The sequence below is a fragment of the Pseudomonas sp. KK18 genome (assembly GCF_037094675.1).
Taxonomy (GTDB): Bacteria; Pseudomonadota; Gammaproteobacteria; order Pseudomonadales; family Pseudomonadaceae; genus Aquipseudomonas.
Genome location: NZ_CP146605.1, coordinates 3,643,976 through 4,105,348 on the forward strand (window position 1 = coordinate 3,643,976; position 461,373 = coordinate 4,105,348).

381 protein-coding genes, 1 pseudogene and 2 riboswitches are annotated in these 461,373 nt (G+C 61.8%); of the genes and pseudogenes, 193 read left to right on the top strand and 189 right to left on the bottom strand.

Annotation, left to right across the window (positions count from 1 at the left end):
- Window positions 1-141 precede the first annotated feature (141 nt).
- From xylB (V6607_RS16615) to V6607_RS16635, 5 genes are read right to left on the bottom strand one after another with little or no spacing between them, the layout of a single operon-like run.
- A complete protein-coding gene (gene xylB / locus V6607_RS16615; protein WP_134326641.1) occupies window positions 142-1,617 on the bottom strand; it encodes a xylulokinase in 1,476 nt (491 codons plus the stop codon).
- Window position 1,618: 1 nt separating this feature from the next.
- Window positions 1,619-2,611, bottom strand: coding sequence for a LacI family DNA-binding transcriptional regulator (locus V6607_RS16620; RefSeq protein ID WP_134326642.1), 993 nt, complete (start codon window positions 2,609-2,611; stop codon window positions 1,619-1,621).
- Between the two features lie 21 nt (window positions 2,612-2,632).
- Window positions 2,633-3,574, bottom strand: a complete 942-nt coding sequence (locus V6607_RS16625) for an ABC transporter substrate-binding protein (RefSeq protein WP_003209710.1) — start codon at window positions 3,572-3,574, stop codon at window positions 2,633-2,635.
- Between the two features lie 33 nt (window positions 3,575-3,607).
- On the bottom strand, window positions 3,608-4,576 hold the full coding sequence (locus V6607_RS16630; protein WP_003209708.1) for a hypothetical protein: 969 nt from the start codon (window positions 4,574-4,576) through the stop codon (window positions 3,608-3,610).
- A gap of 25 nt (window positions 4,577-4,601) precedes the next feature.
- Window positions 4,602-6,134: a sugar ABC transporter ATP-binding protein gene (locus V6607_RS16635; protein WP_003209705.1), complete on the bottom strand. Its 1,533-nt coding sequence runs from the start codon at window positions 6,132-6,134 to the stop codon at window positions 4,602-4,604.
- 409 nt (window positions 6,135-6,543) lie between these two features.
- On the opposite strand from V6607_RS16635, the gene V6607_RS16640 reads away from it, so the two are divergent.
- The 3 genes from V6607_RS16640 to V6607_RS16650 are packed head-to-tail and all read left to right on the top strand — an operon-like array spanning window position 6,544 to window position 9,545.
- Window positions 6,544-7,899, top strand: a complete 1,356-nt coding sequence (locus V6607_RS16640; protein ID WP_134326643.1) for a PAS domain-containing sensor histidine kinase — start codon at window positions 6,544-6,546, stop codon at window positions 7,897-7,899.
- Window positions 7,884-8,267, top strand: coding sequence for a response regulator (locus V6607_RS16645; protein WP_008430409.1), 384 nt, complete (start codon window positions 7,884-7,886; stop codon window positions 8,265-8,267). Before V6607_RS16640 ends, V6607_RS16645 begins: the two co-directional genes overlap by 16 nt.
- Window positions 8,268-8,276: 9 nt before the next feature.
- Entirely contained in the window at window positions 8,277-9,545 is a 1,269-nt protein-coding gene (locus tag V6607_RS16650) for an EAL domain-containing response regulator (protein ID WP_003209700.1), read from the top strand.
- On the opposite strand, the gene V6607_RS16655 is transcribed toward V6607_RS16650, so the two are convergent.
- The 3 genes from V6607_RS16655 to V6607_RS16665 all read right to left on the bottom strand — a co-directional run bounded on the left by V6607_RS16655 (window position 9,526) and on the right by V6607_RS16665 (window position 14,997).
- Window positions 9,526-11,676 carry a methyl-accepting chemotaxis protein gene (locus tag V6607_RS16655; RefSeq protein ID WP_134326644.1) on the bottom strand — a complete coding sequence of 717 codons (2,151 nt, stop codon included), beginning with the start codon at window positions 11,674-11,676 and terminating at the stop codon, window positions 9,526-9,528. The two genes, V6607_RS16650 and V6607_RS16655, sit on opposite strands and share 20 nt — an antisense overlap.
- Window positions 11,677-12,039: 363 nt before the next feature.
- Window positions 12,040-13,167, bottom strand: coding sequence for an IS481 family transposase (locus tag V6607_RS16660; RefSeq protein ID WP_338739149.1), 1,128 nt, complete (start codon window positions 13,165-13,167; stop codon window positions 12,040-12,042).
- An 834-nt stretch (window positions 13,168-14,001) separates the two neighbouring features.
- The gene (locus V6607_RS16665) at window positions 14,002-14,997 is read right to left on the bottom strand and encodes a succinylglutamate desuccinylase/aspartoacylase family protein (RefSeq protein ID WP_134326645.1); all 996 of its coding nucleotides are present in this window, start codon (window positions 14,995-14,997) and stop codon (window positions 14,002-14,004) included.
- Window positions 14,998-15,155: 158 nt separating this feature from the next.
- Between V6607_RS16665 and V6607_RS16670 the strand changes: the two are divergent.
- Window positions 15,156-15,584 (top strand): annotated as a pseudogene (locus V6607_RS16670) (TetR family transcriptional regulator C-terminal domain-containing protein); the annotation flags it as partial.
- Here V6607_RS16670 and V6607_RS16675 read toward each other — a convergent pair.
- The 7 genes from V6607_RS16675 to V6607_RS16705 all read right to left on the bottom strand — a co-directional run bounded on the left by V6607_RS16675 (window position 15,540) and on the right by V6607_RS16705 (window position 22,916).
- The gene (locus tag V6607_RS16675; RefSeq protein WP_003217049.1) at window positions 15,540-16,538 is read right to left on the bottom strand and encodes a DMT family transporter; all 999 of its coding nucleotides are present in this window, start codon (window positions 16,536-16,538) and stop codon (window positions 15,540-15,542) included. The pseudogene V6607_RS16670 and the gene V6607_RS16675 sit on opposite strands and share 45 nt — an antisense overlap.
- Window positions 16,535-17,233, bottom strand: a complete 699-nt coding sequence (locus V6607_RS16680) for an ABC transporter permease subunit (protein WP_003217050.1) — start codon at window positions 17,231-17,233, stop codon at window positions 16,535-16,537. Before V6607_RS16680 ends, V6607_RS16675 begins: the two co-directional genes overlap by 4 nt.
- Window positions 17,234-17,240: 7 nt before the next feature.
- A complete protein-coding gene (locus V6607_RS16685; RefSeq protein WP_134326647.1) occupies window positions 17,241-17,945 on the bottom strand; it encodes an ABC transporter permease subunit in 705 nt (234 codons plus the stop codon).
- 165 nt (window positions 17,946-18,110) lie between these two features.
- Complete coding sequence (locus V6607_RS16690; protein ID WP_087692319.1) at window positions 18,111-18,947, bottom strand: transporter substrate-binding domain-containing protein; 837 nt, start codon at window positions 18,945-18,947, stop codon at window positions 18,111-18,113.
- Between the two features lie 25 nt (window positions 18,948-18,972).
- A complete protein-coding gene (locus V6607_RS16695; RefSeq protein WP_134326649.1) occupies window positions 18,973-20,967 on the bottom strand; it encodes an aminotransferase class I/II-fold pyridoxal phosphate-dependent enzyme in 1,995 nt (664 codons plus the stop codon).
- A 103-nt stretch (window positions 20,968-21,070) separates the two neighbouring features.
- Window positions 21,071-21,862: a CDP-diacylglycerol diphosphatase gene (locus V6607_RS16700; protein WP_102369106.1), complete on the bottom strand. Its 792-nt coding sequence runs from the start codon at window positions 21,860-21,862 to the stop codon at window positions 21,071-21,073.
- Between the two features lie 70 nt (window positions 21,863-21,932).
- A complete protein-coding gene (locus V6607_RS16705; RefSeq protein WP_003217060.1) occupies window positions 21,933-22,916 on the bottom strand; it encodes an aldo/keto reductase in 984 nt (327 codons plus the stop codon).
- Between the two features lie 111 nt (window positions 22,917-23,027).
- Between V6607_RS16705 and V6607_RS16710 the strand changes: the two genes are divergently transcribed.
- The 3 genes from V6607_RS16710 to V6607_RS16720 all read left to right on the top strand — a co-directional run bounded on the left by V6607_RS16710 (window position 23,028) and on the right by V6607_RS16720 (window position 29,278).
- Window positions 23,028-23,939: a LysR family transcriptional regulator gene (locus V6607_RS16710; protein WP_134326650.1), complete on the top strand. Its 912-nt coding sequence runs from the start codon at window positions 23,028-23,030 to the stop codon at window positions 23,937-23,939.
- Between the two features lie 138 nt (window positions 23,940-24,077).
- Complete coding sequence (locus V6607_RS16715) at window positions 24,078-27,833, top strand: hypothetical protein (RefSeq protein WP_256662360.1); 3,756 nt, start codon at window positions 24,078-24,080, stop codon at window positions 27,831-27,833.
- 98 nt (window positions 27,834-27,931) lie between these two features.
- The gene (locus V6607_RS16720; RefSeq protein ID WP_134326651.1) at window positions 27,932-29,278 is read left to right on the top strand and encodes a sodium:proton antiporter; all 1,347 of its coding nucleotides are present in this window, start codon (window positions 27,932-27,934) and stop codon (window positions 29,276-29,278) included.
- 3 nt (window positions 29,279-29,281) lie between these two features.
- Here the strand turns inward: V6607_RS16720 and V6607_RS16725 are convergent, their stop codons facing one another.
- The 3 genes from V6607_RS16725 to V6607_RS16735 all read right to left on the bottom strand — a co-directional run bounded on the left by V6607_RS16725 (window position 29,282) and on the right by V6607_RS16735 (window position 30,264).
- On the bottom strand, window positions 29,282-29,422 hold the full coding sequence (locus V6607_RS16725) for a hypothetical protein (protein WP_003217070.1): 141 nt from the start codon (window positions 29,420-29,422) through the stop codon (window positions 29,282-29,284).
- 11 nt (window positions 29,423-29,433) lie between these two features.
- Entirely contained in the window at window positions 29,434-29,646 is a 213-nt protein-coding gene (locus V6607_RS16730) for a hypothetical protein (protein WP_003217072.1), read from the bottom strand.
- A gap of 72 nt (window positions 29,647-29,718) precedes the next feature.
- A complete protein-coding gene (locus V6607_RS16735) occupies window positions 29,719-30,264 on the bottom strand; it encodes a hypothetical protein (protein ID WP_003217074.1) in 546 nt (181 codons plus the stop codon).
- A 413-nt stretch (window positions 30,265-30,677) separates the two neighbouring features.
- On the opposite strand from V6607_RS16735, the gene V6607_RS16740 reads away from it, so the two are divergent.
- Window positions 30,678-32,087, top strand: coding sequence for a circularly permuted type 2 ATP-grasp protein (locus tag V6607_RS16740; RefSeq protein ID WP_003217076.1), 1,410 nt, complete (start codon window positions 30,678-30,680; stop codon window positions 32,085-32,087).
- Window positions 32,088-32,089: 2 nt separating this feature from the next.
- A complete protein-coding gene (locus V6607_RS16745; RefSeq protein WP_003217078.1) occupies window positions 32,090-33,040 on the top strand; it encodes an alpha-E domain-containing protein in 951 nt (316 codons plus the stop codon).
- 153 nt (window positions 33,041-33,193) lie between these two features.
- Here the strand turns inward: V6607_RS16745 and msrA are convergent, their stop codons facing one another.
- The 3 genes from msrA to msrB form a co-directional block, all read right to left on the bottom strand.
- A complete protein-coding gene (gene msrA, locus V6607_RS16750; protein ID WP_008433754.1) occupies window positions 33,194-33,889 on the bottom strand; it encodes a peptide-methionine (S)-S-oxide reductase MsrA in 696 nt (231 codons plus the stop codon).
- Between the two features lie 145 nt (window positions 33,890-34,034).
- Entirely contained in the window at window positions 34,035-35,792 is a 1,758-nt protein-coding gene (locus V6607_RS16755; RefSeq protein ID WP_134326652.1) for a cytochrome c biogenesis protein DipZ, read from the bottom strand.
- A gap of 29 nt (window positions 35,793-35,821) precedes the next feature.
- Window positions 35,822-36,334: a peptide-methionine (R)-S-oxide reductase MsrB gene (gene msrB, locus V6607_RS16760; protein ID WP_134326653.1), complete on the bottom strand. Its 513-nt coding sequence runs from the start codon at window positions 36,332-36,334 to the stop codon at window positions 35,822-35,824.
- Window positions 36,335-36,544: 210 nt separating this feature from the next.
- On the opposite strand from msrB, the gene V6607_RS16765 reads away from it, so the two are divergent.
- Both V6607_RS16765 and V6607_RS16770 read left to right on the top strand, forming a co-directional pair.
- Entirely contained in the window at window positions 36,545-37,255 is a 711-nt protein-coding gene (locus V6607_RS16765; RefSeq protein WP_003217086.1) for a response regulator transcription factor, read from the top strand.
- Window positions 37,252-38,718 (top strand): HAMP domain-containing sensor histidine kinase, encoded by a 1,467-nt coding sequence (locus V6607_RS16770; protein ID WP_134326654.1) that lies wholly within the window; start codon window positions 37,252-37,254, stop codon window positions 38,716-38,718. Before V6607_RS16765 ends, V6607_RS16770 begins: the two co-directional genes overlap by 4 nt.
- Here the strand turns inward: V6607_RS16770 and V6607_RS16775 are convergent.
- Together V6607_RS16775 and V6607_RS16780 are read right to left on the bottom strand one after the other, a co-directional pair.
- A complete protein-coding gene (locus V6607_RS16775) occupies window positions 38,681-39,622 on the bottom strand; it encodes an alpha/beta hydrolase (RefSeq protein ID WP_134326655.1) in 942 nt (313 codons plus the stop codon). The genes V6607_RS16770 and V6607_RS16775 overlap by 38 nt on opposite strands.
- The gene (locus tag V6607_RS16780; RefSeq protein ID WP_008433765.1) at window positions 39,615-40,541 is read right to left on the bottom strand and encodes an AraC family transcriptional regulator; all 927 of its coding nucleotides are present in this window, start codon (window positions 40,539-40,541) and stop codon (window positions 39,615-39,617) included. Before V6607_RS16780 ends, V6607_RS16775 begins: the two co-directional genes overlap by 8 nt.
- 97 nt (window positions 40,542-40,638) lie before the next feature.
- On the opposite strand from V6607_RS16780, the gene V6607_RS16785 reads away from it, so the two are divergent.
- Both V6607_RS16785 and V6607_RS16790 read left to right on the top strand, forming a co-directional pair.
- Window positions 40,639-41,598 carry an oxidoreductase gene (locus V6607_RS16785; RefSeq protein WP_134326656.1) on the top strand — a complete coding sequence of 320 codons (960 nt, stop codon included), beginning with the start codon at window positions 40,639-40,641 and terminating at the stop codon, window positions 41,596-41,598.
- 58 nt (window positions 41,599-41,656) lie between these two features.
- Window positions 41,657-42,865, top strand: coding sequence for a serine hydrolase domain-containing protein (locus V6607_RS16790; protein WP_134326657.1), 1,209 nt, complete (start codon window positions 41,657-41,659; stop codon window positions 42,863-42,865).
- Here V6607_RS16790 and V6607_RS16795 read toward each other — a convergent pair.
- Together V6607_RS16795 and V6607_RS16800 are read right to left on the bottom strand one after the other, a co-directional pair.
- On the bottom strand, window positions 42,825-45,113 hold the full coding sequence (locus V6607_RS16795) for an ATP-dependent DNA helicase (protein WP_134326658.1): 2,289 nt from the start codon (window positions 45,111-45,113) through the stop codon (window positions 42,825-42,827). The two genes, V6607_RS16790 and V6607_RS16795, sit on opposite strands and share 41 nt — an antisense overlap.
- Entirely contained in the window at window positions 45,110-46,759 is a 1,650-nt protein-coding gene (locus tag V6607_RS16800) for a VRR-NUC domain-containing protein (RefSeq protein ID WP_102604640.1), read from the bottom strand. The genes V6607_RS16795 and V6607_RS16800 overlap by 4 nt, the downstream gene beginning before the upstream one ends.
- Window positions 46,760-46,947: 188 nt before the next feature.
- On the opposite strand from V6607_RS16800, the gene V6607_RS16805 reads away from it, so the two are divergent.
- On the top strand, window positions 46,948-47,172 hold the full coding sequence (locus tag V6607_RS16805) for a YgdI/YgdR family lipoprotein (RefSeq protein WP_003217100.1): 225 nt from the start codon (window positions 46,948-46,950) through the stop codon (window positions 47,170-47,172).
- A 188-nt stretch (window positions 47,173-47,360) separates the two neighbouring features.
- On the opposite strand, the gene V6607_RS16810 is transcribed toward V6607_RS16805, so the two are convergent.
- The 10 genes from V6607_RS16810 to V6607_RS16855 all read right to left on the bottom strand — a co-directional run bounded on the left by V6607_RS16810 (window position 47,361) and on the right by V6607_RS16855 (window position 64,696).
- Complete coding sequence (locus V6607_RS16810) at window positions 47,361-48,791, bottom strand: lipase (RefSeq protein ID WP_008433771.1); 1,431 nt, start codon at window positions 48,789-48,791, stop codon at window positions 47,361-47,363.
- A 179-nt stretch (window positions 48,792-48,970) separates the two neighbouring features.
- Window positions 48,971-52,081 carry an autotransporter serine protease gene (locus V6607_RS16815; RefSeq protein ID WP_134326659.1) on the bottom strand — a complete coding sequence of 1,037 codons (3,111 nt, stop codon included), beginning with the start codon at window positions 52,079-52,081 and terminating at the stop codon, window positions 48,971-48,973.
- Window positions 52,082-52,265: 184 nt separating this feature from the next.
- Complete coding sequence (locus V6607_RS16820; RefSeq protein WP_134326660.1) at window positions 52,266-55,223, bottom strand: autotransporter serine protease; 2,958 nt, start codon at window positions 55,221-55,223, stop codon at window positions 52,266-52,268.
- A gap of 215 nt (window positions 55,224-55,438) precedes the next feature.
- Window positions 55,439-56,776 (bottom strand): TolC family outer membrane protein, encoded by a 1,338-nt coding sequence (locus V6607_RS16825; protein ID WP_003217106.1) that lies wholly within the window; start codon window positions 56,774-56,776, stop codon window positions 55,439-55,441.
- Window positions 56,777-56,778: 2 nt separating this feature from the next.
- Entirely contained in the window at window positions 56,779-58,113 is a 1,335-nt protein-coding gene (locus V6607_RS16830) for an HlyD family type I secretion periplasmic adaptor subunit (RefSeq protein WP_134326661.1), read from the bottom strand.
- On the bottom strand, window positions 58,110-59,861 hold the full coding sequence (locus tag V6607_RS16835) for a type I secretion system permease/ATPase (RefSeq protein WP_134326662.1): 1,752 nt from the start codon (window positions 59,859-59,861) through the stop codon (window positions 58,110-58,112). The genes V6607_RS16830 and V6607_RS16835 overlap by 4 nt, the downstream gene beginning before the upstream one ends.
- Before the next feature lie 101 nt (window positions 59,862-59,962).
- Window positions 59,963-60,334, bottom strand: a complete 372-nt coding sequence (locus V6607_RS16840) for an AprI/Inh family metalloprotease inhibitor (RefSeq protein WP_166742171.1) — start codon at window positions 60,332-60,334, stop codon at window positions 59,963-59,965.
- A 74-nt stretch (window positions 60,335-60,408) separates the two neighbouring features.
- The gene (locus V6607_RS16845) at window positions 60,409-61,857 is read right to left on the bottom strand and encodes a serralysin family metalloprotease (RefSeq protein ID WP_003217113.1); all 1,449 of its coding nucleotides are present in this window, start codon (window positions 61,855-61,857) and stop codon (window positions 60,409-60,411) included.
- Window positions 61,858-62,221: 364 nt separating this feature from the next.
- Entirely contained in the window at window positions 62,222-63,322 is a 1,101-nt protein-coding gene (locus V6607_RS16850) for a P1 family peptidase (protein WP_134326664.1), read from the bottom strand.
- A 9-nt stretch (window positions 63,323-63,331) separates the two neighbouring features.
- Window positions 63,332-64,696 carry an APC family permease gene (locus V6607_RS16855; protein WP_003217116.1) on the bottom strand — a complete coding sequence of 455 codons (1,365 nt, stop codon included), beginning with the start codon at window positions 64,694-64,696 and terminating at the stop codon, window positions 63,332-63,334.
- 191 nt (window positions 64,697-64,887) lie between these two features.
- On the opposite strand from V6607_RS16855, the gene V6607_RS16860 reads away from it, so the two are divergent.
- Window positions 64,888-65,688: a helix-turn-helix transcriptional regulator gene (locus V6607_RS16860; protein WP_085984639.1), complete on the top strand. Its 801-nt coding sequence runs from the start codon at window positions 64,888-64,890 to the stop codon at window positions 65,686-65,688.
- Window positions 65,689-65,792: 104 nt separating this feature from the next.
- On the opposite strand, the gene V6607_RS16865 is transcribed toward V6607_RS16860, so the two are convergent.
- The 4 genes from V6607_RS16865 to V6607_RS16880 are packed head-to-tail and all read right to left on the bottom strand — an operon-like array spanning window position 65,793 to window position 69,573.
- Window positions 65,793-66,872 carry a polyamine ABC transporter substrate-binding protein gene (locus tag V6607_RS16865; RefSeq protein ID WP_010169417.1) on the bottom strand — a complete coding sequence of 360 codons (1,080 nt, stop codon included), beginning with the start codon at window positions 66,870-66,872 and terminating at the stop codon, window positions 65,793-65,795.
- A 60-nt stretch (window positions 66,873-66,932) separates the two neighbouring features.
- Window positions 66,933-67,274, bottom strand: a complete 342-nt coding sequence (locus V6607_RS16870) for a cupin domain-containing protein (RefSeq protein WP_134326665.1) — start codon at window positions 67,272-67,274, stop codon at window positions 66,933-66,935.
- A 27-nt stretch (window positions 67,275-67,301) separates the two neighbouring features.
- Window positions 67,302-68,708: an FAD-binding oxidoreductase gene (locus tag V6607_RS16875; RefSeq protein ID WP_003217124.1), complete on the bottom strand. Its 1,407-nt coding sequence runs from the start codon at window positions 68,706-68,708 to the stop codon at window positions 67,302-67,304.
- Between the two features lie 49 nt (window positions 68,709-68,757).
- Window positions 68,758-69,573, bottom strand: coding sequence for a helix-turn-helix domain-containing protein (locus V6607_RS16880; protein ID WP_134326666.1), 816 nt, complete (start codon window positions 69,571-69,573; stop codon window positions 68,758-68,760).
- A gap of 261 nt (window positions 69,574-69,834) precedes the next feature.
- Here V6607_RS16880 and V6607_RS16885 point away from each other — a divergent pair, with 261 nt between their 5' ends.
- Window positions 69,835-70,107, top strand: coding sequence for a DUF1652 domain-containing protein (locus tag V6607_RS16885; protein WP_003217129.1), 273 nt, complete (start codon window positions 69,835-69,837; stop codon window positions 70,105-70,107).
- 148 nt (window positions 70,108-70,255) lie between these two features.
- Here V6607_RS16885 and V6607_RS16890 read toward each other — a convergent pair whose 3' ends face one another.
- Window positions 70,256-72,724, bottom strand: a complete 2,469-nt coding sequence (locus V6607_RS16890) for a UvrD-helicase domain-containing protein (RefSeq protein ID WP_134326667.1) — start codon at window positions 72,722-72,724, stop codon at window positions 70,256-70,258.
- A 218-nt stretch (window positions 72,725-72,942) separates the two neighbouring features.
- Between V6607_RS16890 and V6607_RS16895 the strand changes: the two genes are divergently transcribed.
- On the top strand, window positions 72,943-73,638 hold the full coding sequence (locus V6607_RS16895; protein WP_087694417.1) for a pirin family protein: 696 nt from the start codon (window positions 72,943-72,945) through the stop codon (window positions 73,636-73,638).
- Between the two features lie 127 nt (window positions 73,639-73,765).
- Here the strand turns inward: V6607_RS16895 and pgm are convergent, their stop codons facing one another.
- The 4 genes from pgm to V6607_RS16915 all read right to left on the bottom strand — a co-directional run bounded on the left by pgm (window position 73,766) and on the right by V6607_RS16915 (window position 80,044).
- Window positions 73,766-75,412 (bottom strand): phosphoglucomutase (alpha-D-glucose-1,6-bisphosphate-dependent), encoded by a 1,647-nt coding sequence (gene pgm, locus V6607_RS16900; protein WP_087694418.1) that lies wholly within the window; start codon window positions 75,410-75,412, stop codon window positions 73,766-73,768.
- Between the two features lie 99 nt (window positions 75,413-75,511).
- Window positions 75,512-76,924 carry a PLP-dependent aminotransferase family protein gene (locus V6607_RS16905; RefSeq protein ID WP_087694419.1) on the bottom strand — a complete coding sequence of 471 codons (1,413 nt, stop codon included), beginning with the start codon at window positions 76,922-76,924 and terminating at the stop codon, window positions 75,512-75,514.
- Window positions 76,925-76,948: 24 nt separating this feature from the next.
- Window positions 76,949-78,370, bottom strand: coding sequence for a hypothetical protein (locus tag V6607_RS16910; protein ID WP_177437403.1), 1,422 nt, complete (start codon window positions 78,368-78,370; stop codon window positions 76,949-76,951).
- A gap of 651 nt (window positions 78,371-79,021) precedes the next feature.
- A complete protein-coding gene (locus V6607_RS16915; protein WP_003217140.1) occupies window positions 79,022-80,044 on the bottom strand; it encodes a zinc-dependent alcohol dehydrogenase family protein in 1,023 nt (340 codons plus the stop codon).
- Between the two features lie 248 nt (window positions 80,045-80,292).
- Here V6607_RS16915 and V6607_RS16920 point away from each other — a divergent pair, with 248 nt between their 5' ends.
- The gene (locus tag V6607_RS16920) at window positions 80,293-81,207 is read left to right on the top strand and encodes a LysR family transcriptional regulator (RefSeq protein WP_003217142.1); all 915 of its coding nucleotides are present in this window, start codon (window positions 80,293-80,295) and stop codon (window positions 81,205-81,207) included.
- A gap of 75 nt (window positions 81,208-81,282) precedes the next feature.
- On the opposite strand, the gene V6607_RS16925 is transcribed toward V6607_RS16920, so the two are convergent.
- The 4 genes from V6607_RS16925 to V6607_RS16940 are packed head-to-tail and all read right to left on the bottom strand — an operon-like array spanning window position 81,283 to window position 84,593.
- Complete coding sequence (locus V6607_RS16925; protein ID WP_134326668.1) at window positions 81,283-81,468, bottom strand: hypothetical protein; 186 nt, start codon at window positions 81,466-81,468, stop codon at window positions 81,283-81,285.
- A 20-nt stretch (window positions 81,469-81,488) separates the two neighbouring features.
- Window positions 81,489-83,357 carry an FUSC family protein gene (locus tag V6607_RS16930; protein ID WP_134326669.1) on the bottom strand — a complete coding sequence of 623 codons (1,869 nt, stop codon included), beginning with the start codon at window positions 83,355-83,357 and terminating at the stop codon, window positions 81,489-81,491.
- On the bottom strand, window positions 83,357-84,265 hold the full coding sequence (locus tag V6607_RS16935) for an HlyD family secretion protein (RefSeq protein WP_134326670.1): 909 nt from the start codon (window positions 84,263-84,265) through the stop codon (window positions 83,357-83,359). The genes V6607_RS16930 and V6607_RS16935 overlap by 1 nt, the downstream gene beginning before the upstream one ends.
- Window positions 84,266-84,275: 10 nt before the next feature.
- Window positions 84,276-84,593 carry a DUF1656 domain-containing protein gene (locus V6607_RS16940; protein WP_134326671.1) on the bottom strand — a complete coding sequence of 106 codons (318 nt, stop codon included), beginning with the start codon at window positions 84,591-84,593 and terminating at the stop codon, window positions 84,276-84,278.
- Here V6607_RS16940 and V6607_RS16945 point away from each other — a divergent pair.
- Window positions 84,592-85,386, top strand: coding sequence for a helix-turn-helix transcriptional regulator (locus tag V6607_RS16945; protein ID WP_003217152.1), 795 nt, complete (start codon window positions 84,592-84,594; stop codon window positions 85,384-85,386). The genes V6607_RS16940 and V6607_RS16945 overlap by 2 nt on opposite strands.
- Before the next feature lie 2 nt (window positions 85,387-85,388).
- Here V6607_RS16945 and V6607_RS16950 read toward each other — a convergent pair whose 3' ends face one another.
- Window positions 85,389-86,306, bottom strand: coding sequence for a LysR family transcriptional regulator (locus V6607_RS16950; protein WP_087694537.1), 918 nt, complete (start codon window positions 86,304-86,306; stop codon window positions 85,389-85,391).
- 110 nt (window positions 86,307-86,416) lie between these two features.
- Here V6607_RS16950 and V6607_RS16955 point away from each other — a divergent pair, with 110 nt between their 5' ends.
- The gene (locus V6607_RS16955; protein ID WP_102369131.1) at window positions 86,417-86,635 is read left to right on the top strand and encodes a DUF2790 domain-containing protein; all 219 of its coding nucleotides are present in this window, start codon (window positions 86,417-86,419) and stop codon (window positions 86,633-86,635) included.
- On the opposite strand, the gene V6607_RS16960 is transcribed toward V6607_RS16955, so the two are convergent.
- The 8 genes from V6607_RS16960 to V6607_RS16995 all read right to left on the bottom strand — a co-directional run bounded on the left by V6607_RS16960 (window position 86,632) and on the right by V6607_RS16995 (window position 95,530).
- The gene (locus V6607_RS16960; protein WP_134326672.1) at window positions 86,632-87,879 is read right to left on the bottom strand and encodes an OprD family porin; all 1,248 of its coding nucleotides are present in this window, start codon (window positions 87,877-87,879) and stop codon (window positions 86,632-86,634) included. The genes V6607_RS16955 and V6607_RS16960 overlap by 4 nt on opposite strands.
- A gap of 30 nt (window positions 87,880-87,909) precedes the next feature.
- Entirely contained in the window at window positions 87,910-89,244 is a 1,335-nt protein-coding gene (locus V6607_RS16965) for an MFS transporter (RefSeq protein WP_008433830.1), read from the bottom strand.
- A 55-nt stretch (window positions 89,245-89,299) separates the two neighbouring features.
- A complete protein-coding gene (locus tag V6607_RS16970; RefSeq protein WP_008433831.1) occupies window positions 89,300-90,061 on the bottom strand; it encodes a 1,6-dihydroxycyclohexa-2,4-diene-1-carboxylate dehydrogenase in 762 nt (253 codons plus the stop codon).
- A 10-nt stretch (window positions 90,062-90,071) separates the two neighbouring features.
- On the bottom strand, window positions 90,072-91,094 hold the full coding sequence (gene benC, locus V6607_RS16975; protein WP_134326673.1) for a benzoate 1,2-dioxygenase electron transfer component BenC: 1,023 nt from the start codon (window positions 91,092-91,094) through the stop codon (window positions 90,072-90,074).
- Between the two features lie 10 nt (window positions 91,095-91,104).
- Window positions 91,105-91,593, bottom strand: coding sequence for a benzoate 1,2-dioxygenase small subunit (benB, locus tag V6607_RS16980; RefSeq protein WP_008433833.1), 489 nt, complete (start codon window positions 91,591-91,593; stop codon window positions 91,105-91,107).
- Window positions 91,590-92,966 (bottom strand): Rieske 2Fe-2S domain-containing protein, encoded by a 1,377-nt coding sequence (locus V6607_RS16985; protein ID WP_003210841.1) that lies wholly within the window; start codon window positions 92,964-92,966, stop codon window positions 91,590-91,592. The genes benB and V6607_RS16985 overlap by 4 nt, the downstream gene beginning before the upstream one ends.
- Before the next feature lie 85 nt (window positions 92,967-93,051).
- Window positions 93,052-94,011, bottom strand: coding sequence for an AraC family transcriptional regulator (locus V6607_RS16990; RefSeq protein ID WP_134326674.1), 960 nt, complete (start codon window positions 94,009-94,011; stop codon window positions 93,052-93,054).
- A gap of 118 nt (window positions 94,012-94,129) precedes the next feature.
- Entirely contained in the window at window positions 94,130-95,530 is a 1,401-nt protein-coding gene (locus V6607_RS16995; protein WP_134326675.1) for a DHA2 family efflux MFS transporter permease subunit, read from the bottom strand.
- A gap of 263 nt (window positions 95,531-95,793) precedes the next feature.
- Between V6607_RS16995 and V6607_RS17000 the strand changes: the two genes are divergently transcribed.
- The 4 genes from V6607_RS17000 to V6607_RS17015 are packed head-to-tail and all read left to right on the top strand — an operon-like array spanning window position 95,794 to window position 99,713.
- Window positions 95,794-96,639: an ABC transporter substrate-binding protein gene (locus V6607_RS17000; RefSeq protein ID WP_008433837.1), complete on the top strand. Its 846-nt coding sequence runs from the start codon at window positions 95,794-95,796 to the stop codon at window positions 96,637-96,639.
- A gap of 16 nt (window positions 96,640-96,655) precedes the next feature.
- Complete coding sequence (locus V6607_RS17005; RefSeq protein ID WP_102369136.1) at window positions 96,656-98,164, top strand: amino acid ABC transporter permease/ATP-binding protein; 1,509 nt, start codon at window positions 96,656-96,658, stop codon at window positions 98,162-98,164.
- A gap of 17 nt (window positions 98,165-98,181) precedes the next feature.
- Window positions 98,182-98,847 (top strand): GntR family transcriptional regulator, encoded by a 666-nt coding sequence (locus V6607_RS17010; protein ID WP_003210850.1) that lies wholly within the window; start codon window positions 98,182-98,184, stop codon window positions 98,845-98,847.
- A gap of 14 nt (window positions 98,848-98,861) precedes the next feature.
- A complete protein-coding gene (locus tag V6607_RS17015; RefSeq protein ID WP_008433843.1) occupies window positions 98,862-99,713 on the top strand; it encodes a DUF1989 domain-containing protein in 852 nt (283 codons plus the stop codon).
- A 30-nt stretch (window positions 99,714-99,743) separates the two neighbouring features.
- Here V6607_RS17015 and V6607_RS17020 read toward each other — a convergent pair whose 3' ends face one another.
- From V6607_RS17020 to V6607_RS17035, 4 genes are read right to left on the bottom strand one after another with little or no spacing between them, the layout of a single operon-like run.
- The gene (locus tag V6607_RS17020; protein ID WP_134326676.1) at window positions 99,744-100,718 is read right to left on the bottom strand and encodes an ABC transporter permease; all 975 of its coding nucleotides are present in this window, start codon (window positions 100,716-100,718) and stop codon (window positions 99,744-99,746) included.
- A complete protein-coding gene (locus V6607_RS17025; protein WP_008433847.1) occupies window positions 100,715-101,707 on the bottom strand; it encodes an ABC transporter permease in 993 nt (330 codons plus the stop codon). Before V6607_RS17025 ends, V6607_RS17020 begins: the two co-directional genes overlap by 4 nt.
- Window positions 101,694-103,229: a sugar ABC transporter ATP-binding protein gene (locus V6607_RS17030; protein ID WP_134326677.1), complete on the bottom strand. Its 1,536-nt coding sequence runs from the start codon at window positions 103,227-103,229 to the stop codon at window positions 101,694-101,696. Before V6607_RS17030 ends, V6607_RS17025 begins: the two co-directional genes overlap by 14 nt.
- A complete protein-coding gene (locus V6607_RS17035; RefSeq protein WP_177021730.1) occupies window positions 103,229-104,215 on the bottom strand; it encodes a sugar ABC transporter substrate-binding protein in 987 nt (328 codons plus the stop codon). Before V6607_RS17035 ends, V6607_RS17030 begins: the two co-directional genes overlap by 1 nt.
- A gap of 265 nt (window positions 104,216-104,480) precedes the next feature.
- Between V6607_RS17035 and V6607_RS17040 the strand changes: the two genes are divergently transcribed.
- The 5 genes from V6607_RS17040 (at window position 104,481) to V6607_RS17060 (ending at window position 111,420) form a co-directional block, all read left to right on the top strand.
- A complete protein-coding gene (locus tag V6607_RS17040) occupies window positions 104,481-104,867 on the top strand; it encodes a cupin domain-containing protein (protein WP_134326679.1) in 387 nt (128 codons plus the stop codon).
- A gap of 68 nt (window positions 104,868-104,935) precedes the next feature.
- The gene (locus V6607_RS17045) at window positions 104,936-105,346 is read left to right on the top strand and encodes a DUF3757 domain-containing protein (protein WP_003210865.1); all 411 of its coding nucleotides are present in this window, start codon (window positions 104,936-104,938) and stop codon (window positions 105,344-105,346) included.
- A 225-nt stretch (window positions 105,347-105,571) separates the two neighbouring features.
- On the top strand, window positions 105,572-106,813 hold the full coding sequence (locus tag V6607_RS17050; protein WP_003210867.1) for an efflux RND transporter periplasmic adaptor subunit: 1,242 nt from the start codon (window positions 105,572-105,574) through the stop codon (window positions 106,811-106,813).
- 15 nt (window positions 106,814-106,828) lie between these two features.
- On the top strand, window positions 106,829-110,008 hold the full coding sequence (locus V6607_RS17055) for an efflux RND transporter permease subunit (RefSeq protein WP_003210869.1): 3,180 nt from the start codon (window positions 106,829-106,831) through the stop codon (window positions 110,006-110,008).
- Window positions 110,005-111,420, top strand: coding sequence for a TolC family protein (locus tag V6607_RS17060; protein WP_134326680.1), 1,416 nt, complete (start codon window positions 110,005-110,007; stop codon window positions 111,418-111,420). Before V6607_RS17055 ends, V6607_RS17060 begins: the two co-directional genes overlap by 4 nt.
- Before the next feature lie 948 nt (window positions 111,421-112,368).
- Here the strand turns inward: V6607_RS17060 and V6607_RS17065 are convergent.
- The 3 genes from V6607_RS17065 to V6607_RS17075 all read right to left on the bottom strand — a co-directional run bounded on the left by V6607_RS17065 (window position 112,369) and on the right by V6607_RS17075 (window position 116,781).
- A complete protein-coding gene (locus tag V6607_RS17065; RefSeq protein ID WP_043224664.1) occupies window positions 112,369-114,069 on the bottom strand; it encodes a hypothetical protein in 1,701 nt (566 codons plus the stop codon).
- Window positions 114,070-114,138: 69 nt separating this feature from the next.
- Window positions 114,139-115,569: a glutamate decarboxylase gene (locus tag V6607_RS17070; protein WP_134326682.1), complete on the bottom strand. Its 1,431-nt coding sequence runs from the start codon at window positions 115,567-115,569 to the stop codon at window positions 114,139-114,141.
- A 189-nt stretch (window positions 115,570-115,758) separates the two neighbouring features.
- Entirely contained in the window at window positions 115,759-116,781 is a 1,023-nt protein-coding gene (locus tag V6607_RS17075; protein WP_134326683.1) for an AraC family transcriptional regulator, read from the bottom strand.
- A 168-nt stretch (window positions 116,782-116,949) separates the two neighbouring features.
- On the opposite strand from V6607_RS17075, the gene efeU reads away from it, so the two are divergent.
- From efeU to efeO (V6607_RS17095), 4 genes are read left to right on the top strand one after another with little or no spacing between them, the layout of a single operon-like run.
- The gene (gene efeU / locus V6607_RS17080) at window positions 116,950-117,798 is read left to right on the top strand and encodes an iron uptake transporter permease EfeU (protein ID WP_003218412.1); all 849 of its coding nucleotides are present in this window, start codon (window positions 116,950-116,952) and stop codon (window positions 117,796-117,798) included.
- A gap of 10 nt (window positions 117,799-117,808) precedes the next feature.
- Window positions 117,809-119,011: an iron uptake system protein EfeO gene (gene efeO / locus V6607_RS17085; RefSeq protein ID WP_102604984.1), complete on the top strand. Its 1,203-nt coding sequence runs from the start codon at window positions 117,809-117,811 to the stop codon at window positions 119,009-119,011.
- 14 nt (window positions 119,012-119,025) lie between these two features.
- On the top strand, window positions 119,026-120,333 hold the full coding sequence (gene efeB, locus V6607_RS17090; protein ID WP_003218414.1) for an iron uptake transporter deferrochelatase/peroxidase subunit: 1,308 nt from the start codon (window positions 119,026-119,028) through the stop codon (window positions 120,331-120,333).
- Between the two features lie 27 nt (window positions 120,334-120,360).
- The gene (gene efeO / locus V6607_RS17095) at window positions 120,361-121,179 is read left to right on the top strand and encodes an iron uptake system protein EfeO (RefSeq protein WP_003218415.1); all 819 of its coding nucleotides are present in this window, start codon (window positions 120,361-120,363) and stop codon (window positions 121,177-121,179) included.
- A gap of 47 nt (window positions 121,180-121,226) precedes the next feature.
- Here efeO (V6607_RS17095) and V6607_RS17100 read toward each other — a convergent pair whose 3' ends face one another.
- The 9 genes from V6607_RS17100 to V6607_RS17140 are packed head-to-tail and all read right to left on the bottom strand — an operon-like array spanning window position 121,227 to window position 138,781.
- A complete protein-coding gene (locus V6607_RS17100) occupies window positions 121,227-122,636 on the bottom strand; it encodes an isochorismate synthase (protein WP_134326684.1) in 1,410 nt (469 codons plus the stop codon).
- The gene (locus V6607_RS17105) at window positions 122,629-122,943 is read right to left on the bottom strand and encodes an isochorismate lyase (protein WP_003218417.1); all 315 of its coding nucleotides are present in this window, start codon (window positions 122,941-122,943) and stop codon (window positions 122,629-122,631) included. The genes V6607_RS17100 and V6607_RS17105 overlap by 8 nt, the downstream gene beginning before the upstream one ends.
- Window positions 122,944-122,955: 12 nt before the next feature.
- Window positions 122,956-123,735, bottom strand: coding sequence for an alpha/beta fold hydrolase (locus V6607_RS17110; protein WP_003218418.1), 780 nt, complete (start codon window positions 123,733-123,735; stop codon window positions 122,956-122,958).
- Window positions 123,732-124,820, bottom strand: a complete 1,089-nt coding sequence (locus V6607_RS17115; RefSeq protein ID WP_023658858.1) for a saccharopine dehydrogenase NADP-binding domain-containing protein — start codon at window positions 124,818-124,820, stop codon at window positions 123,732-123,734. Before V6607_RS17115 ends, V6607_RS17110 begins: the two co-directional genes overlap by 4 nt.
- Window positions 124,817-130,240 carry a non-ribosomal peptide synthetase gene (locus tag V6607_RS17120; protein WP_003218420.1) on the bottom strand — a complete coding sequence of 1,808 codons (5,424 nt, stop codon included), beginning with the start codon at window positions 130,238-130,240 and terminating at the stop codon, window positions 124,817-124,819. Before V6607_RS17120 ends, V6607_RS17115 begins: the two co-directional genes overlap by 4 nt.
- The gene (locus V6607_RS17125) at window positions 130,237-133,644 is read right to left on the bottom strand and encodes a non-ribosomal peptide synthetase (protein ID WP_134326685.1); all 3,408 of its coding nucleotides are present in this window, start codon (window positions 133,642-133,644) and stop codon (window positions 130,237-130,239) included. The genes V6607_RS17120 and V6607_RS17125 overlap by 4 nt, the downstream gene beginning before the upstream one ends.
- Window positions 133,634-135,391 carry an ABC transporter ATP-binding protein gene (locus V6607_RS17130; RefSeq protein ID WP_134326686.1) on the bottom strand — a complete coding sequence of 586 codons (1,758 nt, stop codon included), beginning with the start codon at window positions 135,389-135,391 and terminating at the stop codon, window positions 133,634-133,636. The genes V6607_RS17125 and V6607_RS17130 overlap by 11 nt, the downstream gene beginning before the upstream one ends.
- Entirely contained in the window at window positions 135,388-137,136 is a 1,749-nt protein-coding gene (locus V6607_RS17135) for an ABC transporter ATP-binding protein (RefSeq protein ID WP_134326687.1), read from the bottom strand. Before V6607_RS17135 ends, V6607_RS17130 begins: the two co-directional genes overlap by 4 nt.
- Entirely contained in the window at window positions 137,129-138,781 is a 1,653-nt protein-coding gene (locus tag V6607_RS17140; protein ID WP_003218428.1) for an AMP-binding protein, read from the bottom strand. Before V6607_RS17140 ends, V6607_RS17135 begins: the two co-directional genes overlap by 8 nt.
- 352 nt (window positions 138,782-139,133) lie before the next feature.
- Between V6607_RS17140 and V6607_RS17145 the strand changes: the two genes are divergently transcribed.
- From V6607_RS17145 to V6607_RS17180, 8 genes are all read left to right on the top strand, one after another.
- Window positions 139,134-140,036, top strand: coding sequence for an AraC family transcriptional regulator (locus V6607_RS17145; RefSeq protein WP_003218429.1), 903 nt, complete (start codon window positions 139,134-139,136; stop codon window positions 140,034-140,036).
- A gap of 133 nt (window positions 140,037-140,169) precedes the next feature.
- Window positions 140,170-142,398: a TonB-dependent siderophore receptor gene (locus tag V6607_RS17150; protein WP_003218431.1), complete on the top strand. Its 2,229-nt coding sequence runs from the start codon at window positions 140,170-140,172 to the stop codon at window positions 142,396-142,398.
- A gap of 5 nt (window positions 142,399-142,403) precedes the next feature.
- Window positions 142,404-143,255 (top strand): PepSY-associated TM helix domain-containing protein, encoded by an 852-nt coding sequence (locus tag V6607_RS17155; RefSeq protein ID WP_003218433.1) that lies wholly within the window; start codon window positions 142,404-142,406, stop codon window positions 143,253-143,255.
- Window positions 143,252-144,367: an ABC transporter substrate-binding protein gene (locus tag V6607_RS17160; protein ID WP_134326689.1), complete on the top strand. Its 1,116-nt coding sequence runs from the start codon at window positions 143,252-143,254 to the stop codon at window positions 144,365-144,367. The genes V6607_RS17155 and V6607_RS17160 overlap by 4 nt, the downstream gene beginning before the upstream one ends.
- A gap of 5 nt (window positions 144,368-144,372) precedes the next feature.
- On the top strand, window positions 144,373-145,431 hold the full coding sequence (locus tag V6607_RS17165; RefSeq protein WP_158213530.1) for an iron ABC transporter permease: 1,059 nt from the start codon (window positions 144,373-144,375) through the stop codon (window positions 145,429-145,431).
- A 26-nt stretch (window positions 145,432-145,457) separates the two neighbouring features.
- Window positions 145,458-146,237: an ABC transporter ATP-binding protein gene (locus tag V6607_RS17170; protein ID WP_003218440.1), complete on the top strand. Its 780-nt coding sequence runs from the start codon at window positions 145,458-145,460 to the stop codon at window positions 146,235-146,237.
- Window positions 146,238-146,240: 3 nt separating this feature from the next.
- Window positions 146,241-147,461 (top strand): MFS transporter, encoded by a 1,221-nt coding sequence (locus V6607_RS17175; protein WP_003218442.1) that lies wholly within the window; start codon window positions 146,241-146,243, stop codon window positions 147,459-147,461.
- Between the two features lie 107 nt (window positions 147,462-147,568).
- On the top strand, window positions 147,569-148,012 hold the full coding sequence (locus V6607_RS17180; RefSeq protein WP_008436193.1) for a hypothetical protein: 444 nt from the start codon (window positions 147,569-147,571) through the stop codon (window positions 148,010-148,012).
- Window positions 148,013-148,030: 18 nt separating this feature from the next.
- Here V6607_RS17180 and pssA read toward each other — a convergent pair whose 3' ends face one another.
- The gene (gene pssA / locus V6607_RS17185) at window positions 148,031-149,374 is read right to left on the bottom strand and encodes a CDP-diacylglycerol--serine O-phosphatidyltransferase (protein ID WP_102604991.1); all 1,344 of its coding nucleotides are present in this window, start codon (window positions 149,372-149,374) and stop codon (window positions 148,031-148,033) included.
- Between the two features lie 125 nt (window positions 149,375-149,499).
- On the opposite strand from pssA, the gene V6607_RS17190 reads away from it, so the two are divergent.
- Window positions 149,500-150,051 (top strand): TetR/AcrR family transcriptional regulator, encoded by a 552-nt coding sequence (locus tag V6607_RS17190; RefSeq protein ID WP_134326690.1) that lies wholly within the window; start codon window positions 149,500-149,502, stop codon window positions 150,049-150,051.
- Window positions 150,052-150,083: 32 nt separating this feature from the next.
- A complete protein-coding gene (locus tag V6607_RS17195; RefSeq protein WP_134326691.1) occupies window positions 150,084-150,563 on the top strand; it encodes a nuclear transport factor 2 family protein in 480 nt (159 codons plus the stop codon).
- A 126-nt stretch (window positions 150,564-150,689) separates the two neighbouring features.
- On the opposite strand, the gene V6607_RS17200 is transcribed toward V6607_RS17195, so the two are convergent.
- On the bottom strand, window positions 150,690-151,850 hold the full coding sequence (locus tag V6607_RS17200; RefSeq protein WP_134326692.1) for a PQQ-dependent sugar dehydrogenase: 1,161 nt from the start codon (window positions 151,848-151,850) through the stop codon (window positions 150,690-150,692).
- Between the two features lie 30 nt (window positions 151,851-151,880).
- Window positions 151,881-152,201, bottom strand: a complete 321-nt coding sequence (locus tag V6607_RS17205) for a hypothetical protein (protein WP_087692672.1) — start codon at window positions 152,199-152,201, stop codon at window positions 151,881-151,883.
- Window positions 152,202-152,397: 196 nt separating this feature from the next.
- On the opposite strand from V6607_RS17205, the gene V6607_RS17210 reads away from it, so the two are divergent.
- Both V6607_RS17210 and ligD read left to right on the top strand, forming a co-directional pair.
- On the top strand, window positions 152,398-153,246 hold the full coding sequence (locus tag V6607_RS17210; RefSeq protein WP_134326693.1) for a Ku protein: 849 nt from the start codon (window positions 152,398-152,400) through the stop codon (window positions 153,244-153,246).
- An 11-nt stretch (window positions 153,247-153,257) separates the two neighbouring features.
- Window positions 153,258-155,756, top strand: a complete 2,499-nt coding sequence (gene ligD / locus V6607_RS17215; RefSeq protein WP_134326694.1) for a DNA ligase D — start codon at window positions 153,258-153,260, stop codon at window positions 155,754-155,756.
- Between the two features lie 18 nt (window positions 155,757-155,774).
- On the opposite strand, the gene lpxO is transcribed toward ligD, so the two are convergent.
- Together lpxO and V6607_RS17225 are read right to left on the bottom strand one after the other, a co-directional pair.
- Window positions 155,775-156,674, bottom strand: a complete 900-nt coding sequence (gene lpxO / locus V6607_RS17220; RefSeq protein WP_008436177.1) for a lipid A hydroxylase LpxO — start codon at window positions 156,672-156,674, stop codon at window positions 155,775-155,777.
- 262 nt (window positions 156,675-156,936) lie between these two features.
- Window positions 156,937-158,280: a Wzz/FepE/Etk N-terminal domain-containing protein gene (locus V6607_RS17225; RefSeq protein ID WP_043224670.1), complete on the bottom strand. Its 1,344-nt coding sequence runs from the start codon at window positions 158,278-158,280 to the stop codon at window positions 156,937-156,939.
- Window positions 158,281-158,682: 402 nt separating this feature from the next.
- Here V6607_RS17225 and V6607_RS17230 point away from each other — a divergent pair, with 402 nt between their 5' ends.
- The 4 genes from V6607_RS17230 to V6607_RS17245 all read left to right on the top strand — a co-directional run bounded on the left by V6607_RS17230 (window position 158,683) and on the right by V6607_RS17245 (window position 164,133).
- A complete protein-coding gene (locus tag V6607_RS17230; protein WP_134326695.1) occupies window positions 158,683-159,069 on the top strand; it encodes a TIGR03067 domain-containing protein in 387 nt (128 codons plus the stop codon).
- A 541-nt stretch (window positions 159,070-159,610) separates the two neighbouring features.
- A complete protein-coding gene (locus tag V6607_RS17235; RefSeq protein WP_087692676.1) occupies window positions 159,611-160,849 on the top strand; it encodes an MFS transporter in 1,239 nt (412 codons plus the stop codon).
- A 162-nt stretch (window positions 160,850-161,011) separates the two neighbouring features.
- The gene (locus V6607_RS17240; RefSeq protein ID WP_008436174.1) at window positions 161,012-162,601 is read left to right on the top strand and encodes an ABC-F family ATPase; all 1,590 of its coding nucleotides are present in this window, start codon (window positions 161,012-161,014) and stop codon (window positions 162,599-162,601) included.
- Between the two features lie 347 nt (window positions 162,602-162,948).
- Window positions 162,949-164,133 (top strand): MFS transporter, encoded by a 1,185-nt coding sequence (locus V6607_RS17245; RefSeq protein ID WP_134326696.1) that lies wholly within the window; start codon window positions 162,949-162,951, stop codon window positions 164,131-164,133.
- Here V6607_RS17245 and V6607_RS17250 read toward each other — a convergent pair.
- The gene (locus V6607_RS17250; protein WP_008436172.1) at window positions 164,127-165,164 is read right to left on the bottom strand and encodes a dienelactone hydrolase; all 1,038 of its coding nucleotides are present in this window, start codon (window positions 165,162-165,164) and stop codon (window positions 164,127-164,129) included. The two genes, V6607_RS17245 and V6607_RS17250, sit on opposite strands and share 7 nt — an antisense overlap.
- Window positions 165,165-165,391: 227 nt before the next feature.
- A complete protein-coding gene (locus tag V6607_RS17255) occupies window positions 165,392-166,003 on the bottom strand; it encodes an FMN-dependent NADH-azoreductase (RefSeq protein ID WP_003215366.1) in 612 nt (203 codons plus the stop codon).
- A 125-nt stretch (window positions 166,004-166,128) separates the two neighbouring features.
- On the opposite strand from V6607_RS17255, the gene V6607_RS17260 reads away from it, so the two are divergent.
- Window positions 166,129-167,037 (top strand): LysR substrate-binding domain-containing protein, encoded by a 909-nt coding sequence (locus V6607_RS17260; protein WP_003215364.1) that lies wholly within the window; start codon window positions 166,129-166,131, stop codon window positions 167,035-167,037.
- Window positions 167,034-167,396, top strand: a complete 363-nt coding sequence (locus tag V6607_RS17265) for an MmcQ/YjbR family DNA-binding protein (RefSeq protein WP_032899493.1) — start codon at window positions 167,034-167,036, stop codon at window positions 167,394-167,396. The genes V6607_RS17260 and V6607_RS17265 overlap by 4 nt, the downstream gene beginning before the upstream one ends.
- Here V6607_RS17265 and V6607_RS17270 read toward each other — a convergent pair.
- Both V6607_RS17270 and V6607_RS17275 read right to left on the bottom strand, forming a co-directional pair.
- The gene (locus V6607_RS17270; RefSeq protein WP_003215359.1) at window positions 167,379-167,762 is read right to left on the bottom strand and encodes a DUF1294 domain-containing protein; all 384 of its coding nucleotides are present in this window, start codon (window positions 167,760-167,762) and stop codon (window positions 167,379-167,381) included. The genes V6607_RS17265 and V6607_RS17270 overlap by 18 nt on opposite strands.
- Window positions 167,759-168,589, bottom strand: coding sequence for an undecaprenyl-diphosphate phosphatase (locus tag V6607_RS17275; protein ID WP_003215357.1), 831 nt, complete (start codon window positions 168,587-168,589; stop codon window positions 167,759-167,761). The genes V6607_RS17270 and V6607_RS17275 overlap by 4 nt, the downstream gene beginning before the upstream one ends.
- Before the next feature lie 229 nt (window positions 168,590-168,818).
- On the opposite strand from V6607_RS17275, the gene V6607_RS17280 reads away from it, so the two are divergent.
- The 4 genes from V6607_RS17280 to V6607_RS17295 all read left to right on the top strand — a co-directional run bounded on the left by V6607_RS17280 (window position 168,819) and on the right by V6607_RS17295 (window position 173,385).
- Window positions 168,819-170,453, top strand: coding sequence for a methyl-accepting chemotaxis protein (locus tag V6607_RS17280; protein WP_134326697.1), 1,635 nt, complete (start codon window positions 168,819-168,821; stop codon window positions 170,451-170,453).
- Window positions 170,454-170,644: 191 nt separating this feature from the next.
- A complete protein-coding gene (gene pnuC, locus V6607_RS17285; protein ID WP_134326698.1) occupies window positions 170,645-171,208 on the top strand; it encodes a nicotinamide riboside transporter PnuC in 564 nt (187 codons plus the stop codon).
- On the top strand, window positions 171,205-171,726 hold the full coding sequence (locus V6607_RS17290) for an AAA family ATPase (protein ID WP_134327681.1): 522 nt from the start codon (window positions 171,205-171,207) through the stop codon (window positions 171,724-171,726). The genes pnuC and V6607_RS17290 overlap by 4 nt, the downstream gene beginning before the upstream one ends.
- Before the next feature lie 141 nt (window positions 171,727-171,867).
- A complete protein-coding gene (locus tag V6607_RS17295) occupies window positions 171,868-173,385 on the top strand; it encodes an FAD-dependent oxidoreductase (protein WP_134326699.1) in 1,518 nt (505 codons plus the stop codon).
- Here V6607_RS17295 and ggt read toward each other — a convergent pair.
- Complete coding sequence (gene ggt / locus V6607_RS17300; protein WP_003215346.1) at window positions 173,382-175,106, bottom strand: gamma-glutamyltransferase; 1,725 nt, start codon at window positions 175,104-175,106, stop codon at window positions 173,382-173,384. The genes V6607_RS17295 and ggt overlap by 4 nt on opposite strands.
- Before the next feature lie 153 nt (window positions 175,107-175,259).
- Here ggt and V6607_RS17305 point away from each other — a divergent pair, with 153 nt between their 5' ends.
- Window positions 175,260-175,916 (top strand): TetR/AcrR family transcriptional regulator, encoded by a 657-nt coding sequence (locus tag V6607_RS17305; RefSeq protein ID WP_003215344.1) that lies wholly within the window; start codon window positions 175,260-175,262, stop codon window positions 175,914-175,916.
- Window positions 175,917-176,037: 121 nt separating this feature from the next.
- Here the strand turns inward: V6607_RS17305 and V6607_RS17310 are convergent, their stop codons facing one another.
- The 4 genes from V6607_RS17310 to V6607_RS17325 form a co-directional block, all read right to left on the bottom strand.
- The gene (locus V6607_RS17310; protein WP_177437404.1) at window positions 176,038-179,574 is read right to left on the bottom strand and encodes a molybdopterin cofactor-binding domain-containing protein; all 3,537 of its coding nucleotides are present in this window, start codon (window positions 179,572-179,574) and stop codon (window positions 176,038-176,040) included.
- 16 nt (window positions 179,575-179,590) lie between these two features.
- Window positions 179,591-180,067 (bottom strand): (2Fe-2S)-binding protein, encoded by a 477-nt coding sequence (locus V6607_RS17315; protein WP_008436149.1) that lies wholly within the window; start codon window positions 180,065-180,067, stop codon window positions 179,591-179,593.
- 256 nt (window positions 180,068-180,323) lie between these two features.
- Window positions 180,324-180,758 carry a MarR family transcriptional regulator gene (locus tag V6607_RS17320; RefSeq protein ID WP_003215338.1) on the bottom strand — a complete coding sequence of 145 codons (435 nt, stop codon included), beginning with the start codon at window positions 180,756-180,758 and terminating at the stop codon, window positions 180,324-180,326.
- 189 nt (window positions 180,759-180,947) lie between these two features.
- Window positions 180,948-182,000 (bottom strand): 2,5-dihydroxypyridine 5,6-dioxygenase, encoded by a 1,053-nt coding sequence (locus V6607_RS17325; RefSeq protein ID WP_003215335.1) that lies wholly within the window; start codon window positions 181,998-182,000, stop codon window positions 180,948-180,950.
- A gap of 308 nt (window positions 182,001-182,308) precedes the next feature.
- Between V6607_RS17325 and V6607_RS17330 the strand changes: the two genes are divergently transcribed.
- The 15 genes from V6607_RS17330 to V6607_RS17400 all read left to right on the top strand — a co-directional run bounded on the left by V6607_RS17330 (window position 182,309) and on the right by V6607_RS17400 (window position 199,570).
- Window positions 182,309-183,442 carry an FAD-dependent monooxygenase gene (locus V6607_RS17330; RefSeq protein ID WP_003215332.1) on the top strand — a complete coding sequence of 378 codons (1,134 nt, stop codon included), beginning with the start codon at window positions 182,309-182,311 and terminating at the stop codon, window positions 183,440-183,442.
- Entirely contained in the window at window positions 183,439-184,248 is an 810-nt protein-coding gene (locus V6607_RS17335; protein WP_008436143.1) for an alpha/beta hydrolase, read from the top strand. The genes V6607_RS17330 and V6607_RS17335 overlap by 4 nt, the downstream gene beginning before the upstream one ends.
- Before the next feature lie 11 nt (window positions 184,249-184,259).
- The gene (locus V6607_RS17340; RefSeq protein ID WP_003215329.1) at window positions 184,260-185,012 is read left to right on the top strand and encodes a hypothetical protein; all 753 of its coding nucleotides are present in this window, start codon (window positions 184,260-184,262) and stop codon (window positions 185,010-185,012) included.
- Between the two features lie 139 nt (window positions 185,013-185,151).
- Entirely contained in the window at window positions 185,152-185,784 is a 633-nt protein-coding gene (locus tag V6607_RS17345) for an N-carbamoylsarcosine amidohydrolase (RefSeq protein ID WP_003215327.1), read from the top strand.
- 222 nt (window positions 185,785-186,006) lie between these two features.
- Complete coding sequence (locus tag V6607_RS17350; protein ID WP_338739418.1) at window positions 186,007-187,314, top strand: MFS transporter; 1,308 nt, start codon at window positions 186,007-186,009, stop codon at window positions 187,312-187,314.
- A gap of 27 nt (window positions 187,315-187,341) precedes the next feature.
- A complete protein-coding gene (locus V6607_RS17355; protein ID WP_008436139.1) occupies window positions 187,342-188,424 on the top strand; it encodes a nucleoside hydrolase in 1,083 nt (360 codons plus the stop codon).
- Window positions 188,425-188,495: 71 nt separating this feature from the next.
- The gene (locus V6607_RS17360; protein ID WP_008436137.1) at window positions 188,496-189,779 is read left to right on the top strand and encodes a glycosyltransferase; all 1,284 of its coding nucleotides are present in this window, start codon (window positions 188,496-188,498) and stop codon (window positions 189,777-189,779) included.
- 71 nt (window positions 189,780-189,850) lie between these two features.
- Window positions 189,851-190,756 carry an AraC family transcriptional regulator gene (locus tag V6607_RS17365; RefSeq protein ID WP_003215319.1) on the top strand — a complete coding sequence of 302 codons (906 nt, stop codon included), beginning with the start codon at window positions 189,851-189,853 and terminating at the stop codon, window positions 190,754-190,756.
- A 336-nt stretch (window positions 190,757-191,092) separates the two neighbouring features.
- A complete protein-coding gene (locus V6607_RS17370) occupies window positions 191,093-192,403 on the top strand; it encodes a sugar ABC transporter substrate-binding protein (protein WP_003215317.1) in 1,311 nt (436 codons plus the stop codon).
- Window positions 192,404-192,581: 178 nt separating this feature from the next.
- Window positions 192,582-193,508 (top strand): sugar ABC transporter permease, encoded by a 927-nt coding sequence (locus tag V6607_RS17375; RefSeq protein ID WP_003215314.1) that lies wholly within the window; start codon window positions 192,582-192,584, stop codon window positions 193,506-193,508.
- A 10-nt stretch (window positions 193,509-193,518) separates the two neighbouring features.
- Window positions 193,519-194,349 (top strand): carbohydrate ABC transporter permease, encoded by an 831-nt coding sequence (locus tag V6607_RS17380; protein WP_003215312.1) that lies wholly within the window; start codon window positions 193,519-193,521, stop codon window positions 194,347-194,349.
- Window positions 194,350-194,386: 37 nt separating this feature from the next.
- Window positions 194,387-195,490, top strand: a complete 1,104-nt coding sequence (gene ugpC / locus V6607_RS17385; RefSeq protein WP_003215310.1) for a sn-glycerol-3-phosphate ABC transporter ATP-binding protein UgpC — start codon at window positions 194,387-194,389, stop codon at window positions 195,488-195,490.
- 18 nt (window positions 195,491-195,508) lie between these two features.
- Window positions 195,509-196,990: a mannitol dehydrogenase family protein gene (locus V6607_RS17390; RefSeq protein WP_134326703.1), complete on the top strand. Its 1,482-nt coding sequence runs from the start codon at window positions 195,509-195,511 to the stop codon at window positions 196,988-196,990.
- 147 nt (window positions 196,991-197,137) lie between these two features.
- Complete coding sequence (xylB, locus tag V6607_RS17395; RefSeq protein WP_134326704.1) at window positions 197,138-198,619, top strand: xylulokinase; 1,482 nt, start codon at window positions 197,138-197,140, stop codon at window positions 198,617-198,619.
- Between the two features lie 12 nt (window positions 198,620-198,631).
- Complete coding sequence (locus V6607_RS17400) at window positions 198,632-199,570, top strand: carbohydrate kinase (protein WP_134326705.1); 939 nt, start codon at window positions 198,632-198,634, stop codon at window positions 199,568-199,570.
- Window positions 199,571-200,213: 643 nt separating this feature from the next.
- Here V6607_RS17400 and aqpZ read toward each other — a convergent pair.
- Together aqpZ and V6607_RS17410 are read right to left on the bottom strand one after the other, a co-directional pair.
- Window positions 200,214-200,906, bottom strand: coding sequence for an aquaporin Z (gene aqpZ, locus V6607_RS17405; RefSeq protein ID WP_008436121.1), 693 nt, complete (start codon window positions 200,904-200,906; stop codon window positions 200,214-200,216).
- Window positions 200,907-201,018: 112 nt separating this feature from the next.
- Window positions 201,019-202,260 (bottom strand): hypothetical protein, encoded by a 1,242-nt coding sequence (locus V6607_RS17410; protein ID WP_008436119.1) that lies wholly within the window; start codon window positions 202,258-202,260, stop codon window positions 201,019-201,021.
- A 330-nt stretch (window positions 202,261-202,590) separates the two neighbouring features.
- On the opposite strand from V6607_RS17410, the gene V6607_RS17415 reads away from it, so the two are divergent.
- Window positions 202,591-202,851 (top strand): DUF2790 domain-containing protein, encoded by a 261-nt coding sequence (locus tag V6607_RS17415; RefSeq protein WP_008436118.1) that lies wholly within the window; start codon window positions 202,591-202,593, stop codon window positions 202,849-202,851.
- A 153-nt stretch (window positions 202,852-203,004) separates the two neighbouring features.
- Complete coding sequence (locus V6607_RS17420) at window positions 203,005-203,403, top strand: hypothetical protein (protein ID WP_102369172.1); 399 nt, start codon at window positions 203,005-203,007, stop codon at window positions 203,401-203,403.
- Between the two features lie 11 nt (window positions 203,404-203,414).
- Here the strand turns inward: V6607_RS17420 and V6607_RS17425 are convergent, their stop codons facing one another.
- On the bottom strand, window positions 203,415-203,690 hold the full coding sequence (locus V6607_RS17425) for a DUF1652 domain-containing protein (protein WP_063029815.1): 276 nt from the start codon (window positions 203,688-203,690) through the stop codon (window positions 203,415-203,417).
- A gap of 512 nt (window positions 203,691-204,202) precedes the next feature.
- On the bottom strand, window positions 204,203-205,222 hold the full coding sequence (gene ilvA, locus V6607_RS17430) for a threonine ammonia-lyase, biosynthetic (RefSeq protein WP_102606112.1): 1,020 nt from the start codon (window positions 205,220-205,222) through the stop codon (window positions 204,203-204,205).
- A gap of 258 nt (window positions 205,223-205,480) precedes the next feature.
- Between ilvA and V6607_RS17435 the strand changes: the two genes are divergently transcribed.
- Window positions 205,481-205,684: a ParD-like family protein gene (locus V6607_RS17435; RefSeq protein WP_003215288.1), complete on the top strand. Its 204-nt coding sequence runs from the start codon at window positions 205,481-205,483 to the stop codon at window positions 205,682-205,684.
- Window positions 205,681-206,430, top strand: a complete 750-nt coding sequence (gene map / locus V6607_RS17440; RefSeq protein ID WP_134326706.1) for a type I methionyl aminopeptidase — start codon at window positions 205,681-205,683, stop codon at window positions 206,428-206,430. Before V6607_RS17435 ends, map begins: the two co-directional genes overlap by 4 nt.
- 40 nt (window positions 206,431-206,470) lie before the next feature.
- Here the strand turns inward: map and V6607_RS17445 are convergent, their stop codons facing one another.
- The 3 genes from V6607_RS17445 to V6607_RS17455 all read right to left on the bottom strand — a co-directional run bounded on the left by V6607_RS17445 (window position 206,471) and on the right by V6607_RS17455 (window position 210,998).
- Entirely contained in the window at window positions 206,471-208,372 is a 1,902-nt protein-coding gene (locus tag V6607_RS17445) for an acyltransferase family protein (RefSeq protein ID WP_023658883.1), read from the bottom strand.
- 91 nt (window positions 208,373-208,463) lie between these two features.
- Entirely contained in the window at window positions 208,464-209,405 is a 942-nt protein-coding gene (locus tag V6607_RS17450) for a magnesium transporter CorA family protein (RefSeq protein ID WP_134326707.1), read from the bottom strand.
- A gap of 6 nt (window positions 209,406-209,411) precedes the next feature.
- Window positions 209,412-210,998, bottom strand: coding sequence for a RimK family protein (locus V6607_RS17455; protein WP_003215278.1), 1,587 nt, complete (start codon window positions 210,996-210,998; stop codon window positions 209,412-209,414).
- Window positions 210,999-211,092: 94 nt separating this feature from the next.
- Between V6607_RS17455 and V6607_RS17460 the strand changes: the two genes are divergently transcribed.
- On the top strand, window positions 211,093-212,193 hold the full coding sequence (locus V6607_RS17460) for a GNAT family N-acetyltransferase/peptidase C39 family protein (RefSeq protein WP_003215276.1): 1,101 nt from the start codon (window positions 211,093-211,095) through the stop codon (window positions 212,191-212,193).
- Here V6607_RS17460 and sfnG read toward each other — a convergent pair.
- Complete coding sequence (gene sfnG / locus V6607_RS17465; RefSeq protein ID WP_134326708.1) at window positions 212,177-213,268, bottom strand: dimethylsulfone monooxygenase SfnG; 1,092 nt, start codon at window positions 213,266-213,268, stop codon at window positions 212,177-212,179. The genes V6607_RS17460 and sfnG overlap by 17 nt on opposite strands.
- A gap of 263 nt (window positions 213,269-213,531) precedes the next feature.
- On the opposite strand from sfnG, the gene V6607_RS17470 reads away from it, so the two are divergent.
- Window positions 213,532-214,767: an acyl-CoA dehydrogenase family protein gene (locus tag V6607_RS17470; RefSeq protein WP_134326709.1), complete on the top strand. Its 1,236-nt coding sequence runs from the start codon at window positions 213,532-213,534 to the stop codon at window positions 214,765-214,767.
- On the opposite strand, the gene V6607_RS17475 is transcribed toward V6607_RS17470, so the two are convergent.
- Entirely contained in the window at window positions 214,764-215,549 is a 786-nt protein-coding gene (locus V6607_RS17475; protein WP_008430805.1) for a sulfite exporter TauE/SafE family protein, read from the bottom strand. The two genes, V6607_RS17470 and V6607_RS17475, sit on opposite strands and share 4 nt — an antisense overlap.
- A gap of 82 nt (window positions 215,550-215,631) precedes the next feature.
- Complete coding sequence (locus V6607_RS17480) at window positions 215,632-216,411, bottom strand: class I SAM-dependent methyltransferase (RefSeq protein ID WP_087692698.1); 780 nt, start codon at window positions 216,409-216,411, stop codon at window positions 215,632-215,634.
- Window positions 216,412-216,548: 137 nt separating this feature from the next.
- Here V6607_RS17480 and V6607_RS17485 point away from each other — a divergent pair, with 137 nt between their 5' ends.
- The 5 genes from V6607_RS17485 (at window position 216,549) to V6607_RS17505 (ending at window position 220,358) form a co-directional block, all read left to right on the top strand.
- Window positions 216,549-217,070, top strand: coding sequence for a DUF3455 domain-containing protein (locus V6607_RS17485; RefSeq protein WP_102605855.1), 522 nt, complete (start codon window positions 216,549-216,551; stop codon window positions 217,068-217,070).
- A gap of 70 nt (window positions 217,071-217,140) precedes the next feature.
- On the top strand, window positions 217,141-217,668 hold the full coding sequence (locus V6607_RS17490) for a sigma-70 family RNA polymerase sigma factor (RefSeq protein WP_134326710.1): 528 nt from the start codon (window positions 217,141-217,143) through the stop codon (window positions 217,666-217,668).
- Window positions 217,665-218,348: an anti-sigma factor gene (locus V6607_RS17495; RefSeq protein WP_134326711.1), complete on the top strand. Its 684-nt coding sequence runs from the start codon at window positions 217,665-217,667 to the stop codon at window positions 218,346-218,348. The genes V6607_RS17490 and V6607_RS17495 overlap by 4 nt, the downstream gene beginning before the upstream one ends.
- Before the next feature lie 114 nt (window positions 218,349-218,462).
- Complete coding sequence (locus V6607_RS17500; RefSeq protein WP_134326712.1) at window positions 218,463-219,716, top strand: chloride channel protein; 1,254 nt, start codon at window positions 218,463-218,465, stop codon at window positions 219,714-219,716.
- 87 nt (window positions 219,717-219,803) lie between these two features.
- Entirely contained in the window at window positions 219,804-220,358 is a 555-nt protein-coding gene (locus tag V6607_RS17505; RefSeq protein ID WP_134326713.1) for a UPF0149 family protein, read from the top strand.
- 133 nt (window positions 220,359-220,491) lie between these two features.
- On the opposite strand, the gene V6607_RS17510 is transcribed toward V6607_RS17505, so the two are convergent.
- The gene (locus tag V6607_RS17510) at window positions 220,492-221,121 is read right to left on the bottom strand and encodes a lytic polysaccharide monooxygenase auxiliary activity family 9 protein (protein ID WP_134326714.1); all 630 of its coding nucleotides are present in this window, start codon (window positions 221,119-221,121) and stop codon (window positions 220,492-220,494) included.
- A 212-nt stretch (window positions 221,122-221,333) separates the two neighbouring features.
- Window positions 221,334-221,687, bottom strand: coding sequence for a DUF1428 domain-containing protein (locus tag V6607_RS17515; protein WP_134326715.1), 354 nt, complete (start codon window positions 221,685-221,687; stop codon window positions 221,334-221,336).
- 174 nt (window positions 221,688-221,861) lie between these two features.
- Here V6607_RS17515 and V6607_RS17520 point away from each other — a divergent pair, with 174 nt between their 5' ends.
- The 3 genes from V6607_RS17520 (at window position 221,862) to V6607_RS17530 (ending at window position 224,441) form a co-directional block, all read left to right on the top strand.
- Window positions 221,862-222,662 (top strand): isocitrate lyase/phosphoenolpyruvate mutase family protein, encoded by an 801-nt coding sequence (locus tag V6607_RS17520; protein WP_134326716.1) that lies wholly within the window; start codon window positions 221,862-221,864, stop codon window positions 222,660-222,662.
- Window positions 222,663-222,762: 100 nt separating this feature from the next.
- Window positions 222,763-224,019, top strand: coding sequence for a 3-phosphoshikimate 1-carboxyvinyltransferase (aroA, locus tag V6607_RS17525; RefSeq protein WP_134326717.1), 1,257 nt, complete (start codon window positions 222,763-222,765; stop codon window positions 224,017-224,019).
- A 32-nt stretch (window positions 224,020-224,051) separates the two neighbouring features.
- Window positions 224,052-224,441 carry a hypothetical protein gene (locus V6607_RS17530; protein WP_003215239.1) on the top strand — a complete coding sequence of 130 codons (390 nt, stop codon included), beginning with the start codon at window positions 224,052-224,054 and terminating at the stop codon, window positions 224,439-224,441.
- A 528-nt stretch (window positions 224,442-224,969) separates the two neighbouring features.
- Here V6607_RS17530 and V6607_RS17535 read toward each other — a convergent pair.
- The 3 genes from V6607_RS17535 to V6607_RS17545 form a co-directional block, all read right to left on the bottom strand.
- Complete coding sequence (locus tag V6607_RS17535) at window positions 224,970-225,188, bottom strand: hypothetical protein (protein WP_134326718.1); 219 nt, start codon at window positions 225,186-225,188, stop codon at window positions 224,970-224,972.
- A gap of 153 nt (window positions 225,189-225,341) precedes the next feature.
- On the bottom strand, window positions 225,342-225,716 hold the full coding sequence (locus tag V6607_RS17540; RefSeq protein ID WP_008436392.1) for a tautomerase family protein: 375 nt from the start codon (window positions 225,714-225,716) through the stop codon (window positions 225,342-225,344).
- Window positions 225,717-225,721: 5 nt separating this feature from the next.
- Complete coding sequence (locus V6607_RS17545) at window positions 225,722-226,000, bottom strand: carboxymuconolactone decarboxylase family protein (RefSeq protein ID WP_008436391.1); 279 nt, start codon at window positions 225,998-226,000, stop codon at window positions 225,722-225,724.
- A 107-nt stretch (window positions 226,001-226,107) separates the two neighbouring features.
- Between V6607_RS17545 and V6607_RS17550 the strand changes: the two genes are divergently transcribed.
- Window positions 226,108-226,965 (top strand): LysR substrate-binding domain-containing protein, encoded by an 858-nt coding sequence (locus V6607_RS17550; protein ID WP_134326719.1) that lies wholly within the window; start codon window positions 226,108-226,110, stop codon window positions 226,963-226,965.
- Here V6607_RS17550 and V6607_RS17555 read toward each other — a convergent pair.
- A complete protein-coding gene (locus tag V6607_RS17555; protein ID WP_134326720.1) occupies window positions 226,962-227,567 on the bottom strand; it encodes an NAD(P)H-dependent oxidoreductase in 606 nt (201 codons plus the stop codon). The genes V6607_RS17550 and V6607_RS17555 overlap by 4 nt on opposite strands.
- 90 nt (window positions 227,568-227,657) lie before the next feature.
- On the opposite strand from V6607_RS17555, the gene V6607_RS17560 reads away from it, so the two are divergent.
- Window positions 227,658-228,260 carry a TetR/AcrR family transcriptional regulator gene (locus tag V6607_RS17560; RefSeq protein WP_102605868.1) on the top strand — a complete coding sequence of 201 codons (603 nt, stop codon included), beginning with the start codon at window positions 227,658-227,660 and terminating at the stop codon, window positions 228,258-228,260.
- Here the strand turns inward: V6607_RS17560 and V6607_RS17565 are convergent.
- Window positions 228,257-228,931 (bottom strand): GNAT family N-acetyltransferase, encoded by a 675-nt coding sequence (locus V6607_RS17565; RefSeq protein ID WP_134326721.1) that lies wholly within the window; start codon window positions 228,929-228,931, stop codon window positions 228,257-228,259. The genes V6607_RS17560 and V6607_RS17565 overlap by 4 nt on opposite strands.
- A gap of 225 nt (window positions 228,932-229,156) precedes the next feature.
- Window positions 229,157-230,047 carry a LysR family transcriptional regulator gene (locus tag V6607_RS17570; RefSeq protein ID WP_134326723.1) on the bottom strand — a complete coding sequence of 297 codons (891 nt, stop codon included), beginning with the start codon at window positions 230,045-230,047 and terminating at the stop codon, window positions 229,157-229,159.
- A gap of 111 nt (window positions 230,048-230,158) precedes the next feature.
- Here V6607_RS17570 and V6607_RS17575 point away from each other — a divergent pair, with 111 nt between their 5' ends.
- The 7 genes from V6607_RS17575 to V6607_RS17605 all read left to right on the top strand — a co-directional run bounded on the left by V6607_RS17575 (window position 230,159) and on the right by V6607_RS17605 (window position 238,141).
- The gene (locus tag V6607_RS17575) at window positions 230,159-231,385 is read left to right on the top strand and encodes an MFS transporter (protein WP_134326724.1); all 1,227 of its coding nucleotides are present in this window, start codon (window positions 230,159-230,161) and stop codon (window positions 231,383-231,385) included.
- A 46-nt stretch (window positions 231,386-231,431) separates the two neighbouring features.
- Window positions 231,432-232,142, top strand: a complete 711-nt coding sequence (locus tag V6607_RS17580; protein ID WP_008436372.1) for a FadR/GntR family transcriptional regulator — start codon at window positions 231,432-231,434, stop codon at window positions 232,140-232,142.
- Window positions 232,143-232,248: 106 nt separating this feature from the next.
- Complete coding sequence (gene lhgO, locus V6607_RS17585) at window positions 232,249-233,442, top strand: L-2-hydroxyglutarate oxidase (RefSeq protein WP_003215216.1); 1,194 nt, start codon at window positions 232,249-232,251, stop codon at window positions 233,440-233,442.
- Window positions 233,443-233,500: 58 nt separating this feature from the next.
- Window positions 233,501-234,826, top strand: coding sequence for an MFS transporter (locus V6607_RS17590; protein WP_008436370.1), 1,326 nt, complete (start codon window positions 233,501-233,503; stop codon window positions 234,824-234,826).
- Between the two features lie 81 nt (window positions 234,827-234,907).
- Window positions 234,908-235,765, top strand: a complete 858-nt coding sequence (locus V6607_RS17595) for a CAP domain-containing protein (protein WP_003215212.1) — start codon at window positions 234,908-234,910, stop codon at window positions 235,763-235,765.
- Window positions 235,766-235,904: 139 nt separating this feature from the next.
- Window positions 235,905-236,324, top strand: coding sequence for an organic hydroperoxide resistance protein (locus V6607_RS17600; RefSeq protein ID WP_087695064.1), 420 nt, complete (start codon window positions 235,905-235,907; stop codon window positions 236,322-236,324).
- A 140-nt stretch (window positions 236,325-236,464) separates the two neighbouring features.
- The gene (locus V6607_RS17605; RefSeq protein WP_134326726.1) at window positions 236,465-238,141 is read left to right on the top strand and encodes an ATP-binding protein; all 1,677 of its coding nucleotides are present in this window, start codon (window positions 236,465-236,467) and stop codon (window positions 238,139-238,141) included.
- Between the two features lie 3 nt (window positions 238,142-238,144).
- Here V6607_RS17605 and V6607_RS17610 read toward each other — a convergent pair whose 3' ends face one another.
- Entirely contained in the window at window positions 238,145-239,272 is a 1,128-nt protein-coding gene (locus V6607_RS17610) for a sensor domain-containing diguanylate cyclase (RefSeq protein WP_032899500.1), read from the bottom strand.
- 150 nt (window positions 239,273-239,422) lie between these two features.
- On the opposite strand from V6607_RS17610, the gene V6607_RS17615 reads away from it, so the two are divergent.
- The 3 genes from V6607_RS17615 to V6607_RS17625 all read left to right on the top strand — a co-directional run bounded on the left by V6607_RS17615 (window position 239,423) and on the right by V6607_RS17625 (window position 241,633).
- Window positions 239,423-239,950, top strand: coding sequence for a GNAT family N-acetyltransferase (locus tag V6607_RS17615; protein ID WP_134326727.1), 528 nt, complete (start codon window positions 239,423-239,425; stop codon window positions 239,948-239,950).
- Window positions 239,951-240,083: 133 nt separating this feature from the next.
- Window positions 240,084-241,124, top strand: coding sequence for an alpha/beta hydrolase (locus tag V6607_RS17620; RefSeq protein WP_003215199.1), 1,041 nt, complete (start codon window positions 240,084-240,086; stop codon window positions 241,122-241,124).
- Window positions 241,124-241,633 (top strand): cytochrome P460 family protein, encoded by a 510-nt coding sequence (locus tag V6607_RS17625; RefSeq protein WP_003215197.1) that lies wholly within the window; start codon window positions 241,124-241,126, stop codon window positions 241,631-241,633. Before V6607_RS17620 ends, V6607_RS17625 begins: the two co-directional genes overlap by 1 nt.
- A gap of 99 nt (window positions 241,634-241,732) precedes the next feature.
- Here the strand turns inward: V6607_RS17625 and V6607_RS17630 are convergent, their stop codons facing one another.
- From V6607_RS17630 to V6607_RS17645, 4 genes are all read right to left on the bottom strand, one after another.
- Window positions 241,733-242,161, bottom strand: a complete 429-nt coding sequence (locus tag V6607_RS17630) for a TOBE domain-containing protein (RefSeq protein WP_134326728.1) — start codon at window positions 242,159-242,161, stop codon at window positions 241,733-241,735.
- Window positions 242,162-242,325: 164 nt separating this feature from the next.
- Window positions 242,326-243,735, bottom strand: a complete 1,410-nt coding sequence (locus V6607_RS17635; protein WP_023658889.1) for an OprD family outer membrane porin — start codon at window positions 243,733-243,735, stop codon at window positions 242,326-242,328.
- 204 nt (window positions 243,736-243,939) lie between these two features.
- Complete coding sequence (locus V6607_RS17640; protein ID WP_003215190.1) at window positions 243,940-245,349, bottom strand: amino acid permease; 1,410 nt, start codon at window positions 245,347-245,349, stop codon at window positions 243,940-243,942.
- Window positions 245,350-245,426: 77 nt separating this feature from the next.
- A complete protein-coding gene (locus V6607_RS17645; RefSeq protein WP_134326729.1) occupies window positions 245,427-246,461 on the bottom strand; it encodes a histone deacetylase family protein in 1,035 nt (344 codons plus the stop codon).
- 118 nt (window positions 246,462-246,579) lie between these two features.
- Between V6607_RS17645 and V6607_RS17650 the strand changes: the two genes are divergently transcribed.
- From V6607_RS17650 to V6607_RS17675, 6 genes are all read left to right on the top strand, one after another.
- Window positions 246,580-247,080 (top strand): Lrp/AsnC family transcriptional regulator, encoded by a 501-nt coding sequence (locus tag V6607_RS17650; RefSeq protein ID WP_134326730.1) that lies wholly within the window; start codon window positions 246,580-246,582, stop codon window positions 247,078-247,080.
- Between the two features lie 227 nt (window positions 247,081-247,307).
- On the top strand, window positions 247,308-248,162 hold the full coding sequence (locus tag V6607_RS17655) for a MurR/RpiR family transcriptional regulator (RefSeq protein WP_003215184.1): 855 nt from the start codon (window positions 247,308-247,310) through the stop codon (window positions 248,160-248,162).
- 2 nt (window positions 248,163-248,164) lie between these two features.
- Window positions 248,165-248,809, top strand: a complete 645-nt coding sequence (locus V6607_RS17660; RefSeq protein ID WP_003215182.1) for an isochorismatase family cysteine hydrolase — start codon at window positions 248,165-248,167, stop codon at window positions 248,807-248,809.
- On the top strand, window positions 248,806-250,140 hold the full coding sequence (locus tag V6607_RS17665; protein WP_338739499.1) for a glutamine synthetase family protein: 1,335 nt from the start codon (window positions 248,806-248,808) through the stop codon (window positions 250,138-250,140). Before V6607_RS17660 ends, V6607_RS17665 begins: the two co-directional genes overlap by 4 nt.
- Entirely contained in the window at window positions 250,124-250,876 is a 753-nt protein-coding gene (locus V6607_RS17670) for an N-formylglutamate amidohydrolase (RefSeq protein ID WP_003215178.1), read from the top strand. The genes V6607_RS17665 and V6607_RS17670 overlap by 17 nt, the downstream gene beginning before the upstream one ends.
- A 136-nt stretch (window positions 250,877-251,012) precedes the next feature.
- Window positions 251,013-252,356, top strand: coding sequence for an APC family permease (locus tag V6607_RS17675; protein ID WP_134326731.1), 1,344 nt, complete (start codon window positions 251,013-251,015; stop codon window positions 252,354-252,356).
- A 3-nt stretch (window positions 252,357-252,359) separates the two neighbouring features.
- On the opposite strand, the gene V6607_RS17680 is transcribed toward V6607_RS17675, so the two are convergent.
- A complete protein-coding gene (locus tag V6607_RS17680; RefSeq protein ID WP_134326732.1) occupies window positions 252,360-253,397 on the bottom strand; it encodes an alpha/beta fold hydrolase in 1,038 nt (345 codons plus the stop codon).
- A gap of 153 nt (window positions 253,398-253,550) precedes the next feature.
- Between V6607_RS17680 and V6607_RS17685 the strand changes: the two genes are divergently transcribed.
- The 3 genes from V6607_RS17685 (at window position 253,551) to V6607_RS17695 (ending at window position 256,118) form a co-directional block, all read left to right on the top strand.
- The gene (locus V6607_RS17685) at window positions 253,551-255,182 is read left to right on the top strand and encodes a sensor domain-containing diguanylate cyclase (protein ID WP_102604928.1); all 1,632 of its coding nucleotides are present in this window, start codon (window positions 253,551-253,553) and stop codon (window positions 255,180-255,182) included.
- Between the two features lie 122 nt (window positions 255,183-255,304).
- Window positions 255,305-255,481 carry a hypothetical protein gene (locus tag V6607_RS17690; protein WP_177019804.1) on the top strand — a complete coding sequence of 59 codons (177 nt, stop codon included), beginning with the start codon at window positions 255,305-255,307 and terminating at the stop codon, window positions 255,479-255,481.
- Between the two features lie 16 nt (window positions 255,482-255,497).
- Entirely contained in the window at window positions 255,498-256,118 is a 621-nt protein-coding gene (locus tag V6607_RS17695; RefSeq protein ID WP_008436344.1) for a LysE family translocator, read from the top strand.
- 2 nt (window positions 256,119-256,120) lie between these two features.
- Here the strand turns inward: V6607_RS17695 and V6607_RS17700 are convergent, their stop codons facing one another.
- On the bottom strand, window positions 256,121-256,825 hold the full coding sequence (locus V6607_RS17700) for a CerR family C-terminal domain-containing protein (protein ID WP_134326733.1): 705 nt from the start codon (window positions 256,823-256,825) through the stop codon (window positions 256,121-256,123).
- 99 nt (window positions 256,826-256,924) lie between these two features.
- Here V6607_RS17700 and V6607_RS17705 point away from each other — a divergent pair, with 99 nt between their 5' ends.
- From V6607_RS17705 to V6607_RS17715, 3 genes are read left to right on the top strand one after another with little or no spacing between them, the layout of a single operon-like run.
- On the top strand, window positions 256,925-258,037 hold the full coding sequence (locus tag V6607_RS17705; RefSeq protein WP_134326734.1) for an HlyD family secretion protein: 1,113 nt from the start codon (window positions 256,925-256,927) through the stop codon (window positions 258,035-258,037).
- Window positions 258,030-259,610, top strand: a complete 1,581-nt coding sequence (locus V6607_RS17710) for a DHA2 family efflux MFS transporter permease subunit (protein WP_134326735.1) — start codon at window positions 258,030-258,032, stop codon at window positions 259,608-259,610. Before V6607_RS17705 ends, V6607_RS17710 begins: the two co-directional genes overlap by 8 nt.
- Window positions 259,607-261,028, top strand: coding sequence for an efflux transporter outer membrane subunit (locus V6607_RS17715; RefSeq protein WP_102369199.1), 1,422 nt, complete (start codon window positions 259,607-259,609; stop codon window positions 261,026-261,028). The genes V6607_RS17710 and V6607_RS17715 overlap by 4 nt, the downstream gene beginning before the upstream one ends.
- Before the next feature lie 155 nt (window positions 261,029-261,183).
- Here V6607_RS17715 and V6607_RS17720 read toward each other — a convergent pair whose 3' ends face one another.
- Window positions 261,184-263,379 (bottom strand): OsmC domain/YcaO domain-containing protein, encoded by a 2,196-nt coding sequence (locus V6607_RS17720; RefSeq protein WP_087695051.1) that lies wholly within the window; start codon window positions 263,377-263,379, stop codon window positions 261,184-261,186.
- A gap of 101 nt (window positions 263,380-263,480) precedes the next feature.
- A complete protein-coding gene (locus tag V6607_RS17725) occupies window positions 263,481-264,287 on the bottom strand; it encodes an alpha/beta hydrolase (protein ID WP_134326736.1) in 807 nt (268 codons plus the stop codon).
- 185 nt (window positions 264,288-264,472) lie between these two features.
- Between V6607_RS17725 and V6607_RS17730 the strand changes: the two genes are divergently transcribed.
- On the top strand, window positions 264,473-265,108 hold the full coding sequence (locus V6607_RS17730) for an HAD family phosphatase (RefSeq protein ID WP_003215155.1): 636 nt from the start codon (window positions 264,473-264,475) through the stop codon (window positions 265,106-265,108).
- 61 nt (window positions 265,109-265,169) lie between these two features.
- Here V6607_RS17730 and V6607_RS17735 read toward each other — a convergent pair whose 3' ends face one another.
- Window positions 265,170-266,054, bottom strand: coding sequence for a LysR family transcriptional regulator (locus V6607_RS17735; protein WP_134326737.1), 885 nt, complete (start codon window positions 266,052-266,054; stop codon window positions 265,170-265,172).
- 112 nt (window positions 266,055-266,166) lie between these two features.
- Between V6607_RS17735 and argC the strand changes: the two genes are divergently transcribed.
- Window positions 266,167-267,099 (top strand): N-acetyl-gamma-glutamyl-phosphate reductase, encoded by a 933-nt coding sequence (gene argC / locus V6607_RS17740; protein WP_134326738.1) that lies wholly within the window; start codon window positions 266,167-266,169, stop codon window positions 267,097-267,099.
- Here the strand turns inward: argC and V6607_RS17745 are convergent.
- Window positions 267,083-268,213, bottom strand: coding sequence for an epoxide hydrolase family protein (locus V6607_RS17745; protein WP_134326739.1), 1,131 nt, complete (start codon window positions 268,211-268,213; stop codon window positions 267,083-267,085). The genes argC and V6607_RS17745 overlap by 17 nt on opposite strands.
- A 122-nt stretch (window positions 268,214-268,335) precedes the next feature.
- Between V6607_RS17745 and V6607_RS17750 the strand changes: the two genes are divergently transcribed.
- On the top strand, window positions 268,336-269,217 hold the full coding sequence (locus V6607_RS17750) for a LysR family transcriptional regulator (protein WP_134326740.1): 882 nt from the start codon (window positions 268,336-268,338) through the stop codon (window positions 269,215-269,217).
- Window positions 269,218-269,233: 16 nt separating this feature from the next.
- On the opposite strand, the gene V6607_RS17755 is transcribed toward V6607_RS17750, so the two are convergent.
- Window positions 269,234-269,602 carry a hypothetical protein gene (locus V6607_RS17755; protein WP_008436319.1) on the bottom strand — a complete coding sequence of 123 codons (369 nt, stop codon included), beginning with the start codon at window positions 269,600-269,602 and terminating at the stop codon, window positions 269,234-269,236.
- 121 nt (window positions 269,603-269,723) lie between these two features.
- On the opposite strand from V6607_RS17755, the gene V6607_RS17760 reads away from it, so the two are divergent.
- The gene (locus V6607_RS17760) at window positions 269,724-270,260 is read left to right on the top strand and encodes an AAA family ATPase (protein ID WP_134326741.1); all 537 of its coding nucleotides are present in this window, start codon (window positions 269,724-269,726) and stop codon (window positions 270,258-270,260) included.
- 158 nt (window positions 270,261-270,418) lie between these two features.
- Here the strand turns inward: V6607_RS17760 and V6607_RS17765 are convergent, their stop codons facing one another.
- Window positions 270,419-270,982, bottom strand: coding sequence for a recombinase family protein (locus tag V6607_RS17765; protein WP_008436314.1), 564 nt, complete (start codon window positions 270,980-270,982; stop codon window positions 270,419-270,421).
- 315 nt (window positions 270,983-271,297) lie between these two features.
- Between V6607_RS17765 and V6607_RS17770 the strand changes: the two genes are divergently transcribed.
- Window positions 271,298-272,365 (top strand): fatty acid desaturase, encoded by a 1,068-nt coding sequence (locus V6607_RS17770; protein ID WP_134326742.1) that lies wholly within the window; start codon window positions 271,298-271,300, stop codon window positions 272,363-272,365.
- A 71-nt stretch (window positions 272,366-272,436) separates the two neighbouring features.
- Window positions 272,437-273,582 (top strand): serine hydrolase domain-containing protein, encoded by a 1,146-nt coding sequence (locus V6607_RS17775; RefSeq protein WP_134326743.1) that lies wholly within the window; start codon window positions 272,437-272,439, stop codon window positions 273,580-273,582.
- Between the two features lie 175 nt (window positions 273,583-273,757).
- Here V6607_RS17775 and V6607_RS17780 read toward each other — a convergent pair whose 3' ends face one another.
- Window positions 273,758-274,324, bottom strand: a complete 567-nt coding sequence (locus V6607_RS17780; protein ID WP_134326744.1) for a hypothetical protein — start codon at window positions 274,322-274,324, stop codon at window positions 273,758-273,760.
- A gap of 240 nt (window positions 274,325-274,564) precedes the next feature.
- On the opposite strand from V6607_RS17780, the gene V6607_RS17785 reads away from it, so the two are divergent.
- Window positions 274,565-275,185 (top strand): LysE family translocator, encoded by a 621-nt coding sequence (locus tag V6607_RS17785; RefSeq protein ID WP_008436300.1) that lies wholly within the window; start codon window positions 274,565-274,567, stop codon window positions 275,183-275,185.
- Window positions 275,186-275,255: 70 nt separating this feature from the next.
- Window positions 275,256-276,419, top strand: coding sequence for a GGDEF domain-containing protein (locus tag V6607_RS17790; RefSeq protein ID WP_134326745.1), 1,164 nt, complete (start codon window positions 275,256-275,258; stop codon window positions 276,417-276,419).
- Window positions 276,420-276,432: 13 nt separating this feature from the next.
- Here the strand turns inward: V6607_RS17790 and V6607_RS17795 are convergent, their stop codons facing one another.
- On the bottom strand, window positions 276,433-276,912 hold the full coding sequence (locus tag V6607_RS17795; protein ID WP_003215129.1) for a VOC family protein: 480 nt from the start codon (window positions 276,910-276,912) through the stop codon (window positions 276,433-276,435).
- Window positions 276,913-277,008: 96 nt separating this feature from the next.
- Here V6607_RS17795 and V6607_RS17800 point away from each other — a divergent pair, with 96 nt between their 5' ends.
- On the top strand, window positions 277,009-277,977 hold the full coding sequence (locus V6607_RS17800) for an alpha/beta hydrolase (RefSeq protein ID WP_134326746.1): 969 nt from the start codon (window positions 277,009-277,011) through the stop codon (window positions 277,975-277,977).
- Between the two features lie 292 nt (window positions 277,978-278,269).
- On the top strand, window positions 278,270-279,133 hold the full coding sequence (gene dapA, locus V6607_RS17805; protein WP_134326747.1) for a 4-hydroxy-tetrahydrodipicolinate synthase: 864 nt from the start codon (window positions 278,270-278,272) through the stop codon (window positions 279,131-279,133).
- A 165-nt stretch (window positions 279,134-279,298) separates the two neighbouring features.
- Here the strand turns inward: dapA and V6607_RS17810 are convergent, their stop codons facing one another.
- Complete coding sequence (locus tag V6607_RS17810; RefSeq protein ID WP_008436291.1) at window positions 279,299-279,985, bottom strand: GntR family transcriptional regulator; 687 nt, start codon at window positions 279,983-279,985, stop codon at window positions 279,299-279,301.
- Window positions 279,986-279,987: 2 nt separating this feature from the next.
- Window positions 279,988-281,787, bottom strand: a complete 1,800-nt coding sequence (atzF, locus tag V6607_RS17815; protein WP_134326748.1) for an allophanate hydrolase — start codon at window positions 281,785-281,787, stop codon at window positions 279,988-279,990.
- Between the two features lie 265 nt (window positions 281,788-282,052).
- On the opposite strand from atzF, the gene V6607_RS17820 reads away from it, so the two are divergent.
- Window positions 282,053-283,429: a cystathionine beta-synthase gene (locus tag V6607_RS17820; protein WP_003215116.1), complete on the top strand. Its 1,377-nt coding sequence runs from the start codon at window positions 282,053-282,055 to the stop codon at window positions 283,427-283,429.
- Window positions 283,426-284,592, top strand: a complete 1,167-nt coding sequence (locus tag V6607_RS17825; RefSeq protein ID WP_008436288.1) for a cystathionine gamma-synthase — start codon at window positions 283,426-283,428, stop codon at window positions 284,590-284,592. The genes V6607_RS17820 and V6607_RS17825 overlap by 4 nt, the downstream gene beginning before the upstream one ends.
- Before the next feature lie 42 nt (window positions 284,593-284,634).
- Here V6607_RS17825 and iolG read toward each other — a convergent pair whose 3' ends face one another.
- Both iolG and V6607_RS17835 read right to left on the bottom strand, forming a co-directional pair.
- Window positions 284,635-285,639: an inositol 2-dehydrogenase gene (gene iolG / locus V6607_RS17830; protein WP_102369211.1), complete on the bottom strand. Its 1,005-nt coding sequence runs from the start codon at window positions 285,637-285,639 to the stop codon at window positions 284,635-284,637.
- A 36-nt stretch (window positions 285,640-285,675) separates the two neighbouring features.
- Window positions 285,676-286,701, bottom strand: a complete 1,026-nt coding sequence (locus V6607_RS17835; protein WP_003215111.1) for a LacI family DNA-binding transcriptional regulator — start codon at window positions 286,699-286,701, stop codon at window positions 285,676-285,678.
- 123 nt (window positions 286,702-286,824) lie between these two features.
- Here V6607_RS17835 and V6607_RS17840 point away from each other — a divergent pair, with 123 nt between their 5' ends.
- From V6607_RS17840 to V6607_RS17850, 3 genes are read left to right on the top strand one after another with little or no spacing between them, the layout of a single operon-like run.
- Window positions 286,825-287,670: an SDR family oxidoreductase gene (locus V6607_RS17840; protein ID WP_003215109.1), complete on the top strand. Its 846-nt coding sequence runs from the start codon at window positions 286,825-286,827 to the stop codon at window positions 287,668-287,670.
- Window positions 287,670-288,812: a phytanoyl-CoA dioxygenase family protein gene (locus tag V6607_RS17845; RefSeq protein ID WP_134326749.1), complete on the top strand. Its 1,143-nt coding sequence runs from the start codon at window positions 287,670-287,672 to the stop codon at window positions 288,810-288,812. Before V6607_RS17840 ends, V6607_RS17845 begins: the two co-directional genes overlap by 1 nt.
- Before the next feature lie 48 nt (window positions 288,813-288,860).
- Window positions 288,861-289,784 carry a substrate-binding domain-containing protein gene (locus V6607_RS17850; RefSeq protein ID WP_134326750.1) on the top strand — a complete coding sequence of 308 codons (924 nt, stop codon included), beginning with the start codon at window positions 288,861-288,863 and terminating at the stop codon, window positions 289,782-289,784.
- Here V6607_RS17850 and V6607_RS17855 read toward each other — a convergent pair.
- A complete protein-coding gene (locus tag V6607_RS17855) occupies window positions 289,774-290,196 on the bottom strand; it encodes an MAPEG family protein (RefSeq protein WP_003215104.1) in 423 nt (140 codons plus the stop codon). The genes V6607_RS17850 and V6607_RS17855 overlap by 11 nt on opposite strands.
- On the bottom strand, window positions 290,196-290,513 hold the full coding sequence (locus tag V6607_RS17860) for a DUF2834 domain-containing protein (protein WP_134326752.1): 318 nt from the start codon (window positions 290,511-290,513) through the stop codon (window positions 290,196-290,198). The genes V6607_RS17855 and V6607_RS17860 overlap by 1 nt, the downstream gene beginning before the upstream one ends.
- Before the next feature lie 116 nt (window positions 290,514-290,629).
- On the opposite strand from V6607_RS17860, the gene V6607_RS17865 reads away from it, so the two are divergent.
- Entirely contained in the window at window positions 290,630-291,439 is an 810-nt protein-coding gene (locus V6607_RS17865) for a helix-turn-helix domain-containing protein (RefSeq protein ID WP_174717786.1), read from the top strand.
- A gap of 18 nt (window positions 291,440-291,457) precedes the next feature.
- Here V6607_RS17865 and V6607_RS17870 read toward each other — a convergent pair whose 3' ends face one another.
- Complete coding sequence (locus tag V6607_RS17870; RefSeq protein WP_003215097.1) at window positions 291,458-291,874, bottom strand: hypothetical protein; 417 nt, start codon at window positions 291,872-291,874, stop codon at window positions 291,458-291,460.
- A 288-nt stretch (window positions 291,875-292,162) separates the two neighbouring features.
- Between V6607_RS17870 and V6607_RS17875 the strand changes: the two genes are divergently transcribed.
- Window positions 292,163-292,528 (top strand): hypothetical protein, encoded by a 366-nt coding sequence (locus tag V6607_RS17875; RefSeq protein WP_003215095.1) that lies wholly within the window; start codon window positions 292,163-292,165, stop codon window positions 292,526-292,528.
- A 6-nt stretch (window positions 292,529-292,534) separates the two neighbouring features.
- Here V6607_RS17875 and V6607_RS17880 read toward each other — a convergent pair whose 3' ends face one another.
- Together V6607_RS17880 and V6607_RS17885 are read right to left on the bottom strand one after the other, a co-directional pair.
- Window positions 292,535-293,257, bottom strand: a complete 723-nt coding sequence (locus tag V6607_RS17880) for a CPBP family intramembrane glutamic endopeptidase (RefSeq protein ID WP_134326754.1) — start codon at window positions 293,255-293,257, stop codon at window positions 292,535-292,537.
- A gap of 6 nt (window positions 293,258-293,263) precedes the next feature.
- Window positions 293,264-293,734, bottom strand: a complete 471-nt coding sequence (locus tag V6607_RS17885) for a RidA family protein (protein ID WP_134326755.1) — start codon at window positions 293,732-293,734, stop codon at window positions 293,264-293,266.
- 255 nt (window positions 293,735-293,989) lie between these two features.
- Between V6607_RS17885 and V6607_RS17890 the strand changes: the two genes are divergently transcribed.
- Entirely contained in the window at window positions 293,990-294,421 is a 432-nt protein-coding gene (locus V6607_RS17890; protein ID WP_003215089.1) for a nuclear transport factor 2 family protein, read from the top strand.
- Between the two features lie 138 nt (window positions 294,422-294,559).
- Here the strand turns inward: V6607_RS17890 and V6607_RS17895 are convergent, their stop codons facing one another.
- Window positions 294,560-295,888, bottom strand: a complete 1,329-nt coding sequence (locus V6607_RS17895) for a PLP-dependent aminotransferase family protein (protein ID WP_134326756.1) — start codon at window positions 295,886-295,888, stop codon at window positions 294,560-294,562.
- 91 nt (window positions 295,889-295,979) lie between these two features.
- Here V6607_RS17895 and V6607_RS17900 point away from each other — a divergent pair, with 91 nt between their 5' ends.
- Complete coding sequence (locus tag V6607_RS17900) at window positions 295,980-296,870, top strand: DMT family transporter (protein ID WP_134326757.1); 891 nt, start codon at window positions 295,980-295,982, stop codon at window positions 296,868-296,870.
- Window positions 296,871-296,873: 3 nt separating this feature from the next.
- On the opposite strand, the gene V6607_RS17905 is transcribed toward V6607_RS17900, so the two are convergent.
- A complete protein-coding gene (locus V6607_RS17905; protein WP_087695009.1) occupies window positions 296,874-297,428 on the bottom strand; it encodes a YceI family protein in 555 nt (184 codons plus the stop codon).
- 118 nt (window positions 297,429-297,546) lie between these two features.
- Between V6607_RS17905 and V6607_RS17910 the strand changes: the two genes are divergently transcribed.
- Together V6607_RS17910 and yghX are read left to right on the top strand one after the other, a co-directional pair.
- Window positions 297,547-298,041 (top strand): PaaI family thioesterase, encoded by a 495-nt coding sequence (locus tag V6607_RS17910; RefSeq protein ID WP_087695007.1) that lies wholly within the window; start codon window positions 297,547-297,549, stop codon window positions 298,039-298,041.
- A 44-nt stretch (window positions 298,042-298,085) separates the two neighbouring features.
- On the top strand, window positions 298,086-298,973 hold the full coding sequence (gene yghX / locus V6607_RS17915) for a YghX family hydrolase (RefSeq protein WP_063029644.1): 888 nt from the start codon (window positions 298,086-298,088) through the stop codon (window positions 298,971-298,973).
- 140 nt (window positions 298,974-299,113) lie between these two features.
- Here yghX and V6607_RS17920 read toward each other — a convergent pair whose 3' ends face one another.
- The gene (locus V6607_RS17920; protein WP_102604955.1) at window positions 299,114-300,298 is read right to left on the bottom strand and encodes a DUF2252 family protein; all 1,185 of its coding nucleotides are present in this window, start codon (window positions 300,296-300,298) and stop codon (window positions 299,114-299,116) included.
- A gap of 224 nt (window positions 300,299-300,522) precedes the next feature.
- Here V6607_RS17920 and V6607_RS17925 point away from each other — a divergent pair, with 224 nt between their 5' ends.
- From V6607_RS17925 to V6607_RS17935, 3 genes are all read left to right on the top strand, one after another.
- Window positions 300,523-301,785, top strand: coding sequence for an aminotransferase class III-fold pyridoxal phosphate-dependent enzyme (locus V6607_RS17925; protein WP_134326758.1), 1,263 nt, complete (start codon window positions 300,523-300,525; stop codon window positions 301,783-301,785).
- The gene (locus V6607_RS17930) at window positions 301,782-303,284 is read left to right on the top strand and encodes an amino acid permease (RefSeq protein ID WP_087695002.1); all 1,503 of its coding nucleotides are present in this window, start codon (window positions 301,782-301,784) and stop codon (window positions 303,282-303,284) included. Before V6607_RS17925 ends, V6607_RS17930 begins: the two co-directional genes overlap by 4 nt.
- 72 nt (window positions 303,285-303,356) lie before the next feature.
- Window positions 303,357-303,932, top strand: coding sequence for a DUF1349 domain-containing protein (locus V6607_RS17935; protein ID WP_134326759.1), 576 nt, complete (start codon window positions 303,357-303,359; stop codon window positions 303,930-303,932).
- Here V6607_RS17935 and V6607_RS17940 read toward each other — a convergent pair whose 3' ends face one another.
- Together V6607_RS17940 and V6607_RS17945 are read right to left on the bottom strand one after the other, a co-directional pair.
- Complete coding sequence (locus tag V6607_RS17940; protein ID WP_134326760.1) at window positions 303,933-304,826, bottom strand: LysR family transcriptional regulator; 894 nt, start codon at window positions 304,824-304,826, stop codon at window positions 303,933-303,935.
- A 190-nt stretch (window positions 304,827-305,016) separates the two neighbouring features.
- The gene (locus V6607_RS17945; RefSeq protein ID WP_003215066.1) at window positions 305,017-305,892 is read right to left on the bottom strand and encodes a LysR family transcriptional regulator; all 876 of its coding nucleotides are present in this window, start codon (window positions 305,890-305,892) and stop codon (window positions 305,017-305,019) included.
- A gap of 133 nt (window positions 305,893-306,025) precedes the next feature.
- Between V6607_RS17945 and ampC the strand changes: the two genes are divergently transcribed.
- Entirely contained in the window at window positions 306,026-307,180 is a 1,155-nt protein-coding gene (gene ampC, locus V6607_RS17950) for a class C beta-lactamase (RefSeq protein ID WP_134326761.1), read from the top strand.
- Between the two features lie 74 nt (window positions 307,181-307,254).
- On the opposite strand, the gene dctM is transcribed toward ampC, so the two are convergent.
- The 8 genes from dctM to V6607_RS17990 form a co-directional block, all read right to left on the bottom strand.
- Complete coding sequence (gene dctM, locus V6607_RS17955; RefSeq protein WP_003215062.1) at window positions 307,255-308,535, bottom strand: C4-dicarboxylate TRAP transporter large permease protein DctM; 1,281 nt, start codon at window positions 308,533-308,535, stop codon at window positions 307,255-307,257.
- A complete protein-coding gene (locus tag V6607_RS17960; RefSeq protein ID WP_003215060.1) occupies window positions 308,535-309,167 on the bottom strand; it encodes a TRAP transporter small permease in 633 nt (210 codons plus the stop codon). The genes dctM and V6607_RS17960 overlap by 1 nt, the downstream gene beginning before the upstream one ends.
- Window positions 309,168-309,342: 175 nt before the next feature.
- A complete protein-coding gene (dctP, locus tag V6607_RS17965; protein ID WP_003215057.1) occupies window positions 309,343-310,326 on the bottom strand; it encodes a C4-dicarboxylate TRAP substrate-binding protein DctP in 984 nt (327 codons plus the stop codon).
- 222 nt (window positions 310,327-310,548) lie between these two features.
- The gene (locus V6607_RS17970) at window positions 310,549-311,364 is read right to left on the bottom strand and encodes a CoA ester lyase (RefSeq protein ID WP_003215055.1); all 816 of its coding nucleotides are present in this window, start codon (window positions 311,362-311,364) and stop codon (window positions 310,549-310,551) included.
- Between the two features lie 14 nt (window positions 311,365-311,378).
- Window positions 311,379-312,575 carry a CaiB/BaiF CoA-transferase family protein gene (locus tag V6607_RS17975; protein ID WP_003215053.1) on the bottom strand — a complete coding sequence of 399 codons (1,197 nt, stop codon included), beginning with the start codon at window positions 312,573-312,575 and terminating at the stop codon, window positions 311,379-311,381.
- Between the two features lie 9 nt (window positions 312,576-312,584).
- Complete coding sequence (locus tag V6607_RS17980; protein WP_134326762.1) at window positions 312,585-313,934, bottom strand: MmgE/PrpD family protein; 1,350 nt, start codon at window positions 313,932-313,934, stop codon at window positions 312,585-312,587.
- Window positions 313,935-313,944: 10 nt separating this feature from the next.
- Window positions 313,945-315,108 (bottom strand): acyl-CoA dehydrogenase family protein, encoded by a 1,164-nt coding sequence (locus V6607_RS17985; protein WP_003215048.1) that lies wholly within the window; start codon window positions 315,106-315,108, stop codon window positions 313,945-313,947.
- A 31-nt stretch (window positions 315,109-315,139) separates the two neighbouring features.
- Window positions 315,140-315,958, bottom strand: a complete 819-nt coding sequence (locus V6607_RS17990; RefSeq protein ID WP_134326763.1) for a MaoC family dehydratase N-terminal domain-containing protein — start codon at window positions 315,956-315,958, stop codon at window positions 315,140-315,142.
- A gap of 202 nt (window positions 315,959-316,160) precedes the next feature.
- Here V6607_RS17990 and V6607_RS17995 point away from each other — a divergent pair, with 202 nt between their 5' ends.
- Both V6607_RS17995 and V6607_RS18000 read left to right on the top strand, forming a co-directional pair.
- Window positions 316,161-317,072 carry a LysR family transcriptional regulator gene (locus V6607_RS17995; RefSeq protein ID WP_008436234.1) on the top strand — a complete coding sequence of 304 codons (912 nt, stop codon included), beginning with the start codon at window positions 316,161-316,163 and terminating at the stop codon, window positions 317,070-317,072.
- A gap of 34 nt (window positions 317,073-317,106) precedes the next feature.
- Complete coding sequence (locus tag V6607_RS18000) at window positions 317,107-317,592, top strand: GFA family protein (RefSeq protein ID WP_087694984.1); 486 nt, start codon at window positions 317,107-317,109, stop codon at window positions 317,590-317,592.
- An 821-nt stretch (window positions 317,593-318,413) separates the two neighbouring features.
- Here V6607_RS18000 and V6607_RS18005 read toward each other — a convergent pair.
- Window positions 318,414-319,343 (bottom strand): LysR substrate-binding domain-containing protein, encoded by a 930-nt coding sequence (locus V6607_RS18005; protein WP_032899060.1) that lies wholly within the window; start codon window positions 319,341-319,343, stop codon window positions 318,414-318,416.
- A 280-nt stretch (window positions 319,344-319,623) separates the two neighbouring features.
- Here V6607_RS18005 and V6607_RS18010 point away from each other — a divergent pair, with 280 nt between their 5' ends.
- On the top strand, window positions 319,624-320,856 hold the full coding sequence (locus V6607_RS18010; RefSeq protein ID WP_102606013.1) for an MFS transporter: 1,233 nt from the start codon (window positions 319,624-319,626) through the stop codon (window positions 320,854-320,856).
- Here the strand turns inward: V6607_RS18010 and V6607_RS18015 are convergent.
- Window positions 320,794-321,708, bottom strand: a complete 915-nt coding sequence (locus tag V6607_RS18015) for a LysR family transcriptional regulator (protein ID WP_134326764.1) — start codon at window positions 321,706-321,708, stop codon at window positions 320,794-320,796. The genes V6607_RS18010 and V6607_RS18015 overlap by 63 nt on opposite strands.
- Window positions 321,709-321,822: 114 nt before the next feature.
- Here V6607_RS18015 and V6607_RS18020 point away from each other — a divergent pair, with 114 nt between their 5' ends.
- From V6607_RS18020 to V6607_RS18055, 8 genes are all read left to right on the top strand, one after another.
- Entirely contained in the window at window positions 321,823-322,704 is an 882-nt protein-coding gene (locus V6607_RS18020) for a hypothetical protein (protein ID WP_008432881.1), read from the top strand.
- A gap of 50 nt (window positions 322,705-322,754) precedes the next feature.
- Window positions 322,755-323,981: a Xaa-Pro peptidase family protein gene (locus V6607_RS18025; protein ID WP_003218567.1), complete on the top strand. Its 1,227-nt coding sequence runs from the start codon at window positions 322,755-322,757 to the stop codon at window positions 323,979-323,981.
- A 389-nt stretch (window positions 323,982-324,370) separates the two neighbouring features.
- Window positions 324,371-325,996 (top strand): ABC transporter substrate-binding protein, encoded by a 1,626-nt coding sequence (locus V6607_RS18030; RefSeq protein ID WP_134326765.1) that lies wholly within the window; start codon window positions 324,371-324,373, stop codon window positions 325,994-325,996.
- Between the two features lie 68 nt (window positions 325,997-326,064).
- The gene (locus tag V6607_RS18035) at window positions 326,065-327,018 is read left to right on the top strand and encodes an ABC transporter permease (RefSeq protein ID WP_134326766.1); all 954 of its coding nucleotides are present in this window, start codon (window positions 326,065-326,067) and stop codon (window positions 327,016-327,018) included.
- The gene (locus V6607_RS18040) at window positions 327,015-327,851 is read left to right on the top strand and encodes an ABC transporter permease (RefSeq protein WP_134326767.1); all 837 of its coding nucleotides are present in this window, start codon (window positions 327,015-327,017) and stop codon (window positions 327,849-327,851) included. Before V6607_RS18035 ends, V6607_RS18040 begins: the two co-directional genes overlap by 4 nt.
- A 2-nt stretch (window positions 327,852-327,853) precedes the next feature.
- Window positions 327,854-329,491 (top strand): ABC transporter ATP-binding protein, encoded by a 1,638-nt coding sequence (locus tag V6607_RS18045; RefSeq protein ID WP_134326768.1) that lies wholly within the window; start codon window positions 327,854-327,856, stop codon window positions 329,489-329,491.
- Between the two features lie 84 nt (window positions 329,492-329,575).
- Window positions 329,576-330,745 (top strand): hypothetical protein, encoded by a 1,170-nt coding sequence (locus V6607_RS18050; RefSeq protein ID WP_003218578.1) that lies wholly within the window; start codon window positions 329,576-329,578, stop codon window positions 330,743-330,745.
- A 143-nt stretch (window positions 330,746-330,888) separates the two neighbouring features.
- On the top strand, window positions 330,889-331,764 hold the full coding sequence (locus V6607_RS18055) for a LysR substrate-binding domain-containing protein (RefSeq protein ID WP_008432889.1): 876 nt from the start codon (window positions 330,889-330,891) through the stop codon (window positions 331,762-331,764).
- Here the strand turns inward: V6607_RS18055 and V6607_RS18060 are convergent.
- The 4 genes from V6607_RS18060 to fae all read right to left on the bottom strand — a co-directional run bounded on the left by V6607_RS18060 (window position 331,711) and on the right by fae (window position 336,246).
- On the bottom strand, window positions 331,711-333,084 hold the full coding sequence (locus V6607_RS18060) for an MFS transporter (protein ID WP_023658895.1): 1,374 nt from the start codon (window positions 333,082-333,084) through the stop codon (window positions 331,711-331,713). The two genes, V6607_RS18055 and V6607_RS18060, sit on opposite strands and share 54 nt — an antisense overlap.
- Window positions 333,085-333,258: 174 nt before the next feature.
- Entirely contained in the window at window positions 333,259-334,692 is a 1,434-nt protein-coding gene (locus tag V6607_RS18065; protein ID WP_134326769.1) for an NAD-dependent succinate-semialdehyde dehydrogenase, read from the bottom strand.
- The gene (locus tag V6607_RS18070) at window positions 334,689-335,723 is read right to left on the bottom strand and encodes an aldo/keto reductase (protein ID WP_102606526.1); all 1,035 of its coding nucleotides are present in this window, start codon (window positions 335,721-335,723) and stop codon (window positions 334,689-334,691) included. Before V6607_RS18070 ends, V6607_RS18065 begins: the two co-directional genes overlap by 4 nt.
- 10 nt (window positions 335,724-335,733) lie before the next feature.
- The gene (fae, locus tag V6607_RS18075) at window positions 335,734-336,246 is read right to left on the bottom strand and encodes a formaldehyde-activating enzyme (protein WP_003212394.1); all 513 of its coding nucleotides are present in this window, start codon (window positions 336,244-336,246) and stop codon (window positions 335,734-335,736) included.
- Window positions 336,247-336,579: 333 nt separating this feature from the next.
- Between fae and V6607_RS18080 the strand changes: the two genes are divergently transcribed.
- Window positions 336,580-337,830 (top strand): ribonucleotide-diphosphate reductase subunit beta, encoded by a 1,251-nt coding sequence (locus tag V6607_RS18080; protein ID WP_008432895.1) that lies wholly within the window; start codon window positions 336,580-336,582, stop codon window positions 337,828-337,830.
- A 52-nt stretch (window positions 337,831-337,882) separates the two neighbouring features.
- Window positions 337,883-338,371 carry a DUF1289 domain-containing protein gene (locus tag V6607_RS18085; protein WP_003208512.1) on the top strand — a complete coding sequence of 163 codons (489 nt, stop codon included), beginning with the start codon at window positions 337,883-337,885 and terminating at the stop codon, window positions 338,369-338,371.
- A 124-nt stretch (window positions 338,372-338,495) separates the two neighbouring features.
- Here V6607_RS18085 and mdeB read toward each other — a convergent pair whose 3' ends face one another.
- Window positions 338,496-341,174 carry an alpha-ketoglutarate dehydrogenase gene (gene mdeB, locus V6607_RS18090; RefSeq protein WP_134326770.1) on the bottom strand — a complete coding sequence of 893 codons (2,679 nt, stop codon included), beginning with the start codon at window positions 341,172-341,174 and terminating at the stop codon, window positions 338,496-338,498.
- Between the two features lie 191 nt (window positions 341,175-341,365).
- Here mdeB and V6607_RS18095 point away from each other — a divergent pair, with 191 nt between their 5' ends.
- The 3 genes from V6607_RS18095 (at window position 341,366) to V6607_RS18105 (ending at window position 344,132) form a co-directional block, all read left to right on the top strand.
- The gene (locus tag V6607_RS18095) at window positions 341,366-342,292 is read left to right on the top strand and encodes a class I SAM-dependent methyltransferase (RefSeq protein WP_134326771.1); all 927 of its coding nucleotides are present in this window, start codon (window positions 341,366-341,368) and stop codon (window positions 342,290-342,292) included.
- Window positions 342,293-342,440: 148 nt separating this feature from the next.
- Window positions 342,441-343,157, top strand: coding sequence for a CDP-alcohol phosphatidyltransferase family protein (locus tag V6607_RS18100; RefSeq protein WP_003208507.1), 717 nt, complete (start codon window positions 342,441-342,443; stop codon window positions 343,155-343,157).
- Between the two features lie 195 nt (window positions 343,158-343,352).
- Entirely contained in the window at window positions 343,353-344,132 is a 780-nt protein-coding gene (locus V6607_RS18105; protein WP_102605805.1) for a TSUP family transporter, read from the top strand.
- Here V6607_RS18105 and nudC read toward each other — a convergent pair.
- The 4 genes from nudC to V6607_RS18125 form a co-directional block, all read right to left on the bottom strand.
- On the bottom strand, window positions 344,100-344,933 hold the full coding sequence (gene nudC / locus V6607_RS18110) for an NAD(+) diphosphatase (RefSeq protein ID WP_134326772.1): 834 nt from the start codon (window positions 344,931-344,933) through the stop codon (window positions 344,100-344,102). The genes V6607_RS18105 and nudC overlap by 33 nt on opposite strands.
- A gap of 6 nt (window positions 344,934-344,939) precedes the next feature.
- The gene (locus tag V6607_RS18115; RefSeq protein WP_003208502.1) at window positions 344,940-345,752 is read right to left on the bottom strand and encodes a crotonase/enoyl-CoA hydratase family protein; all 813 of its coding nucleotides are present in this window, start codon (window positions 345,750-345,752) and stop codon (window positions 344,940-344,942) included.
- 223 nt (window positions 345,753-345,975) lie between these two features.
- Window positions 345,976-347,271: an ATP-binding protein gene (locus V6607_RS18120; protein WP_003214046.1), complete on the bottom strand. Its 1,296-nt coding sequence runs from the start codon at window positions 347,269-347,271 to the stop codon at window positions 345,976-345,978.
- 3 nt (window positions 347,272-347,274) lie between these two features.
- Window positions 347,275-347,976 (bottom strand): response regulator transcription factor, encoded by a 702-nt coding sequence (locus V6607_RS18125; protein ID WP_008430287.1) that lies wholly within the window; start codon window positions 347,974-347,976, stop codon window positions 347,275-347,277.
- Between the two features lie 305 nt (window positions 347,977-348,281).
- Between V6607_RS18125 and V6607_RS18130 the strand changes: the two genes are divergently transcribed.
- From V6607_RS18130 to V6607_RS18160, 7 genes are all read left to right on the top strand, one after another.
- Complete coding sequence (locus V6607_RS18130; RefSeq protein ID WP_102605815.1) at window positions 348,282-349,439, top strand: efflux RND transporter periplasmic adaptor subunit; 1,158 nt, start codon at window positions 348,282-348,284, stop codon at window positions 349,437-349,439.
- A 12-nt stretch (window positions 349,440-349,451) separates the two neighbouring features.
- Window positions 349,452-352,544: an efflux RND transporter permease subunit gene (locus V6607_RS18135; protein WP_003214052.1), complete on the top strand. Its 3,093-nt coding sequence runs from the start codon at window positions 349,452-349,454 to the stop codon at window positions 352,542-352,544.
- Window positions 352,545-352,587: 43 nt separating this feature from the next.
- Window positions 352,588-353,229, top strand: coding sequence for a DUF1345 domain-containing protein (locus tag V6607_RS18140; protein WP_003214055.1), 642 nt, complete (start codon window positions 352,588-352,590; stop codon window positions 353,227-353,229).
- An 81-nt stretch (window positions 353,230-353,310) separates the two neighbouring features.
- Window positions 353,311-354,150 carry an AraC family transcriptional regulator gene (locus tag V6607_RS18145; protein ID WP_134326773.1) on the top strand — a complete coding sequence of 280 codons (840 nt, stop codon included), beginning with the start codon at window positions 353,311-353,313 and terminating at the stop codon, window positions 354,148-354,150.
- A gap of 125 nt (window positions 354,151-354,275) precedes the next feature.
- The gene (locus V6607_RS18150; RefSeq protein WP_134326774.1) at window positions 354,276-358,466 is read left to right on the top strand and encodes a YncE family protein; all 4,191 of its coding nucleotides are present in this window, start codon (window positions 354,276-354,278) and stop codon (window positions 358,464-358,466) included.
- Between the two features lie 188 nt (window positions 358,467-358,654).
- Window positions 358,655-359,254, top strand: coding sequence for a LysE family translocator (locus V6607_RS18155; protein ID WP_134326775.1), 600 nt, complete (start codon window positions 358,655-358,657; stop codon window positions 359,252-359,254).
- 125 nt (window positions 359,255-359,379) lie between these two features.
- Window positions 359,380-363,246: an Ig-like domain-containing protein gene (locus V6607_RS18160; RefSeq protein WP_338739615.1), complete on the top strand. Its 3,867-nt coding sequence runs from the start codon at window positions 359,380-359,382 to the stop codon at window positions 363,244-363,246.
- A 67-nt stretch (window positions 363,247-363,313) separates the two neighbouring features.
- On the opposite strand, the gene V6607_RS18165 is transcribed toward V6607_RS18160, so the two are convergent.
- From V6607_RS18165 to V6607_RS18175, 3 genes are all read right to left on the bottom strand, one after another.
- Window positions 363,314-365,581, bottom strand: a complete 2,268-nt coding sequence (locus V6607_RS18165; RefSeq protein WP_134326777.1) for an autotransporter outer membrane beta-barrel domain-containing protein — start codon at window positions 365,579-365,581, stop codon at window positions 363,314-363,316.
- A gap of 232 nt (window positions 365,582-365,813) precedes the next feature.
- Window positions 365,814-367,847 carry a hypothetical protein gene (locus V6607_RS18170; protein ID WP_087694387.1) on the bottom strand — a complete coding sequence of 678 codons (2,034 nt, stop codon included), beginning with the start codon at window positions 367,845-367,847 and terminating at the stop codon, window positions 365,814-365,816.
- A gap of 144 nt (window positions 367,848-367,991) precedes the next feature.
- Complete coding sequence (locus V6607_RS18175; RefSeq protein ID WP_338739619.1) at window positions 367,992-369,983, bottom strand: hypothetical protein; 1,992 nt, start codon at window positions 369,981-369,983, stop codon at window positions 367,992-367,994.
- A 276-nt stretch (window positions 369,984-370,259) separates the two neighbouring features.
- Here V6607_RS18175 and V6607_RS18180 point away from each other — a divergent pair, with 276 nt between their 5' ends.
- The 5 genes from V6607_RS18180 to V6607_RS18200 all read left to right on the top strand — a co-directional run bounded on the left by V6607_RS18180 (window position 370,260) and on the right by V6607_RS18200 (window position 375,454).
- Window positions 370,260-371,318, top strand: coding sequence for a LacI family DNA-binding transcriptional regulator (locus tag V6607_RS18180; RefSeq protein ID WP_134326779.1), 1,059 nt, complete (start codon window positions 370,260-370,262; stop codon window positions 371,316-371,318).
- Between the two features lie 88 nt (window positions 371,319-371,406).
- Window positions 371,407-372,189 carry a TIM barrel protein gene (locus tag V6607_RS18185; RefSeq protein WP_134326780.1) on the top strand — a complete coding sequence of 261 codons (783 nt, stop codon included), beginning with the start codon at window positions 371,407-371,409 and terminating at the stop codon, window positions 372,187-372,189.
- Window positions 372,182-373,126 carry a sugar kinase gene (locus V6607_RS18190; RefSeq protein ID WP_003214077.1) on the top strand — a complete coding sequence of 315 codons (945 nt, stop codon included), beginning with the start codon at window positions 372,182-372,184 and terminating at the stop codon, window positions 373,124-373,126. Before V6607_RS18185 ends, V6607_RS18190 begins: the two co-directional genes overlap by 8 nt.
- A gap of 55 nt (window positions 373,127-373,181) precedes the next feature.
- Window positions 373,182-374,477 carry an MFS transporter gene (locus V6607_RS18195; RefSeq protein WP_003214078.1) on the top strand — a complete coding sequence of 432 codons (1,296 nt, stop codon included), beginning with the start codon at window positions 373,182-373,184 and terminating at the stop codon, window positions 374,475-374,477.
- The gene (locus V6607_RS18200; protein ID WP_134326781.1) at window positions 374,477-375,454 is read left to right on the top strand and encodes a D-glycerate dehydrogenase; all 978 of its coding nucleotides are present in this window, start codon (window positions 374,477-374,479) and stop codon (window positions 375,452-375,454) included. The genes V6607_RS18195 and V6607_RS18200 overlap by 1 nt, the downstream gene beginning before the upstream one ends.
- A 135-nt stretch (window positions 375,455-375,589) precedes the next feature.
- On the opposite strand, the gene V6607_RS18205 is transcribed toward V6607_RS18200, so the two are convergent.
- On the bottom strand, window positions 375,590-377,215 hold the full coding sequence (locus tag V6607_RS18205) for a methyl-accepting chemotaxis protein (RefSeq protein WP_003214083.1): 1,626 nt from the start codon (window positions 377,213-377,215) through the stop codon (window positions 375,590-375,592).
- Between the two features lie 234 nt (window positions 377,216-377,449).
- Between V6607_RS18205 and V6607_RS18210 the strand changes: the two genes are divergently transcribed.
- The 4 genes from V6607_RS18210 (at window position 377,450) to V6607_RS18225 (ending at window position 380,479) form a co-directional block, all read left to right on the top strand.
- The gene (locus V6607_RS18210; protein WP_008431217.1) at window positions 377,450-378,877 is read left to right on the top strand and encodes a nucleobase:cation symporter-2 family protein; all 1,428 of its coding nucleotides are present in this window, start codon (window positions 377,450-377,452) and stop codon (window positions 378,875-378,877) included.
- 13 nt (window positions 378,878-378,890) lie between these two features.
- The gene (locus V6607_RS18215) at window positions 378,891-379,352 is read left to right on the top strand and encodes an LEA type 2 family protein (RefSeq protein ID WP_003214086.1); all 462 of its coding nucleotides are present in this window, start codon (window positions 378,891-378,893) and stop codon (window positions 379,350-379,352) included.
- Window positions 379,353-379,356: 4 nt separating this feature from the next.
- Entirely contained in the window at window positions 379,357-379,908 is a 552-nt protein-coding gene (locus tag V6607_RS18220) for a GNAT family N-acetyltransferase (RefSeq protein ID WP_087694381.1), read from the top strand.
- 325 nt (window positions 379,909-380,233) lie between these two features.
- Window positions 380,234-380,479 (top strand): hypothetical protein, encoded by a 246-nt coding sequence (locus V6607_RS18225; protein WP_158660299.1) that lies wholly within the window; start codon window positions 380,234-380,236, stop codon window positions 380,477-380,479.
- 255 nt (window positions 380,480-380,734) lie between these two features.
- On the opposite strand, the gene V6607_RS18230 is transcribed toward V6607_RS18225, so the two are convergent.
- Window positions 380,735-381,661 (bottom strand): carbon-nitrogen hydrolase family protein, encoded by a 927-nt coding sequence (locus V6607_RS18230; protein WP_134326782.1) that lies wholly within the window; start codon window positions 381,659-381,661, stop codon window positions 380,735-380,737.
- Window positions 381,662-381,753: 92 nt separating this feature from the next.
- Between V6607_RS18230 and V6607_RS18235 the strand changes: the two genes are divergently transcribed.
- Window positions 381,754-382,671 (top strand): LysR substrate-binding domain-containing protein, encoded by a 918-nt coding sequence (locus V6607_RS18235; protein ID WP_087694394.1) that lies wholly within the window; start codon window positions 381,754-381,756, stop codon window positions 382,669-382,671.
- Here the strand turns inward: V6607_RS18235 and V6607_RS18240 are convergent.
- Window positions 382,646-382,897: a hypothetical protein gene (locus V6607_RS18240; RefSeq protein WP_003217960.1), complete on the bottom strand. Its 252-nt coding sequence runs from the start codon at window positions 382,895-382,897 to the stop codon at window positions 382,646-382,648. The two genes, V6607_RS18235 and V6607_RS18240, sit on opposite strands and share 26 nt — an antisense overlap.
- Before the next feature lie 175 nt (window positions 382,898-383,072).
- Here V6607_RS18240 and V6607_RS18245 point away from each other — a divergent pair, with 175 nt between their 5' ends.
- On the top strand, window positions 383,073-383,393 hold the full coding sequence (locus V6607_RS18245; RefSeq protein WP_003217958.1) for a DUF883 family protein: 321 nt from the start codon (window positions 383,073-383,075) through the stop codon (window positions 383,391-383,393).
- 40 nt (window positions 383,394-383,433) lie between these two features.
- On the opposite strand, the gene V6607_RS18250 is transcribed toward V6607_RS18245, so the two are convergent.
- Window positions 383,434-384,471: an Ldh family oxidoreductase gene (locus tag V6607_RS18250; protein WP_134326783.1), complete on the bottom strand. Its 1,038-nt coding sequence runs from the start codon at window positions 384,469-384,471 to the stop codon at window positions 383,434-383,436.
- Between the two features lie 170 nt (window positions 384,472-384,641).
- Between V6607_RS18250 and V6607_RS18255 the strand changes: the two genes are divergently transcribed.
- Window positions 384,642-389,756, top strand: coding sequence for a DUF6543 domain-containing protein (locus V6607_RS18255; RefSeq protein WP_134326784.1), 5,115 nt, complete (start codon window positions 384,642-384,644; stop codon window positions 389,754-389,756).
- Between the two features lie 41 nt (window positions 389,757-389,797).
- Here the strand turns inward: V6607_RS18255 and V6607_RS18260 are convergent, their stop codons facing one another.
- A complete protein-coding gene (locus V6607_RS18260) occupies window positions 389,798-390,067 on the bottom strand; it encodes a PepSY domain-containing protein (protein ID WP_003217951.1) in 270 nt (89 codons plus the stop codon).
- Between the two features lie 151 nt (window positions 390,068-390,218).
- Here V6607_RS18260 and V6607_RS18265 point away from each other — a divergent pair, with 151 nt between their 5' ends.
- The 7 genes from V6607_RS18265 to V6607_RS18295 all read left to right on the top strand — a co-directional run bounded on the left by V6607_RS18265 (window position 390,219) and on the right by V6607_RS18295 (window position 396,205).
- Window positions 390,219-391,214 carry a FecR family protein gene (locus V6607_RS18265; RefSeq protein ID WP_134326785.1) on the top strand — a complete coding sequence of 332 codons (996 nt, stop codon included), beginning with the start codon at window positions 390,219-390,221 and terminating at the stop codon, window positions 391,212-391,214.
- Between the two features lie 318 nt (window positions 391,215-391,532).
- Window positions 391,533-391,979, top strand: a complete 447-nt coding sequence (locus V6607_RS18270) for a hypothetical protein (protein WP_003217947.1) — start codon at window positions 391,533-391,535, stop codon at window positions 391,977-391,979.
- A gap of 1 nt (window position 391,980) precedes the next feature.
- Window positions 391,981-392,538 carry an adhesin gene (locus V6607_RS18275; protein ID WP_102605640.1) on the top strand — a complete coding sequence of 186 codons (558 nt, stop codon included), beginning with the start codon at window positions 391,981-391,983 and terminating at the stop codon, window positions 392,536-392,538.
- A 79-nt stretch (window positions 392,539-392,617) separates the two neighbouring features.
- Window positions 392,618-393,313 (top strand): hypothetical protein, encoded by a 696-nt coding sequence (locus tag V6607_RS18280; protein WP_008432027.1) that lies wholly within the window; start codon window positions 392,618-392,620, stop codon window positions 393,311-393,313.
- A gap of 61 nt (window positions 393,314-393,374) precedes the next feature.
- Window positions 393,375-394,055 (top strand): C39 family peptidase, encoded by a 681-nt coding sequence (locus tag V6607_RS18285; RefSeq protein WP_003217941.1) that lies wholly within the window; start codon window positions 393,375-393,377, stop codon window positions 394,053-394,055.
- A 37-nt stretch (window positions 394,056-394,092) separates the two neighbouring features.
- Window positions 394,093-394,842, top strand: a complete 750-nt coding sequence (locus V6607_RS18290; RefSeq protein WP_003217939.1) for a hypothetical protein — start codon at window positions 394,093-394,095, stop codon at window positions 394,840-394,842.
- A gap of 49 nt (window positions 394,843-394,891) precedes the next feature.
- Entirely contained in the window at window positions 394,892-396,205 is a 1,314-nt protein-coding gene (locus V6607_RS18295; RefSeq protein WP_043224814.1) for an autotransporter domain-containing protein, read from the top strand.
- Window positions 396,206-396,270: 65 nt separating this feature from the next.
- Here V6607_RS18295 and V6607_RS18300 read toward each other — a convergent pair whose 3' ends face one another.
- Window positions 396,271-397,599 (bottom strand): sigma-54 dependent transcriptional regulator, encoded by a 1,329-nt coding sequence (locus tag V6607_RS18300; RefSeq protein WP_003217935.1) that lies wholly within the window; start codon window positions 397,597-397,599, stop codon window positions 396,271-396,273.
- A 343-nt stretch (window positions 397,600-397,942) separates the two neighbouring features.
- Between V6607_RS18300 and V6607_RS18305 the strand changes: the two genes are divergently transcribed.
- Window positions 397,943-398,203, top strand: coding sequence for a hypothetical protein (locus tag V6607_RS18305; RefSeq protein ID WP_088423840.1), 261 nt, complete (start codon window positions 397,943-397,945; stop codon window positions 398,201-398,203).
- A 137-nt stretch (window positions 398,204-398,340) separates the two neighbouring features.
- Here the strand turns inward: V6607_RS18305 and V6607_RS18310 are convergent, their stop codons facing one another.
- From V6607_RS18310 to gnd, 3 genes are read right to left on the bottom strand one after another with little or no spacing between them, the layout of a single operon-like run.
- Window positions 398,341-399,165, bottom strand: coding sequence for an HAD family hydrolase (locus tag V6607_RS18310; RefSeq protein WP_003217930.1), 825 nt, complete (start codon window positions 399,163-399,165; stop codon window positions 398,341-398,343).
- Window positions 399,162-400,685: a glucose-6-phosphate dehydrogenase gene (gene zwf, locus V6607_RS18315; RefSeq protein ID WP_003217928.1), complete on the bottom strand. Its 1,524-nt coding sequence runs from the start codon at window positions 400,683-400,685 to the stop codon at window positions 399,162-399,164. The genes V6607_RS18310 and zwf overlap by 4 nt, the downstream gene beginning before the upstream one ends.
- Window positions 400,682-401,689, bottom strand: coding sequence for a phosphogluconate dehydrogenase (NAD(+)-dependent, decarboxylating) (gnd, locus tag V6607_RS18320; protein WP_256579633.1), 1,008 nt, complete (start codon window positions 401,687-401,689; stop codon window positions 400,682-400,684). The genes zwf and gnd overlap by 4 nt, the downstream gene beginning before the upstream one ends.
- Window positions 401,690-401,933: 244 nt before the next feature.
- On the opposite strand from gnd, the gene V6607_RS18325 reads away from it, so the two are divergent.
- From V6607_RS18325 to V6607_RS18340, 4 genes are all read left to right on the top strand, one after another.
- The gene (locus V6607_RS18325) at window positions 401,934-402,110 is read left to right on the top strand and encodes a DUF6026 family protein (RefSeq protein WP_023658901.1); all 177 of its coding nucleotides are present in this window, start codon (window positions 401,934-401,936) and stop codon (window positions 402,108-402,110) included.
- A gap of 154 nt (window positions 402,111-402,264) precedes the next feature.
- Window positions 402,265-404,004 (top strand): phosphoethanolamine transferase CptA, encoded by a 1,740-nt coding sequence (locus tag V6607_RS18330; protein WP_008432015.1) that lies wholly within the window; start codon window positions 402,265-402,267, stop codon window positions 404,002-404,004.
- 155 nt (window positions 404,005-404,159) lie between these two features.
- A complete protein-coding gene (locus tag V6607_RS18335; protein WP_134326786.1) occupies window positions 404,160-406,409 on the top strand; it encodes a TonB-dependent siderophore receptor in 2,250 nt (749 codons plus the stop codon).
- Between the two features lie 150 nt (window positions 406,410-406,559).
- Window positions 406,560-406,775: a hypothetical protein gene (locus V6607_RS18340; RefSeq protein WP_003217916.1), complete on the top strand. Its 216-nt coding sequence runs from the start codon at window positions 406,560-406,562 to the stop codon at window positions 406,773-406,775.
- A 99-nt stretch (window positions 406,776-406,874) separates the two neighbouring features.
- Here V6607_RS18340 and V6607_RS18345 read toward each other — a convergent pair whose 3' ends face one another.
- From V6607_RS18345 to V6607_RS18360, 4 genes are all read right to left on the bottom strand, one after another.
- A complete protein-coding gene (locus V6607_RS18345; protein WP_134326787.1) occupies window positions 406,875-407,366 on the bottom strand; it encodes a GNAT family N-acetyltransferase in 492 nt (163 codons plus the stop codon).
- A 91-nt stretch (window positions 407,367-407,457) separates the two neighbouring features.
- On the bottom strand, window positions 407,458-408,591 hold the full coding sequence (zapE, locus tag V6607_RS18350) for a cell division protein ZapE (RefSeq protein WP_134326788.1): 1,134 nt from the start codon (window positions 408,589-408,591) through the stop codon (window positions 407,458-407,460).
- 22 nt (window positions 408,592-408,613) lie between these two features.
- Window positions 408,614-408,955, bottom strand: coding sequence for a nuclear transport factor 2 family protein (locus tag V6607_RS18355; RefSeq protein WP_008432007.1), 342 nt, complete (start codon window positions 408,953-408,955; stop codon window positions 408,614-408,616).
- Window positions 408,956-409,007: 52 nt separating this feature from the next.
- Window positions 409,008-409,724 carry a YafY family protein gene (locus V6607_RS18360; protein WP_032898885.1) on the bottom strand — a complete coding sequence of 239 codons (717 nt, stop codon included), beginning with the start codon at window positions 409,722-409,724 and terminating at the stop codon, window positions 409,008-409,010.
- A gap of 182 nt (window positions 409,725-409,906) precedes the next feature.
- On the opposite strand from V6607_RS18360, the gene V6607_RS18365 reads away from it, so the two are divergent.
- On the top strand, window positions 409,907-410,962 hold the full coding sequence (locus V6607_RS18365; RefSeq protein ID WP_102369259.1) for an aldo/keto reductase: 1,056 nt from the start codon (window positions 409,907-409,909) through the stop codon (window positions 410,960-410,962).
- A 121-nt stretch (window positions 410,963-411,083) separates the two neighbouring features.
- Here V6607_RS18365 and pepN read toward each other — a convergent pair whose 3' ends face one another.
- The 6 genes from pepN to V6607_RS18395 are packed head-to-tail and all read right to left on the bottom strand — an operon-like array spanning window position 411,084 to window position 417,591.
- Window positions 411,084-413,741: an aminopeptidase N gene (pepN, locus tag V6607_RS18370; protein WP_134326789.1), complete on the bottom strand. Its 2,658-nt coding sequence runs from the start codon at window positions 413,739-413,741 to the stop codon at window positions 411,084-411,086.
- Window positions 413,742-413,754: 13 nt separating this feature from the next.
- Window positions 413,755-414,585 carry a DUF2797 domain-containing protein gene (locus tag V6607_RS18375; RefSeq protein WP_003217902.1) on the bottom strand — a complete coding sequence of 277 codons (831 nt, stop codon included), beginning with the start codon at window positions 414,583-414,585 and terminating at the stop codon, window positions 413,755-413,757.
- Window positions 414,582-414,842 (bottom strand): DUF1315 family protein, encoded by a 261-nt coding sequence (locus V6607_RS18380; RefSeq protein WP_003217900.1) that lies wholly within the window; start codon window positions 414,840-414,842, stop codon window positions 414,582-414,584. Before V6607_RS18380 ends, V6607_RS18375 begins: the two co-directional genes overlap by 4 nt.
- A 15-nt stretch (window positions 414,843-414,857) precedes the next feature.
- On the bottom strand, window positions 414,858-415,733 hold the full coding sequence (locus tag V6607_RS18385) for a rhomboid family intramembrane serine protease (protein ID WP_008431996.1): 876 nt from the start codon (window positions 415,731-415,733) through the stop codon (window positions 414,858-414,860).
- Window positions 415,730-416,704: a metallophosphoesterase gene (locus V6607_RS18390; protein ID WP_161635726.1), complete on the bottom strand. Its 975-nt coding sequence runs from the start codon at window positions 416,702-416,704 to the stop codon at window positions 415,730-415,732. The genes V6607_RS18385 and V6607_RS18390 overlap by 4 nt, the downstream gene beginning before the upstream one ends.
- Window positions 416,701-417,591 carry an NAD(+) kinase gene (locus tag V6607_RS18395; RefSeq protein ID WP_003217892.1) on the bottom strand — a complete coding sequence of 297 codons (891 nt, stop codon included), beginning with the start codon at window positions 417,589-417,591 and terminating at the stop codon, window positions 416,701-416,703. The genes V6607_RS18390 and V6607_RS18395 overlap by 4 nt, the downstream gene beginning before the upstream one ends.
- A 143-nt stretch (window positions 417,592-417,734) precedes the next feature.
- Between V6607_RS18395 and V6607_RS18400 the strand changes: the two genes are divergently transcribed.
- Window positions 417,735-418,721, top strand: coding sequence for a DUF1853 family protein (locus V6607_RS18400; RefSeq protein WP_134326790.1), 987 nt, complete (start codon window positions 417,735-417,737; stop codon window positions 418,719-418,721).
- Here the strand turns inward: V6607_RS18400 and V6607_RS18405 are convergent.
- From V6607_RS18405 to V6607_RS18425, 5 genes are all read right to left on the bottom strand, one after another.
- On the bottom strand, window positions 418,678-419,280 hold the full coding sequence (locus V6607_RS18405; protein WP_134326791.1) for a VWA domain-containing protein: 603 nt from the start codon (window positions 419,278-419,280) through the stop codon (window positions 418,678-418,680). The genes V6607_RS18400 and V6607_RS18405 overlap by 44 nt on opposite strands.
- A 53-nt stretch (window positions 419,281-419,333) precedes the next feature.
- The gene (locus tag V6607_RS18410; protein ID WP_102605646.1) at window positions 419,334-420,332 is read right to left on the bottom strand and encodes an AAA family ATPase; all 999 of its coding nucleotides are present in this window, start codon (window positions 420,330-420,332) and stop codon (window positions 419,334-419,336) included.
- Window positions 420,332-424,105, bottom strand: coding sequence for a cobaltochelatase subunit CobN (gene cobN, locus V6607_RS18415; protein WP_134326792.1), 3,774 nt, complete (start codon window positions 424,103-424,105; stop codon window positions 420,332-420,334). The genes V6607_RS18410 and cobN overlap by 1 nt, the downstream gene beginning before the upstream one ends.
- A 3-nt stretch (window positions 424,106-424,108) precedes the next feature.
- Window positions 424,109-425,170 (bottom strand): cobalamin biosynthesis protein CobW, encoded by a 1,062-nt coding sequence (gene cobW / locus V6607_RS18420; protein ID WP_003217887.1) that lies wholly within the window; start codon window positions 425,168-425,170, stop codon window positions 424,109-424,111.
- A 92-nt stretch (window positions 425,171-425,262) separates the two neighbouring features.
- Window positions 425,263-425,465, bottom strand: a riboswitch (cobalamin riboswitch).
- Entirely contained in the window at window positions 425,462-425,980 is a 519-nt protein-coding gene (locus tag V6607_RS18425; RefSeq protein WP_134326793.1) for a helix-turn-helix domain-containing protein, read from the bottom strand. Its footprint overlaps the riboswitch before it by 4 nt.
- Before the next feature lie 113 nt (window positions 425,981-426,093).
- On the opposite strand from V6607_RS18425, the gene fabF reads away from it, so the two are divergent.
- From fabF to cobM, 5 genes are all read left to right on the top strand, one after another.
- The gene (fabF, locus tag V6607_RS18430) at window positions 426,094-427,362 is read left to right on the top strand and encodes a beta-ketoacyl-ACP synthase II (RefSeq protein WP_134326794.1); all 1,269 of its coding nucleotides are present in this window, start codon (window positions 426,094-426,096) and stop codon (window positions 427,360-427,362) included.
- Window positions 427,363-427,398: 36 nt separating this feature from the next.
- A riboswitch (cobalamin riboswitch) is annotated at window positions 427,399-427,615 on the top strand.
- 96 nt (window positions 427,616-427,711) lie between these two features.
- On the top strand, window positions 427,712-427,900 hold the full coding sequence (locus V6607_RS18435) for a CbtB-domain containing protein (protein ID WP_134326795.1): 189 nt from the start codon (window positions 427,712-427,714) through the stop codon (window positions 427,898-427,900).
- Window positions 427,901-427,911: 11 nt separating this feature from the next.
- Window positions 427,912-428,610: a CbtA family protein gene (locus V6607_RS18440; RefSeq protein WP_008431977.1), complete on the top strand. Its 699-nt coding sequence runs from the start codon at window positions 427,912-427,914 to the stop codon at window positions 428,608-428,610.
- Window positions 428,607-428,999: a cobalamin biosynthesis protein gene (locus tag V6607_RS18445; RefSeq protein ID WP_087694355.1), complete on the top strand. Its 393-nt coding sequence runs from the start codon at window positions 428,607-428,609 to the stop codon at window positions 428,997-428,999. The genes V6607_RS18440 and V6607_RS18445 overlap by 4 nt, the downstream gene beginning before the upstream one ends.
- An 83-nt stretch (window positions 429,000-429,082) precedes the next feature.
- Window positions 429,083-429,829: a precorrin-4 C(11)-methyltransferase gene (cobM, locus tag V6607_RS18450; RefSeq protein ID WP_134326796.1), complete on the top strand. Its 747-nt coding sequence runs from the start codon at window positions 429,083-429,085 to the stop codon at window positions 429,827-429,829.
- A gap of 897 nt (window positions 429,830-430,726) precedes the next feature.
- Here cobM and nfuA read toward each other — a convergent pair.
- The 3 genes from nfuA to V6607_RS18465 all read right to left on the bottom strand — a co-directional run bounded on the left by nfuA (window position 430,727) and on the right by V6607_RS18465 (window position 434,766).
- Entirely contained in the window at window positions 430,727-431,311 is a 585-nt protein-coding gene (nfuA, locus tag V6607_RS18455) for a Fe-S biogenesis protein NfuA (RefSeq protein ID WP_003210817.1), read from the bottom strand.
- Between the two features lie 59 nt (window positions 431,312-431,370).
- The gene (locus V6607_RS18460; RefSeq protein ID WP_338739685.1) at window positions 431,371-432,393 is read right to left on the bottom strand and encodes an acyltransferase; all 1,023 of its coding nucleotides are present in this window, start codon (window positions 432,391-432,393) and stop codon (window positions 431,371-431,373) included.
- Between the two features lie 81 nt (window positions 432,394-432,474).
- Window positions 432,475-434,766: a fatty acid cis/trans isomerase gene (locus V6607_RS18465; protein ID WP_134326798.1), complete on the bottom strand. Its 2,292-nt coding sequence runs from the start codon at window positions 434,764-434,766 to the stop codon at window positions 432,475-432,477.
- Window positions 434,767-434,930: 164 nt separating this feature from the next.
- Between V6607_RS18465 and metH the strand changes: the two genes are divergently transcribed.
- Window positions 434,931-438,641, top strand: coding sequence for a methionine synthase (metH, locus tag V6607_RS18470; RefSeq protein ID WP_134326799.1), 3,711 nt, complete (start codon window positions 434,931-434,933; stop codon window positions 438,639-438,641).
- Window positions 438,642-438,686: 45 nt separating this feature from the next.
- On the opposite strand, the gene V6607_RS18475 is transcribed toward metH, so the two are convergent.
- Window positions 438,687-445,271: an NEL-type E3 ubiquitin ligase domain-containing protein gene (locus tag V6607_RS18475; protein WP_134326800.1), complete on the bottom strand. Its 6,585-nt coding sequence runs from the start codon at window positions 445,269-445,271 to the stop codon at window positions 438,687-438,689.
- A 161-nt stretch (window positions 445,272-445,432) separates the two neighbouring features.
- A complete protein-coding gene (locus tag V6607_RS18480) occupies window positions 445,433-452,065 on the bottom strand; it encodes an NEL-type E3 ubiquitin ligase domain-containing protein (protein ID WP_256662361.1) in 6,633 nt (2,210 codons plus the stop codon).
- A 141-nt stretch (window positions 452,066-452,206) separates the two neighbouring features.
- Between V6607_RS18480 and V6607_RS18485 the strand changes: the two genes are divergently transcribed.
- On the top strand, window positions 452,207-452,422 hold the full coding sequence (locus V6607_RS18485; RefSeq protein ID WP_008432997.1) for a DUF2970 domain-containing protein: 216 nt from the start codon (window positions 452,207-452,209) through the stop codon (window positions 452,420-452,422).
- Window positions 452,423-452,428: 6 nt separating this feature from the next.
- Here V6607_RS18485 and V6607_RS18490 read toward each other — a convergent pair whose 3' ends face one another.
- Window positions 452,429-453,508: an ABC transporter substrate-binding protein gene (locus V6607_RS18490; protein ID WP_134326801.1), complete on the bottom strand. Its 1,080-nt coding sequence runs from the start codon at window positions 453,506-453,508 to the stop codon at window positions 452,429-452,431.
- A gap of 449 nt (window positions 453,509-453,957) precedes the next feature.
- On the opposite strand from V6607_RS18490, the gene V6607_RS18495 reads away from it, so the two are divergent.
- Together V6607_RS18495 and V6607_RS18500 are read left to right on the top strand one after the other, a co-directional pair.
- Window positions 453,958-455,616 (top strand): nitrite/sulfite reductase, encoded by a 1,659-nt coding sequence (locus tag V6607_RS18495; RefSeq protein ID WP_003210800.1) that lies wholly within the window; start codon window positions 453,958-453,960, stop codon window positions 455,614-455,616.
- Window positions 455,600-456,094 carry a DUF934 domain-containing protein gene (locus V6607_RS18500; protein ID WP_003210798.1) on the top strand — a complete coding sequence of 165 codons (495 nt, stop codon included), beginning with the start codon at window positions 455,600-455,602 and terminating at the stop codon, window positions 456,092-456,094. The genes V6607_RS18495 and V6607_RS18500 overlap by 17 nt, the downstream gene beginning before the upstream one ends.
- A gap of 58 nt (window positions 456,095-456,152) precedes the next feature.
- Here V6607_RS18500 and V6607_RS18505 read toward each other — a convergent pair whose 3' ends face one another.
- Complete coding sequence (locus V6607_RS18505) at window positions 456,153-456,653, bottom strand: MarR family winged helix-turn-helix transcriptional regulator (RefSeq protein ID WP_032899084.1); 501 nt, start codon at window positions 456,651-456,653, stop codon at window positions 456,153-456,155.
- A gap of 52 nt (window positions 456,654-456,705) precedes the next feature.
- Between V6607_RS18505 and V6607_RS18510 the strand changes: the two genes are divergently transcribed.
- Entirely contained in the window at window positions 456,706-458,205 is a 1,500-nt protein-coding gene (locus V6607_RS18510) for an FAD-dependent oxidoreductase (RefSeq protein ID WP_134326803.1), read from the top strand.
- 8 nt (window positions 458,206-458,213) lie between these two features.
- Here V6607_RS18510 and V6607_RS18515 read toward each other — a convergent pair whose 3' ends face one another.
- Both V6607_RS18515 and V6607_RS18520 read right to left on the bottom strand, forming a co-directional pair.
- Complete coding sequence (locus tag V6607_RS18515; protein WP_102604661.1) at window positions 458,214-459,860, bottom strand: SulP family inorganic anion transporter; 1,647 nt, start codon at window positions 459,858-459,860, stop codon at window positions 458,214-458,216.
- A gap of 80 nt (window positions 459,861-459,940) precedes the next feature.
- Window positions 459,941-461,218, bottom strand: a complete 1,278-nt coding sequence (locus V6607_RS18520) for a serine/threonine transporter (RefSeq protein ID WP_102604662.1) — start codon at window positions 461,216-461,218, stop codon at window positions 459,941-459,943.
- Window positions 461,219-461,373: the final 155 nt, after the last annotated feature.

Here is a 461,373-nt window from a genome sequence, read left to right on the forward strand (position 1 = left end):
GGCACACCGAGCCTAAGCGAGGTGCCGAGTGGTGGGGCAAGAGCGTTTTGCTTACTTTTGCGCTGTTCAAAAGTGAGCCGCTGTAAGAGCGGAACCAATAGCAGCCGTTACCCAAATAACGGATATACACCCAGAACCTCCCTAATCGTGCAAAGCCTTAGCCGCCCCCAACAACCCCCGAAACTTCAAATATCGAGCCTGCAAAACAGCCTGTTGAGCGCCGTCCGGGAAAAACCGTTGCTTCACCGGCATCCCCGCCTGCAACAGCGCCGCACCCTGGCCGCTCGACAGGAACCCCAACTTCGCTGCACCAATACACGCCCCCAACTCACTGCCATGCAACGTATAAATCTCCCGCCCAAGAATATTGGCCAACAACTGCGCCCAATACTCACTGCGCGCCCCACCACCCACCAACGCACAAGCCCCCACCGTGGCCCCGGCCGACTGCACCGCACTCAGCGCATCCAGCAACCCGAACCCAACCCCTTCCATCACCGCATACCCCAGCATGGCCGGCGTGCAGTCATGCCCCAGGCTCATGAAACCACCCCGCAACAACGGGTCGTTATGGGGCGTGCGCTCCCCCGCCAAATACGGCAAAAACAACGGATTGGAAACCGGCACGCCCTGCCCGATCGGCAACTCGGCCTGCACCCGATCCAGCAACGCCTGCTCATCAACCGACCCCGTCAACCGCGTCACCCACCGCAAGCAACTGGCCCCGGCCAGCATGGCGCCCATGGTGTACCAGCGATTAGGCAACGCATGACAAAAACTATGCACCGCACTCGCCGGATTCCCCGCCGAGTGATCAGTAATCGCCACGATGGCCGCACTCGTCCCCAACGTGATAAACGCATCCCCCGCATTCACCGCCCCTATGCCCACCGCCGCCACCGGGTTGTCCCCGCCACCGCCGGCAATCACCAGGCCCTCGGCCAAGCCCAGTCGCCCCGCCGCAGCCGCATTCAAACAAGCACTGGCCGCGCCACCTTCTACCAGCCGTGGCATCTGCGCCCATCGCAAACCCGTGGCCTGCAGCATCGGTTCAAACCATTCACGGTTGGCCACATCCAGCCACAACGTCCCCGCACCATCGGACACATCACTCACGCGCTCACCACTCAGGCGCAGGCGCAGGTAGTCCTTGGGCGACAGCACGCAATCAATGGCGCTGAATACCGCCGGTTCATGCTCCTGCAACCACAGCAGCTTGGGCGCCGTGAGACCGGCCATCGGCAAGCTGCCGGTGACGTCGGCAAACTCACTGCCCAAGGCTTCAGCCTGGGCCATGGCACGGGAGTCATCCCAGAGAATCGCCGGGTACAACACCCGGTCGTCTTGCCCCAGCAACACCGCCCCGTGCATCTGCCCGGACAACCCGATGCAGCCGACACGGCCGTAGGCATCCGGCTGATCAGTGCGCAGTTGGTCCAGAGCCTTCAGGCATGCTTGCCACCAATCCTCAGGCGCCTGCTCGGACCAGCCTGCGTGCGGGCGCGAGACCGTCAGCCGCGCGCCCGCATGGGCGAGGACGTTGCCTTGCTCGTCCATCAGGATCGCCTTGAGTTCCGAAGTGCCGAGATCAATGCCAAGGGAAACCGCGTTGTTCATATCAGGGGCAGCCGCATGAGTTACGAATCTTCAGGGTGGGCGCGAGCCGCACGCTGTGTGTTTTACGCTTGGGCGACGCCATGCGCTCAAGCAGCAGGTTGACCGCCCGGGCGCCGAGTTCCTGGACCGGCTGTGCGATCAGGGTCAGGCGTGGCACGAAGAAATCCGCCCAGTCAAAATCATCGAAGCCCACCAGGGCCATCTGCCCGGGCACGTCGATATTCGCATCACGCAAGGCGTGCATCGCACCCAGGGTCATCAGGTTGTTGCCCGCCATGATTGCTGTGGGCGGTGTTGCCAGGGCCAATAACTGCGCGGTCGCTTGCCGTGCCGGCTCGCTGCTGGAACCACCGTTGACCAGCAATTGCGGGTCAAACACCAACCCTGCCGCCTGCAACGCGGCTTGATAGCCGGCCACGCGCTCATCGGAAGTGCCCAGCCCCGCCCGCCCGGAAATAAAGCCGATCCGCTGGTGGCCATGCTCGATCAAGTGCGCCACCAAAGCCTGGGTAGACAGGGTATTTTCCACCCCGACCTGATCGAAACGATCACACATCATCCGGTCCACTAGCACCGCCGGCACTTGATTGGCCTGCAGGTATTCCAGGGCCAGCGAACCGGTAGACGGCGCCAGCAGAATGCCGTCCACCCGCCGATGGTGCAGCGTCGTGACTACGCGCAATTCCTGCTCGGGATCGTCGTGGGTATCGACAAACAACATCATGTAGCCGTGCTTGGCGCACTCGGTTTCAATCGCGTGCACCGTTTCGCTGAAGTAGTGGTTGGACAGTGCCGAGATCGCCACGCCAATCGTATTGGTGGTGGACCGCGCCAGGGAACGCGCCAGCGTGTTGGGGATGTAGCCCACCTGCCGGATCGCGTCCTGCACCGCTTGCACCGTGTCCGGGCTGACCTTGCGGGTGCCGTTCAAGACGTGGGAAACCGTTGACGTCGACACCCCTGCAATTCTTGCCACATCCTCCATGGTTGCCACGGTGCTCACTCCTGGGTGCTTTTAATGCTTGCTTGACCAACCGGCGTAGGAACCGACGTTATCGCGGGTTATCAATTTTGGCGCCAGCAGGGTAACCGCTTCGGCGGGTTGTTTGTCATTGAGAATGTCATTGCCGACATTGACGGCGGTCTGGGCCATGGCCCATGGGTCCTGGCTGGCGGAGGCCTGGATCAGGGTGTCGGTCTTCAGGGCATTCTCGATGTCCGGCGCGCCGTCCACGGAGGTGATGATGATGCCGCTGCGTTTCAGTTGCTTGGCCGCCAGGTCGCTGCCGATGGCTTGCGGGTCGTTGATTGCGAACAGGCCGTCAATTTTCTGAAAGCGTGTCAGGTAGCCCTGCATCACGTTCAAGCCGCCTTCGCGGGAGCCTTTGCCGTCCTGGTCATCTGACAGCACCTTGATCTCCGGGGCGCTGGCCAGCGCGGCTTTGCAGCCTTTGACCCGATCGGTCACGGCGGTGACTTGCGGGCCGTTCTGAATGATCACATTGCCCTTGCCCGACAGTTTGTCGACGATGAACTGGCAGGCGAGCTTGCCGGCCTCGACGTTGTCGGTCTGCACTGTGGCATTCACGCCCTTGGCGTCGACGTCCACGGCCACCACCACGATCCCGGCATCACGGGCTTTCTTGATCGCCGAGGCCATCGCCGACGGGTCGACGGCGTTGAGCAGGATCAGGTCGACCTTGGACGAGATGAAGTTGTCGATCTGCGAGAACTGCTTGCTCAGGTCATAGTCGGCCGACACCGAGGTGACTTTCACCGCCGGGTTCAGCTCCTTGGCCCGCGCCGTGGCACCGTCGGCCAAGGTCACGAAATACGGGTTGCCCAGGGACCCCATGCTGATGCCGATGGCTTTCAGTTCACGGGCTTGCACCGCCTGGGACATCAACACGGCAACGCCCAGGGAGGCGACAACAGGAAACATGCGTTTGAAGTTCATGATGACTCTCTTGTGATTGTTGTTTGAGTGAAATCAGGTCCGCGCACCGGACTGGCGATAGCGATCCAGCGCTACCGCGCCAATGATCACGATGCCCTTGATGATGTACTGCCAGATATCCGAGACGCCCAGCAGCACCAGGCCGTTGGTCAACACCGCGATGATCAGCGCACCAATCAGCGTGCCGCCGATGGTGCCGACGCCGCCGGTAAAACTGGTACCGCCGAGGATCACTGCGGCAATCGCATCCAGCTCATAGGATTGCCCCAGTTGCAGGCCATTGGCGGCGAACAGGCGTGACGCGCTCATCACCGCGCCGAGGCCGGCTAGGGCACCGGACATGGCATAGACGAACAGCAGGACCTTCCACACCTTGATCCCCGACAGCCGCGCCGCTTCCGGGTTGCCGCCCACGGAGTAGATTTGCACCCCCATCACCGTGCGCCGCAGGATGAACCACGACAGCGCAATCACGGCCACGGCAATGATCACCAGCCAGGGGACGCCCAGCACCGAATCGTTGCCAATAAAGGCAAACGGCAAATCAGGGTTGAACACGGTTTTGTCGTCGGCCAACAGGCGTGCCAAACCGCGCATGGCGGTCAGCGCACCCAGGGTGACGATAAACGGCGGCAGGCGCATGAAGGCGATCAGGCCGCCGTTGACCAGGCCCAGCAACAGGCCGAAGCCAACCCCGGCGGCAATCCCGAACATGCCGAACTGCGGTGACATCGACGCTTGCAACGCAACCACAGCCGAAGCCGCAAGAATCGCTCCCACCGACAAGTCGATGCCCGCCGTGAGGATCACAAAGGTCATCCCCGCCGCCAGCACCACGTTGACCGACGCCTGCTGGGTGATGATCGACAGGTTCTGCACCGTCATGAAGTTTTCGCTGGCCAGGGCAAAGCCCACCAGCAACAGCACCAGCACCGGCAACATGCCCACCGTGCGCATCAGTTCGCGAATACGCTCAGCCTTGCCGATCGTTGCCACAGTCATGGTGTTGCTCCCGCTTGTCGTTGAATTAGCCATGGGCGGCCACCTGCTCGCTGCCGGTTGCGAGGTCGATGATCGCCTCCTGGGAAATATCCAGCCCCGATGCCCCGCCCACTTCGGCCACCAGTTGCCCTTCGCGCATGATCAGCACGCGGTCGCAGGTGCCGATGATTTCCGGCAGCTCGCTGGAGATCACCACGATGCCCACGCCGGCCTTGGCCAACTGGTTGATGATGCGGTAGATCTCGGATTTGGAGCCGATGTCCACGCCACGGGTGGGCTCGTCGAGGATCAGCACATGCGGCTTGACCTCCAGCAGCCGTGCCAGCAGCACCTTCTGCTGGTTGCCACCGGACAACGCGCCGACGTTGACCTTGCCCGACGCCACGCGGATCGACAGGGACTTGATCGCATCGCGTGAGCGTTGTGCGGCGTGGCCACGGTCGAGCACGCCACCGGCATGGGCATCCGGCACACACGCACAGACGTTGATGTTGTCGGCCACGCTCATGTCGAGAAACAGACCCTGGGCCTTGCGGTCCTCGGTGAGGTAGACGACACCGGCACGAATCGCATCCGCCGGGTTGCGCAGTTGGGTCACGGTTTTGCCGACCACCTCCAGGGTGCCGGAGGTGCGTGGGTCGGCGGCAAAGATCAGCCGTGCCAGTTCGGTACGCCCGGCGCCCACCAGGCCGGCGATGCCCAGCACTTCACCGGCGTGCAGGTCAAAGCTGCAGTTGCGCACGCGCTTGCCGTCGGCCATGTCACGCACGCGCATCACCACCTGGCCGGGGTCGTAGGCCGCATGTTCCTTCTTGTAGAAACCTGACAGGTCGCGGCCCACCATCATCTTCACCAGCACTTCGGCCGACAGCACGTCCCGCGCCAGTTCGCCGACGTACTCGCCGTCCCGCAGCACCGAGACCCGGTCCGACAGCTCGTAGATTTCTGCCATGCGATGGCTGATGTAGATGATCGCCAGGCCCTGGCTGCGCAGCTGTTTGATCAGCGCGAACAGGCGGTCGGTCTCCCGGGAGGACAGCGGCGTGGTGGGCTCGTCCATCACCAGGATTTTTGCGTGGGCATGCAAGGCCCGGGCGATTTCCACCAGTTGGCGCTCGGCGATGGACAGGCTGGCGACGCGGGTGGTGGGCAGGAACTCCGCACCGAGCCTTGCCAGCACCTCGGCCACCCCGGCTTCCATGCCCTTGCGGTCGATGGTCCAGCCACGGCGCAGTTCACGGCCCAGGTAAATGTTCTCGGCCACCGTGAGGTTCGGACACAGGCTCAGTTCCTGGTAGATCACGGCAATGCCGAGGGCTTTGGCGGAGGCTGGGTTGTAGCTGGCGACGGGCTGGCCATCGATGCGGATGGTGCCGCCATCATCGGCCTGGTAGGCACCGGAGAGGATCTTCATCAAGGTCGATTTGCCGGCGCCGTTCTCACCCATCAAGGCGTGGATTTCACCGGGGTAGACCTTCAGGCTGACGTTCTTGAGCACCCGCAGACCGTTGAAGGTCTTGCTGATGCCCTGCATTTCAAGCAAGGGTTCAAGGCTCATGACTGAGCTCCTGGTTTTATTATTGTTGTGTTCGGGCGTTTGCCGATGGCAGTCATCGGCAGACCTGATTGCTGCCGACTCTAATCAGATACATTTGCTTACGCAAGCGCTTGCGTCAGCCGTTTATCGTTTGATTAAACGTTTCACCTGATGAATAAATGTTCATCCAGCGACCTGGAGAGACTAATTGCAGATAAAACCGCCGTTTTTCCACCTTCACCTATCCGATTGAGTGTTTTTCTAAAAATAACACCGCGTTTGGCCACTACGATCCCTGTCGGTTGCGGTTTATCTGCTATCGTCCAAAGACCTCATCTCCTCCTCATCGCGCGTGCGCGATCTTCTGTGAGCATGCTCTGCGGCGCCGCCTTTGGCAGCGTCGGGCCTGAAGTTCACGGGACACTGCACGATGGACAACTCTTCAGTCGACAGCCCGGCGGAGCCGCAATCCCGGGCTGAAAAAATCGTCGAATTCAAACGCCAGAAAACCCTGCTCAAGGCCGGCGCCTTGCAAGATGCGATCTTCAACAGCGCCTACTTCTCCAGCATCGCCACCGACGAAAAAGGCGTAATCCAGATTTTCAACGTCGGTGCCGAACGCATGCTTGGCTACGCCGCCGCCGATGTGCTGAACCGCGTCACACCGGCCGACATTTCCGACCCCGCCGAGCTGATCACCCGCGCCGCCGCCCTCAGCCTGGAACTGGACACACCGATCACGCCGGGCTTTGAGGCCCTGGTGTTCAAGGCCTCCCGGGGCATCGAAGACATTTACGAACTGACCTATATCCGCAAGGACAACAGTCGCCTGTCGGCCATGGTGTCGGTGACCGCCCTGCGCAACCGCAACGACGCGATCATCGGCTACCTGCTGATCGGCACCGACAACACCGCGCGCAAGCAGGAAGAGGCGCAACGCAAAGGCTTTGAGCGCGCCCTGGAAGAGAAGAACCTGGAGCTGGAACACGCCAGCCACATGAAGTCCGAATTCCTCGCCACCATGTCCCACGAACTGCGCACGCCGCTGAATGCGGTGATCGGTTTTTCCGAGGCGCTCAAGGACGGCCTGGTGGGCGACATGAGCGATATCCAGCGCGAGTACATCGGCGATATCTTCACCAGCGGCCAGCACTTGCTGTCGCTGATCAACGACATCCTCGACCTGTCCAAGGTCGAGGCCGGCATGATGGACCTGGAACTGGAAGCCGTGGAGTTGGCCGGCCTGTTGGCCAACAGCCTGCTGATCGTGCGGGAAAAGGCCGCATTGCAGCGCATCCAGTTGAAACTCGAAAGCCCGGACGACTTCGGCGCGCTGGAACTGGACCTGCGCAAGACCAAGCAGATCATCTACAACCTGCTGGCCAATGCGGTGAAGTTCAGCGAGCACGGCGGCTCGGTGACCCTGTCGGTACGCGAGGTGAGTCGTGCACAAGTCGGGCAGGTTCTCGGCGACTGGCCCACCTATGGTTTTGCCCTGCAGCCCAGCGAGCATCAACAGTTCCTTGAATTGAGCGTGAGCGACACCGGCATCGGGATCGCCCGGGACGACATGAGCAAGCTGTTCAAGGCCTTCAGCCAGATCGACAGCAGCCTGGCGCGCAAATTCGAAGGCACGGGCCTGGGCCTGGCGATGGTCAAGCAACTCACCGACCTGCACGGCGGCAGTGTCGCCGTGGCCAGCCGCGAAGGCGAAGGCGCGCGGTTTGTGGTGTGGCTGCCGCTGCACCGTGCCGCGGATGCGGAGGCCCCATGGCCGAAATCCTGATCGTCGAAGACAACGAGGCCAATATGCGCCTCGCCCGCCTGCTGCTGGTGAACGCCGGCCACAGCGTGTTGTGGGCCGCCGATGCCGAGACCGGGCTGACCCTGGCCCGGGAAAAACAACCGGCATTGATCCTGATGGACATCCAGTTGCCGGGCATGGACGGCCTGGCAGCCACGTCACTGCTCAAGCAGGACCCTCATACCGCGCACATCCCGGTGATCGCCCTGACGGCCATGGCCATGAAGGAAGACCGTGACAAGACCCTGCGGGCCGGCTGCGATGCCTACATCATCAAGCCCCTGCGCTACAAAGAGCTGTACCAGGTGATCGACACGCTGCTGCAAAAGAACATTACTCCCTCGACTTGAGTCCTCTCCATGGCCAGCCAACCCGCAACGCTGTTGATCGTTGATGATGAAATCCAGGTGCGCAAGCTGCTGGAAACCCTGCTGCGCCACGAGGGTTACCAGACCGTGAGCGCCGCCAGTGGTGAAGAAGCCTTGCAGTTGGTGGCGCAGCGGCCGCCGGACTTGATCCTGCTGGACATCATGATGCCGGGCATGGACGGCTATGAAGTGGCCAACCAGCTCAAGGGCAACCAGGCCACGGCGAACATTCCGATCATCATGCTTTCGGCATTGAGTGAGTCCAGCGCGCGGCTCAGCGGCCTGGAAACCGGTGCCGAGGAGTTCATCAGCAAGCCGGTGGAGCGGGTCGAGTTGTGGCTACGGGTACGCAACCTGCTGCGGCTCAAGGCCCACGGCGATCGGTTGAAAAACCATAGCCAGTTGTTGGAGCAGCAACTTCAACACCACCAAAATGAGTCCTCGCGGTTGAATGTGCATGATCTGGCGCGCCTGGACCTGGAAAAAGCCCTGCGCCTGGCTGTCGAGCGCGAAGAATTCGTATTGCATTACCAACCCAAGGTCGAACTGGCCAACGGTCAGGTGTGCGCCCTCGAGGCCCTGCTGCGCTGGGACCGGCCCGGTTACGGCGCAGTCTCTCCGGCGGTCTTCATACCGATCCTGGAAAGCCAGGGCTTGATCGTCACGCTCGGGCGTTGGGTGATCGACAACGTGTGCCGCCAAATCGCTGCCTGGCAATCCGGCACGGTGGGCGCGGTGGAGGTATCGGTCAACGTTTCAGGGCATCAATTGATCGAGGGTGACCTGATTGCCGATATCGCCCAGTCCCTCGCCCAGGCCGGCGTGGAAGCGCATTGGCTGGAAGTTGAATTGACCGAAGGCTCGCTGATGGAGAACACCCAGCACACCATCGCCAGCTTGCAGCGCCTGCGGGCGATGGGCGTGAAGATCTCCATCGACGACTTCGGCACCGGCTATTCCAGCCTGGCCTACCTGCGGCGGTTCCCGATCGATACGCTGAAAATCGATATCGCATTTATCCGCGAAGTCACCAGCAACCCGCAGGACGCGGCTATCACCCGCACCATCATCGAACTGGCCCACAGCCTGAAGCTGCGAGTGGTGGCCGAAGGCGTGGAAACCCAGGCGCAGCTGGAGTTTCTGCGGGAAGCCGGCTGCGATCAGATCCAGGGGTATCTGTTCAGCCGGCCTTTGCCGATGAAGGAGTTGGAGCGCCTGCTGCTGGATAAGCGCAGCCTGGTCAGGCCGCAGCCTCACTGACTTCGAACAACCCCACCAGCTTCTGCAACTTGTTGGCATTGACCCGCACGGTTTCCGCGCTGGTCTGCAACACCCCTACGGTCAGGCGCATTTGCTCCGAAGAGTGGCTGACCTGCTTGATGGTCTTGCCATAGTCGAGGCTGCGGGCGTTGAGCTGCTGGATGATGCTGAACATGCTCTCCACCGCCTGGTGCAGGTGCACGTTCTCCGAGGAGGCGTCCTCGGCCAGGCGCAGGCTGCTGTCGACGTTGGTCACGCCGTTTTCCATGAAGCCTACGGCCTTGCGGGTTTCGCCTTGCAGGCCCTCGACCATCTGGCGAATGTCTTCCGCTGCCTTGGAAGTGCGTGACGCCAGGGTGCGGACTTCGTCGGCCACCACCGCAAAACCGCGGCCATGCTCGCCCGCCCGCGCCGCTTCGATGGCCGCATTCAGGGCCAGCAGGTTGGTCTGGTTGGTGATGTCGCTGATTAACCCGGTGATGTTGCTGATCTGTGCCATGCGGCTGTCCAGCAGTTGCACGCTTTCCGAGGAGCGCTGCACCACATCGCGAATCGACTGGGTGCCGACCTGTACCGCGAGGAATTGCTCGCGGGCCCGGCTGACCACCTCGTCCATGGCCTGCTTCATTTGCTCGGCGCTCACCGAGGCTTGCTGGATTTCTCCCAGTTGCTCTTCAACGATGATCATCATGCGGTGGGTGGCGTCGGCCACTTCATGGGACATCAACCCGGCCGCCTCGCTGCGGCCGAGCATCAATTGGTTGGTGTTGCCAACGCTGTGGCTGGCCTTGACCACCTGGCCGACCACCGAATCCAGGCGGTCGATGAAGCTGTTGATCCAGCGGCTCATGTCGCCGGTTTCGTCGTTGACCATGCGCCCGCTGTCCAGGCGTTGGCGCAGGTTGCCCTCGCCTTCGGCAATGGTGCGGATGACCTCGGTCATTTCATTCAGGCGTGCGGCCAGGCGCCTGGGGCCCAGGCGGCTGAACAGCAAGGCCGCGACGACCATGCTCAGCACCTCGCACGCATCGGTCCAGGCGGCGGGCAAACCACTGTAGTGACGGACCAGGAAGTTGCAGGCAAACAGGCCGGCCATGGTCGCCAGATAGGGCTTCATCAAGCCGTGGCTCAGGGAGCGCCGGCGGTAGACCTCTTCCAGGTCGGCCTCGCACATCATGCCCCAGCGATCCGGCGAGCCCGGCAGTTCGAAGGTCACGCCCTTGCCCACCACCGGGATGTGACGGTAGTCGGAATAGCCGGGATAGGTGACAAACAGATTCGAGCCCTTGCGGATGGTTTCCCGCACGCCGGGGTGCAGTTGTTGGGTGGCGGGGTCGATAAACCGCAATTCCAGCTCGGTGTGGCGTTGGATCTGTACGGTTTTCCAGGGTGTGTGCACGCCGCTCTTGAGATTTTCACCGTGGGTGAAGGTGCCGTCCTCGAAGCGTGAGCGGGACAGCGCAATGCCCGGCTGCAGGGCCGGGTCGAAGCGCGATTGCACCATGAACAGGTAGTTATCGCCGGACTCGGGGAAGATATGCCCGGCCTCGCGCTGGATCAAATCCCCGAGTATGTCGTTGGGCACCCGACCGCAGAGGCAGCCGACCACCCTGCCCTCGCGGGTCAATGGTTGGTAGAACATCAGGGTCACTTCGTCATGGAAGCGCGAAGACGAAGGGCCGATCTGCAAGGTCAGCGGGTCGCTGTAGGGACCGTGGAGGAATGGCGCCTTGAGCCCGGCGGCCAGGGCTTGTTGATTGAGCGCGCGGTGACTGGCCTGGCTCCAGGTACTCGCCAGTAATTCGCCCTTTGGGTCGACGATAAACAGCTCGGAGAAATCCCCGGCCTGGTGCAGTTTTTCCACCAGCAGGCTGTTGTCGGTGAGCACGGAATCGCGGGCCAGTGTCGTGGCCAGTTCGTTGAGGTGTTCCCACTGTTCGCGGGTCCAGGTTTGCAGGAGTTTGACCCGGGTTTCGGCAATGGCCTCGAAGGTTTGCTCCATCACCGGGTACACCGCGCGGTTGAGGCGGCAGGACCAGCCCATGGCGAACTTGCCGGTCTTGCCCCACCAGGGCAGCCAGCTTTTCTCGGCGGAAGATAACTGCATCGTGCTGCTCGACAGGCTGCTCATGGCGGACTCCGGGAGTGATGTCTAATTGCCATATTTCAAGGCAATTAATGCGCCAATTAGCTAGCTTGCTATTGATTAGGCTGTTTGGCCTGCCATGCGGGTCAACGGGAGCGAGCTTCCTCGCTACAAAAAGCTGCATGCAATCAAGAGCATGCACCAGCGGGTGGCAGTGAGATCGCTTGTCGGGTGGGATGTCCCAGGGGGGCCGTGGTTTTCGAGATCGAATATCGGCGGAATTTTGGGGGCATATCCGTTATTTAGGTAATGGCGGCTTATGGTTTCGCTCTTACAGCGAGTCACTTTGCAAAAGCGTGTACGGACCGGACACATGGTGGACACATGTGCGGGGACATGGTTGACACATTATGAACCGTAATCAGGCTGTTTCACGTCGATCGTTCGCAAAAAATGATGGCAGAAATAGACGTCAAATAGCCCGTCACTCTCAGTGTTGGGACGTAGTGCGATGTGATGTCCGGCCAGGCCTTTGGCGATCCTGAAATAGCGCTTCTGAAACTTAAATCGGCTGTGATAAACCTTGGCCTTTAAATCGTCCGGCCCGTACTCAAACGCCAAAAGCGTCTCCGGATAAGCCCAGGGGCTTTCTCGGTATCGGTCCATTGGAACCTTGTAATCCAGGGCTTGATGAGGGCGTTGATGGTTATAAACCTCTCGCCATTGATCAAGATTTGTTTGCGCTTCTGCAAGCGTCCGAAAATGGCGGCCGTTGAGCACTTCAGCCTTGAGTGACCGATGAAATCGTTCGATTTTCCCATTGGTTTGAGGGTGGAAAGGCCGACTGAAACTTACTCTGATACCTAGGCGAACGAGCCAGATACTCAGTTCCGTGATCTCCCCCGGATTACGCGGAGAGCCCCATGGGGGCCCGTTATCGACGTTGATGCGAGCTGGTAAACCGTAGCGCCGAAAAACCGCGATCAACTGCTCCTGTACCGTGGCTGTGCGCTCGTTGGCACAGGCTTTGATTGCCAAGTTGAAACGAGAATGGTCGTCCAAAACAGTTAGCGGATGGCATCGGCCTTGTTGCGTTGGGAAATGCCCTTTGAAATCCATCTGCCAAAGATCATTGGGCGCGTCGTGTTCAAACCTCAACCTTGCTGCCTGTAACTCTTTTGGGACCGTTTGAACCAAACCATGGCGATGTAAGACATTGGTGACAGTGCTAGGAGCGATACGCTTATCTAACAGATTGCTGATCGTGCGGCCGCCCCAGGCTGGATGCTCCCGCCTAATTGCCAAGACTTCAGTCTCCAGCGCGGGCTCGGTAAGTTTTGGGCTAGTGGCTGGCCTGCGGGATTTCTCCAGCAGACCTTGCTGGCCTTGTTCTTCGTAGCGACCGAGCCACTTGTACGCGGTTTGGGGACTGATACCGAACCGTCGACACAGTTCTCGTTTATTGCTGCCGGGTTGCCGGGCTAAGGCAACGAACTCTTTTTTCAGGCTCATGGCGTCTCTCGTATTCCAGGGCATGATGGTTTTCCGGCGTAGTTAGCTCGCCGAAAAGTGTCAACCATGTCCCCGTACACCCGTCAACCATGTGTCCGGTCCGTACAAAAAGCGGCAAAGTAACCAAAGCGCTCTGCCCCGCCTGTCGGCGCCTCGCTAGGGCTCGGCGTTCCCTCACTCCGGCATTTCTCCGCGGGCCGCCGCGACGGGCCATCCATGGCCCGGCGCGGCTAAACCGGCGTCCTGCCGGTTTACCCGCTGCGCAATACCTGCGTTCGGCCTCGGGCTTATTGGGGCAGTCAGAGCAAGATCAAGATCAAAAGCAAGAGCACGGCGGCCTGAAAGCCGACCTGAGTGTTAAAAGCCAGATCAAAAACCAGAGCGAAAGCAGAGCTGCTTTTCTGTAGGAGCTGGCTTGCCGGCGATGCAGACACCTCGGTGTATCAGGTACACCCAGTTGATGCCATCGCCGGCAAGCCAGCTCCTACAGTGGACCGTGCCCGCTTTTGATTTTTGCTTGTGCCTTTGCTTCACAACACTCAAGCCGGCCGGTAGGCCGCTGTGCTCTTGATCTGCTTTTGATCTTGATCTTGGGCGCCCCGTTAAACCACGCTGGCCGAACGCAGGCTTTGGAGCGTGGGTAACCCGGCAGGACGCCGGGTTAGCCGTCCTGGGCCAGGGATGGCCCATGACGGCGGCCCACGGTCCAAAGCCGGAGTGAGGGCACTCCGAGCCTAAGCGAGGAGCCGAGTGGTGGGGCAAGAGCGTTTTGCTTACTTTTGCGCTGTTCAAAAGTGAGCCGCTGTAAGAGCGGAACCAATACCAGCCATAACCGAAGAAACGGATATGTACTCCCGCCTAAGGATCCAACACCCCCCCGCTGTACCCCTCAGACAACCGCGTCCCGGTAAACTTGGCCACCACCGAACCCTGTGAAACCAGCCGCTCCCGATGCCCCGTCACCATCCGCCCGGTTTGCGCCGCATGCAGCACAACCTCAGAAGCCGGATCCCCAGGCCGCCGAATAATCCGCGCAAACCGCTCACCCTCTTCCACCTGTTCACCCAAACCTTTTTCAAACACCAACACCCCGGCACACGGCGCCAGGATGGTCTCCATACAGCCCATATCTACCAGTTGCCCGTGCCATTGCGCAATCACCGGCGCCTCATCAATCACCCCGCTGGCGCAGAGCCAAGCCCAGATCCCATCACCATCCTGCCCGGCCAGGGCATCACTCACATCCGCCTGCCCACGCAATTCAATCGTCGCCGCCAACCGCGGCTGCCCATGATCAATGATGGTCTCCTCAAACGACCCATCACCACCCTCGTCCCAGACAATCACCACATCCACCTGCAACGCCGCCGCAAGCGCCCGGCCCGCGGGCCAAAAGCTGCGGTGGATGTAGAGATATGGCAGGGCTTCATCATCGGTGTGCAGGTCCAGCACCAGGTCAGCATCGGCGGCCAGTTGCACCAGGCTTTTTTGCCATTGCGCCAGGTTGCTGGCCGGCCGCTCCATGGCCAATGAATGATCAAACGCCCGGTTGAAATTCTGCCCGGTGGCTTCGTGAAACCGCCCCAACAACCGCCCCTGGCGAAACTGGCCAATGCCAAACGGGTTGGCCTGGGGCACCACCGTCACCGTGCCCTTGAGCCGGCCCTGATCCTGGCAGGCCTGCAAACGCGGCAGCAGTTGATGCAACACCAGCATCCCGGCGATTTCATCGGCATGCACACCGGCCTGCAGGTGCACCCGAGGGCCGTCGCCGTCACCCTCGAAGCGCCAGGCGCCAATGTGCAGGGTGTTCCCGGAATCCCCGGGGACTTGCCACGAAAGGTCTTTTGCCATGCCGTTGCCCTCCTCTTGTTGGTTCTGCAGGTATATATTGAACACACGTTCAACCATGTATCTTCACCGAGGGTGTGCCTGTGGCCGAAGACCGTCGCGACCTGTTGATTGCCGCCACCCTCACCAGCCTCGCCCGTGACGGGCATGCCGGCATTTCCGTGCGGCGCATCGCCGCTGAAGCCGGGGTTTCGGTGGGGTTGCTCAATCACCATTTCGGCAGCATCGATGCACTGATCGCCGAGACCTACCACAAACTCGCCAGCGAACTGACCACCGCCCTGTGGCAGGAAGTCGACCAGGCCGTGGGCCCTGCCGCGCGGCTCGATGCATTCCTCGCCGGCTCGTTTTCCTCGCGGGTCATGGACCCGAAACTGTTGGGCGTCTGGGTGGTGTTCTGGAGCCTGATCCGCCACTCGAACCACGTGAATGACTCCCATGAAAAAAGCTACCGCGCCTACCTCGAACTGATCCGCCAGTTGCTCGACGACCTGGCCGAGAGCGAAGGCTTCGTGATCCACGACACGCGCCTGGCCGCCATCGGCTTATCGGCGATGCTCGACGGACTCTGGCTCGAGTGGTGCCTCAACCCCGGCACCTTCAGCCCCGCCAACGGGCTGCACATCTGCCGTTGCTGGATACAGGGGCTGCGTCACGGAGCATTCGGCGCCGACCACATCCTGTGACACGGGGTGCCGGGCGCTGAGCATGGCCAGGGTGCCGCTGATGGCGATCAGCACGGCGCCGAAAATCAGCGACACGTCCATAACCGTGCCCCAGACCAGGCTCGACAGCAGGAACGCCCAGATCAAACCGGTGTATTCAAACGGCGCCAGCAGCGTCGCCGTGGCCCGGCGGAAGCTCGCAAACAGCAGGAACTGGCCAATCCCGCCCACCAGCCCCGCGCCGAGCATGCCCAACCATGCCGGGGTCGGCGATGGCGTGTGGGTCCAGGGCAGCGTCAGCGCCATGCAGATCACAAACACCACATTGGTGATCAGCATCTGCTCCAGCACCGAGGTGTTGTCGTCCACCTGGCGCAACTGGATATAGGTAAACGCCCAGCACAGTGCTGCCGCCAATGTCAGGGCGATTGGCAATGGGTCGAGCATGTTGCTGGGGCGACAGGCGATCACCACGCCGACAAAGCCGATGATCAGCGAAATCCACTGGCCGCGACTGGCGCGCTCCTTGAGGATCAATGCCGCGAGCAACGTGACCATGATCGGTGCGGAAAAATACAGCGTGGTCATTTCCGCCAGGGTCAGGTCCTTGGCGGCGGTGTAGTACAGCAGCCAGGCCAGCAGCGACAGCAGGCCGCGGATGATCAACAGCTTGCGGCTGACCGAGTGCCAGGCACGCTTGAGCAAACCCATTCGCCCGGCGATCACGCACGCGGCGACCACCACCAGGCTGCGCCAGAACAGGATGGTGAACACCGAGTAGTCGGCCACCAGCCATTTGATCCCGGCGTCCTGCAGCGCCAGGAACGCATAGGCCAGCGAGCACAGGGCAATCCCTTGCAACGAGCGATCGGTTTTCATCCGGCAGACCTGCGCAACGGTGTGCCGCGTCGCTCGGCAATCGCGTACAGGGCTTCAATCAAAAAGGTCAGGCACAGGTAGACCCCGGCCACCAGCAGCAGCGGCTGGTAGATCTGCAAGGTCTGGGCGCGTACCACGTTGGCGGCGCCAAGCAGGTCGACTACCGCAATGGTCGAGGCCAGCGCCGTGGACTTGAGCAGCATCACCGTCTCCCCCGCCAGGGTCGGCAGCAGCAGGCGCATGGCCCGTGGCAGGCGCACCCGCAACAGTGCCTGGCGTGGCGTCATGCCGAACGCCGAGGCGGCTTCCATTTCACCCTTGGGCACGGCCAGCAGCCCGCCGCGAATCACTTCACCGACGTACGCGCCCACCGACAACACCAGGGCGAACACGATGTACCAGTAACCGTCCCGCAGGAACGGCCAGAGGAAACTCCCGCGAATCATCGGGAACTGGGCAAACAGGCTGCCCAGGCCGTAATAGAAGATGTAGATCTGGATCAGCAACGGCGTGCCCCGCAGCACACTGGTGTAGCCCAGTGCGCAACGGGCCAGCCACTTGCGCCGGGACAGCCGCGCCAGCGCTACCAGCACCGCCAGGGCGAAGCCGAGCACTGCCGAGATCACCAGCAGCGACAGCGTCGTCTGCAAGCCCTTGGCGATCAGTCCTGCGTAATAACTTATCCACTCAGGCATGTGCGGCTCACTCGACAACCGGCATCCAGCGACGAATACGTCGCTCCAGGCGCCCGGACAGGTAGTTGGAGGCCAGTGTCACCAGGTAGTACAAGGCGGCGGCCGTGAGGTAGAACAACAGGTAATGCCGGGTCGAGCCCGCCGCCTGTTTGGCGGTGTACAGCAGCTCGTTGGTGCCCACTACGCTGATCAGCGCGCTGTCCTTGATCAGATTGATCCACAGGTTGGACATCCCCGCCAGGGCGTATGGCGCCATGATCGGCAGGGTCACCCGACGGAACAGGCCAAAGCCGCTCAAGCCAAACGCCCGCGCCGCTTCGATCTGGCCATGGGGAATCGCGAGGATCGCCGCGCGGAAAATCTCCGAGGCGTACGCGCCTTGCACCAGCCCCAGTACCAGGACCGCTACCAGCGGGCCGCTGATGTTGAACTGCGCAAACCCCAGCCACAGCATCAATGCGTTGAGGCCCATCGAGCCTGCGTAATACAGCAGCAGGATCAGCAGCAACTCGGGCACCGCGCGAAACACCGTGGTGTAGCCGCGCATCAGCATGGCTATCGGGCGCGGTGCACTGAGCTTGGCGCAGGCCACCACCAGGCCGATCAGCAGCCCCACCGCAAACGAACCGGCGGAGATCTGCAGGGTCATCCAAAGCCCTTTGAGCAGTGCATTGCCCCAGCCTTGTTCGCTGAAGTTGAGTAGATCGAACATCGCTGCTCCCTATTTCGATGACACGCGGTGACCCTGTGACGAGGGAGCTTGCTGTGGCGAGGGAGCTTGCTCCCGCTGGACTGCGCAGCAGGCCCATTTTTTGGGGGCGCTTCGCACCCCAGCGGGAGCAAGCTCCCTCGCCACAAGCACTCTCTTTCTACCGGGTTAGTTGGTGTAGGGGCTGTCGCAGACTTTGCTCACATAGGCAGGCGTGTCGGCGCGTTTGCACGGGCTGACCGATACCCCAAACACGCTCTGCGAGAGGTCGGCGTAGTCCTTGCTCACCAGCAACTCACCGATGGCCTTGTCGAGCCGGGCCTTGAGTTCAGTGTCTTCCTTGCGCAGGCCGGCCCCCACGCCGCGGCCGATGATCGGGTCGTAAGGCACTTCGGCGATTTCGGCCAGGCCCTGGGCCTCAGGGGTCTTGACCATCATGGCGATGGCGACGCCGTCGGCCATCATCAGGTCGGTGCGCCCGGCAATCAGGTCGGCGTTGGCCGATTCCTGGGTATCGTAGTACTTCAGGTCAGCAATGTTCTCGTAGTACTTCTTCAGGTAGTTGGCGCTGACCGTGGAGATCTGCACGCCGATGATCTTGCCCTTCAGCCCTGCAGGCGAGACTTCGACCGTGGTGCCCTTGGGGCCGGCAATGCCCAGCAGCGAATCGTAGTAGGCGCGGCTGAAGGCGATCTGTTTTTCGCGCTCTTCGGTGACCGACATCGAGGAGAAAATCACGTCGATTTTCTTCGCCAGCAGCGACGGAATAATCCCGTCCCAGGCCACTTCCTTGATCTGGCACTCAGCCTTCATCAAGCCGCAGAGCTTATGGATCAGGTCGACTTCAAAGCCCGTCCACTCACCATTGCCGCCCTTTACCGTGAACGGTGGGTAGGGTTCTGCCGCCACCGCGAACACAATGGGTTTCTCCGCCGCCAACGCAGTACCTGCCGCCAGCATCAACACAGCACTGCTCAACCACTTTGCCAATCGTTTGGATTTCATGATCTTGCCCCGTCTTTTTTTGGAGTTAGCGAGTTTGATGCGCGTTGACGAACTGCCGGCAACGTTCACTGCGTGGGTCGATAAACACCGAGTCCGGCGAGCCGGTTTCCTCGATCAGGCCTTGATGCAAAAACGCGACTTTGGATGACACATCCCGGGCGAACGCCATTTCATGGGTCACCAGGATCATGGTGCGGCCTTCTTCGGCCAGGGAGCGAATCACCCGCAGGACTTCGCCCACCAGCTCCGGGTCGAGGGCCGAGGTGGGTTCGTCGAACAGCATGACTTTGGGGCGCATGGCCAGGGCTCGGGCGATGGCCACCCGCTGCTGCTGGCCGCCGGAGAGGAACGCCGGGTATTCATTGCGCTTGGCGGCCAGGCCAACCCGGTCGAGCAAGGCTTCGGCGCGCTCGATGGCTTCGGCCCGGCTTTCGCGCAGCACCTGGGTCGGCGCTTCGATCAGGTTCTCCAGCACGGTGCGATGGGGCCACAAGTTGAAGTTCTGGAACACCATGCCGAGTGTCGAGCGAATCCGCACCAGTTGCCTGGCGTCGGCCACCAGCGGTGCGCCGGGCCGGCCGTAGTTGAGCTTGATGCTTTCACCGTCAACGTGAATGCTGCCCTGGTCCGGCACTTCGAGCATGTTGATGCAGCGCAGCAAGGTACTTTTGCCCGAGCCGCTGGCGCCGATCAGCGAGATCACCTCGCCTTCGTGGGCAGTCAGGGAGATGCCCTTGAGCACCTCGATATTGCCAAAGCGTTTATGCAGGTCGAGCACCTCAATCATCTTCTTCGCAGCCACCGGCTGTACGCTGATGATTTTCGCAGCAGGCTCGATTCGCGGTTCTCCGGCGAGCTTGGCGACGAAGCGGCTGATACGTTCACAGGCTTCGGCCAGTCGCGCTTCACCCAGGGTAAACGACAGCCGCACAAACCCCTGGGCCGGTTCGCCGAAGGCCGCGGCATCCAGCACGGAAACCCCGGCTTCGCGGAACAGCCGCCAGGCGAAATCCAGGGAGCCGAGGCCGGTATCCCGCACATCCACCAACACGAACATGCCTGCCTGCGGGGCCCGCACGTGAATGCCCGGGCAACCGCCGAGGCCTGCTACCACCAGGTCGCGGCGGCGGCGGTAGGTTTCGCGCATGCCCTGGGTGACTTCATCGTGGGCCAGCACGGCGACGGTCGCGGCTTCCATCACGAACCCCGGCAAGCCGTAGAGCATGCTCAATACCAGGGTTTCCGCGTGGGCCACCATCGCAGGCGCGGCGACGATCCAGCCGATGCGCCAGCCGGTCATGGCATGGGACTTGGACAGGCTGCCGATCACGATGCAGCGATCGGCCATGCCCGGCAACGCGGCCAGGCTATGGTATTCGCCATCGAACACCAGGCTTTCGTAGACCTCGTCCACCACTACCCACAGTTCATGCTCGATCGCCAGGTCGGCGATCACCTGCAATTCCTGAGGGTTGAGGACAACGCCGGTGGGATTGTTGGGGTTGGAGAAGAAGATCGCCCGGGTGCGAGGCGTAATGGCGGCAGCCAGCAGTGCCGGGTCGAGGCGAAAGCCCGAGTCGGCGGAACACGGCACCCGCACCAGCGTTGCGCCGCTGGCCTTGAGGGTCGCTTCGTAGGTGACGTACATCGGGTCGAGCACGATCACTTCATCACCGGCCTGCAACAGGCACAGCGAGGTGACGAACAAGGCGTTCTGCGCACCGGCCACGGTGATGACGTTTTCAGCGTCGAGCGGGCGAGCCAGGGACTGGCTGTAGCGCGCGGCGATGGCATCGCGCAGTGCCGGGCGGCCGGGGATTTCGGTGTAGTGGGTGTCGCCCTGGCGCAGGGCCTCGACGGCGGCGTCGGTGATGAACGAGGGTGTGGCGAAATCCGGATCGCCCACACTCAGGATGATGATGTCTTCGCCTTTGCTGCTGGCCTGGAAGGCAGCGTGGTGGATGTCCCAGGCGGCTACGCCCTGCCCTGCAATTCGCTCGACAAAAGGTGAAAACCGCATGCCAGTGCCTCTCGTTCAATCAGAAAAAGCGCAAGCCCGCCTGTTACCAGGCAGGGGGTGCAGCCAACATAATTGAAGCTGAACACTCGTTCAACGGCAAACTTCACCGGATGTCGTTAACAGCTAAAACAGGTCGTTGTGGTGGTTTGCCCATCAGGTTGCACTGGCGGTCCTGCAGTTCTTCGGCGGAGGCCAGGTTCCATTCCTTGAGCGTCAACCGCGTGGTCAACAGTACGAAGTTGCCGTTCGCCGCCGGTGCCAACAGCAAGCTGTAACTGGCCATGGCGTCGCCCTGGGCCTGCACGTAGTCATTCAGGATGGCCAATGGGTCGCGCAGGTCGAATTCCACCGCCGACAACGTACGGGCACTGTAGGTATGCCCCTGCAGTTTTACCGGCAGGGTTTGCCAGTGCTCGTCGAGGGTTGCCGCGCGTTCGTTGAGGGTGTTGAAAATGTCGGGGCGCAGGCAGGCGATATGAATGTGCAACTGGTTTTGCGTGCGGCCATACCGCGAGTTGATCGCCAGGGATACATAACGGTCGGCAATCGGTGTTTGCAGGCCGGCCGAGAGTACATCGTGGTGTTTCCAGGCCTGGGCAAAGTAATGCGGCAACAAGTCCCGGGCCAGCGCGACGTCTTCGATTCCGGTGACTTTATCGGTGGGGATCAGTAAGTCCTGGTACGGGCCGTTGAGGTCCTTGAGCAGCGCGAACCCCTTGTCCGGATCAACCTCGAGGCAGGGGCGCGGATTCTGGTGCTGGTTCTGGTCGGGCACGCATTGACGGCTGACGATCTGCCACAGCACATCGGGATTGCCGCGCCATTTCCAGGCGGCTGCCACCGCCACCACACACAGCAAACCACCCATGATCTTGAACAAGGGACCGCGCTTCATGCCAAAAACCTCAACGCCAAAGGAATGTCTTTTGTTGTTTTGCAGCTGCAAGACATCCCTGTCGCAAAGGTTAACGCTGGGCCGGGGCCATGAACTCCGGCCCTACCGGGTCTTTTATCGTGCTGGCCAGAATACGGTCGATATGTTGCAGGTCGTCGGCCGTGAGCTGCCAGCCGAACGCATCTTCAACGCCTTTGAGCTGCTCCGGCCGGCGGGCGCCCCACAGTGCAACCGTGGGGCCCTGGTCGAGCACCCAGCGCAACGCCAGGGCCAGCACAGACTTGCCGTGGCATTCGCGAGCGTACACGTCCAATGCTGCGACCGCCGCCAGGTACTGCTCAAAGCGTGGCGCCTTGAATTTCGGGTCGAGCTTGCGCACGTCATCCCCGGTAAAACCCGTGGCCGCGTGCATGCTGCCGCTCAACAAACCCCGGCACAGCGAACCGTAAGCCAAAACCACCAGTGAATTTTGCTTGGCGTACGGCAGGATATCGCTGTCGATCGCCCGCTCAAACAGATTGTAGGGCGGCTGCACGGTGTCCAGGTGCGTGTACTGGCGGAAATCGTCCATTTGCGCAGGCGAATAATTGCTCACCCCTACGGCAAGGATCTTGCCTTCACGGCGCAGTTTTTCCAGCTCGCCGGCGGTTTCCTCCTGGGCTACCAACGGGTCGGGCCAGTGAATCTGGTAGAGGTCGATGTAGTCGGTTTCGAGGCGCAGCAGTGAGTCTTCGATTTCCTTGCGGATACGTCGGGCCGTGGCATTGCGGCGCACCGTGCCGTCGTCCCATTGCAACCCGGCCTTGGTGGCGATCACCGCCGTGTGGCGTACACCGCGCAGGGCCCGGCCGATCAGTTCTTCCGACAGCCCAAGGCCGTAGACCGGCGCACTGTCGATAAAGTTGATGCCGCTGGCCAGCGCATGGCGAATGGTCTTGACCGAGACCTCATTATCGGCGCCGCCCCACATCGAGCCACCCATGGACCAGGTGCCCAGTGCAATCCGCGAGACGGCCTTGTCGATGCCCGGGATCTTGATGGTTTCGATACTCATGAAAAAGCCTCCGCCAGAAACAATCAGTAAAAAAACGATTACTCTAGATCATCCGTGGTTGAATCGGGCTCAACGCCGCGTGCAACCCAAACCCCATAAAAGGTGCTTGATATGGCTGCGTTCAACCGCTCCGAGTTGGCCGACCTGAATGTCTTCATGGCGATCATCCGTCGCCGCAGTTTCCGGCATGCCGCCAATGAACTTGGCGTCACCACCTCGGCCCTGAGCCACACCATGCGCAACCTGGAAACGCGCCTGGGGGTCAAATTGCTGTATCGCACCAGCCGCGCCGTAGAGCCTACCGATGCCGGCGTGGTACTGGCGGAAAAACTCAGTGCCGGCTTTGCGACGATCCAGGACGGCCTCGACACCCTCGAACTGTACCGCGAGGCGCCGATTGGCCGCCTGCGCCTGAACGTACCCCGGGATGCCGCGGTGCTGCTGATTTCGCCGGTGCTCGGCGAGTTCACCCGCACCTACCCGCAACTGCGCCTGGACGTGATGATCGAGGACCGCATGCTCGACATCGTCGCAGAGGGCTACGACGCAGGGATCCGCTATGGCGCCACGGTGCCCCAGGACATGGTGGCCGTGCCGCTGACCGGCGAGCTGCGCTGGATCATGGTCGCCTCCCCGGCCTACCTCGCACAGGCAGGGACACCTGCAGTGCCCAGGGACTTGCTCACGCACTCCTGTGTACGCATGTACCTGGGCGACAAGACCACCTACAAATGGGAACTGGGCAATGGCGCACGCCAACAGCGGCTCGATGTGCCCGGCCACTTCAGCGCGGCCGACACCCAGACCATCGTTGATGCGGCCCTGCAAGGCGTGGGTATCGCCTATTGCCTGGAGAATCGCGTGCTGGCGGAACTGGCCGAAGGGCGCCTGGTGGAAGTGCTGCCCGACTGGGCCTGCATCGGCGCGCCGCTGTGCATGTACTACCCCAGCCGGCGTCAGTCGCAGCCGGGATTGCGCCAGTTGATCGACATGATTCGGCTGAGGACCGCGGCGCACCCTTAGCATGGGCGCGTAAAACGCCGTATCAATCTGCATGCCAGTGGGATGGAATCGCTGAGGGGGCATCGGGTACGAAGAGTTACACCCGCTGGAGCGAAGCGCTGCTTGGGTGTACTCGATAAATTACCGGATCCCCCTCCTATGACAATTGCTCCTACTCAGGCTACGGCTTCTTTCATTCCTTTGAACGCACCTGACAAGCCGCTTCCCCCGGCGCGGCTCCAGGCCACAGCGCCGGAAAATGCCGCGCCAGGCTCCCCCGGGACCAGGATCCCCAGCCCGCGTGCCGATGCCGACGGTGAACTGGCAGGCCAGGTAGCCAGCGCGCTGCGTCAGGTCAAGGGCGACGGCCATGATGACGCGATCATGGTCGAGAACATTCCGCCGAACTCAACGTTCGGGCAGTGGTGGTCGCAGTTGGGGCGTGCCATGGAGTCTCCGCAAGTCCGTGACTGGATGAGGGAAAACGGGATAAACCCCAATTCAGTGATGATTGACCCCAATACCGGGAAGATCACCTACCAGCGCAGGCCCTCCGCCGCCGCGCAACCCAACGGCCCCGATGACAAAGGCTGGGCGCAGGTGGGCGCACAGGTCAGGGACGCCGCACGCGTTATCGGCGACGGTAACCCGATCCCCTTCAAACCGCCGCTCTCCCAAAACAGCAACAGTGCCCCCCTGTGGTTGGTGAGCCAATTCTACAAAGAGCAAGAACATATCCTGCCGGATCATGCCCACGAGCGTGCAGATGAGTTGGCGCGCGACAAGGCTTTTACCGGCGTGAGCGGCCCGCGTTTTGCGGACCTGCACGAAACCCGTGGTGAGGATGAGGTTGAGCGCCAGAAAGCCCTGGTGGGCAATACCCAGACGCTGAACACCGTGGGGCGTGAACTCAATTACCTGCTTGAGCGGATTCGATCGGGCAGCATTGGGAGCGGTGACGTTCTCGACTACCTGCAAAAGAATAAAGTCGAGCTTCACCCCGACAGCGCTTACCGCCAGGTCGGGAGCACCGACTCAGGGAGCACCATTAGCCTCAAGGAATTCCTTGAGATCAATGGCTGGGACGTGCCAACCACGCCCGAGGAGGTGGAGAACCTGACGAATTATCTGCTCAGGCCTGAACTCCAGGCGCCGCTCCATGGCAATTATGGCGGTGCGCTGGAATGGCAGCCCCCGCTTGCGCCCGAGGCGGCGAATCAGCTGCGGTCCGACCTGCGCCGCGGCAAGATCGGCGACGTTGATTTGAACGGCGCCAGGAACGTAGTGGAATACCTCATGCAGGGCAAGTCGTTCACGCCTTCCGAGCTGGCTGACCCGCAGCGGGTGCTCGACTCGCTGATCCGCTCCCCCAAGGGCAAGGCGTTGGGCGAGGCCCTCCAGGCAAAATTTGACGCGCAGTCCATCAAAGGCAGTGCCACTGATTGGCTGTTGGCGGCCATGAGTGTGGACAAAGACAACTCGTTCCGCGCGACAGACCCCAGGTCCAGGCATCACATCGCCGGTTTTGCCGTGACCGGGAACAGTACCTGGGGCAAACCCGCATCCGGTATCGTCAGCCGGTTGGCCGAACATCTTGTCAGCACCGGCAAGGCATCGTCACCCGAGGCAGCGGCGCTACAAGCGCATCTGCTGCTCTCCACCCGCGCTCCGGAGTTCCTGGTTAAAGACATCCCGGACCAGGTCACCCCGGGTTCCCATAGTTGGGTCAGTTTTGTCACCGCGGTAGAACGCATCGAAGCGCAGTCTCCGGGTTCAACCGCAGGGATGTCCTACGGGCAGGTCATGCTCCACGCTGAGGTCGCGCCGGTCTCCGCCCAGGAGCGTTATGTCGAATATGCCGCCCAGCAAGAGGCGCTCAAGGATTGGGGAAGCGCGAACGGTATGCCGTATCCGGTGACCGAAGGCCAAATGAATGATGTACGCGATGCATTCGATGCGCAGATCACCGAGCTGAGCGCGGCCAGTCAAACACAGAGCATGCCGATGCCATTACGCAAGGAAATGGCCCTGGAGCAGTTGCGCAAAGCCCTGCCGGGCATGGATACGGCAACCCTGGAAGACAAGAGCATCACGCTGGAACCCGCCCATAGCGATTTCCCGGGGCCTTATTCGATCCTCGACTTGTATATGAAGGACGCGCTTCACCATCGACCTGGCGTCGAAGAACCACCGGCCGTAGGGGTACTTGGAATTGGGCCCCCGCCCCCCGCTGACAATCATTGGGTGACCTCATCCAGTACGTTGAACCTCAGCGAGGTGCTGGAAAAAACCAAAGACCTGCCAAGTATGCCGAACGTGTTCCAGGACGCGTTCGGGGAATACGCCGACGGCATCGAAAAAAGCGTCGCGACCCAGGTCAAGTGGATGGTTTCGCGGCTCCCTGAAGAAGACCGTAAAAACCTGGAATACGGCGAAATCACAGTGGTCAGGGAAGTCGACGTCGATAAGGACAACTTTGGCAAGGAAACCCGCAAGCGGGTGCCCGACGACAATTGCCTGCTGGTGAAAACCAGGCGCAACAACCAGGTGCACATCTACGAAATCAATCTCAGGACCGCAAAGATTACCGAGCGTACGGACCTGGGTGACTTCACGGCAGGCAAACAGCCTTCCAATCACACCCATTACCATAAAGACCTGGAAGAAGTCATACCTTCGGGCGAGTACGCACCCGGGTTGACGGATGAAAAAATCCAGGCCGCCAACCCCAAGAGCTTTGGCAGTGCCCGAACGTCTTATATTGCCGATGCCATGTTGAAGGATGTTGATATTCGGTCATTCAAAAAAGAGGCCGAGGGGCTCACCACGCTTGATACCGAGGTTCCATTTTACAAGAAAGTCAATGAATTCCTCCTCAACCTGATCCCCTTGAGGTCGGCAATCGTCAACTTTCAAAACGGCAACATCGGCGAAGGTGTCGGCGACCTGGCCCTGGATATATTTGGGTTTGCCGTGGGCCTCGGTGCGGCAGCCAGGGGGGCCAAGGCCGTGGCCGCCGGCGCATCGGCTTTCAGCAAGTTCGCCCAGGGCGCGAAGATTGTCGGGCGCGCGGCGCTGGGGAGTTTCAATCCGTTGAGCGGGGCTGATGATCTGGCCCGGAGTGCATTGAAGCTGGGGCGCACCACGCTGACCGCTGGACGTAACGGCGTCAATCATCTGCGTGGCGCCTTGCGCAGTGTCGACCTGACGTCACTGGCGAAAAAGCCCGGCATTGCCGAAGGCACTTACAAGGCGGCCAATGCGACCGAAGAAGCCAAGGTGTTTGCGAAGTTTGATGACGCCACCGGTAATTGGCACGCCTTGAATGTGAAAACCAGACAGCCCTTTGGCGAGCCGCTGGAAAATTTCAAAGCTGACGCCGTGCCGGTAGAAGCGCTTCGCGACAAACTGGAGAAGCTCCATGCAAAAACGGGATACACCGGGACAATCTGCTACGAAAAAACCATGTTCGTCGGGATGGCAGACAATGCACTCCCGTTGAAAACTCGCGAGGCCGTGCTGGGCAGTGTGGTCAGGAGCGGGGATTCCAATTACACGCAACGCTACAAGGATCTGATGGGTATTACTGTCGAGAATACCAGCGCCGTATTCAGGCCCGCGGACATTACCGAATCAGGCGTTATCAACTTCATGAGCAATAAAGCAGACGGCAATATCGTACACACCGCCTATATTCAAAAGAGCAGTGATGGAAAGCTCTATATCTACAACACCAACCAAGCCGGCCTGGACAAAGCCATGTTCGATGCCACTGGCACTCTTGATCAATCGGTCGGTGCAACGGTATTCAGTCTTGATAATGACGGGCTGCAAAAGTTTCTCGACTCGGGGTTCACCTTTTCCTTCACCCCAAACAGCACCCTCAATGCCAACGTAACACGCCTGGCGACCTGACAAACCGCGCATTGCCCGAGCAGGCAATGCGCGTTTTTTGAACCTCTCTCTCCCGGCAAACCTCAAACGTTCACACAGACCATGCCCGGGACTATTCAATGACCTTCATCCTATGGATGGCCGTACTGGGCGCGGTGTTGCTCACCCTCGCCCTCACCTCCTCCTACCTGCGCTGGATGCCGGTCACCACCTCGGCGGTGTGCCTGTTGCTCGGCGTGGGTATCGGCCCGCTGGGCATGGACCTGCTGCATCTGGACATCAAGGCCTCGGCCAGTTGGATGGAACACCTGACGGAAGTCGCGGTGCTGTTTTCGCTGTTCGTCAGCGGGCTGAAACTGCGCCTGCCCCTCAAGCACCGAACCTGGCGCATTGCGTTTGGCATGGCCGGGCCGGTGATGCTCTTGACCATCCTCGGGACGTGCCTGGTGCTGCATTGGCTGCTGGGGTTGTCGTGGGGGGTTTCACTGCTGGTGGGGGCGATTCTTGCGCCCACCGACCCGGTGCTCGCGGGCCTGGTGCAGGTCAATAACGCGCAGGATTATGACGCGCTGCGCTTCGGTCTTTCCGGTGAGGCAGGCTTGAACGACGGCACGGCCTTCCCGTTCGTGATCTTTGCGCTGTTTTTCATGCAGCACGGCGGGCTCGACGGTGACTGGCTGGGCGGCTGGGTGCTGAAAAACCTGCTCTGGGCCGTACCTGCCGGGTTGCTCGTGGGCTACTGGATGGGGCGTGGCATCGGTCGCGTCACCCTGAAGATGCGTATCACCAACGCCGACAGCACCCTGTCACCGAATGACTACCTGACGCTGGCCCTGATCGCCCTCGCCTATGTGGTGGCCGAAGCCATCGGCGGCTACGGCTTCCTGTCGGTATTTGCCGCCGGCCTCGGGCTGCGCCAGGCCGAGTTCAAGTCCACCGGCAACTCACAAACCCCGGCGGAACATCTGGCACAGCCGGTGGTTGGCCACATGGAAGTTGAGCCGGAGCATGCGTTGCATGGCGATGTCGGGCAACTGCAGGACACGCAAATCGCCGCCGGGGTGATGATGGGCGACATGCTCGCCTTTGGTGGGCTGGTGGAGCGTTCGATGGAAGTGTTCCTGGTGACCCTGCTGGGCGTGGTGCTGGTCAGCCATTGGGACTGGCGGGCGCTGGCGGTGGGGGCGGTGCTGTTTTGCGTGATTCGCCCCCTCAGCGTGCTGTCGATACCCTGGGGCAGCTTGCTGAATCGCCATCAGCGCGGGCTGGTGGGCTGGTTCGGGATTCGCGGGATCGGCAGCATCTACTACCTGTTCTATGCCATCAACCACGGGCTGGTGGGCACCAGCAGCGCGGTCGCGGTGAACCTGACGCTGTCAGTCATTGCCCTGAGCATCGTCGTTCATGGTCTCAGCACGCAGCCGATGCTGGCGTGGTATGAACGACGTGCCCAGGCACAACAATGACGTCTACTCCTGGTTTTCAGTGTTGCCGACGTCAGCGGCATCATCCAGGTCGTTAAGCGGTACTTCGGCATCATCCATCAATGAACCCGGGTCTTCATTGCCCGGGTCATTGAGTTCATCGTCTTCGTCTATTTCAACTGACATCACCGTCTCCTCTAACCGCCTTGGGTATCGATATCGGCATCGGTTTCAGGCTTGGGCTCGCGCTCGGGCTTGAAGTCTGGACTGTAGTCGTTTTCCTTGGCCTTGGGGTCGCTGGCAGGCTTGGGGTCTTTTGGCGCGTCGGCCGCGGTGCCGGGGGCCGGTTCGCCGCGGTCGATGGCGGGATCGTTACGATTGCTGGTTTGCGGGTCGTTGTCTGTGCTCATGGCTCACCTCTGTTGGAAAACGCAGACTGCGTAAAGGTAAGGTCCCGTGCGGGTCGGTGAAGTTCCAATTGCTTATGAGCCGGGATTGTCCACCTGGATGTAAAACGCGTAGGCCCCCAGCATCACCCAGAACACCATGAACAGCCAGGGCGCGCGCATCGAGAACAACAGCGACTTGCGATAGCCCTTGTGGGACGACTCCATCTCACTGAACAGTGGCGACTCATCGTAGGCCAGGCCCATCACCGGCTCGCTGCGCAGCAGTTCGCTCTGCTTGTAATGCCAGTGGTCGATGATTTCGTAGGCCGCCCGAATCCCCGGCCAGGCGTTGAGGGAACTGAGAATGCCCAGGGTCGCCAGGAACACGGGCACCACCAGGGTGAACAGCTTGCCCCATTCGGGGTTCAGGTTGCCCATGCCGGACACGAAGGCGATCACCAGGAATGACTGGGCCGTGAGGTAGGCGTCGGTGCGGTTGGCCAGGATGCTGGTTTCGTACTGGATTTCACGCCGGTAAAAGTCGAGACGGTCCTTGGGCGAACCGAAAATCTTAGCGTTGTGTTCGCTGTGGTCGGTCAGGCTCGATTCCGGGGTGTCGGGTGAGATGATTCTGGGCACATCCGTGCTCCGTGCTGGCATTTGAAGCAGTTTAGAAGAACCGGGCTGGTGCAAAGTTCAAGTAATCAGTGCACCGTTTTGAGGCGATAGGGCCGCATCGGTGACGCGGGAGCTTGGGCCCGCTGGACCGGGACAGCGCTCCAGTGCGCAGCGGTTTGATTCCTTTTTGGGGCCGCTGCGCAGCCCAGCGGGAGCAAGCTCCCTCGCCACCAGGTGGATGGCACAGGCATTGCTTTAGTCCTTTATCTGCCCGGATACAGGAGCAATCGTTACCCCCCGACCCAGAGCCCACCCCAAAAGAAAGTAAGGACCAGGCCTGCTGGCACCATCAGCCACGGGCTCATAAAAAAATGCGTTTTCTAAAGCGGCAGTGCCAAAGCGCAGTTAGTCCCGGCACTGACAAGGTAATTGGAATGGCTCGATCTTTCTTTGATGAAATGAATGACGCACAAGGCGTTTGCCGTGCGCATTATCAGGAATTCTCCCGCTGGCTGGCCAACACGCCGCCAGAACTGCTGGCCCAGCGCCGCCGTGAAGCCGACCTGCTGTTTCACCGCGCCGGGATCACCTTCACCCTGTATGGCGACGAGCAAGACACCGAGCGCCTGATCCCCTTCGATATCATCCCCCGCAGCATCCCCGCCAGTGAGTGGAGTGTCATCGAGCGCGGCTGTATCCAGCGGGTGAATGCGCTGAACATGTTCCTTGCCGACATCTACCACGACCAACGCATCATCAAGGCCGGGATCATTCCCGCCGATCAGGTGCTGGGCAACGAGGGTTACCAGAAGGCCATGGTCGGCCTGGACCTGCACCGCGATATCTATTCGCACATCTCCGGGGTCGACCTGGTGCGCGATGGCGACGGCACCTACTACGTGCTCGAAGACAACCTGCGTACCCCCAGCGGCGTGAGCTACATGCTCGAAGACCGCAAGATGATGATGCGCCTGTTCCCCGAGGTGTTCGCCAAGCAACGCATCGCCCCGGTGGACCACTATCCCAACCTGCTGCTCAAGACCCTGAAAAGCTCCAGCCGCCTGGACAACCCGAATGTGGTGGTGCTGACGCCGGGCCGGTTTAACAGCGCGTTCTTCGAGCATGCATTCCTGGCCCGGGAAATGGGCGTGGAGCTGGTGGAAGGCGCCGACCTGTTCGTGCACGACCTCAAGGTGTTCATGCGTACCACCGACGGCCCCAAGGCCGTGGATGTGATCTACCGCCGCATCGACGATGCCTTCCTCGATCCGCAGGCTTTCAACCCCGATTCGATGCTCGGCGTGCCCGGCCTGGTCGCGGCGTACTGCGCGGGCAACGTAGTGCTGGCGAATGCGATCGGCACCGGCGTGGCGGACGACAAGTCGATCTACCCGTACGTGCCGGAAATGATCCGGTTCTACCTGGATGAAGAGCCGGTCCTGCAAAACGTGCCGACCTTCCAGTGCCGCAAGCCGGATGAGCTGTCCCACGTACTGGCGCACCTGCCGGAGCTGGTGGTCAAGGAAACCCAGGGTTCCGGCGGCTACGGCATGCTGGTGGGCCCGGCGTCCAGCGCGGCCGAGATCGAGGACTTCCGCCAGCGTATCAAGGCCCGCCCTCATGCCTACATCGCCCAACCGACCTTGAGCCTGTCCACTTGCCCGACGTTTGTCGAAAACGGCATCGCGCCGCGGCATATCGACCTGCGACCGTTCGTGCTCTCGGGCAAGGAAACCCGCCTGGTGCCGGGTGGCTTGACCCGCGTGGCACTGCGCGAAGGCTCATTGATCGTCAACTCGTCGCAAGGCGGCGGAACCAAGGACACCTGGGTGGTGGAGGGCTGAGTATGCTGAGTAGAACCGCCGCAGATCTGTATTGGATGTCCCGTTACCTGGAGCGTGCCGAGAACCTGGCGCGCATGCTGGAAGTCAGTTATTCGCTGTCGTTGATGCCCCAGGCCGGGCGCAGTGACGGGCTGGACGAGTTGGCCATGTCGCTGCTCAGCAGCGGCACCCTGGACAGTTACCTTGAGCGCCATCAGCAACTGGACGCCGAGCGCATGCTGCACTTCTTCGCCCTCGACGAGGAAAACCCCGCCAGTATCTACAACTGCCTGCGGGCTGCACGGGGTAATGCCCATGCGGTGCGGGGACGGATCACGGCTGATATGTGGGAAAACCTCAACGCCACCTGGCTGGAGATGCGCAGTATTGCGGCCGGCGGGTTGGCGCGGCATGGCATCAGCCACTTTTGTGACTGGGTGAAGCAGCGCTCGCACCTGTTTCGTGGGGCGACGTCCGGGACGATCATGCGCAACGATGCGTATCGGTTTATTCGGCTGGGGACGTTTGTCGAGCGGGCGGATAACACGTTGCGGTTGCTGGACGCGCGGTATGAAATGTTTGGGGAAGAGTCCGAGGAAGTCAGCGACCTTTCGGCACGCGGGTATTACCAGTGGAGCGCGTTGTTGCGGGCGCTGTCGTCGTTTGAGGCGTATACCGAGCTGTACCCGAATGCGCTGAATGCGCGGTCGGTGTCGGAGTTGTTGCTGTTGCGCAGTGATGTGCCGCGCTCGTTGCATGCGTGTATCGAGGAGTTGAGCCATATCCTGGCGGACCTGCCGGGGAGTTATGGGCGTACGGCCCAGCGTTTGGCGGCGGAGTTTGAGGCGCGGCTGAGGTATACAGGGATTGATGAGATTCTGGAGGATGGGCTGCATAGCCGGTTGACGGATTTTATCGACACCGTGCGGGAGTTGGCGCGGGCGATTCATAGCTCCTACCTTGAAGTCGTCTGATGATCGTTCCCACGCTGATCGTTCCCACGCTCCGCGTGGGAATGAATCCGGTGACGCTCCGCGTCACGACTTCAAAAGCGGACGCAGAGCGCCCTGGCGGCATTCCCACGCAGAGCGTGGGAACGAGCGTCGAGAGTGGGAACGATCATAGGTCTACTGGTTTTTCACCAGTACCGGTTCTGCGCGGTACTGCTCAGGGAACAATTTTTTCAGCTGGGCCACCTTTGGCAGGTCGTTGATCACGATGTAGGGGTACGACGGGTTTTCGGTCAGGAAGTCCTGGTGATAGGACTCCGCCGGGTAGAAGGCTTTGCCCATCTCGATCTTGGTCACGATCGGCTTGTCGAAGGCTTTCGCGGCGTCGAGCTGGGCGATGTAGGCCTGGGCGACTTTTTGCTGTTCGGCGTTCTGGGCAAAGATCGCCGAGCGGTACTGGGTGCCACTGTCCGGGCCCTGGCGGTTGAGTTCCGTGGGGTTGTGGGCGACCGAGAAGTAGATCTGCAGCAGCTTGCCGTAGCTGACCTTGCTCGGGTCGTAGGTCACGGCGACGGACTCGGCGTGGCCGGTGTCGCCGCCGCTGACGCTTTCGTACTGCGCGGTGCTCGCCGCGCCGCCGTCATAGCCGGAGACGGCGTTTTTCACCCCTTGCACATGCTGGAACACACCCTGCACGCCCCAGAAGCAGCCGCCGGCGAAGACCGCGGTTTGCAGGTTGTTCGCGTCTGCCGGCAGGTCCATGGCCGGCGGCGCGATGGCCACGGCGTCGTCGGACGGGCCGAAGGAGAACGCCGAGCTGTGGCCGACAAAGGCGGCGAACGCCAGGGCCGGTAAGTACTTAAGCAGTTTCATCTCAGTCACTCCGAAACATCAGGATAAATGCGGTCAACTGTGGGAGCTGGCTTGCCTGCGATTGAGGTGGTGAATTCAAGATCGCTATCGCAGGCAAGCCAGCTCCTACATTGATCGGGTTAACCATGCCAAATTTCGCTATGGGTTAGCCGAAGGTGAAGGCATAGGCCGCCACTTGCGGGTCCAGGAACTCGATGGTGAAGGTCCGGTCCTTGACCGCGCCCGGCTGGCGCACCAGTTGATACAAGCGTTGTTCGGTCACGGTGCCGCTGCCATCCGGTGCGACGTCGGTGCCGTGGGCATCCCCCGGCGCCTGGCCGTCGATGCTGACCTTGAAGCGCACCGGCTTGCCGTCGGCGCCCGGGCCCAGCACCAGGTGCAGGTCACGGGCGTGGAAGCGGTAGACGATCTTGCCGTTGGCCGCTGCGAGGGTGGCTTGCTGGCCGCCGACGTTCCATGGGCCTTCCAGGGTCCAGTTGTTCAAGGCCAGGTTGCCGGCTGCCGGGTAGTTCACCACCTTGTCGGTGCCCAGGGTGCCGGTGGTCACGAAGTTCTCGGCGCGCTGGAAGCCCAGGTAGGTTTCCGGCGACTGCACTTCGTTCATGTCCGGTGCGGCCTGGATGCCCTTGGCATCGGCTTCGATCAAGCCGCCCGCCACCTTGGTAGCGCCCGCCTCACGCAGCAGTTGCTGGATCACTCGTTCGGACTCGGCGTAGTCACCCTCGCCAAAATGGTGATAGCGGATCTGGCCCTTGGCATCGGCAAAGTAATGCGCCGGCCAGTACTGGTTGTTGAAGGCGCGCCAGATCTTGTAGTTGTTGTCGATGGCCACCGGGTAAGTGATGCCCAGGTCCTTCATGGCCTTGGTGACGTTGTTCACGTCGCGTTCGAAGGCGAATTCCGGAGCGTGCACACCGATCACCACCAGACCCTGGTCGCGGTATTTCTCGGCCCAGGCCTTGACGTACGGCAAGGTGCGCAGGCAGTTGATGCAGGAGTAGGTCCAGAAATCCACCAGCACCACCTTGCCTTTCAACGCCTCGGCAGTCAGTGGCGCGGAGTTGAGCCATTGCACCGCACCGTCCAGCGGCGGCAACTGGCCTTCCACTGGCAGCGTGTCACTGTGGTTGGCGGCCATCATCGCGCCGCCGGCCATCATCGCCCCGCTCTTCTGTTCAGGCTTGGCGCTGAGTTTCTCCACCAGGCTTTGTTCCAGGCCACCGGTTGACGCCGTCGACAGGCGCGCCAGGATCCCGGTGTCCAGGCCCAGGGCGATGGCCGCCACACCGGCCAACATCAGGGCGCCGAGACCACGACGCAGCCATTCACCAGCGCCCAGCGAACGCTTCATGAAACCGAAGACTTTACCGCCGACCAGCAGCGCCAAGGCCAGGGAGGTGGCAGCCCCTGCCGCGTAGGCCAGCAAGAGCAAGGTAGTGCCGATACTGGCGCCCTGCAGCGCGGCGCCCGTCAGCACCAGCCCGAGGATGGGCCCGGCGCACGGCGCCCACAGCAGCCCGGTGGCCACGCCGATCAGGAACGATGCGCCCGGACGCGGCCGCGAATCGGCCCCGGCGGCTTCCGACAGGCGACTGCCCGCGGCCACCAGCGGCCGGGTCAGGCGCTCGGACAGGCTTGGCAGCAGCAGCGTCAGCCCGAATAGCGCAACAAACAGCAACGCGAGCCAGCGACCGTACTGATTGACTTGCACCACCCAACCGCCGCCCACCGCCGCGAGCGAGGCGACCAGGGCGAAGGTCATCGCCATCCCCAGCAGCAGCGGCAAGCCACTGCGCAAAAACGGCTGCCCGGTGCGAGCGAAGACAAAAGGCAGAACCGGCAGGATGCAGGGACTGACAATCGTCAGCACGCCGCCCAGATATGCGAGAACCAAAAGCCACATGGGGTAGACCCTTATAGGAAGACATTGAATTAAGTCGCGGTGAACATCATGGCTGCGCCGTTCATGCAGTAGCGCAGGCCGGTGGGTGCCGGGCCGTCATCGAACACGTGGCCCTGATGACCGCCGCAGCGGCGGCAGTGGATTTCCTTGCGTACCACGCCGAAGGAGGTGTCGACGTGGCTGGCCACGGCGTTTTCCAGGGGTTGCCAGAAGCTGGGCCAGCCGGTGTGGCTTTCGAATTTGGTGGCTGAGGCGTACAGGGGCAAAGCGCAACCGGCGCAGGCGAAGGTGCCGTTGCGGTGTTCACTGTTAAGGGCGCTGCTGTAGGGGCGTTCGGTGCCCTCCTCCCGCAGGATCGCGTACTGCTCGGCGGTCAGCAGGGTGCGCCATTCGGCGTCGGTGTGGCTGACTTCGAAATTTTCGGCGGCTTCGGCTTCGGCGATCAGGGCGGGGCCGGCGTTGATTTTTTGCAGCAGGCCACCGGCGATTACCGCGAGGCCGAGGCCGCCGCCGGCGAGCAGGATCTGTCGACGTGAATACATGAGTTGCTCCTCACACAAGTGCGGATGGCTGGCGAAGCCCCTATGGCTGACAAACAAACTGTGGCGAGGGGGGCGTACTTTTGCCGTTGCGATGAGTAAGGTTAGGCCCGGGGTGGTCGCGGAATCCTCACGCAGAGTTAAACAATTCGTGATAACTACACTGTTGCAAAAGCCGCACAATGCGCGAATCAAGAAGACAGGTTTTTATCAATGGATCAGCCCAAACGTGTCCTGGTGGTCGAGGACGATGCCCATATTGCCGATTTGATCTGCCTGCACCTGCGGGACGAGCAGTTCGAGGTGGTTCACAGTGCCGATGGTGACGAAGGCCTGCGCCTGCTGGAGCAAGGCGGCTGGGATGCGTTGATCCTTGACCTGATGCTGCCCGGCGTCGACGGCCTGGAGATCTGCCGGCGGGCCCGGGCGATGACGCGCTACACGCCGATCATTATCACCAGTGCCCGCTCCAGCGAGCTGCATCGCATCCTCGGCCTGGAACTGGGGGCGGATGACTACCTGGCCAAGCCGTTTTCCATGCCGGAGCTGGTGGCGCGGGTCAAGGCGCTGCTGCGCCGGGTCGACGCCATGGCGCGCAACTTGAAGATGGACGCCGGCAGCCTCGACCTCGGCCAGTTGTTCATCAACCCGCTGACCCGTGACGCCACCCTGCAAGGCCAGCGGCTGGACCTCACGCCCCGGGAATTCGACCTGCTGTACTTTTTCGCCCGCCAACCGGGCAAGGTATTCTCGCGCATGGACCTGCTCAACGCCGTGTGGGGCTACAGCCACGAAGGTTACGAACACACCGTCAATACCCATATCAACCGCCTGCGGGCCAAGGTCGAGGCCGATCCGGCCAACCCGGCGCGCATCCTCACGGTGTGGGGCCGTGGCTATAAGTTTGCCGAGCAATCGGCATGAGGCTGACCCTTACCCAGCGCCTGTCCCTGGTGTTCGCGCTGTTGCTGCTGATTTGCAGCGGCACGTCGGCCTGGCTGCAAGTGCGCTCCAACCACATGCATGAACTGGAAGTGGTGCAAGGCCTGTCCCGCGACCTCGCCGCGCACATCGCCCGGGATACGCAGTTGATGGACGCCGACGGTCTCAAGCCGGACGCGGTGCGCAACCTGTTCAGCCAGTTGATGCTGGTAAACCCGAGTGTCGAGGTGTACCTGCTGGACATTAACGGGCGCGTGGTCGGCAACGCTGCGCCCAGCGGCCATCTGCGCCGCGACCAGGTCAACCTGGAACCGGTGCGCCGTTTCCTCAGCGGCGCGATGCTGCCGATCCTCGGCGGCGACCCACGCAGCGTCGACGGCCTCAAGGTGTTCAGCGCCGCGCCGCTGCGGGTCAACGGCCAGCAGGCCGGCTACCTGTATGTGGTGCTGCTGGGCGAAGCCCATGATGTGTTCGACGCCCGGGATGCCACCGGCATGGCACTGAACATCGCCCTGTGGTCCATCGCCCTGGTGGCATTGTTGTGCTTGCTCGCGGGTTTGACCGCGTTCGCCTGGATCACCCGGCCCTTGCGGCAACTGACCGAGAAGGTCGGCCAGTTCGATATCAACGGCGCACCGAAAGTCCCGCAGGCCGTAGCGCCCGAGGTTGCCAGCCAGGATGAAATCGCCGTGCTCGACCACGCCTTCGTGCAGATGGAGAACCGCCTGGGTGAACAGTGGCGCGCCATCACCCACCAAGAGCAGGAACGCCGGGAGATGGTCGCGAATATTTCCCATGACCTGCGCACACCGTTGGCCTCCTTGCATGGCTACCTGGAAACCCTGTCCCTGAAAGACGCCAGCCTGACCCCGCAGGAACGCCGGCGTTACCTGGGCATCGCCCTCGACCAGAGCCGCAAGGTCGGCGGGCTGGCCCAGTCGCTGCTGGAACTGGTGCGCCTGGAACACGGGTTTGTACAGCCGGTCATCGAAGGCTTTTCAATACCCGACCTGGTGCAGGACATTTTCCAGAAGTTCGAACTGACCGCGGAAGCCCGGGCGATCACCCTCACCGCCAGCCTGCCGCCGGTGGTGCCAACCGTATTGGCCGACCTGGGCCTGATCGAACGGGTACTCACCAACCTGCTGGATAACGCCCTGCGCCATACCCCGCCCAATGGCGAAGTTGAAGTGACCCTGGCCCCCAAGTCCGGTTTTGTTGAAGTCACGGTAAGCGACAGCGGCCCCGGGATTTCGGCGGATCTGCGCGAAGGTCTGTTCCTGCGCGCCTTCACCATTGGCGGGGCTCGACGCGATGGCGGCCTGGGCTTGCGCATCGTGCACCGGATCCTGCAACTGCACGGTCAGGAAATCCGCCTGATCGATGTGCCAGGACGCGGCGCGACGTTCACGTTCGCCCTAGAAACCCGAGCAGCAGTTCGTTGACCTTGGGCCCCTGTTCGTTCTGAATCCAGTGGCCGCAGTTGGCCAGGACGCTTTGTTGCAGGTTCGGCACGACGTCGGGCATGCGCTTGAGGGTGTGGGCTTCGAACACGCCGACCGGGTCGCGGTCGCCGATCAGGAACAGCGTCGGTTGCAGCACCTGCCTGCCGGCGAGAAACTCGGTACGCTGCCAGTTGCGCTCGAAGTTGCGGTACCAGTTCAACGGGCCGCGAAAGCCGTCATTGGCGAAGGTCTGAACATACACGTCGAGGTCCTGCTGGCTGCACCAGGCCGGGAGCTTACCGGGCAGCGGCACACCTTCCAGCAGCTTCGCGCTGGCGGGTTTCTTCTGCAGGAAAACGTCCTGGTCCTGCATGAACAGCCGTAATGTCCGCTCGATATCGGCATCCAGTTCCTTTTCAGCCACGCCCGGGGCCTGGAAGTACAGGATGTAATTGAAGCGATCGGCGTACAGCTCGCGCATGATCTCGATCACCGGCCTGCGGGAGCGTCCGGCGAACGGTACCGACATCGTCACCAACTGGCTGACGCGCTCTGGCTCCAGCAACGCCAGGTGCCAGGCCACCACGGCGCCCCAGTCATGGCCAATCATGACGACCCGGCGATGCCCGAACAGGTCCATGGCGCCCTGGATATCGGCGCACAGGGTCAGCAGGTCATAGTCGGCCACTTCCGGCGGCGCGCTGGATTGTCCATAGCCGCGCATTTCCGGGACAAACACCCGATAACCCTGGGCCACCAGCGCCGGAATCTGCTCGCGCCAGGAGTGCCAGCACTCGGGAAACCCATGCAGCAACCACACCGGCGGGCCGCTCTCGGGGCCGGCGATGTGCACGTTCAACTCAATGCCGTTGACCTCGACCTTCTGCTGCTGGGTTTCACTCATCACTGGGTTCCTTGTGTGGGGTTCGCTCGCGGTATTCCCGGGGAGAACAAGCCATCACGCGCTTGAAAGCATTGCTGAAAGCGCTGTCTGACTGATAACCCAGGGACTGGCCGATCGTGGACACGCTGTTGTCGCTGGCTTTCAAGGCCTGTACCGCCAGGTGCATACGCCAGCGGGTCAGGTATTCCTGCGGTGCCAGCCCTACCCGTTGCTTGAAGTGCAAGGCGAAGGTGGAGCGGGATTGACTCGCCACGCCGGCCATTTCACTCAATGTCCAGCGCCGGGCGGGTGCTGCGTGAATTTCCCGCAGCACCGGGGCCAGCCTTGGATCCGCCAAGGCTCCCAGCCAGCCGGTGGTATGGGTGCCCATGGAAGATTGATAGAGCCGCAGGATTTGCACCAGCATCATTTGCGCCAAATGCTCGGTCATCAGCGCCGCGCCTTGTAACGGGCTGGCGTATTCCCGGGCCAGGCGATCCAGGCACCAACGCAACACGGCGGCCTGTTCGGAGTTGGCACTCACGCGCAACACCGGCGGCAGGCTATCCAGCAACAGTCGGGCGTCGTCCCCGTAGATAAATCGTCCGCCGATCAAGAACAGATCCACCGTGGCACCCACCGTGGCGATGCCTCCCACCGCATCGGCATACACCTCACGTGCATCGAGTCCTTCAGGGCACAGATTGCTGGACAGCCTCCACGGGCGTGCCTGGGTCAACAGGAAACAATCTCCCTCATACAAGCGTATCGGTACTGCCAGCCCTTCCACTTCCAGCCAGCAACTGCCCTCCACCACCGCGTTGAACTTGATGCCATCCGGCGCCGCAAAGTCAATGGCCCAGGTGCCCCCAGCCTTCAGGCCGGCGAAGGTCGAGCGATGGCTTTTTAACAGTGCCAGCACATCGGAAAGGGTATCCATAAAAGCTCCGGACGATCGCGACAGAAACACGGACTCTAGGGCATTCCGCGTCCGGGCTCCAGCGAGAGACTCTAGGCCTCCCATAAGGAGATCTTTCATGGCTGACAAACAAACCCCAATTGGCAGCGGCTTCGATGCCGGCACTACCGCCCAGCAAGCCTTGGCGGGCAGCGATTTGCGAGGCAAGACGGTGATTGTCACCGGTGGCTACTCCGGCATTGGCCTGGAAACGGTTCGCGTGTTGGTCGACGCGGGTGCGCAGGTGATCGTTCCCGCGCGGGATCCTGAAAAGGCCGAACGCAACCTCTCGGGCATCATCGGTGTTGAACACGCCAGCCTGGATTTACTCGACCCGATTTCCATCGACCGTTTTGCCGAAAACTTCCTCGCCAGCGACCGGGCATTGAACCTTCTGATCAATAGCGCCGGAATCATGGCCACACCACTGCAACGGGATACGCGAGGTTTCGAAGCGCAGTTCGCCACCAACCACCTGGGCCACTTCCAGCTAACCGCGCGGTTGTGGCCGGCGCTGCGTGAGGCTAATGGCGCACGAGTGGTTTCGGTATCATCCCTCGGCCATCGTCTCAGCCCTGTGCATTTCGATGACCCGCAATTTGAACACCGCCCCTATGACAAGTGGCTCGCCTACGGCCAATCAAAAACCGCCAACGCACTGTTCGCGGTAGCACTGGACCGACGAGGTAAAGCGGAGGGTGTGCGCGCATTTTCCGTGCACCCGGGGGAAATCCTCACCGACCTGATCCGCTACCTGGACAAGGACGACCTGGCATTCGTCGGCGCACTGGATGAGCACGGCAATATCCGCAGCGCCAGTCACTACAAGAGCCCCGAGCAAGGCGCCGCGACCTCGGTGTGGTGCGCTGTCAGCCCGCAACTGGAGGGCATGGGCGGACTCTACTGCGAAGATTGCGATGTGGCCGCTTGGTCGCAGGATGACACCAGCCGTAACGGCGTATGGCCCTGGGCTGTCGACCCGGAGCAGGCCGAACGCTTATGGGCAGTGAGTCAGCAGTTGTGCAATGTCACGTTGTAGTCCGGGACCCCAGCGTTCATATTTGGCAGTCATGCACTGCCAATGAGCGACCTGAACCATGCAGCCTCCTGCCAGATACCTCGTGCCCCTTGCCGCCTCCCTTTGCGCCACCCTCGCCTGCGCCGACAGCCACGACCCACTGCTCGCCAAGCGCGTGGATGCGGTGGTCGACAGCGCCATTGCCGACAATCGCCTGGTGGGCACCGTGGTGCTGGTGCTGCGGGACGGGCAGCTGGTTTATCACCGTGCTGCCGGCTTGGCGGACCGCGAAGACGGGCGCCCGATGACAGAGGACACGATCTTTCGCCTGGCATCGGTGACCAAACCGCTGGTATCCGCCGCCGCGATGCACCTGGTGGAACAAGGTCGCTTGGGCCTGGACGATCCGGTCAGCCGCTGGCTGCCCGACTTCAATCCCAAGCTGGCGGATGGCACCATCCCGGTGATCACCGTCAGCCAGTTGCTTAACCACACAGCCGGCCTGAGCTACGGATTTCTGGAAAGCCCGCACGGACCCTACCGCACCGCCGGGGTTTCCGATGGTTTGGGCGAGCCGGAAATCAGCTTTGCCGAGAACCTGAAGCGCATCGCCAGCGTGCCCTTGAGTTACCCGCCGGGTACCCGCTGGCAGTATTCGATGGCCACCGATGTGCTGGGTGCGGTGCTGGAAAAAGCGTCCGGCAAGAGCCTGCCGGCATTGCTCCGCGACTCGGTGACCGAACCACTGGGGCTAAGCAATACCGGGTTTTCCGTGACGGATATAAAACGCCTGTCCGCCGCCTATCAGGATGGCTCGCCACAGCCGTTGCGCATGGTCGACAAGGCTACGATCACCTCGGGCAACAGCACCGCGCTGTTTGATGTGCGGCGGATTCTCGATCCCCAGGCCTACCCTTCCGGCGGCGCAGGCATGGCCGGGACGGCAGGTGATATTGCGCGGTTCCTGGAAACCATTCGCCGGGGCGGCGCTCCGATCCTGTCGGCACACAGCGTGCAGTTGATGATCACCGATTCGGTCGGCGCCAAGGCGCAAACCCAGGACCCGGGCTGGGGGTTCGGTTATGGCTGGGCGGTGCTGGATGACCCGGCGTTGACAGGCACACCGCAATCCCGGGGCACCTTTGAATGGGGCGGCGCCTACGGTCACAGCTGGTTTGTCGACCCGCAGCAGAAGCTTACGGTGGTGGCACTGACCAATACGGCTTACGAAGGCATGTCCGGCCAGTTCACCCACCAGTTGCGGGATGCGGTGTATCCGCCGCAGTGATCGACCACCAGCGCGGCAATAACTGCCGCACCCGCGCTTCGCCAAACCGGTCATCAATCAGCATTACCACCCCTCGGTCCTGCTGGCTGCGGATCACCCGGCCCGCGGCTTGCACCACCTTCTGGATGCCCGGATAAAGGTAGGTGTAGTCATAACCGGCGCCGAAAATCGCGCCCATCCGCAGCTTGAGCTGCTCGTTCACCGGGTTGAGTTGCGCCAGGCCCAGGGTGGCGATAAACGCGCCGATCAGCCGGGTGCCCGGCAGGTCGATGCCTTCGCCGAATGCGCCGCCAAGCACGGCAAACCCGATGCCCTGACTGTGCTGGGTGAACTGGTCGAGAAATGCCTGGCGTTCAGCCTCGGCCATGCCCCGTGACTGCTGCCACAGCGGGATGCGCGGGTGCCGCTCGGCAAGCAAATGCGCCACTTGCTGCAGATAATCGAAGCTGCTGAAAAACGCCAGGTAGTTGCCCGGAGCCTGGGCAAACTGCGCTGCAATCAGCTCGACGATGGGCTCCAGGGACGCCTGGCGATGCACAAACCGGGTGGAGATCCGGTCGACGATATGCACCCGCAGCTGCTCGGCCTTGAACGGCGATTCCACATCCACCCAGGCGGTGTCAGGCGGCATCCCCAGCAAGTCCGCGTAGTAGTGCCGTGGGCTCAGGGTTGCGGAAAACAGCACGCTGCTGCGGGCCGCCGTCAGCCGGGGCCGAATGAATTCGGCGGGCACCACGTTGCGCAGGCACAGGTTTGATGAACTGCGCTTGCCGCTGAGTTCGCGTTTGCTGATGTCGAAAATGAAGTGTTCGTTGAACAGCTCGGCGACCTTGGCAAACTGCAAGGCCTCGAAGTAGAAGGCTTGCAGTTCGCCATTGAGTGCCTCGGGATGGTCGTTGAAATATTCACCCATGGCGCTGGTGCACAGGCTCAGCGCCTGCAGCAGTTTGTCGGGTTTCTGGGCGTAGGCCTGATAAGGTGCCACTTGCTCCTTGTGCAGGGCATTCCACTCACGGTTCAGGCGCTGGAGCGGCTTTTTCAGCGGCTCGGGTGCGATCTCGCGCAGGGTCTTGAGCGTGTACTGGTCGAGGGCCGCGCTGTACATCGAGCGGCCACGCTCCACCAGGTTGTGGGCTTCGTCCACCAGCACCGCGACGCGCCACTGGTTGAGCTGGGCCAGGCCGAACAGCATGGCGCCGAAGTCGAAGTAATAGTTGTAGTCGGCGACCACCACGTCGGCCCAGCGTGCCATTTCCTGGCTCAGGTAATAGGGGCAGACGTCATGGGCCAAGGCGACTTCCCGCAGGTTGCGCTGGTCCAGCAGGCGCACGCGGGAAGCAGCTTCGCGGGCCGCCGGCAAGCGGTCATAAAAACCCTTCGCCAGTGGGCAGGAGTCGCCATGGCAGGCTTTGTCCAGGTGTTCGCAGGCCTTGTCCCGCGCCACCAGCTCCAGCACCCGCAATGGCAGATCGGGGCTGCTGTCATACAGCACCTGCGCCGCATCCAGCGAGAGTTTGCGGCCCGGGGTCTTGGCGGTCAGGAAGAACACCTTGTCCAGCTGTTGCGGCGCCATGGCCTTGAGCATCGGGAAAATCGTGCCGACGGTCTTGCCAATTCCGGTAGGCGCCTGGGCCATCAGGCAGCGGCCGGTGCTGACCGCCTTGTAGACCGTTTCCGCCAGGGCGCGCTGGCCCGGGCGAAACGCCGCATGGGGAAAGCCCAGGGCAACCGCTGCGGCATTGCGGGCTTCGCGCTGGTGCATTTCCTGTTCGGCCCAGCCGAGGAATAGGGTGCATTGCTGCACGAAGAATGCCTGCAGGTCGTCAGCCTGAAACCGTTGGCTGAGCAGCGTCTCGTGCTCGCCAACAATGTCGAAGTACACCAGCGCCAGGACAATCTCCGACAACCCGAGCTTCTGGCACATCAACCAGCCGTAGACCTTGACCTGGGCCCAGTGCAGTTGCCGGTGGTTGGCCGGTTGTTTGTCCAGGTCGCCGCGATAGGTTTTCACCTCTTCCAGCTGGTTGCGGTCCGGGTCGTAGCCATCCGCCCTGCCCCGGACTTTCAACTGCTGGTATTCGCCCTCCAGCGCGACTTCATTCTGGTAATGGGCGCTGCGCCGCGAGGCCACGGTGCGGTGGCCGACAATCCCTTCCTGGGCACTGGGAGACGGGGTAAAGCGCAGGTCGAGGTCGCCGACCTTGGCGGTGAATTCACATAACGCACGCACCGCAACGCTGTAGCTCAAGCGGCCTGCCCCGCCCAGCGCACATAACACACAGTGACGGGCATCTGGTGTTCGCCGCAGAACTCCAGCCAGCGCAGCTGGTTGTCCTGCAGGCGATCACCGGGGCCTTTGACTTCGATCATGCGGTAGGTTTTTTCTTCGGGCCAGAACTGGATCAGGTCGGGCATGCCGGCGCGGTTGGCGCGGATATCCAGCAGCAGGCGTTCGAACCAGTGGCGCAGGTGCGCCGCTGGCAGGCAGTCGAGGGCCTGGTCGAGCAGTTCTTCGCTGAGCACGTTCCAGAACACGAAGGGTGACTGGATGCCCCATTTGTCTACATAACGCTGGCGAATGGTGTGCTTGTAGCGCTCACCGTCCAGTTGGCCCAGGCACTCGGCGAACAGCTCGGCACGCCGCAGATGAAAATCCTCGCTGTGCAGGTCTACCGGCCCGCGCTGGAACGGGTGGAAAAACGACCCCGGCAACGGCGCGAAAATCGCCGGCCAGCACAGCAGGCCAAACAGCGAATTGATCAGGCTGTTCTCGACGTAATGCACGGGTGCACCATGGTCACTGAGGTGCGCCTGTACGCAATACTCCACCGACATCATCGGTTCCGGAGCCGGCAGTTCGAGGTCCAGGCGCACGATCTCGCGGGGTTTTGCCCTGGGCAGCGCCGGCTCGCCGAGCTTGCGTCGCAGCCTGGGTATCACGCGCAGCAAGTGCTGCTGTTCGGCAGCGCTTTCCGGGGCCTGTTGCGCCTCACGGGCCAGCCCCATCGCCTGGGCAAAATCCTCCTGGCGCTCCAGCACCCGGATCAGCCGCGCCCGTGCGCCGGGATAGGTGCAGCCCCGGTAGATAGCTTCCGCCAGGGCCAACTCGGCGCTGCGCTCACAATACTGGCCCACCTGGAACAACAGCTTGGCCCGACGTTTCTCCAGCCAGGGGTTGTCGGTGTGCAAGGTAGCGATTTGTTCCAGCACGCCATCGAGTGCCTCGCCCGCTTCAAAGGCCTGCTGGCACTGATGCAGGAACAGGAAGCCGTGCACATCGTCACGGCTGCGCAAACCGCGGGATTCGGCGCAGAATTCGACTTTCTCGTAGGTAAAGATCCCCAGGTCCGCCAGCACAAATTCCGACCAGTCCTGATAGAGATTACCGAAGAACATCAGGCGCAGGCGGTCGCACAGTTCCATCACGGTGAGGCTGTAAAGCTGATCGGCCAGGTCCGGGCACCAGTGCTGGAAGTGACGCAGTTCACAAAACTGCATTGACAGCGTTTCCAGCCAGTCAGCCTTCCTGGCCTTGGGTTGCTCGATCCAGGGTTTGAACGCCGCCAGGATTTCCGCTTTCTGCAACAGGCCGAACAGCTCGCCGAACGACAACAGGCATTGGTCCGTCACCCAACCCTGTTCCAGCAAAGGCACGACCGCCTCGTGCACCGCGCCGATCTCGACATAGTTGAGCTTGCCCGCCCGGAAATGCGCGCCCTTGCGCATCACCATGCGTACCAGTAACGCCTGGGATGCCTGCGGCAAGCTGTCAAATTGCTGAATGAAATGCTCTTCGTCCGGGGCCAGCAAATCGGCATAACGCTGCCCCAGCCAGGCGAGCACTTGGCGGAAGTTATGCAGGTAATAGAGCGGATCCTCTAGGGGATTGGACATTTCAGGCACTGGATCAACCACTGTTTATGCATACAGAGTGCCGTCCCTGACCGACTGTTGCAATCAGTAATAGATCAAAGGCACACGCAACTTTTTGCGTAATAATGATCAGATGGCTGTCAGCCACATTAAATGAGTCTCCCCCGACCGCTCAGGTGCGGGGTTTTCGAAGGATCAGGGTAAGGGTTATGAGCATGAAGAATTTGGGTCTGGCGGTGGGTATGTTGACGTTGCTGGTATTGGCCGGTTGCTCCACGCAGACGGTGGTGACGTTGCAGAACGGCACTCAATACCTGACCAAGGACGTGCCCAACGCGAAAACCGCCGATGGCTTCTACGAATTCACCGATATCGCCGGCAAGCATATTCGCGTCAAGGCCGATGACGTCGCGACCGTGATGAAGGAGAAATAAAAAGTGGGAGCCCGTCGGCTCCCACTTTTCTTTGCCATGATCGTTCCCACGTTCTACGTGGGAATGCATCCTGTGACGCTCCGCGTCACCACTGCGCAAGACATGAACCGTGGGTTGGCCGTTGGACGCAGAGCGTCCGGGGCGGCGTTCCCACGCAGAGCGTGGGAACGATCAATCCGTGGCGCTACTTAGCCGATGGAAACCCCATCACCCCAAACCCCGGCGAGCCCGACGCCAACCAGCGTCACCGAGTCCGCGCCAAAACTCAGCACGGTATCGCCCCCCACCACCTTGGCGTGGTCACGCCAGTCCGCACTGCCCTCCACATCCCGGAACACCAGCTTGTCGGTCGGCTGATAACCAATCACCCGGTCCTGCCCAAACTGCCCGCCGAACAGAAAGGTGTTATGCCCGCTGTTGTCGCGGATCGTGTCATTGCCCTTGCCGCCCTCGATGAAATCTACACCCTTGCCACCCTGGATCAAGTCATCGCCATCACTGCCGATGATGAACGTGTTGCCCTTGTGCGGCTCGGCATTGCGGTTGAGGTCCTGCACCCAGGTATTGGCCCGGGCCGGGTCCGACAGGTTGGCCACGATAATCGTCGAGTCCCGGCTGGTCAGGTCGTAGAACTGCGAGTCCAGGACCCGCGTCATGCCATCCCCATACCCGGTGGGCAAATGAGAAAGCCAGGTGGGAACATTGACGATGGAAAACGGCAGGACATTCCACAGCGTCGACGCGTAGTGATCGTTGAAGCTGACGATATTGTCCGTGGTCGACTCATGGGGCTTGTCGTGCACGCCCAGTGACGAGAAGTTGAACGACGAGCCGTCCAGCGCGCGAAACACCGGGTCGTTTTCATAACCGATGTTCAGCACCTTGTCGCCGGCACTCTGGGTTGGCGAGGCATAGGCCACATAGTTGGAGTCCTTGTAGAACCCCGACCATTTATTGCCGCTCAGGTCGGCCATGCTGTTGACCGCCAGGCCACCCAGGCTATGACCGCTGACCACCACGTCCTTGCCCGTCAGGCCATGACTGCCGGCATACGCCGCGACATCCTTGAGCAAGGTGCCAAAGGCTTCGCCGGCGTAGTTTTTCGCGTAGTCCTTGGGCCCCAGCGCCGCCAGCAGGTCACTGACCAGATCGCCGATGGAGTCGCTGATCAAGGTTTCCCGAGGCCCCGAAGTCCCGCGAAAACCAATGCCGATTTCCAGCAGCTTGCCGTCGCCATCGTACTTGCCCAGCACTTCCACCTGCGCGGTGGTGTAGCCGGGCTTTTCACCGAAGAACGTGCCCCGGGCGTCCACCTTGCCGCCGTAGCCCAGGGTACTGGCGCTGATGGGCGTCCAGCCGGCCTTGTTGACCGCCTCGAGGGCGGCTTTTTCCGAGTCGGGGTTCCAGGGAATCCCTGGAATAACCCCCTGTGAATCGGTGCTGCCCAGCAGCGCCCCCACCAGAGTGGCGGGCAGCCCCAGGCCAAAACCGTTGTGCTGGTAACCCACGGCAAAGCCGTTGTCCAGGTTGTGATAGGAGTACAGCGTGATCGCCATGGCATCGGCGAACAACGCTTTGGAGCCCTCGGTGCCGAGGTTTTTATAGTCGAAAACACCCATGGTATTGCCTCTCTTTTGTTGGAATTGTCGAGAAAGCCGAATCTGCACAAATGGACGATTGGAACCGGATCAATGTGGGAGCGGGCTTGCTCGCGAAGGCGGTGGATCAGTCAACCCATCCACCGACTGGCACACCGCTTTCGCGAGCAAGCCCGCTCCCACATTTCGAACCGCAGTGTTTAGAAAGCCCAGTCCAGGCTCAAACCCACCCCATGGACTTTCTCCTTGCTTGCCAGCAGGCCGTTGTAATCCAGATTCACCTTCGCCTCCTTGCTCAGCGCCAGGCTGACCCGCGCCCCCACCAATGCCGCATCACGCACCATCGACGAACTCTCCACAGTGAACGAAGGGCCGCCCGAGGCAAACGCCAGGTGCCGCTCGGAATCGACGCTGCTCAGGTTGTGCTGCCAACCCAGGGTGCCGGAAAGCTCCAGTTGCTGATGGTCATTGATATTCAAGGTTTTCAGCGCTCGAGCACCCAGGGTACTCAACACCACATCGCGGCTGTCATCCCGGCCCTTCAAGGCCGCCGCATCACCCTTCTCGGTAAACCCATCGGCATCCAGATGCACGTACGCCAGGTTGGCGAACGGTTCCAGGGCCAGGGGTTGCAGGTTCAGGCGATACGCCGCCTCGGTAAACACCTGGGTACTGCGGGCATCCACCTTGGCTTTCTGCTTGCCGGCGACTTCACCGTATTGCAGCTCGCGCTTCACATCGGCGCGGTGCCAGCTGTAGGTCGCACCACCGCTCAAGCGCAAGGCACCGATTTCATGCCCGGCATACGCACCCAGGTGATAGCTGTCCACCGATGCCCGGGAATGGGTGTCGCTGCCCATGTTCAGCGACGTGTCGCTGTACCCTGCCACCAGGCCTACACGGGTGTCTTCATCCAACGCGCCGTCCACACCCGCCAGCATGCCGCCGATGGAGGTGGTGTAGCCCGCCGTATCGCTGCCGCTGTTGGTCTTGCCCCAGGCGCCCAACGCCTTGACCCAGACGTTGCCACGGCTGTCGACGGTCTGGCTCGATGCGCCCATTGCCCCTTGCTGCAAACGCTCGCCCACGGCTTCGCGCAGGTAGCGGTTGTCATTCACCAACGCGGTTTCCAGCGCCGGGTAGATCTCCCCGGACAGCTGCTGGAATGCACCCTGGGCCGAGGCCGCATTCGGCGCCAGCAACAGGCTTTCGTACACGGCGTTGCCCGCGCCCAACTGCTCGGCAGCAGCGGCCACCGAACGTTGGTTCGGGGTGGCGGCCACACTGGCAAAGGTGTTGGCATTGCGCCCCACATCCAGCTGCACGCCGTTGGCGGCGTAGTTCAGGGTGCCGCCGATAAACAGATAGTTGGGCAGCACCGAACCGAAGCTGCCGGTAATCCCGCCCGCAGCCTGCAGGATGTTGTACTGGCGACCGATCAGGCTTTCGGCCTGGGTCTGGGTCAGCAGCGTCGGGCTGTTTTCCAGGGCCAGGGTCACCGTGCCGCCGCTGAGGGTGGCCTTGCCACCGGCGACGATGCGATCACTGTTGGTGGCCGACAACTCCACCGCATAGGTGGAGCCCGCCGCGAAGTTCACATCCCCGGCCACGTTCAGGGTGCCGATGGAGTTGCCCGGCGCCACGGTACCGCCGCTGTTCGCTGTCAGCGAACCAATGCGCCCGGAACCGCCCACTACGCCGCTGCTGCTGACGGTAACGTCGGAGGTGATCGAGCCATTGATCGCCAGCAACCCTTGGTTGACCAGGGTCGGGCCGCTGTAGGTGTTGGTGCCGGTCAGTACCAGCGCGCCAATGCCCTGCTTGGTCAGGCCGCCATGCCCGGAGATATCGTTGCTCCACACATCCAGCCCGCAATGCACATCGGTGCACGTGCGCTGGGTCGGTTTGCCGGCATCCACCACGGCGCCAATCCCTGGCAGGTCCGCGACAAACTGGCCGGAGCCGTAGGCGCCGTCGATACGAAACTCCGCCGGGATATCCTCAGCCGTCACAAACATCCCCGGGCCGTTGATGGCCTTGCCCAGGTTGATCATGCCCCAACCGTACAGCGAGTCGATGCCCGGTGCGCCGAGGTCGGTCGCGGTGGTTTTCAGCAGCGTGGAGATCTGGTCGCCGCTCATGTACGGGAAGCGCTCCATCAACACCGCTGCACTGCCGGCCACATGCGGCGCGGCCATGGAGGTGCCGTTGAAATTGGCGTAGTCGGTGGTCAGGTTTTCCAGGGAGGTGCCGTTGATCACCGAACTGTAGATCTTGGTGCCGGGGGCCGCGACGCAGAAGCTGGCGGCATACCCGCAGCGCGAGGAAAACGTACTGATCACGTAAGGATCGGAACTGGCGGTGTCGGGATTCTGTTGCAAGGCCGCCACCGACAGCCAGTTGGGTGCAATCTCCGGCACGAAGTACGCCAGGCCCGAGATCGCATCCGGGTTGTTGCGGTTGTAGTCGTTGCCGGCGGCAAAGATCGTCAGCACGCCGCTGCGGGCCGCATCAATGGCGCCCTGATAAGCGCCACCTGCGATCGTCCCAAGGATCGGCCGAATGTTATTGAACTGCGCCTGGGCTTCATAGACCGTGAAGTTGGGGAATGCCGGATCTCGGCCGCCCTTGGCGTACTGGTCACCGATGCCGATGCCCCAGCTGTTGTTGATAATGCGTGCGCCGCTGGCCACCAGCGCGTCCCAACCGGCTTTGTAGACCGCACCGTCGTTGCCCAGGATGATCCCGTCTTCGGGGCCCGGGTCACCGTTTTCGGCGCTGATGATCTGCGCATCGAACGCCACGCCGTGCATTGGCCCGCCGTCGCGGTTACCCGCGGCGATCCCGCCTACGTGCGTGCCGTGATTGCCGAGCTTGCCGTTGGAACCCAGGGAAGGCGTGCCGTCGTAGCGAAACGCGTCCCCGGCTTTCACCGGGATATACGGGTCGGTGTATTGGCGAATGCCTTCGGTCACGAGCGTGACCACTTTGCCGGGGCTGGCGAATTCCGGATGCTGGGCATACACCGGCTGGTCGAAGATCCCCAGCTTCACACCCTTGCCGGTGTAGCCGGCGGCGTAGGCGGCGTCTGCATGCACGGCGCCCAGGCCCCAATCGGCCTTGAATTCATTGCTGCGCCAGCTGGCAGCGTCCCCCAGTTTTCCGCTTTCCACGTAGGGTGCGGCCTGGGCGGTACCCAGGCTGGCCAGGCAACACAGCAACGCGCCGTATGGCACGCAGCTCAGGGCCTTGAGCGGGTAGCCCGGGCCTGTTGGGATGGCGGATTGAAACCCTCGTTTTGTTTTTTTCACGGTGACCTTCCTTAGTTTTTATTGCACTTGTATAAATCACGTTTCTCCCAAGCGTCGCCGACCCAATGTGGGAGCGGGCTTGCTCGCGAATGCGGTGGCTCAGTTACAGGTGCGTCGACTGACACACCGCATTCGCGAGCAAGCCCGCTCCCACAGTTGACCTCTTTCGGCCTCAGGATCTTGCTCAGAACTGCCAGTTCAGGCTCAACCCCACACCCTGGATTTTTTCCCGGCCAGCCAATTGGCCGGTGTAGTCGAGGTTGACCCGTGTGCTTTTGCTCAACGCCAGGCTCGCCTGCACGCCCACCAATGCCGCGTCGCGCATCAACGGCGAGCTTTGCACCGCAAACGACGGCCCTCCGGCGACAAACGCCAGGTGCTCTTCGGATTCAACGGCACTCAGGCTGTGCTGCCAGCCCAGCGAGCCGGAAACGTCCAGTTGCTGGCGGTCGTTGAGAGGGAAGGTTTTTGCCGCCCGCAGGCCCAGGGTGCTCAGCACTGCATCGCGGCTATCGCTGCCACGCTCCAGCGCGGCGGCGTCGCCTTTCTCGTGAAAGCGCTCGTTGTCCAGATGCACGTAAGCCAGGTTGGCGAACGGCTCCAGCGCCACCGAGGACACGTTCAAACGGTAGGCCGCTTCGGTAAATACCTGGGCACTGCGCGCATCCAGCTTGGTCTTCTGCTTGCCGCTGACTTCGCCGTACTGCAAGTCGCGTTTCACGTCGCCGCGATGCCAGCTGTAGGCACCGCCGACGCTCAAGCGCCAATTGCCCAGCTCATGCCCGGCGTAGGCGCCGAGGTGGTAGCTGTCGATGGACGCCGATGAATGCGTGCCGCTGCCCATGTTCAGCGAGCTGTCGCTGTAACCGGCCACGAGACCGGCACGGGTCTGCTCGTCCAGCGCGCCGTCGACACCGGCCAGCATGCCGCCCAGTGAGCTGGTGTAGCCTGCCGTGTCGCTGCGGCTGTCGGTCTTGCCCCAACTGCCGAGCGCCTTGACCCACACGTTGCTCTCACCGGTAACCGGCGTATGGCGCAGGCGCTCGCCCACGGCATCGCGTACCTGGCGGCTGTCATTGATCAGCATTGTGCCGATGGCCGGGTAGATTTCTCCCGACAGCTGCTGGAAACCCGACTGCGCCGTGGCTGCCGAGTCTGACCGCAGGATGCTTTCGTACACCGGATTACCGGCGCCCAACTGCTCGGCGGCCGCCGCCACCGAACGCTGGTTACGAGTGGCACCGACACTGGCGAAACTCGCATCACTGCGGGCAATGCCCAGTTGCACACCGTTGGCGGCATAGTCGAGGGTGCCGCCGAGGAACAGGTAGTTGGGCAACACGGCACCGAACTGGCCCTGGATCCCGCCAGCCGCCTGGAGGATGTTGTACTGGCGCCCCACCAGGCTTTCCGCCTGTTGCAGGCTGAGCAGGGTCGGGCTGTTTTCCAGGGCCAGGGTCACGGTGCCGCCGCCGAGGATTGCCTTGCCCGTGGCGACAATCCGGTCGCTGGTGGTGGGGGTGAGTTCGACCGCATAGGTCGAGCCGGCGGCGAGGTTTGCATCTCCGGCCACCTGCAAGGTGCCCACGGAGTTGCCCGGCGCCACGGTGCCGCCGCTATTGACCTGTAACGCCGCGATGCGACCGGAGCCGCCCAACGTGCCGCTGTCATTGACCGTCACCGCGGACGTCAGCGAGCCATTCACCGCCAACCGGCCGCCATTCACGGTGGTCGGGCCACGGTAGGTGTTGTCGCCCGCCAGGATCAGGCTGCCCGCACCGGATTTGGTCAGGCTGCCTTCGTAGATACGCTTGGCCGCGGCTGCAGCACGGGCAGTGCCAACGGCATAGTCCGTCTGGTCCTGCTGACTCGCGCCGGCGCCCACGCCGTTCTCCCAGCCCTTGTCGCGCAGGGTTTGCTGCCAGGCCAGGGTTTCGGCGCTGTCTTCGGCCTGACGCTGGATCAGCGCCTTGTCGGAGATCGCATTGCTCCACACATCGCCCTGCCCGGCCGCCAACGTGACATTCATCGGCCCGAGCAATTGCCCGGGCCCGTGCATCGCCCGGCCAAGGTCCGGCACGCCCCAGCCCACCTGGGTGGTCGGTGCATCGGTGACCGCGCCATTGAGCTGGGTGGCCGTGGTCAACAGCACCTGCAAGGCCTGTTCGTTGTTCAGGTATGGATAGCGTTCCATCACCAGCGCCAGTGCGCCGGTGGCATGGGGCGCCGACATCGAGGTGCCGGATTTCACCCCATAACCGCCATCGGGAATGGTGCTGTTGATCAACGCCCCGGGGGTGGAAATGCACCAGTACTTGGCGATGCCGCACTGGTTGTATTTCTGGTTGTTCGCCTTGTCCAGGCCCGATACCGCCAGCCAGTGGCCTTCCAGCTCCGGCTGGAAATAAGGCAAGGCCGAACGCACGCTGGCGTTGGCGTAGCCGCTGTTGCCAGCACTGAACACGTTGATCACCCCGGCCTTGGCCACCTCCGCAGCGGCATCCAGCCAGGTGTTCTGGTTGTAGTGCTGGGCATAGGCAGCGTGCAGGTCGCCAATGGTCTGGTAGCTGACATCCTTGGGTTGGCTGCCCCAACTGTTATTGATCGCGCGCACGCCGGAATCCACCAGCGCGCTGTACACCGCCTTGAAGTACTTGGGGTCTGGCGAGGGGCCGAACAGGAAGCTGTCGCTGGCGTTGGTGTTGCCGACGTAGATCTGCGCGTTGTACGCCACGCCGTGCATGCCCACGCCATCGCGGGCCGCGCCCATGGTGCCGGTCACGTGGGTGCCGTGGGCGTCATTGTTTGGGTTGAGCGCGCCGGTGGTGGTGAAGGGGCTGCCATCGACATAGGTGCCACTGGCGGTGACCGCGTGATAGCGGTCTTTTGAGGCTTCGGGATGGTTGGGGTCGAAACCCGAGTCGAGGGCGCCGATCTTCACGCCACTGCCGGTGATGCCGCTCGCATAGGCCTCGTTGGCTTTCATCCGCTCCAGGCCCCAGTCGCTCTGGAACTCGGCGGAACGCCAACTGCCGGGGTCGCCGACTTTGCCGGCTTCGATGTACTGCCCGTGGGCCGCCACTGACAGCAGCAGCAAGGAGCCTGCGGTGAAGGGTTTGAAGCGAGGTGAACCAGTGATCATGAAGAGTCCCTTTTCTTATTGTTGAAATACCTGTGGCGAGGGAGCTTGCTCCCGCTGGAGTGCGCAGCGCTCCCAAGATCTTGGGGCCGCTACGCAGCCCAGCGGGAGCAAGCTCCCTCGCCACAACAAGCGCCCTTGCCACAGAAAACTCCCTTGCCAAAACAAGCGCCCTCGCCACCAAAGCTCCCTTGCACCAAGTGCTACTCGTCCAGGCATCAGCGGCTCTCAGGACCAAACGCCTCGTCCACCTTGGCCAGGTCGGTGTCACGCAAGTTGCCCGCGTAGTAATGCAATTTGGTCCAGGCCATCAGGTAGTCGTACCGTGCCTGGGCCAGGTCGCGACGGGTGCTGTACAACTGCTGCTCGGCGTTCAGCGCATCGAGGTTGACCCGCTCGCCCCCGAGGATGCTTTGCTTGGTCGAGACCACCAGCGCTTCAGCCGAAGTCAGCGCCTTTTGATACGCCCGCAACTTGCTGACGCCCGACAGGCAAGCACTGAACTGGCGTCGCAGTTCGATCAGGGTTTCGCGGGTCTTGCCTTCCAGTTCGTACTCGGCCTGCTCCATGGCGCGGCTGGCCTGGCGGGTGGAAGCCGAGACGCCGCCACCGGCATACAACGGCATGCTGACTTCGATGCCGATGGTGTTGGTGTCGTAGCGCTGGTTGTAGGTGTTGCCGCTGTCGGATTCCTGCTGGCGCGAGCTGGCATACGCCGTGATGCGTGGCAGGTGCCCCGAACGGTTGCGCTCCACTTCATAACGCGCCACTTCCACGGACTGGCGTTGCGAGGCCAGGTTGGGGTTGTTGGTCAGCGCCAGTTCGTGCCAGGTGTCGTAATTGGCCGGGGTCAGGGTGAAGGCGGCAAACCCCGGGTTCAGCGGGGCCAGGTCGTTGATGTTGACGCTCTGCACGCCAATCAGCGCCCCGAGTTCGCGCAGCGAGGCGTCCTGTTCATCCAGCGCCTGGATCTCTTCGGCAGTCGCCAGCTCATAGCGCGACTCGGCTTCCAGGATGTCGGTGCGGGTGCCCTCACCCTGCTGGAACAGATGCTGGTTCTGCTGGAACTGCTGCTCGTAGGCCTTTTTCTTGGCGCGGGCAATGTCGATCTGGTCCTGGGCAAACAACGCCTGGGTGTAATAGGTCAGCACCCGCACCAGCAGCGCCTGGCTCTTGTCGCGGAAGCTCTCGTCGGCAAACAGTGCCTGGGCCACGCCCTTGCGGTAGTTGGCATAGGCTTCGTAGTCGAACAGCGGCTGTTGCAGGGTGAACGTGGAGCCATAGCTGTTGTAGTTGCGGTCATCGTGATAATTGCCGCCGCGCCCGTCGGGCAAGGTGGCCTGGGAGTTGTTGCGGCCCTTGTTGTAGTTGTACGAGAGCTTGGGCAGCAGGCCGGCGCGGCCGATGGTGCGGTTTTCCAGGCCGGCGTCGCGCTCCTTGATGGCACCAAGGAATACCGGGTCGTTGCGCAGGGCCTGTTCGTAGACATCGAACGGGCCCATGGCGGCCTGGGCGCTGCCGCAGGCGAGCAGCAAGGCGATGAACATCGGCTTCATGCTCATTCCTCGGTCAACGCCGAGCCAGCGCGGTCCAGCAGCGGCTTGAACAGGTAATTGAGCAAGGAGCGCTCGCCGGTGCGGATGAACATCTCAGCGGGCATCCCCGGCTTGATCACCAGGCCATGGAGTTTCTCCAGGGCGCTGCTGCTGACGGTGGTGCGCAGCACGTAGTAAGGCATGCCGGTTTTTTCGTCGAGCATCTGGTCGGCGGAGATCAGGCTCACCTCCCCCGGCACCCGCGGCGTGCGGCTCTGATTGAAGGCGGTGAAGAGAATGTCCACCGGCAAGTGCGCACCGACCTTGTCCACCAGGTGCACCGGCAGGCGCCCTTCGACTTCCAGGCGGGTGTCCTGGGGCACGATTTCCAGCAGGGTTTCACCGGCACGCACCACGGCGCCTTCGGTGTGCACGCCCAGGTTGACCGCGATGCCATCGGCGGGCGCGTTGATCTCGCTGTGCTGCAGGTCGAAACCGGCGGAGGTCAGTTGTTGTTCCAGGGTCAGGCTGCGCAGCTGCGCGTCGGCCAGTTGGCTGCGCACTTCCTTCTGGTACTCCTCGCTGTGCTGCTGCAACTTGAGGCGCGACTCGAGGATGCCCTGCTCCACCCGCCCGCTTTCGCCGGTGTTCTGCGCCAGGTCCTGTTGCACCTGGGACAGTTGCCGCTGGTATTCCATCAGCCGGTTGCGCGGGATGTAGCCGTTGTCGGCCAGGGGTTGCAGGTTGTTCAACTGGTCACGCAGGGATTGCGCCTGGGCCGTCAGGTCACTACGGGCGCGACGCATGCCGTTCAGTTGCGCCGTAGCGCCCTCGATACTGGCGCGAATCCCGGCCTGTTCCCGGGCAAAGGCTTCGCGGCGGCTACTGAACAGTTGACGCTGGCCTTCGAGGACCAGTGCCAGGGCTTGATCCGGGTTGCCGCTCAGCTCGGGCGGAAAGGTGATCGTCGACTGGTTATCCCGCTCGCTCTGCCACCGTGCCACGCTGGCCCAGGCCATGCGGTACTGGGCTTGCAGGGAGTGCACGTCGGCCTGGTTCTGCGTCTGGTCGAGACGGAACAGCGGCTGGCCCTGCTTCACCGCCTCGCCCTCACGCACCAGGATCCGGCTGACCACGCCGGGGCTCAGGGTTTGCACCGCCTTGCGCTTGCCCGAGACCACCACCGTGCCTTGTACCGGGATCCCCTGGTCCAGCGGCGCCAGACTGGCCCAGAGGAAAAACCCGCCGGCGCCGACCACCGTCAGCAGCCAGCCCATGCGGGCGAAGAAACGCGCGTCGTGCTCGGGATGGGTCTGTTCGTAATCGCGGTTGATTTGAATGCTGCTGTCGCTGCTCATGCGCCTGGATTCCTTCCGGCTTGATACTGACGGCTGAGGCTGACCCCGGCCTTTTCTCGTGGTGCTTCCTGCTGGCCGGACAGTGCGCGCAGCACGTCCTGGCTCGGACCAAATGCCTGCAAACGACCTTCGTTCAGCACCAGCAGCTTGTCGGCCTGGGCCAACGCCGAGGAACGGTGAGTCACGAGTACCACCGTGCTGCCCTGGGCTTTCATCTGCATGATCGCGCTGGCCAGGGCGGCTTCACCCACGGTGTCGAGGTTGGAGTTGGGCTCGTCGAGCACGATCAGGCGTGGCCCGCCGTACAGCGCGCGGGCCAGGGCGACCCGTTGTTTCTGCCCACCGGACAGGCCGCTGCCCTCGTCGCCGAGCACGGTGTCGTAGCCGTGGGGCAAGCGCAGGATCAATTCGTGCACACCAGCCTGTTGGGCGGCCTGCACCACCCGCTCCGGGTCGGCTTCACGAAAGCGCGCGATGTTGTCGGCGATGCTGCCGCTGAACAGTTCGATGTCCTGGGGCAGATAACCGATATGCGGTCCGAGGTCGTCGCGGTCCCAGCGATGAATGTCGGCTCCGTCCAGGCGCACGGTGCCCGCCAGGGTTGGCCATACGCCCACCAGCACGCGGGCCAGGGTTGATTTGCCGGAGCCGGAAGCACCCAGCACGCCGAGCACTTCGCCCGCAGTCAGGTTGAAGCTGACTTGATGCAAGGTCGGCACACGTCGCCCCGGCGGGCCTGCGCTGACTTGCTCGAAACTCACATTGCCCTTGGGCGCCGGCAAGGCCATCTGCTCGCCCTGGGGCGGAAACTCGCGCATCAGGTTGTCCAGGCGCTGGTAGGCCAGCTTGGCCGAACTCCATTGCTTCCACACGGCGATCAACTGGTCGATGGGGCTCAACACCCGGCCCATCAAAATGGAGCCTGCGATCATCATCCCGGCGGTCATGTCGCCCTTGATCACCAGGAGCGCACCCAGGCCCAGCACCAACGATTGCAGGCACAGGCGCAGGGATTTACTCAGGGAACTGATGATCGAGCCGGTGTCGCTGGCCTTGTTCTGCAGGCCCAGGAACTGCGAATGCACCTTGAACCAGCGCTTGCGCAATGCACCGAGCATGCCCATGGCCTGGATGGTTTCGGCGTTGTGCAGGTGGCTGGTGGCCAATTGGGTGGATTGCTGGGAATACCCGCTGGCTTCACCCAGAGGCTTTTTGGTCAGGTATTCGTTAAGGCACGCCAGGGCAATCAGCAGCACGGCACCGGCACTGGCCAAGACACCCAGCCACACGTTGAACAGGAAAATCACGAACAGATAGATCGGAAACCACGGCGCGTCGAAAAACGCGAACAGCGCAGGCCCGGTGATGAATTGGCGGATGTGGGTCAGGTCCCCCAAGGATTGCCCGCCATGGCCTTCGCCCCGTTGCAGGTTGCGCTCGAAAGCGGCCTTGTAGACCCGCAGGTTGAAACGCCGCTCCAGCTGGCTGCCGATGCGAATCACGATAAAGCTGCGGATCACCTCCAGCACACCGATAAAGGCGAAGAACCCCACCACCATCAGCGTCAGCATCACCAGGGTGGTTTCGTTCTGTGAAGACAGCACGCGGTCGTAGACTTGCAACATATAAATCGACGGCACCAACATCAATACGTTAATCAATGCCGTGAAACAGCCAATACTGATCAGAATACTTTTGTAGTCGCCGAGTGCCTTGAACAGTGGTGCAACGGGAGTGGTCTTCGCCATGTTGCCTGATCTTCCCTGAGCCGAATGACGCGCAATAGTTTACCGAGCGCCCCATTAAGGGGCGGGCAAACATTAAAATCGGGTTATATCTATATAACGAACTATTCCGGTGCGCGTTGTAATATCAATACCGCGCCGGTTTTTGCGCGACCTTCATATTCGCCTTCTTTCTGGCGATTCAAATGGGTTATGCCGGTGCCTTCGGCATTCATCAGCCAAATACCATCGGGAGTAGGCGTCCAACTAACGGGGGCTTCCCCCAGCCATTGTCCGGCGCACTCCACATCGCCCCCCAACGCGTTAGCCTGCTCAATCAAATCCAGTGCGCACACCTGCTCTTGCTGGTGCAGCGCCCAGTGCCCGGCCAACTGCGCGGAAGTAGGTAAAACCAGACTGCTTGCCATTGCTGTGGCTCCTGCCGACATAAGCAACACCTGGAAACTCCAGGCCACGGTACTGCGAAATAGCGTCATCACCTTCGCCCGTTCATGGGGTGGATGCAAGGGCAGAGGGCGGCGCGTGTGCGCCACCCTCCTTTACGCGTGTATCAGGCCACGATGTCGCTGACGGCTGCCTGGCCAACGGTGGTGACGAGGAAATCCGCCACGCCGTGCCCGGAGAAGTCCACGGCCAATGTGCCCAGGTTGGTACCCGAAGCGTAGGACAGCACCGCGTCGCCGGCATGACCGGTAAACGCGTTGACGAAGGTCAGGCCTGCACCTTTGGTGATGCCGGTGAGGTCGATCTTGTCGGAACCCGAGGTGAAGTCGAAGATCTTGTCGGCCGCACCCGGCTTGGAGTCGGAGCTGGCGCCGAACACGAAGGTGTCGTTGCCTGAGCCGCCCCACAGCTGGTCTGCACCGCCGCCGCCGAAGATGATGTCGTTGCCGGCACCGCCCTTGAGGACGTTGGCGGCTGCGTTACCGATCAGCAGGTCGTTGCCCGAACCGCCGATGGCGTTCTCCACGGTCACACCCTTGGCGATGGAAACGTTGCCCACCAGGCCGCCAACGTCGGAGAACGAGGTTTCATTGAGGTTGATCTTCTGGTTCTGGGTAAAACCGGAGAAGTCCAGGGTGTCGTTGCCGCCACCGTCCCACACCGAGAACACCAGCTTGTCGGCCGATGAAGTGGCGCTGAGGAAATCACGCCCGGTGTTGGAGTTGAAGCCGTAGGTGGTGTCACCGGCACGGGTGTTGTAGTTGGCGCCGTAGAGCTTCTGGATCGCGGCGATGTCGTCGATCAGCGGGCCGGACGAGTAGGCTTCTACCCCGCCTTTGCTGAAGTTCTGGTTGGTGTTGCTCTCGCTCCAGTAACTCATGACGCTGTAGCCACGCGTGTCCTGTCCATAGTCCGCGTCTTTGTACGAAGGGTTGCCGGTCCCGGCGTTGTAGTCGCCAGGGTGGTCCAGGCCCAGGGTGTGGCCGATTTCGTGGGTCAGGGTCTGCCGGCCATAGTTGTTCAGGTCCGGGGTCTTGTTCGGCGTGTAGCTGTTGTTCGTCAGGTACCAGGAAGTGCCGTCAAGGCCGCTTTCGTTGTACTTGGCGTTGGTGCCTGGCAGGTAGGCAAAGGCCGCTGCGCCGTCCTGGCCGCCGCTGTAGTTGCCGAAGGTCATGTGGAAGTCACCGCCCGAGGCTTTCTCGGTGAAGGTGACATTGGCCACATCGGCCCAGGATTGCATGGCCAGTACGGCCTGTGCTTTCTGCTGGGTGTTGAACTGGCTGAACCCGGTGATCCCATGCTTGTTCATGGTCGCGTTCGAAGCCGAAGTCAGGAAGGTGTAGGTGAGATCGATCTTGCCGTTGCCATCCACGTCCCGGTACGCGGCGTTCTCACGCAGCAGGTGGTCGGCGGCCTGGTCGACGGTGAACGACGGTTTGCCATTGACCGTGAGGTTGCCACCGCGGTCGTATTGATGGCTAAAGCTATCGATCTGGGTGTAAGCGGTACTTGCTTGAGCCGCCGACACAATAGCTTTGTCTTTTACTTTTGACATAAACGTACTTCCTTGTTTGCAAGTGGAACAGTTTTTGTCCGACCGGACCCACTCTGGCGAGTAAGTCCGATCACTCGCCCCTTTTGAAGGCGAAAGAAAACTGACACAACCTGAAATCATTCGTCCAGCGGTTTTTATCCAAGGATAAAGTTGGGCCGGTGAACAAAACCTGCAAACACTGGTAAATAGCGCGTTATTAAAATCCAGCTATTTAAATATTAAATACTCCTAAAGACATTTAGCCACGAATGGATCCAAAGTATTGACTGAGGTGCACTAAGAAAGTGTCACCGTGTCATTGTTAGTATTGATTGGCCACTATTTAAGTGTTTGTCCCGTATTACCGGGACAAGACTTAGTTTACTTACTGGCCGCGCCAGCCGGTTTGGCGCAATGCCTGCAGGAGTGTGTGGGCATCCAGCGCGGGCACCCGCACACCCTGGTCGGTGGTCATGTCTTCGCCGGCCACTATGGCATTAATGATCGCCTCTTCCACGGCCTCCGCCGCCGCGCTGAACAGCGGTGAAATGTGGTCGTTATTGACCATTTGCAGGGCTGTGCTGAGGGGCGAGCCCTTGCGCCCGTAGTCGGCCACCGGCAAATCCTGATTGCCGGTGGCGAACGCCAGGAACAGGTCCCCGCTGGAGTCCTCGGTACCGCCACCCGTGCGCGCAATCCCGATGGACGCGCGTTGTGCCAGGCGCTGGCATTGATGGGGCAGCAACGGCGCATCGGTGGCGATGATCACCACGATGGAGCCCATGCCGGGTGTGCCGCGATCGGCAAAGGGTGACGGGATGTCCATCAATTGCCGGCCTACCGGGTAACCATCCACGCGCAGTTCCTGGCGCTTGCCATGGTTGGCCTGCACCAGCACACCGACGGTCCAGCCACCCTGCTCCGCCGGCAAGCGCCGTGACGCGGTACCGATGCCCCCCTTGAACTCATGGCAGATCATCCCGGTGCCGCCGCCCACGGCGCCCTCCGCCACCGGCCCGGATTCGGCGTTGGCCAGCGCCTTGCGCACATGCTCCGGGCCGACGTGCTGGCCCCAGATATCGTTGAGCAAGCCGTCGTAGGTTTCCATCACCACCGGCATGCACCAGTACACGGCGGGGTCTTCGAGGCTTTCGCGCTCCAGGGCGATCAGCGTGTCGCGCACAATCCCGATGCTGTGGGTGTTGGTGATCGCCAGCGGCGTGGTCAGCAACCCCGATTCGCTGATCCACTCAAGCCCCGTGGCGTCGCCATTGCCGTTGAGAACGTGGTAGCCGGCAAAACATGGCTGATACCGCGCGGCACCGGCCCGGGGCTGGATCGCCGTCACGCCGGTACGTACCTGTTTGCCGTCGATGCGGGTCTTGATCGTACTGTGGCCGACCCGAACCCCTGGAACGTCGGTGATGGCATTCAACTCACCGGGCGTACCCAGTCCCAAGGTGATGCCCAATTGACGTGCACGCATAACCACTCCTTACAATTTCTGAAACGCCGGACTCAACCGGCCACTGATGCAATACAGGATCACCGACAGTGCCAACAGGCCGATGATAATCATGATGTCGCGAACCGAGGCGGCAATCGCCAGGGTCACCAACAGGTAGCCGGCACCCAGCACCGCCAGCAAGGCCGGCACCGGCCACAACGGCATGCGATACGGGTGCTCGCGGTCACGCAGCAACACCCGGCTCATCAACGCGCTCAACGCCACGATCAGGTACACCAGCATGATCAGCAGCACGCTGAAAGACGTCAGGTCCGCCAGGTTGGAGCTGAAGCTGAGCAATGCCGAAGGGACCGCCAGGAACAGCGTAGCCAACCACGGGGAATCCCAGCGTGGATGAATCCGGGTGAAGAGTTTGTTGATGGTGGGTGTCCACAGCGCATCGCGGCCGCTGCTGAACACCACCCGGCCAATCTGGATGACGATGGCGACGATGGCGTTGAATACCGACAGGAAGATCCCGGCGCTGACCAGCCGCGACAGGGTTTCGTTACCGTGGCTGGTCAGCAGGTAGCCGATCGGGTCGGGACTGCTGATCATCGCGCTGAGGGATGGCGCACCGATCAGCAAGGCGGTGATCGGCACCAGCTCGATGACCACCACCAGGCCCAGGGACCACAACACCGCCTTGTGCACGCCCCTGCCGCCGCACTTCATGTCTTCGGCCAGCAAGACGGCGGGACCGTAGCCATTGAACGAGAACAGGCCGATGCCCACCGCGCCGATGACCAGCGCCCAGGGCGCCAGGTGCAGCACGCCGTTCTCGACGATTTGCGGTTGCAACAGCACGCTGACCGGCTGCACCGGGTTGCCGAAGCCGATAAACACGATCACCAGCAACGCCGCCACTTCCAGCAGCAGGCAGGTGCCGGTGATCCAGGCATTCAGCTTGATATTGAGGATACCCAGGGCGTAGCTGCACACCACAATCACCAGGGCCACGGTTTGCGAATCGAATTGGGTGCCGAGGGCGTTATTCAGGTAAGTCGCCGCCCCGGTGGCCAGTACCGGCGGGATAAACAGCAGCATCACCAGTACCGTGAGGAACGTCGCGTAGCCGGCCATGCCGCCGAACACCCGCTTGGCATACACGTATTCGCCGCCGGCGCTGTTGTGGGCACGCCCGAGTTCGGCGTAGCAAAAGGCGAACATCAGCGCGAGCAAGGCGGCCATCACAAAGGCCAGGAACACCCCGCTGCCAGCCTGCTGGATGGCAAACGGCGCAATCACGAACACTGAACTGGCCGGGGTGACCGCCGAGACGGTGATGGCCACTACATCGAATACGCTCAGGGTGGGTTTCAGCACGCCGTCGGGCGTGGAAGGAGCACTCATATCGTTATCCTCTTGATTGTTCTTGGTTTGAGGCAGAAACGAAAAGGTGAAGCGGCGCAGGGTATGTTCCCCACTGACTGACGGCCAACTTAAACACTCTGTGTAAATCGGCCAATTCCCCTATTGGAGTACTCCCCTTGACGCCGCCGGGCAAAAGTCGAACCCTTGCGGCCTGAATCCTTAGCGTGGAGCTGCACATGAGCCTGTTCAGGGAAGTCGGCATGCACGCGGGCCTGGGGCGTACCGTCGCACAGATCGGCACCGGGCGTTTCTGGAAGCAACTGGTGCTGTTGCTGCACCAATGCCTGCCCTTCGACAATGCCCTGGCGATCTTCTACCCCGCCGATGGCCCGCCCGAAGCGCTGGAAGAATACGACGCACAACCGAGCAGCAAACCGGCGTCGATGCTGGTTTATCTGAATGGCTTGTACCTGTTGGACCCGTTTTTCCAGGCGTGTCGCGAGGGGTATGCCAGTGGCGTGTACCGCCTTGAGGAAGTGGCACCGGATCATTTTCGCCAGAGTGAATACTTCCTCAATTACTTCCACGACAACGTGCTGGAAGACGAGGTGCAATTCATCCTGCAATTGCCGGGTGCGGGGACGTTATCGCTGTCGTTGGGGATGCAGCGGTTGTTTACCGGCGAGGAAACGGGGTTGATGACCATGCTCGCGGCCTGGGTGTTGCCGTTGATGCAGCAGCATTGGCAGCAAAGCACCCAGCGAGTGGCCGCGCCGGCGGAAATGGCCAGCCAGATACGGGACGCGTTGAGTCATTTCGGCTGTGGTGTGTTGTCGGAACGGGAGCTGGAAATAGCGCGATTGGTGTTGCGCGGGTTTTCGTCAAAAGCCATGGCCGAACGGCTGAATATCTCGCCGGATACGGTCAAGGTTCACCGCCGGCACCTGTATGCCAAGCTGGATATCTCGTCGCAGCCGGAGCTGTTTTCGTTGTTTATCCAGTCGTTGGGGCATGACTTGGAGAATCCTTGATTCCGCGGCGTGGGAACGCCGCCCTGGACGCTCCGCATGCGCTTTTGAAGTCGTGACGCGGAGCGTCACAGGATGCATTCCCACGCGGAGCGTGGGAACGATCATCAACGCCCGGTACGAATGGTGTTCCACACCCGCGTACGAATCCGGTCGATGTTCAGCGGCATTGCTTCCAGTGCGAACAACTTGCCCATCATTTCCGGACTTGGGTACACCTTGGTGTCGCTCTTGATTGCCGGGTCCACCAGGCTGTCCGCCGCGGCATTGCCGTTGGCGTAGTGCACGTAGTTGGTGATGCTGGCCATCACTTCCGGGCGTAGCAGGTAGTTCATGAAGGCATAGCCGGCTTTTTCATCCGGGGCATCGGCGGGCATGGCGACCATGTCGAACCAGATGGCGGCGCCTTCCTTGGGAATGTTGTAGCCGATATTCACGCCATTCTTGGCTTCCTTGGCGCGGCTTTCGGCCTGGAGGATGTCGCCGGAGAAGCCCACGGCCACGCAGATGTCGCCGTTGGCCAGGTCGGCGGTGTATTTCGAGGAGTGGAAATACGCCACGTACGGCCGCACTTTCATCAGCAGGTCCTCGGCCTTTTTGTAGTCTTCCGCCTTTTTGCTGTGGTGCGGCAGGCCCAGGTAGTTGAGGGCCGCGGGCAGCAGTTCCGGGCCGTTGTCGAGGATGGCGACGCCACACTTCTGCAGTTTTTGCATGTTCTCGGGCTTGAAGATCAGGTCCCAGGAATCCACTGGTGCGTTGTCGCCGAGTACCGCCTTGACCTTGTCGATGTTGTAGCCGATTCCAGTGCTGCCCCACAGGTACGGGAAGCCGTGGGCGTTGCCCGGGTCGTTGTTTTCCAGGGCCTTGAGCAGCACCGGGTTGAGGTTTTTCCAGTTGGGCAACTGGCTCTTGTCGAGTTTCTTCAGCGCCCCGCCCTGGATCTGCCGGGCCATGAAGTGGTTGGAGGGGAACACCACGTCATAGCCGGATTTGCCGGTCATCAACTTGCCGTCGAGGGTTTCGTTGCTGTCGTACACGTCGTAGGTGAAACCGATGCCGGTTTCTTTCTGGAAGTTCTTGGTGGTGTCGGGGGCGATATAGTCCGACCAGTTGTAGATCTTCACCGTCTCGGCGGCTTGGCTGAGGGTGGCGACGAATACCAGCGGCAACAGGGCAATGGGTCTCATGGTTCGATTTCCTGGCGGTTTTAGGGCTGTTTTTATGGCAGGCGATCAAAGATCAAAGAATCAGAGGATCAATACATAGGTCTTGCGCACGGTTTCCTGGATGTCCCAGATACCGGTGCTGTTGGCCGGCAACATCAGTGCGTCGCCGGCTTCTATGTGGAGCATTTCCCCGTTGTCGGGGGTGAAGGTGCAGCGTCCCTGGATAAAGTGGCAAAACTCCTGGGCTTTGATCTGCCGGCGCCAGCGCCCGGGCGTGCATTCCCAGATGCCGGTTTCGACGCCGTCGCTACGTTCCACGCTCAAGGTCGAGGCCACCGCGACCGGTGTGCCCAGTGGCACGGCGACGGGCGAGGAGTCCGGCAAACGGGCGCTGAGTGTGTCTTTGAACTGGGTAATGCTCATGTTCATACCTGTGGTGATTGAAACGACTTAGTGCATGAAACCTTCCATGAACCCGGCAACCCCGCTGGCCAGTTTGCGGCGCCACGGGGCGGTATTGGGGTTGGCCAACACCTGGTCCTCATGCACAAAACTGCGGATGATCGCGTTGTAGCCCAGCCAGCGGCAGGGTTCCGGTTCCCAGGCCTTGAGCCCGTCCAGCCGGCCCGGATGAATCACCCATGGCTGGCGAACCAACGGCGTATCGAGCCCCAGGATCAAGTCCGCCAGGGTGCGGCCACCGAGGTTGCTGGCGCCTACGCCCTCGCCGCCGTAACCACCGGCCAGGGCGATGCCTGCCGCGTGATCGCAGAGCATGTGCGGCTTGAAGCGCCGGGACATGCCCAGGTTGCCGCCCCAGGCGTGGGTGATCCGGACTTTCTTGAGCTGCGGGAACAGTTCGCCGAACAGGTAGCGACGCAGCTCGACTTCGCTGTCGGTGAGCTCGAAGTTGTGCCGCAACTTGCCGGCAAACTGATAACCCCCGCGAGCGCCGAACACCAGGCGGTTGTCCGCCGAACGCTGGCCGTAAGTCACTTGCCGGCTGCTCTCGCCGAACGCCTGGCCACGATTCAGGCCGATCTCGTCCCAGGTGCTGGCCGGCAACGGCTCGGTGGCAACGATCAGGCTTTGCACCGGCAACTGATAGCGCCCCAGCGGAGCCAGCGTGGTGGCATACCCTTCCACCGCCGGCACCACCCAGGAGGCGCGCACCGAGGCTTTGTCCGTGCGCAGGCTGCCGGACTGCCAATGAGTGACGGGACTGTTTTCGTAGATCTTGACGCCCATCCGCTCCACCAACCGCGCCAGGCCGCGCACCAGCTTGGCCGGGTGAATCGTGGCAACGTGGGGTGCATAGATGCCGCCATAAGGTTTGGCGATACGGATCTGCTCGGCCAGTTGTTGCGGGCCAAGCCAACGGTAATCGTCGTCGGTCAGGCCCTGGCTGTGAAGTTTGGCCAGGTACGCACGCAGGGTGGCTTCCTGTTCGGGGTAGCGCGCGGCGCAATACAGCACACCACCCTTGCGGTAGTCGCAGTCAATGCCTTCGCGCTCGATCACTTGCGCGACTTCGTCGGGGATGGCGTGCAGCAGGTCGAACGAGGCCCGGCGCTGTTCCGGGGTCAGGCCGGCCAACAGGCGGTCCTCTCCCAGCAGATTGCCCATCAGCCAGCCGCCGTTACGGCCCGAGGCACCGAACCCGGCGGTTTGCGCCTCGATGATTGCGATTTTCAGCTCGGGCGCCTGGCGCTTCAGGTAATACGCGGTCCAGAGCCCGGTGTAGCCGGCGCCGATGATGGCCACGTTGACGTCCAAGTCCTGCTCCAGGGACGCGCGTGCCAGCAGCGGCTCGTCCAGCTGGTCCATCCATAAACTGATATTGCGCCATGCAGGCATGCCAGGCTCCACCACCACACTTCGATGGCAGTGATCCTAGAGCCTGGCCTCAGGGGCTGTCTTGCGCGCGTGCACGCAGGGAAATTTGTTTGACGTAGGCCTTTGGCGACTGGCCGGTGTGCTGGCGGAAGCTGCTGTAGAACGCCGACGTCGAATTGAAGCCGGCGGCAAACGCCAGTTCGTCGATGCGGATCGGCGGCGCGGCCATTTCCAGTGCAGCCAGCAAATGCTGGAGGCGTGCCTGGTTGACGTAGCGATAAAAACTTTGCCCCAGCACCTGGTTCAACAGGTAGGAAATCTGGTTGCGGCTGTACCCGCACTCCTTCGCCACCCGTTGCAGGTCCAGTTCGGGGTCAAGATAGGGTTGCTGGCGCTCGAAGTACTGTTGCAGGTCGTTGGCCATGTAGCTCAGTTGCTGCGGCGACAGGCCCAGGCGGCTGACGGTCGGGCGTGTGGTCTCGCGGCGGCTGGCAGACTGCTCGTGGACCAGGGAGGCGTACTCGTTGACCCGCCAGATCAAGCCATCGCGCACGGTAATCGCTTCGCTGGTGCGAAACGACACCAGGCCCTGGCCGCCACGCAAGGTGATGCGGTATTGGATGAACGCGGTGTCGCCGTCGGCGCGGATGCGGTCGGTGTGTTCGATCGCTTCGTCGGCGCCACGGGGCATGCTGGCTTGCAGGTATTCGCGCAGCTCGCCGGCACCCACCACGCGGTTCTGGAAGAAATCGTGGTACTGGATGTCCGGATGGTAGTACGACATCACTCCATCCAGGTCCCGATCCCGCCAGCGCAGATGGTGACGCAGTACCAGCTTGGCCGTAGCTTGGGTTTTCTGGGAGTCATCCGGAATGATGTCTTGCATTGAGCGCTCTACGCCGGTGAAAAAAGAGGCAGCTTGCCCAACTGCCCGTACCCGCTCAACGGCCATTTGATATTTCCGACTAATGGCCTTTCGCTTAATACCACGCAGCACGTGACCCATATCAACGTTATTGAAAACAACTGCCGGACGGGACGAAAAAACTCCCATGCCCGATGCGAACGAATGCTATTTTTAATGCTCACGACGGCCAGGACCAGTGACGGTCATGGCGCCCCTGCAGCGAGCTAAAGGAAGCGCTCAATGAACAAGGTGGGCAACATGAACAAAGTGACATTCCCCAACGCCTGCCAGTTGATGCGCTGGCACTTTCATCCCATGGGCTTTGAGGCGAGCATGGATGCTCCCGGCAGTATGATCGCCCGCCTGTTCGACCGCGCCAGCGGAGAAACCCTGATTGCAATTGCCGGTATCCCTTGCGCCACGGTGATGAACGCTGCGGACGTAGAGCGGATCATCGAGGCGGTTGAGGATGAACTGGAGTCGTTTGTGCCGCCGCTGTCGCTGCGGGCTTGATCTGGCAACGCAGGTATCCTGTGGCGAGGGAGCTTGCTCCCGCTGGGTTGCGTAGCAGCCCCAAAATCCTGGGAGCGCTGCGCACTCCAGCGGGAGCAAGCTCCCTCGCCACAGCAAGCTCCCTCACCACAGGATTCAACGTCACCCCTTATGATTTGCTGATGCGCTGGTCGTCAAAAAACGGTTTGTCCCCGGCAACCCGGTCCGAAGCCTTTGGCACATTCACCCCTTGGCCATCCTGGCCGTCGACATACCAATAGCAATGGCTCACCGCCCGGGTAATGCCCACGTAGGCCAGGCGCAGCACTTCGTCTTTCTGCGCGCTGTCGTAAGCTTCGGTATCGCCGTCCTTGCCCAGTCCTGCCATGCGGTAGACCTGGTTCTTGTACGGCGAACTGGTCAAGTGTTGGCAGTCACCCAGCAGGAATACCGCATCCGCCTGCAGGCCCTTGGCGCTGTGATAAGTCAGTTGCTTGAGCCGGCGGCTGCCGTACGGCAAGCTAGAATCCACATTAACTACCGATTTAATATGCTCTTGCATCAATGACTTATCGCTGCTTTTTCGATACAGCATTAACACCGAGTCACCCTTTTGATAGTGCGCCAGCAGTTGTTGGCCCAGCGCCGCATCGTCACGGTCACGCACCGTGACCGGCACCAACTCCTTCGCGGCTCCACTGGCCTTGGCTTTCTTGCCGCTGATGGCCGGGGCCGCCCGCACGATGTGCTCGGCAGCATCGATCACGTGCTGATGGCTGCGGTAGTTCTCGCCCAGCATCACCCGGGTGGTCGTGGGTGACGGGAACTCCTTGTTGAACTCCATGAAATACTTGGGCGAACTGCCACGCCAGCCATAGATCGACTGCCAGTCATCGCCCACGCACAACAGCGAAGAGCACTGGGCCCCACGCCCCACGTGCATGGCCGGCCCACGGCTGCGGATCTCCCGCAGGCTGGCCCGGATCCACGAGACGATCTGCGGCGATACGTCCTGGAATTCGTCGATCATCAGGTGCGACATCGGCCGTAGCAGCGGGTCGCTGAGCAACTTCAGGTTCTCCGGGGTGTTTTCGCCAAACAGCGAGAACATCCGGTTGTAGGTCATGACCGGTGGCGACTGGTCCAGCAAGTGATCCTCGAGGGCCTTCCAGAAAATGCTCAGTGCCTCGAAGTAAAAACGGTCTGGATCATCCTTGGCAAAACTCATCTTGCCCACGGCGGTGGGCACATCCAGCCCGAGGTTCTCGATGAACCCGGCGGCGGCAACAAAGCTGTCCAGCAACGGTGCCGAACCCAGCTCGCCCTTGACCTTGTAATCGAAGCCCGGGCCCGCTGTTGCGTCACCTGCCAGGCTGCTTAAAAGCCGCTTGGAAGACTCGTAGCTTTCTAGCCATATCAATGGTTTACGGCAGAAAGCTTGAAATAGGGTTCGCTTTACCGCCCATTCGGCACGTACTGACAGCTTGGACCCGGGTCGACTGACCTGGGCATTTTCCCGCGGGTCGAAGCCCAGTACGACCCAGGCATCCAGTTCGGCAATGTAGCCATGGCAGTGAAACTTCGCGCCGTTGATATCGAACGTCTGGCGATTGGGCTCGATGCCCTTGATCGGCCAAGCGCCGGCACGAAACCACAGGTCTTCGATCACATCGCAGAGTTCTTCATCGCGCTTGGCCGCCAGTTCGGTCACCGCCACGCGTTTTTGCACGTCCGGGTGATCGCGCTCCAGCTCCTTGAGTTGCAGGGCATGGCGCGCGAGCGGAGCGATCAGTTCGCGGAAGCGTTCATGGCGGCCATGCAGCCGGTGATAGCAGGCATTCAGTTGCTGGCGCTGGGCGTCGTTGATCCGCAATTCGAAGGGGTTGCTGTCGGCCTCATCAAAACCCGCTTCGGTCCGCGCATTGAGGTTCTCGAACGCCTGCAGCCGTTCAAGGCCCGGCAGGCTGCGCACCATTGGCAGGATGCGTGAGTGAAAGGTCCGCACCACCGCTTGCGCGTCTTTCATACCAAGGGGTTGGCCCCACAAGGCGAGAATTTCCATGAGCTTATTGATGAAGTCCTTGCGCGACTCACGGGTGAAGGTCACCACCGTCATCGAGCTCAGCTCGAAGCCCAGGTAATGGGTCAGCAGCAGGATACGCAGCACCAGCGAGGTGGATTTACCCGCGCCGGCGCCGGCGATCACCGAGGTGGACGGCGTATCGCTGAAAATCATCTTCCATTGCGCCGCACTCGGCTGGGCATGGGCCGGCAGCAGGCGCGCCACATCAGCCTTGATGCGTTTTTTCAACTCGGCGGTCAGCGGCAGGCGCCAATCATCGAACAGATTGTCGTCAACACCCGGCGCAGTGTGCTCATCCGGCCGGAAGTCACGAATCAGCAGGACCTGGCGGCCTTCTTCGATACCATCCGCCTTGCCTTCCTTATAGCCATACTCCACGCCGGCCGTGTGGCCACTGCGAAAGCCGTCGGCCTGGCCATGCAGCCATGAGAAACGGTGCTGTGCCCGCAGGCGCGTCAGGCCGTGACCGAATAATCGGGCGGCGAGCCGTTTCAACAGGGGCATTTCGGCCAGTGGCCGCAGTTCGGGAGGCAGATCGGGGGTGTGTTGCGGCACGCGGACTCCTGCGATGCTTTAACTCGGACAAGAGCCCTATGGTCGCCGCAAATGCCCCACAGTTCCAGCCAATTGCTTTGCGCTCATGCAGTTAGGCGATGAAGTGAAGACAAGTCCTGAGCATCGGCATCGAAGCATTCGATAGGAATCCAGCATTTTTTACGCTTTTTATCGATCTGGCGCTGCTGGATGATGGCTCCCATCCACAGGAGACGATCATGCTTGAACTTCGACCTTTCAACACCCTGGGCGGCGCCAATCACGGTTGGCTGGACGCTCACCACCACTTCTCGTTTGCCGAATACCATGACCCCAAGCGCATGCACTGGGGCAACCTGCGGGTGTGGAACGATGACCTCATCGCACCGGGCACCGGCTTCCCGCAGCACCCGCACCGGGACATGGAAATCATCACCTATGTGCGTGAAGGCGCCATCAGCCATGCCGACAACCTGGGCAACCAGGGCCGCACCGAGGCCGGCGACGTCCAGGTAATGAGCGCCGGCACCGGGATCGCCCACAGCGAGTACAACCTGGAAGCTACGCCGACCAAGATTTTCCAGATCTGGATCATTCCCAATGAGGCCGGTTTGCCGCCGTCATGGGGCGCTAAGCCGTTTCCGAAGGGTGACCGCGAAGGGTTTGTGACCCTGGCCAGTGGCAAGGCCGGAGACAGCGAAAGCCTGCGGATTCGGGCCGATGCACGCTTGGTAGCGGCAAACCTGAAAGCCGGTGAAAATGCCGAGTATCGGCTGGACAACGGACGCCGGGCGTACCTGGTACCGGCCACCGGGGTGATTGAAGTCAATGGCTTGCGTGCACAAGCTCGAGACGGTGTGGCGGTTGAGGATGAGCAGGTACTGCGGGTGACAGCGGTTGAGGACAGCGAGATCGTGTTGGTCGACCTCGCCTGACCGAGCTTGAATGTGGTGAGGGAGCTTGCTCCCGCTGGGGTGCGAAGCGCGCCCAAAAATGGGACTGCTGCGCAGTCCAGCGGGAGCAAGCTCCCTCGCCACAGGTTAATCAGTCATAGGCTGGGTATCAGTTAGCCGAGATCGCCCCGTCTACCAACACCTGGGCCTCTTCCACCAGTTGCTTGAGGTGATCTTCGCCGATAAAGCTCTCTGCGTAGATCTTGTAGATGTCCTCGGTGCCCGATGGCCGTGCGGCGAACCAGCCGTTTTCAGTCATGACTTTCAGCCCGCCGATCGCCTGGTCATTGCCCGGCGCGTGGCTGAGGATCTGCTGGATGCTTTCCCCCGCCAACTGCGTGGACGTCACCTGGTCTGGCGACAGCTTGCCCAGCAAGGCCTTCTGCGCCGGAGTCGCCTTGGCATCCACCCGAATGGCGAACGGCTCACCCAGTGCATCGGTCAGCCCGCGATAAATCTGGCTTGGGTCCTGGCCTTTGCGCGAGGTCATTTCCGCCGCCAGCAGCGCCGGGATCAAACCGTCCTTGTCAGTGCTCCACACGCTGCCGTCCTTGCGCAGGAACGAGGCGCCGGCACTTTCTTCGCCACCAAAACCCAGCGAACCGTCAAACAGGCCATCGGCAAACCACTTGAAGCCCACCGGCACTTCGTACAGGCGACGGCCAATGCGCTTGGCCACGCGATCAATCAAGCCGCTGCTGACCACGGTCTTGCCCACCGCAGCATCAGCGCGCCACTCGGGGCGGTTCTGGAACAGGTAGTCGATGGACACGGCCAGGTAGTTGTTCGGCGCCAGCAAGCCACCGGACGGCGTCACGATGCCATGGCGGTCGTGGTCCGGGTCGCAGGCGAAGGCCACGTCATAACGGTCCTTGAGGCCGATCAACCCCTGCATGGCGTAGCTGGAGGACGGGTCCATGCGGATCTGGCCGTCCCAGTCGACGCTCATGAAGCGGAAGGTCGAATCCACTTCGGTGTTCACCACGTCGAGGTTCAGGCGGTGATGCTCGGCGATGGCCGACCAGTAGCGCACCCCTGCTCCGCCCAGCGGATCGACGCCCAGGCGCAAGCCAGCGTTGCGGATGGCATCGAAGTCGATGACGTTGACCAGGTCGGCCACGTAGGTGTTGAGGTAGTCGTGGCGATGAGTGGTGTCGGCCTTCAGCGCCTGGGCATGGGTGATGCGCTTGACCCCGGCCAGCTTATTGGCCAGCAGTTCGTTAGCCTTGGCTTCGATCCACTTGGTGATGTGGGTGTCGGCCGGGCCGCCGTTGGGCGGGTTGTACTTGTAGCCGCCGCTTTGTGGCGGGTTGTGGGACGGCGTGATCACGATGCCGTCGGCCAACCCACTGGTGCGGCCGCGGTTGTAGCAAATGATGGCGTGGGAAATCGCCGGTGTCGGGGTGTACTCATCGCCTTCGGCGAGCATCACGTGCACGCCATTGGCGGCCAGCACTTCCAGCGCACTGGCGCCGGCCGGGGTGGACAACGCGTGGGTGTCGAGGCCGACAAACAGCGGGCCGTTGATGCCCTGGGCTTCACGGTACAGGCAAATGGCCTGGCTGATGGCAAGCACGTGCCATTCATTGAAGCTGAGGTCGAACGAGCTGCCGCGGTGCCCGGAGGTACCAAAGGCGACGCGCTGGGTGGAGATCGCTGCATCAGGCTGGCCGGTGTAATAGGCCGTTACCAGTCGCGGGATGTCTACCAGCAATTGAGCTGGTGCCGGCTTGCCCGCAAAAGGACTGAGAGTCATGCATAAACCTCGGAAAGAGAAGGATTCGGAAAAAAGTGCAGTTTACTGGGACTTGGACTGCTCCGCGACGTTATAAATCCTACAGCAATCAGCGAAATTTCATTCAGTGCCGGTCTGTGCCTGCCTGAGCGCCAGAGCCAGCTCATCCAGGGCATTCTCCAGGTTATGGGCGCCGTCAACGGCATGGCTCAGCCGCAGATGCTGGCAGTGCAGGCCACTGAGGCTGAACAACTCCCCCGGCGCAATCACCACCTGCCGGGTGAGCAGGCGCTGGAACACCTGGCGCATATCCACCGGGGCCTCTGAGCGCAACCAGAAGGTCGCGCCAGCGGCGGGCATTCGGTAGCTCACCTGGTTGCCCAGATGCGTGTCCAGCCGCAGGCCCATGAGCCGGGCCTGCTCTTTGAGTTGCGGTCGCAACTCCCGCAGATGCTGGTCGATGCGCCCGCTTTGATAGAGCCGCGCAATCGCGCGCTGGCGGATAGAGGACAACCGGAATGCGCGCAACAGGAACTGGCGCTGCAGCTCGCCGCTGAGGTGGCGCGACAGCAAATAGCCAAACGGCGCTTCCGGCCCGAGCATCTTCTCGAACGTGGAAAACACCATCAGCCGCTCGGGATTGGCCAGGTCCCGTAACGCGGTGATTGGCTGCCCGAAGCCGAGGTCACCATGGCTGTCATTTTCTAACAACCAACAGCCATGCTGGTCCAGCAATCGCACTAGCTGCAGGCGGTCATGGGTGGACAGGACTACGCCGGACGGCAGGCTGACACCGGATGACAGCAACGCCAGCTGCACCGGCTCGGTGCTGAGCAATTGCTCGAACAACGCCAGGTCCAGGCCGTCGTCCGCCGTGAATGGCAATTCGAGAACCCTCACGCCTGCCCCCTGCAACAACCGCAGGATCAGCCAGTCACACGGGGATTCGACGATGATCGCAGCGCCCTTGAGACCCAGCACCTCGATCAGGATTTCCAGTACCCCGCGCAAGTCGGCGCCGATGTATACCTCGTCCGCCTGCCAGCAACGGGTCGGCGACGAGGTATAGCGCGCCGCGAGCGTCGCCCGCAGTTCCCACACGCCACAGGGCTGCGACCATGGCTGCAGATGATGCGGGTAATGCCGCAACAGTTCGCGCTCGAGCAGCAACAGCGCTGCGTCCAGTGACGCCGCAAGTGCCGGCTCATCGGCGCTGAGCACGCGCATTCCCGGACGTCGCGCACTGGCATAGAGGCGCTCCAGCAGGTCGCCACCGCTGCTACCTGGCGGTTTATTCAACACCGGCCAGGCGTAGTAGCCCGACTTGGGCACCGAGTACACCCGGCCCTCCTTCTCGAGCAACGAATAAGCGTATTGAATGGTCGAGATCGACACATTCAGGCGCTCCGCCAGCTGCCGCAATGATGGCAGTTTTACCCGGGCATCCGTGCCCACCTCGCCGATGAGGTTGATCATGTAGCGATACACCGCCTGGTAGGCGAAGTCGGTTTGCCGGTCGTCCCTGAGGTTCATCGCTGGTCACCCGCCGCCACCCGCTTAACGCCCCGCCAGTTGGTAGGCTGCCAGGGCGGGCGCATCTTGCTGTGGCGTCTCGGCCATGCCCGGCACGCCGGTGGCGGGCCGCTTGCGATAGAGATGTTGCAGCAGGTCGATCGGCAACCCGCTGGTGTCGATGGCCCATTGCACCAGCATCTCGGCCACCGGCTTGCCTTGCAGCGCCTTGTGCAGCTCGGGGAGCGCCACCAGCATGCCGGGGTGGCATTGGCGCAAAAAGCTTTCGAGGCGCTCGCCGTGACGGATAAACGGCGAAAACATCAGGCAATTCAGTTGGCTTTCATCCAATCGGAACAGCGCCTGGGCGTAGTCGGCCGCCAGCGCTCGGCCATCCTGGGTCGCTGCCTGGGCAATCAGGTGTTCGGAAATCTGCTTGCGCCGCATGAACATCGCGGCCTGCTGCATGAAGCCCTGTGCGCCCTCCTCGTAATCCAGTTCCCGCAGGCACTCGGCCTGCAGGCCCCGCAGATGGGCCATCAGCAACGGGTTCGCATAGCTCGCGTGGCTGAAATGAAAGCCAAACTCGTCCGGTTCATAGCCCATGAACTGACGCAACAGCGGCCCGGAGGTGTATTCGGCCGCGTCCTTAAGGTCGGCAGCGCCGATATAGGCCAAGTGGCGATGGTTGTCCGTGTCGGACTTATCGGCAACGGCGTAGCGCTCGCCGTAAAGGTCGCAGTAATAGGCGTTGCTCCACTCGTCCATGCGCGCGAACAGCCCGCTGAGCACCAGGGGCTGGCGCGGCGGGATCTCTGCACCGCTCGCCAGCGCGGCCTTCTTCAGCCACGCCAGGTACTCCCGCTGCTTGCGCGCGGAGTCACCGCTGACCAGCGCGTGCACGCCCCCATTGCAGGTGGTGACGCGCTGGTAAAAGTCACCGAGGGCCAGGTAGGCGTCGTTGCACAGGGTTTGGCGAAGATCTCCCGAAGTCAGGTGCCCCACCATCAGCATATTGCGCCGGCTGGTGTCGCGCGCCGCACTGGAGGCCGGCCGCAGGTGGTTGAACGGCAAGACTTCCTGATTCTCGACCATCAGCAATTCGACACGCGCATCGTCATGCAGGAACAGCGCGCTGTAGCCGCGGTGCAGCGTGTCCAGGGCATTTTGCGACATGCCGGCATGGCGCAGGGTCGCGACCCGCAGTTGAAACGTCCGCGGCGCCCGGCCTGCAAGCGTCAGCTGGGCTGCGCGCAACAACGCCAGGACATAGCTGCTGCCGGCGCCTGCGCCGTGAGCGACCAGCACCTTGTATTCACCGATCCGCTCCATGCCGCCTGCCGCTACCACGATTCGTTGAATCAATAACTGGAGCGAGGTACGTTCTGTTCGAGAGAAATGCCCTATCAAGCGTTGCAATACTTGTTGATAGACATAGTTCATGGCTTGTTCGTGAATAGCGCTCATAGTTCTACTACCTGAGTTGAAATATCAGTTTCGGGCAATCGTTGACGGCATTTGCCTGACCTGTTGTTTCTGTAGGGGCGTTACAACATGTGACATTCAATGGAGATTAGCACCGGGCCCTACCTGCCAAGCCTGCCTTTGGGGGCTTCCAGTCCCGAAAAGGCGCCAAGCCAAGGGGCACGCAGCCCAAACCGAAAGTCTTAGGAACGCTCTGACAACTTCCTACGCTGCTTTAACTTACAAACTAGAGAAGCATCCGACATAACCCACTTCAATATTGATGTTCCGGCAAAACAGCCATGGGAAACATTATTGGGCTTGACGGATGTACGGGGTGATTTCATATATTCAATCATTGCTCAATCCTTGAGATAAAAGTGACGGGGCAATTATCGGCACTTGAATAATGATTAACAGATACAGAACGCCGGCTAAAACCGGTTCAGATGGGGGCTTGCATGGGGTATCGAGTGTGCAGACACGACAACGCCGCGCTGGGATTCAGGGCGGCGTCAGGGGCATACATCTGGTTTATCGGGCTGAAGTGCTGAAATCCCGATTCAAGCGGTGGGCAGGTTAAGTCCTGTCAAATGGCGCATTTGCCCCATGCGCCCGGGGGCAGGAATACTCGCTTGAGAATATTCCCACAGATCAAACAGTTTCTACCTGCAAGGCAACCCGTTCACGGCACGGACATTCGTCCATATAGCGGTGCGCTTCAACGAACTGGCTGAACGGAAATACCGTGGTTTTCAGCGGTACCAGCACCTTGTCGGCGGTCAGTTGGTTGATGTCACGCAGGGCTCGCTGCAAGGCCACCTGGTCCTGGATGATGCCCAGTTCCGGTTTGCCTGTGAAGTTGCCGATGCAGTGCACAAAGAACTGAATGTTCTTCTGGAACGCCGCGCAGGCCGGGAATGGCGTCTGGTTGCCACCTTGCAGGCCGTACAGCACCAGGCTGCCACGCGGCGCCAGCACATCACCCAGCAACGACATCTGCGGGCCACCCAAGCCATCGAACACCACGTCTACGCCGCGGTTGTCGGTGAACTTGTTGACTTGCATCAGCAGGTCCTGCTCTTCGGTGACGATGACCTTCTCGGCCCCGAGGGACAGCAGGTATTCGCGCTCATCACTGGTCTTGGTCGCAGCAATCACCCGCACACCCAGGGCTTTGCCCAGTTGCACGAACGATGGGCCGGCACAGTGGCTGGCGTCCGTTACCAGGGCGAATTGCCCGGGTTTGACCCGCGCCAGGTCCATGTACGCAAAGTAGGCAATCAGCAGCGGCGTGTAGTGCACGCTGGCTTCGATCGGGCTCAGGACATCCGGGTAGCGGGTCAGCGCCGAGCGCGGCAGGACGATCTGTTCGCCGTACACCGGGTAGTCATTCGGGCTCTCGGCCGGGAAGCTGGCGACCTTGTCACCCACCGCCAGGTCGTCGACACCCTCGCCAACGGCCACAACCACGCCGGCCATTTCATGGCCAAGGCCGGAAGGCAAGCGGGCATGGGACGACGCCAGGTTCTGGCGCCACAGAATGTCGTACCAGCTGATGCCAATCGCCTCGACGCGCACCTGCACTTCGCCCGGTGCGGGCTTAGCGGCTGCATGCTCTTCGCATTTGAGCACCTCGGCCGGACCAAACTTGTGAAAACGGATCGTGCGGGACATCGCAAACCTCGTCAAAGTAACCTCTATTGCCATGAACTCTATCTGGGCTTTCGGGGCAAGACCACCGGTCGCCGTTAATAGTCGACATGCCTGTCATTGATTCCGCACATACGGAAAAGGTGCCAAGCCATGTAGGAAAACTGAATTAGCCGGTGCAGAGTACCAGCCTTTCCCCGTAAGATTCATGCCGGTCATTGTTCTTATATGACCGCTCCCGTCAAGTTTACTGACGCCGCCTGGGACACAAGATGAACCGTAACGACCTGCGTCGTGTCGACCTCAACCTGTTGATCGTATTCGAAACCTTGATGCATGAGCGCAGTGTGACCCGCGCTGCCGAGAAACTGTTCCTTGGCCAGCCGGCCATCAGCGCAGCCCTGTCACGCCTGCGCGGCCTGTTCGACGACCCGTTGTTCGTGCGTACCGGACGCAGCATGGAGCCCTCGGCCCGTGCGGTAGAAATCTTCGCCCTGCTCTCCCCGGCCCTGGACTCGATCTCCACGGCCGTCAGCCGCGCCTCCGAATTCGACCCGGCCACCAGCACCGCGGTATTCCGCATCGGCCTGTCGGACGACGTCGAATTCGCCCTGCTGCCGCTGCTGCTCAAGCGCCTGCGGGCCGAAGCCCCCGGCATCGTGCTGGTAGTGCGCCGCGTCAACTACATCCTGATGCCCGGCCTGCTGGCCTCCGGCGAAATCTCCATCGGCGTGAGCTACACCACCGATTTGCCGGCCAACGCCAAGCGCAAGGTATTGCGCCGCAGCAAGCCGATGCTGTTGCGGGCCGACAGCATGCCGGGCTCCATGAGCCTGGATGACTTCTGCGCGCGGCCCCATGCCCTGGTGTCATTCGCCGGGGATTTGAGCGGGTTTCTGGATGAAGAACTGGAAAAACTGGGCCGCAAGCGCCATGTCGTGCTGGCTGTGCCGCAGTTCAATGGGCTGGGAACATTGCTGGCGGGCACCGATATTGTCGCGACCGTGCCGGACTATGCCGCTGAAGCGTTGACTTCAGCGGGTGGCTTGCGGGCTGAGGAGCCGCCACTGCCGGTGCGCACATTTGAATTGCACATGGCGTGGCGTGGGTCCCAGGACAATGATCCGGGGGAACGGTGGTTAAGGTCGCGGATTCAGATGTTCTTTGGCGACCCGGACAGCCTATAAAGCAACAGCACCGCCGGGCATCACACCGAACTCGTCACTTCGCTCTGAACAGATTGCAATTCCCCGGGAACCGGCTCATCGCTGGCGATCTGCCTTGGGCCTTGAATCGCGGCCAGCCGCCCGGTGCTCAGCGAGCTTTTTTTGCTCTTGTTTGAATTGCTGTTGCCAGCGTGCCAGCGCCTCAGCCCCGTCCGATGCCTGCACCGCCATTGGCACAGACACGATCATCCCGAAAAGCGTCCAGATAAGGAGTTGCTTCATTTCATCTCACCTTCGTTGTTTTAGCTGAAACGGGTTCGGATATCGGCGCGCTGGTATTGGTCGAGCAACCCCGCCAAATCCCGGTAACAAGCAGCCAGGTCGCGGGCACTAAGGCGGATCAGTGATCTCGACGTACGCCGGGCCTGGGCCGCGCTGATCGCTGAATCGAAGGCATATCTGGCAATACGCCGATCGCCCGCTTGCACACACCTGGCGATTGACGAATGAGGCTCCAGGTCGCGTGTCTTGCGGTGCAGCAACCTTAACTGTCGACCCAGTTGAAGCGAGACGGCACCGGCCTCATCGGCGCCCAACAGCGCTTGCAGGGCAACCATCCGGTGCTGTTGCGTGGCCTGCCACTTCAGAAGATCCATGCGGTGCCCGTGACGCAGTAACCGGCGTGTGTCCTTGTGCAGCGCGGTCCTCAGGACGTCGGCGTGGCTGGCGGGTTTCCCCGGCAGCAACTGGAAGGCCAGCAGGCAGATAGCGAGCGTCACCATCCAGGCCAGGGCTTGATTCACGAAGTCAGCGAAGTCGTATTGGGCGGTCCCGGCGGTGCCGACCAGGGTGTTGAACGTAATCAGGTAGGCGACGCCTTGCAGGGCATGGCGCGGCCGGGTCGTGGCATGAATCCCGACCGCCCAGAACGCAACCAGCACCACCGTGAGCAACCCGAACCCGCTGATGTGCGGCAACAGCAGGAACTTGCACCCCGCCGCTGCCAGGATTGCGTAGAAGGTTCCCCTGGCAAGGCTCGCAATGCCTTGCTCGGGCGCCGCGCTGGTGGCCAGCAAGGTGCAGAACGGACCCAGTACGGCCAGCAAGGTTGGCCCCTGGTCCCAGCCGGTGAGGTACCAGACAGCACCGGTCGCCAGCGTGGCCAGCAACGCTCGCACACCGTTACGCAGTGCAGCGCCGTAGTGTCGGTGAAACCCCACGGCGCGGGCCGGCGGCAGGGGCGCGCGCTCAAGGCAGGCAAAACTCGACAAGGCGCTGGCCAGTTCGGCCAATGGTTCATTCAGACGCCGCTGGCTCGCGCCTGGTTCAAGGCTGGCTTGCAGCTCCCGGACACGATCGGCCGCCACGCAAAACCCGGGCATGGCTTCAGCCAGCTGGCGCAACTGTGCGCCGATTCCAGCGTGCGAAGGTATCGCACATTCGTCGAGCACCACGGCATGCAGATACGCAAGTCCTGCCTGCAGGGTCGCCAGCCTGGCGCGGATCAGCACCGACTCGCCCCGACCAATCCCGAGAAGGTCGTCCACTTTGCTGATATCGATGGCCAGCGGGTCCTGCGCACGCGCCGGCCCGCCGTCAAACCGCACGGCCAATAACCGCAGGGTGCGCGACGAGACGTCGCGAAGTGCCATGGTCAGTGTGCGCTCGACGGTCTTGCGGCTGAATAACGTGGCCACCAGGCTCAGGCTCAACACCCCCAGAACAACGGCCGTGCCCCGTCCGACGATATGTTCGAAACCTTGCTGCGGCGCGACGATGGCGGGCCCCAGGGCCAGGCAAACGGTGTAGCCGGCGACCACCGCCGCCGTGGCCTGGTAGTGCCGAAGCACGGTCATGGCGCCGACACAAAGGCCCAGCCATACCCCGATCCCGAGGATAAACAGCAGCATTTGCTGGGCGAACAGGCTGGTCAGGACCAATGCCACAGCCAACCCCACCAGGGTGCCCAGTGCCCGGTGGAAGCCCTTGCCAACCACTGCCCCCTGCAGCGGATGGATCAGCAACAACACGGTTGAGGCGGCCGAGAACGGCGAATCCAGGTGTAATTGGAACCCCAGCCACAGGGCCAATGAGGCCGCCAAAAGACTACGCAGCACATAGCCCGAGGTAGCAGCTTCCCATGCCCCCAGCATGCGCAGTGCACGGAGCATCACATGAACGCCTGAAGCCATTGCACCAGCCTCCAGCGCGGCGCCGTGCCCTCCTCGGCAACCTCGATGCTGGCGGTCATCCCCGCCGCCAGCTCCACACCGGGCGGCACCTTGTCCAGTTCAATCCGCACGGGCACGCGCTGGGCCAGGCGTATCCAGCTGAACGTAGGCGCCACCTGGGGCAAACCACTGTTACTGCGCAGCTCGTTACCGTCGGCAATGCCCCGACCAATGCTCGCCACATGCCCTTCGAGCAGCGGTGAAAAACCCATCAGCTTGATGGACGTCACAGCCCCCACCCGAACACCGGCCAGCTTGGTCTCCTCGAAGTAACCGGTGACCCAGAAGCTATGGCTATCGACCACAAAGATATTGGTCTCGCCCGCTGCCGCGTAGTCACCCGGCTGCAGCCGCAACTGGGTCACATAGCCGTCGACCGGCGAACGAATCGTCGTGCGGTCCAGATCCAGCCGCGCATGGGCCAGTTGGCTGCGGGCCGCATCCAGGCGCGCCCTGGCCACCGCCAGGTCCCGGGCTGCGTTGTCGGTTTCCTCCCGCGCAATCGCATCGCCGAGCTGGTTGCGGCGTTTGAGCTGTGCACTGCGCTGCTCGAAGACACTGCGCGCCTCGGCAAGCTCGGCCGTGCGCTGTTGCTGGGCAAGCAAGTAGCTGCTGCGATCGATCTGGTAGAGCAACGCGCCCTTGGCGACCCATTGGTTGTCGCCCACCAGCAGGTGTTCGACCTGGCCGGACACCTCGGGGGCAATACCGATGACTTGCGCGCTGACACGCCCGTCCCGCGTCCAGGGGGCCAACTCATAGGCGCGCCACAGTTGCGTGCAGAACAGCAATGCGGCCAGCCCGAGCACCAGGGTGACGAGGGTCTTGAGGATGTGTTTGATGATCATCGCGCTGCCCTCAAAAGCTCAGAACCAAGGTCGAGAGCACGATCAGCGACACAAAGAAACGCGCCAGGCTGGGGTGCCAGGCCCAATCCAGCCAGCGCCGCAGGGCCCGCTCCAGTAGCCCGTACACCAGGGCTGCAACGCCGACGTAGAGCAAGAACGGAGGAATGTAGAGGTGGGCAATCGTGATTTCGCTGAGCATCGGTTGAATCTCGCAGTCGGCAATCACCTTGATCGCCTTGATGAAGATGGTAAGGACTGCAAGGTCGTGCCGATATTGAGTATTCTGACAGGATATAATCAATTTCAGACAATCGAGGCGGTGCAACATGGGCGAGATGAAGCTCCAGGGCGTTGATCAATTCGAACTGGACAGTTTTGATCAGCCCGCCGTCGCGTTGATGCTCGGCAGCCAGCGCAACGACACCGAATTCCCCGTGCACAGCCACCGCAAAGGCCAACTGGTGGTGGCATATCACGGCGGTATCGTGTGTACCGTAGAGGATGGCGTGTGGATGGTGCCGTCGGGCTTCGGCGTGTGGATTCCGGGCGGTATCGCCCACAGCAACCGGGTGACCGCCAACGGCAGGATCGGCTATCTGTTTGTCGAGCCCGGCGCCGCCGCGCTACCGGAGAAATGCTGCACGCTGGTGCTTTCGCCGCTGGTCCTGGCGTTGATCCTGCACCTGAGCGCCCAGCCCCAGGATTATCCGCCTGCCTCTGCCAATTCGCGCGTGGCGAGCGTGCTCCTTGAACAACTGGAACTGGCTCCTTCGGAGCAGTTGTACCTGCCGCTCCCCGCTGCTACGCAGTTGCGCTTCATCGCCCGCGGCCTGGCCCAGGACCCGTCAAACCGTTGCACCATGGCCCAGTGGGCACGCCAGGTCGCCATGAGCGAGCGCTCCCTGGCCCGCCTGGTCAAAAGCGAAACAGGCCTGACTTTTGGCCAATGGCGCAAACAATGGCAAATCATCGTGGCCTTGCAGAGCCTGGCCGAGGGCGAGTCGGTGCAACGAACCGCCGAGGCGCTGGGGTACGAGTCGGTCAGTTCGTTCATCAGCATGTTTCGCAAGACACTGGGCTCGTCGCCGGCGCGCTACATTCGCCGTACGGCAACGCGCTAGCCTCAAGGTGCCTCAATCACTGCCAACTGCTCCGCCAACAACCCCGGCAATCGCGCCTGCAAAAACCCGACCCACGTCCGCACCTTGGCATCCAGAAAGCGCCTTGATGGATACACCGCGAAAATGCTCCGCTCCCGTAGCCGATATCCGGGCAACAGCCGCACCAACGAGCCCTCGCGCAGCGCCGGGTTGGCGCTGAAGAACGGCAACAAGCTGATGCCCATTCCTTCCTGCGTCGCCTTGACCATCGCATCCGCGACATTGGTCCTGAAGGTGTCACCCGGCGAAATCGCAATCTCGCCCTCTTGCCCCTTGAACAACCACGCATCCTCCTGGAAATCCTGCAGATGCAACCGTCGATGCTGCATCAACTGCTGCGGATGCTCGGGCACGCCGTACCGGGCCAGATACCCCGGTGCCGCACAGGGCACACTGAACAACTGCCCGATCGTCTGACTGACCAGCGCCGAATCCGGCAACGAATGGGCGATGGAGATCACCACGTCGTGACCCTCTTCAAGCGGGTCCGGGTTGTGCTGGGACAGGGTCAACTCGATGGACACGTCCGGGTATTGCTCGCTGTAGCGGGCAATCAGCGGCGTGATCAGCACCCCCAACCCGCTCATGCAATGCACCCGCAATCGCCCGCGCGGGTTGAGGTGCGCGCCGCTGGCTTCTGCCGTGGCCTCCCTGACGTCTTCAAGAATGTCGCGACAGCGCAACAGAAAGCGCTCGCCCGAATCGGTAAGGCCCAGGCGTCGGGTGGTGCGTTGCAACAGGCGGGTCTGCAGGTGTTTTTCCAGCTCGCAGATCAACCGTGATACGTGTGCCCCGGACAGGTCCAGCGCCTCGGCCGCTGCGGCAAAGCTGCCAGTGTCGACAACCCGGGCAAACACCTGCATGCCATTGAGCAAATCCATCAACATTGCCCCTCGATTGCTACGTGATACGTACGAGTCATTCACCTGTTCCTGTCTTTATCCCGCTGCGGCAATCACTAAAATGAACCCTACTCACAGAGGAACTCATCATGAATATCAAATGGCTCAGCCTGCTCCTGTTTTTCACCGCCGCCGGCGCCATGGCGGCCGGCAGCAATGAAGCGCTGGATATCCAACACGTTGTTTCAATCACGCCCGTGCCGGGCAGTTGCCAGGTAGAACCGGCGACCATGGTGTATCTCGACAGCCAGGGCGCCAGCCACACTGTCAACTACCAGGTCATGGGCACGTGCCAGGGCGGGGTTTAAAGCAGCTTCCAGGTGTAACTGAGGATCAGCCGGTTCTCGTCGATGTCGCTGCGGTAGTTTGAACGGGCCATGACATTGCGCACCCGAATGCCCAGGCCGCTCAATGTGCCGCTTTGCACCACATAGCCGATATCCAGGTCGCGCTCGCGATCCTTGCCTTCATAACCCGCGCCGGTGGTCACGTTGTTACCGGTGATATAACGCACGGTGGTGGTCAGCCCCGGAATGCCCAGCGCCACGAAGTCATAGTCGTACCGCACTTGCCAGGAGCGCTCGTCGGTGTAGGCAAACTCGTAGGTGGGTACTTCGTTGCCCAGCGGCGTGATGTTGGCGAAGACCCGCGGGAAGGCACTGTCGCCATACATGGCTTGATAACCGACGTAGAAGATATGGCCGCCATGCTTGGCCGACAGCAGCGAGAAAAACGCCTGGTTGTCGATCTTGCCGAGCAGTTTGTCGCCGTCTTCCCGGGCATCGTAGTAGCCGAGGTTGGCGCCGAGCGTCCACTCGCCCATTGGCTGGTTGTGCTTGAGGCCGACAAAGTCCTGGCGGTAGATGTCCTTGAGTTGGCCATGCCAGTAGCTGACGCTGGTGCGGTTGGTGTTGAAGGCGTAGTCGCCGCCGACGTAGTTGAACCCATCACTTTCAGCGCCGCGTTGCGGCACATGGCCGAGCATGGCGATCATTTTCTCGTCGCCGGCTTCGTTGCGCAGGCGGGTGGTGGTCAAGTGCCCGGCCTGCAGCGCAAGGCCGGCGATTTCGCCGGAGCTGACACTCACGCCCTGATAGCTCGGCGGCAGCAAGCGGATATCGCTGAAGGCCAGCACCGGCAGGTTCGGTTGCAGTTCGCCGACCTTCAATTCGGTCCTGGAAAACCTGGCCTTGAAGGTCAGGCCCAAACGGCTGTAATCATTCGGGGCGCTGCCGTCGCCCTTGACCGGGAGCAGGCCGGTATTGGTGCGGTCCGGGCTGCTGTCGAGCTTGAGGCCGAGGGTGCCCAGGGCATCCAGGCCAAAGCCCACGGGCCCCGGGGTGTAGCCGGATTTATAGGTCAGGATAAAACCCTGGCCCCACTCCTCTGCCTTTGATTGCTTGTTGGCGCCGACGATGTCCGAGAAATCGCGGCTGAAGTAATAGTTGCGCGCCTGCAAGGTGGCGGTGGAGTCCTCGAAAAACCCGCCCTCGGCCGCCGTCGCCGCAAGGGGCACGCCCAACAGGGATAGCCAGATACGTTGTGTGTTCATGTCGTTGCTCTTAGTTATTGTTATCGACAGTTACTGCGCCGGGGCGGCGATCACCTCCTGCCGGCCCCGACGTTCATTCAGCGCATACGCCGTCATTGCCAGCACGGCGATGGCCCCGGGGATGGCAAAGGCCATGAAGTTCAGGTGCAGCGGCAGTTCAATCCCCATCAGCGCGCCGCCCAGCAGCGGGCCGACGATGGCGCCGGTACGACCGATACCGGAAGCCCAGCCCAGGCCGGTGGCTCGAATGTTCAAGCCATAGAGTTGTGCGGCGCCGGCGTACAGCAGGATTTGCGTGCCGATGGTGGTGGCGCCGGCAAAAAAGATCAGCAGGTACAGGACCGGCATCGGGCTCTTGATACCCAGCAGGCTGATGGAGAGCAGCGCGGCGATAAAGAAACCGATCACCACCTTCACCAGGTTAAGCCGGTCACACAGCCAGCCACCGACAAGCGCCCCGGCGATGCCGCCAAAATTCAGCGCCAGCAGGAACGACAGGCTCGATCCCAGGCTGTAACCGGCACCCGCCATCAGTTTGGGCAGCCAGGAACTCAGGGCGTAGACCATCAACAGGCAGCAGAAAAACGCGACCCAGATCGCCGCCGTCCTCAAGGCCAGGCCGTGGCGGAACAACTCCAGCACCGAAGCGCCCTTGCCTTTACCGGCGCTGACGAGCAGTTGGTCTTGCGGGTCGATCCGGGTCTGCGGCGACAGGCGCTTGAGCAGCTCACGCGCCTGTTCCTTGCGGCCCTGGCGAATCAGGAACCCGATGGACTCAGGCAGCCAGTACACAATCAACGGCATCAGCAGCAGCGGGATCGCCGCGGCGAAGAACATGGACGACCAGCCAAAACGCGGCAGCATGAAAATCCCCACGCCGGCCGACAGCATGCCGCCCAGCGAGTACCCGCCAAACATCACCGCCATCAGGATGCTGCGCATTTTCTTCGGTGCGTATTCGGTAATCAGTGCGGCCGCATTGGGCATCAGGCCGCCACAGCCGAGCCCGGCAATAAACCGGCAGATTCCGAACTCAGTCGGGTTGCTGGCAAAACCGTTAATCACCGTGGCGACGCTGAACAAGGCAAAGCAGATGGCGATGCCTTTGCGGCGACCGAACTTGTCGGCCAGGCTGCCGAAGACCAGCGCGCCGAACATCATCCCGAACAGCGCATAACTGCCCAGAGCGCCGGCCTGCAGGGGCGATAGTCCCCATTCCTTCATGATCGACGGCAAGACCACGCCGTAGATGAACAAGTCATAACCGTCAAAGATCAACAGCACAGCACACAGGCTGACCACCAGCCAGTGGAAACGATTGAAATGGGCATTATCGATAATCGAATTGACGTCATGGGTACGCATGGCAGTGCTCTCATTATTGTTGTTGTGAGTCAGTGTCTGCAGGTACGGCGCTGGGTCAGCCGAGGTCGCCGCCTCCTACCGGCAAGGTGACGCCCGTGATGTAGGAGGCCTCATCAGAGGCCAGAAACAGAATCGCGCCGGCTTGTTCGTCGATGCTACCGTAGCGCTTCATCGGGCTGCTGTCGAGGGTCTGGTCGACGATCTGCTGGTACCAGACGCGCTCCTGGTCGCTCTGGGGCTGGCTGTTGCGCGGGATCCGCCGCGGTGGCGCCTCGGTGCCACCGGGTGCGGTGGCGTTGACCCGAATGCCGCTGCCGGCGGTCTCCAGGGCCAGGCACGCGGTCAAGGCGTTGACGCCGCCCTTGGCCGCGCCATACGGCACACGGTTCACTCCGCGCGTGGCCACGGACGAGACATTGACGATGGCACCGCTGCCCTGCTCCAGCATGTAGGGCAATACGCAATGGCAGCACCACAGGGTCGGGAACAGCGAGCGGCGCACCTCGGCTTCGATTTCGTTCTCGGCGTAGTGCTCGAAGGGCTTGGCCCAGATAGTCCCGCCGACGTTGTTGACAAGGATGTCGATACGCCCGAACCGCGCCTTGGCAGCGGCCATCACACGGGCACATTCGGCATGCTGCTCCAGGTCGGCGGTGAGGATCAGCGCCCGCTCATGCTGCAATTCATGCACGAGTTCCGAGCGATCGACGGCCACCAGCCAGGCGCCCTCTTCCAGCAAACGCTCGGCAACCCGCCGACCGATGCCCTGGGCGGCGCCGGTCACCAGCGCAACCTGGGTGTTGAAACGTGGAGTCATGGGGGATTCCTCAGGCGGCGTCGCCGGTGACGATGGCGTTGGGGGTGAACTTCTCGTAGTGGAAGCTGGCGGGGATGACGCCCTGGTTCTTGAAGTGCTGGCGTACCGCGTCGACCATCGGTGGCGGCCCGCACAGGTACACATCCACGTCGCCATCGTTCAGCACGTCAGCGGCCATGTGCTGGGTGACATACCCCTGCCGGGGGTGCGCGGTCTGGGGGTCGGCCACGCAGGTGACAAAACCGAAGTTGGGCAGGCGTTGGGCGAACGCCTCCAGCGCCTCGACCATCACCAAGTCCTGGTCCCGCGTCACGCCGTAGATCAGCGTGACCGGCCGGGTTTCCTCGCGCTCGGCCAACACTTCAAGCATCGACAGGAACGGCGCAAGCCCCGTACCACCTGCCAGCAACAGCAGTGGCCGCGCCACTTCGCGCAGGTAGAAACTGCCCAGCGGCCCGGTCATCGGCACCGCGTCGCCCGGCTGGGCACGCTCCAGCCAGCCACTCATCAACCCGCCAGGCACATGCTTGATCAGGAAGCTCGCGCGTTTGTCGCCGGGGCGACTGCTGAAGGAATACGCGCGGGTCTGCCCACTGTCGGGCACGCCGATATTCACGTATTGCCCCGGCAGGAACACCGGCGCCTGATCCAGTTCGAAGCTGACTTCCAATGCTGCATCGGCATGCCGGGTAATGCTCGCCACCGTCGCGGCAAATTGCGCGGTGCCGGTCTTGCAGGCACCGGAAGGCACCGGCACGGCAATCACGCAGTCCGACTGCGGCACCATCTGGCAGGTGAGCACCTGGCGTTCGCCGGCTTCATCCTCGCTCAGGGCGTCTTCGATATAGTCGTCGCCCAAATCATAGGCGCCGGTTTCACAGCGGCATTTGCAGGTGCCGCACACACCGTCGGAGCAGTCCATGGGCAGGTTGATACGTTGGCGAAAGGCCGCGTCGAGGACCTTTTCACCCACCTTGCAGTCGATGAAACGGGTTACCCCGTCCTCGAAGTTCAGGGCAATGGAGTACGTCATGGGCGTGTCCTCAGATGTGGTAGATATCGATGACCTGATGGATGTAGTCGTTTTTCAGCACCACCTTCTTGCGCGTGATCAGCGGCTGTTCGGCGCGGATGTCGAGGCGATAGAACGAGGTACCGAAGTACGTATCCGTGGTCTTGTAGCGATGGCTGAGGGTTTGCCAGTTGAAACGCAACTCCACGTGCTGCCCGTCGTCGGCCAGCACTTCGAGGTTGGTGATCAGGTGCGCGGTGCGCGGCTCCGGGGTGCTGGCGCTGGAGCGCTCGGTCTTGATCCGGAACACCCGGTCTTCCAGGCCGTCGCGGCTGGGGTAATAGATCAGCGAGATTTCGCTCTGGGGGTCTTCGGTCAGCGTGTCGTGGTCGTCCCAGGCCGGCATCCAGTACTCGACCTTGGGTGAATAGCATTCGAGCCACTCATCCCACTGGCGGTCATCCAGCAGGCGGGCTTCGCGGTACAGAAAGTCCAGCAGGCGGTCACGGGAAGCACTCATGCCAACACCTCCTTGTCCGTCGCGATCAAGCCTTGCTGCTCCCGTTCGATAGCGCGTTGCAGGCTCTGGGCCCAGTGGGCGTGCTGGCGCACGAACAGGCCTTCGTCCTCGGTCTTGACGCCACTGAGCTGCGGATTCATGCCCATGGCCCGGGCGTTTTCGTCAGGGCCTTCGACCCACTGTTTGGCGCCGCGGCTGAGGTCATTCCACAAGGTGGTCGCGCCCTGGTAGCCGGTCTGGCAGGCGCGGAACTCTTCCAGATCGTCCGGTGTACCCATGCCGCTGACGTTGAAGAAATCTTCGTACTGGCGGATGCGCGTGGTGCGTTCCTCGGCACTTTCGCCCTTGGGCGCCATGCAATAGATCGTGACTTCGGTCTTGTCGACCGCGATTGGCCGTACCACGCGGATCTGCGTGGAGAACTGGTCCATCAGGTACACATTCGGGTAGAGGCACAGGTTGCGGGTTTGGTCGACGATAAAATCGGCGCGTTCCTGGCCCAGGCGCTCGGCCAGCGCCTCGCGATGGGCATGCACCGGACGCACTTCGGGGTTGAGCAGGCGCGTCCACAGCAGGATATGGCCATGCTCGTAGGCGTACACGCCGCCCAGGCTTTTCGACCAGCCATTGGCATCCACGGTGCGCGTGCCTTCGGCTTCGTAATTGCGCCGGCCCATGGTTGCCGAGTAGTTCCAGTGCACGGAGCTGACGTGATAACCGTCGGCGCCGTTTTCGATCTGCAGCTTCCAGTTGCCGTCATACACATATGACGAACTGCCCCGCAGCACCTCCAGCCCCAGCGGGGCCTGGTCGACCATCTGGTCGATGATCACCCGGGTCTCACCCAGGTAGTCGCTCAGCTCCGGCACCGTCTCGCTGAGGCTGCCGAACAGGAAGCCGCGATAGTTTTCGAAGCGGCCAAGGCGTTTCAAGTCGTGGGAGCCGTCACAGTCGAAGCTGTCGGGGTAGGCGCCGGTCTTGGCGTCCTTCACTTTGAGCAGCTTGCCGGCGTTGCTGAAGGTCCAGCCGTGGAACGGGCAGGTAAACGAGCCTTTGTTGCCTTGTTTACGGCGGCAGAGCATCGCGCCACGGTGGGCGCAGGCGTTGACCAGGCCGTGCAGCGTGCCGTGTTTGTCACGGGTGATGACCACGGGCTGGCGGCCGATCCAGGTGGTGAAGTAGTCGTTGATCTCCGGCACCTGGCTTTCGTGTGCCAGGTAGACCCAACCGCCTTCGAAAATGTGCTTCATTTCCAGGGCAAACAGGTCGGGGTCGGTAAAGATGTCGCGGCGGCAGCGGAACACCCCAGTGGCGGGATCTTCCTGGACGGAGTCGCGCAATTGTCGGGCGAGTCGGTCGAATGTGCTGATCATGGGGTAGGCCCTCGGTTGTTCTTGTATCAGGCCCCCCCACCTTATTTGCTTGCCCTACCCCTCAATATCCGCTGACTGCAATTCGTTATCCGCCTGGCGCGAGCCGGCGCTTCCACGTTTGCGAGGGCAGCTCGCCAAAGCGTTTGCGATAGGCCTCGGAGAACCGCCCCAAATGCACAAACCCATGATCCAGCGCCACCTCCGTCACGCTGCGCGCCGTGGCCAGTTGCAGCATGGCGTGCACCCGCTCCAGCTTGCGCTGGCGCATGTAGTCACGGGGTGACAGGCCGACCTGGCGTTCAAACAAGGTATACAACGAACGCTCGCTGACCCTGGCGATGGCCATCAGTTGTTCGACGCTGATGTCGTCGGCCAGGTGCTCCTCGATGAACTGACGCACGGCTTCAAAGCCCCTACCCTGATCCGGTCGCGGAATCACCCGCAGGACGTTGCTGGCCAGCAGCGCCAACAGCTTGTTCGCCACAATGCGCTCGTACAGGCCCTGCACTTCGGGTTCGGCGGCGTTTTCGGCCTCATGGCAGATCAGCCCCAGCAATTGCAGGAACCCACCCATTTCGGCTAGTGCGTGGCGCGGCGCCGCAAAACGGATGCCCGGCTGCGGCAACGTCCAGTGCTGCTCAAGGCAGGCGTTTTCCAGCAGGCGCACGGGCACCTTGACGATGAATTTTTCGCAGTCGGCGGAATAGGTCAGGTCTACCGGGTCATCCGGGTTGATCAGCAGCACTTCGCCGGGGCCCAACACCTGCTCTTCGCCACGGGAGCTCGAGCGGCAGTGGCCGTGCAGCAGGATCTGCAGGTGGTAGATGGTTTCCAGCGCCACCGAGGTCACCCGCACCGGCGCGCCGTAGCTGATGCGGCACAGGTCCAGGCTGGAAAAGGTCCGGTGGCTGATGCTCGCCTGCGGGCGGCCCTTGGGCGGCAGGCGGATGCAGTGGCTGCCGACATGCTGGTTGACGTAGTCGGACACGGCATAGGCATCTGCACGGTCGAAAATCTGGCTGCGCTCACTCAATAGCACGGTCATGGTTGCGCCTTTTATTGTTATGGGCCCTGCGTATGTACTTCACCGCAGAGTGATGCGGGGGACGCAAGCCGTCCAATATTCAATAGGTGTTGCTTCATACCCCGAAGGTATCGTGGGTTCACTTTCGCTGCAAAACCGACTCACCGGCCTGGGGCGGCAGCCGCAGGTTATCCAGCAGCGCCACGCCGGCGATCACCGCCACTAGAAGAAACGTCAGCTGGAAATCGGCGGTGGCGGCCTGCCCGGTATTGCCGTGAAAATTCATGGCAAAACGTAACAACAGCGCGCCAATCGCCACGCCCATGGCCATGCTCAGCTGGAAGAACATGCTGAACAAGGTTGAGGCGTCGCTCATCTGCGCCTTGGGTATATCAGCGAACCCCAGGGTGTTGAACAAGGTGAACTGCATGGAGCGTGACAGGCCACCCACGAACAGAATGAACAGGATCAGCGCCCAGCTCATGCGCTCGTCCAGCAGCGCACAGGCCGCAATCGCGAGCACGCCAAGGATGCCGTTGATCATCAGCACCGAGCGAAAGCCCCAGCGCTGCATCACCGCCGTGGTGAACGGCTTCATCGCCAGGTTGCCGGCAAATACCGCGAGCACCAGCAACCCCGCATCGAATGCAGAAAGGCCGAACGCCAGTTGAAACATCAGCGGCAGCAGGAACGGCAAGGTGCTGATGGCCACCCGGAAAATCGACCCGCCGCACAGGCACACACTGAACGTGCGCACACTCACCACACCCAGCGCCAGCAATGGTTGGGCATGCCGGCGCATATGGCGCCAGGCAAAGCCACCGAGCATCACGCCTGCGCCGCTGAGCAACAGGCCCTGCAACAAGCTGCCACGGCTTTGCCCGAGCAGTTCCACGCCGTACAACAGCGCCGCGCTGGCGACACCCACCAGCAGGAAGCCGCTGAAATCGAATGAGCGGGACGTCACCTCGTCGTGTTTGGGGATCAGTACCAGCGTGGCAATCAGCGCCAGCAGGCCCAGCGGCAGGTTGAGGTAGAAAATCCACGGCCAGGACGCGTGGGTAACGATAAACCCGCCCACCGGCGGCCCGAGTATCGGCGCCACCAGGCCGGGCCAGGTGATGAATGAAATCGCCCGCACCAGGTCTTTTTTCTCGGTAGCCCGCAGCACCGCCAGGCGCCCCACCGGCACCATCATCGCGCCGCTGATGCCCTGCAACACGCGCGCGGCGACGAAGGTCTGCAGGCTGTCGCTCCACCCGCACAGCAGTGACGACAGGCTGAACAGCACGATTGCCCAACCGAATACCCGCCGCGAGCCAAAGCGGTCGGCCAGCCAGCCGCTGATGGGAATGAACACCGCGACGGCGAGCATGTAGGCGCTCATACCGATGTTCACGTCCACCGCGCCCACGCCGAAGGTTTTGGCGATGTCCGGCAACGCGGTCGCGATCACGGTGGCATCGAGGTTCTCCATGAAGAAGGTGACGGCGACCAACAAGGCAATCAGGGTTGAGCGGCGTTGGGAGGTCGACGTCATTGCTGTTCACTCATGGTTTCGAATCGGCACTTTATCAATAAGTGCGTCCTTTATGGTCCGCGAAATGCCTGCCTCACAACGTGGCGCCCGGTAACGAATTGCCCCGAATTGGGGTGCGCGCTTACAAAAAACGGCTGTCTCACGCGTCAAAACCCATCAAAAACCTGGAAAAGTCATTAGTTGGCACGATAACCGCTTATTAGCTAATACAGGATTGTTGAACAATCCAAATTTCCCTGCATCCAGCAACCGAGGCGACGAACATGCAAAAAGGTCTGACGGGCAAGAACACCCTGCGCACATTGGCGCTAGCGATCACCCTGGCGTGCGTGACGCCGCTGCTGTCGGCTGCCGAAATCAAGGGCACCCTGAAACCGGGCGAGCTGTCCATCGGCTCCGACCTCACCTACCCGCCTTACACCTACCTTGAGCAAAAGACCCCGGCCGGTTTCGACCCGGAGTTCATGCAACTGATGGGCAAGCAACTGGGGCTCAAACCACGTTTTCTCGACACCCGTTTCGCCAACCTGATCCTCGGCGTCAACGCCCGGCGTTTCGACGTGGTGGCCTCGGCGCTGTACGTCACCCCCGAGCGCGCCAAACAGGTGGATTTCCTCAGCTACCTGAAGACCGGTTCTTCGCTGATGGTGCTCAGCACCGGCGACTTCAAGCCCCAGCGCCCGGAAGACCTGTGCGGCAAGCGCGTCGGGTCGATCAAGGGCGCGTCGTGGGTGCCAAAGCTGAACAAGGTTTCGGCGGACTACTGCCTCCCTGCGGGCAAGCCGGCGATCGAGTCGCGTGAGTTCCCGACGTCCCCGGAGGCCGCCCAGGCCCTGCTCGCCCAGGCGGTGGACGTGCAGATGGAAGACGCGGCGGTCGCCAAGATCACCGTGGAAAAACTGCAAGGCAAAACCGTGATCAGCTCCAGCGAGTTGATCTACCCGGTGGTGGTCGGCCTGGCCGTGCGCAAGGAAAACCCGGCACTGCTCCAGGCGCTGACCGGCGCCCTGAGCCAGATCAAGCAGGACGGCAGCTACGGCAAGCTGCTGGCGCGCTACAACCTGGCCGAGCCGAACGCCGCCGAGATCAGTGCGGCACTGGGTAACTGAAACGCGGAGCACCTTTATGCAATTCGATTGGCACTACACCCTGGGCTTGTTATGGAACGGCGACTTCTGGCGAGCCGTCGGCACCGTGGTCGAACTGAGCCTGGAAACCTGGCTGCTGGGCATTGTGCTGGGGTTTTTCCTGGCCCTGGCGCGGCAGTCGGAGCGCCGCTGGCTGCGGGACTCCGCCGGCGTCTACATCTGGTTCTTCCGCAGCCTGCCGTTGCTGGTGCTGTTGATCTTCGTCTACAACCTGCCGCAGGTGTTTCCGTCCACCAGCGTGGTGTTGTCCAACCCCTACTCCGCGGGCCTGATCGCCCTGGTGCTGAGTGAGGCGGCCTACATCGCCGAGATCCATCGGGGCGGCCTGCTAGCGGTGGTCAAGGGGCAGCGCGAAGCCGGCAAGGCGCTGGGCGTGGGTTATCGCGGCGTGCAGCGGTTGATTGTGGTGCCGCAGGCGCTGCGGGTTGCGTTGCCGACACTGGCCAACGAATACATCACCATCGTCAAGCTCACCTCGCTGGTGTCGGTGATTTCGCTTTCGGAAATTCTGCTGGTGGGCCAACAACTCTACACCCAGAACTTCCTGGTGATGGAGACCATGCTGGCCGTGGCGTTCTATTACGTGTTCATCGTGACGGTGTTCAGTTGGCTGTTGCGGGTGCTGGAGAATCACCTGGACGTGACCCGGCGCAAACCCAAGGCCATCGCCCCCGCCGTGCTCGACCAAGTGGCGACGCGTCGTGCCCCCGGCCAGGCCGAGCCCGGTGAGTTTGCCTTGCAGGCTCGCGGGGTGCGCAAGGCCTATGGCGAGCTGGAAGTGCTCAAGGGCGTCGAACTGAATGTGCGCTGGGGCGAGGTGGTGTCGATCATCGGCCCGTCAGGCTCTGGCAAGACCACGCTGATTCGTACCATGAACGGCCTCGAAAGCCTCGACCGTGGCGAAATCACCCTGCAAGGCCAGCCGTTCCTGCGTGGCAGCCAGGAGCCGCAAGGCGCGCTGGGGCACAAGGTGCATATGCGCGGCATCGTGCATGTCGGCATGGTGTTCCAGGGGTTCAACCTGTTCCCGCATAAAACCGCCCTTGAGAACGTGATGCTCGCGCCGGTCTACCATGCCCATGGTAGCGGCGAAGAACTGCGCCTGTTGAGCCTGGCCCTGTTGCGCAAGGTCGGCATGCTGGAGCACGCCGGCAAATACCCGCACCAGCTATCCGGCGGGCAACAGCAACGGGTGGCGATTGCCCGCGCCCTGGCGATGCGGCCTTCGGTGATGCTGTTCGATGAACCCACCTCGGCCCTCGACCCGGAACTGGTGGGCGACGTACTGGCGGTAATCGAGGAATTGGCTCGCGAGGGCATGACCATGGTCATCGTCACCCATGAAATGAACTTCGCGTTCAAGCTTTCCGATCGTGTGGTGTTCATGGAAGGCGGCGAGATTATCCAGGACGCCGCCCCGCGTGACATGCTCGAGCAACGCAGCGAACGCATGACCAAGTTCCTCAAAGACGTCCAACTGGCGTGAGCCCAAGGAGCCCCGACGTGAGCCAAGCCAAGGAACCCAGCCTGTCGCTGGCCGACCAGGTTGCCATCGAACTGCGCGAAGACATCATCGGCGGCCGCCTGCTGCCCGGCATGCCGCTGGTGGAAAGCGAACTGGTGAACGCCTACAACGCCTCGCGCAACACGGTGCGTGAAGCCTTGCACCACCTGGGCCGCGAAGGCCTGACCAGCTACGTGCGCAACAAAGGCGTGATCGTGCGCCGCCTGGGGGTGGAGGAAGTGCGTGACATCTTCAAGGTGCGACGCACCCTGGAGCTGCAGGCCATCGCCGCCAGCAAGCCGCTGCGCGAATACCAGTCCGACCTGATGCTGGAGTCCATCGAGGCCGCGCAGCTGGCCCAGGACCGCGAGAACTGGCAAGCCTTCGGCACCCACAGCCTGCGCTTTCACCAACATATTGTCGGGCTGATGCGCAGCCCGTTGCTGGACGAGTTTTTTACCCATATTGCAGCCCAGATGCGCCTGGTGTTTTCCAACGCGCCCAGCGAGGAAACCTTCCAGAAGCCCTGGCTGGAGCGCGACCGGCAGATTCACGACTTGCTGGTTGACGGCCACAAGCAAGCCGCCGGCGAAGCCCTGGCCAGCTACCTCAATGACTCCGAATCGCTGCTGCTGGACATCCTGAGCAGCATTCCAAAACCCTGAAGCGAGGACCCACCATGTACAAGGACTACCCAGCGGCCTACCAAGTCAGCAAAGGCGCTGCCTTGCAGGTCGACAAAGCCTTCTATGACCGCGTGCGCGAGTCCCGGGACGGGCGCACCCTGATCGAGCAATTCGAAGTGCCGATCCGCACCGGCCGCGCCTGGAAAGTACCGGCAGGCCATGTGTTCCGCGTGACCACGCCGGTTGGCCCGCAGGTCGGCGACTTCAACGTGTGGAGCGCCAACGACCCCCGCGAACGCATGTGGGCGGCACGCACCCGCCAGCTGCAAGGCGCGCACGTCACCACCTACGACCGCCTGTGGTCGAACCTGCCGTTTTTGCGGCCGATGGTCACCATCACCGACGACAGCCTGGCCGACTATGGCATCGACGAACACGGCGGGCGCCTGCATGACTTGCTGGGCACGCGCTGCGACCCTTACGTGAACAAGATGCTCACGGGCGAAGACTTCCACCACCACTGCCACTCCAACCTGACCCGCGCCGTGCTGCCCCATGGCCTGACCGAGTTCGACGTGCACGACGTGCTGAACATTTTCCAGTGCACCGGCCTCAATCACGACGACATGTACTTCATGAAAGCCTGCCCGGCCAAGCAGGGCGACTATCTGGAGTTCTTCGCCGAAATCGACCTGCTGTGTGCCCTCTCCACCTGCCCCGGTGGCGACCTGTCGCTGCCGATGTGGGGCCCGGATGCGGAAGACCCGTTGAAGGTCTGCCGTCCGCTGGGGGTGGAAATCTACCGCCTCGACGACGCGCTGCTGGAGGGCTGGAAACAACCCGAGCGCGCCGCCTATAACGGTAACCATGGCCTGTTGATTGCCAAGGCCGACTGGGAAAAGTAAAGGGCAGGCCCACACCTGGGGCGCCGCGCCTCAGGTGTTCTGCGCAATCCTGCGGCTGACAAAACTGAAGGCCAGCACGATAAAAATCAGCACGCCGGTTGCCACCTGCTGCCAGTAGAAGTTCCAGCCGATCAACAGCAAGCCATTGGCGATGACGTTGATGAACAGCACCCCCAGCAACGTGCCCGGAATATTCGCCCGGCCCTGGCGGTTCAATGTGGTGCCGATAAACACCGCACCAATCGCATTCAGCAGGAACGCATTGCCCGACAGCGGCACGTAGGCGCTCACCGTCGAACTGAGCAGGATCCCCGCCACCGCGCACGCCAGCGCCGCCGCCAGCACCGTGGTGGTGACGATGCGCCGCACCGACAACCCCGAGTAATACGCCAGCAGCGGCTGGGTACCCTGGGCCAGCAGTTCGCGCCCCAGGCGTCCACGGGCCAGCAACAGGCCGTAGACCACGGCCAATACCAGCACGATCAACAGCGGCAAGGGCACGTCCAACGGGCTGAAGCTCGCCAGTTCCGGCTTGAAACCCTGGGCGATATAAATTGGCTGGCCGCCGTCCGAGAGCAGTTGCTGGGCACTGGTGCCGATAAACAAGGTGCCGAGGGTGGCCAGGAACGGGCTGATCCGCAGCCCCGCGATCAAGCCGGCATTGAACAGTCCTACCAGCAGCCCGGCGGCCAACGCACCGGCAATCGCCACACCCAGCCCGTGCCCGGCGTTAAGCAACACCACGAAGCTGAAGCTGGCGAAATCCAGCGCGGTGCCTACCGACAGATCGATGCCACCGGCCGCCACCGCATAGGTCATGCCGATCGCAACAATCGCCAGCAGCACGAAGTTATTCAGCACCAGGCTTTTCAGGTTGCCGCCACTGAGAAACCCCGGGGCCTGCCAGGCAAACACCACCACGATGGCCACGAACACCAGCGGCAACGTCAGGGGCAACAGCGAACGCCAGCCGCCATGGGCTTGCAGGATGGATACCTGACTCATGAATGTTCTCCCCGGTTCAATGCGCTGGAAGCGGCGACCACCAGCAGAATCAGCACGCCCTGGACACCGTTGACCCAGAAGCTCGATACGTTGAGCAACTGAAACCCGTTGATCAAAAAGCCGATCAACAGCGTCGCGAGCAAGGTGCCGGGGATGCTTGCCACCAGTCGCCGGGAAAACACCACGCCAAGAAAGGCTATGGCGACCACCGACAACAGCATGTCACCGGAGCCGGTGGTGCTGCCGCTGAAAAATGCCGCTGAACACAAAGCCGCCACCGCGGCACACAGCCCAGACAGCAAATAACTGGAGAGTACGTAGGCCGGCACTCGAATCCCGGCGGCCTCGGCAGCGTGCGGGTACTCGCCGACGGCATGCAGGCGCAGCCCATAGGCGGTGTGCTGGATCAGCAGCGTCAACACAAAGGCCGTCACCAGCAACACCCAGGCGAGTGCCGGCACGCCCAGCCAGGTCCCGCCACTGAGCAGGTCGAGCAACGGTGAGTCAGTCGAGACCACGGTGTTTTCGGTGAGGACCAGCTCCAGCCCGGCCAGTACATTCATGCTTGCCAGCGTTGCGAGCAACGGTGGCAAGCGCAGCACCACCACGGCCAGGCCATTGAGCAGGCCCACCGCCAGGCCGCAACCCAAGGTCAGCAGCAGGCTTACCCACAGGTCGAGGCCTGCGTTGTTGAGTCGACTGAACACCGCCGCGCACAAGCCCAAATTGGCCGCCAGCGACAGATCAAGCCCGCCCGCCACCACGTTGGAGCCGCCGCCGATAATCACGCAGGTCAGGCCGAAGGCAAGTACGCCGAGGATCGCCGACTGGCTGAACACATTCGCGATATTGCCGACTGAAAAGAAGTTCGGCGCGGCGACGGCAAAGCCCAGCAAAATCGCGAGGAATACGCCCACCGAGCCGCGCCGCAACAGCAGTACCCATAACCGTTGGGACAAGCCAGGAGTAGCAGCTTCAAGCAGGGACATGCGCCACCTCCGGTTTCACCTGCACAGCCACTGTGGACTGCACCGCACCCGTGGCACACGCCAACAGTTGATCACTGTCCGCCTCACCGGCATGGAACTCCCCGGCTATTTCACCGCGATGCAACACCAGGATGCGGTCGCAGATCCCCAGCAGCTCAGGCAAATCCGAAGACAGCACCAGCACCGCTGCGCCCTCTTCCACCAGCCGCCCGATCACGCGATAAATCTCGACCTTCGCGCCGACGTCCACACCTACGCACGGTTCGTCCAACAGGTACACCGCCGAGCGCCGGCTCAGCCATTTGCCCAGGGCGACTTTCTGCTGGTTGCCGCCGCTGAGCTGGCTGACGGCAGCCTGCGGGCCCGGCGTCTTGATCGCCAACTCGTCGATCAGCCGCAGGCTTTCGGCCTGCTCCTTACGCTGGCTCAGTAACCCCCAGCGACTGAAACGCCCAAGCCCGGCGAGCGTGAGGTTTTCCAGCACCGACAGCAGCGGTGAAATCCCCTGGCTGCGGCGTTCTTCCGGCACCAGTGCAATCCCTTGGGCAATGGCTTCTCCGGGTGAACGCAGGCGCAACAAACGCCCCTCCAGATGAATGCTGCCGCTGTCGGCGCGCACCACACCGAACAGGGTCTTGAGCAGGTCCTTGGCGCCCGAGCCGACCAGCCCGGTGAGGCCGACGATCTCGCCCCGACGCAATTCCAGGTCGATCTGCCGGTAGCGCCGGGCCAGGTTCAGCCCACGCACCTGCAGCAATGGTTCGCCGAGCTCGACCTGCGCCTTGGGGTACATCTCCTGGACCTCGCGGTTGACCATCAACCGCGCAATCTGCGCGCTGGAGGTGTGCCGTGGCTCAACCACGGCCACATCTCGACCATTGCGCAACACCGTCACTTCATCGCACAGGCTGTCGATTTCCTGCAGGTAATGGGAGATGTAGAGAATCGACAAACCCTGGTCCCGCAGGCGCTTGACGATCCGCAGCAGCTGGTCGACTTCGCGCTTGACCAGCGCCACGCTGGGCTCGTCGAACACCAGGATCTTCGGCTTGCGAATCAACGCCCGGGTGATTTGCAGCACCTGGCGCTCGGCGCTGTTCAGCTCGCCTACCAACGCGTCGGCGGGCAGTTGCAGCTCAAAATATTCCGCCAGCAAGCGCTCGGCCTCGCGCTGCTGCCGGCGCCGGTCGACAAACGGGCCACGGCGTAATTCATGGCCGAAAAACAACGCCTCGCCCACGGTAAAACTCGCCGGCAACAGCCGCTCCTGATGGATGAACTGCACGCCCAGCGCGTCCACCTGGCGCGGCGACAGTGCGGCATACGGCTGGCCGTCAATGCTCACCTGCCCCGAGTCCGCTTTGTGGATCCCGGCCAGGACCTTGATCAAGGTCGACTTGCCGGCACCGTTCTCGCCCACCAGGCCGTGAATGGTGCCGCGCTCGACCTTCAGGCTCGCATCCTCCAGCGCCAGGGTGGCGCCGAAGCGTTTGCGCAGGTGCTGCAAGTGCAACGCGGCCATCAATCACCCCGCAGTTGCTGGACCTGCGCCAGGTTGGCGGCGGTGGTCAGCAGCGTCGGCACATGGGTTTCCTTGGGCAGGTCACGCTGCCCGGCCAGGTAGCGGGCCACGTTCTGCACAGCAGTCTTGCCGATCAGCGCCGGTTGCTGGGCGACTACCGCGCCCACCGGCGAATTGGCCTGGCCGAGCAGCTCCAGTACCTCCGGCGTACCGTCCACGCCGTAGGTCTTGATCTCGGTGCGCTTGGCGTCGATCAACGCCTTGCTTGCCCCCAGTTGCGGAATGTCCCACGCCGCCCAGATCGCCGAGACACTGCCGGCCGGGTACTTGTTGAGCAACGCGGACACCTGGGAATAGGCATCCTGCACGGTGTTGGGGATCACATCCCGCAGCTGCGGCTCGATGATTTCCAGTTGCGGGTGATCCTTGAGCGCCAGCTTCAACTGGTCGTAGCGAATCGCGCACACCGGCACGCCGTAGAAGCCGTTGAACACCAGGATCTTGCCCTTGCCGCCGGCATCCTTGATCAACTGATCGGCCAGGGCCTTGCCGGTGGCGACGTTATCCGAGGTGGTGTTGTTGAGGCTGTACTGCGACGGCGCGTCGATGGTGAACAGCGGGATGCCGGCCTTGCTGATGCGCTTGAGCCACGGGTCGATCACGCTCAGGGTGCCGAGGGTCTGGATCACCGCATCGGGTTTCTGGGTGACCACGGTTTGCAGTTGGGTCACCAGGTTCTTGTCGTTGCGCCCTGCATCCAGGGTGATCGGCGTGCCGCCGAGGCGCTTGATCTCATCGACCTGGGCCTGGAAGGCCTTGATATCGAAGTAGTGACTGGTGCCGGTCATGCTCACGGCAATGCGCTTGCCGGCCAGGGACGGCACCGCGTCATCGCCCTCGGCGGCCTGGGACACGGCGGCGTGGCCCAGCAACAACGCTGCGCCGAGCAAGATGTAACGTGAACGCGAGAAAAAGGTGCAAGGCATACAGGGCTCCGCTGAGCAACGGGTGAAAGGGTTCACCTGTGTGCATTGCAGAGCCCATGCCATAAATTATTTTCAATAAAATCAACGCGATAAAAACAATGGACAAGGCCTTGCTGTCTCGAGCAAACCACAACTGTCCGACTGCTGTTGCCCAGCCAACAGTTGCACACACCCAGGACCGTCGCGCGCTGCACGATCATTCAATATCCGGCGGGCCGTTGGGCCTAACTTAAGGCTCCATTGTCCTGAAACCCTGGAACCTACAATGCCCGCCTCCCACGCTTCGACGAATTACGCCTCGATCAACTTCGCCCAGAAATACGCCCTGTTCAGCGAGCAATGGGCGCCCAAGGTCGTCGCGCAGATGAACGACTACCAGTTCAAGGTGGTGAAGATCGAAGGTGACTTCATCTGGCACGACCATGCCGACACCGATGAAACCTTTATCGTCCTCGAAGGCACCCTGCGCATCGACTTCCGCGACGGCGCGGTGATCATCAGCCAAGGGGAAATGTACGTGGTGCCCAAGGGCGTCGAGCACAAGCCGCACGCATTGGGTGAGGTGAAGTTGCTGTTGATCGAACCCTGCGGCGTGCTGAACACCGGCAGCGAGGGTGGCGAGCGCACGGCAATCAACGACGTGTGGATTTAGCACCTTCCGGCGTTGCCTGTTTGGGCTAGTCTTTACCTCACAGTTACTCCAGACCAGGAGCACGCGTGATGAACAGGCAGCTCAGGAAAACCTCAGCCCTCGTGATTGCCCTGATGGCGTTGATGGGCAACGTCTACGCTGGCACTGGTGCCTGCCCGCCCACCCATGCCCTTAAAGACGCGTTCAAAAAGACGCCGACCGGGGAAGTGGTCGCCTACACCGCGTCCGGCCCGGACGGTCGGCAATGGACCGGGCAAAACCCGATGACAGAGCAGAAGGACCTGCACCAGGTCCACTTTGAAAAGGCGGTGATCCAAAGCAGCCAGGGCCAGTCGTCTGTGGCATGCCACTACCTGGATCAGAACCATGAACCGGTAAGCATGACCCTGAAAAACCAGGTCAATGCCAGGCCTCTGGGCAGCGCATGGTCAGGCAACGAATGCACGGCAACCAACCCGGCGCTCTGTACATTTGAATAGCAGACACGCCCGACAATTTATGCGGCGCGCTGTTCCTTGCATCTTGCGCAACAGTCCTTTGTCATCAACAGCATTGATAGCTCCCTAACGAAAGCCCCATGCTAGAGGGCTCGCTTTACGCTTATATCATTCCGAATGATAGTTACCTTTGTTTCATTCGATTCGTGAGATAGCACCCTGCCGAGCATGATCCGCCCATCTTAAATACATTGGCGGATGCACCTCATGGAACAGTCACTCAAACATTTGCGCTATCCCTTGGCCATTTTGGCCGTGATGGTGATGAGCGCCTGCGGCAAAGCGCCCGAACAGGCAGCCGCCATGCCACCAAGCCACGTCAGCGTGGCCAAGGTGCTGGAACAACCGGTCAATGAGTGGGACGAATTCACCGGCCGGCTCGAAGCGCCGGAAACCGTGCAGATCCGTCCGCGCGTGTCGGGCCAGATCGATCAGGTCGCCTTCACCGAAGGTGCCTTGGTCAAGAAAGGCGACCTGTTGTTCCAGATCGACCCACGCCCATTCCAGGCCGAAGTGCGCCGCCTCGAAGCACAACTCGCACAAACCAAGGCCGCCGCCACCCGCAGCGATAACGAAGCCCAGCGCGGCGAACGCCTGCGCCAGAGCAATGCGATCTCCGCCGAACTGGCCGACTCGCGCACCACCGCCGCCCAGGAAGCCCATGCGACTGTCGCCGGCATCCAGGCGCAGTTGGACCTGGCCAAGCTGAACCTGAGCTTCACCCGTGTCAGCTCGCCCATCAGCGGCCGCGTCAGCCGTGCCGAGATCACCGCCGGCAACCTGGTGACCGCCGATGTCACCGCGCTGACCAGCGTGGTGTCCACCGACAAGGTCTACGCCTACTTCGACGCCGATGAACGTGTGTACCTCAAGTACACCGAACTCGCGCGCCAGGGTCGCCGTGGCGCGACTACCCCGGTGTACCTGGGCCTGTCCAATGAAGACGGCAACCCGCACCTGGGCCAGATGAACTTCGTCGACAACCAGGTCAACCCGGCCACCGGCACCATTCGTGGTCGCGCTGTGTTTGATAACAGCAAGGGCGAATACACCCCAGGCCTGTATGCCCGCCTGAAGCTGGTAGGCAGTGGCACCTACTCCGCCGTGCTGATCAGCGACGAAGCCGTGGGCACCGACCTGGGCAAGAAGTTCGTACTGGTGATGGACGGCGACAAGCCTGCCTACCGCGCGGTGGAGCTGGGTCCGAAGATCGAAGGTTTGCGCATCGTGCGCAGCGGCCTGACCAAGGACGACACGATCATCGTCAAGGGTTTGCAGCGCGTTCGCCCGGGGTCGCCGGTTGCACCGGAAACCATCCCGATGGCCAGCAAGGAAACCCTCGCCGCCTTGGCACAACAACGACAAGCGCTTGAAGCCAGCAACCTGGAGCAAGTGGCGCCGGATAAAGCCGCGCCCAAGCTCGCCAGTGTCGCGACTCCACGCGGTTAAGGGATACGACTCAAGATGAATTTTTCCAAGTTCTTCATTTCGCGGCCGATCTTCGCAGCGGTGCTGTCGCTGTTGATCCTGATCGCCGGCGCGATTTCACTGTTCCAGCTGCCGATCAGTGAATACCCGGAAGTGGTGCCGCCGACCGTCGTGGTCCGTGCCAACTTCCCGGGCGCCAACCCCAAGGTCATCGGTGAAACCGTGGCCGCGCCTCTGGAGCAAGCCATCACCGGCGTCGAGAACATGCTGTACATGTCCTCGCAGTCAACCGCCGACGGCAAGCTGACCCTGACCATCACCTTCGCCCTGGGCACCGACCTGGATAACGCGCAGGTACAGGTGCAGAACCGGGTAACCCGGACTCAGCCCAAACTGCCCGAGGAAGTGACGCGCATCGGTATTACCGTGGACAAGGCCTCTCCCGACCTGACCATGGTGGTGCACATCACCTCCCCCGACCAGCGCTACAACATGCTCTACCTGTCCAACTACGCGATCCTCAATATCAAGGATGAGCTGGCACGGCTGGGCGGCGTGGGTGATGTGCAGCTGTTCGGCATGGGCGATTACTCCCTGCGTGTGTGGCTGGACCCGAACAAGACCGCCTCGCGCAACCTGACCGCCACCGATGTGGTCACGGCCATTCGCGAACAGAACCGCCAGGTGGCGGCCGGTGCCTTGGGCGCGCAACCTGCGCCGAATGACACCAGCTTCCAGCTGTCGGTCAACACCCAGGGCCGACTGGTCACTGAGGAAGAGTTCGAGAATATCGTCATCCGTGCCGGCGCCAACGGCGAAATCACGCGTTTGAAGGACATTGCACGGGTTGAGCTGGGTTCCAGCCAGTACGCCCTGCGCTCGTTGATCGACAACCAGCCGGCCGTGGCGATCCCGATCTTCCAGCGCCCGGGCTCCAACGCAATCGACATCTCCAATGAAGTGCGCGCCAAGATGGCGGAGCTGAAACAGAGCTTCCCGGAGGGCATGGATTACCGCATCGCCTATGACCCTACCGTCTTCGTACGTGGCTCCATCGAGGCCGTGGTTCACACCCTGTTCGAAGCACTGATCCTGGTGGTGCTGGTGGTGATCCTGTTCCTGCAGACCTGGCGTGCGTCGATCATTCCATTGGTGGCGGTGCCGGTATCGTTGATCGGTACCTTTGCGGTGATGCATCTGTTTGGCTTCTCGCTCAACGCGCTGTCGCTGTTCGGGCTGGTGTTGGCGATCGGTATCGTGGTGGACGACGCCATCGTGGTGGTGGAGAACGTCGAACGGAACATCGAATTGGGCCTGGAACCGTTCCCGGCCACTGAAAAGGCCATGAGCGAAGTAACCGGCCCGATCATCGCGACCGCGCTGGTACTGTGTGCGGTGTTCATTCCAGCGGCATTTATCAGCGGCTTGACCGGCCAGTTCTACAAGCAGTTCGCCTTGACCATTGCGATCTCGACCGTGATCTCGGCGTTCAACTCGCTGACCCTGTCGCCCGCACTGGCAGCGGTATTGCTCAAAGGCCACAACGCGCCGAAAGACGGGTTCTCCAGGTTCCTCGACAGGATGCTGGGCGGCTGGTTGTTCAAACCGTTCAACCGCTTCTTCGACAAGGCCAGCCATGGTTACGTCGGCACGGTACGCCGGGTGATCCGCGGCAGTGGTATCGCGCTGTTCCTGTACGCCGGCCTGATGGTCCTGACCTGGATGGGCTTTGCCCACACGCCGACCGGTTTCGTACCGGCCCAGGACAAGCAATACCTGGTGGCCTTCGCGCAATTGCCGGACGCCGCGAGCCTGGACCGTACCGAAGACGTGATCAAGCGCATGTCCGACATCGCCATGAAACAGCCCGGCGTGGAAAGCGCGATCGCCTTCCCCGGCTTGTCGATCAACGGTTTTACCAACAGCCCGAACAACGGCATCGTGTTCGTGACCTTGAAGCCGTTCGATGAGCGTAAAGACCCGAGCCTGTCTGCCGGTGCGATTGCCGGTGCACTGAATGGCAAGTACAGCAGCATCCAGGAAGCCTACATGGCGATCTTCCCACCGCCGCCGGTACAGGGCCTGGGTACGATCGGCGGGTTCCGCCTGCAGGTCGAAGACCGTGGCAACCTGGGTTACGACGAGCTGTACAAAGAAGTGCAGAACATCATTACCAAGAGCCGTGGCGTGCCTGAGTTGTTCGGCCTGTTCACCAGCTACACGGTCAACGTGCCCCAGGTCGATGCTGCCATCGACCGCGAAAAGGCCAAGACCCATGGCGTGGCGATCAGCGACATCTTCGACACCCTGCAGATCTACCTGGGCTCGTTGTATGCCAACGACTTCAACCGCTTCGGGCGCACCTATCAGGTCAACGTGCAGGCTGAGCAACAGTTCCGCCAGGATGAAGACCAGATCGGCCAGCTGAAAGTGCGCAACAACAAAGGCGAGATGATTCCCCTGGCGACCTTCATCAAGGTCAGCGACACCTCGGGCCCGGACCGCGTGATGCACTACAACGGCTTCATCACCGCCGAGATCAACGGCAACGCCGCACCGGGCTATAGCTCCGGCCAGGCCCAGGCGGCGATCGAGAAACTGTTGAAAGACGAACTGCCCAACGGCATGACCTACGAGTGGACCGACCTGACCTATCAGCAAATCCTCTCGGGCAATACTGCGCTGTTCGTGTTCCCGCTCTGCGTACTGCTGGCGTTCCTGGTACTGGCCGCCCAATACGAAAGCTGGAGCCTGCCACTGGCGGTGATCCTGATCGTACCGATGACCCTGCTGTCGGCCATCACCGGGGTGATTATCTCTGGCGGCGACAACAACATCTTTACCCAGATCGGCCTGATCGTCCTGGTGGGCCTGGCCTGTAAGAACGCGATTCTGATCGTCGAGTTCGCCAAGGATAAACAGCAGGAAGGCCTCGATCCGCTCGCTGCGGTACTGGAAGCCTGCCGTCTGCGTCTGCGGCCGATCCTGATGACCTCGTTCGCCTTCATCATGGGTGTAGTGCCTCTGGTGATGTCCAGCGGTGCCGGTGCCGAGATGCGCCATGCCATGGGTGTGGCGGTGTTCTCCGGGATGATCGGCGTGACCTTCTTCGGTCTGCTGCTGACGCCAGTGTTCTATGTACTGATCCGCCGGTTTGTTGAACGCGGTGAAGCGCGCAAAGCGGCCAAGGCCTTGAAGCTGGAGACACAGCAATGAGCGTGAAAGTATTTTTGCCGAGCTTGCTGGTACTGGCGCTGAGCGCCTGTGCCGTGGGCCCGGACTATAAAACCCAGCCACTGGAGGCGGCCAACGTAACGGCCGCCGCCGACGCCAAGCAATACGACCACGGTAAGTTCGAAGGCATCTGGTGGCAGCAGTTCGAGGACCCGACCCTTAACCAGTTGGTGACTCAGTCCCTGAACGGTAACCGTGACCTGCGGGTGGCATTTGCCCGCCTGCGGGCAGCCCGGGCGATTCGTGACGACGCTGCCAATGACGTGATGCCGGTGATCACCAGCCGTGTCAGCAGCGATGTGGGCAAAGGCCAGATCCCCGGCCAGACCACCCAACGTGTCAACAGCGAGCGTTATGACCTGGGCCTGGACATGGCCTGGGAAGTGGACTTGTTCGGCCGCATCCGCCGCAACCTGGAGGCCAGCGACGCTGACCAACAGGTTGCCGAAGCTGACTTGTATCAGCTGCAAGTGACGATGATTGCCGAGTTGGTGGACGCTTACGGTCAACTGCGGGGCGCGCAACTGCGCGAGAAAATCGCGGTGGCCAACCTGAAGAACCAGGAAGACTCACGCGGTATCACGGTCAGCCTGCGGGATGCCGGTGTGGGCGATCAGCTCGATGTGGTGCGGGCCGATGCGCGTCTGGCGGCTGTAGAAGCCAGTGTGCCGCAGCTGCAGGCCGAGGAAGTTCGCGAGCGTAATCGTATCGCTACCCTGCTCGGTGAGCGGCCGGACAAGTTGAGCGTGGATTTGAGCCCGAAAGATTTGCCGGCGATTGCCAAGGCGTTGCCGATTGGTGATCCGGGGCAACTGCTGCAACGTCGTCCGGACATTCTCAGTGCCGAGCGTAAGTTGGCAGCCGCCACGGCGCGGATTGGGGTGGCCAAGGCTGATCTGTTTCCGCGGGTGAGCCTCAGTGGGTTCCTCGGGTTTACCGCTGGGCGGGGTTCGCAGATTGGGTCGGCGGCGGCGAATGCCTGGTCGCTGGGTCCGAGCATTACCTGGGCGGCGTTTGACCTGGGCAGTGTGCGGGCAAGGTTGCGTGGTGCGGATGCCGAGGCGGATGGCGCCCTGGCGACTTATGAGCAGCAGGTGCTGTTGGCGCTGGAAGAATCGGAGAATGCCTTCAGTGATTACGGCAAACGCCAGCAGCGGTTGGTCTCGCTGATTCGTCAGAGTGAGTCGAGCCGGGCTGCTGCGGATCTGGCGGAGATTCGTTACCGCGAAGGGACGGTGGACTTCCTGGTGTTGCTGGACGCGCAGCGTGAGCGTTTGGCCGCCGAGGACTCCCAGGCTCAGGCCGAGGTGGATCTGTATCGTGGGATCGTCGCGATCTACAAGGCGTTGGGCGGTGGGTGGCAGCCGAGTACCACGATTGCCAGTGCCAAGTGATTTGACTTAAAGAGCTCCTTTGGTTGGTCGCATCCAGCCAATTTTTAGCCCCGTGCCGTCATTCGGTCGCGGGGCTTTTTTTTGCTCGCTTGTGGTGTGTGCATATCCGTTATTTCGGTCAGGGCTGCTATTGGTTCCGCTCTTACAGCGGCTCACTTTTGAACAGCGCAAAAGTAAGCAAAACGCTCTTGCCCCACCACTCGGCACCTCGCCTAGGCTCGGTGTGCCCTCACTCCGGCTTTGGACCGTGGGCCGCCGTCATGGGCCATCCTTGGCCCAGGACGGCTAACCCGGCGTCCTGCCGGGTTACCCACGCTCCAAAGCCTGCGTTCGGCCAGCGTGGTTTAACGGGGCGCCTAAGATCAAGATCAAAAGCCAGAGCAAAAGCAAGAGCACAGCGGCCTCCCGGCCGGCTTGAGTGTTTTAGAGCAACAGCACAATCAAAAGCTAAAGCGGGCACGGTCAAATGTGGGAGCTGGCTTGCCTGCGATAGTATCAACTGGGTGTACCTGATGTACCGAGTTGTCTGCATCGCAGGCAAGCCAGCTCCCACAGAAAAGCAGATCTGCATTCGCTCTGGCTTTTGATCTGGCTGTTAAACACTCAAGCCGGCCGGTAGGCCGCTGTGCTCTGCTTTTGATCTGCTTTTGATTTTGATCTGCGGGCCCCGTTAACCACGATGGCCGCAAGCAGGCACGGTGGAGCGGGTAAATCGGCAGGGATGCCGATTTAGCCGCGCCGGGCCATGGATGGCCCGTCGCGGCGGCCCGCGGAGCCGAGCCGGAGTGCGGGCATGCCGAGCCTAGGCGAGGCACCGAGTGGTGGGGCAAAGACCTTTTGGTTACTTTTGGCTGGGCCGGCATTCCGGGCGTTTGCCAAAAGTGACCCGCTGTAAGAGCGGAACCATAAGTGGCCGTTACCGCAGCAACGGATATGTACCCAATACAGCTACCGCGCCAGCACCATGGCAAAATACCCAAACACCGTGAGCAAAATCCCCGACACCGCATACGCCACCGGAAACCCGATCCACGGCACCGTGCTATCAATTTCCTTGGCCGCCTCCCGCGCCGGCCCCGAGTGACTCCGCGCCCCCGCAACACCGCCCATGAGAATCGCCGGGTTGATCTTGAACACATGAAAACCCACAGCCCAAACAATAAACGGTGGAATCGTACAAGCCACGAACCCAAGCAAAAAGATCTTCAACGCAATGATCGCGCTAATCTGCGAAACCAGATTAGCCCCGGCATTCACCCCCACAATCGCGACAAAGAATATCAACCCCATGTCCTCGAGAATGTTGCGCGCCGCATTCGGGGTATTGCCAAAGAACCGCACCCGCGACACCAGCGACGAGACGATAATCCCCGACACCAGCAACCCGCCCGCATTGCCCAGCCCCACCGCCGCACCGAACGCCGGCACCTGAATCAGCCCGATCAACAACCCCAGCACCATACCCAGCGACAGCGTCAGCAAATCCGTCGCCGTACTCGCCCGCCCCGCCTTGCCCAGCAACGCCGTGGCCTTGTCGATGGCACTGCGCAAGCCAATCAAGTGCATCACATCCAGGCGCTGCAACCGCGTTTCCAGCCCCACCGGAATCGGCGCTCCACCCCGCTCAATCCCCACCAACTGCACCTGCCCGGCAATCGGCGACTGGCTGAATTCCTTGAGCGCCCTGCCCACGGCATCCTTGTGAGTCACCAGAATCACCGCCTCATCCAGCGGTATATTCAACGCCCGGGCATCCGGTACTTCCGGCCCGATCAGGCCCATGTGATCGGTCAGCGCATCCAGGCTGCCGCCCAGGGCGATCACATCGCCGAGTTGCAACACCAGCGTCGGATCAGCCCCCAGCAACTCTTCACCACGCTCGACGTTCTCGATCTGGTACAACGCAAAGCGCTGGCGAAACTGCGCGATGCTCTGCCCCACCAGCTCCGGGTTCACCAGGCGATAGGCCCGCAGGTCAAACGGCCGATACCCACTGAGCCCGGCATCGTCGACGTTCGGCACACCGTGCTCCACCTCGAATGCCTTGGCCGCCTTGCGCGCATCCACACCCCACCAGCGCGGCAGGTATTTGCAGATCAGGATGATGCCGACCGTGCCCCAGATATAGGTGATGCCGTAAGACAGGGCGATCATCGCGGTGGCCGCCGCCGCCGTGGTGCCCGGTGGCAGCGGCACCACGCCCGAGGTAATCGCCTGTTCGGCGGAGCCAATCGCCGCCGACATGGTTTGCGAACCGGCAAGAATCCCGCCCGCCGCGCCCACCGGCAGGGATAACAGCCGCACGCCGAGCACCACGATACCCAGCCCGAGGAACGAGGACAGGATCGCCAGGAAGGTGAATTTCAGGCCATCACCCTTGAGACTGTTGATGAACGAAGGCCCGACCCGCAGCCCGACGCCGTACATGAACAGGTAATAAAACAGGCTCTTGGTAAAGTTATCGAGTTCGAAATGCACGCCGTAGTAAGACGCCCACGTCGCAATCGCGCAGCCGATCACGATGGCCCCGGCCACCGCGCCCAGGCCATAACCCTTGATGGTGCCGCGCCCGACCCAGACGGACAGGCCAACCACCAGGAACAGCAGGATGTAGGGGTTGTCGTGCAGGAAAGTAAAGAAGGCAGTCACGATGATTCGTACCTGGCGATGCAACGCTAAAGGCACCGGGCCTCGAGGCCCGGCGGGTGTTCAGTGCGTTCAGTCGAGGTTCGGGGTGTCGGCCGGGATGACCGGGTCGGCGATGGCGCCATGGCTGAAGCTGGGGCCCGCGTCGGAATGCTCCACCGGGTTTTTCTGCAGGTGGGCAACGGCCTTGCGCAGGTCTTCCAGCAGCAACGCCACCAGGTCACGGCTCACGCCATGCCGTACGAGGATGCGCTGTACCACGACGCTCTGCCGATCGGACGGCAACGGGTATGACGCGATCTGCCAGCCGCGCATGCGCACGCGCTCCGACAGGTCGTAGAGGCTGAAGCCGTGGTCGACGCCGTCCTTGAGCTTGTAGCAGACCGCCGGCAGCCCATCCTTGCCGTCGTACACCAGTTCCAGCGGGGCAAACTTGGTGATTTCCGAGGCCAGCCATTGCGCCGTGTCGGAGCACGCTTGTTGAATCCGCGTGTAGCCGTCGCGCCCCAGCCGCAGGAAGTTGTAGTACTGGGCAATGATTTCACCGCCGGGCCGGCTGAAGTTCAGGGCAAAGGTCGCCATGTTGCCGCCCAGGTAGTCGACGTAGAAGATCAACTCTTCCGGCAGGTCTTCGGTGGAGCGCCAGATAACCCAGCCTACGCCCAGCGGCGCCAGGCCGTACTTGTGGCCGGAAGCGTTGATGGACTTGACGCGCTCGATCACAAAATCCCATTGCAGCTCTTGCTGGATGAACGGGGCGATAAACCCGCCGCTCGCCGCGTCGACATGGATCGGGATATCCAGGCCGAGGTCACGTTGCATCGAGTCCAGCTCGGCCGCCAGGGCTGCGACCGGTTCGTAGATCCCGGTGAAGGTCACGCCCAGGGTCGCGACGACACCGATGGTGTTTTCGTCGCAATATTCCCGCAGGTCGGCCGGGCGCAGGCCCAATGCGTCACCGCGCAACGGCACTTCGCGAATTTCCACATCGAAATAACGGGCGAATTTCTTCCAGCAGATCTGCACCGGGCCGCACACGAAATTCGGTTTGTCGGTGGGCAGCCCCGCCGCTTCCCGGCGTTTCTTCCAGCTCCACTTCAGTGCCAGGCCGCCAAGCATCGCCGCTTCGCTGGAACCGGTGGTGGAGCAACCCACGGTTTGCCACGATTTCGGCGCGTGCCACAGGTCGGCAATGATGTGCACGCAACGGTTTTCGATCTCGGCCGTCTGCGGGTACTCATCCTTGTCGATCATGTTTTTGTCGAGGGCATCGGCCATCAACTGCTGCACTTCGGGCTCGACCCAAGTGGTGCAGAAGGTCGCCAGGTTCTGCCGGGAATTGCCGTCCAGCAGCAGTTCGTCGCGCACCAGGTTGTAGGCGGCCGACGGCGTGGTCGAGTGGTCCGGGAGGCGGTACTTGGGCAGTTTGTGCTGGGCGGAGCCACTCGAATAGACGTCTTCGATGGCTTGGTCCTGGGTCTCTACGGTTCTGTGAAGTGCCATGAAATCCTGCTCTTGAATGAGGGAAATGGCGTAGACGTTGATCGCGACAAATGCCGATCAGGCTGCGTCAGGAAACGAACGATGGAGCGGTGGCGCCGAATATCACACGCACGGCGGCGCAGGAAAGTGACCCAGATCATTAAAGGCGTGGACAAGCAGGCAAACGTGCCGGGGGTGCCTGGCAGTGACCTACTGGCTCAGTGCTTCGTTCAATATCAGGCTGCGATAGTGCCCGGGGTTGGAGCCCGACCACTTGCGAAACGCCTTGTAGAACGAGCTGGCATCGGCAAACCCCAGGCGGGTGGCGATCTCGGCAAAGCTGATGTCGGAATCGGCCAGCCAGACGATCGCCAACTCCTTGCGCACGCTGTCCTTGAGGCCCTGGTAGGTCTGCCCTTCTTCCGCCAGGCGCCGGCGCAGGGTCGAGGCCGAAATGCACAGGGATGCGGCCAGGCCTTCGGTTTCCGGCCAGGTGTCGGCGGGCATGTGCCGCAGGTCGGTCTTGATGCGGGTGGCAAGGCTGTCCGGGTCGCGGTATTTGACCAGGATGTTGGCGGGCGCATGGGCCAGGAAGCGCTTGAGCTCCTCCGGGCTGCGCTTGATCGGCAGGTCGAGGCAGTCGGCGGAAAAGATCATCCGGGTACGCGGCCGGTCAAAGCGCAGGTTGTCGGAAAACATCACCTGGTAGTCGTCGCAGAAGTCCGGCTGCGGGCAACGCAGTTCAATCGCCAGGATCGGGATCCGGCGCCCCGCCAGCCAGCAGGCGACGCCGTGGACGATCATCCAGTAGGCGAAATAGGTGAAGGCGCGCCTGGGTGCTGGCTCCGGCTCCAACAGTACGATTTCCGCGAGGCTCTGCTGGCGAACCAGTTGCGCCGGCATGCGCTCGAGCATCAGCGACAGGAACCCCAGGCCGGTTTCCAGCGCAGTGGCCAGGCTCGGTTGTGCCATTGAGGCCCGGCAGAGGAACTCCAGGCTGCCGGATTTGAGCTTGCGCGGGTCCATGCCAAAGAATTCATCGTCCATTCGCCGTGCCAGCAAGCGCCATAAGCGTGCGTAAGCGGTTGCCGGGACGCGTGCGGTTGGCTGGCCCAGCAGTGCCGGCTCAATCCCGACCTTGGTCAACACTTCATCGCTCGCCGCACCCGGCGCACAGCTCTGCAACAGGGCTTCGCGGACCAGTTGGATGGAAATCGTGTCTTTTTCCGACATGGGGAATGGCGCAATCCGGTGGCTGGGACGATGCCGCGCATTCTAGTGTCGGATGCGGTTTGCCACCACCGTTCAGTCAAGGTTCAGTAAAGGTCAATATTCCCTGTTTAGTAATGAGTATCATTATGTTACAACTTAGCATCCTATCTAGTGACGATTCGGTGCCGAATGCTTGTTCCCTTTTTAATCATGCTGCGCGAAGGCATAGAAGCCGCCTTGATCGTTGGCATTATCGCCAGCTACCTCAAGCAAACTGGCCGTGGCCAGTACATGCCCGCAGTGTGGATCGGCGTATTTCTGGCAGCGGCCCTCGCGCTGCTGGTCGGCGGTGGCCTGGAACTGGTGAGTGCCGAATTCCCGCAGAAACAACAGGAACTGTTCGAAGGCATCGTCGGCCTGGTGGCCGTGGGCATTCTCAGCTCCATGGTGTTCTGGATGCGCAAGGTCGCGCGCTCCATCAAGCATTCCCTGCATGAATCCCTCGATCATGCCCTGGCCGGCTCCAAACACCAGGTCACCGCACTGATCGCCATGGTGTTTTTCGCCGTGGCCCGTGAAGGCCTGGAAACCGTGTTCTTCCTGCTGGCCGTGTTCCAGCAAAGCGAAGGTCCGGGCGCGCCGATTGGCGCCCTGCTCGGCCTGATCCTGGCGATCATCGTCGGCTTCCTGATCTACACCGGCAGCATGCGCCTGAACCTCGGTGCGTTCTTCCGCTGGACCGGCCTGTTCATCCTGGTGGTGGCCGCCGGCATCCTCGCCAACTCGGTACAAGCCCTGCACGAAGCCGGGGTATGGAACCACCTGCAAACCGTACTGTTCGATTTCAGCGCGACGCTGCCGATGGATGGCCCGCTGGGCTCGGTGCTGGCCGGCATGTTCGGCTATCAGGACGCCCCGACCATCAGCACCCTCGGTGCCTACCTGATTTACCTGGTGGTGGCCCTGGTGATGTTCTTCCTGCCGGCGCCGCCGAGCAAGCCGGCTACCCGCACAACCTCTTCCGTTTCCAGCCAGTAAGGACCGCCTCTTGTCCAACCAAACCCCTCAACCGGCTCCGCCCTCCCGCGCCTTGCGCTGGGCGGTGGGCGGCTCGGTGGTCGTGATGATCGCCGCCGGTGGCCTGTTCTACTACGCCTCGCAACTGGCCGCCTCCAAGCGCCAGGCCAACCACAATGAAATCGCCGTCACCATCCACGCCCACAGCTGCGAGCCGAATGCGCTGACGGTACCGGCCGGACGCGCCAGCTTCCGCATCATCAACCGCTCGGACCGTGCCGTGGAATGGGAAATCCTCGACGGCGTGCTGGTGGTCGAAGAGCGCGAGAACATCGCCCCGGGCCTGAGCCAGGTGATCAACGCCAACCTGCTGCCCGGCGACTACCAGATCACCTGCGGCCTGCTGAGCAACCCGCGTGGCACCTTGAAGGTGACACCGACTGCCGAGTCTGACGCCCAAGCCAAGGCCAAGCCGTCGATGGTCGCGTTTATCGGCCCGCTGTCGGAGTTCCGCGTGTACCTGAGCAGCCAGGGTAGCGCCCTGGTCAAGGCCGTTACCGCGCTGGACCAAGCCATCGAAGCCGGCGACCTCGCCCAGGCCCAGGCGCTTTACGTACCGGCCCGCGAGGCTTACCAGCGCCTGGCCCCGGCCTCGCAACGCCTGGCGGAACTGGACAACGCGATCAACGCCCGCGCCGACTACTTTGAAAAGCGCGAGCAGGACCCGGCCTTCAGCGGCTTCCACCGTCTCGAATACGGCCTGTTCCAGCAACGCAATCTCGACGGCCTGGCGCCGATTGCCCAGCGCCTGGTCACCGACGTCACCAGCCTCAAGCAACAGCTGCTGGCCCAGTCGCTGCCGCCGGAGCAACTGGTGAGCATCGTGGTGCGCAACCTCAACAGCCTGGCCGACGTACGTGCCGCCAGCGGTGAGGAAGAACGCTACAGCCATACCGACCTCAACGGCTTCGCCGCCAACCTGGACGCCGCCCGCAAAGTGGTCGACCTGATGCGCCCGCTGCTGACCAAATCTGCCGCGCAATTGCTGCCGGGGATCGACAGCGCGATCAACGCCCTCGATGCCGAACTCAACGGTTTGAAAGTCGATGGCCGCTACGCCTCGTATGACAGCGTTACCGCCGATCAGCGCAAGCAGATCGCCGACAAGGCCAAGGCTCTGGCCGTTGCACTCGATGGAATCGACCCCGCCCTTGGCCTTTCCGGCCTGAAGTGAAGACGACCGTAGACATGAGTGATTCAGAACAATTTTCCGCCCAGCGTCGTCGTGTATTGCTGGGTATGGCCGCCACTGGCGCGGCCATTGCCGGCAGCAGCCTGAGCTGCCCGGCAATGGCTGCCAACGCGGCGGCACAGGTGACCACCGCGCCAAGCAGTGAAAAGACCCAGGACCACCACGATTTCCATGGCAAGCACCAGACCGGCATCGTCACTCCGCGCCCGGCCTGCGGCATGTTGGTGTCATTCGACGTGTTGGCCAGCGACCGCGAGGACCTGGAGCGGCTGTTCCGCACCCTGAACGAGCGCATCGCATTCCTGATGACCGGCGGCACCGTGGTGCAAGTCGACCCGAAACTGCCCCCCACCGACTCCGGCATCCTCGGCCCGGTGGTGACACCGGACAACCTGACCATCACCGTATCGGTGGGCGAGTCGCTGTTCGACGAACGCTTCGGCCTGGCCGCGGCCAAGCCCAAGCGCCTGATCCGCATGGTCGGTTTCCCCAACGATGCACTGGAACCGGCGCAGTGCCACGGCGACCTGAGCCTGCAGTTCAGCTCCAACACCCCGGACACCAATATCCACGCCCTGCGCGATATCGTGAAAAACCTGCCGGACCTGCTGCTGGTGCGCTGGAAGCAGGAAGGCAGCGTGCCGCCCCAGGCCCCAGCCCGCCCCGGCGAGCCGGCACAAAGCGCGCGCAACTTCCTCGGTTTTCGCGACGGTTCGGCCAACCCGAACTCCAACGACAACAAGGCGATGGATCAGATTGTGTGGGTCCAGCCAGGCAGCGACGAACCGGCCTGGGCCGCCAATGGCAGCTACCAGGCGGTGCGGATCATCCGCAACTTCGTCGAACGCTGGGACCGCACCCCGCTGCAAGAGCAAGAAAGCATCATTGGCCGGATCAAGACCAGTGGCGCGCCCATGGATGGCCAGAAAGAAACCCAGGTCCCGGACTACAGCAAGGACCCGGAAGGCAAGTTGACCAAGCTCGATGCCCACATCCGCCTGGCCAACCCGCGTACTGCACAGACCCAGGCCAACCTGATCCTGCGCCGGCCGTTCAACTACTCCAACGGCGTCAACAAAAACGGTCAGCTGGACATGGGGCTGTTGTTCATCTGCTACCAGGCTGACCTGGAGAAAGGCTTTATCAGCGTGCAAACCCGGCTCAACGGCGAGCCTCTGGAGGAATACCTGAAGCCGGTTGGCGGCGGTTACTTCTTCACCTTGCCAGGCGTCACCGGGGCCCAGGACTTCATCGGGCGCACGCTGCTTGATGCGACACATCCACAAACCACTGCCAAAACCTAAAACAAACCCCAGAGCGGAAATCGTCCCATGAAGAAGTCGTCTCTCGCATTGTCGTTGTTAATGAGCCTTTCGCCGCTGGCCGCCTTCGCCGCCACCGCGCCGCTGGACCTGGTAGGGCCGGTGTCGGACTACAAGATTTACGTCACCGAAGAAATCGGCGAGCTGGTCACCCAGACCCAGGCGTTCACCGACGCCGTGAAAAAAGGCGACCTGGCCACCGCCAAGAAGCTGTACGCGCCAACCCGCGTGCACTATGAGTCGATCGAGCCGATCGCCGAACTGTTCAGCGACCTCGACGCCTCCATCGACTCCCGTGTGGACGACCACGAGAAAGGCGTGAAAGCCGAAGACTTCACCGGCTTCCACCGCATCGAGTACAGCCTGTTCTCCGAGAACACCACCAAAGGCCTCGACGCCCTGGCGGACAAGCTCAACAGCGACGTACTGGACCTGAAAACCCGCGTGGACGGCCTGACCTTCCCGCCGGAAAAAGTCGTCGGTGGCGCTGCTGCCCTGCTGGAAGAAGTCGCCGCGACCAAGATCTCCGGTGAAGAAGACCGCTACAGCCACACCGACCTGTATGACTTCCAGGGCAACATCGACGGCGCGAAGAAAATCGTCGACTTGTTCCGTCCGCAGATCGAGAAGCAAGACAAGGCCTTCGTTGCCAAAGTCGACAAGAACTTCGCCACCGTGGACAAGATCCTGGCCAAGTACAAAACCAAGGATGGCGGTTTCGAGACCTACGACAAGGTCAAGGAAGCCGACCGCAAAGCCCTGGTTGGCCCGGTCAATACCCTGGCGGAAGACCTGTCCACACTGCGTGGCAAGCTTGGCTTGAACTGATCCAGACGCTGCATGCTCTCGCCCGGCCTGCCGGGCGAGAGCCTTCCTCAGGCTGACGCCACCTGCACTCCGTCCGAAGGCCGCAAGGCATCGCGGATAGTCCGCAGCTTCAAGCACGTTTCCTCGTACTCACTCCCGGGATCCGACTCGGCGACAATGCCGCAGCCGGCGAACAGGTGCGCCTCACAGCCTCTGATCAACGCCGAGCGCAACGCCACGGCAAATTCACCATCACCCTGCGCATTCATCCAGCCCACTGGCGCTGCGTACCAGCCACGGTCGAGCTGCTCGTGCTCTCGGATATAGGCCATCGCCTCACGTCGCGGCAAGCCACCCACCGCCGGCGTCGGGTGCAGGGCCTGCACCAGTTGCAGCAATTGCACCTGGGGATGCAAGCGGCCCATCACCGGCGTCAACAGGTGCTGCACGTTGGCCAGCCGGTGCAACTGCGGCTGGCTGGCAATGTCGAGCATCGCGCAATAGGGCTGCAATGCTTCGCGCAGGGTTTGAACCACCAGGGTGTGTTCGTGGCGGTCCTTGGGGCTGTCCATCAAGGCCTGGCCAAGTTCGGCATCGTGCTGCTCGTGACGACCACGCGGGCAAGTACCGGCCAACGCCACCGTGTTCAGCGTGCCACGAGTCACCCGCACCAGCCGCTCCGGCGTTGCGCCGAGAAAGCAGCTGTCACCACGGCTGAACGCAAACAGGTACGCCTGGGGATAGGCCGCCTTGAGGTTTTCCAGCAGCGGGCCACAGGGGATCGTCCGTGAGGTGGTCAACCGCACTTCGCGGGCCAGCACCACCTTGCGCAGGTCGCCGGCGTTGATGCGCTGCACGGCCGTCGCCACGGTGTCTTGCCATTGCTGCGCGCTGATGGTGTTTTCGTCGCTCGGTGTGCCGAGGGGAATCTCCTGGCATGGCGCACTGGCGTAGCGGGACAGAAGCAACGTCCACTGGGTTTCCAGGCTCTGGGCGCAACGCACCGCGTCCGCCCCGGGCTCCAGCCACTGGCTGAAGATCACATGATGTTGCTCGGCTTCCCGCAGCAGCAAGATGCGCGGCAGCACCAGGGAGGTGGCGGCGAATGACTGCCATTTGAGCGAGCGTGGGCCCTTCGGGTCAAACGCAAAGCCGCCACACAGCAACGGCTGGCGCGGCCCCACCTGATGGGCCTGGCTGAGCAACGCCTGCCACGCCAGGGCACTGGCGTTGAAGCGGTCATCGGCCCCGGGGCTGATTTCCTCGGTACAACCAAAGCCGGCCATGGCCAGTGCGCCCCGGTCACTTGACCAGAACAGGCTTTGCCCGAGTACCTGGCGGTTGGCGGCAAATAACCGCAGCGGGTCCAGGCGCTCCGAGGCCAGGCTGAACACCACCAGCACTGCGCCGCCCTTCTCGCGCGCCAGGCGTTCGCCCTCGGTCAGCGCCTGAAGCAATCCCGGCAGACGTTCACTCATGCTCCGCTCCTTGATGCTGCTGGCGCCAGTGGCGCACTTGCTGGTCGATATTCCATTGGATGATCTGCGCAAACAGCGGGACCACGAACATCGGGTCCAACCCTTCGCGCTCGGCCCAGCGGCGGCGATGGGGCAGCATGGCGGCCACCCGCTCGGGGGCGGCGATGCTGGCTTCGTCAGGCTTGAACTGCGCCGCAGCTTTCACATAGGCCAACCGCTGGCCGAGAGCGCGGATGATCTGTTCGTCCAACGTGTCGATACCCAGGCGGACGTCTTCCAGCCCGCTGCACTGCTCAGGTGTTTTCATAGGATTCTCCGGTCATGGGGTCGACGGCCAGCACTGCCACGCCGGTTCGGCGGGGCTGCCCAGCAACAGTTCCAGGTGCTCGATCAGGTCGGCCTGGCTGTCGCGCAGGTAAAAATGCCCGCCGTTGAAGGTTCGAAAGTCGGTGACCTGGCGCGTCACTTCCGACCAGGCATGGGCTTCCTCCCGATCGACTTCGCGGTCGGTGCTGCCCAGGCATACGCTCACGGGCACGTCCAGCAGCTCGCTGATATCGCCGCAGTAGTTTTCGATCAGGCGGTAATCATTGCGCAATGCGGGCAGGTAAAGTGCCTGCATCTCGGGTTCGTCCAGGGGTGATGGCGCACCACCCGACAGGCGCCGCACATCCGCCAGCAGACCGGCATCCGGGCCCTGGTGCAATTGGCTGTGACGTTGCCGGTGAGGGGCCGGATGGGCGGAGACGATCAGCCGTTGCAGGTCCTTGCCCTGGCGGTTCAGGCGCCGCGTCACCTCATAGGCCAGCGCCGCACCCATGCTGTGGCCGAACAGCACCAGCGGCCGGTCGGACAGGTCCCACAGCGCCCGGGTAATAGTGCCCGCCATCCATTCCAGGCTGCCGGGCCAGGTTTCACTCAGGCGCTCTTCGCGGCCGGGGTATTGCACGCTGACCAGTTCGATGTCAGCCGGCAACAGTGCCTGCCAACCGCTGAAAAATCCCGCGCTGCCGCCGGCGTGGGGCAGGCAGACCAATCGGCAACGCGGCGTTTGATGCTGCGGGTAACGTCGCAGCCATGGGCTGGGGATTTTCTTCATAACACGCCCTCCTCCAGTTCAGTGGTGACGTGGATCCGGGTCTGCGGCAACCAGCGCAGCACCTGGCGCAAGCAGTCATCGGCGTCCATCACCTGGGCAGCGTAGTGCGTGCCTTCGGGCAGTTTGGCCAGTTGCAGGGCGCAGATTGCCGCCACTGTGCCGGTCAACGCCGAGCCGTCGGCGGCACGCAACCAGGCGGTGGCCTGCTGCGGTTCGCCGTGTTGCAGGCCTGCCATTTCGACTGCGAGCAACTGGTAAGGCGTGCGCCCTGCCAGGTCCAGCGCACTGGCCTGTACCAGGGCGGCAATGTTCTCTGCCGTGTGTCGCAGAGCCGGTGGCGAGCCCTGAATGCGCCCGAGTGCGGCCCGCAGGTGGCCGCCGTCGAACAGGTTGTAGGCCTGGGCTTCGCGCACCCGCAAGTCAGTAAACAAGCGCTGTTGCTCAGTGGTTAGATACGGGTGGGCCGTTACGGGACCGCCCACCAGCCAGGGTCGCTCGAAGTGTTCATCGACGAGTACGGCGGACTTGATTGCACGGCCATCGCACCAGCCCATCGAGGCCTGGCCATAGCCGTTGCCGAGGCTCAATAGAAAGTCCTCGGCCGCCGTTGTCGACAACCGCCCAAGTCCGACGGCATAGCAATGCACGGCATCGACGCGCTCGAACGACGCCGCAAGCACCTTGGGAAACAACCCCGACAGCCCGGGCAACATGCCGGCTGATAACACCACACGACGACCCGGCGGCAACTGAGCGGGCAGCAGCTGATGCAGCGGATCATCGCCGCCGACATCGATGTAATCGGCGCCACTGGCCAAAGCGGCCAGCGCCACCCGGTCGAGCACCTGGTAGCTGGGGCCCGCGCAATTGATCAGCAGGTCGCAGCCGCTGCAAAACGCCGCCAGGCTTTGGGCGTCCCACAGGTCCACTTCACGGATCTCGGCCTGCCCGTTCAACTCGCCGTCGTTAAAACGCTGCCCTTGCCCAGGGTCGCGACCGCCCAGGCGCAAGCGGCAATGACCGACCAGCACCCGCGCAACCTGCCGACCGACATGCCCATAGCCGCCTACAATCCCGACTCTCACGCCGCCACCTGCGCCAGCCGTTCGAACGCGCGGGCCACGGCTTCGACCTGGGGGCTCTGCATGCAGCTGAAGTGGTCGCCCGGCACGTCCACCACCTGCAATTCGCCAAGGCACAGGGCCTGCCAGTATTGGCTCATGTCGCGGTGCATGCCGGGCAGTACCTGGACTTCACCGCACTGGCGGATAAACACCATGTCACCGTCGTAAGGCGTGGCCTGATGCAAGGCGACGGCGGCCAGGCTGTGGCGCAGCACCTGCAGTTGCTCGCGCAGCCAGTCCAGGTCGCTCAGTTGCGAGCCGGCGTGGCGCATCGCGTCTGCAATTGCCTGCAAGCGCTCATCTGCCGACTTGGATGCCAGGGCCCGCAGGCAGGCCAGGGCCGTGGCACAGTCGGGCTCATCCTGCAGCGCCAGCAACGCACCTTGGGGCACGCGGCCCGGAGTTTGGCGCAGCACCTTGGCAATCGCCCGCTCCATCGCCTGTTCATCCACCGGGTAACCCAGGGTGTGCGGGTCGGCCTGCATCACGCGGGCGAACACGTACTCCGCCAGCAGGTCATCCTCGATCATGAACGGCACGCGGTAGCTGCTGATCACTGTCAGTTGCAGCACCTCGATGTCCCTCGCCGCGAGGCATGACGCCAGCTCCGTCGCCAGCAACCCGCCGAGGCAATAACCGACGATGCTCACCTGGCGCCGGCCTTCGGCGTGCAAGGTGTCGGCATAACGCTCGGCCAGTTCACGAATCGCCGTAGCCGGTGCCAGAGCCAGGTAACCCGGTACATCATTGAGCACCAGCCCCTCCAGTGGCGCTTCTTCCCCGAGTGCAGCAAACAGCGCGCGATACGGTGCCAGGGTGCCGCTGCCATCATGGACAAAGATCCGCGCCGGGCCTTGCGCCTCCTCACGAATCCGCACCAGCGGCGACAGGCTCTCGCTGCCCTGCCCCCGCAGGTAATCCGCCAGGGCCGCAACGGTGGGCTGGTTGATCAACTGGCGCAGCAAATCCCCCCAGGGCACGTTACGGGCCTGGGGCAGGCTTTCCCGCAGGCGACCAACCACCTGCGCCACCAGCAATGAATCACCGCCCAACTCAAAGAAGCCCTGTTCACGGCCCACACTGGGCACCCGCAACAGGGTTTGCCAGACCTCTGCGATACTGCGCTCCAGCGCATCCAGCGGTGCAGCCCCGCTGTTGGCCTGTTGCGTGGCCTGGGCCATGCCGAGGTTGGCCAACGCCTGGCGGTCGACTTTGCCGTTGACCGTCAGCGGCATTTCATCCAGTACCCGCCACTCGGTGGGTACCATGTAATCCGGCAGGCGCTGGCCCAGATGCGCGCGCAACGCCTCCGGCTCAAGGGTCTGGCGCTCGGTCTTGAAGCGCGTGATGAACAGGTGCTGGCCGATCTGTGACATCGCATCGTCAGCTGCCGGCATGCACAGCGGCGTCTGCGCGCCGGCTTCCTGCAACAGTTGCTGCCACTGCTCGCGGCGGATGAACGTGGTGTCCTGCTCGGCGCGGAAATCCTCGAACGCGGTCAGGCCCTCCTTGAACTCCATGGACGCCATGATCTGGTAGGTGTCGCGGGTGGCTTCGATAAAGATCAGCCAGCCGCCGGGGGCGAGCATTTCCCGCAGCCGGGCGAGTACCTGGCTGGCATGCCGCGAGTTGTGCAGCACGTTGGCACACAGAATCACATCCAGGGAGTTGGCGGCGATGCCTTGGGCCCAGTGGTCGAGGTTCAGGTCAAACAGCCCGTAGCTGACCCACGGAAACTCGACGAAATGCTCCCGCGCTTCGTTGAGGAAAAACTGCGACAGGTCGGTGAACTGGTAGTCCACCGCCAAGCCGTCCAGGGCCGGAATCAGGTCGGCACTGGTGCCGCCCACGCCTGCGCCGATTTCCAGCAACTGCAGACGCCAGCCCGCCGGTTGCAGTGCGGCGATTTCCTGCACCGCCGCACACACCGCCTGGTTCAGGTACTGGCTGATCAGGTTCTTGCGATAGGCGCCTTCGGCGGTGTCGGTACGGCCTTCGGGAAACAGCAAGTGCAACGGGTCGAGCCGGTCGCTCATCAGGGCAGGCAATTGCTCCTGGCTTTCCCGCAGGTAGCGCAGCACTTCACCGCCCCAGCCCACACTCGGTTCCAGCGCCTCGATGCGCTGCCACAGCTGACGGTATTCAGCACCCGAGACCCGCAGTGACGAATAGGCGCCGGTGCCTGGGTTGCGGTCTACCAGTTGTTCGCGATGCAGCGCTTGCAGCCAGCGGCGGATCAGCCGTTCGTTGCGTGGCGCCACTTCGCACAGGCTCATGATCTGGGCCAGGTCGTGCTCGACGCCCGGTTGATCAAACAGCCCCGGGCGTTGCAGGGCCAGGCCCATGGAGAGCAACGCGGCACGCTCGACGCAATCGGACATCTGCGTAATCAGCGCTTCCGTCAGTTGGCCTTTCACGCCGTTGGCCGCCGCCAAGGCGTTGGGTGCCAACCGGGTCGGCCAAGGCAATGGAGTATCACGCAAAGTCCCGCGCACGCAGGCCTGCAAACGCCGCTCGAACGCGCCCTCGCCCGCAGCGACCACCACGGCCGATTCGACATGAGGATGACTGAGCAAGGCACTTTCGACTTCCGCCAACTCGATGCGATGCCCGCGAACCTTGACCTGGAAATCCTCACGGCCAAGGAACTCAATCAACCCGCTTTCAAGGTAGCGCCCAAGGTCGCCGGTGCGGTACAGCCGCTCGCCGCTGTGGGCATGCTCGATAAAACGCTCGGCGGTTTTCTCCGCGTCCCCCAGGTACCCCATCGCCAACCCCGTGCCGGCGATGAACAGCTCACCGGCAACGCCTTGCGGGCGATCGCGGCCTTGTTCGTCGAGCACCATGAAGCGTTGATTGGCCAGCGGCGCGCCGTAGGGAATGCTGCGCCATTGTGCGTCCACCTCGGTGATTGGATAGGCAATCGACCAGATCGCCGCTTCTGTGGCGCCGCCCAGGCTGATCAGTTGGAGCTCAGGCAACAACGCAGCGATTTCGGCGGGCAGGTTCAGCGGGATCCAGTCGCCGGACAGCAAGGCCAGGCGCAGGCTCTGAGGTGCCGCGGCCGGCACGGCTTGCAGGTAATGGGCAAGCATCTGCAACTGCGCGGGCACCGAGTTCCACAGGGTCACACCGTGCTCGCGGGCGCATTCGGCCCAGTGGGACGGGTCGGCGCGGCGTCCGGCGTCGGGCAACACCAGGGCGCCACCTACGGCCAGCAGGCCGAAGATGTCGTACACCGAGAGGTCGAAGCCCAGGCTGGCCAAGGCGAGTACCCGGTCTTCGGCGCCGATGGCGAAGCGCTGATTGATATCCACCACCGTGTTGAGGGCCGCCTGGTGACTGATCATCACACCCTTCGGAATCCCGGTGGAGCCGGAGGTGTAGATCACGTAGGCAAGTTGTTGCGGTGTCACCTGCGGCGCCGGCAGTTCACGTCCGGCACTGGCTGCGGCCTGATCAACGGGTATGCACTGGGTCACCTGGGCGGGCCAGGCCACGTCCTCGCTCAACCACGACTGGCTGAGCACCCGGCTGACCTCGGCGTTCTCAAGAATCAACGCGCGCCGCGCCATCGGCTGATTAGTGTCCAGCGGCAGGTACGCCGCGCCGGCCCGCAAGATCCCGAGTACACCGACCACCTGGTCGATGCCTTTTTCCATGCATACCGCGACCCGCTCGCCGGGCTGGCAACCGCCATCCAGTAACTGCTCGGCAATCGCCTCGGCACGGGCGGCGAGTTGCGCGTAAGTGAGCTGTCGCGCGCCCTGGATCAGGGCGACACGTTGGGGTTGCGCCCGGGCCTGGCGAAAGAACGGTTCATGCAGCAAGCCTGGGGGAATCGGCTGCGCCGTCTGGTTGATCAACTCCCGCACCAGTCGCTGGGGTGCCGGCAGTTCAAGGCAATCGTCCAGGGTCCAGGCCGAAGGCTCCCGCGCCAAGCGCTTGAGCAGACGTTCGAAGGTGTCGAACATCGCTTCCAGCATGGCCTCATTGAACACGCCCTGGCGAATGTCCCAATTGATGAACAGGCCGTTGTCGCGCTCGCTGACCTGGCAATCAATCAACACTTGCGGGGTCTGGCTGATGCCGTGCACCAGTTCTGCGCCGGGCATAAATGCCCCGCCGCCACTTTCGCCACCGGCGCCCAGGGTGCTGGTGAAGGCATAGGGCATCAAGGCCGCATCACGGCCTTTGCGCCGCGCCAGTTCGCGCAGTACTTCAATGCCGGAACACAGGCGGTGGTCCATGTCTTGCCACAGTCGCTCCTGCAACTGCTGGCTGCGTTCACCAAAGCTGCCGCCTTGCAGGGTCTGGACTTCCAGCAATTCCACCGAGCTGAAATCCCCCACCAGCCGATCGACCTGCGGGTGCAGCGACAGGCGATTGAGCAAGGTCAGGCTCAAGCAGAAATGCCCCTTGCGGCTCCAGCGCCCCAGGGTTTCGGCATAGCAGGAAAGAATCGCCGCCGACGCACCCACGCCGGCCGCCGCTGCATTCAGGCGCAGGGCGTTGAAATCCCGGGCCTCCAGGTTCAGGGCGCGGCGCTCGAAACGCGGTCCGCTGGGAGCGCCCTGCATGGGCAATTCCGGAGCACCGGGCAGGCTGTCGACCCGCGCCCACCAGTACTGGCGGTCACGCTGGTAACGCGGCTGTTCCCGCAACCGGCGCTCGCCCAGTACGTAGTCGCGAAAACTGATGGGCGCCGCCGGCGGCAAGGCTTCGCCACGATAGACCTGCTGCAACTCGGCCAACAGCATGCGCACGCTCTGGTAGTCGCACACCAGCAGATCCACTGAGAGATGCAGGCGCGCATGTTCACGGCCCTGGCTGACGCACAACTCGATCAGCGGCCACTGCTGGGGCGACGCCAGGCGAATTTCCATGCGTTCGCGCAGAGCGGCCAGTGCACGGCCGTCGTCTTCGCGCAGGTCATGCCGGGCGATCAGGTAATGCGGCACCTGGGGCAGGATTTGTTGGTAGCCGTCTTCCAGCACCACCGCCCGCAGCATGTCGTGACGCGCAATCAGATGGTTCCATGCCTGCTCCAGGCGCGCCGGGTCCAGTTCCCTGAGTTCAAATTCCAGGTAACCGTGGCACGCCACCCCGCCGTAGCTGAATGCCTGGGTGCGGCCCATCAGGTAAGCGGCCTGCACGTCGGTCAGCGGAAACGGTTCGCTGCGGGCAGCCAGGTCGGCCGAGACGGTGGGCATCACCGGTTCCATCAATTGCTGCAACAACGCGTCCTTGTGTTCGCGCAATTGTTGCAGGCGGCCTTCATCCATCACCCCGGCGGGCGCCCGGTAGCGCAGGCGGCCCTGCTCTTCCCAGAGTTCCACACCCAGTGCTTCGAGGTCCTGTTGCAGTTGCTGCAGTGTCATAGCGCACCCTCCACCATTGCGTTCCGGTTGACGTGGTCCTGTTCTCGTCGGGCGACAAGCCATTGGGCCTGGCGGGCGACGGTGGCCGCGTTGAAAAAGTCCTTCAGCGACAGCTCGACGTCGAACTGTCGGGCGATACGTTCGATCAGGCGAGCGGCCAACAGACTGTTGCCGCCGAGGGCGAAAAAGCCCTGGTTGCGTCCCACCAGGGGAATGTCGAGCAATTCGCGCCAGAGCCCGGCCAACAGTTGTTCGGCTTCGCCTTGAGGCGCGTCTTCATGCTCGGGTCTGGCGCCCTGGCGTTGCTCCTGCACCAGCCACAGCAGTGCGGCGCGGTCGACCTTGCCGTTGGCGCTCAGGGGCAGTTCGGTGAGGTTCAGCCAGTGGTCCGGCAACATGTGTTCCGGCAACCATTGGCAGAGCCACTGGCGCATGGCTTCGGCATCCGGCAGCGCGTCGCCCATCAGGGTTGCTGCCAACTGCGGGTTGGCCCCGGGCAACACCAGGGTGACGGCACGACTGACGGCCGGATGGCGTTCCAGGGCCACGTCGATCTCACTGAGTTCGATGCGGAAGCCACGGACCTTGACCTGCTGGTCCATACGCCCGAGAAATTCGAGGCTGCCGTCGGGCCAATAACGGCCCTGATCGCCGGTGCGGTACCAGCGTTGCCCGGCGTGCTCGACGAAGCGTTGGGCGCTGAGATGCGGCAGGCCACGATAGCCCTGGGCAACCCCGGCGCCGCCGATCCACAGCTCCCCCGCCACCCAGTCCGGGCAATCGCGGCCCTGGCTGTCGACGACTCGAAAGCTTTGGTTATCCAGGGGTTTGCCGTAGGGAATCGAGAGCCAGTGAGCCGGCACTTCGTCGACGTCCTGGACGTTGGACCAGATGGCCGCTTCAGTGGCGCCGCCGAGAGCGGCGAACCGGGCGCTTTCGCCGGCTGCCAATCGCAGGCGGCGTGGCAGGTCCAGCCCGACCCAGTCACCCGAGACCATCGCCAGGCGTAATCCGCTCAGGGCATTCGGCTCGCGGGCCTTGAGGGTCAGCATGTCGAGCAACGCCGGTACCGAGTTCCACAGGGTCACGCGCTGCTGGCGGATCAGCCGCAACCATTCGGACGGCTCCTTGCGCCGCGCATCCGCTGGCAGCACCACGGCGCCACCGACACTCAGCAGGCCAAACAGGTCGTACACCGACAGGTCGAAATCGAGGGCGGAAACCCCGAGCACACGGTCATCCGCGCCCACCTGATAACGCCGGTTGATCGCGGCGACGGTGTTCAGCGCCGCCTGGTGGGAAACCTCGACGCCCTTGGGTTCGCCGGTAGTGCCAGAGGTAAAAATCACATAGGCCAGTGCGTCCGGCGCCACCTCGATCGGTTGTTTCAGGGCCCTGGCCGAACGCGCCTGGGCCAGGTCCACCACTTGCAAGTCCGCCAGCCATACACCGCGATCACGGTGGGCCGTATCGGTGATCACCACCTTGGCTCCGGCGCGTTGATAGATCATGTCGCGACGGGCTGCCGGCTGTTCGATACCCACCGGCACATACACCGCGCCCGCCGCCAATATGCCGAGCACCGCAACGATTTGCGCCTGGCCTTTGGGCAAGGTGATCGCCACCGTATCACCCGGTTCAATCCCCCACTGGCGCAGGGCACCTGCCACTTGCAGGGCCTGGGCCGCCAGCTCGGCGTAACTCAACTCAGCGTCCTCGGTGATCAATGCCACCCGCTGCGGGTGCACCTGCGCCTGTTGGAAAAAGCCATCGTGCAGCAAGCCTTTGTCATAGGCCCAGGGCGTGTGGTTGACCGCTGCACGGACCTCTTGCTGGCCTTGGGGCAACGGCAGCGGCGCGGGTTGGCGCCAGTCACCGGTACACAGCCACGCCAGCAGGTCGCCATAGGCGGTGAACATTTCGTCCAGCAGGCCTTCGGGGAACAGCGCATCTACCCCGTCCCAGTTGAGCAACAGGCCATCGGGCAGCGGATAGCTCTGGTGGTCAAGCCACACTTGGGGCGTTTGCGACAAGGCCCAGCCCGGTTCGCCCAGGTGCTGCCGGCAAGTGGCGTCGACAAACGCTTCGCCAAGGTTGCAGGCAAACACTACGGGGACGCCGCCTTGCCGGGTGCGGGACAACTCACGCAGCACTTCCACACCAGGCCAGGCGCTGTGGGCGATGTCGCGGTGCAGTTGGCGTTGCAGGGCTTGCGCCTGCTGCGCGAAAGAACCCGCCTGGCGCTGGTCGATCTCCAGCAGCACCAGGTTGGAAAAATCCGCCAGCAGATGCGGGACGCAGGGGTGCAGCTCCTGGCGGTTGAACAGCGGCACGTTCAACAGGAAATGCTGGCTGGCGCTCCAGCGGCCCAGCACTTGGGTATAGGCGCAGCACAGCACGCTGGCCAGGGTCAGGCCGTGTTGGCGGGCCTGGTCTTCCAGGGCTCGCAACTGCGCGCGGCCGAGGCGCATCGCCAGGCGACGAAAACGCGGCGGGCCGAGGGATTGCGGCTCGTGTGCCAAGGGGAGTTGCGGGCCGTCGGGCAGGTCATCCAGACGTTGCAGCCAGTAGTCCCGCGCGCCGGCATCGCTGGTTCGGGTGGCGCCCAGGTAGTGGGCAAAATCCCATTCCAGACGTGGCAGCTGCGCCTCTTGCCCGCTGTAGATCAGCGCCAGATCCCGCAGCAGTACGCTGATACTCAGGACGTCCGCCACCAGCAAATCGATGTTCAGGTGCACCCGGCTGCGGCCGTCGGGCAAGCGGCTGAGTTGCACATCAAACACCTCGCCCTGGCGCACATCCAGGCAGCGGTGGGCCAGGCGCTCACGCAAGGCCAACTCATCCGGCCGTTCATGCACGGTCAACCCAGGCCACGGGCTGGTCGGCAGCACGCGCTGGCAAGTGGCGTTCGGGAAACAGGCGCGCAGCATGGGATGGCGGTGAGTCAGGCGCATCACCGCGCTTTCCAGGCGTTGAGCGTCGACCTGATACCCGTCCAGCTCCTGATACAGGTGACAGCCAACGCCCCCCAGCGGCATGGCCGGGTCGCGACCAAACCAATAAGCCTGCTGCAACGGTGTGAGGGCGAAATCGTTGTCGGCGGCGACGGGCTTGAGGTGCGTCGCCTGCCCGCGACGGCGGTCGATCAGCAACCACCAGGCCTCAAGGGTCGGCTGCTCAATCAGTTCGGCAAAGCTCACCTGCACACCTTCGCGGGCGAGCAAGGCCGGCAGGCGCATCATGCTCACCGAGTCCAGGCCCTGCTCGATCAGCGAGGCATCGGGCTCCAGGTCCTGGGGGGCATAGTCGAGCAACTGCGCGACACCGGCGCACAGCGCCTCGGGGCTGTGTGCGAGGCCGCCGGGTGCAGGATGAACGCATGCCAGTGATGGGTTATCGGTCATGGGGGACGGTCCTTTGGGGAACGGTAGGGTCTGGGCGCAAGCGCCAGCGATTGATCGCTTCGCGCTCGTGGAACAACTCGCGGTAACGGCCGGGCGTGGCCATCAACGCGTCATGGCGGCCGACCTGGGCCAACTGGCCGTGGTCGAGCAGCAGAATCTGGTCGGCATGGGGCGCCAAGGTCGGTTTGTGGGTGACCAGCACCACCGTGTGCCGGCGGGCCAGTTGCAACAGGGTCCGATTGACCCGCGCCTCGCTGATGGCATCGAGGGCGGCGGTCGGCTCGTCCAGCAGGATCAGCGACGCGTCCTTGAGCAACACCCGCGACAACGCCAGGCATTGGCGCTCGCCGCCGGACAGGCTGACGCCCTGCTCGCCCAGCACGGTGTGCCAGCCCTGGGGCAGGCGCTCGGCGAGGCGGTCGAGGCCGGTGGCGCGGGCGGCGTGCTGCCATTGCTCTTCGCTGGCGTCGGGGCGGCCCAGCAGCAGGTTGTCCAGCAGGCTGCCCGGCAACAGCGGGCTGTCCTGGAACATCAAGGCGACCTGGGTATCTCGGGCCAGGGCCGACAGTTGCCGCAGGTCGACACCGCCGAGGTGAATCGCGCCACTGCTTACATCGCTGAAGCGCGCCAGCAGGCGCAACAGGCTGGACTTGCCGGAGCCGGACGCCCCCACCACCAGGTTCAGCGAACGCTCCTGCAACGTGAAGTCGATGCCTTGCAAGATCGCCTGGCCCTGGCGGACCAGTCCTACGTCCCGCACTTGCACGTCGTAACCCAGGGCAGGTTGGGGTTCGAGAGGCTCAGGCAACCCCGGCATCTGCAGCAGGTGGCGCAGGCGATTCAAGCCGTGGCGGGTCTGGCGCAACGTGGTACCGAGGTTGACCAGCGCGCCCATTGGCTCCACCAGGCAGGTGGCGAGAATCGCCAGCGCCAGGAACTTCGCCGCATCGAGGGTGCCACCCAACACGGCATACAGGCCGCATAACAGGATGGCGCTGTAGCCGGCCTGCAACACCACCGCCAAACCCAGCGCGGCGGGAAAAGTGCGCCAGTGGGCGTGACGCTGTGCCTGTTGCTGCTGGGCCAGGGCCTCGGTGAGCAGGTCGAAACCTTGCTCGGTGCGCCCGCTGGAGCGCAGCAACGGTTGCTGGCGCAGAAACTCCATCACCCGGGCCGCCGCTTCATTGGCTGCGGCTTCGCTCAGTGCTTCAGCTTGCCCGCCCCAGCGCACGCCCCAGTGGTACACCAGCACCAGCAACGGCAACGCGGCCAGTGCCGCCAACGCCATGGAGCGGTCGTAGAAAAACAGCGCCAGCAGGAGTGCCAAAGGCGTCAACAGCGCATTGGCCATTGGCTGCAAAAGGTGCGCCGGGGTGCTCATGATTTGCAGCACGGTGTGAGTCACCAGGCGATTCAGTTCAGCGCTGCGCCGCTCCACAAACCATTCCAGCGGCAGTTGCACCAGCTTGTCACCAATGCGTCGGTTCAACGCCTGGGCTGCTTCGGCACCGGCGCGATAGCCCGCCAGTTGGGCATACCGGCGCAGCCAGAGGCACAACAAGGCCATGCCGGTGAAACCGATGGCCCAGGCCCAGGGCGTGGTGTTGCCGAACCACTGGGCAAACGCTATCGGCAACAACGCCAACGCTGCGCCCTGGGCCAACGCACTCAACGCCATCGCCATCAGCGCACGCCGCAACAAGCCGGCTTCACGGGGTTGCAGGCTGCGTAACAGCGCGCGAATCATGCCCGTGCCCTCTTCAGTGCGGCCGCCGAAAACTGCTCAGCGGCCCACAGCCCGGCGTAAGTGCCCTGCTGGTCCAGCAAGCCGTGATGCGTACCGCGCTCGACAATCCGCCCGCCTTGCAGCACGACGATCTGGTCGGCGTCCTGGATGCTGCTCAAGCGGTGGGCGATTACCAGCACCGTGCGGCCACGGGCCAGGCGAGACAGCGCCTGCTGGATCGCGGCTTCGGATTCAGGATCACTGGCGGCGGTGGCTTCATCGAGAATCAGGATCGGCGCTTCACTGAGCATCGCCCGGGCAATGCCCAGGCGTTGCACTTCACCGCCGGACAGTTGCACGCCGGCTCCGAGGACGGTGTGATAACCCTGGGGCAGCGCGAGGATGCGCTGGTGAATCTGCGCGGCCCGGGCGGCGGCTTCCACCTCGATTTGCGTGGCGTCGGGGCGCGCCAGGCGCAGGTTGTCGAGGACGCTGGTGCGCAGCAGGCGCACATCCTGGAACACAAAGGCGACCTGGCGATACAAGGTGGCGCTGTGCATGTCCCGCAGGTCGACGTCGCCGATGCGGATCGCCCCGGCACTCACATCGGCAAAGCGCGCAAGCAAAGTGGCCAGGGTGGATTTGCCGGCGCCCGAGTCGCCCACCAATGCGGTCAGCGTGCCGGGCGGTAGATCCAGGTCAATGTCATGCAGCACCTGCGTGCCGTCGGGGTAGCGAAAGTCCACGCCTTCAAAGCTCACCTGGCGGCCCTTGGGCTCGCGGGATTCGCGAGGTTGCGTCAACGTCGCGCTGTTGAGCACGGTGGCGATACGGCTGGCGGCCATGCGGCCCTGCACCAGTGCATCCGCACCATGCCCGACGGCCGCGACCGGCGCTGCCAGGGCCGGCCCCAGCAGCAGGAACGGCAGCAGTTGCACCGGCATCAGCCAACCGCCAGCCACCAGCGACGCACCGCCCAACAGCACCAGGGCCAGCACCAGCAACGGCGAAAGCAGCACCTCGACACTCGCCCCAAGCCCGGCCCAGCGTTGGGCCCAGCAGGAAAAGAAACTGGCGAAACGTTCCACCGCACCGAAGAACTTTGACTGCACCCGATCGGCCCGGCCGAATGACTTGACCATGGCGATGCTCTGCACAAACTGCTGGGTGGCCAGGGACAGGTTGCCCAGCGCGGCGCCCAGTGCCTTCTGGTCATCCCGATAAGCCTGGGAGCGCAAGGCTCGCAGTCGCCACAGCGCCAGCGCTGGAGGCAGCAGCACCACAACGGTCATCGGCACACTTACCGTCAGCAGGTACAACAGGCACGCCAGGGGCGCCACCAATGCGGCGGCGAGGTTGTTTGGCAAGTGCGCCACCAGTTGATGCAGCGCACCTACGTCGTCGAGCAAAACACGGTCGACTTTTTGCCCACCACGGGCGCTGAACCAAGCCAGCGGAACCCGCGCCAAATGCGCGGCCAGCCGTTGGCGAACCTGGCGTTGCAGGTCGCTGTCGGCCAGGTGGGTCATCTGCAAGGCGGCAGCCAGCCCGAGCATGCGCAACAGCAAAGCGCCCGCACCGGCCAACAACCACCAGAACCCATCGTGCAGATCGAGTTTTCCGTCCAGCAACGACGGCGCCAACTCCGCCACCGCGATCAACGGCAGCAGGCCGATCAGGGTCGCCAGGGCTTGCAGCAGCATGGCGCAGATCAACCGGCCACGTACAGGCGCGAGCAGTTCACGCAGCGAGTCTTGATCAGCCACGGGCGGCGCTTCCCTCAGGTTGTTTTGCCCCGAAATACAGCTGCTGGATAGCCTCCCGCAGGTGCTTGCGGCTGACCTTGCCCACGCCGGTTTGCGGGAAACCGGGGATAAATTCGAAGCGGTCCGGCAGCTTGAAGGCCGCCAACCCTTGCTCACGCAGATGGCGCAGCAGTTCCGGCGGGCGCGGTGCCGTGCCACGGGGAATCACGAAGGCGCAGGTGCGTTCGCCGAGGTAGGCGTCCGGCATCGCCACCAAGGCCACATCGGCGACGGCAGGATGGCTGAGCAGGAGGTTTTCGACTTCTTCGGCGGCGATCTTTTCGCCGCCACGGTTGATCACGTCCTTGTCGCGACCTTCGACCATCAGGTAGCCGTCGTCGGTGAGCATTACCCGGTCGCCGGTGCGGTAGAAACCGTCAGTGGTAAACGCCTGGGCGTTGTGCGCAGGGTGGCGGTAGTAACCGCGAATCGTGTACGGACCACGGGTCAGCAATTGGCCGACCTGGCCCTGTATCACGTCCTGTTCGTTGTCGTCCACCACCCGGATTTCGTCGCCCGGGGACATGGGTTTGCCCTGGGTGTGCAGGACTCGTTGCGGTGGGTCGTTGGGGTCGGTATAGCAAATCAGCCCCTCGGCCATGCCGAACACTTGCTGCAAGCGGCAGCCGAGGGTGGGTTCCACGCGGCGGGCAGCCTCGAAGCTCAGTTTGGCGCCGCCGACTTGCAGCAGTTGCAATCCTGGCAGGCCCTGCCCGCGCGCCTGGGCGGCATCCAGCCAGACCAGCACCAGTGGCGGCACCAGCGCGGTATGGGTCACGCGTTCATGCTCGATCAGGGCGAAGCAGGTTTCGGCGCTTGGCGAGCCGCTCAGCACCACACGGCCGCCCATCAGCAAGGTGCCCATGAACCCCGGGCAGCACATGGGAAAGTTATGGGCCATGGGCAGCGCGGCGAGGTACACCGTGGCGTCGGTCAGGCCGCAACGTTCGGCGCTGGTCCGCACGTTGTAGAGGTATTCATTGTGGCGACGCGGGATCAGTTTCGGCACGCCGGTGGAGCCACCGGACAACTGGAAACACGCGACGGCATCCGCGGGCGGCGCAGAAAAGGTTGGCTGCGGGTCGTCCAGATAAAGGTCTTCGAGCGCGATGAATTCTTCAGCCTCACCGGCCACGATCACCCACGCAAGGTCGCCATGGGCCGCCTTCAAGCCACGGGCCATGCCCCGATAATCAAAACCTGCCGTGACGTCAGCGCAGAGGTATGCCCTGGCCTGGGCAAACTCGCAGAAGCGGCCGATTTCCAGATGACGATGGGCCGGTAACGCAAAGATTGGCCGTACGCCGAGGCGATACAGGGCGAAGCACACTTCGACAAAACCCACGCAGTTCGGCAGTTGCACCACCACGTTGTCCCCTGCCACCAACCCCAGCCGGGAGAACCCGCCGGCCAGTTGATCGACCCGTTGATCCAGTTGGCGATAGCTCACCCGCAGCGTTCCATCGGTGATCGCTTCACGCTCGCCAAAGGTGCGGGCGGCGTTGCGCAGCAGGTCGCCAAAGGTCTCGTCGCGCCAATAGCCTGCGTCGCGATAGCGTTGGGCAAACGCTTCGGGCCAATCGGGGCAGTCGTCAATGATAGTCATGGGGTCTCCAGAGTTTTTTTCGGCAATAAGGGGCCGATGCCGTGAACAAAAGGCCTGCGGGGCAAGGGTGAAAAGGGCTAGGGAGAATGGGTCATTGAGCGGTTCATCCATGAGTCGCCAAGGGCTGCGGAAATGAGAGTGATTATTAATAGGCAAAAGCCGCAGCACGGCAACCGGCAGGACATTCGTTTGCGCGGCTTTTTCTTTTGATTGCGCTACAGCGTGAGTTTCTGCGGCCTGCAGCGATGAGGCGTGGTCCGGGCTTTCGGCTAAAGGATAATCATTCTTAATTACAGGTAAGAAATTTCCTGCTAGCGTATGCCCCTCTTTTCCGGTTCACAGGGAGTCCGCCATGCTCAGCCCACACGCTGCGCCGCTACCGACCCAAAGGGATTTCACCCTCAATTTTCCCAACACTTTGAACACGGGTGCCGCCACCGTCGTGCCGGAAATCACCCTGTCCGCCGGGACTGTGTTGATGGACAGCCAGATGTGGATGCAAGAGCCGCTGTGGCAAGGTTTGAAGATCATCCTGGTGCTCAGCGGCCAGCTCAATTGCCGGGTCGAAGGCCAGCAGGAAGTGGAGATTCGCGGGCCGACCCTGTGCGCCGTGGCCAACCAGGGTGAACATTGTGGCGATCACCTGTTCGCCAGTGGTGTGCCGGTGCGCTACACCACCGTGCAGCTGGATTTCCCGTCGATCCGCAGCGTCGGCCTTGAGCCTGAGCGCCTGCTGGATAAACGCGGCGGCGGGCCGATGATGTTCTGCCAGCCCGCGAGCAAACCGTTGCTCGCCCTTGCCCAACAGATTTTCACCTGCCCGTTGCAGGGCCCTGCCCGCTCCTTCTATCTGGGCGGCAAGGCCCTGGAGCTGACAGCGCTGGGGGTGGAGGGAATTCTCGCGCAAACCGAGTCGCGCCCGGTGCAGGACGCCCATTGCAACTCAGCGGACATCGAACGCATTCATGCCGCCCGCGACCTGTTGCTCGGTTCGTTGCAGGCTTCGCCGTCATTGGCCGAGCTGTCTCGCGCAGTCGGCCTCAACCCGCGCAAATTGACCGCGGGCTTTCGTCAGGTATTCGGCACCAGTGTCTATGTGTACTTGCAGGAACAGCGCCTGGCCGAAGCCTATCGCCTGCTCGCCAGCGGTGAGACCAATGTGTCCAGCGCCGCGTACCGCGTGGGTTACAGCCCGGCGCATTTCTCCACGGCGTTTCGCAAGCGTTTCGGGGTTTCGCCCAAGGCGTTGCGCTGACGGGTTGTGAAAGTTCCGCCCTGCCCCGCAAACGAAAGAAATGATCGCTCGACCCAAAGCAATAGCCCTGCGTCACAACGCCTGGATGAGATACGTTTGCATTCGCATTGAACACCTCATCATGGAGTGAAGCATGGGCACCCGCGTTCTGTACCGAGACACCCCAGGTTTGCCAATCGATACCGCAGTCCCGCACTTGAAAACCAGTCGCAAGCCCTTGGCAACCCTGATCCATGGCGTTGCCCTGGGCCTGTCGCTGACCCAGATGAACCTTGTGCAGGCCGCCGAGGCGGACACCGATCACGCCCTGGTGCTCGACAGCAGCGTGGTCACCGGGACCCAAGCCGACAGCCCCACCGGACAACAGGCCGGCTACGTGGCCAAGCGTAGCCTCAGCGGGACCAAGACCGACACCGCGCTCAATGAAATCCCCCAGTCGATCTCCGTAGTGACCCGCGACCAGATGGACGCGCAGCAAGTGCAATCGGTGAGCGAAGCGTTGCGCTACACGGCCGGCGTGCAGGCCAACACTACCGCCGCCAGCCAGCGCTTCGACAACCTCTCGATTCGCGGCTTCGACGTGACCAGCACCGGCATGTTGCGCGACGGCTTACGTGGCACCACCACCCAGGCCTGGCCAAAAGCCGAAGCCTATGGCCTGGAACGCATCGACGTGCTCAAGGGCCCGGCCTCGGTGTTGTTCGGCCAGAACGCACCGGGCGGTGTGGTCAACCAGATCAGCAAGCGGCCACTGGACCAGTCGTTCCATGAAGTGCAGCTCCAGGGCGGCAGTTTCGACCGCGCCCAGGGCCAGTTCGACTTCAGCGGGCCACTGGATGACCAGAGGCAATTCCTCTATCGGCTGGTGGGCCTGGAGCGCAGCAGCGGCACCCAGTTCGATCACATCAAGGACGACAAAACCTTCATCGCGCCGTCGTTTACCTGGCGGCCGAACGACGACACCAGCCTGACCGTACTGGCCGATTACTCGGAGGATGAATTCGGCGCGCCCCGGGTGTTCCTGCCGACGGTGGGCACGCTCAAGCCGAACCCGAATGGCAAGGTCAAACACAACGTCTTTCTCGACGAACCCGGCCTGGACAACGGCCGCACGCAATACTCGCTGGGCTACCTGTTGGAGCACCGGATCAACGATGTGTGGAGCCTGAATTCCAGCGCACGTTATGGCCACGTCAACCTGCTGACCAACACCGCCAGCGGCATGTCCCTGGCGCCGGACCTGCGCACCTTGAACCGGTCGGCCTACCGCTTCCGCATCGTCGGCGACGTGTACTCCCTGGACAACAATGCCCAGGCCCGCTGGAACCTTGGCGAGGTGCAGATGGTGTCGCTGCTGGGGGTCGATTACCGGCGCACCCGTGAAGACTATTACCTCAACGGCGGCGCGGCATCTTCGATCGACATCTACAACCCGGTGCACGGGGGTGTGTTCGCGCCGAACACCCCGTTCGCCAGCACCTTGCAGCGCGCCGACCAGACCGGGCTCTACGCCCAGCAGCAGATGACGTTCAACGACCGTTGGGTACTGACCGTCGGCGGTCGCCAGGATCATTCGAGTGCGCGCACCGACAACCGCCTGACCGACACCGGGCAGAAGCAGGACGACAACAAGTTCACCTACCGTGCAGGCCTCGTTTACCTGGCCGACAACGGCCTGTCGCCGTACATCAGCTACGCCACCTCGTTCGACCCGGTGCTCGGCACTGATTTCTACGGCACCAGCTTCAAACCGAGCACCGCCAAGCAGTCGGAAGTCGGCATCAAGTACCAGCCGCCCGGGATCGACAGCTACATCACCCTGTCGCTGTTCGACCTGACCCAGCAGAACGTCAAGACCACCGACCCGAGCAACCCGCTGAACAGCGTGCAGACCGGTGAGGTCAACGTGCGCGGCGTGGAGCTGGAAGGCAAGGCCAGCCTCGCCAAGGGCCTGGACCTGCTGGCAACCCTGACCTACAACGACGCCGAAGTCAGCAAGAGCAACAACCCGCTGGAAAAAGGCAACCGCCCCACCGACACCCCGGAAAAAATGGCGTCGTTGTGGGCTGACTACACCCTGCCCTTTGGCCCGCTCACCGGGCTCGGATTTGGCGTCGGCGTACGCTATATCGGTTCCACCGAGGCCGATGCTGCCAACACTGTGAGCGTGCCCTCCTATACCTTGCTCGACGCGGCGGTGCACTACGATTTCGACAAGCTGATCCCGGCGGCCAAGGGCCTGCGCCTGGCGGTGAATGCCACCAACCTGACCGACAAGCACTATTACGAAGGCTGCTCCCTCTCCAGCTGCAGTGCCGGGTATGACCGCAGTGTCATCGCCAGCCTGCGCTATCGCTGGTAACTGCCATGCGTGGGTGGTGGCTTCGTGTGCATCGATGGCTGGCGCTGAGCGTCGGCCTGCTGCTGGCGCTGATTGGCTTGAGCGGTGCGCTGCTGGAACTCAAGGGGCCGATCCTGCGCTGGGAGGTCGGCAGCCAGGCCTTGGACCTGGCTCCGGTTGAACACGGCGCACTGCTGGATGACGCGCAGTGGATCAGCGCGGCACTGGGTGCCTACCCGCAATTTCAGAAAGTCTTTGGCGCCGCAAAACCGCGCCAGGGTTTCCTGGAATCGGACAACGCGATCGTCTTCGGAGCCCTGGAGGATCGGCCCGGCATCGGCATTGCGATGATCGATCCCTACAGTGCCGAGCCACGGGCATTTTTTGTGTTCGATGACCTGTGGCTGGCGAAGCTGGTGGCGCTGCACCGGGCACTGCTGTTGCCGCCGCCCATTGGCGCCGTCGCCCTGTTTGCCTGTGGCCTGGTGCTGCTGGGCTCGGTGGGCAGCGGCCTGTACCTGTGGTGGCCGGGGCGGCGCAGCTGGTGGAAAGCCGCCAGCTTGCGCCCGGGCAGCCAGGGCCTGCGCCGCCTGCGGGAATGGCACAACGTCGCAGCCGCCTGGCTGTGCCTGCCGTTGGCGGTGATTGCCGGCAGCGGCGCCTGGCTGGCCCGGCCCGACTGGTTCTTCGCCAACCCCGCCGCGATCAAACCGCTGTTCTCCGCCGCCCACGGCCACCTGTTGCTCGGGTTGCCCGGCGCGGCCCTGGCCTTTCTTTGCGGCCTGGCATTGCCGCTGCTCTATCTCACCGGGCTGTTGTTGTGGTGGCGCAAACGCGTCCGCCACGTGCGCCCAACTGTTCAAGGAAATTGTTCATGAAACACCCTCTGTTGTTGCAACGCGGCCTGCTGCTCGGTCTTGGCCTGTTAATGAGCGGCCTGGCCTGCGCCCACACCGTCACCGACCTGGCGGGGCGCAAGGTCGACGTACCGGACAAGGTCTCGCATATCCTGCTGGGTGAAGGCCGGATGATCTACTCGCTGTCGCTCCTTGAAGGCAAGAACCCGTTCACCCGCATCGCCGGCTGGCAAGGGGATTTTCGCGGCCTGGACGTGCAGGGTTACGCCGCGTTCCAGAAGCACTTTCCCGAAGCCGACAACGTACCGTTGGTAGGCGGCACCTCCGCCGAAACCTTCAGTGTGGAAAAGGCCCTGGCGGTACACCCGGACCTGGCGATCATGGCCTTGAGCGGCGGCCATGGCCCGAGCCCCGACAGCGAGGCGGTCAAGCAGCTGGAAGCGGCCGGCGTGGCGGTGATTTTCGTCGACTTCAGCGACCATCCGCTGAGCAACACGGTGCCGAGCATGCGCCTGCTGGGCAAGGCTCTGGACCGTAATCAACAAGCCGAGGACTACATCGCGTTTTACCAGGCCTCGCTGGCCAAGGTCACCGATACCCTGGCCAAGGCCGGGACGGTAAAACGGCCGAAGATCTTCATCGACATGCTCGCCGGCCTGCAGGATTGCTGTGGTTCGCCGGGCACCGGCAACTTCGGGGAAATGATCAAGCTCGCGGGTGGCCGGAACATCGCCGACGGGCGCATTCCCGGCCCGATCGGCACATTGAACGTCGAATACATTCTGTCCAGCGATCCGGATGTGTACGTCGCCACCGGCGTATTCGGCCACGGCCAGGGCGGTGTGACCCTCGGCTATTCGGCCACGCCGCAGCAGGCCAACGACAGCCTCAAGCAAGTGTCCCAGCGCGCGCCGCTGAATGAACTGTGGGCGGTACGTGAAGGCAACGTGCATGGCCTCTGGCATATTTTCTATGACTCGCCGGAACACTTGATCGCAGTGCAGGCCCTGGCCAAGTGGCTGCATCCTGAGTTGTTCGCCGACCTGGATCCGGAACAGACCCGAGCCGAATTGTACCGGCGCTTTATGCCAATTCCGGCCAGCGGCGTATTCACCACGAGCCTTGTGCCGTGACGCAGGTGCAAGCCTGTGCGAGCGCCGATGGCGCAGGTGAGCGCTATCGCCACCGCCATGGACGACGGGTATTGCTGTTGTCGGCGCTGGCGTTGGCATTGGTGGTTTCCCTGGCGGTGGACATCACCACCGGGCCTTCCGGCATGAGCCTGACGCGCCTGTTGCAAGTGCTGTGGGACCCGGCTTCGATGCCGCGGGTGGAGGCGGTGATCGTATGGAATGTGCGCCTGCCTTACGCGTTGATGGCGGTACTGGTGGGCGCGGCACTGGCCCTGGCCGGCGCCGAAATGCAGACGGTGCTGGATAACCCGCTGGCCAGCCCGTTCACCCTCGGCGTTTCCGCCGCCGCCGCCTTCGGTGCAGCCCTGGCCATTGTGCTCGGGATGGGCATTCCTGGCGTGCCGGCGCAGTACCTGATTTCGGCCAACGCCTTTCTGTTCGCACTGGCATCGGTGGCATTGCTGTATCTGTTGGCACGCTGGCGTGGGTTTGGTGTGGAGAGCCTGGTGCTGTTCGGGATTGCCCTGGTGTTTGCGTTCAATGCGCTGGTGGCACTGCTGCAGTTTGTGGCGAGCCAGGACAGCCTTCAGCAACTGGTGTTCTGGACCCTGGGCAGCCTGGCCCGGGCGTCCTGGGAAAAGCTCGCGATCCTCGCTGCGGCGTTGCTGCTGTGCCTGCCGTTTTCCCTGCGTCAGAGTTGGGCGTTGACTGCCCTGACCCTGGGCGAGGAACGCGCCCGCAGTTTCGGGATTGATGTCGGCCGCCTGCGGGTGCTGTCGTTGCTGCGCATCAGCCTGCTGTCGGCGCTGGCGGTTTCGTTTGTCGGCACTATCGGTTTTATCGGGCTGATTGCTCCGCATATCGCGCGGCTGTTGGTGGGTGAAGATCACCGCTTGTTCCTGCCAGCGAGCGTGCTCAGCGGTGGCTTGATCCTGTCGATGGCGTCGATTGCCAGCAAGGCATTGATGCCCGGCGTGTTGATTCCGGTGGGGATTGTCACCGCACTGGTGGGAATTCCGTTTTTCATGGCGATTGTGATGCGTAACCGCCGAGGTGCTCTGTGACCGGATTAAGCACACAAGCATTGAGCATGCACTACGGCAGTCGCAGCGTGCTGCAGGACATTCATCTGCCGGCGTTGCTGCCCGGCACCATCACCGCGCTGATCGGCCCCAACGCTGCCGGCAAGTCGACCTTGTTGCGTGGCATCGCCGGACTGCACAAGGCGCACGGCCAGATCTGGCTGGAGGGTGTCGATCTCAATCGCCTGCCGCAAGTCGAGCGCGCGCAACAAGTGGTGTACCTGCCTCAGAGCCTGCCGGAGCGTACGCGCCTGTGCGCCTTCGAAGCGGTACTGAGTGCGGCCATGGCCGGCCATCGCGGCGCGGGTTTTGCGCCTGGGCGGCCGAGCCCGACGGTGCTCAAGGGCGTGGAAAAAATCCTCGCCGACCTCGACCTGACCGCCCTCGCCGACCGCCCGATCGATGCACTTTCCGGTGGCCAGCGCCAACTGGTGGGCCTGGCCCAGGCCCTGGTGCGCCAGCCTCGGGTGTTGCTGCTGGACGAACCCACCAGCGCCCTGGACCTGTATCACCAGTGCCAGGTGGTGGAAGCCATCACCCAGGCCACCCGCGAACGCAACCTGATCACCCTGGTGGTGGTGCACGACATCAACCTCGCCCTGGGCTTCAGTGATCAGGTGGTGGTGTTGCACAACGGTCAGTTGGCCGCTGCCGGGCCACCGCAAGTGGTGATCAATCAGGCGTTGCTGAAAAACGTCTATGGTGTGAGTGGCCGCCTGGAACAGGTGCATGGCCGCCCGCTGGTGATGGTGGATGCACGACTGCCCTTTTCTCCTGCCCTTGGATAACCGATGAACAGCTCCCAAGACGCTGCACTCGCGACTTTGCACACTGACCGCCCATTCAACCTGAGGCCGCTGCTGTTGGCCAACATGGCCTGCACCATGGCGATGATGGCATTTGTCTCGCTGATTGGCCCGATCGCTCGGGTGCTTGGCCTGGCCACCTGGCAGGCAGGTGCGGCGGTCACCGTGTCCGGGGTGATCTGGATGCTTCTGGCTCGTCCATGGGGCCAGGCCAGTGACCGACTGGGCCGGCGCCGTGTGCTGCTGCTGGGCACCGGTGGTTTCACCCTGGCCTACTGGGCGCTGTGCGTGTTTATCGATGCGTCCCTGCAACTGCTGCCATCGGCCATGTTGGCGTTTATCGGGCTGATTCTGGGTCGTGGCCTGATCGGCGTGTTCTACGCTGCGATACCGGTGGGCGGCTATGCGCTGGTGGCCGACAACATTGAGCCTGAGCACCGCGCCAAGGCCATGGCTTCCCTGGGCGCCGCCAACGCCTGCGGCCTGGTGCTGGGCCCGGCGATTGCTGCGCTGTTGGCGCGTCACAGCCTGAGCCTGCCGTTTTATGCGATGGCGGTGTTACCGCTGTTGGGATTCTTGTTGCTGCTGGCCAAATTGCCGCGCCAGGAGCTGCACCTCAAGCAGCCGCCCAAGCCGGTCAACCTCTCGGACCCACGCCTGCGTCGACCGTTGGTGGTGGCGTTTGTCGCGATGCTGTGTGTGTCGATCGCGCAGATAACCGTGGGTTTTTTCGCGTTGGATCGCTTGAAGATGAACCCGGCCGATGCGGCACAAACTGCCGGTATCGCCCTGACCATGGTCGGGCTGGCGTTGATCTGTTCGCAACTGGTAGTGCGCAAACTGGAGTGGCCGCCGCTGCGGATGATTCGCATCGGTGCGGTGGTGTCAGCCCTGGGATTTGCCGGCAGCATGTTCGCTGATACGGCCTGGATCCTGTGGCTGTGCTTTTTTGTGTCCGCGGCCGGCATGGGCTGGATCTTCCCGTCTTTCGCGGCGCTGGCGGCGAATGCGGTGGATGCGTCGGAGCAAGGCGCCACGGCAGGTTCGGTGGGTGCGGCCCAAGGCCTGGGCGTGGTGGTCGGGCCGTTGGCCGGGACCTTGATCTACGCGATCGAACCTCGCCTGCCCTACTTGGTGGCGGCGGCGCTGCTGCTATTGATCGCGTGCTGGCCGGCGGCACGGCAACCAGGTAACACCCCAGGTTGAGCTACCTGTTATTTCTGACAGTAGACGTCCATCCCTGAAAAGCCTCTGATAAAGCGCGTGGCCACAGCATTAGCTGAGGCCACCTACCTTTTCTGGAGACAAGCACCATGAGCGACGACCTGAATGACTTGACGACATTTACTGACAGAAATTGGAATGGCTGGCACCCGGACCGCCCAGACACCGCAAAGCTTGAGCCACGGACGCCTGGGAACGATCACGAGTTCTACCTCACCAATGCATCCGATGCGGTTCATGAGATGGGTATCTCCAAGTCCTACTCATTCATAAAGGGCACTGAATACACAGTGATCTTTGAATACCGGACCCTATCGGAAACGGACATCATCGTGTTGGCGGGAGGCTTGGAGCAAGCATACGGGCCACATCCACCGTCTCCCGGCTGGACGCGCCTGACTGTCCCTCTTCCGTACGTGAAAGAGGACGGAGGCACTCACCCAATCTCAATCAGACTCTGGTCAAGAAGTGCAGGCAGCGAACCCCATCGCTACGACTTGGACAACATTCTTGTCAGGTCGATTCCGGATTAACCTGCAAGGTCACGGGCCCTACAAAATCCGATACAGCAAACGCTCGATCCGCACCCGGCTGACCCGGCGCAAGAACTTGCCGACGGCCGCCGGGTACTCCACCAGGGTTTCCAGCTGCTGGTAGCGTTCAATACGCGAGGTGTGCTGGAAAATCTCGGCAAGCTCGGTGCGCCGTGGCCCTACCCACTCACCCTTGGGATCATCGATCAGCAAGGCGTTTTCCAGGTCGAGGCGAAACGCTCGTGGGTTGATGTTGTTGCCGGTCAGCAAGGTGTAGCGCTGGTCGACCCACATGCCCTTGAGGTGGTAGGTGTTGTCGCCGTCGCGCCACAGGTGCAGGTTCAGCTGGCCGCTGTCGATCATGCGCTGGTGGCGCTTGGCGAAGCGACGCAGGCTGATTTCGTAGAGATACGGCAGCGCGGCGATGACCTTGAACGGCTCGCTCGGCGGGATGTAGAAGTCGTTGGCAGTCTTGTCGCCAACAATGATGTCAATCTTCACCCCGCGCGCCAGGGCGCGGTTGATTTCCCGGGTCACTGGCAGCGGCAGGTTGAAGTACGGCGTGCAGATGGTCAGCTGATGCTGGGCGCTGGCAATCAGCTCGCAGATCACCCGGCTCAGGGGGTTGTTCTTGCACACACCCAACAACGGACTGACCGTCAGGTTGCCGTTGGGCAACTGCCCCGCCGAGGTGTCATACACCGCGTGTTTCAGGCGGCTGCGCAGGTCGCCGATGTCGTTGCGCAGGCTGCGGGTGGTCGGCGGGTTGGGCAGGTCCAGGCGATGCACCGCCTTGGCGGCCACCAGGCCGTGCTCCACCAGGTGCTGCATCGAGTCGGCCAGCGCCTTGTTGTGGATCAGGTGATAACGGTCATAGCGGTACTTGTCGAACTTGTGCAGGTACACGTTATTCAGGCTGGCGCCGCTGTACAGCACGCTGTCATCGATCACGAAGCCCTTGAGGTGCAGCACGCCGAACAGTTCGCGGGTTTGCACCGGCACCCCATACACCGGCACTTCGGTGCTGTGGGACTGGGTCATTGCCTGGTACCAGGCGCTGTTGCCCGGCTGCTTGCCGGCGCCGATCAAACCGCGCTGGGCCCGTAGCGAGTCGACCACCACCACGATATCCAGCCCGGGCCGGGCGGCCTTGGCAGCGTGCAACGCGTCGTAGATCTCTTGCCCCGCCTCATCCTGCTGCAGGTACAACGCTACGATGTAGATGCGCTGGGTGGCCTGGGAAATTTTCTCCAGCAGGCAACGGCGGTACTCGGCGGCGCCGGACAGCACCTCGATCGCGTCGGGCGTGAGGGGAAAACCGCGCAGCTTGGGCAACAGGGAGCGTTTGAATAACGACGGCATAGGGCTCGCAATGGGTCGAATCCGAAGGACTCCAGAGCTTACACCATGGGCTGGCTCAGGTCTTCCCGCCCAGGGTTAAAAATAATTAATTGACCAAGGAGAACGATCGTTCTACTGTAATCTCCATGAACGATATCACTCGCGACATTATCCTCGACGTTACCGAAAAGTTGATCTACCGAAATGGCATCGCTGCCACCGGCATGGATCTTCTGGTGAAAACCGCCGGCGTCTCCAGAAAGAGCGTCTACCGCTACTTCGCCAACAAGGACGAACTGGTGATTGCCGCCCTGCAACGCCGCGACGAGCGCTGGATGCAGTGGCTGCGCAACGAAGTTGAACACCACTCCACCACAGGCGAGCGCCTGCTGGGTGTGTTCAGCGCGTTGAAAACCTGGTTCGGCTCCGACGACTTTCGCGGCTGCGCCTTCATCAACACCAGCGGCGAGACCGGCGACCCGCACAACCCGGTGCGCCAACTGGCCAAGGCCCATAAACAGAAACTGTTCGAGTACGCCCTCGAACTGTGTCAAGCACATGGCACCCCCGACCCGGAACGCCAGGCCGCGCACCTGCTGATCCTGATTGATGGCGCCATTACCGTTGCCCTGGTGATGGGCGACACCACCGCTGCCGATAATGCGCAATCCATGGCGCGAACCCTATTGCAACTTTGACCTGACTTTTAAACCTGTTAAGGAGCCGTCCCATGTCATCCAACGCAGAAATACGCCCGCCGTTGCCGCCATTCACCCGTGAATCGGCGATTGAAAAAGTTCGCCTGGCCGAAGACGGCTGGAACTCCCGGGACCCGCAACGGGTGTCCCTGGCCTATACCCTGGATACCCAATGGCGCAACCGCGCCGAGTTCGCCCACAACCGCGAAGAGGCCAAGGCCTTCCTGACCCGCAAATGGGCCAGAGAGCTGGATTATCGGTTGATCAAGGAGTTGTGGACATTTACCGGCAACCGCATTGCGGTGCGCTATGCCTATGAATGGCATGACGACTCCGGCAACTGGTTCCGCTCCTACGGCAACGAGAACTGGGAGTTTGACGAGAACGGCTTGATGGCGAACCGGTTTGCCTGCATCAACGACATGCCGATCAAGGAAAGCGAGCGCAAGTTCCACTGGCCGCTGGGGCGGCGTCCGGATGAGCATCCGGGGTTGTCGGAGCTTGGGTTGTAGGCTCGACGCTACACAACTGTGGGAGCGGGCTTGCTCGCGAAGGCAATGGCTCAGCCAACATCTCCAGCGACTGACCCACCGCTTTCGCGAGCAAGCCCGCTCCCACATTGGTATTTGCCGTATCCGTCAGTCCTGGTTCAAACCCACCCGATACAACACGCCGTTATCTTCATCCGTGAGCACATACAGGTAACCATCCGGGCCCTGGCGCACATCGCGGATCCGCGCTTTCAGGCCGCCCAGCAGTCGCTCTTCGTGGATGACCTTGTCCCCATCGAACTGCAAGCGAATCAACTCCTGGCTGACCAATGCCCCGATAAACACGTTGTGCTGCCAGGCCTTGGACCGGTCGGCGTCGTAGAACGCCATGCCGCTCACACCCGGGGATTTTTCCCAGACGTGGTGCGGTGCAACGGTGCCTTCGACCGTCTTGCCCTTGGCCTCGGGAATCGGCGTCAGGGAATAGTTGATGCCATGGGTCGCCAGCGGCCAGCCGTAGTTTTTCCCTCGTTCAATGATATTGATCTCATCCCCGCCACGCGGGCCATGTTCGTTTTCCCAGAGTGTGCCGCTCCACGGGTTCAGTGCCGCACCCTGGGGGTTACGCTGGCCGTAGGACCAGATTTCCGGCCTCACGCCTTCCTGGCCGACAAAGGGGTTGTCTTCCGGTATACGACCATCCGGGAAGATCCGCACCACCTTGCCTTGCAGCTTGTCGAGGTCCTGGGCGGTGGGCCGGTCGTTGTTTTCCCCAAGGGTCACGAACAGGTACCCATCGCGGTCAAACACCAGCCGCGAGCCGAAGTGGTTGCCCGTGGACAGCTTGGGCTCCTGACGCAGGATCACCTTGAAGTCTTGCAGGCCGCTCAGGTCATCGCTCAAGCGCCCACGCCCGACTGCGGTGCCTGCGGTGCCATTCGTGCCGCCGCCCTCGGCGTAGGACAGGTACACCAGGCGGTCCTCCTTGAAGTCCGGCGACAGCACCACGTCCAGCAGGCCGCCCTGCCCTTTGGCAAACACCTTCGGCACGCCACTCAGGGGCGCGGACAGTTTGCCGTCCGGGCTGACAAACCGCAGGTTGCCGGGACGTTCGGTGACCAGGAAGCCTTGCTTGTCCGGCAGGAACGCCACCGCCCACGGGTGATCGAGGCCCTTGGCAATCGGGGTGACGGTGATACTCCCTTGCTCGCTGGGAAACTGTTGGGTGGCGGCCGCCGAGACAGGCAGCGCCAGGGGCAGCAAGGCAGCGGCGCAGAAGGTCGCTAGAAGGGTTTTGCGTAACAGCATACGGTGGGTTTCCTTGTCGTCTTTACACACTCAATCGCCGCGATTGCCATTGGCGTCACGGGTGGGAGCCTTGGGCTGGATAGCCGGCGGGGTCTGCGCGCCGTCACGGCGCTGGACGCTGTTGCCGATACCGCCGTTTTGCAGGGTCGGCGGCCGCTGTGCCGGCGGAATATAGGTGCCTCGCGCTGCCGGCGCGTTGGGCTGGGTGCCCTGCATGCTGTTGGGATTGGCCTGGTGGATGGGGCCGTTGTAGGGGTTGTTGCTGCTGCCGGGCAGGTTTTGCGCCTGTGCCAACGAACTCAAGGCCAGGCCCAACGCCAATACGGCAAGGTTGCGCAAACGGGTGTTCATGACAAAGCCTCTCTGGGCGCAAGTAATACGTGCTTTCGATAACACGCTACGCCTTGGGTTCGGCTTTGGTAACTAAATAGTTTCTCATCAGGTGTAACACGATCTGTCTGAAACCCTGGTGCCAGCCGGCTGGCCAGGGAAACTTTTGCCGAATCCGCCCTGTCACCTGAAGACCACACACTTCAGGAATACCGACATGCCACGGGCTATCTGGAAAGGCGCAATCAGTTTTGGCTTGGTGCACATCCCCGTGTCACTGGTCTCGGCCACGTCCTCCCAGGGCGTCGACTTCGACTGGCTGGACAAACGCAGCATGGACCCGGTGGGTTACAAGCGCATCAACAAGACCACCTGCAAGGAAGTCACCAAGGAAAATATCGTCAAGGGCGTGGCCTACGAGAAAGGTCGCTACGTGATCCTCAGCGAAGACGAAATCCGCTCGGCCCACCCCAAGTCCACCCAGACCATCGAAATCATCGCGTTTGTGGCCAGCGACCAGATCCCGTTGCAGAACATCGACACGCCCTACTTCCTGGCCCCCGACAAGCGCGGCGGCAAGGTGTATGCCCTGCTGCGCGAAACCCTGAAGAAAACCCGCAAGGTCGCCCTGGCCAACGTGGTGCTGCACACCAAGCAGCACCTGGCGGCACTGATGCCGCTGGAGTCGGCGCTGGTGCTGGTGATGCTGCGCTGGCCTGCCGAAGTGCGTGGCCTGGACGAGTTGGAATTGGGCAGCGACGTGACCAAACCGACATTGGCCAAGGGCGAACTCGACATGGCCAAGCGTCTGGTGGAAGACATGAGCGCCGACTGGCAGCCGGACGAATACCGCGACAGCTTCCAGGAAAAGATCATGGCGCTGGTGGCGAAGAAGGCCAAGGCCGGCAAGATCGAAGACGTGGAATCCAGTGAAGGTGTGGATGAGCGCAAATCCGCGGACGTGATCGACCTGACGGAGTTGCTCAAGCGCAGCCTGGCCGGCAAGCCCGCGACCAAGGCTGCAGCCAAGAAACCTGCCGCGAAAAAGACCAGCAAGGCTTCATGAGGTAGACCGCCATGGCCAAGCCCCTGAGTGAATACAACGCCAAGCGCGACTTCGATGTGACCGCCGAACCCGCCGGCAGTGCGCCTCGCGCCAGGAACCGGGCGCATGCCCTGTCGTTCGTGATTCAAAAGCACGATGCGCGCAACCTGCATTATGACTTTCGCCTGGAGCTCGACGGCGTCCTCAAAAGCTGGGCGGTGCCCAAGGGCCCAAGCCTCGACCCGAGCCAGAAGCGCCTCGCGGTGCATGTGGAAGATCATCCATTGGGCTACGGCAGTTTCGAGGGCAGCATTCCGGCAGGCCAATACGGCGCTGGCGATGTGATCGTGTGGGATCGCGGTGTATGGCAGCCCCACGATGACCCGCACAAGGCCTACGCGGCCGGCAAGCTGAAGTTCAGCCTGATCGGCGAAAAACTGGCAGGCGACTGGACGCTGGTGCGCATCCGACTCAAGGGCAGCGGCGACAAGGAGCAGTGGTTGTTGATCAAGGAGAACGATCAGCAGGCACGCCCGGTGGCTGACTACGATGTGGTTCAGGCTGAACCGAAAAGCGTGCTGAGCGACGCAACGGTGGGGGCTGTGAAAAAGCCCGCAGCGCCGAAGAAAGCCAGGCGCAAGCCCTCAACCGACCTGCCCGATCAACTCGCGCCACAGCTGGCGACACTGGTGGACCGTGCACCGGAAGGCGATTGGGTGTACGAGATCAAATTCGACGGCTATCGCATCCTCGCGCGGATTCGCGATGGCGAAGTTCGGCTGTTCACCCGCAATGGCCATGACTGGACCGATCGCCTGCCACGCCAGGCCAAGGCCCTGGAAGCCCTGAAGCTCAAGGACAGTTGGCTCGACGGTGAGGTGGTCAGCCTGAACGCCGACGGGCTGCCGGATTTCCAGGCGCTGCAGAACGCCTTTGATATCGGCCGCAGCCTGGACATTGTCTATTACCTGTTCGATGCGCCGTTCCTCGACGGCCGCGACCAGCGCGAAGCCGCTGTCGAAGAGCGCCGCACCGCACTGAAGGACGCGGTTAGCCGCAGCAAGAGCAAGCTGCTGCGCTTCTCCGAGTCCTTTGCTGCCAACCAGCGGGATATCTTCGAGAGTGCCTGCGACCTGGCGCTGGAGGGCGTGATCGGCAAACGTGCCGGCAGCTCGTACGTTTCCAGGCGTAGCCCGGACTGGATCAAGCTCAAGTGCCGGCTGCGCCAGGAATTCGTGATCGTAGGGTTCACTCGCCCGCAAGGTTCGCGCAGCGGGTTTGGCGCGCTGTTGCTGGCGGTCAATGATGACAGCGGCCTGGTGTATGCCGGGCGCGTAGGTACCGGATTCGATCAGGCCGCGCTGAAAAAGATCAGTGCACAGTTGAAGGCGCTGGAACGCCAGACTTCACCGCTGGCCAAGCCCCTGACCAGTGCCCAGGCACGCGGCGTGCACTGGGTCGAGCCGCAGCTGGTGGGCGAAGTGCAATTTGCCGAATGGACCCGCGAAGGTGTGGTGCGCCAGGCGGCGTTTGTCGGGCTGCGCACCGACAAGCCGGCGGAGCAGATTGTGCATGAGCAGCCGCGGACGGCCAAATCGCTGAAGGAAAAACCCCGCAAAAAGACGGCGGGCACCGGCGCCGTGGCTGGGGTCAGGATTACCCATCCGGACCGAGTCATCGATGCCCAGAGCGCTACACAGAAACTGCAACTGGCACAGTTCTATGAGGGCATCAGCGAATGGCTCCTGCCCTTTCTGCGCAACCGGCCGGTATCCTTGCTCAGGGCACCGGAAGGCATTGCCGGCGAACAGTTTTTCCAGAAGCACTCCGAGCGCCTGGCGATCCCGAATATCAAGCAACTGGACCAGGCCCTGGACCCGGGCCATGCGCGGCTGATGGAAATCGACAGCCCGGCCGCGCTCATCGGTGCCGTGCAGATGGGTACCGTCGAGTTGCATACCTGGGGCGCTACCGCTGACAAGATTGAAGCCCCGGACCTCTTTGTGCTCGACCTCGACCCGGACCCGGCACTGCCGTGGAAAAGCATGCTTGAAGCGGCGCAACTGACCTTGTCGGTACTCGATGAACTGGGGCTTGAAGCGTTCGTCAAGACCAGCGGCGGCAAAGGCCTGCACCTGGTGGTGCCGCTGGCGCGCCGCGACGGCTGGGACTCGGTAAAAGCCTTCGCCAAGGCCATCGCCCAGTTCATGACGCTGCAGTTGCCTGAACGCTTTACCGCGACTTCGGGCCCGAAGAATCGCGTGGGCAAGATCTTCATCGACTACCTGCGCAACGCCCGGGGCGCCAGCACGGTAGCCGCCTACTCGGTGCGGGCGCGGCCCGGCCTGCCGGTATCGGTACCGGTGAGTCGTGATGAGTTGAAGAGTCTGCACAGCGCCCAACAATGGACGGTGGCTAACCTGCACGAGCGTTTGCAGGGTTTGAAGAAGGACCCGTGGGCGGGTTATGCCAATCGGCAGAAGATCAGCAAGAAGATGTGGGAGAAGCTGGGGGCGCATCCGCCAGGCTGATGCGCTCCGCTGCCCGGTTCAGATGAGGATGAAGATCGCGGCCAGGCCGGCAAAGATCGCCCATTTTTCCAGGTAGTAACGGGTGCGGTTGCGTTTCTTCAACTCCTTGCCCCGCAGGCGAATCTTGTACAGGCGGGTAAACGCACGGTTCAGGCCGCCGGTCTTGTCACCGGCATCGTTGGGCGAACCGGCCGCAGCCATCACGTTGCGGCTGAACCAACGGTTGAACGCGGCCGCCCAGCGATACTTCATCGGGCGTTCGATATCGCAGAACAGAATGATCCGGTTCTGCTCGGTGGTGTTTTCGGCGTAGTGGATAAAGGTCTCGTCAAACATCACCGGTTCACCGTCGCGCCAGTAGTAGTTTTCACCGTCCACGTTGATGTAGCAGCCCGGAGAGTTGGGCGTGTCCAGGCCCAGGTGGTAACGGTAGGAACCGGCATACGGGTCACGATGGCGTACCAGCTTTGAGCCCGGTGGCAGCTCGGCAAACATCGCGGCCTTGATCGAGCCGATGCTTTGCACCAGCTCGGTGGTGCGCGGGCACAGCTTCATCGCCGAAGGATGGCTGTCGCCGTACCACTTCAAATAGAAACGCTTCCAGCCCGACTTGAAGAACGAATTGAAACCCACGTCATTGTACTGGTCGGAGCGCTTGATCTCGCCTGCGCGCAGCAGGTTCTGGCCTTCCTCGCGGATCTCTTGCCAATGCTCCTGAAGCGGGCTCAGGTCGGGAAAGTCGCTGGGGGACAGGTACGGTCGGCTGGGCAGTTTGGAAAAGAGGTAGAGAAAGCAGTTCACCGGAGCCAGGAAGGTCGAGTGATCGCTGAGCTGGCGCCCCAGCTTGTGGCGCACCCGGCCACGCAGGTGGACATACGCAATAGAGGCAACGTAGAGAGCAACAATGATGAGTTTCAAGGTATTCGTCACAAGTCAGAAGAGAACAGGCTGCTCCCGCGTGCCCACAACGGCCGAGGATTGAAGATGCAGCACCTGAAATCACAATTCACAAAACCGGCAACACGAACGGCTGGGTGACAATCCGGTCGTGGCCATTGGCAGCTATTTTAGCCACACTTTGTAACCAAAGGTTAATCAAGATTTGTGAAAAGGTGTCCAGTGAGTATGCCAGGAAGAGCAGCAGCGGGCTTGCCGGGCGGCCTGCCCGCTGCTGAAGGCGTCAGATTTTCGGTTCGTCATCCTTGCGTGGACGCAGAGCAAGCCGATGTTCATCCAGCTGCGAGTAGGGTATGGCTTCGCGCCGTGCCAGGATGAAATGGCGGACCAGTGCAATCAGCATACCCAGAATCAACCCCGCAACCACGCTCAGCATTATCACAAGGCCTTTTTTAGGCTTGATCGGGCTGAGTGGCTCCTGGGCACGACGGTCAATGGTGACCAGTTTGAGGTCACTCATGTCGATATTGAGGCTCCGCAACCGCGCGACTTCCGCGCGTAACGGTTCAACATCCTGCAAGAAAATGTCTTCATTCCCGCGTTTTTTCAGGACCTCGACTTCTCGGTTGACCTCCAGCATCTGCAACTCTTTGCCAATCTGCGCAACGCGACCGTTAGTGAAGTCGTCGCTGGTGCGCGCCAGCAAGGCCGTACGTTCCGCCTCAAGCGCTTCTGTCCCGAGGAAGTACAGCGGGATTTTCTGATTATTGACCTCGGTGCGCATCATTTGATTGGAGCCGCCACGAGAGGCATCCGCCATGGATGACGGGGTAGTCGGCGTCTTGATGCCCATCGACTTGGCGATGGAGATGGCCTCGGCCAACTCCGCCAGTCGGTTCGTTCGCTCCATTTTCATCTGCAAGCGCAGGGCAACCAATTCGTCTTCCAATTGAGCGCGCTTGAGCCGGTCGGCCTCAAGCAGCTTGGCAATTTTCGACTCCTTATCGGTTTCGTAGTTGGAGCGCGCTGCGTCAATCTTGCCCTTGAGTTCGTTCAGGCGGTTATTGACGATCACTTTCAGGTCTGCACCCACTTGGGCGCGTTCCGACGCGATGGCGTAGTCCACAAAGCCGTTGAGAATGGCAACGCCGTCGATGTCTTTGGGGTATTGCAACTCAAGCCGGATATAACTGCTCAGGGAGTCGGCTTTTTTTGGATCCGGCAGAATAAGGTTGATCGAGTTTCGATTGAATGCTTCAAAACTCTGCTCCAGGCTTTGCCCGGTTTTCTGGAACGCCTTGAAAAGGTCCTCATGCGACTTGAAGAACCCCAGGCGGGCTTCGTAGGAGTCCAGTTGTGCGCCGACTTTATTCAGCGCGTCCGCCGGGGGCAACTTATAGACTTCGGAGCGGTTCAGTGCATCCAGTTCATTGATGGCTGCAGGGCGCAGCACACTGCTGACCTCATACTCCCGCGGTGCCAGAAATGCGTAGCCAGCGCCCAGGACTCCCGCGAGAATTGTACAACCCAGCACTAACTTCTTTTGTCGCCAGATACCATGACACAGTTCAAACAGATCAATTTCGTCCGATGCCGCATGAGCGTGGAGCCGAGGAGTTTTATTCAAAACTGATGCACCTTAAAAAATCGACAGTCAGCGGTCATACATATTCATCAAATACTGAATGACCGCTTGAAAATCAGGGACAACGCCCTGTACACAAGACACACACGGTCTACCGATGGTCATCCGACCACCTCGGTCACGGAAAAATCCCACATCACCGTAGATTGTTTTCGTTCAGATACCCAGGAGTCCCTACCCTGGTGCTGAGCGTAGACGAACTTGTAAAGAACCGTTTCCGAATCAACGCATAAAATGGCGCTAAATACCCGTGAATATTGGGAAAATTCGTACGCAACCTTGAGAAAACAGACAATTCTCACAAAATCGATTCAGCTCATCCGTCAGGCGCCTACACCCCAGGGCATTGACTGATCATTTTTCAACCAAAAAAAAGGAATTTGTATGACCTCTGTTTCAATTGATGACTTTGAGGCGCTCCAGGGCGCATGGGAGCAAACGGCACTGGAAGACAATGGCGCGCTCAATCCCACGGATGAACACAGCGCGCCAGGCGCGATCACGACAATCTCGGGCGATCAATTCCAGGTGGTGACGGTCGACGGCGAGGTTTTACTGGCAGGCAGCTTCACGCTCGATGCCAGCACGGCACCCAAAAGCATTACCTGGGTTGACTCGATGGGAGAGGATGCCGGCAAGCAGTTACCCGCGAGTTACCGGCTGGAAGGTGATCACTTCGTGTTTATTGCGGCAGATGAAGGCATGCCCCGCCCTACCCGCTTCAGTACCGGCCCAGGGCAAACCATGCGCACGTTCGTGCGCAAACCCTGACACGGAGATACATCCGTTCCTGCGACATGGTTTTCACATGGCCTTCACGTGTTGACCTATAGGGTGAAGGCTACCTACTCCAGTGAACACCTTGGCCCGTCTACCCCACGGGCCTTTTTTTGCCTGCACGGCAGCCAATCAGCACGGGCGCTTGATGGCGGTGAGGGTGTAGCACGGGGCAGTTGAGCGGGCTGGTTTTGATACCTGGGCTGACAGCATGTCCATTGCGTCTCCAATATGTTCCGGTCATTGCGACAAAAGAAGTCCGCCCTACACCGAAAGCCTCGCCATCCTTGAACCGGTAAAGAGCCTTCACTGTAGGGCGAACGGACGGAAAATAAGCCAGGCTTATTGGATGTTCAACTGTTAACAATAAAAAGCCCTGAAAAAGCCTCGATCAGCGCTATTTTTCGATGCAAATGGCTCCACTCTGTAAATGTTTTTGCTTGTATTGCCATACGAGTGCAACGCCGCCTTCAGAAACTATACCTTCACGCCATGGGTCACTACTGCTACCGACCTCTTGCCTGAAGACCGTGCCATGGCCACTCGCTCTGACCTGCGCAACACCCTGTCCCTGGACAGCCTGAACTTCTTCCTGGCGGACGTGCGTGACGGACTGGGGCCGTACCTGGCGATTTATCTGCTGGCCGTGCACCACTGGGACCCCGCCAGCATCGGCGTGGTCATGACCCTGGCCGGCATCGCGGCCCTGCTCACCCAGACCCCGGCCGGCGCATTGATTGACCGAACCCGCAGCAAACGGGCAGTGATCGTGATCGCCGCGCTGCTGGTGACTGCCAGTTGCCTGCTCCTGCCCTTCGTCAGCTCCTTCAGCCTGGTGGCGCTGACCCAGGCGGCCAGTGCAGCGGCGGCCTCGGTGTTTGCGCCGGCCATCTCGGCGATTTCCCTCGGGATCACCGGGCCGCGCGCTTTTACCCGGCGCACCGGCCGCAATGAAACCTTCAACCACGCCGGCAACGCGGTGGCGGCCCTGCTCGCTGGTGGGTTCGCCTACCTGTTCGGCCCGGTGGCGGTGTTCTATCTGATGGCAGTCATGGCTGCGGCGAGTGTCATCGCGGTCAGCTGCGTGTCAGCCCAGGCAATCGACCACGAAGTCGCACGGGGTTTCGACCCTGCGCATGGCACCGGCCATGAACAACCGTCGGGGCTGGCCGTGCTTCTGGCGAACAGGCCCTTGATGCTGTTTGCCATCTGCTGCGCGCTGTTTCACCTGGCCAATGCGGCCATGCTGCCGCTGGTCAGCCAGAAGCTGTCGCAGATCAACCTGCAGATGGCCACGCCGCTGACCTCGGCCTGCATCGTCGCGGCCCAGTTGGTGATGGTGCCGGTGGCCTGGCTGGTGGGCGTGAAGGCCGACGTGTGGGGGCGCAAGCCGTTGCTGCTCGCCGGTTTCATGATCCTGCCTCTACGGGGCGTGTTGTATACGCTGTCCAGTGATCCTTATTGGCTGGTGGCGGTGCAGATGCTTGACGGGGTCGGCGCCGGGGTGTTCGGCGCGCTGTTTCCGGTGATCGTCAAAGACCTCACCCAGGGCACCGGACGCTTCAATGTCAGCCTGGGCGCGCTGTCCACGGCATTCGGCCTCGGGGCGGCCTTGAGCAGCAGCCTGGCAGGTTTTGTCGTGCAGTGGGCGGGTTACAACGCCGCGTTCCTGACCCTGGCCGGCGTGGCGGCCGTCGCATTGGGGCTGGTGTGGGTGGCAATGCCGGAGACTCGGGCGAATCCATCCGTGCAGCGCCATACAACTCCCGCCTGACATATGCGACAATGCGCGCCAAATTCCAACATGCACCCATTTTTCTGCTCAGCGACTGGGCCCCAAGCCTTGATGTCGCTGCCGACGTATGCCCGTTGGCCTGGGCCACAAAATGGGCCCGGCTCAAATTAGCGCACTCCAAGCTATTGATAGGTAAAGTAATTGATCTCCACAGCTAACATCACCATGCAGTTCGGCGCCAAGCCGCTATTTGAGAACGTTTCGGTCAAGTTCGGCGCAGGCAACCGTTATGGCCTGATCGGTGCCAACGGTTGCGGCAAGTCGACTTTCATGAAAATCCTCGGTGGCGACCTCGACCCGTCGGGCGGCCAGGTCATGCTGGAGCCGAACGTGCGCCTGGGTAAACTGCGCCAGGACCAGTTCGCCTACGAGGAATTCACCGTGCTCGACACCGTGATCATGGGTCACGAAGAGCTGTGGAAGGTCAAGGCCGAGCGCGACCGCATCTACTCGCTGCCGGAAATGACCGAAGACGACGGCATGGCCGTGGCCGAGCTGGAAACCGACTTCGCCGAGATGGACGGCTACACCGCCGAATCCCGCGCCGGTGAGTTGCTGCTGGGCCTGGGTATCGGCATCGAGCAGCACAACGGCCCGATGAGTGAAGTGTCACCAGGCTGGAAGCTGCGTGTATTGCTGGCCCAGGCGCTGTTTTCCGATCCGGAAGTGTTGCTGCTCGACGAGCCGACCAACCACCTGGACATCAACACCATCCGCTGGCTGGAAAACATCCTGACCCAGCGTAACAGCCTGATGATCATCATCTCTCACGACCGTCACTTCCTGAACAGCGTCTGCACCCACATGGCCGACCTGGACTACGGCGAGCTGCGCCTGTTCCCGGGCAACTACGACGAATACATGACCGTGGCGACCCAGTCCCGCGAGCAGTTGCTGTCGGACAACGCCAAGAAGAAAGCGCAGATCTCCGAGCTGCAATCCTTCGTCAGCCGCTTCTCGGCCAACGCCTCGAAAGCCAAGCAGGCCACTTCCCGTGCCAAGGCGATCGACAAGATCCAGCTGGCCGAAGTCAAGCCATCGAGCCGCGTCAGCCCGTTCATCCGCTTCGACCAGACCAAGAAGCTGCACCGCCAGGCGGTCATCGTCGATCGCATGGCCAAGGGCTTTGACGGCAAGACGCTGTTCAAGGACTTCAGCTTCCAGGTTGAAGCCGGCGAGCGCGTGGCGATCATTGGCCCGAACGGTATCGGCAAGACCACCCTGCTGCGTACCCTGGTCAACGAACTGACCCCGGATGCCGGTACGGTCAAGTGGACCGACGCGGCTGAACTGGGCTATTACGCCCAGGACCATGCTTCGGACTTCGAAGACGAGTCCAACCTGTTCGACTGGATGGGCCGCTGGACCAAGGAAGGCGAGCAAGTGGTTCGCGGTACCCTGGGCCGCATGCTGTTCTCCAACGACGAGATCCTGAAGTCGGTGAAGGTGATTTCCGGTGGCGAGCAAGGTCGCATGCTGTTCGGCAAGCTGATCCTGCAAAAGCCGAACGTGCTGATCATGGACGAGCCGACCAACCACTTGGACATGGAGTCCATCGAGGCGCTGAACCTGGCGTTGGAGAACTACCCGGGTACGCTGATCTTTGTCAGCCATGACCGGGAGTTTGTGTCGTCCCTGGCCACCCGCATCATCGAGCTGAGCCCGAGTGGGGTGATCGACTTCAGCGGGACTTATGACGATTACCTGCGCAGTCAGGGTGTGGTTTTCTAAGAGCCGCCGGTAGTTTGAAATGCGAAAGCCCCGTCCAGTGTGATGGGGCTTTTTTTTGGGATATGGCTCTGCTTTTCTGTGGGAGCCGTCGAGCTTTAGCGAGGCCGCGATAGCGGTGTGCCAGGCAACATCTTTATTGACCATGCCGCCGCCTTCGCAGCCTTGCTAAAGCTCGACAGCTCCCACACTTTACCGCGTCCGCTTTAGTCGTCCCGGGCCAGGGAGGCCCCATGGATCCAAAGCCGGATAGGCACGGGCCGCAATATCATCAAATATAGTTAGCCTGCTTCCTTTTACCCCAAGCCCTTGCCATGATGCCCTCACCGCCCGCCCGCGAACGAGTCCCCATGCCTGCCACACAGCCCGCCACCCCCAGCTCCTTGTCGATCACCCTGCAGATCGTCTCCATCGTTTTCTACACGTTTATCGCGTTTATCTGTATCGGCCTGCCGATTGCCGTCATCCCCGGCTATGTCCACGGTGAGCTGGGTTTCAGCGCGGTGGTCGCCGGGATAACCATCGGCTCGCAATACCTGGCCACGCTGCTCAGCCGCCCCATGGCGGGGCGCATGTCGGACAACGTCGGCACCAAGCGCGCTATCGTGCTGGGCCTGAGCGGGATTCTGCTGAGCGGGGTGCTGACGTTCATCGCCACGCTGCTGCAAAGCTTGCCGTTGCTGAGCCTCGGCATATTGATTGTCGGCCGGCTGTTACTCGGCGTCGCGCAGGGCCTGATCGGCGTCGGCACCATCAGTTGGTGCATGGGCGCGGTCGGTGCCGAACATACGGCACGATCGATCTCGTGGAACGGCATCGCCTCCTACGGCGCGATTGCCATTGGTGCACCGCTTGGGGTGGTGATGGTTGCCGACTACGGCTACACCAGCCTCGGAATCGCCCTCACGGCACTTTCCGCCCTGGGCCTGCTGCTGATTCGCAACAAACCTTCGGTGCCCGTGGTGCGCGGCGAGCGGCTGCCCTTCTGGGCGGTATTCGGGCGTATCGCGCCGTTCGGCGCCAGCCTGTGCCTGGCATCGATTGGCTACGGCACCCTCACCACGTTTATCACCCTCTACTACTTGAGCCGTGGCTGGACGGGCGCAGCCTGGTGCCTGACGGTATTTGGCGTGTGTTTCATCCTGTCACGGCTGGTGTTTATCTCTGCCATCAACCGCTTCGGCGGCTTCACCGCGGCGATTGCCTGCATGACCATCGAAACCCTGGGCCTGACGCTGCTGTGGCTGGCACCGTCCACCGGCGTGGCCTTGATCGGCGCCGGGCTGACCGGCTTTGGTTTGTCGCTGGTGTACCCGGCGCTGGGCGTGGAGGCGATCAAGCAGGTGCCCAACAGCAGCCGGGGCGCCGGGTTGAGTGCATATGCGGTGTTTTTTGACCTGGCGCTGGCCATTGCCGGGCCGGTGATGGGTGCGGTGGCGCTGAACCTGGGCTACTCGTGGATCTTCTTCTGCGCCGCCCTGCTCTCGGTCACCGGCCTGGGCCTGACGTTGCTGCTCAAGCGCCGCGCTTACTGATCAGCCGTCTGCAAGCCCGCCCGGGTGGATTGCCCGAGGGTGTGATTAAAGAACCGCCCGGCCTCGGAAATCAGGTCGCGGTGTATGCTTTCACGGTCAACCCCGTCAGCATCGGTGCACATGGCGGGCATCGCGGCCAGTTGGCTCTCGTCGCAAGGCGCCATGAACACAAAGTGCCCTGCCCCGGCCAGCAGCTTGAAGTCCGGCGGCTCCGGCAGTTTGCGCGCCAGGGCCTCGGCGTTCTTGTCCACGGCCACCAGCTTGTCGCCGTCGCCGCTGTAGAGCAGCACCGGTACATGCACGTCCGCCAGGGTGTGGCGGCCAAACATCAGGCTCAACGGCGCCATCAACATCAAGGCATGGATACGCGGGTCGGCCTGCGGTTGCAGGTCGTCGCGGTCGACGATCAACTCGCCCTTGGTGGTGCAGGCGTCGCGATCTTCCGGGCGTTGCTGGCAGTAGCGGCGCAGGCGGTCGAGGTCCGGCTTGGCGCCGGCGAGGATCAGCGCGGTTTCGCCACCGGCCGAATAACCGATGACGCCTACCTGGTCGACGTTGACGAATGGCGACAGCATCGGGTCGCCGAGGGTGGCGGTGATCGCTTCGGAAATCTGGATCGGGCGCCCGTACAGGTTGCTCAAGGTGCCCAGCCGGCTGTGATCCTTGTAGTTGTCGCCAGGGTGCAGCACCGCCACCACCACAAACCCCTTGCGCGCCAGGGAGGTGGCGAGGTCGTGCAGGGCCAGGGGCGTGCCGGTATTGCCGTGGGACAGCATCAGCATTGGAAAGCGGCCGATGGCGATTTTCGAGTCTTCAGTGGCGGCGATGTGATAAGCGCCCACCTGGGTGGTGTGTTCCAGGCCGGTGGACGGGTAGAACGCGACGGCTTTCATCGGCTGCAGATCCAGCGGGTCGAGAAAAGTCATGCGGTGGAAGCCCACACTCCAATGGGGGTGCGGCGCGGGCGCGGCTTGCACTGAAATCAGGCCGCCGAGCAGGGAGAGAACCAAGACTGCACAAAGACGCATCATGGGGATGTCCACCTTTGTTGCGTAAGCCCGCGTAGCTGTTGAAGTATCCATGGTTCAGGCGCTCGGACTGGCAGGGTTTACCCATGCGTGCATAACCTGGGCCAAAGTAGTGACAGCGGGTAAACGAAAAAACTCCGTACTCCGATCGCTTTTCAGGCGAGCAGAATACAGAGTTTAGGCGCCTCGAATCAGATTGATATCGAGGAACAGCAAAATTTACACAAGTCTTACGCTGCGGCAAACAATTGTTCGTTGATCACTGCGTTGGCGTCGCTGATCGCCTTGCTGCGCACTTCATCGCCATAGCCCAGGCCGTGAGCGCGGACGATTTCGATGTCGGTGATGCCGAGGAAGCCCAGCAGTACTTTCAGGTAGTCTTCGTGAGCCACACCGGTAGGCTGGCCAACGTGCAGGCCGCCGGAGGTCGACACGATGATGACTTTTTTGCCACCGGCCAGGCCTTCAGGACCGTTTTCGGTGTAGCGGAATGTCTGGCCGGCGACGGCGATACGGTCGATCCAGGCCTTGAGTTGGGTCGGGATGGTGAAGTTGTACATCGGCGCAGCCAGGACGATGGCGTCGGCCGCGAGGAATTCGGCGAGGGTGTTGGCGCTCAGCTCGGCTTCATGTTTCTGTACGGCATCACGCAGCTCGGCAGCGGTGCCCAGTGCACCCAGGGTCACGCCGGAAAAGTGGTTGATGCCTTCGCTGGCCAGGTCACGGTAGGTCACTTCAACGCCTGGCTCGGCCGCCTGCCAAGTCTTGACGACACCTGCGCTCAACTGACGGGAAACCGAGTTGTCGCCGAGGATGCTGGAATCGATATGCAACAGTTTCATGGTTAATCTCCAAGTAAGCATCGCCAAGGGCGACGGAATGGAAATAAGCCTACAGATGAAACCAATCAGCGATTAGTCAGGCAATATGCGATTATTCGTCCCACTGACAGGACAATAGGCCGACCATGCAAGATCTGAATGACCTCTACTACTTCGCCAAGGTGGTGGAAGCCGGCGGTTTCGCCGCTGCCGGGCGACTGCTGGGGATTCCCAAGTCGCGGCTGTCGCGGCGCATTGCCGAGCTGGAAGAACGCCTCGGCGCCCGCTTGCTGCAACGTACCACCCGCCAACTGACCCTCACCGCCGTGGGTGAACGCTACCTGCGCCACTGCCAGGCAATGCTGCTGGAGGCGGAAATGGCCGATGAGGCAGTGGCCAGCATGTCCAGCGAACCCCGTGGCCGGCTGCGGGTCAGCAGCCCCGTGGGCCTGGCTCACCAATTCCTGCAGACCGTGGTGGCGGAGTTTCTCACCGCCAACCCGCTGGTGCAGTTGGAGATGAACCTGGTCAACCGTCGCGTCGACCTGGTGGCCGAAGGCATTGATGTGGCCTTGCGCGTGCGCGAGCTTGGGGATGAAGACCCGCTGCTGGTGACCAAGCGCCTGCGCCAGGCCCAGACCGCGATTGTCGCCAGCCCCGACTTTGTGCGTGAGCGGCAGATCGACACCCTGGAAGACCTCAAGCAACTGCCGGTGCTGGGCGCCCTGGAAGCAGACCGCATGGTGCACTTTCGCATGCTCAGCCCGGAGGGCAGCAGCCACGACCTGGTGATGGAAGCGCGGCTGGGGATCGATGATTTCCTGGTACGCAAGGCCTGCGCCCTCGCCGGCCTGGGGTTTACCGTGCTGCCGATGATGTATTGCGAGGAGGAATTGGCCAACGGCCAATTGGTGCAGCTCTTGCCGCAATGGTCATTGCCGGGTGGCTGGTTGCAGGCGGTGTACCCACATCGGCGCGGTGTGTTGCCGGCCGTGCGGGCCTGGATCGACCACCTGGATAACGCCTTCAAAGGTTGCGGAGACCGTTTGCTATGAGAATGACCGAAGAACAAGTCGCCACGTTTTGCCTGGGCTTGCCCGGCGCGCGGGAAGATTACAAATGGGGCGGCGTGCGGGTGTTTTCGATTGCCGGCAACAAGATGTTTGCCTTGCAGAACCTGCGGGGCGACTCGCTGGCGTTCAAGGTCGACAAGGAGCTGTTCCTGGGCCATGTGGATCGCCCCGGCATCCACCCGGCGCCGTACCTGGCGCGGGCGCAGTGGATCATCATGGAAACGCCCTACCCGCTGGGCGCCGAGGAACTGCGTGGCCTGTTGCAGCGTTCCCACCAGTTGGTGGTGAGCAAGCTGCCCAAGCGCACGCAGGTCGGCTTGTTGCTAGAAGATCGAGAGTAGCGTGCCACCCAGGAACAGTTGATCAATCCAGAACACCTGGTGCAGCAACACGATCAGCCAGAACACCACCTGATAAGACACCTTGCGCGTCTTGTGGCGAAACACCTGCTGGGCAATCAACGCCCCCGGCCAACCGCCTGCCAGCTCCACCGCGTGCAGGACGTTTTCCGGGGTGCGCCAGCTGTCTTCGCGAGCCTTGCGCTTGTCGCTCCAGTACAGCAGGAACGCCACCACGCTGACCACGCCATAGGCCACCAGCGGGATCAGCGAAACCCCGCGGTACCCCAGCAGCGCCGCACCAAACAGCGGCGCGGCGCACAACAGTGCAAACACCAACGCCTTGAAGCGTGGATGCTGGATGATCATGGCTTGACGGCCGACCAGTCGATCCAGCCGAACTGCCAGGTGGCCAGGATCACCAGGCCGAAGGCGATCCGGTACCAGGCGAACGCCGCGTAGCTGTGGCTGGCGATGAACTTGAGCAGCGCCTTGACCGCGATCATCGCGAAGATGAACGAGGTGACAAAGCCGATGGCAAACACCGGCAGGTCATCCGGCTGGAACAGGTGACGGTACTTGTAGCCCGAATACACCGCTGCGCCGACCATGGTCGGCATCGCCAGGAAGAACGAGAACTCGGTGGCGGTCTTGCGTGACAGGCCGAACAACAGGCCGCCAATGATGGTAGCGCCCGAGCGCGAGGTGCCCGGGATCATGGCCAGGCACTGGGCGAAGCCGACTTTGATCGCGTCCTTCCAGGTGATGTCGTCGACGGTTTCGGCGTGCACTTCATGCTGGCGGCGCTCGGCCCACAACATGATGACGCCGCCCACCACCAACGCCGCCGCAACGGTGATCGGGTTGAACAGGTAGTGTTTGATCAGGTCGGCGAAAATCACCCCCAGCACCACCGCCGGCAATACGGCAATGATCAGGTTGACGGTGAAACGCTGGGCATTGCGCTGGGTCGGCAAGCCAATGACCACGTCGAGGATCTTGCGTCGAAACTCCCACACCACCGCCAGGATCGCGCCCAGCTGGATGATGATATTGAACGCTTCAAAGCGTTCGCCACCGAAGTTGATCAAGTCGGCCACGATAATCTGGTGCCCGGTACTGGAGATCGGCAAAAACTCCGTCAGCCCCTCTACAACGCCGAGTATCAGTGCCTGTACGGCGGTCCAAAGATCCATCGATTCCCCCAAAGGTCATGCCCACGGCATGCCTCGTTGATATTTTTTAGACGTTCACTAACGAAGAGTGCGCTGCAAGCACAGCGCAAATAATCAAGGCCGAACTGCGAAAATTCCGTGAAAAATCAGGCAGGACTCAGGTTTTTTGATTCTGGGCCGAAAGCCTATCAGACAAGCCGGAAATGTCGATGCAGCACCCAAAATTATAAGAACACGGAGTGACAGGACCATGAACAGTTTGCGCAATATGTCTATCAGCCGGCGCCTCTGGCTGATCCTGATCGTCGCCGTGCTGATGCTGCTAACCCTCGGCCTGCTTATGCTCAAGCAGATTCATGGCGACCTGTACCAGGCCAAGAGTGAGCAGACCCAGCGCGTGGTGCAAACCGCCAGCGGGATCCTGACTTATTATCACAGCCTCGAAACCAGTGGCGTCCTGACCCGTGAAGCGGCGCAGAAGCAAGCCTTGAGCGCGGTACGTGGCTTGCGCTACGGAAAGGACGACTACTTCTGGATCAACGATCTCACGCCCGTGATGATCATGCACGCGGCCAACCCCAAGCTCGACGGCCAGAACCTTTCGGCCATCCGCGATCCGGACGGCTTTGCGGTGTTCAACGAGTTCGTGATCCTGGCCAAGGCCAAGGGCGCGGGGATGGTGAACTACCGCTGGCCCAAGCCCGGCGCCGATGCACCGGTGGCCAAGACCTCCTATATACAGCTGTTCGAACCCTGGGGCTGGATCATCGGCTCTGGAGTGTATGTCGATGACGTGCAAGGCGAGTTCCGCGGCCAGGTGTGGAAAGCCTCGGTGGTTGGCCTGGTGATCGCGCTGATCATGGCCCTGCTGGTGGTGCTGATCGCCCGCAGCATCGTGCGCCCGTTGCAGCAGGCAGTGAATGCGATGGCCAATATCGCCAGTGGCGAAAGCGACCTGACCCGCACCCTCGACACCCATGGCCAGGATGAAGTCACTCAATTGTCGCGGCACTTCAACAGCTTTACCGCCAAGCTGCGGCAGGTGGTAGGCCAGTTGCAGACCTGCGCCAACGCCTTGGGCCAGTCGTCCACCGAGCTGGGCAGCAACGCCAGCGATGCCCATGACCGCAGCCAACAGCAATCGCAGCAGATGGAACTGGTGGCGACGGCGATCAATGAAGTCACCTATGGCGTACAGGACGTGGCCAAAAATGCCGAGCATGCCGCCAGCGAAATGCGCGATGCCCAGGTGCAGGCCGAACAGGGCCAGCTCAATATCGATGGCAGCCTGCAACGGATCGACCAGCTCTCCGGCACCATCAGCCAGGCCGTGGAGGTGATCCGGACGCTGTCGACTGAAAGCACGCAGATTGGCGGCGTGCTGGAAGTGATCCGCTCGATTGCCGACCAGACCAACTTGCTGGCCCTCAACGCCGCCATCGAAGCGGCCCGCGCCGGGGAGCAAGGCCGTGGTTTTGCGGTGGTGGCCGACGAAGTACGGCTGCTGGCCCAGCGTACGCAAAAATCCACGGCAGAGATCCAGGCGATGATCGAGCGCCTGCAAGGCCATTCGGAGGCAGCGGTCAAGGTCATCAGCGACAGCCACCAGGCCTCGCAACTGACCATCGAACAAGCAGGCCAGGCGGGCGCGAGCCTGACTGCCATCGGCCAGGCGCTGCGTAATCTCAACGGGCTGAACGCCTCGATTGCCAGTGCCACGTTGCAGCAGGCGCATGTGGTGGAAGACATCAACCAGAACGTCACCCAGGCAGCCGGCTTGTCCCACAGCACCGCGCTGGCGGCGCAGCAGTCCAGCGTCGCGAGTGCGCACTTGAAAGGCCTGAGCGAACAACTCGACAGCCTTCTGCGCCAATTCAAGGTCTGACGCCGATGATCGTTCCCACGCTCTGCGTGGGAACGCATCCTGTGACGCTCTGCGTCACCGTTGCGCAGAGCCGGGACGCGGAGCGTCCGGAACTGCATTCCCACGCAGAGCGTGGGAACGATCTATCGTCGCACCGCCGCTCCCACATTGGTTACAATCAGCGCCCTCTTCGACTCCCCCAAGGAACCGCCATGTCCGGGCTTGAACTGTTTGCCGCCGCCCTGGGGGTGATCGCTGTCTGGTTGACGGTTAAACAGAACCCGTGGTGCTGGCCCATCGGCCTGGTGATGGTGCTGCTGTACACCTGGATCTTCTTCGATGTGAAGCGCTACTCCGACATGCTCCTGCAAGTGATCTACGCCGCCCTGCAACTCTACGGCTGGTGGCAGTGGACCCGCGCCGGTGAGGTCAAGCAGGGCCGGCAAGTCACCAGCCTGGGCCTGCAACCGATCCTGCAAGGCCTGGCTGTGGGTGCTGTGGGCAGCCTGTTGCTGGGCGCAGCCATGGCCCACTGGACCGACGCCGCCCAACCCTGGCTGGACGCGGCCCTGACCGGCTTCAGCCTGGTGGCGCAGATGTGGATGGCGCAAAAACGCGTGCAGTGCTGGCCGTTGTGGATCACCGTGGATGTGATCTTCGTCGGGCTGTTTCTCTACAAAGGCCTGTACCTCACCGCCGCGCTCTACGCCTTGTTCACCGTGATCGCGGTGCAGGGCTGGCGTGAATGGCGCGCCGACCCGGCGTTGCACGCATGAAGGTGGTGGTACTGGCCGGCCCGGAATCCAGCGGTAAAAGCTGGCTGGCCGCCCAGTTGCAGGCACATTTTGGCGGGGTGATGGTGGGCGAATACGTGCGCGATTTCATCGACCACCACCAGCGCGATACCACCCTGGCGGATATCCCGGAGATCGCCCGGGGCCAGTTGGCCTGGGAAGATGCCGCCCGCGCCGCGCAGCCGGCATTGCTGATCCTCGACACCAACCTGTTGACCAACAAGCTGTGGAGCCAGACCCTGTTTGGCGACTACCCGGCGTGGCTCGACAGCGAACTGCTCGCCCGCCACTACGACCTGCACCTGCTGCTGTCGCCGGAAGACGTGGAGTGGACCGCCGATGGCCAGCGCTGCCAGCCGGAGTTTGCCGATCGCCTGGCGTTTTTTCAGGCCAGTCGTGACTGGCTGGAGCAACATCATCTACCGCTACGGGTCATCCGTGGGGATTGGCAAGCACGCCAGGACCAGGCCTTTTCAGCTGTGGAACAACTGCTGGATTGACCGGCGGGGACGGTTTTCATGCACCGCTCGTTAGGCATGGCCCACTTTCAACGCTCTGGCGCGCAGGGCTGAAGACCGGTTATCGGGTCAACGCAGTCCTCTACCTGGGGCACAGGTCAATCCTTAAAAGGAGATTGGCCTATGAACATGCGCATCGTTGCCCGCTTGATCAACTTGCCCGAAGACCGTGGCGTTCGTGTTGAAACCGCCGCCCATCACATCCTGCTGGTGCGTTCGGGTAGCGAGGTTCGTGCCTATCAGGCGGATTGCCCCCACGCCGGGGCGCCCCTGGAGCAAGGCGTGGTCTGTGACGGGAGGATCATTTGCCCGTGCCACAAGGCGGCCTTCCGGGTGGATGACGGCCAGGTCTGCGAGCCGCCCGCGCTGGTGCAGCTCAAGCAGTACCCGGTGGAGATTCACGACGGCGTGGTCAGTGTGGGCGACGAAGCACTGCCCTCGCCCGCTGCCTCGCACACCAACGATTCGCGCTGCTTTATCGTGATTGGCGCCGGTGCAGCCGGTTCGGCGGCCGTGGCCACGCTGCGCCGCAAGGGTTTCAGCGGCCGGTTGTTGTGGATCGACCAGGAACAGGACCCCGCCTACGACCGCACCGCCCTGAGCAAATTCGTCATCTGCGGCGAGATGCCGCCGCAGGACACACCGCCCTTGCTGGACGAGGCCACCTGCCACGCGTCGCGGATCCACGGCGAAGTGCGCCACCTCGACCCTCAAGCCAAGCGCCTCGAGCTTGCGGACGGTCGCCACTTCGACTACGACGCCGCACTGCTGGCCACCGGCGGCGAAGCCAGGCCGCTGGATGTTCCAGGCACCGTACTCAACAACGTGTTCGTGTTGCGCTCCCGGGACGATGCGGCGCGTATCGTCAAGGCGGCTCAACCGGGCACATGTGCAGTGATCATCGGCGACAGTTTTATCGGCCTGGAAGCCGCGTCCGCCTTACGCAAGCGCGGGTTGACGGTGCAGGTGGTGGGCCGTCACGAGATTCCGCTGGCGGCCCAACTGGGCAAGCGCATCGGTGCCTCACTGCGCCAATTGCATGAAGCCAACGGCGTGATATTCCACACCGCCAGCGAGCCTGCACGCCTGGAAGGCCACATGGACGTGACGACGGTGGTGCTGAAAAACGGCCACAGATTGGCCGCAGACCTGGTACTGATAGGCGTCGGCGTCACGCCTGCCACGGGGTTTGTCGAGGGGCTGGAAAAAGCCGAGGACCAGTCGCTGAAAGCCGATGCCGGTTTGTCTGTCGCGCCCGGACTATGGGCGGCGGGCGATATGGTGACCTTTCCATGGAACGGCCAACCCGTGCGCATCGAACACTGGCGTGTGGCGCAGCAACTCGGGGTGCTGGCGGCGCGCAATATGCTGGGCGCACAACAGGTGTTTGCCGATGTGCCGTTCTTCTGGACGTATCACTTCGGCAAGACCTTTGAACTGCTGGGCCACCCCCGCCACTGGAATCAGCTCCACGTGGAAGGCGACCTGCAGCGCCACGACTTCATCGCCCTGCTCTGCCAGGGCGACGAAGTGGAAGCGGTAGTTGCCTGTGAACATCAGCGGGCCATGGCGCTGCTCTCGCAACGCCTGAAGCACCCGCTGAAGAAGGCCGAGGTGCTGGAGCTGATCCGCGGGCTTTAGTAGCCCAGGGACAACCCGGTATTGCGCCGAGGGTCGTTGGCCCCATAGAAACGGTTATTGCCGACCGGCTTGCCGTCCAGGGACGGCGCGCCTACCAGGATCGCCGCCAGGTGGTTGGCGTCCTGCGGGCCGGCAAACTTGTGGCCCCAGCCTTCGAGGATTTTCTGGGTGTCGGGGCTCAGGGCAAAGCGTTCGATATTGGTCGCCTCAGGCAGCCATTGCTGGTGGAAACGCGGGGCGTCCACGGCTTCCTGGATGTTCATCTTGTAGTCGATCACGTTGAGGATGGTCAGCAACGTGGCCGTGATGATACGGCTGCCACCCGGCGTACCCACCACCATCACCGCCTTGCCATCCTTGGTGACTATGGTCGGGCTCATGGACGACAGCGGCGTCTTGCCCGGAGCAATGGCGTTGGCTTCGCCCTGCACCAGGCCGTACATGTTCGGCACGCCGATCTTGGAGGTGAAGTCGTCCATTTCGTCGTTGAGGATCACCCCGGTCTTGCTCGCCATCACGCCCGCGCCGAACCAGTCGTTGAGGGTGTAGGTCACCGAGACCGCGTTGCCCCACTTGTCGACGATGGAGTAGTGGGTGGTGTTATTGCCTTCGTGGGGCGAAACGCCCGGCTTGATGTCCTGGGAGATCCCGGCCTTCTGCGGGTCGATGGCAGCGCGCAGTTTGGCGGCGTAATCCTTGTCCAGCAGGTGCTCGACCGGGTTCTGCACGAAGTCCGGGTCGCCGAGGTAGCTGTTGCGGTCGACGTACGCGTGGCGCATCGCTTCGATCTGGTAGTGCAGGCCCTGGGCCGAGTGATAGCCGAGGTCGGCCATCGGGTAGCCTTCGAGGATGTTCATGATTTCGCAGATGACCACCCCGCCCGAGCTCGGTGGTGGCGCGGACACCACGTGGTAGCCACGGTAGTCACACTCGATGGGCGCCAGTTCGCGGGTCTTGTATTTGTCCAGGTCGGCTTGGGTGATGATGCCTTTGCCCGATTGGCTGGAATCCACAATCGCCTTGGCTACCCAGCCTTTGTAGAAGCCATCGGTGCCCTTGGCGGAGATTTCCCGCAGGGTTTTCGCCAGGTCTTTCTGCACCAGCTTCTGGCCCACCAGCATCGGCTCGCCTCCGTGCAGGAAGATGCCGCGCAGGTCTTTGTCTTTCTTGAATTCGTCGGTGGCGGTGTGCAGCAGGTCGACATCGCCCTGCTCCAGGGCAAAACCGTCTTCGGCCAGCTTGATCGCTGGGGCGATGACCTGGGCGCGCTTGAGGGTGCCGTATTTGCTCAGCGCCAGTTCCATGCCCGACACAGTGCCGGGAACGCCGACCGCCAGGTGGCCCTTGGAGCTGAGGTCCGGGACCACGTTGCCGTCCTTGTCCAGGTACATGTCGGCGGTCGCGGCCAGCGGGGCTTTTTCGCGGAAGTCGAGGAAGGTCTTGCGGCCGTCGGCCAGTTGCACGGTCATGAACCCACCGCCGCCGAGGTTGCCGGCTGCCGGGTACACCACGGCCAGGGCGTAGCCCACCGCCACCGCCGCATCCACGGCGTTGCCGCCGGCCTTGAGCACATCCACGCCCACATGGGTCGCCAGATGCTGGGCGGTGACCACCATGCCATTTTCGCCAGCCACCGGGGCCTGGGAAGCCGCCTGCACGCCGCTGACAGTCAGCACCAACGCGGTGGCAATCAAAGTTCGGGTAAACGGTTGGTATTTCATCCCTGGCTACTCTGTTTGTTAGAAGAACTCGAAAGTAATACGTTTCCGATCCAAGCCCCAGCGTTATGCCGCGTTTGTGACAGAGCCTGTCGGTAACGGAATAATGCCCATGCTATATTCCGGGCCTTTACGCCGCGCAGCAGAGGCTTTTCGATGGTAATCAAGAAGACCGGTATCCGCGCCCAGCAAGCCGACCAGACCCGCGCGCGGATTCTCCAGGCGGCGGTCAAGGTCTTCACCCGCGACGGCTATTCCGGCGGGCGTGTGGAAAGCATTTCCCGCGAGGCCGACTCCAACGACCGCATGCTGTATTACTACTTCGGCAGCAAGGAGCACCTGTTTGTGTGTGTGCTGGAGCACACCTATGAACAGTTCAACAAGGCCGAAAGCAAGCTCAAGCTCGACCTGACTGCACCGGTGCAAGCGTTGCAGGCGCTGGTGGGGTTTATCTGGAATTACTACGTCAAGCATCCCGAGTTTGTGGCGATCCTGAGCATCGAGAACCTGCACCAGGGCAAGCATGCGAAGCAGTCGGGTGAACTGCGGCGGTTGTCCGGGGAGGCGGTTGGGGTGTTGCGGCCGATCATTGAGGCGGGCCAGGCCCAGGGGCTGTTTCGTGAAGATGTGGACATCAAGCATGTGTACTTGATGATTGCTTCGTTGTGCTACTTCTATAACTCCAACCAGCACACGCTGAGTTCGTTTTTGGGGGAGGATTTGGCGGATAAGACCCAGCAGCGGGATTGGCTGGGGTTTATCAGTGATCTGGTGTTGCGCGGGGTATGCGTGACACCGCCCATCCAACGGTAGAACCTGGATCTAAATGTGGGAGCGGGCTTGCTCGCGAATGCGGTGTATCAGTCAATATATTTGGCGACTGACGAACCGCTTTCGCGAGCAAGCCCGCTCCCACATTTTTTGACCGTGTGAATCAGTGGGTACCGGGATTGGCTCGCAGGTGTGCCACGGTTTGCTCCAGGCCTTCCCACTGCGGTGCATGGGGTGCGAAGCGCCCGCGCAGGTAGGCGGCCAACTCCGCCACTTGGGTGTTCGACAAACTGTCCTTGAACGCCGGCATGTAACCCAGATCCTTGGTCGCCGGAGTGCTGATCCCTTGCAAAATCACCTTGATCAGGTTGTCCGGTTGATCGCTGTGCACATTGGTATTGGTCGCCAGTGATGGGCTGACGCCGAACAGCTTCGGGCCCTGCCCGTCGGCATGGCAGGCCTTGCATGAACCTTCGAATACCCGTCGCCCATTGGCATTGGGCACCGTCGCAGCTGCCACCACCTGCGCTTCGGCGGCGCCGCTGTCGTTCAGCGAAGCCAGGTACACCGCCATCGCGCGGATGTCGGTCTTGGGCAGTTTCGCCAGCTCAGTCACGACCGGTCCCATCGGCCCCGTTGCCACGCCATGGGCATCGGAATAACCAGTGCTCAGGTAGCTGAACAATTGGTCTTCGGTCCACGGCGTCGGCGCCTTGGACAAGCCATTCAAGGCCGGCGCTTCCCAACCATCCACCCTGCCGCCCGCGAGGAACGCCTTGCCGCCCTTCTCCGCCCCCATCAGGTTGCGCGGCGAATGGCACGCCGCGCAGTGCCCCAAACCGTTGACCAGGTAAGCGCCACGATTCCATTGCTCGCTGCGCTGTGGCTGCACGCTGATTTCTCCGCGGCGCAGGAACAGCGCATTCCAGCCGGCCATCAACGGTCGGATATTGAACGGAAACTTCATCGCGTTCGGCACCGGTGCCTGGCTCACCGGCGCCTGGGACATCAGGTAGGCATACAGCGCCTGCATGTCGGCATCGTTGATATTGCGAAACGCCGTATAGGGAAACGCCGGGTACAGGTTGCGCCCGTCGCGGCCAATGCCGTCGCGCATCGCCCGCTCGAACGCCGGGTAGGACCAGTTGCCAATCCCGGTTTTCTCATCCGGGGTGATGTTGCTGCTGTAAAGGGTGCCGAACGGCGTATGCATCGCCAGCCCGCCGGCATTGGTGGCACCGCCCGGTGCCGTGTGGCACACCGCGCAATCCCCCACGGCGGCCAGCAAGCGCCCGCGCTCCAGGGTGGCCTTGGACCAGGTGCCTGCACTGGGCGGCGCAATCGGGGCAATTTCGCTGTGAAACGGCCACGCGGTAGCAGCCATGCCCAGCACCGCGCCAAAGGCGGCGAACAATGAGCCGAACAACCATTTGCGGCGCTTTTCCGGGGCCTTCGCCGGCTCGCCCAGGGTGCCTGCATTCAGCGCCGCCAATACCCGCTCGGGGGTAATCGGCAGCTCGCGAAAACGGATGCCGGTGGCGTCATAGATCGCATTGGCAATCGCCGCCGCGCTGGGCACCGAGGCCGACTCACCGGCGCCCATCGGGGGCTGGTCCTGGCGCGGCATCATCAGTACGTCGATCTGCGGCACTTCCGGGAAGGTCAGGATCGGATAACCGCCCCACTCCTTGCTCGCCACGGTCGACTCTTCAAAGGTCACGCGTTCCTTGAGCACACGGCTGGTGGACTGGATCACATTGCCGTGGATCTGATGCTGCACCCCTGCGGGGTTGATCATCATCCCCGAGTCATGCCCGATCACCACGCGCGTCACCGAGACATCGCCGGTCTGCTTGTCGATGGCCACGTCCGCGACCCACGCCGCCCACGCCGCGCCGAAGCCGGGAAACTTGCTGTGGATGTAGCGCGCGTAGGCAAAGCCCCGACCACGCAGCAGGTGGTCCTCATTCGCGGTTTGCATCGGCGCGGTACGCGGTGCCCAGTTGGCGCGTTCGGCGGTGGATTTCACCAGGTCGATGGCGCGCTCGTCCTTCAGGTAACGCAGGCGGTACTCCACCGGGTCGACCCCGGCGGCAAACGCCAGTTCGTCGATATAGGATTCATGGGCGAAGGTGTTGGGCAACGCCGACACACCGCGCATCCACGAGGCGCGAACGATCGGCGCCATGTCGTTGATGGTGACGCGCATGTTCGCGATGTCGTAGGGCGGGATCGAGGTGCGGTCGCCCATCTCGAACATCGCCGCCACCGGCTCGACCCGGCCGGTCAACAGCAGCGCCAGGGTGGGCGCGCCGTTGGACGGGTAGCTGGTTTCAAAGTCATAGGCGGCGATGCTGCCGTCGGCGTTCAGGCCGCCGTCGACATCCATCAATTGCGCGGTGCCCTTGGGCTCCCACAGGTGCTCCTGTTCGCGGGTCAGTTGCACCCGCACCGGCTTGCCCACCGCACGCGACAGCAGCAAGGCGTCGGCGCATACATCATCGGCGCAGTTGCGGCCGTAGCAGCCGGCGGCCTCCATGCGAATCACGTCGATGGACGCTTCCGGGCATTCCAGCAACCAGGCCAGGTCGGCCCGCAGCAGGTGCGGGTTCTGGCTGCCCGACCAGACCCGGCTGCCCCCGGGCTGATAATCCGCCACGCCACAGGACGGGCCGATGGAGCCGTGCATCTGGTATGGCCACAGGTAGGTGCGCGGCATGCGCTGGCTGGCGGCGGCCAGGGCTGCGTCGACGTTGCCCTGGTCGAGCACGGTGCGGCGTACCCGCGGGTTGTCGCGGATTGCCTGCTCCACATCGCTCATGTCCGGCAGTGGGTGGTTCCAGGGTTTCCAGTGCACCTGCAGTTCCTGGGCGGCCTTGATTGCCTGCTCTTCGCGCAATGCCACCACGCCGACAAAATCACGGATCACCACCACCGCAACAATGCCCGGGATATGGGCAATGGATGATTCGTCGACCTTCAGCAGGCTGTTGCCGACAAAGTCACCGCAATCCAGGCCCGCATACGGTGGGCGGATCACCCGACCGTGGAGCATGTCCGGCACGCGCATGTCGTGCACGTACGTCAGTTCGCCGGTGGCCTTGCCCGGGATATCCACCCGGGCTGCGCCCTTGCCCACCAGGCGGTAATCGGCGGTGGCCTTGAGCGGTGCATCGCCGCTGATGCGCAGTTGGTCATGCTCGCCCGTCACCAGTTCACCATAAGTGATGGTGCGCCCGTCTTCGCCGCGGATAACGCCTGCGTCGACCTTGAGACTTTGAGCATTTACGGACCAGCGTTGCGCCGCCCGCGCCAGCAGGAAACGCCGGGCTTCGGCGGCGGCATTGCGCAGCGGAATCGCGGAGATCTGCAAGGTTGCGCTGGCAATGGTCGCGCCCTGGTTCGGCGCACGCTCGGTGTCGCCCAGCACCATGCGCACCTGGTCCATGGTCAGGTCCAGTTCTTCAGCGACGATCTGCGCCAGGGAGGTGCGAATGCCGGTGCCCAGGTCCACGTGCCCGTTGAAGGCGTACACCAGCCCATCATCGTTCACTGCGATAAACAGCCCCAGCTCCTTGGGCTTGACCGTCGGTGTGCCGCCTTTGGCCACCGGCTCCGAAGGTGGCAGCACATCGTCGACGATCAGCAGGACGCCGGCCTTGGCCAGCCATTGGTCGCGGGAAGGGATTGCGTCAGTCATGGTCATCGATCCACGTTCAAGGCGTTTGGCGGGCAGCACGCAGCACCGCGCGGAGGATTTCGATATGGGTGCCACAGCGGCAGAGGTTGCCAGACAGTTCGCTGCGCACCTCGGCTTCGCTGGGGTTGGGATTGCGGTCGAGCAAGGCCTTGGCGGTCATGATCATGCCGTTGAGGCAGTAGCCGCACTGGGCGGCCTGTTCATCGATGAAGGCCTGCTGCACCGGGTGCGGGGTCTGGCGGGTGCCGAGGCCTTCGAGGGTGACGATGTTGCGTCCCACGGCACCCGACAGGGGGAAGACGCAGGAGCGTGCAGCCACGCCGTCGATGATCACCGTGCAGGCGCCGCACTCCCCCAGGCCGCAGCCGTATTTGGGGCCGTTGAGTTGCAGATCATTGCGCAGGATCAACAACAGCGGGGTGTCGGCCATTGCGCTGACTTCGCTGGTGTGGCCGTTGACCTCAAGCGTTACCGTGATGTTCTGGCTGGTCATTCGCTTCGCCCGTTGGATTTGGTGAAGTGTCCACTACATCAAACAGTCAAAAAAAAGCGTCGCGTACCTGGGGTCTCGCGACACACTTGACGGGTGAAGTGGTTACTACATCAACGTAGAGCAAAAACGGTGCCAGAAGATGGATGAATAGCTGTGGCGAGGGAGCTTGCTCCCGCTGGGTTGCGAAGCGACCCCAAAAGATGGGCCTGCTGCGCAGTCCAGCGGGAGCAAGCTTCCTCACCACAGGGGATCGGGGTCAGGTTTGGGGGTCTTCGATCATTTTGCGTAGCAGGAAGAGTACGGCGACGCGTTCGGCAGGGTTGAGGTTGCTCAGGGTCAGTTCGGTGATGGTGGCGGCGCAGGGCACGGTTTGCTGCACCAGGGCGGCGCCGGAGTCGGATAGGTTGACCACGACTTTGCGTTTGTCCTGCGGGTCGGGTTCGAGGGTGATCAGTTCGCGGGCCTTGAGGCGTTCGACGATGCCACGGATGGTCGCCTGGTCGACGGCGGTGGCCTTGACCAGTTCGGTGAGCGAACTTGCACCGTGATCGCGCAGGGCGCACAGGGTGACGAACTGCACGGCGGTGAGCTGGGAGTCGCCGACGTTCTGCTGGAAGATCGCCAGGTGACGCTGGTAGGCCTTGCGCAGCAGGTGGCCGACTTGTTCGGAGAAAACGTAGGAATCAGGCACGGCGGGCTCGGGAAGGCGGTGGTCGATGGGGTGGCATGATGGCGGGGTTGTGGAAATGACTCAAGGATCTCATTGCCGGAACGCGGTTGAAATGTGGGAGCGGGCTTGCTCGCGAATGCGGTGTGTCAGGTGGCGCATGTGTGACTGACGTACCGCATTCGCGAGCAAGCCCGCTCCCACATTGGATGTTTAGTGGGCCAGGGAGGCCTTGGGGGCTACGACGTCGCCGGCGATGACTACGGCCTCATCATCGAGGTAGACGTCGCAATTGCGCAGCGGGATGTCCATGTGGCACGGGGTCTTGCGGGTGCCGCCGACTTCGGTGTTGGGGCCGGTGGAGAACAGGAAGTTGCCGTAGAACGCGCGGGCGTCCATGCACATGCCGTCGTTCTTGTCGTGCAGGCCCATGGCCGTCCATTGCGCCCGTGGCTGCAGGCCCCAGCCGATGTGGGAGATGCCATATACCTCGGGGTCGTTGAAGTATTTCATGTAGTCGCGCAGGTATTCGGCCTCGAAACCACCGTGGATTCTGGTGATGAAGCCCTTCTCGATCTCCAGGGTGATTTTCTCCCGGGTGTAGGTCTTGAACGGCAGCAGGATGTCGCCGATATCCAGCACCAGCACGCCCTCTGCAGTTTCCTCATTGGGCCAGGAGAACAGGAAGCCGCTCGGCCAGTGGTCCCAGCGCCCCGGTTCGTCGGCAAAGCCGTATTCGGTGACGGACGGGTATTGCCCCAGCGCCGCCCGGAAATCACTGCCGGCGCGGGATTTGACGTGGATCGAGCGGGCTTTTTTCAGCAGTTCTTCAGCGGCCAGCACGCGCACTTTGTCCTCTTCGGTCGGCAGCATGCGCGCCAGCACTTCCGGGGGTTCAACCGCCAGCAGGATGCGCGTGCCGGTCTTGAGGATCTGTTCCTGCTCCGGCGAGTGCAACAGCATCATGGTGTCGACGATCAGGTCGGCCGCTTCCAGCGCCCGCTGCGCCGCGATATTGCCGGTCAGGGCAGTGTCGCCACAGTAGGCGGTCATGTCATTGCCCATCGCCCGGGGATGGTTGAACGACGGCAACTCCACCGCATACACCTTGGCCCCCAGGCGCTGCGCCGCGTCCATCGCGGCGCGCACGGTGCGCGGGTCGGAGTAATGGCTCTTGAGCACGGCGACGCTCTGGGTCGGGTCGACCTTCGAGAGCTTCAACACATGCTCAAACATCTGGGTCAGTTCGCAATCACTTACCGGCATTTCCTGTCTCCTCAGCTGCTGCACCAAGATCTTGCAGGGCGCTTCACTCTAGTGCGTTTTTATAGCGTATACGCCAATTAATCACGATAAGAACTGATTTCATCATGGACTGCAAGCACCACGCCAAAACGTTACGAATCCACACAAGCCCAGTTATATATGGAGACAACCGGTTACAGGGGATCGATATGGCCAAAAAAACAATTTTTCAGGCGTGGGCTTTTCATTTGAAAAAATGAGCGTATACACTTTAAAAACCTTGCGGACAGACACCGCCGGCCATTATTCGAAAAAGAGGACCACGCCCCATGGGAAGCACACAAAAAATCGCAATCGTCGGCGCCGGCCTTGGCGGTGCCGCCGCTGCCACCCTGCTGCAACAGGCAGGGTTCGACGTGGACATCTACGAGCAGGCGCCGGAGTTTTCCCGCCTGGGTGCCGGGATCCACATGGGCCCCAACATCATGAAAATCTTCCGCCGCATGGGCATCGAAAAACAGCTGGATCTGATGGGTTCGCACCCCGAGCACTGGTTCAGCCGCGATGGTGAAACCGGCGACTACCTGTCACGCATTCCCCTGACTGGCTACGGCGCGTCCTACATCACCGTGCACCGCGGCGATCTGCACGCGCTGCAGATGTCCACCCTCAAGCCCGGCACCCTGCACTTCAACAAGCGCCTGGAAACCCTTGAAGAAACCGATACCCAGGTGCGCCTGACTTTCGCCGACGGCGAGGTAACCTACGCCGACATCGTGATCGGTGCCGACGGCATCAACTCGCGCATTCGTGAAGAGCTGCTGGGTGCCGAAAAACCGCTGTACAGCGGCTGGGTCGCGCACCGTGCGCTGATCCGTGGCGACCAGTTGGCCAAGTACGACCTGAAGTTCGAAGACTGCATCAAGTGGTGGACCGAGGACCGGCACATGATGGTCTACTACACCACCGGCAAGCGCGACGAGTACTACTACGTCACCGGCGTGCCGCACCCGGAATGGGACTTCCAGGGCGCCTTCGTCGACAGCAGCCGGGAGGAGATGTTCGACGCCTTCAAGGGCTACCACCCGACCGTCCAGGCCCTGATCGAATCCACCGAAAGCGTGACCAAATGGCCGTTGCGCAACCGCAACCCGCTGCCGTTGTGGAGCCGTGGTCGCCTGGTATTGCTGGGCGATGCCTGCCACCCGATGAAACCCCATATGGCTCAGGGCGCCGGCATGGCCATCGAAGACGCCGCGATGCTGACGCGCTGCCTGCAGGAAACAGGGATCGGCGACTACCGCACCGCGTTCGAGCTGTATGAAGCCAACCGCAAGGAACGCGCGTCCCGGGTGCAGGCCGTGTCCAACGCCAACACCTGGCTGCGCACCCAGGAAGATCCGGACTGGGTCTACGGCTACGACCTCTACGCCCAGCAATTGAAATCGGGGGTGGCGGCGTGAGCAGCTTTCTCTATGGCGGCAACGTCCAGGCCAATGGTATCCGCCAGCATTACCTGCGTTACGGCGGCAAGGGCCCGGCACTGATCCTGATTCCCGGCATCACCAGCCCGGCGATTACCTGGGGTTTTGTCGCCGAACGCCTGGGTTTGCACTTCGACACCTACGTGCTGGACGTGCGCGGTCGCGGCCTGTCGTCCACCGGCCCGGAGCTGGACTACAGCGCCGACACCTGCGCCGATGACATTGGCGCGTTTGCCGACGCCCTGAAGCTCGACAGCTATCACCTGGTCGGCCATTCCATGGGCGCGCGGTTTGCCGTACGCAGTGCGGTGCGCCATCCACAAGGTGTCAACCGCGTGGTGTTGATCGACCCGCCGATGTCCGGACCGGGTCGCCGCGAATACCCAAGCAAACTGCCGTGGTACGTCGATTCGATTCGTCAATCCCAGGTCGGCATGGATGCGGAGGCGATGCGCGCCTTCTGCGCCACCTGGACCGAGGAACAACTGCAACTGCGCGCCGAATGGCTGCACACCTGCTACGAGCCGGCGATCGTGCGTGCGTTCAATGACTTCCATACCGTCGATTTCCATCAGGACCTGCCGCACCTGGAGGCTCCTGCCCTGCTGATTGTTGCCGGACGCGGCGGTGTAATTCAGGCCGAAGATGTCGCGGAAGTCCGACAGTTACAGCCGACCCTACAGGTCGCCCATGTGCCAAATGCAGGACACATGATCCCCTGGGACGACCTTGAAGGCTTTTTCGCTGCCTTCGGCGACTTCCTCGGCCAGCCCCTGACTGCATAACGGAGACCATCATGCTCAAGCCTTATCGCATCGGCCAGATTGTGCCGAGCTCCAACACCACCATGGAAACCGAGATCCCGGCGATGCTTAACGCGCGCCAGGCGATCCGCCCGGAACGTTTCACCTTTCACTCCAGCCGCATGCGCATGAAGCAAGTGCGCAAGGAAGAACTGGCGGCCATGGACGGTGAGTCCGACCGTTGCGCCATCGAGCTGTCCGACGCCAAGGTCGACGTGCTGGGCTACGCCTGCCTGGTAGCGATCATGGCCATGGGGCTGGGTTACCACCGCAAGTCCGAGCAACGCCTGCGCAAGGCCACCGCCGACAACGACGCCAACGCCCCGGTGATCACCAGCGCCGGCGCCCTGATCGAAGGCTTGAAAGTCATGGGCGCCAAACGCATCGCCATTGTTGCGCCGTACATGAAACCGCTGACCGAACTGGTGGTGAACTACATCCGCGAAGAAGGCTTTGAAGTGGTGGACTGGCGCGCCCTGGAAATCCCCGACAACCTCGAAGTGGCCCGCCACGACCCGGCCAACCTGCCGGCGATTGTTGCCGGGATGAACCTGGAAGGTGTCGACGTAATCGTACTGTCGGCCTGCGTACAAATGCAGTCGCTGCCCGTGGTCGCGAAGGTCGAAGCCCAGACCGGCCTGCCGGTACTCACCGCCGCCATCGCCACCACCTACGCCATGCTCAAGGCCCTGGACCTGGAACCCATCGTCCCCGGCGCCGGCGCCCTCCTGTCGGGAGCCTACTAAAAACGCTTTTGTGGCGAGGGAGCTTGCTCCCGCTGGGGTGCGAAGCGCCCCCAAAAAAACAGGCCTGCTACGCAGCCCAACGGGAGCAAGCTCCCTCGCCACAAGGTTATGTGCACCGTCCATTACCGAGGACTGAAAGATGAGCGAACAATCCGCCGACGCCAACTACCAGGGCGTCTGGGGTAACCGAATCGGCTTCGGCAAAAAATCCGCCCTGCTGATGATCGACTTCATGCAAGGCTATACCACCGAAGGCGCGCCACTGTTTGCCCCCGAAGTGCGCATCGCCGTGGCCGAAAGCGTCGAGCTGCTGGCCTGCGCCAGGCGTCACGGAATCAGCGTGGTGCACACCAATATCCGCTACCATCCGGGCCATTTCGCCGACGGCGGTATCTGGGTAAAAAAGGCCCCGGTGATGAAAGACATGGTCGAGGGCAACCCCCTCGCCGCCTTCTGCACCGAAGTGCTGCCCCTGGCCAATGAAGTGGTCATCACCAAACAATACGCCAGCGCGTTTTTCGGCAGCAGCCTGGCCCCGATGCTGCACGCCCAGGGCATCGACACCGTGGTGCTCGCCGGCTGTTCCACCAGCGGCTGCATCCGGGCCACCGCAGTGGATGCGGTGCAACACGGGTTTCGTACCATCGTCGTGCGCGAATGCGTCGGCGACCGCCACCCGGCGCCCCATGAAGCCAACTTGTTTGATATCGACAGCAAGTACGGCGACGTGGTGAGCAAGCAGGAGGCGATGAGCAAGTTCAAGGAGCAATAACGCGTCAACAGGAACCACGACAAAGAGCGTGGTCCGGAAAAAACTGAGCGCCCACGCTGGAATGCAGTCGAATGTGGGAGCAAGCCCGCTCCCACACTTGATCACCTCCAACAGGGCACCTCAGTCTTCTGTCACTGCCTTTGGAAGTCGCTTTCACAGCACTCCGAAGTGCTGAAAAAGCGGCCGTATAAAAACCATAAGTCACCGCCAGGAGACACCCCAATGCCCATTGCGAATGCAGCGCCCGCGACTACGGTCGCCGATCCGGTCCACACGCTCTACCACAAGATCACCTGGAAGCTGATTCCGTTCCTGTGTTTCTGCTACCTCGCGGCCTACCTGGACCGCATCAATATCGGCTTCGCCAAACTGCAGATGCTCGACCAGCTGCACTTCAGCGAAACCGCGTTCGGCCTCGGTGCCGGGCTGTTTTTTGTCGGCTATATCATCTTCGAAGTCCCCAGCAACCTGATCCTGGAAAAGGTCGGGGCGAAGATCTGGATCGCCCGCATCATGATCACCTGGGGCCTGCTTTCGGCCTGCACCATGCTGGTCACCTCCACCACCCAGTTCTACATCCTGCGGTTCCTGCTGGGTGCGGCCGAAGCCGGGTTTCTGCCGGGCGTGCTGTATTACCTGACCACCTGGTTTCCCACCCATCGCCGGGGGCGGATCATCGCCCTGTTCATGATCGGCCTGCCGCTGTCCAGCGTGATCGGCGGCCCGTTGTCCGGCTGGATCATGGGCCACTTCGACAACATGGCCGGCCTGCGCGGCTGGCAGTGGCTGTTCCTGATCGAAGCGGTGCCCAGCGTGCTGCTCGGTGTGTGGACCTTCTGGGCGCTGCCCAATACCTATCAGCAAGCCAAGTGGCTGTCGCCGGAAGAAAAAACCCTGCTGGAAAGCGAACTGCGCAAGGACGCCGACGGTGCCGCCAGCAAACACAGCTTCCGCGACGGCTTCTTCAACCTCAAGGTGTGGATGCTCGGCGGTATCGACTTCTCGATCCTGCTCAGTGCCTATGCCATGGGGTTCTGGATGCCCACATTCATCCGCAACGCCGGGATTACCGACACTTTCCACATCGGCATCCTCACGGCCCTGCCCAGCGTGGCGGCCCTCTTGGGCATGCTGCTGATCGGCGCCAGCTCCGACAAACACCGCGAACGCCGCTGGCACATCATCGTGCCGTTCTTCATCGGCGCGGCGGCGATGGCTACCAGCACGTTCTTCACCCATAACGTGGTCGCCACCGTGGCGCTGTTTGCGATTGCCTCGGCGGCGATCATCGGTGCGGTGCCGGTGTTTTTCAGCCTGCCGGCGACCTTCCTGAAAGGCACCGCAGCGGCCACCGGCTTTGCCCTGGCCTGCTCGCTGGCGAACATCGCAGGCCTGGTGAGCAACTCGTTGATGGGCGTGGCGATTGACGTCACCGGCAGCAGCGCAGGGGCCTTGTGGTTTTTTGCCGGCTGCCTGATTCTCAGCAGCTTCCTGGTGATCGCCTTGCCGGCGAAGCTGGTAAACCGTTAACAACAACAATTTTTCGGGTGAGTCTCCATGCAAGGTTTCATCAAGCGCTGTGCCCTGCTTGTCGCCGTGGGCCTGTGTGCCGGTACGGCGCAGGCCGCAGAAAAGGTCATCTTCGACACCGACTTCAACGTGCTCAACGATGACGGCCAGGCCTTTATCATGCTCGCCCAGCTGCACGGGCAAAAACGCATCGACCTGCTGGGCATGACCCTGGTCAGCGGCAACGCCTGGGTCGACCAGGAACAGGTCGACGCCCTCAAGGCGGTGGAACGCATGGGTGTGGAAAAGGAAGTCGGCGTGTATTCCGGCGCCGCCTACCCGCTGCTGCATGACTACGCCACCTATGAGGCGGAAAAAGCCCTGTTCGGTTCCGGCTGGCCGGGTGCGTTCAAGAACCCGCGGCCAACCAGTGCCTCACAACTGGTCGCGCCACCGGACGGCCTGGCGACCCACACCAGGCTGCGCAAGGAAACCGCCGCCCAGTTCATCGTCGACAGCGTACGGGCCAACCCCCACGAGGTAACGATCCTGGCGGTCGGCCCGCTGACCAACATTGCCCTGGCGATTCGCTCGGCACCGGACATCGTGCCGCTGATCAAGCGCATCGTGTACATGGGCGGCGCGCTGGAGATTCCGGGCAACACCACGCCGGCGGCGGAGTTCAACTGGTGGTTCGACCCGGAGGCGGCGAAGATCGTGTTGCGCTCGCCCATCGAACACGTGATTTTTCCCAACGATGTCTGTGAGAAAGTCACCTTCGACAAGTCGGTGTATGAGCGGGTGATCGCACACAAAGGCCCGATTGCCGACCTGTACAAGCACGAGTTCGGGCCACTGTTCGCCAAGGACCCGGCTTACCACAGCTTCACCTGGGACAGCCTGCCGGCACTGTTTCTCGTGAACCCCGGGATCGTCACCGAATCCCGCGAGCTGTGGGTGGACGTGGATGCCACCTTCGGCGCCGACTATGGCCGGGCACTGGGCTACAAGAAAGGCGCGCCGGTCGGCACGCAAAAGGCCAAGGTGGTCTTCGCGGTGGACCAGAAGCAGTTCTGGGACGGTTATGTAGGGTTGGTGACGCTGCCGACGCCGGTCAACATCTTCCGCTGAGTGCGCCGGAACTTGAGGGGCTGTGGTTTAATTGCGCGCCTTTGCCCAGCCCTTCAAGGAATCCGTTGTCGATGAATCAGCCCGCCACCAAAGTCCTGGTCATTGGCTACGTCTGGCCAGAGCCTCGCTCCTCGGCGGCCAGCGGGCACATGATGCAGATTCTGGAGAGTTTCCTGGCCCAAGGCTGGGACATCACCTTCAGCAGCCCGGCGGTCACCGGCGAACACAAGGCCGACCTGCCCGCCCTGGGCATTCGCGAATGCGCGATCGAGTTGAATAACAGCAGTTTCGACGCGTTTATCCAGCAATTGGCTCCGGATATCGTGCTGTTCGACCGTTTCATGATGGAAGAACAGTTCGGCTGGCGCGTGGAAAAATCCTGCCCGAATGCTCTTCGGGTGCTGGAAGCATCCGACCTGCAAAGCCTGCGGGACGCCCGCCACCAGCGCCTCAAGGATTTCCTGAAGGCGCACCCCGAAGCTGATGACTTCGACGCGCTGTTCAGCCGGGACCTGGCCGCCGAATTCGATGACATGGCCGATACCGACCTGGCCAAGCGCGAGATCGCCGCGATCTACCGCTGCGACATCAGCCTGATGATCTCCGATGTGGAAATCCAGTTGCTGACCGAACACTTCAAGGTGCCCGCTGCCCTCCTCCACTGGTGCCCGCTGATGCTGGTGCCGCCCACCGAAGCCTTTGCCCCCTTTGAGGACCGTGCCCACTTCCTGAGCATCGGCAATTTCCGCCATGCGCCGAACTGGGATGCGGTGTTGTGGATGAAGAACAGTGTGTGGCCGCTGATCCGCCAGCAACTGCCCGGCGCTCAACTCCACGTGTACGGCGCCTATACGCCACCCAAGGCCACCGCGCTGCACAACCCGGCCCAGGGCTTCCACGTGATGAATTGGGCCGAGGATGCATTGCAGGTCATGAGCGCTGCGCGTATCTGCCTGGCGCCACTGCGCTTTGGTGCCGGGATCAAGGGCAAGCTGGCCGACGCGATGCTCTGCGGCACACCCAGCGTTACCACACCGATTGGCGCCGAAGCCATGGGCGAACCGTGGCCCGGCGTGGTCGAACACAGCGCCAATGCACTGGCTGCTGCGGCGGTTGCGTTGTATCAAGACCCGCCACGCTGGACCCAGGCCCAGGAAGATGGCCGGCAGTTACTGGCCCGCCGTTACGCCCACGACCTCCACGGCCCGGCCCTGGTGGAGCGCCTGGAGCAGTGCCGCCGCCAGTTGGCCGAGCACCGTCGGAACAATTTCACCGGCAGCATGCTGCGCCACCACCTGCACAAAAGTACCCAGTACATGGCGCAGTGGATCGAGGCGAAAAACCGTACGCTGTAGACACAGACGCTGGCGAGGTGGCGCGCAAGGGGGCATTATCCTTTTCGCAACCACAATAAAGCGACTGCAGCATGACCCGAGCAGCGAGAATCACCGATCCTTCCTACGAGCTGATGGACGATCACAACGGTCTGTCCATCATCTATCGCCAACACGGCTTCCCGTGCCCGTTGGTGCGCTGGCATTTCCACAAGGAATACGAGCTGCACCTGATCGTTGCCAGCTCCGGCAAGGTGTTTATCGGCGACTACATCGGCAACTTCTACCCGGAAAGCCTGTTCCTCACCGGCCCCAACCTGCCCCATAACTGGATCAGCCAGGTGGCCGAGGACGAAGTGGTGCCCAAGCGCGACATGCTGGTGAACTTCACCGACGAGCTGTTCGACGGCGGCAGCCATGTCTTTGCCGAGCTCAAGACCCTGGCGCCACTGCTGGAACGGGCGCAATACGGCATCGAATTTCGCTGCAAGAAAACCATCGCCCAGGCCATGACCCTGATGCAGCGCATCGAGGACGCCCAAGGCATGGCGCGCCTGGGGCACTTCTTCATCCTGATGGAAGTGCTGAGTGCCTGCGAGGACTACCAACTGCTCTCCGGCGTGACCACGCCGCAACTGGCGGACGAACACAGCATCGACCGCACCAACCGCGCGGTGGACTACATTTTTGCCCACTACGCGCGGGAGCTGTCCCTGGAAGAGGTGGCCGAATACCTCGGCATGAAACCCACCTATTTCTCCCGCGTATTCAAACAAGCCACCGGCCGCACCTTCATCGAATTCGTCAACCGCCTGCGCATCAGCAAGTCCTGCGAGCTGCTGGCCGATGGTGACAAAGCCGTGACCGATGTGTGCTTCGAGTCAGGCTTCAACAACATCTCCAATTTCAACCGCCGCTTCCAGCAGCTCAAGGGCATGACCCCCTCGCACTACCGGCGCCTGGCGGTGCAGCGGTTAACCGAGCAGAACCTCGCCTGAAAACGCGCGCTCCTGTGGGAACCCGCTTGTGTGGGAGCGGGCTTGCTCGCGAATGCAGTGTGTCAGGCAGCGCAAATGTCGGCTGATTCACCGCCTTCGCGAGCAAGCCCGCTCCCACATTTGCATCGCGCTCACGCAGGAAGCCGATCGCTCCCAGCGAATCGTTTCAGCAATTTTCCGCTGCAGTGCAAAAAAGTATCAGTAAAAGTGCTCCCAAGGATTTGTCAGCACGTCAATTGAAGGCTGTAATCAACGCACACTCTTCCAGCTGTCGTGGAAGACACAACAACAATAACTGTCCTTCTGCAGCCCCTGGGCGCAGAAATGGAGTGCGCGATGAAGTTCACAGCCAAAGCTCTGCTTGCCTGCACCTGCATGACCCTCAGCGCCGTCAGTCTTGGCGCGCAAACCCTGACCATTGCCACCGTCAACAACAGCGACATGATCCGCATGCAAAAGCTCTCGAAAACCTTCGAGACCGAGCATCCGGAGATCAAGCTGAACTGGGTGGTACTCGAAGAAAACGTCCTGCGCCAACGCCTCACCACCGACATCGCCACCCAGGGCGGACAGTTCGACGTGTTGACCATCGGCATGTACGAAGCTGCACTCTGGGGCGCCAAAGGCTGGCTGGAACCGATGAAGGACCTGCCTGCTTCCTACGACCTGGACGACGTTTTCCCTTCCGTGCGTGACGGTCTTTCCGTCAAGGGCTCGCTGTATGCCCTGCCGTTCTACGCCGAAAGCTCCATCACCTACTATCGCACCGACCTGTTCAAGGACGCCGGGCTGACCATGCCCGAGCACCCGACCTGGACCCAGATCGGCGAATTCGCCGCCAAACTCACCAACAAGGACAAGGAACAGTACGGCCTGTGCCTGCGGGGCAAAGCCGGTTGGGGCGAGAACATGGCGCTGATCACCACCTTGGCCAACGGCTACGGTGCACGCTGGTTCGATGAGAAGTGGCAGCCGGAATTCAACGGGCCTGAGTGGAAAGACGCGCTGAACTTCTACGTCGACAACATGAAGAAATCCGGCCCGCCGGGGGCTTCCAGCAACGGTTTCAACGAAAACCTGGCGCTGTTCAACAGCGGCAAGTGCGCGATCTGGGTGGACGCCAGCGTCGCCGGCTCGTTCGTCACCGACAAGACCCAAAGCAAAGTGGCTGACCACGTCGGCTTCACCTTTGCCCCGCACGAGAAGACCGACAAAGGTACTTCGTGGCTGTACTCCTGGTCCCTGGGGATTCCAACCAGTTCCAAAGCCAAGGACGCTGCCAAGGTGTTCACCACCTGGGCCACTTCCAAGGAATACAGCCAGTTGGTCGCCAAGACCGACGGGATTGCCAACGTACCGCCAGGTACCCGCAAATCGACCTACAGCGACGAATACATGAAGGCCGCGCCGTTTGCCAAGGTGACGCTGGAATCGCTGAAAGTCGCCGACCCGAAAGACCCGTCGGCCAAGCCGGTGCCGTATGTGGGCATCCAGCTGGTGACCATTCCTGAATTCCAGGCGATTGGTACCCAGGTCGGCAAGTTCTTCTCCAGCGCACTGACCGGTGGCTCCACTGCCGAAAAAGCCCTGGCGGATGCACAGACCTTCACCGAACGCGAAATGAAGCGGGCCGGTTATCCCAAGTAAAGCGGTCTCACCACACTGAATGTGGGAACCCGCTTTATGTAGGAGCCGGGCTTGCCCGCGATGCAGACAACTCGGTCTGTCAGTTTCACCGAGGCGCTCTCATCGCAGGCAAGCCAGCTCCCACATTTGACCGCACTCCGACCCGCATTCCGCATGTACCTGACTGGTCCTGATCACCATGAATACCACCACTGCCCAAGTGCAAACCGCTACGCCGGACAAGCCGCGTAAAAGCCGCCTGATCAACCCCGGCTGGTTCCTCGTCAGCCCCTCGGTGGCCTTGTTGCTGCTGTGGATGATCGTGCCGCTGGGCATGACCCTGTACTTCTCGCTGATTCGCTACAACCTGCTCTACCCCGGCGAAAACCAATTCGTGGGCCTGGAGAACTTCACCTACTTCATCACCGACTCGGGCTTCCTGCCCGGCGCCACCAACACCCTGTTGCTGGTGGGCAGCGTGTTGCTGATCAGCGTGGTGTTTGGCGTATTGATCAGCGCCCTGCTGGAAGCCAGCGAGTTCTTTGGTCGCGGCCTGGTGCGGGTGTTGCTGATTTCACCGTTCTTCATCATGCCCACCGTCGGTGCGCTGATCTGGAAGAACCTGATTTTCCATCCGGTGTCGGGGATCCTCGCCTACGTGTGGAAGCTGTTCGGCGCCCAGCCGGTGGACTGGCTGGCCCATTACCCGTTGCTGTCGATCATTATCATCGTGTCCTGGCAGTGGCTGCCCTTCGCGATCCTGCTGCTGATGACCGCCATGCAGTCCCTCGACCAGGAACAGAAGGAAGCCGCCCGCCTCGACGGTGCCGGCGCCATCGCGATCTTCTGGCACCTGACCCTGCCGCACCTGGCACGTCCGATTGCCGTGGTGGTGATGATCGAAACGATCTTCCTGCTCTCGGTGTTCGCCGAAATCTTCACCACCACCAACGGTGGCCCCGGCTACGCCTCGACCAACCTCGCCTACCTGATCTACAACCAGGCGCTGGTGCAGTTCGACGTGGGCATGGCCTCGGCCGGCGGCTTGATTGCCGTGGTCATCGCCAATATCGCGGCGATCATCCTGGTGCGGATGATCGGCAAAAACCTGACTGACAAGCCTTGAGGGCCGCGCCATGACGCTTCAACAATCCCGCCGCCTGCAAAGCGTGCTGCTCGGCACCCTGGCCTGGGCCATCGCGATCCTGATTTTCTTCCCGATCTTCTGGATGGTGCTGACCAGCTTCAAGACCGAAATCGACGCGTTCGCCACGCCGCCGCAGTTCATCTTCACGCCGACGCTGGAGAACTACCTGCACATCAACGAGCGCAGCAACTACTTCAGCTACGCCTGGAACTCGGTACTGATTTCCTTCAGCGCCACCGCCCTGTGCCTGCTGATCTCGGTACCGGCCGCCTACTCCATGGCGTTCTACGAGACCAAGCGCACCAAGGGCACGCTGCTGTGGATGCTCTCCACCAAGATGCTGCCGCCGGTGGGCGTACTGATGCCGATCTACCTGCTGGCCAAGAGCTTCGGCCTGCTGGACACGCGCATTGCGCTGATCATCATCTACACCCTGATCAACCTGCCGATTGTGGTCTGGATGGTTTACACCTACTTCAAGGACATCCCCAAGGACATCCTCGAAGCCGCCCGTCTGGACGGCGCCACGCTGTGGCAGGAAATGGTCCGGGTGCTGCTGCCTATCGCCAAGGGCGGCCTGGCTTCCACGGTGTTGCTGTCGCTGATCCTGTGCTGGAACGAGGCGTTCTGGTCGCTGAACCTGACCTCGTCCAATGCCGCGCCGCTCACCGCGTTAATCGCCTCCTACTCCAGCCCCGAAGGTTTGTTCTGGGCCAAATTGTCTGCCGTGTCGACCCTGGCCTGTGCGCCGATCCTGATCTTTGGCTGGATCAGCCAGAAACAGCTGGTCCGCGGTTTGTCCTTCGGCGCCGTGAAGTAACGGCTCCTTCAAAAATATTTAGAAGCGGAGGCCCATCATGGCCAACCTGAAAATCAAGAATCTGCAAAAAGGCTTCGAAGGTTTCTCCATCATCAAGGGCATCGACCTTGAAGTGAACGACAAGGAATTCGTGGTGTTCGTCGGCCCGTCGGGCTGCGGCAAATCCACCCTGCTGCGCTTGATTGCGGGCCTGGAAGAAGTCACCGAAGGCACCATCGAACTGGATGGCCGCGACATCACCGAGGTCACCCCGGCCAAGCGCGACCTGGCAATGGTGTTCCAGACCTACGCCCTGTACCCGCACATGAGCGTGCGCAAGAACATGTCGTTTGCCCTGGACCTCGCCGGCGTCGACAAGAAGATTGTCGAGAGCAAGGTCAACGAAGCAGCACGTATCCTGGAGCTGGGCCCTTTGCTTGAGCGCAAGCCAAAGCAGTTGTCCGGCGGCCAGCGCCAGCGTGTCGCCATTGGCCGTGCGATTGTGCGTAACCCGAAGATCTTCCTGTTCGACGAACCCCTGTCCAACCTCGATGCCGCCCTGCGGGTGCAGATGCGCCTGGAGCTGTCGCGCCTGCATAAAGAGCTGCAAGCCACGATGATCTACGTGACCCACGACCAGGTCGAAGCCATGACCCTGGCCGACAAGGTTGTCGTACTCAACAGCGGCCGCGTGGAACAGGTGGGCTCGCCGCTGGAGCTGTATCACCAGCCGGCCAACCTGTTTGTCGCAGGCTTTTTGGGCACGCCGAAAATGGGTTTCCTCAAGGGCAAGGTCACTCGCGTTGACCCACAGAGCTGCGAAGTCGAACTGGACGCCGGCGGCCGCATCAGCCTGCCCCTGAGCAGCGCGACCTTGAGCGTCGGCAGCGCCGTGACCCTGGGCATTCGCCCGGAGCACCTGGAAATCGCCGCGCCGGGGCAAGCCACCCTGACCGTCACCGCCGACGTCGGCGAGCGCCTCGGCAGCGACACCTTCTGCCACGTGATTACCGCCAGCAAGGAGCCGTTGACCCTGCGGATCCGTGGCGACATGGCCAGCCAATATGGCGAGACCCTGCAGCTGTACCTGGACCCGACCCAATGCCATCTGTTCGACGCTGAGGGTGTTGCCGTGGCCCGCCCACTGCGCGCCGCCGCCTGATTTCGCGAGAATTTCCCGATGAAACTGAACAAGCAAAACCTCACGCAACTGGCGCCCGAAGTGCAACTGCCGGCCTATGCGATTGCCAATACCAGCCAGGGCATCGCGCACATCGGCGTTGGCGGGTTTCACCGCGCCCACCAGGCGTATTACACCGATGCCTTGATGAATACCGGCGTGGGCCTGGACTGGAGCATTTGTGGTGTGGGCCTGCGCAGCGAGGACCGCAAGGCGCGGGACGACCTGGCCGGCCAGGACTACCTGTTCACCCTGTATGAACTGGGCGACACCGACGACACCGAAGTGCGCGTGATCGGCTCCATCAGCGACATGCTGCTGGCCGAAGACGGCGCCCAGGCGTTGATCGACAAGCTGGCCAGCCCGCAGATTCGCATCGTCTCGCTGACCATCACCGAAGGCGGCTACTGCATCGACGACAGCAACGGCGAGTTCATGGCCCACCTGCCGCAGATCCAGCATGACCTGGCCAACCCGGGCTCGCCGAAAACCGTGTTCGGGTTTATCTGCGCGGCGTTGACCCAGCGCCGGGCCGCCGGGGTGCCGGCATTTACCGTGATGTCCTGCGATAACCTGCCCCACAACGGCGCTGTGACTCGCAAGGCGTTGCTGGCCTTCGCCGCGCTGCATGACGCTGGCCTGCACGAGTGGATCAAGGCCAACGTGAGCTTTCCGAATGCGATGGTCGACCGCATCACGCCAATGACCAGCACCGCGCACCGCCTGCAATTGCATGACGATCACGGCATCGACGACGCCTGGCCGGTGGTCTGCGAGCCGTTTGTGCAATGGGTGCTGGAAGACAAGTTCGTCAACGGCCGCCCCGCGTGGGAGACGGTGGGCGTGCAGTTCACCGATGACGTGACACCGTATGAAGAGATGAAGATCGGCCTGCTCAACGGCAGCCACCTGGCATTGACGTACCTGGGCTTCCTGAAGGGCTATCGCTTCGTCCACGAGACCATGAACGACCCGTTGTTCGTGGCCTACATGCGCGCCTACATGGACCTGGACGTCACGCCCAACCTGGCGCCGGTTCCGGGTATCGACCTGACCGAATACAAGCAGACCCTGGTGGACCGCTTTTCCAACCAGGCGATTGCCGACCAGCTGGAGCGCGTGTGTTCCGATGGTTCGTCGAAGTTTCCCAAGTTCACCGTACCGACCATCAACCGCCTGATTGCCGATGGTCGCGAGACCGAGCGTGCTGCGCTGGTGGTGGCGGCCTGGGCGTTGTACTTGAAAGGCGTGGATGAGAATGGGGTGATCTACCGGATTCCAGACCCTCGCGCCGAGTTTTGCCAGGGGCTGGTGACGGAAGATGCGTTGATCAGCAAGCGACTGCTTGGGGTGGAAGAGATTTTTGGTACGGCTATTCCCAACTCGCCCGAGTTTGTGGCAGCGTTTGAGCGGTGTTTCGAGAGCCTGCAGGATGTGGGTGTGAGCAAAACGCTGGAGCGGCTGCTCGCCAACCTCAACTGACGGAACCGAATCAAAAATGTGGGAGCGGGCTTGCTCGCGAAAGCGGTGGATCAGTCAATATTTGCATAACTGACACACCCTATTCGCGAGCAAGCCCGCTCCCACATTGACCGAGTTCTCCCATAACAATGTGCTGAGCGACCTACCATGACCCAGCAAAACCTCTACCTCGGCATCGACTGCGGCACCCAGGGCACCAAGGCCATTGTCCTCGACGCCAGCAGCGGCAAAGTCCTGGGCCTGGGCGCCGCCAGCCACACGCTGATCAGCGGTGCCAACGGCCGCCGCGAACAGCACACCCAGGAGTGGCTGGACGCGTTTACCGAAGCCACTCACCGCGCCTTGCAACAGGCCGGTGTGGACGGCCAGGACATCCTCGCCATCGGCGTTTCCGGCCAGCAACACGGCCTGGTGTTGCTGGATGACCAAGGCCAGGTGCTGCGCCCCGCCAAGCTGTGGTGCGACACCGAAACCGCGCCGGAAAACGATCGCCTGCTGCAGCACCTCGGTGGTGAAAGCGGCTCCCTGGAACGCCTCGGCGTGGCCATCGCGCCGGGCTACACCGTGTCCAAGCTGCTGTGGACCCGCGAACAGCACCCGGAGGTGTTCGCACGCATCGCGCATATCCTGCTGCCCCACGACTACCTCAACTACTGGCTCACCGGCCGCGCCTGCGCCGAATACGGCGATGCCTCCGGCACCGGCTATTTCAACGTGCGCACCCGTGAATGGGACCTGGCACTGTTGCGCCACATCGATCCCGACGGGCGCCTGGAAGCTGCGCTGCCCGAGTTGATCGAGGCCAACCAGCCAGTGGGCACCATCCTGCCAGCCATCGCCGAGCGCCTGGGCATCAACCCGAACGCCCGGGTGTCCAGCGGCGGCGGCGACAACATGATGGGCGCCATCGGCACCGGCAATATCGCCCCCGGCGTGATCACCATGAGCCTGGGTTCATCCGGTACCGTGTATGCCTTTGCCGATCAGGCCAACGTCAGCCCGCAGGCGTCGGTGGCGACTTTCTGTTCATCCAGCGGCGGCTGGCTGCCGTTGATCTGCACCATGAACCTGACCAACGCCACCGGGGTCATCCGCGAGCTGTTCGACCTGGATCTGGTGGCGTTCAACGGGTTGGTGGCCCAGGCACCGATCGGCGCCGACGGCGTGAGCATGCTGCCGTTCCTCAATGGCGAGCGGGTGCCCGCCCTGCCCCACGCCACCGGCAGCCTGCACGGCCTGACGATGACCAATCTGACCCGCGCCAACCTGTGCCGCGCCGTGGTCGAAGGCACTACCTTCGGCTTGCGCTATGGCCTGGACCTGCTGCGCCAGACCGGCCTGCAAAGCCAGAGCATCCGCCTGATCGGTGGCGGCTCGAAAAGCCCGGTGTGGCGGCAGATGGTCGCGGATATCATGAACACCGAAGTGGTCTGCACCGAACAAAGCGAAGCCGCAGCCCTGGGCGCGGCAATCCAGGCCGCGTGGTGCCAGTCCGGTGAAAGCCTGGCGCAGTTGTGCCAGCGCTGCGTGAGCGTCGACGCAGCCAGCCGCACACTGCCGGATGCCGGCAGCGTCAGCGCCTACCAGCAGGCTTATGAGCGTTATCAACAGCACGTGGCATCCCTTTAAGAGCGAACGAATATGTATTTGGTATGTGGCGAAGCGCTGTTTGATTTTTTCAGCGAGGACGATGCCAGCGGCAAGGCATCCAGGGTCAATTACAAGGCGATTGCCGGCGGCTCGCCGTTCAACGTCGCGGTAGGCTTGCGTCGACTGGGAATCGACGCGGGCTTTTTCGCCGGGATCTCCGACGACTACCTGGGCCGACGCCTGTTGCAGGTGCTCAAGGACGAAGGCGTGGGCGAGGATTACCTCGTGGAATTCTCAGCGCCCACCACCCTGGCAATGGTCGCAGTGGGCGCCAATGGCTCACCGCAATACAGCTTTCGCGGTGAAGGCTGCGCCGACCGCCAGTTGCAACTTGAGCATCTACCGGCGTTGGGCGACGAAGTGCGTGGCGTACACATCGGCTCGTTCTCACTGGTGGTGCAGCCGATTGCCGACACGTTGCTGGCCCTGGTACGCCGGGAAAGCGGCAAGCGCCTGATCAGCCTCGACCCCAACGTACGCCTGAACCCGGAGCCGAACATCGAGCTGTGGCGCGCCCGCGTGGCCGAGCTGGTCAAGCATGCCGACCTGATCAAGGTCAGTGACGAAGACCTGCACCTGCTCTACCCCGGCCAAACACCGGAAAGCGTCCTGCAGGGCTGGTTGCAGCACCGTTGCCAACTGGTGTTCCTGACCCGCGGCGGCGACGGCGCGACGGTGTTCAGCCGCCAGCACGGCAGCTGGTCGGCCCCGGCGGTCAAGGTGGTCATGGCGGACACGGTTGGGGCTGGCGATACCTTCCAGGCCGCGTTGATTGCCTGGCTGACCGAGCAGCGACTGGACTCGGTGGAGGGCCTGCAACAGCTGACCCGGGAGCAGATCAGCAGCATGCTCACCTTCGCCATCCGCGCTGCCGCACTCACCTGCAGCAAGACCGGGCCGGACCTGCCCTACCGCCAGCAATTGAACTAGCCCAGCCTGCCCCCGCGCGCTGCGGGGGCAACTCATTTACTCCTTTCTCCTTTCCTCCACAACCTGTCAACTTTGACAGTTGTCAGTCGTGGTTTTCGGGTCAAGACTCCGGTTACGCCTCAATCTCAAGGAAGTGGCGCCAACATCATTGTGTTGCCGGGAGATTTTATGAAAAACATCAAGATTGGCTTGTTCGTAGGGATAGTGTTGGCCACGTCGGTTGCTCGCGCAACGCCACTGGATACCACGACAGACCTGGAGTCTATTGCATGGGAACATGTGTCCTTTGTGTCTATAGCACCCTATGCCCCATTGAAAACTTTGAGCCCAGAAAAGAGCGCCACTCAACCCGGATTCCCTACGGGTTTCTGTAACGGCACCTCGGCAAATGGGATCAGTTGCCGCACGGGAGCGGGAAAAGCTGTCGGACATACACGCATAGGGGTGAATTTGCACTATTGAAGTGGCCAGCATGAGCCGGATACTTGGTTTGCGCAGCACGGGATCGTGTTGGCCACGTTGGTTCCAGGCGCAACGCCCGTCGACACAAAGGCAATTCTGGAAGATGTGAGGAGACCCAGTTGGACAGCTATACGCTGGAGGGTTTCAGCGGTAATGCGCAGGTACGCATGAGCTGGTAGGCTCACGCTTCCCTAGCGCGGGTAACCGCCCGGGCAACGATGGCGCCCACCACCGCCCCCACTATCGGTGCCGCCCAGAATAGCCACAACTGCATCAGGTATTCCCCGCCGGCAAACAATGCTGGCCCGGTGCTGCGCGCCGGGTTGACCGAGGTGTTGGTGACGGGGATGGCCACCAGGTGAATCAGCGTCAGGGTCAGGCCAATGGCAATCGGCGCAAACCCGACAGCCGAACCCGGGCCGGTGACACGCATGATGATGAACACAAAAAAGAACGTCCCCACCGCCTCGACCACCAACGCGGCCAGCAGGCTGTAATGCCCGGGGCTCAATTGGCCATAGCCGTTGGCGGCGAAAGCGCCCACTTCAAACCCCGGACGACCACTGGCGATCAGCGCCAACACGGCGGCGGCGACAATCGCACCGGCGACTTGGGCAATGATGTACGGCACCACGTCAACGCCCGGCATCCGGCGCCCCACCCATAGGCCGATGGTCACCGCCGGGTTGAAGTGTGCACCAGAAATACTGCCCACCGCGTAGGCCATCGTCAGCACCGTCAAGCCAAAGGCCAGGGCGACACCGGCGAAGCCGATCCCGAGTTCCGGAAACGCCGCGGCCAGTATCGCGCTGCCGCACCCGCAGAAGGTCAACCAGAACGTCCCAAGAAACTCTGCTGCGATTTTCTTTTGCAAACCAACTCCACCCAATGCCAACGCCATCCGATTGATGGGCCTGGCGGCGACGGTAGCAAAAGCGATTAACTTGGCTGTATCAGACTTGTCCGGTAAACCGGTGAGCCTTTTTCTATGGCAGCGTTGCAACGACTGCATCGTCGGTGCCCGTGCTGTCTTCAGCACCGCCTGCCACATAAGTGCCGTTTGGGGATATCGCCGTCAGACCGCTTTCCTGACCGCCGCCGAACTGTGGAATGGCCACGGTTCCCGTCGCAGAAGTCCAGGTGGCGGCCTGGTGATGCTCGCCGGCATTTTCGCTGGTCAGTGCCACGACGTCGTTATCACTCAAATCCACGAAGCCTATATGTGTGCCGCCTGCCAACGGCGGAATCAACTGAGTGCTGCCCGACGAAGGCGTCCAGAAGGCCAACAGATGATGGCCATTGCTGTCCTGGTACGACACAACGGCATGCCCGTTATTGTTCAACCGCAAACCGGTGATTCGAGATGCCCCCGATACACCGCTGATGCTGCTCAACTGAACCGGCGTGGCGCTTGGATTGGGCCAGTAGACGGCTTGGGGCACATCCGGCGCCGAGAAGTGGCAAGTGCCCAGCAACTGCACTGCATTGTTTACGCTGCTTACGCTGCAGCCCGTGCTACCGGCAGGTGTGGTCAAGGGCGTCGTGACCAAGGTGCCCAGTAGCCCGGTTTTCTGCACGACTTTGGCGACGGTGTTGCCAGACGCAGGATTCGGGCAGTCGAGCGCAACGGTGGGCACACCGTTTATAGGCGTGTTGTTGATGTCGGCGGGAAAGCAGTTGTCGTGCAGGGCGGACACTTGAAGCGGGGCTGTACTCCCGGAAAACCACAACACTGCCGTTGCGTCACCGGTACCGCTTAAGCTCGCCCCGGCCAATACATCGCTCTGGTTGAAGGCACTAATGACAGTGCGCGCCTCAGGCAGTAATCCAGTGCCCAATACCGAGACGGCTTGCAACGCCACCGGCGCAGCGCCCGGCGTAGCGCTGTTCCAGATGACGGCGGTGGCTCGATTGTCTGCCATTTTGCATGAGCCCGCTATTTGTCCGTTATTGTCTATAGCCACGGCGGTGCAGCCTTGGCCACTCACCAATGGCGGTAGCGGAACTTCAGTGCCTGCCGTGGACGCGACCCACGCCACGGATGGCCCCGAAGTAGTGCCCGGGGTACAGGTACCCACCACAACGCCCGAGTTGTTGACCGCCAAGGAAACACATTGCTTCCCGGCAGCCGTGCCTTCACCGACGAATGTTGCTGCGCTGACAGCGCCTGTATAGGCAGTTGCACCCGCCATCGCGAGAACCAGCGTGCGGTTGATCAAATTGTTCATGGCTATTCTTTCCTTGGAGGCCAGTTTGATGGCCGGCGGGTGAGACGTTTCAAGCGCCGGGGCAACCTAGTTATGGCACAGTTCCCAGGACAGACAACTGTCAGAGTTGACAGGTTGTGAGGTGATAAAAAAAGGCGTAATAGATGCTTCCCTCACGCAGCCCACGCCCCCATGAAGATGAAGCTTTTGTCAGTAAAGCCTCACTTAATCGATGGTTAATCCCCCGGGAAGACAGTTGATTCGACCGCACTCGCACGGCTCCAACCGTTGCCCAGGGCGGCCGCGGCTCATCACGTTGTTGAGCCTGCGAACGACTTGCGGAGAAACACCATGAAACTGCGTACGTTAATGCTCGGTGCTGCACTGGCCCTGACGGCTGTAACGGGGATGGCGCAGGCTGACACCGCACCCGTCGTCACGCCTTATCACTACGGCGAGAAGATGGATGTGCAGAAGGTGCTTGCCATGCATGAAACCGATACCAATGAATGCAAGGTGATCAAGGCCGATATCAAGTTCGTGGACAGTCAAGGGAAAGTCCAGGACGTGGGATATCGCAAACTGTCGGAAGCCTGTGATTTCCAGAATTGAACCGATCGGCTTTTTTGTAGGAGCGAGCTTGCTCGCGAAAGACTCCAGCGAAACGCGGGCATCCTGAATGTACGCGGGCCTTGCGTTCTTCGCGAGCAAGCTCGCTCCTACAGGGGTATCCTTGAGCGCTCGTTACGGCTGAAAGGATTCGCCATGCAAGTGCACTTCCGTCCCCTCGCTACCTTCACTGCCCTGCTGTGCTTTGCCCTCGCGCTGATCTGGGGTTTGCGCCCGGACCTGCTCCTGTGGGTGTGGAGTGTTGAATACTCCAGTGCCACCGGCCTGGTCGCCCGACGCAACGCCGCGCTGTTCCTGGCCATTGGCATCATGTTTTACCGCGCCCGCCATTCCCCACCTGATGCGACACGGCATGCCATGACCTCCGGCTTTGCGATCGGCTGTTTTGTGCTGGCGATGTTGGGGATCAGCGAATGGATCAGCGGCCATGCGGGCCCGGGGATTTTGCTGGCGGTGATCACGGAAACGGCGTTGGGCCTGGCGTTTCTCCAGGCCCGCAAGTCTTCACTGATTGAAGCTCAACCGTCCGTTTAATAGACGTCCGTTTAATAGAAAGGACGCGCACCGGCTCGTTTGAGGGCCGGGGCATGGGTGTGGGTGTGCTTGAGGTCTTCACGCAACTCGGTAATCAAATTGCAGATCGCCCGACTGCTGTCGAGCTTGTTCGCGCAAATGCCGGTGACCACCAAGTCGACCCGGTCATGGTCGATTTCGTGATAAACCTTCACCGTCAGCGAGGCGTCTGGCGCCTTGGTGACTTCACAGCGCTTAGGCAGAAAACTTCCTTCAATAATGCCGCGTAATTCCAGATCCGAAAGCATGGCCGACCTCTCCTTTTATGAGATTGCCAATCGATTGTTATCAATATTCTTTATTCGTACGGCTGGCGAACGCGGTGACACGCTCGCCGTTTGCGCCTGACCAGCCCTGGCAGACGGCTTTGCTTACCCAGCGTACTAGGCTCGCTCGAAATGCGTTGGATCCTTTCCTCATAAGCGACGACATTACTTATATAAGTTACGTGGCAGACCGCCATCAATCCTCCCGTTTGAGGTATGAACCGTCGTGCTTGTAGCTCATTCAGGGTTGTAACAGGATCTTATAAAGCATTAAACGTGCCGCCATACGCACTGCCCTGCGCCCCAGACAAATCGGGGCTTTCGGACAAAATTACGTGCCGTCGATTCATGCGTCTTGCAATGAGCCTCCCTTGGCATCATGCAAATTGAAAGACCGCTCGCTATAAGTGCCCGCAACAAACTTTTTGACGCCTTCATAACCACTATCCAAACGGATGAATGTAACTAAATTAAACAGTCTTTAGGTTACACGTTTAACCTGTCTGAGCAGCCACTCGTTCAGCAACATGCCGCAAACTATCGAAGTTGATATTGGCCCCGGAGTTGATCGCCACCCATGTTTGCCCCTGGAGGCCAGTCTTCCCGACATACTTGCGGATACCGGCGACAGCCAGGGCACCTGAAGGCTCAGTGATCGAGCGCGTATCGTCGTAGATCAGCTTGATGGCACTGCACAGTTCGTCATTGCTGACGGTGATCACTTCATCCACATGGTGCCGGCAGATTTCAAAACCATAGGCGCCGATCTGGGCCACGGCCGTGCCATCGGCAAAGCTGTCGACACTCGGCAACACCACCCGGCTCCCAGCGCGCAAGGCTGCCAGCAGGCAACTGGAGCCTTCGGGCTCGACGCCGATGATGCGCACTTCGGGCCGCAGGTATTTCACGTAGGCCGCGATACCGGCGATCAACCCGCCGCCGCCCACCGGGACGAAGATCGCGTCCAGCGGGCCCTGCTGCTGACGCAGCACTTCCATCCCCACTGTGCCCTGCCCGGCAATCACGTCCGGGTCGTCGAACGGCGAAACAAACGTACTGCCGGTGGCCTCGGCCAATTGCAACGCATGGGCCAAGGCGAACGGAAAGCTGGCCCCATGCAACACCGCCTCGCCGCCTCGGGAGCGTACGCCCAACACTTTCAGCTCCGGGGTGCTGCACGGCATGACAATCGTCGCCTTGATCCCCAACTCCCGCGCCGCCAATGCCACGCCCTGGGCATGGTTGCCCGCCGACGCGGTGATGACGCCCCGGGCCTTTTGCTCGGCGCTGAGTTGCACCAACTTGTTGTAGGCGCCACGGATCTTGAAGGAAAAGGTCGGTTGCAAGTCTTCGCGCTTGAGCAGGATCTGATTACCCAGCAGCGCCGAAAGCGCCGGCGCTGCCTGCAATGGCGTGCGCACCGCCAGGTCGTAGACCGGGGCGGCCAGGATCTTCTTCACGTAGTGCTCAAGCAATCCCGAATCTTGGGGCTGGCTCGCCGGGCGGGTACTCATGGATGTCTCCTGGGTGTTTACAAGGCCCTGGAGACGGAAAAACAAAACCCGCCTCTAGGGCGGGTTTGGGTGCAGCCGTGTGCTATCCCGCCAAATGAGGAATGGCGGTAATAATGCTTGGCTGGCAACGAAAGGTTTGAAATGTCATGAATCAAAATTAACCGGCGCCATCCGGCAAGTCAATGGCGAAACGCCAGGCTTTACGCGAAGCATACGAAACGTATACGCTTTGTATATCAACCCTGCACAGTGAAGCTTATGGGCATCGTCAAGATCACCGACCAATTGCACGAACAACTCCGTCTGGCCAGCGCCACCATGGACCGTTCCATCAACGCCCAGGCCGAGTTCTGGATCAAGATCGGCCTGCTTGCCGAACTCAATCCACACCTGGCCTATAACGACCTGATCAACAAACTGTTGCTGGACAAGCCCGACCTGATCCGGGGGCGCAGCGAATGATCAAGACCACCGAACAACTTGCCGTGATGCGCGAATCCGGCCGCCTGTTGGCCCAGGTGTTTACCATGCTCGACGGTTTTGTCGCCGCCGGCCAGTCGACCCTGGAGATCGACAGCGCGGTGGAAGCCTTCATCCGCAATGACCTGCAATCGCGGCCGGCGAGCCTGGGCCAGTACGACTACCCCTTCTGCATCAACACCTCGATCAACGAGGTGGTGTGCCATGGCATGCCGAGCGCCAAAGCCGTGCTCAAGGATGGCGACATCGTCAATATCGACATCACCCTGGAAAAAGGCGGTTTCATTGCCGACTCCAGCAAGATGTACATGATCGGCAACGTCGCGCCCAAGGCCCGGCGCCTGGTGGAAATGACGTTTGAGGCCATGTGGGCCGGGATCCGCCAGGTCAAACCCGGCGCGCGCCTGGGGGATATCGGCTACGCCATCCAGAGCCATGCCCAGAACAACGGCTACAGCGTGGTGCGTGAATATTGCGGGCATGGCATTGGCCGCGAGATGCACGAGGACCCGCAGATCCTGCACTTCGGCCGCCCCGGTACCGGGCTCGAACTGCGTGAAGGCATGGTGTTTACCATTGAGCCGATGCTCAACCAGGGCAGCGCCAAGGTGCGCAGCTTGAAGGATGGCTGGACGGTGGTGACGCGGGACAACAGCTTGTCGGCACAGTGGGAACATACCGTGGCGGTGACGCGGGATGGGTTTGAGGTGCTGACGTTGCAGCCCTGAATGCTGGAGCGAGATAACTCGCTCCAGCTACTGATAGCGCTTATATCGGGGTAATGACCTGCTTGAACAAGCCTTTGAGCTCCTCATTCCCGGAGTCCACCAAATGGTTGTCGTCGAAATACAATGGCACACCGCCCTTGGACCCCATGCAGCGCCCGTTCGGGCATAGGTAGGGCGTCGGATCAATGACTGTGGCATTGCACTGTTTCGCGGCAGCCTCGATCGCATGCACGGCAATGCGGTTTCGTTGCTCGTAAGCGCTCAAGGAAATCGAAATGTCCGATGTGCTCTGAAAGATTCGCTTATGCAGGTTCAAGCCTTTGTAGATACTGAAGGGCATTTCTGGAATAGGCTTGACGATATACACCGGATGGTTTTCAGCGATAGAACACACGGTCCTGGTGTATTCGGCGGTGTAGGTATCGACAAATGCCTGGCCGGCAAGATGCTCCTGGCCGGGGAAGTAAATACGATAGCTGTTGCCCCTGCTCGAATCCGAATACAGCGATGCACGACTGAACAGAACCACAGGGACACCGTGGTAAGACGTTTTGAGCCTGTTCATCTTGTCAGCGTTGAACCCATGGCATTGGCTGGCAAGTTCCTTATCGTGCATATCGAAGTGCTGCAGTGTCGGGCAACCACCGCGTGCCCAGGACAGTGAAGCCTGCGGGTTTTCAATCTGCACCGCTGCAGCGGTGGCTTGGGCATGGCTGTCGCCGAAGATGATGACAGACACCTCGCCTTTGCCCAGTTTGCACTCGGCTGCATCGTAGGGATTGGCAAAGCACTCCTGCTCATACAGCTTGCTGACGTAAGCCGGCTGGCCCAAATCGACATAGGCAAACCTGATGCCTGGGTGGTCCTTGACCACGGACGAAGTGATCGCTGAAACGCCCACCACCCCCACCACCAATGATGCATATTTGAAAATCGCACGGGGTGGCGTAGTGATTTTTCGTGTCCTTGACTCGACGAAGTAATACGACAGCGCGCCCAGCACGAACGACAGAACAATGCCGGCCGTCACGTGCGGCCAACTGCCCAGCAGCCCACAGGTGTAAAGAAGCACCACCAGCGGCCAGTGCCACAGGTACACGGAGTAGGAAAGCGTACCCGAGAACTGCAACGCCCTGTTGGTACTGAAGGCCGACTCGGTATTGGCAGCAATCACCAGCGCGGCACCGAGTACCGGCAACAGGGCCAGATACCCGGGCCACAGGTCTTGTTCCGAAAAACACAAAATACTGGCCAGGATCGCAGTGATCCCCATGCCTTCGAACATCAGGCTCGTTCGTTTGCCGATCTGCAGTGGAAACAGGAATACCAGCCCACCCGCAATCAGTTCCCAGGCACGGGTAGGCAACATATAGAAGGCAAAGACCGGATTGCTGTTGGTCACATACACCGACGCTGCCAGGGAAGCCAGCGCCAGTACCACGAGGGCGATCCTGGCTTTGTGTAGGCCCAGCATCTTGTGCAGTGCCATCAACAGCACCGGATAAATCATGTAGAACTGCCACTCGACCGACAGCGACCAGGTGTGCAACAGCCAGTTCTCATGCAGGGGCGCAGCGAAGTAATTGCCGCCCTTGGCAAACATAAAGTTGGAACTGAACAACAGGCTGCTTTTGATCGTTCTGATCAGCTCTCGGTAGTCATCCAAAGACAGGTAGACAAAACCGAAAACCAGTAGACCCACGCACAGCGCCACCAGCGCCGGAATAATGCGGCGGGCCCTTGAAGCATAAAAGCCCAGTAGCGAGAAACGCTGTTGTTGCAGACCGTTGAAAATAATTCCGGTCATGAGGAATCCGGAAATGACAAAGAAAATGTCTACTCCCGCATACCCGCCCTGGAACCCACCGACTTTGAAGTGGAAAAGCACCACGGCCAATACGGCGACTGCGCGCAAGGCATTTATATTTTTTCGGAATTGCATTTTACCTATCCATGGCTTGGATCTTTGCGGAGCGGCATTGTAGTGGCCATGGTGGCTTAATAAAATGAAAATGTAGCATTTCCGTTACACGCTAAACCGGTTTGTCTCCTCCTCCCGCAATCCGCTTCAACCCCAGCACCATCAACCCCGCCCCGAGTCCCATCGCGGCCATGAACAATGGGTACGAAATCCACCACGGCGTGCCCGCCGTCATCATGCTGAACTCCGACATCCCGCCCACGCTGGCGATCAGGTTCAACGGCAGGAACACCACGTTGATCAGCGTCAGCTTGCGCAGCAGGTTGTTCATGCTGTTGTTCATCAGGTTGCCCCGGGCGTCGATCAGCCCGGAGAACACGTTGGAGTAAATCTCCGCCTGCTTGTAGCACTGGTTGTTCTCGATAATCAGGTCATCGATCAGGCCCAGTGTTTCAGCGCTGAAATGTTCCTTTTCCCCATGGTTGCGCAGGCGCGTCAGCACCGCGCCGTTGCTGTGCAGGGCGTTGATGTAATAGATCAGGCTTTCGCTGAGGTTGAACATCTGCATCAGGTGGCGATTGCTCATCGATGCATTGAACTGCTGCTGCAGTTCCCGGGCGACCATCTTGATCACCTTGAGGTGGCCCAGGTAGTGATGGATGTTGTTGAGCAGCAAGTCCAGCAACACATCAAGCGGCGTGCGCAATGGCCGGCGCGCACCCAGCCCGGAGAGCTGGCTGTCGTCGGTGGCGATCACCAGGAGTTGTTCCCCGGAAAACAACAGGCCGCAGGACGATACTTCAAACACCAGGTTGCCGCCGCCGGAATAGTTCTCCGGGCGCTTCCAGATCAGGAACAGGTTATCGGGGTGGAACTCGATGCGCGACACTTCGTCCGGGTCCAGCGCCGAGGCCAGGGCATGTTCATCGAGCTTGTAGCAGTCGCGCAGGTACTTGCGCTCGTGGGGGTCCGGATTGCTGAACAGCAGGATATTCCCGCTATCGCCCAGGGTGTTGTAAAGCTTGCCCTCGGATAACTCAAAGCGCTGGATCATCGCGCGTCACCACACCTGGCCTTGACGCTTCAACTCCAGGCGTCGCACGAACTCTTCCAGTACCAGGGAATACAAGTCGTCTTGCAGGTAGGCATCTTCGATGCCGGCGTCCATGTTGGGGTTGTCGTTGACCTCGATCACCACCACCTTGTCGCCGGACTGCTTGAGGTCTACGCCGTACAGGCCGTCGCCGATCAGGTTGGCGGTTTTTACCGCCAGTTCCACCACCGCCTTGGGGGCTTCGTGAACCGCCAGGGTGCGGCACTCGCCGTTGATGTCCTGGCCGATGGCCTTGTGGTTGTAGATCTGCCAATGCCCCTTGGACATGAAGTACTGGCAGGCAAAGATCGGTTTGCGGTTGAGGACGCCGATGCGCCAGTCGTACTCGGTGTAGAAAAATTCCTGGGCCAGCAGCAACACGGAATGCTCGAACAGTTCGGCGGTGGCGGTCAGCAGCGCTTGCTGGCTTTCGACCTTGATCACGCCGCGGGAGAAACACCCGTCGGGGATCTTCAGCACCAGCGGGAAGCCGAGGCGCTCACCCACCCTTTCGAAATCTTCGGGTCGCTCCTTGTAGAGAATTTCGGTGGCGGGCATGCCCAGTTGATGGCTTTTCAGCAGGTCCGTGAGGTAGACCTTGTTGGTACAGCGCAGGATCGAGGCCGGGTCGTCCATCACCACCAGCCCTTCGCTTTCGGCCTTTTTCGCGAAGCGGTAGGTGTGGTTGTCGACGCTGGTGGTCTCGCGGATCAGCAGGGCGTCGTATTCGGCCAGGCGGGCGTAGTCCTTGCGTTCGATCAGTTCCACGTCGATGCCGAGCCCCTTGCCGACCCGGACGAAATTTTCCAGGGCGCGGGCGTTGGACGGCGGCAGTTGTTCCTGCGGGTCGTGCAGGATCGCCAGGTCATAGCGGGCCAGACGGCGGGAGCGCGGTTGACGCCAGATCTTGCGGCTGAAGTTGTCCAGGGCATTCGCGAATTGGTCTTCCTGGTCATCACGCAACTTGTGCAATACGCCAGACTTGATGCCTTCGATGTGCCAGCCGTTATTCTTGCGAAACTCAACTAACAGGATCGGGCAGGGAAACGCTTCAAACAATTGGCGGGCCAGATCCTGCAAGGGTTCAATATTGGTCCGGCCAAAGTAAAGTGTCAGGGTAAAGCCTTCGGTGTTGCTGTAGAGATGATGACTCAAGGCTTTATCGAGGGTTTTATCCAGGTCATCCAGGGCCAGGCCGTACAGGGACTTTTTCGTCAGTTCGCTGATGGTCCGCACCGACGGAATCACCTTGTGCCCCCGCGCCTCGGCCAGCAGCGAGCAGTAATAGCCGTGCCCCAGGTACTTGTAGCTGCGGCACAGGTTGATCACCTGCACGCGCTTGCCCGTCTCGTTTTCCCGGGTTTGCTCAAGGTATTCCTGGGCGGTGACGATGTCTTCGCTGGGGAAGTACGAGGCCCAGTCTTCCTTGCGCTCGACAATGATTACGACTTGACTTGCACTCTTGGGAGGGCTGGAAAAATAACCGTTGGAAGTTATTGTCGCCGCCACTGTTTGCTCGGATACTTCACGCCAATGACCTTGTACCGCTGACATATTGATTGATCCGCTTTAGAGAACTAGACCTTTTCTATTAAGCACGATCTTTTAGAGAAGTCCCGTTTCGTTACGCAACTTTTACGGCGGTCATATGGCTCTTTCCTTTCGCGTTGCAACACCCGATGACGTGCCTGCATTGGTGGCATTGGAACAGCACTGTTTCACCACGGACCGGCTCTCCACCCGCAGCTTCCAGTGGATGGTCAGTCGCGCCCACGGGCAACTGCTGGTGGCAGAAAAACACGGCGAATTGCTGGGCTACGCCCTGGTGTTGTTCCACCGTGGCACCTCGTTGGCGCGCCTGTACTCCATCGCCATCGCCGAGTCTTCCCGGGGCCTGGGCCTGGGCAAACAACTGCTGACGCGCATCGAAGCCTGTGCGGTGGAGCATGACTGCGCCTACCTGCGCCTGGAAGTGCGTACCGACAACCCCGGCGCCATCGCCCTGTATGAGCGCAACGGCTACCGGCGCTTTGCCCTGGTCAACGACTACTACGAAGACCACGCCCCGGCCCTGCGCCTGGAGAAACGCATCCTCCAGCACCAGGACGCGCGCGCCTTGAGCGTGCCCTATTACCAGCAAACCACCGACTTCACCTGCGGCGCCGCCAGCCTGCTGATGGCCATGGGTGCCCTGGAACCTGCGCGGGTGGCCCAGCGCCGGGAAGAACTGCAGATCTGGCGCGAGGCAACCACCGTGTTCATGACCGCCGGCCATGGCGGCTGCAGCCCCCAGGGTTTGGCGCTGGCCGCCTGGCGCCGGGGCTTTCGCGTGCGCATGCAGGTCAATGTCAGCGGGCCGTTGTTTCTCGACGGGGTGCGTGATCAGCATAAAAAAGACGTCATGCGTTTGGTGCATGACGCCTTCGAGGAAGAGTTGGCCTTGAGCGACGTTGAGCAAGTGCTCGGCGGCCCGCTGGATTTACCCCAGGTGCTGCGCGAAGGCGGCCAGCCGCTGGTGTTGATCAGCAGCTACCGCCTGACCCGCTCCAAGTCGCCCCACTGGGTAATCGTCACCGACTGCGACGAAGACTTCGTGTACCTGCACGACCCGGACGTCGACCACAGCCAGCACCGCCAGCCCATGGACTGCCAGCATCTGCCGGTCAGCCATGGGGAGTTCGAGCGAATGTGCCGGTTCGGCAATAACAAATTGCGGGCAGCGGTGGTGGTGTTCAGGCGACTTGCTTGATCCCGGCCTTGGCTTCCAGTTCGCGCACCAGCGGTAATACACGCTTGCCGAAGTATTCCACTTCTTCCTGAAAGTGCAGGAAGCCGGCCAGTACCAGGTCCACGCCGACCGCCTTCAAGGCGACGATGCGCTCCGCAATCTGCTGCGGGGTGCCGATCAGGTTGGTCTTGAAGCCGTCGTTGTATTGCACCAGATCCTCGAAGGTCGACTTGGCCCAGTTGCCCTCACCTTCCGGTGACGCCTTGCCCGCCTGTTTCGCCGCATCGCCAAACGCGTTGACGGCTTCCGGGTCGGCCTGTTCGATGATTTGCGCGAGCACCGCGCGGGCTTCTTCCTCGGTGTCGCGGGCGATCACAAACGCATTCACACCGACTTTCCCCGAATGGTTATTGGCCGCCGCCTTGGCGCGAATGTCATCGACCTGGGCCTTGATGCCTTCCGGGGTATTGCCGTTGGTGAAGTACCAGTCCGACACCCGTGCCGCCATGTCCCGCGCGGCCCGCGAACTGCCACCCTGGAAGATTTCCGGGTGGGGCTCGCCCAGTGGCTTGGGTTTGAGGCTGTAGTTGTCGAAGCGGTAGAAATCACCCCGGAAGGTGAAGTTGTCCTGGGTCCAGATGCCTTTCAGGGCGCGGATGAATTCCTCGGAACGGCGATAACGCTCGTCATGCTCCAGCCAGTGTTCGCCGATGGCCTGGAACTCGCCCTTGAACCAGCCGCTGACGATATTGACGGCAACGCGGCCGTTGGTGAGTTGGTCGATGGTTGCCAGTTGCTTGGCCGCCAGCGCAGGTTGCCAGGGGCCCGGCAGGATTGCCGCGATCACCTTGAGCTTGGTGGTGGCCGCCAGCAACGCGTGGCTGAACGCGACCGACTCATGCTGGTATTCGGCGCCATAACCGGCGGTGAAACGAATCTGTGTCAGGGCGTATTCAAAGCCGGCTTCTTCAGCCAACTGCGCCAGCTTGCGGTTGTAGTCGATGCCCCAGTGGGTGCGCTGTTCGATCTTGCTGACCACCAGCCCCCCGCTGACGTTGGGCACCCAGTAGGCAAATTTGACGGCTTGCTGACTCATTGGACTGTACCTCGCGGATTGGCATGTACGAGGTGTGGAGCAGCAACTGTGCCAGTGGGCGTGAGAGGCCCGCACTACCGGCCTTCGAGCGCGGAAACAGGCGAAAAGCAGCCTGTTCCGAGCTGTCATGGATTGCAGCGGTTTGTCGTTTTGCTGTTGCAGGAACAACAGTTGAATCGGCACCCGTCCCGTAAATACGTGCCTTCGCGCCCGGCATGGACCGTGCAATAGCTCACCTATCTCACTGCCCAGGAACCGTCCCCATGACCGAACATCACGTGATCAATCCACTGTCCACCGGCGTCGATTATCACGCCCTGGCCGAACGCTTCCGGCCGATTTTCCAGCGCATCGCCGAGGGTGCCCTAGAGCGCGAACAAACCCGCGCCCTGCCCTACGAGCCGATCCAATGGCTCAAGCAAGCCGGCTTTGGCGCCGTGCGCGTCCCGGTGGAATACGGCGGTGGCGGCGCCTCCCTGCCCCAGCTATTCGAACTGCTGATCGAACTGGCCGAAGCCGACTCCAACGTGCCCCAGGCCCTGCGCGGGCACTTCGCGTTTGCCGAAGACCGCCTGAATGCCGCCCCCGGCGCGGCGCGAGACCTCTGGTTCAAACGCTTTGTCGACGGTGACATCGTGGGCTGCGCCTGGACCGAAATCGGCAGCGTGGCCATCGGCGATGTCGTCACTAAAGTCAGCCCCGACGGCGACAAATGGAAACTCAACGGTGAAAAGTTCTACAGCACCGGCAGCCTGTTTTCCGACTGGATCGACGTCTATGCCCAACGCAGCGACACCGGCGGCGATGTGATTGCCGCCACCCGCACCCGCCAGCCCGGCGTGGCGCAAAGCGATGACTGGGACGGCTTTGGCCAACGCACCACCGGCAGCGGCACCTCGCGTTTTACCGATGCGGTGGTGGAGGCGGAAAACGTCATCGACTTTGCCACGCGCTTCAAATATCAGACTGCGTTCTATCAGTTGGTGCTGCTCGCCACCCTCGCCGGCATCGGCCGCGCGGCCCTCAAGGATGTGGCGCATCAGGTGCGCAGCCGCAAACGGATCTACAGCCATGGCAATGCCGCCCATGTGAGCCAGGACTCGCAGATTCAGCAGGTGGTGGGTGAAGTTGCAGCACTGGTATACGCCGCCGAAGCCAGCGCATTGAAAGCCGCAGTTCCAGCGCAGCGGGCTTATGTGGCGCGGTTCGGTGGGGACGATGCCGTGGAGCACGAAGCCAATGTGGCCGCCGAAATCGAATCAGCCACGGCGCAGGTGGTGGTCTCGGAACTGATCCAGCGCGCCACCACTGAACTGTTCAACGCACTGGGGGCTTCGGATGTGCGCCAGGGCAAAGCCCTCGACCGGCACTGGCGCAACGCCCGCACCGTGTCGTCCCACAACCCGGTGATCTACAAGGCGCGGATTGTCGGCGACTGGGTGATCAACCGCACCGAGCCGCCGTTCGTGTGGCAGATCGGCAATGGGCCGGCGCGTTAAAACGCCAGCTTGAAGCCGATCATCACCAGCATGAACGCCAGGCAAGGACGCAATATCCCGTCCGGGACCTTGCCGGCCATGTGGCTGCCGACATAAATCCCCGGCAGCGAGCCCAGCAACAGGAAGCCCAGCAGGGTCCAGTCCATGTTGCCCATGCTGGCGTGGCCGAGGCCGGCGACCAGGGTCAGCGGCACGGCGTGGGCGATTTCGGTACCCACCAGGCGCTTGGTGGCCAGGAACGGGTACAGGATAAACAGCGCCACCGTGCCCAGGGCACCGGCGCCGATGGAGGTCAGGGCCACCATGGTACCGAGGACAGCGCCGGTGATGATGGTCAGCGCATTGAGGTTGCGCGGCGCCATCTTGTAGTCGTCGCCGGCATGCCGCTGGGCAAAGGCCAACAGCTTGTTCTTGAACAGGATCGCCGTGGCCGTCAGCAGCAAGACCACGCCCAGAGACTGCTTGATCACCGCGTTCAAGGCGGCGGGGTCGGTGTCCAGGCTCTTGAGAAACCACAAGGTCAGCAACACGGCGGGCACGCTGCCCAGGGTCAGCCAGCCGGTGATGGTCCAGTCGATGTTGCGATTCTTGCTGTGGACCAGCACCCCGCCGGACTTGGTGATGGCGGCGTACAACAGGTCGGTGCCCACGGCGGTGGCCGGGTTGATGCCGAACCAGAGCAGGATCGGCGTCATCAACGAGCCCCCGCCTACACCGGTCATTCCCACGATAAATCCAACAATCAGGCCAGCAATCGAGAAACCAAAATTACCTACATCCATTACCACTACCTGCGGCCTTATAAAATTCTGGCCGCAGCATAGCGATTTTTCTTATAACTACTTATATCAAAACGATCTGACTTTATGCCTTTCTGGTCAGCCGCTGGCTGCGATAAGCCTGGGTCTGATACGGAAACGCAACCGTCTCACGGCCGCGCAAGGCCGGATGCGTGTTGATCAGCGACTGCAACTGCTCAGTGACCTGCGCCTTTTCTGCCGGTGGCAATGCGGCGATAAAGCTCACGGAAAGGAAGCGGTCCATGATCACTTCCTGGGGGCTGCCGACATGGCTGTAGGGGAAGCAGGTCATTTCGGGGGCGGAAAAATACTCGCCGGTAAAGGCCTCGCGCCAACGTCCGGTATGAAAGCGCGGTGTGTCGCCCTCGTAGGGCGTGATGATTTCGGTGATGGCCGCGACCCAGTCCACCGACTCATCCCGCACATTCCAGATCAACCCAAGGCGACCGTCCGGCTTGAGCACCCGGTGAATTTCCGCCAGGGCCGCTTCCGTGGAAAACCAATGGAACGCCTGGGCACACACCAGGGCATCAGCGGTGGCCGCCTCCAGGGGGATGGCTTCAGCGGTGCCCGACAGCAGGCGCACCTGGGGCAGCAGTTTGTGCAACTGCGCCCCCATTGCCTCCACCGGCTCCACTGCGATCAACGTCGGCGCCACGGTGCTGAGCAAGCGGGTGAACTTGCCGGTGCCGGCGCCCAGGTCGATGACCGTGGAGTGGGGATTGATCTGCAGGGCGTCGGTGAGCCAACCCGTGAGTTGCCGTGGATAGTCCGGCCGGCCTTGGGCGTACGTGACGGCCTGAGTAGAGAAACCCTGTTGAGCAGACTTGTGAACACCGGTCATCGTCAATCTCTCCTCTGGTAGTGCGGGGGCCCACAGTGTGCGCCCTTGAAGATTTATTTTCTAATCGCTGCATCCGTTTGCGCGTGCCGTGGGTAGTACAGGTAGCAGCGCCTTGCTGCCCTTATGGAGAGACACCGATGAACGCCAAAGCCCTGTTCTGCGTGACCTGCCTGTTCGCCGCTGCACCGACTGCCTTTGCCCAGACCGGTTTACCCGACAGCATCAAGGTGCCGGACGGCCACAAGGTGACCATGGAAACCACCGGAGTCGGCGAAATCACCTACGAATGCCGGGACAAGGCCAATGCTGCCGGCCAGACCGAATGGTTTTTCGTCGGTCCCAAGGCGGTGCTCAATGACCGCAGCGGCCAGCAGGTCGGTAGCTACTTCGGCCCGCCGGCCACCTGGCAGGCCAAGGATGGTTCGAAAGTCACCGGCACCCAGTTGGCCGTGGCGCCGTCCAGCCCTGGCAACCTGCCTTATCAACTGGTCAAGGCCAACCCCGCCGAAGGCAAGGGCGCGATGAGTGGCGTCGCGTATATCCAGCGGGTGGCCCTCAAGGGCGGCGTGGCGCCAGGCACGGAATGCACGGTGGCCAACAAGGGCAAGCAGGAAGTGGTCAAGTACCAGGCCGACTACATCTTCTGGGCGGCCAACTGACCAGATTCGTCTACGCTGCTGCCAAAGCGCCCCGGGCTCACCGCCGGGGCCCCCACCTGGAAACCTGTCTTTGCCTGAAGCCGATTTTGACTATCAAGCCTGCCTGCTGGCCTGCGCCCGTGGCGAACAACCGGCCTTGCGCCGGCTGTATCAACAGGAAAGCAGCCGGCTGCTGGGGGTCGCGTTGCGCATCGTGCGTGACAAGGCGGTGGCCGAAGATATCGTGCATGACGCCTTCATCAAGGTCTGGAACGGCGCGGCCAGTTTTGACCCGCACAGAGGCTCGGCCCGCGGCTGGGTATACAGCGTGACCCGGCACCTGGCGCTAAATACCGTGCGCAGCAATGGACGCGAAGTGCCCCTCAGCGAAGAGCATGAAAGCGCAGCGCCCACCAACACCTTCGACTATCAGGCGCACTCGGGACGAATCTACAGCTGCCTCGAACAACTCGACCCGGCCCGCCGCAACTGCATCCTGCATGCGTATGTAGACGGTTATTCCCACAGCGAAATCGCGCACAAACTCGGCACCCCGCTGGGTACCGTGAAAGCGTGGATCAAACGCAGCCTCGCGGCATTGCGTGAGTGCATGGCATGAACAGCATCGACGAACTGGCCAGCGAATATGTGCTGGGCACCTTGCCCACCGAGCAACGCACCGAGGTGGAACAGCGCCTGGCCACCGATACCGACATGCGTGCGGCAGTAGACGCCTGGGAACAGCGCCTGCTGCCACTGACTGAACAGGCCGCCCCGGCAACGCCTTCGGTGTATTTATGGCGACGCATCGAGCGCAGCCTGGGGCATTCAGCCACCCGGGACTCGCCGGTCTCATGGTGGAACAGGCTGGCGTTGTGGCGCGGACTGGCCGGCGCCGGCATCGCGGCGAGCCTGGTATTGGCGACACTGCTGTTGACCCGTACGGCCGCCATCAACCCGACCGCTTATGTGGTGGTGCTGGTAGCCCCGCAAAACCAGGCGCCGGGCTGGGTAATCCAGGCGAGCAATACCCAGGAAATCCAGCTGATTCCCCTGGGCATCATGGAAGTACCGGCAGACAAGACGCTGCAGTTCTGGACCAAGGGCGAAGACTGGCAAGGCCCGGTGTCGCTGGGCTTGGTCAAGCCTGGGCAGACCTTGTCTGTGCCCCTGGACAAACTCCCGCCACTGGCGCCGAACCAGCTGTTTGAACTGACCCTGGAAAATCCCGGCGGGTCGAAAACCGGCAAGCCGACAGGTCCGATTCAGGCAATTGGCCGGGCCGTTAAAGTAATCTGAACGTAATGCAATGTTGTGGAAGGCCAGTTCGCGCATGTGCATTACATCTCGGGGCTATGGCGTCACCATTGCGCTATAGAATCGGGCTCGAAAACCCGGCTCCCTGGACCCTTCATGCCCTCAAAAACCCGTTCGCTGCTGATTCTCGCACTTGTCATCATCTTCACCGGCATCGGCGCCGGCCTGGGCGGCATGCTCCTCGCCTTGCTGCTGCACGGCATCCAGCATCTGGCCTACGGCTACAGCCTCGACAGCCTGATCAGCCATGAAACCTTTTTGCTCGGCGTCACCGCCGCCGCGCCCGAACGCCGGGTGCTGGTGCTGATCACCTGTGGCCTGGTGGCCGGTGTGGGTTGGTGGTTGATCTACCGCTATGGCCGCCCGTTGGTGAGCATCAAGCAAGCGGTCTCCGCCCAGGCACCGATCATGCCGCCCAAGACCACCCTCGCCCACGCCGTGCTGCAAATCATCACTGTGGCCCTCGGCTCGCCATTGGGCCGTGAAGTGGCGCCACGGGAAGTCGGCGCGCTGGCCGCCACCTGGTTGTCACAACGGGCGCGACTGGCGCCGGACATGCACCGGCTGATCGTCGCCTGCGGTGCAGGCGCCGGGCTGGCGGCGGTGTACAACGTGCCGTTGGGCGGCGCGGTGTTTGTGCTCGAAGTGTTGGTGGGTGTGTTCAGTTGGCCGGCGGCAGTGATTGCGTTGGCCACCTCGGCCATCGGCGCGTCGGTGGCCTGGATTGGCTTGGGCGCAGAGGCGCAATACGTGGTGCCGCACTTTGTGCTCAGCCCTGGCTTGATCGCCTGGGCGCTGGGCTGCGGGCCGGTGTTTGGCCTGGCCGCCTACGGATTCACCCGGCTGACCGGCGCGGCCCGCAGCAACGCCGCCCGTGGCTGGCGGTTGCCGGTACTGTCGTTGATCAACTTCACGATCATCGGGGGCCTGGCGATTTTCCTGCCGCAGATCCTCGGCAACGGCAAGGGCCCGGCGCAACTGGGCTTTGACAATGAGCTGACCATCGGCCTCGCCGCGGTGCTGCTGGTGGTCAAGGTACTGATCACTGCGAGCAGCCTGCGCGCCGGTGCCGAAGGCGGTTTGCTGACCCCGGCGCTGGCCAACGGCGCCCTGCTCGCCATCATCCTCGGCGGCGCCTGGAGCCTGCTGTGGCCCGGCGTGCCGCTGGGGGCTTTCGCGATCATCGGTGCGGCGGCGTTCCTGGCATCGAGCATGAGCATGCCGTTGACGGCAATCGTGCTGGTGGCGGAATTCACCCGCATCGACCATGACTTCCTGGTGCCGATCATTCTCGCGGTGGCAGGTTCGATGTGCATGAGCAAGCTGTGCGTCCTGTGGGAAAAGCGTTGAAGAAGCTGGATTAAAACCCCGACACGCGCCATCCTCCGCGCTTTAAGCCGCCCCATCAGCGGCGTTCCACGCACAAAGGATATGCCCATGCACGACCACCCCCTCGCCCCCGCCGATTTCGAGTTCATCGACGACACCCTGCTCAAGTACGGCGACGACCACTCGGTGCTGAACCTGGCCGAGCTCGACGGTTACTTCACCGCCCTGGTTTCAAGCCCCGCGCAGGTGGAGGTTGCCGAATGGTTCCCCGGTATCTTTGGTGGGCAGAACCCGGATTGGGAAAGCCCGGAAGAAGCTGGCCAGTTCCTTGAACTGTGCGTGCGCCATATGAACGCCATTGCCACGCAACTGGCGACCGACGCCCAGGGTTTCAAGGCACGTTTCGAGGAAACCGAGCATCAGGACCAGCCACTGACCCTGGCGGAAGAATGGTGCTTTGGTTATATCCGTGGCGCCGCTATCGGCAACTGGCCAGAGCTGCCTGCCGAACAGGCCGGGCAACTGGAAAAGATTTCCTGGTGCGCCGAGCAGGACAACTTTGAACTGCCGGCAGACCTGGATGTAAATGCCCATCAGCAACGGGTAGCCGCTATCGAACCGGCCGCCCGTGCGTTGCACGACTACTGGTTGGCCCAGCGCTGAACGCAACACCTGTGGCGAGGGAGCTTGCTCCCGCTGGGGTGCGAAGCGCCCCCGATTTTCAGGGCTGCTCCGCAGCCCAGCGGGAGCAAGCTCCCTCGCCACATTTATGTTGTTCCTCCAGGTTCAGTTGCCGCTAGTTGAAATCGACGTCAAACGCCTGATAGAACGCATTGCCGGTGTTGGCCACGATCCACATCAACACCAGCACATGCCGGCCCTTCTTGCCCTTGGGCAATGTCACTTGATGTTCAACCTTGGCCTTCAGTTCAGCCGAGTGCTGGTAGTACGGCACCTGGGTGTAGAAGTCCTCGAAGAACGGCTTGGGCTCCAGTTGAGCACGGCTGATGCGTTGCTTGGGGTCCCAACCGTCCCGGGTGATCAACCAGCGATAGCCACGGGTCACGTGCGCGGCGGTGTAATCCCACTGCACCTTGAACACCTGGCCGGCTTCAACATTCAACAACGGCCAGTTAAACGGAGTGTTGAGCTTTTTAGCCATTTCTTCGTCGGTAAAGTTCACGCAGTCGCGGGCATCGGTCTTGCCGCCGCTGAGGATGTGCCCGTCAGCGGGCGGCGTGACGCTTTGATCGTCGGTTTCATAAGGCGCCGGAAACGGCCCGGCGTTGAGGGCGGGGAAGTTCTTGCCGCCTTCCATTTCGTTGACTTGCCAGTTTTCCAGCAGGCCACGCTCTACCGCCACCGAGCCACGGCTGGCGGGTGTCACAACGCGACCATGCCTGAGTTGAGTCTGGGGTTTGTTCATTTCAGTCACTCCTTGATTGAAGACTTCCCCTCATGGGAAGCGCCTTGAACTTAGCCCACCTCGCCGGGTTGTCTACCCGACGGTTCTGTCAGACAAATCGCGTCATGTCCTTGTTTTGCGTAGCTTTCGCACTGATCTTGCACCAGAGTTATCGTCGGTCCTACCCTGCGACAGGCGATCGGACTACAGCCGCCGTCCATGAACGCCTGGCCTCAGGTGTTGAGGATCATCTCAAATCCGCCATAGATCATCCGTTGCCCATCAAACGGCATCGGATTGACGTCTGCCTTCAGGCGCGGGTCTTCCATCACCTTGCTCATCCCGGCGTCACGCACCTGCCGCGACGGCCAGACGATCCAGGAAAACACCACGGTTTCATCCTTCTTGAGCTTGACCGCCATGGGAAACGAGGTCACCTGCCCCTGAGGTACATCATCGCCCCAGCACTCGATGATATTCAGCGCACCATGTTCCTTGAACACCACGGCGGCGGCCTTGGCGTGCTGGATGAATTGTTCGCGTTTTGCGGTGGGCACCGCGATCACACAGCCATCTACGTAAGACATGATCACTCTCCTGATTCGACGGGTTGTTCTGCCTGTAGTCGATCAATCAGGCGCTCAATCGACATCAACGTGGGAAATGTCGACCAGTGGTGTGTTATCGATTGCGATGCCGGGCCGATTCTTGATATGACAGGCGCCTTCAACAACAAAGCCCACTCAAAGGACTGACCCGCCATGACCGCCCACGCCACCGCCTTCCACGCCCTGCACCACGCCCAATTGCTGATCCTGCCCAACGTTGCCGATGCCGGCGGTGCGCGCCTGGTGGCGCAACTGGGCAGCCAGGCCGTCGCCACCAGCAGCGCCGCAGTCGCCTGGACCCATGGCTACAAGGACGGCAATCAACTGCCTCTGCCGTTGCTGGTGAGCACCGTGCAGTCCATCGCCCGCGTCATCGATGTGCCGCTGAGCGTGGACATCGAGGCCGGTTATTCCGACGACCCGGAGCACGTGGGCCGGGTGATCAAGGCGGTGATCGACGCCGGTGCCGTCGGGATTAACATCGAGGACGGTGCCGGCACGCCTGAACTGCTGGCCCGCAAGATCGAAGTCGCCCGTCGTGTGGCGGACAACTGTGGCGTGAAGCTGTTTATCAATGCCCGCAGCGACGTGTATTTGAAAGGATTGGCCCCGGAGCCACAGCGCCTTGAAGAACTCCTCAAGCGCGCCGCGTTGTACCAGGGCGCAGGCGCCGACGGGCTGTTTGCCGCCGGCATCCACCTGGAGCACGAAATCCAGCAGCTCTGCCAGGCGACCAACTTGCCAGTCAACGTGCTGGCCTGGGCCGGCCTGCCCGCGCCCGAGACGCTGCAAGCCTTGGGCGTACGCCGCCTCACGGCCGGCTCGAGCATCGCCGAATTCCTGTATGGCGCCATGCACAGCCTGGCCGAAGGCTTCCTGCGTACCGGGCAACTGGATACGCACGCGCTCAAGGCGTTCACCTATGGCGACATGAATGGCCGCATGGCGCCATAACCCGCGACTCTCAACGATCCCCGCTCGACAACGGTAGCGTGTTTGGCCGATTATTCGTGTCCGCCAAACGCCACCCGCCTTGAAGCAGGAGCCTTGTACCTTGAGTTCGCAGAAAACCGTGACCGTTACACCGCCCAACTTTCCATTGAACGGCAAGGTAGCGCCCCCCGGCTCCAAATCCATTACCAACCGTGCCTTGCTGCTGGCGGCCCTGGCCAAGGGCACCAGTCGCTTGAGCGGCGCGCTGAAAAGCGATGACACTCGTCACATGTCGGTGGCCCTGCGGCAGATGGGCGTGGTGATCGATGAACCGGACGACACCACGTTCGTCGTCACCAGCCTGGGCAAGCTGCAATTGCCGGCGCAGCCGTTGTTTCTCGGCAACGCCGGCACCGCGATGCGCTTTCTCACCGCTGCCGTGGCCACTGTACAAGGCACCGTGGTGCTGGATGGCGACGCCTACATGCAAAAGCGTCCGATCGGCCCGCTGCTCGCGACCCTCGGCCAGAATGGCATCCAGGTCGACAGCCCTACCGGTTGCCCACCCGTGACCGTCCATGGCACTGGCCGCGTGCAAGCCAAGCGTTTCGAGATCGACGGCGGCCTGTCGAGCCAGTACGTGTCGGCGCTGCTGATGCTGGCGGCGTGCGGCGAAGCGCCGATTGAAGTAGCGCTGACCGGCAAGGACATCGGCGCCCGTGGCTATGTCGACCTGACCCTGGACTGCATGCGCGCCTTCGGTGCCCAGGTGGACATCGTCGATGAAAGCACCTGGCGCGTGGCCCCGACCGGCTACACCGCACACGACTACCTGATCGAGCCTGACGCTTCCGCCGCCACCTATCTGTGGGCTGCCGAAGTGCTGACCGGTGGCCGCATCGACCTCGGTGTCGCCCCACAGGATTTCACCCAGCCCGACGCCAAGGCCCAGGCAGTGATCGCGCAATTTCCGCAGATGCAGCCGGTGGTCATTGGCTCGCAGATGCAGGATGCCATTCCAACCCTCGCCGTACTGGCCGCGTTCAACACCACGCCGGTACGCTTCACCGAACTGGCCAACCTGCGGGTCAAGGAATGTGACCGGGTGCAGGCCCTGCATGACGGTCTGAATGAAATCCGCCCAGGCCTGGCGACCATTGAAGGTGATGATTTGCTGGTGGCCAGCGATCCGGCCCTGGCGGGCACCACGTGCAACGCGCTGATCGACACCCACGCCGACCACCGCATCGCGATGTGCTTTGCCTTGGCGGGCTTGAAGGTCTCGGGGATCAGGATCCAGGACCCGGACTGCGTCGGTAAGACCTATCCCGAGTACTGGAAAGAGCTGGAAAGCCTTGGGGTTCATCTGACCTGGTAAGCCAACGGCGCCGGTAACGGGAGGGAGACTGCATGACGATTCGCCAACCCTGCCCACCCGGCGTCTGCGACTGCAATCGTGAGCAACTGCTCGACCTTCTCGGCGCCGATGCACGCATCCTGCACCTGACGCGCCAGGAAGAAAAACGCCTGCTCGAACGCCTCGAAAACCTGCAAAGCCTGCCCGATCTTGAGCGCATGCAACAGCTGATGTACCAGCAACTGGGCATTCGCGTGCATATCGCGCCGGGTCATACGGAAGTGAAGACGATGCGCGGGATTCAGATCGTTATCGATGACTTGCCGGGGTTGTGTCGCAAGACCCGGCAGTCGATTCCGGCGGCGATTCGCAAGGGCATGGAGAAGCGGCCGGAGATTGCGTATCGGTTGCTGGATGCTCATGACTTGTTTCGCGAGGGCTGAGGGCCGCCTTCCATTTGCGGCGATTTTCTCGCTTGAGCCTGCGGGCCGTTTTGTATTCGAGGCGAGCCTGGGCCATCTCCTGAGTACGCGGGGGCCGAAAGCCGGCTTTGTAGCGCTCGCGTTCGTGACGAAGTAGAACGAGTTCTGCGCGCATTTGGCGGTGGCGGTGGGTATTGAGCAGGTAGAGGCTTAGCAGCGGGAACAACAGCCCCGTTGTGTAGATAAAAGGATGGGGCTGATAGCTGTAGGTGAACAGCACAATGAAAAAGCTCATCACACAACTGCCTGCCAGTATCCAGACGCCCCAGGCGCGACCTCGGAGGATAAGAAAGTTGCCCGCTGACAAGATAATGGAAGCGATGCCCACATCCAGTCCCGTGTAACTACGATAAGCAGGCACGCCTCGCATGTAGGTACTACCCATCGACGACCCCGCTACCGCAAGAGCAAAAAGCGCAAACATAAAAGCACTGATGAAAACAGGGAAATAGTGAGCCATAAAAGCTCTAGGGGAATTTCTCAGCTCCATTATTCAAACTCTTCATATAGGCCGATGGCCAGTGTCCGGATATTCCCGGAGACGCCGCTGCCTATGACACTCATGGTTGCACCCACTCCTGCCCCCGCAATCGCCGAGTCAGCATCGATCGCGGCAAACAAACGGCCGAGGTCGATACTGCCTTCGATCCGTTCGCGGGTGGTGCGATAGGCAGCTGGAAAACCTTCCTTCAAGACGCTGGAAGTCATTCCTTTACTCCTGGATTCCACGAGAGCGCAAAGAGTAAGACTGAGCCGCCTGAAAGGTTGTCAGAAAGGTCCTCCTTTCCAGACTGACATTTCCCGATCACCTCTCCATACCTTGTGGGCAATCATTCCAATTGGAAAAGTACGCCCGTGCTACTAATTCCCTCTTCCCCCCGCAAACGACCACTCATCCGCCGCCGTCGTCGTAATCACTACCATCACATCCTCAGGGCTCAGCCCAATCGCAGCCTCCAGCCGCTCCACCAACACCTGGTAAAACCGCCGTTTGGTCTCGGTATCACGAGGTTTACCGCCCGTGATCGCGATAAGTACATAGTCGTGGCTGCGCGGGCCGCCCAAATAGTTGGGGTCGATGATCATCTCGCCAATTTCGTGCTGGTGGATCACGTGGAAGCGATCCGCGTCAGGAATCTTGAAGCTCTCAACCAGGGCGTCATGCAATCCCTGTGAAAGCGCTTGCAGATATTCAGGGGATTTCCCGCGATGCAGGGAGATTCGGGCGTAAGGCATGGTGGTTACTCCGCAGGATGGATGGCTGCCAACAGGTTCAGTGCCGACGCCGCTGTCGGCCAGCCGGAGTAAAACGCCAGGTGAGTGATGACTTCACCCAGTTCCTCGACGCTCAAGCCATTGCCAACCGCCCGCTGCAAGTGAAACGGTAGTTGCTCCAGACGGTACATCGCCACCAGTGCCGCCACGGTGATCAGGCTGCGCTCCCTGGGCGACAGGCCCTCGCGCTCCCAGATATCGGCGAACAGCACGTCGCGGGTCAGCTCGGTAAATTTGTTGCTCATGGACGCTCGCTCCGACAATTCAGTTGACGGGCAAAAACTAGCAAGCCAGGATCATTCCGAATATCAGATTTAATAGAATCCACCATCCCGTTTTAATGGACCATTCAATGCGCCGCCCCACCTTCGACCTTGATGTACTGCGCACCTTCGTCACCGGCGTCGAGCTGAACAGTTTTGCCAAGGCGGCGGATCGCCTGGGCCGTTCGACCTCAGCCGTCAGCGCGCAATTAAAGAAACTCGAAGAACAGGTCGGCACGCCGGTGCTGAGCAAATCCGGGCGCGGGCTGGTGCTGACGCCGGTGGGTGAAGCGCTGCTCGGCCACGCCAGGCGGTTGCTGGACCTCAATGACACTGTCTTCAGCAGCCTTAACGAAACCCAAACCGCAGGCACTTTGCGCCTCGGTTTGCAGGAGGATTTCGGCGAGCATGTGCTCAGTGACATCCTGCGGCGCTTCGCCAGGCTTTATCCGATGATCAGCCTTGAAGTGCGGATAGGCCGCAATGCCGAGCTGTTGACCCTGATCGACAGCGCGAGCCTGGAACTGGCGCTGACCTGGGAAACCGGTCAGACATCGTCCTGCCGCACCCGCCTGGGGCAAACACCCATGCACTGGATCGGGCCCCGGGACAAACCCCAACTACCGCGCGCCGAGGACGCGCCGCTGCCGCTGGTGATGTTCGAGGCACCCTGCGTATTGCGCAGCGCCGCCACCGAAGCCCTGGACCGCGCCGGCATTGCCTGGCGCATTGCCTTGACCAGCCCCAGCGTGGGTGGGATCTGGGCGGCGGTCGATGCCGGGTTGGGTGTGACCTTGCGCACCCGTATCGGTTTGCCTGCGCACCTGCGTGTACTCGACGGTCTGCCGCCGGTGCCGTCCCTTGGCTATGAATTGCATTGCAGCCATCCAGCGCCAGGCGCTGCGGTCGCACAGCTGGCAGCGCTCATACAGAGCAGCCTGGTTTAGGCGGTTTCGAAGGGTTGCAGGGTGACGAACAGTTGTCGCCCCAACTTCGCCGCCGTCTCCAGATGCTGTTCGGCAGCGCCGCTTTCCGAGTCCAGCAGCAGCTCGGATGTCAGCACTTTCGCACCGCAGTAATCAAAGATCCCATGGTCGATTTGCGTGCGCATGGCGTCGGCATAGCTGTGGCGTTCAAACACCCCTTTGTCCGCCCCGCCAACGCCCAGTAAGTGCACCTGCAAGTGGCCGAGTTTTTTCACCACCTTCGTCTCAAGGCTGTAGTCGATCGCCCAACCGTTGACGAATACCCGGTCGATCCAGCCCTTGAGCAAGGCCGGCATCGACCACCAGAAGATCGGGAACACCAGCACCAAGGCGTCGGCGCGGTCGAGTCGGGCCTGTTCGGCCAGTACGTCGGCCGGCGGCGTGGCGCGGGTGCGGTGCACTTTATGGTCGGCGGCGTTGTAACGCGGGTCGAAACCTTCAGCGGCGAGGTCGGCGATTTCAAAGGTGTGGCCGGCGGCGGTTATGCCGGCAGCCGCCTGTTTGGCGAGGCTGTGGGTCAGGGAGTGTGAGTCGTGGTGAGCAACAACGATCAGCGCGTGCATGGCAGTGACTCCGTCGGGGTAGCGATGAGAAGGCAAATTGAGTAGGCTTGAGCTAAGTTACCGTTGGTAAGTTACTTTTGGTATATAAACATGTCAAGCGATCAATCCCCAGCCCCTCGCCGCCGCTTGTCCCGGGATGACCGGTTGCGCCAGCTGCTCGACGTGGCCTGGCAACTGGTGCGAGAAGAAGGCACCGATGCCCTGACCCTGGGGCATCTGGCTGAGTTGGCCGGCGTTACAAAGCCGGTGGTGTATGACCATTTTGGCGATCGCGCGGGGCTGTTGGCCGCGCTGTATGAAGATTTCGACGCCCGTCAGAACCAGGTATTTGCCGCCGCAATCGAGGCCAGCGAACCCACCCTGGACGACCGCGCGTGGGTCATCGCCTCGTGCTATGTCGACTGTGTGTTGCTGCAGGGACGTGAAATTCCGGGCGTGATTTCCGCCTTGGCTGGCAGCCCGGAACTGGAAAGCATCAAGCGTGAGTACGACGTGATATTCCTCGGCAAGTGCCGCGATGCCCTCGCCCCTTTTGCCGTGGACGGTGTGATAACCCAGGCCGGTTTGAGGGGGATGCTGGGCGCAGCGGAAGCCTTGTCCCATGCCGCAGCGAGCGGGGAAATCAGCGCGCTGGAGGCACAGGAGGAGCTGTTTGCGAGCATCAAGTCGATGGTGAGTCGAGGAGCGCGTTAGCCCAGCCTTGCGTGCACAAACATCCGGGCCTTGTGGGTCATTTGGTCGAAGTGACGATCACGTTGTTTTTCCGCATCGATCATCGCCCGCTTACCGTGTTTTTGCAGGAGATAAGTGTGGATCTGCCGCACCTCCAGCGAGCTGTAGATCGACGCCACATCCAGCAACCCCATCAAGCCGTCAGTGCTGTAGTCGCGGGTGTTCATCAACACCTGGGTACCGCGCACACCGCGCAGTTGAAAGCCCATGGACTCGAACGCCGGGACCTTCTCCACTGCGCAGGTCAGTTCGGCATGGGGGTAGCGGGCCAGCATGTCCTGCATCATCGCCCGCGCCACGCCTTTGCGCCGATGGCTGGCGTGCACCGCCATGTAAGCCACGCCGCACGCCTCGGGATCGTCCTTCACCGGCAGGTACAGCAGGAAGCCGATCACCTGCTCCTGCGCGTCCAGCGCGACGATCAATTCCACCGCAATGCCCTTGGACCCGCCCAGCGCTTCCAGGTACAGGTGCACCTCGTAGCCGATGGCGTACTGGTAGACGTTGTACAGCAGGTTGCTTGGCGGGATGGCGACCATGCTGATGTCCGTCAGGTAGTCGACCACCATCTGCAGGATCTGCGCATTGATCGGCTCGGGGCATGGGGTTTCGTAATGGGTAAGGCTGAACATTTGAATTCCTGGTGTTTCATTTTAAGGCCCGGCGGATTGTACCTGCTGAAGGGCCGCCGTGGACCCGCAAGCACCCATTGTGGCGAGGGAGCTTGCTCCCGCTGGGCTGCGTAGCAGCCCCATTAAGCGCGCCGCGTTCTTTTCGCGGGAAACAGGATGCAGGTTTTGGGGCTGCTTCGCAGCCCAGCGGGAGCAAGCTCCCTCGCCACAAGGGGGCTGCTCGGCTCATTGCGCACATACCTCCCGCAGGCAACCGCGCAGCCAGCGATGGGCCAGGTCGGCGTCCAGGCGCGGGTGCCAGAGCATCGATACGGTGAAGTCCGGGAACACGAACGGCAGCGCAAAGCGGTAGAGGTCGCTGTGCAGGTTGGCGGTATGCCGCTCCGGCACGCTGGCGATCAGGTCGGTGCTGCGGGCCAGGGCCAGGGCGGTCGAGAAGCCGGCGACGATGGTCACCACGTCCCGGGTCAGCCCGAGCGCTTCAAGGGCTTGATGGACCTGGCCCTGATCACGGCCGCGCCGGGACACGTAGATGTGCTGGCCTTCGGCGAAGCGCTGCGGCGTGACTTCGCCCTGGCTGAGCGGATGGCCCTTGCGCACCACGCCGATAAACCGGTCGCGGAACAGCGCCTGGGTCAGCACCTCGGGGCTGGCGCTGCTGTCGACCACGCCGGTTTCCAGGTCGACACTGCCATCGCGCAGCGGCGTACTGCCTTTGTCCGGCTTGTGCACGAAGCGCAACCGCACGCCAGGCGCTTCCCGGGCGATCCGCGTCAACAGCGCCGGGCCGAAGTTTTCAACAAATCCGTCGCTGGTGCGCAAGGTGAAGGTGCGTACCAGTTGGCTCACATCCAGCGTCGCAGCGGGTCGCAACACCGCTTCGGCGTCCTGCACCAACTGACTGACCTGTTCGCGCAACGCCAGAGCGCGCGGCGTGGGTACCAGGCCGCGGCCGGCACGGACCAATAACGGATCGCCGGTGGTTTCCCGAAGTCGCGCCAGCGCCCGGCTCATCGCCGACGGGCTCAGGCGCAAGCGTTGAGCGGCACGGGCGACGCTGCCTTCGGCGAGCAACACATCCAGGGTGACCAGCAGATTGAAATCAGGTGTCGACACGGCAAACCTCATAGGGCGTTTGGCGCACGTATAAAGTGCAAATGCTGCGCCTTCCGCCATGTTAGGTGACGGCGTAGATTTCTGACAGCGGTCAAACCCTGGAGCCTCTTGATGAAATCACCTGCACCCCGTGGCGCTCTCGTCGCCCTGTCACTGTCCATGTTGCTGGCGTCCTTGGGCACCAGCATCGCCAACGTCGGCCTGCCGAGCCTGGTGCAGGCGTTTGATGCATCGTTCCAGGCGGCGCAGTGGGTGGTGCTCGCCTACTTGCTGGCGATTACCGCGGTGATCGTCAGCGTCGGGCGACTGGGCGACCTGATGGGCCGCAGCCGCCTGCTCTTGGCCGGGTTGTTGCTTTTCACCGTTGCCTCGGCCCTGTGCGGCATGGCTCCGTCCCTCGGGCTGTTGATTGCGGCCCGCGCCCTGCAAGGCCTGGGCGCGGCGATCATGATGGCGATGACCATGGCGCTGGTGGGCGAGACCGTGGCCAAGGAACGCACCGGCCGCGCCATGGGGTTGCTGGGCACGATGTCGGCCATGGGTACCGCGCTGGGGCCAAGCCTTGGCGGGGTGTTGATCGCGGGGTTTGGCTGGCGCGCGCTGTTTTTCATCACCGTGCCGCTGGGTTTGCTGACATTTGCCCTCGCCCGGCGCTATCTGCGCGTCGACCGCCATGGGCTACAGCCCGCGCAATCCGGGTTCAGTTTCTTGTCGACTTTACGGGATTCAACGCTAAGCGCTGGCCTGGCCATGAGCGCGCTGGTATCGGCGGTGATGATGGCGACCTTGGTGGTCGGGCCCTTCTACCTGACCCACGGTGCAGGCCTCGACCCCGCCTGGATGGGCCTGACAATGGCAGTCGGGCCCTGCGTTTCGGCATTGACGGGCATCCCTGCGGGACGCTTGACCGACCGTTTCGGCTGCGGCCCGATGACCATCGCCGGGCTGCTGGCGATGCTGGCGGGCTGCCTGCTGCTCTCGCTGGCGCCGCTGAACCTTGGGGTTGCCGGGTACATCGCCCCGCTGATCATCCTCACCCTCGGCTACGCCCAGTTTCAGGCCGCCAACAACACCGCGGTGATGAGCGACGTACTGCCAGACCGCCGTGGCGTAGTCGCCGGCTTGCTCAACCTGTCGCGCAATGTGGGGCTGATCGCAGGCGCCTCGGCATTGGGTGCTGTCTTTGCGCACGTTTCAGGTGACCTCTCCACGGCCACTCCCGCCGACGTGGGAAGTGGGATGCAAGCCACGTTCGGCGTGGCATTGGCACTGATTGGTGTAGGTCTTTTCCTGGCCCTACGCGCCCGGTTCCGCGTAACACCTGTCTTGACAAGGTAAAATCGTAACGACTATTGTCTGACAACCTGATTACCAAGGTTTTCCCATGCTTGAGCTCCAGCGCCCTGATTCGCTCGTTATGCGCGTTGTCAGCGCCATTCGTGCAGAAATCGATTCCGGCCAACTGGCGCCCGAAGCGCGCCTGCCCACCGAACAGCAACTGGCTGAACAACTCAATGTCAGCCGTTCGGTGGTGCGCGAAGCGATTGCCCAGCTCAAGGCCGATGGCGTACTGACTGCGCGGCGTGGCCTGGGCTCATTTATCTCGCAAACCCCGGCCGGCACCGTGTTCCGCTTCCCGGAAAAAAACGGTCGCCGCCCGGACCTGGCGCAAATGTTCGAAGTGCGCCTGTGGATCGAAACCCAGGCCGCCTCGATTGCCGCCCAACGCCGCGACGCCGCCGACCTGCAGCGCATGAAGACCGCCCTGCAGGAAATGCACGACAAGCGCGCCGACTTCGACGCCGCCGCCCTGGCCGATGTGGAATTCCATCGCGCCATCGCCGAGGCCAGCAAGAACGACTATTTCGTGGCCTTCCATGACTTCCTCAGAAGCCAACTGGCCAGCGCCCGCAAGACCGCCTGGGAAAACTCCGCCACCCGCTTTGTCAGCGGCTCGGCCGATGCCACCCAGGAACACACTGCGCTCTACCAGGCCATCGTCGACGGTGATGCCCAAGGCGCTGCCGCCTGTGCCGAGGCTCACTTGCGCGCCGCAGCAAGGCGCCTGCATCTGGAACTGCCCGCTATCAATTGACCGATCCGAACCCGTTTAAAGCGTGCCGATGGCGCGCTGTTTTTTTAACAGAACCATTAGTCTGACAACCTGATAAGCAGACTGAAATGCGTAGGTACCCAAAACAATGATTTATGACTTTTGCATCATCGGCGGCGGCATCGTCGGTTTGGCCACCGCGATGGAGTTGCTCAAGCGCCAGCCCAACGCCTCGCTGGTGATCCTGGAGAAGGAAAGCCTGTTGGCCAAACACCAGACCGGCCATAACAGCGGCGTGATCCATGCCGGCATCTACTACGCGCCGGGCAGCCTCAAGGCCGACTTGTGCAAACGTGGCGCCGAAGCCACCAAGCAGTTTTGCACCGAGCACGGGATCAAGTTCGAGGTGTGCGGCAAGTTGCTGGTGGCTTCGACTGATCTGGAAGTACAACGGATGGAAGCGCTGTACGCCCGCTCGCAGCTCAACGGCATGAAAGTCGAACGCCTGGACGCCGACCAGTTGCGCCAGCGCGAACCGAACATCGTCGGGCTGGGCGGGCTGTTTCTCGACGCCACCGGCATTGTCGATTACCGCGAAGTCTGCGAAACCATGGCCCGGGTGATTCGTCGCGCCGGCGGGGAAATCTGCCTGGAACGCACCGTCACTGCGATCGTCGAGGACACCGACAAAGTCACCGTCAGCACCCGGGGCGAAAGCTGGCAGGCCAGGCATCTGGTGGTGTGTGCAGGTTTGCAATCGGACCGCCTGGCCGTGATGGCCGGCGTCAAGATCGACCACCAGATCATCCCGTTCCGTGGCGAATACTTCCGCTTGCCGGAATCGAAGAACACCATCGTCAACCACCTGATCTACCCGATTCCCGACCCGGAGCTGCCCTTCCTCGGCGTGCACCTGACCCGCATGATCGACGGCAGCGTCACCGTTGGCCCGAATGCCGTACTCGGTCTGGGTCGCGAGAACTACCGCAAATTCTCGGTGAACTGGCGCGACGTGGCGCAGTACGCGAGCTTCCCGGGTTTCTGGAAAACCATCTGGCAGAACCTCGGTTCGGGCAGCGTCGAGATGAAAAACTCGCTGTTCAAGTCCGGCTACCTGGAGCAGTGCCGCAAGTACTGCCCATCGCTCAACATCGAAGACCTGCTGCCTTATGAAGCCGGCATCCGCGCCCAGGCCGTGATGCGCGACGGCACCCTGGTGCACGACTTCCTGTTCGCCCAGACCCCCCGAATGCTCCACGTGTGCAATGCGCCCTCACCCGCTGCCACCTCTGCGATTCCCATCGGTTCGATGATCGCCGACCGCATGTTCAAGCCCCACTGACGCACCGCACCACGCCTCACTTTGACAATAAATATAATGACTCATAAGGAAGTACAGAATGACGGCTACAGCCCGCACCCCGGACGTTGAAACCCCCGAGCAAACCAGGAAACGCCTGCGCAAAGTCGCGGCCGCGACGATCTTCGGTTCGATGCTGGAGTGGTATGACTTTTACCTGTACGCCACCATGGCGGCGATTGTGTTCTCGAAGATTTTCTTCGATAACAGCGACCCGAAAGCCGCTACGCTGATGGCGTTTTCCACCTTTGCCATCGGCTTCATCGCGCGCCCGTTCGGCGGCATTCTGTTTGGCTACCTGGGCGACAAGTTCGGGCGTAAACAAGTGCTGGTGCTGACCTTCTGCATGATGGGCGTGTGCACCACACTGATCGGGCTGATCCCCAGCTACGCCTCCATCGGCATCTGGGCGCCGATCGTGCTGGTGTTTATCCGCATCATCCAGGGCCTGGGGGCCGGTGCCGAACTGTCCGGCGCGGCGGTTACCTCCTACGAGCACGCCTCAGAAGGCAAGCGCGGCAGCCAGGGTGCATGGCCGGCGCTCGGGCTGAACCTGGGCTTGCTGCTGTCTTCGCTGACCGTGTACCTGCTGACCATCAACGGCAATGAATTCCTGCTGGCCGGCGGCTGGCGGATTCCGTTCATTTGCAGCATCGCGCTGGTGGGTGTGGGCCTGTGGGTGCGCAACAGCATCCCGGAAACCCCGGAATTCAAGGAACTGAGCAAGGAAACCGCAAAGGCCAAGGCGTCGCCGCTCAAGGCGCTGTTCAAGAACGACCTCAAGGGCCTGGCCGTAGTGTTCTTCGTGGCGATTGGCTACAACGCGCTGAGCTACATCTTCAAGACCTTTTCCCTGGCTTACCTCACCCAGTTCAAGGGTGTCGATGTGCACGTCACGTCGCTGTCGGTGACCATTGCCAGCCTGATCGCCATCGTCGCCGTGCCATGCTTCGGCTGGTTGTGCGACAAGTGGAGCAGCAAGACCGTGCTGATGCTCGGCGGCCTGCTGTCGCTGCTGTTTGCCTACCCGTTCCTTGCGCTGCTCAATACCGGTGAAAGCCTGATGATCTATGTCGCCATTGGCGTGGGCACCGGCATCCTCGCGCCGATGATGTTTGCGCCGCAGGGTTCGTTCCTGAGCCGCCAGTTCCCGACCCAGACCCGCTCCTCGGGCTTTGGCACCGGGCGGGAAATCGGCACCGCGATCGCGGGTGGCCTGGCGCCATTAGGGGCGTTGTCGATGGTGGCGGCGTCGGCCACTCACTCCACTGATGGCGTTGTGATAATCCTCGCGATCTCGTCCCTGCTGGTGGTGGTGTTCGCCTTGTGCGATCAGGGCCGTAAACACTCGGCATTCAAGAACTGAGGCAAAAAGTTCGGACCAACGGGTGCATGGATGCCCCTTCATCGCGCATCATGGGCACTTTCAAGCTCAAGGGAAACGTCCATGCGCGTTCTGTCATTGATGATGGGTCTTACGACGCTGGCCGCCAGTCTGGTGTTTACCGCCCAGGCGCAGGCGGGTGAAGAAAGCCTGTTGGTCGACTCGATCAATCAATACCGCAGCCAGGTCCAGCGCTGCGGCAACCAGGGTTCCCAGGAATTGCCACCGCTGGCCAGCGACACGCGGCTGGTGTTGCCGGTCAACAGTGTCGGCGACTTGCAGCAGGCGCTGGCGCGGGCGGCGTACCCGATGGTCAACGTCCAGGCCATCAGCCTGTCCGGGCCCAGGAACGCCGAAGCCGCGATGAAAGCCGTGCGCGAAAGTTTTTGCCGGGTGGTGCTCGACCCGCAGTTCATTGATATCGGCGTGAGCAACAGCGGCCAGGACTGGCGCATCGTGCTGGCCCGCCCGCTGCTGACCAGCGGCCTGGGCGAGACCCAGACCGAAGGCAAGAAGGTGCTCGACCTGATCAACACCGCCCGCCAGCAACCACGCCAATGTGGCGCCCAGGCCTTTGCCGCCACCACACCCCTGAGCTGGAACGAAGCACTCGCCAACGCCGCCGCCGGCCACGCGCGCAACATGGCCAACGGCAACTTCTTCGATCACCTGGACCACGATGGCCGCACCCCGGGTGACCGGGCTGAACTGGCGGGCTACATCGGCCAGCAGATCGGCGAGAACATCGCCGCCGGCATGGACACCCCACGCAAGGTGGTCGACGGCTGGCTGGCCAGCCCCGGGCACTGTGCCAACCTGATGAACCCGCAGTTCCGCGAAATGGGCGCCGCCTACGCCATGGACCCGAAAAGTGATGCCGGCATCTACTGGACCGGGTTGTTTGGCGTGCAGCAGCAATAACGGTTTGTATCCCAACGTATCTTCCCGGCGAGGCGACACACTGCGAGGTGCAGGCCCCCGGCGATGACACATTGCGGATACGCCGGCGCGGTTTCCTGTGCACACCGGCCCACCCCGGGCCACTTGCGAGGAAACCGTCATGTCCCAGAACAGCACCGTGCTCTACACCGGCAGAACCCACACCACCGGCGGGCGTGAAGGCGCGTCCCACAGCGATGACCTGCACCTGGACATCAAGCTGTCGCCGCCCGGCTCCAAGGCTCCCGGCACCAACCCCGAGCAACTGTTTGGTGCCGGCTGGTCCGCCTGCTTTATCGGCGCAATGGGCAAAGCCGCACAAACCCTTCACATCCGCCTGCCCGCCGACACGGCAGTGAGTGCCGAAGTGGACCTGGTGAACAGCCCGGAAGATGGCTATTACCTGCAGGCGCGCCTGCGGGTCAGCCTGCCGGGTATCGAACACTCGGCGGCGCAGGCACTGGTGGACCGTGCCCACCAGACGTGCCCGTATTCCAAGGCCACCCGCGGCAATATCGCGGTAACGATTACGGTGGCCTGAAGGGAGCTCAGCAAAGCATTATCCGGCCGAGACACTAAAGTGCCATCTAGTGGATAATCCCGCTGAACTGGCTGAGTCCCGGGATGTCTGTAGCTTGGCATCCCTACCTCAGCGAACCGTGGCAAGAAGGCGTTCACCGAATGACAAACTGGCTGCAAGGCGGCGGCGAAATGGCCGAACGGGTCCGGCATCACAACTGGGCCAATACGCCATTGGGGCCTTTGGAACACTGGCCGGACGTACTGAAGACCACCGTCGCCCTGTGCCTTGCCTCCAGTTTCCCCCAGGCGATCGTCTGGGGGCCTGCGCTGATCACGCTTTACAACGACGGGTTTATCCCGATTCTCGGCGACAAGCCTGATGCCCTCGGGCAGCCATTCAACGAGATCTGGCAGGAAGCCTGGCCCGAGATCAGTCCGATCGCGGATGCCGCCTTCGCAGGTGAAGCCACCTTTATCGAAAACTTCCCGCTGACGATCGAACGCGGCGGCGCGCCGGAGCAGGCGTACTTCACCTTCTGCTACAGCCCGATCCGCGACGTACAGGGCAAGGTGGTCGGCATGCTCGACACCGTGACCGAAACCACCGCCACCGTGGTTTTGTCCCAGCGCCTGGCCGAGCTGAATACAAGCCTGGAGCAGCGCGTCACCGAAAGGACCACCCTGCTGACCCAGACCGAAGCCGCCTTGCGTCAATCGCAAAAGCTTGAAGCCATCGGCCAGTTGACCGGTGGCGTGGCCCACGACTTCAACAACCTGCTGACCATCATTCGCTCATCCGTCGACTTCCTGCGGATGCCGAGCCTGTCCGAAGAGCGTCGCCAGCGCTACATGAGCGCGGTCACCGACACCGTGGACCGGGCCGGCAAATTGACCAGCCAGTTGCTCGCATTTGCCCGGCGCCAGCCGCTGAACCCGGAAGTGTTCGATGCAGGCCTGCGGGTGAAAAACATCGGCGAGATGCTCGAGACGGTGACTGGCGCGCGGATTCATGTGCACGTCGAACTGCCCGGGCAGCCATGCTACATCCGCGCCGACTCCAGCCAGTTTGAAACCGCCCTGATCAACATCGCCCTCAACGCCCGGGACGCGATGAACGGCCAGGGTAGCCTGACCCTGCGACTGGACGCCGATCAAGCACTGCCGAGCATCCGTGGTGACGCCGGTTCACGCCAGGCGTTCATCGCCATTTCACTCACCGACACCGGCAGCGGGATTCCCGGGGAGACGTTCGAGCGCATCTTCGAACCCTTCTTCACCACCAAGGAAGTCGGCAAGGGCACCGGCCTGGGACTGTCCCAGGTGTTCGGCTTCGCCAAGCAATCGGGCGGCAACGTCGATGTGGCCAGCCAGGTCGGCCAGGGCACGGTGTTTACCCTGTACTTGCCGCAAGTGGTACCTGAAGAGAGCTTCCAACGAGACACCCCGGACACCTGCGGGTTGATCACCGAATGCGCCCAGCGCCATATCCTGGTGGTGGAAGACAACCTGGAAGTGGGCCGCTTTGCCAATCAGATCCTCCAGGACCTCGGCTACCAGACCACCTGGGCAACCAATGCCGAACAGGCGCTGGAACTGGCCGGCGCAGACGCGTTGGGGTTCGATGCAGTGTTTTCCGATGTGGTGATGCCCGGCATCACCGGGGTGGCCCTGGCCAGGGAACTGCGACGCCGCCGGCCCGGCCTGCCGGTGGTACTGACCTCGGGCTACAGCGAGGAGCTGGCGGAAAGCGGCTATGAAGGCCTGGTGTTCCTGCCCAAGCCCTACTCGGCCGACCAGGTCTCACAGGTGCTGGCCAAGGCGCTGCTCAAGGGCTGAGGCCTATTCCGCGACGGCCACCTGGTTACGCCCGAGGGCCTTGGCGCGGTACAGCGCCTTGTCTGCGGTGTTCATCAGGCCGTGCAGGTCCTGGTCCACCGCGCGGGCCCAGGCCACGCCGAGGCTGGCGGTCAACCCCTGGACCGGCTCGCTGGTCAGCCCGGCGATGGCCTTGATCAACTGCTCGGCGATGTCCCGCCCGGTCTCCAGCGACGTATCCGGCAGCAGCACCGCAAACTCCTCGCCCCCCAGCCGCCCATACACATCGGCCTGGCGAAACGACGCGCTGATCACCCCGCCGATCTGACGCAGCACCTGGTCCCCGGCCTGGTGCCCGTAGGTGTCATTGATGTCCTTGAAGTGGTCCATGTCCATCATCAGCGCGCACAACGGCTGCTGGTTATGCCGGCACTGTTCGTAGAGCAACTGCGCATGCTCGAAAAACGCCCGGCGGTTCATCAGGCCGGTGAGTTCGTCGGTTTGTGCGGCGCGAGCGGAGATGTTGTGGGCACGTTCCATTTGCCGGGTCAGGCGAAAGGCTTTTTCCAGGGCATCCGACAGCTTGCGCGTGGCGCCACCGACAAACGAAGAGAACACCAGCACCGCCAGGGCCATGCCGACTTGCATCGACGACGGTTGAAACAGCAGCCACAGGGTGCACGGCAGCAGCACCAGGCCCATGGAGACCAGGGTCATGTAGCGATAGGCCGAATAACACGAGACTGCGCTGACCGACATGCCCACGGTGAACAACATCACCAGGGCCTGGGACAGGCGGTCGTCGGTGGGCATCAGGGCGAATGCGCCGATGCCCCAGACCCCGGCCGACAACATCAGCGTTACCCAGTAGCGCCGCTCCCAGCGCGCGGGGGTGCGTTCACTGTTGGGGCAGCGAAACCAGTCCATGAACATCCACACCCGCAGCAACGACGTCCCCGCCAATACCACCAGCCAGACCAGCATTACCCGGTGATCAAAACGTTCCCAGCACAGCCAGCACAGCATGGCGGCCGCCATATAACTGCCGAACACTGCAGAGAATGACTGGCGAAACAGCTGGTGCAATCGATCTGTTCGTACCTGCTCCTCGATGAAGCAATCCTGGTCCTGCCCACGCCCAAGGCCATTCATTTGGTCCGCCTGATCTTACTGCCGCGACAAAGTGCCATTGTGGCATCCTGCCAGTAGCCCTAACAACTGAATCAAGCGTGCTAGAGCGCCGAAAGCAGGATAAATATAGGTGAACACCTTCTCGCTCGCTCCAAGGATCAGAGTCCACCCATGAATACCCACCCGATAACCACCGAACGCCTGATTCTCAGGCCCGCAGCGGCCGACGATGTGGCCAGTGTATTTGCCATTTATGGCGATCCCGAGACCAACCGCTACAACCCGGCAGGCCCCTTTACCGATCTGGGCCAAGCCGAGGCCGCCCTGGCTCGCTGGCTGCTGCACTGGGCAGAACATGGTTTTGGCCAATGGGCGATTACTACACAAGAGGCGCCGGGCTGCGTGATCGGCTTTGGTGGCATCACCTTGTACCCCTACAACGACGTTGAGCGGATCAACCTGGGCTACCGCTTTGCGGTCACCGCCTGGGGCCAGGGCTTTGCAACCGAGATTGCCAGGGCGGCGTTGCAGTTTGCGTTTGTCGAGCTGGACCAGCCGCAGGTGTACGGCGTGGTGCGTCCGGCGCATATAGCGTCGATCAAGGTGCTGGAGAAAATCGGCATGCAGTACATCGATGAGCTGGACGATGTACCCGGTCAGGCGCCGAGCCTGGTGTATGTGGCCCGGCGGGCCCTCTGACCTTTGTATCGCAGTGTGTCCAAACACCGCTGCGATACAAAACCTTTAACCCACGGGTTTTCTCGAAACAGACGGGATACACAACTACGTTCAACTGTGAGCCAGGCACACCACCCGCCGCCGGAGACTCACCATGCACACACAGTTGAACACCCCACCCCGCCGCCTGATGGGCGCGTCGCTGCTGGCCTTTGCGCTGTTGCAGTTCGGTGCCCTCGGCGTCGCCAGTGCACAGGACGCGCAAGCACCTGCGGCTGCCAGCGCAACTGCCCACAGCGCGCTCGGCCCGTTGAAGCATGTGAAAGCCGGCTTGCTGGATGTGGCCTACGCCGAAGTCGGCCCGGCCGATGGCCCGGTGGTGATCCTGCTGCATGGCTGGCCCTACGACATTGACAGCTACTCCGAGGTAGCGCCGCTGCTGGCCGCCCAGGGCTACCGGGTGCTGGTGCCTTACGCCCGCGGCTATGGCGATACCCATTTCCTGTCGGCAAAGACCCTGCGCAACGGCCAGCCGGCCGCCCTCGCCGTCGACCTGATCGACTTCATGGACGCGCTGAAGATCAAGCAGGCCGTGCTCGGCGGCTATGACTGGGGTGCGCGCACCGCCGACATCGTCTCGGCGTTGTGGCCTGAGCGGGTCAAGGCGCTGGTATCGGTCAGCGGCTACCTGATCGGCAACCAGGCCGCGGGCAAGAACCCATTGCCGCCCAAGGCCGAGTTGCAATGGTGGTACCAGTTCTACTTCGCCACCGATCGCGGCGCCGCCGGCTATGCGAAAAACACCCACGACTTTGCCAAGTTGATCTGGCAAATCGCCTCGCCAAAATGGGCATTCGACGACGCCACCTTCGACCGCAGCGCCAAAGGCCTGGACAACCCCGACCACGTCGCCGTATCGATCTTCAACTACCGCTGGCGCCTGGGGCTGGTGCAGGGCGAGAAAAAATACGCTGCGCTGGAACAGAAACTGGCCACTGCACCCTCCATCAACGTACCCACCATCACCATGGAAGGCGACGCCAACGGCGCGCCGCACCCGGCAGCAGAGGACTATGCCAAACGCTTTACCGGCAAGTACGAATACCGCCTGATCAGCGGCGGCATCGGCCACAACCTGCCGCAGGAAGCACCGCAAGCCTTTGCCAAGGCTGTGATCGATGCGGACCACCTGTGATGAAGCGCCTGCATCTTGCTGCACTCGTCGCTGCAACAGCTGCCGTGGTGGCCACCGCTACCGGGTTCGCCTTTGGCGGCCCGGCTACCAGCGAGCCTTCGCCGATCTACGGCGTGACCATTCCCGACGGCTACCGCCAATGGGAGCTGATCGCGCCGGCACAGGAAGCCGACCCGCTGAATGAACTGCGGGTGGTGCTGGGCAATAAAGTGGCGCTCAAGGCGTACCGCGACGGCACGCTGCCCTTCCCCGACGGCACCGTGCTGGCGAAACTGGCCTGGAAGCACGTGCAATCGCCGGAGTTCAAGACCGCGTCGATTCCTGGTGCGGCGACCACCGTGCAGTTCATGGTCAAGGACTCGAAGAAATACGCAGCGACCGGAGGCTGGGGCTTTGGACGGTTCATCAATGGCAAGCCGGTGGACCAGGCTCAGCATGAGACGTGCTTTGCCTGCCATCAGGCGCTGGTGAAGAACCATGATTATGTGTTCACCCGGCTGGCGCCTTAGCGCAATAGCCTTTTTCAACAACAAACGCCGCGGCAACCGGGCATCCCGTAGCAGCTGCCTCGCTTGGGCTCGACAGCTGCTACGTTGTGTGGGGTTTTATCAGGCCGGAACGCCCAGAATGATATGGGACGCCTTGATCACCGCCGTGGCGCTCACGCCCGGCTTCAACCCCAGCTCGGCCACCGCGTCGCGGGTCACGATGGAAAACACCTTCGAACCACCCGCCAACTCGATCACCACTTCCGCATTCACCGCGCCGTCATTCACGCTCAGCACCTTGCCTTCCAGGCAGTTGCGGGCCGACAGGCGGATGTCGCTGGATTCGGTCATCAACATCACCCACGGCGCCTTGATCAGCGCGACCGCTTCCTTGCCTACGGCAATGCCCAGGTTGCGGATGCTTTCCATGGTCACCACCGCCACCAACTGCTCGCCACCGGGCAGGGTCAACACCACTTCGGCGTTGACCGCGCCGTCCTGGACCTGGCTGACCTGGCCTTTGAATACGTTGCGTGCACTGACTTTCATGGGAACGGTCCTTTTCTTGACTTGTAGGTTAGGAATTGCCGCGCATGATTAAACGTTGCGTTGTGTAAAAACAACTATAGCGCCCTGCTCTGCCTGGAACCCCACGCCAATAAAGAAGGCCGCCCAATGGGCGGCCTTCATCTGGAGCAGTTACCGACGACTGATTAAAACAGCGCGTAGGTGTAGTTGAAGATCAGGCGGGTCTGATCCTGGTCGGCGGTGCCGGTGTTATGGCCGTGGTAGCTGCCGGTACGGAACGTAGTACCGAAGCCTTTCAGCGGGCCTTCCTGCACGACGTAATCAAGACGGAAATCGGTTTCGCGTTCCGACTGATCACTGCCACCGGCAACCTTGGCCTTGATGTCGCTGCCGTTCAGGTAGGCAATCGAGGCTTTCAGGCCCGGCACCAGGGTTCTGAAGTCATACAGGTACTGACCGAAATTGACCTGCTCGCCCGCACGGGAGAACTGGCCAACCACGGCGTCGGTGAACAGGTAGAAGTCGGAACCGGCCGCGCCTTGGGCGGTTGGATCGGCGATGCTGCCCTGGTTGACCCAGACGAAGCCACCGTCATCACTCACGCCGATATGGCCGAGCATCAACTGGCTGCCGCCCAACTGATAGGTGAAGGCAGCACTGTAGGTTTTGTTGTCGACTTCACCGGCGTGCTTGGCATAGCCGCCGTTGTTGTTGAACGCATAGCCGGCCGAACCGTTTTTGCCGTCGCTGGTGCTGTCGAAATAACGCAGGTCGGTCTTGAACGACTGGTCATTGCCCAACGGCAATACGTGGACCAGGCCGAAATAGTTCTGTTTGTAGAAGTCTTCCAGGTTGGCGTAGTAGTACTGCAACGTCAGGTTTTTAGCGATGACGTTGTCAGAAGAACCAAACGGTTGGTAGTCGACACCACCGAAACGGAAGCTGTCGCTGTCGCGAGTGGCACCGGCCACGCTCAAGCCCGTGGAGTTGCTCGATGCACGACCTTCAGCCTTGTTCAGCTCGCCGCCGGTGAAGGTGACGTTGGGAATGTCCTTGGAAGTCAGGATGCCGCCGTCAAAGGTCTGCGGCGCGGCACGGCTGTCGTTGGACACCAGGATCGGCAGGATCGGCGCCAAACCACCGCCCACGTGCAATTCAGTCTGGGAAATACGGAATTTAACGTTGCCGGCTGCGCGACCGAAGCTGTCAGCAGGCTCGGTGCCGTTGTTCTTCACCGGGAAGAAGCTGTTGCCGTTACCCGACAGGCCATTGCCCGCTGCGTGGCCATCGCCACCGTCAAGACGCAACGCGCCGAAAGCCATCACGTCGAAACCTACGCCGACGGTGCCCTGGGTGTAACCGGATTTATAGTCGAAACGCAGTACTTGAGCCGCTTCCCGCAGGTCGTTCGCCGTGCCGGAGTGAACGTCGGCGTTGTAGTACATGGTGCGCGAACTGATCGAAGAATGACTGTCTTCGAGGAAGCCGCTATGGCCGTCACCCGTGCCGAGTGAGCCAAGACCAAAGCCGTCCGCGCTGGCGTGTTGTGCAAGGACAGCCGCCGTGATGGCCAACGCTAATGTAGAGAGTTTCATTTACTGCGCCCCTGTGAACATTATTTTTTTACTGTCCTTCGAGCGAATACCGTTGCGGCCCTGCAAACGCTGCGGATTGTGGCATGGGGTCTATGGCGCAGATTGTGAAATTTTTGTCATGTACCGATGAAAAAACCGTCATGAAAAGGCCGTACAAGCCGGCCTTGTTCGAGGGTTGAATGGCCTGCGGTTGTACGACAACCGCTACTGCGCCGTGCGCTGATCAGGCTGGAGTCGGTGGCGAAAATGCGAGAAATGGTAGGCAACCGCCAGCCACATAAACCATGCAGGCATCACGCAAAGGGCCAGGCGGGTATCTGGGCGAAGTGCCAGCAGGCAAAGTACGAACGCCATGAAGCCAAGTGAAACCCACGCCAACGGCACGCCACCGGGCATTTTGTAGAGGGATTTTTCATGTAGCTCAGGGCACTTTTTCCGATAGGCGATGTAGGACGCCAGGATAGTCGACCAGGTAAAGATCACCAGGATCGCCGAAACAGTGGAGACGATGGTAAAGGCCGTCATCACTTCCGGGACTATAAACAGCAGCAACAAGCCCAGCAGCATCAGGAAGGTGGTAAACGCCAGGCTGATAAACGGCACGCTGTTTTTCGACAGTCGTCGGAATATCCCGGGTGCGTCTCCCAGGTCCGCCAGGCCGAACAACATGCGACTCGCCGAAAACACCCCGCTGTTGGCCGAAGAAGCCGCCGAGGTCAGTACCACGAAATTCACAATCCCGGCGGCGGCGGGAAAGCCGGCCACCAGGAACAGCTCGACAAAGGGGCTCTTGCTGGGCGACACCTGCTCCCAGGATGTCACCGCAATGATGCAGGCCAAGGCCAGCACGTAGAACAGGATGATCCGCAGCGGAATCGAGTTGATTGCCTTGGGCAGTGTCTTCTCCGGCGAACGGGTTTCGGCCGCCGCCGTGCCGATCAACTCGGTACCGGCAAACGAGAAGATCGCCATCTGGAACCCGGCAAAGAAGCCGAACACGCCATTGGGAAACGCCGCCTGTTTATCCAGCAAATGATTCAGGGAAGCCGTGACGCCGGTGGGCGACACAAACGAGCTGGCAATCAACACCACGCTCACACTGATCAGGGTCACCACGGCGATGATCTTGATGATCGCAAACCAGAACTCCACCTCGCCGAACAGCCGCACCGTCAGCACATTCAAGGCAAACAGGGTCAGCAGCATTGCAATCGCCGGTATCCAGGCCGGCACGTGCGGGAACCAGTACTGGAAAAAGCCCCCGACCACCACCGCATCCCCCACCACCGCCACGCTCCAGCTCAGCCAGTACGACCAGCCAAGAAAAAACGCCGCACGCGGCCCCAGGTAGGCACCGGCAAAGTCGGCGAAGCTCTTGAAGTTCAGGTTGGACAGTAGCAGCTCACCCATGGCGCGCATCACGAAATACACAAACAGCCCGATGATCATGTAGATCAGGATGATCGAGGTGCCGGACAGCGCGATGATCTTGCCCGAGCCCATGAACAGGCCGGTGCCGATCGCACCGCCCATGGCCATCAGTTGGATATGGCGGTTGTTGAGGGTGCGTTGCAAAGCGGGCTTTTCAATCAGCCCGGGCACGGTTGTTTTCATCACAAAACCTCTTGTTATGTTTTTGAGTTTTGGCAGAAAAAAGTCAGGCGTTGTTTATTGTTGGAATGGCATCGGGATCAGGCGTGTTTGTTCTCGAAACCGTGCAGCACGTTGACCGCGTTGATGCCGATTTCATCGACCATGTAGCCGCCTTCCATCACAAACAGCGTGGGTACGCCGACGCTGGCGATGATCTCGCCGATGCCGAGGAAGTCGCGGCTTTCCAGCAGGAAATGGCTGATGGGGTCGTCCTTGAAGGTGTCGACGCCGAGGGAAATCACCAGCACTTGCGGCGAGAACGTTCTGAGTTGATTGCAGGCGTCGAGCAACGCTTCTTTGTAGGTGCTCCACCCGGTGTTTTTCGCCAGCGGGTAGTTCAGGTTGGCCCCCTCGCCCGCCCCGGCACCGCGCTCGGCACTGAAGCCCGAATAGTAGGGATACGACACGGACGGATCGCCATGCAGCGAGACGAACATCACGTCGCTGCGGTCGTAGAAAATGTTCTGCGTGCCGTTGCCGTGATGGAAATCCACGTCCAGCACCGCGACCCGTTTGGCGCCTTGGGTGATCGCCTGTTGCGCGGCAATGGCTGCGTTATTCAGGTAGCAATAACCGCCCATGTATTCCCGCGCCGCATGGTGGCCCGGTGGCCGGCACAGGGCGAAGGCGCTGTTGTGGCCTTCATCAATCAACGCAAGGCCGGTGAGCGCGATATCGGCGCTGGTCTTCACCGCTTCCCAGGTGGTGCTGGTGATCGGTGAACCGGCATCCATCGCGAAAAACCCGAGCTTGCCGTCGATGAATTCCGGCACCTGCTCATTGGCCAGGTCCCGCACCGGCCACACCAGCGGCAAGGCGTCATGGGCACGGCCAATCGCCGTCCATTCGGCCCAGGCGGTTTCCAGGAAGGACACGTAGCGTTCGCTGTGGGCATTGACGTAACAGGCCCGGTCGAACGTGCGCGGCACGATGATATCGCCCAGCCCAACGTGCTTGACCCGATCACGCACCGTGTCGGCGCGGCTGGGTTGTTCGAAGGACGGCTTGAGCACGCCATCCTTGAGTTCGGTGCCATGGTGCAAACGATGAGAGTCGCTGAAAACAGTCAACATGAAAGACATCCACCCGTGAAAGACAGGTGATTATTTTGTTCTGGCTGCGGTGGGCTTTCTTTGCTTTTACGTGCGCCGATGCTAGCGTAATCGGGAATTTTTACCCCAAAGAGCCGCCATGAAGAAAAATAAAACCAGACAGGTCGCACTTGACGACACCGATCTCGCCATCCTCGCCTTGCTGCAGGAAGACGCGAGTATTTCCAACGCCGAACTCAGCGAGCGCCTGTCACTGAGCCTCACCCCATGCTGGCGACGGCGCAAGCGGCTGGAGGAAGAAGGCGTGATCAAGGACTACCAGGCCAACCTCGATCGCAAGATGCTGGGCCTGGAGATCATGGCGTTTGTGCATGTGCGGTTTGCCGTGCATTCCGACCATACGCCGGAAGATTTTGAGGCGGTGATCAAGGAACTGGCGCAGGTGCAGGCGTGCCACAAGATCACCGGGGATGCGGATTATCTGCTGCAGGTGCTGGCGGAGGATCTGGATGCCTACAGCGATTTTGTAGAGAGCGTGTTGCGGCGGCAATTGGGGATTGCGTCGATTCAGTCGAGCCTGGCGTTGCGGGAGGTGAAGGCGACAAGTCGGGTGGCCATTCCGCAGCGGGTTGGGAAGTGATCCAATGCAAATACTATTGTGGCGAGGGAGCTTGCTCCCGTTGGACTGCGTAGCGGTCCTTTCTTTGGACGCGCTTAGCACCCCGGCAGGAGCAAGCTCCCTCGCTACAGGTCAAGCCATATCCCTGTAGTGTTTCCAACAAACAGCCGAATTCTGCCTTTACATGTAGCATTTACTACCAATACACTCATTCTCGCCAAGCCGTAGCAAAAACAACAAGGCGAGATATGACCAACCTACGTGACAAACTCACCGACGCCGCACTCAGCCCTACGCCTTCCGAGCGCAAGGTGATCCGTGCCCTCCTCGACCACTATCCACGCAGCGGCCTCGGTTCCATGGCGCGCCTGGCCGAACACGCCGGGGTCAGCGACCCGACCATCATGCGGTTGGTGAAGAAGCTCGGCTTCGGTGGCTATGCCGAATTCCAGGACGCCTTGCTCAGCGAAATGGACCACCGCCTGCGGTCCCCAATCACCCTGCTGCAACCCCGGGCGCACTCGTCCCAGGATGACGCCTGGGCCACTTACCTGCACGACTGCAACCGCGCCCTTCAGGAAACCCAGGCCCTGACCCAACCCGAAGACGTGCGCGTACTCACCGAATGGCTGCTGGATACCAAACACCAGGTGTTCTGCTTCGGCGGCCGGCTCAGCAGTTTTCTCGCGGGCTACCTGGTGAATCACTTGCGCCTGTTGCGTCCGGGCTGTCATTCCCTGGAAGACAACGCCCAGTTACCCGACCGAATCCATGACATCCAGCGCCAGGACCTGGTGCTGCTGTTCGACTACCGCCGCTACCAGACCCAGGCCTTGCGCGTGGCAACCGCCGCCAAGGCGCGGGGCGCGCGGGTGGTGTTGTTCACCGACATTTATGCCTCGCCGCTGCGGGAATTGGCCGACTTGATCATCAGCTCCCCAGTGGAATCGGTGTCGGCCTTTGACACGATGGTGCCCGCCCTCGCGCAGGTAGAAGCCCTGATCGCCACCCTCACACAACACAGCAATGGCCTGGATGCCCGCCTGGAAGGGATCGATGCCCTTCGCACGGAATTCGCCGCTCACCTTTTGGAGGAAAAATAACAATGTTCACGCTCCCCCATCATTCGCCCCGCGATCTTCCGTTCACCGCGGGCAACACCGCCTTGCTGCTGGTGGACATGCAACGTGCCTGGCTCGACCCGGCACTCGACCCGCATTTGCAGGGCCCGCACGCAGCATATTTCCTGGGTCGTGCTCGGGAAACGGTGATCCCCAATCAAGTCCGGCTGTTGAATGCGGTGCGCGAAGCCCGGCAAAACGTGCTGCACACCATCATCGAAAGCCTCACGGCGGATGGCCGCGATCGCTCGCTGGATCACAAGCTGTCGGACATGCATTTGCCCAAGGGCAGCTACCAGGCCGGCGTGATTGACGAGTTGACGCCCATTGAAAATGAAATCGTGCTGCCCAAGACGTCGTCCGGGGTCTTCAACTCCACCAACATCGATTACGTGCTGCGCAATCTGGAAACCCGGCACCTGATCATCGCCGGCATCGTTACCGACCAGTGCGTCGACATGGCCGTGCGTGACGCCGCAGACCGTGGCTATCTGGTGACCCTGATCGAAGATGCCTGCGCCACTTACACCTTCGAACGGCATCACGCGTGCCTCGAGGCGATCAAGGGTTATTGCTGGATCACCGACACCCAAACCGTGATCAACCGTTTGCAGGAGTTGCGCCCGTGAGCCTGATCCAGCCAACGGCAATGACCACTATCGTCACCACCGACCTGATTGGTGTGACTCGCGGACGTTCGTTTCCCACGGACGAGCTTGAGAGTTATCAGCAAGCCGGTGTGGGTTGGGTGCCGGCCAACAGTGCGCTGACGCCTCAGGACCGGGTGGCGGAGAATAATCCCTGGGGCTCCTGCGGCGATTTGCGCCTGATCCCGGACATGAATACCCGCGTGCAGGTGCCCAACGGCCCGGACGCCAATGCGCCGGGCCTGGATTTTATCCACGCCGATATCTGCGAAACCGACGGCCAGCCCTGGGCGGCCTGCCCGCGCACGATGTTGCGCAACGAGATCCAGCGTTATCGCGACGAGCTGGGGCTTGAGGTGACTGCCGCGTTCGAACATGAGTTCAACCTCGGCTACAAGGCCCCTGACAACGCTCACCATGCCTTCTCGCTTTCCGCCCAGCATCACGCCGCGTCTTTCGGCGGCTGGCTGTTGAGCGCGCTGAAGGCGGCCGGCGTCGAACCGGAGATGTTTTTGCCGGAGTATGGCAAGGCGCAATACGAAGTCACCTGCCGTCCCACTCAAGGTGTGGCCGCAGCCGATCGCGCGGTGAATGTGCGGGAGATCACCCGTGAAATCGCGCGCCAGATGGGCCTGGATATCAGCTTCTCGCCCAAGCTCGAAGCCGATGGCGTGAGCAACGGCGTGCACCTGCATATCAGCTTGCAGGATCCAGCCGGAAACGCGGTGATGTACGACGCGCAAAGCAGCAACGGGCTGTCCGAAAAAGGCCGGCAGTGGGCGGCGGGCGTGTTGAAATTCCTGCCCGCGTTATGCGCCTTCAGCGCGCCCACGCCGATTTCCTACCTGCGCTTGAAGCCTCATCACTGGAGTGCGTCCTACGCCAACCTGGGCCAGCGCAATCGCGAAGCGTCACTGCGGATTTGCCCGACCATCACCATCGGCGGCAAGTCCCCGGCCAGGCAATACAACCTGGAGTTCCGCCCGCTGGACGCAACCGCCTCACCGCACCTGAGCATGGCCGCCGTGCTGATTGCCGGCCGCCTGGGCCTCCAGCAAAAGCTCACGCTGGACAGTTCCTCCGATGAAGACCCGGAGTCCATGAGCGATGAACAACGCCAGGCGCGGCATATCCTCGCCCTGCCCGACACCCTAGAAGACGCCCTCGCCAGCCTGCGCAACAACCCGCAGTTGCTGGACCAATTGCCGCCACTGCTGATGGATGCCTACTTCGCCCTGAAAGCCGAAGAGCTCAAATCCACCGAGAAACTGACGCCTGCCGAACTCTGTGATCACTATGCCCGCCTTTACTGATTCCCCCGAACACGGCCTGTTCAAGAAACCGGTATACCGGGTCAGCCGGCAAGAGTCCGAGCACCCGGTGATTCTGGTTTGCGAACATGCCAGTTCCTACATCCCCACGGAACTGAACGCCCTGGGCCTGAACGATGAAGCGGCAAAGGAGCATATCGCCTGGGACATCGGTGCGCTGAAACTGGCGGAACGACTCTCGAGGGCCCTGGATGCCACGTTGATCTCGGCCGCCTATTCGCGCTTGCTGATCGACCTCAATCGCCCGCTGGAAGCCCCCGACAGCATTCCGCCACGCAGCGAAATCTACGACGTGCCAGGCAACCGGGAACTTCCTGACATCGTTCGCCAGTATCGCCAGGAGCGCTTGTTCACACCCTTTCACCAGCGCTTGAGCGCCCTGATCGATGCGCGACTGGCGCAAGGTCGCGAAGTGCGCATCGTGGCCGTCCACAGCTTCACCCCGATTTACCACGGCCAACCCCGCCCGCTCGAGGCCGGCGTGTTGTTTGCCGGCGCCGCCGCCTATGCCGAAGGGATTCTGCAAGGGTTGGCCGCCCAGGGCTTGAACGTTGCCGCCAACCAGCCTTACGAAGTGGATGTGCTCGGTGACATGACCGTGCCGTTCCACGGTGATCAGCGCGGCATTGAGGCCGTGCTGCTGGAGGTCAGGAACGACCTGCTGCGAACGCCCCATGCGCTGCAGTCATGGGCGGACTATCTGGCTCCACTGCTGTAGCTGCTGCTGTTGGCTGGACCGGTCTTACAACTATAAAAAAACCGCCTGGGCGTCTTTTAACCTGCCGGGTTCAAGAACATGTTCGGCCGCTTTGGCGGCTGCGCATTCGCCTTACTTCATACGGAAGTACCCCATCATGGCAATTGAAGAGTTTGGCTATAAACAAGAACTGAAGCGCAGCCTGTCCCTTACGGACCTGGTGATCTACGGGATGATCTTCATGATCCCCATCGCGCCCTTTGGCGTGTATGGCTATGTGAACAGCGAAGCGCCCGGCATGGTACCGCTGGCCTATATCGTCGGCATGGTGGCAATGCTGTTTACCGCGTTGAGCTACGGCAGCATGGCGCGGGCGTTCCCGATTGCCGGCTCGGTGTATTCCTACGCCCAGCGCGGGCTGAATCCAGGTGTCGGGTTTATTGCCGGTTGGCTGCTGTTGCTCGATTACCTGCTGATCCCGCCGTTGCTGTATATCTATGCCGCGATTGCGCTGAACCACTTGTACCCCGAGATTCCGAAGACCGCATTTATCCTGGCGTTCCTGGTCAGTGCCACCCTGGTCAACCTGCGCGGTATGACGTTTACCGCGCGCATGAACATCGTGTTCCTGCTGGCGCAACTGGTGGTGCTGGGGATTTTCCTAGTGTGTGCCTGGAAGGCTCTGCACGGGGGTGCCGGCAACGGCCACCTGACGCTGGCGCCGCTGTACAACCCCACAGGATTCAACTTTGGGTTGCTGATGCAGGGCGTTTCAATCGCGGTGCTGTCGTTCCTGGGCTTTGACGCGATTTCCACCCTGGCGGAAGAAACCAGAGGCGATGCCGGGCGCAGTGTGGGCCGGGCCGCGCTGATCAGTTTGCTGGTGATGGGCGCGATTTTCGTGGCGCAAACCTGGCTGGCCACCGACCTTGCGGCAGGCATGGGATTCACGTCCGCCGACTCGGCTTTTTACGAAATTGCAGCCATTGCCGGCGGCAGCTGGCTGGCTTCGCTGACGGCGATTGCCACGGCGTTGGCGTGGGGTGTGGCGGTGTCCATCACCTCGCAGGCAGCAGTGTCGCGACTGCTGTTCGGCATGGCCCGGGATGGCAAGCTTCCGGGAATCCTGGCCAGGGTCCATCCGAAATACAGCACGCCATACCTGAGCATTTACCTGGTGGGCGTGCTGTCGCTGGTCATCTGCTACTTCTTCATCGACACCGTGGACACCCTCACCTCACTGGTGAATTTCGGCGCCCTGAGCGGCTTCATGATCCTGCACATCACCGTGATCAACTACTACTGGCGGCGCATGCAGTCGCGCAATGTGTGGCGGCACCTGATCACGCCGGTGCTGGGCTTTGTGATCACCTTCGCGATCATGTTCAACATGGGACTGCAGGCACAGAAGCTCGGGATTGCCTGGGTCGTGATCGGGCTGGTCTACCTGTGGTTCCTCAGCCGCAAGGGCGCGAGCCTGGTGCTGTCCAAGGACATCTGACGGCTAGCGCAGTGACTGCTGCAGAAACTCACTGATCAAGCTGAGGACCTGCTGCTGGATCTGCGGCTTGGGACGAGCACCCTTGGCATCCAGGCAGATAAAGCCTTCGCCGGGGTCGCTCTGTTCAATCCGCTCCACCGCGCCCGGCTTGCAGATGGGCAGGAAGCTGAAGTGCGTGGCGTCGCTGATTTCCACGTAGCGCGACGTCTTCTGCGGCAGGCGCTTGGCCAAGTCGGCCGACTCGAGTGCGGCGGGCAATTCCGGCGACGGTGTGCCCGCCGCAATCACCAGCGTGGGGCGGTTCAGCGCCGCGAGGCTGGCATCGCTGAAGCCGCGGGCGAATCCCAGGTCCAGGGAAACAATGGCCGCCACGCGCGGGTCGCTCAAGTCACCGGCCAGTCGCTGCCTCGCCTGCTCGGTGCGACCAACCTCAAGTTGTTCGTAGGCCTTGCAAGGGGCAATTTCCGGATGCAACTTGCAGTCCTCGGTAAAGCGCTGCGGATCAAAGCGGGCACCGCCGACTTCGAGTGCGGTCCAGCCACCGAGGGAGTGCCCGACGACGGCGATCTTGCGTTGGGCCACCGCGCCGAAGCGTTTCGGCTGGGCAATCACGGCATCAATCACCCGATGGATATCGAGGGGCCGTTTCCACAGCTCGGAAGCGGCCGGCTGTGTGCGGTCCTTGCTGGTGGTGCCGGGGTGGTTGGGCGAGGCGACGATATAACCCTGCCCGGCCAACGCACTGGCGAGCCAGGACTGGTTGATCCAGTTGCCGAAGATGCCGTGGGAGATCACCACCAACGGATGCTCGCCGGCAGCCGGTGCGGCGTCCTTCAAGGCCGGCGCGCCGACAAACACCGGATTGTCAGCAATCAGTTCTGGTGTGCCGGAAGCATGGGTCGGGTACCACACCGCCACCTGCAACGGCCTGCCGTGTTCAGCGTCGGGAATCACAATTTCCTGGAACCCGGTCCGCACCTCGCCGGCTTGGGCCAGCCCGGTGACAACCATCAACAACAGCGCAGCACACAGCGTTTTCATCCTTGAGTTCCCTAAGTGGCTAAGCGCCATATTCTGGCATGGCCGTCATGGGAAAGCAGGTGGGAAATCAATGCGCGTATAAATCATCAGGCTATGGCAACTATCCGAATGGTACGACTACCATGTAGTCAGACTCCTTTCAGATAGCCCCCAATGATCAAAGCCAGCCTGCGTAGTCACCTGACCCTCTGGTTTGCCGGTTTGTCGCTGCTCACCCTGGTGAGCGTAGGGTTCTACGTTGGGCACATCGCTACCGAGCAACTGAAACTGGCCAGTGGCAATGCCTTGTTGAGCACTGCCCGCTCCACCGCCGCGCTATTGGCGGTGCAGCTGCGTGAACGCCAGCTAGAAGTGTCGCTGCTCAGCCGCGCACCGCTGTTCAGACGGGGCAACCTGGACGATCCGGACATACTGACCTCCATGGAACAACGCACCCAGTCCCGCGCCGAGTACGCATGGATGGGCGTCGCCGACACCGACGGGCGTGTGCGCCAGGCGGTGAATGGGCTGCTGGTCAACCAATCCGTAACGGCACGGCCCTGGTTCCAGGCCGGTTTGCAGGGCAACTACACCGGCGATCCCCACGAGGCGGTACTGCTTGCCAAGCTGCTGCCAGGCTCCAACGGTGAGCCCTGGCGCTTCATCGACTTTGCCGCACCGATTCGCAATGCCGGGGGCCAGGTGATCGGCGTACTGGGGGCTCACGCCCACTGGACATGGGTGACACAAATTGTCGAAGCGGCCAAAGGCAATACGCCGGACATCGAGGCGCTGATCATCGACAACGACGGCAAGGTGCTCTACCCGGAACAACTGGCCGGCCAGCAACTGCCCCAGGACCGCCTGGCCAATGACACCGGCTGGTCGGTCGACAACGGCTACGTGACCAGCGCCGTGGCGGTGCCCAGCCCGTCGAATTCCAGCCTGACCTGGTACATCGTGATGCGCCAGCCGCTGGAAATCGCCCTGCACCCTGCCCGCGTATTGCTCTACAAACTGCTGCTGTTGGGCGTCATTGCCGCGGTGATTTTCGGCTTCGTGGCGTATTACCTGGCGTCGTACCTCAGCCGGCCCATCGAAGAACTCGCGCGTTCAGCCAAGCAGGTCCAAAACCAACAGCCTGGCGCGTATTTCCCTCAAGACCATTTCGTACTGGAAATCGCCCAGCTCGGGCGCTCCATCAAGGGCATGACCCAATCGCTGCTTGGCAAAGAGCGCGAGCTGCAGGACACCAATGCGTCCCTGGAAGCCACCGTCGCCCAGCGTACTGCCGCCCTCACCCAGGCCAATGCCGAGCTGTTGAACCTGGCCAGCCATGACGCCCTGACCGGCGTCTACAACCGTCGGCGCTTCGATGAAAAGCTGGCGGAGTACAGCCTGTTGTTCCAGCGCAGCGGGCGCGCGTTTGCGTTGCTGCTGATCGACGTCGATCATTTCAAGCGGATCAACGATACCCATGGGCATGCCGTCGGGGACGATGTACTGCGCCAGCTCGCGCAGTTGATTCAGGACGCCACCCGCGCCACCGACTTCGTCGCCCGTTACGGCGGTGAAGAGTTTGCGGTGCTGTTGCCGGGAGTCGAAGCGCCGGACAGCCCGGACGTGTTGGCCGAGAAGATTCGCGCGGCAATTGCCGGAGCGCATTTCGAGACCGTTGGGCAGGTCACGGTGAGTATTGGCGTCGGGCTCGTTGAAGCTTCGGACAGCGACACCACAGTGCTGATCAAGCGTGCGGATCAGCAGTTGTATCGGGCCAAGTCGTCGGGGCGTAATCGCGTGGCGTGACGGTGTAGTGCGTCATGAGCCTTTCCAGAAAGCCACAACGCTCTTGATTAAATATCGACAGCCGCGCGCCCATGACCGTAACCTGCCCCACGAACAATGAATACAACGTATGCAGGTCATCAATGGCTGAGGTGCTGGACCGTTTCGACCAATGGCTGGCTCGGTTCGGCAAGCGTTACGTTCATCTGGACTCGGGAGATGACGATTTCCAGGGCTTTATCATCGATGCTGAACAGGTCGCGGCAACCATCGAACTGGCGCGTGTCGCCGGTATCAATGCCAGTCTTGAGAGTTTCTGATTTCAGGTAAATATCCATGTCCATCACCGATAACCTGCTCGCCTTTACCTTCGCCGCCACGTTGCTCACGTTGACGCCCGGACTGGACACGGCCCTGGTATTGCGCACTGCAACGGTGGAGGGCAAGCAACAAGCCTTGCGCGCCACCCTGGGCATCAATGCCGGCTGCCTGCTGTGGGGTGCAGCGGTGGCCTTTGGGCTGGGCGCGTTGATTGCCGTGTCCGAGGTGGCCTTTAACGTCTTGAAGTACTGCGGCGCGGCTTACCTGGCGTGGCTGGGCTTGAACATGCTGGTGCGCCCGCGCAGTTCGCTGGCGTCCGTCGAGGCCGATGGAAAACCCGGTGCCAACTGGTTCCTGAAAGGCATGATGGGCAACGTGCTCAACCCCAAGATCGGGATTTTCTACGTGTCTTTCCTGCCGCAGTTCATTCCCCAGGGGCATCCGCTGGTGGCGTGGACGTTCGGGCTGGTGAGCATCCACGTGGTGATCAGCCTGGCCTGGGCACTGATACTGATCGGTGCCACGCAGCCATTGGCCGGTGTGCTGCGGCGTGAAAAGGTGATCAAGTGGATGGACCGCACCACCGGCATGATATTCGTGCTGTTCGCGGCCCGGCTGGCCTTCAGCAAGCGCTGAAGTCAGCGCCGGTCCCGATGCCGTACCAGGCCTTCCAGGGTAAACCGCGCCTGCAACAGCACCACATCCCGCACCAGTTCCATTTCCTTCTGGCTCACTTCGGTCCAGTTCAAGGCGGAGAGCAGCTTGGGTTTCTGCACCCGAAACGCCAGGCCCTGGGTGAACAGCGCCATCGAGTGGATCACCGTGCGCTCGTCGTCAACGGCAAGGCCGGCAACGCGCGCGATCAGCAGGCGGATCACGTTGGCGATGCGCGCCTTGAAGCGTTCCTCGAACGCCATGGTCGCGCTTTCAGGGCAGAGCCCGGCTTGATGGCGATCAAGAAACGCCCGCCACGCGGTGGTCTGGGGACTGTCCTGGATCGTTGAAACCACCGCGCCGAGAATGCCCAGTGAGGCGTCGATCAACCTCTGATCGTCGACCGCGGGATCGGCCAGCGCACCTTCTGCGGCTTCAACGGTAGGCGCCATCTTCTGCCACAACAGCGCGATCAAGTGCTCGACGCATTCCAGGTACACGCCTTCCTTGCCATCGAAGTAGTACTGGATAGCGGGCGCATTGACGCCGGCAGCATTCGCGATGTCTCGCGTGGACGCGCCGTCGTAGCCACGCTCGCCAAATACCTCGACAGCCGCCTCGATAATGCGTGCGCGGGTTTCTTCACCCCGCTGATAACCCCCTTCGGCGGCCGGTTTGTGTCGTGCCATGTGCCACTCCATTTTTTTAACGTAACCAAAATATACCAGTTGACAAAAATTCGCGAAAAAACGAATTTATTCCAACTGATATAAAACTGGAGTGACTTGATGTCCGCTGCACCTCCCTCTCCTCAGGTCATTCCTGAAACCACCGTCAACGGCCAACGTGGCAAAGCCCGACGGATTCTACTGTCACTCGCCGGCGTGGCGCTGTTGGCCGGGCTGGCGTGGGGCGCCTGGTGGTGGCTCACCGGGCGCTTTATCCAGACCACCGACGACGCCTATCTGCAAGCCGACAGCATCAGCGTGGCGCCGAAAATCAACGGCTACGTCGCCGAGGTGCTGGTGGCCGACAACCAGAACGTGAAGCGTGGCGACGTGCTGGTGCGCCTGGATGCGCGCAAATACCAGGCAGTCAGTGACGAAGCCTCGGCGACGATTGCGGCCCGCGAGGCTGACTTTGCCAAGGCCCAGGCCGACCTCGTGCAACAGGACTCGACCATCGCCGAAGCACGGGCCCAACTGCAAGGCGCCCAGGCCGACGCCCAGCACGCGCAAACCGAAGTCGCACGTTATGCGCCGCTGGCGCGTTCCGGGGCCGAGCCGGAAGAACGCCTGGCGCAGCTCAACAACCAACTCGCCCAGGCCCGCAGCACCGTGGCCGCCAAGCAGGCCGCGTTGCGCTCCAGCCAGACCCGCTACGGCACCCTCGAAGCCCAGCTCAAGCAAGCCCAGGCGCAACTCGGCGTGGCCAAGGCCAGCGAAGCCCAGAGCCAGCTGGACGTGGACGACGCGGTGATTCGCAGCCCGCTCGATGGCCGCGTCGCTGATCGCGGTGTACGCGTCGGCCAATACGTGCAGCCGGGCACACGCTTGTTGACCGTGGTGCCGGTGAGCGCGATCTACCTGACCGCCAACTACAAGGAAACGCAGATCGGCGAGATGCGCGCCGGGCAGACCGTCACCGTGCATGTGGACGCACTGCCAGGCCATGATATTCAGGGCCATATCGACAGCCTGTCCCCAGGCACCGGCGCACAGTTCGCGTTGCTGCCGCCGTCCAACGCCACCGGCAACTTCACCAAGATCGTGCAGCGGGTGCCGGTGCGGATTTCCCTGGATGTACCGGATGACGACGTGCGCCAGGCACTGGTGCCCGGCTTGTCCGCCACCGTGGAAGTCGACACCCGCACCCACAAGGCAGACGCCAACCATGGCTGAAGCCATCTTGACCGAAGTGCCCGCAGACAAACCGCGCAACGCTTCGCTGACCGACTGGATCGCAGTCGCCGCCGGCTCGCTGGGCGCCTTGCTGGCGACCCTGGACATCTCGATCACCAACTCGGCGCTGCCGCAGATCCAGGGCCAGATCGGCGCGACCGGTACCGAGGGCACGTGGATCGCCACCGGTTACCTGATGTCGGAAATCGTCATGATTCCCCTTGCCGCCTGGCTGACCCGGGTATTCGGCCTGCGCCGGTTCCTGATCGGCACCGCGTTGATGTTCACGTTTTTCTCGATGTTCTGCGGGTTGTCTTCCAGCCTCGGCGCGATGATCGCCGGGCGTATCGGCCAGGGTTTTGCCGGCGGTGCGATGATCCCGACCGCGCAGACCATCGTGCGCACCCGCCTGCCTGCCCATCAGTTGGCAATCGGCACCACGATGTTCGGCATGACGGTGATCCTCGGTCCGCTGTTGGGCCCGGTGATTGGCGGATGGCTCACGGAAAACATCAACTGGCGCTGGTGCTTCTTCATCAACCTGCCCGTCAGCATCACCTTGATCACCTTGCTCATCACCGGCCTGCCCAGCGACCGCATGAACCTCCAGCAATTCATCAAGGCCGACTGGCTGGGCATCATTGGCCTGGCCATGGGCCTGAGTTCACTCACCGTGGTGCTGGAAGAAGGCCAGCGCGAACACTGGTTCGATTCGCAGTTGATCATCTGGTTGAGCATCACGATGGTGATCGGCTTCTTCCTGATTGCCGTCGGGCAAGTCCGCTCGAGTACGCCGATCCTGCGCCTGCAACTGGTGCTCAACCGCAGCTTCGGCAGCGTGCTGCTGATCGCCACGGCGGTCGGCGCCGGGCTCTATGGCACGGCGTACCTGGTGCCGCAGTTCCTCGGCATCCTGTCGGGCTATAACGCGCAACAGTCGGGTTCGATCATGTTGCTGTCGGGGATTCCGGCGTTCCTGCTGATGCCGATCCTGCCGCGAATGCTTGGCCGCCTGGACCTGCGGATGATGGTCGGCGTGGGTTTGTTGATGTACTGGGCCAGCTGCTTTCTCGACACCCAGCTCACCGCCCAGAGCGTCGGCCATGATTTCTACTGGTCGCAGATCCTGCGGGGCTTCGGGCAGATCCTGGTGATGATGCCCCTCAGCCAACTGTCGATGCGCTCGGTGGAAACCCGCGATGCGGGTGACGCGGCCGGGCTCTACAACATGTCACGCAACCTCGGCGGTACCTTGGGGCTGGCGCTGCTCGGCGTACTGATGGACCGGCGCAGCCACTTCCACGACGACATGTTGCGCGAAGGCATCCAGGCCAACACCCAGTTGACCCAGGATCAAATGGCGAGCGATACCGCCAGCTACCTGGCGCAAACCGGCGACCCGTCCACCGCCTCGCTGCAGGCCCTCGGTCATCTGGCCAACGACATCGCCCAACAAGCGGCGGTGATGGCCTACAACGACGCGTTCTACGTGCTGGGACTCGCCATGCTGGCGTGCCTTCCCCTGATCTTCATCCTGAAAAAGCGCGCGGCGCAGGCAGGCCAACGAACATGATTTATCGCTCACTTCCCTTGCTCTTCACCGTCGGCCTGCTGACGGCGTGTACCGTGGGGCCGGACTACCAGGGCGCGCCGGATGCCGCGCCAAAGACCCTCGCGGCCGGGCGCTTGCCCCACGCCGACATAGGCCTGCCGCGCACACCTGCGGTCGCCCAGTGGTGGCAAGCCCTGGGCGATCCGCAACTCAACCAATTGGTGGCCCAGGCCCTGCAAAACAGTCCGGACATGGCGACCGCCCAGGCGCGCCTCAAGCAATCGCGAGCCAGCCTGAGTGGCGCCAACGCCAACGCCCTGCCCAAGATCACCGGCGATGCAGCGATGCTGAAGCTGCGCTCCCCCGACACCTCGGCGCTGGGTGGCAGCAGTGGCGGTGGTCGCGGGCCATTGAGCCTTTACCTCGCCGGCTTTGATGCCAGCTGGGAGGCCGACCTGTTCGGCGGCACCCGGCGTGCAATCGAGGCGGCCCAGGCGGAGAACGACGCCTCGCAGGCGCAACTGGCCGATGCCCAGGTGCAACTGGCAGCCGAGGTGGTGCAGACCTATGCCGACGTGCGTGACCAGCAGGCGCGACTGGCGCTAGTGGACGCCAGTGTCGAGATTGAGGAACAGGCGCTGGACCTGACCCAGCAGCGACGCAGCCGTGGCGTGGCCTCGCAGTTACAGCTGGAGCAGGTCCTGACACAGGCCGAAAACACCCGGGCCCAACGCCTGCCGCTGCAAGCCTCAATCGTCGAGGCGATTGACCAGTTGAACCTGCTCTGCGGCCTGGAACCGGGCGAGTTGGACGCGAGCCTCAACACTCCCCGCGCCCTGCCCGCTATCCCTAGCCAAGTGCCATTTGCCGACCCGGCGGCGATCCTGAAAGCACGCCCGGATATCCGGGTGGCCGAGCGCCAACTGGCTTCCAGCAACGCGCAGATCGGCGAGAAAACCGCCGACTGGTTTCCCAAGCTCAGCCTGATGGGCGACTTGTCGTTCTCGGCGGCCGATCCCGGGCACCTGGCGCGCAAGGACAGCGGCACCTGGCTGCTGTTGCCGCGGCTGACCTGGAACGCATTGGATTTCGGCCGGGTGGCGGCCAGTGTCAAAGGTGCGGAAGCCGGGCGCGACGAGGCCCTGGCCCATTACAAAAGCGTGGTGTTGAGTGCGTTGCGTGATGCGGATGTGGCCCTGGCGCGGTATGGCAACCAGCGGCAGAACGTGGTGCTGCTGCGTAACGTGGAATCTTCGGCAGTACGGGCTGCGGACCTGACGCGCCAGCGTTATAAGGCAGGTACGGCGAGCACGCTGGATTGGCTGGACGCGGAACGTACGCGGTACCAGGCGCAGGAAAGCCGGATTTCCGGGGATGCGCTGTTGCTCAAGGACTTTGCGTCGTTGCACAAGGCGCTGGGGTTGGGATGGACGTTGTGACAAATAACCCGAGTGACCACTGACCTGTGGCGAGGGGGCTTGTCCCCCGTTGGGCTGCGCAGCGGCCCCAAAAAAGAGGGACTGCTACGCAGTCCAACGGGGGACAAGCCCCCTCGCCACAACAAGCCCTCTCACCACAGGTACGGTGTCAGCTTTTAATTGGCCGTATTGGCCCGCGCCGCGTGCAGCTTCTTGTAGCTGTCGATCAACCGCAGGTGCCGGTCCAGCCCTTCCAGCTTCATGCTCGTCGGCGTCAAACCATAGAACCGCACACTGCCATTCACCGACCCAATCGCCGCGTCCATCCGCTCGTTGCCAAACATCCGCCGGAAATTCACTTCGTAGTCCGCCAGTTCCAGGTCTTCGTCCAGCTCCATCTCCAGCACCGCATTCACAGCCTGATAGAACAAGCCGCGCTCGACGGTGTTGTCGTTGTACTGCTGGAACATCTCCACCAGTTCCTTGGCTTCTTCAAACTGCTGCAGGGCCAGATAAATCAGCAGCTTCAATTCCAGGATGGTCAGTTGACCCCACGCCGTATTGTCATCGAACTCGATGCCGATCAAGGTGGTGATGTCGGTGTAGTCGTCCAGCTCGCTTTCCACCAGACGCTCAACCAACCCCTTCAATTCCGCTTCGTCGAGGCGATGCAGGTTCAGGATGTCCTCGCGGAAAAACAGCGCCTTGTTGGTGTTGTCCCAGATCAGGTCGTCGATCGGGTAGATCTCCGAATAGTCGGGCACCAGGATGCGGCAGGCGGTCGCGCCGATGTGCTCGTACACCGCCATGTAGACTTCCTTGCCCATGCCTTCGAGGATGCCGAACAACGTGGCGGCTTCCTCGGCATTGGAGTTTTCACCCTGGCCGGAGAAGTCCCATTCGACGAACTCGTAATCCGACTTCGAGCTGAAGAAGCGCCACGACACCACGCCGCTGGAGTCGATGAAGTGCTCGACAAAGTTGTTCGGTTCGGTCACCGCATGGCCTTCAAACGTCGGCTGCGGCAGATCGTTCAGGCCTTCAAAGCTGCGGCCTTGCAGCAGTTCGGTGAGGCTGCGTTCCAACGCCACTTCCAGGCTTGGGTGCGCGCCGAACGAGGCGAATACGCCGCCGGTGCGTGGGTTCATCAACGTCACGCACATCACCGGGAATTCACCGCCCAGGGACGCATCCTTCACCAGTACCGGAAAACCCTGGGCTTCCAGGCCCTGGATACCGGCCAGGATACCGGGGAATTTCGCCAGCACTTCCTGCGGTACATCCGGCAGCGCGAATTCACCTTCGATGATTTCGCGTTTTACCGCGCGTTCGAAGATTTCCGACAGGCACTGCACCTGCGCTTCAGCCAGGGTGTTACCGGCACTCATGCCGTTGCTGAGGTACAGGTTCTCGATCAGGTTGGACGGGAAATACACCACCTCGCCATCGGACTGGCGCACGAACGGCAGCGAAACAATGCCGCGCTCTTCGTTGCCGGAGTTGGTGTCGTAGAGGTGTGAGCCGCGCAGCTCGCCGTCACGGTTGTAGATGTGCAGGCAATGCGCGTCGAGTATCTCCGGTGGCAGTTCGTCCTTGCGGCCCGGCTTGAACCAGCGCTCGTCCGGGTAATGCACAAACGCCGCGTTGGCGATGTCTTCACCCCAGAACTGGTCGTTGTAGAAGAAGTTGCAGTTCAGCCGCTCGATAAACTCGCCCAATGCCGACGCCAATGCGCCTTCCTTGGTCGCGCCCTTGCCGTTGGTGAAGCACATCGGCGAGTGCGCGTCGCGGATATGCAGCGACCATACGTTGGGCACGATATTGCGCCACGAAGCGATCTCGATCTTCATGCCCAGGCCCGCGAGAATGGCCGACATGTTGGCGATGGTTGTTTCCAGCGGCAGGTCCTTGCCCGCGATGTAGGTGCCCGCGTCGGACGCCGCGCTCGGCATCAGCAATGCCTGGGCATCGGCATCCAGGTTTTCCACTTCCTCGATGACAAACTCCGGCCCGGCCTGCACGACTTTTTTCACGGTGCAGCGGTCGATGGAACGCAGGATGCCCTGGCGGTCTTTATCGGAGATGTCCGCTGGCAATTCGACCTGGATCTTGAAGATCTGGTTGTAGCGGTTTTCCGGGTCGACAATGTTGTTCTGGGACAGGCGAATATTGTCGGTAGGGATGTTGCGGGTTTCGCAGTACAACTTCACAAAGTAAGCCGCACACAACGCCGACGACGCCAGGAAGTAATCGAACGGACCGGGGGCCGAGCCATCGCCCTTGTAGCGAATAGGCTGGTCGGCCACCACGGTGAAGTCGTCGAACTTGGCTTCAAGTCGAAGGTTGTCGAGAAAATTGACCTTGATTTCCATGCGGGATTACCAGAATAGCGAGCAAAATATGGCCGCCATTATCCGGGTTTCGAGGCGTAAGTCTTGTGCTTTCGGGCCTGGGCGATCGTTGGCGATGGGTATCAGCCGTGTTGAAAGTCCGCAATCTGCTGCCACATCGCGATCGGGTTGGAGTACATCGGGAAGTGCCCGCACCGGGCAATCGGCGCCAACCGCACGCCTTGCGCCTGGATATGCGCCAGGTACGACAAATGGGCATTCTGCTCGCCGTACATGAACATGCGCGGGCATTCCAGGCCGAGGAACTTGCCCATCAAGTCGGCGTTATCCGACAGTTCGACCATCGACTGGAAGATCCCCCGCACCGCCCCGGCACGCACCTTGTGCCGCAGGCTCGCCGAATACAGCGCGCTGGCGTAGGCCGGTGCCTGCCGGGTGCGTTCGATAAAGGCGCTGAAAAACGCCTCGGGATCGTCCGCCGGGTAGTCGACGATCTGCCGGCTGAGAAAGCAGTCTTCCGGGGCGATATTGCCTTCGATATCAACAAAGCTCAGCACCCGGCCCGGGAACTGGTGCGCCAGCATCAGCGCGGTAAGCCCGCCCATGGAGTGGCCTACCAGATGGAAGCGCTCGATGTTGAAATGCTCGAGCACCTGCAAGGCGGTTTGCAGCAGGAACGGGATGGAGATCTTCGACAGGTCATCGCAATGGCTCTCACCGCAACCCGGGGCGTCATAAGCCAAAAATGGATGACCGTCGAAGGCAGGTTGCTGGACGATGTCGGCGTAATCTTCCTTGGTCGAGCCAAAGCCATGCAGGAACACGATTGGCGCCAGGGTACCCGCGCGGTGGATCGCGGCGATGTTCAACGGTACATCGTCGACCGTCTGGAGAAGCCGTGTATGGGTGAACGGTTCGGGTGACGACATAGTGTTGATTCCTCGAAAGACGACCGCACTGGACGGATTAGCTGCCCAAAGCCGCCAATTTCAAGGATATTCATGCCGGTGTAAATTCCCGATTCAAGAAGGCATTCATAGGCCAATCGTATGAATCATGGCATTGCAGCGTGGTATCTGCAGTACATACAACCACCACGGGGAAGAGCGGCACGATGATCCACGCGATAATGGTCGATGTAGACGGTGTACTGATTAACGGGCGGCCTGCAGATGGCAGGCCTTGGGCATCTGAGATTGAAGCGGATCTGGGCATCAGTAACGCCGATTTGAACCGCGAGTTTTTTGGCCCTTACTGGAGCGACATCATCGTCGGACACTCGGGGCTTGCCGAGCAACTGAAGCTGGCACTGGCGCGACTTACGCCGTCCGTTCCCCACGAAGACTTGATTGCCTATTGGTTTGCAAGTGACGCCAGGCTAAACCGGCCGTTGCTGGAAGCACTCGCCCAACTGCGCGAGAGAGGTACGAAGGTCTTCCTGGCGACCAACCAGGAGCACCTGCGGTCGGCCTACCTGATGGATCAACTTGGCCTCGGCCCGCACGTTGACGGCATCTATTATTCGGCGGCACTGGGCAGTCGCAAGCCTGAACGGGACTTCTTTGAACAGACAGCCGCTCTCTCGGGCTTCGCTCCAGAGCAATTGCTGCTGATAGACGACACCCCTGCGAATGTCGTCGCGGCAAGGCAACTGGGCTGGAATGCGGTGCTATGGACAGCGGGCAGCTCCCTGTCTGCCGAACTGGCCAAGCTACAGGCTGAGGGCGTGAACCTCGCACCGCCCTCATAGGCCTGTTGCGGCCTTACTCAATCACCGCCGATCAGCCACCCAGTTCACAGACAACGACGCCCTACCCCGCACTCAATCCCCACAACACGTCCAACACATGTTGCGTAGGCCGCTCAACCTCCCCGGCGCGATGGGCGATCCCCAACTGGCGCCACAACAACGGCTGCAATGGCCGCATCACAATCCGGGTGTCGTGCAAGGGCGTGGACGCTTCATGGGGCAACAACGTGGCCCCGTAACCGGCGGCCACCAGGCTTTTGATTGCGTCGTTGTAATTCAGCTGAATACGCGCCGTCGGCTGGTAGCCGTCATTGGCAAACCACTCCGAGGTCAGGCGCGAAAGCCGGGTGGTGTTGTCATTCAGGATTAACGGCTGGGCAGCCAGCCAGGCGGGTGTTACCACCTCGGGGCATTCCCGGCGCGCCGGCAAAAACGCCATGACCGGGTCGCGCCGCCAGGGCTCGATCCGCAAGCCCTTCACCGGTGCCTGGGGCAGCGCCACCAGGCCGATCTCCAGGGCGCCCTCGGCCAGCTTCTTCAATGTGTCCTGCGACGTGAGCACCGCCACCTGCACATCAATGGCGGGATGATGTTGGCTCAAGGTTTCCAGGGCTTGCGGCAGCAACTGTGCGATGGCTCCGGTTGAGGCTCCCAGGCGCACCCGCCCCGCCAGCCCCTGCACCTGTCGCTCCACGTCTTCAAGCGCCTGCTCGGCATCCGCCAACAAGCGGCGCGCGCGCTCCACCAGGGTTTCGCCAATCGCTGAAGGCTGCACCCGCCCACGGGTACGCGATAGCAGCTTGCCGCCCACTCGCGCCTCCAGGTCGGCGATATGCAGGCTGACGGTGGGTGGCGCCAGGTTGAGCATGCGGGCTGCCTCGGCGAACGAACCGAGGTCGGCAATCGCCACCAACGTACGCAGGCGGTCCAGGCTGATTTCGCGCATGGGTCAATCCTCGTTCATAAAAACTGAACTTCATCGTTTGGAAATTCAACTTTTCCTATCCTAGCGGCTGGCCGAAGATTGGAACACCTGATTTCCTATCCGAGTGCATCCCATGGCAAATCCTCTTGTATTCATCGACGGCGACCAAGGCACCACCGGGCTACAGATCCATCAACGCCTGCGCGACCGCACCGATCTGCAACTGATCACCCTCAGCCCTGAACACCGCAAGGACCCGCAGCAGCGCGCCGAGATGATCAACGCCTGCGATATCGCGATTCTCTGCCTGCCCGACGACGCCGCACGGGACGCCGTCGCCAGCATCCACAATCCGGCCGTGCGGGTGATCGACGCGAGTTCGGCACACCGCACTCATCCCGACTGGACCTACGGTTTCGCCGAGATGAACCCGCAACAGGCGCAACGCATTGCCACGGCGCAGCGGGTGAGCAATCCCGGTTGCTATCCCACCGGCGCGATTGGTTTGTTGCGCCCGTTGCTTGAGGCCGGGCTGCTGCCCGGGGACTACCCGACGACCATTCATGCCGTCTCGGGCTATTCCGGCAAGGGCCGCGCCGGGGTGCAGGAGCATGAGGGCGCCGACGCCTCACAGGCGCCCGCGTTCCTGGTGTATGGGCTGGGACTGGCACACAAGCATGTGCCGGAGATTCAGCAGCAAAGCGGGCTGACGGAAAGGCCGACCTTTGTGCCGGCCTACGGGGCTTTTCGCCAGGGGATCGTATTGACCATCCCCCTGCAACTTCGGTTATTGGCGCCGGGTGTGAATGGCTCGCGGTTGCATGACTGTTTGACTCAGCACTACCGCGATACGAATCACGTCCAGGTGCTGTCGATGCAGACCGCCAAGGAGCTGACCTACCTTGACCCTCAAGCGCTGAACGGCACGGACGATGTACGCCTGATCGTGTGTGAAAACCACGAGACGGGCCAGGTCCTGCTGGCGGCGATATTCGACAACCTCGGCAAGGGCGCCGCAGGTGCCGCCGTGCAAAACCTGGATTTGATGATCAAGCCGAGACCGTAGCGATAAAGGCGCGCAGGTCCGCCAGCATCAACGCCGGCTGCTCCCAGGCCGCGAAGTGACCGCCGGCGGGCATCTCGCTCCAGTGCACGATGTTGAAGGTCTTTTCGGCAAATGAGCGCGGCGGCGGCACGAACACCGGATCACGAAAGGCGGCAAATCCGGTCGGCACCTGGATGCGGGTGCCGGCCGGGAATTTTGACGATCCCTCAAGGCGCTTGCCGTGATACATCCACGTCGCGGTGACCATGGAAGATGGCGCGAGATACAACATGATGTTGGTCAGCAGTTGCTCCTCGGTAAAGGTGCCCCAGAGATCCGGGCTGCCATCGGCGGTAGTGGGCAGATCGGCCCATGTGCCGATTTTTTCGAGGATCCATCCCGCGGCCCCCACCGGGCTGTCGGCCAGCGCGACACCCAGGGTCTGCGGGCGGGTTTCCTGCTGGTGGTTGTAGCCGGTTTCCCAGTCGATCAGCACGTCACGCCGGGCGACGAAAGCCTCCTCCTCCGGCGTGGTCGCAACGGTGCCCTGGGCCAGCAGGTCGGCCATGTTCAGGTGAATCCCCAGTAACGCCTCGGGCCGATCGTGGGCCATCCAACCGGCGATGCCCGAACCCCAGTCACCGCCCTGAACGATGAAGCGGGTTGGCCCGAACAGCCGGGCCATCAGCCCATGCATGAGTTCGCCCGCCCGACGTGGGCCAATCACTCCGGTGATCGGCCTGGAGAATGCAAACCCCGGAAGCGACGGCACGATCACATCGTGTCCGTCAGCCGCCAGCGGTTCCAGCAGCGCCTCGAACTCCAGGTACGAACCTGGCCAGCCATGGAGCAGCAGGATCGGCGGCCTGGAACCGTCGCCCCGCACATGGAGAAAATGCAGGTGCTCGCCCTCAATCCCGGTGATGAAGTTGGGCAGTTGGTTGAGGTGTTTTTCGACCCGGCGCCAATCATAGGATTCCAGCCAGTAAGCGACCAGGCGCTGAAGGTCGCGCACGCCAACGCCCGACTTCCACCCTCCCAAATCGGGAAGCTGGGTCCAATCGTAGGCGGCGACTTTGTCGCGGATGGCCACAAGACGTTCGTCGGGGATATTGATGGTGTAGGGCAAGATCATGGGATTCTCCTGGTGAGTTTCCGTATTACATTGCTTTACGCAATACTGACCCCGACAAAAACCGATGTGAACCCCATTACGCCGCTCAAGGCCTTTGCGAAAAACGCACAAGTGAGTTTCCCGTGGACATAACGGACGAACTGGAAATCTTTACCCTCGTGGCCGAGACCGCGAGTTTCTCCGCGGCCGCGCGTCGCTTGAACCTTGCGCCCTCCTCCATCGCGCGGGTGCTGGACCGCATGGAAGCCCGGCTCGGCGTACGCCTGTTGCTGCGAACCACGCGCTCACTGACCGTGACCCCGGAGGGCGCCGCCTATCTGTCGTGCGCCCGGCGGATCCTCACGGACCTGCGGGAAACCGAACAGCAGATTACCGACCAGAGTTCACCCCGCGGGCGCCTGCGGGTCAGCAGTTCGCTGCTGTATGGCAGGACCTTCGTGATCCCGTTGTTGGGCGAGTTCATTCAGCGTTACCCGGACATCCTGGTGGACATCAACCTGACCGACACCGTGGTCGACATCGCCGCCGGGCAAGCCGACGTCGCAGTGCGATTGGGCCCGCTGCCCGACAGCAGCCTGACGTCCCGCCGGCTGGGCGCCACCCACAAGGTCATCATTGCTGCGCCGAGCTATCTGGCACGACGCGGCACGCCGCAGGTGCCGGAAGACCTGCTGGATCAAGACTGCATCGGTTTCAACTTCAAGCGTGCGGCGCCCACCTGGCCGTTTCGCAAGGATGGCCACGACTATTCACTGACGATCAAGGGCCATGTCGAAACCAATAACGGTGACACCCAGGGCCAATTGGCGGCCGAGGGCATCGGCATCGCGCGGGTCTGCGCCGAGACCGTGGCGGACGCCATTCAGGCGGGTCGGCTGGTGCCGCTGCTGGAGGCATTCAATCCAGGCGATGGCGAAGAGATCCATGCCGTGTTCCTCGGCGGTACCCACACGCCGGCGCGGGTCCGGTGTTTTGTCGACTACCTGGTTGAGCGGTTCCAGTAGGCGCGAAATTGCATGATTACTCGGCAACGAGTTCGACGTAGCTCGACTCCCCGCCTCCCGTCGCGCCCGACAACCAGCCCCAGACGAAGGCCAGGGTGGTACGCCCGGCGTCATCCACGCCTAGCGTGCCCCGGGACCAGCCGGCAAGAATCTCGCCCTCGGTGGTCAGGCACTGGTACAGCAACTCGATGGTATCGGGGCCTGTGGCGCGCCCGACTTGATTGCCCATGCGAATCCGGCCGCCCTGGTAGGTGCCCCAGATGGCGTTTTCATCGACGTGGTAATGAAACACGGTGCCTGTACCGGACACACCATGGGTGTTGCCCGCGACGATAAACCGGCGGTTGTCCAGGCGTTCGCTGATTTGGCAAAAGGCATTTGGCATTGACAGGCGCTTCCTTGGTCGAGAGGGTCCATTCCGGGGCGCCCAACCTACCTCATATGGCTTTTGTCGGTCATGTAAAACCTGCACAATTGTGGGCTTTCCCGCGACAGGACGTCCCTTCATGCAACGCATCGTGATTCTCGGTAATGCGGGCAGCGGAAAATCCACCCTCGCCCGCGCCCTCGGACAACGCCTGGGCCTGCCCGTGGTGCACCTGGACACCCTGTTCTGGTCGCCCGGCTGGGTCGAGCCCGACGCCGAGCAGTTCCGTACCCGCGTGCGCGACGCCGTTGCCGCCGATGGCTGGGTGTGTGAAGGCAACTATGCGCGGCGCACGTTCGACCTGCGCCTGCCCCGTGCCGATTTGATCATCTGGCTCGACACGCCACGGCTCACCTGCTTTACCCGGGTGATCCTGCGCAGTGCGCTGAACCGCCCGCGCCCGGATATTCCCGCCGGCTGTACCGAGAAACTCGACCGGGAGTTCCTGACATTCCTGAAGTACGTGTGGACGTTTGATCGCGGCCACCGGCCAGGTATCGAGGCGGTGCGGTTGGCGGCAGGCCCGTCGGTGCCCGTGGTGCACCTGCGCGGTGGCCGGCAGATCGCCGAGTTTTTCGAGCGCTTGCCCGCAGCATCTGAAGGCTGCCTTGAATAAATGGAGCAGGAGCGTTGGCCGCGATAGTGGGTCGTCTTGCCAGTGAAGAAATCAATGATGGCAAGACTTCCACCGCTTTCGCGCCATGCCGTCCTACAGGTTTTTTCAACTGTAGGATCTTGTTGGTAGCCGCTCCCTCGTGCGACCTGTAGAAGCCCCTATCTGGATCTCAAGTACCGATAGAGCGTCTGCCGACTGATTTCAAAATCACGCGCCAATTTGGATCTACTTTCTCCTGCAGTGGCCCGGTCAATTAAGTTTACAACCTGATTGTCAGACAGCTTTTTCTTGCGACCTCTATAAGTCCCACGATTCTTTGCACTGGCAATTCCCGCCGCCTGTCTTTCCCTCATCGCAGCGCGCTCGAACTCTGCAATCAGCTCCATTACCGCAATGATCGACTCCACGACTTCAAGACAGTCATGCCGGAAAACCAGGTTTTCGTTCAAACACTCCAACGTGACCTGCTTTTCAATCAACCGGCGAATGATGGCGCACAGCTGCTCCGTGCTTGAAGTCAGCGCTGCCATGCTGTCCACCACCACGGTATCCCCGCACTGCAGGTAGCGGAGTAGCCTTTCCAGGCCTGCAGGATTCGCGGCATTGTCTGCCGGCTCATCGCAAAACACGGCATCAAATACATCGTCGCTTGTTATTTTCTCTACGCCACCCTCGGGCTCTTTTAGAGCGCGCCGGACATATTTGATGCGATGCAATCTCATGGTGCCTCCTTGGCAATACTTGTACAGCGTCATTTTATACTTGTACAAACTGTAACTAAATCATCAATTCCTTACACCGCACTTGTAACACTGAACCCACCCAAAATACACAGTTGCAAAGAGTTGAACTTCCCTTATCATTTTGAAGCATGGAATTCTAACAAGCTTTTCGCAAAAAAGTCGATTTCGTATTTCTTGAGTGCCCCGTGCAATTCAAGCAACCCATATGAGTATCTACTGTTTTACAGCTCAAATAATTGACATGAGCGGCTTGACGCGACTGTTAATTTCTCGATGCAATCAGAGGATGAATGGATGAATGTCTTGGAAGGCGCCATCGAAATTGATCGCCCAACTACCGATCAGGAAAAGATTGATAAGGTAACCCGCAGTATTACCGATCATGGGAACTACCTGCGAAAGCGTTATCCGATCCTGCTGCACCAGGATGCTCTGGGCGCGAGTGTCATGGCGTTTTCTTTGATAGGGATGGTCATTACGGGAGGGCTCTATCTAAAGGGTTTTATCCCCGCATGGATGTGTATTCTGGTCAATGCGCTGCTGACTTCGTTCATTCATGAAATCGAACATGACCTGATTCATCGCCTTTATTTTAGAAAACAGCCGCTGGCCCATAATGCCATGATGCTCTTCTGCTGGCTGGCACGCCCGGGTATGCCCAGCCCGTGGCTAAGACGTAATCTGCACTTTCATCACCATAAGGAGTCCGGAACTGATTCTGATGTTGAAGCCTGGATCACCACGAGCGGCAGTCCTTGGGGAATACTGCGATTACTGAAACTGGTGGACGGCTTTGTATTTGGTTTTCTAAATGCGGTGTTTGCCCCGGGATGGCGGCAAAAGGTAAAATTGTTAGGCAAGATCATTCGGCTCAATACACCATTCGGGCTTCTGTATTGGGGGTGCTGGTATGTGTTCCTCGGCTACCACCTGTATGTCTGGCTTGGGTCAATTACCGGGATGGAGGTTCACAGCGCTGCTACGACGCTGGAACTAATGGATATCGTAAATAGTGCAGTAGTTATTCTTATAGCGCCCAATATGATACGGCAGTTCTGCCTGTTCTTTATAAGTTCAAATATGCACTATTACGGCGATGTTGCCCCGCGTAACGCATTACAACAAACCCAGGTGATGAACCCTTGGTGGCTGTGGCCGTTCCAGTTGTTCTGTTTTAACTTTGGCAGCACTCACAGCATCCATCACTTCGTGGTGAGAGACCCGTTTTATCTGCGTCAGATGACGGCACCTTATGCTCATAAAGTCATGGCCCAGGCCGGTGTCAGGTTCAATGACTTCGGCACCTACAAACGAGCCAATCGCTTTTCCATGGAGCACTCCCAAACTCGGTCTCGTGGGTGAATTCCTCCACAACCATTATCGGTGTTCGGCAAGTATCAAGGGCCGCACTTCAAATACGAGGACGTTGAGGTATGAAAGCGCAAGGGATATGTGCGAAGCAGTTTGAAGCGGTCAAGCAGGCCTTCGAGGACATGTTCGATGATCCGCAGGAACGTGGGGCCGGCCTGTGCGTGCAGGTAGGCGCAGAGATCGTTGTCGACCTGTGGGCCGGCATGGCAGACCAGGCGGGGACGAAACCCTGGACCCGCGATACGCTGGCCAATACCTTCTGCGTAATAAAACCCTATGTCGCGGTGGCCGTCCTGATGTTGGTTGAGGCGGGCAAGCTGGAGCTGGATGCACCCGTGGCCCGTTACTGGCCCGAGTTCGCCCGGAGCGGGAAAGCAAAGGTCACCCTGCGCCAGGTGATGAACCATACCGCAGGCCTGCCGGCGCTGCGGGGGCCCGACCACAACCCCATGATGTATGACTGGGAGCATATGCTGCGACTGCTGGAGGCCGAGCCACTGTGGTGGGAACCGGGAACAGACCTGGGCTACGGCACCACCACGTTTGGCTGGATCCTCGGAGAGTTGATTCGCCGGGTGGACGGACGAGATCCCTGTGTGTTTATCCACGAAGAGATTCTCGATCCCCATGAGTTGGACGTGCACCTTGGCGTGAACGAAGAACACTTTCATCGTATCGCGCGTTTCGACAGTGCTACGGGACGAGTCGGTGACCCTTACTCGCAGGCGTTGCGAACCGTGGTGAAAAACGAGCCGTCGCATATCGCGACGCTCGCCTTCACCAACCCCGGAATGGTGCCCAGACGAACCAGTGACCCTCGCTGGTGGGCCTACCGGCAACCCGCCGTGTGTGGACACGGTTCGGCTCACGGCCTGGCCGGTTTCTACAGTGCATTGATGGCAGGAAACTTTATCGGTCCCGAGCTGCTTACTGAATTCAGCCGTGAGCACAGTCATGGCATGGATCGAGTATGGATGCGCCCCATGCGTTATGGATTGGGTTGCATGCTCGAGCAGCAACGCGACCCGACGGCTTCCCATGCAATGGGCCCGAACACCTTTGGCCATATCGGGCTTGGTGGCCCGATCAGTTTCGCTGATCCCGAAAAACAAGTGAGCTTCGGTTTTGTCACCACGACTTCGGGCAGCCATTCGATGATTGATCCACGCCCACGCCGACTTTCATCCCTTGTCTATGCGTCGCTTTGAAGGCAAGGGGCGGATCTGTTCATCTGAGGCTTTCAAGGGGGCGCAATACTGCCGAATGCAACGCAGCAAGTTTGTGGCACGACACAAGTGGCTGATGGCAAACCGAAACCTTCCCCTCCCGGCCAACAATGAGTCATTGGCTTATGAACGAAGGCCGGTACAACGACGACATGATTTATTTATAAATAAATTCATACGCCTTGATATAAGAACCTATCTTGTTTGAATGAGCAGTCACCCACACTGCATTCATGCCTGTCTTTCTTTGATCGTTGAATTCCGACTGAGTGGTACAAAGCGCAACCCAGCGCTCAGTCTTTAAATCCTTAATCCGCAGACCCGCCTCACAACGACTGAACTTTCCAACGTAGGGCCCCGGAGTCACCAGCTCGTAAGGTGACGCATACTGAACAATGTCGCCGGGCAACAGGTACGTAACGACGTCATAACTGTGCAAGGACAAAATCAGACCCAGGCAAAAACCACCAAAAAAAGATTCTCCAACACGGTTCGGGTTTCTTACAGCCGGACGATAGTAGGTGGCCCTTGCAGCAAAAAAGAGTCCAACCAGACAACCAATGACTATATAGGTCGTCCACTCGGGAATCGATGGCATTAAAACCGTTCGCATTACAATGCGACCGGCCCAGAGCGTATAAGCAATCCATACTCCAAATAACAGACACACCACCAACAACAAGGTTCTTTTCTTTGATTTGTTTTCAAATGAAGGATATTCCATTCCCTGCCTACTCTATTTTTAATTCCCGGGAAAAGCGCTTCGTGCTTCACGCCAACTTCCTTTACCCGATTGGCATGCCGGGCATATTAACGAATGAGCGTCATGGTGACCGATCTATTTACCCACGACTCACAGACATGGCCAGAGCGCCATCGGTTCTACCCATTAGCGCAAATTGTTCAACCGCCTCACATCCCTTATCCTCGTGGCCTTACCTGCCAGCGCCCGCCGGAGCCCCCCATGGACCTCGCCACCCTCACCCTCTTCCTCCCGGCCTGCTTCGCCCTGAACATGGCGCCAGGCCCGAACAACCTGCTGTCCGTGAGCAACTCCACCCGCTACGGCTACCGCACTTCGTGCCTGGCAGGCGTCGGGCGACTGCTGGCCTTTGCCGGGATGATCGCCCTCGCGTCCGCCGGGCTGGCGGTGGTGCTGCAAACCTCGGAGTTGTTGTTCTACGGGATCAAGATCCTGGGGGCGGCGTATCTATTTTATCTGGCGTATCAACTGTGGCGGTCCAATCCGCACGCGGAGGCTGAGTCGACGGCGCCCAAGGCGGGCTTGTGGGCCTTGGCGCGACAGGAGTTCCTGGTGGCCGCCGGCAATCCCAAGGCAATCCTGATTTTTACCGCCTTCCTGCCGCAATTCGTCGACCCGGCACATCCGATCACGCCGCAATTTGCCCTGCTGGGAGCGATGTTCCTGGCGCTGGAATGGTTCGCCATCAGCGCCTACGCCTATATGGGTTTGCATATGCGCCGCTGGTTCGCGCAGCCTCGGGGCAAGCGGATTTTCAACCGCTGCTGTGCGGGGTTGTTGTCGGCCGCCGCGACGGTATTGCTGATGGCGCGCAGGGCCTGAGCACTGCGAAAAACCGACGAAAACGCTTACAATCGCCGTCTCACCGCAACTCAGGCAGGCCAGTTCGCCCATGGCGCTCGACCCCATCACCATACTGGTCCTCACCATCGCACTGGCAGGCGCCGCCGCGCTGTACCTGGCCGTCGAGTGGCGCAATGTCCGCGAGCCATCGCTGCTGTACTGGACTGCCGGTTTCGCCATCATCAGCGTGGGCAGCACCCTGGCGCTGTTGCGGGCCAGCGGCCTGCTGTTGATCGGCATCTGGTTCGCCAACGGGTTGCTGATCACCGCCCACTGGCTGTTCCTGCTGGGCGTTGCGCGTTTCACCCAGGTGCGCCTGTCTCGCGCCTGGTACCTGATGTTCGTGGCCTGGTTTGCGATGCTGCTGTTGCCGGAAGGACAGTCGTGGTCGAGGGCCATGCTGCTGGCCAACTCGCTGCTGGTTGCCCTGCCGACCCTGCGGGCCAGTTTCCTGTTGCGCCCCCATGGCCGATCACTCAGCGTGGGCGCGGTGCAACTGCGCTATGTGCTGCTGGCCCACGGGCTGTTCTATCTGGCCAAGTCGCTGGTGGCGATCGTGCCGGGGACACTGATCGACCTGACGGCGTTTCGTGGCGAGATCATTCAGGTGTCGCTGGTGGAAGGCGCCATGGCGATCATGCTGATTGCATTGTCGATGACCGGCACCGAGCGCTACCGCCGTGAGGAACAGATTGCACGGTTGGCCGCCCGCGACCCGTTGACCGCGCTGTACAACCGCCGCGCCCTTGAAATGCGCGCGCCGAGCCTGCTGAGCGAGGTCTCGCAGGCCCGGCCGGGTGCCCTGCTGTTGATCGACATCGACAATTTCAAGCTGATCAACGACCTGTACGGCCATACCGCGGGCGACCGGCTGCTGGTGGCCCTGAGCGAGATGATTCGCGCGCAGTTGCCCGATGATTCGCTGGCGGCGCGGTTGGGTGGCGACGAGTTCGTGATCCTGCTTAATGACACCTCGAACGCGCGCATTGTCGCGCTGGGCAGCGCCCTGCGCGAACAGTTTCATCAGGCTGCCTCGCAGGCGTTCGCCACGCCCGAGGCGGTGACATTGAGCATCGGCGCCAGCCTGTTCGACACGCCGCCCGCCAGCCTCGCGGCCTTGATCGAGCAAGGCGACGAGGCGCTGTATGAATCCAAGCGTGGCGGACGCAACCGTATTCGTCTGGTGGACCGGACTGCGGTGGGCGCCGATTGACTCAATCGGTGCATCAACCTTTGAGCGCCGCCTCAATCCCCGCTATATCAATCCTGGTCATCCCCATCATCGCATCAAACGCCCGCTTGGCCGCTGCCGGGTCGGGATGGGTGATCGCCGCGCTCAGTACACGCGGGGTAATCTGCCATCTCACCCCCCATTTATCCTGGCACCAGCCGCAGACGTTTTCCTGGCCGCCATGGCTGACAATCGCGTGCCACAAGCGGTCGGTTTCCGCCTGGTCGTCGGTGGCCACCTGGAACGAAAACGCCTCGTTGTGCTGCACGCCGGAGCCTCCGTTCAGCCCCAGGCAAGGAATACCCATGACGGTGAATTCCACGGTCAACACATCGCCCTGTTTGCCCGCCGGATAATCCCCGGGGGCGTGATGGACCGCGGTCACTGCGCTGTCCGGGAAGGTCCTGGCGTAGAAGTTGGCAGCGTCCAGTGCGCTGCCGTCGTACCAAAGGCACACCGTGTTTTTGTTGAGCATGAGTGTTCTCCAGCGTGGAGGTTCGGACTTGCAGTGTAGTACCGCTACCGACAAGAATGCGTTCGCGTCCTGACATGAACCCAAACGGTGCAGAGAATGAGTAATGGTGTAAGGATCGACCCGCGAATCATCCCGGTTCCGCGGTCCATCAGCCCCGAGGCCCAGGCGATGCTGCAACGCATGGTGAACGCCGATGGCGTGCCGCTGAACAGCCTGTACACCCTGCCCGCACCCGATGACCACGCTGGCTGGCGCCGCATGCAGGCCGCAGTTGCCCAACAGTACGCGGCGTCCCAGGCGGGACAGACGGCAGACCACGTTGAGACATTCACCGTGGAAGACGCCACCGTGTACCGGGCGACGCCGGCATACGGGGCCGAGTTCGCCTATATCGACCTGCACGGCGGCGCCCTGGTGTTCGGCGGCGGCGAAAACGCCCGCCTCGCCGCCGGCAAGCACGCCGACCTGCACAACCTGACCTGCTACGGCGTGGACTACCGCATGCCGCCTGACCATCCGTACCCGGCGGCACTCGATGACTGTATGGCCACCTACCGGCATGTGCTGAAGCACCACACCCCGGACAAGATCGTGATCGGCGGACGCTCGGCCGGAGGCAACCTCGCCGCTGCCATGGTGCTGCGCGCCCGCGACGAAGGCTTGCCGCTGCCGGCCGCGCTGGTATTGCTGTCACCTGAAGTGGACCTGACCGAATCGGGCGACAGCTTCCAGGTCAACCGCACCGTCGACGTGGTGTTGCCCAACCCGCTGATGAGCACCAACCTGCTGTACGCCGCTGGCGCGGATTTGTCTCACCCGTACCTGTCGCCGCTGTTCGGGGATTTCGCACCAGGCTTCCCGCCGACGTTCGTGCAAAGCGGCACCCGCGACCTGTTCCTGTCCAACGCCGTACGCCTGCACCGGGCGCTGCGCCGGGCCGAGGTACCGGTGGAACTGCACATCTTTGAAGCAATGCCCCACGGCGGTTTCATCGGCGCGCCGGAAGACGCAGAACTGTCGGCAGAGCAGGTGCGTTTCGTGCGCCACTGGTTGAACCGCGACTGATCGCCGTGAGTTGACACACCCTGTAATAATCCATAAAGATAAGCGCCTTCTTCAGGGTGTGTCCTCAATGTCTGCAACGACCTTCAACTTTTCCGTCATTGGCTTGATTGCCAAGGCGCAAGGTTGCGTTGCGCACGCCCTCAAATCGAAGAAACAGTCGCTCATGTGACCGGGGCGCGCTGTCCCGTCAGATGAGCTGACAGGACATTGAGCGCGAAGGCCCCCTCCTCTTGCTTACTTCCCTCTGCCCTTCTGACGGTGACGAAATCGGTCAACCATCAGGAGAAAGCGCATGTCATCGTTTCAAGGTATCTGGGTTCCCGTCGTTACACCGTTTCATAACGGCGTTATCGACTTCATCGGCTTGCGCCGCCTGGTCTGCCATCTGCTGGAACAAGGCGCGGCCGGGATCATGGTCTGTACCACCACCGGCGAAGCCGCAGCACTGAGCCGCCGTGAGCAGTTGGCGATGCTGGATGCCGTACTGGAACTGGTACCGCCGCAGCAGGTGGTAATGGGCCTGGCGGGGTATAACCAGATTGAGCTGCTGCAGTTCCAGAGTGAAATCCTGCAACGCCCGGTGGCCGGTTTGCTGGTACCGCCGCCGAGCTACATCCGCCCGTCCCAGGCGGGCCTTGAGGCGTTCTTCCGCACCGTGGCCGATGCGTCCAGTGTGCCGATCATTCTGTATGACATTCCCTACCGCACCGGTATCGCCTTCGAACAGGCGACGTTGCTGAACATCGTCGCCCATGAACGGATCGTCGCGATCAAGGATTGTGGCGGCAACCTGGCCAATACCCTGGCGCTGCTGGCCAGCGGGAATGTGGATGTGTTGTGTGGCGAGGATGTGCAGATATTCAACGCGCTGTGCCTGGGAGCGACCGGCGCGATTGCCGCGTCGGCGCATGTGCGTACCGCAGATTTTGTGGCGCTGCATCGACAGGTTCGCGACAACCGGTTGCTGGCGGCTCGCGAGACGTTTTTCGGGCTGCTGCCGTTGATTCACACAATGTTCGTGGAGCCCAATCCGGCGCCGGTGAAGGCCGCGCTGGCGATGGAGGGTTTGATCGGCAGTGAGTTGCGGGCGCCGATGTTGGGGGCGAGTGAGACGGTGACAAATCGGTTGCAGCAAGTATTAGGCGTGCGGCAATAACCCGTGGCGAGGGAGCTTGCTCCCGCTGGGCTGCGCAGCAGCCCCAATTCAGGCACCGCGTTTTCGCCAGGTAAAATGGGGTGACCGGTTTTGGGGGCGCTTCGCACCCCAGCGGGAGCAAGCTCCCTCGCCACAGGGGGCGGGCTGACTCGTCGATACGAGGGCTTATCCTCTCGCCACCGCCAACCGATGCAACGTGATCTTGCGCACCTCCTGCTTGCTCACCTCGATGTGAGTCTTGAGCAGTTGCTGCGCCAGATCGCGGTGCCGTGCCGAGATCGCATCGAGGATGCTTGCATGTTCCTCATAGGTCGCTGCAATACGTGATTGCTGAGTGAAATCCAGCCGCCGAATGATGCGGATTTTCTCGGTTATCTCGTAATGCATGCGCGCCATTTCAGCGTTGCCCGTGGCCTGCACCAACCCGCAGTGGAACTCCTCATCCAGCGCGCAGACGACCTGTGCGTCATCCAGCCGGGCACTTTCGTCCACCCGCCAGATCGCTTCAAGCCGTTCAAGCCCCTGCTCCGCCATGCCACACAAGCGGCTGACGGCGGCCAACTCCAGCACGATTCTTACGTCGTAAAGCTCTTCGAAATAGTTGAAGTCGAACGGCCGCACCTGCCAGCCACTCCTGAAAAACACCTCCAGGTACCCTTCCCGCTCCAGCCGATACAGCGCCTGGCGCACCGGCGTGCGGCTGGCCTGCATGCGCTCGGCCACGTCGCCTTCGCTGAAGCGATCACCCGGCAGCAGGCGAAAGCCGAAGATGTCGTCCTTCACCTGCTGGTAGACCCGTTCCGCCAGGCTGTCCGGCCGTTCGCCGGGTTTTCTCGTGGTTGAGAGCTGCATGCCTAGTTCCTGCTCGCCATGTACGCGCGCCAGCCGCCGAATTCGGTGATGTCGGTGGCGCCTGCCAGGGCCCAGGGCTCGCAGATAAAACCCTTCACGCTGCGCCCGTCCGCCAGGGTGAGGTTGCCGATGCCCAGCGGCGCGGGAATCTCGGCGACGAACTCACCAAAGCGGGCGACAGGCATGTCCCACAGCTCGACGATGATCGAGCGGCCCGAGTCATTCCTGGCCAGCCCCGGCTTGGGCGGAACCGTGCCCGGCAGTGCATGCAGGCGGTAGTTGCTCGCTGTCAGGGTTTGCTCCACCAGCACGGCGTTGCGGCTGGTCAGCTGGAAGTTCAGCGGCATCCCGGTGAGATGCGCCCCAACCACCGCCACCCGCACGCTGCCGGGCGCCTGTCGCGCCGGTGCCGGTTGCGGCAGATTGCGTTGGGTAGCGCCCAGCGGAAGATCAAGGCCGGCCTGCCAACGCTTGCCCAGATGCGCCAGGGCGGCGTCGTGCCAGGCCGGCGCGATAAGGGTGATGCCGCACGGCAGCCTGTCGCTGCGCAGCCCGGCGGGCACGGCCAGTGCCGAGAGGTCGGCCAGGTTGGTGAAGTTGGTGTAGAAGCCAAACTGCGAGTTGTAGAGCACCGGCTCCACGGCCATTTCCGCCAGGGTGCGGATCGTCGGCGATGTCGGCACCAGCAAGGCGTCGAAACCGGCCAGGGTATCGTTGATGCGGCGGCTCAGTTCGGCGCGCAGGTATTCGGCTTTATAGGCATCGCAGGCGCTGTAAGTGTGGCCGTTTTCCACAATGCCACGCACCACCGGGTTGATCGCTTCGGCGTTGCTGGCGAGCATGCCTTCCAGTGCCACCGTGCGCTCCGCAACCCAGGAGCCGTAATAGAGCTGCTCGGCGAGTTGCTGAAACGGGCTGAAATCCACCGCCGTGATTTCGGCGCCGAGGGACTGGAACCTGAGCAGTGCCTGTTCAAACACCGCCTGATTCTGCGCATCGCCAAAAAACTCCAGGCTGGCCGGCACTGCCAGCTTGATCGTGGCGCCGACCGCTACGGGAGCAGTGTTGGGGTTGACGCGTGAATAGGCATCGCTGGCGTCGTAAGCAGCAGCGACGCCCGCAACCGTCTCGGCATCTTCAACCGTCAGCGCAAACACCGAAATACAGTCCACGGTACGACAGGCCGACACCAGTCCGGTGTTGGACAAGCGTCCCTTGGTCGGCTTCAACCCGACGATATTGTTGAAGCCCGCCGGCACCCGCCCGGAACCGGCGGTGTCGGTGCCCAGGGAAAACGCCACCAGCCCGCGGGCAACCACCGAGGCCGAACCCGAACTGGAACCGCCGCTGACATAGTCCGGGTTAAAACTGTTGCCCACCGCGCCGTAGGGCGAGCGTGTACCCACCAGGCCGGTGGCGAACTGATCGAGGTTGGTCTTGCCCATCAGGATCGCCCCGGCCGCCCGCAACCGCGCCACCACCGAGGCATCCGCCGCGGCGGTATAGGCAAACTCAGGACACGCCGCCGTGGTTTCCCAACCCGCCGCATCGATGTTGTCCTTGATGGCAAACGGCACGCCATACAACGGCAACTGGTCGATATCGCCATTGACCGCCGCAAGCCGCTCGGCCAACTGCGCCAACTGGTCACGCAATTGCTGCGGTTGCACCTGGCTGATCCAGGCGTTGTCCTCGGCGGGAAACGTGCTCGCCAGGGTCAACAGGATGTCGGGAGTCAGCGCCTGGCTGCGGTAGGCAGCTTGCCATTCACCCAGGGTCCAGCCGAGTTGTTCGTTGCGCATTGAGGATTCCATCTTGTATCCAAGTTTGGATTTCTTTTAGCAAACCCTGGGCCAATCAGCTGCAAGCCAATGAATACGTGAGGTTGACAGAAAACCCACCGATGGATCGCCTCCAGCCGTGCTCCGTCATGAAGCAGCAATGCGCCAAAAAAAGACATTCTGGCGGCCGCGCGGTTGCGAGCGGCCCGATACCGGCCTATGTTCGAAACCATGTTGTAAACGCTGCTGTCCATCCCATACGCCCTTTCCGTAGCCAGGTGACGACATGCCCACCGCTTCCCGCCCCGCCGTGCTCGAACTGATTGGCAATACCCCGCTGGTGCGGGTCAGCCGCTTCGATACCGGCCCGTGCACGCTGTTCCTCAAGCTTGAATCCCAGAACCCCGGCGGCTCCATCAAGGACCGCATTGGCCTGGCCATGATCGACGCCGCCGAGCGGGATGGCCGCCTGCGCCCCGGCGGCACCATCATCGAAGCCACCGCCGGCAATACCGGCCTCGGCCTGGCCCTGGTGGGACGCGCCAAAGGCTACCGGGTGGTGCTGGTGGTGCCGGACAAGATGTCCACCGAGAAAGTCTTGCACCTGAAAGCCATGGGCGCCGAGGTGCACATCACCCGCTCGGATGTCGGCAAGGGCCATCCCGAGTATTACCAGGATGTGGCGGCGCGACTGGCCAAGGACATTCCCGATTCGTTCTTCGCCGACCAGTTCAACAACCCGGCCAACCCCCTGGCCCATGAGACCAGCACCGCCCCGGAAATCTGGGCCCAGACCCAACATGACCTGGATGCCATCGTGGTTGGCGTTGGCTCGGCTGGCACCCTCACTGGCCTGACGCGCTTCTTCAAGCGCGTGCAACCCGACCTGGCCATGGTGCTGGCCGACCCGGTGGGCTCGGTAATGGCCGAATACAGCCGCAGCGGCACCATGACCGAACCCGGCTCGTGGGCCGTGGAAGGTATCGGCGAAGACTTCATCCCCTCCATCGCCGACCTCTCCAGCGTGCGCCACGCCTATTCCATCAGCGACGAAGAAAGCTTCGACCACGCCCGCCAACTGCTGCGGGCCGAAGGCATTCTCGGTGGCTCCTCCACCGGCACCCTGCTGGCCGCCGCCCTGCGTTATTGCCGCGAACAGACCGAGCCCAAGCGCGTGGTCACCTTCGTCTGCGACACCGGCACGCGCTACCTGTCGAAGGTCTACAACGACCAATGGATGAACGACGCCGGCCTGCTGCAATACAAACACTACGGCGACCTGCGCGACCTGATCGCCCGTCGTTTCGAGGATGGCCGGGTGATCAGCGTCGGCCCCGACGACAGCCTGCTCACCGCCTTCCAGCGCATGCGCCTGGCCGACGTCTCACAGCTGCCGGTGCTGGTGGACGGCAAGCAACTGGTGGGGGTGCTCGACGAGTCGGATGTATTGCTCGGCCTGCATCAGAACGCCGCGCACTTTTCCATGACCGTGGGCAGCGCCATGACCAACGCCCTTCACACCCTCGCACCCAGCGCCAGCCTTGCGCAATTGCAGGCCGAGCTGGATCGCGGGCTGGTGGCAATCATTGCCGACGCCTCGGGCTTTCACGGCCTGATCACCCGCGTCGACCTGCTCAATCACCTACGGAGATCCCTTGCATGACCCAGCACGATAAAAGCGCCTTCGCCACCCGCGTGATCCATGCCGGGCAATCCCCGGACCCGACCACCGGGGCGCTGATGCCGCCGATCTACGCCAACTCCACCTACCTGCAAGACAGCCCCGGCGTTCACAAAGGCTTTGACTACGGACGCTCCCACAACCCGACGCGCTTTGCCCTGGAACGCTGCGTGGCCGACCTTGAAGGCGGCACCCAGGCGTTCGCGTTCGCCTCCGGGCTGGCGGCGATTTCCACCGTGCTGGAACTGCTCGACGCCGGTTCCCACGTGGTTTCCGGCAATGATTTGTACGGCGGCACCTTCCGCCTGTTCGACAAAGTGCGCCAGCGCAGCGCCGGGCATCGCTTCAGCTTCGTCGACCTGACCGACCTGTCGGCCTTCGAAGCGGCGTTGCAGGACGACACGCGGATGGTCTGGGTCGAAACCCCGAGCAACCCGCTGCTGAGCCTGACCGATCTCAGTGCCATCTCCCGCATCTGCAAGGCCCGGGGCATCATCTGCGTGGCCGACAACACCTTCGCCAGCCCGTGGATCCAGCGCCCGCTGGAGCTGGGTTTCGACATCGTGGTGCACTCCACCACCAAGTACCTCAACGGCCACTCCGATGTAATCGGCGGCATTGCGGTGGTGGGCCAGAATCCTGAACTGGCCGAGCGCCTGGGCTTCCTGCAGAACTCCGTGGGCGCGATTGCCGGGCCGTTCGACGCATTCCTGACCTTGCGCGGGGTGAAGACCCTGGCGCTGCGCATGGAGCGCCATTGCAGCAATGCGCTGGAACTGGCGACATGGCTGGAGCAACAGCCGCAAGTGGCGCGGGTTTATTACCCAGGCCTGGCATCACACCCGCAGCATGAGCTGGCACGCCGGCAGATGCGCGGGTTTGGCGGGATGATTTCGGTGGACCTGAAAAGCGACCTGGCAGGAGCGACACGCTTCCTGGAAAACGTGAAGATCTTTGCGTTGGCTGAAAGCCTGGGGGGCGTTGAAAGCCTGATCGAGCACCCGGCGATCATGACCCATGCGAGCATCCCGGCAGCGACCCGGGCGCAGCTGGGGATTGGTGATGGGTTGGTGCGGTTGTCGGTGGGGGTTGAGGATGTGGAAGACCTGCGGGCGGATCTGGCGCAGGCGTTGGCAAAAATCTAACGCGCAATCTGCCGGAGCGAGCATGCCCGCTCCGGCAACACCTTAAATAGCGTAATTGACCTCAACCATTCGCCCGGTCTTGATGGACTCCAGCGCACAGTCCGCCAAGTGCAACGCATACAGCCCATCGCGCATGTTGGTGGGCAGCGCGCGCCCCGCGCTCAGTGCCTGGATAAACTGCCCCAACTCATTGCGGTAGGCATCCGCATAACGCTCCAGGAAGAAATGCTGCAACGGCTCCAACGCCTCGGTGTGCTCGTGGTTCCAATGGCGCAAGGTGCTGGGTCGATGGTTATCCGTGAGCAGCACCCCCTTGGCCCCGGATACCTCAAGTCGCTGGTCATACCCGTAGACCGCCTCCCGACAGCAGTTGATATGGCACTGTTTCCCGGATGCGGTGCGCAGCAGCACCATCACGCTGTCGAAGTCGTCAATCTGCGCCAGGCTCGGATCTACCAGCCGGCTGGCTATCGCGCCGACTTCAATGGGCTCTTCACCCAGCAGGTGCCGCGCCATGTCGAAGTCATGAATGGTCATGTCCCGCAGGATGCCGCCGGAATGTGCCAGGTAATCCCGTGGCGCCAACCCCGGGTCGCGGCTGGTGATGATCACCTGCCGCACAGCACCAATTTGCCCCGCGTCGATGGCCTGGCGCAGGCGCAGCGTGTCGGGATCGAAGCGGCGGTTGAAGCCCAGCATGACTTTGCCGCCCTCGCGCTCCACAGCTTGCGCCGCCGCCCGCGCCTTGGCGAAATCCAGGTCAATGGGCTTCTCGCACAGCACGGCCTTGCCCTGGGACACGGCCGCCAGCAGCAAATCGATATGAGTGTCGGTGGGTGTGCCAATCACCACCGCGTCGATATCGTCCCGACTTAGCACTGCTGCGCAGTCATAGGCCGCCTCGCAACCCAGCTGCGCAGCCAAGCCATCGACGCCCTCCCGCCAGGGGTCGGCGACCACCACCAGAGTGGCATCAGGATGGGCCGCGACATTGGCCGCGTGAATGTTGGCGATGCGCCCTGCACCAAGGACAGCGATACGTAGCATGGTCGAACTCCTGGGATTGTTATTGGGTGTGGAGATTCAGTCCGGCAGGTTGAACGGTGTGACGATCTGTACCTGTGACGGCGCAATCGGCCCAGCCTTCCACAGCCGATGAAATTGCAGGATGTGCAGGAACACATGGCGCGCATCGATCTGCAGGTTGTGATCGATAATCGCGGCGACTTTTTCTTCAGCCAACAGCTGGCGATTCTCTTCGTCGAGGTCGTGAGCAATAAACACGTCCAACGGGCGATCCAGAGCCGCGAAGGCGTCGACAATTGCGCGGTTGCCACCGCCGACGCTGTACACCGCCTTCAGTTCCGGATGCTGCTTCAACGCATCGGTGACCCGGGCAAATGTTCGGTCATACACGCCGTACCCACCGCTGATATCCAGTACCCGCAGGTGCGTCGCACGGCCGCGCAGCCACATGCGAAAGCCCATTTCGCGTTCTTCCTCGCCCCGGAACAATTCGCTGCCAATCACCACCGCCACTTCCTGGGGTTGGGGTGACAGCCAGCGGGACAGGAGGTACGCGGCGGTTTGTCCGGCGGTGCGGTTATCCATGCCTACGTAGCCGATGCGCTCGCTGTGGGGCAGATCGGTGACCAGGGTCACCACCGGAATACCTGCGGCCGCCAGGTGCTTGACCGCCAGATTCACCGCCGGCTCGTCCGCGGCCTTGAGCACCACACCCTGGCTGCCGGTCTCGAGGCAGCGCAGCAATTGGTCGTGCATCGCCTGAGGCTCGATTTCTTCGAACACATGAAACCGCGGGGCGATACGAAAAGGTGCCAGGCTGCCCAGTTGGGCGGTGATGGCGGCCTGCACCGCCGCACTGAAGCGCTTGGGCGTGTGCATGATCACATCGACATGAAAGGTACGGCCTACTGCCAGGCCATTTTTTTCCTGGGATTCCAGCTCATCCAGAGCCTGTTCGATACGCCGCCGGGTTTGGGCGTGCACGCTGCCGCGCTCATGCAAGACGCGATCGACTGTCGCCTTGCTGACGCCCGCCTGGGTGGCCAGTTGCTTGATGGAAAAGTGTTTAGCGCGTTCGAGCATGCTGTTGGACCTGAGGTCTTTTTGAGGTCTTTTTGAGACTCTTTGAGGTGACCGCAATGCTAGTCTCAGTTTTGCCCGGCGTCGAGCCCGGCCTTCAAAACAACAAAAACCCAGGAGACCCCGATGCCTTCAACCGACCTCAGCCATACCTTCAAAGGCCAATACTTTGTCGTCACCGGCAGCACCCAGGGATTGGGGGCTGCCGTCGCCCATACCCTGGCGCGGCGCGGTGCTGCCGGCCTGATCATCTGCGGACGCCGTCCGGACCAGGGCCAGGAGCAAGTACGGCAGTTGGCAGCGCTCGATTGCCGCGCGGTGTTTGTCCAGGCGGACCTGGAACAGATTGGCGACTGCCGCGCCGTGATCGAGGCGGCCCGTGCCCACTTCGGCACCCTCCACGGGCTGATCAACTGCGCCGGGATGTCGGATCGCGGCACCATTCTCGACACCTCCCCCGAACTGTTTGATCGACTATTTGCGGTCAATGTGAGGGCGCCGTTTTTCCTGATGCAGGAAGCCTTGAAGCTGATGATCAGCCAGAGGGTTGAAGGTGCAGTGGTCAATATCCAGAGTGTCACCGGCCACGGCGGGCAATCGTTCTTGAGTGCCTACGCGGCGTCCAAGGGCGCTCTCGCGATTCTGACCAAAAACGTGGCGTTCAGCGCCCTGCGCAACCGGATTCGGGTCAACGGCTTGAACATCGGCTGGATGGACACACCGCACGAGGATGAAATCCAGCGGCACTACCACGGTGCCGGGGATGCCTGGTTGGAAGCCGCCGAAGCCGCACAGCCCTTCGGCCGCCTGCTCAAACCTGAAGAGGTGGCCCGGAGCGTGGCATTTCTATTGTCACGCGAGTCGGGAATGATGACCGGCACGGTGATCGACCTGGAGCAAGGCGTCATCGGCTGTGGCGACGGCGGCACCCCACGCCCTGATCAGGCCTTGAGCCTGGTGGAGGGTGCGTGATGCCTGCCTTTGTCAGCGCCGATGCGGTGCAACTGGAAGATTTTCACTCGATCTGTGCCCAGCAGGCTGCTGCCGAGGACTACCCGCACTGCGCCGAAGTGTGCAGCAACATCCCGATCTATCAGGCCCAGGCACTGCGCAACGGCGATCGTCACGCCGTGCTGGACGAACTGCATCGCCTGTTCAGCCAGGGGCCGGGAGTGATGGTGGTGCGCCAGGGCTACGCCGACCTGGACGTGGTCGACCGTCACAGCCAGGTATTCGAAGCGATCTTTGCCCAAGAGGCTGCGCAAGGTGTGGCCGCCGACCACTTCGCCAAGGCCGGCAGTAACGGACGTATCTGGAACTCATTACAGAAGGCCGCACTGCAGTCGCCGGCATCCTTTGTCGAATATTACGCCAACCCACTGCTGGGGTTGATCGCACAAGCCTGGCTCGGCCCGGGCTACCAAGTCACGGCCCAGGTCAACGTGGTGCACCCCGGTGGCCAAGCCCAGCAACCGCACCGTGATTATCACCTCGGGTTCCAGACCATCGACGTGGTGGAGCGCTTTCCGTTGCCCCTGCACACGCTGTCCCAATACCTCACGCTGCAAGGGGCCGTGGCCCACAGCGACATGCCCCTGGAAACCGGCCCGACCCAACTGCTGCCGTTTTCCCAGCAATACCCACTGGGCTACCTGGCCTGGAGGCGCACTGAATTCATCGAGTACTTCCAGCAGCATGCCGTGCAATTGCCGCTGAACAAAGGTGACCTGCTGTTCTTCAACCCGGCCCTGTTTCACGCCGCTGGCACCAATCGCACACCGGACCGCCAGCGCATGGCCAACCTGCTGCAAATCTCCTCGGCGTTCGGCAAAACGATGGAGGCTGTGGACCGCGACCGGATGATGATGGCGCTGTACCCCTGCCTGTTGGAGCGCCTGGCGGACAACGTCATGGATGGCGAGGCGCTGCACGCGGTGATCGCCTGCACCGCCGATGGCTATTCCTTTCCCACCAACCTGGATACCGACCCACCCTTACAGGGCCTGGCTCCGCAAACCGGGCAGCAACTGATGTTGCAGGCACTGAACGAACGCTGGCCCTGCGAGACCTTTGCCGAACGCGTTGCGCAACTACACGCCAAACGCCAAGGCTGAGGAATGTTTTCAACGTCTTTCAAAACAACAAAAAAACGGACTGACACCATGAAAAAACAGCTGCTGACCTTGCTCCTGACCCTCATCGTTACCCCGCTCGCCCTCGCCGAGACACGCATCGGCGTCAGCATCGCCCAGGTGGACGACGTGTTCCTCGCCCAGATGCGTGACTACATGGCGGCCCACGCCAGGGACCTCACCGACGTGACCCTGCAATTCGAAGACGCCCAAGGCGATGTGGTGCGCCAACTGAACCAGGTGCAGAGCTTTTCTGCCCAAGGCATGGACGCGATTATCGTCAACGCGGTCGACACCGCCGCCACCCAGAAAATGACCGTAAATGCCCAGCAGGCGGGTATCCCGCTGGTGTACGTCAACCGTCGCCCGGACATCCCGGTCCTGCCGGCCGGGGTGGGTTATGTCGGCTCGGACGAGATCAAAGCGGGCGAGATTCAGATTCGCTACCTCGCGGAAAAAATGAACGGCAAGGGCAACCTCGCAATCATGCTCGGCTTGCTCTCCAACAACGCCACCCACAACCGCACACAGGGCGTGAAAAACGTACTGAAGGATTACCCCAACATCCATATCGTCGAAGAACAAAGCGCCGACTGGCAGCGCAGCAAGGCCATGGACCTGATGAACAACTGGATCGTCTCGGGCAAGAAAATCGACGCCGTGGCGGCCAATGCCGATGAAATGGCTATCGGTGCCGCGATGGCGATTACCCAGGCCGGTATGCACCCTGGCAAGGACATCCTGGTGGGCGGCAGCGACGGCGGACCCGCCGGCCTGGATGCGATCAAAAAAGATCTATTGGTAGTCACGGCCTATCAGGACAACAAGGGCCAGGCCGTCGGCTCGATTGACCTGGCGCTGAAGATGATCAGGAAGCAGCCCTACACGGCGGAGCTGACCATTCCCTATCAACAGATCACCAAGGACAACTATCAGGCCTTTCTCACCCCTTGATTGTTATCAGCCCAGCGCCAAGCAGACCGGCCAGCCCCGACAAACAGAGCACTCCCACTCCATAAGCGAGGGTGCGCCAGGGCTGGCGGCCGCTCAGATACATCACCGTATGCATCACACGGGCAGCGGTGAACAGACAGAACAACCCCGCGGTAGCGGTGCCTGGCGTTTCCATCGCCAGGCACAGGCCACCCAAAATGAAGAACAACGGAATATTTTCCAGATCATTGGCCCAAGCCTTTTCGGCCCGGGAGACTTGCGGTAACTCCTGGGGATTCGCATCGCGATGGAAGAAAGCTGCATCCTCGTGGTTAGTGAATGCACGGAATCTGAGTCGAAAGAAACCCTGGTAACAGGAGATCGCCAGCATCTTCAAGAACAGCACCAGTACGCACAACGCATAAACCTCCATCACCGGCCCCCTGAAGATTCGCGGAACCCGTTGACCACGATATACAGCAGCGGACCGATGGATACGAAAACCGCCGTTACCAGTAAATAGGGCAACACCGACGCCAGGGATTTGCCCCTGGCCCGCGCATCCCGGTACATCCATACGCCCGCCAAGGCCGCCATCAGATACAAGTCAATCACCACCTGGGCAGTATCCGGCCTCGATATCAATTCACGTCCGAACGCCATGAGCGATTGTTCGGCGATCAGCATCGTGATCAATGTGTACAGGGCAAAAGCCAACAGCCCGGCCAGGGCAATCCAGGGTCTGCGCATGTTCTCCTCCTTGGAGACAACGGTTCGGGAAGCTGCACATTAGTGATAACGTCGTTCCCCTCTCAATGACCTCGAAGGTCATCGACACCGCCGACCCGCACGGCCAGAGTCAACCCATGAGCAGCCAACCTTTCCCCCGCGCCAACCCCGACACTACCGCCGGCACGCAACTGCGCGTGCTGCGTCGGCACGCCAGATTGAGCCAGCTGGAACTGGCGCTGATCACCGGGGTTTCCCAACGCCACCTGAGCTGCATCGAGACCGGGCGCGCCAAGCCGAGCCCGGGCACCTTGCATAATTTGCTGATGGCGCTGGAGGTTCCGCTGGAGCAATGCAACAGCGTGTTCCTCGCTGCCGGCTTCGCCCCGCGCTATGAGGCAACCCCGCTCTCCTCGCCCTCCATGGAGGCTATTCGCGAGGCAATCAGCCATGTGCTCCACGCGAACAATCCTGCACCGGCGATCGTGCTGGGCAGCCACTGGGAAGTGCTCGCCGCCAACGCCAGTACCCAGGTGCTGTTCGAGCTGGTGGGGATCAAACCGGAGGCGGCTGATGGGCTGAATTTGCTGGTCACCCTGCTACAGCCTGGCGGCCTGGGTGATCATTTGATCAACGCTGACGAAATCCGCACCATCGCCTGGCAACGGGCGACGCGCGAGGCGTTGGGCAACTCCGAACTTGCCAGGCTTCTGGACAGCCTGCCGGCCCCGCAAAGTACCGAAGCCTTGGTCAATGAACCGCCGCCACTGGTGCTGACACGCGTCAACTCCCGTGAAGGTGAGCTGAACTTCATGTCGACCTTCACCACCTTCGGCATGCCTCAGGACATCACGGTAACGTCGTTGCGCATCGAGCATTTGATTCCGGCGGATGCGCAGACGTGGCAGGTGATGACCGCGGCGTATGAGCGGTCATTGGTGAGGTAGAAAGCCGCGGCGGGGCCATTAGTTATTTGTCGTATTTTGCCCGCCATAGCTATTGGCGCGGCTCTTGGAGGAGGAGCCGTTGCTGTATTGGGTGTCTTGCCCGCCGTAGCTATTGGAGCGGCTCTTGGCTGAGGTGCCGTCGCTGTATTGAGTGTCTTGCCCACCATAGCTGTTGGAACGGGTCTTGGCCGAGGTGCCGTCGCCGTATTGGATATCCTGCCCGCCATAACTATTGGAGCGGCTCTTGGAGGAAGTACCATCGCTGTATTGGGTGTCTTGCCCACCGTAGCTATTGGCGCGACTCTTGGAAGAGGTGCCATTGTCGTATTCGCAATCGGACCCACCATAACTGTTCGCCCTGCACGTCTCGGCAACCGCTTGGTAAAGCGGCGCAGCCAACAAAACCGTGCCCAGCAAAACGACCTTAAGCTTCATGTTAATTCCTTGTAGAGGTGGCGATACGCTATTACAGACTGGAGATTCTGAACTTAGTTTCCAACGTTCTGAAATGCGCTCGCGCGAGCCGACGTGGCAACCCTTTGCCAGCCCCGGCAACTCCTGGCCTGCGCCCTGCCCCGGCAATACCACCCAGCCCGCGCCGCACAAGGCATGCAGCACATGGCCCGGGTTTTGCTCTGTTGCTGCTACCAATAAGGGAGCGGCACCATGATAGGAAGCACGACAAGTCTGTTAGCGCTGGGACAGAAGACTTTTACACAATCCATGGAAAACGGCACCCTGCGGGCCGGGAGGATTGAAGTCACCAACGCCACGCCCGAGATCAAGACCAAGCTGGAAGCCAGCTATCAGGAGCAAGTGCGCTCGACCGCGCAAACCGTTGCCACCGCCAGGGCCAACCCTTCATGGGCGACCTTCGACGATAAAGGCAACGCCGTCGAACTGCCCGATGTTCAGTCACTCAGCAAAAGCGACGCCACCCATGTGGCCAACGGTCTTCAGTACCTGCTCGATATCGGGCGCCTGGACGGCAAGACTGTCACCGCGAAAAATGGCGACCAGTCGACCGATAACATCGCGGTCTACAAAGACTGGCTCCAGGCCCACATCGGCGTTGATGTACAGGCCTGAGACGGTTCACACCATCGGCACGGCAATCAGCAAGATCGCCGTGCCATGGGTGGCCGTCGCCGCCACCACACCGTAGCGCATCCGCACCAGCCCGCAGGCCAGGCCTTCAATCAGGGTAAAGGCCAACACTGGCCAGCCCAGTTGCGTCACGCTCAACGCCAGAAATGAATGGCACGCGGCGAACGCCAACCCGCTGAGCAACGCCGCACGCAGCGGCGTAACGTGCTGTTCGAGATAACCCTGCAAGAAGCCGCGAAACAATACCTCTTCCAGCGCATTGGCGCAGTAGGCAAGCACCAGCATGCCCATCAGCCAGGCCCAGTAAACCGGCTCAATGCCTTGATACAGCCGCAATGGCAGGCCGATCAGACACCCGGCCCCGAGGCCCAGCGCCAGGCCCGCCCAACGATTGCCCTTGAACAGCACCGTCAGTTGCCACAACTCCGGTGCCAGGCGCGCGAGCAGCGCAATCAGCCCAAGGGATAACCCGCCCAGCGCGGCCAGCACCCACGGGTTGGCCGTGAACTCGATCTGCACCTCGCGGCTCAGCGACCACATGCCCAGTGGCGTCATCGCATCGCGCATCAGCACAAAGGCCAGCAGCAGGATAACGATGCGCAAGCCCGGCAATGTTTTCGGCGTGAGACCGAACCACAGGCCAAACAGGATCAGTCCCGGGAGCAGGTATATTCCATAGTGGACCAGTACCGCAAACGCCTCGGCGATCACCCGGTTTCAGTCCCGTGCCACGGCGATCATGTCGATTTCCACGGCCGCGCCCTTGGGCAATTGCTGCACGCCCACCGAGGTGCGCGTATGGGATCCTGCGGCCCCCAGGATCTCGTTCAACAGGTCCGACGCACCGTTGGCCACTTCGCTTTGCTGGTCGAAGTCATCCGCGCTGCGCACGTACACATTGATCTTGAGGATCGCCTTGACCTGGTCCAGCGAACCCAGTGCCTGCTTGAGCAACCCCAGGCAACGCAGTGCGCTGACGCCCGCGGCAATCTGTGCGTCGGCCAGGCTGAGGCTTTCGCCGACCTTGCCTGGCAACACGATGGCGTCACCCACCCGCGGAATCTGGCCGCTGATGTAGACGTGATTGCCGTCCCTCAGCAGCGGCGTGTAGTTGCCGCCGATCTTGAACTCGTTGAGTTGATAACCCAGGCGCACCATGGCCGCCGCGTACTTTTGATCCGGTGTCATTTTTTTGTTTTCCTCAGTCGTTGCGAATCCACGCCATGAAATCGCCGGCCACAGCATAGCCATGTGCCATTTCCACGGGAAGTGCCGACCGCTATTTCGCAAGTGATACGACAACCAATACTGGCAAACAGCGCTTATCTTCTAGCCAAGAACAAATTTCACTTTCCTTGATCCCGGTAAATACGGCATGGTTGTACGACGACTTAAAAACACAATCCGAGTCGTCCTGGTACCCACAACAACAAGGAAACACCCATGCAAAACGTCAAGGTTCTGATTGGTTTTCTGTGCCTGTTCAGCGGTTACGCGGCCGCCGCGCCCGCCGCAAGTGACAAGGATGTAGCCGCTGCGGTCGATCATCTGACCCAGGCCATGTTGCACAAGGACATCCCGCAACTGCAGGCCCTCACCGCGAACAACCTCACCTACGGCCATTCCAGCGGCAAGGTCCAGAACAAGCAGGAATTTATCGCCGACATTGAAACCGGCAGAAGTGGTTTCAAGACCCTGGAAATGCAGAAACAGACCATCACCCTCAATGGCGACACCGCCCTGGTGCGCAACCACTTTTCCGCACAGGCGGTGAACAGTGGCGTCGAGGTGCCCACCGAAATTGAAAACTTCCAGGTCTGGCAGAAGCAGAAAGGCAAATGGCTGCTGATCGGGCGCCAGGCCTACAAGTTCTGAGTCCCGCCTGGATCGTTCCCACGCTCTGCGTGGGAATGCATCCGGTGACGCTCTGCGTCACTATCGCGCAAATCTACAGCGGGACGCGGAGCGTCCAAGGCGGCGTTCCCACGCAGAGCGTGGGAACGATCCGGCCCCCTAGTACGCCTCCACCGCCCAGCGCACTTTCACCAACGCCTCGCGCAGCACCTCCCGGTCCACCGACCCCAGCGCCACTCGCAAGGCATGGGGCACGTGGGCCGAGACGGCAAACGGCTCGGCCGTGGACACCGAGATATTTTCCCGTGCCAGCGCCATGGTGATCTGATCGGCGCGGGCATCTTCCGGCAACGGCAACCACAAGAAATACGAAGACGGATGGCGGATAACATTCAAGCCCGCCAACACCTCATCGGCCACCGCCTGGCGCGCCTGGGCGTCCTTACGTTTTTGCGCTTCAAGCTGCAGCACCGTGCCGTCGTCGATCCACGCGGCAGCCACCGCAGTCATCACCCCCGGAGTGTTCCAGGTGGTGGCCATGACCGTACGTTCCAGCGCCGCCATCCACGGCAACGGCGCAGCAACGTAACCCACCCGCAGGCCGGTGGCGACGCTCTTGGACAGCCCCGACACGTAAACCGTGCGTTCCGGCGCCAGTTCGGCCACGGGCGGTGGCGCGTCCTCGGCTAAAAACGCGTAGGCAGCATCCTCGATCAGGATCAGGTCATGCCGACGGGCAATCGCCACCAGGTGCTCGCGCTGCTCCCTGCTCATCACCCAACCCAACGGGTTATGCAGGGTCGGCATGCTGTACGCGGCGCGTACCGGGCGCCGGGCGCAGAGTTGTTCAAGAAAGGCCAAGTCGGGGCCCGTCGCGGTCACCGGGATCGCGACGATTTCCAGGTGCAGCGTCTCGGCCAGCACCTTGAACCCGGAATAGGTCAACGCATCCACCGCCACCACATCGCCGGGCCTGAGCAGCGACATCATGGTCACCGCCAGCCCATGCTGGGCACCGCTGACGATCAGCACCTGCTCGGCCTGCACCGTCAACCCACGACTCAGCAGATGACGCGCCACCGCTGCCCGCTCATGCAGCCGACCGGCGTGAGGCTGATAGCGCAGCAGCGCCGCCAGGTCGCCGGACAACGCCAACTGACGCAATGCGGTGCGCAGCAGGTCGGTCTGGCCCGGCAGCGACGGGTAGTTGAAGTTGAGATCGATCATGCCCGCCGCCACCGCGATCTGGCCGACGCCCTGCCCCGGCGACAACGCGATTTCCCGCACAAAGGTTCCGCGCCCGGTTTCACCACTGACCAGGCCCATGGCCTCAAGCTCGGTGTACACCCGGCTGGCGGTGACCAGCGCCAGGCCATGGCTGGCGGCCAACTGGCGGTGCGTCGGCAACCGGGTGCCCGCCGCCAGCGCGCCCGAACGGATATCCCGGGCGAAGGTGTCCACCAATGTCTTGTAGCGGGCGCGGGGCATAGGCGATGTATCCATGACAATTTTTTGATTGTCTTGATAGTGAATCATAGGATGCGCAGGACGCAACTTATCCCTATCGAGCCCTACACCCATGGAACGAACCACCCACCTCAACACCCGGGAAAACAACGCCAGCGGCTGGATCAACGGTTTGATCGGCGTGGTGATCTTCAGCGGCTCGCTGCCGGCCACGCGCTTGGCGGTGCTGGAGTTCGATCCGGTATTCCTGACCGTCGCCCGCGCCACCATCGCCGCCCTGCTCGGCCTGTGCCTGCTGTGGCTGTTCAAGGAAAAAACCCCGGCCCGCAGTCAGTTGCTGCCCCTGGCAATCGTCGCGCTGGGCGTGGTGATCGGCTTTCCTTTGCTCACCGCACTGGCCTTGCAGTACGTCACCAGTGCCCATTCCATCGTATTTGTCGGCCTGCTGCCGTTAGCCACTGCGGTCTTCGGCGTATGGCGCGGCGGCGAGCGGCCCAAGTTGGTGTTCTGGCTGTTTTCGATCCTGGGCAGCCTGCTGGTGGTGGGCTACGCGGTTGCCCAAGGCCTGAGCGCCGCGCCCGCCGGGGATTTGCTGATGCTGTTGGCAATCCTGGTGTGCGGCCTCGGTTATGCCGAAGGGGCCAGGCTCTCACGCACCCTGGGCGGCTGGCAGGTGATCTGCTGGGCGCTGGTGATCGCGCTGCCGATTGTGGCCCCGCTGACGGCGATCCTCGCCCCGGGCACTTTCGTGAGCATCAGCCTGCCGGCCTGGCTGAGCCTGGCCTATGTGTCGCTGTTCAGCATGCTGATCGGGTTTGTGTTCTGGTACCGCGGGCTGGCCCAGGGCGGCATTGCCGCCGTCGGGCAATTGCAGTTGCTGCAACCGTTTTTCGGCCTGGCACTGGCGGCCACGCTGCTGCATGAGCAGGTGAGCCTGGGCATGCTGGGGGTGACCGTCGCGGTGATTGCGTGCGTGGCGGGGGCCAAGAAGTTCGCCCGCTGACCATCAGCGCTCAGGCGCAACCATCTTGAACTTGATGACAATCGCATTGGACACCACGCTGTCCGCCCACTCCCCCGCGCCGATCCTGAAGTCATCGCGCTTGAGCACGAATTCGCCGTCGAATATGCCAATGCCGCTCTGCTCCTTGAGGGCCACCTTGACCTCCACCGGCCGGGTCTGGCCCTTGAGGGTCAGGTTGCCGCTGAACAGGTAACGGTTGTCGCCCAGGTCAGTGATGTGGGTCGAGGTGAAGGTGCCCACCGGGTAGGTCGTCATGTCGAACCAGCCGGGCTTGGGCAGCTCGGTGTTGGCGTCGTCGCTGCCGGCATTGATGCTCGGCAGCTGGATGGTCAGTACGGTGCTGGCGGCAGCCGGGTTTTGCGTGTCGAAATTCAGGGTCGCCGAATAGGTGCCAAACGTGCCGTACACCTCTTGGCCCATCTGGTCATAGGTGAAGCTGATGGTGCTGGCCGTCGGATTCACGTCGGTGTATTCCACGGCGTACGCGTTGGACAAGGTGGCGAAGGCAAGGAAGACCGCTGGCAATCGAGATTTCATGGGATTCTCAACCGGGAATGAACACGCTGTGCACTGCTAACAGCGTAGGCGCTGGATTTATTCACGCGCCTGGCATTAGGCTCGTGCCTCGACGGAACCCAAACAACAAGGAGCCACGATGCCCGCGCTTTCCCTGCAAGACACCACCGCCCCCGAAGGCGTCTGTTATGGCTGCGGCAGCAGCAACCCCCACGGCCTGCACATCAAGAGCCGCTGGGACGCCGACGGCATCCACGTGATCGCCGAGCACCAGCCCGACGCCCGATACAGCGGCTGGCCAGACCTGGTCTATGGCGGTCTGATCGCGATGCTGGTGGACTGCCACTCGAACTGGACCGCCATGGCCTACCACTACCGGGCCGAGCAACGCGAACCCGGCAGCCTGCCGCGTATCGACTGCGTCACCGGCAACCTGGGAATCAAATTCATCAAGCCGACACCCATGGGCGTGCCGCTGACCTTGCGCGCGAAAGTCGAAGGTGACGTGGGGCGCAAAAGCCGCGTGGTGTGCGAGGTGTACGCCGATGGCGTGCTGACGGCGATTGGCGATTCGGTCTTCGTACGGGTCGACACCGGGCAACTGGCCGCCGCGGCCCATGGCCGGGAAGCCTGATACTGGTCTACATTCAGTCCCACCGCTAATCGAGGACGCTACCGATGACTCGTCTGACCGCCAAAGACTTCGCCCCTGAACTGCTGGAGCTTTACGACGGCTACGCCCACGGCAAGATCAACCGCCGGGAATTTCTCGACCGCGCAGCACTGTTCACCTTCGGCGGGCTGACGGCCTCCGCCCTGCTCGCCGCCCTGAGCCCCAACTACGCCCTGGCCGAGCAGGTGAAATTCACCGACCCGGATATCGTCGCCGACTACATCACCTACCCGTCACCCAAGGGCAACGGCACGGTGCGCGGCTACCTGGTGCGCCCGGCCAAGGCCAGCGGCAAGGTGCCGGCGGTGGTGGTGGTGCATGAAAACCGGGGGTTGAACCCGTATATCGAAGACGTCGCCCGTCGGTTGGCCAAGGCCGGATTCATTGCCCTGGCGCCGGATGGCCTGACCTCGGTGGGCGGCTATCCCGGCAATGATGAGAAAGGTGTGGAGTTGCAACAGAAAGTCGATCCCGAGAAGCTGATGAACGACTTTTTCGCGGCCATCGAATGGTTGATGCACCACGATGCAAGCACCGGCAAGGTGGGCATTACCGGGTTCTGTTATGGCGGCGGCGTGACGAATGCGGCGGCCGTGGCTTATCCGGAGCTGGGTGCGGCGGTGTCGTTTTATGGGCGCCAGCCGGAAGCCAAGGATGTGCCACGGATCAAGGCACCGATCATGTTGCATTACGGTGAGCTGGATACGCGGATCAATGAGGGCTGGCCGGCGTATGAGAAAGCGTTGAAGGCGGCCGGCACGACCTATGAGGCGTTTATCTACAAGGGCGCCAACCACGGCTTCCACAATGATTCGACGCCGAGGTATGACGAGGCGGCGGCGAATCTGGCGTGGGAGCGGACGTTGGGCTGGTTCAAGAAATACCTGGTGTAACCCGCCCTCCAAAACACCACCCAACTCATGTGGGAGCGGGCTTGCTCGCGAACGCGGTGTGTCAGTCAGCAGATGTTTGACTGATCCACCGCTTTCGCGAGCAAGCCCGCTCCCACAGGGGATTTTCAGCGTTCTTGAGCTCAGTGCTCCAGCGCATACCGCCGGCAATGATTCAAATACCCTTCCTCATGGCTCCCCACCAACTGCACCACACTGGTCCACAGCCACGAAGGCGCATCCAGTTGCCTGGAGCGGTTCTCTTGCAACAGCGCCATCCAGTCCTTGCGCGTATCCCGGTCCATCTGCCGCGCATGGGCCACGCCGACCACCCGCGCCAGGTACCCGGCCGCGTGCATCGCATCAATCTCGCTCAGCTCATCCAGTTCCAGCTTCATGTCCTGGGGCAGCAGTTCGCGGATGAAAAACCCGTGATCCAGAAACCGCGTGGCCAACATTCGCTCCCCCAACGCCGGTGACAGGTGCCGCGCGCCCTCCACCACCCGCCGGCCGTTATCCCGAGGCATTTTTGCCCGGGCCGCACGCGGCGCCGCAGCGCCTACCGCTTCCTTGATGTCGAGCAGGCAGTATTCCTGATCAGACTTGTCCCCTACTCCCAGCAACACCGCATAACGCAGCAACCCAAGGGAGCTGCAACCCTTGACCCAATAGGCCGAGTCCAGCAGCTCAACCTCGGCGTCGTTGGAGCGGCCTTTGAGCGAAGTCACCAGCCGGTGGATTTCATCCGACGCGCACAACGTTTCAAGGGCGGACTTTTCTGCCCGCGACAACGACCAGAAATGCTTGCCCAATGGAATCGTCGGCCGGGTGTTTTCAATACGTTCGCGAGCCAGATTCTTCCAGGTGCGCTCCACCGCACTGCGCATCCCGGCCTTGACCTGGGACGGGCGCGGCGGTGCCTCGTCGGGCTTGTCCTTAAACGCCTGCGCGTAGCCCACCATCATCTCTTCAAGCATGCGGGCGGTGGTCACCCCCGGCAGGTCCGAACCCCGCGCAGCGGTGGCCAGGGACAAGGCCAGGCGCACCAGGTCATGGGCCGGATTGCCGATCACCGCCTGGTCAAGGTCACGGATATGCATATCGATCCGGCCCTTGGTATCGCCCGTGGGCCCAAGGTTACCGGCGTGGCAGTCGCCGCAGATCCAGATCGCCGGCCCGTGGGGCAAGCGCCGGCCGCGCTGGCTGTGCAGCCACTCGTAAAACTGAACCGTACTGCCCCGCACATAGGCGTGGGCGGAGCGCGCCATCTTCAGGTTGCGCAGTTGCGTGAGGTGGGGCATTCGCGAAGAGGGACGCGGAATTTTCATAGAAGTACTCGTCGTGGAGATACGGTAGAGGCTGGCCCGCGACAAATGTTTCATTTTGTTTCAGAGGATTCTATTAATAAGCCACGCCAATCAATCCCACTGCAATCGGTCTTTCTATTCCTCCCGTCTCCGGGACTAGCATCGGGTCAACTCGATGCAGCGAGTCACAACCCTAACTGCACACATCCCCAAACACTGCCGCCCTAACAAAAGAGATAACGCAGATGAATGAAGTGATGAACACCGCACCCGCCAAGATCAACCTGGTCAAGGCCCGAGGCTCGCTGGTATGGGACGATCAGGGCAAGGAATACATCGACTGTACCGCCCAGGCCTGGTCGAATAATTTGGGGGCCAATGACCCCCGGGTGGTGGAAGCCGCCGTCGCGCAATTGCGCGAAATGACTCACATCCGCCCCAACTTTGGCTCACCGGCCCACACCCGGCTGGTGAAGAAGCTGCGGGAAGTCTCCCCGGGCGCCCTCAACCTGATGGGCTTTGCCCTGCATGGCAGCCTCGCCGGTGAAATGGCGATGAAACTGGCTTTCAAGAACCGCCCCGGCGCACAGAACCTGCTGGTGCTGCAGGACGGCTACCACGGCCGCTCCCTGGCCACCCTCGGCGCCAGTTGGCCGCATCCGAACAATCCGTTCCTGGCGATCCAGCCACGTTTCACCCGCGTCCCCCACCCCAACCCGTACCGTACGCGTCTGGGCATGGACCCGGAAACCGAGTCGCAGCTGTGCCTTGGCCTGCTGGAAGAAACCATCCTCAAGGGCGTCGACGGTGGCGTGGCAGCAGTGATGATGGAACCGATCCAGGGCAATGGCGGGCATATCGAGTTCCCCCGCTCCTACTACAAAGGCGTGCGCGAGATCTGCGACCGCCTCGGCGTGCTGCTGATTTTTGATGAAGTGCAGACCGGCTTCGGGCGCATGGGCACTATGTTCGCTGCGGACTATTACGACGTGCTGCCCGACATCATCGTGTTCGGCAAAGGCGTCGGCGGCGGCTTCCCGCTGGCCGGGATCCTCGCCGATGACAAGCTCAAGTGGTTCGACGAAGGTGAAGAAGCCCTGACCTTCGGCCACTTCCCGGTCTCGCTGGCCGCCGGCTACGCCACGGTGGAAGCGATCGTCGCCGACAACCTCTGCGAAAAGGCCCGCGACTCCGGCGACTACATCACCGCCCGCCTCAAGGACATGCAAACCCGCCACCCGCTGATCGGCGACGTGCGCTGCCCCGGGCTGATGGCGTCCATCGAGCTGGTCAAGGACCGCACCACCAAGGAACCGGCCTGCCGGGAATCCCAGGAGGTGTATCGCCTTGGGGTGGAGCGCGGCGTATTGTTTGGCGAAAGCCGCTACGCCGGGCTGGGTAACCTGATCAAGGTCAAGCCTCCTCTGGATATCGAACGCCCGTTGCTGGCCAAGGCCCTCGATGTGCTGGACGAGGTGATCGGCATCATCGAGGAGCAACGGCCATGAGCACATTCGTTGAAAACACCGTGACCGCCCCGCCGAATGCCCAGGCCCCGCTGTCCAGCGACGACGCCGACCTGGCCAGCCTCGGCTACGAGCAAAAGATGCACCGCACCATGAGTTCGTTCACCTCGTTTGCCCTGGCCTTTTCCATGGTCTCGATCAACACCGGGGTGGTCACGCTGTTCGCCGACCCGTTCAACCGCGTCGGCGGTATCGGCATCCTTTTGTGGCTGCTGGTGATCCCGCTGGTGTGCTGCATCGTCATGGTCTACTGCCACCTGGCCGGGCGCATTCCGCTTACCGGCTACGCCTACCAATGGTCCAGCCGGTTGGCGGGCAATCACTTCGGCTGGTTTACCGGCTGGGTCGCGTTCACCTCGTTTGTCGCCGGTACAGCCGCCACCTCGGCGGCCATCGGCACGGTGTTCGCGCCGGAGATCTGGGCCAACCCGACACAGGGCCAGATCCAGGGCCTGAGCATCGGTGCCACGCTGGTGGTAGGCCTGCTGAACATCTGCGGGATTCGCCTGGCCACGCGGATCAACGACATCGGCGCGATCATCGAAATCATCGGCACGGTGCTGCTGGCGATTGCGTTGTTCTTCGGGGTGTTTTTCTTCTTCGAGCACACCCAGGGCGTGGCGATCCTGACCTCGGCACAACCGGTGAGCGGCGGCACCCTCAGCTTCACCACCCTCGCCCTCGCCACCTTGCTGCCGGTCTCGGTGCTGCTGGGTTGGGAAGGCGCGGCGGACCTGTCGGAGGAAACCAAGGACCCACGCCGCGCCGCGCCCCGGGCGATGATTCGTGCGGTGCTGGTGTCCAGTGTATTGGGCTTCGTGGTGTTCGCCTTGCTGAGCATTGCGATCCCGGGGTCGGTCAGCGAGCTGCTCAGCCACAGCGAAAACCCGGTGATCAATATCGTGCGCCTGCAACTGGGCAACGCCGCCGGCGTGGGCATGATCGTGATCGCCTTCGCCTCGATCCTCGCCTGCCTGATCGCCAACATGGCGGTGGCCACCCGCATGACCTTCGCCCTGTCCCGGGACAACATGCTGCCGGGCTCCAAGGTGCTGGCGAAGATCAACCCGCACTTCGGTACGCCGGTCGCCGCCATCGTGCTGATCACCGCCATCGCCGTGCTGCTGAACCTGGCGAGCGGCGGGTTTGTCACGGCGATCTACTCGATGGTCGGCCTGACCTACTACTGCACCTACCTGCTGACGCTGATTGCCGCGTACCTGGCCTATAAAAATGGCCGGATGCCGGGGGCGCCTGCGGGTGTGTTCAGCCTGGGCAAGTGGTTGTTGCCGATGATCGTCCTCGGTGGCCTGTGGGCCATCGCGGTGATCCTGACCCTGAGCGTGCCCGAAGAAAGCCACACCGGCGCCATCACCACCGGGGTTACACTCGGGGTCGGCGTGCTGTGGTGGTTGTTTTCGCTGCGCACGCGCCTTAACAATGGCACCGCCGGGCCGAGCGGCAAATTGCTCGACCACTAGCCGCTGATTGCAGCCAAATAACAAAACCCCGGGCGCCGGGGTTTTGTCTTGTCACCTTCAAGGAGCTTCCCGATGTTTGAACAGGCCAGTTGGCTCAATCAACCCCAGCAATGGAGCCGAGAAGGCGAGCGCCTCAAGGTGCGCACCGATGCCAGCACCGATTTCTGGCGCGAAACCCACTATGGTTTTGTGCGCGACAACGGGCATTTCCTGTTTGTTGAAACCGACGGCGACTTTACCGCCCAAGTCAAAATCCACAGCGCGTTTACCCACCTGTATGACCAGGCCGGGTTGATGGTGCGGGTGGATGAAGCGCATTGGGTGAAGATCGGTGCAGAGCTGTCCGACGGTGTGACGCTGTTGAGCAGCGTATTGACCGATGGCGTGTCGGACTGGGCCACCGGTGTGTTCCCGGGTGATCCCGAGGCGTTCTGGATTCGCGCCACCGTGGCCAAGGGCGTGCTGCGCGTGCAGGTGTCGGTGGATGGCGTGAGCTGGCCATTGGTGCGCCTGGCGCCGTTCCCCGTGGCTGCGTCGTATCGGGTGGGACCTTATTGCTGCACGCCGGAACGTGGCGGGCTGGAGGTGGAGTTTTCCGAGCTTCAGGTAAGTGCGCCCAACGGCAAATCCCTGCACGACCTGTCCTGACTAACCCCGGCTGCTCGCCACTTCCATCGCCAACTCGGCAAAGTTGCGCGCCGCCACACTCGGTTGTAGCGGCAAGGCGACCGCCACTTCACACATCGGCATATCGCTGATCACCGGGAAAGCCAGGCCGGGCCGTGCATAAAAACGTGCGGTGGACAGCGCGGTGATACTGATCCCGCGCTCCGACGCCACCGCCTGCAACTCGGTCTCCACCGTCGAAGCTTCATGGACAATCCGCGCCGGCTGGCCATCGCGGTACGCGTCGGCGGTCCAGAAACTGCGCCACACGCCCACTCCCGGTGCAGCAATGATCGGCTCATCCAGCACATCGTAGATGCTCACGCTGCTCTCCCCGGCCAACCGGTGGCTGGACGCCAGGCACGCCACGCAGGGTTCGGTCACCAGGGTGTGCAACTCGATGTCCGGCAGGCCCAGTGGCGGGCGCAGCACCGACACGTCCATGCCCTCGTCGATCCCGGCATGGGGCGAGCCGAAGTCATACTCGCGCACCACCAGTTCGATCTCCGGGTAGCGCTTGGCGAACACGCTGAGGATTTGCGGCATCAAGTCCACACCCGCGCCGATCAGGAAGCCGATATTCAATGAGCCGCGTACGCCGCGTGCATGTTCGTGGGCGGTGCGTACCAGGCGGCTTACGCCATTGACGATTTCCCGCGCCTCTACCAGCAAGGCCAGGCCGGCTTCGGTCAGTGCTACGTTGCGGGTGTTGCGTTGGAACAGTTGTACGTCCAGCAGCGCCTCAAACTGGCGGATGGTCTGGGACAGCGCGGGTTGCGAGACATGCAGACGGGTCGCGGCGCGCACGAAGCTGAGCTCCTCGGCCACCACCACGAAGGCCTTGAGTTGACGGATGTCTACGCCGGAAGTTTGCATTGCAGCCTCTTATGATCAGTGGCAGACCGAGTGGGAGAATAACCTGTGGCGAGGGAGCTTGCTCCCGTTGGGTTGCGCAGCGACCCTGAAACCATCCGCCGCGTTCTTGCTGAACTAACACCGTCGCTTCTTTGGGGCCGCTACGCAGCCCAGCGGGAGCAAGCTCCCTCGCCACAGCGTCGACCCAACCTCAGTGCATGGCCACTTCACGCAACCACGTCTTGAACGCCAGCATCGCCGGCGTCTCGGCCCGTGACTGCAAGCGCGTCAGCCAATAACTGCCGGTGGTGATGCCGATCTCGAACGGCTGGCGAATCACATCCGTCGCCAACTGCCGGCTGAACATCATCGCCGGCGCCAGGGCCACCCCCGCCCCTTGCAGCGCCGCCTCCATCATCGCCAGGGACGAGTCGAAAACGATACTGCGCGGCACCAGCGTGTCGGCTGGCAATCCCGCGGCCTGGAACCATTGCGTCCACTCATCCGCACGATATGAGCGCAGCAGCGTGTGCTTCAACAGGTCCGCCGGAGTCTGCAATTGCCGAGCAAGTTGCGGCACGCACAGCACCGTCAGCGGCGCCTCCAGCAATTGGCACGCCTCGGTGCCGTGCCACGCGCCGGAACCAAACCGGATTGCGTAATCCAGGCCTTCGGCCGCCACGTCGACGCGGTTGTTGTTGGTGGACAGGCGCAAGTCGATAAACGGGTAGCGCGCCTGGAAATCCGCAAGCCGCGGCAACAGCCAGCCCACCGCAAAGGTGCCCACCGCGCCTACCGTCAATACTTCGCGGTAATGCCCACCTTCAAACTGGCCTAAGGTTTGAGCTATCCGGTCGAAGGATTCGCGCAACACCGGCAGCAGGGTCTCGCCCTCGCTGGTGAGCATCAGGCCCCGGGGCAGGCGTTTGAACAGCGTGACATTGAGCTGCGCCTCCAGGCTTTTCACCTGGTGACTGACCGCCGCCTGGGTGACGCACAGTTCAATCGCCGCCCGGGTAAAACTCAAATGCCGCGCAGACGCCTCGAAGGCTCGCAGCGCGTTGAGTGGCAAATGGGAACGGAGCATGGCTTGACCCTAATTTTTCTAATGGCTGTTGCGAGATATCATCGTTTGCCGCGGGATCACAAACTGCCTAGATTTGCGGCGCCTGCGCAGGCAACGGTATTCACCCGATCACCTTCATGGAAGTCACGTCATCATGTACACATCTCTTTTTCCAACCGTGCGCAACACCGCGATATTCGCCTTATTGCTCGGCGCAGGCAACTGCATGGCGGCTACCGACATGCGCCAGGTCGTGGACAGTACGGTCCAGCCCCTGATGCAGCAACAGGACATCGCCGGCCTGTCGGTGGCGATCGTACAGAACGGCAAGGCGCAATACTTTAACTACGGCGTTGCCAGCAAGGAGAGCAAGCAGCCCGTCACCGAAAACACCCTGTTTGAAATCGGCTCGGTGAGCAAGACCTTCACCGCCACCCTTGCCGGCTATGCCCTGGCCAACGGCAAGCTGAAGCTATCGGACCCGGCCAACCAATACCTGCCGGCATTGCGCGGCGACACGTTTGACCACATCAGCCTGCTCAACCTCGGCACCTACACCGCAGGTGGCTTGCCCCTGCAATTCCCCGATGAGTCCGATAACGCCGGCAAGATGATCAGCTACTACCAGCACTGGAAACCGGACTTCGCTCCCGGCACCCAACGCCTGTATTCCAACCCGAGCATCGGCTTGTTCGGCCACCTGGCAGCGCAAAGCCTGGGCCAGCCGTTTGACCGGTTGATGGCGCAGACCCTGCTGCCGAAACTCGGCCTCAAGCACACCTTTATCAGCGTACCCAAGTCACAAATGAACCTGTACGCCCAGGGTTACGACAAGTCCGGCAAACCGGTGCGCGTCGGGCCTGGCGCCCTGGACGCCGAGGCCTACGGCATCAAGACCAGCACCTCGGACCTGATTCAGTACGTTGAAGTGAACATGCACCCGGCGAAGCTGGAGAAGCCGCTGCAACAGGCGATTGCCGCAACCCACACCGGCTACTACACGGTGGATGGCATGACCCAGGGCCTCGGCTGGGAGATGTACCCCTACCCGATCACGCTGGATGCATTGACGGAAGGCAACTCGGCACAAATGGCCTTTCAGCCCCACAAGGTCAACTGGCTGACACCACCGCAAGCGCCCCATGCCGACACGCTGGTGAACAAGACTGGCGCCACCGGTGGTTTTGGCGCCTACGTGGCGTACGTGCCGAGCAAAGGCCTGGGGGTGGTGATCCTGGCGAACAAGAACTACCCGAATGCCGAACGGGTAAAAGTGGCCCATGCGATCTTGAGTGCGATGGATAAATAAATCCCTGCACACCTCAAATGTGGGAGCGGGCAAGCCCGCTCCCACATTGTTTTGTGGCGTGATTCAAGTTGGGTTTACATCCCCAGCCAATGCGGCAAGGCCAGCGATATGAACGGCAGGTAAGTCACCATGATCAGGAACACCAGCAGGATCATCAGCCACGGCAACGCCGCGCGGATGGTCTGCCCCAGCGTCAGCCCTGTCACTGCCGAGGTCACAAACAGGTTCAACCCCACCGGCGGATGCACCAGGCCAATCTCCATGTTGACCACCATCACAATTCCCAGGTGAATCGGGTCGATCCCCAGCTTCATCGCAATCGGGAAAAAGATCGGCGCCAGGATCAGCACGATCGCCGACGGCTCCATAAAGCTGCCCGCCACCAGCAACACCACGTTGACCATGATCAGGAAACCAATCGGCGTCAGGCCCTCGGAGATCACCCACGCGGTGATTTCCTGGGGAATCTGCTCCGTGGTCAGCACGTGAGCGAAGAGCATGGCGTTGGCGATGATAAACATCAGCATGATCGCCAGGCGCCCGGACTCCAGCAGCACCTTGGGGCAATCCCTGATCTTCATGTCCTTGTAGATGAACAGCGCGACAAACGCCGAGTACACCGCCGCCACCGCCGCCGCTTCGGTCGGGGTGAACATGCCGCTGTAGATCCCGCCCAGGATGATCACCAGCAGCAACAGGCCCCAGAATGCCCGGCGGGCGCAGGTCAGCCACTCGCGAAAGGTCGCCCGTGGCTGGGCCGGCAGTTTCTTGATGCGCGCGACGATGTAGATCGCGACCATCAACATCAAGCCCAGCAGCAGGCCCGGAATCACCCCGGCCATGAACAGCTTGCCCACCGAGGTTTCCGTGGCGGCCGAGTACACCACCATCACGATCGACGGCGGAATCAGGATGCCCAGGGTACCGGCGTTGCAGATGATCCCGGCGCCGAATTCCTTCGGGTAGCCCGAGCGCACCATGCCCGCCACGGCAATCGAACCCACCGCCGCCACTGTCGCGGGCGAGGAGCCCGACAGTGCGGCAAACAGCATGCATGCCAGCACCGCTGCAATCGCCAGCCCGCCGCGGATATGCCCGACGCAGGCGTTGGCAAAGTCGATCAGCCGCTGCGCCACGCCACCGGTGGTCATGAACGCACCCGACAACAGGAAGAACGGAATCGCCAGGAAGGTATAGGCGTCCGAGGTTTCAAACAGCTTGATTGCCAGGGAACTCACCGAGTCCGGGCTGAACATCAGGATCGACACCGCGCCCGACAACCCCAGGGAAATCGCGATGGGCACACCGAGGAACATGAACACGAACAGCAGCAAAAACAGACACAGAACGGCCATCAGTGACGCTCCTCATGGCTGCCGGCCAACTTGCTGGCTTCACCGGCTTCGTCGGCCAGGCCCAGCCCGGTTTGGCGGTGGGTGAAGATGCGGTAGAAAATTTCCAGGTAGCGGATGAACACCAGGGCAAAGCCGATGGGCACGATCACCACGATGTCGTCGACGTCGATGCCGAACTTGTCGAGGTCTTCGGCGCCGATGTGCGCGGTGGTGACCGCACTCAGCCATTTGTAGCTGGCAACCATGAACAACCCGGCGTAGGCCAGGCAGCACAGGCAAGCCAGCATGCCCAGCAGGCGCTGCACCCGGCGCGGCGTCAGCTTGACCAGCGCGTCCACCCCCAGGTGGCCGGCGGTGCGTACGCCGTAGGAGATGCCAAAGAAAATCAACCAACCGAACATGGCCTTGGTCAGCGCCACGCTCCAGGTCATGTCCTGGGCCCAGCCCATGGTGTGGTCACCCAGGGCATTGAAGAAACCGCTGCTCCACGCCCACTTGTCGGCAAGGGCAAAGAACAGGGTGTAGATGTTGTTGAGCATGACGTAGACAAAAGTCACCAGGGTCATGGCGGCCAGCAGGATGGCGATAAAGCCTTCCTCCAGGTGCTCCCAGACGCGCCTTAGCGTTTGCATGGCAAAACCTCGCGAAGCGGAGATAGGTGTGTGCAAGGCTTGGAGGCGGGAACCGGATCAAAATGTGGGAGCGGGCTTGCTCGCGAATGCAGTCTTTCAGTTGATGCATTCGGTGACTGATACACCGCATTCGCGAGCAAGCCCGCTCCCACATTTGATCTCGGTGCTCTCCAAATTACTGGTTCGACGCGTCGGCCGCCTTGATCAGGTCAGCGCCGATTTCACCTTCGAACTTCTGCCACACCGGGCGCATGGCTTCGCGCCAGAGCTGGCGTTGCTCCGGTGTCAGTTCGATGATTTCGCTGGTCTTGGCGTCGATGATCTTCTGCTTGGCCGACTGGTTCAGCGCCTCGGCCTGCTTGTTCACCTCGACGGTGACTTCAACCATGACCTGATCCAGGGTGGTGCGCACATCCGGCGGCAGGCCGTTCCAGAACTTGGCGTTGGTGATCACCATGTAGTCGATCAGCCCATGGTTGGATTCGGTGAAGTACTTCTGCACTTCGTTGACCTTCTGGCTTTCATAGTTCGACCAGGTGTTCTCGGTGCCGTTGACGGTGCCGGTCTGCAAGCCCTGGTACACCTCGGCAAAACTCATCTTGCGCGGGTTGGCGCGGATCGCCTTGAACTGCTCCTCCAGGACGCTGGAGGCCTGCACGCGAAACTTCAGGCCACGGGCATCCTTGGGCTCACGCAATGCCTTGTTCGCCGACAGTTGCTTGAGGCCGTTGTGCCAATAGGCCAGACCGAGGATGTTCTTGTCTTGCATCGAGGTCAGCAACGCCTTGCCCTGGGCCGCCTGGAAACGGTCGACCGCCGCCAGGTCGTTGAACAGGAACGGCAGGTCGTAGATTTGTACTTGCTTGGTGTACTGCTCAAACTTGGCCAGGGACGGCGCCAGCATCTGCACGTCGCCCAGCAGCAGCGCTTCCATTTCCTTGCCGTCGCCGAACAGCGAGGAGTTGGGGTACACCTCGACTTTCACCCGGCCGGGCAGGCGTTCTTCAGCGAGCTTCTTGAACAGCAGGGCGCCCTGGCCTTTGGGGGTGTTTTCCGCGACGACGTGGGCGAACTTGATCACGATGGGGTCGGCCGCCTGGGCCAGGCCCGCGGCAAACAAGGTGGCGGCGCAGAACAGCGCCCGAGAAAGCTTGAGCATGGAAAATCACCTTCTTATTGTTGTGTTATAGGGCAAGGTGCCTGATGTCACGCGTATAGAGAATTTCGAATTTTAGATACCTGCGTTCGGCGTGGACGAACGCCGATTTTGCAAACGACAGAGATCCAATGTGGGAGCGGGCTTGCTCGCGAAAGCGGTGTGCCAGTCACCGGATGCACTGGCTGACCCACCGCTTTCGCGAGCAAGCCCGCTCCCACATTTCTACGGTTGCGCGGCTAATAATCGTTGGGCCCGCAGCAGCACCGGTGCATCCACCATCTGCCCGTCCAGTTGATACGCCCCGGCCCCATGGGCACCGGCGTCCACCACCCGTTTGGCCCAGGCCAGATCCTCGGCACTGGGGGCCAGCGCCTGGTGAATCACCGCCACCTGCTTGGGATGGATACACAGCGCGCCGGCAAAGCCCATTTCATAGGCATGCCGAATCGAACGGCGCAGGCCTTCGGGGTCGTCGATGGCCGGGTGCACGCCGTCCAGCGGCGCCACCAGCCCGGCGGCGCGGGAATGCACGATCAAGGCAAGGCGAGCCTGGTCGAGGGCAAATTGCGCGGCCGGGGAGCCGCTGCTCAGGTTCAAGTCCAGCGCCAGGTCCAGGCCACCAAACGACAGGCGCTCCACCAGCGGCGCATGGGCGATTTCCGCCACCGCCAGCAAACCCCGCGCACTCTCGATAATCGGCCAGATAGCCTTGCCCGTTGCAGCCACCACGGCCACCTGGGCCGCACTTTCAACCTTGGGCAGCAACACCCCCGCGACTCCGGCATGGGCCTGACAGAACGCCACATCGGCAAAATGCTCGGGATGCTCCGGCGCGTTGATCCGCACCCATACCCGCGCCGCCGGCGTCGCCTGCAAAAACACCCCGAGGTTGTCCCGGGCCTGACGCTTGAGCGGCTCTTCCACCGCGTCTTCAAAATCCACAATCACTGCATCGGCGCCACTGGCCAGGGCCTTGGCAAAACGTTCCGGTCGGCTGCCCGGTACAAACAGCGCAGAGCGCACAAGAGAGGTTGGCATCGTTCGATTCCTTGTCAGATAACGCCGCGGATACGCAGGCCGTCGATGGCTTCAGCGGAGTAACCCAGCTGGTCGAGAATCCCCTGGCTGTGCTGCCCCAGCCCCGGCACCGCATCCATCCGCGGGGTGAACGCGGCATTGCGTGCCGGTGGCAGCAACGACGGTAATTTGCCCGCCGGGCTGTCGACTTCACGCCAACTGTCCCGGGCCTTGAGCTGCGGGTGGTCCCACACGCCTTGCATGTCGTTGACTCGTGCACTGGCGATTTGCGCGTCTTCCAGGCGCTGGATCACGCCCTCGGCGCTCATCTGCGCAAAACTGTCGACGATGATCTGGCGCAGCACGTCGCGGTTTTCCGAACGCTTGAAGTTGGCCGAGAAACGCTCGTCGGTGGCCAATTCCGGGGTGAGCAGCACCTTGTCGCAGAACGCCGCCCATTCCCGCTCATTCTGCAACCCGAGCATCACCGTGCCGCCGTCGCCGGTGGGAAACGGCCCGTAGGGGTAGATCGTCGAATGCGCCGCACCCGCGCGCGGTGGCTGGGGCGCGCCGTCGAACGCGTAATACATCGGGTAGCCCATCCACTCCACCAGGCTTTCCAGCATGCTGACGTCGATGCGACTGCCCTGCCCGGTCTTGCCCCGCAGCAGCAGCGCCGAGAGGATGCCGCTGTAGGCGTACATACCGGCGGAGATATCGGCGATGGAGCAGCCGGCCTTGGCCATCTGGTCTTCACCCGGGCCACCGGTGACCGAGAGAAAGCCGCCTTCGCTCTGGATCAGCAGGTCGTAGGCCTTTTTCTTTTCATACGGGCCACCCTCGCCATAGCCGGAGATGTCGCAGACGATCAGCCGCGGGAAGCGCTCATGCAGCGCCTCGAATGACAATCCCATGCGCGCGGCCGCGCCCGGTGCGAGGTTCTGCACCAGCACATCGGCATCGGCCAGCAGGGTTTCCAGGATGTCCCCGGCATCGTCGTGCTTGAGGTCCAGGGTCAGGCTTTCCTTGGAGCGGTTGGTCCACACGAAATGCGAGGCCAGGCCGCGCACGCGCTCGTCATAGCCCCGGGCAAAGTCGCCAGCGCCGGGACGTTCGATCTTGATCACCCGCGCGCCCAGGTCGGCCAACTGGCGGGTGCAGAACGGTGCGGCAATCGCGTGTTCCAGGCTGACAACGGTGATGCCGTCCAGCGGTCGTTGATTAGCGGTCATGACAGTTCCTTAAAGCCAGTGAGCCAGGGACGCGGCGTTGCGCAGGTCCCAGACTTTTTCGATCAGCCCGGTGGTTTGCGCGGGTGTGCGGGCACCGCTGAATTGAGTCAGGCGCTGGAACTTGTCGGCCAGCTCCGAGCGATTCAGGGTGTTGCCCGGGTCGCCCTTGGGTTCGTCGATGGCGCCGTGCAGGGTGCGACCATCGGCGGTGGTCACGATGACCCGGCCCAGCCAGCGCTGCGGATAGGCACCGTCGACTTCGGCGTCGAGGGTCATGGAGACCTTGTCGCGAAACGCCGCCACGTCCCCGTCGCTCAGCGCCAGCTCGTGAAACTCGGTCAGCCCGGCCTTGCCATGCACGGCAATCAACCCCAGCACGGTGCCCATGGAAAACTTGGCCTGGTGCACGGTCTGCGGCAGCGTCACCCGGCCCAACACGTCGATGGCGCCCTGGTGAACGCGAGTTTCCACATGGGCGATCTGCTCATGGCCGAGCCCTTCGCGCTGCATCAGATCCAGCAGCGCATCGGCGGCCGGATGGGTATGTCGGCATGAAGCATGGAACTTGAACGACGTTTCCAGCAGCGCCCAGCGACTGCCGAGGCGATCCGCCAATTTGCCTGGGTCGGCGTCGGTGGACATGCCCGCCGCCATCCCCTGATCACCTTCCAGAATATTGCGCGCACCGGTCAGCCCGTCCGCCGTCAGATACGCCGCCAGCAAACCATCGGCAGCGGCCTTGGCAGTGTGCAGTTGCTTGGAGTCGGCGGCATCCCGCAGGAACTCCCACAGCCCGGCCGCCTGAGTGCCGGCACTGCCCAGCAGGTTGATGAATTGCTCTTGGTTGAAGTCGAGCAATTTGCCCACGGCCACCGCCGCCGCGAGGGTGCCGACGGTGGCCGTGGTGTGGAAGATCCGGTAATGGGAACGGCCCATGAACTCACCGATGCGAATCCCGGCTTCGTAACCGGCCACCGAGGCCAGCAGCAGCTCGCGACCGGACTTGCCGAGGTCTTGCGCCGCCGCCAATGCCGCCGGAAACACCACGGTCGCCGGGTGCAATACCGAGCTGTTGTGCAGGTCATCCTGCTCCACCAGGTGCGACGACGCGCCATTCACCAGCGCGGCGAAATAGGCACTGCTGCTGCCGCCGTTGACGATGATCTGCGCCGGGCCATCAGCCGGGCCCATCCTGCGGGCATAACGTTCGAACAACGGGATCGGATGCGCGCCCTTGCTGGCCAGCGCCGAGGCGAGCCAGTCGAGGAACAGGTCTTCGGTGCGGGCGAGTACGGCGTCCGGCAATTGTGCGTAATTCAACTCGGCGAGGAACCGACACAGCGCTTGGGTATGGCTCATGGTCGGGCCCTCAGAAACTGCGTGGCAGTTCGAGCAGATGCTCGGCCACGTAGGACAGGATCAGGTTGGTGGAGATCGGCGCAACCTGGTACAGGCGGGTTTCGCGGAACTTGCGCTCCACGTCGTATTCGCAGGCAAACCCGAAGCCGCCGTGGGTTTGCAGGCAGGCGTTGGCCGCCTCCCAGGAAGCCTTGGCCGCGAGGTACTTGGCCATGTTCGCGCTGGCCCCGGCATTGGCGCCGCTGTCGTATTCCTCACAGGCACGCCAGCGCATCAAGTCGGCCGCTTCGATCTCGATATGGGCTTCGGCAATCGGGAACTGCACGCCCTGGTTCTGTCCGATGGGCCGACCAAATACCACGCGGTCGCGGGCATAGGCGCTGGCTTTCTCGATAAACCAGCGGCCATCGCCGATGCACTCGGCGGCAATCAGCGTCCGCTCGGCATTCAAGCCGTCGAGGATGTAGCGGAAGCCCTTGCCCTCCTCGCCAATCAGGCTGTCCAGCGGCAACTCCAGGTTGTCGAAGAACAGTTCGTTGGTCTCGTGGTTGACCATGTTGGCGATGGGCTGCACGGTCAGGCCGTTGCCGATGGCTTCCCGCAAGTCCACCAGGAAGATCGACATGCCTTCGGATTTTTTCTTCACCTCGGCCAACGGCGTGGTGCGGGCCAGCAGGATCATCAGGTCGGAATGCTGCACCCGCGAGATCCAGACTTTCTGGCCATTGATCACGTACTTGTCGCCGCGCTTGACTGCGGTGGTCTTGATTTTGGTGGTGTCGGTGCCGGTGGTGGGTTCGGTCACGGCCATCGACTGCAGGCGCAATTCGCCGCTGGCGAGCTTGGGCAGGTAGAAGCTTTTCTGTGCTTCGCTGCCGTGACGCAGCAAGGTGAACATGTTGTACATCTGGCCGTGGACGGTGCCGGAGTTGCCACCGCAGCGGTTCACTTCCTCCAGTATCACCGAGGCTTCCGCCAGCCCCAGGCCGGAGCCACCGTATTCTTCGGGGATCATTGCCGACAGCCAGCCGGCGTCGGTCAAGGCTTTGACGAAGGCTTCCGGGAAGCCCTTTTCTTCATCGACCTTGCGCCAGTAGGCGGCGTCGAATTCGGCGCAGAGTGCGCGCACGCCTTCGCGGATGGCATTCAGTTCTTCGTTGTCATTCGGGTTCATTAACGGCTCTCCGCCTGTTGTTCTTGGAGGTTTATTCGAAATGCAGTTCGGCGCGCTGGGCCAGGCCGTCGGCGTTGCCCGCCCACAGTTCCGCGACGCCCGGCGCGGTGACGTGCCCGCCCACTTCAAAGGCTTGCGGGGCAATCAACGGGCGCACGCCGCGATACGAGAAACGGCGCAACGTGGCCGCGGGGTTGGCGCGGCAAAATGCGCGCAGGCTCAAGGTGGCGATCAGCGGACCGTGCACCACCAGCCCCGAATAACCTTCGGTGCCGGTGACATAGGGGTAGTCGTAGTGAATGCGGTGGCCGTTGAAGGTCACGGCGCTGTAGCGGAACAACAGGGTTGGCGTCGGGTCGACCGCTTCACGCCAGGCGCCTTCGGGGAGCGCGTCACCACTGCCCTGCTTGGGCGGTGTGGGTTCGCGGTAGACGATGTCCTGCTCTTCGCGCAGGGCCAGGCGGCCGTCCTGGGAATAGTCGTGGCGCACGGTGACGAACAACAACGAGCCGGTGCGACCGGTTTTTTCTTCCACCCGGGTGATGGTCGAAACGCGGGTGGCGGCCTCACCGGCACGCAATGCATGGAAGAACTCGATACGCCCGCCGGCCCACATGCGGTTGCGATTATCGGCCGGCGGCAGGAAGCCGCCACGGGCCGGATGACCGTCACCGCCCAGGGCGGACTCGGGCAGCGGGTCCTGGAAGAAGCACCATTGCCACAAGGGCGGAACCGGCTCGCCATCTGCCGGTGCCGCTTCGCCAAAGGTGGCGGCGATGCGTTTGAGCAGGTTGTGGCTCAAGTGGTCGTGGGCTGTTTCGCTACGGCCGATCCAGTCTGTGGCGCTCATCAGGTGCATGTCCTCGGGCAGGGAATCTGAACCGGATCATGCTGGGCCTTGGCCGTTCTGAGAATTTGCATTTCAATAAAGCAGCGTTCGGCTATGCTGAACGCCATCGCCCATAAAAAGATCTCAAGAACCCGGATGATCAATGTGGGAGCTGGCTTGCCTGCTCCCACATGGGTTCTTCGTCGCTGCCCCGGAGCCTTGCATGCACTTTGATCTGGCTGACTTACGCCTGTTTATCCATATCGCCGAATCCCCCAGCCTGACCCAGGGCGCCAAGCGCGCGTTCCTTTCGCCGGCCGCCGCCAGTGCGCGGATAAAGGCCCTGGAGGGCCAACTCGACACCCGCCTGTTGTACCGCGACAGCCGTGGTGTGGAAATTACCCCGGCGGGCGAACGGCTGCTGCACCATGCGCGGCTGATCATGCGCCAGGTGGATTACCTGAAAAGCGAGTTCACCCAATACGGCATCGACTCGGCCGGGCATATCCGCATTTTTGCCAACACCACCGCCGTGACCGAATTTCTCCCGGAGGTGCTGGCCGGCTTCCTGTCCCAGCGCCCCGGCGTGACGGTGGACCTGCAGGAGCGGCTGTCGCGGGATATCGTGCGGGGCGTGCTGGATGGCACCAGCGACATGGGCATCATCGCCGGGCCTGTGGAAGCGTCGGGTTTGCAGGTGCTGCACTTCAGCACCGACCACCTGGTGCTGACGGTACCGGTGGGGCATCCGCTGGCGGGCCTGCCTTCGGTGACGCTGGAGCAAACCCTGGCTTATCAGCATATCGGCTTGCATGACGGCAGCACGTTGCTGAGTTTCCTGCGTGAGCATGTGGAGCGGCTGGGCAAGCACTTGTCGTTGCGCATTCAAATGTCGAGCTTCGAGGCGATCTGCCGGATGGTTGAGGCGGGCGTGGGGATCGGCATCATTCCCGAGTCGGCCGCCGTGCGGCACAGCCGGACCATGCAACTGGTGACGGTGAAGCTGGATGAGGTTTGGGCGGTGCGTGAGCGCAGTATTCTGGTGCGGGAACTGGAGGCGTTGCCGGGTACTATTCGGGCGTTGATCGCGACCTTGATGCCCGAGATGGAACCGCCCCGGCTGCCGGGCGCCTAAGCTAACGTTGCCCTTTTGCGAAGGAGATCTGGTCATGCAGCTTGAAGGTTCCTGCCATTGCGGCGCGGTTTCGTTCAGTCTTGAGAGTGCGCATCCCTACCCTTATCAGCGGTGTTATTGCTCGATTTGTCGCAAGACCCAGGGGGGTGGCGGGTATGCGATCAACCTTGGGGGGGATGCCAGGAGCCTCAAGGTGCGGGGGCGCAAGTTGATTTCGATTTATCACGCGCGGATGAAAGAGCCGGGGGATAGCCGGGCGCATGCGAGTACGGCTGAGCGGCATTTTTGTTCGCAGTGTGGGTCGGGGTTGTGGTTGTTCAGTCCGCAGTGGCCGGAGTTGATTCATCCGTTTGCTTCGGCGATTGATACGCCGTTGCCGGTGCCGCCGGAGCATACGCATTTGATGCTGGGGTCGAAGGCGCCGTGGGTTGAGGTGAGTGTTCGCGCGGGGGACCTGGAGTTTGAGGAGTATCCAGAGGAGTCGATTGCCGAGTGGCATGAGCGGTTGGGGCTCGGCTGATGGGTGTATATCCGTTATTTAGGTAAAGGCCGCCTATGGTTCCGCTCTTACAGCGGCTCACTTTTGAAAAGCGCAAAAGTAAGCAAAACGCTCTTGCCCCACCACTCGGCACCTCGCCTAGGCTCGGTGTGCCCTCACTCCGGCTTTGGACCGTGGGCCGCCGTCATGGGCCATCCTTGGCCCAGGACGGCTAACCCGGCGTCCTGCCGGGTTACCCACGCTCCAAAGCCTGCGTTCGGCCAGCGTGGTTTAACGGGGCGCCCAAGATCAAGATCAAAAGCAGATCAAGAGCACAGCGGCCTACCGGCCGGCTTGAGTGTTGAAGAGCAAAATCAAAATCTAAAGCGGGCACGGTCCAAAAAATGTGGGAGCGGGCTTGCTCGCGAAGGTCGTTAACGATGACGCGGGCATTCTGGATGAACGCGGCGCTCTCAGGTTTTTCGCGAGCAAGCCCGCTCCCACAGAAAAGCAGATCTGCTTTCGCTCTGGTCTTTGCTTTTAACACTCAAGCCGGCCGGTAGGCCGCTGTGCTCTTGCTTTTGATCTTGATCTGCGGGCCCCGTCAACCACGATGGCCGCAAGTAGGCACGGTGGAGCGGGTAAATCGGCAAGGATGCCGATTTAGCCGCGCCGGGCCATGGATGGCCCGTCGCGGCGGCCCGCGGAGCCGTGCCGGAGTGCGGGCATGCCGAGCCTAAGCGAGGCACCGAGTGGTGGGGCAAAGACCTTTTGGTTACTTTTGGGGCGTTTGCCAAAAGTGACCCGCTGTAAGAGCGGAACCATAAGTCGCCGTTACCTAAATAACGGATATGTACACCGAATCAAACAGCCGCCAAAGAAGGTTCCAACTGCCGCTGAGCCAACCAAATCTCCTCCTGCAACCACTGCGCAAACACCTGCAACTGCGGCGTATCCGTCTGCTCCGGCCGGGTCACCAGCCAATACGACTGATGCCCCTCCACATGCACATTCAGCACCTGCGTCAACTGCCCACTGGCCAACTCCGAAGCGACCATATGCCAATCCGCAATGGTAATCCCCAACCCATCGATCGCCGCCCGAATCGCCAAATCCAGCAGGTCAAACTCATACCCCCCCTCGATATCAACCCCACTGATCCGCGCCGCATCCAGCCAATGCTTCCACGTCAGATACCGCTGATCCTCCCGCGCCAGCACATGCAGCAGCGTCATGCGATTCAGATCAATCCCGTCACTCCACTCCCGGGCATACAACGACGGCGCACACACCGCGATATGCCGCTCCTGAATCAACAACGAGCTGTCCAACCCATCCCATTCCCCATCGCCAAACCGAATCGCACAATCCAGCGTACTGGTCTCCGCCAGGCTGTCCTGCAACCGGGTGGTAATGCTCAGCTCCAACTCCGGATGCTGCTCGCGCAAGCGCCCCAACCGCGGCATCAACCAACGATTGGTAAACGTCGGCGGCGCATTGATGTGCAGCCGATTGGCATGGGACTTCTGCTGGATACTGCGCACCGTCAGCTCGATCTTGTCGAACGACTGATGCAACGCCCGCAGCAATACCCGCCCGGCACTGGTCAATTCCAGGTGATGGTGACGACGCTCCAGCAGGGCCTCGCCCAACTGTTCTTCAAGCTGGCGCACCTGGCGGCTGACCGCACTCTGCGTCACGTTCAACAGCTCGGCGGCCCGGGTAAAACTGCCGGTACTGCCGGCGACTTCGAAAGCTTTGAGGGCGTTGAGACCGGGCATTTTGCGTTTCATGGACGACACTCGGGAGCACAGGGGAAATAACCTGCACAACATACCTTTTTGTATTGGGTCAGCGGTAGCACTCCAGCCTGACAAACAATTAATCGTCGCAAACGCTGAAAGTGTCGTTTATCGCTACAAACCGTCGCTCACGAATAAATAGCCTGCGTATAACGCATGCACACTAAGACAATTAAGCATTGGTCGTTGCCAGGCTATAAACGCTAGTCTGCCGATGTACTTCCTGTAACTTCGCCCCTCTCTTTCGCGATTAACTTATCGAGTCATCGCCATGTCCAACGCACCCGTTTCATCCCGGCGAAGTATTGGCTTGCTGGCACTGGTGTTTACCGCCTGCAACGCCACCACCCACGGTTTCAGTGTGTTCCTGTATTCGGCGCTGTTGCCGCAGATCCGCCTGGCCTTTGAGCTCAGTTACAGCCAGGCCGCGTTGATTGCCGCGCTGTTGCAGCTGTTCTACATGGGCGCCTCGATTGCCAGCGGCCTGGCGGCGGCGTGGATCAGCCCGCGCAATATGGTGCGCCTGACCATCGTCCTCAGCCCCGCCCTGCTGGCCCTGGCCGTCGCCACGCCGTGGGTGCTGCCGTTTGCCCTGTGCCTGGCACTGGTGTCGGCTTGCGCGGTGTCGAACTGGAACGCGATTTCGGCCCTCGCTCAAGAGGTGATCCCGACTACACATCGCAGCCGGGTGCTGGGGCTGGCGTCCTCGGGCTCAGCCTTTGCGCTGTGCTTGAACGGGCTGTTGATCGCGCTCTTGCAGGGGTTGTCGTTGCGCCAGTTCTGGCTGATCTGCGCCGGGTTGACGCTGGTTGTCACGCTGTTGACCCTGTGGGCACTGGCCCCGATCAAGCAACCGACACCACGCGAGACCATGGCGCCGGCGCTGAACCAAGTGCTGCGCCAATGGCTGAAGTTGTGCGTGGCACAACCGGTGGCAATGCAGATCGTCTTGCTCAGCGCGTTTATCGGCGCCATCAGCGGGCCGTTTCTGAATTTCCTGTCGGCGTTCGTCAGCGAGCAGCTACAGGCCAGCGCCTCCGTCACCGGCTCGATGTGGACGCTGATCGGGATCGGCGGTGTGATCGGCGGCTTGCTGCTGGGCACGCTGGCAGATCGTTGGGGGGCGTTGCGGGTGATGGCCCTGAGTATCGGCGCGTTTGGTCTGAGCATGCTCGGCTTGCTCGGGCACCCGAGCCTGGTACTGAGCTGGCTGGCGGCCGGGCTGTTCGCGCTGTTCTATTTCCCGTGTTGGGGCTTGATGGCTGCCTACGTCGGTGCCCGGCTCAGCCCGGTGCACAGCCTGCAAGTGGTGAGCCTGAGCATGGTCAGCTACGGCCTGGCGAGTGCCACCGGCAATGCCTTGTGCGGCTGGCTGCTGCAAGTCACTGGCGAATTTGCGGTGGTGCACGGCTGGATCGCGGCCTGGGTGTTGGCCAGCCTGTTATTGCTCAAGCGCATGGCCCAGCGACACACCCGCGAAGCGCTGGCCGCCCAGATGCCCTGAGTGGCCCAGTTGCCGACGCAGAATCTCCACCAGGGCATCCACTTCCGGCACCTGGCAACCGGCTGAACGCCAGAACATCAGGCGTGCCGGCGCAATCGGCGGGAAGCCCTGGCGCTCGTCCAGAATCTGCCAGTCGGGTGGCACCAGGCGCCGCGCCATCACGCCCACCGACAAGCCCTGCTCGATCGCAATCGCAATGCCGCGCGGGCTTTGGCTGGTGTAAACCACCTGCCACGAGCGCCCGGACTGGGCCAGCGCCTGCACGGCGTTCGCACGGAACGCGCAGCCTTCGGCGTACACCGCCAACGGCACCGACTGACGCCCCACGCAACTCCAGCTGGGCGCCGCGACCCACACCAACGGCTCGTCGCACAGGTATTCCCCGCTGTGCAAACCTGCGTGTTCCACCCCCAGCACCAGGTCCAGCTCGCCCCGTTGCAGGCGCCCCACCAGGGCCGTCGACATCTCGCAGCACACATCGGGCCGTACCTGGGAGAACTGCGCCTGGAAGTCCTTGAGCATCCCGCCCAGGCAATACTCGGCGTAGTCCTCGGGCATGCCGAGGTGGATACACACCTGTTGATTGGGCAATTGCGCGGCGCTGACGGCTTCGCTGTGCAGCTTGAGGATCTGCCGGGCGTAGATCAAAAAGGTTTCGCCACCGGGGGTCAGGCCCACCGAGCGGCTGGTACGGCGGATCAGTGGCGTGCCGACGATGTCTTCCAGGCGTTGCAGGCTCTGGCTGACGGTGGATTGGGTCTTGTGCAGGCGCTCGGCGGCCGCCGAAAACCCCTGGCACTCGATAATTGCCACAAACACTTTAAGCAGGGTGCCATCCAGTTCGCCCGACATAACTATCGCCCTCGCCGATGGATTCGATCACAACTTGTAATTTCCACTTTGCACCTCGTTCAGCAACTATCGGGTCAGCCAAAAAACACCAACTGATAGTTCCGGGAGTCTTGCATGAGCCTTCAACTTGCTGACGCTGAAGTGGGCGATATCAGCGACATTATTAATACCGAGCTGTATCCCATACATGATTCGGGCCATGTTCAATTACAGGCCCTGATCGAACACGCCCGGGCCGAACTGGCCGAAGACGGCTGCTGCCTGCTGAAGAACTTCCTGCGCCCCGCAGCGCTTGAGCAGGCGCGCCTGGAAGGTTTGGCGCTGTCGGGCAAGACGTTTTATTCGGTGCGCAAGGTCAACGCCTACTTCACCGAGGACGACACCTCCCTGCCCCACGATGACCCGCGCCGCACGTTCATGGAGCGCACCAGCGGCTTTGTGACCCGCGACATGATCGCCCCGGACGCGATCATCCACCGGCTGTACGTGTCGCCGATGATGAAACGCTTTATCGGTGCCTGCCTGAATGAGCCGGAAATCTTCGAGTACGCCGACCCGTTCGCCGGGCTGGTGATCAACGTGATGCCGGACGGCACCGAGCAGCCCTGGCACTTCGATACCAACGAATTCATCGTCAGCATGATGACCCAGAAGCCCGAGGCCGGCGGCCTGTTCGAGTACGCGCCGATGATTCGCTCGCGCACCCAGGAGAACCTCGGCGCCGTCGGCAAGGTGGTGCGTGGCGAGGACCGTTCGCGGGTGCAGGAACTGGAGCTGAATCCCGGCGATTTGCAGATATTCAAAGGGCGTTTTTCGGTGCACCGGGTGACCCGCGTGGAAGGCGCCACCGAGCGCAACACGGCGATCTTCGCCTACTCCGAAAAGCCCGGAATCATTGGCCGTGCCCAGCGCACCAAGCAGCTTTACGGACGCCTGTCCGAAGCCCATCTGCAAGCCGAACGCAACCTGGTCCGCAGCGACCAGTTGCTCGACTGATTCATACCTAAAAAACCTTGAAACCGTATTTGCCCTGCGAGGAACACCCCATGAGTCTGTCCGGCCCCAACCGCAACCCCGCTGACTGCGAACCTACCCATGACGAGATCCAGCAGATCCAGCTGGACCGCCTGCAACGGGTGCGCAACGAACTGAAAAAACGCGACTACGCCGCCTGCGTACTGTTCGACCCTACCCACATGCGCTACGCCACCGGCTCGCGCAACATGCAGGTGTACTCGGCGCGCAACCCGGCCCGCTATGCGTTTATCCCGGCAGAAGGCCCGGTGGTGGTGTTCGAATTCGGCGGCTGCCTGCACCTGGCCGAAACCCTCAACACCGTCGATGAAGTGCGTCCGGCCAAAGCCATCTCCTATTACTTCTGCGAAAGTTTCCTGGGCAATGTCACCGCCGACTGGGCCGCGGAAATCGATGAGCTGGTGCGCAAATGCGGCGGCGGCAAACGCATCGCCATTGAAAGCGCCACCTCCGCCGCAGCCTTCGAACTGCAAAAGCTCGGCTACCAGATTTTCGACGCCCAGGAACCGCTGGAACGTGCGCGCTGCATCAAGGTGCCGAACGAACTCAAGATGATCCGCGCCAGCCTGCGCGCTACCGAGGCCGGGGTGCGCCTGATGGAAAGCAAACTCACCCCCGGCATCAGCGAGAACGAGCTGTGGTCGCACCTGCACCAGCATGTGATCGCCACCGACGGTGATTACGTCGAGACCCGCCTGCTGTCCTCCGGCCCACGCACCAACCCGTGGTTCCAGGAGTGCAGCACCCGGCCCATCGAAGCCGGCGACCTGGTAGCGCTGGACACTGACGTGGTCGGGCGTTTCGGCTACTACGCCGACTTCTCGCGGACCTTCCTGTGCGGTGAACAAGCCGCCACCGCCAAGCAGCAGGAGCTGTACAAACTGGCCTACGAGCAAGTGCAGACCAACATGGAAATGCTCAAGGCCGGGCGCAGTTTCAAGGAGTACGCGGAACTGGCCTGGAAGATTCCCGAGCATTACAAAAACAACCGTTACTTCGCCCTGGTGCACGGGGTTGGCATGACTGGTGAATACCCCTACGTGGTGCATCGCGAAGATATTGATGCCCTGGGCTACGACGGCGTGTTCGAAGCCGGCATGACCATCTGCGTGGAAAGCTATATCGGCCACGACGACGGCGGCGAAGGGGTCAAGCTCGAAGAGCAGATCTACATCCACGAACACGGCATCGAGTTGCTCTCCGACTACCCGTTCGACCCGCGCTTGTTGAGGTACTGATCGTTCCCACGCTGTGCGTGGGAATGCATCCCGTGACGCTCTGCGTCACCGTTTCGCAGAGGGGACGCGGAACGTCCGGGGCGGCATTCCCACGCAGAGCGTGGGAACGATCGGTCGGTGGGGAGCGATATGTAACATGCGTTTATAGAACGTTCCAACGCAGAATTTGTCGTTTGTCGATCTTTGCGCAAATGACAAAACTGCGGGCATCTCTAATAAAAACAACATGAGAGCTGCCCTATGTCCTGTCCCATTGCCACCCTCCCGACTTCGTTGCGCCTTGTTCTTCTGCCGGCTTCACAGCGGTCACGGTCACGCCTTCGCGGCGCTTGCCATTGACCCTTGCGGTTCAACAAAAAAACGCATATTCGCAAGTACCGGAGAGGCTTATGAAAGAATTGACTACCCTGGACGGCGCCGCGCCGCATCCAGCCGTAAATGATCTGTGTGCCCAAGTGCAAAGCGGCGAAATCAACCGTCGCCAATTCCTGCGCACGGCCGCGCTGCTGGGCATCACCGTCGCCAGTGCCAGCACCTTTCTCGGTTCCGCACTGCTGGGCAATGACGCCCAGGCCGCCGAGCCACGCCAGGGCGGCAGCCTGCGGTTTGCCTGCGCGATCCAGGAAATCCAGGACCCGATGCTGATCACCTGGATCGAAGCCTCGAACCTGCTGCGCAACTCGGTGGAATACCTGACCTGGGTCGACGCCGACAACATCACCCACCCTTACCTCGCCGAGAGCTGGAGCCCGTCGGAAGACCTCGCTACCTGGACCTTCAACCTGCGCCAGAACGTGAAGTGGAGCAACGGCGACACCTTCAACGTCGACGACGTGCAGCACAATATCGAACGCTGGATCGCCGCCGATTCCAAGTCGGTGAACCGCACCGCGTTCCAGGACATCAAGGCCTTCGAAAAAGTCAGCGAGTTCCAGTTCCGCCTGGTGCTCAAGCGGCCGATCCTGGCGATCCCGGAGATGCTCAACGCCTTCACCTGCGCCATCGTGCACCGCAGCTTCAAGGCCGGTGACGACTGGGCGAAAAACCCGCTGGGCACCGGGCCGTTCAAGCTGGTTTCATTCGCCGTGAACAAGCAGGCGACCTTCGCCAAGCGCGCCGATTACTGGGGCAAACCAGCCAACCTTGACGAGTTGCGCTACATCGACATGGGCACCGACGTGTCCACCCACCTCGCCGCCCTGCAAGCCGGGCAAGTCGACGTGCTGTACCGCGTGACGGTGGCTGAACTGGACCTGGCCAAGCGCTTGCCCGGGGCCCAGTTGCTGACCTGCAAGTCGGCGCAAACCGTGGTGATGCGCATGGCCTGCGACCAGAAGCCGTTCACCGACCTGCGCATCCGCAAGGCGGTGGTGCTGTGCGCCGATAACGCGCAGATGCTGAAGATCGCCTATCGCGGCATGGGCACCCTCGGCGAAGACCATCATGTGGCGCCTTCCCACCCCGAATATTTCCCGCTGCCCAAGCGCAACCGCGACGTGGCGGCGGCCAAGAAGCTGCTGGCCGAAGCCGGCTTCCCCAACGGCATCGACATTGACCTGATCGTCGGCAACACCCAGGGCCGCTATGAACAGGACTGCGCGCAGATCCTGCAACAGAACTGCCTGGAAGCCGGGATCCGCATCAACCTCAAGGTGATCCCCGCCGCGCAGTACTGGCCGATCTGGGACAAGGCCGCCTTCAGCCTGACCTACTGGGCCCATCGCCCGCTCGGTGTGATGTCCCTGGAGCTGGCCTACCGCGGCGGTGGCGCCTGGAACGAAAGCCATTACAGCGACCCGGCGTTCGATGCCGCGCTGGACAAGGCCATGGGCATCATCGACCCGAAACAGCGCGCCGTGGCGATGGAAAATGTCGAACGCATCCTGCAGGACGCCTGCGTGATCGTGCAGCCGTTCTGGGGCGACAAGTTCACCGCCGTGAGCAAAAAGGTCCAGGGCTTCCAGGTGCACCCTTCCGACTTCTACCCGATGGACAGTGTGTGGATGAGCGCTTGATTTAGCGCACGCCCTCCTCCCTGCCCGCACACGGGCAGGCATCCCTTGAACAGTCGGAGCATGCACCCATGGCTCATTTTCTGATGCGCAAGTTATTGGCGCTGGTGGCGACCCTGCTGTCGGTGTCATTGATCGTGTTCCTGGCCCTGGAACTGAATATCGAAGACGTGGCGATCAACGTCCTCGGCCCCTACTCCGCCGCCGACCAGCGCGCCGCGTGGCTGGCGGAACATGGCTATAACCAACCCTTTGTGTGGCGCTACCTGGTGTGGCTCAAGGACTTTGTCAGCGGCGACTGGGGCACCTCGGTGTACTTTCGCGAATCAGTGATCAAGCTGCTGCTGCCGAACCTTACGCAAACCCTGACCCTGGCCGGCCTGGCCTTGCTGGTGATGGTGCCGGTGGCGTTGACCCTCGGCGTTCTGGCCGGGATTCGCCAGGGCTCGGCGCTGGACCGCCTGGTGTCGTTCCTGTCGATCGTCACCACCTCGATTCCCGACTTCGCCAGCGCGGTTTTCGTCTCCGCGATCTTTGTGTTCTGGCTTAACTGGCTGCCCGGTGTGAGCAGCATGAGCGAAGGCTTCAGCGTCGTGCAATTGGTGCTGCCACTGATGGTGCTGTGCCTGTTCGGCATCGGTTACCTGGCGCGCATCACCCGGGCCTCGATGGTGGAAGTGATGCAGGCGCCGTACATCCGCACGGCGCGGCTCAAGGGGGCGTCGACCTCACGCATTGTGCTGCGGCATGCCCTGCGCAATGTGCTGATCGCGCCGGTCACGGTGATCATGCTGTACATCCCGTGGCTGCTGTCGAACGTGATCGTGGTGGAGGTGTTCTTCGCCTACAAGGGCTTCGGCTCGCTGCTGTACACCGCCTCGCTGAACCATGACGTGTACCTGATCGAAGCCTGCGCGATGGTCAGTGCCGTGGTGGTGGGCATCACCAAGATTTTCTCGGACCTGGCCTACACCTGGCTCAACCCGCGCATCACCCTGCGCAGCCTTGGCGGAGGTGCCCAATGAACCTGCTGCACTCGTTCAAACATCCCTTGGCATTGCTCGGCCTGCTGCTGGTGGGCGGCTGGGTGCTGATCGCGCTGTTCGCACCGTGGATCGCGCCCCATGATCCGCTGGAAAGCTTCACGCCCTTGCTCACGCCAATGACCGTCGGCGACAACGGCCAGAGCTTCCTGCTGGGCACCGATATGATTGGCCGCGACATTCTCTCGCGGCTGATCTGGGGCACCCGTACCGTGCTGTTCTGGTCGATCCTCGCCACGCTCACCGCGTTTGCCGTGGGCATCGCCATGGGCCTGTGCGCCGGCTACTTCAACGGCTGGGTCGACAGCGTGCTGTCGTATGTGGCCGACACGGTGCTGTCGTTCCCGGTGCTGGTGTTGTACATCGTGATCATCATCGCCCTCGGCGCTTCGGCGCTGAATATCCTGATTGCGGTGACCTTCACCAGCGCACCGGCGATCTTCCGGATCATGCGCGCCCTGACCATCGATATTCGCTCGCGAGACTACGTGCTCAGCGCCATCACCCAGGGCGAGGGCTCGCTGCGGATCATGCTGGTGGAAATCCTGCCCAACTGCGGCGGGCCGCTGATTGTCGATTTCTGCCTGCGCATCGGCTACACCGCGATCATGATCGGCGCCCTCGGCTTCCTGGGCCTCGGGCTGCCGCCGCCCACACCGGACTGGGGCGGCATGATCAATGACGGCCGCGCCATGGCCATCGCCTTCCCGCACCTGGTGATCTTCCCGTGCATCGCCATCTCCACCCTGATGCTGGGCCTGAGCCTGTTGGCGGACGGCCTGGATGAACACGCCCAGAAAGGCGCAAGGAGTTGAGCATGAACCACACGCAAGTACTGCGGGTGCAGAACCTGTCCATCGAATTGCCCGCCGGCGCCGACCGCAGCCACGCGGTGCAAGGCATCAGCCTGGAAGTGCGCAAGGGCGAAATCCTCTGCGTGATCGGCGAGTCCGGCTCCGGCAAGTCCGTGCTGTCGGCGGCGATCATGGGCGACTACGCCAAGGGTTTGCGGCATACCGAAGGCGTGATCGACTTCCTCGGCGATGACATTTGCACCCTCGACGAGGAGCGTTTGAGCCAGCTGCGGGGCAACCGTATCGCGATGATTTTCCAGGAGCCCATGGCGGCGCTGAACCCGGCGATTCGCATTGGCAAGCAAGTGGAAGAGATCTTCGATATTCACGCGCCGCAGATGCCTGGCGCTGAACGCCGCGAGCGCATGCTGGCGCTGCTGGAGTCGACGCAACTGCCGGACCCGCCACGCATCGCCAACAGCTTTCCCCATCAACTGTCTGGCGGGCAATGCCAGCGAGTGGTGATTGCCATGGCGCTGGCGATGAACCCGGACCTGCTGATCGCCGACGAGCCCACCACGGCGCTGGACGTGACCACCCAGGCGCAGGTGCTGAAGCTGGTGCGCGAACTGCGCGGCCGCGGGCAACACGGCATTCTGTTTATCACCCATGACTTCGGCGTGGTGGCGCAGATTGCCGACCGTATCGCGGTGATGGAAGGCGGCCGGCTGGTGGAAATCGGCGAGCGCGACCAGGTGCTGAATGCCCCGGCCCACGCCTACACCCGCAAGCTGATTGCGGCCGTGCCGGCGCTGCACCCGGAGCTGCACAAGCCAAGTGCCGACGGCGAGCTGGCATTGCGCATCGAGCACCTGACCAAGACCTACACCGTCGGCGGCAGCTCGGTGGCGGCCTTGCGCAATGTCTCGCTGCAACTGCCACGGGGCAAGACCCTGGCGATTGTCGGCGAGTCCGGTTCGGGCAAAAGCACGTTGGTGAAAGCCGCGATCCGCCTGGTGGACAGCGACAGCGGCCACGTATGGGTCGGTGACACCGACTTCCTGGCCCTGCGCGGCTCGGCGCTGGCGGCGAATCGTCGGCGCATCCAGATGATTTTCCAGGACCCGTATGGCTCGCTCAATCCTCGGCACCGGGTGGGCGACATCATCGCCCGCGCTGCGCAATTGCGCGGGTTGTCGGCCAAGGATGCGTGGGCTGAAGCCGGTGATTTGCTGGAACAGGTGGGCCTCAAGCGCGACGCCCTCAAGCGCAATCCCCGGCAGTTCTCCGGCGGCCAGCGCCAGCGCATCGGCATCGCCCGCGCCCTGGCGATGCGCCCGGAAGTGTTGATCGCCGATGAGAGCGTGTCGGCCCTGGATGTCTCGGTGCAGAAACAGGTGCTGGAACTGCTGGCCGAACTGCAGCAGCGCCTGAACCTGAGCATCCTGTTCATCACCCACGACCTGCGGGTGGCGGCGCAGATCAGCGACTACATCGCGGTGATGCGCCAGGGCGAAGTCGTGGAATACGGCACTGCCGAGCAAGTGTTGCTGCGACCTCAGAACACTTACACCCAGACCTTGCTGGCCGCCGCCCCCGGCGCCTCGGAGCTGCCCACGGCAGGCCCGCCGTTGCGGCTGATTCGCCCGCAAGCGCACTGAGTCAATCCTTTACCCCGCGTCGCAGCGTTCGTTGCGGCAAGGGGCTGCTGTTGCCAAAAAATAACCAATAACGAGAGCAAAACCATGCGACCAACCTTCCGTTACATCGCTCTGGTCCCTGTGCTTGGCGCCCTTGCGGCACCGGCCATGGCCATTCAAGTCACCGACAACCTCGACCTCGGCGGCGCCGTGCGCGCCCGTTGGGACTACGACCCGGATCGCGACATCCAGAAGTTCGGCCTCGACACCGCGTACCTCAGCGCCAAGTACAATTCCGACACCTGGATCGGCGAAGCGCAGTACCGTTTCTACGGGCGCTCCTACCCGTACCAGTACACCAAGAACTACGGCGATATCCAGTTCGCGAAGTTCGCCTGGGTGGGCTACAAGTTCAACCCCGACCAGCAGGTGCAAGTGGGCCTGAACACCGTGCCGTTTGGCTTGCAGCCGTACTTCGGCAGCACCTTCTACGAAACCCTGGGCAACGTGATCGGCCTGGAAGATGTGCAGCAGGTCGGCGCCAAGTACATCCAGCAAAGCGGTGACTGGAACATCCAGGCCGGTTACTACCTGCGCCCGGCGTGGCAAGGCAAAGGCACGAGCAAGGGCGTGACCTACTCCAGCGTGATCTCCGAGGCCGACAGCTACGTGGGTGACGGCAGCAACAACCAGGAACGCAATACCGTGGTGGTGCGGGTGGCCAAGGCCATGGACCTGGGCGGGTGGAAATCGGAAGTCGGGCTGTCCGGCCTGACCTCCACCCTGGAGAACAAGGACACCAACGACGATGGCCGGCGCAACGCGGTGGCGATCCACTACCTGGGCAAGAACGGCCCGTGGGGCGTGCAATTGCAGGCGGCACGCCAGCAGATGTCGCCGCGCAACCCGGGCACCGACAGCGTGGTGACCCTCGGCGGGTATGACGGCACGTTCAACGTGGCCAGCCGCGGCAATCTGTATGTGGCGGACTTGAGCTACGACGTGGGTGGCAAATACCTGTTTGACCAGGTCAGCGGCGTTAAGCTGTATGCCAACTACAGTGCGTTTGACAAGTCCGAGGATCAGTTCAAGACCTCACAGCGGGTGATCCTGGGCACGTCGTTTTCGGTGAGTAAACTGTGGGTGGCCACGGAGTGGTTGATCGGCAAGAACGATCCGTATATTGGTGGGAGCAGCTATACCGAGAGCTTGGGGGCTGGGGGGAGTAACCAGTGGGAGAATCAGTTGTATATGAACATTGGCTACTACTTCTAAAATAGGCGGCGTCTTCACTGACGCCTTCGCGAGCAAGCCCGCTCCCACATTTTGACCGCGGCGCCGATCAAATGTGGGAGCGGGCTTGCTCGTGAAGAGGCCGCCAAAAACACCATAAAAACAACAGGTGTGGAATCCATTTCATGCGCCAACTGCCCTCCCTCAACATGCTCCGTGTCTTCGAAGAAGTCGCCCGCCACCGCAGCTTCAGCCAAGCCGCCGTGGGCCTCAACGTCACCCAGGGTGCCGTCAGCCGCCAGATCAAACAACTGGAAGACTACCTCGGCGTCGCCCTCTTCATCCGCACCCCCCAGGGCCTGTCCCTGACCGAAGCCGGCTTCGCCCTCTCCCCGCACCTGAGCGACGCCTTCGACCATATCGAGCGCGCCCTGCACGCCGTGCGCGTGCCCAACCTGCGCCAGCGCCTGCGCATCGTCGCCCCGCCCACCTGGGCCACCCGCTGGCTGTCCGCCCACCTGCGCCGGTTTTGCGAGCGTTACCCGGACATCAACCTCAGCGTCACCCACCAGAACACCCACGCGAGCCTGGCGGAAATCGACTGCCAGGTCCGCTTCGGCCTGGAAGCGGCCACGCAGTGCAGCAGTGAACTGTTGGTGATGGAACGCCACATCGCCGTCGCCAGCCCGGAACTGTTCAGCGACGGTCAGCCGCCCGACCTGCGGCGCTTTCCGCTGCTGCACATCCTGCACGACGGCAAGCGCTTGAAGGTTTGGGAGAACTGGCTGGCGGCCATGGGCCGGGAAGATATCGATGCAGGCCAGGGCCTGGAATTCAGCACCCTGGACCAGGTGATCCACACCGCCCTGGCCGGCGGTGGGCTCGCGGTGATCGACCGGCAGATGATCGAGCGCGAACTGGCGAATGGCAGCCTGCTGCCGATCACCCCGGTGGAGGTGATCGGCCCGTATGGCTATTGGCTGGATGTGGCAAGTGACAAGCAGGGTTTATCCAAGGTTCGGTTGTTTACGCAGTGGTTGAACCGGGTGAGCAATCCCTGACACCGCAGGCTCGGCCTTGCACGCCTGGCTCAAGGTCAACGCCTTGGTTTCCGGCGCCCAGGCCCAGGAGATGATCGCCCCCAGCACCAGGATAGCGGCGAGGATGCCCATGGTCGGGCTCAGGCCGATCCCCGCTACGCTCACCGGCAACAGGAAGGTACTCACCGCCGAACCCAGGCGGCTGACGGCTGTGGCAAGGCCGATGCCGCTGGCCCGCACTTCGGTCGGGAAGCTCTCCGCCGGGAATACGCCCACCAGGTTGCTCACCGCCGACAGCACCAGGGTGAAGACGCCGAACGTCAGCACCATCAACCACGCCATGCTGCCCGGCAATACCGCCAGCAGGAACAGCGCCGCCGCCAGGATGATGAACGAGTTGATCAGAAAGCCCCGCCGGGAGAATTTCACGGTGCACCAGATGCCGATCAAGGCGCCGATGATCAGCAGCAGGTTGAGCATCAGCTCGGTGCCAAAACCTTCGGCCAGGCCCATCTTCTGCAGGATCGACGGCAGGAAGGTGTAGATGGCGAAGTACGGCATCACGATGCACACGAAGAACAGGCAGTTGAACGCGGTGCGCTTGCGGTATTCACGGCTGAACAGCACGCCGTAGCCGGAACGGGTTTGCGTCGACGGTTCTTCATCGAGGACCACGTGTTCGCCGAGGTGTTTCTTGACGATGGCTCGGGCCTCGGCAATCCGGCCCTGGTTGACCAGCCAGCGCGGCGATTCGGGCGTGCCGATGCGCGCGATCAGGATCAGCCCGGCAGGAATTGCCGACGATGCGAGCATCCAGCGCCAGGCATCATCGCCGAGGCTGAGCATGGCGGTGCCGACAAAGGTCGCGGCCACGTAACCAACCGTCCACACCACGCTGAAGGAGCCCAGCAGAACCCCGCGATGTTTCCTGGGCGAGAACTCGGCAAGCATCGCGTGGCCGACGCTGAAGTCGCCGCCCAGGCCGATACCGATCAACACCCGGCAGAGGAACAGGCCCATGGCGGTTTCAGCGTAGAACTGCATCACCGAGGCAACGGTGATCAGGACGAAGCTGACCAGGAAGATTTTCTGCCGGCCGAGGGTGTCGGAGATCCAGCCAAAGAACAGGCTGCCCATAAACAGGCCGATCAGGGCCGAGGCGCCGATCAGGCCTTGCCAGAAGGCGTCCAGTTGCATCTGTGGGCTGAGCAAGGTGAAGGCGATGCCGATCAGGCCGAGGATATAGCCGTCGGTGAAGTGCGCACCGAAGGTCAGGCCGGCGATTTTAAGGTGGAAGCGACCGATGGGCAGGTCGTCGATTTTGATGGGTTGGGTGGACATGGTGTTCTCCATATTTTTGTTCTTGACGGAGTAACAGCGGGCAAGCCCATTTCCCTGTGGGAGCAGGCTTGCTCGCGAAGGCGGTGTGTCAGTCAATGCATGTGGTGGCAGGCCCACCGCTTTCGCGAGCAAGCCCGCTCCCACATTGGATCGGTGTTGTTTGGGTAAATGGGGTCAGAGACCGCCCATCAACAGGTATTTGATCTCCAGGTAATCCTCCAGGCCGTACCTGGAACCTTCACGGCCCAGGCCCGACTCCTTGATCCCGCCAAACGGTGCGACTTCGGTGGAGATGATCCCTTCGTTGATCCCGACCATGCCCGCTTCCAGGCCTTCGGCCATGCGCCATACGCGGCCGATGTCGCGGCTGTAGAAGTAGGCGGACAAGCCAAACGGCGTGTCATTCGCCCGTTGCAGCACTTCGGCTTCGTCCTTGAAGCGGAAGCAGGCCGCCACCGGGCCGAAGGTTTCTTCCTGGGCAATCAGCATCTCGCCGTGGGCTTCGGTGAGGATGGTCGGTTCGAAGAACGTCCCGCCCAAGGCATGGCGACGGCCGCCGCACAGCAGCTTGGCGCCTTTCTCCAGGGCGTCGCCGACGTGGGCTTCAACCTTGGCCAACGCGGCCGCATTGATCAGCGGGCCTTGTTCGGTTTCGCCGTCCAGGGCGCTGCCGACGCGCATCGCAGAGACCGCTTCGGCCAGCTTGCGGGTGAACGCGTCGTACACACCATCCTGGATGAAGAAGCGGTTGACGCAGACGCAGGTCTGCCCGGTATTGCGAAACTTGGAAGCCATGGCGCCTTTGACGGCAGCGTCCAGGTCGGCATCGTCAAACACGATAAAGGGTGCGTTGCCGCCCAGTTCCAGGGAGACCTTTTTCAGGGTGTCGGCGGCCTGGCGCATCAGCAGCTTGCCGGTGCGGGTGGAGCCGGTGAAGGACAGCTTGCGCACAATGCTGGAGGCTTGCAGTGCGCCACCGATGGCCACGGCATCGCCGGACACGATGTTGAACACGCCCGCCGGAATCCCGGCCTGTTCTGCCAACACCGCCAGGGCGAAGGCCGACAGCGGGGTTTCTTCCGACGGTTTGAGAATCATCGTGCACCCCGCCGCCAGCGCCGGGCCAACCTTGCGGGTGACCATGGCCAGAGGGAAATTCCATGGGGTGATCGCTGCGACCACGCCGATGGCTTCCTTGGTCACGATGATCCGCGCGTCGGCCCTGTGGCTCGGGATCACGTCGCCATAGGCACGCTTGGCTTCTTCGGCAAACCATTCGAGGAAGCTCGCGGCGTAGACCACTTCGCCCATGGCTTCGGCCAGCGGCTTGCCCTGTTCCAGGCTGAGCAGGTGGGCCAGGTCCTTCTGGTTGCTCAGCATCAACTCGCTCCAGCGCTTGAGGCGCTGGCTGCGTTCCTTGGCGGTGAGCTTGCGCCAGGCCGGCAACGCGCGGTTGGCGGCGGCAATGGCCAGGTTGGTTTCTTCAGCCCCGGCGCGTTGTACTTCGGCGATCTGCGCACCATTGGCCGGGTTGAGCACCGGGTAGACCGGCCCACCGCTGGACCATTGGCCATCAATGAAATTGCCTGTGCGAATCAGCGGGTTCATGCCACGGCCTCTATCAGGTTAAAACGGTCCAGGCCCGGACGGGCGCTGCGCAAGATGCGTTTGCCGGCGGTGTAGTCGTTGATCACATCGCACGGCGTGTAGTTGCGTTCCAGCTCGTGCAGTTCTTCGGCATCCAGTTGGGTGTCGAGGGCTGCAAGCGCGCTATCAAATTGTGCGGTGGTGTCGGCGCCCACCAGCATCACGTCCACACCCGGATGATTGGCCACCCAGGCCTGGGCAATCTGTGCGTTGGACACGCCACGGGCACGGGCCACACGTTGCACCGAGTGGGCGATGTCGAACGACGCCTGGTCGCTGTACATCTGCTGGGTGAAGAAGTCGGTCTGGTTGCGGGTCGACTGCACTTCGCCGGTGAGCAAGCCACGGGCCAGCGGGCTGAACACCGACACGCCCAGGCCCTGGTCGCGGCAGAACGGGATCATCTCGCGCTCTTCCTCGCGGTAGGCGCAGTTCAGTTGCAGCTGCATGTTGATCGGCTTGACCCAGCCATTGCGCTCGCAGGCCATGAGGATTTTTGCCAGTTGCCCGGTGAGCATGGTCGACACGCCGATGTAGCGCGCCTTGCCGGAACGCACGATGTCGTTGAGGGCGCCCATGGTTTCTTCCACCGGGGTGTTCACGTCGAAGTAATGCAGCATGAAAACGTCGACGTAATCCATGCCAAGGCGGCTCAGGGACGCGTCGATGCTGTCCATGATGTGCTTGCGCGAATGGCCGCTGGCATTGATGCCGCTGCGGGTGCCGTAGCCGACCTTGGTGGTGACCACGATGTCTTCACGGCGCGCAACGCGCTTGAGGATGCGCCCGACCACTTCCTCGCCGACGCCTGCGGAATAGAAGTCCGCCAGGTCGATGAAGTTGACGCCGTTGGCCAGGGCATGGGCAACGATGGGTTCGCTTTGTTTCTCGTCGAAGATCCACGGTTTCCAGTCCGGGGTGCCCATGTTCATGGTGCCCAGGCACAGGCGCGAGACTTGCAGGCCGGAGTTGCCCAAACGGATGTATTGCATGGGAATGTCCTCAGGCTTTTGGCGTGTAGAAAGGGTTGCTGATGTGGTTGACCACATCCGCCAGTTGCGCGGTGTGCGGCAAGCCTGTGAGGGCGGCGCGGATCGCAGTGCGGCAGGCGTTGTAGTTGTTCAGGTAGACCGCATCCAGGTCGTCGCAGGCCGGGTTTACCCAGTTGGCGGTGACAATCGCCCACTCGTCCTCGGCTTCCGGCGGCAGGGTGCCGTCGAGCAGGGCTTCGAGCACCGCCTTGGCGATCCCGGCCTGGGACGCGCCCCAGGTGGCATTGCCGTGCAGGTCGCTGCCGATGGCGGCCTTGTTGACGTAGAGGGTCATGGGTTTGACCGGGATGTTCGGCTGGGCAATCACCATGAACGGGCAATGGCCCTGGCTTGGCGACGCCAAACTGTTGGCAAACGCCTGGCCGGCCGGACCGTTGCGCGGGCCGATCAGGATGTTGATGTGGGCAGCATTGACGCCTGGGCCTTCGAAGCCTTCGCCGATGTACAGATCAAGTGCTTTCATTTCGCAAACGCTCTTTTTTGTTATGGGGAGCTGGTTGGCGAATTTTTAGCACTGGCCCGCGTAGCGGCCGTAACCATTAAAAGTCATGGGGCTGTGAGTTTTAGTCATGGCCCTGCGACCATCGGCCTGGTCTTGTGCGTTGACCATCGTTGTTACACCCCATATAGTGTGCCCACAAACACAGACAACCACTACATAGTGTGCAAGAACGCTGAACACCGACCACACTATGCGCAGTATTTCAATGCCTTGAAGCCTGCAAAACGCACATTTTTGAACACGCTGGGTGAATCGAAGCCCACGCCGTCAGACGGACCACGAAGGAGCAATTCAATGCTGAGTTGGGATGAAGCAGATCAACCAGACACCGGTGACGTAGTCATCCGGGGCGCCAACGCCGGCCACGCCACCGAAGCCAACATGGACCGCCTCGACGGCGCCGGCGCTGCTGCCGCCCTTGAAGCCCGCAACGTGACCGCCAGCGACTCCGCCGCGATCATCCGGGCCAAGGCCGCCCTCGACAAACTCGACGTCGCCGAAGGCCTCGCCGAGCTGGAAGGCTCCGCCGCCCGCGTCGCCGTTGACGAAAAGCGCATGATCAACTGCCGCGCCGACCTCAACCAACTCGTACCTTTCAAGTACGACTGGGCCTGGCAGAAGTACCTCGACGGCTGCGCCAACCACTGGATGCCGCAAGAGGTCAACATGACCGCCGACATCGCCCTGTGGAAAAATCCGGAAGGCCTGACCGACGACGAACGTCGCATCGTGATGCGCAACCTCGGCTTCTTCTCCACTGCGGATTCGTTGGTCGCCAACAACCTGGTACTGGCCGTGTACCGCCTGATCACCAACCCGGAGTGCCGCCAGTACATCCTGCGCCAGGCCTTCGAAGAAGCGATCCACACCCACGCCTACCAGTACTGCATCGAATCGCTGGCCATGGATGAAGGCGAGATCTTCAACATGTACCACGAGATTCCATCGGTCGCGAAGAAAGCTGCTTGGGGCTTGAAGTACACCCGTTCGATCTCCGATCCGAAGTTCGAAACCGGTACCGTTGAGACTGACAAAGAGCTGCTGCGCAACCTGGTGGCCTACTACTGCGTACTGGAAGGCATCTTCTTCTACTGCGGCTTCACCCAGATCCTGTCCATGGGCCGTCGCAACAAAATGACCGGCGTGGCCGAGCAGTTCCAGTACATCCTGCGGGATGAGTCGATGCACCTGAACTTCGGTATCGATGTGATCAACCAGATCAAAATCGAAAACCCGCACTTGTGGGATGCCGAGATGAAGGAAGAAGCGACCCAGATGATCCTGCAAGGGACTCAGCTGGAGATTGAATACGCGCGTGACACCATGCCACGCGGTGTGTTGGGCATGAATGCGGCGATGATGGAGGATTACCTCAAGTTCATCGCTAACCGTCGTCTGTCGCAGATTGGGTTGAAGGAAGAGTATCCAGGGACGACTAACCCGTTCCCTTGGATGAGCGAAATCATGGACTTGAAGAAAGAGAAGAACTTCTTCGAGACCCGTGTGATCGAGTACCAGACTGGCGGCGCGCTGAGCTGGGATTGATTTAAAGCGGCCCCTTCGGGGGCCGTGTTGTTTCACCTGTCGATGTTTTTTTATGCCCAATCAAACCATCAAGACACCCTGCGTCGGCCTGTGCTCCACCGTCTACGGAGACCTGGTGTGCCGGGGTTGCAAGCGTTATCACCATGAAGTGATTCAGTGGAACGGCTACAACGCCGAGGAGAAACAGGCGGTGTGGCTGCGCCTGGAACAACTGCTGGTGCAGGTGATGACCAGCAAGCTGCAGGTACTGGACCCGCAGCGCCTGCGCCAGCAACTGGAAGATCGCAAGATCCGCTTTGTGCCCCACCAGTCGCCGTATTGCTGGGCGTACCAGTTGATTGCCCGGGGCGCGCGGGTGATTTCGAAGCTGGATGCGTATGGGTTGGCGCTGTTGCCGGAGTTTCGCGAGCGCAATCTGGCAGATTTGCGGGATGCGATTGACCGGGAGTTTTTCCTGTTGTCCGAGGCGCATTACGAGCGGTATATCGCGCCGGGGTTTCTGCGGGAATCGTTTGGGGCGCCGTTGATAGCCAGTATTTAGACAACCACACAGAACCAGTGTGGGAGCGGGCTTGCTCGCGAAAGCGGTGTATCAGTTGCCGGATATATTGACTGACACACCGCATTCGCGAGCAAGCCCGCTCCCACATTTAGATCTTTGTCGCTCAGGAGGTCCAGGACGGCTCGCGATCGGTCTGCACCCCATAACGCTCTATCGCCTGCTGGCAAACCTGCCTGTCCAGACTCCCCTGCTCCACCAACGCCGTCAGCGCCGCCAGCACGATGTGATGGCGGTCCACCTCGAAGAAATCCCGCAACGCCGCCCGGGTATCGCTGCGACCAAAGCCATCCGTCCCCAGCACGGTGTAAGCCGAATCCACGTACGACCCAAGCATCTGCGGCACCGCCCTTACATAGTCAGATACCGCCACCACCGGCGCGCCCTTGGGCAAACACTCCGCCAGGTGGCTGCGCCGCGCCGGCTGTTGCGGATGCAGGCGGTTCCAGCGTTCCACGTCACGGGCGTCCCGGGCCAGTTCGCTGAAGCTGGTGACACTGAACACTTCAGCGTCAACCTGCCAATCCTCCGCCAACAATTGCGCCGCTGCCTGGGCTTCGCGCACCAGCGTGCCGGAGCCGAGCAACCGGACCATGCCGCCAGGCTGCCCGCTCAGACGGTACATGCCTTTGATGATCGCCGCTTCGACGCCTTCCGGCAGGCTCGGCTGCGGGTAGTTTTCGTTCATCAGGGTCACGTAGTAGAACTCGTCCACATCGTGCTCCAGCATCTGGCGCATGCCATGGTCGAGGATCACCGCAAACTCGCCGGCAAACGCCGGGTCGTAGGCACGGCAATTGGGCACGGTGGCGGCCATCAGGTGGCTGCTGCCGTCCTGGTGCTGCAAGCCTTCGCCACCCAGGGTGGTGCGCCCGGCAGTGGCGCCCAGCAGAAAACCTCGGGCACGCTGGTCGGCGGCGGCCCAGATCAGGTCACCCACGCGCTGGAAACCGAACATCGAGTAGTAGATGTAAAACGGCAGCATCCGCAGGCCATGCACCGAATAACTGGTGGCCGCCGCGACCCAGGAACTGATGGCGCTGGCTTCGCTGATGCCTTCTTCAAGGATCTGCCCGTCGGTGGCTTCGCGGTAGCTGAGGATCGAGCCGATGTCTTCGGGCTCGTAGCGCTGGCCGACGCTGGAATAGATGCCGATCTGCTTGAACAGGTTGGCCATGCCGAAGGTGCGCGCCTCATCGGCGACGATGGGCACGATGCGCGGGCCGAGGGCCTTGTCCTTGAGCAGATTGGTGAGCATGCGCACAAAGGCCATGGTGGTGGACATTTCCTTGCCCTCCGCCTGGGTGGCAAACGCGCCGTAGCCCGACACCGGCGGGACACTCACGGTGGGCGCCTGCTGGCCACGGCTCGGCACATACCCGCCGAGGGTGGCGCGGCGCTGGTGCAGGTAACGCATTTCGAGGCTGTCTTCAGCCGGTTTGTAGAAGCTCAGGGATTCGGCCTGTTCATCCGACAGCGGCAACTGGAAGCGATTGCGGAAGGCGATCAAGGCCTCGCGGTCGAGCTTCTTCTGCTGGTGGGTGGTCATCTTGCCCTGCCCGGCCTCGCCCATGCCAAAGCCCTTTTTGGTCTGGGCCAGGATCACCGTGGGTTTGCCGGCGACCCGGCGCGCCGCGTGATAGGCCGCGTGGATCTTGACCATGTCATGGCCGCCACGCTTGAGCCGGTCGATCTGCTCGTCGCTCAGGCCCTCGACCAGTTTGGACAGCGCCTCGCTCTGGCCGAAGAAATGTTCGCGGTTGTAGGCGCCGTCCTTGGCGGCGAAGGTCTGGAATTGTCCATCCACCGTCTGCGACAGGGTGCGCGCCAGCTCGCCGTCGGTGTCCTTGGCCAGCAAGGCGTCCCAGTCCGAGCCCCAGACCAGCTTGATCACGTTCCAGCCGGCACCGGCGAACAACGCCTCCAGCTCGTCGATAATTCGCCCGTTGCCACGCACCGGGCCGTCGAGCCGTTGCAGGTTGCAGTTGACCACCCAGGTCAGGTTGTCCAGGCCTTCACGGGCGGCCAGGGTCAGGGCCGACATGCTTTCCGGTTCGTCCATCTCGCCGTCGCCGAATACGCCCCATACGTGGCGGTCGGTGGTGTCCTGCAAGCCGCGGTGTTGCAGGTAGCGCATGAACCGCGCCTGGAAAATCGAGCTGATGGGGCCAATGCCCATGGACCCGGTGGGAAATTGCCAGAAGTCCGGCATCAACCACGGATGGGGATAGCTGGACAAACCTCGGGCGCCCGCCTTGCCGGCACCGATTTCCTGGCGATAGTGGGCCAGGTCGGCCTCGCTCAGGCGCCCTTCAAGGAAGGCGCGAGCATAGATGCCGGGGGCGGAATGCGGCTGGTAGAACACCAGGTCGCCGCCAAAACTGTCGTTGCGGGCACGGAAAAAGTGGTTGAAGCCCACCTCGAACAAATCCGCCGCGCTGGCGTAGCTGGCGATATGCCCGCCCAGTTCGCCATAGGCCTGGTTGGCGCGCACTACCATGGCCAGGGCGTTCCAGCGCACCACTGAGGCCAAGCGTTCTTCGGTGGCCAGGTCGCCGGGAAACGGCGGTTGCTGCTCCACGGCGATGCTATTGATGTAGGGCGTGCCATGCCGGGGTTTCCAGGCGATGTGCGGCGCGCCGCCGGCATCCGCCAGCATGTCGAGGATCTCCCGTGCGCGCGCCGCGCCGGCGTTGGCCACCAGGGAGGCCAGGGCATCGCGCCATTCGGCCAGTTCTTCCTGGTCCATCGCTGTCTGACTCACTGCACTCGCGAAACCGTTCATGGGCACCTCCGGGCTTTTTTTCCAGTTTATGTCGGTGCCAAGGGATTTTTTGACTGTTGTGCGCCGCCTCTCGGGGACTTTTGAGCATAAATCACTGCCAATCAGCAAATTCAAAGCACGTTGTGCTTCAACTCCCGAACACCCCGCAATTGTGTTTAAAATGCCGCCCGCTCAATGACCGACGTTGCCCGATGAACCCAGACGCACTCGCCACCCTGCACACCCATTTGCTGAATGCCCTGCAAACCGTCCCCGCCGAGACCCGGCGCCTGTTTCACGGGCGTGGCCGCTGCTGGCCGGGCCTGGAGCAACTGACGGTGGACTGGCTGCAAGGCGTGGTGCTGGTCTCGCTGTTCAAGGAGCCAGAAGCCACGGAGCTTGAGGCCTTGAAGCAGGTGCTGATGCAGATCGACTGGCGGTCATTCGGCGCCCATACCGTGGCGCTGCAACACCGCTACCTGCCGCAAAGCACCACCGAATGGCTGCTGGGCGAGGTGGTCGACGAACTGACCATCACCGAAGGCGGCCTGCGCTACCTGATCGACCTGGGCAAAAAGCAGAACAGTGGGCTGTTCCTCGACATGCGTTACGGCCGCAACTGGGTACGCGAACAGGCTCATGGCCTGCGGGTGCTGAACCTGTTCGCCTACACCTGTGGTTTCTCCGTGGCGGCCATCGAAGGCGGCGCCGAGCATGTGGTGAACCTGGACATGGCCCGAGGCGCCTTGAGCCGTGGTCGTGACAATCACCGCCTGAACGGCCACGACCTGAGCAAGGTGACGTTCCTCGGCCACGACCTGTTCAAGTCCTGGGCCAAGGTCACCAACAGCGGCCCGTACGACCTGGTGATCATCGACCCGCCCTCGTTCCAGAAAGGCAGTTTCCTTTTGACCAAGGACTACCAGCGGGTGCTGCGTCGCCTGCCGGATTTGCTCACGGCCCAGGGTACGGTGCTGGCGTGCATGAACGACCCGGCGTTCGGCGAAGACTTCCTGATCGACGGCGTAACCCGCGAAGCGCCTGGCCTGCGCTTTGACCAGCGGCTGGAAAACCCGCCGGAATTCCCCGATATCGACCCGCAAAGCGGATTAAAGGCACTGGTGTTTCGCCAAGGCTGATGCCGAAACGTCCTGCGCTTGCTACGCTTAACCTACGCCGGGTGGTGAACCTTATCCCACCCTTCCCGGTCGATACCTGCACACTCTGGCCAGATTCGACGGTGCTACCCCGTCGGCTGCCCTGTTTCACCTTTTGGAGAACGCCCCTGTGATATCGACCCTGCATGTAGCCCGTCTCAAGGCCTGGGGCGCCCATGGTTTTACCGCCACCGGCGTGGTGCTGGCCTTCCTGGCCACCCTGGCACTGCTCGACAACCAGCCCAAGGCTTGCCTGCTGTGGCTGGGCCTGGCCTTGATCGTCGATGGGGTCGACGGCTCTCTCGCGCGACGGGTGAATGTGCAAACAGTGCTGCCAAGCTTCGATGGCTCGGTATTGGACCTGGTGATTGATTACCTGACGTACGTGTTTATTCCGGCGCTGTTTATCTATCGCTATATCGCCCTGCCGGACTTCACCCCGTTGTTTACGGTGTCGGTGATTCTGGTGTCGTCGCTGTTCTGCTTCTGCAACGTCAACATGAAGAGCAAGGACAACTACTTCGTCGGCTTCCCCGCCGCATGGAACGTGGTGGCGCTGTGCGTCTATATCATCCAGCCGGAAGCCTGGGTCACCTTGCTCACCGTGATCGGCCTGGCGTTGCTGACCGTGACGCCGATGAAGTTCCTGCACCCGTTCCGGGTCAAGCGCTTCATGCCGATCAATATTGCCGTGACCACCATCTGGTTGCTGTGCAGCCTGCTGCTGGTGATCGACTTCCCGTACACCAATCGCCTGACCCTGGGCCTGTGGTTGCTGATGTCGGCGTACTTCCTGGGGATCTGCATCTGGCGGACCGCACTGGAGTGGGTCGAAACACATAAATAGCCAAGCGGGCACGGTTGAAATGTGGGAGCGGGCTTGCTCGCGAATGCGGTGGATCAGCCACTCTATCCGGTGACTGACACTGCGCATTCGCGAGCAAGCCCGCTCCCACATTTGGATCGCCTCGACCCAGGGTTATGGGTAAGATACCGGCCTTTCGCGCAGCCCTTGCTGCGCCCTGCCGACTAAGTCTTGCCCATGCCTTTCGAACTCAGCGTTGACCTCACCACCCTGGCGATCCTCGCCGTGGTTGCCTTTATCGCCGGTTTCATCGACGCCATCGCCGGCGGTGGCGGCCTGCTCACCACGCCCGCCCTGCTGACCGCCGGCATGCCGCCCCACCTGGTGCTGGGCACCAACAAGCTCAGTTCCACCTTCGGCTCGGCCACTGCCAGCTTTACCTTCTACCGGCGCAAGCTGTTTCATCCGCGCCAGTGGGTGCACGCCATCGTCGGCACCCTGGTCGGTGCACTCACCGGCGCGGTCGTGGCCCATTACCTGCCGGCAGAAACCCTGAACAAGATGCTCCCGGTGATTGTGTTCGGCTGCGGTTTGTATTTGCTGTTCGGCGGCACGCCCAAGGCGGCGCTGGACAACGACGCACCGATCAAGAAGAAATGGCAGTCCACCCAGGGCTTTGGCCTGGGTTTCTACGACGGCGTCGCCGGCCCGGGCACCGGGGCCTTCTGGACCGTGAGTACCATGCTGTTGCACCCCATCGACCTGGTAAAGGCCAGCGGCGTGGCGCGCAGCATGAACTTCGTCAGCAACGCGGCGGCGCTGACGGTGTTCATTTTCAATGGCTCGGTAGACTGGATTGTCGGCCTGTGCATGGGCGTGTCGGTGATGTGCGGCGCGTTTTTTGGCGCACGCAGCGCCATCAGCGGCGGCGCCAAGTTCATTCGCCCGGTGTTCATCACCGTGGTGCTCGGCCTGACGGTGCGCCTAGCCTGGCAGCACTGGTTCAGCGCGGCCTAGGCGACGAGCCAGGTAGAGGTCGATCAGGTAGCGCGCAATCGAGCGCGACGCCGGCAACGGCGGCAGTTCATGGATGTTGAACCACTGCGCGTCTTCGATCTCGTCAGCCTGGGGCACGATGTCGCCGCCGGCGTACTCGGCGTGAAAGCCCAGCATCATCGAGTGCGGGAACGGCCAGCACTGGCTGCCCATGTACTGGATGTTCTTGACCTCCACCTGCACTTCTTCACGCACTTCGCGAATCAGGCAGTCCTCGGCCGACTCGCCCGGCTCGGCAAACCCCGCCAGGGTACTGTAGACACCCGTGACAAAGCGCGGCGAACGGGCCAGCAGGATCTCGTCGCCACGGGTCACCAACACGATCATGCTCGGCGAGATCCGCGGGTAGCTGCGCAGGTCACAGGCCTGGCAGAACATCGCCCGCTCCCGTGGCACCTGCACCATCGCCTGGCCGCAACTGCCGCAAAAACGATGCTCCCGGGCCCAGGTGCCGATTTGCGCGGCGTAGCCCAGGACTTTGTACAGCGTGTGATCGCCCTGCAGCATGAATGCCCGCAGGCCCTGCCAGCCGCAGCCCGGCACGTCGGCGGGGCTGTTGAGTTCCAGCAGGTACACCGGCTCGCCGTCCAGGTGACCGATGCCATGCTCGGCGAACACCGAGAGGTCCTGGCGCTTGAGCCACTCCCGGGGAAACAGCGGGCCGTTCTGGTCGTGTAAAAAGCCTTCACGGCTGCGGGCCACGGCCCAGCCGCCCGGGGCGTCGTTGTCCAGCAGCGTTGTGGTAATCCAGCCTGGGGTCATGTTCAGTCAATCCACGAAGTCGGGTTTCTGCTTGCTCATATGGGCCGCGATGGCCACGCGCAGGTCGTTGGATTGCAACATAGCTGAGTTCCAGGTGGCAACGTATTCCAAACCGTCATTGATCGTGTGGTCACGCATGTAGCTGATCATCGCCTTGGTGCCGGTGACCGCGATCGGCGATTTGGCGGCGATTTCCCGGGCGATTTCCAGCACGCCGGCCAGCAGGCTCTGGTGATCGCTGTACACCCGATTCACCAGGCCGATGCTGCGGGCCTCTTCGGCACCGAACTGGCGGCCGGTGTAGGCCAGCTCACGGAGCATGCCGTCGCCGACAATGCGCGGCAGGCGTTGCAGGGTGCCGACGTCGGCGGCCATGCCGATGTCGATTTCCTTGATGGAGAATTGCGCATCTTCGGCGGCGTAGCGCATGTCACAGGCGCTGATCAGGTCGATGGCGCCGCCGATGCAGTAGCCATGGATCGCCGCGAGTACCGGCTTGCGGCAGTTGTCGACGGCGTTGAAGGAGGCTTGCAGTTCGAGGATCTTGCGCCGCAGCAGACGCGCGTTGCGGCCCACGTCCTTGCCGAAGTCATTGGCCACCGAGGCCAGCATCATCAGGTCGATGCCGGAGGAGAAATGCTTGCCGGCGCCGCTGATGACCACGGCACGCACCGCGTCGGTGTCTTCGACCCATTGGAAGATGTCGATGATCTCGGTCCAGAACGCCGCGTTCATCGCGTTGATCTTTTCCGGGCGATTGAGCTGCACATGGGCGACGTTGCCGCTGAGTTCGACGACAAAGGCTTGGTATTCGGACATGGCAGTGATCCTTGACTGGCGGCTGGAATAGGGGCCGAACTATAACAAGGCACCGCGTGAGGTGGTAAGGCTGTGCAAACGCCAAATTCGGGACTGAAGAACGATGAAGATCAAATGTGGGAGCTGGCTTGCCTGCGATGGCGGTGTATCAGTTAGCAAAGATGCAAGCTGACCCACCGCCATCGCAGGCAAGCCAGCTCCCACAATGGTTTTGTGGTGTTCTTTAACTCGGCAGCCAGAGGCGGAAGCGTGCACCACCCAATGGCGAAGCCTGGGCCGTCAATGTTCCGCCCTGCGCCTCCAGCGCCCGCCGGCTGATGGCCAATCCCAGGCCAAAACCGCCAGTGGCTCGATCCCGGCTGCGATCCAGCCGGTAGAACGGCTCGAAAATCCGCTCCCGCTGGTCAACCGGAATGCCAATACCGTCATCATCCACGCAAATCTCGCACCCCCTGGGACACACCTTCACCCCCACCTGAATTCGCCGCTCGCAATACCGCATGGCGTTGCGCAGCAGGTTTTGCAGGGCCCGGGCGGTCAGGCGCGGGTCCAGGGTGAAGCGTTCCACGGCGCAGTCCAGCACCACGTCCATCACGATATCGGGGTTTTCCAGTTCGTCGTCGACGCTGCCCAGGATGCTGTCGATGAACTCATCCAGCACCACTTCCACCCGCTCGGGTGTTTGCGCCGGGTTTTGCAAACGGCTGTAGGAGAGCAGCTCCAGCACCAGCTCATCCAGCTCGCGAATGTGCGCCACCAACCCTTGCAGCCGCTCACGGCTGGCCGCCGGGAGGTCGTCGGACAGCGCCAGGGCCAGGCCGAAGTCCAGGCGCGTCAGCGGCGTACGCAGTTCATGGGAGACGGCATTGAGCAAGTCGCGTTGCTGGTTGAGCAGCTGTTCGATGTCGTTGGCCATGGTGTCGAACACCGCCGCCAGGCTGCCGATGTTGGAGCTGGGCGGGATTTTTGTGCGGGCCGCAAGGTTGCCCTGGCCGAGTTGCGCGGCGGTGCTTTTCAGGCGCTCCAGGTCGCGCCAGTGGGGCCGCAGCCAGAACAGCAGGCATGCCAGCAGCGCCGCGCCGATCAGCACGTTCATGCTCCAGTACAGCAGGTTCATGTCCAGCGGGTCCGGCGGTACCGAGACCTTGACCACCAACTGGTCGTCCAGGGCCGAGCTGACGTCGTCCGCCCAGCCCCACTCGCCCAGGCGAATCACCATCTGGTCTTTTTCCAGCAGGCGCTGTTCTTCAGGGGTGTAGCTGGCGTCCTGGATACGCAGCAGTTGCACCTTCAGCGGCGCGAAATCCGCCGACAGTCGCACGGTGACATTGGCCCACTGCTCCATCGGCACCCGTCGATACTCCTTGACGATCAGGCTCTGCATGCCTCGGGACTGCTCGATGTTGTAGTTCATGTAACGGTGTTCAAACAGCTGGATCACCGCCCGGGGCACCAGGTAAATCGCGGCGGCGAAGGTGACGATGGTGATCAGGTACAGCCGAATCAGGACGCGAAACATGGCTCAGCATTCCCACTCGGAACGGCTGAACAGGTAGCCCTTGCCCCACACCGTCTTGATCTTGCGCGCCTCGCCCGCGTGGTCGTCGAACTTGCGCCGCAGCTTTGAAATCGCCACGTCCACCGAACGGTCGGTGCCGTTGAACTCGATGCCGCGCAGGCGTTGCAGGATCTGGTCGCGGCTGAGCACTTCGCCGGCGTGCCGGGCCAGCACCACCAGCAGGTTGTATTCCCCGCTGGACAGCTCAACCGGCTGGCCGCGCCAGGTCACGGTACGTTCCGACAGGTCGATGCACAGGTTGCCCATCAGGATCTGGTCGTTGGCCACCTGGGGTTCGGTGAGGCTGCTGCGGCGCAGCAAGGTTCGCACCCGCGCCAGCAATACCCGCGGCTCGCAAGGTTTGGTGACGTAGTCGTCGGCGCCCATTTCCAGGCCCAACACCTGGTCATGGCTGTCGTCGCGGGCGGTGAGCATCAGGATCGGCAGCGTGGCCGAGTCGGCCCGCAGCAACCGGCACACCTGCAGGCCGTCAAGGCCCGGCAGCATCAGGTCGAGGATCACCAGGTCCGGCGGGTTGAGTCGCGCACGCTCACGCACGTGGTCGCCACGGCTGAGCACGCTGACGTGATAGCCGTTGCGTTCCAGGTAACTGGCGATCAATTCGGAGAGCGCGGCGTCGTCTTCCACCAGAAGAATGTTGGGCATGGTATTTCCAAATAATACAATTTCTGAGTAGTACGCAAATCCAATGTGGGAGCGGGCTTGCTCGCGAAAGCGGTGTTTCAGTTAACGCACACGGCGACTGACACACCGCCTTCGCGAGCAAGCCCGCTCCCACATTTGATCTTCGGTATCAGGAAGATCGTGTAAGGTTCGGCGGTTATGAAGGATATACGCCCGCGTGCATCTGTGGGTCGCACCTTACATTTCTTCACACACCACCTACAGAGCTTCACAGCACTGTGGCGGGGGCGCCCGTAGGATGCGCCAGTCAATATTGGGATATGAGCATGTCGAAGAATCTGTTTGCGCCGTTTTGCCTGTTGGCCCTGACACTGGCGTTGAGCGCGTGTGGCAAGTCGGCGGACGACGCCGCCGAGGCGCCGCTGGCCAAGGTGCGGATCGAAACCCTGGAAGCCAAGCCCCTGTCCATCACCAGCGAGTTGAGCGGACGGATTGCCGCGCCACGCATCGCCGAAGTGCGCGCCCGGGTGGCCGGCGTGGTGTTGCAACGGGTGTTCCAGGAAGGCCATGACGTCAAACAGGGCGATGTGCTGTTCCGGATTGACCCGGCGCCGTTCAAGGCCGACCTCGACAGCGCCCAGGCCAGCCTGCGCAAGGCCGAGGCCAATGCATTCCAGGCGCGCCTGCAAGAGCAGCGCTACAGCCAACTGGTGGAAGGCAACGCCATCAGCGGCCAGGAATACGACAACGCCCGCGCCGCCGCCCGGCAAACCGCCGCCGATGTGGCCGCCAACCAGGCCGCCGTGCAGCGCGCCAAATTGAACCTGGGTTATGCCACCGTGACTGCGCCGATTTCCGGTCGGATTGGCCGTGCGCTGGTGACCGAAGGTGCGCTGGTGGGCCAGAACGAAGCCACACCGATGGCGCTGATCCAGCAACTGGACCCGATCCACGCCGACCTGACCCAATCCACCCGCGAGCTGAACGACCTGCGCCGGGCCTTTCGCGCCGGGCACTTGAAGCAAGTCGGCCAGGACCAGGCCAAGGCCACGCTGATCCAGGATGACGGCAGCCTGTACCCGCTGCCGGGCAAGTTGCTGTTCGCCGAGATCAGCGTCGACCCGGGCACCGGGCAGATCATCTTGCGCAGCGAGTTCCCCAACCCGGATCTCGACCTGCTGCCCGGCAGCTTTATCCGCGTGCGCCTGGAGCAAGCCGTCGACCAGCAAGGCATCAGCGTGCCGCAACGGGCGATCACCCGCGACAGCGCCGGGATCCCGATGGTGTTACTGCTGGACGCCGAGCAAACCGTGAGCCAGCAGCCGGTAGAACTGGGTTCGGTGGTCAATGACCGCTGGGTGGTGACCCGCGGCCTGAAGGCCGGTGACCGTATCGTCGTCGAAGGCCTGCAACACGCCCGCCCTGGCGAGAAAGTCCAGGTCGACGACAGCCCCGCGCCCATCGCCCAGGCATCCGGCCAATAAGGATCGTTAAACATGCCGCAGTTCTTTATTGACCGCCCGATCTTCGCCTGGGTGGTCGCCCTGTTTATCCTGCTGGCCGGCGCCCTCGCCATCCCGCAGTTGCCGGTGGCGCAGTACCCCAACGTCGCGCCGCCGAAAGTCGAGATCTATGCGGTGTACCCGGGTGCCTCCGCGCAAACCCTGGACGAAAGCGTGGTCAGCCTGATCGAGCAAGAGCTTAACGGCGCCGATCACCTGCTGTATTTCGAATCCCAGAGCAGCCTCGGTTCGGCCACCATCACCGCCACCTTTCAGCCGGGCACCGACCCGGAGATGGCCCAGGTTGACGTGCAAAACCGTCTCAAGGCGGTGGAGCCGCGCCTGCCCCAAGCCGTGACGCAGCAAGGCTTGCAGGTGGAGAAAGTCTCCGCCGGCTTCCTGCTGCTGGTGACCCTGACCTCCAGTGACGGCAAGCTCGATGACGTGGCGCTCAGCGATTACCTGGCGCGCAACGTGATGAACGAACTCAAGCGCCTGGACGGTGTGGGCAAGGCCCAGCTGTACGGCGCCGAACGCGCAATGCGCATCTGGATCGACCCGCAGAAGCTGATCGGCTTCAACCTGACCCCGGCCGACGTCAACGCGGCGATTGCGGCGCAGAACGCCCAAGTGTCGGCCGGCAGCATCGGCGATTTGCCGGGCACCAAGACCCAGGAAATCACCGCGTCGATCCTGGTGAAAGGCCAACTGTCGACCCCGGCCGAATTTGCCGACATCGTGCTCAAGGCCAACCCGGACGGTTCCACCGTGCGCGTCGGTGACGTGGCGCGGGTGGAAATCGGCAGCCAGGAATACCAGTTCTCCACCCGCCTGAACGGCAAGCCGTCCACCGCCGTCAGCGTGCAGCTGTCACCGGGCGCCAACGCCTTGAGCACCGCGACCCTGGTGCGGGCGAAGATGGACGAACTGGCGCGCTACTTCCCGGCCAACGTCGAATACAAAATTCCGTACGACACCTCGCCGTTCGTGAAGGTCTCGATCACCAAGGTGGTGTACACCCTGGGCGAAGCGATGTTGCTGGTGTTTGCGGTGATGTTCCTGTTCCTGCAAAACATCCGCTACACATTGATCCCGACGCTGGTAGTGCCCATCGCGCTGATGGGCACCTTTGCGACGATGCTGTTGCTGGGTTTCTCGATCAACGTGCTGACCATGTTCGGCATGGTATTGGCCATCGGCATTTTGGTGGACGATGCGATTGTGGTGGTGGAGAACGTCGAGCGGATCATGGTCACCGAGGGCCTGTCGCCCAAGGAGGCCACCCGCAAGGCCATGGGCCAGATTACCGGGGCGATTGTCGGTATCACCCTGGTGCTGGTGGCGGTGTTCCTGCCGATGGCGTTCATGCCGGGTTCGGTGGGCGTGATCTATCAGCAGTTCTCGTTGTCGATGGCCACCTCGATCCTGTTTTCGGCATTCCTCGCCCTGACCTTGACCCCAGCCCTGTGCGCGACCTTGCTCAAGCCGATTGCCAAGGGCGAGCACCATGAGAAAGGCGGGTTCTTCGGCTGGTTCAACCGGCGCTTCGAGCAGTTCACCGACCGCTATGAAGGCTGGGTGGCCTACGCCCTCAAGCGCAGCGGGCGTTACCTGTTGATCTATCTGGTGCTGGTGGTGGGGCTTGGGGTGTTGTTCGCCCGCCTGCCCTCGTCCTTCCTGCCGGTGGAAGACCAGGGCTACACCATCACCGATATCCAGCTGCCGCCGGGTGCCAGCAAAAACCGCACGGTGCAGGTGGCCGAGCAGATCGAGGCACACAACGCCGGCGAGCCGGGCGTGGGCGATACCACGATGATCATGGGTTTCAGCTTCTCCGGTTCGGGGCAGAACGCCGCGCTGGCGTTTACCACGCTCAAGGACTGGTCGGAGCGCAGCAGCAAGGATTCCGCCGCGGCCATTGCGGACCGTGCCAACGCGGCTTTCAGTGAGCTGAAGGACGCGATTGCCTATGCAATCCTGCCGCCGCCGGTGGATGGCCTGGGCACCTCCAGTGGTTTCGAGTTCCGCCTGCAGGACCGTGGCGGCGTCGGCCATGCCGCGTTGATGGAGGCCCGTACCGAACTGCTGGCCGCCGCCGAGAAAAGCCCGATCCTGGCCAACGTGCGTGAAAGCGCCCTGGCCGAGGCACCTCAGGTACAGCTGGAAGTTGACCGCAAGCAAGCCAATGCCCTGGGCATTTCCTTTGCCGATATCGGCAATGTGCTGTCCTCGGCCATCGGTTCGGCCTATATCAACGACTTCCCCAACCAGGGCCGCATGCAGCGGGTGGTGGTGCAGGCCGAAGGTGATCAGCGCAGCCAGGTGGCCGACCTGATGAAGATCCATGTGCGCAACAATGCCGGGAAGATGGTGCCGCTGTCGGCCTTCGTCGAGGCGCGCTGGATTCAGGGCCCCGCCCAGTTGACCCGCTACAACGGCTACCCGGCCATCGCGATTTCCGGTGAATCGGCACCGGGCCACAGTACCGGCGAGGCGATGGAGGAAATCCAGCGCCTGGTCAGCCAACTGCCCGCCGGCCTGGGCCAGGAATGGACCGGCCTGTCGTTGCAGGAGCGCTTGTCCGGCTCCCAGGCCCCGCTGCTGCTCGGTTTGTCGCTGCTGATCGTGTTCCTGTGCCTGGCGGCGCTGTATGAGAGCTGGTCGATTCCGACCTCGGTGCTGCTGGTGGTGCCCCTCGGCGTGCTCGGCGCGGTATTGGCCGTAAGCTTGCGCGGGATGCCCAACGATGTGTTCTTCAAGGTCGGCCTGATTACTATCATTGGGCTGTCGGCGAAGAACGCGATCCTGATCATCGAGTTTGCCAAGGACCTGTATGACCAGGGTGAAGACCTGATCGACGCCACGTTGAAAGCCGCACGCCTGCGCCTGCGGCCGATCATCATGACCTCCCTGGCGTTCATCCTCGGCGTGGTGCCGTTGGCGATTGCCACGGGCGCCAGCTCGGCCAGCCAGCAGGCCATCGGTACCGGGGTGATCGGCGGCATGATTACCGCGACGCTGGCGGTGGTGTTTGTGCCGGTGTTCTTCGTCGTGGTCATGAAGCTGGTGCGCAAGCGCCACACGTAATAAATGCGCTATGGTGCTTACACATCCCTGATTTGTGAGCGCCATGCCCTTCCTCGCACGCACCCACCCTCGCCTGTCCTCCGCCGCCGTCCTGGGCCTGGCGGTGGGGCTCCTGGCTCCCGCCGACACGATCATCAGCAAAATCCTCATCGGCTGGAACGCCGGGGTCTGGACCTACCTGGTGCTGATGCTGTGGCTCACCAGCCATTCCCGGGCCGACGACGTGAAACGCATCGCCGAGATCGAGGACGAGAACGCCGGCCTGGTGTTGTTCATGGTGTGCATCGCGGCGATTGCCAGCCTGGCGACCATCACCCTGAACCTGGTGGGCACCAAGGACCTGAGCGATAGCCAGCGCCTGTTGCACTACGGTTTTACCGGCCTGACGGTGGTTGGCTCATGGCTGCTGATCGGGGTGATTTTCAGCGTGCACTATGCGCGCCTGTATTACACCTGGGACGGCCCCGAGCCGGCACTGCGCTTTGCCGAGGATTTACGCACGCCCAATTACTGGGACTTCCTGTACTTCTCGTTCACCATCGGCGTGGCGGTGCAAACGGCGGATGTCGGGGTTGCCACGCGTACCATGCGCAAGGTGGTGCTGGGGCAATCGTTGATCGGGTTTCTGTTCAACACGGCGATCCTGGGGTTCTCGATCAACATCGCCGCCGGATTGTTTGGATGAGGCTGCACAAACCTTCTAGACGCTAAGCCCCTGCAGGAGCGAGCTTGTTCGCTCTTGCAGTGTTTACCCCATAGGTATTTTATGGCCGCCCACAACTGGATCGACCTGGCTCAGGACGCCGACACCGGCATCGAGACCCTGCGCGCGCATTTCGAGGGCCACGCCTACGACCCGCACTGGCACGACAGCTACCTGGTGGGCGTCACGGAGCAAGGTGTGCAGCAGTTCAACTGCCGGCGCACCCGCCATAACAGCGTGCCCGGCCAGGTGTTCCTGGTGGAGCCCGGCGAGCTGCACGACGGCGACGCGCCCACGGCGGACGGTTTTACCTACCACATGCTTTACCTCGACCCGCAGTGGTTGGCGCGGGAAGTCAGCGCAGTGTTCGAAGAAGCGCCGCTCGACAGCCAGCTGGGGTTTGCCAGCACCCTGGCCAGCGACCAGCGCCTGGCCCTGGCCACCAGCCGGGCCTTCCAGACCTTGCACGGAGGTGAGCTGCGCATCGTGCGGCAACAGGCAATGGACCAACTGCTCGAACGCCTCACTGCGCAACTGCACTGGCGCACCCGCTACCATGAAGACCCTCGCCTGCCACGGGTGGCGCACAGGGCCCGGGAATACCTGCATGCGCACCTGCAGCAAGATGTGGGCATGGATGAACTGGCGCTGGCCTGCGGCGTCGATCGCTTTCGCCTTACCCGCGCCTTCAAGAGCGCCTTCGGCCTGCCACCCCATGCCTACCTGGTGCAACTGCGCCTGGCCCGCGCCCGGCATTGGCTGGCCAACGGCAAGCAACCCGCCGACGTAGCGATTGCCCTGGGCTTTGCCGACCAGAGTCACCTGGGGCGCTGGTTCGTGAGGGCGTATGGCCTGACGCCGGCGGCGTATCGCAAGCGGTGTTCAAGCGTTTTTCAGCGCTAGCTGCGCCACCACCACTCGTCGGCACTGTCAACTCTCACAGGTTCGCCACGCCCCCCGATAGGTGTTTGATCTCCTTGTCAGCAGTCGGCCACTCAGGGCCGCGCCTCATTCAAGGAAGCCTGTCCATGCCCAATTTTCCCATAGCCCCGGATAATGCGCCGCTGGGCGACAACAACCCGCCCGGCAACGCCCTCGTGCTGCATAACCCATCGTCAGGCCTGGCGTCGCGCCGCGTCGAAGACCTCGACCCGCCCAAGTCAGCCTATCCGTCGGTCCCGCTGGATGCCACGCTGTATCCTGAAAGAGGGGTCTACGGCCTGGGCATCCGCCACGTGCGCCCCTTTGCCCAGTGGACCTTCGAACGCTGGTTCAACTTCAATTACGACTTCTACGCCCTCTACCTCAACGACCTGGTCAATGCAGTCGCCGCCGATATTGCGCTTGAAGACCGGGACCGTTACGACTTGTTCGTCCCCGAAGAATTCATCCCCGAAGGCGACGTCCAGATATACGGCCGCGTAGTGCGGGCCGGCAGCGGCCAGGAGAGTACGTCGCCGCTGCAAACCATCCTGATCAAGACCACCCGCCCCGGTGGCCGCGATAACGACCCCGGCAGCAAATGGCACCCGGGCCTGGTGATGACGGTGGAAGGCCTGCCTGAGGGCTCCACCGTTAATATAGATAATGCCAACAGCGGGGTCTGGTGCCTGATCCAGCGCTATGAAAACCTGCGCCAGAATGACCAGATCGAGCTGTCGTGGGATGGGGTTTTAGTCACGCATATCGTCAGCCCGGCCGAAGTCGCGGGTTCAGGGCCGATTCGCGTCTTTGTCTCCAGGGACATCATTTTGCAGGGGGGGCATTTCGGCAAGCTGACCCTGCGGTTTCGGGTCTCGGACGTGGTGCAAAACTTCTCCGGGGATAAATACCAGTATTCCAAACCCTACTTCCTGGACAGCGAGCTGGATCCAAACCTGCTTTCTGCACCGATCTTCCTGGTGGATGGCGAAGAGGCGACCCAGATCGACTTCGATACCCAGAGCGAGGCAACCTTCGAAGTGCTGGTGACGGTGCCTCGGCAAACCCCGGCGCCCCTGCCGCGGCACCAATTGGCGGTGACGTTGTTCGGTACCCTGGGCGACGGTTCGACCCAGGTGTTCCCCTTGGCCCCGGTGGTGGACAGAAACCTCAGCGTTGAATTTGTCACCGTCGACCGGGAGATTATCGAACAACTGGTGGGCGGGTCCTTCCGGGTCTCGTTCCAGTGGCTGAAAAACGACGGCCGCGTGGAGCAATCCGGCAGTACCTCCGTCAGCGTGGTGGGCACGCCGGTGGCGATGCCGGCAGTGACGGTCGCACCGATCGAGGTGGGGCTGATCGAGCCCGATCAGGACATCACCGTGCAGATCCCCTTCTACGAACCCCACAACCCGGACTGGCTGGAAACCCTGGTGATCGAACATATCCGTCCTGGCGGCGGCGGCGAAGACTACGTGGAAGAACAACTGGCGGGCGCCCAGGGCGGCACGCGCTACGTCAGCAAAGAGCACCTGAAACAGTTTGAAGGCGTGGGCGACATCGCATTTTATTACCTGGTCAACGATGGCGCCGGCCACGTCCTGGACGGCAACGCATTGACCACTCGCAAGTCCCGCGAGCTGTTCGCCCACGTGGGTGAACGCATCGGCAACATGCCGACTGCACACCTGGAAGGCGCCCTGGGCAACAACATCGACCCCAGCCATGTGACCACGCCCACCTTGCTGCTGACCCTGCCCCTGACCTTGCCCGCCCCGCACGGGCAGACCGAAGAAGGTGACCTGATCCACTGGAACGCCATCGGCTCCGGCCTTGACGGCTCGGCCAGTGGCGTTGTGCGCATCAACGGCGGCACGGCAGGCAAGCCCCTGGTTTTCCCGGTGAGCCGGGCGATCCTCGACAACAACAATAATGGCAGCCTGCGCATTACCTATAGCCTCGAACGCAGCGGCCCGCCGCGCCTGGTATTGCGCTCCGAGGTGCTCAACCTGACCGTGGGCCGCGGCGTGCAACTGGACCGTCCGGTTATCGACGGCGCCACCCTGTTCCCCGACGCACTCAACCCCCTGGCAGCATTGAGCGGCGCCAAGGTCATCGTGAGATACCGGCCGATGCAGGCCACCGACCAGATCAAGGTCGACTGGTTGAGCCGCGACGGGCTGGGCAGTGCCACCGAGTACACCCTGGGCAACCCGTCCACCAACGAAGTATTCGTGACCATCCCGGCGCGCACCATCGCCAGGGGTATTCGCCCCGGTGGCAACCAGATCAGCGTGCAATACCACTTCAACCGTGGCGCCTTTCCGTACCCTTCGGACACTGTCGACCTGCACCTGCTTCCCCTCACCGGGCTGCCCACACCGACGATCGACGGCATTGGCGACAGCACCCTGCTCGACCTGTCGAAACTCAATGACCAGGCCCGCGCCCGTGTATCCGTCTGGCCGTTTATCGATGCCGGGCAGTTTATGTGGATGAGTTGGGAGGGCACGTTTGCCGACGGCAGCCCGTACCGCGAGGACACCTACACCGCCAACCTGGTCACCGAAAACGGTGCCGCCAACGGTATCTCGCCACCCGCGCCAGTGGACAAACTGCAGCGCTTGATGGATGGCTCGCACCTGACCATCCGCTTCTGGGTCAGCCTGGCAGAAAGCCCCGACAAGAACACCGCCGTGCTGTTTGGCGTGCGTGAACACCGTGTGCAAACCCTGCCCGCCGTGCTGCCGCACCCACGGTTCAACGACCAGCCCGGGGCAACGCTGACCATTCAGCCGCTGGACCACGTAGACAACGCCAGTGTCACGGTGGCGTATGGCGGCATGAATCCAAGCCATTCCATCCAGTTGCAATGGATTTTCCCGGATGGCGGTGTTGCGGATATTGGCGCCAAGGACGGCCTGGACGGCGGTCGTGTGGATTTCGTCATTACCAATGAAGTGCTGGCAGACAGCGTCGGCAAAACCATTGAGTTGCGCTATGTCGCCACCATCAATGGCAGCCCGGTGCCTTCAGAAACGCAGGTATTGACAGTGGCCAGGATCCCGGCGGGAAGACCGCCACAACCGCGAATCAATAACATGAACAGCGGCACAACCCTGGACCTCCAGGCGTTCACCGGGGATGCACACGCCTCTGTAGCCAAATGGGAATTGAGCAAGCAAGGTCAACGTGTATGGATCACGCTGGAGGCGGCAGGTGTAGAACCTTTGTCGGTGCTGAGGGCACACGCCATTACTGCTGCTCAAGCGGCCAACGGCATCACCAACCAAGCTGTCTCCCGCAGCTGGCTGGCAAGCCTGGGGAAAAACACTACGTTCACGGTGACCTGCAAAGTGACGTATGACGGCAGTGACGATGAGTCAAAAGCCATCCCGCTCCTGCAAAGTACCTATACCGTGACATGGCTAGCGGAGGTCACATTTATTCCTACCCTCCTTCACTCATCAAGGGGGATCGTCGTCAGCCCTGACGGGCGCCGCGTTTATGTCGCTGTTGGCGCGGGTGGTAGAACTGCGATTTACGTTATCGACACAGCAACGGACGCCATTATTCACTCGGCTTCGTATGACATTCAGTCCAGTGGGCACCTTGCAATTCACCCGGACGGATCAAGACTCTACCTGGACCTGGTCCACACCGGCATAGCGGTAATCAGTACAACCTCCTTTGCCAGAGTTGCGACCTATGCCACCGAAAATGCACAGGACTTGGCGATCAATACTGCAGGCACTCGGCTATATGTTACTTCGAGGACCGGTGCTTATACTTACGACGCCGCCACCGGCAATCGGATAGCTCAAATAGCGGGTCAGTCTTACTTCATCGCCCGCTCACCTAATAATACGCGTGCCTATCTTACGACCTATGGCGGCGGTTTCAACGCGGTTGATACGACTGTTATCAATACTGCAAACAATAGTGTTGTAACTGTCATTCAGGGAGTGATTGGGCCCATGGCATTAAGTACCAACACCCCTCGCCTCTATTTGGCGAGAGCTGATGGCTTGGTGATAATAAACACCAACACCAACAGTTTGGTGACCGTGATTGGGGTAGGATGGGGAAGGTCGGTTGCAGTCAACCCGGTACTTCCTCATGTCTATACGGCAGGGTACAGGGTCTTCAACATATTTGACACAAATACGGACAGGCTTATAGCGACTGTACCCGTGGACATTGGGTTTGGATCTGGCAATATTGCAGTACTACCAAACGGTTCAAAAGCTTATTTCACCGACAGTGACTCGCAAGGACTCTATGTCATGCGTTATTGATTAACTAACCGAGGTATAACCGGGACAGGTCCATCTAAACCATGCACTTGTCCCTTTTTTTGTCCCCTATAGCTCTCCCGCCACTATCCCCTGCCCGTGTCCGCACGCCCCTGCTCAAACCTTCCAGACACGCCACCACGCCCCTGCAACCATCGACTCCATCGTCCCACCTACGGAGTCGCCCCACCATGTTCCCTACCCTGTTGCCCTTCCTTTTATTCGCTTTTGTAGCCTCCATCACCCCTGGCCCCACCAATATCCTGGTGCTGAGTAACAGCGCACGGTATGGCTTCAAAGCCGCACTGCCTATCGTGCTGGGCGCATGCGCGGGGGCGGCGGGGATTGTGCTGCTGGTAGGCTCCGGCGTTGGCCAGTCGCTGGCGCACTGGCCCCGGGTGCAGGCAGCGATGCAATGGCTGGGGGTCGCCTGGCTCAGCTATCTTTCCTGGCAGATCTTCAGCGCCCCCGCCGAGTCAATCGACCCGGCTGCCGTGCAAAAACCCCTGGGCCTGGCCGGCGCCGCCAGCCTGCAACTGGTCAACCCCAAGACCTGGATGATGGCCCTGGCGGTGGTGAGCGTGTTTGCCGGCAATGGCGATGAACGCCAGAGCCATGTGCTGTACCTGTCGCTGGCGTTCTTTGTGATCGCCTTGCCGTGCCTCGGCGCGTGGGCATTGCTGGGGGTTGGAAGCAGCCGGGTGTTTCGCTCGCCCAAGGCCATGCAACGGTTCAACCGCTGCATGGCGGTGTTGTTGCTGGTCTCAAGCTGGCTGAGCATCTGGGTGTAGACACAACCATTCGTCGGCACTGTCAGTTTTCACAGCTATCCGCTATCGGGGCTGCGGGTGTTTGATTTCCCTTGCCTATATGCACAGCCAGCGCTGTGCGTGACTTCCAGCAAGGAGTGGTCAGCATGCCCAACCAACCGATCGACCCCGATGACAATGCCTCGGTCATTGAAGACCCAGGTGTACCTGTTTCCGACAGCCCCCTGGCCCTCCTTGAGCCCGCGCTCCTGCCGGTGATCACGGCTGAAGACCTGGCCCCGCCCTATTCGGCGTTCCCGCCGGTCTCGCTTGACCAGTATCCCGATGAACCTTACGCCTATGGCCTGGGCATTCGGCATGTTCAGCCCTATGCGTATTTCGTCCTGGAAAAATGGCACACCTGGGCCATCTTCGACGCCTTTGAGTTGTACGTCAATAACGATCTTCAGGTATCTGGTGTCGTCGAGATGGACCAGGATCGTTATGGCATGTACGTCATCGCCGAACGCATGCCTGAAGGTGAAGTGCAAGTGCGCGCGCGGGTACTGCGCGCAGGCAGCGGCCAGGAAAGCACCTCGCCGCCGCAAAGCATATTGATCAAGACCACCCGTCCCGGCGGGATAGAGAACAATGGTGACGACAAATGGCACAGTAAACTCAGCCTGAGTGTCGACGGCTTGCCCGAAAGCAGCACGATCAACATGGACACGATCAGTCGCGGGTTATACGCCGTGATTGCGCCCTATCCGAACGTGCGCAAGAACGACACCATTGAGTTCTATTGGGACGGAATTGAGATCAGGCACCTGGTCACGGCCGCCGAGGCTGGCGGTATCCAGCCGATCAGGGTATTTATCAGCAAGGAAAATATTCTCAAGGGTGGCCTCAACGGCGCACTCACCCTGCGCTTCAGGGTGTTCGATGTGGTTCAGAATTACTCAGGGGAAAAATACCAGTACTCCAAGCCGTATGGACTGGTCGCCGAACTGGACCCCAGCTTAATGAGCGCGCCGTTTTTCCTGGTGGATGACGCGGAAAGCCGGCAAATCGATTACGACACGCAAAGTAATTCACTGTTCGAAATCCTGTTGCAGACCCCACGGGTGACACCGGCCCCGCTGCCCCCAAACCAGGTCACGATTACCCTGACGGCCACACTGGCGGACGGCACGATCGAAGAACTGGTGCTTGATCCTGTCGAAGTCAGGAACGGTCGGGAAGAGATCTTCCCGGTGGACCGCGATTTGATCGAGCGCGTCATCGGCGGCTCGTTCAGGGCTTCATTCGTCTGGCACACCGCCACCGGTGGCCACCTCGGGCAGTCTGGCAGTGTCACCGTGACGGTGGTGGGTACACCGACCTCGATGCCGGCAGTGACCGTGACCCCGAGCGAGTTGGGCCTGATCAACCCGGACGATGATGCGTTTATCAGCATCCCGTCCTACCAGCCCCACGCCTACGACTCGCTGGAAACCCTGGTCATCGAGCAAATTGTTCCAGGGGGCGGTGGAATTCGCTATTCCGACCCGCAACTGGCCGGGGACCAGGGTGGCACGCGCCGGGTTCCAAGCGAAATACTGCAACAGTTCAAGGGGCTGGGTGACGTCGCAGTGTATTACCTGGTCGATGACGGCGCAGACAGCCAGTTGCATGCCTACGGTGCGCTGATTGAACGCAAATCACGGGTGCTGACAGTACGCATCGACGAACGCCTCGAAACCATGCCTGCCCCCACCCTGCAGGGCGCGATTGACGACAACGTTGACCCGGTTGACGTAGTGGGCGACAGCGTGCTGCTGACGCTACCCTATACGGCAACCAGGAGCCGCGACCATATCCAATGGAACATTGTGGGCACGGGCACAGGCGGTTCCGCCAGCGGTTCGGTGACGATCAACGGTGCGACACAGGGCCAGCCACTGGTACTGCCGGTGAGCCGTGCGGTGCTGGATAACAACTTCGATGGCCAACTGCGCATCACCTACAGCCTGGAACGCGAAACCCCGCTGCCGAAACTCACCTTGCGCTCGTTTACAACCCTCCTGACCGTGGGCCGTGGCGTGGAACTGGATGCGCCTGAAGTCGTGGAAGCCGAGCAGTACCCTGACCGGCTTGACCCGCTGGCGGCTCAATCGGGTGCAACGGTGCTGGTGAAATACCGGCGCATGCGCGAGAGCGAATCGTTTTCAGTGAAATGGGTGACGGCCGATCTGCTGGGCAGCACCGTCGAAACGGGTTGGGGCAACCCCGACACCAATGAAGTGGGTGTGCCGATAGAGGCCCGTACCATTGCCAAGGGCATTCGCAACGAGCGTAACCGCATCAGTGTGCAATACAGTTTTACCCGCAGCGGGTTTCTCCATGAGTCGGATACTCTGAACCTGGACCTGCTGCCGTTGAGTGGGTTACCCACACCAACCATCGACGGGGTCGGCAACAGCGTGATCCTGCCGACGAACGAGCTTGTTGCTCAAGCCCGCATCCGTGTGGCGGCCTGGCCTTTGGCCTTTGAAGAGCAGTTCATGTGGCTGCAATACACGGGTACCAACACCGACGGCAGTGCGTTCAACCTGGACACTTTTATCGCCGCCCCTGTTGGAGAAAGCGCCACCCTGGGTGTCTCGCAACCCATACCGTTGGCGGAGCTGCAAGGTCTCAGGAACGAGTCGCACCTGACCATTCGCTTCTGGGTCAGCCTGGCCGAAAGCACTGATAAAAACACCGCAGTATTGTTTGGTGTACGCGAGCATATTATCCAGTCGATCCCCGCCACATTGCCGCGCCCGGCCTTTGCCAATCTGCAGGGCGCCACCTTGACCATCGACCCACAGGACTGGCAGAACAACGCCTATGTGGCGGTGGCCTATAACGAAATGACCGCGGCCCACCGCATCGCCCTCGAGTGGATTTACCCGAACGGCACCATGGCCACCATCCCGGCGCAGAACGGTAACACCAATAAGCGCGTCGACTTTCAGATCAGCCGGGACATCCTCGCCAACAGCGCGGGCAAATTGATCGAGCTCCGTTATATGGCGACGATAGGGACGACTATTGTCCCGTCAGAAACACAGAAGCTGACCGTCAACCGTGTTCCGTCCTCGGCGCTGCCTCGGCCGCTGATCAATGGCGTCCCTACAGGCGGTGAGTTGAACCTCAATAACTTCAGCACCAATGCCACCTTGAGTGTTGCCCCTTGGCCTTTGGCCGCAACGGGCCAGAAGGTCTGGGTGCAACTGACCAGGGCGGGCAGCGCGCCGTTGAATGTGCTGACAAACTACAGCCTGCTGGCGGGAGAAGTATCGACCGGCTTGGTGAACAAGGCGGTACTGCGCACATGGCTGGACGGGCTGCCTAACAACAGCACCATCACCGTAACGTGCAAGGTAACGTTTGATGGCAGCAGCGTTGAATCCACGGCCATTACGTTCCCCACTGCGACCTATACGGTAATTACTTCGCTGAGGATTGATCAGAGTCAAATGAACTTGAACGGTACAAGGGTGCTCACCAACTGGCCCGCAACCGGGAGGGATTGGGCGGGCAATACGCAGACACGAGTAGCCAGCGGAGGGGTTGGTTCTTATTCCTACGCGTCCAGCGCACCTACTATTGCTTCAGTACACTTAACCACGGGAAAAGTAACAGGCAATCGTAATGGTACGGCGACGATCACCGCGAGAGACAGAAATAATATTTCGCGGTCCTATACGGTCGTTGTCTCTAACATCTTCCAACTACAAGTCAATGAAACACACCAGTCTCCTACTGCTGCTATTAACTGGATGAACTCAATAGGAGGACGCCCACTTGTAATAGGCAACAGCGGAAATGGATCGATAATTTCCGCGTTAAGCTCTATATACAACCCTCCTCCAAGACTCAGAGAGTATGGACTTTGTTCATTCAATGGTGATTGGTACAACTTCATAACGATAGGAACCGGACCGCTATACTGGGTGGCTGTGCGCGGGCATTACAACATGTCAGCGTGGTGCATGACTCCCTATTAAAAAATCAAGATACTTAACCCCACAAAAAAAGGAAGCCTCGGCTTCCTTTTTTCTTTACCCCTGTTTCCTAGAAATCGTAACGCACTCCCACATTAACCCCCCACGGCTGATCCACCTTCTTGCCCTGGGCATGTTCAATATCAGCGTGCAGCTTGACGTTCTTCGACACCGACATCGCCACGCCCGCTGCCACTTCGATACGCGAACCGAACACATCGTTGTTGAAGCGCTGGTCGTTCACCTTGACCTTGTTGCTGTGGTTGAACTCATGGGCCAACGCTGTACGCAGGTAGGGCTGCAGCACCCCGCCGCTCTCCAGCTGGATATTCTTGCCACCTGTCACGCCGAGCTTGCCCACCACGGAGGCGGTGCGATCACCCTTGGCCTGCAGGCCATTGTCCAGCTCGTAACTTTGCGCCTGGATAATCGCTGTGCTCAGTTGCGAGTACGGTTCTACAAAGTAACCATCGTCGAGCTTGATATGCCGGCCGACTTCCGCCGATGCGCTCACGGCATTCTGCGTGTAGTTGCCCTTGGCACGCTTGCCGTCGCTCATGGTCACGTTGACCTCGTTGTGCAAGCGGTTGAGCTTGACCACGCCGTCGAAGTACAGCCCGCTCTCGTCGTCGATCCAGGTGGCATAACCCCCCAAGTAGTAGCTGTTGACCTTGCCGCTGCCGGAAGTGTTGGCGCTGATGTCGGACGTGCTGTGACCCGCCATGACACCGGCCATCCACTGGCCATCTCCGCTCGACAATGGCGCATCGGCCCCCAGGCTCAGGCCACGCTGGTTTTGCGTGTAGCCACCACCGTCCTTGTTCCCGGCTACCTCGTATTTGTTGCCGTAGCCACGCATCCAGAACCCGTTGCTCTGGCCGTCGCTGAAGCGCAGTTCACCCATGCGGGTACGCAGCAGGGACATCTCGCCGTACAGCACGGTGGGGGCCGTGTTGAACAACGCCATCACGGTTTTGGTGCTGTTGCTGGTGCCACGACGGTTAGGGTCGAGGTACCAGTCGGTGTCTTCCTTCTTCAGCCCGTAGGAATAGGCGCCCACATCCACGGTGTCGCCGTCCAGCGAGAAGTGCGCATCGCCACCTTCGGTGTGCACCACACGAATCGGCAAGGCACTCGCCAACTCGGAGCCGGTCGCCGCCAACAGCAGGCTGTGGTTGCCCGTGGCAACCCCGTTGACGTTGAGCAAGTCGGTCTGGCCGGTGCTGAAGTCGGTGTGCATCACATAGCTGCCGTCACCCGACAGGCTGTTGACGTCCAACTGGAAGAACTCATCGGCGCCGCCAAAGTGCACGGTGCCGCCGCCCATGATCAGGTCGCCGACTGAACTGTCATCCACCAGCATCCAGTGGGACGCTGAATTGACGCTCAACTCGGCGACGTTCTGCAGTTTGCCGGTGAGCCAGGAGCCATTGTTGAGCTGCAACCTGGCGGTGCTGCCGTCTTCGACCACCACGTCACCGACCAGGAAGCTGCGGTCGACGTTCATGTTGGCGGTGGCGCCGTTCATGACTTCCAGCAGCACACCGTTTGCGCCGGTCAGCGTGGAGCCATTGAGTACATGAATATCAGCAAGGGTGGATTCCCCGGGCCTGAACGAGCCGACCTGAATCGCCGAACCGGTCTTGCCCTCGACGCTCGAGCGGTCGAGGATCAGGCTGCTGGCCAAAGTCGGGTCGTTATCCACGCCCATCTTCACGCCAATGTCTCCACCAACGATGCTGGTATTGAACGCACGGGCCTGGCCATTGAACAGTTCGATACCCACGCCATCATCTGCGGTCGCCTCGACACGCGAATCGGTCAGGTCCAGCACACTGTGGGCACTGGCCGAGGCACCGCGGGTGCTGCCGGTGATGTGACTGTTGACGACCGTGACGCTGGAACCATTGGTGGCGCCCAGGGAACGGGCCGCTGCCAGCCCGGTTCCGTTGTTGTGGGTAACGTTGCTGTTGGTGATCAGCACGTTGCTGCCCGTGACATGAACCCCGGCCCTTCCCGAATCCCGCGCAATGACGTCCGAACCATCGATGCGGATGTCGGAGTTGATTGCGGCAATGTCCCGGGTGCTGCTGCCGGCATTGACAATCAGGGTTGCGGAATTGGCAGTGATTTGCAGGGTGGGCACTCCATGAACCGTCAGGCGGGAACCTGCACGCAATTCAAAAGTGTCAGGGCGCGGGCCAGGCCCCACCGTTTCATCCGGGCCGGTCACGACACGCGCTTCGGACAGCTGCGCCATGAGCATCAGCAGTGTGACGGCCTTGGCCTTGAAGGCAAGGCTTAAGGGAGTTGGTTTGAAATTGAATGGAGCTGACATCTTTACGGACCTCTGGGTTGGCGTTCCTTTACGGAAAAAAACTGGCCGGTTCCGAAAAGCGTGTGGACCCTGCCAATCAAGCGGCGCCCAAGGTACCCAGAGCTGTTCCCAACATCTGTAGGACTAATCCCAAGGTGCTGTGCTGAAAGTGAATGCAGTTTGTAGTCGACCCAACGGCAAAAATGCCAAAGAGGAGCAAGGCTCCTCTTTGGCATTAGGGCTCAAACAAGTATCAAGGAAGCGGGACGGCAGTACCGTCGCAGAAAAAGCCATTCGTTCCACCTATCCGAACCCCGCGAACAAGAGGATGCGCTTCATCGGAAGGTAATGGTCCTTCAGGCAGGTTGATGGTGTACCAGATCCGCGCGGAGCCGGCCAGCCTTGCACCCGAGTTGGGCTGGATGGGTTTGTAGATGGTCTCATAGGGCCCCAGGAGCAACTCGAACCCAGAATTGATCATGGCTTGCGTGAGCGGTATGGAGTCCACACGACCCACTGCTGCCGGGACCGCTACCATTCCTGCATTGTCGCTGTAGCCTTGCCAGTGCAGCGTAACCACCATCCTCAGTTCAAAGTGCTCCGAAGGCGGGATAAACACCACAACGTTTCCGGGAGGATTTTCAGGCCTGAACGTAGCGCAGTTGATCGCCCCTCCGTCCGACAGATGTCGTACCACCGGCGGGGCAAGCTCTTTGAAGTTGGCATTCACCGTCACCGTCGTGTCAGGGGAAAACTGGCGGTTGGTGCTGGCCCCTTGGGCAATGGTGTAGAACACCGTCTTGCGGCCATTGCCATGACGCTCAATGAAGCTCCACGGGATTGAGAGCGGAATCACCTGGCCAGCCGAGGCGCCGGTCACCGGTTGGGTAGCAACGAGTTCGCCCGAATAGTAAAGGCGGATCGTAAAGTCGCTGGCATCCGGTGTGGGTGCCGTACTCCATAACGTTACCCGAGCAATTGCAGGCCGGTTGGCGTGGTCGCGCTCCAGTTCGTCGTCGGGGCCCTCGGTACCGGTTGCGTCCACCCCGTTCACGACTACGGGCAGCAGGTCATCGTTGATCGGGTCCGGGCCAATGGGAGTGGGGCCGACAACAAACAGGTCCAGGTTGACGGTGGTGGTCGGTGTCGCCGGGTTGTTGACAGACCGCCGCCGCACCACATAGGAAACCGTCAACGGCAATAGCCCTCGAGTGGCCCCATACAGGATTTCCAGCACCCTGTACGGAACGTAAACCTCCGCCGGGAAACGGCTGTTGCCCAGTGGCTGGGCCTCCAAGTTAACGGTGGTGATGCTTGTCCTCAATGTGACGAGGAATTCATCTCCATCGACGCCGCGCAGAAAGTTCGTATATTCAGGAATACGCACGATCATGCCGCCGTCCAGCGCAACGTCCGCCCGATCAATCAATACATCGCCGGGGGGAGAGGTTCGGTCAACCAGGGGGGCCAGCAGGTTCTCGGGCGCTGGAAACAGGCCCACGTCCATCTCGTAGGCAGTCGAAAGCCGCGCCCAATTCCCTGCCGCGTCGAACAACTCATACCGCAAATTGCGCAGGCCATCCGGATTGGCGTCAACCACGGATAATGGCAATGGAAAGCTCAGGTCCGCAGGCAGATTCCAGCGTGGCGAAGGATCGGGCGGGTTGGGTGCATAGGGCGTATCGGAGCCATTATAGTAAAGATACGCCCAATCGCCGTCTGCCCGACCATGCGCCACATAATCCGGGATCGTAAACACTGCAGACTCATTGGGCTTGCTTTCAAAGTAGTCGCGGTCGGCAGGTGTCGGCAGGTCGGCAGGCGGAATCGGCGCCGGCGGTGCATCGGGGGAAATGGCATACGGTGGTGTCAGGTCAACGACAATGGTCTGCGGATCTGATTCGGAATGGTTGTCAACGCCACGTACGTAAATTCCGTACTTGATTTGGTACCGCCCCGCGGGCCGCCGACCTTGAGCAATGTTCACCACTGTCTCAGGCCCTGGGGCAGCAACGGTGAACCTATAAATGGGCTCGCCCCACTCGGTGTCATCGAAATTTTTCCACCAAACACTGACTTGATCGTCAAAAAACGGATGGGTATCGGCGTCAGGCCATAGTGGAATAGAGAAATTCAAATTCTCACGCAGGTTGTACTCCCGTGAAAGCAATCCAGGGTAGCCAGGCACCTCACCTTCAAGAATACCATCAGCCAAGGCGTCATCACTCGTATTGGCACTTCGATTCTTTGCATAGTTACGGATAAAGTCGAGCGTGTCCTTTTTCATTACGTGTCTCCAGATATTAAGACGAATTACATCTCACCCACACTTCCCTACCATTGACGTAGCCGTTCGCGTCGCGAGACAAAGCGCTTGCACGCCTATCACACGCCGACTATTCCCTGCACAACAACAAATACATCCAGTCCTTTAATCTTTGACCAACGTTGCCTTTCCATCACTGGTGCAACTAATGACATCCCCGGGTTTACAAAACCCACCCGTTGGAAAGGTCAGGTCGACACGGATGTGTCCGCTCCCCTTGACGTCTGGCCGGGAGTCACCCACCTTGCCCAGGTTGCGCCACACTTCGAAACTGGCGACAGCTGAACCGTATTCGCGCATAGGCTCCAGGGTCCGGTCGAACGGTTCCACCACAACTTTAATACCGTTATCAATATGGGGTTGCAGCACCTGGATGGTTTCTTCGTATTCAGTGCCAGCAATAGGATCAACCCAGTTATTACGCGCATAGCCTTGCCAGTGAAAACGCACCTCGTCGTTAAGTTGCAGGCCGATATTGCCCGGAATCAACCAATGCACGCCATATAAAGGCGAAGGCGAAGAACAACAGGTCACATACTCGCTAGTCAGGGTGTGCTGAACTTGCGGAGGAGTAAAATCAATCAGCGCCGTCACATCGACATTCACAAAAGTTGGCGGCGACTGTTGTTCGTTGACCCCATTACTGGTGAGGTAATGGACCGGCAGACGTGGATTGACCGTCCCCTCGATCAGATTCCAGGGAATATCGGTAAACCACACCAACTGCCCTCCTACCTCCCCCAACTGCACGGGATGGCTGGCCACCGGGCCAACACCGTTCCAGAACAGACTGAGCAATTGACCCGCAACCGGATCTGCAAACAAGGGAACATATGCCTGGGCAGCCAGCCCACGATCCAGATGATTGAGCTGATTGGGAGTCTTGGAGCCGCGCCCTATCACCGTGACGCTGGCCAGGGTCGGGTTAAGCAATGCGGGCGCATTGGGATGGTCCTGGCCGGCAATCGTCAGGTCGACATTGAACCGTTCCGATAAGGAACGAAATGGAGGCAGGGCTCCGCGAATGATTTCGTAGCGCACCACCGCCGCTTCGGGAACCAGTACAGGCGCAGGCCCCCTGAGGGTCAGCCATGGAATTTCCACATCACAAGGAAAGCTCAGTACCGGCTGCGGGACTGTCGGACGGGCATTCCAATAGGCGATTACCTGGTCCCCCGGCGCCCAATCGTCGTAGGCGGGGTCAATGCGCATGAACACGCCACGACGTGCATCATCGCGCTTGATCAGGCCGTCGTCGTATGCCGGTGGCCGAATTTGCGGACGCGGCAAGTTGCTCGGCAACGGCGTCAGTGCCAGCTGAAACAGCAGTCCGGCACTCTGGCTGCTGAAATTGCCTGCCTCGTCAAAAATGCGGTAGAAAATATAGGCGTCACCGTTGTTCAACCTGCGAAAAATATCGGGGTCCACGTAAGCAACCAGCGGGTCTGAGGCTAACGCGATCACGTACTCGGCGTCCGCCGCGCTTAGCGGCGGGTTATCCCGGTTGGACAGGTAGAATTCAATCCGGTCCCTGTCCGCGCGCACGGTGTAGAACGGAATATTGAACGCCACCGGCACGTTATCGAGCAGGTATTGCTCATCGACGTTCGGGGTCGGGGCAACTACAAAATCCACAGTATCCAGAGGGTTCAGTAACTCAGGCGAGTCCAGATCGATGGTGAGTGTTCTCCTGGGATTCAGCACACTGACGCCGCCAAAGGAGTCCTGAACCGTGTAGTAGAGTTGCGCGGTGCCGGAGCCCTCATCAGTCAATCGTGACAGGGGCACCTCCAGTGAGATCACCGCTGGCAAAGGGGGTGGCGGGCCAAACACCTGCCGCGAATCAACCTCCTCATCGACACCCGCCCACACCCAGCGGAGGCGCACGATGTGCGGCTCATCCAGCAGCGGCTCGGGTCGCGGGTTCCACATCGGAATGTTGACCTGCAGCGGGCCCTGCAGGCGCGAGCGCGGGATCACGCCCCGGGGGTCACCACTGTCGACGCCGGGTATGTCCATCGGGTCCAGCAACACAGTGCCCCCGTCGTCCGCGCCCAAGGGTTTGATCAGGTAAGTGGATTCAGAGACGTCAGACATGGGTTTAATCCTCAACACGGTGGACAGTGGCCTGCCGGCAGGCGGCGTGTGTATACCAAGTGGCGTTGAGAGAATTAAGCGCCCGATTCCTCCAGCCGGATACTGTCAGAATTAACAGGTAGCCCCCTCCATTCGTCGCTTTTTGCTCGGCCTTGCTGCCAGGGCGGTTACTGAGCAGCGCTTGACGAAATTTCCTACTTGGTGTTTCCTGAAACCGGTTTCAGCAATTGGTTTCGCCTTGGAACCCAGATAAATCCAATAAGAAAGGCCGCCGCCGTGACTACTTTTTCCGCCGCCCAACGCAGCCGCGTGACCATGCTGGACGTCGCCGAGCGCGCCGGTGTGTCCAAGGCCAGCGTGTCGCGCTTTATCGGCGACGACCGTGCCCTGCTCTCCGATGCCATCGCCCTGCGCATCGAGCAGGCCATCGATGAGCTGGGCTATCGCCCCAACCAGATGGCCCGCGGCCTGAAACGCGGGCGCACCCGCCTGATCGGCATGCTGGTAGCCGATATCCGCAACCCCTATTCGATTGCCGTGATGCATGGCGTGGAAACCGCCTGCCGCCAGCACGGCTACAGCCTGGTGGTGTGCAACACCGACCGCGATGACGAGCAGGAGCGCCAGCACCTGGCGGCCCTGCGTGCCTACAATATCGAAGGGTTGATCGTGAATACCCTCGGCCATCACCTGGACCAATTGCTGGAACTGCAACGGGAAATGCCCCTGGTGCTGGTGGACCGCAAGGTCGAACCGCTGCACAGCGACCTGGTAGGGCTGGACAACCGGGTAGCGGTGCGCATGGCCGTGGAGCATCTGGAACAACAAGGCTATCGCGACCTGCTATTGGTGACTGAAGCCACCGACGGCACCAGCTCGCGGCTTGAGCGCCTGGACAGTTTCAAGGCGGAGATGACCAACCGTCCGACGTTGACCGGCGCCGTACTGGAGTTGGATGGCGAACTGGAACAGCGTCTGCAAAAGTTTCTAGGCAAATCCGGCCCCAAGGCGTTGTTCTGCGCCAACGGAATCGCGGCACTGGCGTGTACCCGCGCATTGAAAAACCTAGGCTGCGACCTGTTTGATGACGTGGGCCTGATCGCCCTGGATGACCTCGACTGGTACCCGCTGGTGGGCAACGGCATCACCGCCCTCGCCCAGCCCACCGAGGCCATCGGCGCCAGTGCGTTTGACTGTTTACTCAAGCGTTTGCGCGGCGATACCGAGCCGACGCGCACCCTGGATTTCTTGCCACAACTGATTATCCGGGGCTCGACCCAATCCCTTGTGGGAGCTGGCTTGCCTGCGATAACGGTTTCTCCGGCGAAGCAGTAGGCGGCTGACCGCCGCCATCGCAGGCAAGCCAGCTCCCACACGTTTATTTTGCGAATAAAAATGAAACCGGTTTCAGAGGTCCACAACAATGCATAAATACCCCGTCTCCATCAGCCTTTCCAGTTACGGCGCCGACCTGGTCCGCCAGCAAGGCCAGTTGAGTTTCGTCGAGGTGCTGGCTGCCGCCGGCGCGCAACGCATCGAATGGCGCGAAGAGCTGCTGACCACCGAACAACCCCATGAGCTGGCGCAAGCTGCAGCCGATCAAGGCCTGGAGTGCGTGTTCTCATCGCCCCTGGAACTCTGGGTGGCCGGTCGCTCACAGCCCAATGCCGAACTGGCCGTCACCCTCGACCGCGCCCAGGCATTCGGCGCCCGCTGGCTGAAAGTCTCCCTGGGCTATTTCACCGACACCAACGACCTCGACAGCTTGAGCGCCCTGCTCAACCGGCATCCGGTCAAGCTGCTGGTGGAAAACGACCAGACCCTGCACGGCGGGCGCATCGAGCCGATGCAGCGCTTTTTTAACGAAGTCGAGCGGTTGGCGGTGCCGGTAAAAATGACCTTCGATATCGGTAACTGGCAATGGCAGGACCAGTCGGCGACCACCGCTGCACGCCTGCTGGGCCGCCACGTGGATTACCTGCACTGCAAGGCCGTGGCCCGCCGCGCCGACGGCAAGCTGGTGGCCCTGCCGCCGGGCGCCGCCGACCTGCATCTGTGGGAACAACTGCTCAAGCACATGACTCAAGGTATTACCCGGGCCGTGGAATTTCCGCTGCAAGGCAATGACCTGGTGCAGGTCACCGCCCAGCAGGTCGCCGCCCTCGCCGTCCTCGGCCAGCCACGCGTGGAGAACGCACATGTCTGAGATCGATATCCTGTCGTTTGGTGAAACCATGGCGATGTTTGTCGCCGAACAGACCGGCGACCTGGCCCAGGTTGCCCAGTTTCACAAGCGTATTGCCGGCGCCGACAGCAACGTTGCCATCGGCCTGTCACGCCTGGGCTTCAACGTCGCATGGCTGAGCCGCGTGGGTGCCGATTCCCTCGGGCGCTTCGTGGTGGACACCTTGCAGAACGAAGGCCTGGACTGTACCCATGTGGCGGTGGACCCGCTGCACCCCACGGGTTTTCAACTCAAGTCCCGCGAGGAAGCCGGCGATGATCCGCAGGTGGAGTACTTCCGCCGTGGCTCGGCCGCCAGCCATCTGTCGGTCGAGGCGATCAAGCCTGAGCTGTTGCAAGCCCGGCACCTGCACGCCACCGGCATTCCGCCGGCGCTGTCGGACGCCACCCGCGACCTGTCGCGCCAGTTGATGACGCAAATGCGCGAGGCCGGGCGCAGCGTGTCCTTCGACCCGAACCTGCGCCCGTCCCTGTGGGCGAACGAGCAACGCATGATCAGCGAAATCAACGCCCTCGCCTGCCTGGCGGACTGGGTGTTGCCGGGCTTGGGCGAAGGCCGCTTGCTCACCGGTTTTGAAGACCCGGCCGACATCGCCGCGTTTTACCTGGACCAGGGCGTGGAAGCCGTGGCCATCAAGCTCGGGCCCCACGGCGCGTATTACCGCACCCAGCTGGACCAGGGGTTTGTCGCCGCCGTGCCAGTGGCCAAGGTGGTCGACACGGTCGGCGCCGGCGATGGATTTGCCGTGGGCATGATCAGCGCGTTGTTGGAAAACCTGAGCTTCAGCGAAGCCGTGCAGCGCGGCAACTGGATCGGCAGCCGCGCGGTGCAGAGCCGTGGCGACATGGAAGGCTTGCCGTTCAGGACCGATCTGCCCCACACCCAGAAAGCCGGTTAATCAGCATCACCGAGTTACCTGTTGCCACAACTACAACAAGCTCAGGAGCAACCTTATGGAACCGTTGAAACTCGCCACCCGCCGTTGGTGGTACATCATGCCTATCGTGTTTATCACCTACAGCCTGGCGTACCTGGACCGCGCCAACTACGGCTTTGCCGCCGCCTCCGGGATGGCCGAAGACCTGATGATCACCCCGGGCATGTCGTCATTGCTCGGCGCGCTGTTCTTCCTCGGCTACTTTTTCTTCCAGGTGCCCGGTGCGATCTACGCGCAGAAACGCAGCGTGAAGAAGCTGATTTTCGTCAGCCTGATCCTGTGGGGCGGCCTGGCCACCCTGACCGGCATGGTGTCCAACGCCTACATGCTGATCGTGATCCGCTTCATGCTCGGGGTGGTCGAAGCCGCCGTGATGCCGGCGATGCTGGTGTACCTGTGTCACTGGTTCACCCGCGCGGAACGCTCGCGGGCCAACACCTTCCTGATCCTCGGCAACCCGGTGACCATGATGTGGATGTCGGTGGTCTCGGGCTACCTGGTGCAGCATTTCAGCTGGCGCTGGATGTTTATCATCGAAGGTTTGCCGGCGGTGCTGTGGGCGTTTATCTGGTGGAAGCTGGCGGATGAAAAACCCGCAGACGCCAAATGGCTGAGCGCCCAGCATAAAAAAGACCTGGAAACTGCCCTCGCCGAAGAACAAGTGGGCATCAAGGCGGTAAAGAACTACGCCGAGGCCTTTCGCTCACCCAAGGTGATCATCCTGGCGCTGCAGTTTTTCTGCTGGAGCATTGGCGTGTATGGCTTCGTGCTGTGGCTGCCGTCGATTCTCAAGGCCGGCCTGAAAATGGACATGGTCGAGGCCGGCTGGCTCTCGGCGCTGCCGTACCTGGCGGCGGTGATCGGCATGCTGGCGGTGTCCTGGGGCTCGGACAAACTGCAAAAACGTAAACGTTTTGTGTGGCCACCGTTGCTGATCGCCTCCATCGCGTTTTATGCGTCCTACGTGCTCGGCGCCGAACACTTCTGGTGGTCGTACACCCTGCTGGTGATCGCCGGGGCCTGTATGTACGCGCCTTACGGACCGTTTTTCGCAATCGTCCCCGAGATCCTTCCGGCCAACGTCGCCGGCGGCGCCATGGCGCTGATCAACAGCATGGGCGCCCTCGGTTCGTTCGGCGGTTCGTATCTGGTGGGCTACCTCAACAGCAGCACCGGATCGCCCGGCGCCTCGTACTTGCTGATGAGCGGTGCGCTGCTGGTGTCGGTGGTGTTGACGATCTTTCTCAAGCCCGGCGCCAGCGACCGCGAACGCGCCCCGCTGCAATCCCTTGAATTGAAGGTAAAGACCTGATGAAAAAGTCTGTCGTGCTCTACAAGAAACTCTCTGCACCGCTGATGGCCCGCCTGCATGAACAGGCCCAGGTCACGCTTATTGAATCGCTGGATGAAAGCGGCCTGGCCAAACTGCGTGAAGCCTTGCCGACCGCTCAGGGCTTGCTCGGTGCCAGCTTGCGCCTGGATGCCAAACTGCTGGATCTGGCGCCAAACCTTGAGGCCGTGGCCAGCGTGTCGGTCGGTGTCGACAACTACGACATCGACTACCTGACCGAGCGCGGCATCCTGCTCAGCAATACCCCCGACGTACTGACCGAAACCACCGCGGATACCGGCTTCGCCCTGATCCTGGCGACCGCCCGGCGAGTGGTGGAGCTGGCCAACATGGTGCGCGCCGGCAACTGGAACCAGAACATCGGCCCGCTGCATTTCGGCAGCGACGTGCATGGCAAGACCCTGGGCATTATCGGCATGGGCCGGATTGGTGAAGCATTGGCCCAGCGTGGGCACTTCGGGTTTGGCATGCCGGTGATCTACCACAGTCACTCGCCAAAACCTGCAGTGGAGCAACGTTTTGACGCGCAATACCGCAGCCTGCCGGACCTGCTCCGGGAAGCCGACTTTGTGTGCCTGACCTTGCCGCTGACGGCTGAAACCGAAGGGTTGATGGGTGCCGAAGAGTTCGCGCTGATGGGCCCGGAGACGATCTTTATCAACATCTCCCGAGGCAAGGTGGTGGACGAGGCGGCACTGATTGAGGCGTTGCAACAGCGCACGATTCGTGCGGCGGGGCTGGATGTGTTTGTGCGGGAGCCGCTGCAGCATGACTCGCCGTTGTTGCGTTTGAACAATGTGGTGGCGACGCCGCATATCGGTTCAGCGACTCATGAGACGCGGGAGGCGATGGCCAAGTGCGCGGTGGACAATCTGCTGGCGGCGCTGGCCGGTGAGAAGCCGAAGAACCTGGTGAACCCAGCCGCCTGGAAACACTGATTCCTGAAGCACCACAGAAGCCAATGTGGGAGCGGGCTTGCTCGCGAAGGCGGTGTGTCAGCCACCGAATGCATCAACTGATACACCGCTTTCGCGAGCAAGCCCGCTCCCACATTTTTTTGATCGCATTTCAGATCAGATGACGAATCTGGCCACCATCCCGTTCAAATCCACCGCCAAGCGCGACAGCTCATGGCTGGCCGCGCTGGTCTGGTTGGCACCCGCCGCCGACTGCGTCGCCAGGTCGCGGATGTTCACCAGGTTGCGATCCACTTCGCGGGACACCTGAGCCTGTTCTTCCGACGCACTGGCGATCACCAGGTTGCGCTCGTTGATCAGGCTGATGGACTGGGTGATCTGCTCCAGGGCCACACCGGCAGCCCGCGCCATTTCCAGGGTGCTTTGGGTGCGCTGGTTGCTCTGCTGCATGGACTGCACCGCTTCACCCGTACCGCTCTGGATGCCGGCGACCATTTTCTCGATTTCCTGGGTCGACTGCGCCGTGCGATGGGCCAGGGCCCGCACTTCGTCCGCCACCACCGCAAAACCACGCCCGGCTTCACCGGCACGCGCCGCTTCAATCGCCGCGTTGAGGGCCAGCAGGTTGGTCTGCTCGGCAATCGCGCGAATCACATCCAGTACCTTGCCAATGTCACGGCCCTGGGTGGCCAGGCCTTCGATCAGCACCGAGGTGTTTTGCACGTCCTGGGTCATGGTCTGGATCGCGCCGACGGTTTCCACCACTCGGTCGCGCCCTTCCCGCGCAGCCTGATTGGACTGGCTGGACGCCTCGGAGGTGGACACCGCGTTGCGCGCCACTTCTTCCACGGCGGCCGTCATTTCGTTGACCGCGGTGGCGGCCTGGTCGATTTCGTTGTTTTGCTGTTGCAGGCCTTTGGAGGCTTCTTCGGTGACGGCGCTGAGCTCTTCAGCGGCGGAGGCCAACTGCGTGGCTGAGCCGGCGATGTGCTGGATGGTCTGGCGCAGGTTGTTCTGCATCGCGGCCAGGGCGCCGAGCAGGCGGGCCGGTTCGTCCTTGCCGTCGACTTCGATGGGTTTGCTCAGGTTGCCGCCGGCGATGGATTCGGCAGCACTGACCGCCTTTTGCAGCGGAGCGACAATGCTGCGGGTCAGCAGCCACGCCAGCAACACCGTCATCAAGGCTGCCACCACGGCGACGATGATGATCCCGGTCACAGCCTGGGAATAACTGCCTTCGGCGGCGACGTTGGCCTGATCGGCCCCGGCGCTGTTGATGGCGATCAGTTTATTCAACTGCTCGCCCATCAGGTCGGTGCCGTCCTTGATCCGGGTATTGATCAGGGTACGCATCTCCTCGACCTTGTTTTGCTGCGACAGCGACATCATCTCGGCCTGGGCGGTCAGGTAGCTGTCGAGGGTCGCGGAAAAGGCTTTGTAGACGCTGGCCTCTTCGCCCTCGGCAGGCAAGGCCGAATAGGCGGCCTGGGCCACCTTGACCTTGTCCACCAGAATGGCCGAGCGCTCCTTGGCGTCCTGCACGGCGGCCGGCTCGCGGTTGATCAGAATGCGGAAGGACAGGATGCGCAGGCGCAACACGTTTTCGGTAATGTTGCCAAGGTACTTCACGCTGGGTAACTGGTTGGTTCCCATGTCGACCGAGGCCTGGCGGATCAGCGTCATGCGGTTGACCGCAAACACCCCCAGGATAACCACAAGCAACGCAATGAACGCAAAACCAAGGAAAGCTCGGGGGGCAATATTCAGGTTACGGAGGGACATAGGTGCGCTCTCAGAAGTAGTGGCTGCGCGCGTCCCTGCCGCGACACGGTCAGTCAGCGTCAACGCGCTGCTCTGACCTTACGGCGCCACTGTTTTAATAGGTATGTGGTGCCTACAACGTTATCGGCCGGCTTGAGGATTTAATGGGGGATGTTTCGAAATATTTTTTCACACTTCTGACAACTGGCACTTTCTGGCATCCTGCGCCTCCTTTTTCCTACCCGGGCCCGTATTTTGTCTGACACTCAAACCCCTCGCCCCCGTTATAAATCCGACCTGATCTACGGCCTCGACGACCGTCCGCACTTCAGCGCGGCGATATTTGCCGCCCTGCAGCACGTGCTGGCCAGCTTTGTCGGGATCATCACCCCGACGCTGATCGTCGGCGGCGTGCTGGGCCTGGAAAGCGAAGTGCCGTACCTGGTCAGCATGGCGTTGTTTGTGTCCGGGCTCGGCACCTTTGTGCAGGCCCGCAAGTTCGGCCCGGTGGGTTCGGGCCTGCTGTGCCTGCAAGGCACCAGTTTTTCGTTTATCAGCGTGATCCTCAGTGCCGGCTTCATGGTCAAGGCCCGGGGCGGCGGCACCGATGAGATCCTGTCGACGATCTTCGGCATCTGCTTTTTCGCGGCGTTTATCGAAGTGGTGCTCAGCCAGTTCATCGGCAAGCTGCGCAAGCTGATCACCCCGGTGGTCACCGGCACCATCATTACCTTGATGGGTTTGTCGCTGATCAAGGTGGCCGTCACCGACATGGCCGGCGGTTATGGCGCCAGCGACCTGGGCGCCGCCGGCAACATGGGCCTGGCGGCCCTGGTGCTGCTGACCATCGTGGTGCTCAACCGCTTCAACAACCCGTTCCTGCGCCTGGGTTCGATCGTGATCGGCCTGACCCTGGGTTTTGTGGTGGCCTGGTGGATGGGCCGCGTCGACCTGGGCGCCCTGCCCCAGCTGCCACTGATCAGCGTACCGGTGCCGTTCAAGTACGGTTTTTCGTTCGACTGGGTGGCGTTTATCCCGGTGGCGGTGATCTTCCTGATTTCGCCCCTGGAAGCCGCCGGTGACCTGACCGCCAACTCGATGATCTCGCAACAGCCGGTCAAGGGCCCGCTGTACATCAAGCGCATCAAGTCCGGCCTGCTGGCCGACGGCCTCAACTCGGTGATGGCGGCCACCTTCAACAGCTTGCCGATGGTGACCTTCGCCCAGAACAACGGGGTGATCCAGTTGACCGGCGTGGCCAGCCGTTATGTGGCGTACTTCATTGCCGGGCTGCTGGTGCTGCTGGGGCTGTTCCCGATGATCGGCGCGGTGTTGCAACTGATGCCCAAGCCGGTACTCGGTGGCGCCACGCTGATCATGTTCGGCACCGTGGCCGTGGCCGGGATCAAGATCCTCGCCGAAGCCGGGCTGCACCGGCGCAATGTGCTGATCGTGGCGATCTCCCTGGGCATGGGCCTGGGTGTGGCAGCAGTGCCGGAAGTACTGCGCGAGCTGCCCAAGGCACTGCACAACATCTTCGAGTCGCCAATCACCGTGGGGGCGTTCTGCGCTATCGTGCTGAACATCTTCCTGCCTGAGGAGTTCATAGAACTGGAAGAAGATGAATTTGATCCGGAAGCCTCCACCCTCAAAGTGATGCAGGACCCGGACGTCACGAAATAGGAGAACCCGTTTTATGCGCAAGCTCATGGTTTTGTCACTGCTGCTACTCACCCTGAGCGCGTGCGCGCTGTTCCCCAACCGCGACCCGGTGAACATCAACGTGGTGGGCATCGAGCCGCTGCAGAGCCAGGACCTGGAAGTGCGTTTCGCGGTGAAGCTGCGGATACAAAATCCGAATGAAACCGCGATCGACTACAGCGGCGTGGCCCTGGACCTGGAGGTCAATGGCCGGCCGCTGGCGTCCGGGGTGAGTGACCAGGGTGGCTCGATCCCACGCTTTTCGGAGACGGTGCTGACGGTGCCGGTGAGCGTTTCGGCGTTTTCCGTGTTGCGCCAGACCCTTGGCTTGAGCCAGACCCAGAGTTTGAATAACCTGCCGTACGTGTTGCGCGGGAAACTCGCAGGTGGCCTGTTCGGCACCATGCGCTTTGTGGATCGCGGGACCCTGGACTTTCCCAACACTGCCACTTGGTAACGACATGGATGCGCAACCTACGCTGTATACCGAACGGCTGATCCTGCGGCCGTTGACGCTGGAGGATGCCGAGGGTGTCCAGCAGCAATTTCCGCACTGGGAAGTGGTGCGTTACCTGAATGCCCTGGTGCCCTGGCCGTACCCGGCGGATGGTGCGCGCAGCTATCTGGAGCAGGTTGCATTGCCGGCGATGGCCCGGGGTGAGGAGTGGCATTGGTCGATCCGCCTGAAAAGCGCGCCTGGGGTGTTGATTGGTAATGTCAGCCTGATGGATGAGGTGGACAACAACCGCGGCTTTTGGCTGGCGCCGCAGTGGCAGGGCCAGGGGTTGATGGCCGAGGCCAGTGCGGCGGTGACTGAGTATTGGTTTGAGGTGCTGGAGCGGCCCGTGATGCGCGTGCCCAAGGCGGCGCCGAACGTGGCGTCTCGCAGGATTTCCGAGCGGACGGGGATGCGGTTGGTCAGGACCGATGAGGGGCAGTTTGTCGCTGGGAGTTTGCCCAAGGATATCTGGGAGATTACCCGGGAGGAATGGCTGGGGAGTCGGCGGGGCTGAGGTGGGTTTTGGGTGTATATCCGTTATTTGGGTAACGGCTGATAGGGGTTCCGCTCTTACAGCGGCTCACTTTTGAAGAGCGCAAAAGTAAGCAAAACGCTCTTGCCCCACCACTCGGCACCTCGCTAATGCTCGGTGTGCCCTCACTCCGGCTTTGGACCGTGGGCCGCCGTCATGGGCCATCCCTGGCCCAGGACGGCTAACCCGGCGTCCTGCCGGGTTACCCACGCTCCAAAGCCTGCGTTCGGCCAGCGTGGTTTAACGGGGCGCCTAAGATCAAGATCTAAAGCAGATCAAGAGCACAGCGGCCTCCCGGCCGGCTTGAGTGTTAAAAGCAAAAGCAAAAACCAGAGCGAAAACAGATCTGCTTTTCTGTGGGAGCGGGCTTGCTCGCGAAAAACCTGAGAGCGCCGCGTTGAATCAGGATGCTAGCGTCATCGTTAACGACCTTCGCGAGCAAGCCCGCTCCCACATTTGGACCGTGCCCGCTTTAGCTTTTGATTTGCTCTTCAACACTCAAGCCGGCCGGGAGGCCGCTGTGCTTTTGCTTTTGCTTTTGATTTTGATCTGACTGCCCCAATAAGCCCGAGGCCGAACGCAGGTATTGCGGAGCGGGTAAACCGGCAGGACGCCGGTTTAGCCGCGCCGGGCCATGGATGGCCCGTCGCGGCGGCCCGCGGAGCAATGCCGGAGTGAGGGAACACCGAGCCTAGGCGAGGTGCCGACAGGCGGGGCAGAGCCCTTTGCTTACTTTGGGGCTTTTCCAAAGTGAGCCGCTGTAAGAGCGGAACCATAAGCCGCCGTTACCGAAGAAACGGATATGTACTCAGTCAACAATAAACCGAACCCCCGCCCTAACCCGCTCATCCACGATCAATTCGAAAATATCCGGCCGGGCATAATGCCCAACCACATCATAGTCATACCGCGCCCGCCCCAAATCATCCGTATCAATCCGCGCCACCAGCAACCCCGCCCCACCGAGCAATGGCCCGGCAAGAACGTCCCCCATGGGCCCGACAATCACACTGCCCCCCGCGATCAGAGGCCGATCCACCGGCCAGTTCGCCACCTCCACGCCCAACGCCTGGGGTGACGCCTGCACCTGACACGCACTCACCACAAAACACCGCCCCTCATGGGCAATATGCCGCATGCTCACCTGCCACATTTCCCGCTCATCCACCGTCGGCGCGCACCACACTTCAACACCCTTGGCGTACATCGCGGTGCGCAACAACGGCATCATGTTCTCCCAGCACACGGCGCCGCCGATGCGCCCTACCGCGGCATCAACCACCGGCAACGTCGAACCATCACCCTTGCCCCAGATCAGCCGCTCAGTGCCGGTAGGCATCAATTTGCGATGCCTGGCCACCAACCCGCCCACCGGCTCGAAATACAGCACCGTGCAATACAACGTGCTGCCACTGCGCTCGATCACGCCCAACACCAGGCTCGCCCCGGTGCGCGCCGACAAGCCGGCCAGCGCTTCGGTCTCCACACCCGGCACATCAATCGCATTGGCAAAATACCGCGCAAAGGCCTCGCGCCCTTCAGGCAGGCGATACCCCAGCTGGGTGCCGAAGCCTTCACCTTTGGGATAACCCCCGAGCAACGCTTCCGGCATCACCACCAGTTGCGCACCGCTGCGCAGGATTTCGTCCTCGTAGGACAGGATCTGTTCCAGGGTCTCAGCCTTGCCACCCGGCAAGGAACCAATTTGCAGCGCAGCCACAGTAGAAACAGGCATCACGATCACTCCGTATCAATGGGGGTTGCCCATTCTCCGGCCAGCGGCAATCATGAATAAAGCCCGCTTCGCTGCTAACTGATATGAGCCATATGAATATCGCCAACGTCGATCTCAACCTGCTGAAAACCTTCGAGGCCCTGCACGACGAATCCAGTGCCAGCCGTGCCGCCCTGCGTCTTGGCGTCACGCAGTCGGCGATCAGTGCAGCCCTGCGCCGCTTGCGCGATGTGTACGGCGATCAGTTGTTCGTGCGTACCGGCCGGGGCCTGGCGCCCACCTTGCGGGCCAATCAGTTGAAGCCGGTGATCAGCGAAGCCTTGGATCGTTGCCGCCAGAGCCTGGCGATGGTGGATCCCCTGGGCAATCACTATCAGGGCCGTTCGGTGGTGGTGGGGTTATCGGATGATTTCGAAATCGCCTACGGCCGGCGGCTGATTGAAGAGATTGCCCGGCGTGCGCCAAAGCTGCGGTTGATGTTCCGCCAGACCCACAGCCAGATCGTTGCCGACGCCCTGCTCGACCGCAGCCTGGACCTGGCAATCACCGCCGGCGGGTTTGCCGAGCGCCGGTTGAGCCGGCAGGTATTGGGGGAAGGCCATTACGCGTGCCTGGTGGACCCCGACAGCCTGGCGCCGGGACAACAGGCCATCGACCTCGACGAGTTCGTCAGGCGCGAGCATGTGCTGGTGTCATCCGGCGGGTTTATCGGGATCACCGACGAGGGCCTGGCCGCGCAGGGGCTGAGCCGCCACGTAGGTGCCTCGACCACGCACTTCGCGGCGCTACCGTTCCTGCTCAAGGGCAGCCAGGCGGTGGCGACCATCCCCGGCCATGCGGCCCAGGCCATCGCGCAGATGACCGGACTGAGGGAGCTGCCTTGCCCGCTGGCGCTGCCGCGTTACCCGGTGGAGCTGGGCTGGCGCACCCAGGCGCAACTGGATCCGTTGCTGCTCAAGGTGCGCGAGGCAATCGAGGCTTGTTTTACTTCGCCGCCATCAGGCGATTGACTTCACTGCGCACCATGTTCGAGAACTCCGGCGGTGACATGCCGTCCAGTTCTGCACGCACCCATTCGGCCCATTTGCCCTTGCGCTTGGCGCGTTCGCCAAACAGGCGGGCGGCCTCGCCCTTGGCCTTGCCCAGGTTGCTTTGCCAGAGGTCGTAGAGACGGGACTTTTCATCTTCCAGCGCGGCGCGCTCGGCGAGGGGCTTGTTGGCCAGATTGAAGCTCATGTTGAATTACCTGCTGCACAAATAGGTGACATCTTACACTGTAGGTTGAAATTTCCTGGCCTGGATTTCTCCTAAGCTGACCACAGGAAAAAAACTGCAACTTTTGCCCGCTTCAAACACTCCATTCTTCATCAAGCGCATTCATTGCCACATTCACCCGCAAGGAGTTAACCCAATGGCTCGCAAATCTGCCGCCCAAGCCGTCGAAGACCAAATCAAGGACCAAGCCTTCAGTGAGCTGACCGCACTGATCGAAGAATCGGACAAGCTGCTCAAAAGCAGCGCGTCACTGGTGGGGGAAGAAGGTGAAACCCTGCGTGAACAGGTCGCCATTAAGCTCAAGCAGGCGCTGGACTCGGTGTCCAATGTGCGCGAGCGCAGCAAGCCGGTGGTGGATGCCACCGAAACCTACATCGGTGGCCATCCATGGCAGACCGTGGCGATTTCCGCCGGGTTTGGCCTGGTAGTCGGCCTGTTGCTGGGCCGCCGCAACTGATCTGATGCAACGGCTGCGCCCTCCCCGGGCGCAGCTCGCTTCAGGCCTGTGCCAACACCCGCAACCGACTCAATTCCTGCGTTTCGATCTCGATCCCGCCTGCCTGCGACTTCGCCCGTGTGCGATGGCGCCGATCCCCCGGCAAACGCCGCAACCCTGCCGCATGCATCTGTCGCACCAGCTCCTGGCTGCGCTCGGCGAAGCTCTGCCCGGCGGTCTTGCTCGGGTCGATCACGATCAGCAGTTGGCCGGTCCATGGGGTGCGGGCGCCGGGGTGATCGGACCAGTTGAACTCAAACGAGAAGTTACCGCCCGTGAGGGCCGCGGCCAGCAGCTCGACCATCATCGACAGGGCCGACCCCTTGTGCCCGCCAAACGGCAACAGCGCGCCGCCTTCGAGGATCGCCTTGGGGTCCTGGGTCGGTTGGCCGAGGCTGTCCACGCCCATGCCGGGTGGCAAGCGCTCGCCCTTGCGCGCGGCAATCTGCACGTCGCCATGGGCGATGGCGCTGGTGGCCAGGTCAAACACGATCGGCAGGCCATCGGCGCGGGGCGCGGCGAAGGCAATGGGGTTGGTGCCGAACAGCGGGCGGTCGGCGCCGTGGGGCACCACGCAGGTCATGCTGTTGACCACGCTCAAGGCCACCAGGCCTTCTTCAGCAAAAGGCTCGACATCCGGCCAAAGCGCCGCGAAGTGGTGGGAGTTATGGATCGCCAGCAAGGCAATCCCGGCACTGCGGGCCTTTTCCACCAACAGCGCACGGGCGGCTTGCAGTGCGGGCTGGGCGAAGCCGTTGCCGGCATCCACTCGCACAAATCCGCTGGCCACATCCTCGACCACCGGCACCGCCTTGCCGTTGACCCAGCCACTGGCCAGGGTCGAGACGTAACCGGGGATACGGAATACACCGTGGCTGTGGGCACCGTCGCGCTCGGCGCTGGCGCAGTTCTCGGCCAGCACCTGGGCCACATCGGCCGACGTACCGTGGCGGACAAACACCTGGCGCAGCAGGTCGGTCAATTGCGCATAACTGAGTCGCTCTGATGAAGACTCGACATCCAAAGGCGATGCAGACATCTGAAGCTCCCGTTTAATTATTGGAATGGGCAACAGCGTACAAGAATCGGTCCGTCGATTAGACAGGGTTTGCCCCATGGCTGTCGACAGGGAGCGCCAGACATATCTAGCCCCTCGTGGCGCCAGGCCTGGATAGGTTGCAGGCACGCAACTCTTCAAGGATCAGGATGATGAGCCACACCCCTCTCCCGTATTTTTTCCCCGAAGCCATGCGCGTGGGCTGGAGGGCGCTGGACCGTGAGCGCCAGCTGAACATCGACAGCAGGGACATCGAGTTTCTCGGCAAGGTGTTTTTTGCCAGCGATGCAGGCCGTCGCCAACAGTCGCCGCCAATGATCGCGCAGCGCATCTGGTTGAATAAAAGCACTGCCAATGCCGTCGAACTGGCCGGCAGCTTCATGATGAGTTCAACCAGCGCCTACCCACATGCCTGGCTCTACACCCCGTACGGCGGCCTGGAAAAATTCGACAGCCCCGCCCACTTGCTGACAGCACTGACCGAGCGCTTGAAAACCCCGGACAGCGCCACGCAACTGCTGTACTTCCTGCCCTTGCAGCAACAACCATCGCCGCTACTCGACAACCGACTGGTGCTGACACCGGAGGCCATGCTCGACGACGTATTGGGTGAACAGGAAAAAACCCTCAGGCGCTATCAGGAGAATAATCGCCAGGCGCTGCTGGCGGCGTTGAAACAGTTGCCCGCCCTCGGCGCCCTGCTTTCAAAACTGCTCGAAAGCGTCTGCCGCCCACTGTTCCCCGGGCTCAGCCCCGGCGAAGCCCACGTGAGTTTTTTCGCCATACAGCCCGTTGGGCACACGGTGCCTCGCTGGCTCGACTCGCTGCAACTCAATGACGCGGTGCTGTTGTACTACCGTGAACAAGCCTGGCCCGCCGGGCAAACCCGGGAGTTCTTCCACCCCAAGCGGCCTGCCGACGCCAAGGCCCGCGACACGCAGCGTTGGGAAACCGCGATCAAACAAGCAGCCGGCCAACTGATCCCGTTCCTGCACAGTGCACTGGAGACGTTCTGGAACAGCGAGATCGCACCGGGCGTGTCGCGTCGGGCCTGGTTCGCCCGGGCCATGGCCGCCAATGCGCAACTGGATCTGCTGTTCAAGCGCCAGCAATCCATCATCAGTCCGGAGCAAAGCCGCGCATTGGCAGCGCTGTACTCTTCCCGGGGTAACGAGGCCCCCCCGGACAGCCAGACGCTGCGCGTCGAGAACGTACAGATCTGGGAGCAGCCGAGCAACGCCGTCGAGTTGGCCAGCACCTTGATGATCGGCAATTCGCAGACCTTTCTCTACACCCCCGAGAAGGGCCTGCAGGTGCTCGGGACCTACGACGATCTGATGGACACCCTCAAGGCCATGGTCAAGGCACCAGGCTATGAAGACGACCTCTACAACCTGATGTCCCTGGAGGAGCGGGCGCTGTTTGTAGGGTTCAAGACGCCGCAGTTTTCCGGCACTCCCATCGCCGGCAATCTGTTTGAGCAGGTGCTCGAAACCATCATCGGCAAGCAGCAACAGAACCTACGCTACGCACTCGACCTGTACCGACGCACCCGCGCCGGCATTGACCCCTCCGCCTTGCTCGACTACGCGCTGGATGTGCGGTACATGATCGACAGCCACCTCCCGGGCCTGGATACCGCGGGACGCTGGACGCCTCATTCGGTACTGGCCGACCCGACTCGCCCGGTGTCGCTGGCCGCCGAACGTGCCGCCCTGCTGCAAAAGCAGATGACCGATATCCAGGACACGCTGGCAACCCAGGTGCGAGCGCAACCCACATTGGCCAACACCGTCAATCAGGCGCTCACCGCCGAGTTCAACCGCCGCGGCTTGGCTGGCCACGATCCCGGCAAGATCTACGTCAATCGCTACGCCGCCAGTGCAAGCGCGACACGCGCCACTGCGCCCCTGGAAAGCCAGAGCCTGCGCAGTTACTTTCTTGCGCGCCTGATACACAAGCGCGGGCCGATTCCGCAAACGCCGCACTATGGCCTTTACGCCAGCCAGGTCGATGGGGCTGTCACACCGCTGGGCGGCCTGGACATAGCGCAAGCCAACGCAGTGCTCGATGCCGCACTGGTCAAGTTTCATCACTCCAACATTGCCGATATTCCCCGCGAATACCTGGAACAGCTCAAGGCGCCGATGGCCCATGCCATGGCGGTGGCGATCCAGGGCGAAGCCAGGCTCAGGCGCCTCAACAACAGCCTGGACGCGCGTGATGAGGCGATCGCGCAGACGGTGTTTGATCTTCAACACCCTGATCGCCGCCGGCGCCAGGGCCTGGGTGGATTCATCCCGGATGCCTATGCGTTGACCGTCGAACCCGAGGGCCTGACGCAACGGGTGCCCCTGGCGCATTGCTTGATGCTCACCGAACGCGGTGGCCTGGCCCCGTCCCACTCAGGCCGGGCCGTGCTGTGGACGCCGGCGCGCGGCCTGGAGAGTTTCGCCAATGTCAGCCAGTTGCAGACAGAACTGCAACGACGACTGGCCGCCCCGGACCTTCGCAGGCAGCTACTGGCCAATCTCGACCCGCGCTATCTCAAACCGCACCAGGCCTGCGCACTCGGTCAGTTCATGCTGATCAACGGCGCGGTCGCACAGCACTGCCAGCAGTCCTGGATTGATCATTACAGGGCACAACGGGCTCACTGCCTCACCCTGACGCTCTCAGGGGACGCCTTGCTGAAGCGTCTCGGGGGGCTGGAAAAGGCCTTGCCGGCCAACGACCTGGGCCATGCCTCACAAATCGCCCAGACCTTCATGGCACAACAATCACTGCCCGCCTGGCTGGGGATGGCGTCTGTCAGCCAACAGCGTCGCCATGTCGAAATCCTTGAGCAATACCGCCACAGCCTCACGGACGACAAGGATTACCTTGACGATTTCCTGCCGCTGCCAGCGTATCTCGGCAGCAAGCTCATCGACTTGTTGCAGCCCTATGACGTGCGCCCGCAAGACGTCTACATCCTGCCCAAGCTGGTATTGGCCGGCCAGCGGCAGAACCTGGTGGACTACGCCCTCAATCACGTCAGCCAGCAAGCTGCTGCATTCGATGTCGAGTCCACAGCCGCCGGCCTGACACCTGCTGTGGTGCGCCAGATCCTCGCGCGCCTGCCCCTCAAGCAGGACCACCAGGCTTGCCTGGTCGAAAAACTCACCCCGGGCAAGCCGGGCGCAGACGTGCGGGAGCGCCGGTTTATTCGGCAACTGCCCTGGCAACTGCTGCAAAATGCCCACGCGCTGAGGCTGCAGGAACTGTTATCCGCCCCGGGCCTGAGCCTGGTCGAACAGGTCCTCGACATGCCGGACGCGCTCGCCCGCGCAGCGGTCGAGGGCGCGACCTCGACAGTGCGTCCGCTGGAGTTGATCGCCACGGCGGGGGCCCGGTCCATCAAGGCCCTTGGGGTCTACTTGATCAGTGCCGTCGAAAGCACTCCGCTGGTGATGTATGCGCCCTATGGGCCGCAACAGGCGTTCCAGGAGTTCGACAACGAGGCGGATTTGATTCGCCGGCTCAACCTGCCCGGCCCCTTGCAGGACTGGGTGATCGGTCGCCTGCCAGAGGCTGAGCAAGCCACGTATAGACACCTCTGGGCCAGCACGGTCGGGGGAACCTCGGAAATCACCCTGGGGGCCAATCCGATCAGGGGCCACGCCCTCAAGCAGTTGTACCGCGACAACATCGGATTGATCTCGAACCTGTTTGAACAGCAATCCCAGGCCAACGGCCGGTCAGCCTGGGACACCCTCAAAGCCTTGTTCAGCAGCGGACTGCAGCACGCGCAGGCGTTGCTGCCGGGCAAACTGATGGTGCCGCTGGTGATCTGGCAAAGCTACAAACTGTTCCAGGCCTCTGCCGAAGACTTGCAGCAACACCGCTGGCGCGAGGCGCTGCAAACCTTCATCGGCGGTGTCGCGCAAATGGCTTCGATCCGCGCGTTGATGGATGAACCCTCGACACCAGGCACCGCCCCCGCGCAACCCGCGCCGACGCAAACGGCCAGTGCCTGGCACGACATCGACGTCACCGCCCGGGCCCGAACCCGGCTGCAAGCGTACGAAGCCTGCGACATCAGCCTGGAGGGCCTGACGGCAGGCAACACGGGCGTCTACACAGCGACGGACAACCGGCATTACCTGCCGTGCGCAGGCAAGGTCTACCGCGCCAGGCAGGTCGAAGGCCATTGGCGGCTTTTCAGTGCACGGTCCAAAGGACCGTTTGTGCGCCTGGATGCCAACCGCAAATGGACCCTGGACCCAAGAGCATCAGTTCGCCGCCACGGCCCCGGGTGGAGTGCAATGATGGACCGCCGTGAGGTGCGGACAGCCGTGGACCAGGTGATGAACGTCGAGGCCCGCGGCCTGGCCGAGATTCGGCGTGTGTCGCCCTCCAGGGCCCAGGCGATCGTCGAGGCACTGGACCTGGCAACCTTCTACCTGCACAACTGCCAGCAGAACCTGAAGCTGCTCGACCACCAGTATCCGCCCGTGACCCGGGTGCATCGCTTTATCAACCGCTTCTTCGGCATCCCGATAGACGCCGACACCGGCCCGGCCAAGTTTCCGGAAGCCCTCGCGCAAAAACTCATGGACACGGTGACCGCCCTCCTCGATGAGGCGCTGGAGCCGGCACTCTACTCGCTCAACTCCCGGCGTTTCGTCTCCGGTGCGCATATTGCCGAACCCGAACGGCACTGGGCGTTTACCATCGACGGCGACCCGGATCGACGCATCTACCTCACTGAAAACTTCTTCAACCCGCCTACGGCCGATTTCGAAGGGCGCCTGATCAATCACTTCGACCAAAGAGCCCATGCCCGCGCGACCACCTTGATTCATGAGTTGACTCATATCGTGAGCAATACCGCCGACGTCGCCTACCTCAATTCCACATCACCTTTTCCCGACCTGATTGAAGTACAGACCCAAGCCGGTCGCGATCTTCAGGACTGGCTGCGCAACGTGCAGGAGAATGCGTACTCGATCAACACGCCTGTTGGGCAATTGTTCAAATCAACGGACGCGTGGGGGCCTACCGGATTCGACCTGGGGACCGACCCGGAAGATGACTACATCAAGCAGCAGATTCTTGCCACGACCGGAGGCGTGGACTTGAGCAACGCGCGGGGAATTTTCAAAACCAACCTGACGCGGCGGTTCAATACACAGATGGATAACGCCGACTCACTGACCTTGCTGATCACCACCCTGGGGCGCCAGCTGGACCCCGTGCCTTCGATTGCCGAAGCCACACCGTAACAGACAGGGTGCGGGCCGAACGCCCGCACCCGTCAGTTCATTCAGTCTTTCTGATCGCGCAACACATTGCCCGACTCACCATCGATGCGGAACTCATAGACCACGCCATCGGCCTTGCGCCCCTCACCTTCCCAGTAGCCATCGTTATCGGCTTCGATCTTGTAGATCTGGACGTAACCAGCCTTGGTCTTGGCGGTCTCGATGGCTTTTTCGATGGTGATCCAGCCTGCGCCCGGTTTGTCCGCCAGGGCGGCTCCAGCACTGAGCAAGGCGGTGGTTGCGACAACGGCGGCTAAGGTTTTCTTAAGCATTTTCGTGCTCCATTAGGGAATGAGTGTTACCTGTCCTGAATTTTTAGGGCCCTGCAGACGAGAATTAGTTCCAATTGATGTGCATTCGCCATGATGGCTGTTCTCGCCGTCCTGCTGTGGAGGTTAGAATGTCGGAAATCAGGATGAGTTAATGACAGATAAGTCCCTATCAGAAGCCGAATACGACGCCATCACCGATGCCGCTGCGCACTGGTGCATGCGTCTGCACGCTGGCGATTGCACGACGGCGGAGCGTCAGGCCTTCGAGCAGTGGCACGATGCGCATCCACTGCATGCCTTCGAATACGCCGCGATGCTGGAAATCTGGGACGTTGCCGATCACTTGCCCCGCAGCGATCCGGCCCCCGTCGTGGCGCGACGACAACCTCGCAGCCGTTTGAGGAACTACGCGGTAGCGGCGGCGATATGCCTGGTGGCCTTGCCACTGGCGGCCTTTACCGGCTGGGAAGCGGGCTGGCTGCCCAGTTCGTACAACCATTACGAAGCTGAAAACAGCTTGCGCCAGGTCACCCTTGACGACGGCAGCCAGGTTGAACTGAACCTGGGCACCGAACTGGTCTACAGCAATTTCAAGGATCAGCGTCGGGTTACCCTGAAAAAAGGCGAGGCGTTTTTCAAGGTCAGCCATGACGCGCAACATCCGTTTATCGTCCACGCCGGGGACGGCCAGGTTCGAGTGACCGGCACTCAGTTCAATGTCTGGAAATACGAAGACCATGTGCGGGTCATGCTGCTGCAAGGCTCGGTGCTGGTGAGCAGCGACGACGCCCATAGCGGCCTGCGCCTGTCACCCGGGATGCAGGCCAGTTACAACCGTGGCGACGCCAGCCCCCAGGCCCAGCCAATTGCCCCGGGCGACACGGCCCTGGCCTGGCGTGAAGGCAAGCTGATCCTCGACAACCTGGCCCTGGCCGACGCGTTGCCGTTGATCAACCGCTACCTGAGCAAACCGGTGATGCTGGCCGACGCCGGCACCGGCGCGATCCGCATTGGTGGCATCTACAACATCAACGAGGTGTCCAACCTCGTCCCCTCCCTGCCCAAGGTCCTGCCGGTCTACCTGACCCAGAACCAGGACGGCAACCCTGTACTCAATTCGATTCCGCGCAAAACCCCAAAGAGCTGAGCCAGGGTCATGGGCCTGCGCCCTCCTCCCGGATGCTGCCTGCGTCAAATCGTCCATTTTTGAAACACTTGCACCGGCTGAGCTGACAGCTGGCTGCGGAGTGCCGGGTTTACGGCGCGCAGTGTTTCATCCCTGAGACACCTGCCAGGCGGGCTGGACAAGGGCCCGTTGTCTCACAATTGAAACACATCCCCTGCGCGTTCTTTCTCCCGCGCTCATAACCCCATGAATGTCATCACAAATTCAAAAGCGGCACAGCTCCTGCTCTCTTCCTGACAGCGCTGTTTAGGGTCAGCGCCAAGAATAAGGAATGCCGTCGTGAAGACACTTAATCCAGGCTCGTTGAGCCTTCTGCTGATCAGCTGTGTACTGAGTACCAGCGTGAGCCTCCCGGTGCTCGCGGCAGGCGACGGTGTGATCGTGATTCAGCGCACCGTCCAGGGCCACATGGCTGGCCGCACCGCTGGCGTCGATCCCAACCCGGTCACCGTCAATGCCAATTCTTCTCCACAGATCCTGCGGGCCACCAGCGAGCTGAGCGACAACGACTACGCCAACATCAGCAGCGGCTCCAGCATCACTCGCGCCATCCTGCCTGGCGGCAACCTTCCCGGCTTGACCAACAACGGGGGTGGCGTAGGCCTTGGTGGCGGCGCAGCGGCCGGCCATGGTGGCGGCTCCAGCCTCTCGGGGCAGATCAACGGCTCAATCTCCCGCGGCATGGCGCCTTTGAACAATATCGGCAGCCTGATGGGAGGCCAGTGAGATGAACCATTCCTGGTTGTTCCTGGCGATCCTGGGCTGCTCGGCGGCCATGGCTGACAACAGCGCAGTGATCGACAACTCCGGCAAGCAATACAACGGCATCGTCTCGATCAACCAGGCGGCCGGCAGTCAGCAACAACAGCTCAACAGCCGCGCGATTTCGGCGGGCAGCAACTCCCAGGCGGGCGGCGCCCTCAGCCAGACCATCGGCGGCGCACCGGCCGATCGCTCCCAGAACGCCAAGGTGGCGATCCAGGGCAGCTCTTTCAGCAATGGCAGCGGTGTACTGGGCGTCAACCAGTCGGCCGGGGCCAGCAACCAGATGATCAATGCGGTGCGGATCAGCGTGAATGCTGGCCCGCAAAGCATCGACGACAGCGTCATGTCGCAACAGAACGTGGCGCTGTCACCAAACTCAGGGTTCACCTCTACCACTGGCAGCCGCCAGGTCGTCACAAGCGACCAGGCCTTCACCGGCAGCCGTGGAGTGGTACAGGTGAATCAGAGTGCCGGGGTGGGGAACCGCATGGCTAACGCCCTGAACGTACAGATCCAATGATTCATTGGAGCTCGAAGCTGGACCGTACCAACACTTAACCAACTAATTAGAAGCAAGGGGAAATACCATGAAAACTACAATGGCTCTTAAACCACTGGCCTTCGCTCTCGCTGCAATCATGGCTGCCGCCGCACATGCCAACCCACCTACTCATCAGCCTACCGCTGCAGTAGCCGCCGTTTCCGATGCGCAATCGAGCAACCACAATGGCGTGCTCAACCTGGGCACCCAGAACAACGCGTCGGCCAACAACTCGTTGAACGGCAGCAGCGGCAACGCCCAGGCCAACATCGCAGCCGGTGATGGCAACCAACAAGACAACCAGACCGCCATTGCGGCCGGTGATGCAGATGCCGTGTTTGCCCAAGCTACCATTACCCAAGACAACCGCAACAACGTCTCGGTGCAAGTGGCTACCCACAACAACGCTTCGCTCAACAACTCGGCCAACGGCAGCTCCGGCAACCTGGGTGTGAGCGTTGCCGCGGGTAACTTCAACCAACAGAAAAACCAACTGGCAATTGCTTCTGCCAGTGGTGCCGCCGCCGCTGCCTCGAGCAACACTACTCAAACCAGCGTCGACAACACCTTCCTCAATACCGTGGCCACTCAGTCTGGCCCATGGGGCAGCCACACTTACCTGCCTGTCGTGAACAACGCCAGCGCCAACAACTCGCTTAATGGCTCTTCGGGCAACCTGGGCGCCAACATTGCTGCAGGCGTGGGCAATCAGCAGGGCAACACCACTGTGATTTCCTCCGGCGTACGTTTCTGATGCAACGGGGCCTTGGCGACAAGGCCCCTTTTTATTCCAGTGTCCTCCAGGCCATTCGATCATGCGGATCATCGCCCTCACCCTCCTGTTATTGCTCACCGGCCCGACTTGGGCGGGGCAAATGGCGATTGCTGCCATGCCCGGCGGTGGCGTGATTTTCAAGAAGGTCGAGAGCATCCGTGAACGCAAGTTCGCCAACCTGGTGGAACAGAAAACCGATTTCAGCTGCGGTGCCGCCGCCCTGGCCACCATCCTGCGCCAGGCCTACTGGATGGATGTGGATGAAGACCACATCATCAAGGGCATGCTGGTCAACGCCGATCAGGACCTGGTGCGTACCCAGGGCTTTTCGATGTTGGACATGAAGCGCTACCTGGAAAGCATCGGGATGCGCGCCCGGGGTTACCGGATCAATGCAGACACCCTGCTCACGGTGAAGATCCCGGTGGTGGTGTTGCTGGAGATTCGCGGCTACAAGCACTTCGTGGTGATGCAGCGCGCCGACAAGGACTGGGTGTACATCGGCGACCCGGTACTGGGCCATAAACGCTATGCCCGCGACGACTTCGTCAAAGGCTGGAATGGCATCGTCTTCGCGGTATTGGGCGAAGGTTATGACAAGACCAACGTGCTGCTCGACCCGCCCACCCCACTGACGGCGAAAAACAGAATCAATGAGTTCAGTCCGGTGCGGGACAGTGAATTGATGGACTTCGGTTTTATCCAGAGCGACTTCTTCTAGAAGCGCAATAAGGGGCAGGACGCTCCAGGAGCAAACGATGAACACTTACCGTTGGCTGACGGTCATGTGCCTGGCAGCCTCAATGCCCGCTTATGCGTCATCGGTGTTCAAACCGATTGAAATAAAGGACTCGGAACTGGCTGACCTGCGCGGTCGCTACGTGATGCCGGGGCGGATCATCAGTTTTGGCATCGTGATGAGCAGTACCTGGACCAATGCCGCCGGCGACAGCGTGACCGGCTCGGCCAGCATGAACGTCAACGCGTCGACCGTCACCCCGCAGTTCTATGTGCAGGTAACCGACAGCCCCACCAAAGTCTCGCCCAACCAGCCGAATGGCACCGGCACGGTGGTCGGTGGTGCCGGCCTGGGCAGTGGCCAGGGTGTGACCCAAAGCGTGCGCGCCGCCGGCGATGGCAACACCGCCAGCAATAACGTGAATATCAATGTGAACCAGAATGGCTTGTCGCCGGCCAATGTCGTCCAGTCCGGACAAGCCCTGGTGGCTGGCCAGTCGGTCACCGGCAGCACGGGTGCCGGCCAGGTCACGGTGTCGGCCGCCAATGGCGGGCTGCAAATGGCGATCCTGGCCAACAACAATCAGGGCAATTCGTTGCAGCAGATCGGCGCCGGGAATGTCCTGCAAGGCACGGTTTTGCAGGGTAACAGCAACTTCGTCAGCAACATGACCCAACTCAATGTGGTGCTGGGCAACAACGGTTTGAACAATTTGGGGCAGAACCTCAACCTGAATCAGCTCAGGGGCCTACGCCCTAACGGTTATTGAACTACGCTGTGCCTCGACACTTGCGCATTAGAAAGGGACGGCTTATTCCATGCATCGATCGCTATCGTTACGTGCCGTAATTTGTTTAAGCACGCTCCTGCCCGCATCCATGTTGTATGCCGCGCCGGACACCGACATAGACACATTGAAAAAGGAATTGCTGGAGCTCAAGCAACGCTACGAAGTGCAGCAAAAAGCACTGGCGGTGCTGGAGCAACGGGTACGCCAGGTGGAAGAACAACCGGTGGCGCCGCCGCCCAAGCGCCTGGCCAAATCCCCGGCAGACTTCCAGAAAGGCGGCACCACGGTGGCCGGCAACACGCCGGGAGTCGGCGCGGCTGCGGCCTCGGGCGGTGCAGCCGGTGGCGCGTCCTACGGCCAGTCCCTCAAGGATGATTCGGCCCCGGCACAGAGCGTGAGCAACTTGTATAACGAGGCCAGCGGGTTCTTTGGCAACGGCAAGTTCAGCTTTGAAACCGGCGTCACCTATTCCCGCTACGATGCCCGCCAGTTGACCCTCAACGGCTTCCTGGCGCTGGACTCGATCTTCCTCGGCAACATCAACCTGGACCGGATCAAGTCGGATAACTGGACCGTCGACCTCACGGGCCGCTACAACCTCGACAACCGCTGGCAGTTCGATATAAACGTGCCGGTGGTGTACCGCGAGTCGACCTATCAGTCCGGTGGTGCCAACGGTGGCAGCGGCACCGCGACCTCGGAACAATCGGTCACGCGTGACCCGACTATCGGCGACGTCAACTTCGGGATTGCCTACAAATTCCTCGACGAGAGCGTCAACCTGCCGGATGCCGTGGTGTCGGTGCGGGTCAAGGCGCCCACCGGCGAAGATCCGTTTGGGATCAAGCTGGTCCAGTCATCCAGCAACACCAACCTTTTCGTGCCGGAAAGCCTGCCCACCGGCAACGGTGTGTGGTCGATCACGCCGGGTATCTCGCTGGTCAAGACCTTCGACCCGGCGGTATTGTTTGGCTCGCTGTCGTACACCCACAACTTCGAAGACTCGTTCAGCGATATCAGCTCCCAGGTCGGCCAGAAGACCCCGGGGAAAGTGCAGTTGGGCGACAGCTTCCAGATCGGCGCAGGCGTGGCGTTTGCGTTGAACGAGAAGATGAGTATGTCGTTCTCGGTGTCCGACCTGGTGCAACGCAAGAGCAAGCTCAAGCCGGATGGCGGCGACTGGCAGTCAGTGGTTTCCAGCGATGCCAACGCGGGTTACTTCAACGTGGGCATGACGATTGCGGCAAGCGACAACCTGACCATCGTGCCGAACCTGGCCATCGGGATCACACCGGATGCGCCGTCGTTCAGCTTCAGCCTGAAGTTCCCGTATTATTTTTAAGGCATGACAACGGGAAAAGCCCCGCAACGATAAGGGTCGTTGCGGGGCTTTTCGGTTTACCCGCCCTAGCGGATCTGGTGTTTGTGCAGCAACCGGTAGAACGTCGGCCGGGAAACCCCCAGCACACGCGCCGCGACACTCAGGTTGTCGCTGTGCCGGTTGAGCACATCGCACAGTGCCTGGCGTTCGGCACGGTGCTTGTAATCCTCCAGTGTAGCCATCGGCAGCGCGATTGCCTGCTGGCTCTGCAATCCCAGATCAACGGCTTCGATTTGCCGCCCTTCCGCCAGTACCAGGCCCCGCCGCACGCGGTTGGCCAACTCGCGCACATTGCCCGGCCAACCGTGCTCGCCCATGGCCACCAGTGCGTCTTCACTGAAGCTGCGGGGACGGCGGCCGGTTTCCTGGCTGTAGAAGTGTGAAAAATGGTTGGCCAGCATCGCCACGTCACCGTGGCGCTCGCGCAACGGCGCGGTGACCACTTGCAGGACGTTGAGCCGGTAATACAAGTCTTCGCGAAAAGTACCCTTTGCCACCGCGGCCTCCAAGTCGACGTGGGTGGCCGCCAACACGCGTACATCCACCGCAATCGGCTGGCTGCCGCCGACTCGCTCGATCTGTTTTTCCTGGAGAAAACGCAGCAGGTTGGCTTGCAGCTCCATGGGCAAGTCGCCGATCTCATCGAGAAACAAGGTGCCGCCGTGCGCCGCCTCGATCCGCCCCACCTTGCGCTGATGGGCGCCGGTGAAGGCGCCCTTCTCATGGCCGAACAGTTCGGACTGGATCAGGTGTTCGGGAATCGCCCCGCAATTGATCGCCACAAACGGCTTGGCATGGCGCTGGGATTGGCGATGCAAGGTACGCGCGACCAATTCCTTGCCGGTGCCGCTGTCGCCACGGATCAACACCGGGGATTCAGTGGGCGCCAGCTTGGCGAGCAGCTTGCGCAATTCCCGGATCGGACGGCTGTCCCCCAGCAACTCGTGTTCCGGCTGGCCCGCAGGCGCGTTGTTACCCTTGCCCCGCAGGCGCGCCATGCCGAAGGCGCGGCCCAGGGTGACCTGCACCCGCGACACGTCAAACGGCAAGGTATGGAAGTCGAAGAACCACTCACAGACAAAATCGCCGACATTCTGCAGGCGCAGCACTTCCTGGTTAAGCACCGCAATCCACTCGGTGCCGCTGCGGCTGATCAGTTCCTTGACCGCTTCGGGTCGCTCCAGGTGAAACGGCTGCAGGCGCAACAAACCCACGTCACAGGAGCGCTCACCCACCGACTCGAGGGCGCAGCTGTCCACGTCCCACCCCGCTGCGCGCAAACCGGGCAATAGCCGATGGCAGTCATCACAGGGATCGACCACAAGCAGGCGGCGCGGGGCAGGTGTAACAATCATGACTATTCCTTGGCGTCAAAATCGTTAAAGTTATTTAAAAACAACTATTTGCAAAGTCTGCTGATAACCCTAGCAAGATCTTGACGCACCCTTTGTACCGATTCGCTATAAGTCGCGAACGAACCGGGTCTTTTATGTCAGTCGGGTGCGGTCAATTGCCGCGGCATAACTTTCATGAGGCTTTCAAAATAGCCCCTTACATGACTTTAATCAGGGAAAGTTAAAAAATCTTCTTCTAACATGTGACCCGCACCCGGTGATCGTGCATCAGTACAAGTAACCAGTCGTTAGGCACGCCCAACCAACGGCTTCCACTTGAATGGGCATTTAGAGAGAAGACCCCATGAACGCCCCGCTCCGCATCAACGAAGCTCTTTTGATCGCAGACCGTGCTTTCCAGCCCTTTCAATGTGTGGCCTGGCACGACGGCAACGGCGCCCTGAGCCTGAGCGTCATCGACCGCACCAATACCCGTATCGGTAGCAAGCAGCTGTCTTCCAGCACTTATACCGACCCGGCACAGCTCGAGGACTTGCTGTTGCAGGCCCGTGCCGAACTCGACAAAGATGGCTACCAGTTGCAATCCTGGGCAATGCCCAAGTAACTGAAGCGTGCGTGAGACGGCACCCGAAAGTGTGCCGCCCGGCTGCGCAATATATTGACCCGCACTAACTCAAGTGGACAGTCAGCCATGCAAGTTGCAACTTTGCATAGCTGACTACTTATTAGTGTGGTTACCGATCAATAGGCCGAGAGAATAAACCGCTCGATGGCTTCCGCCGCACCGTCATCGACATTGCTGCCGGTCACGACGCTGGCCTGGCGCTTGACCACCTCTTCTGCCTGGCCCATGGCAATCGACAACCCCGCCACATGAAACATCGCCGGGTCATTGCCGCCATCACCGATGGCTGCGGTCTGTTGCAGTGGCACACCGAGGTGCGCCGCAAGGGTTCTCAATGCTTCACCCTTGTTGGCCTTCATGGCGGTGACATCCAGGAACACCGGCTGCGAACGCGACACCTGGGCCAATCCCTCGACCCTGGGCTGCAACTGCGCCTCAAGCTCCATCAGCAGCTGGGTATTGGTACTGGCCGCAACAATCTTGTCGACCCGATCCAGATACGGCTCGAAGCTCTCCACCACGATCGCCCCATAGCCCAGGCCGTGCTCCTCGCGAACCGCCATCGGTCCCCCGGGATCGCGACGCAGCCAGTCGCCGTCGGCAAACAGCCAGACTTCAACGTCCGGCTGCGGCGTAAACAAGGCCAACGCCACCAGCGCCGCTTCTGCCGGCAAGTGATGCGCCACCAGAATACTGCCGTCGGGATTGACCAGCGTGCCGCCGTTGAAGCCGGCAATCGGCACATCGATGCCCAGTGCTTCGACCTGCTGACGCATGGCCTTGGGAGGTCGCCCGCTGGCCAGGCTGAAAAACACCCCGGCCGCGCGCAAGGCGCGAACCGTATCAATGGTGCGCTGGCTGAGGCTGTGATCCGGATGCAGCAAAGTGCCATCCATATCACTCAACACAAAACGGATGGGTTGACTCGGCAAGTCACTCATCCGAGGCTGTGCCAGGTACGGCCATCGCGGGCCAGCAACGCATCAGCCGCCGCCGGGCCGTCCTCACCCGCCTTGTAGGCCTGGATGCCGTCATCCTGCTTCCACGCATCGAGAAAAGGCTGCACCGCACGCCAGCCGTTCTCGATGTTGTCGGCGCGCTGGAACAAGGTCTGGTCGCCGGTCATGCAGTCGTAGATCAGGGTTTCGTAACCTGTCGACGGCTGCATCTCGAAGAAGTCCTTGTAGGCAAACCCCAGCTCCACGTTGGCCATGTCCAGGGTCGGCCCGGGCTTTTTCGCCAGCAGGTCGAACCACATGCCTTCATTCGGCTGGATCTGGATCTTCAGGTACGTCGGCTTGAGTTCATCGACCTCGGTATCACGGAACTGCGCGTAAGGCGCCGGCTTGAAGCAGATGATGATCTCGGTGTCGCGGATGCTCATGCGCTTGCCGGTGCGCAGGTAAAACGGCACACCCACCCAACGCCAGTTGTCGATCAACACCTTGAGGGCAACGAAGGTCTCGGTGCTGCTGTCTGGCGCAACATTGGCCTCTTCGCGGTAACCCGGCAACTGCTTGCCGCCGACTTCACCCGAGGTGTACTGGCCACGCACCGAGTTGGCCCGTGCGTCTTCCAGCGACCAGGGCCGGATGGCCCCGATCACCTTGGCCTTCTCGCCCCGCACTGCGTCGGCACCAAAGGCAGCCGGCGGTTCCATGGCGACCATCGCCAGCAACTGGAACAGGTGATTGGGCACCATGTCCCGCAGGGTGCCGGTGTGTTCGAAGAAACTGCCACGGGTTTCCACGCCGACGGTTTCGGCGGCGGTGATTTGTACGTGGTCAATGTAGTGGTTGTTCCAGAACGCCTCGAACAGCACATTGGAAAAACGGCTGATGAGGATGTTCTGGACGGTTTCCTTGCCCAGGTAATGGTCGATGCGGTAGATCTGCTTTTCGCTCATCACTTTGAGCAGGCAGGCGTTCAGCGCTTCGGCAGTGGCGAGGTCGGAGCCGAACGGCTTTTCGATCACCACCCGGCGGAACGCCTCCGGGGTTTCTTCCAGCAAGCCGGCCGCGCCGAGGCGCTGCACCACTTCGGCGAAGAAACGCGGCGCAGTGGCAAGGTAAAACACCGCGTTGCCAGTACCGCTGTCGGCAATCTTCTTGCCGATATCGGCGTAGGTGCCGTCGTCGAGGAAATCACCCTCGACGTAGCTGATGCCTTTGGCCAACTGTTCCCACAATGCAGGGTCCAGGGCGTTCTCGGCATTGCCCTTGACCTTGCTGGCGGCCTCGGTGCGAATGAAGTCCTCGAGCTTCTTGGCGAAATCGGCGTCGCTGATGGCGTTGTGATCAACGCCGACAATGCGCAAGCCATCGCCCAGCAGCCCGTCGCGGCTGAGGTTGTACAGCGCCGGCATGAGCAGGCGCTTGACCAGGTCACCGTGGGCACCAAACAGAAACAGTGTGGTGGGCGGAGCGGGTTCGGCCTTGGGTTTCTTGCCGTTGGCGGTCATTTTTTGGGAGTCTCCACATGGCCGCCAAAGCCGAAGCGCATGGCAGAAAGCATTTTGTCACCGTAGGTACTTTGCTGGCGGGAGCGGAAGCGTGCGAACAGCGAGTTCGACAGCACCGGAACCGGTACCGATTGTTCCATGGCGGCCTCGATGGTCCAGCGGCCTTCGCCACTGTCGGCGACCGAGCCGGAATACCCGTCGAGCTTCGGATCGGTGGCCAGGGCGTCGGCGGTCAGGTCCAGCAGCCAGGACGACACCACGCTGCCGCGGCGCCAGACTTCGGCGATATCGGCAACATTCAGGTCGAAGCGCTGGTCTTGCGGCAGGTTCTCCGAATTCTTGGTCTTGAGAATGTCGAAACCTTCGGCGAAGGCCTGCATCATCCCGTACTCGATGCCGTTGTGGATCATCTTGACGAAGTGCCCGGAACCGGCAGGCCCTGCGTGGATATAGCCGCGCTCGGCACGGCTGTCCGCTGCGGCGGAACGGTCCTTGGTACGCGGGATGGTGCCCAGGCCCGGTGCCAGGCTTTCGAAGATCGGGTCCAGCAGCTTAACGGTCTCGGCGTCGCCGCCGATCATCATGCAGTAGCCGCGCTCCAGGCCCCAGACGCCGCCGGAGGTGCCGACGTCGACATAGTGCAGGCCTTTTTCCGACAGGGCCTTGGCCCGACGGATGTCATCCTTATAGAAGGTGTTGCCGCCGTCGATGATCACATCACCGTCTTCAAGCAGTTGGCTCAGTTCTTCAATGGTGTTCTCGGTCGGGTCGCCTGCCGGCAGCATCACCCAGATCGCCCGGGGCTTTTGCAGCCCGGCCACCAGACCTGCCAGGTCAGCAACGCCCGTGGCGCCCTCGCCTGCCAGACCTTTTACGAATGCTTCATTGCGGTCGTAAACCACGGTGGTATGCCCATTGAGCATCAGGCGCCGCGCAATGTTGCCACCCATGCGGCCTAGTCCAATAATCCCCAGTTGCATGTGCTGATGCTCCTTACTACGAATAAATGTGTGTCACAGTTTATAGCGCAATGAGGCTAATGAGGGTTAGTCCAGAGCGGATTGGCATAGTTTCATGACAAAAAGTGGCCATCCTTTCGCCTTCAGTGGGTTAAAAGTCACAACGACCATCAAAAATAAAAAAGTTCCCTTCATTAAAAAAAGAATTCAGAATTGCCCCGACTGTTGCCGAGAGCCTCGATTCAAGCGCTCTGGCACCGCGATAGACCGGCTATTTGCGAGGTAAGCAATGAGCACTGCACACATGACCCGTCCGCCACAGACCCTCTACGTCACCATTCGCCGCGATGAATTGCGCCAGTTGAAAAACGAGCGCGACCAACTGCAGCAGGAAGTCATGCGTTTGCGCTCGCACCTGCAGGGCCAGCTCAATCAGCCGTCCGGCACCCAGCCCGCACTTTGCTGAACGTGGGCTGAACGAACCGTTCAGGAATAACTCACGAAGTTTTCACATCCCCCTCCCGATACTCCCGCCGAATAGGGCCGCGCTACGTGCGCAGGCCCTCTGTTTGCGTGCATCCCTGCGCGTTGACACTGAAATTATCGGGTTGGAGCGCTGGATGGCGATGTTCAAACGCAGCACTACGTCTGCGAAAGGTTTTGATTGGGCCGGCCTCGGCTGGATGTTTCTGTTCTTCTGGTATTTCTCGGGCATTACCCAACTGCTGATCCAACTGACCGGCACCTCCGGCTTCAGTGGTTTCCGCCAGGCATTCTTCATGAGCGCCCTGTGGCTGGCGCCGATGCTGTTGTTCCCACGTCGCGCGCGCCTGGTGGCGGGGTTGATTGGCGTGGTGCTGTGGGCCTGTTCCATGGCCAGCCTGGGTTATTTCTTCATCTACCAGCAGGAATTCTCTCAAAGCGTCATCTTCATCATGTTCGAGTCGAACATCTCTGAAGCCGGCGAATACGCCACCCAATACTTTGCCTGGTGGATCGTGCTGGCGTTCATTGCCCACACCGCCATGGCCGTTTTCCTGTGGACCCGCGTACGCCCGGTTTACCTGCCACGTGGCCAGGCCATGCTGGCGGCTGCCGCAATCGTGATTGCCATCGTCGGCTACCCGCTGGTCAAGCAGATCGCCAAGAGCGAGACCATGGAACTGGCCATCGACCGCTTCGAAACCCGTATCGAGCCGGCAGTGCCATGGCAGATGATCGTCGCCTACCGCCGCTACACCGAACAACTGGATAACATGCAAGGCATGCTGACCAGCGCCAGCAAGATCCCGCCCCTGACCAACCTCAAGGACAGCATGGCCGGCCAGCCGTCGACCCTGGTGCTGGTGATCGGCGAGTCCACCAACCGCCAGCGCATGAGCCTGTATGGCTACCCGCGCAACACCACGCCGGAACTGGACAAGCTGCGGGACCAACTGGCGGTGTTCGACAACGTCATTACCCCGCGCCCGTACACTATCGAGGCGCTGCAACAGGTGCTGACCTTCGCCGACGAAGAAAACCCGGACCTGTACCTCAAGACCCCGTCCATCGTCAGCGTGATGAAGCAGGCCGGCTACAAGACCTTCTGGATCACCAACCAGCAGACCATGACCAAGCGCAACACCATGCTCACGACCTTTTCCGAACAGGCCGACGAGCAGGTGTACCTGAACAACAACCGCAACCAGAATGCGCGCCAGTATGACGGCGACGTGCTGGAGCCATTTGCCAAGGCCATGTCCGACACTGCCGAACGCAAATTCATCGTGGTGCACCTGCTGGGCACCCACATGAGCTACCAGTACCGCTACCCGCCGACCTTCGACAAGTTCACCGACCGCCAGGGCGTGCCTGAGGGGGTCAGCGACGCACAGTTGCCGACCTACAACAGCTACGACAATGCGGTGCTTTACAACGATTTCGTGGTGTCGAGCCTGATCAAGGACTACGCCAAGACCGATCCGAACGGATTCCTGCTGTACCTTTCCGACCACGGCGAAGACGTGTTCGATTCGGCCGGCCACAACACCCTGGGCCGCAACGAAGGCAAGCCGACAGCACCGATGTACACCATTCCGTTCATGGCCTACGCATCACCCAAGTGGCGTGAAAGCCATGACTGGAGTTTTGCCGGTGACTTGCAGCGCCCTTACACCAGCTCGCAGCTGATCCATACCTGGGCCGACATGGCCGGGTTGAGCTTCGACGAACTGGACCACAGCAAGAGCCTGGTCAGTGACAGCTTCAAGCCTCGGCCACGGATGATTGGCGACCCGTATGCACGCCAGCAAAAACCGCTGATTGATTTCAGCCTGATCAAGCCCAAGCCAGACGCCGCCAACGTGGTCGTCAAGTAGCTTGAATCGCCCGGGTTTCATCCGCGCAATGCGGTGAAACCCGATTTAGCTGTAACGTAAAGATAATAATTATTCTCGTTTAGCGCTAAAGTTCCCCGTCTCCTTTCGTCTTTGAGCCAATGGCATTTTTCATAGACGACAAGGAGTTCGCCGCGATGTTCGCGCCTATTACCCGTTCCATGACCTTGACCCTGGGCCTCTTCAGCGTGGCGCTGAGCCCGGACCTGCTGGCCGAAAACGACCCCGACCAGGAATCCCAAGCGCCGGCCAAAGCCCTGGAACTGGGCAGCACCAGCATCACCGCCGAAGGCCTTGGCGCCAACACCGAACACACCGGTGCCTACACCACAGGCTCAATGGGCACCGCCACCCGGCTGAACCTGTCCATCAAGGAAACCCCGCAGTCGGTCTCGGTGATCACCCGCCAGCAGATGGACGACTTCAACCTCAACACCCTGACCGAAGTGATGCGCCAGACCACCGGCGTGGTGGTGCAGCACCTGGACTCCGACCGGGTCGGCTATTCCTCGCGCGGCTACGGCATCACCAACTTCCAGATTGACGGCATGCTCAACACCTTCGGCCGCATGAAGTCCGATGCCGACACCATCATCTACGACCGGGTCGAAGTGGTCCGCGGCGCCACCGGCCTGACCACCGGCGCCGGCGACCCCTCGGCCACGGTCAACATGGTGCGCAAACGCCCGACCGCACAGTGGCAGGCCAAGACAGGCGTCAGTGGCGGCTCCCACGACAATTACTACAGCTACCTGGACGTTGGCGGCCCCCTGGCATTTGACGGGCGCCTGCGCGGCCGTACGGTGCTTGCCTACCGGGACAGCCAGTCCTACCGCGACAACTACGCGCTGCAACGGGAAGTCGGCTACGGCATCCTCGAAGGCGACCTGACCGACGACACGGTGCTGGCGGTGGGCTTCGATTACCAGAACAAGCATGTGCAGGGCACCGCGTGGGGCACCTTGCCCTACTGGAACAGCGACGGCAGCAAAGCCAGGCTGCCCCGCTCCGCCAACATCGCGGCCCACTGGAGTTCCTGGCCGCTGAAAGATGAAACCACCTTCGCTACCCTCGACCACCGCCTGGCGGGTGACTGGCACCTGAAGGCCGCCTATACCCACCGCGAAAGCGACACCGACGGCAAGGTCTATTACGGCGGCTCAGGCTTCCCGAATGCCGACCGCAGCGGCATGACCGCCTGGACCAGCCACATGCTCGGCACCTCGAAAATGGACGTGGTCGACTTGAACCTGTCCGGGTCCTATGCCCTGCTGGGTCGTGAGCACGAATTGATGGTGGGTTACGGCGAGTCCGAGCAGCGTGACTCTTCGCCACACCTGCGCAGCGGTAAGGTGCCGAAGGACTACACCAGCATCGACGATTGGAAACACATGGGCGGGATCGGCAAATTCCCCGACACCAACACCGGCCTCAAGGGCGAACAAGGCAGCACCCGGCAAAAGGCCGGCTACCTGGCCACCCGCCTGAGCCTGACCGATCGCCTGCATGCGGTATTGGGCAGCCGCTACGGCAGTTGGGAGATCGAGAGCACCACCTACAACTACAACAGGGACACTGACCAGTTCCTCGGTACGTCAAAATCCAGCCAGACCCACAACGACATGTGGACACCCTACGCCGGCCTGCTCTACGACCTGACCCCGGAGTACACCGTCTACGCCAGCTACACCGATATCTTCAACCCGCAGGAAGAACGCACCGCCAGCAAGCAATACCTGGAGCCGGTGGTAGGCAGCAACTATGAAGTGGGCATCAAGGGCAGCCTGCTGGAAGAGCGCCTGAACCTGGCGGCCGCGTACTTCTGGAGCAAACAGGACAACGTCGCGGAACTGGACAGTTTGACCCCACCGGATCCGGAGACCGGTGAGCAGTTCTTCACATCCGGCGGCAAAGGCAACAAGGTTCAGGGTTTCGAGGTAGAGGTGTCCGGAGAGGTGCGCCCCGACTGGAACCTGACCGCCGGATACACCTACACCCACTCCCTGAACGGGGACAAGCAGCGCAATAACACCCACCTGCCGCTGAACCTGCTGCGCGTGTCCACGGCCTACCGCCTGCCCGGCGAATGGCACGCGCTGACGGTCGGCGGCGCGGTGAATTGGCAAAGCGACTTCTACGACTTCGCCTATCGCCCGGTTGGCCGGGACACCAATGGAACGCTGATCCGGGAGCGCACCCGGATCACCCAGCAGGCCTATACCGTGGTCAACCTGATGTCGCGCTATGAGTTCGATGACCACTTGTCGGCGTCACTTAATATCAACAACCTATTTGATAAAAAATATTACGAGCGCGTCGGCTTCTATAACGGCGTGTATTGGGGAGACCCGCGCTCTATCAGCGTTGCACTGGACTGGAAGCTCTGAATTCATCGCTGCTAAAGATTGGAAGTTAACGAAATCGTTAACTTTCGGTCAGCGCGAGGTTAACCCTTACTTAATATCATTGGCCCACAGTCTCCCCATCCCGCCGCTGATGACAACGCGCGGACCCAACACACTTACTGAGACACTGCCATGAAATTTTCGACTGTTATCCTTGCCGGCCTGATGACCATGACTTCCGTAGCCGCCTTTGCAGAAGGCGGCTCAGAGCGTTCGAAGGAGTTCTACAACAACTTCACCTTCGTTCAGGAACAGACTCACGGTGCTGCCCAGCAAACCGCAATGGCTGACGGCAAGACCGAAAAGCCGGCAACGGCCGACCAAACTACCAACACACCGAACAGCTGATTTACCCGCAATACCTGTGCTATTCCGCTCTGATAGCCAAGGTCAATTTGGCGCCACTTGCTGGCGCCTTTTTTTTGCCTTTAATTAAATAAACATTAATTAAAGCGGCTTGCTCCAGAACAACATCCGGCCATGTTGCGGATCAAATACCGAATCATCAAACCCAAACTTTCGATACGCCGACTGCGCCACGGCGTTGCCTTCAAGCACCTCGAGGGTGATCTTGCAGCAACCGCGCTGGCGAGCAATTTCCTCGACCTTTTGCAGCATCTTCTGACTCAGCCCCAGGCCACGGAATTGATCCATCACTACCACGTCGTGCACGTTGACCAGCGGGCGGCAGGCAAAGGTGGAAAACCCTTCAAAGCAGTTCACCAGGCCGGCCGGCGTACCGCTGACAAAGGCCAGCACACTGAACGCGTGGGCACGCTTGGCCAGCTCTGCCGGCAGTTGCTGCAAGCGGTCGGCCGGCAGGCTGTGGCCACCGCCCATGGGGTCTTCGGCGTAATGATTGAGCACCAGGCCAATGGCCTCGGCGTGTACCGGATTGGTGTAGCTGGCTTGCAGCACCAGGATGTCTGCGCTGTCCATTTCCTTCCTCGTTGACGGTGCGACAGGGACTCGGTCCCCATAAAAGGGCTCGATTGTAAGCGTGGTGCAGGCATTAGATGAAGGAGATTAACTACATTTGCCCGCGTGAAAGCGCGCCAGGCTCGCCAAACCGCGCCAGTTGCATCTCCTGCAGGCGGCTCAGGGTGCGGCGGAATGGAAACTCCAGGTAACCCTCGGTGTAGAGGCTTTCCAGCGGCACCCGGGCCTCGATGTACAGCGGCACCTTGCGGTCGTAGCACTCGTCCACCAGCGCGATGAAACGCCGGACGCTGTCGTCATGCACCGACAGTTCCGGCAGTTCCCGGTCCCCGGCGTCCACCCGTTCGGCAGCGTCTTCGGTGCCACGGGCGATTCGTCCCGGGCGCTTTTGCGCGCTGAGGTTGGGCACCTCGCCGAGCAAAATGGCCTTGAACCGATCACACAGCAGCATGAAATCCATCGCCGCCAACGGCTGTTCACACAGATCGGCGTAGCGACACCACAGCACGGTTTCACCGGACTGCACTGCCACGATGGAACGGTAGCCGACCGCAACCGGGTCGCTGCTCACTGCCTGCCCGGCGCTTAACTGGCGAAACACCTCGGCCAACGCGTCGGGCTGGTCGACCCAGTAACGCTGCAGTGCGGTGCCCGGGTGCAGCCGATGATCCTCCCCGCCATCGACTGCCACCACCCGCATATGCTGTTTGATCGCCTCGATTCCCGGCAGGAAACGATCCCGGTTGAAACCTTCGGCGTACAGCTGGTCCGGTGGCTGGTTGGACGTGCAGACCATCACCACGCCTTCCTCGAACATCACCTGGAACAGCCGGCCGAGGATGATGGCGTCACCAATGTCGTTGACAAACAACTCATCGAAACACAGCACCCGCACTTCCCGGCTCAGTTCGCGGGCCAAGGCCTGCAAGGGATCGTGGGTGCCCGTGAGCTGGAATGAACGCTGGTGCACCCAGCCCATGAAGTGATGAAAATGCTGGCGCCGCGCTGGCACTCGCAGGCTTTGGTAGAACTGGTCCATCAGCCAGGTCTTGCCCCGGCCGACCGGGCCCCACAGGTACACCCCGGTGATGGGCCCATGGCCGTGGTGCAAGGCCTGATGGCAGTCCTGCAGGGCTTGCACCGCCTCACGCTGGGCGTCGTCGGGGACAAAACCCTGTTCGGTGATGGCGTGCTGATAGGCGGCAAGTGGCGAGTCGAAAGTCATGCCCGGCAGTATGCCATGACGGCTACAGGGAAATATCCAATCGGGCAATCTTGCCGTGTTCATTGAGGCGGAAGGTATAGCGCAGCTCCAGCGGGCTGCCGGGAAAGCTGCCGGTGATCAGGTTGCTGACCAGCACCTTGCCCGTGCGGTGCTGCACATTCAGCACCTGGACCCTGGGCTGGTAACGACGCCCGGTGTCTTCCATCCAGCGGGCGATGGCGGCGGTACCGACCCGGTGCTCGCCTTCGTCGAACACGTTGGCATCTTCGGCGAAACAGTCGGCCACCAGCGAGGTGTCGCCGGCATTCGCCGCGGCAATGTAGGTTGCAATAGCCGGGGCCAGTTCAGGGGTGGGTTGGGACATGGTGACAGCTCCTTTTTAGTGATTTATGGAGCCATCCTAAAGCAGCGTTGTGTCAGTTCTTGTCAGGAGTGAACGGCCCGGATTCGTTCTGTTCCATCAGCTTGCGCCAGCCCCGCAACCAGTCGCTGCGGCGGCCAGGATAACGTTCACCTTGCAGGCGCGCGGCGGCCACTCGGTCGGTGCGGAAGGTGCGATAGGCCCCACGCAATTCACACCATGCGACGATCACCCGCACTTCGTTGAGAAAGCCCAGGGCCAGGGGCCAGATCAGGCGCTGGCTGGCGGTCTGGCTGGCATCGGCGTAGTCGATGTGCAGCTTGGCCTGGCCGCGAATGGCCTCGCGGAACACATTCAACGGCACGCGGTTTTCCGGGTAGCCGAAGCCTGGCGGGCCCGGCAGCACCGTCGGATTGCGCAAGGCTTCCTGGGCAGCCGGGTCAAGCACGTCGGCGATCTTTGCAAGCGCATTGGCCGCCGCCTGGCTCAGTACGTCATCACCGCGCTGGTCGACATACCGCAAGCCCAGCACGATGGCTTCGGTCTCGTCGGCATTGAGCATCAGCGGCGGCAGGAACAGGCCCGCACGCAGCACATAGCCCACGCCCGCCTCGCCGTAGATCGGTGCGCCCAACGCGGTCAGTTCGGCGATATCGCGGTACAGCGTGCGCTCGGAAATCTCCAGTTCTGCCGCCAGCACGGCGGCCGTCACCGGGCGCTTTTTGCCCCGCAGGACTTGCAACAAGGTCAACAGACGACTGGTACGCGACACGTTGATCACGCTCAAAAAAGAAAGGTGGCGCAGCTTAGCAGAGGCCTCCGTCAGAAAGTGTCAGGAGCAGGCACCCTTCCCTTCAGCCGCCAAAAAAGCCCCTTGACGAAATATATGACTCGCATCATATTTAATAGATGTTGCGAAACATTTAAACCAACCACAGCGTCAGGAGTTTCGGTATGCGCAATAAAGTCTTTGGCCGTCGCAGCGGCTTGCGGGTTTCAGAGCTGGCCCTGGGCACCGCCAATTTCGGCACAGGCTGGGGCCACGGCGCCGAGCGCGAAGAGTCCAAGCGAATCTACGACGGCTATCTGGAGGCCGGCGGAAACTTCCTCGATACCGCCAACGGCTACCAGTTCGGCCAATCGGAAGTACTGCTCGGCGAGTTCATTGCCTCGGAACGCGACCGCTTGGTGATCGCCAGCAAATACACCCTGCGCACCCAGCCTCAAGACGAAGGCACCCTCAAGCTTGGCAACAACCGCAAGAACATGGTGCGCGCCGTCGAAGAAAGCCTGAAACGCTTGAACACCGACCACATCGACCTGTTCTGGGCGCATATCAGCGACAACGTCACGCCGATGGAAGAGATCCTGCGGGGGTTTGATGACCTGGTGCGTGCCGGCAAGATCCACTACGCCGGGCTGTCCAACTTCCCCGCCTGGCGCATTGCCCGCGCCGACCTACTCGCTGAAGTGCGCGGCTTTGCGCCGCTGGTAGCGATCCAGACCGAATACAGCCTGGCCGAACGCACCGCTGACCGCGAGCTGCTGCCCATGGCCGAGGCCCTGGGCCTGGCCGCGACTTTATGGTCACCGCTGGGGGGTGGTTTTCTGACCGGGAAGTACCGCAACAGCCAGGACGATACCCGCGCCAGCAAGCTGGGGATTTTGGTCCACGCTGAAAAAAGCGCACGGGAAACCGCAGTGCTCGACACCCTGCTGGCGGTTGCCGGTGAACTGGACGCCACGCCGACTCACATCGCCATCGCCTGGCTGCGGGAAAAGGCCCGTCGTTCTACCACCGCGCTGATCCCGATCCTGGGGCCGCGTACCCGCGAACAACTGGACGGCACCCTGGGTGCGTTGAGTGTGCAACTCTCGGCTGAGCAAGTGGCCCGCCTGGATGCTGCCAGCGCGATACCGCTGGGCGTGCCCCACGAGATGATCGCGGAACGCTTCCCACGTTATACGGACGATGATGCACAAGACCTGCGCTGGCCGCCGGTTATCTAAGACCCGTTGTGGCGAGGGAACTTGCTCCCGCTGGACTGCGTAGCGGCCCCAAAATCTTGGGAGCGCTGCGCACTCCAGCGGGAGCAAGCTCCCTCGCCACAGATGCAGTACTCAGCCTCAGTTAAGCGAGGCTTTTGCTCACCACTTCAAACACATCGCTGGACAGCTCGCCCGAAGCGCGAATCCGCTCCAGCTCGCCTTTCATCAGCGCCTGCCGCGCGCTGTCGTACTTGCGCCAGCGGGTCAACGGCGCCAATTGCCGCGAAGCAATCTGGGGGTTGAAGCCATTCAACTGGATCACCAGGTCCGCCAGGAACCGATAACCCGAACCATCCGCCGCGTGGAAGTTGATCAGGTTCTGCCCGGCAAACGCGCCCACCAGTGCCCGCACCTTGTTCGGGTTCTTGATGTTGAACGCAGGGTGCTGCATCAACGTCTTGACCCGCTCCAGCGCGCCCGGCAAACCATTGCCCGCCTGTACGCTGAACCACTGGTCCATGACCAGCTGGTTGTCCTTGAAGTTCTCGGCAAACACCGCCAGCGCCTTGGCTTTTTCTTCTTCGAACGGCGAGTTGACCAGCACCGCCAGGGCCGTCAGGCGCTCGGTCATGTTGTCGCACGCGTCGAACTGTTCAAGGGTCGCCGCCAGCACTTCCGGCTTGCCACTGAGCATCAGGTACGACAGCGCAATGTTCTGCAAGGCGCGACGGGCAAAGTGTTCCGCCTCGGCCACGTACGGGGTTTTCTTCGACAGGTCGCGATTGGCCTGGTAACGCAGCCACAGGCCTTCGAACAGGTTGTCGGCCAACTGCTTGCGAGCAAACTCGCGGGCCGTGTGGATGGCGTCGACATCCGCCACTTCGCTGATTTCAGTCAGGTAGGCTTCGCTCGGCAGCGAGAGCATCTCGGCGACCATCGCCTGGTCCAGGCTTTCGTCGCTCAATACGCTGCGCAGTGCAGTGATAAGGCGTTGATCCAGCACCAGCGCCTTGCCCTGCTGATGTTGGGCAATCAGCTCCTGCAACACCTGCACCGACAGCTGCTGGCCGGCGTCCCAGCGATTGAAGCCATCGCTGTCGTGCTGCATCAGGAACATCAGTTGGTCGCGGTTATACGGGAAGCTCAGCTTCACCGGCGCCGAGAAGCCACGCAGCAGCGACGGCAGCGGGTGCTCGGCGATGTCGACAAAGGTGAAGGTCTGTTCGGCTTCGGTCACCGAGATCACGCGGGACGTGGCGCCGGCAGCGGTTTCACCGGCCAGGCGCAAGGCGATGCCCGCGCCTTTCCCGTCCAGCAGGCCCAGCTCAACCGGAATCACGAACGGCAGTTTTTCCACCTTGTCCGGGGTTTCCGGGCAGCTTTGACGGAAGGTCAGGCTGTAGGTTTTAGCCGCCGCGTCGTAGGACTCGCTCACCGCCAGGCGTGGCGTACCGGCCTGGCTGTACCAGCGCTTGAACTGGGTCAGGTCAGCGCCGTTGGCGTCTTCCATGGCCTTGATGAAGTCATCGCAGGTCACAGCCTGGCCGTCGTGGCGTTCGAAGTACAGGTCGCTGCCGTTGCGGAACCCTTCGGCGCCGAGCAAGGTTTGGATCATACGGACGACTTCCGAGCCCTTTTCGTACACGGTCAGGGTGTAGAAGTTGGAGATCTCGATAAAGCCGTCCGGACGCACCGCGTGGGCCATGGGACCGGCATCTTCGGCGAACTGGTGAGTGCGCAGATAAGCCACGTCCTGGATGCGCTTGACGGTGGCCGAATTCATGTCGGCAGAGAACTGCGAATCACGGAACACCGTGAAGCCTTCCTTCAGCGACAGCTGGAACCAGTCGCGGCAAGTCACGCGGTTGCCCGACCAGTTGTGGAAGTATTCGTGGGCAACGATCGCCTCGACCCGTTGGTGCGCGGCGTCGGTGGCGGTTTCGGCACGGGCCAGCACGGCGCTGGAGTTGAAGATGTTGAGGCCCTTGTTTTCCATGGCGCCCATGTTGAAGTCGTTGACCGCGACGATCATGAAGATGTCGAGATCGTACTCACGGCCATAGACTTCCTCGTCCCAGCGCATGGATTTCTTCAGGCTGTTCATGGCGTGCTGGCACTTGTCGATGTTTTCCGGCTCGACATAGATACGCAGCGCCACGGTGCGCTCGGTCATGGTGGTGAAGGTGTCTTCGACACACCACAAATCACCGGCCACCAGTGCAAACAGGTACGCCGGCTTCTTGAACGGATCTTCCCAGGTCGCCCAGTGCCGGCCGTCTTCGCCAGGGCCGGAAGCAATCGGGTTGCCGTTGGACAGCAACACCGGGTAGCTGTGTTGCTCGGCGATCACCGTGGTGGTGAACACGCTCATCACGTCCGGACGGTCGAGGTAATAGGTGATCTTGCGGAAACCCTCGGCCTCGCACTGGGTGCAGAACATGCCGCCGGATTTGTACAGGCCTTCCAGGGCGGTATTGGTTTCCGGGTGGATCTTCACCGTGGTGTCGAGGGTGAAGGTCGCGCTGGTGGGGTGCACGGTCAGGTGGCTGTCGCTCAACTGGTAGTCGGCGTCGGTCAGTTCCTGGTCGGCCAGGTTCACCGACAGCAGCTCCAACTGCTGCCCGTCCAGCACCAGCGGCGGCAAGCCGGCGCCGCGCTCGGGGTTGCGGCGCATCACCAGCTGCGCGTGGACCAGGCTATGGTCCTCGAACAACTCGAAGGTCAGGTGCGTCTCGTCGATCAGGTAGTCCGGCGCCTGATAGTCCTTCAGGTAAATCATCTTCGGCTGTTCGGTGCGCATGTCTGTCGTCCTTCTACTGATGCACGGCGAGCTGGTAGGCCGTGTATTTACGAATATTGATCACGCCGGTATCGAAGATCAGGTATTGGCCCTTGATCCCCATCAGCGTGCCTTCGGCAATCGGGTTCTTGTCCAGGTTGAAGCTGACGATCTTGGTCGGATACTGCTCGATCGGGTAGCGGATTTCGATCGGTTCGATGTCGGTCACCGGTTGGATGGCCTGCAGGCCAAAGCGTTCCTGCAAACCAAGCATGCCTTCGGCACAGCTGGCGAAAAGTTCGTCGCGCACCTGCGCAAGGTCGACGGCCTGGGCATCGCCCTTGAGCAGCGCGCGCCAGTTGGTCTTGTCGGCCACCTGGCTGCGGAACAGGTCTTCGACGAAGCCCGACTGCTGGCGCGTGGCAACGCGCATGATCGGCAGCGCCTGGCTGGCACCCTGGTCGAGCCAGCGGGTCGGCAGCTGGCTGGCGCGGGTGATGCCGACCTTGATCCCCGACGAGTTCGCCAGGTACACCACGTGGTCGGTCATGCAGAATTTTTCACCCCAGGCCGGATCGCGGCAGGTGCCGGCGTCGTAATGGCAGCGCTCGGGGCTCATGATGCACAGGTCGCACTGGGCCAGTTTGGTCATGCACGGGTAGCAGTAACCCTGGCTGAAACTGGTCTTGGTCTTGCGACCGCAATGGGTGCAATGGATCGCACCGAGGTATTCCAGGCGCACGGTAGTGCCGATCAATGGATTGACCGGCACCTCGGTATCGCCCAGGCGAAACGCGTATTGAACGGTCGGCTCACCCAACTGCGCCGACATCTTGCTGACTGCACCACGGCCAATCTCAATCAATGGATGGCATCCGACTTGAACAGGATGTTCGGCACCGGCGCCGACTTCGAGGCGCATTCCTGCGGGCCCATGTAGCCGGTGCGCTGGTCTTCCGGCAGGTTCTGCAGTTCCCAGGCGATCACCGCCTGCAACGACAGTTCACGCTGCTCGGCGGTGAGCTTGCGGCCATCGGACCATTTGCCGATTTCCACGGCGAGCTTGAGGCTCTCGTAGATGTCCGGGGTGATGTTTTCGATCATTTCGACAAAAGAGGACATAAGACTCTTCCTTAACTAAATAGGAGACATTTTGCGGCGGCTGTACAAGCCACCCAACAAACCGGTCAGGCAACCCATCACCAGGCCACCCACGTGGGCCGCGTTGGCGATTTCGCCGAAGCCGATCATCGAGACCAGGCCCGACAGGCACAGCACCAGCCACACCAGCATCATCACCAACACCCCGCGAGGCAGACGATACACCGGATTCGGCGACACCCACTGATAGATCCAGCAATGCCCGAGCAAGCCATACAGCACGCCGGACAACCCGCCAAACAGGCCGGGACCACCAAAATAGTATTGAGCGTAGTTCGACACCAGGCTGAACAGCAGCGTCAGGCCCAGCAGGTTGATGCTGCCCTGGCGCAACTCGATGCGCCGCCCCAGTTCCCAGTACCACATGCCGTTCATGGCCAGGTGCAGGATGCCGAAGTGGATCAACATCGGCGTGACCAGGCGCCACCACTGTCCCGACGCCAGGCTGTCGGTCAATGGCGTGAAACGGATGTACTCGCCTGCCACGCTGAACGGCAGGAAGGTCAGCCAGCTCATGGCTTGCAGGTTATCCCCCAGCAACGTAACGGCGCCGACGATGATGCTCAGCAGCAACACCAACGCGGTCACCGGGCTGTGGCGAAGCTGCTGGGCAAACCCGGGACGCCTGGTCGACGTCGCCTGCTCGGGAATGTCCAGTTGCTGGTCCGGGTCACCGGCCGGAAAGCGCTGGTACAGGACCTTCACGTCTTCACTGATGGAGTCAGGCACCCACAGCACCTGCTCCCCGGCTTCTTCGCTGACGCGATGGGGCACTTGCATGCGTTGCAGAAGCTTGACGAAACCACTCAAATCCACCGCCAGCGGCAGGCGTAATACAGCAACGGTACTCATGAAATAACCTCAGGGCGCTCGACATCGACCCAAACAAATTTACGCGGGTCCAGGCGGGTTTCCTGATCCAGCCGGTACGCCACCAACTTACCGTACAGCACCGCGCTGTAGTCCAGGCAGGCCAGGTTCGGGCGGATCGGCGCCGGTTTGCCGCTGCGCCAGTAGTGGCCGACGAACAGCAATGGCTCGTCGACGCCGTAGCGCAGCAGGGAATTCTTTTCAGTGGACGACAGCGGCGTGGCGGCCACAGGTTCCGGCAGCGCATCGGGCTGGAACACGATATCGCCGTAGGTTTTCGGGTCGTCTTCCCAGAACTTGGTGCGGAAGAACGAACGCGTCAGGCCGTCGCCGCCGGTGAGGGTCAAGCCGTCCGGCAGGCGCATGTCGGTGCCGCGCAACAGGCGGTCGAAGGCATTGCTGGCGAAACTGCCAGGCACGGCGGCGGCTTGCAGGAAGTGTTCGTCGATGCAGCCGTCCGGGAAATGCGCGCGCAGGGGCTCGATAAAGCCGTTGTCCCAACAGGCGTGCACTACGCGGAATCGCCCGGCGTCGACAAACAGCGGCATGTCATAGAACCAGCCGAGGAAATCGTGCCAGTCTGCCGGGTGCTGTTCGAACTGGGTCAGGGTCTCGTGGATCAACCGCGCGTGGCGTGGCGTGTGCTCGCGCACAAACTGCTTGCCGCTGCCTGGGGCGGCGGGCGTGCTCCAGCCCAGCGCGTTGAACTCATGGTTGCCCATGATGCACAACGCCTGGCCGGCCTCGGTCATGTCGTGGACGATATGCAGCGCCTCGCGAATGCGTGGGCCACGGTCGATGATATCGCCGAGGAACACGGCCATTCGCGACGGATGCCGCCAGGTACCGCCCTGCTTGTGGTAACCCAACCGGTCGAGCAAGTGCTCAAGGGTATGAGCGCAACCGTGCACGTCACCAATCAGGTCGTAGCTACGCGCGGGATCGAGCATCAGTCGCCTCCACCCCCCAAGCGGCTGCCCCAGCCCAGCTTGGTCCGGCACACTTCGTAGTAGTTGTGGTCCAGCGGGTGGATCAACCGCAACTTCTGTGCCTTTTTGCTCACGGTGATGGTGTCACCGGGGGCGCAGGTGAAATGGTTCTGCCCGTCGCAGGAGACTTGCGGGTAGATCTGCATGTCTTTGGACACCACGATTTTCAGCTCACTGTTGCCGTCGACCACAATAGGCCTGCTGGACAACATATGGGGATACATCGGCACGATCACAATGGCATCCAGCTTGGGATGCATGATCGGCCCACCGGCCGACAGCGCGTAGGCCGTGGACCCGGTCGGCGTGGCGACGATCAGGCCGTCGGCCTTCTGGCTGCACACGAACTGGCCGTCGATGTACAACTCGAACTCGATCATCCGCGTCGACTTGCCGGGGTGCAGCACCACATCGTTGAGGGCGTCGCCCTGGCCGATGGCTTCGCCGTGGCGGCGCACTTCGGCTTGCAGCAGGAAGCGGTTTTCCACCAGGTAATGGCCGTCCAGCACCTTGGCCACTTCGACTTCCAGCTCGTCGGGGCGAATATCGGTGAGGAACCCCAGGCTTCCGCGGTTGATCCCCAGCACCGGCACGTTATGCCGCGCCAGCGCCCGGGCGGCGCCCAGCAGGCTGCCGTCGCCGCCCACCACGATCACCATGTCGCAGACTTCACCGAGCATCTTGCGCGACGAGGTCTGCAGGCCATGGCCCGGGAGGATTTCAGCGATGGTGTCTTCGAGGATCACGTGCAGGTGGCGCTCGAGCAGAAACTTTTTCAGTCGGCGGACGGTGTCCAGCACCTGGGTACTGCCCAGGCGACCGATAATGCCGATATTGCGAAATTGCTCCATGGGGCTCCTGCGGGGTTCGGGTTCTGCAAAAAAGAACGATTATGGGCGAAAGCCGGCGTTACACAAAATCCTTTGTCGCCGCAAACCCCAGACGACAACGGTTCTCAGCCCCCTTCCCGGCTGTAAAAGGCTATGCTCGGACCATGACTCTGTTCCCTGATTTGCAGCACCTGCCCCGCCAACTGCGTCACCCCGAGGTGCGCGATCTCGCGTGGGTGATGCTCGCCCCGCCGATGCTCGCGCAAACGCCGTGGCCACAACGCCACCCGCTGACCGGCAGCGACTGGGTGCAGGCCCCGCATTTGCTGGAGCAGTGGCTGCGCCAGCTGGATCAGGACAGCAGTGCCTTGCTGCATTGGCTGAGCCAGGCACGCACCCGCCGGCTGGGGTTGTATTACGAACGGCTGTGGCAATTCGCCGTGCAGCATGCGCCGGGCGTGGAGCTGCTGGCGGCCAACCTGCCGATCCGCCAGGCCGGGCATACCCTGGGCGAGCTGGACATGCTGCTGCGCGACCGTGACGGTGTGCATCATCTGGAACTGGCGATCAAACTCTACCTCGGGCCCCAGGACGGTAATGGCCGGGACACCGCGCAATGGCTCGGCCCCGGCTGCCACGACCGGCTCGACCGCAAACTGGCCCACCTGGCCCAGCACCAACTGCCGATTTCCGCCCGGCCGGAGAGCCGCGAAGTCCTGGCCGCGCTGGATATCCAGGCTTTTGATGCCCATCTGTGGCTGGGCGGGTATCTGCTCTACCCATGGCCGGGCATGGCGCAGGCGCCGGAGGGCGCGCATCCCCAACACCTGAATGGCCGTTGGCTGCATCAGCGCGATTGGTCGAGGTTTATCGAGCAAAGCCCGGCAGGACGCTGGCAACCGCTGCCCCGCCACGCATGGCTGGCGCCGGCGCACTACCCGGCAGACGAAGCCTGGGACGTGGCCCGGATGCAACACTGGCTGACCGAGCTGGACCCCATGGCGCCCGCGCAGTTGCTGGTGCGCCTGGTGGAAAACAGCGAAGGTGAATGGGAAGAAGCCGAACGGTTGTTTCTGGTGGCGGATCTGTGGCCGAACGTGCCGGCGCTTACAGGTTATCGATATGCCGATAGTCAATCTGTAACCCCATAGCCAGCTGCTTTGAACGGCCCAACCGAATCGGGCCGCGCTCGATGTCCACCAGCAAGCCCGGGCAGTCCAGCTGCGGCAGCCCTGCCACATCCTTTAGCCGTCCATCGGTGATCACCAGCAACCGCTGCTGCTCCACCGGGTAACGCTTGCGACGAGCCGCCAACCAGTGCCCCGCTTCGTTCAGCGCTGCCAACAATGGCGTGCCACCGCCTGCACCGAGGCCATCAAGCCAATGACCAAGCCCTTTTGCCGCCTTTAATCCCTGCACCTGCCACTTTGGCGATTGCCCGCTCGCGGTGAGCAACGCCATGCGCGCCCGCTGTCGATAGGCATCGTCGAACAGTTGGGCCAGTAATCCCTTGGCATCGCTAAGCGCCTGATGCCGCCGGGTGGACGCCGAAGCATCGACAATCACCAGCCACAACTCATGGGGCGTACGGCTACGCAGTTGATACAACAAATCTTCGCGGCGTTGCGGCCGCCCGCCGAGCAAGGTGCCCGGCCAGCTGATCGAACCTTCGGCCGCGCTGCGCACCTGGCCGTGCCGGCCCTTGTTCAGTCGACCCGCCTTGGGCCGTGCATCCGCCCCCGCGTCAGGTTTGGGGCGGATGCCTAGGGCTTTTTTGGCCAGGTGGGCACATCACGGCGAGCACCTATCGGCAAGGCGGGTGCGGGCATGTCGCCCCATTGGCCCTGGCCTTCAGGTGCATCATTGGGCTTGGGTGATTGACCGCCAGCGGGCGGCGTTGCAGGCGGGGATTGCTCCTGACGACGATGGCGCAGGGCAAATTCCGCGACCGCTTCGATATCTTCTTCGCTGATAGCCGTCGCACCCCGCCAGGCCGCATGGGCACGTGCGCCACGCAGCCAGACCAGGTCGGCGCGCAAGCCATCGACCCCAGCGGCAAAGCAGCGCTCGGTAATCTGCGCCAGCGCCTGGTCATCCAACGGGATGCTCTCCAGCAATGCGCGAGCCCGGGTGCAGCGCTCACGCAACGCGGCCTGCCGGTCGGCCCATTGCCCGCAGAAACCCTGAGGGTCGCTGTCGAAATCCAGGCGGCGACGGATGATCTGCCCGCGTTCGGCCGGCTGGGTGTGCCCGCTCAGCGCCACGTTGAAACCAAACCGGTCGAGCAATTGCGGGCGCAACTCGCCCTCTTCCGGGTTCATGGTGCCGATCAGCACAAAACGCGCCGAATGCCGGTGGGAAATCCCGTCGCGCTCGATCAGGTTGGTGCCGCTGGCGGCCACGTCCAGCAGCAGGTCCACCAGGTGGTCGGGCAGCAGGTTGACTTCATCGACATAGAGCACGCCGCCGTCGGCCTTGGCCAGCACGCCGGGGGAAAACTGTGCGCGGCCCTCACTGAGTGCCGCGTCCAGGTCGAGTGTGCCCACCAGCCGCTCTTCGGTGGCGCCCAACGGCAGCGTGACGAACTGGCCGCTGGCGAGCAGGTCCGCCAGGCCACGGGCCAGGGTGGACTTGGCCATGCCGCGCGGGCCTTCGATCAGCACACCGCCGATTTTCGGGTCGATGGCGGTCAGGCACAGGGCCAGTTTCAAGTCGTCGGCACCGACCACGGCGGACAGCGGGAAATGTGGAATGTCGGTCATCAACTGCCTTCTTCTATATCCAACAACAGGTTTTCCAACGCCTCGCGGTACGCCCCAGGCTCCTGCCACATGCCGCGTTGCTGAGCTTCGAGCATGCGTTCGGTCATGTCCCGCAGGGCATCCGGGTTGTGCTGCTGCACAAAGGCGCGGGTGTCCGGGTCCAGCAAGTAGGCATCCGCCAGCAACGCGTATTGATGATCGTCGATCAACGCCGTCGTAGCGTCGAACGCGAACAGATTATCCACGGTGGCCGCCATCTCGAACGCGCCTTTATAGCCGTGGCGCTTCACCCCTTCGATCCACTTCGGGTTGGCCGCCCGGGCACGAATCACCCGGTTCAACTCTTCCTTCAACGTGCGGACTTTCGGCAAGTCCGGCTGGCTGTGGTCACCATGATAGCTGGCGGCCTTGTCGCCGCTCAGGGTTTCCACGGCGGCGAGCATGCCGCCCTGGAATTGGTAGTAATCATTGGAGTCGAGCAGGTCATGCTCGCGGTTGTCCTGGTTCTGCAACACCGCCTGCACCTGGCTCAAACGCTGAGCAAACTGTTCGCGGGCGGCGGTGCCTTCGTCGGAGCCGCCATAGGCGTAGCCGCCCCAGTTCAGGTAAACCTCGGCCAGGTCTTCGCGGCTCTGCCACAAGCGCCCATCAATCGCGCCCTGCACGCCGGCGCCATAGGCACCGGGCTTGGCGCCGAAGATCCGCCAACCGGCCTGCTTCGCCGCCGCGTCCTCGTCAAGGCCCGACAGGCGCAAGGCCTCTCGCTCACTGCGCACCTTGGCCGCCAGCGGGTTCAGGTCATCCGGTTCGTCCAGCGCAGCCACGGCTTGCACCGCCGCGTCGAACAGGCGGATCAGGTTGGCGAATGCATCGCGGAAGAAGCCCGACACGCGCAAGGTCACATCCACCCGTGGCCGGTCCAGCAGACTGATGGGCAGGATTTCAAAGTCATCCACCCGCTGGCTGCCCGTGGCCCATACCGGGCGCACGCCCATCAGCGCCATGGCCTGGGCGATATCGTCGCCACCGGTGCGCATGGTGGCGGTGCCCCACACCGACAGGCCGAGCTGGCGCAAGTGGTCGCCATGATCCTGCAGGTGACGCTCAAGAATCAGGTTCGCCGACTGGAAGCCGATGCGCCAGGCAGTGGTGGTGGGCAGGTTGCGCACATCCACCGAGAAAAAGTTACGACCGGTAGGCAACACGTCCAGGCGGCCCCGGCTCGGCGCGCCGCTGGGCCCGGCCGGGACGAAGCGCCCGTTCAAGGCATCCAGCAACCCGCGCATTTCCGCCGGGCCGCAGGCATCCAGGCGTGGCGCGACGACGATGCGCAAGCTCTCGATCACCGCCTTGACGTCTTCCCAGCCGGGCTCTTCAAGCTGCTCCACGGCACCTTCCAGCGCCTGCTCGATCAAGCGAGCGGCATACAGCTCCAGGCGTTCACGGGTGTCGCCGGCAGTGCGCCACAACTGCGTGTCGATCTTCTGCAACACCACTGGCCGGCGCCCCGTCCACGGCTCGGCCAGGGCGCAGTCCAGCGGATCGAAGCCCAGGTCGAAGGCCTTGGCCAATACCCGCAGCAGGCTCGATTGCGGCCCCCGCCCATCGCCACGCGGAATACGCAACAACGCCAGCAAGGTGTCGATGCGCAAGCGGCCCTCGGGTGACTCGCCGAAAATGTGCAGGCCATCGCGAATCTGCGACTCCTTCAAGTCACACAGGTAGGTGTCCAGGCGCGGCAGCCAGATCGCCGCATCGGCGTCGCTGTCGAGGTTTTCGTCCAGGGCCAGTTCCTGGTCGATGCGGGTTTCGCGCACCAGCTTGAGGATGTCCTTTTGCAGCTCGCGGGCACGCCGTGGGTCGAGCAGTTGTGCCTCGTAATACTCGTCGGCCAGCAACTCCAGGTCGCGCAGCGGCCCGTAGGTTTCGGCGCGAGTCAGCGGCGGCATCAGGTGGTCGATGATCACGGCCTGGGTGCGGCGCTTGGCCTGGGCGCCCTCGCCCGGGTCATTGACGATAAACGGGTAGATATTCGGCAGCGGCCCCAGTAGTGCGTCGGGCCAGCAGTTCTCGGAAAGCCCGACGCCCTTGCCCGGCAGCCATTCCAGGTTGCCGTGCTTGCCAACGTGGATCACGCCGTGGGCGCCGTAGGTGTGGCGCAACCAGAAGTAGAACGCCAGGTAGCCATGGGGCGGCACCAGGTCCGGGTCGTGATAGACCGCACTCGCGTCCACCTGGTAACCCCGGGCCGGCTGGATGCCGACGAAGGTCAGGCCCAAACGCAGGCCGGCAATCATCATGCGCCCGTCGCGGAACATCGGATCGCTATGAGGCGTACCCCAGCGTGCCAACACGGCCTGGCGATTGGACTCGGGCAAGCGGTTGAACATCGCCTCGTAGTCATCCAGCGCCAGGCTCTGATGACACGGACGCAAGTCGAGGCTGTCCAGGTCGTTGCTGACGCCGCCCAAGAGCGCCTGGATCAGTGCCGTTCCGCTTTCCGGCAGCTCGTCCGGCAGCGGATAACCTTGGATTTTCAGTGCCCGCAGGATATTCAGCGCGGCGGCTGGGGTGTCGAGACCCACGCCGTTGCCGATACGTCCGTCCCGGGTCGGGTAGTTGGCGAGGATCAGCGCGATACGCTTTTCGCCATTCGGCACCCTCGCCAGTTCGACCCAGCGCCGCGCCAGTTCGGCGACAAAGTCCATGCGCTCCGGCTGTGCGCGATAGCACACCACATCCGACTGGCTGCGCTCACTGCGCCAGGCCAGGTCCTTGAAGCTGATGGGCCGGCTGATGATGCGCCCGTCCAGTTCCGGCAACGCGATGTGCATCGCCAGGTCACGTGGGCCGAGGCCTTGCTCGCTGGCCTGCCAGCCGGGCTCGTTGTCCTGGGCGCAAATCGCCTGGATCACCGGAATATTGCGGCGAAACGGCCGCAGGTGCGGCGCTTCGGGGCTGGACTGGGCAAAACCGGTGGTGTTCAGAATCACCGAGGCGTGCACTTCGTCCAGCAAATCCTCGACCACGGTCAGGCAGCCGGGCTCTTTCAAACTGGCCACCGCCATCGGCAGCGGGTTGAGACCCGCGGCCTGCAAGCGCTGGCAAAAAACATCGATAAAGCCGGTGTTGGCCGCCTGCAAATGGGAGCGGTAGAACAGCACCGCCGCCACGGGAAAATCAGCTTGCCAGTCAGCCTGCCAGTCGTTGAGACGGGCATTGGCTTTATGCGGATGATAAATCGCCGTGCGCGGCAGGGTTTGCGGCTCGCTCCAGGCGTAATCGCGGCCAAGGTAGCCGGCGGCCAGGCAACGATAGAAATCCAGCGCATTACCCAAACCACCCTGGCGCAGGAAGTGCCAGAGCCGGTCACGCTCCTCGGCGCCCACGGTGCTGAGGCCACTGAGTTCCGGGTCCGGGCGATCATCCCCCGGCACCAGGATCAGCTGCACGCCGCGCTCGGCCAACTCCACCAGGCGCTCGATACCGTAGCGCCAATAACCGATGCCGCCGTGCAGCGAAATCAGGATGACCTTGGCGTGGCGCAGCACCTCGTCCACATACAGGTCGACCGAAGCATGGTTCTGCACCTGCATCGGGTTGGCCAGGCGCAGGCTCGGGTAATCCTCGGGCAACTGCTGGGCCGCTTCGGCCAGCAGCGCCAGGCTGGAATCACCGCTGCACAGGATCACCAGCTCGGCGGGGGTTTGCCCAAGGTCGGCGATGTTGTCATCCGAAACGAAACCGCCGGGCTGGGTCCTGAGCAGATGCATGGTTTAAACGCTGAGGGCAGCGCGCAGTTGCGCTTCGAGCAAGGCGGCGTCGAGTTCCTGGCCGATCAGCACCAGGTGCGTGGCGCGCGGCTCATCGGCGCGCCAGGCGCGGTCGAAGTGCTTGTCGAAACGCGTGCCCACGCCCTGGATCAGCAGGCGCATCGGTTTGTTCGGGATCGCCGCGAAGCCCTTGACCCGCAGGATGCCGTGCTTGACCACCAGTTGGGTCAGGGCGTCCAGCAGCAGGCTTTCGTCGGCCTGGGGCAGTTCGATGGAGATGGAGTCGAAGGCATCGTGGTCGTGGTCGTCTTCACCTTCGTGGTGATGATCGTGATGGCTGTGGCGGCCATCGATGTGTTCTTCCGAGCCCGCGCCCAGGCCGATCAATACGTCCAGCGGCAGGCGACCGCTGCTGGCTTCGATGATTTTTACCGCCGGCGGCAGTTCTTCTGCCACTTCCAGGCGCACACGGGCCAGGTCTTCAGGGCTGATCAGGTCGGACTTGTTGAGGATCACCAGGTCGGCGCTGGCCAGTTGGTCAGCGAACAGCTCGTGCAGGGGGGATTCGTGGTCCAGGTTCGGGTCGAGCTTGCGCTGGGCGTCAACCTGGTCCGGGAAGGCGGCGAACGTGCCGGCGGCCACGGCCGGGCTGTCGACCACGGTGATCACGGCGTCAACGGTGCAGGCGCTGCGGATTTCCGGCCACTGGAACGCCTGGACCAAGGGTTTTGGCAGGGCCAGGCCCGAGGTTTCGATGAGGATATGGTCGAGGTCGCCGCGACGGGCCACCAGTTCGCGCATCACCGGGAAGAACTCTTCCTGGACCGTGCAGCACAGGCAGCCATTGGCCAATTCGTAGACGCGGCCGTTCGCCTCTTCTTCGGTACAGCCGATGGAGCATTGCTTGAGGATTTCACCGTCAATGCCCAGCTCGCCGAACTCGTTGACGATCACCGCGATGCGGCGCCCCTGGGCGTTATCCAGCATGTGGCGCAGCAAGGTGGTCTTGCCCGAGCCGAGGAAGCCGGTAACGATGGTGACGGGGAGTTTGGCCAGTGTTTTCATCGGATGCCCTTTGGGGCGGGCATACGGGACGAGTGGCCCTGCGCGGGTGCGCAGAAGCAGAATTCGCCACCGGATCACCCCGCCCGGTTGAAGTAGAAAATCGGTTGCGAGGCAGGTCTCCTGGCTTGGGGCTTGCCGGCGGTGAGGCCGGCGCTGGCTGCGCCTTCCCGCCTTGTTCAGGCAGTGGCGTGGCAGTCAGATAAACCCTTTACAGTTGCGGGGGCAGCCGCGGCATTGACCGCGTTCCCTTCTTAGCTTCGGCCTGGGCCGAAGAACCTCGAAGGTGCAAGGCTACGCAGTGCGCGGGGACGGGTCAATGTCCGAGCGTTTGGCACTAAGCAGCGCCAGGCGCTCCAGCATGCCTTCGCTCGCCGCCGGCCCGGCCTGGACGCTGCATTGCTCGACGGACACGCGCACACCGTCGGCGTCCACCACCGCCACTTCCACCGGGCGCCGGGTTTCCCGGTCAACCAATTGCAGGCTTTCACCTTCGTTGGCGAAATGGCGGTTGCCCCAACCGACGAACGCCATGATCACCACCCGGAAATCCTCGCCGACCGGCGTCGGCACGTACTCGAAACGGGGCGGCCGCTCGCTGTATTGCCGGCGTTCCAGCAGCCCCGCTTCCACCAGGCTGTTGAGCCGGCGGGTGAGCATATTCGGAGCGATTCCCAGGCTCTGGGAAAACTCGTCAAAACGCCGCAAACCTTGCAGCGCGTCGCGCATGATCAGGATGCTCCACCACTCGCCTACCCGTTCCACTCCACGGGCTACCGGGCATTCGGCATTCACCAGCGACTTACGTTGCATTGCAGTTCCTCTGTGGGGCGGCTACGGAAATTTCAGCTATCGGATGTTACTTTCATAATGATAGTTTCGTCCATGCATTGCTACCAACCTGAAATTTGCGGAGCTAAGCGATCATGAGTAAGCGAATTGTTGTGACCGGCATGGGTGCAGTGACACCGCTGGCAACCGGCGTGGAACAGACCTGGAAGCGCCTGCTGGCCGGTGAATCCGGGATTCGCAGGCTACCCGAGGCATTGATCGGCGACCTGGCAATCAGCATCGGCGGCCAAGTGTTGGACCGCATCCAGGACCCTGAAGCCGGCTTTGACCCGGACACTGTCATCCCGGCCAAGGAACAACGCAAGATGGACCGGTTCATCGTGTTTGCCCTGGCCGCCGCGCAAGAGGCCCTGGCCCAGGCTGGCTGGAGTCCGCAGACGCCATCGCAGCAGGAACGTACCGCGACAATCATCGCCTCCGGCGTGGGTGGTTTTCCCGCGATTGCCGAGGCCGTTCGTACGGCTGACAGCAAAGGGCCTCGCCGCCTGTCGCCGTTCACGATCCCGTCATTCCTCGGCAACATGGCGGCCGGGCACGTGTCGATCCAGCATCAACTGAAAGGTCCGCTGGGCTCCCCCGTCACTGCCTGCGCCGCCGGCGTACAGGCGATTGGTGATGCTGCGCGAATGATCCGTGCCGGCGAAATCGACATCGCCGTGTGTGGCGGCGCCGAAGCCTGCATCCACCGGGTCAGCCTCGGCGGTTTTGCTGCGGCGCGTGCGCTGTCCAGCGATTACAACGACACGCCGGCATTGGCTTCCCGCCCGTTTGATCAAGGCCGCGACGGGTTTGTGATGGGCGAAGGTGCCGGACTGTTGGTGATCGAGGAACTGGAGCATGCATTGGCTCGTGGGGCGACGCCTATCGCAGAGCTGGTGGGCTACGGCACCAGCGCCGACGCCTATCACATGACCTCGGGCCCGGAAGATGGCTCGGGTGCACGCAGGGCAATGGAATTGGCGATCGCGCAGGCCGGAATCAGCGCCGCACAGATCCAGCACTTGAACGCCCATGCCACGTCGACCCCCGTAGGCGACAACGGCGAACTGGCAGCGATCAATACGCTGTTCGGAGCCGATTCCAGTGTGGCTATCAGCGCAACGAAGTCGGCGACTGGCCACTTACTGGGCGCAGCGGGCGGGATCGAGGCGATCTTCACCGTGCTCGCCCTGCGCGACCAGATTGCCCCGGCGACCCTCAATCTGGACAACCCGGCCCCCGCTGCCGAAGGACTGGATATGGTCCGAGGCCAAGCCCGGTCGTTGCCGATTGAATACGCGATTTCCAATGGGTTTGGATTCGGCGGCGTGAATGCCAGCGTGCTGTTCAAACGCTGGCAATAACCCGGCGATTTGACGCCCATCGCCCGCCCATGCTCTCCTACACATCTTGTTTCGGGTGCCCTTCACAGGGTGAAACGGGAAACCGGTGAGTCATGTTCCTTTACTCAAGGGCGTGACGAGTCCGGTGCTGCCCCCGCAACGGTAAGCGAGTGAAGCATCAAAACCACTGTGCCTCTACGGCATGGGAAGGTGATGCTTTCAAGGCCCAGGCCCCTCGCAAGCCCGGAGACCGGCCCGAAAAAATCAGATAACAAACCCGCGGTGGGCGGGCGCTGTTCAGAACCCTGCGTGCCTGGCTCGCGGGGTTTTCATGCGCTCGTGTCACCCTGAAACCCTGAAGGGACGCGCCATGTCGATCATCAGCAGCACCGCCTCTACCGCCAGCACCACCGCCACCCTGAGCCAACGCCTGACTGCCGCCATCAGCGCGTCGATCCTCGGCGCGTGCCTGGTGTATTTCGCCGGTTTCTCGCACATCGAAGCGGTGCACAACGCCGCCCACGATACCCGCCACAGCGCTGCGTTCCCTTGCCACTGAGACCTGCCGACATGATCAAGCGTATTGCTCAAACCGCAGGTTTCACCGGCCTCCTGGCCGCCTTGCTGCTGACCTTGCTGCAAAGCTTCTGGGTTGCCCCGCTGATCCTGCAGGCGGAGACCTTCGAAAACGCCCCGGCCGCGACCGAAGTGCATGAACATGCCGAAGCCACGGCCCACACCCACGACGCTGAAGCCTGGGAGCCGGAAGATGGCTGGCAGCGTGTGCTGTCGACTACGGGCGGTAACCTGGTGGTCGCCGTAGGTTTTGCCCTGATGCTTGCGGGTCTGTACACCTTGCGTGCACCGACCCGTACGGCCCAAGGCCTGCTATGGGGCCTGGCCGGTTACGCCACCTTTGTGTTGGCGCCGACCCTGGGCTTGCCGCCTGAATTGCCGGGGACTGCGGCGGCAGACCTGGCGCAACGGCAAATCTGGTGGATCGGCACTGCCGCCTCTACCGCGGCCGGTATCGCGCTGATCGTGTTCGGTCGTAACTGGCTGCTGAAAATCCTGGGCGTGGCGATCCTGGCTGTGCCCCATGTGATTGGCGCACCACAGCCGGAAGTCCACTCGATGCTGGCGCCGGAGGCTCTGGAAGCTCAATTCAAGATCGCCTCGCAGTTGACCAACGTTGCCTTCTGGCTGGCGCTGGGCTTGATCAGTGCCTGGCTGTTTCGCCGTAACCGTGATGGTCAGTATTCGGCATGATCCTGGCGGTTGGCCTGGGGTGTCAGCGGGGTTGTTCTGTCGACATCCTGCGTGAACTGTTCAACGCCGCCCTCGCCGAGGGTGGCATTGAGCGTCAGCGCATCACTGCGTTGGCCAGTCTTGATCGCAAGCGGGATGAGCCGGGGTTGCTGGCACTGGCTCAGGTTCTGGATTTGCCGTTGGTATTTTTCAGTGCGGAGCAATTGGCGCCCTATGAAGATCGACTGAGCCATAAGTCCGAGACGGTTTTTGCTCATACCGGCTGCTACGGCATTGCTGAAAGTGCCGCCCTGGCCCTGGCAGAACAGCTGTCTCAAAGCCCTGCCACCCTGCTGATCACCCGCGAAAAAACCGCCCAGGCCACCTTTGCATTGGCTTGCGCCGGCTGAATTCCCGATAATCGTCAGCTTTGATCATGAGCAATCTTCATCTGGAGGGCTGCTCGCGTGCTTTTTTTCACAGGAATGAATCCATGACTGTCTTTTTCATCGGCGCAGGCCCAGGTGACCCGGAATTGATCACGGTCAAGGGGCAGCGGCTGATTCGCAGTTGCCCGGTGATCATCTATGCCGGTTCGCTGGTGCCGGCGGCGGTGCTTGAGGGGCATCAGGCGGAGTTGGTGGTTAACAGTGCCGAGTTGCATCTGGAGCAGATCATCGAGCTGATCAAGACGGCCCATGGGAAAGGCCAGGATGTGGCGCGGGTGCATTCCGGGGATCCGAGTTTGTACGGGGCGATTGGGGAGCAGATTCGGCTTTTGCGGGAGCTTGGGATTGGGTTTCAGATCATTCCCGGGGTGACGGCGGTGGCGGCTTGTGCGGCATTGTTAGAGGCTGAGCTGACATTGCCGGACATTGCACAGAGTGTAATTTTGACGCGGTATGCGGATAAGACGGCGATGCCTGAGGGTGAGGTGTTCAGTAGCCTGGCGCAGCATGGGACGACCATGGCGATTCACCTGGGGGTGAATCATCTGGAGAAGATCGTGGCTGAGTTGGTGCCTCACTATGGGGAGGATTGTCCGATTGCGGTGGTGCATCGGGCGACCTGGCCGGATCAGGATTGGGCCATTGGTACGCTGGCGGATATTGCCGGGAAGGTGGCAGCCAAGGGGTTTCGGCGTACGGCGTTGATTCTGGTGGGTCGGGTTTTGGCCAGTGACAGTTTTGGTGAGTCGTCGTTGTATCGTGCGGGGCATGCGCATTTGTATCGGCCCTGAGGGGGGATGGGGTACATATCCGTTGTTTAGGTAACGGCGGCTTATGGTTCCGCTCTTACAGCGGCTCACTTTTGAACAGCGCAAAAGTAAGCAAAACGCTCTTGCCCCACCACTCGGCACCTCGCCTAGGCTCGGTGTGCCCTCACTCCGGCTTTGGACCGTGGGCCGCCGTCATGGGCCATCCCTGGCCCAGGACGGCTAACCTGGCGTCCTGCCAGGTTACCCACGCTCCAAAGCCTGCGTTCGGCCAGCGTGGTTAACGGGGCGCCCAAGATCAAGATCAAAAGCAGATCAAGAGCACAGCGGCCTACCGGCCGGCTTGAGTGTTGAAGAGCAAAATCAAAATCTGAAGCGGGCACGGTCCAAAAAATGTGGGAGCGGGCTTGCTCGCGAAGGTCGTTAACGATGACGCGGGCATTCTGGATGAACGCGGCGCTCTCAGGTTTTTCGCGAGCAAGCCCGCTCCCACAGAAAAGCAGATCTGCTTTCGCTCTGGTCTTTGCTTTTAACACTCAAGCCGGCCGGGAGGCCGCTGTGCTGTTGCTTTTGATTTTGATCTTGGGCGCCCCGTCAACCACGATGGCCGCAAGTAGGCACGGTGGAGCGGGTAAATCGGCAAGGATGCCGATTTAGCCGCGCCGGGCCATGGATGGCCCGTCGCGGCGGCCCGCGGAGCCGTGCCGGAGTGCGGGCATGCCGAGCCTAAGCGAGGCACCGAGTGGTGGGGCAAAGACCTTTTGGTTACTTTTGGGGCGTTTGCCAAAAGTGACCCGCTGTAAGAGCGGAACCATAAGCGGCCGTTACCGCAACAACGGATATGTACACAACATACCTAACCCAAACCATAAAAAAACGGCGCTCACGGGGCGCCGTTTTTCACATCCGCAGCGAACACCCTTAGTAGTAGGCGTTTTCTTTCTGCGTATGGTCAGTCACATCCCGCACACCCTTGAGCTCCGGAACCCGCTCAAGCAGCGTACGCTCAATACCCTCACGCAAGGTCACGTCCGCCTGGCCGCAGCCCTGGCAACCGCCACCAAACTTCAACACAGCAATACCATCATCAACCACGTCAATCAGACTCACCTGACCACCGTGGCTGGCCAACCCAGGATTAATCTCGGTCTGCAGGTAATAGTTGATGCGCTCGTTAATCGGGCTATCCGCATTAACGTTAGGCACCTTGGCGTTCGGCGCCTTGATGGTCAGCTGGCCGCCCATGCGATCCGTGGCGTAATCAACCACCGCATCGTCAAGGAACGCTTCACTGAACGCATCGATATACGCGGTGAAGCTTTTCAGCCCCAACGCCGTATCTTCAGGTTTTTCTTCTCCCGGCTTGCAGTAGGCAATGCACGTCTCAGCGTACTGGGTGCCGGGCTGGGTGATAAAGACGCGGATGCCAATGCCCGGGGTGTTCTGCTTCGACAGCAGATCAGCCAGGTAATCGTGGGCGGCGTCGGTAATGGTTATGGCGGTCATGGAAACTCCTCGCAGGCTTGCCGGCAGTTTACGCCAAATTATTACCGAGGTACAAAGTCCTAGTATTTTTGTCGGGAAAGAACCAACCGTTCGTCGCCATCGAACCAGCCTTTGAGCCGACGATAGCTGCCCTTTTCCAGCCAGTGATAGCTGGCCAGCGACCCAAGGGCGATCAGCACCACGCACACGCCGAGCATCACGTAGGCATTCACCCCATAACGCTGGGCGACAAAACCGCCGGCGGACAACACCAGCACGTGCATCAGATAGACCGAGTAGGAACAATCCCCCATCACCTTGAGCAGTCGGCTGCGCTCGAAATAGCGTTCCATCGAGATACAGGCCACCACCAGCACCGCACTCGGCAAGCCCCAGGTCAGGGCCCGCGGCGATGCCGGCCAGTGATAGATCGCCAGCAATGCCCCCGCAATCCCCAGCAATGGAAGCCACAGCCCGGGGCGAATCCAGCCCTTGCGGTAAAGCATGCCGATGCCTATCCCCAGCAGGAACTCATACACAATGTCCGAACGATAGAATTCGCTGATCCAGCCGAAAGAAGTCCACGCCTGGCACACCGCGAACAACAACGCGCCCACCACCAGCACCCGCCACTGCCGGCGAAACAGCAACACCCACGCAAACAGCACGTAGAAGAGCATCTCGTAGTTCAGGGTCCAGCCGACATTCAAGGTCGGGTACACCCCATAACCACCGGGATTTTCGGAAGGTATGAACAACAAGGACATCAACACATGGGCCGCATCTACGCTCTGGTCCGGCATCACCGGCCGCGCAAATACCACCAGCAGCGCCATCAACAGCGTGTAGAACCAGTAGGCCGGGACGATTCGCAGCAGGCGATACACCAGGAATCGCCAGGGCGGCAGCTGTTTGTTCTCGGTGGAGAGGAAGATCACCAGGCCGCTGATCACAAAAAACACATCCACGCCCGCCGCGCCCTTGTCGACAAACAGATGCCCCAGCGCCGAATCAGCCTGGAAACCAAAGAAAATCTGCATGAAGTGATGACCCACCACGGTCCAGGCCGCCAGGGCGCGCAGTGCCTGTACTGAAATCAACATCGTCGACCCGCTCTCCCAACCCTCGACACCGGTTATTCAGGTGCCTATGGCTTGGGACAGCCGTCGACGGTCAAAGGTCGATCAAAGATTCTCGTAGCGGTTCATGTCCAGCACGCCTTCTTCCAACGGCGTGGTTTCGTGGATGTACTGCGACAGGTCGTGGAAGTACTGCCAGAACTGCGGATGGCTGCGGCGAATGCCCCAACGGTCGACAATCTTCTCGAAGCGATTGGCGTCCTTGGCATTCTCCATGGCCGCGACAAACTCCGGCACTTGCTGCGCCGGAATGTTGAACATGAAGTTCGGGTAGCTGCTCAGCACGCCGGGATAAATGGTCACGGTGTCCAGGCCCGGCTGATAGCGATAAGCCTCACCGAGCATAAAGGCCACGTTGCTGTGGGCGCGGTTGCGCAACAGGCTGTACATCTCACGTTTGCCGCTGCGGGTTTCGATGCGCAGCATGGTCGCTTCCGGCAACAGGTCGATCACCTTGAGCCCCGCCGCCGGGCGGTTGGTCAGGCGGCTCAGGGCCTGTTCGGCGTCCTGCAACGCAGGGTCAATGCCCGGACGCGAGCAATAGGCGCTGACGCAACGGTTGATCGGGTCCGGGCTGGCGTTCAGGTCGCCGTAGCGGGCCAGCAACTGGTTGGCGAAGTCGCGCTTGGGGTCCTTTTCATCGAGCTTGAGGCCCGTGGGCTTGTCATCGTCGATGGCTTCATAGTCCAGCCACAGCTTGACCTTGCCGCTGTTCTGGTACCAATCGTCAAGGAAGTCATCCCGCGAGTCCGCCGGCATCAGGCGCAGGAAGTTCTGCTCGGCACCGTTGCGGATCAGGTCGAAATACAGGCGCGTCTGGGCCTGATGGGAAACGTTGCCGAACACGTCGAAATTCACCGCCAACTGGTAGTAGGTGCGCTCCAGCAGCGGATAGTCGAACAGCCACAGGGTTTGCGGCACTTCACCAATCAAGCCCTTGGTCACCGAGGCGCTGTCGAAGTGACGGAAGATGCTCAACAAGGCGTTGTCGTTGCCCGCCCACAGGCTCGACCAGCTCGGCGGCGGCAGGTCGGCATAACTGTCCCGGCGCAACGCCTCGTACTCGTTGCGCTTGTCGCGGTATTTGAGCCAGAGGCTCAGCACGCTGCCCACATCGTCAATCTGCCCCGGCATCGCCAGCAACGGCGTGGCCTGGCCGCGGTAGCGGGCATCGGTGATATACAGGTCGTGGTCGGGGTCCTGGAACAGAGTCCAGAAGTTGTCGCGGATCACGTCCGTGGCGATCTGGCCCCGGCATACCGGCCCGCGAATAAAGGTGCGCACGAAGTATTCGGCGTTATCCAGCATGAACTGGTAGCGCGCCTTGGCCGGAATCGCCTCGAAGGTCTCGAACGGGTTTGCGCGCCGGCCCGGCCCGTAGCCCGGCAAGGCTTGCACCTGCCAGTCATCGGTATAGAACAGCGACTTGATCCGGGCCATCTTCTCGGCGCTGAACGGATAGGTGATGTGAGTCTTGTGCACGATCACCCCCTGCACCGGCCACAGGCGGTAGTACACCTGGGTGCCCGGGTCGTCGTTGGGGCGGCGGGTGTTGATCAGGTCGATCGGCTGCCCGCTCGGGGTGCGCGAGCGTACCCACTGGAAGAAATGCCCCGGTTCGCCGCCTTCAAAGTAGATGTGAGCAAGGAACAGGTGCTCGAACAACCAGCGCGCCACCAGGCTTTCCCGGGCCCCGGGCTGATTGAACAGGTTTTCCCATTGCTGCACTTGCAAGGCTTCCTTGGCACTCGGGGCCAGGCCTTGTTCGTCGATCGGTGCGCCGGAGGCCAGCCAGCGTTGCAGGGTCTGGTACTGCTGGTCGGTCAGGCCGGTGACGGCCAGGGGCATGCCTTCCTTCGGGTGGTTACCTGCGTAGGCGTTGAACTCCCCCGGCATCGGGCAGGTGTTTTCGCGGCTCAGGCCCAGCACGATGTCGTCGGGCAGCTTGGCGTTGGGCGCAAGCGGCGCGTTATGCCCCAGCTCCAGCATGCGGGCCATCAGTGCGGCCTGGCTGCCCTGGGCGTCGAGTACCGAGTAGAAATCCTTTTGCTGCCAGGCGGCTTTGCCGAAGGCGTCATAGAACAAACGGGTGGGCTGGCTGGCCTGGCTGCGCTCGCCGTCGTACACCGGCACCTTGGTCGCGCCACGTGCGGCGCCTTCGGCACTGCCCAGGTTGAGCTGGCAGGCCGAGTCGTAGCAGGCGTGGCAGGCCACGCATTTCTCGGTGAAGATCGGCTGGATGTCACGGGTATAAGAGATCGCCGGGGCGGGACCTTCTGCCTGTGCGGTAAGGGCGAACAGCGCAAACGCGGCGCTGACGATGAGGCGAAGTGACATGTTTCCGGTCCCGATTCAATGCGTGCAGTGAAAAACCCGTCGATTCTACCGATGTAACGCCCCCGCCAACATGAGCGATATTCATGCAAACCCAGCACATGCTCTAAAAGCGCACAGGTTTGTTATGATCTTCGCCCTCCGTAATACCTGACCAGAGTAGTCCCATGCCCGATCGTAGCGCTCGTCTGCAAGCCCTCCACCAAGCCCTCAAGGAACGCATCCTGATCCTCGACGGCGGCATGGGCACGATGATCCAGAGCTATAAACTGGAAGAGCAGGACTACCGTGGCAAACGCTTCGCCGACTGGCCGAGCGACGTCAAGGGCAATAACGACCTGCTGGTAATCACCCGTCCGGACGTGATCGGCGGCATCGAAAAAGCCTACCTGGATGCCGGCGCCGACATCCTGGAAACCAACACCTTCAACGCCACGCGCATTTCCATGGCCGACTACGGCATGGAAGACCTCGCCTACGAATTAAACGTAGAAGGCGCGCGCCTGGCGCGCAAGATCGCCGACGCCAAGACCCTGGAAAACCCGGCCAAGCCGCGCTTCGTCGCCGGGGTGCTCGGTCCGACCAGCCGTACCTGCTCGCTGTCGCCCGACGTAAACAACCCCGGCTACCGCAACGTGACCTTCGATGAGCTGGTGGAAAACTACACCGAAGCCACCAAAGGCCTGATCGAAGGCGGCGCCGACCTGATCCTGATCGAAACCATTTTCGACACCCTCAACGCCAAGGCCGCGATCTTCGCCGTACAGGGCGTGTTCGAGGAACTCAACGTCGAACTGCCGATCATGATCTCCGGCACCATCACCGACGCCTCCGGCCGCACCCTGTCGGGCCAGACCACCGAAGCCTTCTGGAACTCGGTCAGCCACGCCAAGCCGCTGTCTGTGGGCCTGAACTGCGCACTGGGGGCGAGCGAGCTGCGTCCGTACCTGGAAGAGCTGTCGAACAAGGCCAACACCCACGTTTCCGCCCACCCGAACGCCGGCCTGCCCAACGAATTCGGCGAGTACGATGAACTGCCGTCGGAAACCGCCAAGGTCATCGAAGAATTCGCCCAGAGCGGCTTCCTGAACATCGTCGGTGGTTGCTGCGGTACCACCCCGGGCCATATTGAAGCCATCGCCAAGGCCGTGGCCGGTTACGCACCGCGCCCGATCCCGGACATTCCGAAGGCCTGCCGCCTGTCGGGCCTGGAACCGTTCACCATTGATCGCAACTCGTTGTTCGTCAACGTCGGCGAGCGCACCAACATCACCGGTTCCGCCCGCTTCGCCCGCCTGATCCGTGAAGACAACTACACCGAAGCCCTGGAAGTCGCCCTGCAGCAGGTGGAAGCCGGCGCCCAGGTGATCGACATCAACATGGACGAAGGCATGCTGGATTCGAAGAAGGCCATGGTGACCTTCCTCAACCTGATTGCCGGCGAGCCGGACATCTCCCGCGTGCCGATCATGATCGACTCCTCCAAGTGGGAAGTGATCGAGGCCGGCCTGAAGTGCATCCAGGGTAAGGGCATCGTCAACTCCATCAGCATGAAGGAAGGCGTGGAGCAGTTCATTCACCACGCCAGGCTGTGCAAGCGCTACGGCGCGGCGGTAGTGGTGATGGCGTTCGACGAAGCCGGCCAGGCCGACACCGAAGCGCGCAAGAAAGAAATCTGCAAACGCTCCTACGACATCCTGGTGAATGAAGTCGGCTTCCCGCCGGAAGACATTATCTTCGACCCGAACATCTTCGCGGTCGCCACCGGTATCGAGGAACACAACAACTACGCCGTCGATTTCATCAACGCCTGTGCCTACATCCGCGACGAGCTGCCGTATGCGCTGACCTCGGGCGGCGTGTCCAACGTGTCGTTCTCGTTCCGCGGCAACAACCCGGTGCGCGAGGCGATTCACTCGGTGTTTCTGCTGTATGCGATCCGCAACGGCCTGACGATGGGTATCGTCAACGCCGGCCAGCTGGAGATCTACGACCAGATCCCGGCCGAGCTGCGTGACGCGGTGGAAGACGTGGTGCTCAACCGCACCCCGGAAGGCACCGACGCCCTCCTCGCCATTGCCGACAAGTACAAGGGCGACGGCAGCGTCAAGGAAGCCGAGACCGAAGAATGGCGTGGCTGGGAAGTCAACAAGCGCCTGGAACACGCGCTGGTCAAGGGCATCACCACCCACATCGTCGAAGACACCGAGGAATCCCGGCAGTCGTTCGCGCGCCCGATCGAAGTGATCGAAGGCCCGCTGATGTCCGGCATGAACATCGTCGGCGACCTGTTCGGCGCCGGCAAAATGTTTCTGCCCCAGGTGGTGAAATCCGCCCGGGTGATGAAGCAGGCCGTGGCCCACTTGATCCCGTTCATCGAGCTGGAAAAAGGCGACAAGCCGGAAGCCAAGGGCAAGATCCTGATGGCCACGGTGAAGGGCGACGTGCACGACATCGGCAAGAACATCGTCGGCGTGGTGCTGGGTTGCAACGGCTATGACATCGTCGACCTGGGCGTGATGGTCCCGGCCGAGAAAATCCTGCAGGTGGCCAAGGAACAGAAGTGCGACATCATCGGCCTGTCCGGGCTGATCACTCCGTCCCTGGACGAGATGGTGCACGTCGCCCGCGAGATGCAGCGCCAGGATTTCCACCTGCCGCTGATGATCGGTGGCGCCACCACTTCCAAGGCCCACACGGCCGTGAAGATCGAGCCCAAATACAGCAACGACGCGGTGATCTACGTCACCGACGCCTCCCGCGCCGTGGGCGTGGCGACGCAGTTGCTGTCCAAGGAATTGAAGCCGGCATTCGTCGAGAAAACCCGCCTGGAATACATCGACGTGCGCGAGCGCACCTCCAACCGCAGCGCGCGCACCGAGCGCCTGAGCTACCCGGCCGCCATCGCCAAGAAGCCGCAGTTCGACTGGAGCAGCTACACGCCGGTCAAGCCGACGTTTACCGGCGCCAAGGTGCTGGACAATATCGACCTCAACGTCCTGGCCGAGTACATCGACTGGACACCGTTCTTCATCTCCTGGGACCTGGCCGGCAAGTTCCCGCGCATCCTCACCGATGAAGTGGTGGGTGAAGCGGCGACGGCGCTGTACGCCGACGCACAGGACATGCTCAAGAAGCTGATCGACGAAAAACTCATCAGCGCCCGCGCGGTGTTCGGTTTCTGGCCGACCAACCAGGTGCAGGACGATGACCTGGAAGTCTACGGCGATGACGGCCAGCCGATTGCCAGGCTGCACCATTTGCGCCAGCAGATCATCAAGACCGACGGCAAGCCGAACTTCTCCCTGGCCGACTTCGTCGCGCCCAAGGACAGCGGCGTAACCGACTACATCGGTGGCTTTATCACCACCGCCGGCATCGGTGCCGAAGAAGTGGCGAAGGCCTACCAGGACGCCGGCGATGACTACAACTCGATCATGGTCAAGGCCCTGGCCGACCGCCTGGCCGAAGCCTGCGCCGAGTGGCTGCACCAGCAAGTACGTAAGGAACACTGGGGTTACGCCAAGGACGAAGTGCTGGATAACGAAGCGCTGATCAAGGAGCAGTACAGCGGTATCCGCCCTGCCCCGGGTTACCCGGCGTGCCCGGACCACACCGAGAAGGCCCAGTTGTTCCAGCTGCTGGACCCTGAGGCCCAGGAGATGCACGCCGGCCGCAGCGGCGTGTTCCTGACCGAGCACTACGCGATGTTCCCGGCAGCGGCCGTCAGCGGCTGGTACTTCGCTCACCCGCAAGCGCAGTACTTTGCGGTGGGCAAGATCGACAAGGACCAGGTCGCCAGCTACACCGCCCGCAAGGAGCAGGACCTGAGCGTGACCGAACGCTGGCTGGCGCCGAACCTGGGTTACGACAACTAAGTTGTGGCGCGCTGGCCCGGGCGTCCAGCCGGCTGAGCGCCCGGGTCAGATCCCCAGATCCCTCCTCGCCCGTCCCGAAAGCCTGAGCGCCAGTGCCTGTTGCTCGGCAAGGTTTTCGGTGTCCAAGGCTGCGACTTCGCTCAGGTATTGGGCGCTGAGGTCCGGGTGAAGCTCCTCGAGGGCATCTACCTTGACCTGATGCGCCTGGGCCAACACCGAAAACTCTTCCGGGTACAGCTTCTGCAAGTAGCTGACCCAGTACGGGCGCTTGACCAGCTCTTGCATAAACACCGGAGTACTCTCTCTGGCCACAATGGCGGCATACGCCTGATCGATGTTGGCCTGGGTCACCCGGGACAGGTTGCGGTACAGCATGGTGGACGGTTGGTGAGGCAGATCCAGGCGCTCGGCCAGGCCAATGCGGTAGGCCAGGCGAATTTCCGCCGGATCGATGCCGGGGCTGCGGTTGATCGCTTCGCCAGCAATGCGCTCCGCTTCATCGAGACGGATCATGCGCCGGGCCAGGTTGAACAGCGTGGTGCCTTCCTGCCCGGGCGCAAGGGCCCTCAGGGCCTTGAACTCATACACGCTGACTTCAAGATCACTGAACAGGAGGATCCAGCCGTCACCACAGGTAGCCCTTACCCGCATCGCCTGGGCCTGGCCAAATAGTTGTTCGCGCAAGTGCGGGTATTGCTCCGCCGCCTCAAGCACCGTCCACACCCGGCGAGTCAGGTCGGCACGGTCGTGCAAGAAATCCTGGGCGTTCTTCAACTGGGAAATGATGTAGAAAAAATCCTCGCTGTTTTCGGCCTGCTTGAGCACGCTCCATACCCGGTGGCGGGCCGAATCGGCGGCAATACCCGAGAACCATTGGGCCTTTTTTTGTTCCGGGGTCAAGAGTTCAGGGTGGATGTCCGACCCGGAGCTGCTATCGGTACTGTGGTACCCCTCCAGTGCGTCTTCCAGTTCCTCGGCGGAAAATCCCAGGCCACAATCGGTCTGCTGCTGGTAGACGCGCAAGCGTGCAAGATCTTCCTCAAACAGCAGGTTATCGGACAGGTCCGTGCCCCACATCAGAGCGCTGTGCTGGGGCAGCAACGCGTCTTCAGGGATGGTTTCGATACGGTTGCTGCGCAGGTCCAGGTGGCGCAACTGCGCAGCCTGGAGGACACCCTGCGGCCACGCCAGAAGGTTATTGCCGCGCAGTTCCAATGACTGCAATTGAGGCAGGCTGCTGATGTCCAAAGAATCGAGGACGTTCTCACTCAGGTCCAGGCGCTCCAGCGCGGTCAGCCGATTGAGCTGGCCCTGCAGCTCGCTGCGATAGCGTAGTTCGTTATGGCTCAGGCGCAGCTCGGTGAGTATCGAGCATTCGCCGACGGCGTCGGGCAGGCTCATCAGGCCATTATTGTTGAGAGTCAGGGTACGCAGCTTGGGAAACGCCCGCAGGAACGCATTGGAGCCCTGCTCAGTAAGCTTGACTGCGTTGAGGTTCAACACCCTCACATGGGCCAACGGCTCGGGTAACGCCGGCAGGTCCCCCAGATACAGGTCGTTCAATTGAAGGACCTCGCGCCCATCGCCCGGCGCAACCTCGGGGTGCGCCCGCAAGGTATGGCGCCAACTGTCGATAAGCCTGTCGGCCGCGCGACGACGGTCCACCGCGCTGACCCAGCCGCCCCCCTGGCGATAACCGCGAATATCGATCCAGTCGTTCAACACCCGCACCATACCCCGGTAGCCCGTGCGCCACCGAACCAGGCATGCCTCGACCTCCAGTGCACCCAGGCCACTGGCAAGCAGTTCGTCAATGCGCCGTACTGCATCGCGCGTGGACAACGCCGGGTCTATTTGTTGCAGACGCTGCGCAGGTGTCTGCCGAACTTCACTGTTGGGCACCTCTACCTCCAGCGCGAGGAGCAGATCGGGACTGTCCGTGACCTCCAGGGGAAAGTATTCCGGATCGCCCCCCGTTCTGCCCTCCGCCAGCCCTTCGCGGGGAATGCCCAAGGGTTTGTCCAGGTAAAAGCTCGGGCCAAAAACCGGCAGCATGGCCGGTGCGACGTTCAACGGATTGTCCTGGTAGGTACGCAGGGCAAAACGCTGTATGTCGGCACAGGCCGGCAAGGTCAGGCGACAGCCACGCACGTTGCTGCTCAGCATCAGCAGGTCATGGCCGGTCAGTGCAGCCTGGGGGATCGTGGTAATAGCGCTGTAGCTCAGATCCACTTGACGCAGTTCGGGTAATGCCAGCCAACCTGTCGGCCAGGCGGTGGTCGCGGTGTGGCTCAGGTTCAGGCTGCGCAGCTGGTTGAGCCCACTGACATCCAGGGTACCCACACGGTTGTAATCCAGGTTCAACCCTCGAAGCGTGACCAGGGCGCTGAGGCGCTGCTGTATCGCCTCAGTGATCGTCAACTGGTTGTGCGCCAGGTCCAGCTGTTTGAGAGACCTCAACTGCGTCAGGGACGCCGGCAGGTCCATCAGGTTGCTGCGGCTCAGGTCCAGGCCGTGGATTTGGGTGAACTGGGGGAGGAAATCGTTCAATGCCGCCACTGAAACCCGGGTGCCTGCGAGGTTCAAGCGCTGCACGTGGGTAAAAGCTGCGGCCGGCATCAGCGGCAAATCCCCCAGTACCGTACCCGACAGGTCCAGCATGACCCCCTCGGAGGCGGCTGGCGAAGAAGGCCCGGCCACCTCACGGGGGGAGGCAAAACGTCGGTCGAGGCCATCGCGCCAGTAAGCCATGAGCTTGTCTGCCGCACGTTGACGATTGAGCGGGTCCACCGGTCGCCGGTCGACCTCCACTTCCCTGCCCTGCCACTCTTCCAGCGCCTGCTGCAAGGTTGCATGTTCATCCAGCAAGGCGTGCACACGGGTCAACTTGGCGTCACTGGTCAACCGATGGCGCCGCAGGTACGCCAAGGCACTGGGCGCAAACGCCGGGTCGCTGTCTTTCAGGCGTCGCAACGCGCCTTCACAATAAGCGTCCACCATCAGCACTTCATCCACCAAATGCCCCGGGTGGTTTTTCACGTGCTGATACACCGGCATGAACGCACGCCGCTCAAACGCTGCCCAGTTGAGGGTAAGGCCACGCCACAGGCGCTCGTGGCCCTCAAGCATTGCCGCCGGCATGGTATTTATCCCGGTCGCCAACAGGTCGAGCGTCTCCAGTTTGTCTAACGTCAGAACACCTACCGGCCACTCTTTCAGGGCGCCCGCCACCCGCAAGGCAAGCAGCTGTTTCAAGCCACTGACATCCAACGCGTCCAGCGCGCCCGTCAGGACTAACCGGCGCAATTGGCTCAACGTGTTAAGGCGTTGCAAAAAGGCCGGCGAATAGGTCAAGCCCCAGCCGTCGATCGACAACTCTTCAAGCTTGGGAAACAGCCCGAGGCCCGCGGCAATCGCTTCGACATGGGCGGGCTCGGTAAACACATTCAGGACTTCGACGTTGGAGAACTGCTGCGCAAGCCTGACGCCCTGCGTGTCCGCCAAGGTTTCACCGCTTACGCCCAACCCTCGCACATGGGAAAAATCAGCATCCAGCGCCGGCAAGTTACCGGCCTTGCCCAGTGACAGATAGGCATGGGGCTTCAGGCCCCGGTACGCGCCTTCGCGCCAGCAATTGATCAGGGTGTCTGCCGTATGTTGTGCCCCCGCCTGAGCACTGTTTTGCGTCACCCAACGATCCAGGGTCATGCGTAACCGGGTCAGTTCGCGCTCGCGGTTGCCTATCAACTCATAGATCTGTGGAGGACGCTGGCCGGCCTGCAACAGGCTTTGCACAAACAGCTGGGCCGCCTCATCGCTGAGGTTGGGGTAAACATCGCGAACCCTGGCCGCCAGGGCGGCATTGGGTGCCTGGGCCGTACCCCGGCCGCTCAGGGCATAACCTAATGACCCGCTCGCCTGACGCAACGCCGGGCGAGCCATGGGCGCGCGTATCTTCAGCACGGCGGCCATTTCGAGGCGGTGTGCCGTGGCATACCGCGCCAGGGCTTGCTGCAAATCGACATCCGCGCTGGCCAGCGGCAAACCCAGTGACTGGCGCAGGGTCACGGGCAAGGCATGGACGATTGATGGATAGAAATTACGACTGCCGGGGACCGGACTGTTAAGAGGAGCCCCCTGCAGGTCGCACGCCAGGAATGTCTCGCCTTTTTTGACCAGGTAACGGCGCACTGCCGCGTCTTCAGGCCCAACCTCAGCCAGCAAGCGCCCACTGGGGTTGTCGGCGCGCAGTTCCAGGCGCATCGTGGGAGACCAGCCCGGCAGTTGCTGCAAGCAATGCAACGCCAGCCGGTCACTGTCCAGGCTGGCGAGCGCCGGCAGGTACAAGCCGGCCAACGCACTGCTCAGGCGACGTTGCTGTACCGCACGCCGCGCCAGGTTATCCAGGCGCGGCGCAACACCGGTTCGGCCGAGTATCTGCAGGCGTTCCTTATCGCTGGCCGTACTGATAATTTCGTTGATCCCGCCTCGGGACAAAGAAGCAAAGCGGCGCTGCAACACTGCGCCCTCGGGGGACAGCAGTACAGCCTGTGGCGGCGCGCCGCGAAACAACTGCAACGTATCGGCCAGCACGGCAGGCATCGGCAAACCATCTATGTGGACCTTGCGCAACAGGTCATCACTGATGCCGCTGATGTCGCCAAGGGCGCTCAACGTTGCATCGCTGATTCCCTGGGTTTCATGACCCAGGCGCCTCAGCAAGGTCAGGCGGTCCCATTCCAGTGGGCGTTCATGGGTATGGCGCCAGGCACCCGCCTGGTTGTGCTCGAGGATCGGCTGGTACGCAGCCGGATTGTTCGGATGCTGGATCCGCCATTTTCGAGTCCGCGCATCAAAAGCCTTTTCATAAAGGCCCTCACCCAGACGCACGTACATCTTGCCGCCCTGCGCGTACTGACCCTGGGCATTGGGCTTGAGTGATGCATCCAGAACGGTATGACTGCGGTAGGTCGCAAGGTCGGGTTTCCACAGGCGCCTTTCGCCGTTCGGCAACTTCACCGGCACCAGCCCATCGACCCATTTCGACACCTGGATAGCGGGCGCCCGGCCAGCGAGGGCTGCCGCCCCACCCAGGGTAGCCATGAACCCGAGATTCAGCGCCACCGACTCCAGGTGCTCCCATGCCGCATCCATATCGCCCTCCTGCCAGGATTCGATGCCGTGATAGACCTCCAGGCCCAACTGAATCGCCGTGACCGCCAACAACAGCTCCCCCAGGCCGGGCACCATGAATGCGGCCACATTCAATGTGTTCAAACCCATGCTCAACCAGTGAGCATGGCGTGCCTGTGCGGCTTTTCGATCAGCCTCCGCAGTGGGCACCGCCAGGGTTCTGGCATTGTCCTTGAGGCGCTGTACATGCCGCTCGTAGAGCGCGCCGAACAACTCCCCCTCGATCAACCGTTCTCGCCGGTTCAAGTTGATTTGCTCGTCGTAGACCTGCTCCTTGTAGCCTCGCGGGTTCCAGGTGAAGGTGTAGAGTTTTTCCTTGAGGCGCTCAAGGAACTGCGGCGCCTGTTGCTGAGGTACCAGGCTGGCAAACAACTGCTGATAGGCAGGTGAGCGCAGGTTCACCGCCAGCTCCTTGTCGAACGCCTGCATAGACGGGTATTCCTTGAGCGGGCACTGCGGCGCGCCCGGAATCCAGGCCACCACCCGCGTATCAGGCGCCACGGGAAGCAGCCCGCTCACACCTGCCCCAGGAAACAAGGGCGGGATCACGGACCGGGTCGGTGCGACACCCGGCCCGATCAGCAGCACCTCCCCCAGCTCGCAGCCCAGGATCGACAGTTGACCGAAACGTACGACCTCGCCATCCAGCAGCGGCCGCGAAGTACCTGCCAGCACTTCACGCAACATGAGAAACACCGCCGGACCGATGTCGCCCTGCGCCCATGCGGCATACAGGCGTACCGTCAGCAGGTCTTTTTGCGCGCGAATCATCTGCTCCCGCACCACGGCCCGAGTGGCAGCGGCATCGAACACCTGCGCCAGGTGGGCCTGGTATTGCTGCCCCAGGTCCAGGGTGCGGCACAGGGTGGAAAAGGTTTGTGGAGTCATCGACAGGGTTGCGCTGTAGCGATAACGCGCCGCACGCGAGCCATCCGCCCGCGCCTCGCCGTAGTACTCGGTCAGCAGCGCACCTTCCGGCGCCAGGGCGCTGGTCTGTTCGAGGGCGATATCGGTGAAGTCTTCATCGCCCTCGAAGTTCAGCAACGCCGCCTGCAACAACGAATGCTGCTGCGGGGCCTGGCGATACCGCAGGTAATGCAGCTGGTTTTTGTGGACGTCCGGGGCCTCGCCCATCGCCTCGCGCAACGCCGCTTCCAGCTTGGGCTGGGCGAATTCGACAATGCCTTGCAGCGCGCCAAGGCCCTTGGCCAAGGCTTCGCGGGACTGACGGCTGGCCTTGCGACTGTCATCGAGTGCCTTGTTCAATGCGGGCGAGAGCGGGACCTTGGTGGCAGGCCGCTCCCTGCCGGGCAACAGTCCATGTTTGAGCCGGCGCACATCGACGGGGGCCATGTGGGCAACCCACGTGGGCAGACGTGCCTTGATCAGGGCGGTGTGCAAGCTTTCGTCCGCGAGGGCATTAGGTGGAGTAGACATGTGCGGCTTCCTGAGAACGCTTTTGGGAGGCCCAGTACAGCGAACAGGCGAGCGCCTTCGCAGGTAGATAAATGTTTTTGTGCACCTTGGCGCCGAACCTGGGTAACGACCACTGAGGCGCGGCAGGCCCGTTTCCGGACCTGCCGCCGGGGCACAGGCTGTTATAGCCTCAGTGTTGCTCTCTCCCGCTCGGACAGGCGAATCAGCAGGGCCTGGCGTTGCTCAATCCTTTGCTTGGCCAAGACCACGGCTTGCGCCTCGTACTGCGCACCAAACGCCGGATAGCGATCCTCCAGGGCTTCAGCCTCGCGGGCCTGGGTCTGAGCCAGCGTCGTAAAGTCAGCCGCGTATTGCTTCTGCACGTAGTCGACCCAGTACTGGCGCGTGACCAGATCGGCCGTGAACGCCTCGGTCGCCTCCCGGGCGATGATGCTGGCGTAGGCCTGGTCGATATCGGCCTGTTTCACTTGGGAAAGGTTGCGGTACAGCATGCCGGACGGCTGGCGCGGCAACTCCAGGCGTTGGGCCAGGCCGATGCGGTAGGCCAGGCGAATTTCCGCCGGGTCAACACTGGGCTTTAGGCTGACCACGCGGCTGGCGGTGGCTTCAGTCTGTTCCAGGCGGATCATGCTTCTGGCCAGCTTGAACAGCGCCGCGCCTTCTTTTCCGGGCTCCACGGTTTCCAGGGCCTTGAACTCATAGACACTGACTTCAAGGTCGCTGAACAGCAGGATCCAGCCGTCACCGCAGGTCGCGTTGATCCGCATGCCGCGAGCCTTGCCGAACAGTTGCTCGCGCAACGCCGGACGTTGCTCGGCGGCCTCCAGCACCTCCCATACCCGGCGCGTCAACTCAGGGCGGTCGGTGATGAAGTCCTGGGCGTTTTTCAGCTGGGAAATGATGTAGAAGAAATCCTCACTGTCGTCAGCGCTCTTGAGCGACTCCCAGACTGCGTGTTTGCTGGAGTCGGCCGCCACGCCAGCAAACCACTGGGCTTTCTGTGCTGCGGGCGTCAGCAGCTCCGGATGCAGCTCACCGCTCAGATCCGCTTCCTCGTGACTGGTACTGAGGAGGAAGCCATCGAGCTCGCGATCAATTTGCTCCCGGGTATAACCCAGGCCGAACCCCGTTTCCTCGAGGAAGTCGCTCAGGCGCTCGAACACGCGTTCTTCCAGCCCGTTGTCTGTCAGGTTGGTGTTGCTCATCAGGAGGTTGTGGCGAGGTAACAGGGCATCGTCCGGGATGGTCTCGATCTGGTTATTGCTGAGGTCGAGGGTGCGCAGTCGCGGCAGTTCCAATGCCCCGGCCGGCCATTCCTCCAGGACGTTGTTGTGCAGATCCAGGTTTGTCAGCCCGCGCAGGCCGCTGACATCCAGGCTGGCCAGGGTGTTTTCGCCAAGGTCGAGCCATTCCAGCGCACTTAATGGGCCGAGCAGTGCCTGTAGCTCCACAGCGTCGCGCAAATCATTGTAGGTGGCTTCGAGATGAGTCAGCGCCGTGTATTGGTTGATCACCTCGGGCAGGTGCGCCAGGCCATTCTTGTTGAGCACAAGCCGGCGCAGGTGGGGGAAACTGCCCAGGAACCCATTGGACCCCTGCTCCGTCAGCTTCACCTCGGTGAGGTCGAGCACGCTGACGTGGCTCATTGAAGCCGGCAACGTCGGCAGGTCGCCCAGATACAACCCGGACAGGTCCAGTACCTCGCGCCCGTCCACCGGCGGCACCTCGGGCCGGGCACGCAGGTTGTGGCGCCAGCTTTCAAGGAGCCGGCCGGCGGCACGACGACGGTCGAGGGCACTGACCCAGCCGCCCCCCTCGCGATAACCCTCGATGTCGATCCAACTGTTCAACACCCGGCTCAAGCGTTGATGCTCGGCGTGCAACTGCACCAGGCGTGTGTCGACGCCGGTGGCGCCCAGGCCGGCGGCCAGCCATTCATCAATGCGCGCCACCGCCTGGGCACTGCTCAAGGCAGGATCCAGTTGTTGCAGGCGCGCCGCCGGAGTGAGGCGTGCTTGCGCGTCGACGTTCTCGACGTGCAGGGGCAACAGCAACTGGCCGGGGTCGTCCGTGACCCTGACCGGGAAATACTCCGGATCGCCGCCGGTCCGGCCGATGCGCAGCTGTTCCTGGGGAATGCCCAGCGGCTTGTGCAGGTAGATTTCCGGCCCCACCAACGGCAGTAATTCCACATCAAGGCCCAATGGATTTTCCCGCAGGGTGCGTTGCGCAAAGGCCAGGATGTCGGCGCAGGCCCGGGCAGTCAGTCGGCAACCCCGCAGGTTGCTCTTGAGCATCAGCGTGTCGTGGCCGGTGAGCGCCTGGGCGGGCACCCGGGTGATAGCGCTGTGGCTCAGGTCCAGGCTCTCCAGGACTGGCAAGTCCAGGACACCCTCGGGCCATTCGGTGATTCCAGTGCGGCTGAGGTTCAAGTGGCGCAAGGCGTTGAGGCCACGCAGATCCAGGCTCGCGACACGGTTGTATTGCAAGTCCAGGGTTTCAAGAGCCGTCAGGCGGCTCAAGCGTTGCTGGATGGACGGGATGATGCTCAGTTGGTTGTGGGAAAGATCCAACTGGCGCAGGGCGGTGAAGTTGTCCAGGGCCGAAGGCAGCTGTGCCAGGTTGCTGGCACTGAGGTTCAAGTCTTCAATGGCGTTGAATGCGCCGAGAAAGTCATTCAGCGCCTCAATGGAAACCCGGGTGCCGCTCAGGTTGACCTGTTTGACATGGGCGAACGCGGCCGCCGGCAACCCGGGCAAGTCGCCCAGTACGCCCCCCGACAGGTTCAGTGTGGCGGTCGGCAGGTTGGAGCGCGCCGACATGCCCGACGGCGCAAGCCGCGGCCCCAGGCCTTCACGCCAACTGTCCAGGAGCCGCTCGGCGGCGCGCTGGCGGTAAAAGACATCCACCTGCCGGCGGTCAACCCGCAACTCCCTGGCCGACCACTCCTCCAGGTCCCGGCTCAGGGCGAGCTGTTCGTCGAATACCTGGTGAGTGCGGGCCAGTATCTGTTCAGTGGTCAGACCCTGCTGCCGGAACTGAGAGACAACGTCTATGCCAAACCCCCAGCGCACGTCTTTCAAACGATCCATCACGCCCTCACAGTAACCCCGCACCAGGGCTTGCTCATTGAGCAGGTGAGCCGGATTGCCCCGCACGTGTTCATACACCGCCATGAATTCCCGGCGGTCAAACGCGGCCCACCGCAGGTTCAAGCCGCGCCACAGGCGTTCATGCCCGATGAGCATCGACGGGGGCACCGAACGGATGTTTGTTCGCCACAGGTCGAGCCTCTCAAGGTGCTCAAGTGACGCCACCCCCTGTGGCCACTCCTGCACCGAGCCCTCCATGCGCAGCGAGCGCAGGTGCGTGAGGGCGCTGACGTCCAGGCGTTGCGAAATGCCCTCGATGCTCAGGTGCTGCAAACGCTCCATTCCCCCCAGGCGTTGCATAAACGCAGCCGGATAGGCCATATTCCGGCCGCCTAACGTCAACTGGGTGAGCCCGGTAAAGCGGTTCAGTCTGTCGACCAGCTCGATGCCTGGGGTTGCCTCAAGGAATACATCAAGGCGTTGCACGCCGGAGAAGTGCTCAGCCAGCCTTGTACCCTGCTCACCCGATAAGGCCTCGGCTCGCACACTCAGCGACTGCACATGGGAAAAGTCTGCGCTCAGCCGCGGAAGGTCCGTCACGCTGCCCAGCGACAGGGTGCTCAGCGGCGGCCGCTCGCGGTAAATGCCCTGGCGCCAGCAACTGATGATGTCGGCCGCCATCCGTTGCTGATCACTGACCCTACCCGGCTGTGGGAACGCAGCGGCGGTCCACTGATCAAGCTCTGCCTGCAACAGGTCGAACTCACGCTGGCGGTTTCCCAACAGGGTGAAGATCTGTTGGGCGCTTTCACCGGCCTGCAATCGGCTCAGGACAAAATCGCTGGCCTGCCCGGCGTTGAGGTTCGGATAGAGCGCCTGCACCCTCGCCGTCAGCGATGCATCCACGTCAAAGCCTTTGCCCCGACCGCTCAACGGGTAACCCAGGACGCCCCCCGCCCCTGTCAACACGGGTCGCGAACGCGGTGCGCGCAGGCCGAGCACATTGGACATTTGGCTACGGCGGCGGGTGGCATAACTGGCCACCGCCTGTTGCAGTTCCCGGTCCAGGGTCGCCACGGGCATGTCCAGGCCAGGTCGGGCCGCAGCGGGGATCGCATGCACGACGGACTGGAAGAAATTACGCCGCCCGGTGGTCCGGCTGTTCAGCGCGACACCGCGCTCGTCGTAGGCCTGGAAGGCTTCGCCCTGCTTGACCAGGTATCTGCGCAGCGGCGCATCTTGCGGGCCAATGCTGTTCAGTAACGGTCCTTCGACAGCCTGAAAGCGCACTTCCAGGCGCAGATTGGTGGGCCAGCCCGGCAAGTGTTGCAGGCAATGCAGGGCCAGGCGGTCCGTGTCGGCACCGGCGTCGGCCTGACGATGCAGCCCCGCCAGGGCACGGCTCAGGCGGCCTTGTTGGACTGCGCGGCGAGCGGCATTGTCCAGGCGCGCCGAGGTTCCACGCTGACTGCGCAGTTGCAAGCGCTCCTGTTCGCTGGCGGTATCAAGAATTTCCTGGATGGCTCGCCTCGACAATCCAGGGAAGCGCCGTTGCAGCACCGCCTCTTCGCCAGCCAGCGGCGCCGTTTCCGCCACTGGCTGGCTGCGGAACTGCTCCAGGGTATCGGCCAGCACGGCGGGCAACGGCCTGCCTTCGATATACGCCTTGCGCAACACGTCATCCTGGACCCCACTGATATCCCCAATAATGCCCAGTGTCGTATCAGAGAATTCTTCAGTGACAGGCCCCAGTCGTCGCAGCAGGGTCAGGCGGTCCCAGTTGAAAGGCTGCTCATGCACATGCCGCCAGGCACCGGCGTTGTTGTGTTCAAGGATCGGTTGGTAAGCCTCGGGATTTTCCGGGTGTTTGATCCGCCACTTGCGGATTCGGCTGTCGAAGACCTTTTCATGCAGGTTTTCGCCGATACGCACATAAATCTTGCCGCCTGTCTCGTACTGGCCCCGGGTATTGGGCTTGAGAGCCGGGGCCAGCACCACCTCGCTGCGGTACGGCGCCAGGTCCGGTTTCCACAGCCGAGCCTCACCACTGGGCAGTTTGACCGGTACCAGGCCATCCACCCAGCGGGACACCTGGATCTGCGGCGCGCGACCGGCCAGGGCCGTCGAACCGCCGAGGGCGGCCATGAAGGCCACGTTCAGCGCCACCGACTCCAGATGCCCCCAGGCGGCATCCATGTCGCCTTCCTTCCACGCCTCGATGCCATGGTAGACCTCCAGGCCCAGCTGCACAGCCGTAACCGCCAGCATCACCTCCCCCAGGCCGGGCACGACGAAGGCCGCCACGTTCAGCACATTCAAGCCAATACTCAGCCAATGTTCGTGGCGTTCCTGGGCAGCCTTGCGATCCGCCTCGGCGGTGGGTACGGCGAGCGTTCTGGCGTTATCTTTCAGGCGTTGCAGGTGGTTGTCATAGAGTGCTCCGAACAGCTCGCCACTGATCAGGCTTTCGCGGCGCGCCAGGTTGATGTTCGGGTCGTAGATCTGCTCCATGTAGCCTCTGGAATTCCACTCGAAGGTAAAGAGCTTGGTCTTCAGTCGTTGCAGGAAAGCCGGGGCTTCGTCTTGCGGCACCAGGCTGGCAAACAGCCGCTGATACTCCGGGGAGCGCAGGTTGATCGCCAGTTCCGCCTCGAACGCCTTTATCGACGGGTATTCCTTGAGCGGGCACAACGGCGCACCGGGGATCCACGCCACCATCCGCTGGTCGGCCGCGGCCGGCACCAGCAACTCCCCTAGCGAGGCGCCGGGCACCAGCACAGTGCCCCAGCCCAACGGCTGCCGGGCATCTGCCATCGCGCCGACGCCCGGCCCGATCAGTACGACTTCACCCACCTTGCAGCCGAGAATCGCCAATTGGCTGCAGGCAACGGGCTTGCCATCCAACTGCGGCCGTTCGGTACCGGCCAGCAAGGCGTTGAGCATGGCATAGGCACTGTCGCTGACTTCGTTCTTCATCCGCGCCGTGTGCAGCCTGACGGCCAGCAGTTTCTTGTGCGCTTCGATCATCTGCTCGCGCACCACGGCCTTGGTGCCCGCCTCCTCGAACACTTGTTGCAAATGCGCCTGGTATTGCCGGCCCAGGTCCAGCGTGCGGCAGAGCGCGGCAAACTGGTCCGGGGTGACGGCGAGCTTTTCGCGGTAGCGATAGCGGGCCCGGCGTGAATGGTCGTTCAGAATTTCGCCGTAGTACTCGGTGAACAACGCCCCTTCGGGGGCCAGCGCGCTGGTTTGCTCAAGGGCGATATCGGCAAAGTCTTCATTGCCTTCAAAGTTGAGCAATGCTGCCTGCAACAGCGAATGCTGTTGCGGCACCTGACGGTAACGCAGGTAGTGCAACTGGTGCTTGTGGACGTCCGGTACCTCACCGAACCGTTTGCGCCAGGCGTCTTCCAGCAGCGGCTGGGCAAACTCGGTGATGCCCTTGAGGCCGTCGAGAGTCTTGGCCAGCCGCTCGTGGGCGCGGCGACTGGCCAACTGGCTGTCGGCGAATGCCTGGCGCAACCCCTGGGGCGCGTTACTGAGCCAGGCAGGTGGTGCATCCTCGGGGACGCGCCCGGGCAGCAGGCCCGGCTTCAAGCGTCGGATGTCCGCAGCCGCGCTGCGGGCAATCCAGCCGGGCAAGCTGTTCTTGATCAATGCGGTGTGTAGCCCCTGCTCTGTCGGGGCGGGTAAGGTTGGCATGCGCTCGTTCCTGATGACTCTGTTAAGGAGTCCCAGTACAGCGAACGGGCCAACCGCCAGGGCGGTAGATAGCTACAGCCGGTGTTTTGCGGGAACTTGGCTATCCTCATCCATGGGTTTGATCCCTACCGCGAGGCCTTTATGGACGATTCCAACAACAAGCCACCGACTTTCTGGCAGATGCTTCACAGCGTGATGGCAGCCGCCTTCGGGGTGCAGAGCGGGAAGAATCGCGCCCGCGACTTTACCCATGGCAAGCCCAGCCACTTTGTCATCCTGGGTATTGTGTTTACCGCCGTGTTTGCCTTGACCCTGTTTGGCATCGTCAAGCTGGTGCTGCACCTGGCCGGTGTTTGAAGCCGGTCAATGCATCAGCAGTTGCAGGCTGAACGGATAGCGATAGGTGGCTGGCTTGCCCTGGGCTGACAGTGCTCGAAAGTCGACGCCGTAGTCCTCGCGCCCCTGCATCTCTAAAAGGCGCGAGGCTTGTGGCGGATCAATCAATCGAAAGAGCCCAAGCTTGCGCTCACGCCCACCGTACTGCGCCATGCCCAGGCCGCGGGCATCGTCATGCAGCACCACCATCGCCCAGCCGCCAAGGGTGAAATGCCCGGCCACCAGCACACTCAGGCGCCCCTCAAGGCGCGCCTGCAACGCTTCGGGCGAACTGTTGACCGCGCTGAACAACACGTCCCTGCCCGGCGTGCGCCCGCTGCCTTTGAGTGCATCCATTGCCCCCAGCGCCATTTCATCGTTGGCCGCCCACACCAGCGCGGTCTGCGGGTAGCGTTTGAATAACTGCGTGGCCTGGTCGAAAGCGCGCTGGCGACTCCACTCGCCATACACCAACTGGCGCAGGCGCACCTGCGGATGATCCGCCAGGGCGCGCTGCAAGCCTTGCTCGCGCAGTTGCGCGGCGGGAGTGGTCTTGGCCCCGGAGAACGCGATCAGGTCGAGGGTCTGGCCGGGGGCGACAGGCCCATGCAGGCGCAACAACTGGGTGAGCATCAAGTAGCCCGCCTGTTCGTCGTCGGCGACCATGCTGCCGATCCAGTCAGGGTATTTGCCGGCGTCCAGCAGTTGAGTCTGGTCCGCGGTCAGCGCGTTGTTGACGATCAGCAGCTTGACCCCGCTGCCCTGGGCCAGGCGCAAGATCTGCGGGGCGATGTACTGCTCGTTGACCAGCACCAGGTAGTCCGGGCGCTCGGCGCCTTGCAGGGCTTCACGGGCCTGCACCAGCGTGGTCTCGGGATTGCGCTCGGAATAGCGCACACGCAAATCCAGGCCGAGGTCCCTTGCGGCGGCCTGCATGAATTGCGCGTAGCTGACCCAGAAGGTCTCGGTCGAATTGCCAGGGTTGAGAAACACCACCGACGTCGCCTGGGCGATGGCCCAGAACGGCATGCTCAGCACCAGCAAGCACTTGCAGAGAACCTTCAACATCGTTGCCTGAGCCCTTCGGAATGACGGCCCATGATAATGGCATCAGGCCGGTCAATCTCGGCTAATTGCCGATTGTCGACAACAAGGCTCGATAACGCCCTTTTATTGATGGCTGACCCAGAACACGGCAGTGGAAACCACCAGGATAATCAAGAACAGAATGGCCCACGCATCGACACTGCTGTCACTTTTGCGGGCTTTGGTCGGATTGCTCATAGCATCGCCTCTTGTCGGTTTTATAGGTGATTGCACAAAGACACGAGCACAGTAAAGTTCATGATTGCCCGCATGACAAATGTGGGTATCGCGATAACCGTTCTCATTAGGCCATTTGGTTATTTGCATATACTCAAACATCACTTTTGCGCATAAACGCAAACTGGTATCGTGCGCCGGCTCCGTTGGGAGTGCGCGGCCGTGCGCGCAGATTTGCCGAGAACAGGACCTATATGTACGTATACGACGAATACGATCAGCGCATCATCGAGGACCGCGTCAAGCAGTTCCGTGATCAGACCCGACGCTATCTGGCAGGTGAACTGAGCGAAGAAGAGTTCCGCCCTCTGCGCCTGCAAAATGGCCTTTATGTTCAGCGCTTTGCGCCGATGCTGCGGGTTGCCGTGCCTTATGGCCAACTGACTTCCCGTCAGACGCGCATGATGGCCAAGATTGCCCGCGACTTCGACAAGGGCTACGCCCACATCAGTACTCGCCAGAACGTTCAGTTCAACTGGCCGGCCCTGGAAGACGTGCCGGACATCCTGGCTGAATTGGCCACCGTGCAGATGCACGCCATTCAGACCAGCGGTAACTGCCTGCGCAACGTGACCACCGACCAGTTCGCCGGCGTTGCCGCTGACGAGCTGATCGACCCCCGCCCATGGTGTGAAATCGTCCGTCAATGGACCACCTTCCACCCGGAATTCGCCTACCTGCCGCGCAAGTTCAAGATCGCCATCAATGGCTCGACCTCGGACCGCGCCGCCATCGAAGTGCACGATATCGGCCTGGAGCCGGTGCATAACGCGGCGGGCGAGTTGGGCTTCCGTGTGCTCGTCGGCGGTGGCCTCGGTCGTACGCCGGTAGTGGGTGCCTTCATCAACGAATTCCTGCCGTGGCAGGACCTGTTGAGCTACCTCGACGCGATCCTGCGGGTCTACAACCGCTACGGCCGTCGTGACAACAAGTACAAGGCCCGGATCAAGATCCTGGTAAAAGCGCTGACCCCCGAGGTGTTCGCCCAGAAAGTCGACGCCGAGATGGAACACCTGCGCGGCGGCCAGACCACCCTGACCGACGCCGAAGTGCACCGCGTTGCCAAACACTTCGTCGACCCGGACTACAAGGCCCTGAGCAATCAGGACGCCGCGTTGGCCGAGCTCGATGCGCAGCACCCGGGTTTCGCCCGCTGGCGCACCCGCAACACCCTGGCCCACAAAAAGCCGGGCTATGTGGCCGTTACCCTGTCGCTGAAACCTACCGGTGTTGCACCGGGTGACATCACCGACAAGCAACTGGACGGCGTCGCCGACCTGGCCGAGCGCTACAGCTTCGGCCAACTGCGCACCTCCCACGAGCAGAACATCATCCTCGCCGACGTTGAACAGTCTCAATTGTTCACCCTGTGGGGCGAGCTGCGCGAGCAGGGTTTTGCCACGCCGAACATCGGCCTGCTGACCGACATCATCTGCTGCCCGGGCGGCGACTTCTGCTCCCTGGCCAACGCCAAGTCGATCCCGATTGCCGAATCGATCCAGCGCCGTTTCGACGACCTGGACTACCTGTTCGACATCGGCGAGCTGGACCTGAACATCTCCGGTTGCATGAACGCCTGTGGTCACCACCACGTCGGCCACATCGGCATCCTGGGCGTGGACAAGAAAGGCGAAGAATTCTACCAAGTGTCCCTGGGTGGCAGCGCCAGCCGCGATGCGAGCCTGGGCAAGATCCTCGGCCCGTCCTTCGCCCAGGAAGCCATGCCTGACGTGATCGGCAAGCTGATCGACGTGTACGTTGAACAGCGCACCGAAGATGAGCGTTTCATCGACACTTACCAGCGCATCGGCATTGACCTGTTCAAGGAGCGCGTCTATGCAGCGAATCATTAAGAACAACGAAGTCCTCGACGAAACCTGGCACCTGCTGCCCAAGGATGCGAGCTTCGATGGCATCTCCAACTGCGACGACCTGATCGTGCCACTGGCCCTGTGGCGCGAGCACGCTCACGCCCTCAAGGCCCGCGACGGCGGCCTGGGTGTGTGGCTGGACGCCGATGAAGAAGCCGAAGAGATCGGTGATGACGTGGAGCACTTCCAGGTCATCGCCCTGAACTTCCCGGCCTTCACCGACGGTCGCAACTACTCCAACGCCCGCCTGCTGCGTGACCGTTATGGTTACAAGGGCGAGCTGCGGGCGATTGGCGATGTGCTGCGCGACCAGTTGTTCTACCTGCGCCGCTGCGGGTTCGATGCCTTCGCCTTGCGCGCGGACAAAGACCCGTATGAAGCGCTGGAAAGCCTCAAGGATTTCTCGGTGACGTACCAGGCCGCGACGGATGAACCGTTGCCGTTGTTCCGCCGCCGGTAACCGCTGGGAGTCGTTTAAAAATACCCCTCATTGAGGGGTATTTTTTTGCCCGGCTTTTCTATCGATTCTCAAGCGTCAGAGTGACCAGCGCATCGTCGTTGAGGTCGGCGGCAAACTTGCCCATCAGTCGCACCAGGTCGTCGATGTCCTGCTGTTCCCAGGTGGCGAAAATGGCCATCCCCATTCGCGTACGTGCCTCATCCACCCGATCCGTCATTGCCTTGCCCTGCGGGGTGATCACCGACTCGCGAACCCGGCGGTCCTTGGCATTTTCCTGGCGGTCGACCAAACCGAGGCTTTCCAGCTTCGCCACCTGGCGGCTGACCGTGGTGTAGTCGCGTCCCACGCGGTCGGCCAGCTCCACAACGCCGATCGGCCCCAGCCGCTCCACCAGCACCAGCAGCGGAAACAGTGCCCGATCAAGGGCGATACCCGCCTCCCGGACCATCACTTCGTCGCGCTGCGGCCGGTTCATGGCACCGACAATTTCAATCAGCGCCCCGTGAAGCTCGCGAATCTGAAGACCTATAGGTGTATTTTGCACGCTTTCTGTTGACACGGAATCTTCCTTGCTCAAATATATGTGCATATTACATATAAAGGCAGTCCAGATGAAAGAGCAATGCGCAGTCGACGTTCTGATTTGTGGTGCCGGTGCGGCCGGTTTGACCCTGGCGATCGACCTGGCGCGACGAGGCATTTCCTTCCGGCTGATCGAAAAATCCCCCGCGCCGTTCCACGGCTCGCGGGGCAAGGGTATTCAACCCCGCACCCTGGAAATATTCGAAGACCTCGGCATTCTCGACCGGATCACCGCTGCGGGCGACGTCTACCCGCCCGAGCGGCGATATAACGAAGATGGCAGCCACATCGACGCCGAGGTTATCGAGCTCTCGGCGCCAACGTCAGCCGAACCTTATCAGCAGCCTATGATGCTGCCGCAGTTCCTCACCGAACAGGTGATGCGCGAGCGCCTTCTGGAATTGGGGCACCGCCCGGCGTTTGGCTGCGAGTTAGTCAGCTTCGAGCAGGACAGCCACGGCGTGACCGCATATTTGGTCGGCAACGAAGGCGAACAGACACTGCGTGTACGTTGGCTCATTGGCGCAGACGGCGGCCGCAGTGTGGTACGCCGCACGCTGGACATCGGATTTCCTGGGCAGACCCTCGGGGTCCGTGCCATCGTAGCCGATGTGCTGATGACCGGCCTGTCGCGTGACTACTGGCACCGGTTCAGCACTGAGTGCATGACAATGCAGGTCGCAATCTGCCCATTGGCGGGGACCGAGCTGTTTCAGATACAGGCGCCGATTCCGCTGGACACAGAAGTTGACCTCAGCGCTGAGGGGCTCATGAACCTGGTGGCAGAGCGCACGGGTCGGCAGGACATTCATATCGACTCTGTCTCCTGGGCGTCGGCCTACACGATGAATGCGCGGCTGGCCGATCACTATCGCGTAGGACAGGTATTTCTTATCGGCGATGCCGCGCACATCCACCCACCCACCGGCGGCCAGGGCCTCAATACCAGCGTGCAAGATGCCTACAATCTGGGCTGGAAGCTGGCGGCGGTGACGGCCGATGCGCCCGAAGCGTTGCTCGACACCTATGAGGAAGAGCGACGGCCTGTGGCAGCCTCGATGCTCGGCCTGTCGACCAGGCTGCTGGACGGAATGAAAAAGGGCAACATGCGCCGCGGCCGCGAGGTGCACCAACTCGATATCGGGTATCCCCACTCCTCGCTCGCAGTGCAACCGGCAGAACGAGAAGGCCGCTTGCTCGCCGGTGACCGGGCGCCCGATGCAACCGTGCGGGACGCCAGCGGCCATTCGTCCCGGCTATTCAAGCTGTTCCAGGGCGCGCATTGGACATTGCTGGGCTATGAGGTGGAACGCGGGTCACTGAAGCCTGCCGCCGGGCTGCATATCCATCGCTTCGGGCCGGGCGGCGACCTGGTGGATGATCAGCGACAGTTCAATGACGCTTACAACCTCGCCCATGGCGAATGGGTGCTGGTGCGCCCGGATGGCTACGTCGGCGCGATCTTCACAGACGTTGAGAAACTGCACGGCTACCTCGCCCAAGTGGGGCTCAGCGCCGAGGCGTTTTAATGTCGGGCTCAGGCAGTTGGCTGCAACGCCAACTGCACCGCGCCATCAACACTCAAGCCGCTGATCAATACCTGGGGAGCACACGCCTCAGGCAGCGTCTGCAACACCTCCTGCGCCTCATGCCGTACGCGGGCCAGCACCAGGCATTTGCCCTCCCCTCGCACCTGTACGAAAAACGCCTGCAATGCCTCGATGCTGGTGCCGTCCAGGTCGGGGGATTCTTCCAGGCTGAGCACTACCGTGTGCACCGGTAACGTAGCGTGCCGCATCAGGCTCAACACCGCCCCCAACACTCGCTCGGCATTCGCGAAGAACAGCGCTTCACTGGGCCGCACGATCAGCACACCGGGGATCCGTTCGGCGCTCGGGTGATGCAGCAAGTCGACAAAATCATGTCCGCCGTCAATGCGCCCCAACTCGCGCACGTCCGCCGACGACATCTGGCGCAACATCAACACCACGCTGATTCCGACGGCCACCAACAACCCATCCAGCACCCCCAGCACCAACACCGCTGCCACCGCGCAGATCACCAGCAACCGATCGCGGCGCCAGGAGAAATAGCGGCCCAAGGGCTGCAGGCTCAAGCCACGGCCCAAGGCGTAAATGACGATGGCGGCAAGCACCGGCTCCGGCGTCAATGCCACCAGCGGCAGCACCGTCAGCACGATCGCCAACACCACCAGCGCCGCCACGGCGCCCGCCAGCCGCGAGTTGGCTCCCGCCGCCTCATTGGCCGATGTCGCCGAATACCCGGCGCCAGTGGGCATGCCCTGGAACAGCCCGGACAGCAGGTTGGCGGCCCCCAGCGCCAGCAGGTCACGGTTGGATGACACGCGATCACCATGCTTGAGGGCGAAGGAGCTGATGGAGCCGTAGGACTCGGCGTAAAGAATCATCACCATGGCAAACGCCAACTCTCCCAGGCGCAGCCAGTCGGCGAACGGCAACACCGGCAAATGCGCCAGTTCCAGACGCAGGTCGATGACGCCGATCAACGCCACGCCATGGGCCTGCAGATCCAGCCACTGGCCGGCGGCAATCCCGAGGATCACCACCAGCAACCCGCCCGGCAGGCGCCGGACTCGCGCGCATAGCCAGAGCAGCAGCAACGCGACGCCCGCGACGGCAGCGGCGGCCCAGTTCCAGCGCGGCAGTTGCTCCAGGAGCTGGGGCAGGAAGCGAATCAGGTTGTTGTCGGTCAGGTGCACGCCCACCACGCTGGCCAACTGCTTGAGGATGATCGTCAGCGCCAGGCCAAAGGCAAAGCCACGCAACACCGGCTTGGCGATAAACGAGGTCAGCCCGCCCAGCTTGAGCATCCCGGCCAACAGGAAAAACGCCCCCGTCACCAGTACCAGGCCCATTGCCAGGCTCAGCCTGAGTGCCGGGTCGTCTCCCGCCAGCGTTGCCGTGGCCGCCGCCAGCACCGCTGCCGAGGACGATGTGGCAGAGACAATCGCGAAGCGGCTGGTGCCAAACAGGCCGTAGCACAACAATCCGGCAAACAAGGCGATCACGCCCGCCTGGGGCGGCAACGCGGCGATGCTGGAATAGGCCACGGCCTCGGGCAGCAACAGGCCGGCGATGGACAGGCCGGCCAGCAAGTCTTGTGCACGGTTCGGCGTGGTGTCGCTCTCAGGCTTGGTGTTCAATCCCTAATTCCCTGGCAAAAAAAACGGCCAATCCGCTGTCTGCGAATTGGCCGTGATCATTGCACTGAAACCGGGTGCTGTCAGGACACCAGCGAATAAATCAGCGCGGTAATCGCCACCAGGCCCACCGCCGTCACGAACACGTTGGACGCCTGGCCACGGTACTTGGCCATCGCCGGTACCTTGCGGATCGCGTACATCGGCATCAGGAACAGGATCGACGCAATGATCGGCCCGCCCAGGGTCTCGATCATGCCGAGGATGCTAGGGTTGAGGGTCGCGACGATCCAGCACACCACCAGCATGAAGGCAGCCGTCATGCGGTCCAGGGTCTTGGCAGCCGGGCGACGGCCGCTTTTGAGCACCAGGCCCTTGAGGCCTTCACTGGCGCCGATGTAATGGCCCAGGAACGACTTGGCAATCGCCACAAACGCGATCAGCGGCGCGGCGAACTCGATGGTCGGGTTGCTGAAGTGGTTCGCCAGGTAGGACAGGATCGACAGGTTCTGCGCCTTGGCTTCGGCCAGTTGCGCCGGCGACAGGGTCAGTACGCAACTGAACACGAAGAACAGCACCATCACCACCATCAGGATGTGTGCCCGGGACAGGATCTGCGAGCTGCGTTCCTCGGCGTGTTCGCCGTACTGGCGCTTCTGGTCCACCGCAAAGGCCGAGATGATCGGCGAATGGTTGAACGAGAACACCATCACCGGAATCGCCAGCCACAGCGTGTGCAGCAGCGCCGACGGGGCCGGCACGGTGCTGGCGGTGCTGAGGATGCCGCCGTTCCAGTGCGGCACCAGGTACACGGCGAGGAACAGCAAGGCGACGATAAACGGATACACCATCAGGCTCATGGCCTTGACGATCACCTGCTCGCCGCACCGCACCACGGCCAGCAGGCCGAGGATCAGCACGAGTGACAGGATCGCCCGCGGTGGTGGCGCGATGTGCAGTTGATGCTCCATGAAGCTGCCGACGGTGTTGGTCAGCGCCACGCTATAGATCAGCAGGATCGGGAAGATCGCGAAGAAGTACAGCAAGGTGATCGCGGCGCCGGCCTTGAGGCCGAAATGTTCTTCGACCACGTCGGTGATGTCCGAGCCTTCACGGCCCGAGAGCACAAAGCGGGTCAGGCCACGGTGCGCGAAAAACGTCATCGGGAATGCCAGCAGCGCGAGGATCACCAACGGCCAGAAGCCGCCAAGGCCCGCGTTGATCGGCAGGAACAAGGTGCCGGCGCCGATGGCCGTACCGAACAGGCCGAGCATCCAGGTGGTGTCCTGGCGGCTCCAGCTTGTGAGGGTTGCAGGTGTCGTTGCGTAGCGTTCGTCGACGCTATTGGCCTGATCATTCATCCGTTCGGATCTCCGCATTCACTCAGTCGAGACGAGTCAGAAAAACCTGACAGGCAGCGCCACGACCGAAACAGGGGCGCGATTGTCCGGGATTCGCTTGAAGAAGCAAAGACTTAGCTGAGGAATGGTTGTGCGGTGCAGAGGATTGAAGGCGA

Bases quoted from the DNA above. Each gene is read 5' to 3' on its own strand.
- xylB (WP_134326641.1), bottom strand. From the start codon at position 1,617: ATGAACAACGCGGTTTCCCTTGGCATTGATCTCGGCACTTCGGAACTC.
- V6607_RS16625 (WP_003209710.1), bottom strand. From the start codon at position 3,574: ATGAACTTCAAACGCATGTTTCCTGTTGTCGCCTCCCTGGGCGTTGCC.
- V6607_RS16630 (WP_003209708.1), bottom strand. From the start codon at position 4,576: ATGACTGTGGCAACGATCGGCAAGGCTGAGCGTATTCGCGAACTGATG.
- V6607_RS16635 (WP_003209705.1), bottom strand. From the start codon at position 6,134: ATGAGCCTTGAACCCTTGCTTGAAATGCAGGGCATCAGCAAGACCTTC.
- V6607_RS16640 (WP_134326643.1), top strand. From the start codon at position 6,544: ATGGACAACTCTTCAGTCGACAGCCCGGCGGAGCCGCAATCCCGGGCT.
- V6607_RS16645 (WP_008430409.1), top strand. From the start codon at position 7,884: ATGGCCGAAATCCTGATCGTCGAAGACAACGAGGCCAATATGCGCCTC.
- V6607_RS16650 (WP_003209700.1), top strand. From the start codon at position 8,277: ATGGCCAGCCAACCCGCAACGCTGTTGATCGTTGATGATGAAATCCAG.
- V6607_RS16655 (WP_134326644.1), bottom strand. From the start codon at position 11,676: ATGAGCAGCCTGTCGAGCAGCACGATGCAGTTATCTTCCGCCGAGAAA.
- V6607_RS16660 (WP_338739149.1), bottom strand. From the start codon at position 13,167: ATGCCCTGGAATACGAGAGACGCCATGAGCCTGAAAAAAGAGTTCGTT.
- V6607_RS16665 (WP_134326645.1), bottom strand. From the start codon at position 14,997: ATGGCAAAAGACCTTTCGTGGCAAGTCCCCGGGGATTCCGGGAACACC.
- V6607_RS16675 (WP_003217049.1), bottom strand. From the start codon at position 16,538: ATGAAAACCGATCGCTCGTTGCAAGGGATTGCCCTGTGCTCGCTGGCC.
- V6607_RS16680 (WP_003217050.1), bottom strand. From the start codon at position 17,233: ATGCCTGAGTGGATAAGTTATTACGCAGGACTGATCGCCAAGGGCTTG.
- V6607_RS16685 (WP_134326647.1), bottom strand. From the start codon at position 17,945: ATGTTCGATCTACTCAACTTCAGCGAACAAGGCTGGGGCAATGCACTG.
- V6607_RS16690 (WP_087692319.1), bottom strand. From the start codon at position 18,947: ATGAAATCCAAACGATTGGCAAAGTGGTTGAGCAGTGCTGTGTTGATG.
- V6607_RS16695 (WP_134326649.1), bottom strand. From the start codon at position 20,967: ATGCGGTTTTCACCTTTTGTCGAGCGAATTGCAGGGCAGGGCGTAGCC.
- V6607_RS16700 (WP_102369106.1), bottom strand. From the start codon at position 21,862: ATGAAGCGCGGTCCCTTGTTCAAGATCATGGGTGGTTTGCTGTGTGTG.
- V6607_RS16705 (WP_003217060.1), bottom strand. From the start codon at position 22,916: ATGAGTATCGAAACCATCAAGATCCCGGGCATCGACAAGGCCGTCTCG.
- V6607_RS16710 (WP_134326650.1), top strand. From the start codon at position 23,028: ATGGCTGCGTTCAACCGCTCCGAGTTGGCCGACCTGAATGTCTTCATG.
- V6607_RS16715 (WP_256662360.1), top strand. From the start codon at position 24,078: ATGACAATTGCTCCTACTCAGGCTACGGCTTCTTTCATTCCTTTGAAC.
- V6607_RS16720 (WP_134326651.1), top strand. From the start codon at position 27,932: ATGACCTTCATCCTATGGATGGCCGTACTGGGCGCGGTGTTGCTCACC.
- V6607_RS16725 (WP_003217070.1), bottom strand. From the start codon at position 29,422: ATGTCAGTTGAAATAGACGAAGACGATGAACTCAATGACCCGGGCAAT.
- V6607_RS16730 (WP_003217072.1), bottom strand. From the start codon at position 29,646: ATGAGCACAGACAACGACCCGCAAACCAGCAATCGTAACGATCCCGCC.
- V6607_RS16740 (WP_003217076.1), top strand. From the start codon at position 30,678: ATGGCTCGATCTTTCTTTGATGAAATGAATGACGCACAAGGCGTTTGC.
- V6607_RS16745 (WP_003217078.1), top strand. From the start codon at position 32,090: ATGCTGAGTAGAACCGCCGCAGATCTGTATTGGATGTCCCGTTACCTG.
- msrA (WP_008433754.1), bottom strand. From the start codon at position 33,889: ATGAAACTGCTTAAGTACTTACCGGCCCTGGCGTTCGCCGCCTTTGTC.
- V6607_RS16755 (WP_134326652.1), bottom strand. From the start codon at position 35,792: ATGTGGCTTTTGGTTCTCGCATATCTGGGCGGCGTGCTGACGATTGTC.
- msrB (WP_134326653.1), bottom strand. From the start codon at position 36,334: ATGTATTCACGTCGACAGATCCTGCTCGCCGGCGGCGGCCTCGGCCTC.
- V6607_RS16765 (WP_003217086.1), top strand. From the start codon at position 36,545: ATGGATCAGCCCAAACGTGTCCTGGTGGTCGAGGACGATGCCCATATT.
- V6607_RS16770 (WP_134326654.1), top strand. From the start codon at position 37,252: ATGAGGCTGACCCTTACCCAGCGCCTGTCCCTGGTGTTCGCGCTGTTG.
- V6607_RS16775 (WP_134326655.1), bottom strand. From the start codon at position 39,622: ATGAGTGAAACCCAGCAGCAGAAGGTCGAGGTCAACGGCATTGAGTTG.
- V6607_RS16780 (WP_008433765.1), bottom strand. From the start codon at position 40,541: ATGGATACCCTTTCCGATGTGCTGGCACTGTTAAAAAGCCATCGCTCG.
- V6607_RS16785 (WP_134326656.1), top strand. From the start codon at position 40,639: ATGGCTGACAAACAAACCCCAATTGGCAGCGGCTTCGATGCCGGCACT.
- V6607_RS16790 (WP_134326657.1), top strand. From the start codon at position 41,657: ATGCAGCCTCCTGCCAGATACCTCGTGCCCCTTGCCGCCTCCCTTTGC.
- V6607_RS16800 (WP_102604640.1), bottom strand. From the start codon at position 46,759: ATGTCCAATCCCCTAGAGGATCCGCTCTATTACCTGCATAACTTCCGC.
- V6607_RS16805 (WP_003217100.1), top strand. From the start codon at position 46,948: ATGAGCATGAAGAATTTGGGTCTGGCGGTGGGTATGTTGACGTTGCTG.
- V6607_RS16810 (WP_008433771.1), bottom strand. From the start codon at position 48,791: ATGGGTGTTTTCGACTATAAAAACCTCGGCACCGAGGGCTCCAAAGCG.
- V6607_RS16820 (WP_134326660.1), bottom strand. From the start codon at position 55,223: ATGATCACTGGTTCACCTCGCTTCAAACCCTTCACCGCAGGCTCCTTG.
- V6607_RS16825 (WP_003217106.1), bottom strand. From the start codon at position 56,776: ATGAAGCCGATGTTCATCGCCTTGCTGCTCGCCTGCGGCAGCGCCCAG.
- V6607_RS16830 (WP_134326661.1), bottom strand. From the start codon at position 58,113: ATGAGCAGCGACAGCAGCATTCAAATCAACCGCGATTACGAACAGACC.
- V6607_RS16835 (WP_134326662.1), bottom strand. From the start codon at position 59,861: ATGGCGAAGACCACTCCCGTTGCACCACTGTTCAAGGCACTCGGCGAC.
- V6607_RS16840 (WP_166742171.1), bottom strand. From the start codon at position 60,334: ATGACGCTATTTCGCAGTACCGTGGCCTGGAGTTTCCAGGTGTTGCTT.
- V6607_RS16845 (WP_003217113.1), bottom strand. From the start codon at position 61,857: ATGTCAAAAGTAAAAGACAAAGCTATTGTGTCGGCGGCTCAAGCAAGT.
- V6607_RS16850 (WP_134326664.1), bottom strand. From the start codon at position 63,322: ATGCGTGCACGTCAATTGGGCATCACCTTGGGACTGGGTACGCCCGGT.
- V6607_RS16855 (WP_003217116.1), bottom strand. From the start codon at position 64,696: ATGAGTGCTCCTTCCACGCCCGACGGCGTGCTGAAACCCACCCTGAGC.
- V6607_RS16865 (WP_010169417.1), bottom strand. From the start codon at position 66,872: ATGAGACCCATTGCCCTGTTGCCGCTGGTATTCGTCGCCACCCTCAGC.
- V6607_RS16870 (WP_134326665.1), bottom strand. From the start codon at position 67,274: ATGAGCATTACCCAGTTCAAAGACACACTCAGCGCCCGTTTGCCGGAC.
- V6607_RS16875 (WP_003217124.1), bottom strand. From the start codon at position 68,708: ATGCCTGCATGGCGCAATATCAGTTTATGGATGGACCAGCTGGACGAG.
- V6607_RS16880 (WP_134326666.1), bottom strand. From the start codon at position 69,573: ATGCAAGACATCATTCCGGATGACTCCCAGAAAACCCAAGCTACGGCC.
- V6607_RS16885 (WP_003217129.1), top strand. From the start codon at position 69,835: ATGAACAAGGTGGGCAACATGAACAAAGTGACATTCCCCAACGCCTGC.
- V6607_RS16895 (WP_087694417.1), top strand. From the start codon at position 72,943: ATGCTTGAACTTCGACCTTTCAACACCCTGGGCGGCGCCAATCACGGT.
- pgm (WP_087694418.1), bottom strand. From the start codon at position 75,412: ATGACTCTCAGTCCTTTTGCGGGCAAGCCGGCACCAGCTCAATTGCTG.
- V6607_RS16905 (WP_087694419.1), bottom strand. From the start codon at position 76,924: ATGAACCTCAGGGACGACCGGCAAACCGACTTCGCCTACCAGGCGGTG.
- V6607_RS16910 (WP_177437403.1), bottom strand. From the start codon at position 78,370: ATGAGCGCTATTCACGAACAAGCCATGAACTATGTCTATCAACAAGTA.
- V6607_RS16915 (WP_003217140.1), bottom strand. From the start codon at position 80,044: ATGTCCCGCACGATCCGTTTTCACAAGTTTGGTCCGGCCGAGGTGCTC.
- V6607_RS16920 (WP_003217142.1), top strand. From the start codon at position 80,293: ATGAACCGTAACGACCTGCGTCGTGTCGACCTCAACCTGTTGATCGTA.
- V6607_RS16925 (WP_134326668.1), bottom strand. From the start codon at position 81,468: ATGAAGCAACTCCTTATCTGGACGCTTTTCGGGATGATCGTGTCTGTG.
- V6607_RS16930 (WP_134326669.1), bottom strand. From the start codon at position 83,357: ATGCTCCGTGCACTGCGCATGCTGGGGGCATGGGAAGCTGCTACCTCG.
- V6607_RS16935 (WP_134326670.1), bottom strand. From the start codon at position 84,265: ATGATCATCAAACACATCCTCAAGACCCTCGTCACCCTGGTGCTCGGG.
- V6607_RS16945 (WP_003217152.1), top strand. From the start codon at position 84,592: ATGGGCGAGATGAAGCTCCAGGGCGTTGATCAATTCGAACTGGACAGT.
- V6607_RS16940 (WP_134326671.1), bottom strand. From the start codon at position 84,593: ATGTTGCACCGCCTCGATTGTCTGAAATTGATTATATCCTGTCAGAAT.
- V6607_RS16950 (WP_087694537.1), bottom strand. From the start codon at position 86,306: ATGGATTTGCTCAATGGCATGCAGGTGTTTGCCCGGGTTGTCGACACT.
- V6607_RS16955 (WP_102369131.1), top strand. From the start codon at position 86,417: ATGAATATCAAATGGCTCAGCCTGCTCCTGTTTTTCACCGCCGCCGGC.
- V6607_RS16960 (WP_134326672.1), bottom strand. From the start codon at position 87,879: ATGAACACACAACGTATCTGGCTATCCCTGTTGGGCGTGCCCCTTGCG.
- V6607_RS16965 (WP_008433830.1), bottom strand. From the start codon at position 89,244: ATGCGTACCCATGACGTCAATTCGATTATCGATAATGCCCATTTCAAT.
- V6607_RS16970 (WP_008433831.1), bottom strand. From the start codon at position 90,061: ATGACTCCACGTTTCAACACCCAGGTTGCGCTGGTGACCGGCGCCGCC.
- benC (WP_134326673.1), bottom strand. From the start codon at position 91,094: ATGACGTACTCCATTGCCCTGAACTTCGAGGACGGGGTAACCCGTTTC.
- benB (WP_008433833.1), bottom strand. From the start codon at position 91,593: ATGAGTGCTTCCCGTGACCGCCTGCTGGACTTTCTGTACCGCGAAGCC.
- V6607_RS16985 (WP_003210841.1), bottom strand. From the start codon at position 92,966: ATGATCAGCACATTCGACCGACTCGCCCGACAATTGCGCGACTCCGTC.
- V6607_RS16990 (WP_134326674.1), bottom strand. From the start codon at position 94,011: ATGACCGTGCTATTGAGTGAGCGCAGCCAGATTTTCGACCGTGCAGAT.
- V6607_RS16995 (WP_134326675.1), bottom strand. From the start codon at position 95,530: ATGACGTCGACCTCCCAACGCCGCTCAACCCTGATTGCCTTGTTGGTC.
- V6607_RS17000 (WP_008433837.1), top strand. From the start codon at position 95,794: ATGCAAAAAGGTCTGACGGGCAAGAACACCCTGCGCACATTGGCGCTA.
- V6607_RS17005 (WP_102369136.1), top strand. From the start codon at position 96,656: ATGCAATTCGATTGGCACTACACCCTGGGCTTGTTATGGAACGGCGAC.
- V6607_RS17015 (WP_008433843.1), top strand. From the start codon at position 98,862: ATGTACAAGGACTACCCAGCGGCCTACCAAGTCAGCAAAGGCGCTGCC.
- V6607_RS17020 (WP_134326676.1), bottom strand. From the start codon at position 100,718: ATGAGTCAGGTATCCATCCTGCAAGCCCATGGCGGCTGGCGTTCGCTG.
- V6607_RS17025 (WP_008433847.1), bottom strand. From the start codon at position 101,707: ATGTCCCTGCTTGAAGCTGCTACTCCTGGCTTGTCCCAACGGTTATGG.
- V6607_RS17030 (WP_134326677.1), bottom strand. From the start codon at position 103,229: ATGGCCGCGTTGCACTTGCAGCACCTGCGCAAACGCTTCGGCGCCACC.
- V6607_RS17035 (WP_177021730.1), bottom strand. From the start codon at position 104,215: ATGCCTTGCACCTTTTTCTCGCGTTCACGTTACATCTTGCTCGGCGCA.
- V6607_RS17040 (WP_134326679.1), top strand. From the start codon at position 104,481: ATGCCCGCCTCCCACGCTTCGACGAATTACGCCTCGATCAACTTCGCC.
- V6607_RS17045 (WP_003210865.1), top strand. From the start codon at position 104,936: ATGAACAGGCAGCTCAGGAAAACCTCAGCCCTCGTGATTGCCCTGATG.
- V6607_RS17050 (WP_003210867.1), top strand. From the start codon at position 105,572: ATGGAACAGTCACTCAAACATTTGCGCTATCCCTTGGCCATTTTGGCC.
- V6607_RS17055 (WP_003210869.1), top strand. From the start codon at position 106,829: ATGAATTTTTCCAAGTTCTTCATTTCGCGGCCGATCTTCGCAGCGGTG.
- V6607_RS17060 (WP_134326680.1), top strand. From the start codon at position 110,005: ATGAGCGTGAAAGTATTTTTGCCGAGCTTGCTGGTACTGGCGCTGAGC.
- V6607_RS17070 (WP_134326682.1), bottom strand. From the start codon at position 115,569: ATGGCACTTCACAGAACCGTAGAGACCCAGGACCAAGCCATCGAAGAC.
- V6607_RS17075 (WP_134326683.1), bottom strand. From the start codon at position 116,781: ATGTCGGAAAAAGACACGATTTCCATCCAACTGGTCCGCGAAGCCCTG.
- efeU (WP_003218412.1), top strand. From the start codon at position 116,950: ATGCTTGTTCCCTTTTTAATCATGCTGCGCGAAGGCATAGAAGCCGCC.
- efeB (WP_003218414.1), top strand. From the start codon at position 119,026: ATGAGTGATTCAGAACAATTTTCCGCCCAGCGTCGTCGTGTATTGCTG.
- efeO (WP_003218415.1), top strand. From the start codon at position 120,361: ATGAAGAAGTCGTCTCTCGCATTGTCGTTGTTAATGAGCCTTTCGCCG.
- V6607_RS17100 (WP_134326684.1), bottom strand. From the start codon at position 122,636: ATGAGTGAACGTCTGCCGGGATTGCTTCAGGCGCTGACCGAGGGCGAA.
- V6607_RS17105 (WP_003218417.1), bottom strand. From the start codon at position 122,943: ATGAAAACACCTGAGCAGTGCAGCGGGCTGGAAGACGTCCGCCTGGGT.
- V6607_RS17110 (WP_003218418.1), bottom strand. From the start codon at position 123,735: ATGAAGAAAATCCCCAGCCCATGGCTGCGACGTTACCCGCAGCATCAA.
- V6607_RS17120 (WP_003218420.1), bottom strand. From the start codon at position 130,240: ATGACACTGCAGCAACTGCAACAGGACCTCGAAGCACTGGGTGTGGAA.
- V6607_RS17125 (WP_134326685.1), bottom strand. From the start codon at position 133,644: ATGACCGATAACCCATCACTGGCATGCGTTCATCCTGCACCCGGCGGC.
- V6607_RS17130 (WP_134326686.1), bottom strand. From the start codon at position 135,391: ATGATTCGCGCGCTGTTACGCAGCCTGCAACCCCGTGAAGCCGGCTTG.
- V6607_RS17140 (WP_003218428.1), bottom strand. From the start codon at position 138,781: ATGACTATCATTGACGACTGCCCCGATTGGCCCGAAGCGTTTGCCCAA.
- V6607_RS17145 (WP_003218429.1), top strand. From the start codon at position 139,134: ATGCTCAGCCCACACGCTGCGCCGCTACCGACCCAAAGGGATTTCACC.
- V6607_RS17150 (WP_003218431.1), top strand. From the start codon at position 140,170: ATGGGCACCCGCGTTCTGTACCGAGACACCCCAGGTTTGCCAATCGAT.
- V6607_RS17155 (WP_003218433.1), top strand. From the start codon at position 142,404: ATGCGTGGGTGGTGGCTTCGTGTGCATCGATGGCTGGCGCTGAGCGTC.
- V6607_RS17160 (WP_134326689.1), top strand. From the start codon at position 143,252: ATGAAACACCCTCTGTTGTTGCAACGCGGCCTGCTGCTCGGTCTTGGC.
- V6607_RS17170 (WP_003218440.1), top strand. From the start codon at position 145,458: ATGCACTACGGCAGTCGCAGCGTGCTGCAGGACATTCATCTGCCGGCG.
- V6607_RS17175 (WP_003218442.1), top strand. From the start codon at position 146,241: ATGAACAGCTCCCAAGACGCTGCACTCGCGACTTTGCACACTGACCGC.
- V6607_RS17180 (WP_008436193.1), top strand. From the start codon at position 147,569: ATGAGCGACGACCTGAATGACTTGACGACATTTACTGACAGAAATTGG.
- pssA (WP_102604991.1), bottom strand. From the start codon at position 149,374: ATGCCGTCGTTATTCAAACGCTCCCTGTTGCCCAAGCTGCGCGGTTTT.
- V6607_RS17190 (WP_134326690.1), top strand. From the start codon at position 149,500: ATGAACGATATCACTCGCGACATTATCCTCGACGTTACCGAAAAGTTG.
- V6607_RS17195 (WP_134326691.1), top strand. From the start codon at position 150,084: ATGTCATCCAACGCAGAAATACGCCCGCCGTTGCCGCCATTCACCCGT.
- V6607_RS17200 (WP_134326692.1), bottom strand. From the start codon at position 151,850: ATGCTGTTACGCAAAACCCTTCTAGCGACCTTCTGCGCCGCTGCCTTG.
- V6607_RS17205 (WP_087692672.1), bottom strand. From the start codon at position 152,201: ATGAACACCCGTTTGCGCAACCTTGCCGTATTGGCGTTGGGCCTGGCC.
- V6607_RS17210 (WP_134326693.1), top strand. From the start codon at position 152,398: ATGCCACGGGCTATCTGGAAAGGCGCAATCAGTTTTGGCTTGGTGCAC.
- ligD (WP_134326694.1), top strand. From the start codon at position 153,258: ATGGCCAAGCCCCTGAGTGAATACAACGCCAAGCGCGACTTCGATGTG.
- V6607_RS17230 (WP_134326695.1), top strand. From the start codon at position 158,683: ATGACCTCTGTTTCAATTGATGACTTTGAGGCGCTCCAGGGCGCATGG.
- V6607_RS17235 (WP_087692676.1), top strand. From the start codon at position 159,611: ATGGCCACTCGCTCTGACCTGCGCAACACCCTGTCCCTGGACAGCCTG.
- V6607_RS17245 (WP_134326696.1), top strand. From the start codon at position 162,949: ATGCCTGCCACACAGCCCGCCACCCCCAGCTCCTTGTCGATCACCCTG.
- V6607_RS17250 (WP_008436172.1), bottom strand. From the start codon at position 165,164: ATGATGCGTCTTTGTGCAGTCTTGGTTCTCTCCCTGCTCGGCGGCCTG.
- V6607_RS17255 (WP_003215366.1), bottom strand. From the start codon at position 166,003: ATGAAACTGTTGCATATCGATTCCAGCATCCTCGGCGACAACTCGGTT.
- V6607_RS17260 (WP_003215364.1), top strand. From the start codon at position 166,129: ATGCAAGATCTGAATGACCTCTACTACTTCGCCAAGGTGGTGGAAGCC.
- V6607_RS17265 (WP_032899493.1), top strand. From the start codon at position 167,034: ATGAGAATGACCGAAGAACAAGTCGCCACGTTTTGCCTGGGCTTGCCC.
- V6607_RS17270 (WP_003215359.1), bottom strand. From the start codon at position 167,762: ATGATCATCCAGCATCCACGCTTCAAGGCGTTGGTGTTTGCACTGTTG.
- V6607_RS17275 (WP_003215357.1), bottom strand. From the start codon at position 168,589: ATGGATCTTTGGACCGCCGTACAGGCACTGATACTCGGCGTTGTAGAG.
- V6607_RS17280 (WP_134326697.1), top strand. From the start codon at position 168,819: ATGAACAGTTTGCGCAATATGTCTATCAGCCGGCGCCTCTGGCTGATC.
- pnuC (WP_134326698.1), top strand. From the start codon at position 170,645: ATGTCCGGGCTTGAACTGTTTGCCGCCGCCCTGGGGGTGATCGCTGTC.
- V6607_RS17290 (WP_134327681.1), top strand. From the start codon at position 171,205: ATGAAGGTGGTGGTACTGGCCGGCCCGGAATCCAGCGGTAAAAGCTGG.
- V6607_RS17295 (WP_134326699.1), top strand. From the start codon at position 171,868: ATGAACATGCGCATCGTTGCCCGCTTGATCAACTTGCCCGAAGACCGT.
- ggt (WP_003215346.1), bottom strand. From the start codon at position 175,106: ATGAAATACCAACCGTTTACCCGAACTTTGATTGCCACCGCGTTGGTG.
- V6607_RS17305 (WP_003215344.1), top strand. From the start codon at position 175,260: ATGGTAATCAAGAAGACCGGTATCCGCGCCCAGCAAGCCGACCAGACC.
- V6607_RS17310 (WP_177437404.1), bottom strand. From the start codon at position 179,574: ATGACTGACGCAATCCCTTCCCGCGACCAATGGCTGGCCAAGGCCGGC.
- V6607_RS17315 (WP_008436149.1), bottom strand. From the start codon at position 180,067: ATGACCAGCCAGAACATCACGGTAACGCTTGAGGTCAACGGCCACACC.
- V6607_RS17325 (WP_003215335.1), bottom strand. From the start codon at position 182,000: ATGCCGGTAAGTGATTGCGAACTGACCCAGATGTTTGAGCATGTGTTG.
- V6607_RS17330 (WP_003215332.1), top strand. From the start codon at position 182,309: ATGGGAAGCACACAAAAAATCGCAATCGTCGGCGCCGGCCTTGGCGGT.
- V6607_RS17340 (WP_003215329.1), top strand. From the start codon at position 184,260: ATGCTCAAGCCTTATCGCATCGGCCAGATTGTGCCGAGCTCCAACACC.
- V6607_RS17345 (WP_003215327.1), top strand. From the start codon at position 185,152: ATGAGCGAACAATCCGCCGACGCCAACTACCAGGGCGTCTGGGGTAAC.
- V6607_RS17350 (WP_338739418.1), top strand. From the start codon at position 186,007: ATGCCCATTGCGAATGCAGCGCCCGCGACTACGGTCGCCGATCCGGTC.
- V6607_RS17355 (WP_008436139.1), top strand. From the start codon at position 187,342: ATGCAAGGTTTCATCAAGCGCTGTGCCCTGCTTGTCGCCGTGGGCCTG.
- V6607_RS17360 (WP_008436137.1), top strand. From the start codon at position 188,496: ATGAATCAGCCCGCCACCAAAGTCCTGGTCATTGGCTACGTCTGGCCA.
- V6607_RS17365 (WP_003215319.1), top strand. From the start codon at position 189,851: ATGACCCGAGCAGCGAGAATCACCGATCCTTCCTACGAGCTGATGGAC.
- V6607_RS17370 (WP_003215317.1), top strand. From the start codon at position 191,093: ATGAAGTTCACAGCCAAAGCTCTGCTTGCCTGCACCTGCATGACCCTC.
- V6607_RS17375 (WP_003215314.1), top strand. From the start codon at position 192,582: ATGAATACCACCACTGCCCAAGTGCAAACCGCTACGCCGGACAAGCCG.
- V6607_RS17380 (WP_003215312.1), top strand. From the start codon at position 193,519: ATGACGCTTCAACAATCCCGCCGCCTGCAAAGCGTGCTGCTCGGCACC.
- ugpC (WP_003215310.1), top strand. From the start codon at position 194,387: ATGGCCAACCTGAAAATCAAGAATCTGCAAAAAGGCTTCGAAGGTTTC.
- V6607_RS17390 (WP_134326703.1), top strand. From the start codon at position 195,509: ATGAAACTGAACAAGCAAAACCTCACGCAACTGGCGCCCGAAGTGCAA.
- xylB (WP_134326704.1), top strand. From the start codon at position 197,138: ATGACCCAGCAAAACCTCTACCTCGGCATCGACTGCGGCACCCAGGGC.
- V6607_RS17400 (WP_134326705.1), top strand. From the start codon at position 198,632: ATGTATTTGGTATGTGGCGAAGCGCTGTTTGATTTTTTCAGCGAGGAC.
- V6607_RS17410 (WP_008436119.1), bottom strand. From the start codon at position 202,260: ATGAACAATTTGATCAACCGCACGCTGGTTCTCGCGATGGCGGGTGCA.
- V6607_RS17415 (WP_008436118.1), top strand. From the start codon at position 202,591: ATGAAACTGCGTACGTTAATGCTCGGTGCTGCACTGGCCCTGACGGCT.
- V6607_RS17420 (WP_102369172.1), top strand. From the start codon at position 203,005: ATGCAAGTGCACTTCCGTCCCCTCGCTACCTTCACTGCCCTGCTGTGC.
- V6607_RS17425 (WP_063029815.1), bottom strand. From the start codon at position 203,690: ATGCTTTCGGATCTGGAATTACGCGGCATTATTGAAGGAAGTTTTCTG.
- ilvA (WP_102606112.1), bottom strand. From the start codon at position 205,222: ATGAGTACCCGCCCGGCGAGCCAGCCCCAAGATTCGGGATTGCTTGAG.
- V6607_RS17435 (WP_003215288.1), top strand. From the start codon at position 205,481: ATGGGCATCGTCAAGATCACCGACCAATTGCACGAACAACTCCGTCTG.
- map (WP_134326706.1), top strand. From the start codon at position 205,681: ATGATCAAGACCACCGAACAACTTGCCGTGATGCGCGAATCCGGCCGC.
- V6607_RS17445 (WP_023658883.1), bottom strand. From the start codon at position 208,372: ATGCAATTCCGAAAAAATATAAATGCCTTGCGCGCAGTCGCCGTATTG.
- V6607_RS17450 (WP_134326707.1), bottom strand. From the start codon at position 209,405: ATGATCCAGCGCTTTGAGTTATCCGAGGGCAAGCTTTACAACACCCTG.
- V6607_RS17455 (WP_003215278.1), bottom strand. From the start codon at position 210,998: ATGTCAGCGGTACAAGGTCATTGGCGTGAAGTATCCGAGCAAACAGTG.
- V6607_RS17460 (WP_003215276.1), top strand. From the start codon at position 211,093: ATGGCTCTTTCCTTTCGCGTTGCAACACCCGATGACGTGCCTGCATTG.
- sfnG (WP_134326708.1), bottom strand. From the start codon at position 213,268: ATGAGTCAGCAAGCCGTCAAATTTGCCTACTGGGTGCCCAACGTCAGC.
- V6607_RS17470 (WP_134326709.1), top strand. From the start codon at position 213,532: ATGACCGAACATCACGTGATCAATCCACTGTCCACCGGCGTCGATTAT.
- V6607_RS17475 (WP_008430805.1), bottom strand. From the start codon at position 215,549: ATGGATGTAGGTAATTTTGGTTTCTCGATTGCTGGCCTGATTGTTGGA.
- V6607_RS17480 (WP_087692698.1), bottom strand. From the start codon at position 216,411: ATGACCGGTGTTCACAAGTCTGCTCAACAGGGTTTCTCTACTCAGGCC.
- V6607_RS17485 (WP_102605855.1), top strand. From the start codon at position 216,549: ATGAACGCCAAAGCCCTGTTCTGCGTGACCTGCCTGTTCGCCGCTGCA.
- V6607_RS17495 (WP_134326711.1), top strand. From the start codon at position 217,665: ATGAACAGCATCGACGAACTGGCCAGCGAATATGTGCTGGGCACCTTG.
- V6607_RS17500 (WP_134326712.1), top strand. From the start codon at position 218,463: ATGCCCTCAAAAACCCGTTCGCTGCTGATTCTCGCACTTGTCATCATC.
- V6607_RS17505 (WP_134326713.1), top strand. From the start codon at position 219,804: ATGCACGACCACCCCCTCGCCCCCGCCGATTTCGAGTTCATCGACGAC.
- V6607_RS17510 (WP_134326714.1), bottom strand. From the start codon at position 221,121: ATGAACAAACCCCAGACTCAACTCAGGCATGGTCGCGTTGTGACACCC.
- V6607_RS17515 (WP_134326715.1), bottom strand. From the start codon at position 221,687: ATGTCTTACGTAGATGGCTGTGTGATCGCGGTGCCCACCGCAAAACGC.
- V6607_RS17520 (WP_134326716.1), top strand. From the start codon at position 221,862: ATGACCGCCCACGCCACCGCCTTCCACGCCCTGCACCACGCCCAATTG.
- V6607_RS17530 (WP_003215239.1), top strand. From the start codon at position 224,052: ATGACGATTCGCCAACCCTGCCCACCCGGCGTCTGCGACTGCAATCGT.
- V6607_RS17535 (WP_134326718.1), bottom strand. From the start codon at position 225,188: ATGACTTCCAGCGTCTTGAAGGAAGGTTTTCCAGCTGCCTATCGCACC.
- V6607_RS17540 (WP_008436392.1), bottom strand. From the start codon at position 225,716: ATGCCTTACGCCCGAATCTCCCTGCATCGCGGGAAATCCCCTGAATAT.
- V6607_RS17545 (WP_008436391.1), bottom strand. From the start codon at position 226,000: ATGAGCAACAAATTTACCGAGCTGACCCGCGACGTGCTGTTCGCCGAT.
- V6607_RS17550 (WP_134326719.1), top strand. From the start codon at position 226,108: ATGCGCCGCCCCACCTTCGACCTTGATGTACTGCGCACCTTCGTCACC.
- V6607_RS17555 (WP_134326720.1), bottom strand. From the start codon at position 227,567: ATGCACGCGCTGATCGTTGTTGCTCACCACGACTCACACTCCCTGACC.
- V6607_RS17560 (WP_102605868.1), top strand. From the start codon at position 227,658: ATGTCAAGCGATCAATCCCCAGCCCCTCGCCGCCGCTTGTCCCGGGAT.
- V6607_RS17565 (WP_134326721.1), bottom strand. From the start codon at position 228,931: ATGTTCAGCCTTACCCATTACGAAACCCCATGCCCCGAGCCGATCAAT.
- V6607_RS17575 (WP_134326724.1), top strand. From the start codon at position 230,159: ATGAAATCACCTGCACCCCGTGGCGCTCTCGTCGCCCTGTCACTGTCC.
- V6607_RS17580 (WP_008436372.1), top strand. From the start codon at position 231,432: ATGCTTGAGCTCCAGCGCCCTGATTCGCTCGTTATGCGCGTTGTCAGC.
- lhgO (WP_003215216.1), top strand. From the start codon at position 232,249: ATGATTTATGACTTTTGCATCATCGGCGGCGGCATCGTCGGTTTGGCC.
- V6607_RS17590 (WP_008436370.1), top strand. From the start codon at position 233,501: ATGACGGCTACAGCCCGCACCCCGGACGTTGAAACCCCCGAGCAAACC.
- V6607_RS17595 (WP_003215212.1), top strand. From the start codon at position 234,908: ATGCGCGTTCTGTCATTGATGATGGGTCTTACGACGCTGGCCGCCAGT.
- V6607_RS17600 (WP_087695064.1), top strand. From the start codon at position 235,905: ATGTCCCAGAACAGCACCGTGCTCTACACCGGCAGAACCCACACCACC.
- V6607_RS17605 (WP_134326726.1), top strand. From the start codon at position 236,465: ATGACAAACTGGCTGCAAGGCGGCGGCGAAATGGCCGAACGGGTCCGG.
- V6607_RS17610 (WP_032899500.1), bottom strand. From the start codon at position 239,272: ATGAATGGCCTTGGGCGTGGGCAGGACCAGGATTGCTTCATCGAGGAG.
- V6607_RS17615 (WP_134326727.1), top strand. From the start codon at position 239,423: ATGAATACCCACCCGATAACCACCGAACGCCTGATTCTCAGGCCCGCA.
- V6607_RS17620 (WP_003215199.1), top strand. From the start codon at position 240,084: ATGCACACACAGTTGAACACCCCACCCCGCCGCCTGATGGGCGCGTCG.
- V6607_RS17625 (WP_003215197.1), top strand. From the start codon at position 241,124: ATGAAGCGCCTGCATCTTGCTGCACTCGTCGCTGCAACAGCTGCCGTG.
- V6607_RS17630 (WP_134326728.1), bottom strand. From the start codon at position 242,161: ATGAAAGTCAGTGCACGCAACGTATTCAAAGGCCAGGTCAGCCAGGTC.
- V6607_RS17635 (WP_023658889.1), bottom strand. From the start codon at position 243,735: ATGAAACTCTCTACATTAGCGTTGGCCATCACGGCGGCTGTCCTTGCA.
- V6607_RS17640 (WP_003215190.1), bottom strand. From the start codon at position 245,349: ATGAAAACAACCGTGCCCGGGCTGATTGAAAAGCCCGCTTTGCAACGC.
- V6607_RS17645 (WP_134326729.1), bottom strand. From the start codon at position 246,461: ATGTTGACTGTTTTCAGCGACTCTCATCGTTTGCACCATGGCACCGAA.
- V6607_RS17650 (WP_134326730.1), top strand. From the start codon at position 246,580: ATGAAGAAAAATAAAACCAGACAGGTCGCACTTGACGACACCGATCTC.
- V6607_RS17655 (WP_003215184.1), top strand. From the start codon at position 247,308: ATGACCAACCTACGTGACAAACTCACCGACGCCGCACTCAGCCCTACG.
- V6607_RS17660 (WP_003215182.1), top strand. From the start codon at position 248,165: ATGTTCACGCTCCCCCATCATTCGCCCCGCGATCTTCCGTTCACCGCG.
- V6607_RS17670 (WP_003215178.1), top strand. From the start codon at position 250,124: ATGCCCGCCTTTACTGATTCCCCCGAACACGGCCTGTTCAAGAAACCG.
- V6607_RS17675 (WP_134326731.1), top strand. From the start codon at position 251,013: ATGGCAATTGAAGAGTTTGGCTATAAACAAGAACTGAAGCGCAGCCTG.
- V6607_RS17680 (WP_134326732.1), bottom strand. From the start codon at position 253,397: ATGAAAACGCTGTGTGCTGCGCTGTTGTTGATGGTTGTCACCGGGCTG.
- V6607_RS17685 (WP_102604928.1), top strand. From the start codon at position 253,551: ATGATCAAAGCCAGCCTGCGTAGTCACCTGACCCTCTGGTTTGCCGGT.
- V6607_RS17690 (WP_177019804.1), top strand. From the start codon at position 255,305: ATGGCTGAGGTGCTGGACCGTTTCGACCAATGGCTGGCTCGGTTCGGC.
- V6607_RS17695 (WP_008436344.1), top strand. From the start codon at position 255,498: ATGTCCATCACCGATAACCTGCTCGCCTTTACCTTCGCCGCCACGTTG.
- V6607_RS17700 (WP_134326733.1), bottom strand. From the start codon at position 256,825: ATGGCACGACACAAACCGGCCGCCGAAGGGGGTTATCAGCGGGGTGAA.
- V6607_RS17705 (WP_134326734.1), top strand. From the start codon at position 256,925: ATGTCCGCTGCACCTCCCTCTCCTCAGGTCATTCCTGAAACCACCGTC.
- V6607_RS17710 (WP_134326735.1), top strand. From the start codon at position 258,030: ATGGCTGAAGCCATCTTGACCGAAGTGCCCGCAGACAAACCGCGCAAC.
- V6607_RS17715 (WP_102369199.1), top strand. From the start codon at position 259,607: ATGATTTATCGCTCACTTCCCTTGCTCTTCACCGTCGGCCTGCTGACG.
- V6607_RS17720 (WP_087695051.1), bottom strand. From the start codon at position 263,379: ATGGAAATCAAGGTCAATTTTCTCGACAACCTTCGACTTGAAGCCAAG.
- V6607_RS17725 (WP_134326736.1), bottom strand. From the start codon at position 264,287: ATGTCGTCACCCGAACCGTTCACCCATACACGGCTTCTCCAGACGGTC.
- V6607_RS17730 (WP_003215155.1), top strand. From the start codon at position 264,473: ATGATCCACGCGATAATGGTCGATGTAGACGGTGTACTGATTAACGGG.
- V6607_RS17735 (WP_134326737.1), bottom strand. From the start codon at position 266,054: ATGCGCGAAATCAGCCTGGACCGCCTGCGTACGTTGGTGGCGATTGCC.
- argC (WP_134326738.1), top strand. From the start codon at position 266,167: ATGGCAAATCCTCTTGTATTCATCGACGGCGACCAAGGCACCACCGGG.
- V6607_RS17745 (WP_134326739.1), bottom strand. From the start codon at position 268,213: ATGATCTTGCCCTACACCATCAATATCCCCGACGAACGTCTTGTGGCC.
- V6607_RS17755 (WP_008436319.1), bottom strand. From the start codon at position 269,602: ATGCCAAATGCCTTTTGCCAAATCAGCGAACGCCTGGACAACCGCCGG.
- V6607_RS17760 (WP_134326741.1), top strand. From the start codon at position 269,724: ATGCAACGCATCGTGATTCTCGGTAATGCGGGCAGCGGAAAATCCACC.
- V6607_RS17765 (WP_008436314.1), bottom strand. From the start codon at position 270,982: ATGAGATTGCATCGCATCAAATATGTCCGGCGCGCTCTAAAAGAGCCC.
- V6607_RS17770 (WP_134326742.1), top strand. From the start codon at position 271,298: ATGAATGTCTTGGAAGGCGCCATCGAAATTGATCGCCCAACTACCGAT.
- V6607_RS17775 (WP_134326743.1), top strand. From the start codon at position 272,437: ATGAAAGCGCAAGGGATATGTGCGAAGCAGTTTGAAGCGGTCAAGCAG.
- V6607_RS17780 (WP_134326744.1), bottom strand. From the start codon at position 274,324: ATGGAATATCCTTCATTTGAAAACAAATCAAAGAAAAGAACCTTGTTG.
- V6607_RS17785 (WP_008436300.1), top strand. From the start codon at position 274,565: ATGGACCTCGCCACCCTCACCCTCTTCCTCCCGGCCTGCTTCGCCCTG.
- V6607_RS17790 (WP_134326745.1), top strand. From the start codon at position 275,256: ATGGCGCTCGACCCCATCACCATACTGGTCCTCACCATCGCACTGGCA.
- V6607_RS17795 (WP_003215129.1), bottom strand. From the start codon at position 276,912: ATGCTCAACAAAAACACGGTGTGCCTTTGGTACGACGGCAGCGCACTG.
- V6607_RS17800 (WP_134326746.1), top strand. From the start codon at position 277,009: ATGAGTAATGGTGTAAGGATCGACCCGCGAATCATCCCGGTTCCGCGG.
- dapA (WP_134326747.1), top strand. From the start codon at position 278,270: ATGTCATCGTTTCAAGGTATCTGGGTTCCCGTCGTTACACCGTTTCAT.
- V6607_RS17810 (WP_008436291.1), bottom strand. From the start codon at position 279,985: ATGCAGCTCTCAACCACGAGAAAACCCGGCGAACGGCCGGACAGCCTG.
- atzF (WP_134326748.1), bottom strand. From the start codon at position 281,787: ATGCGCAACGAACAACTCGGCTGGACCCTGGGTGAATGGCAAGCTGCC.
- V6607_RS17820 (WP_003215116.1), top strand. From the start codon at position 282,053: ATGCCCACCGCTTCCCGCCCCGCCGTGCTCGAACTGATTGGCAATACC.
- V6607_RS17825 (WP_008436288.1), top strand. From the start codon at position 283,426: ATGACCCAGCACGATAAAAGCGCCTTCGCCACCCGCGTGATCCATGCC.
- iolG (WP_102369211.1), bottom strand. From the start codon at position 285,639: ATGCTACGTATCGCTGTCCTTGGTGCAGGGCGCATCGCCAACATTCAC.
- V6607_RS17835 (WP_003215111.1), bottom strand. From the start codon at position 286,701: ATGCTCGAACGCGCTAAACACTTTTCCATCAAGCAACTGGCCACCCAG.
- V6607_RS17840 (WP_003215109.1), top strand. From the start codon at position 286,825: ATGCCTTCAACCGACCTCAGCCATACCTTCAAAGGCCAATACTTTGTC.
- V6607_RS17845 (WP_134326749.1), top strand. From the start codon at position 287,670: ATGCCTGCCTTTGTCAGCGCCGATGCGGTGCAACTGGAAGATTTTCAC.
- V6607_RS17850 (WP_134326750.1), top strand. From the start codon at position 288,861: ATGAAAAAACAGCTGCTGACCTTGCTCCTGACCCTCATCGTTACCCCG.
- V6607_RS17855 (WP_003215104.1), bottom strand. From the start codon at position 290,196: ATGGAGGTTTATGCGTTGTGCGTACTGGTGCTGTTCTTGAAGATGCTG.
- V6607_RS17860 (WP_134326752.1), bottom strand. From the start codon at position 290,513: ATGCGCAGACCCTGGATTGCCCTGGCCGGGCTGTTGGCTTTTGCCCTG.
- V6607_RS17865 (WP_174717786.1), top strand. From the start codon at position 290,630: ATGAGCAGCCAACCTTTCCCCCGCGCCAACCCCGACACTACCGCCGGC.
- V6607_RS17870 (WP_003215097.1), bottom strand. From the start codon at position 291,874: ATGAAGCTTAAGGTCGTTTTGCTGGGCACGGTTTTGTTGGCTGCGCCG.
- V6607_RS17875 (WP_003215095.1), top strand. From the start codon at position 292,163: ATGGAAAACGGCACCCTGCGGGCCGGGAGGATTGAAGTCACCAACGCC.
- V6607_RS17885 (WP_134326755.1), bottom strand. From the start codon at position 293,734: ATGACACCGGATCAAAAGTACGCGGCGGCCATGGTGCGCCTGGGTTAT.
- V6607_RS17890 (WP_003215089.1), top strand. From the start codon at position 293,990: ATGCAAAACGTCAAGGTTCTGATTGGTTTTCTGTGCCTGTTCAGCGGT.
- V6607_RS17895 (WP_134326756.1), bottom strand. From the start codon at position 295,888: ATGCCCCGCGCCCGCTACAAGACATTGGTGGACACCTTCGCCCGGGAT.
- V6607_RS17900 (WP_134326757.1), top strand. From the start codon at position 295,980: ATGGAACGAACCACCCACCTCAACACCCGGGAAAACAACGCCAGCGGC.
- V6607_RS17905 (WP_087695009.1), bottom strand. From the start codon at position 297,428: ATGAAATCTCGATTGCCAGCGGTCTTCCTTGCCTTCGCCACCTTGTCC.
- V6607_RS17910 (WP_087695007.1), top strand. From the start codon at position 297,547: ATGCCCGCGCTTTCCCTGCAAGACACCACCGCCCCCGAAGGCGTCTGT.
- yghX (WP_063029644.1), top strand. From the start codon at position 298,086: ATGACTCGTCTGACCGCCAAAGACTTCGCCCCTGAACTGCTGGAGCTT.
- V6607_RS17920 (WP_102604955.1), bottom strand. From the start codon at position 300,298: ATGAAAATTCCGCGTCCCTCTTCGCGAATGCCCCACCTCACGCAACTG.
- V6607_RS17925 (WP_134326758.1), top strand. From the start codon at position 300,523: ATGAATGAAGTGATGAACACCGCACCCGCCAAGATCAACCTGGTCAAG.
- V6607_RS17930 (WP_087695002.1), top strand. From the start codon at position 301,782: ATGAGCACATTCGTTGAAAACACCGTGACCGCCCCGCCGAATGCCCAG.
- V6607_RS17935 (WP_134326759.1), top strand. From the start codon at position 303,357: ATGTTTGAACAGGCCAGTTGGCTCAATCAACCCCAGCAATGGAGCCGA.
- V6607_RS17940 (WP_134326760.1), bottom strand. From the start codon at position 304,826: ATGCAAACTTCCGGCGTAGACATCCGTCAACTCAAGGCCTTCGTGGTG.
- V6607_RS17945 (WP_003215066.1), bottom strand. From the start codon at position 305,892: ATGCTCCGTTCCCATTTGCCACTCAACGCGCTGCGAGCCTTCGAGGCG.
- ampC (WP_134326761.1), top strand. From the start codon at position 306,026: ATGTACACATCTCTTTTTCCAACCGTGCGCAACACCGCGATATTCGCC.
- dctM (WP_003215062.1), bottom strand. From the start codon at position 308,535: ATGGCCGTTCTGTGTCTGTTTTTGCTGCTGTTCGTGTTCATGTTCCTC.
- V6607_RS17960 (WP_003215060.1), bottom strand. From the start codon at position 309,167: ATGCAAACGCTAAGGCGCGTCTGGGAGCACCTGGAGGAAGGCTTTATC.
- dctP (WP_003215057.1), bottom strand. From the start codon at position 310,326: ATGCTCAAGCTTTCTCGGGCGCTGTTCTGCGCCGCCACCTTGTTTGCC.
- V6607_RS17970 (WP_003215055.1), bottom strand. From the start codon at position 311,364: ATGCCAACCTCTCTTGTGCGCTCTGCGCTGTTTGTACCGGGCAGCCGA.
- V6607_RS17975 (WP_003215053.1), bottom strand. From the start codon at position 312,575: ATGACCGCTAATCAACGACCGCTGGACGGCATCACCGTTGTCAGCCTG.
- V6607_RS17980 (WP_134326762.1), bottom strand. From the start codon at position 313,934: ATGAGCCATACCCAAGCGCTGTGTCGGTTCCTCGCCGAGTTGAATTAC.
- V6607_RS17985 (WP_003215048.1), bottom strand. From the start codon at position 315,108: ATGAACCCGAATGACAACGAAGAACTGAATGCCATCCGCGAAGGCGTG.
- V6607_RS17990 (WP_134326763.1), bottom strand. From the start codon at position 315,958: ATGAGCGCCACAGACTGGATCGGCCGTAGCGAAACAGCCCACGACCAC.
- V6607_RS17995 (WP_008436234.1), top strand. From the start codon at position 316,161: ATGCACTTTGATCTGGCTGACTTACGCCTGTTTATCCATATCGCCGAA.
- V6607_RS18000 (WP_087694984.1), top strand. From the start codon at position 317,107: ATGCAGCTTGAAGGTTCCTGCCATTGCGGCGCGGTTTCGTTCAGTCTT.
- V6607_RS18005 (WP_032899060.1), bottom strand. From the start codon at position 319,343: ATGAAACGCAAAATGCCCGGTCTCAACGCCCTCAAAGCTTTCGAAGTC.
- V6607_RS18010 (WP_102606013.1), top strand. From the start codon at position 319,624: ATGTCCAACGCACCCGTTTCATCCCGGCGAAGTATTGGCTTGCTGGCA.
- V6607_RS18015 (WP_134326764.1), bottom strand. From the start codon at position 321,708: ATGTCGGGCGAACTGGATGGCACCCTGCTTAAAGTGTTTGTGGCAATT.
- V6607_RS18020 (WP_008432881.1), top strand. From the start codon at position 321,823: ATGAGCCTTCAACTTGCTGACGCTGAAGTGGGCGATATCAGCGACATT.
- V6607_RS18025 (WP_003218567.1), top strand. From the start codon at position 322,755: ATGAGTCTGTCCGGCCCCAACCGCAACCCCGCTGACTGCGAACCTACC.
- V6607_RS18030 (WP_134326765.1), top strand. From the start codon at position 324,371: ATGAAAGAATTGACTACCCTGGACGGCGCCGCGCCGCATCCAGCCGTA.
- V6607_RS18035 (WP_134326766.1), top strand. From the start codon at position 326,065: ATGGCTCATTTTCTGATGCGCAAGTTATTGGCGCTGGTGGCGACCCTG.
- V6607_RS18040 (WP_134326767.1), top strand. From the start codon at position 327,015: ATGAACCTGCTGCACTCGTTCAAACATCCCTTGGCATTGCTCGGCCTG.
- V6607_RS18045 (WP_134326768.1), top strand. From the start codon at position 327,854: ATGAACCACACGCAAGTACTGCGGGTGCAGAACCTGTCCATCGAATTG.
- V6607_RS18050 (WP_003218578.1), top strand. From the start codon at position 329,576: ATGCGACCAACCTTCCGTTACATCGCTCTGGTCCCTGTGCTTGGCGCC.
- V6607_RS18055 (WP_008432889.1), top strand. From the start codon at position 330,889: ATGCGCCAACTGCCCTCCCTCAACATGCTCCGTGTCTTCGAAGAAGTC.
- V6607_RS18060 (WP_023658895.1), bottom strand. From the start codon at position 333,084: ATGTCCACCCAACCCATCAAAATCGACGACCTGCCCATCGGTCGCTTC.
- V6607_RS18065 (WP_134326769.1), bottom strand. From the start codon at position 334,692: ATGAACCCGCTGATTCGCACAGGCAATTTCATTGATGGCCAATGGTCC.
- V6607_RS18070 (WP_102606526.1), bottom strand. From the start codon at position 335,723: ATGCAATACATCCGTTTGGGCAACTCCGGCCTGCAAGTCTCGCGCCTG.
- fae (WP_003212394.1), bottom strand. From the start codon at position 336,246: ATGAAAGCACTTGATCTGTACATCGGCGAAGGCTTCGAAGGCCCAGGC.
- V6607_RS18080 (WP_008432895.1), top strand. From the start codon at position 336,580: ATGCTGAGTTGGGATGAAGCAGATCAACCAGACACCGGTGACGTAGTC.
- V6607_RS18085 (WP_003208512.1), top strand. From the start codon at position 337,883: ATGCCCAATCAAACCATCAAGACACCCTGCGTCGGCCTGTGCTCCACC.
- mdeB (WP_134326770.1), bottom strand. From the start codon at position 341,174: ATGAACGGTTTCGCGAGTGCAGTGAGTCAGACAGCGATGGACCAGGAA.
- V6607_RS18095 (WP_134326771.1), top strand. From the start codon at position 341,366: ATGAACCCAGACGCACTCGCCACCCTGCACACCCATTTGCTGAATGCC.
- V6607_RS18105 (WP_102605805.1), top strand. From the start codon at position 343,353: ATGCCTTTCGAACTCAGCGTTGACCTCACCACCCTGGCGATCCTCGCC.
- nudC (WP_134326772.1), bottom strand. From the start codon at position 344,933: ATGACCCCAGGCTGGATTACCACAACGCTGCTGGACAACGACGCCCCG.
- V6607_RS18115 (WP_003208502.1), bottom strand. From the start codon at position 345,752: ATGTCCGAATACCAAGCCTTTGTCGTCGAACTCAGCGGCAACGTCGCC.
- V6607_RS18120 (WP_003214046.1), bottom strand. From the start codon at position 347,271: ATGTTTCGCGTCCTGATTCGGCTGTACCTGATCACCATCGTCACCTTC.
- V6607_RS18125 (WP_008430287.1), bottom strand. From the start codon at position 347,976: ATGCCCAACATTCTTCTGGTGGAAGACGACGCCGCGCTCTCCGAATTG.
- V6607_RS18130 (WP_102605815.1), top strand. From the start codon at position 348,282: ATGTCGAAGAATCTGTTTGCGCCGTTTTGCCTGTTGGCCCTGACACTG.
- V6607_RS18135 (WP_003214052.1), top strand. From the start codon at position 349,452: ATGCCGCAGTTCTTTATTGACCGCCCGATCTTCGCCTGGGTGGTCGCC.
- V6607_RS18140 (WP_003214055.1), top strand. From the start codon at position 352,588: ATGCCCTTCCTCGCACGCACCCACCCTCGCCTGTCCTCCGCCGCCGTC.
- V6607_RS18145 (WP_134326773.1), top strand. From the start codon at position 353,311: ATGGCCGCCCACAACTGGATCGACCTGGCTCAGGACGCCGACACCGGC.
- V6607_RS18150 (WP_134326774.1), top strand. From the start codon at position 354,276: ATGCCCAATTTTCCCATAGCCCCGGATAATGCGCCGCTGGGCGACAAC.
- V6607_RS18155 (WP_134326775.1), top strand. From the start codon at position 358,655: ATGTTCCCTACCCTGTTGCCCTTCCTTTTATTCGCTTTTGTAGCCTCC.
- V6607_RS18160 (WP_338739615.1), top strand. From the start codon at position 359,380: ATGCCCAACCAACCGATCGACCCCGATGACAATGCCTCGGTCATTGAA.
- V6607_RS18165 (WP_134326777.1), bottom strand. From the start codon at position 365,581: ATGTCAGCTCCATTCAATTTCAAACCAACTCCCTTAAGCCTTGCCTTC.
- V6607_RS18170 (WP_087694387.1), bottom strand. From the start codon at position 367,847: ATGAAAAAGGACACGCTCGACTTTATCCGTAACTATGCAAAGAATCGA.
- V6607_RS18175 (WP_338739619.1), bottom strand. From the start codon at position 369,983: ATGTCTGACGTCTCTGAATCCACTTACCTGATCAAACCCTTGGGCGCG.
- V6607_RS18185 (WP_134326780.1), top strand. From the start codon at position 371,407: ATGCATAAATACCCCGTCTCCATCAGCCTTTCCAGTTACGGCGCCGAC.
- V6607_RS18190 (WP_003214077.1), top strand. From the start codon at position 372,182: ATGTCTGAGATCGATATCCTGTCGTTTGGTGAAACCATGGCGATGTTT.
- V6607_RS18195 (WP_003214078.1), top strand. From the start codon at position 373,182: ATGGAACCGTTGAAACTCGCCACCCGCCGTTGGTGGTACATCATGCCT.
- V6607_RS18200 (WP_134326781.1), top strand. From the start codon at position 374,477: ATGAAAAAGTCTGTCGTGCTCTACAAGAAACTCTCTGCACCGCTGATG.
- V6607_RS18205 (WP_003214083.1), bottom strand. From the start codon at position 377,215: ATGTCCCTCCGTAACCTGAATATTGCCCCCCGAGCTTTCCTTGGTTTT.
- V6607_RS18215 (WP_003214086.1), top strand. From the start codon at position 378,891: ATGCGCAAGCTCATGGTTTTGTCACTGCTGCTACTCACCCTGAGCGCG.
- V6607_RS18220 (WP_087694381.1), top strand. From the start codon at position 379,357: ATGGATGCGCAACCTACGCTGTATACCGAACGGCTGATCCTGCGGCCG.
- V6607_RS18230 (WP_134326782.1), bottom strand. From the start codon at position 381,661: ATGCCTGTTTCTACTGTGGCTGCGCTGCAAATTGGTTCCTTGCCGGGT.
- V6607_RS18235 (WP_087694394.1), top strand. From the start codon at position 381,754: ATGAATATCGCCAACGTCGATCTCAACCTGCTGAAAACCTTCGAGGCC.
- V6607_RS18240 (WP_003217960.1), bottom strand. From the start codon at position 382,897: ATGAGCTTCAATCTGGCCAACAAGCCCCTCGCCGAGCGCGCCGCGCTG.
- V6607_RS18245 (WP_003217958.1), top strand. From the start codon at position 383,073: ATGGCTCGCAAATCTGCCGCCCAAGCCGTCGAAGACCAAATCAAGGAC.
- V6607_RS18250 (WP_134326783.1), bottom strand. From the start codon at position 384,471: ATGTCTGCATCGCCTTTGGATGTCGAGTCTTCATCAGAGCGACTCAGT.
- V6607_RS18255 (WP_134326784.1), top strand. From the start codon at position 384,642: ATGAGCCACACCCCTCTCCCGTATTTTTTCCCCGAAGCCATGCGCGTG.
- V6607_RS18260 (WP_003217951.1), bottom strand. From the start codon at position 390,067: ATGCTTAAGAAAACCTTAGCCGCCGTTGTCGCAACCACCGCCTTGCTC.
- V6607_RS18265 (WP_134326785.1), top strand. From the start codon at position 390,219: ATGACAGATAAGTCCCTATCAGAAGCCGAATACGACGCCATCACCGAT.
- V6607_RS18275 (WP_102605640.1), top strand. From the start codon at position 391,981: ATGAACCATTCCTGGTTGTTCCTGGCGATCCTGGGCTGCTCGGCGGCC.
- V6607_RS18280 (WP_008432027.1), top strand. From the start codon at position 392,618: ATGGCTCTTAAACCACTGGCCTTCGCTCTCGCTGCAATCATGGCTGCC.
- V6607_RS18285 (WP_003217941.1), top strand. From the start codon at position 393,375: ATGCGGATCATCGCCCTCACCCTCCTGTTATTGCTCACCGGCCCGACT.
- V6607_RS18290 (WP_003217939.1), top strand. From the start codon at position 394,093: ATGAACACTTACCGTTGGCTGACGGTCATGTGCCTGGCAGCCTCAATG.
- V6607_RS18295 (WP_043224814.1), top strand. From the start codon at position 394,892: ATGCATCGATCGCTATCGTTACGTGCCGTAATTTGTTTAAGCACGCTC.
- V6607_RS18300 (WP_003217935.1), bottom strand. From the start codon at position 397,599: ATGATTGTTACACCTGCCCCGCGCCGCCTGCTTGTGGTCGATCCCTGT.
- V6607_RS18305 (WP_088423840.1), top strand. From the start codon at position 397,943: ATGAACGCCCCGCTCCGCATCAACGAAGCTCTTTTGATCGCAGACCGT.
- V6607_RS18310 (WP_003217930.1), bottom strand. From the start codon at position 399,165: ATGAGTGACTTGCCGAGTCAACCCATCCGTTTTGTGTTGAGTGATATG.
- zwf (WP_003217928.1), bottom strand. From the start codon at position 400,685: ATGACCGCCAACGGCAAGAAACCCAAGGCCGAACCCGCTCCGCCCACC.
- V6607_RS18325 (WP_023658901.1), top strand. From the start codon at position 401,934: ATGAGCACTGCACACATGACCCGTCCGCCACAGACCCTCTACGTCACC.
- V6607_RS18330 (WP_008432015.1), top strand. From the start codon at position 402,265: ATGGCGATGTTCAAACGCAGCACTACGTCTGCGAAAGGTTTTGATTGG.
- V6607_RS18335 (WP_134326786.1), top strand. From the start codon at position 404,160: ATGTTCGCGCCTATTACCCGTTCCATGACCTTGACCCTGGGCCTCTTC.
- V6607_RS18340 (WP_003217916.1), top strand. From the start codon at position 406,560: ATGAAATTTTCGACTGTTATCCTTGCCGGCCTGATGACCATGACTTCC.
- V6607_RS18345 (WP_134326787.1), bottom strand. From the start codon at position 407,366: ATGGACAGCGCAGACATCCTGGTGCTGCAAGCCAGCTACACCAATCCG.
- zapE (WP_134326788.1), bottom strand. From the start codon at position 408,591: ATGACTTTCGACTCGCCACTTGCCGCCTATCAGCACGCCATCACCGAA.
- V6607_RS18355 (WP_008432007.1), bottom strand. From the start codon at position 408,955: ATGTCCCAACCCACCCCTGAACTGGCCCCGGCTATTGCAACCTACATT.
- V6607_RS18365 (WP_102369259.1), top strand. From the start codon at position 409,907: ATGCGCAATAAAGTCTTTGGCCGTCGCAGCGGCTTGCGGGTTTCAGAG.
- pepN (WP_134326789.1), bottom strand. From the start codon at position 413,741: ATGCGCACCGAACAGCCGAAGATGATTTACCTGAAGGACTATCAGGCG.
- V6607_RS18380 (WP_003217900.1), bottom strand. From the start codon at position 414,842: ATGTCCTCTTTTGTCGAAATGATCGAAAACATCACCCCGGACATCTAC.
- V6607_RS18385 (WP_008431996.1), bottom strand. From the start codon at position 415,733: ATGAGTACCGTTGCTGTATTACGCCTGCCGCTGGCGGTGGATTTGAGT.
- V6607_RS18395 (WP_003217892.1), bottom strand. From the start codon at position 417,591: ATGGAGCAATTTCGCAATATCGGCATTATCGGTCGCCTGGGCAGTACC.
- V6607_RS18400 (WP_134326790.1), top strand. From the start codon at position 417,735: ATGACTCTGTTCCCTGATTTGCAGCACCTGCCCCGCCAACTGCGTCAC.
- V6607_RS18410 (WP_102605646.1), bottom strand. From the start codon at position 420,332: ATGACCGACATTCCACATTTCCCGCTGTCCGCCGTGGTCGGTGCCGAC.
- cobN (WP_134326792.1), bottom strand. From the start codon at position 424,105: ATGCATCTGCTCAGGACCCAGCCCGGCGGTTTCGTTTCGGATGACAAC.
- cobW (WP_003217887.1), bottom strand. From the start codon at position 425,170: ATGAAAACACTGGCCAAACTCCCCGTCACCATCGTTACCGGCTTCCTC.
- V6607_RS18425 (WP_134326793.1), bottom strand. From the start codon at position 425,980: ATGCAACGTAAGTCGCTGGTGAATGCCGAATGCCCGGTAGCCCGTGGA.
- fabF (WP_134326794.1), top strand. From the start codon at position 426,094: ATGAGTAAGCGAATTGTTGTGACCGGCATGGGTGCAGTGACACCGCTG.
- V6607_RS18435 (WP_134326795.1), top strand. From the start codon at position 427,712: ATGTCGATCATCAGCAGCACCGCCTCTACCGCCAGCACCACCGCCACC.
- V6607_RS18440 (WP_008431977.1), top strand. From the start codon at position 427,912: ATGATCAAGCGTATTGCTCAAACCGCAGGTTTCACCGGCCTCCTGGCC.
- V6607_RS18445 (WP_087694355.1), top strand. From the start codon at position 428,607: ATGATCCTGGCGGTTGGCCTGGGGTGTCAGCGGGGTTGTTCTGTCGAC.
- cobM (WP_134326796.1), top strand. From the start codon at position 429,083: ATGACTGTCTTTTTCATCGGCGCAGGCCCAGGTGACCCGGAATTGATC.
- nfuA (WP_003210817.1), bottom strand. From the start codon at position 431,311: ATGACCGCCATAACCATTACCGACGCCGCCCACGATTACCTGGCTGAT.
- V6607_RS18460 (WP_338739685.1), bottom strand. From the start codon at position 432,393: ATGTTGATTTCAGTACAGGCACTGCGCGCCCTGGCGGCCTGGACCGTG.
- V6607_RS18465 (WP_134326798.1), bottom strand. From the start codon at position 434,766: ATGTCACTTCGCCTCATCGTCAGCGCCGCGTTTGCGCTGTTCGCCCTT.
- metH (WP_134326799.1), top strand. From the start codon at position 434,931: ATGCCCGATCGTAGCGCTCGTCTGCAAGCCCTCCACCAAGCCCTCAAG.
- V6607_RS18475 (WP_134326800.1), bottom strand. From the start codon at position 445,271: ATGTCTACTCCACCTAATGCCCTCGCGGACGAAAGCTTGCACACCGCC.
- V6607_RS18480 (WP_256662361.1), bottom strand. From the start codon at position 452,065: ATGCCAACCTTACCCGCCCCGACAGAGCAGGGGCTACACACCGCATTG.
- V6607_RS18485 (WP_008432997.1), top strand. From the start codon at position 452,207: ATGGACGATTCCAACAACAAGCCACCGACTTTCTGGCAGATGCTTCAC.
- V6607_RS18490 (WP_134326801.1), bottom strand. From the start codon at position 453,508: ATGTTGAAGGTTCTCTGCAAGTGCTTGCTGGTGCTGAGCATGCCGTTC.
- V6607_RS18495 (WP_003210800.1), top strand. From the start codon at position 453,958: ATGTACGTATACGACGAATACGATCAGCGCATCATCGAGGACCGCGTC.
- V6607_RS18500 (WP_003210798.1), top strand. From the start codon at position 455,600: ATGCAGCGAATCATTAAGAACAACGAAGTCCTCGACGAAACCTGGCAC.
- V6607_RS18510 (WP_134326803.1), top strand. From the start codon at position 456,706: ATGAAAGAGCAATGCGCAGTCGACGTTCTGATTTGTGGTGCCGGTGCG.
- V6607_RS18520 (WP_102604662.1), bottom strand. From the start codon at position 461,218: ATGAATGATCAGGCCAATAGCGTCGACGAACGCTACGCAACGACACCT.